Origin of the sequence: Microbacterium sp. Marseille-Q6965, from assembly GCF_946151065.1 — a bacterium.
In the GTDB taxonomy this organism is placed as follows: domain Bacteria; phylum Actinomycetota; class Actinomycetes; order Actinomycetales; family Microbacteriaceae; genus Microbacterium.
In genome coordinates this window covers 113,577-566,088 of sequence record NZ_CAMGZA010000001.1, presented here as the reverse complement: position 1 = coordinate 566,088, position 452,512 = coordinate 113,577, and the positions used below count along the sequence as shown (strand labels likewise).

Genomic DNA, 452,512 nt, shown 5'->3' with positions numbered 1-452,512 from the left:
ACTTCGCGGGCGAGGAGGGCCAGCTCCGCCGTCAGGCCATCTCGATGGCCATCAACCGTGAGGAGATCACCGACGTGATCTTCCAGGGCACCCGCACCCCGGCCAGCGACTTCACCTCGCCGGTGATCGACGGCTGGAGCGAGGAGCTCGAGGGCAGCGAGGTCCTGGACTACGACCCCGAGACCGCGCAGGAGCTGTGGGCTCAGGCCGACGCCATCAGCCCGTGGGAGGGCTCCTTCCAGATCGCCTACAACTCGGACGGCGGTCACCAGGGCTGGGTCGACGCCGTCGCGAACTCGATCGCCGGCACGCTCGGCATCGACGCGTCGGGCGCCCCGTACCCCGACTTCGCCGGTCTGCGCGAAGAGGTCACCAACCGCACCATCACGACGGCGTTCCGCACCGGCTGGCAGGCCGACTACCCGGGCCTGTACAACTTCCTCGGCCCGCTCTACGCGACCAACGCCGGGTCGAACGACGGTGACTACTCGAACCCCGAGTTCGACGAGCTGCTCTCGCAGGGCATCAGCTCGACCGACCCCGACGCCGCGAACGAGCTGTTCCAGCAGGCGCAGGAGATCCTGCTCCAGGATCTGCCCGCCACCCCGCTGTGGTACTCGAACGTGACCGGCGGTTGGGCCGACACGGTCGACAACGTCGAGTTCGGCTGGAACTCGGTGCCGCTGCACTACAACATCACCAAGGGCTGATCGGCCCGAGATGATCCGCTGCGAGGCGGTGGCGTACGCGCCACCGCCTCGCATCATGTCGCGCGGCACACCGTTCTCCCAGTTAGGGAGGCGGAGGATGTGCGGGCGGGTCCACCCGATGGGCCCGCTTTCTCCTGTTCCCCTCGTCCCGACCCGCGGGTCGAGGTCCTTCCGTGTCGTGTGACCTCGTCATCCCCAGAAGGGAGGCACGAGGGTGGCCACTTACATCCTCAGACGCATGCTGCAGGTGATCCCCGTGTTCCTCGGGGCGACTCTGCTGATCTACTTCATGGTCTTCGCCATGCCCGGCGACCCGATCGCCGCGCTGTTCGGCGACAAGCAGCCGCCGCCGCAGCTGCTCGAGCAGATCCGCGCGCGCTACCTGCTCGACCAGCCGTTCATCGTCCAGTACCTGAACTACCTGGGCGGCATCCTGCGCCTCGACTTCGGCGTGGGCTTCAACGGCCAGCCGGTGATCGAGACCCTCGCGCGCACGTTCCCCGTGACGCTGCGCCTGGCGATCATGGCCGTCGTGCTGGCGTTCGTGCTGGCGATCGTCGTCGGCGTGACCTCGGCCCTCCTCAAGGGCACGGTGTACGACCACCTCATGCTCGTCGTCGCGCTGCTGTTCGTGGCCGTGCCGGTCTTCGTGGTGGCCTTCGCCGCGCAGTTCTTCCTCGGCGTGCAGCTGGGCTGGTTCAAGCCGACCGTGGGCGCGGACAACGACTGGGGCGGGCTCTGGCTTCCGGCGATCGTCCTCGCCTTCAGCATCTACGCCACGATGATGCGCCTCACGCGCGCATCGACGATCGAGACGCTGCAGCAGGACTGGGTGCGCACCGCCTACGGCAAGGGCCTGTCGCGCTCGCGCGTCATCCCCGTGCACGTGCTGCGCAACTCGATGATCCCCATGGTCACCGACACCGCCTCGCAGTTCGGCATCCTCATGGTCGGCGCGACCGTGACGGAGGGCATCTTCAACGTGCCCGGCGTCGGAAACCAGCTGTACTCCGCGATCATCAAGCACGAGACGCCGACCGTGGTGTCGTTCGTGACGATCTTCGTCGTCGTCTACGTGCTCATCAACCTGCTCGTCGACCTGCTCTACGGTCTGCTCGACCCGAGGATCCGCTATGTCAAGTAGTACGCATTTCGTGGCGCCCGTGAAGGAGGCGCAGGTCCAGGTCGACCAGGTGCATCTGAGCACCCGCAAGAGCAACCTCTGGCTCGACGCGTGGCGCGACGTGCGCAAGCGCCCGCTGTTCTGGATCTCGATGGTGTTCGCGGTGATCGTGATCATCATGGCGATCGCGCCGGGCCTGTTCACCCAGGTGGCTCCGGCCGGCGGCGCCTGCCAGCTCGGCAACAGCAACGGCGGCCCGGCCGCGGACCACCCGCTGGGCTTCAACCGCCAGGGGTGCGACATCTGGTCGCGTCTGGTGTGGGGCACCCGCACGTCGATGACGGTCGGCCTGCTCGCCACCATCATCGGCACGCTCATCGGCCTCATCATGGGCGCGCTGGCCGGGTTCTACGGCGGGTGGCTGGACTCGCTGCTCTCGCGCATCGGCGACATCTTCTTCACGATCCCCTACATCGTCGCGGCGATCGTGGTGATGACGGTCCTCTCGAGCGCGCGGAACGAGCTGACGCTCGCCTTCGCGATCGGCGGGTTCTCGTGGGCCTCGACGGCGCGCATCGTGCGCGCGGAGGTGCTGCGCGTGAAGCAGTCCGACTACGTGATGGCGTCGATCGCCCTCGGTCTGTCGCGCTTCAAGACGCTGCTCGTGCACGTGCTGCCCAACGCGATGGCGCCGGTCATCGTCGTGGCGACCATCAGCCTCGGACACGCCATCGTGGCGGAATCGACGCTGTCGTTCCTCGGCGTCGGTCTCGGCGGCAACACGGTCTCGTGGGGCGCCGACATCAGCCAGGCGCAGGCGACCATCCGCACCGCGCCCATGGCGCTGTTCTGGCCCTCGCTGGCGCTGACGATCGCGGTGCTCGCGTTCATCACGCTCGGCGAGATGCTGCGTGACGCCCTCGACCCGAAGGCGCGGGCGCAGCGATGAGTGAAGGAATCCCCATGACGGATGCACTGCTCCAGATCCGTGGCCTCAAGGTGGCCTTCGGGACGGGCGCGAAGCAGCGTGAGGTGCTGCACGGCGTCGACCTCGACGTCTTCCCCGGCGAGACGGTCGCGATCGTCGGCGAGTCGGGCTCGGGCAAGTCGACGACGGCCTCGGCCGTGATCGACCTGCTTCCCGGCACCGGCTCGATCACCGCGGGCACGATCTCCCTCGAGGGGCGCGAGCTCACCACCGCCAGCCGTCGCGAGATGGAGCGGCTGCGCGGGCGTGAGATCGGCTACGTGCCGCAGGACCCGATGTCGAACCTCAACCCCGTGTGGTCGATCGGCTTCCAGGTCAAGGAGGCGATCCGCGCGAACGGGCTCGCCTCCGGCCGCAAGGAGGTCGAGCGCCGCGCGATCGAGGTGCTGCAGCAGGCCGGCCTGGCCGACGCCGAGCGGCGCCTGCACCAGTTCCCGCACCAGTTCTCGGGCGGCATGCGACAGCGCGCGCTCATCGGTATCGGCCTCGCCGCCGACCCGAAGCTGCTCATCGCGGATGAGCCGACGAGCGCGCTCGACGTGACCGTGCAGCGGGTGATCCTGGATCACCTCGCCTCGCTCACGCGCGAGAAGGGCACCTCGGTGCTGCTCATCACGCACGACCTGGGCCTGGCCGCCGAGCGCGCCGACCGCATCGTCGTGATGAACCAGGGCGAGGTCGTCGAGTCGGGGCCGAGCCGCGAGATCCTCGAGGACCCGCAGCACCCGTACACCCAGCGGCTCGTCGCGGCGGCGCCGAGCCTGGCGTCGCAGCGCATCCAGGCGAGCGTGCAGCACGTCACCACCGAGACCGAGATGCTCGCGGAGGCGGCGCCCGTCGTCGAGGTGCGCGATCTCGTCAAGGAGTACCGCATCCGCAAGGGCGGCTTCTCGAGCGAGCCGTTCCGCGCGGTCGACGGGGTGTCGTTCCAGATCCCGCGCGGCAAGACGCTGGCGCTGGTGGGGGAGTCCGGCTCGGGGAAGTCCACCGTCGCCAAGATGGTCCTCCAGCTCGAGGCGCCCACGAGCGGAGACGTGCTCATCGATGGCGTGCAGACGTCCACGCTGCGCCCGCGCGACGTGTTCGGTCTGCGCCGCCGCATGCAGCCGGTCTTCCAGGACCCGTACGGATCGCTCGACCCGCTGCGCTCGATCGGCACCCTCATCGCGGAGCCGCTGCGCGTGCACGGGGTGGGCGATGCGGCATCGCGTCGGGAGCGCGTGCTCGAGCTGCTCGACCAGGTCGCGCTGCCGCGCGAGCTGGCCCTGCGGTACCCGAACGAGCTGTCGGGCGGTCAGCGCCAGCGCGTCGCGATCGCACGCGCCCTCGCCCTCAAGCCCGACATCGTCGTGCTCGACGAGGCGGTCTCGGCCCTCGACGTGCTCGTGCAGGATCAGATCCTCACGCTGCTCGCGGAGCTGCAGGCCGAGCTCGGACTCACCTACCTCTTCATCACGCACGACCTTGCGGTGGTGCGCGTCGCGGCCGACATGGTGTGCGTCATGGAGCGAGGCAGGGTCGTCGAGCAGGGCACCGTGGACGAGATCTTCGCCAACCCACAGGAGGCGTACACGCGCCGCCTGCTCGATGCGATCCCCGGGGCGTCGCTTCCCCTCGGAGCGCGCTGACCGTGTCGCACGCAGCCGCCGACTACGAGCCCGGCGATGAGCTCAGACGCGAGATACGCCCCACCTCGGGGCGGGTCTGGCTGATCCTCACCGCCGTGCTCGTGGTCAGCCTGCTCGGCGATGCGGTGATCCGCGGCGGCTGGCTGCAGGCGGCGCTCATCGCGCCGTGGCCGCTCGCCCTGCTGTGGTTCATCTACGTCTTCGTCTACGCACCCCACGTGGTGGCGGACGAGGCGGGCGTGACGGTGCACAACATCCTGCGGATCACGCGCGTGCCGTGGGGCGCGATCGAGGACATCGCGATGCGGTGGCAGCTCGAGGTCCGCCTCACGCGCGAGGCGGGCGGGCGCACCATCCAGGCGTGGGGCGCTCCCGCGCGCCGGCCGCGGGGACGGGTGCGGGATCAGCCCGCCGACCTCGAGGCCGAGATCCTGCGCGAGATGAAGGTCAACGCCGACGCCTCCCCATCGGGCGCCGGCGTGACCCGGTCGTGGGACCTGCTCGGCATCGCCTCGCTCGTGGTGATCGCCGTCTGGGGCGCGATCGCGGTCGGCGTCACGACCTGAGCGCGCGCGAGCGATCCTCCGTTCCGCGCCGTCCGCCCAGGTGGGCCGCGATAGGATGGGATGCCCCGCCTCCGGGGCACCTCCCACAGAACGCAAGGATCCCTTTCATGGCGCGCGCCCTCCGTCCGGACCTCCGCAACGTCGCGATCGTCGCGCACGTCGACCACGGCAAGACGACGCTCGTCGACGCCATGCTGCGTCAGACCGGCTCGTTCGGCGAGCACGCGCACGTCGAGGAACGCGCGATGGACTCGAACGACCTCGAGCGCGAAAAGGGCATCACGATCCTCGCCAAGAACACGGCGATCACCTACAACGGCGCGCACACCGACATCCCGATCACGATCAACGTGATCGACACCCCCGGCCACGCCGACTTCGGCGGTGAGGTCGAGCGCGGACTGTCGATGGTCGATGGTGTCGTGCTGCTCGTGGACGCCTCCGAGGGCCCGCTGCCGCAGACCCGCTTCGTGCTGCGCAAGGCGCTCGAGGCGAAGCTGCCGGTGATCCTGCTCGTGAACAAGACCGACCGGCCCGACGCGCGCATCCAGGAGGTCGAGGGCGAGGCCCAGGATCTGCTGCTCGGCCTGGCGAGCGACCTCGTCGACACGGTGCCCGACCTCGACGTCGACGCGCTGCTCGAGGTTCCCGTCGTGTACGCCTCGGGTCGCGCGGGCGCCGCCTCGCGCAACCGCCCGGCCGACGGCTCCCTGCCCGACAACGACGACCTCGAGCCGCTGTTCCAGGCCATCCTCGAGCACGTGCCCGCCCCCGAGTACGACGACGAGGCGCCGCTGCAGGCCTGGGTCACCAACCTCGACTCGAGCGCGTTCCTCGGTCGCCTCGCGCTGCTGCGCATCTTCAACGGCGAGCTGAAGAAGGGCCAGACGGTCGCGTGGGTCCGTCAGGACGGCACGACGCAGAGCGCGCGCATCACCGAGCTGCTCATGACGAAGGCGCTGGACCGCTACCCGGCCGAGAAGGCCGGCCCCGGCGACATCGCCGTGATCGCCGGCTTCGAGGACATCATGATCGGCGAGACGATCGCCGACCCCAACGACGTCCGCCCCCTGCCGCAGATCACGGTCGACGAGCCGTCGATCTCGATGACGATCGGCACCAACACCTCGCCGCTGGTCGGCAAGGTGAAGGGCCACAAGCTCACGGCGCGCATGGTCAAGGACCGCCTGGACCGTGAGCTCATCGGTAACGTGTCGATCCGTGTGAAGGACATCGGTCGCCCCGACGCGTGGGAGGTGCAGGGCCGCGGTGAGCTGCAGCTCGCGATCCTCGTCGAGAACATGCGCCGCGAGGGCTTCGAGCTCACCGTCGGCAAGCCGCAGGTCGTCACGCGCAAGGGCCCGGACGGCAAGGTCCAGGAGCCCTACGAGCACCTCACGATCGACGTGCCCGAGGAGCACCTCGGCGCCGTGACCCAGCTCCTGGCGGCACGCAAGGGCCGCATGGAGAACATGGTCAACAACGGCACGGGATGGATCCGCATGGAGTTCATCGTGCCGTCGCGCGGCCTCATCGGCTTCCGTACGCAGTTCCTGTCGATCACGCGCGGCACGGGCATCGCCAACGCGATCGCGCACGGCTACGGCGACTGGGCGGGTCAGATCGTCGCGCGCCAGAACGGCTCGATCGTCGCCGACCGGGCCGGCGTGGCCACGCCGTTCGCGATGATCGCGCTGCAGGAGCGCATGACGTTCTTCGTGAACCCGACCGACGAGGTCTACGAGGGCATGGTGGTCGGCGAGAACTCGCGCGCCGACGACATGGACGTGAACATCACCAAGGAGAAGAAGCTCACGAACATGCGCTCCTCCACGGCCGACACGTTCGAGTCCATGACCCCGCCGCGCATCCTCTCGCTCGAGGAGTCGCTCGAGTTCGCGGCCGAGGACGAGTGCGTCGAGGTCACGCCCGAGGCCGTGCGCATCCGCAAGGTGATCCTCGACGCCACCGTCCGCGGGCGCGAGGCGTCGCGCCGCAAGCGCCAGGACGCCAACGCCTGAGGTCGGCTCCCGATCCCCGCTCGGCCCGCGGGCGGGTCAGCGCCGGTCGATGAGCGCCTCCGCGACGCGACGCGCGGTCATGCCGTCGCGCCCGGGGGAGCGCAGCCGCATGGCCAGCTCGCCGGTGACGACGAGCAGGATCTCTTCGGCGAGCTCCGCGGCCTCGTCGCCGGCGATCGGCTCGGCGAGCTCCGTCAGTCGGCGCCGGAAGCCGTCGGTGTCGTCTCGGATCGCGGCGGCGACGTCGGCGGGAGGATCGGGCAACTCGGCGGCGGTCCCGAGGAACGCGCACCATCGGGCGGCGCCCGGGCGGTGCCGGAACTCGTCGAGTGCGGTGAAGACGGCCAGCAGCCTCTCGCGCGGTGACGCTGCGCGTGCCACCGCGTGCTCCCACGTCTCGCGCCACGCCCGCTCGCGACGCCGGAGCGCGGCCGCGAGCAGCGCCTCCTTGCTCGGATAGCCCCGATACAGGGTCGCCGCCGAGACGCCGGCGCGCTCGGTGATGGCGTCGATCGGCGTGGCGACGACGCCCCGTGAGAACAGCAGGGCGTCGGCAGCGTCGAGCAACTTCGTCTCGGTGGTCGCGCGGATTCCCATGACGGCACTCTAGAGTGGGCAAAGTGAAACGCCCGTTTTCGTTTGCTGGAGCGGCACGGCCGGGTCTGCTCGTGGCGGGAACGGCGCTGATCGCGGCGACCTACGGTCTTGTCCGCTTCGCCTACGGTTTGTTCCTGCCCGACGTGCAGGCGGAGCTGGGGTTCGGGGCCGGCGCCGCGGGCGCCATCTCGGCGGGCGGCTCGGTGGTGTACGGCGCCGGGGCGGCGGCGGGCTTCCTGCTCGCGCATCGCCGCGCGTCGCTGCTCGCGATCGCCGCGGGGCTGAGCGCGGGCGCGGGCGCGGTCGGCATGGCGGCGGCGGGCTCGCTTCCGCTGTTCGCCGCGTGCGCGGTCCTCTCCTCGGCGGGTGCGGGGCTGGCCTCGCCGGCCCTCGTCGACATCCTGCAGCGCAACCTGCCGCCGGCGGAGAGCGAGCGCGGTCAGGCGATCGTGAACGCCGGCACCGGACCCGGCCTCGTCGCCGCCGGTTCGCTCGCGCTCACGCTGCTGCCTGACTGGCGCACGGCATGGCTGCTCGCCGCGGGGATCACGCTGCTGGCCGCGTGCGCGGTCGCGGCGCTCGACCGGCGCCGGCCCGAGCGCGGGCGCCCCGCCGCGCTGCTGCCGTCCGCGCCATGGTTCGCGGCCCACGCGAGGGTGGTCGTCGCGGCGTTCCTGCTGGGTGCGGGGTCGGCCGTCGTCTGGACCTACGGCCGCGTGCTGCTCACCGAATCCGGCGTCACCGAAACGGTGTCGGTGGTCGCGTGGATGGCGCTCGGCGCCGGTGGCGCCGCGGTCATCGGCACCGCCGGGGTCATGGCGCGCCTCGGGCCGGGCATCGCCTGGTCTCTGACGAGCGTCGTCCTCGCGGCCGCCACGGCGGCGCTCGTCGGCGCCATCGCGGTGCCGTGGCTCGCCGTGGTCGCCTGCGTGGTCTTCGGGTGGGCGTACACGGCCGCCAGCGGCGCCCTCATCGCCTGGACCTCCGAGATCCATCCGGCCCGGGCGGCCACCGGCACCGCGCTGCTGTTCATCGTGCTCGTCCTCGGGCAGGCGGTGGGAGCGGCCGCGTGGGGTCTCGCCATCGACGAGGCCGGGTACCGCACGACGTTCCTCGCCGCGGCGGCGGTCGCCGTGGCGGCGGCGGTGCTGGGCCTGCGGAAGCGACGAGGACCGGTACCCTCGGACGGGTGAGTTCCCCGTCCCCCTCCGAGCGCCGGGGAGCCTGGCGTCAGGGCATCGCGGTCGCGCTGCCGACGAGCGCGTACGGGGTCTCGTTCGGCGCTCTCGCCACCGCCTCCGGGTTGGACGTGTGGCAGACGTGTGTGCTGAGTCTGCTGATGTTCTCGGGCGGATCGCAGTTCGCGTTCATCGGCGTGCTCGGGTCGGGCGGCGGGGGGCCGGCCGCGATCGCCTCGGCCGCGCTGCTCGGCGTGCGCAACGCCGTCTACGCCGCGCGGATGAACCCGATCGTCGGCCGCACCTGGCCGCGGCGTCTCGCGGCGGCGCAGTTCACGATCGACGAGTCCACGGCGGTCTCGCTGGCCCACGAAGATCCGGCGGCGCGCCGCATCGGGTTCTGGGTGACGGGCCTGGGCATCTTCATCGGCTGGAACCTGGCGACGCTCGCCGGGGCTCTGCTGGGGGACGTGCTCGGCGACGTGCGTGCGTACGGTCTCGACGCGGCCGCGGCCGCCGCGTTCCTCGCCCTGCTCTGGCCGCGCCTGCGCTCCCGCCAGGCGGTCGCGGTGGGCGCCGCCGCGGCGGTCGTCGCGGCAGTGGCCACGCCGTGGCTCGCCCCCGGCGTGCCCGTGCTGCTCGCCGCCGTCGTCGCCGTGGTCGTGGGGTGGACGAATTGGCTGGGCCGCCGCGCGGCCCAGCCCGCGCCGGGCGACGCCGGATCGGAGGCGGCCGGATGAGCGCCTGGACGGCGATCCTGCTCGCCGGCATCGCGGTGGCCGCTCTCAAGCTCGTCGGGTACCTCGTGCCCGAGGAATGGCTGGAGCGCCCGCGACCGGCGCGGATCACGGACCTGCTCACGGTGGCGCTGCTCTCGGCGCTCGTGGCCGTGCAGACGCTCGGAGACGGCATGGCGATCCGTCTGGACGCGCGTCTGCCCGCCGTGGCCGTGGCGGCCCTCCTGCTGTGGCGCGGGGCGTCGTTCCTCGTCGTCGTCGTGGTGGCGGCGGCGACCGCGGCCCTGCTGCGCCTGCTCGGCTGGGCGGTGTGACAGCGGCCACGGCGTACGCTGATCCCATGCGCTCCGTGTGGCCCATCCGCCTGCTGACCTGGGCCGGCGCCTTCGTCGCCGGCGCCGTCTACGGCATCGCGGGGACCGTGATGCACTCGGCGTCCGTCATCCCCACCGGCCTTGCCGGGCTCATCGTGCCGCTGGGGACGATCCTCGCCGCGGTGGGTCTGCTCGCGCTGCTTGTCGCGGTGCGCTGCCTCTCGGAGGGGCGCGGCACGGTCCTCGCGGCGGGGCTGGGTGCCCTCGCGATGTTGCTGGTGTTCTCGGGCGAGGGCCCGGGTGGATCGGTCGTCGTGCCGCGGGCGGCACCCGGTGAGGCGCCGCTCGGCGTGATCTGGTCGTGGGTCGTCGCGATCGTCGTGGTCGTCGTCGTCGCCTGGCCCGACCTGCGCGGCGTGCGTGCCGGTTCGGGGAAGGGTCAGCGAGCCGGAGCGTAGAATCGACACGTGACTTACGTGATCGCCCTTCCGTGCGTGGACGTCAAGGACCGCGCCTGCATCGATGAGTGCCCGGTCGACTGCATCTACGAGGGTGAGCGCAGCCTCTACATCCACCCGGACGAGTGCGTGGACTGCGGCGCCTGCGAGCCCGTGTGCCCCGTCGAGGCGATCTACTACGAGGACGACCTGCCCGAGGAGTGGTCCGACTACTACAAGGCGAACGTCGAGTTCTTCGACGAGATCGGCTCGCCCGGCGGTGCCGCCAAGGTCGGCGTGATCCCGAAGGACCACCCGATCATCGCCGCGCTGCCGCCGCAGGGCACGCACTGAGCGTCCGCCTGACATGGGCATCCGCGATCTCGACGACTACCCCTGGGACGCCGTCACCCCCTTCGCCGAGCGCGCCGCGGCGCACCCGGACGGGCTGTGCGACCTCTCGATCGGCTCGCCCGTCGACCCGACGCCGCGCGTCGTCCGCGACGCACTCGTGGCCGCCACCGACGCGCATGCGTACCCGCAGACTGTCGGGACGCCGGCCCTGCGAGAGGCGATCGTCGACTGGTACGCGCGCCGTCGCGGCGTGACGGATCTTCAGCCGCGCAACGTGCTGCCCACCATCGGGTCGAAGGAGCTCGTCGCGCTGCTGCCCACCCTGTTGGGCCTGGGCAGCGGCGACATCGTCGTGCACCCGCGTGCCGCATACCCCACCTACGCGGTGGGCGCGGCCGTCGCCGACGCGACCGCGGTCGCCGCCGACGACCCCGATGAGTGGCCCGAGGGGGCTCGGCTCATCTGGATCAACTCGCCCGGCAACCCCGATGGCCGCGTGTGGGGCGTCGAGGAGCTGCGGCGCGCCGTCGTGCGCGCGCGCGAGCTGGGGGCCGTGCTCGCGAGCGACGAGTGCTATGCCGAGCTCGGCTGGGACGGCGAGTGGGTTGCGGGCCCGGTGCCCAGCGTGCTCGACCCGCGCGTCACGGGCGGCAGCCGCGCGGGCCTGCTGAGCGTGTACTCGCTCAGCAAGCAGTCCAACCTCGCCGGGTACCGGGCCGCCTTCGTGGCCGGCTGCGCGCAGATCGTCGGAGAGCTGCTGAAGAACCGCAAGCACCTCGGCCTCATGCTCCCGGCGCCCGTGCAGCACGCCATGGCGGCGGCGCTGGGAGACGACGCGCACGTCGCCGAGCAGCGCGAGCGCTACCGTGTGCGTCGCGACGTGCTCAAGCCGGCGCTCGAGGCGGCGGGCTTCCGGATCGACCGCAGCGAGGCCGGTCTGTACCTGTGGGCGACGGAGGGGCGCGACGCGTGGGAGACGATGGACCGTCTCGCCGGCCTCGGCATCCTCGCCGGGCCCGGCGTGTTCTACGGCCCGTATCACCCGCAGCACGTGCGGTTCTCGCTGACGGCAACGGACGAGCGCATCCGGCAGGCGGCCGATCGCCTGCGGTCATCCGCACGCTGATCAGCGGCTAGGGTGGATGACGGCCGCGCGCGGATCCGCTCGGCCCATTCGCGCGAGTACCAGCATCCCGAATCGCAAGGAGGCGCCGTGAGCGACGCAGGAAGCCTGCCCGAGAAGGCCGTTCTGACGGTCGGCGACAAGACCGCGGAGTTCCCCGTCCTGCCCGCCACGGACGGAAAGTCCGCGATCGACGTCTCGTCGCTCACGAAGCAGACCGGCTTCACGGCGCTCGACTACGGCTTCGTCAACACGGCCTCCACGATGTCGGACATCACCTACATCGACGGCGACCAGGGCATCCTGCGCTACCGCGGCTACCCCATCGAGCAGCTCGTGAAGGGCGAGGCCAGCTTCCTCGAAATCGCCTGGCTGCTCATCTACGGGGAGCTGCCCACCGCCGACCAGCTCTCGCAGTTCGACGACAGCATCCGGCACCACACGCTGCTGCACGAAGACCTCAAGAACTTCTTCACGGCCATGCCGGCCGGCGCGCACCCGATGGCCGTGCTCTCGTCGGCCGTCGCCGCACTCTCGACCTACTACGAGAACGACTCTGACCCGGACAACCCGGAGCACGTGGACCTCACCACCGTCCGGCTGCTCGCGAAGCTTCCCGTCATCGCGGCGTACGCGCACAAGAAGTCGATCGGGCAGGCCTTCCTGTACCCGGACAACTCGCTCAGCTACGTCGAGAACTTCCTGCGCCTGAACTTCGGCAACATGGCGGAGCCGTACGAGATCGACCCCGTCATGGCCAAGGCGCTCGAGCGGCTGCTCATCCTGCACGAGGACCACGAGCAGAACGCCTCGACCTCGACGGTGCGCCTCGTCGGCTCGACCGGCGCCGACCAGTTCGCCTCGATCGCCGCGGGCATCCAGGCCCTCTCCGGCCCCCTGCACGGCGGCGCGAACGAGGCGGTGCTGAACATGCTCAGCCAGATCCAGGAGTCCGGCCAGGGCGTCAAGCGCTTCGTCGAGAAGGTGAAGAACAAGGAAGAGGGCGTGAAGCTCATGGGCTTCGGGCACCGGGTCTACAAGAACTACGACCCGCGCGCCAAGCTCGTGAAGGAGTCGGCCGACGAGGTGCTCTCGGCGCTCGGCGTGCACGACCCGCTGCTCGACCTCGCGAAGGAGCTCGAGGAGATCGCGCTCGAGGACGACTACTTCAAGGAGCGTCGCCTCTACCCGAACGTCGACTTCTACACCGGCGTCATCTACAAGGCCATGGGCTTCCCGACCCGCGTCTTCACGGTGCTGTTCGCCATCGGGCGCCTGCCCGGCTGGCTCGCACACTGGCGCGAGGCGAACCTCGACGCGCGCGGCAAGATCGGCCGCCCGCAGCAGCTCTACACGGGCTCGCCGGAGCGGGCCTACCCCGGCGCCTGATCGGAACACGCGAACGGCCGCCGCTCCCTCGGGAGCGGCGGCCGTTCGCGTTTGCGGCTCAGTGCAGGGCGGCGTTGAGAACCACGCCGACGCCCTCGCGCCGCACGGCCTCCACCGCGCCGTCGAGGGAGTTGCGGCGCAGCAGCAGGCCGCTGGATCCCGACAGCTCCGCGCCCTTGACGACGGAGCCGTCCTCGAGACGGATCTTCGTACCGGCCGTGACGTACAGTCCCGCCTCCACGACGCAGTCGTCGCCGAGGGAGATGCCGATGCCGGCGTTGGCGCCGAGCAGCGTGCGGGAGCCGATGGACACGCGGTGCGTGCCGCCGCCCGAGAGCGTGCCCATGATCGAGGCGCCGCCGCCGATGTCCGATCCGTCGCCGACGACCACACCCTGCGAGATGCGGCCCTCGACCATGGAGGCGCCCAGCGTGCCCGCGTTGAAGTTCACGAAGCCCTCGTGCATCACGGTGGTGCCAGGGGAGAGGTAGGCGCCGAGGCGCACGCGCGAGGTGTCGGCGATCCGCACCCCCTCCGGCGCGACGTAGTCGGTCAGGCGCGGGAACTTGTCGAGCGAGACCACCTGGACGCCGTCGCGCTGCAGGTAGGGGCGCAGGCGCGCGGCGTCCGCGGCCAGCATCGGGCCGGCGTTGGTCCAGGCGACGGTGGGCAGGTGGGCGAAGATGCCGTCGAGGTTCAGCTCGTTGGGACGGACGAGTCGGTGCGAGAGCGCGTGCAGGCGGAGGTAGGCGTCCGACGTCGAGGCGGGCGCGGCGTCCAGGTCGATCTCGACCGTGACCACCTCGACGGTCACGCCCCGCTTGTCGTCCGGGGCCGCGAGTCGGTCCAGCGACTCGATCTCGTCGCTCACGTCGCCGGCGCGGCCGGGCTGCGGGGCGGGGTACCAGGTGTCCAGGACGGTGCCGTCGGCCGCGATCGTCGCGAGCCCGACACCGGAGATCCAGCGCTCATCCGTCATGGTTCAATCCTAGGGATGCGCGCGTGGCGACTCGCCGAGCGCGCCTAGGCTGGGGGCATGCCGACGCTCGACCTGACCGCCTCCTCCGCCGACCTCACCCGCGCGATCTGCGACATCCCGAGTGTCTCGGACGACGAGACGACGCTCGCCGACGCGATCCACGACGCGGTTTCGGCCCTGCCCCACCTCCAGGTCCTGCGCTTCGGCGACACGATCGTGGCGCGCACCGACCTCGGCCGGGCACAGCGTGTGGCCATCGCGGGGCACATCGACACCGTGCCGATCAACGGCAACCTGCCCACGCGCGAGGTCGAGGAGGAGGGCGAGGCCGTCATCTGGGGCCGCGGCACCGTCGACATGAAGGCGGGGGTCGCGGTGCAGCTCAAGCTCGCCGCCGAGCTGACCGATCCCGCCGTCGACATCACGTGGATCTGGTACGACCACGAGGAGGTCGAGGCGTCGCGGAACGGCCTCGGCCGCATCGAGCGCGAGCGGCCCGACCTCCTCGCCGCCGACTTCGCCGTGCTGGGCGAGCCGACAGCGGGCGAGGTGGAGGGCGGCTGCAACGGCACGCTGCGCGCCGTCGTGCGCACGCACGGCGTGCGCGCCCACAGCGCGCGCTGGTGGATGGGAGAGAACGCCCTCCACGCCGCGGCGCCGCTGCTCATGCGTCTGGCGGAGTACCACCCGAAGACGATCGACGTCGACGGCCTCGCGTATCGCGAGGGCCTCAGCGCCGTACGCATCGAGGGCGGTGTGGCCGGCAACGTGATCCCGGATCTCTGCGAGGTCGAGGTGAACTTCCGCTTCGCCCCGAGCCGGTCGGTCGAGCAGGCGTCCGCACACGTGCGGAAGGTGTTCGAGGGCTACGACGTGGATATCACCGACAGCGCGTCCGCCGCCCGCCCCGGACTCGACGCGCCGCTCGCGCAGGACTTCCTGCGCGCGGTCGGTGGTACCGCGCGGCCGAAGTACGGCTGGACCGACGTGGCCCGCTTCTCGGCCCTCGGCGTGCCGGCCGTCAACTACGGCCCCGGCGACCCGTCGCTGGCGCATCACGATCAGGAGCGCGTGCCCGTCGCACAGATCGAGCGGGTGGAGCGGGGCCTGCGAGCGTGGCTGAGCGGGTCCTGACGCCTCGCCGACGGCGCGAGGACGGCGTAGGGGCCGCCTGGCGCGGCCTGCCCGCCGCGCTTCGCATCGCGGTGGTGTACGCGTTGGCGCGGCTCGTCACGGTCGGATTCATCCTCCTGGCGGGGGCGCTCGCCTCGGCCCGCACCCAGCTTCCCTCCGCGAACCCGCTCGCGGACTTCGCGCTCGCGTGGGACGCGCAGTGGTACTGGACGGTGGCCTACGAGGGTTACCCGGCCGAGTTGCCGCGCACGGCCGAGGGGCAGGTGACCGAGAACGCGTGGGCCTTCATGCCGGTGTACGCATACCTGGCGCAGGCGGTCGCCACGGTCCTGGGCGTCCCCTGGGGCGCGGGCGGCTTCCTCGTCTCGTTCGTTGCGGGCTACCTCGCCTGCCTGGCGCTGTTCCGTCTCCTGCGGGCGCGGCAGGGCGAGGGCGAGGCCATGTGGGCGGTCGCGCTGTTCGCATCCGGACCGCTCGCCGGACTGTTCCACGCGGGCTACGCCGAGTCGCTTTTCCTCCTGCTGCTGTTCCTCGCGCTGACGTGCGTCGTCCGGCGCCGCTGGTGGTGGCTCTATCTCCTCGTCCCGGTGATGGGCTTCACGCGTCCGGGCATCCTCGCCTTCGCGCTCCTGCTCGGGCTGTACAGCATCCACCGGTGGGTCACGCGCCGCACCGACCCGCTGCGGACGGCCGAGGTCCTTCACATCGTGGCGCTCGGCGCCCTCTCGACCGCCGTCGGCTTCGCATGGCAGGTGATCGCGGCCGTCGTCACCGGTGAGCCCGGCGCCTACCTCGACACCGAGCTGGCCTGGCGGCGCTCGTGGGTGGGCACCGAGCACTTCCTTCCGGTGGAGGGGTGGTTCCAGGGCGCCGACGTGTGGTTCCGCGTGTGGGGACTGCCCGCCTGGCTCGCTCCGGTCGCCGTGGTCGCGCTCATCGTCACCGCCGCCGCACTGCTCGTGCTGCCGCGCGCCGTGCGCCGCGTGGGACCCGAGCTGCGGCTGTGGGCCGCGAGCTACCTCGTGTATCTCTTCCTCGTGTTCTTCCCGCAGTCGAGCGTCTTCCGCCTGCTCGCGCCCCTGTCTCCGCTGTGGGGCGCATTCGCGGCGGTGCGGGTGCGTGGCATCCGGATCGCCGTGCTCGCGCTCGGACTGCTCGCCCAGTGGTGGTGGATCTGGAATATGTACGGGCAGGGAAGCGCCTACTGGCAGATCCCGTGAACCGCGCCGGCACCAGGTCTTAACCGTTCGGGAATGGACCAGGCGTGGCCGACCGATAAACTAGGGAAGCAGACACCTAGGAAAGGGAGCCCGCCATGGCAGCCATGAAGCCCAGAACCGGTGACGGACCGATGGAGGCCGTGAAGGAGGGGCGCCTCATCATCGTTCGCGTGCCACTGGAAGGCGGCGGCCGCCTGGTCGTCTCGGTCAACGACGACGAGGCGAAGGAGCTCTACGGCGTCCTCGGCGAGGTCGTGAACGCTGCCTGACCGCTTCATCCGAGAAGGCCCCGAGCATGCGCTCGGGGCCTTCTCGCGTTCCGGCGGGGCTCAGGCGGCCGCGACCGTCGTGAGCTGCAGCAGCCCCTCGCCGATGGGGGCCAGCGACGCGACGACGGCAGGGGACTCCTGCGTTTCGCGCAGGAGCGTGCGGTAGGCGGTCGTGAGGTCGTCGCGCTGCACGGGATCGGCGACGCGGCCCCCCGCGAGCACGCGCGGCACGAGCACCGTGCCGCCGGGGCGCGCGAGGCGGAGCCCGTGCCCCACGTAGTCGATGACGCGCTCCGGGTCGGCGTCGACGAGCACGAGGTCGTATGCCGCCTCGTTCATTCTCGGCAGCACCTCCGCGGCGCGCCCGGTGATCCAGCGCACACGCGTCGACGGCACGCGCGCCGACTGGAACGCCTCGCGCGCGGCGGCGAGGTGCTCCGGCTCGCTGTCGATGGTCGTGAGCGTCGCCTCCGGGGCGCCGTGCAGCAGCCACAGGCCCGAGACGCCGGCGCCGGTGCCGACCTCGATGATCGTGCGCGCGCCCGTCGCGGCCGCGAGGAAGGCCAGCTGCGCGCCCACCGCGGCGCTCACGGGCGCCGCGCCCAGCTCGCGGGCGTGCTGCCGCGCGCGGGAGATGTGCTCCGGCTCGACCACGCTCTCTCGGACGAATCGGGCGATCGCATCGTGCTCGCTCATGGTCAGAAGCCTACGGCGCCGCGACACGAACCGCGGTCGGCGCCGCCGTGGGGCGGGGAGAAGCACACCCGCCGCGGGTACCATGAAGCCCGTGGAGTTCGGCCTGTCCTTCGAGAAGATCATCCTGATCGGCGTCGTGGCCGCGCTCCTGATCGGTCCGGAACGGCTGCCGCACTACGCCGAGCTGCTCGGCCAGTTCGTGCGGCGGGCCCGCGACTGGCTGCAGGGCGCTCAGGACCGCGTGAAGCGCGAGATGGGCGAGGACTTCGAGGACGTCGACTGGCGCAAGCTCGACCCCCGGCAGTACGACCCGCGCCGCATCATCCGCGAGGCGCTGCTGGAGGAGCCGGCGGTCGCCGCGACCGCCGCGCCGCGCAGCGCGGGGGCCGCGGCGCAGCGCACGGGCGCCGGGCGACCGGGCGCCGCGATCGCCCCCGCCAAGCCCGCGGTGCGCCGCCACTTCAGCGCGGCCGAGCCGCCGCCGTACGACCCCGAGGCCACCTGAGGTTCTCCGCGCCGCCGGTCAGGACGGTGCGACGGGCAGACGGCGTCCCGTGAGGCCGCGCGGCTGAGAGGCGATCGCGGCCGCGAGGCCGGCGATGGCGGAGGCGGCGGGATCGGAGGGTGCCGCGACCACGACGGGTTCGCCCGCGTCGGCGGCGATTCGCAGCGCGGGGCTGAGCGGGATCGCGGCCAGCACGGGCACCTCGATGTCCTGGCCCTCGGACAGCGTGCGTGCGACCTCGGCACCGCCGCCCGACCCGAACAGGTCGAGCGTCGTGCCGTCCGGCAGCGTCATGGCCGTCATGTTCTCGACGACCCCGATGACGCGCTGCCCCGTCTGACGCGCCACCAGCCCACTGCGCGCGGCCACGTCGGAGGCGGCGGCCTGCGGGGTGGTGACCACGAGCACCTCGGCGTGCGGCAGCAGCTGCCCCACGGAGATCGCGACGTCGCCCGTCCCGGGGGGCATGTCGAGCAGCAGCACGTCGAGGTCGCCGAAATAGACGTCGGTGAGGAACTGCTGGACGGTGCGATGCAGCATCGGTCCCCGCCAGGCCACGGCCCCGAGCCGCCCGCCCTGCCCCCGCTGGAGGAACATGCCGATCGAGATGGCCTTCCCCCCGTGCGCGACGGGCGGCAGCATGAGGTCGTCCAGCTGCGTGGGCTGGGCGATCTCACCGCCGCGCGCCAGGCCGAGCAGCGCCGGGATCGAGAAGCCGTGCACGTCGGCGTCGACCAGCCCGACCTTCAGGCCCCGCTGGGCGAGGGCCACCGCGAGATTCGCCGTGACCGTCGACTTCCCGACGCCGCCCTTGCCGCTCGTGACGGCCACGACGCGCGTCAGCGAATCCGGCCCGAACGGCATGACGCGCGCGGCGCCGCCACGCAGTCGCTCCGTGAGGGCCTGCCGCTCGGCCGGGGTCATGACCCCGATCTCGAGGGCGACCGCGTCCACGCCGGGCACGCTCTCGGCCGCCCGGCGCACGTCGGACTCGATCCGGTCCGCGGCGGGGCAGCCGACGATGGTGAGCGCGATCTGCACCCGCACGTCGCCGCCCTCGGCCGTCACGCCGCGCACCATGTCGAGCTCCGACAGCGGGCGCCGCAGCTCGGGGTCCGCGACGCGGCCGACCGCCGCGCGCACCCGCTCGGCGAGATCGGTCACGCCCGCTCCCTCCGGGACCCCTCGTCCTGACGCTCGTCGCCGCCCTCGCCGGTGTCGCCGAGCTCGGTCAGCAGGGCGCGCAGCTCGTCGCGCAGCGCCTCGCGGGTGACCTGCTGCTCGCGGAGCTCGTCGATCGTCATGCGCAGGGCCACGATCTCGCGCGCCATGTACTCGGTGTCGGCGAGGTTGCGCTCGGCGCGCTGGCGGTCCTGCTCCATCGAGACGCGGTCGCGGTCATCCTGCCGGTTCTGGGCGAGCAGGATCAGCGGGGCCGCGTACGACGCCTGCAGCGAGAGCATCAGGGTGAGCGCCGTGAAGCCGAGCGCTGCGGAGTCGAAGCGCCAGGCCACCGGCGCGAGCGTGTTCCAGCCCATCCACAGGGCGCAGAACAGCGTCAGCGCGAGCAGGAACCAGGGGGTGCCCATCGCCCGGGCGATGAGCTCGGTCGCCTGGCCGAACCGGTCGCTCTGGCGCGGCTGGCTCTCGACGAAGCGCGGCGTGCGTCCCCGCGGTGCCTCGAGGTCGTGAGCGCGGGCCATCAGCGCGCACCTCCCGGCGGCAGCGAGATCGTGCCGGTCTCGGGCGGCGCCGTGATGCGCTCATCGTTGGCGTCCTGCGACCGCCAGTCGTCGGGCAGCAGATAGTCGAGCACGTCGTCGACGGTCACGGCCCCGACGAGGCGGTGCGCCGCGTCCACCACGGGCATCGAGACGAGGTCGTAGCTCGCCAGCCGCCGCGCCGCCTCGGCACCGGGAGCCGTGACGAGCAGCGGCTCGAGCGTGTCGTCGAGGATCGCGCCGATGCGCTCATGCGGGGGGTAGCGCAGCATGCGCTGGAAGTGCACGGCGCCGAGGAAGCGGCCCGTGGGCGTCTCGTACGGGGGAAGCGTCACGAACACGCTCGCCGCCAGCGCGGGGTGCAGCTCGTGGCGACGGATGAGGGCGAGTGCCTCGGCGATCGTCGCGTCGGCGGGCAGGATGATCGGCTCGCTCGTCATCAATCCGCCGGCGGTGTCGGGTCCGTAGCGCAGCAGCATGCGCACGTCCTCGGCCTCGTCGGGCTCCATCAGCCCCAGCAGCTCCTCGAGGCGCTGCTGGGGCAGCTCGGCGAGCACGTCGGCCGCGTCGTCCGGATCCATCGAGTCGAGGATGTTCGCCGCGCGCTCGTCGCCGAGCCGCTCGAGGATGCGCACCTGATCCTCCTCCGGCATCTCCTCGAGAGCATCGGCGAGGCGCTCGTCGGAGAGCTCCTCGGCGACCTCGATGAGGCGGGCCTCGGGAAGGTCCAACAGGGTGTTCGCGAGATCGGCCGGCTTGAGGTCGGCCAGGCTCTGGGCGAGCTGCTCGGCGGACTGCGCCTCGCCGGGGCGGCGCTGCTCCCGCACCTCGGCCCAGGTGGCCGACGTGGTGGGGCCCTTCGCGAAGGGTGAGGCGCTCGTCTTCGGCTTGCGCAGGAACAGCTGACCCACCGACCACTCGCCGAGCCGGTTGGGCTCGATGGCGACGTCCTCGATGACGGCGGTGCCGGTGCCGTCGACGAACTCGACGCGGCGCCCGATCATCTCCGCCATGACGCGGACCTCGCCCGCGCGGGGCTGGAAGCGGCGCACATTGATGAGGCCGGTGGTGATCACCTGGCCCGTCGCGATCGAGGTGATCCGGCCGATGGACAGGAACACCTGGCGACGCCCCGGGATCTCGCAGACGAGCCCGATCACGCGCGGGGAGCCGGAACTTCGGTACACGACGACGACGTCGCGGACGCGACCGAGACGGTCGCCGGAGGGATCGAAGACCGGGCACCCGGCCAGGCGCGCCACGAACACCCTCTGCGTACTCACGCATCCAGCGTAGACCGCGGGACTGTGCCCGGGCCGGCGCCGGGCGGGGTCGCCGACGACGCCCACAGCACAGTGGATCCATAGGCGACGCAAAGGTGCCGGCTGCGCCCGCGTGGGATGATCGTGGCATGAGCATGATGGGTGGGACCGGTCGGACCCCGCAGAACGTCGGCGAGACGGTGGCGCGCTACGGGGACTACGAGAGCGCTCAGAAGGCGGTGTCGCGGCTCATCGAGGCGGAGATCCCCGCCCGTGAGATCAGCATCGTGTGGGCGGGGCTCAAGGCCGTCGAGATGGTGACGGGCCGCATGGGCTACGCCCGCGCGGCGTGGTCCGGCGCCCTCAACGGCGCCTTCCTCGGCCTGATGTTCGGGGCCATCTTCACGCTGCTCTCGCCCACCCTCTCGATCCAGGTGCTCCTGGGCTGTCTGCTGGTGGGCGTGGCGATCGGCATGCTCATGCAGATCCTGACCTACTCGCTGACGCGTCGCCGGCGCGACTACACGAGCATCACCGCCCCGATCGCCGACCACTACGAGATCGCCGTGTCGGGTTCGCACGTCTCGAGCGCGCGGCGAGTGCTGGGCGGCGGCGACCGTCCCGCCGGCCCCCAGGCCGCGGCGCCCGCGGCACCCGCGTGCGGGCCGTCGTCCCAGGAGCCGCCGCGCTACGGCATCCGAATCGACGACCGGCCGGTCGCGCACCCACACGCCTCCGCTGCCGCCCCAGGCGCCGCCGGTGCCGCCCGCTCCGCAGGCCGAGGCGCTTGCCGCGCCCCGCCCCGCAGCCCCGGCCGCCGACCCCGCGCCGGCCGCCGCGGCCGCGGACGCGGAGGTGCCGGCGGCCGCGAGCCCCGCGCAGCGGCCCGAGGACGAGGGCCAGGCAGACGGCGCGGCCGACGGCGAGCGCCGGGAGGGCGACGAGCCGACCGGTCGCGCGTGACCGACGAGGAGCGCATCCGCGTTCCGGTGGCGCTGCCGGCCGGCCGGGTCGAGATCGGCGCCGCGTGGAGCGGACCCCGTGACGCGGCGCAGACGGTCGTGATCGCGCACGGCGCGGGCTCCGGGATGGATCACCCCTTCCTGCGGGGGTTCGCCGCGGGGCTGAACGACCTCGGCGTGCGCACGCTGCGGTTCGAGTTCCCCTACGTCGCCGCCGGCCGGCGCATGCCGGGACCGGCCGCCCACGCGATCCTCGCGTGGCGCGCCGCCCTCGCCGAGGCACGCTCACGGGCGGAGCGCGTGTGGGCGTGTGGCAAGTCGTACGGGGGACGGATGGCGTCGATGGTCGCCGCGGAGGGCGATGCGGACGTGGAGGGTCTGGTGTACCTGGGCTACCCGCTGCACCCGCCCGGCCGCCCCGACAAGCCCCGCACCGAGCACCTGCCCCGTGTCGTCCCTCCGCAGTTGTTCGTCGAGGGTGAGAACGATCCGTTCGTCGACCCGCACGCGCAGCTCGAGGAGGCGGTTGCCGCGTGCCGCGACGCGCGGATCGCGTGGGTCGCGGGCGCGGGCCACTCCTTCGAGGTGAAGGGCGCTCGCCGGCCCGCCGACGAGATCGGGCGCGGCCTCGCGCCTCTCGTGGCGGACTTCGTTCTCACCGCGTAGACCCGAGGCCGCCGCAATCTTTCGTCACATGCCGCCGCATCGCGGGGGGAGTGCGGCAGGCTGACGACGTGATCCTCACCTGTCGCTGTTGTCGCTGAGCGCGCTCGCGCGCTCTTCCGGCAGCCATCGACAGCATCCGCGCCGCGGCGCGGCTCCGAGAGGAATCACCCATGCGCTACGCGCGCACCATCGCCGACCTCGTCGGCAACACCCCGCTCGTGCGGCTCAATCGCGTGACCGAGGGGATCGCCGCCACGGTCCTCGCCAAGGTCGAGTACTTCAATCCGGGCGGCTCGGCGAAGGACCGCATCGCCACCCGCATCATCGACGCGGCCGAACGCGACGGACGTCTCCGGCCCGGAGGCACCATCGTCGAGCCCACCAGCGGCAACACGGGAGTCGGCCTGGCTCTCGTCGCGCAACAGCGCGGCTACCGCACGATCTTCGTCGTGCCCGACAAGGTCTCGCCGGACAAGCGCGCGGTGCTCCGGGCGTATGGGGCGGAGGTGGTCGTGACGCCCACCGACGTGTCGCCCGACGACCCCCGCTCGTACTACAGCGTCTCGGACCGCATCGTGGCCGAGACCCCTGGCGCGTACAAGCCGAATCAGTACGACAACCCGCACGGCCCCCGCAGCCACTACGAGACCACCGGCCCCGAGATCTGGCGCGACACCGACGGCGCCGTGACGCACTTCGTCGCCGGAGTCGGGACCGGGGGCACGATCACGGGCACCGGGCGGTACCTGCGCGAGGCGTCCGCGGGCCGCGTGCGCATCGTCGGGGCGGATCCCGAGGGGTCGATCTACTCCGGCGGCCCCGTGCACCGTTACGCCGTCGAGGGCGTGGGGGAGGACTTCTGGCCGGGCACGTTCGATCCGCGGGTCGTCGACGCCTACGAGCGTGTCTGCGATGCCGAGTCGTTCGCCATGGCGCGTCGGCTCGCCCGGGAGGAGGGGCTGCTGGTCGGGGGCTCCAGCGGGCTCGCCGTCGTGGCCGCGCTGCGGGTGGCCCGAGACCTTCCCGCCGATGCCCTCGTCGTGGTGCTGCTGCCCGATCACGGGCGCGGGTACCTCGGCACCGTGTTCGATGAAGCCGGCGGCGCGCACCCTGGGACCGCCGCGCCCGTCTTCACCCCCACCATGCCCGCCCGCCGAACGCCCGCCCGCCGGCTGCGACCCGGCGCCGGCGACCCCCGAGCCTGACGAGGAGACCATCATGAACGACGCTTCCGCCCACCGCCCCCGATTCGACACCGAGGCGGTGCACGCCGGACAGCACGCCGATGCGATGACGGGCGCCGTGATTCCGCCCGTCCATCTCTCGTCCACCTACGTGCAGGACGGGATCGGCGGCCTGCGCGACGGGTACGAGTACGGCCGCAGCGGCAACCCCACGCGTACGGCCCTGCAGCGGCAGCTCGCCGCACTCGAGGGCGGGCGGCACGGCCTGTCGTTCGCGTCGGGGCTCGCGGCCGAGGACGCGCTGCTGCGCGCCCTGCTGCAGCCGGGCGACGCGGTGCTGTTGGGCGACGATGTGTATGGCGGCACTTATCGGCTGCTCACCCGCATCCTCGGCCCGTGGGGTGTCCGCGTGACGGTCGCGGACCTCGGCGACGCCGAGGCGGTCGCGGAGGCGCTGCGGCGCGAGGGCCCGCGCGTGGTGTGGCTCGAGACTCCGAGCAACCCGCTGCTGAGGATCGTCGACATCGCGGCATTGGCCGGGCTCGCCCACGAACACGGCGCGACGGTGGTCGTCGACAACACCTTCGCCTCGCCCGCCCTGCAGCGCCCGCTCACGCTCGGGGCCGACGTGGTCGTGCACTCGACGACCAAGTACCTCGGGGGGCACTCCGACGTCGTCGGCGGGGCCGTGGTACTCGACGACGACGCGCTCGCGGAACGGGTCGGCTTCCTGCAGTTCGGAGCGGGTGCTGTCTCCGGGCCCCTCGACGCCTGGCTCACCACACGAGGAATCAAGACGTTGGGTCTGCGGATGGAGCGGCACAGCGCCAACGCGCGGCGGATCGCCGATTTCCTGCACGAACACGACCGCGTCGCGCGCGTCTTCTACCCGGGCCTGCCGACGCACCCGGGGCACGAGATCGCCGCACGCCAGATGTCGGGTTTCGGTGGCATGGTGTCCCTCGCGCTGGAGGATGCGGCCGCCGCCCGGCGCTTCGCCGAGGGCACCCGCCTCTTCCAGCTCGCCGAGTCGCTCGGTGGCGTGGAGTCGCTCGTGAACTACCCGGACGCGATGACGCACGCCTCCGTCCGCGGCACGGCGCTCGCGGTGCCCCCGGAGGTCGTGCGCCTCTCGGTCGGCATCGAGGACGTCGACGACCTGTTGCAGGACCTGGACGACGCGCTGCGCTGAGGCCCGACCGTCGCCGACGGCCTCAGCGCCGCGCGGTCAGTGGGACAGACGCGCGATCCAGGCTTCGACCTCGTCGGCCGTCCGCGGGATGGCGGCGGAGAGGTTCACCGGGCCGTCGGCGGTCATGAGGATGTCGTCCTCGATGCGCACGCCGATGCCCCGGTACTCCTCCGGGACGGTCAGGTCGTCGATCTGGAAGTAGAGGCCCGGCTCGATCGTGAAGACCATCCCCGGCTCGAGGATGCCGTCGTAGTACATCTCGCGGCGAGCGGCGGCGCAGTCGTGCACGTCGATGCCGAGATGGTGGCTCGTCCCATGAACCATGTAACGGCGGTGCTGGCCGCCACGGTCGGCGTCGAGGGCCTCCTGCGCCGTGACGGGCAGGAGCCCCCACTCCGCCGTGCGAGCCGCGATGACCTCCATGGCCGCCTCGTGCACGGTGCGGAACGGCACGCCGGGCCGTGCCGCGGCGAATGCCGCGTCGGCTGCCTCGCGCACGGCCTCGTACACGCGGCGCTGCACGGGGCTGAAGGTGCCGTTCACCGGCAGCGTGCGCGTGATGTCGGCGGTGTAGAGGCTGTCGACCTCCACGCCGGCGTCGATGAGGACGAGGTCTCCGGGCACGACGCGCCCGTCGTTGCGCGTCCAGTGCAGGTAGCAGGCGTGCGGCCCGGCGGCGGCGATCGTGTCGTAGCCCTCCCAGTTGCCGTCGCTGCGGGCCCGCTGGTGGAACACGCCCTCGATGATCCGCTCCCCGCGCGGGTGCTCGATCACGCGGGGCAGCTCTCGGATGATGTCGTCGAAGCCGCGCGCCGTCACGTCCACGGCCAGGCGCAGCTGCGCCACCTCGTAGGCGTCCTTGACGAGCCGCAGCTCGGAGACGAATCGGGTGAGCTCGGGGTCGTCGTCCACGACGAGGTCGCCCTCGCGGGCCTCGAACGCGTCGACATGCGCCGTGGCGATGCCCAGGTCGGCGGCGACGGCGTCGAGCGACGGGCGCGGCCCGATCCAGAACTCGCCGATGGAGGCGTCCGAGTAGAACTCGGCCGTCGCGCGGTCGGCGCGCTCGCGGAAGTAGAGCGTGACGTCGTGGCCGTCGTCGGTCGGCTCGAACACGAGCACCGAGTCGGGCTCCGCGTCGCTGCCCCAGCCGGTGAGGTGGGAGAAGGCGGAATGTGCGCGGAACGGATAGTCGGTGTCGTTGCTGCGCTGCTTGAGCGATCCGGCCGGCACCACCAGTCGTTGACCGGAGAAGGCCGCCGACACGGCGGCGCGCCGGGTGGCGGCGTAGGTCGCCTGCTCGCGCTCACCGGCGGCGGGCGCGGTCCGGTCCGCCCAGCCCTCGCCGATCGTGTCGAGGAACCCCTGCGGGAACGGCTGCTTGCGGTTCGAGATCGCCTGCGCCTGCTGCTCTTCCGCGGTCGTCGTGTCGCTCATGCCTTCCAGTGTCTCACCCGGGGCGCTGCGGCGTGCGGTGCGCGTATCAGCCCGTCGGCTCGAGCTGCACCACGAGCGGGCGGTGGTCGCTGCCGGCCTCATCGAGGTTCGTCAAGACGAGCGAGCCCGTGGGCCGCCACGCGTCGGAGTGCAGCACGTGGTCGATCGGCGTGCCCAGCAGCGAGGGGATGCTCGTGGGCCAGGTGCCGACGGCACCGTTGCCCGTCTCGGCCGCCGCGTCGGAGCAGTAGCCCAGATCGTGCCCCTCCATGCCGAAGCGCTGCATGTGGTCGATCGTCGCGTTGAAGTCGCCGGCGATGATCACGTTGCCCTCGGCGCACTGATCCGCGATCCACCGCAGGTCGTCGCGCCACGCGTCCATGTACTCCGCGCGGGGCGCCACGGCGTGCACGGCCACGACGATCGGCCCCGTGCCGTCGACGGGCATCGCCACGGCACTGGGCAGCACGGCGGTGTTGCTCGACCCGTCGCTCGAGGACTCGATCACGGAGTAGTCGCCCAGCTCGGGGGAGATGAGGATCGTCGTCTCCCACGCCTGCGGGGTCGGCACCTCCTGGTCGTTGTACGCCACGTGGTGCACCCACATCGGCCGGCCGAGTTCGCGCATCTCGATCGCCACCTGTTCGCCCACGGACTGTGCCGTCTCGGGGAGGGCGATGATGTCGGCGTCCATGGCGATCGCCGTCTGTGCCACCCGGTAGGCGCCCGTCGCGTCGCCGGCGGTGTTCCACGTCATGACGCGCACGCTCGTCTCGGTGGCGGCGGGCAGCGAGTCGTCGCCGTAGCCGCGCATGCCGAGCGTGACGCCACCGACGATCGCGCCGATCGCCGCAACCATCGCCATCGACAGCGCGAAGCCGCGCATGGCCCGGGAAGCGGCCAGCAGCAGGAAGAACAGCGCGACGCCCGCGAAGCACACGACGAGCACGCCGCGGACGGCGATGATCTGCGCGATGGGGAAGGCGTGTTCCACGCGGAAGAACTGTGGGAACGAGAGCACCGCGGTGGCGCATGCGAACAGCACCGTGATGAGGAACCCGAGCAGACGCACGACAGGGAGCCTACGGTCGACACCTGGGCAAAAGGCGGATGTCGACCGTGTGCCGTCTCGTGTCAGCCCTCCCGCCCCCGGCCCGCGCACGCGCGCGCATTACCATCGGGGGAATGCGCGAAGAACGAGCGGCCGGCCCCGCGGACCTGCACCTGCACTCGGCCTGCTCCGACGGCACAGAGCCACCCGCCGCCGTCTGCGTCGCGGCGCACGCGGCCGGCATGCGCACGATCGCCCTCACCGACCACGACACGACCATCGGCTGGGACGAGGCGGCCGACGCCGCCGCCTCGCTCGGCATGACGCTGCTGCCCGGTGCGGAGGTGTCGGCGAAGCACCGCGGTCGCAGCGTGCACGTGCTGGCGTATCTTTTCGATCCCGCCGAGCCGCAGTTGGCGGCCATGATGCAGCGCGTGCGCGAGGACCGGATCGGCCGCGCCGAGCGACTGGTCGGCAACCTGGCCCGCGACTACGACATCGCGTGGGAGGACGTGCTCGCGCAGCGGACGGGCGACGCGACGGTGGGGCGCCCGCACATCGCCGACGCGCTCGTCGCGAAGGGCATCGTCCTCAGCCGCGAGGAGGCCTTCGCCGAGATGCTTCATCCGGCCAGCCCGTACTACGTGGCGCACTACGCGCCGTCGCCGCGGGACGTGGTGCGGGCGATCGCGCGCGCCGGGGGAGTCTCGGTGATCGCGCACCCGGCCGGGCGCGGCATGCTGCCGATCCCGGTGCTGGAGGAGCTCGTCGAGGCCGGGCTGGGCGGGCTGGAGATCGATCACCGCGAGAACACCGCGCCCGGGCGCGCCACGCTGCGCGAGCTCGCCGACGCACACGGCCTCATCGTGACGGGATCGAGCGACTATCACGGATCGGGCAAGCCGAACCGGATCGGGGAGAACACCACCTCGGCGGAGATGGTGGAGCGGATCATCGCCGCCGCGACGGGAACCGAGCCCGTCTCCCCGTGAGACGCGTCAGCGCGTGCGGGCGTACTCCGAGCCGCTGGGCGTGCGCTCCAACAGCTCGTAATCGACGAGGTAGCGCCGCAGCACGGCGACGTCGTCGGTGAAGGCCCCCAGGCGCGCGTTGAGCTCGCGCTCCGTCAGAACCTCGTCGGGACGCAGCGCTCGCTCGGCGACGAGGGCGAGCAGCTCCCCGCGGGTCGTCTTGTTCGCGGGGTACTGCGTGATCCGGCCGTGCGCGTCGAGGAAGCGCTCGGGCCCCGTCGCGCGGGCCGGCGCCGGCGCGTCGCGCAGCGCGGTACGGAACGGCTCACCGTCGGCGGTCCAGCTGTCGCCGTCCCGGGCGATGAGTCCTGCGCCGAGCAGGGTGTCGACGACGTGTCGTCGTCGCGACGGGCTCAGCCCGTCGAAGGCCCGAGCGGGGTCGCCGGCGACGATGCGGGCGTAGGCCACGCGGGCGGCGTCGTTCGCGAGCGCCGCGACGATCGCCCGCCAGCTCTCCACGCCCGCTCCGCGCGCCTCGGGATCAGGCGCCCTGTGCGGCCTGGCCGGGGGAACGGCGGCGACGACGGCGGCGACGCGCCGCGGCGGGCCGCCCGTCGTGGTGCTCCTTGCCCGTGCCGTCGTGCGTGCCCGCGCCCTCGGCACGCTCCGTGCCGTCGCCGGGCGCGGCGGCCTGCGTGCCCTCGCCCGCCTCCGACCCGCCCGTGCGGCGGCGACGGCGACGCGGCGCGCGCTCGCCCGCACGCTCGCCGGACGGCTGGCGCCGCTCGGCCTTCGGAGCCGTCGCGATGCGACCCTTCGTGCCCTCGGGGATGTTCAGGTCGGTGAACAGGTGCGGGCTCGACGAGTACGTCTCGGTCGGCTCCGGCTGCCCGAAATCGAGCGCACGGTTGATGAGCGCCCACTTGTGCAGGTCGTCCCAGTCCACGAACGTCACGGCGATGCCGGTGCGCCCCGCGCGGCCCGTGCGGCCGGCGCGGTGCAGGTACGTCTTCTCGTCGTCGGGGATGGTGTGGTTGATCACGTGCGTGATGTCATCCACGTCGATGCCGCGGGCGGCGACGTCCGTTGCGACGAGCACCGAGATCTTCCCGGCCTTGAACGCCGCCATCGAGCGCTCGCGCTGCTCCTGGCCCATGTCGCCGTGCACCCCGCCGGCGTTGAAGCCACGGTCGTTGAGCTCGTCCACGAGACGCTGGGCGGCCCGCTTCGTGCGCGTGAAGATGACGACCTTGCCCACGCCCTCGGCCTGCAGGATGCGTCCGATGATCTCGTCCTTGTCGAGCGAGTGCGCCCGGTAGACGATGTGCTTGATGTTGGCCTGCGTCAGCCCCTCGTCGGGGTCGGTCGCGCGGATGTGGATCGGGTTCGACATGAAGCGCCGCGCGAGCGTGAGGATCGGCCCCGGCATCGTGGCGCTGAACAGCTGCGTGTGCCGCTTGGCGGGAAGGCGCGAGAAGATCTTCTCGATGTCGGGCAGGAAGCCGAGGTCGAGCATCTTGTCGGCCTCGTCGAGCACCACCTCGCTCGCGTGCGAGAGGTCGAGCAGCCGCTGGTTGGCGAGGTCGATGAGACGGCCCGGCGTGCCGACGACGATCTGTGCGCCGGCCTTGAGCTGGTCGATCTGCCCCTCGTAGGCCTTGCCGCCGTAGATCGCGACGACGGTGGTGGATCGGTTCGAGGTGAGCAGGTCCATGTCCTCGTACACCTGCACCGCGAGCTCGCGGGTGGGCACGACGATGAGGGCCTTCACGCCGGGCTCGGGGTCGGCGCCGAGCCGCTGCACCACGGGGATGCCGAAGCCGAAGGTCTTGCCGGTACCCGTCTTGGCCTGGCCGATGACGTCCTGGCCGGGCAGCGACAGCGGGATCGTCTGCTCCTGGATGGGGAAGGCGTCGGCGATGCCCTTGGAGGTGAGTGCGTCGATGATGTCCTGGTCGACACCGAGGTCGGCGAATGCGGTCACTGTGAATCAAGCCTGTCCGGCGGCGCGCGCCGCCCGTGCGAAGAGCCCACGCCCTTCTCGATTCCCAGGCGCGGCGCCCCGCGTCCGTCGGCGGGGCCGTGTTCCAGCCTAGGGGATGGCGGCGGGGAAGCCGCTGAGCGGCGCGGGGCGCAGCGCATCCGCGCCTCCCGACCGGCGCCGCGTAGGATCGCTGCGTGGTGAACTGGTTCTGGAGGCGCCGACCGCCCGCGCGCATCCTGAAGCTGCGCTCGCGCGGCGATCTGGGCGATGCGCGACGCGTGGACTTCGCGGAGCTGGCGCCCGACGTCGCGACGTTCCTCGGCCAGGCGGCGTATCTCCAGCTGGGGTACTTCGAGACCCTCACGAGGCTCATTCGCGCCACGCCGGAACTGGCCGAGAAGGAGGCGCTCTCGCTCGCCGCCGGCCGCGCACTGCGCAAGCACCGCCAGATCGTGCGGCTCATCCAGGACCGCGTGGGCGATCCCACCGAGGTCATGCTGCCGTTCCGTGAGCAGCTCGACGCCTTCCGGGGCGCGACGATCGGCGCGCGTCCGCGGGAGACGATGCTGTCGGTGTACATCACCGCGGGCATGCTCGACGACTTCTACCTCGCCCTCGCCTCGGGCTACGGCACCACCGGGCGTCGGGTCTCGGAGATCCTCGGCGAGGCGAGCGACCGCGAGCAGCTCGAGGAGCTGCTGCGAGCGACGATCGAGAGCGACGACGAGATGCGCTCGCTCCTGTCGATGTGGGCCCGCCGACTCGTGGGCGACACGCTGCTCGTGGCCCGCGCGGCGCTGGCTCCCGAACGGCTGGGCCTCGATGACGAGAAGCGGGTCGAGCCCGTCTTCACGGCGCTCATGGCCGCGCACGCGCGGCGCATGGACGCGCTCGGCCTCGCGGCCTGATCGGCCGGATCGGCGCCGGGGCGGTCAGGCGATCCGGAGTCGCCGGCGCTCCGCCTCGTCGCGCCGGGCGCGCAGGGTGCCGAGCACGACCGTCACCACGACGGCGACGACGACCGCCGCGCCGAGGGTCGCGACCCACTGCCAGACGTTGTCCTCGCCCCAGCCAAGCCACGTCAGCACGGCGTAGACCACCGCGGCCGCGAGCGCGGCGACCCCCGGTGTCAGCACGACGCCGCGCGTGTCGCGCTGCGGCAGCGCGTAGTGCAGCGCGATGCCGAGACCCGCGGCGGCGATGAGCGCCAGGAGGATGTACATGTCAGGAGACGAAGCCGACCGGGCGCTTGCCCTCGGAACCGATCTCGACGTACGCGAGGTTCGCCACGGGAACGAGATACGTCGTGCCCTTCGTGTCGGTCAGCTCGATGTGCATGGTGCCGTCCTTGAGCGCCGTGGCGACGGTCTGGCGGACGGTCTCGGCCGACTCGGAGGACTCGAAGCTGAGCTCACGGCCGGAGTTGGTGATGCCGATGCGGATCTCCACGGGTGACTGCCTTTCGTCGCGCGCGCCACGGCCGGTGCCGGGCTGACGTCAGCCTATGCGATCGGCCGGGGCGGGGGCGGCGCGCACGCTGACGGCGAACAGGGTGCGCCCCGCCGCGATCCGGCCGCGGGATGTCGGTGCCGCTGGTTACGTTGGAGTTGTGCCCCTGGAGACCCCCGACCTCGCCCAGCGCGCGGTGGTCGAGCTGCCCGCCGAGGCGTCGGGCACCGTGATCGGCGCGCCCGGCACGGGCAAGACCGCCGTGCTCATCGAGCGTGTCGCACGCCTGCTCGGCTCGGGTGCGCTCGCGCCGGAGGCTCTGGTCGTGCTCACGCCCACGCGGCCCTCCGCCACGCGGCTGCGGGACGCACTCGGCGTGCGGGTGGCGGTGGCGACTCCCGGTCCGCTGGCCCGGTCCGTCGGGTCGCTGGCGTTCCAGATCGTGCGGGCCGATACCGTGCGCCGGGGCGAGGAACCGCCCCAGCTGCTCACCGGCGCGGACCAGGATCGGATCATCGCCGAGATCCTGGAGGGCGACGAGCTGGACGAGCGCGCGGGGCTAAGCCGCTGGCCGGCACACCTCGGACCCACGGTGCGTCGGTCGGCGGGTTTCCGCTCCGAGCTGCGCGCCTTCCTCTCCGAGCTGACGGAACGCGGCGTCCAGCCGGGCGAGCTGGAGTCTCTCGGGTCGGACACGTGGGCGGCCGTCGCGGGTTTCGTCCGCGACTACCGCAACGTGCTGGCAGGCATGCGGGCCTCGCACCGCGACAGCGCCGAGCTGTACCGTGAGGCTGCGGAGGTGCTCGCGGGCGGGCACCGGCTGGGGGAGCTGGATCGCCTGCGCGCCGTGCTGATCGATGACGCCCAGGAGCTCACGCGCGGCGGCGTCGATCTCGTCGAGGCGCTGCGCGCCCGCGGCGTCGCGGTGCTCGCCTTCGGCGATCCCGACATCGGGTCGGGGGCGTTCCGCGGTGTGACTCCCGAGCTGTTCGCGCGCCTGGCGGGTGCGCTCGGTCCGGTGCACGTCCTGGACGGCGACCACCGCGGTCACGCGGCGATCTCGCGGCTGGCGCGCGCCGTGACGCAGCAGATCGGTGCCGGCGGCCGCGTGGAGCACCGCCGCGCCCCCGGCCCGGAGATCGAGGCGCCCGGGGTCGTGGAGGCGAGGGTCGCAGCGTCGCCGTACGAGGAGGCCGACCGGATCGCCTGGACGCTGCGTTCCTGGCACCTGGACGACGGCGTGCCGTGGGACCGCATGGCGGTGATCGCCCACGACACCCGGCAGATCACGGCACTCGAGACCGAGCTCGCCGCCCGAGAGGTGCCGACCCGGGCGGCGGGCGTGCAGCGGCCGCTCGGCAGCGAGCGGGCCGTGCGCGAGCTCGTCGAGCTCGTCAGGCTCGGGCTGACGGTGCCCGAGCAGCGCGAGGGCGACGCGCTGCTGGAGGCGCTTCGCTCGCCGTTCGGGGGACTCGACGGGGTCGGGGTGCGCCGGCTGCGCGCCCGCCTGCGGCACCGCGAACTAGAGTCCGGGGGCACGCGCCCCGCACGCGAGCTGCTGCGCGAGGCGCTCAACGAACCCGTGCATCTCACGTTCATCGACACCGCCGAGGCACGTGCGGCGCACAGGCTCGCCGAGACGCTCCGCCGCCTCCACGAGATGGGCCGTGCGGGCGCCACCATCCACGAGCTGCTCTGGGAGGCGTGGGATCGCGCGCGCACATCGGACGGACGGCGACTGTCGGGGGCATGGCACGAGGTGGCCGTGTCGGCGCAGCCGCTGGCCGCCGAGACCGGGCGCGCGCTCGACGGGCTCGTCGCGCTGTTCGACGCGGCCAAGCGCTACAACGAGCGCTCGCCCGGCGAGGGGCCAGAGCCGTTCATCCACGACATCCTCGACAGTGATGTGCCCGAGGATTCGCTCACCGCACCGGAGCGCCCCGGCACCGTCACGCTCATGACGCCGGCGATGGCGCTGGGCACCGAGTTCGACGCGGTCGTCATCGCGGGCGTGCAGGACGGCGTGTGGCCCAACGTGCGCCTGCGCGGGGGGCTGCTCGACTCGTGGCGGCTGGGTGACGCCGTCGCCGCGGCGCGCTCGGGTACCGCGGCGCCCGAGCCCGCGGGCGTGCTGGATCGGCGACGTGCGGCGCTGCACGACGAGCTGCGGCTGTTCGTCCGCGCCGTCTCGCGGGCACGCTCGCGCCTGCTCGTGACGGCGGTGGACGACGATGCCAGCTCACCCAGTCCGCTGCTGAGCCTGCTTCCCGAGGGCCCGGACGACGCGGCCGCCGAGCCGATCGAGCACCCGCTGACCTTGCGCGGGCTCGTCGCGCGGCATCGCCGCACGCTCACCTCGGCCGCGCCCGACGCCGCGAAGCAGCAGGCCGCCGCGCAGCTCGCCGTGATGGCGCGCGAGGGCGTACCCGGTGCCGACCCTGCCCAGTGGTACGGCGTGCGCGGCCCGTCGACGACGGCTCCCCTCATCGATCCCGACGTGCGGCCCGTGCGGGTCTCGCCATCGCGCGTGGAGACGTTCGAGGCGTGCGGGTTGGACTGGGCGGTGCGCGCGCTCGGCGGCGACACGGCGGGCGCCCCGTCGGCCGGCATCGGCACGATCCTGCACGCGGCGCTCGAGGCCGCGCCCGACGGAGATCTCGACACGATGCGCGGCGTGCTGGACGCCCGTTGGGGCGAGTTGGAGTTCGAGGCCGGCTGGATCGAGCGCAAGGAGCGTCGTCGCGCCGAGGAGTACGTCGAGCGCCTGCATCACTACCTGCGACACGTGCGCCACGAGGGCGGCCGCCCGGTGGCGGCCGAGGCACCGTTCCGCCTCGCCGTCACGCTCGACGACGAGCCGCGCGTGGTCGGCATCCCGGAGGGCGCGGAGCGAGCGGAGCTCGGTCCGCACGCGCTCCTCAGCGGCATCATCGACCGCGTCGAGGCGTATCCGGTCGGTGCCGGCGAGCACGCGGAGGCGCGCGGACGCGGATGGACCCCCACGCGCCCCGCGGACGCTTCAGCGGGGGAGACCGTCGTCATCGCCGACCTGAAGACCGGCCGGTACGAAGACCGCACGTCCGACATCAAGGTCGCCGAGGACGCGCAGCTGGCCGCCTACCAGCTCGCGGTCGAGGCCGGCCTCGTGCCCGGAGCAGATCCGGGATCGCTCGCCGGCGCCCGGCTCGTCGTGGTGTCGCAGAAGACGGCCAAGTCCGCCTACCGGGTGGCTCACCAGCCCGCGCTCGGTCCCGAGGCGCGGGCGGCGTTCCTGCGGCGCGTGGTCGACGCGGCCCGGGGCATGTCGGCCGCCGGCTTCACCGCCAATGTGGATGTGCACTGCCAGGGCTCGCACCGACCCACGCTGTGCCGACCGCACACCGTGAAGGCGGTGAGCGCCTCGTGAGCGCGCCCGCCGCCGTCGCCGTCGCCCCGGTATGGACCGGACCGCTCGCGCTGTCGGCCGATGTCATCGCGACCGCGCTGGGTCAGCCCACGCCCACGGCGGCACAGCGCGAGGTCATCGAGGCGCCGGCCGGACCGGCCCTCGTCGTCGCCGGCGCCGGCAGCGGCAAGACCGAGACGATGGCGGGGCGCGTCGTCTGGCTCGTCGCGAACGGCCACGTCGACGCATCGCAGATCCTCGGGCTCACCTTCACGCGAAAGGCCGCCGGCGAGCTGGCGGAGCGGATCGGCGCGCGATTGCAGCGCATCGGCGAGTTCGGCGAACGCGGTCTGCTGCCGCACCTGCCCGAGATCGTCGCATCCGGCGCCCTCGACCGCATCGCGGCGGCGGCACCCGAGGCTCAGCGCGCCGTGCGCCGTGCCGTGCTCGATGAGCTGGCCGCCGCCTACGACATCGGCTGGGACCCGGCGCGCGCCTCCGGCATCGCCGGTCTGCTCGAGCGCCCGCGCGTGGCGACCTACAACGCCTTCGCCGACGCCATCGTGCGCGAGCACGCCGCCCGCATCGGGCGCGATCCCGAGGCGGCGCTGCTGTCGCAGTCGGCGTCGTGGCTGCTCAGCCGCGCCGTCGTGATGCGGGCCGACGAGGCGGGGCTCGACGAGATCGATCCCGCCCTCTCGACCATCGTGGAGGCCGTGCAGCGGCTGGCCGGCGACGCGCTCGACCACCGCGCCGACCTCGACGCGGTGGCGCGGCATGCCGCGGATCTCGCCGAGCGCATGGAGCCCTTCGCGAACCGCGATCGCGCGACCAAGGGCGACATCGAGAAGGCGTGCGACAACCTCCGGGCGCTGCCGCGGCTGCTGGAGCTCGTGCGCGAGTACGGCGCCGAGAAGGACCGGCGCGGCGTACTCGACTTCGCCGATCAGGTGACAGGGGCGCTCGAGATCATCGAGGCGGCGCCGCAGGTGGGTCGCGAGCTGCGCGAGCAGTACCGCGTGGTGCTGCTCGACGAGTACCAGGACACCTCGGTCATTCAGACCCGGCTGCTGGCCACCGTCTTCCGCGATGCGGCGGTGATGGCCGTGGGCGACCCGAACCAGTCCATCTACGGGTGGCGCGGTGCCAGCGCCGACAACCTGCACGCGTTCGCGACGGCGTTCGCCGACGACGTGCCGGCGTCGCGCTACGACCTCATGATCAGCTGGCGCAACGACCGTGCCGTGCTGCGCGCGGCCAACCGCCTGCTCGCACCGCTGCGGCAGCCCGGGCGTCTTCCCGTCGAACCCCTCCGCGACCGGCCGGGCGTCGGCGAGGGGCGGGTCGAGCACCGCTTCACGGCGACGGTGGACGAGGAGGCCGAGGCGGTCGCGGAGTGGTTCGCGCAGGTGCGCGGCGAGGCGGCGGACCCCGCGGCCGGGGGCGACCCCGCGCGCAGCGCCGGGCACGCACCGAGCGGGGCGATCCTGTTCCGCGCGAAGAAGCACATGCAGACGTTCGCGGATGCGCTGGACCGCCGCGGCATCCCGCACCGGATCCTCGGACTGGGAGGGCTGCTCGCCACGCCCGAGGTCACCGACGTCCTCGCGGCCCTGCGCGTCATCCACGACCCCACGCAGGGCTCCTCGCTCATCCGGCTCCTCGTGGGGCCGCGTTTCGGGGTGGGGGTGGCCGACATGGCGGCGCTGTACGACCTCGCCACCACGCTCTCGCGCCGCGACGGTGCACTCATGCCGCTCTCCGACGAGCTGCTCGCGCGGATCCGCGCCTCCTCGGGCGCCGACGAGCAGGTGTCGATCGTCGACGCGCTGGAGTTCGTGCGGTCCGTGCCGGACGACTACCGGCTGCTGCAGGCGATCACCCCTGAGGGGCGCGCGCGCCTGCGCGAGGCGGCGAGCGTCTTCGACCGGTTGCGGCGGGCGGCGGGGCAACCCATCCCGGAGCTGATCCGCCTCATCGAGCTGGAGCTGCGCCTCGACGTCGAGCTCGCCTCGAACGAGGCCCGCGGCCCCGCGCGCGTGGCCGCCACGCAGCTGCGGGCGTTCGTCGACGAGGTGCGCGCCTTCCTCGACGCCGACGAGCGCGGCACGATCGGCAGCCTGCTGGCGTGGCTCGCGCACGCCGAGGAGACCGACGAGCTGATGCCCCGCATCGAGCCGCCCGAACCCGGCGTCGTGCAACTGCTCACGATCCACGGCGCGAAGGGTCTGGAGTGGGACGCCGTGGCGGTGGTGCGCATGGTCAAGGACGAGCTGCCCAAGAGCCCGCCGAGCACGTTCGGCTGGCTGGGTTTCGGTCAGCTGCCCTACGCCTTCCGCGGCGACCGCGACGCCCTTCCACACCTCGACTGGCGGCCCGGGCCCGAGAGCACCGCGAAGGAGCTGGGGGCGGCGATCGCGGCGTTCAAGGCGGCCAGCCGCGAGCACCAGCTCGAGGAGGAGCGCCGCCTGGCGTACGTGGCCGTCACGCGCGCACGCTCGCACCTGCTGCTGACGGGATCCTCGTGGGCGGGCCAGTCGAAACCGCGCGATCCCAGCATCTACCTGACCGAGGTGATCGACGAGCTCGGCCTGGCGCCGATCGAGCCGGCCGACGTCGACGAGAACCCGTACGACGGTGAGGGTGGCACCCTGCAGTGGCCGCTCGACCCGCTCGGGTCCCGCCGCGGCGCCGTGGAGCGCGCGGCGGAGCTGGTGCGCGCCGCGCAGGACTCCGAGCCGACCGAGCCGACGCCGCAGCTGCGCCGCCTGCTGGAGGAACGGCGCCGTCGAGACAACGGCCCGGCGCTGCGCCCGCCCACGCGCGTGCCGGCATCGCGCTTCAAGGACTACGTCACCGACTACGCCGGCACCGTGTCGCAGATCGCACGCCCCATGCCCGAGCGTCCGTATCGCCAGACGCGCCTCGGCACCCTCTTCCACCAGTGGGTGGAGCAGCGCTCCGGACTGGTGGGCCGCGGACCGTCGCCGGACGACGCCCTCTGGGAGAGCGACGACGAGCTCTTCGGCGACGACGCTGCGGGTGAGGTCCTCGGCGAGGCGCTGTCGGCCACGGACGAGGCAGAGCTGGCGCGACTGCGCGCGATCTTCGAGCGCAGCGAGTGGGCCGACCTTCAGCCGCTCGAGGTGGAGACCGAGATCGACTTCGTCCTGCCGGGGCGCGCCGGGGAGCCGCCGCACATCGTCATCTGCAAGCTCGACGCCGTCTATCGCCGTGGGGATCGCATCGAGATCGTCGACTGGAAGACGGGCGCCGCGCCCCGCACCGAGGCGGAAAAGCGCGACCGCATGCTGCAGCTGGCGCTGTACCGGCTGGCGTACCACCGCCGGCACGGTGTGCCGCTGGACCGGATCGACGTGGCGCTGTTCTACGTGTCGGACGAGCTGGTGCTGCGCGGCGGGGAGGTCTGGTCCGAGGAGGAGCTCGTCGAGCGCTGGAGGTCGGCGACGTCGATCGGCTCGGTAGGCGAGGGCTCCCCGGCGTCCTGACGCGCGCCCGGCGCGTCGCCCTCCCGCTCCCCGCCGTCGGCGTCGTCCCACGGCACGTCCGCGGTGAGCGACAGATCGGCGGGATCGTAGGCGTCGGTCTCCATGGCGATGCCGCCGCCACCCGCGGCGCGCTCGGCGCTCTCGGGCACGCGCCCGAGGACCGCGATGGCGTCGTCCATGTCGGTCTCGCCGTCGCGACGCAGCCCGGCGAGCAGGTCGTTGTCGCGCACGCCCTCGGCGAGCGACTCGAGCAAGCCGGCCGCGTCGTCGACGACATCGGCCCGGTGCGTCTCGAGGCCGTGCAGCAGCCAGCGGGCGAACTCGAGCTCGGCGTGCAGCCGCGCCCGCACCTCGAGCGCGTCGTCCGGGGCGCGGTGAGCGGCGGCCGCATAGGCCGAGAAGACGTGCGGGGCGGCGTCGGGGGCCGAGGCCACCCACTGCAGGTCGATGGCCGGGTCGTCGATCGACAGCCCGTGCCAGTCGAGCACCCCGGTCACGACCGGCGCGTCGCGCGCGTCGTCGGTGAACACGAACGACGCCGCCTGCGTGCCGCCCAGGCCCACGGCGGACTCGAACGCCCACAGCCGGTCGTCGTCGGCCGCGGCACGCCACCGCACCGTGAGCCGCACGGGGACCCGGCCGCTCGCGGCCGCGGCATCGATGACGCGCGACACGTCGGTGCGCGACTGCTCGGGGGTGCGCTCGGGGAGCCCCGCGGCGCGGACCACCGACGGGGGGAGAGCATGGATCGCGGCGATCGTGCGGCCGATCGAGGTGGCGGCGCCCTCGCCGGGCGGGATCTCGGCCGCGTCGATCTGATAGCCCGGCAGCATCGTCATGGCCGTGGCGCGCCCCTCACGCAGCACCGCCGATCCGAGGTACTCGGGCACCGCGACCGGGAGCAGCTCGCGCACGCCGGGCGTGAGCGCCCGCAGCGCCACCGCCTCGGCCGCCAGCTCGCTCTCGGCCGACTCGTCGACGGGGGTGCGGATGACGACCTCGCTCCCGTCGGTCAGGGTCGCGACCGCGGAGTCGTAGCGCCCGGCCCCGTCCGCCGTCAGCGGCCGAGTCGCGACGACCTCGGCGCCGGGCACGGCCGCCGTGACCGCCGCCGCTAGAGTGAGGGGAGAGCGTGCCATGCGTTTCAGGGTATTCGGGCGAACCGCCCGGCACCCGCGCCACGCCCGCGAGCACGCCACACGCGAACCGCGCTCGGGCGTGTCCCCCAGGGGAGCGCCCGTCGCACGCCGGCGAGGAGTTCCCGACACGCCCGTGACGCGAAAGAGGTCCCGCATGCCCCGTCCCGCCCCCGTCGGAACCGTCGAACGCAGCGCCGCGGAGCGGGAGCGGGACGGCCTGCTCGACGCGCTCCGCGCCGACAGCGACGCCCGCGTGCTCGTCGTGCGCGGCGATGCGGCGCCCCGCGCGGCGGGCGAGACGCCGGCGCTGCGCTGGGTCGCGCCGGAGGAGGTCACGGCCGGCGCGGAATGGGCCTTCCTCGGCCGTGACGAGCGCGGGGCGGCCGTGCTGCTGGCCGCGTGGCACGGCGAGGGTGACCCTGTGGCTGCGCCCGACGGCTGGGTCGCGCTGCGCGAGATCGGTGCCGACCTGCCGCCGGGGGAATCCGAGACGTTCGTCGTGGCCGTGAGCCTGTCGCGGTTCCTCGGCGAGGGCTTCTGCCCGGCGTGCGGCTCGCCGGCGCCGCTCACTCTCGCCGGCTGGGCGCGCCGCTGTGCGGGCTGCGGCCGTGAGGTGTTCCCCCGCACCGATCCGGCGGTGATCGTCGCCGTCGAGAGCGAGGACGGCCAGCGGCTGCTCCTGGGCGCGAACGCGGCATGGGGTGGGCGCATGCACTCCTGCTTCGCGGGCTTTGTCGAGGCGGGCGAGTCGCTCGAATCGGCGATCCACCGCGAGATCGCGGAGGAGGCCGGCGTCCGTCTGATCGACGTGCGCTACGCGGGATCGCAGGGCTGGCCGTACCCGCGTTCCCTCATGCTCGGCTTCCACGCGCGCGCCGTCGCGGACGGGGAGGCGCGCGCGGACGGCACCGAGATCGTCAACGTGCGGTGGTTCACACGGGACGAGATCCGGGAGGGCCTCGCCGGCCGGGGTGTGGGTCTGCCTGGCCGCGTCTCGATCGCCCACCGGCTCATCCGCGAGTGGGCGGAGCGCGACGGGGAGCCGGCGTGAGCGCACTGGATGCGCTCGACGAGCGCCAGCGCGAGGCGGCCGAGATGCTGCGCGGACCGGTCGCCGTGCTGGCCGGCGCCGGCGCGGGCAAGACGCGCGTGATCACGCACCGGATCGCGTACGGGGTGGAGACGGGCGAGTACTCGCCGCAGCGCGTCATGGCCCTCACCTTCACGACGAAGGCCGCGGGCGAGCTGCGCGGGCGCCTGCGCGCGCTCGGCGTCGACGGGGTGGCGGCGCGCACGTTCCACTCGGCCGCGCTCGCGCAGCTGAACTTCTTCTGGCCGACGGTGGCCGGCGACGTGGCGCCGAAGATCATCGACAACAAGGTGCGCCTGCTGGCCCATGCGGCCGACGGCGTCGGTCTGAAGCCCGACACGGCGACGCTGCGCGACGTGGCTGCCCAGATCGAGTGGCGCAAGATCACGATGCGGTCGATCGATCAGTACGCGCGGCTCGAGCGACGCGTCGGAGCGATCGGCCCCGACGCGCTGGTGGCGCTCATGCGGTCGTATGAGGCGCTCAAGGACGAGCGACGCCAGCTCGACTTCGAGGACGTGCTGCTGGCGTGCGCCGGCATGCTCGAGGCCGAGCCGCGCGTGGCCGCGGCGGTGCGTGAGCAGTACCGGCACTTCACGGTGGACGAGTACCAGGACGTCTCGCCGCTGCAGAACCGGCTGCTCGAGCTGTGGCTGGGGGAGCGGCGCGACGTGTGCGTGGTGGGGGACGCGAGCCAGACGATCTACTCGTTCGCCGGTGCCGACGCCCGCTTCCTGCTCGATTTCGAGCGGCGCTATCCCGACGCGACGGTCGTGCGCCTGGAGCGCAACTACCGCTCGGATCGCTCGGTCATCGACGTCGCCAATGCGCTCATGCGCGGCCGACCCGGTGCCCTCACGCTCGTGTCGGGGCGTGAGGAGCGCCTCTCGCCGACCCCGACGGTGACGGAGTACCCCGACGACACGGCGGAGGCGGCGGGGGTCGCGCTCGCCATCGAACGGCAGCTGCAGAAAGCACGCCCCGATGAGATCGCCGTCCTGTATCGCTCCCACGCGCAGTCGGCCGCCCTGCAGCAGGCGCTCGCGGCCCGGGGCGTGGCGACGTCGGTGCTGGGCGGCACCCGGTTCTTCGACCTGCCCGAGGTGCGCCAGGCGGTGCTGGCGCTGCGGGGCGCCGCCGTCGCACCGCAGGAGCACGCCGACTTCGTTCGCACGGTGCGCGATGTGCTGCGGAGCCTGGGTCACGACGCCGAGCCGCCGGCGGCCGGCGGTGCCCTGCGCGACGCATGGGAGGCGCGGCAGGCGATCCTCCGACTGGCGGAGGAGGCCCGGCCCGGCACGACGCTTCGCGGCTTCGCGGACGGGCTGCTGGCGCGGGCGAAGGACAACCACGAGCCGTCGCTGCGCACCGTGACGCTGGCGACCATCCACGCCGCCAAGGGCCTCGAGTGGCCGCACGTGCACCTCGCCGGCCTGTCGGAGGGGCTGCTGCCGATCTCGTACGCGACGACCCTCGAGCAGATCGACGAGGAGCGGCGCCTGGCGTACGTCGGCATCACGCGGGCCGCGCGAACGCTGTCGCTGTCGTGGTCGCGGGGCTCGGGCCGCACGGCGCGCCGGCCGTCGCGCTTCCTGACGGAGATCGCCGGTCCTCGTCCGGCATCAGGCGGCACAGGCATTCTGCGTGCGGTCGATGGGAGCGCCACCGCCGGCGGGAGTCCGCGCCGATCCTGACGGATCGCGACCGCTCGGACCTGCCGGGCTCGGGCTCGTCGTCGAGCAGGCGAGCCGCGAGGGCGGCCGCCTCCACGGCGAGCGGCAGGGGGATCTCGGGCGCCCGGCGGGCGAGGAGCTGGGCGGCGAGCGTGGGCCAGGCGGGATCGCCGTCGCGGTCGTGCAGCGCGAGGCAGCCGAGGCACGCGGTGCGTCCGGGCAGAACGAGGGGGCCGATGTCGGCGCGCCCTCCCGCGAACACGATCGGAAGGTGGGGGGCGTCGGCCCGTTGCAGCGCCGCCCAGAGGTACGGCGCGACGGCGTGGGCAGCCAGCAGCAGCACGGGGATGCGTTCGATTCGGCCATCACGCACGACGGCGGGGGGCTGACCCGGAGCGATCCAGGCGGGCTCGCAGCCGCACCCCTCGAGGGCATCGAGCACGTCGTGGACGGCGCGCTCCGGGAAGCCGTCGGCGGCGATCACGGCGACGCGACGCGGCTCGTCCTCACGACGCAGCACGGGGGAGAGCCGGTCGAGGAGCGCTTCGAGCGCCTCGCGGGGCACGCGCAGGGCGGCCGCCAGCCGTTCGAGGCGCCCCGGATCGGCGCCGCGCTCCAGCTCGGTGAGGATGCGCTCCTGCCACGGCGCGGGGTCGTGCAGCACGACGGCGCCCTCGCGCCCGAACTGCAGCGTCGAGCCGTCGCGCCAGAGGGGCACGTGTGCGGGGTCGAGTCGCAGCGGGGTCATGCCGCGATTCTGTCGCCGCGACGGCCGTCAGCGGTCGTTATCCACAGGGCGGAGCGGGAGGGGCGCCAGGCGGCGCCGGTGGGAGCGGGCCGATACCGACGCGCCGCGCCACCGGGGCGGGTCAGACGGCGCGCGGGCCCTCCGGGCCCTCGCCATTGTCCTCGCGCGAGTCCGGGGCGTCGCCGGGCACCTCTCCCTCCGCGGGCCGGTCCGCGCGCTCGTCGGGTGCGCCCGGATCGCCCTCGGCCTCGGCAAGCAGCTGCGCGAGAGCGGCGTCCATCTCGTCGGGCTCGGGCTCGTCGCCGCGCGCCTTGGCCTCGAGCCGCGCGATGAGGCGGGAGGGCTCGTCGATGTCCTCGCCCTGCGGCATGAGATCGGGGTAGTCCCACAGCGCGTCGCGCGCCGTCACGCCCACCGCCTCGGTCACGGCTCGCCACATCGCCGCCGCCTCGCGCAGTCGGCGCGGGCGCAGCTGCAAACCCACCAGCGCCGCGAGGGCGTCCTCGGCGGGTCCGCCGGCGGCCCGGCGCCGGCGGATCGTCTCGGCGATCCGCTCGAGATCGGGCATCCGGTTCGTCGCGTCGGCGGTCACGACGTCGACCCAGCCCTCGATCAGCGCGAGCAGGTTCTCCAGGCGGGTCAACGCCAGGCGCTGTGCCTCGGACTGCTGGGGCAGCAGCGCGCCGCTCTGCAGCGCGTCGCGCAGCTCCTCCGGGTTCTGCGGGTCGAAGCGTGAGGCCATCTCCTCGAGCCGCTCGACGTCGATGTCCACGCCGCGTGCGTACTCGGTGACCTGTGCGATCACCTGCAGGCGCAGCCACTTGGCGTGCCGGAACAGGCGCGCGTGGGCGAGCTCCCGTGCCGCCACGTAGATCGCCAGCTGGTCGTCCGGGATCTCCAGGCCGCGGCCCAGATCGGCGAAATTCTGCGGCAGGATCGCGGCGGTGCCCGCCGGCATCACGGGCACGCCCACGTCGCCGCCCGAGATCACCTCCAGCGACAGTCGCCCGATGACCTGCCCGAACTGGGCGGCGAACAGCTGGCCGCCGATACCGCGGATGAGTCGCCCGGCGCCCTCGAGCATGGGCCGCATCTCCTCGGGCGACTGTGTGCGCAGCGCCTCGATGAGCGCGTCGGCGATGCTCGTGGCGACCGGCTCGGCGAGCTCCTGCCACACGGGCAGCGTCAGTTCCACCCAGGCACCGCGCGTGATGGCGCGAGGGGTCTCGGTCAGCTCCGAGATGGCGGTCGCCTCGCCGAGCCAGAGGTTGGCGAGGGCGAACGCCTGATCGAGGTCGGTGCGCTGCCCGTCGGTCACCCCCTTGCCGTCCTGATTGGCGATGTGCAGTGCGCCGCGCTTGGTGGCGTCCCACGAGATGCCGTCGCCCGCCTGGGCGAACGCGCGCTGCATCTGCTGCATCATCTGCTGCAGCATCGCGGGGTCGAACGGCAGGCTGCCCGAGCCGTCGCCCATCGCCTCCGAAAGCCGCCGCAACTGCTCGGGATCGAGGGATCCGCCGGGGAATCCGCCGGGCATCCCCTCGAACATGCGCCGCAGGAACTCGGGCAGGTCGTCATCCGGTCGGGGGTCGTCCTGGGACACGTCAGCCGCCTCTCGTGTGCGCCGTATCAGCGCGCCAGAAGGTATTGCGTTCTACGCTAGTCGCGCCGTTGACGACCAGCACGCCGGGCGGGTGATCCGCCTTACGCCGGGCGCGAACGGCCACGATTCACAGGGAGATGGCACGCGCGTGAGCCTGTTCGACGAACCGGGGGAGAAGCCCGGATCCACCCCGCTGTCGGCGATCAGGCGGATGTCTCGCCGCACCGCGATCGGGGCGGTCTCGCTCGCGGTCGCCCTCGTGGTGCTGTTCGCGCTGACGCTCATGCCCTCCGGGTACGTGATCCAGCAGCCCGGCCCCGTGTACAACACGATCGGCGTCGCCGAGAACGCCGAGGGCGAAGATGTCCCCCTCATCGAGGTGCAGGGCGCCGAGACGTACGAGACCGGCGGCAGTCTCGATCTCACCACGGTGCAGGTCGTCGGCAACCGGGACTGGACGCCGCGGTGGATCCAGGTCGCCGCGGCGTGGCTCGATCCGTCGAAGGCCGTCGTGCCGCTCGACGCGGTGTTCCCCCGGGGCACGACGAGCGAGCAGCGCGAGGAGCAGAACGCGATGCTCATGGTCGACTCGCAGGCGGATGCGACCGCCGCGGCGCTGCGACAGCTCGGCTACGACATCGGCTCGCGCATCCAGGTGGTCTCGCTCACCGACGACTCGCCGGCGAACGGGTTGCTGCACGAGGGCGACGTGATCACCACGGCCGACGGCGCCGAGGTCACCGACGTCGCGCGCCTGCGTGAGCTGATCCAGCGCAGCGAGGGAGAACCGATCGAGGTCGGCTACGTGCGCGAGGGCGAGGCAGGCGTGGCCGAGATCACGCCCGCACGCTCGGTGATCGAGGGCGAGGAGGCCTGGGCGATCGGCGTCAGCCTGACGACCGACTACGACGACTTCCCCGTCGACGTGCACATCCAGCTCGACAACGTGGGTGGACCGAGCGCGGGGACGATGTTCGCGCTGGGGATCATCGACGTGCTCACGCCGGGCGAGGCGACCGGCGGCGAGGACATCGCCGGCACGGGAACGATCGACGGCGCCGGCGAGGTAGGGCCGATCGGAGGCATTCGTCAGAAGCTCCACGGCGCCCGCGACGCGGGGGCGGAATGGTTCCTCGCGCCGCGGGACAACTGCGATCAGGTGGTCGGGCACGTGCCCGACGGCCTCACCGTGGTGTCGATCGCCTCCCTCGACGACGCGGTGGCGGCCGTCGAGGCGATCGCGGCGGGCGACGCGGACGAGCTCCCGTCCTGCGCGGCCGGGTAGGTCCGCAGGCGAGAGCGCCCGTCCGCGCCCGGCCGGGCGGCCGGCGCACGGGGGGAATCCCCCGAATCCGCCGGGGGGCCGCCTCCCCGGCGCCCCCGCGCGACCCGGCCCGCCTAGGATGACAGGGTGACATCGACCTCAGCGCCGACGCCCGCCACAGCCCCCAGTCCCTTCCGGCGAGTGGTGACGATCTCGCTCGTCGTGATCGCCGCGCTCGTCGGAGCGTTCTTCGTCTTCGCGACGCTGTACGCCGACTTCCTCTGGTACGAGCAGCTCGGGTACGACTCCGTGCTGCTGACACAGTGGCTCGGCCGCGCGCTGATGTTCGTCATCGGGTTCGTCGGGATGGCGGCGCCGATCTGGGTGTCGATCTTCCTCGCCTACCGCATGCGGCCCGTCTACGCGCGCCTGAGCTCGCAGCTCGACCGCTACCAGGAGGTCGTCGAGCCGCTGCGCCGCCTCGCGATGTGGGGCATCCCGGTCTTCTTCGGGTTCTTCGCCGGCTTCGCCGCGTCGGCGCAGTGGGAGTCCGCCGCGCTGTGGTTGAACGGCGTCTCGACCGGCGAGGCCGACCCCGAGTTCGGCATGGACATGGGCTTCTACCTGTTCTCCATGCCGTTCTACTCCGGGGTCGTCGCCTTCGCCTCGGCCGCGGTGCTCATCAGCTTCGTGATGGCGGCGATCGTGTCGTACCTGTACGGATCCGTCCGGATCGGGCAGGGCGAGCTGCGCATCTCCAAGCCCGCGCGCATCCAGATCGCCGTGACGGCGGCGGTCTACATCCTCATCCAGGCCGTGAGCCTGTGGCTGGACCGCTTCAACACGCTCGTGGCCCCGAGCGACCGCATCACCGGCCCCGGCTACACCGGCGTCAACGCGCAGATCCCCGGACTGACGATCCTCGCCATCGCCGCCATCGTCGTCGCGGCGCTGTTCATCGTCACCGCCGTCATCGGCCGCTGGCGCCTCCCGCTCGCCGGCACGGCGCTGCTGCTGGTGACGTCGCTCGTCGTCGGTGTCGGCTATCCCTGGGTCGTCAACACGATCCAGGTGCGTCCCAACCAGCTGGCCATGGAGCGCGACTACTACCAGCGCAACGTCGACATGACCCGCGAGGCGTACGGCATCGACACGATCGAGACCACGGAGTACACGGCCGAGACCTCGACCGAGGCGGGCCAGCTGCGCAACGACGCCGACACGACGGCGTCGCTGCGACTCATGGACCCGGGCGTGATCAGCCCGACCGTGCGCCAGCTGCAGCAGTTCCGCCAGTACTACAGCTTCGAGCGCAACCTCGACGTCGACCGCTACGAGATCGACGGCGAGGTGCAGGACACCGTCGTCGCCATCCGCGAGCTGAACCAGGCGCAGCTGGAGAGCCCGTCGTGGCAGAACACCGCCATGGTTTACACCCACGGCTACGGCCTCGTGGCAGCCAAGGGCAACGAGCGCACGAGCGAGGGCCAGCCCGTCTTCATCGAGGACGGCATCCCGTCGCAGGGCTTCCTCACCGAGCAGGACTACCAGCCGCGCGTGTACTTCGGCGAGAACTCGCCGCAGTACTCGATCGTCGGGGCGCCGGAGGGTGCCGAGCCGATCGAGCTCGACTACCCGCGCGGCGAGGAGGGCGCCGGCGACACCAAGACGACGTTCGAGGGCGACGGCGGTCCGAGCGTGGGCAACCTGCTCAACAAGATCGTCTACGCGCTCAAGTTCCAGTCGGAGGAGATCTTCCTCTCGCAGTACGTGAACGAGGAGTCGCAGATCCTCTACGACCGCGACCCCAGCCTGCGCGTGCAGAAGGTGGCGCCGTACCTGACGATCGACAGCGATCCTTACCCGAGCGTCGTGGACGGGCGCATCGTCTGGATCGTCGACGGCTACACGACGAGCGCGAGCTATCCGTACTCGTCGACGGTGAGCCTGTCGGACGCGATCAGCGACTCCAACGTGCCGACGCCGCAGCTGCTGGTGGATGAGATCAACTACATCCGCAACTCGGTCAAGGCCACGGTCGACGCGTACGACGGCAGCGTGACGCTGTACGCGTGGGACGAGGAGGATCCGGTGCTGCAGGCGTGGCAGAAGGTCTACCCCACGACCGTCGAGCCGATCAGCGAGATGAGCGGCGAGCTCATGAGCCACGTGCGGTACCCCACCGACCTGTTCAAGGTGCAGCGCGCCATGCTCGGCGTCTACCACGTGGACGACGCCAACAGCTTCTACCAGCGTGACGACGTCTGGGCCACGCCGGCCGACCCGCAGGACCCCGACACCAAGCAGCCGCCGTACTACCTGACCATGCAGATGCCGGGTCAGGAGGAGCCGGCGTACTCGATGTTCACGACGTTCATCCCGCCGGGGACGGGCGAGAACAGCCGCGACGTGCTCATGGGCTACCTGGCGGTCGATTCCGATGCGGGATCCGAGGCCGGCGTGAAACGGGAGGACTACGGCACGCTGCGCCTGCTCGAGGTCTCGGCCGACAGCACCGTGGCCGGTCCCGGCCAGGTGCAGAACACCTTCGACTCTGATCCGGAGATCGCGGACGAGCGCAACGTGCTGCAGCTGGGCGACTCCGAGCTCGCGCTCGGCAACCTGCTCACGGTGCCCGTCGGTGGCGGGTTCCTCTACATGCAGCCCGTGTACGTGCAGTCGACGGCGGGCACCTCGTACCCGCTGCTGCGGAAGGTGTTCGTCTCGTTCGGCGACCAGATCGCGTTCGAGGACACGCTCGCCGAGGCGCTCGATGTGATCTTCGGCGGCGACTCGGGATCGGAGACGGGTGACGAGGACATCGAGCCGACCGACCCGGCGGATCCCGCGGAGCCGACGGAACCGACCGATCCGGACCAGGGCGGCACGCCGGCCGACCCCAGCGAAGAGAACGCGCGCGAGACGGCCCTGGCCGACGCGGCGGAGGCGGTCGACGCCAAGAACACCGCACTGGCCGAGGGCGACATGGTGGCCTACGCGGAGGCCGACGCTCGCCTGATGGACGCCCTGCAGCGTCTGCTCGATCTCGAAGGCGCCTCGGCGCCGGAGGGCGGCGAGGAGTAACCCTCTCTCCACTGCGCGATGCGCCGGGCCCCTCGGGGACCCGGCGCATCGCCGTTTCAGCGTGCTCCGGCACACCTCGGCAGGCCCGATTGGCGCACTCGTGAATCCCGTGCTAGGCTTATCTCTTGTGCCGCGGGGTGGAGCAGTTCGGTAGCTCGCCGGGCTCATAACCCGGAGGCCGCAGGTTCAAATCCTGCCCCCGCAACAAGAAGAAGGCCCGGATCCCTTGGATCCGGGCCTTCTGCCATGTCGGGAACGGGAAGCGCGACGGCCTCGGGCGCGCTCATGGGAGGATGGGCGCATGCCCAGCCCGGCCGAGGAAAGCGCGCAGTACCGCAACGAGACGCCCGCGGAGCGCTACGACCGCAACTGGCTCGAGGCGCTCCAGGAGCTGCGCGTGCTGCAGACGGGCACGCAGATCATCACGGGCTTTTTGCTGGCCCTGGCGTTCCAGCCGGCGTTCGCCGATTTGGACGAGGGGCAGCGCACGTTCTACCTCGTGCTCGTCGCCCTCTCGGGGCTGAGCGCCGTCATCGCGCTCGCGCCTGTCGCGCTGCATCGCATCGCCTTCCGCGGCGGCATGAAGCGCACGATCGTCTCGTACGGGCACGTCGCGCTGCTCACCGCCCTGGTGATCGTCTCGGCGCTGCTCGTGGGCGTGGTGGGCTTCGTGTTCGAAGTCGTGCTCGGAAATGCTGCGGCGTGGCTCGCGGCGTCGCTGCTGGCGGCGTTCGTCCTCGTGCTGTGGCTGTTCGTGCCGCTCGTGCTGCGCGCGCGGCGAGCGGGGGAGGTGTCGTGATGGCGGCGGTCGGCATCGCCGTGGGGCAGTTCGCGCCCACGGCAGACAAGGCGGGCAACCTCAGCGAAATCGACAGGCTCGCGCGCGAGGCGCGGTCATGCGGCGCCCGCGTCGCGCTGTTCCCCGAGTACTCCAGCTACTTCGTCAATCCGATGGATCCCACCCTCGCGCGCGAGTCGGAGCCCGTCGATGGGCCCTTCACGGCGCGGCTGCGGGCCCTGGCGGCCGAGCTGGACATGACGCTCGTCGCGGGCCTCATCGAAACGGGAGACAACGGCCGCGTGCGCAACACCGCGGTCGCCGTGGACGGGTCGGGGGTCATCGCGGCGTATCGCAAGCAGCACCTGTACGACGCCTTCGGGCAGCGGGAGTCCGACTGGGTCGAGCCGGGCGCGCCCGAGCAGCCGCACACGTTCGCGGTGGACGGCCTCGCGTTCGGCCTCATGACTTGCTACGACCTGCGCTTCCCCGAGATCTCCCGCATGATCGTCGACGCGGGCGCCGAGGTGATCCTCGTACCGGCCGAATGGGTGCGCGGCCCGCTCAAGGAGCACCACTGGACGACCCTGCTGGCCGCCCGCGCCATCGAGAACACCGTCTTCGTCGCGGCGGCGGATCATCCCGCGCCGATCGGCGTCGGGCGCTCCGCCGTGCTCGACCCGCAGGGCGTCGCCCTCGCCGGGCTGGGCGCGGAGCCCGGGCTCGCGATCGCCTGGCTCGACCCCGACGCGATTCGGCGCACCCGGGCGGTCAATCCCGCGCTGGAGATGCGCCGCTACGGCGTCGTGCCGCGCCGCTGAGACGCTCGTCCAGACGCGGCGGGGGACCGGTCCCCGCCAGCGCTTCGGGGCCGGTGTCAGGCCGGCGCGGCCGCCAGACGCGCCGCGGCATCCTGCAGCACCTCGATCCGCTTGCACGAGGCGAAGCGCACGAGGGTGCCGTACTCGGGTCGACGCGCGGGCGTGACGAACGCGGTCAGCGGTACACCGACCACGCCGGCCCGGTCGGGTAGGGCGCGGCAGAACTCCGCCGCGTCGCGCGCGCCCAGTGGCGCGGCATCGGCGACCGTGAAGTACGAGCCCTGCGGATCGAACACCGCGAAGCCGGCGGCGCGCAGGCCCGCGCCCAGCACGTCCTTCTTGCGGCGCATGTCTTCGGCGAGGCCGCGGAAGAACGCGTCCGGCAGGCCCAATCCCACGGCGATGGCCGGCTGGAACGGTGAGCCGTTGACGTAGGTCAGATACTGCTTCACGGTCAGCACTGCCGTGACGAGCTCGGCGGGACCCGTGATCCACCCGATCTTCCACCCGGTGGTGCGGAAGGTCTTGCCCGCCGACGAGATGCTGAGCGTGCGCCGGCTCGCGCCCGGCAGCGTCGCCATCGGCACGTGCCGCCCGTCGAACACGAGGTGCTCGTACACCTCGTCCGTGAGGATGACGGCGTCGTGCCGCTCCGCCAGCTGCGCGATGAGCGCCCGCGTCTCGGCCGAGAACACCGCTCCGGTCGGGTTGTGGGGGTCGTTGACGAGGATGACGCGCGTGCGGTCGGTCACGGCGGCGGTCAACTCGTCGAGGTCGGGCTGGAAGTCGGGGGCGCGCAGCGGCACGGTGCGCAGCGTGGCCCCGGCGAGCGCGACGCAGGCCGCATAGGAGTCGTAGTACGGCTCGAAGACGACCACCTCGTCGTCCGGGCCGTCGACGAGCGCGAGCAGCGCGGCCGCGAGCGCCTCGGTGGCCCCGGCCGTCACGAGCACCTCCGTCGCGGGGTCCAGCTCGATGCCGTAGAAGCGGTGTTGGTGCGCGGCGATGGCCTCGAGCAGCGCGGGGACGCCCCGGCCGGGCGGGTACTGGTTGGCGCCGTCGGCGATGGCGCGTCGGGCGGCCTCGAGCACCTCCGCCGGGCCGTCCTCGTCGGGGAAGCCCTGGCCGAGGTTGACGGCGCCCGTGCGGGCCGCAAGCGCCGACATCTCTGCGAAGATGGTGGCGGCGACCGAGCCGTCGTCGGAGAGAAGTCCTGCCCCGGCGGCGGTGCGCCGCCAGGCGCCGGGTACGGATCGCATCGTTCCAGGCTACCGTCGGCGCCCCGGGCGGTCGTTCCGGCCTCACGGAGACGTCAGAAGCGGGACATAGGAAGCGCAAAGGTTGGCGGATCACCCTGGAGGGGACTCGTCAGAAGGAGCACCCGATGGACAACCAGGCACCCGGTACCGGCAGCGCCCCGGCCGAGAACGGCACCCCTCAGGAGCGTGCGTCGCACGTGGTCCCGCCGCGGCCCGTGATGTCGGCAGCCGACGCCGCCGCGCGGCACGCCGCGCCCCCGACGCTCTCGCAGCCGTGGGCGACCGGCCGCACCGACGAGCACCCCACCACCCCGCTCACCGGCACGACGACGGAGCTGCCGCCGTACATCGCCCCCGAGGACCGCGCGCCGGGCGAGGGCACCACCGACCGGCCCGCCGAGCGCAAGGGCCGCGGCCGCCTTCTGGTCGGCGCGCTCGTCGCGGCGGCCGTCGTCGGCGGCGCCTCGGGCCTGGGCGGATCGTACGCCGGCTCGCAGCTGTGGGCTCCCGCCGCGGGCGGCGGTGCCGAGAGCCCGTCGTCCATCACCGTCAACAACCCGGGCTCGGTGAACGAGGCCACAGCGATCGCGGCCGAGGCGCTGCCGAGCACCGTGACGATCTCGGTCACGACCGGGGACGCGGGCGGCAGCGGAACGGGCGTCGTGCTCAGCGAGGACGGCTACGTCGTCACCAACACGCACGTCGTGACGCTGGGCGGTGCCTCGGCGGACGGCGCCATCCGGGTGACCGACGCGAACGGCCGCATCTACGATGCCGAGATCGTCGGCACCGACCCCGTGTACGACCTCGCCGTCATCAAGCTCGAGGGCGCGGAGGGTATGACGCCCATCGAGTTCGCCGACTCCTCCGAGCTGAACGTCGGTGACACGACGGTCGCGATCGGCGCCCCGCTCGGGCTGCCGAACACCGTCACGACGGGCATCGTCAGCGCCCTGAACCGCAGCATCCAGATCGCCTCGGCCGCCGCGCCGGACAGCGCCGACCAGGAGCAGGACTCGGATCAGGGATCGGGCGAGGACTCGCCGTTCTTCTTCGACATTCCGGGTCAGGAGGAGAACCAGGGCAGCGCCAACGAGACGATCTCGATCGCCGTCATTCAGACCGACGCGGCGATCAACCCCGGCAACTCCGGCGGTGCCCTCGTGAACTCGGAGGGGCAGCTGATCGGCATCAACGTGGCGATCGCTACCGCGTCGGGCAGCACCTCGGAGGAGTCCGGCTCGGTGGGCATCGGGTTCTCGATCCCGTCGAACGTCGTTCAGCGCGTGACGGACGAGATCATCGAGAACGGCGCGGCGAGCCACGGCCTGCTGGGCGCCAGCGTCACGAGCGCCGCGGCCTACGAGGACGCCGAGATCGAGGGCGCGATGATCGCGGAGGTCGTGCAGGGCGGGGCCGCCGCGGAGGCCGGCCTGCGCGAGGGCGACATCGTCACGGAGTTCAACGGCGTGCCGATCACGAGCTCGACCGACCTCACCGCCCAGGTGCGTGCGGCCGCGGGCGGCAGCGACGCCACGCTCACCTACGTGCGCGACGGCGAGGCCCACACGGTGGACGTGACGCTGGGCACCCTCGAGTAGGGCGCTCGCGTCGGGGACGCCGCCTCGCGAGATCGTCTCGCGAGCCTGGGGGACACTGCGTCGGGGACGCCGCCTCGCGAGATCGTCTCGCGAGCCTGGGGGAGTCGGCACTGCGTCGGGGACGCCGCCTCGCGAGATAGTCTCGCGATGTGGCGTCTTCGTTTTCGTTCGGTGCGGGCAACGCGGCCAAACTGCTCCGGGCTCCGCTCTACCTGCTGGGGCGCCTCGTCACTCTCGTCGTGCCGCGCGGTGAGCGCTGGGTCTTCGGATGCGGTGCCGGGATCGGCGACGGTCCTCTCGCGCTCTGGCACGTCGCGGCGGCCGACGGGCTCGACGCGGTGTGGCTCGTGCGCTCCGACGACGAGGAGCGCGAGGCGGCAGCGCGCGGCATCCCGACCCTGCGGCGCGATTCCCTGCGCGGCTTCTGGGCCACGGCCCGCGCGCGGGTGCTCGTCGTGGCATACGGACTCGGCGACGTGAACCCGTATGCCGTCTCGGGTGCGTTCGTCGTGCAGCTGTGGCACGGCATCCCGCTTAAGCGAATCGGCCTCGATTCCCCCGAGACGCTGCGCAGCCCTCTTCCCTTCGCGGCGGCGGCGATCAGCCGCCTGCTCGGTGTGCTGTACCGGGCCTCGCAACGCCGCATCGACGTGCTGCCCGCCGCGTCGCACCTCGTGCGGGGGCGCCTGGAGTCGGCGTTCGGGCTGTCGGGGGAACGGGTCGTCGTCACGGGCGAGCCGCGCGTGGACCCGCTCTCGGCCGGCACGGCGACGGAGCGTCGGTCGCGGGCCCGTGCGGCGATCCGCGCGGCGGTGGGGCCGCTGGGCGACGACACCCGCCTGGTGCTGTACGCGCCGACGTGGCGGGACGGGGCACCCGATCCGGCGGTGCCGACGGCGGAGGACTGGGACCTGATCAGCGCCACGCTCGAGCGTCACAACGCGGTCCTGCTCGTGCGTTCGCACCGCCTGGGAGCGGGGGAGTACGTCCCGCCGTTCGCGACGGATCGCGTGCGCCCGCTCGGGTCGGACGTGCTGGGCGACGTGACCGCCGCGCTGCCCGGCGTCGACGTGCTCGTGACCGACTACTCCTCGCTCGCCTACGACGCGGCCCTCGTGCCGCTGCCGGTGTTGTACCTCGCGCCGGACGAGGAGGAGTACGCCGCGCGCCGCGGCTTCTATGGCACGTACGCCGACGTGGCGGGGCCCGACCCCGCGAGGTCGTGGCGGGATCTCCTGCACCAGCTGGACGTCGTGCTGGCCGACCCCGACGAGCGCGAGGAGCGCGTCGCCCGGGCGGAGGCGCTCAGCGCGCGCGTGCACGCGTATCGTGACGGACGGAACACCCGTCGCCTGTACGACCTCGTGCGGGCGCGACTGGATGGGCGGAACGGACCGCCGAGGGAAGGCAGCGAATGACGACGGCCCGGTTCATTCCCGACGGACCCGCGCTCCTCATCGAGGGCGAGGGCGCGCGACCCGAGCGGGCGGCGCTCATCGGACCCCGCGCCGCGGTGACGGGGCGCCTCACGGGGCGCGGCAAGACGTGGAAGGCGCGTTTTCCGCTCACGGCGGCGCGCTGGGGCGGGCCGGAGCTGCCGCTGCCGTCGGGGTCGTATCGCGTCGAGATCGACGGCGTGCGCGTGGCGCTGAGCCTGCCGGCCACGATGCTGCCCGGCCTGCGGGCCTCGGCCGCCGAGGACCGGGTGGAGATCGGCGCGCCGGTCGACCCCGCGTACAGCTCGGCGGAGGGCCAGCGCGCTCTGGAGCTGCGGTACGCCTCGCGGGCCGACCCCCTGGAGAACGCCGTGTTCTTCGAGAGCTTCTACGGCAGCGCCGCAGGCTGCAACCCGCTCGCGCTCGACCGCGAGATCGCGCGGGTCGCGCCGGGCGTCACACGCTACTGGAGCGTGCGCGACGGCTCGGTCCACGTGCCCGACGGCGCCGTGGCGGTCATCGAGGGCACACCCGAGTGGTGGCGCGCCCGAGGTGTGGCCCGGCTGCTCATCGTCAACGACTGGCTGCGCCGGCGTTTCGTGCGCCGTCCGGGGCAGCGGGTGCTGCAGACGTGGCACGGCACGCCGCTGAAGCGATTGGCGCTGCACCGGTCCGGCTTCCAGCCGCGGCGCTGGGGTGCCGTCGTCAAGGAGTCACGGCGCTGGGACGTGCTGCTCGCGCAGAACACGTATGCCGAGCGCATCCTGCGCAAGGCATACGCGTTCTTCGGGCGACCGGTGTGGGTCGAGGGCTACCCGCGCAACGACGTGCTCGTGACCGGCACGGCCGAGCACGTGCGCGCGGCGCTGGGCATCCGCGCCGACGAGCGCGTGCTGCTCTACGCGCCGACGTGGCGGGACGACCGGGCCGAGATGGTCGACTTCATCGACCCGGCGCGCCTGGCGGCGGACACGGGGTCGGTCGTGCTGGTGCGCGGCCACTCCCGCACCCTGCAGCCGGGCCACGATGTCGCCGGGCCCCGGGTGATCGATGTGACGGGCTACCCCGACACGGCGAGCCTGCTGCTCGTCGCGGACGCCCTCGTCACCGACTACTCCTCGGTGATGTTCGACTACTCCGCCACGGGAAAGCCGATGTACTTCCTCGTGCCCGACCTCGAGCACTACCGCGGCGAGCTGCGGGGCTTCTACTTCGACCTCGCCGCGCGCGCGCCCGGCCCGCTCGTGCGCACGTACGACGATCTCGTGCGCGCGCTCGGTCAGGAGCCGTCGGCGTACGCCGACCGCTACGACGCGTGGCGCCAACAGTTCAACTCCCGCGACGACGGCCACGCCTCCGAGCGGGTGGTGGCGCGCCTGCTCGATCAGGGCTTCATCGAGCGGTCCTGAGGCGGCCCGCGCTACGGCAGCGGGGTGTTGCGGCCCGAGAGGCGGGAGGTGTCCACGGTGTCGTGGGCGCCGCGCAGGGCGCCGCCGAGGAAGCCGACGCCCCATGCGAGGTGCATCGTCGGCAGCACGGCGAGGGTCCACAGCTTGTCACGCCAGCCCCGGCCGCCGCCCTTCCCGGCCGCGACCAGCGCCACGAGCCCGATGTAGGCGAGCACCGGCACGTAGACGAGCGCCGCGATGAGCGCCCACGTGCCGGCCAGCGCCCGCGTCAGGTGCAGCAGGCCGACGACGACGGCGGTGAGCACCGCGAGCACGAGCGCCGGGGGCGCGAAGAAGCGCAGCGAGTTGCGCAGCCCGTAGCGGCGCACCAGCTCACCGCGCCACGTGCCTGTGGCGTGAAACTGCCGCGCCAGCCGCACCCAGCTGTCGCGCGGCCAGTACGTCACCGACAGCTCGGGATCGAACCACACGAGGTATCCGGCGGATCGGATGCGCAGGTTCAGCTCCCAGTCCTCACCGCGGCGGATCGTCTCGTCGAACCCGCCGACCTCCTCGATGACGGCGCGGCGCATGACGCCGAGGTAGGCCGACTCGGCCTCCTCCTCGCGCCGTCCGCCGTGGTACGCGCCGCCGCCGAGGCCGATGGGGGAGTTGTAGGCCCGTGCCACGGCTCGCTGGAAAGGCGTGCGGCCCTCGGCGTGCATGACGCCGCCCACGTTCGCCGCGCCCGTGCGCCGCAGCGTCTCGAGCGCGCGGGCGGTGTAGCCCGGGGCGAGCTCGGAGTGCGCGTCGACGCGGACGATGGTGGGGTACCGGCTCGCGCCGATCGCGCGGTTCAGCCCGACGGGGATGTCGGCGGCGGGGTTGTCGACGAGCACGATCCGCTCGTCTTCCTCGGCCAGTTGGCGGGCGAGGTCGTTGGTGCCGTCCGAGGACGGACCGAGCGCCAGCACCAGCTCGACGGGGCCGTCGACCTGCTGCTCGAGCACGGTCTCGACCGCCCGGCGCAGGTAGGCGCGCTCGTTGAGCACCGGCATGACGAACGACACGCCGCTGCCGGGCGGGGGCACCGGGGCGCTGCGCCGGGGGACGCGGGCGCGGCCGGTCTCCGGGACGCTGTGCATGGCTCGATCATCGCATGCGCCGCATGCGTGACCCGTGATGCCCGGTGACGCGCCCGGGCCGTCGCCCGCCCAGGGCGATTCCAGTCCGCCCGGATAGCGTGGAGGGTGTGGGAGTCGTGAGAGATGCGAAGAAGGCCGTCGACCTGGTGCGCAAAGCGGTCAAGGGCCGCAACGCATACCGTGCCGTCCGGGCCGCGCTGACCGAGCGAGGGCCGCTCGAGCGGGGGCGGTACCAGATCGCCGTCTACTTCGCCGACAGCGACGTGAACATGTACCAGATGCGCCAGTGGTACAAGCCGCTGCAGGAGCTGGCCAAGACGTGGCCGGTGCTGGTGCTCGCCCGCAACGCCGCCGGGGCACAGGCGCTCATCGCCGACGGGGCGTTGCCGGTCGCCTTCGTGCCCGAGGTGCGCGGCATCGAGCGGCTGCTGCGTCGCCAGGACATCCGCGTCGTGCTGTACGTGAACCAGAACACGCGAAACTTCCAGATGTTCCGCTACGGGCGCCGCTGGCACGTGTTCATCAACCACGGCGAGTCCGACAAGATGTACATGACGACCAACCAGTACAAGGCGTACGACTACGCGCTGGTGGCCGGTCAGGCGGCGCGCGACCGGTTGTCGCGCACGCTGTGGGACTACGACGTCGAGCGGCGCACGATCGAGATCGGCCGCCCCCAGGCCGACCACTACTCGGGCGTCGTTCCCTACGAGCCCGACGACCGCACGGTGGTGCTGTACGCCCCCACATGGGAGGGCGACCGTCCGGCCGCCTTCTACGGCTCGGTGCGCTCGCACGGCGAGGCGCTCGTGTCCGCGCTGCTGTCCGATCCCCGTTACCGCGTGATCTACCGCCCGCACCCGCGCAGCGGCGTCGTCGACCCGGAGTTCGGCGAGGCGAACCGGCGCATCATCCGCGCCCTTCGGGCGGCGAACCAGGCCGACCCCTCGGCGCACCATGTGTACGACGACCGGCCGGAGCTGGGATGGCAGCTGGCGGCGGCGGATGTCGCCATCGTCGACATCTCGGCGATGGTCTACGACCGGCTGGCCGCGGGCCGGCCACTGCTCGTCACGCGACCGGTGGACGAGCGCGCCCAGGTGGACGAGGGCGGCTACCTCGGCGCGTGCGAGTGGCTGCACGCCCGCGACGCGGCCGACGTCATCGCGCAGGTCGAGCGCGTGCGCAGCGACGCGGAGGCCACGGCCCGCCTGCAGCACTGGGTGCGCCACTACTTCGGCGACACCGCACCGGGCGCGCCCACGCAGCGCTTCCACGCGGCGATCGAGCGCCTCATGGGCGAGTGGGAGGCGTGGCACACCCGCACCGACGAGGACGTCGCCCCGGACGAGGGCGACGACGAGGGCGAGGACTGACGCCCGCCCCGGCGGCTACTTCGCCGCGCGCGGGTGGTAGTACCGCGACTCCTTGCCCCTGATGGGCGAGTCGTCGGGCACCATCTGACCGCGGCTGGCGCGCCGGATGTCGCGCACCATGCCGATGGCGAGCGCGAACGTGATGGCCCAGCTCAGCCACTGCAGTGCCACGCGCCACGTGAACGGCTGCTCACCGGCGCCGCGGAGCAGCGAGATGCCGCTGAGCACGGCGCCGACGATTCCTGTCCCTGCTACATACTTCCGCATCCCCATGTCAACCACGCTAGCGCGCAACGTGCCCGACACGCGCTCGCTGATAGCCTGGCGATCCCGGCAGAAGGACGGTCCCGGAGCGAATGGCGACCCGGGACAGAGGACGAACCCCGGGGCAAGGGAGACAGTCATGCAGAAGGCCGATCTCGTCGTGGTCGCCAATCGTCTGCCCGTCGATCGTGTGACGGAGGCGGACGGAAGCGAGACCTGGCGGCGCTCGCCCGGCGGCCTCGTCACCGCGCTCGAGCAGGTGATGGCGAAGACCGATGGGGCGTGGGTCGGCTGGGGCGGCAAGGCCGACCTCGAGATGGATCCGTTCGAGTTCGACGGCACGCTGCTCGTGCCCGTGCGGCTGTCGGCGCAGGAGCTGCACGACTACTACGAGGGCTTCTCGAACGGCACGATCTGGCCGCTCTATCACGACGTCATCGCGGCGCCGGTGTACCGCCGGTCGTGGTGGGACGCGTACGTGCGCGTGAACCGCCGGTTCGCCGAGGCGGCGGCGGAGGCGGCCGAGCACGAGGCGTTCGTCTGGGTTCAGGACTACCAGCTGCAGCTCGTGCCGCAGATGCTGCGGGAGCTGCGGCCCGACCTCACCATCGGGTACTTCCACCACATTCCCTTCCCGGCATACGGCCTGTACTCCCAGCTGCCGTGGCGCCGCCAGGTGCTCGAGGGGCTGCTGGGCGCCGACGTGCTCGGTTTCCAGCGCGTGGCCGACGCCGGCAACTTCCAGCGCTCCGTGCGGCGCATCTTCCGCTACCCGACGCGGGCCAGCGAGATCGCGGTGCCGACCCCCGAGGGCGGATCGCGCAGCGTGATCGCTGCGCCATTCCCGATCTCGATCGACGCGCAGGCGTTCATCGAGCTGTCGCAGCGGCCCGAGGTGCGGGCCCGGGCCGCCGAGATCCGCGAGCAGCTGGGCAACCCCGACAAGATCCTGCTGGGCGTCGACCGGCTCGATTACACCAAGGGGATCCGCCATCGCCTGAAGGCGTTCGGCGAGCTGCTGGACGACGGCAAGGTGACCGTGGGCGAGGTCACGCTCGTCCAGATCGCCAGCCCCAGCCGCCCGGGCGTGGAGGCGTACCAGGAGCTGCGCGACGAGATCGAGCTCACGGTGGGTCGCATCAACGGCGACTACGACACGATGCACCACACCGCCGTTCGCTACCTGCACCAGGGCTTCCCGCGCGAGGAGATGGTGGCGCTGTACCTGGCCGCCGACGTCATGCTCATCACGGCTCTGCGCGACGGCATGAACCTCGTCGCGAAGGAGTACGTGGCGGTGCGCACCGACAACCGCGGCGTGCTGGTGCTCAGCGAGTTCGCCGGCGCCGCCGACGAGCTCAACACGGCGCTCCTCGTGAACCCGCACGACATCGACGGCATGAAGGAGGCGATCCTGCGCGCCATCAACATGCCGGCCGCCGAGCAGTCGCGCCGCATGCGGGCGCTTCGCCGCAAGGTGCTCGAGAACGACGTCGAGGCGTGGGGCCAGAGCTTCCTCCGGGCGGTGGACGCGGTCCGACGCAAGCGCGCCACGGGCGACCCCATCCCCGTCGACGTGAAAGTGAAGCCGACCCTCAGGAAGAAGCCTCGCGAATGACAGACACGCAGGACGACTGGCGCACCGCGCTCACCCGCATCGCGCACACCGAGCGCCTCCTCGTCGCGCTCGACTTCGACGGCACGCTGGCCCTGCTGCAGGACGACCCGATGTCGGCGCGCGCGCTGCCCGAATCGGCGGCCGCGGTGGCGCGCATCGCGGCGCTGCCCGACACGGTCGTCGCGTTCGTCTCGGGGCGGAGCCTGCCCGACCTGCGCGTCATCGCCGAGCACGACGACGACTCGCTCGTCTGGCTCGCGGGCTCCCACGGCGTGGAGTACTGGCGCCCGGCGCACGCCGCCGTCGTCGAGGCCGAGGCGGCGGCGGCCGCCGACGACGCGCAGGAGGAGCAGTTGCTGCGGCGGCTGACCGACGAGGCGGGCCAGCTGGTGGACGGCATCGAGGGCGCGTGGATCGAGAAGAAGACCCACGGATTCGCGGTGCACACGCGGCTCACGCCGCGCGAGCTGGCGCCGGGCGTGCAGGGCGTCGTCGACGCGCTCGTCTCGCGGGAGGCGCCGCACTGGCGCCGCCGCTCCGGACACAACCTCATCGAGTACTCCTGGCGGCAGGAGGGCAAGGACGCGGCGGTGGCGCGGCTGCGCGCCGACACGGGCGCGACGGCGGTGCTGTTCGCCGGCGACGACGTCACGGACGAGGACGCGCTGGCGAGCCTGGAGCCGCACGATCTCGGCGTGCGCGTGGGCCCGGGGGAGACCGCGGCGAGCGTGCGGGTGCAGGACGCCCGCGAGTTCGCCGACCTGCTCGCCGAACTGGCCGATCTGCGCGCATCCTGACCGGCCGTCGCGCGGCGGTCGCAGCGGATCGCACACGCGTCACGGGGCACGGTTCGCGCGCGCCTAGACTCGGGATCATGGCCGAAGCAGTCCCCAGCGCATCTATCGACATCAAGCCCCGCAGTCGCGTCATCACCGACGGGATCGAGGCCACCACCTCACGGGGCATGCTCCGTGCGGTCGGCATGGGCGACGAGGACTGGGAGAAGCCCCAGATCGGCATCGCGTCGAGCTGGAACGAGATCACCCCCTGCAACCTGAGCCTCGACCGGCTCGCGCAGGGCGCCAAGGAGGGCGTGCACTCGGGTGGGGGCTACCCGCTGCAGTTCGGCACGATCAGCGTCTCGGACGGCATCTCGATGGGTCACGAGGGCATGCACTTCTCGCTCGTGAGCCGCGAGGTCATCGCCGACAGCGTCGAGACCGTGATCATGGCCGAGCGCCTCGACGGCACGGTGCTGCTGGCCGGGTGTGACAAGTCGATCCCCGGCATGCTCATGGCCAGCGCGCGCCTGGGCCTGTCGAGCGTGTTCCTCTATGCCGGATCGATCGCGCCGGGCTGGGTCAAGCTCAGCGACGGCACGGAGAAGGACATCACGATCATCGACTCGTTCGAGGGCGTGGGCGCCTGCCGCGCCGGCCTCATGAGCGAGGAGGACCTGAAGCGCATCGAGTGCGCGTTCGCGCCGGGTGAGGGCGCGTGCGGTGGCATGTACACCGCCAACACCATGGCGTCCGTCGCCGAGGCGCTCGGGCTCAGCCTGCCCGGCTCGGCCGCGCCGCCCAGCGCCGACCGCCGCCGCGACTACTTCGCGCACCGCTCCGGCGAGGCCGTCGTCAACCTGCTGCGCCAGGGCATCACGACGAAGGACATCCTCACGAAGGAGTCCTTCGAGAACGCGATCGCGCTCGCGATGGCGCTCGGCGGATCGACGAACGTCGTGCTGCACCTGCTCGCGATCGCGCGCGAGGCGCAGGTCGAGCTGAGCCTGCACGACTTCAACCGCATCGGCGACAGGGTGCCGCACGTGGCCGACATGAAGCCGTTCGGCAAGTACGTGATGAACGACGTCGACCGCCACGGCGGCATCCCCGTCATCATGAAGGCGATGCTCGACGAGGGGCTGCTGCACGGCGACGCGCTCACCGTGACGGGCAAGACCGTCGCCGAGAACCTGCGCGAGCTGAACCCCGACCCGGTCGACGGCGAGGTCATCCACCGCTTCGACGACCCGATCCACGCCAGCGGCGGCATCACGATCCTGCACGGGTCGCTGGCCCCCGACGGCGCCGTGGTGAAGTCGGCCGGCTTCGACGCCGACGTCTTCGAGGGCCCGGCCCGCGTGTTCGAGCGCGAGCGCGCCGCCATGGACGCCCTGGCGAACGGCGAGATCGGCGCCGGCGACGTGATCGTCATCCGCTACGAGGGGCCCAAGGGAGGGCCCGGCATGCGCGAGATGCTCGCGATCACTGCGGCCATCAAGGGCGCTGGGCTCGGCAAGGATGTACTACTCTTGACGGACGGTCGATTCTCCGGCGGCACAACCGGCCTGTGCATCGGCCATATTGCACCCGAGGCGGTGGACGCAGGTCCGATCGCCTTCGTGCGCGATGGTGATCTGATCAGGGTCGATATCGCGGCTCGCACTCTCGACCTACTCGTCGACGACGCTGAGCTCGAATCCCGCCGTTCCGGCTGGGAGCCCCTGCCTCCGCGCTACACCCGCGGTGTTCTGGCGAAGTACTCGAAGCTCGTCCGCTCCGCGGCGGAGGGCGCCACGACGGGCTGACGCGCGTCCGCGACCAGCCCCGCATCTCAGATCCAGGAAGCATGTACATGTCATCCGACACTGCCTCGGCCGTGCCCCGGCCGCCTGCCCGCACCGCGAACGCGCCCGTGCTCACGGGCGCCGAGGCGGTCGTCCGCTCGCTCGAGATGCTCGGCGTGACCGACGTTTTCGGCCTGCCCGGGGGCGCGATCCTTCCCGTCTACGACCCCCTGATGTCGGCGCAGAAGCTGCGCCACGTGCTCGTGCGTCACGAGCAGGGCGCCGGCCACGCCGCCGAGGGCTATGCCTCGTCCAGCGGCAAGCTCGGCGTCGCGATCGCCACCTCGGGCCCCGGCGCGACCAACCTCGTCACGGCCATCGCCGACGCCTACATGGACTCGGTGCCGATGCTCGCGATTACCGGGCAGGTGTTCTCGACGCTGATGGGCACGGACGCGTTCCAGGAGGCCGACATCGTCGGCATCACGATGCCGATCACCAAGCACTCGTTCCTCGTGCGCACGGCCGAGGACATTCCGGGTGCGCTGGCGGCGGCCTACGAGATCGCGACCACGGGGCGCCCCGGTCCCGTGCTCGTCGACATCACCAAGGACGCGCAGCAGGCCGAGCTCACCTTCGAGTGGCCGCCCAGGTACGACCTGCCGGGCTACCGGCCCGTCACCAAGGCGCACGGCAAGCAGATCCAGGCCGCCGCGGCCCTCATCGCGGAGGCGAAGAAGCCCGTGCTGTACGTGGGCGGCGGCGTGATCCGCGCCCGCGCCGCGGCCGAGCTGAAGACCCTCGCCGAGACGAGCGGCGCGCCCGTGGTGACCACGCTGATGGCGCGCGGGGCGTTCCCCGACTCCCACCCGCAGCACCTCGGCATGCCCGGCATGCACGGGTCGGTGCCGGCCGTGCTCTCGCTGCAGGAGGCCGACCTCGTCGTCGCCCTCGGCGCGCGCTTCGACGACCGCGTCACCGGCAAGGCGAGCCAGTTCGCCCCGCACGCCAAGATCGTGCACGTCGACATCGACCCGGCCGAGATCGGCAAGATCAAGGCCGTGGACGTGCCGATCGTGGGCGACCTGAAGGACGTCCTCGTCGACCTCGACGCCGCACTGCGCGTCACGGAGCGCGCCGACACCGACGAGTGGTGGGCCTACCTGCACGGCCTGCAGGACCAGTACCCGCTGGGCTACACGCCCACGAGCGACGGCCTGCTCGCGCCCCAGCACGTCATCCAGCGGATCGGCGAGCTCACCGGCCCCGAGGGCGTGTACGCGGCGGGCGTGGGCCAGCACCAGATGTGGGCGGCGCAGTTCATCAAGTACGAGCGCCCCAACTCGTGGCTGAACTCGGGCGGTGCCGGCACGATGGGCTACGCCGTGCCCGCCGCGATGGGCGCGAAGGTCGCGCAGCCGGACCGCGTCGTGTGGGCGATCGACGGCGACGGCTGCTTCCAGATGACCAATCAGGAGCTCGCGACCTGCGCGATCAACAACATCCCGATCAAGGTCGCCGTCATCAACAACTCCTCGCTCGGCATGGTCAAGCAGTGGCAGACGCTCTTCTACGACGGCCGCTACTCCAACACCGAGCTGAACACGGGTGCCGGCTCCATCCGGATCCCCGACTTCGTCAAGCTCGCCGAGGCCTACGGCTGCCACGCCATCCGCGTGGAGCGCGAGGACGAGGTGGACGCGGCGATCCAGGAGGCGCTGGCGATCAACGACAAGCCGGTCGTGATCGACTTCGTCGTGAGCGCCGACGCCATGGTGTGGCCGATGGTGCCGCAGGGCGTCAGCAACAGCTACATCCAGTACGCGCGCGACAACGCGCCCGCATTCGACGAGGAGGCCTGAGATGTCGACGCACGTGCTGAGCCTGCTCGTCGAGGACCGCCCCGGTCTGCTCACGCGCGTGGCGGGGCTGTTCGCCCGCCGCGGCTTCAACATCAACTCGCTCGCGGTGGGGGTCACCGAGATCCCCGGCCTGTCGCGCATCACCGTGGTCGTGGACGTCGACGAGCTGCCGCTGGAGCAGGTGACGAAGCAGCTGAACAAGCTCGTCAACGTCATCAAGATCGTCGAGCTCGACCCGGCCTCGTCCGTGCAGCGCGAGCACATGCTCATCAAGGTGAAGGCCGACAACACCAGCCGCTCCAACGTGATCGAGGTCGTCAACCTCTTCCGCGCCCAGGTGGTGGACTACGCCCCCGACGCGCTCGTGATCGAGGTGACGGGCGACAAGGGCAAGGTGGACGCGCTTTTGAAGGCGCTCGAGCCCTTCGGCATCAAGGAGCTCGCCCAGTCGGGCCTGCTCGCCCTCGGCCGCGGCGGCAAGTCGATCACCGAGCGCGTCCTGCGCGGCTGACCCACCCGCTCCACTCAGACCAGCAACACCAAGGAGAGAACCAGTGACCGAGATCCTCTACGACGCCGACGCCGACCTGTCGCTCATCCAGGCCAAGAAGGTCGCCGTCGTCGGGTACGGCTCGCAGGGCCACGCCCACGCACAGAACCTGCGCGATTCCGGCGTCGAGGTCGCCATCGCCCTCAAGGAGGGCTCGAAGTCGATCGCGAAGGCCCAGGAGGACGGCTTCGAGGTCAAGTCGGTCGCCGACGCGACCGAGTGGGCCGACCTCATCATGATCCTCGCGCCCGACCAGCACCAGCGCTCGATCTACGCCGAGGGCATCGCGCCGAAGCTCACCGCGGGCAAGACGCTGGCCTTCGCGCACGGCTTCAACATCCGCTTCGGCTACATCCAGGCGCCCAGCGACGTCGACGTCATCCTGGTCGCCCCGAAGGCCCCGGGCCACACGGTGCGCCGCGAGTTCGTCGCCGGGCGCGGCATCCCCGACATCATCGCCGTCGAGAACGACGCGTCGGGTCAGGCCTGGGACGTCGCGCTGTCGTACGCGAAGGCGATCGGCGGCACGCGCGCCGGCGTGATCAAGACGACGTTCACCGAGGAGACCGAGACCGACCTGTTCGGCGAGCAGGCCGTGCTCTGCGGTGGCATGAGCCACCTCGTGCAGGCCGGCTTCGAGGTGCTCACCGAGGCGGGCTACCAGCCGCAGATCGCCTACTTCGAGGTGCTGCACGAGCTCAAGCTCATCGTCGACCTGATGTGGGAGGGCGGCATCGCCAAGCAGCGCTGGTCGATCTCCGACACGGCCGAGTTCGGCGACTACGTCTCGGGCCCGCGCGTGATCGACGCCGACACGAAGCAGCGCATGAAGGACGTGCTCGCCGACATCCAGTCGGGCGCGTTTGCGAAGCGCTTCATCGACGACCAGGACGCCGGCGCGCCGGAGTTCAAGGCCCTCCGCGAGAAGGAGGAGTCGCACCCCATCGAGGCCACCGGCAAGGAGCTGCGCGCCCTCTTCTCCTGGAAGAACAGCGACGACGACTACGTCGAGGGCAGCGCCGCGCGCTGACCTCGCCGTAATCGTTCCACGGCGGTGCTTGTCGGCTCGCTCCGCTCGCGGCGTCCCTGCGGGACGCGGGTCGAGGGCAGCGCAGCGCGCTGACCTCGCCGTAATCGTTCCACGACGGTGCTTGTCGGCTCGCTCCGCTCGCGGCGTCCCTGCGGGACGCGGGTCGAGGGCAGCGCAGCCCGCTGATCCTCCGATCGCCGCATGCTCGGCCCCCGCGCTCACGAGGCGCGGGGGCCGAGTTGCGTCTGCAGGGGGATCTCGGGCCGGCCGCGTAGAATGATGCGGTTTGCGTCACCGATCCACGAGGAACTCCATGCGAATCCCCACTCTTCGCCGCGCGCTCGCGCTGACCGCCGCGGGCGCGACCGCCGCCCTCGTCCTCGCCGGCTGCGCGGGCGGCACTCAGGAGCAGGCCGCCGACACCGAGGCGCCGCTGTACGAGGCGCTGCCGCAGGACATCAAGGACGCCGGCAAGATCGTGGTCGGCGGCGACATCGCGTACGCGCCGATGGAGTACTACGACGAGGACGGCACGACCATCCTCGGCTTCGACAAGGAGCTCACCGACCTGTTGAGCGAGCAGCTCGGCGTGCCGTTCGAGTGGAACAACGTCGTCTTCGACAGCCTCATCACGCAGCTGAACTCGGGCCGCATCGACATCATCGTGTCGGGCATGAGCGACAACGAGGAGCGCCAGCAGGAGATCGACTTCGTCGACTACTACATGGCGGGCGCCGTCCTGCTCGTCCCGAAGGGCAACCCCGAGGGCCTGAGCGGCATCGCGGACCTGTGCGGGATGACGATCGCCGTGCAGCGCGGCACGGTGCAGGAGGGCTACGCGCAGGAGCAGTCGGCGCAGTGCGAGACCGACGGCCAGCAGCCGATCGAGATCCTCTCGTTCGACCGCGAGACCGAGGCCATGCTGCAGATCAAGAACGGCCGGGCCGTGGCGGGCATGCAGGACTACCCGGTCGCCGCGTACAACGCGCGCGTGTCGGGCGATGGCGAGGACTTCGAGGTCGTGGGCGACCAGGTGCAGGCCGGCCCGATGGGCATCGGCGTGGCCAAGGAGGACACCGAGCTGCGCGACGCGATCCAGCAGGCCGTGCAGGCCGTCATCGACAACGGCGAGTACGGCGAGCTGATCGAGAAGTACGAGACGCCGCTCGGCGCGGTCGACGAAGCGACCATCAACGGCGGCTGACGTGGACGAGCCGACGATGACCACGGTGCCGGTGCGCCACTGGGGGCGCTGGGTCACGGGCGCCGTGGTGCTCGCTCTGCTCGCCGCGCTCGTCTACGCCTTCTCCCAGGCCGACATCCAGTACGACGCGACCCTGCGCTTCCTCACGGTCCCCACGATCCTGCAGGGCATGGCGGGCACGCTGCTCATCAGCGTCGCCGCCCAGGCGCTCGGCATCGTGCTCGGCGTCGTCGCCGCCATCATGCGGCTGTCGCGGAACCCCGTGGCGCGCGCCGTGGCCGGCGGCTACGTGTGGCTGTTCCGCGGCACGCCCGTGCTCGTGCAGCTGCTGCTCTGGTACAACCTGTCGCTGGTCTTCCCCGAGGTGTGGATCCCCTTCGCCGGCTCGGTCGACACGAACACGATCATGACGCCGTTCCTCGCGGCGCTGCTGGGCCTCGGGATCAACGAGGGCGCGTACATGGCCGAGATCGTGCGCGCCGGCATCGCGTCGGTCGACAAGGGCCAGATCGAGGCGGCCAAGTCGATCGGCATGCGGCCCGGCCGCACCATGCGCCGCATCGTGCTGCCGCAGGCGATGCGGGTGATCGTGCCGCCCACCGGCAACGAGTTCATCAACATGCTCAAGACGTCGTCGCTGGCGTACACGATCCAGTACGGCGAGCTGCTGCTGTCGGCGGTGACCATCTACTCCAACAACCTGCTCGTGGTCGAGCTGCTGCTGACGGTGTCGATCTGGTACCTGATCCTCACCACCGTGTTCAGCGTCGGCCAGTACTTCATCGAGCGTCGCTTCGAGTACTCCTCGGTGAGCGACGCCTCGAGTGTCGGCGACGTGCTGCGCCGCGTCCTGCCCGGGAGGACCCGATGACCGCTGCGCTGGTTCAGGCCGTCGGTGTGCGCAAGCGCTTCGGCGACAACGAGGTGCTCAAGGGTATCGACCTGGCCGTGGCGCCGGGGGAGGTCGTGTGCCTCATCGGCCCGAGCGGATCGGGCAAGTCGACGTTCCTGCGCTGCATCAACCACCTCGAGCGCATCGACGGGGGCGCGCTGCGGGTCGCGGGGGAGCACGTCGGCTACCGCGAGAGCAACGGCAAGCTCTACGAGCTGCGCGAGAAGGAAGTGGCCGCGCGCCGCGCGAAGATCGGCATGGTCTTTCAGCGCTTCAACCTGTTCGGCCACATGACGGCGCTCGAGAACGTCTCGGAGGGGCCGATCGGCGTGCGGGGCGTGCCCCGTGCGCAGGCGCACGAGGAGGCGCGGGCCCTGCTCACCCGCGTGGGGCTCGCCCACCGCATCGATGCGTATCCGCACGAGCTCTCGGGCGGTCAGCAGCAGCGCGTGGCGATCGCCCGCTCGCTCGCGATGAAGCCCGAGCTCATGCTCTTCGACGAGCCGACGTCGGCGCTCGACCCCGAGCTGGTCGGCGAGGTGCTCGACGTGATGCGGGAGCTCGCCGCCGAGGGCATGACGATGATCGTCGTCACCCACGAGATGGGCTTCGCCCGCGACGTGGCCGACCGCGTGATCTTCATGGACGGCGGTGTCGTGGTCGAGGAGGGTCCTGCGGCCGAGGTCATCGAACGCCCGCAGCATGCCCGCACGCGCGAGTTCCTCGGCAAGGTGCGCTGACCGCGTCAGGTTATGCCGGATCGAACGCAGAGTTTGATCCCCGCCCGTTCCCTTTCTCTCAGACAGGCGTAGCGTGGAGGCATAGCTTCTATGCATCTGAAAGGAACTGAGATGACCACATCCGTCCGCGCCGCCGTGCTCCACGGCGTCGACGAGCCGTTCCGCTTCGAAGACCTCACCCTGGCCGATCTGCAGCCCGACGAGGTCCTCGTCAAGATCGTCGCCACGGGCCTGTGCCACACCGATCTCGCCGTGCAGCACGGCCACATTCCGGGTGCCTTCCCCTTCGTGCTGGGCCACGAGGGCGCCGGCGTCATCGAGCAGGTCGGCTCGGCGGTCCACGGCCTGGCCGTGGGCGACGCCGTCGGCCTGTCGTACGCCGCGTGCGGCCACTGCCGCAACTGCCTCGCCGGCCGCGAGGCGTACTGCCTCAACTTCATGCCGCTGAACTTCGGCGGAGTGCGCGAGGACGGCACGACCACGCTGAGCGCCGCCGACGGCAGCCCCGTGCACGGCAGCTTCTTCGGGCAGTCGTCGTTCGCCACGCACGCGATCGCGTCGGCGAAGAACGTCGTCAAGCTGCCCGAGGGCACCCCGGTCGAGCTCGCCGGCCCGCTCGGCTGCGGCATCCAGACCGGCGCCGGCACGGTGCTGAACTCGCTCGACCTGCCGGCCGGCTCGACGATCGTCGTCGCCGGCACCGGCGCCGTGGGCCTGTCGGCCATCATGGGCGCGAAGGTCGCGGGCGCGACGACGATCATCGCGGTCGACGTGATCCCGGAGCGTCTCGAGTTCGCCCAGCGCCTCGGCGCGACGCACCTCATCAACGGCAAGGAGGAGGACACCACCGCCCGGATCCTCGAGATCACCGGCGGCGGCGCCCCCTACGCGGTCGACACGACCGGTGTGGCGCCCGTCATCGCGCAGCTGATCCAGGCGACGGCCTTCGGCGCGAAGATCGCGCTCGTGGGCGTGCCGAAGCCGGGCAGCACGCTCGACCTCGGCCTCATCGCCGCCTCGGGCAAGACGCTCGTCGGCGCCATCGAGGGCGACGCGATCCCGCAGAACTTCATCCCGGAGCTCATCGCGCTGCACCAGGCGGGCCGATTCCCGTTCGACGAGCTCGTCACGACCTACCCGTTCGAGCAGATCGAGCAGGCGATCGCCGACACGCAGTCGGGCGCGACGGTCAAGGCCGTCCTCGTCATGCCCTGAGCGGTCAGTGCGCCGACGGCCCCGCCCCGATTCCGGGAGACGGGGCCGTCGGCGTTTCGGCCCGCGCACAGTCCGCAAGAATGAGGGTTTGCTCCACAGATCGCCCCGCCGCGCCCGAGCCGTCGCCGGGTGGGTGAGCGTGGAGGGATGGCGGATCACTCCACGGGCACCGACCCGCGCGCTCTCGAGGTGCGCGGGGACGAGAGCCTCGAGCGGCTCGTGCGCGAGCTGTTGCAGCGCGCGTACGAGCAACGCGTCTGGCTGGTCTTCCTCGACGCGCGCGGGCGCCTGAAGGACCCCGTCTTCCCCGTCGAGGGACTGCCGCGCGACGCGCGTGCGAGGGCGGGTGACCCCGAACTCGGCGACGTCACGCACGCCGAGCTGCTGGCCCGCCGCGCGGCGCGCGTCGCAACGCGGGTGAGCGCCGCCGCGGTGATCATCGTCTGGGAACGGCCGGGGCGGCACCGCGTGGGCGGCGCGCTGCGGGAGTGGATCCGGGGCGTCGCGGCGGCCGCCGAAGGTGCCGGCCTCCCGCTGCGGGCGCAGGTGGTGCTGTCCTCCTCGGGTGCACGGGTGGTGCGGCCGGATCAGCCGGGGTCGTGAGCGTGCGCGGGGGCCGGTTCGGTGGTGCCCGCGGCGAACGGCATGAGGCGCGCCGCGAGCGCGACGGCGTCGTGCGGGGCATGGCCGCGCGCGTCGTTGTCGAAGTACACGTAGACATCGCGCGGGCGGCCGTCGGGCGTGCTCGATCCGTCGGCCCACGCGCCGATCCGCGCGGCCCAGTCGTCGAGTTCGTCGGGGGAGTAGCCGCTGGCGTAGAGGTCGTGCGCGCCGTGCAGCCGCACGTACGCGAAGTCGGCCGTCACCTCGCCGAAGCGCGGCCACCGCCCCGCGGCGTCGGCCATCGTGAGGGCGACGCCGTGGCGGCGCAGCAACTCGGGCACTCCGGGGTCCTCGAAGCTCGCCGCGCGGGGCTCGAGCGCGTGCCGCAGCGGCACGTCGGCGGCGATCTGCAGCCATGCCCGGCCCTCGAGCCGCTCGTCGTGCTGCCGGGCGAGCGCGAGCGCCTCGCCGGTGGTGCGGGGGAGCGCGGAGAGGAAGGCGTCCAGGCCCTCGGCGTCGAACTCCTGCCGCTCGGGCAGCTGCCACAGGAAGGGACCGAGCTTGGGGCCCAGGGCGAGCACGCCCGAGGCGAAGAAGTTCGCCATCGCCGCCTCGGCTTCGCGCAGCCGCAGCATGTGGGTGATGTATCGCGAGCCCTTCACGGCGAACACGAAGTCGTCGGGCACGGCGTCGCGCCAGCGCGCGTAACTGGCCGGCCGCTGGAGGGAGTAGAACGACCCGTTCAGCTCGAGCGAGTTCATCCGCTCGCCCACGTAGGCCAGTTCGAGGCGCTGGGCCAGACCCTTCGGGTAGAAATCGCCGCGCCAGCTCGCGTACCGCCAGCCCGAGATGCCCACGCGCACGCGCCCCGTGGTCGCGCCCTCGGTGTCCGCCGTGCGGCTCGCCGTGGCGCCCATGGCCGCCTCGCCCGCTCCCTTCGTCATGAGGGCAGGCAACCATCCGGCTCCGGGCGGGAGCAAGCCCCTTGCGGCGGGCGCGCGTCCGGCGCCAGGCAGCCCGGCCGCGTCGCTCGCGCGACCGCTCACGGACGGGGGCGCGGGGTCCGGTGCCGGCAGCTCCCGCGACCGATGCCGGGACGCGGGGACCGGCGCACCCCCCGCGACCCGCACCCGGGCCGGCGCACGGCGTCCGCCCCCTCCGGACGTCAGCCCCGGGGCGGCTCGGTGCGCACGACGAGGCGCGGCTCGACGAGCACGTGCGCGGCGCGCTCGGCGGGGTCGATCACGGCGCCCTCCGCGCCCGCGAGCAGCTCGAGCGTGCCGGCCGCCACGTCCTCGGGGCGCTGCTCAATGCTGCTGAGGCCCATGGCCTCGGCCGCCGGGGTGTTGTCGAAGCCGACGATGGGCAGCGTCGGCCGCCCGGCCGTGACGGCGGCGAGGTGGGCGCCGATGGCGAGGGTGTCGCTCGCGCACACGATCGCGTCCGGCGCGTCGCCGCCCGCGCGCAGCGTCTCGGCCACCGCCTCGCGGGCCGGGGCGACGCCGTCCACGGCGGTCAGTCGCACGAGCGGAGCGCCCTCGGGCATGGCCTCGCGCCAGCCGCGCTCGCGGTCGTCGCCCGTGTCCGATCCTGCCGGCCAGCCGAGGAACGCCACGCGCGGACCGGCGTGTGCGAGCGCCCACGTGGTCGCCATGCGGGTGCCGGCGGCGCCGTCCACGTCGACCCAGGAGTGCGACGGCGCGGCGTCGTCGTCCCACGGGCGGCCGAACGAGACGAACGGCGCGGCGTGCGCGGCGAGCCAGGCGGTGCGCGGATCGCCGCGGAACGTGCCCGTCAGCACGACGGCGTCGATCTCGCCGCCGTCGAGCAGATCGCGGATGCGGTCGATCTCTTCCTCGGCCGTGCGCGCGGCGTACAGCAGGATGCGCAAACCGCGCGCGCTGGCGCGCTCGGTGAGGGCGTGCACGAAGCGGTCGAGCACGACGCCCGAGACGCCGCCGGAGTAGGGGTCGAGGCGGATGCCGAGGGTCGAGCTGCGGCGCGTGCGCAGCCGGCGCGCGGCGGCGTGCGGGCGGTAGCCGAGCTCGGCGATGGCGCGCTCCACGCGCTCGCGCGTGGCGGGGCGGACGATATCGGGGGAGTTGAGCACGTTCGACACCGTCTGGCGCGAGACGCCGGCGGCTCGTGCCACGTCCTCGACCGTCGGTGCCTTCGCCACGCATCCTCCTCGCTGCCGTGCCCGGCTTCGTCCGTCATCCTAGGGCGCGCCGTTCGGCTTGACAGTGGCGTGCCCGCGTCCTTACCGTGGAAACGCACGGAACTTGAACGATCAAATTCCGCGGGGTCATCCTCGCACCGTCGCCTGGCTCATCAAGGGAGAAGAGACAATGACACGGCACACGACACGCAGAGCGCTCGGGCTCGGCGCGTTCCTCGCGACCGGCGCGCTCGCGCTCACGGCCTGCGGCTCGGGCTTCGACGAGCCCGCCGAGACGAACGGGGGCGGCGGCGACGGGCTCACGGTGCTCATCGGCTCCTCCGGCGATGCCGAGACCCAGGCGGTGGAGGCCGCCGTCGACGCCTGGTCGCAGGAGTCCGGCACCGAGGTGGAGGTGCAGGTGGCCAATGACCTGCCGCAGCAGCTCTCGCAGGGCTTCGCGGCGGGCTCCCCGCCGGACCTGTTCTACCTCGCGCCCGAGCAGATCGCCGGCTACGCCGAGAACGGCTCGCTCGCCGCGTACGGCGACGACCTGGCGAACAAGGACGACTTCTACCCGTCGCTCGTGGAGAACTTCACCCTCGACGGCGAGTTCTACTGCGCCCCGAAGGACTTCTCCACGCTCGCGCTCGTGATCAACACGGCGCTGTGGCAGGAGGCCGGGCTCACCGAGCAGGACTACCCGACGACGTGGGAGGAGCTGGCCGCGGTCGCGCAGCAGCTCACGACGGACGACCGCGTGGGCCTCGTCTTCAGCGCCGAGTACCAGCGCCTGGGCGTCTTCCTCGCGCAGGCGGGCGGCGGCCTCGTGGTCGACGGCGAGCCGGTGGCCGACAGCGCCGAGAACGTCGAGGCGCTCGAGTACGTCAAGACCCACCTGAACGACGGATCCTTCGCCTTCGCCGCCGACGTGGGCGCGGGCTGGGGCGGCGAGGCGTTCGGCAACCAGAGCGCCGCCATGGCGATCGAGGGCAACTGGATCACGGGCGGGCTGGCCAACGACTTCCCCGACGTGGAGTACACGGTCGTGCCGCTGCCGGAGGGCCCCGCCGGCCCCGGCACCCTGCAGTTCACGAACTGCTGGGGTCTCGCCGCCGACAGCGCGAACCAGGAGCAGGCGCTCGACCTCGTCGAGTTCCTCACGAGCACGGATCAGCAGCTGGCGTTCTCGGAGGCGTTCGGCCCGATGCCGTCCATCCAGTCCGCCGCCGACGCGTGGACCGAGGCGAATCCCGACCTGTCGGCGTTCCTCGACGGCGCGGAGTACGCCCAGTTCCCGCCGAACCAGGCCGGTGCCGCCGACGTGATCACCGACTTCAACGCGCAGCTCGAGTCGCTGCGCACCGCCGACCCCGCCGAGATCCTCTCGTCGGTACAGGCGAACCTCGAGGCGATCGCCGAGTAGGCGGATGTCGACGTCCACCGCTGAGACGCGCTCTCGCCGCGCCGGGGCCTCGGGCCTGCGGCGCGGCGAGGGCGCCGCGGGTTGGCTGTTCACCCTGCCGGTGATCCTCATCCTCGGCGTCTTCCTGCTCGTGCCCGTGCTCATGGCGCTGTGGGTGAGCCTGTCGGACTGGACCGGCCGCGGCAGCCCGTTGTCGTCGGACGTGAACTTCGTCGGGCTCGACAACTACGCCGCCGTGACGAGCGGGGGCGGGCTCGCCGAGCGCGACTTCGGCATCGCCATGCGTAACAACGCCTGGTACGTGCTGCTCGTCGTGCCCCTGCAGACGGCGCTGGCGCTCTTCCTCGCCGTGCTCGTCAACCGCGCCGTGCTGCGCGGGCGGGGCCTGTTCCGCACGGCGTTCTACTTCCCGTCGGTCACGAGCTCCGTGGCGATCACCGTGCTGTGGCTGTTCCTCTTCTCCACGTCGGGCGTGATCAACGAGGTGCTGTCGTGGATCGGCGTCAACGGACCCAACTGGTTCAACGATCCGAGCGGCATCATCCACAACCTGCTCGCGGGTATCGGCGTCACGTCCGGCCCGGAGGCGCTGACGAGTGGCGCCTTCCTCGGGGTCTCGTGGTGGGACTGGCTGGGCGGGCCGTCGGTGGCGATGTTCGCGTTCATTCTCATGGCCGTGTTCACCACGTCGGGCACGTTCATGCTGCTGTTCGTCGCCGCGCTGCAGAACCTCGGCGGCGACGTGCAGGAGGCGGCGATGATGGACGGCGCGAACGGCTGGCAGCGCTTCTGGCGCGTGACCCTGCCGCAGCTGCGGCCGACGCTGTTCACCGTGCTGACCCTCGGCCTCATCGGCTGCTGGCAGGTGTTCGACCAGATCTACACCGGCACGCAGGGCGCCCCCGGCAAGACCACGCTCACGCCGGCGTACCTCAGCTACCAGTCGGCGTTCCTCTCGCAGGAGTGGGGCAGGGGAGCGGCGATCGCGTTCATCCTCTTCGCGATCATCGTGCTCATGACGATCCTGCAGCGCTGGCTGCTGCGCGATCGCCCCGTCTCGCGCCGCCGCGCGCGGATGTACGAGGTCGCCACCGGGGGAGGTGCGCGATGACGCCCCCGTGCCGCCCCGCCTGGCACACCCCCCCGCCCGGCCCCCGCGCGGCCGGCCGTGCGCCGCTCGCGCCGGCCGATGCTCGGGCAGGTGGCGCTGTACGTGCTGCTCACGGCGATCGCCGTCGTCTACGTCTACCCGTTCCTCGTGCAGGTGGCCACGTCGTTCAAGACCGACGCCGAGGCGGCCTCCGACCCGACGTCGCTGTTTCCCGCCACGGTCACGTGGGCGGCGTACGAGCGGCTGTTCCTGAACTCCGACTTCCCGGTCTGGTTCGCCAACTCCGCCGTCGTGACGATCCTCGTCACCGTCGGGCGGGTGTTCTTCGACTCGCTGGCCGGCTACGCCCTCGCGCGGCTGCGTTTCCGCGGGCGCGGGGTGATCTTCGCCGCGCTCGTGGCGGTGATGTCGGTGCCGACCGTCGTGCTGCTCATCCCGAAGTTCCTCGTCATCAACCAGCTCGGCATGTACGACTCGTACACGGGCATGGTGCTGCCGCTGCTGGTGGACGCGGCGGGCGTGTTCATCATGAAGAACTTCTTCGAGTCCATCCCGGTCTCGGTCGAGGAGCAGTCCCGGATCGACGGGGCGGGGGTGTTCCGCACCTTCTGGTCGGTGGTGCTGCCGATGGCGCGCCCGGCGCTCGTGACGATCGTGATCCTGTCGTTCCAGGGATCCTGGAATGAACTGAGCCACTTCGTCGTTTCGACGCAATCGCCGGAGCTGACCACGCTCACCAAGGGTGTGGCGTCGCTCGCGAGCGGACAGCTCAGCCAGGGCAGTCAGTACCCGCTCAAGCTCGCCGCGGCGGCGATCATGACGATCCCCGTGGCCGTGCTGTTCTTCATCTTCCAGCGCCGAATCATGAACGCAAGCGAAGGAGCCGTCAAGGAATGACACCTGCCCAGACCGTTGCCGAGCCGCAGCCGCCGCTGCAGCCCCTGCTCGACGACGCGGTCATCGCGCTGCGCGCCCCCACCCAGGTGTGGTCGGGGCGGGATGGCGACCTCGGAGCCGCGGCGATCGACGGCATCTTCCACGGCGACGTGCGGCACGTGCGCGAGATCACCACGACGTGCGCCGATTCGCGCATCGAGTGGATCTCGCTGTCGACGCACGGGCCCTCGCGCGTCGTCTTCGCGGGCCTGCTGCGCGGACTGGATGAGGAGTGGGTGGCCGACCCGAAGGTGCGGATCGTGCGCGACCGCACCGTGGACGGGCGGCGGGTGAGCGAGTCGTGGCAGCTGCGCAACGGGCGCGACGTGCCGGTGGGCACCACCGTGTCGATGCGCTTTGTGCCGGAGTTCGCCTCGCTGCACGACGTCAAGGCGGGCGGCTCGACGCCGGGCGCGTTCGATGTCGAGATCGGCGACGGTGAGGCGCGCGTGCGGTCGGGGGCTCAGAGCTTCGCGCTCGCCGCGCCGGGGGCCGAGCTGGGGGAGCAGGACGGCGCGATCGTCGTGACGTGGCGCCTGGAGGCGCCGGCGCGGGGCGAGGCCCGGGCGTCGTGGGAGCTCGCGCTGCACGACGAGACGCTCGTCGTGGAGCCGGCGCGGCGGCCGGCGCCGTGGGATGCCGGCGAGGTGATCGGCGAGGTGGCCCAGCGCCACCCGCGCCTGGCGCGCTGGCTCGAGACAGCGCTCGGCGACCTCGACGCGCTGCGCCTGGCGCTGCCGGGCAACCCCGAGGACGAGTTCTACGCCGCCGGGGCGCCGTGGTTCTTCACGCTGTTCGGCCGCGACTCCATCTGGGCGGCGCGCCTGATGCTGCCGCTGGATGCGGCGATCGCGGCGTCGACGCTGCGGGTGCTGGCGCGCCTGCAGGGCGACGTGGACGACGCCGAGACGGCGCAGGAGCCGGGCAAGATCCTGCACGAGCTGCGCTCGTCGACGCTCGAGATCCCGGGCGAGAACGTGTCGCTGCCGCCGCTGTACTACGGCAGCGTCGACTCCACGCCGCTGTGGGTGTGCCTGCTGCACGACGCGTGGCGGGCGGGCATGCCCGAGGACGAGGTGCGCCCGCTCATCCCGGCGCTGCGCCGCGCGCTGGCGTGGCTCATCGAGTACGGCGACAGTGACGGCGACGGCTTCATCGACTACATCGACCGCACCGGCCGCGGCCTGGCGAACCAGGGCTGGAAGGACTCGGGCGACTCGATCCAGTGGCGCGACGGGCGCCTGGCCGAGGGGCCGATCGCGCTGTGCGAGGTGCAGGCCTACGCGTACGAGGCCGCGCTCGCCGGGGCCGAGCTGCTGGAGCGTTTCGGCGAGGGCGACGAGCCGCACGGCCCGGCGGAGCTGCGGGCGTGGGCGGCGGAGCTGCGCGAGCGTTTCGCCGGGTCGTTCTGGGTGGAGACGCCGGAGGGCCGCTACCCGGCCGTGGCGCTGGATCGCAACAAGCGCCCGGTCGACACCCTCACGAGCAACATCGGCCACCTCATCGGCACCGGGATCCTGGAGCCGGACGAGGAGCGCCACGTCGCCGAGCTGCTGCTGGGGGAGTCGATGGCCTCCGGCTTCGGCATCCGCACGATGTCGACGGGCGCGGCGGGCTACTGGCCGCTGTCGTACCACGGCGGCAGCGTGTGGACCCACGACACCGCGATCGCGGTGCACGGCATGGTGCGCGCGGGCCTGGTGGACGAGGCGAACCGGGTGGTCGACGGCATGCTCGACGCGGCGGAGGGATTCGTCTACCGCGTGCCCGAGCTGCACAGCGGCGACCCCCGCTCAGAGACCGACGTGCCGACGCCGTACCCGGCCGCGTGCCGCCCCCAGGCATGGTCGGCCGCGGCCGCGGTGACGGCGCTGACCGCGGTGCGGGCGCAGTAGGCGGCGGCGGGGCCCGTGCGATCAGGACGGGCCCCGCGGATGGGTCAGGCGCTGCCCCAGGCCTCGAGGAGGGAGGCGGAGGGCAGGACGAGGCCGAGGTGCAGCGACATCATCGCGAGCGCCGCGGCCTCGAGGTGCTCGTCCGTGCCGCGCACGAGATCGTTCGGGACGACCACGCGGTAGCCCAGATTCGACGCGTCGAAGGCCGAGTTGAGCACGCAGCAGTCGGCCATGATCCCGTCGAGCACCACGGCGCGCACGCCCATCTGGCGCAGCAGGAAGTCGAGGTCGGTGGGGTAGAAGGCCGAGAGGCGCTTCTTGCCCGAGACGATCTCGTCCTCCGGCGCCACCTCCGTGACGAATTCCGTCCAGCGGCTGCCCTCGAGCGCGTGGCCGTCGGCGCCAGGGATCTCGCCCACGTGCTGAGGGAAGGTGAGCCGCCACGCGCTGGGGCTCGCGCCGCGCACATCGTCGACGCCCGAGGTGCGCACCGTCGAGCGCACGTGGATGACGGGCACGCCGGCCGCGCGGGCGGAGCGGTGGAACGCATCGACGGCCCCGATGATCTCGCGTCCCCGCGGTGCGGGGCAGGGACAGTCGGGGTCCTCCGAAAGGTGGCCCTCGTGCATGTCGATCGAGACGACGGCGGTGTGGCCCGGATCCAGCCACGCGGCGAACTCGCCGCTCGGGTCGATCCGGTGCTCGCGGCCGTAGACGTCGGTCGTGATCATGCGTGTGCCTCCCGGGCGTTGTCGCGCCGCTCGACCGCGGGGCGGATGAGGTGGTTGACGAGCCCGTGCAACGCGAGCAGCAGGAACATGCCCATCATCATGGGGCTCGTCACGACGGTGGCGATCGACTCGGGCATCGCCGCCGTGATGTCGGCGGGGATGAACTGCGCCCCGAGCGCGACGATGAACGAGACGGCGGCCACGGTGAGGTTCAGGTCGTCCCACTTCACCCCCGCGAGCATCTGGATGCCGCTGATCGCGATGATCCCGAACAGGATCGTCGAAGCCGCGCCGAGGACCGGGGACGGGATGCTCGCGAGCAGCTGGGCGACCGGGGGCAGGAACGCCAGCGCCAGCGAGATGACGCCCGCCGTGAGCGTGACGAATCGGCTGCCGATGCCCGAGACGCGCACGATGCCCGCGTTCTCCGGGTACGACGTCGTGCCGATGCCGCCGAACAGCGCGCCCACGACGGTGCCGCCGAACTCCGAGAAGAGGCCGCGATTGACGCGCACGGTGTCCATGCGCTGCCCGCCCCAGCTGGCCACGAGCGAGTACATGCCCATCGACTCGGTGCCCGCCTGCAGGAACGCCACGAGCATCAGCACGACGACGCTGATCTCGACGCCGAAGCCGTAGGGGAGCAGGTGCGGGGTGCCGATCACCCCGCCCGCGAGCAGATCCGGGAACGCCCACTGGCCGAGCAGGAGCGCGACGACGGCGCCCGCCACGATGCCCCAGAAGATCGCGCCGCGCTTGAGGATGCCGCGCCCGCCGACGAGGCAGGCGATGACGACGACGGCGGTGACGAGAGTCACGGCGAAGCTCATGCCGCCGTAGGAGGGCGTGCCGGCCGTGCCGAACCAGTTGCCGGCGCCGATCGATGCGAGCTGCGCGCCGATGATGACGAACAGCGTGCCGAGCACGACGGGCGACGACACGAAGCCCGCCACGTGCCCAAAGAGGCCGAAGCGCTTGAGCGGCAGGCTCAGCGCCATGAAGATCAGGCCTGCGACCGCCATGGACCCGAACGCCGTCCCGAGTCCGAAGGCCGCGCCGGACGAGATGATCGCCGCCCTGAAGGCAGCCGTCGGGCCCTGCACGATCGGCAGGCGCAGGATGCGGCTCGACTGCAGGATGGTGACGAGGCCGGTGAGCAGGAAGCACGCCTGGATCATGAGCGCCACCTCGGCCGTCGTCAGACCCAGACTCGAGCCGATGACGTTGGGGAACACCCAGATGCCCGTGAGGGCGAGCAGGTGCTGCACGGCGAACAGCGTGGTGCGCGATGCCGGCAGCTTTTCGTCGAAGCCGACGACGAGGGGAGACGTGGTCTCGACGAGGTGCGGAGGTGCGGCCATGAGGGGCTCCCAGGGATGAGACTCGGCGTGGAGTTGCAGTGTGAGAGCAATGGTTGCACTGTGGCTGTTACGCACATGTTTCGTTCGTGTCGGAAATGATGCAACCGGGTAACAATGGACGACATGAGCGATCCCCTTTCACCCGACGGCGGCAACGGCGCCCTCGGCGGTCTCGTCCGCGACATCGGCGAGCGCGTGCGGGCGCTGCGACAGCGCAACGAGTTCACGCTGCAGGACCTGGGTGAGCGGACGGGGCTGAGCCTGTCGATGCTGAGCGCCGTGGAGCGGGGCAGGACGTCGCCGTCGCTCGGCACGCTGCACGCGATCGCCACGGCGCTCGGCGTGCAGGTGGCCGCGCTGTTCGCCCGCAGCGGGGGCGAGGACACGCCGATCACGCCCCTGGCGGATCAGATCGTCGACACCACTGACGGAGGCATGGTGCGCCGCACGGCCGCCTATCGTGCGGATCACGACCTCGAGGTCTACGTGGACGAGTGGGCGCCCGGCACCGCGCACGCGCGCCGGCCCTCCCAGCACCCGGGGATCGAGGTGGGCGTGGTGCTCGAGGGCACCCTGGACGTGCAGCTTGGCGACGACATCTACACCGCCGAGGCGGGAGACGTGGCACAGTTCAGCGGGCGGCGGCCGCACCGGATCAGCAACGAGGGGAACCAGACGGCGCGCGCCGTCTGGATCAACCTCCGGCGCCTCTGACGGTCCCGCGTTCCATCTAGGATGCAGTAGTTGCATTCGGGATGGAGAAGAGTGAACGGGACCCGCGCCGTCGTCGCCGTCGTGTCGCTCCTGGCGGCGATCGTGCTCGGCGGCGCGCTCGCCACCGTGCCGACGCCGCTGTACGGCGTCTACTCCGCGGAGCTCGGTCTCGACGCCCTGGGCGTGACGGCGACGTTCGCGGTGTTCGCCTGCGGTGCGGTGGGCGGCCTGCTCGCCGTGGCGGCGCTGTCGCGGGCCCTCTCGCGGCGCCGCGCGTATGTCGCGGCGAGCGTGCTGCAGGTGGCCGCGGCGATCGTGCTCGGCCTCGACCTCGGGCTGCCCGGCTTCGTGGCGGGGCGCGTGCTGACGGGGCTCGGTGCGGGCGCGCTCGCGGCCTCGGGCACGGCGTTCCTCACGGAGGTCGCGTCGCGGCTGCCCGGGCGCGCGCGGCGCGCACTCGCTGCCGCAGCACCGGCGGCCGCATACCTTGCGCTGGGATCGGGACCGCTGCTCGGGACTCTCGCCGATTTCAGATCGCTCGCGGGCGTGCACGCGCTGTTCCTCGGGATCGCGGCGGCGATCGCGCTCGCCCTCGTGGTATCGCTGCTCGCGCTGCCGTGCGATGCCGGCGCCGCGACGAATGCGCCCTCCGCCCGCGCGGCGTTGCCGCCGGCGGCCGGGCTCGGGGCGTTCGCCGCGTTCATGACCACGGGACTGTTCGGCTCGGTGACGACCGCGATTCTCGCGGCGCTGGGCTCTGCCGACGCAGCGGGCGCGGGCGCCCTCGCCGGCGCGGTGTTCGTTGCCGGCGCCTGCGGCGTCGCGTTCCTGGGGCCGCGTCTCGCACTGCGGGCGGCGGCGGTTGCGGCTCCCGTGGCGCTGTGCGCGGTCGCCGCCGCGGTGCAGCTCTTCGCTCCCGCCGCGTTCGTCGTCGCGGCCCTGGCCGCGGGAGCCGGCAGCGGGGCGCTGTTCGCGCGCAGCCTGCGCGTCGCGGTCGCCGCTGTGCCGGGCGCCGCCTTCCGCCAGACCTCGCTCGTCTTCGCCTGCGGCTACGCGGGACTGGCCATGCCCGTGCTCGGACTCGGCGCCGCCCTGCGCGTGCTGCCCCTGCCGGCCGGGCTATGGTGCTTCGGGGCCGTCACCGCCGTGGTCTGCGGCGGGGCGTTCGCGCTCGCGCGCCGCTGATCCGCCTCAGCCTCTGAGCCGGCGCCGCCCGGACCGCGTGGACCACAGGGCCCACGCGACGAGCACGGGCTGGAAGAACAGCCGCGCGAACCGCTTCTCCTCGGTGTCGAGCCCGAACCCGTCGCGCTCGTGCATCCACTGCGCGACGTTGCCGGGGAAGATCGCGACGAAGAAGGCGGCGGCGATCCATCCGACCAGCCGCCGCCGCTTCCGCGCGAACAGCAGCGATGCCCCGAGCCCGATCTCGGCCACTCCGGACGCGACAACCGTCGTGTCGGGATCGAGCGGCACGAACTCGGGCACCTGTGCCCGGAACTCCTTCCGCGCCACGGTGAGGTGCGACATCCCGGCCCCGACGAGAGCGGTGCCGAGCAGGACGCGGGCGATGCGGCGCGGGACGGTCATGAGGTGAGGGTACGGGGCGGAGCGTGTCGTCGGGAAGCCGCGCGCCCCTGCACAGGCGTCGGGCTAGTGTGCACGGTCCGCCTGCTGCATGCTCTCGAGAAGGCCGCCCTCGGTGCGGACCCACCGGTGATTGGATGCGTCGCGGAACGTGAGGGAGGCGATCCGGCGGTCCTTCGACTTCGTCACGGGACGAACATCGTTACCGTAGCGCGCGGTCCCGCTCGCGAAATCCCATCCGTACGGGCGCGTCTTCTCCGCGATGAAGTAGGTGCCGGGTGGAACCATCGTGAGCGCGATCTGCGGAAGCCCCGCCCGCCCCGATGACGTCGACCTGGACGTCGTACACAACCTCGTCGGACGCGTTGGACACGATAACGCCGTAGACGTGGTTTGGCTTTTGGCCGGTGGCTTCGTCTGTAGCCGGCGCTTGCGCGGCGACCGCCACCCATGCAGAGACGCGTCTCGCAACGGCGCGCTTGCGCTCAACTGCGGCGTGCTCGTCTCGCTCGGACTCCGTGCGCAGCAGTTTCTTGGTATGCCTGGCCGCGACGATCGCCGCGCCCAGCGCGCCGAGTGCGGCGACGGCGGCGACCGACTCAGCGATGGCCGAGATCCACTCGTCCACGCCGGCATGCTAGCGGTGCGTCAACAGCGCCTGAAAAGCGCGCGGGGGCGGTAGCGGCGTCCTGCTCGGCGATGAACCGGGCGCAGGGGATTCCTCGGGGCTCCGTCGGCGTCTCTCCACGTGGCGCCATATCCGTTCCGCGACCGGGCCCAAGGTGAGGAACACGGATGTCCGAGGTCTGTGCCACTATCCATATGCACCTGGGCAGTGGCGTGCCAGCTCGCGATGAGTGCGTACGCCCGCGGTGATTGTTGCAACCGATCAGTGAGTGAAAGTGATGACGTCGGTGACCCGATACTGGTTCGTCCGTCCCGGCCGCAAGGCCACATATGATTCAGAGTTCCTCGAATCGAGCGAGGTGGGGATCGGCTTCCTTGGCGACGTGGACCTGTCAGAAGAGGCAGGCAAGGATCTCGACGCGTTCTTGGACCGCTGGCACCCGGTGCTCGCCGAGCGCGAGCCTGATCGATCGAAGGTCTCCCGCGGTCTGGCTCTGGGAAACCTTTACGTGGTCACCCAGGGCATGCGCGAAGGCGACGTCGTCATGAGTAACCTGACGGACGGCACGATTGCGGTGGGCACGATCGCGGGCGGTTACTTGTATCGGGCGGGGCGTCCGCTTCCGCACCGGCGACCCGTTCGCTGGGATTCTCAGCGGCTGCAGCGATCGGATATGACCCCTGAGCTGGCGAACGCCGTCAAGTCGCTCATGAGCGCCTTCAACCTGGACCGACATCGCGATGAGATCGACGCCCTTCGTGGCGGATCGCTCGACGTGGGCGACCCGAGTCAGGGCTTTCGCCTCGAGAAGCACCTCGAGGATTTCCTGATCGAGAACTGGGACCGAACGCCGCTCGGAAGGAGCTTCGAGGTCTTCCGAGACGAGGTGGAAGGAGTCGAGGGCCAGCAGTTCGACACCCAGGTTGGCCGAATTGATGTTCTCGCGGTGTCGCGTGACGGGAGCGAGCTGCGAGTCGTGGAACTCAAGCGTGGCCGCACGGGCGATCAGGTCGTCGGGCAGGTGCTGCGTTATATGGGCTGGGTGCGCGAGAACCTCGCGGAGCCGCACCAGCGAGTGACCGGCCTCGTAATCGCGGGTGAGGCGGATGAGAAGGTCAAGAGCGCGCTCAGCATGGTGCCCAATGTCGACTTCATGACGTACCGCGTGCAGTTTGATCTCGAGTTCGTCCCGTTCGAGCGCTACGTCTGAGGCTCGCGAACTGCACGCGAGGAGTGCCGGTGCAGAACGGGCGGTCGCACCCAGCATGCGCTCCCCGGATGGGCGATCGTGCGAGAGTGAAGAGTCTGCGTCGATACCGGTGTGTAGGAAGGCCGCGGGTGCGGCGGATGTGGGATGAGTGGGAGAACGTTGAGCAACCTGGGAAGCTTCGTCTGGTCGATCGCGGACCAGCTGCGTGGGGTCTACAAGCCGAACCAGTACGGCGGGATCATCCTGCCGTTCACGATCCTGCGGCGGCTGGACTGCATGATGGACGGCCAGCGTGAGACGATGCGTGAGCTGGCAGCGAAGTTCGAGGGTGGCGTGCTCGACGCGCAGGTGAAGCGCAAGACGGGGCTCGCCTTCTACAACACGGGCCAGTACGACTTCGCGCGCTTGCTGCAGGACCCGGAGGGGTTGCGCGCGAACCTCATCGACTACGTCGCCGGGTTCTCCGCGAACATCGACGTGTTCGAGCGCTTCGGCTTCGAGCAGGTGATCGACAAGCTCGCCGAGAAGAACCGGCTCTACCTCGTGGTGTCGAAGTTCGCAGAGATCGACCTGCACCCCGACGCCGTGCCGAACGCCGCGATGGGCGACCTGTACGAGCACCTCATCTACAAGTTCGCCGAAGCCAGCAACGAGGAGGCCGGCGAGCACTACACCCCGCGCGACGCGATCCGACTCATGGTCGACCTGCTCTTCGCGGAGGAGAGCGACGCGCTCATGGAGCCGGGCGTCGTCCGCTCGATCTACGACCCCACGGCCGGCACCGGAGGGATGCTCAGCGTCGCCGAGGAGCGCCTGTACGAGCGCAATCCGAACGCACGCCTACGGCTGTATGGGCAAGAGATCAACGACCAGTCCTACGCGATCTGCAAGAGCGACATGATCGGCAAGGGGCAGGACGTCGACAACATCCGCCTCGGCGACACCCTCGCCGACGATAAGTTCTACGACCGCACCTTCGACTTCTGCATGTCCAACCCGCCCTACGGCGTGGACTGGAAGGCGAGCGAGGCCGCGGTCAAGGCCGAGCGCGCGAAGACCGGCGCCGCCGGCCGCTTCGCGCCCGGCCTCCCGCCGATCAGCGACGGGCAGATGCTGTTCCTCACGCACCTGGCGCACAAGATGCGCCCGAGGCACGAAGGCGGGGGACGGGCCGGCATCGTCCTCAACGGATCGCCGCTCTTCACCGGCGCGGCAGAGTCCGGGCCGAGCGAGATCCGGCGCTGGCTGCTCGAGAACGACCTCGTCGACGCGATCGTCGCGCTGCCGACCGACATGTTCTTCAACACCGGCATCGCCACTTACATCTGGATCCTCGACAACCAGAAGAAGCCCGAGCGCGAGGGCAAGGTGCAGCTCATCGACGCCACGAGCATGTGGGTCAAGATGCGCAAGGGCATGGGATCGAAGCGCCGCGAAATCAGCGCCGAGCAGCGCGACGAGATCGTGAAGCTCTACGACGCCTTCGAAGACGGCGAGAAGTCGAAGATCCTCCGCACCGATGAGTTCGGGTACTGGACCATCACCGTCGAGCGCCCGCTGCTCGACGAGAACGGCGAGGTGGTGCGCGACCGCAAGGGCAAGCCCAAGCCCGATGCGAAGAAGCGCGACACCGAGAACGTGCCCTTCACCTACGGCGGCAACACACGCGGAGACGCGGGCCGCGACGCGACCATCGCCGCATACTTCGCCGCGGAGATCGCCCCGCACGTCCCGGACGCGTGGGTCGACACAGCGAAGACAAAGGTCGGCTACGAGATCCCCTTCACGCGGATCTTCTACACCTACACACCGCCGCGCCCGCTCGAGGAGATCGACCGCGACCTCGAGCAGCAGATTGCGGAGATCCTCGAGCTCCTGCGGGAGGTGGAGGCGTGACTCGCAAGTACGCAGGGATGCGGCCAAGTGACATCCCCTGGCTCCGCGAGATTCCGGAGCATTGGAGGGTTTCGCCAATGCGCGCGGTTGCGTTTCCGAAGCAGGTTCGAAACACAGCCATGATCGAGTCGAATCTGCTGTCGCTGAGCTACGGTCGCATCGTCCGCAAAGACATCACTACGTCGGACGGTCTGTTGCCCGAGTCGTTCGAGACTTACCAGATTGTCGACCGTGATGACGTCGTGTTTAGGTTTACCGACCTTCAGAATGACAAGCGAAGCCTGCGTTCGGCTCTTGTCGCTGAGCGAGGCATCATCACGTCCGCGTACGTAGCCGTGCGGCCGAAGGATGTTGAGCCGCGATTCTTTGCCTACGTGATGCGCGCCTGGGATCTGTCGAAGGTGTTTTACGGTCTCGGGGGCGGCGTGAGGCAGAGCCTGAAGTTCGCCGACGTGGCGCGGTTGCCTGTGCTCCTGCCGAGCCCAGGGGAGCAGCGGGCGATCGCGGACTACCTCGACCGCGAGACCGCGCAGATCGACACCCTGATCGCCAAGCAGCAGCGCCTCATCGCCACCCTCCGCGAGCGTCGCGTGTCGGCGGTACGAAGTGGCGTGACGGGAACTTTTCTGCCGGGATCGCGGAGACGCACCACGTCTCGTTTCTTCCCCGATCTCCCTGACGACTGGCGACTCGTGCCGCTTCGTAGGCTCGGAGACAGTAAGGCGGGTTCAGGATTTCCTCCGCACCTTCAGGGGCGCACCGACCTCGAGCTCCCATTCTTCAAGGTGAAGCACCTCGCCGCTGCTGACAGCGAGGGGTTGCTTTCGGTCGCGGATGACTACGTGAGTCGCGAGACCGCTGCAGCGCTTCGAGCCACCGTGTTCCCTGCGGGGACGGTGGTTTATGCGAAGGTCGGTGCCGCACTAATGCTGGGGCGCGTGCGTACGCTCGCCACAGCCAGTTGTCTGGACAACAACATGGCGGGGTTCATGCCTCGCTCCGATCTCGTCGGGCGCTTTCTCCACCACGCGATGGCAACTATCGCGTTCGACTACCTCGTGAATCCGGGAGCGGTACCGTCCTTGAGTGACAAGAACATGATGGCGATGGAGATTCCGGTGCCGTCGGAGACGGTGCAGCGGGCAGCGGTCGACTGGATCGACGAGCAGACCGCCCGAATCGACACCCTCATCCAGAAGTCTGAGCGTCTCATCGAGCTCTCGCAGGAGCGTCGGGCGGCGCTGATCACGGCCGCGGTGACCGGGCAGATCGACGTGCGGAAGGCGGCGTGATGGCACAGCACAACGAGATCGAGTACGAGCGTGAGATCTGCGAGTACCTCGAGGAGCGCGGCTGGCTCTACTCGCGCGACGACAAGGGCTATGACCGCACCCGCGCGCTCTACCCCGAGGACGTCTTCGCCTGGCTCGAGGCCGCGAACCCTGACGCGCTGGCTCGGGTGATCAAGCCCGAGTCGAAGGACGTCGAGAAGCAGATGGCGCAGCTGCTCGATCGGCTTGCAGCCGAGCTGGACAAGCCGATGACGGCCGGCGGCGGCACGCTCAACGTGCTGCGCAACGGGTTCAAGTTCCTGAACTCCGGCCAGCTGCAGATGGCGCAGTTCAAGCCCGAGACCACGCTGAACGCGGCCGCTCTCGAGAAGTACGAGGCCATGCGGCTGCGCGTGGTCCGGCAGGTGCACTACGCGCCCGGCGACAACCGCTCGATCGACCTCGTGTTCTTCGTCAACGGGCTGCCGGTCGCCACCGCCGAGTTGAAGACCGAGAACACCCAGTCCATCGAGAACGCGAAGAACCAGTACAAGCGCGACCGCCTGCCCAAGGAGAAGAACGGCGCGGCCCACGCCTTGCTCGGTTTCGGCACGCGCGCGCTCGTGCACTTCGCCGTCTCCGAGGACGAGGTCTGGATGACCACCAAGCTCGACGGCGAGCGCACGCACTTCCTCCCGTTCAACCGCGGCACCGAGGACGGCGGCGCCGGCAACCCGCTGAACCCCGACGGCTGGAAGACCTGGTACCTCTGGGAGCGCGTGTTCCAGAAGGACGCGCTCCTCGCGATCCTCGGCCGCTTCATGTACGTGAAGCACGAGAGCCGCATCGATCCCAAGACCGGCAAGACCACGAAGACGGCGAGCCTGCGCTTCCCCCGGTTCCACCAGTGGGAGGCCGTCGAGAAGCTCGGCTCCGCCGTCGCCTCCGAGGGTGTCGGCAAGCGCTACCTCATCCAGCACTCCGCCGGATCCGGCAAGACCGACTCCATCGCCTGGACCGCGCACCGCATGGCACGCCTGCAGGTCGACAACCAGAAGGTCTTCGACTCGGTCATCGTCGTCACCGACCGCACCGTGCTCGACGCTCAGCTACAGGAAGCGGTGCGTCAGCTCGACAAGCAGGACATCGTCGTCACCGTCGACGAGAAGACGACCCGGGCGGCCGGCACGTCGAAATCGGGCGTGCTGGCGCAGGCGCTCGCGACGGGGAAGCTGATCATCGTCGTGACGATCCAGACGTTCCCGTTCGTGCTCGAAGAGGTCCGCAAGAACAAGGGGCTCAAGGGCAAGCGGTTCGCCGTCATCGCCGACGAAGCCCACTCGTCGCAGTCGGGCCAGGTGGCTGCGAAGCTCAAGGCCGTCCTGAGTGCCGACGAGGCGAAGGAGCTCGAGGACGGCGGCGAGATCGACATCGAGGCGGTACTCGCGGCCGAGATGAGCGAGCGCGCCAATAGCGAGAACATCTCGTTCTTGGCCTTCACGGCCACGCCCAAGTCCAAGACCCTCGAATTGTTCGGACGGGTACCCGACGGCGGCGACAAGCCCGAGCCCTTCCACCTGTACACGATGAAGCAGGCGATCGAAGAGGGCTTCATCATCGACGTGCTGCGCGGCTACCACTCGTTCAAGATGATCTTCGAGCTGGGGGAGAAGGCCGCGGGCGCGCTCGATCACGAGGTCGACCAGGCGCGCGCGGCGAAGGAGATCATGCAATGGGTGCGGGTGAACCCGCAGACCATCTCGCAGAAGGCCGCCGTCATCGTCGAGCACTTCTCCCGCAACGTCGCCCACCTGCTCGAAGGCGAGGCGAAGGCGATGGTCGTCGCGCCGTCGCGCAAGGCCGCTGTCCGGTACAAGCTGGCGATCGACGACTACATCGCGAAGAAGGGCCTCGGCTACAAGACGCTCGTGGCGTTCAGCGGATCCGTCGTCGACGAGGAATCGGGCCCGGACGAGTTCACCGAGGCATCGATGAACCCCGGCGCTGGCGATCTGCGCGAGGCGTTCCGCGACGAGAACTGCCGGGTGATGATCGTCGCGAACAAGTTCCAGACCGGCTTCGATCAGCCGCTGCTCTGCGCGATGTACGTGGACAAGCAGCTCTCGGGAATTACCGCGGTGCAGACGCTCTCGCGACTCAATCGCACGCACGTCACGCGTCATGGCGTCGTCAAGGATGCGTCGATGACGCAAGTCGTCGATTTCGTGAACGACCCGAGCGAGATCCAGGCTGCGTTCGAGCCCTATTTTGTCGGCGCGCACGTCGAGGAGACGACCGACCCGAACCTCGTGCACGACCTGCTGTCCAAGCTCGATACCGCCGGCATCTATACGCAGGACGAGGTCGAGCAGACGGTCAACGTCATGCTCACTGAGGGCGTCGGCGCGGGCTCGAAGGTGAACTCGAGGCTTGCCGCGGTGCTGGGACCGGCGAAGGAGCGCTTCCGTGGCCGCTGGCAGGCAGCCGTCGACAGCGACGACAAGGTCGAGCGCGAGCTCCTCGAGCTGTTCCGCAAGGACGTCGGCTCGTTCATCCGCCTCTACGACTTCATGAGCCAGGTGTTCGACTACGGCGACATCGACATCGCGAAGAAGCACATCTATCTCCGCCTGCTTGCGCCTCACCTGCGCACCGAGCAGCTCATCCCCGGCATCGACTTCTCCGACATCGAGCTGACCAAGCTCCAGCTGCGCGACGAGGGCAAGGTCGATGTCTCGCTCACGGGTGGGGAGGCGCTCAAGCCGGTCGGCGTCGGTGGCGGTGAAGCACGGGACCCGAAGATGGTCGCGCTGGCCGAGGTCCTGCAGCTGCTGAACGAGCGCTTCGGCCATCCCGACGCGCATAACGAGTCCTGGCTGCAGGAGGTGACGCAGTCGCTGCTGGACGACAAGCAGCTCGTCACGCAGGCGCGGACTAACACGCCGACGCAGTTCGCCGATAGTCCCGACTTTGAAGACGCCCTCACGGCCGCGGTCACGGACACGCACGAGTCCCACGCCAAGCTGGTGGACTTCTTCTTCAGCACAGACCCCGCAACAGCACAGGTAAAGAAGGCGCTGCTGCGGTACTTCTACGAGGCGGCGCGGGGTGAAGCGGCGTGAGGCACGGGCGGACGACCCGCTACTGGCACTCGCACGGTGCATCAAGTCGGGATAGGCCAGCAGCTATGTCTGGAGTGGGATCGCGTTGAAGCTAGTGCGACTGGATGTGAAGTCCTTCCGATCGTTTGTGAATGGGATCGATGTCCCCCTGGTGGGTGGCATGAACTCATTCGTTGGCCCCAACAATTGCGGCAAGTCCAATCTTGTGCGCGCTCTCAAAATGGCACTCGACCCTGCGTACGACTTCGTTGCAGAGCGTGATGTACCAGGTCAACTGTTATATGCCTACCCCCGAACCACCCTGACCTTCAAAATCGCACCACGCAGCAGTCCGGAGCGCACACTGCTTCGCTACCTTCATGAGTACGAAGAGAGCGTTGTCGGCGTGGGTAACGCGACGTATGCGGCTAACAACGAGTTGAGACTTGTCGTCACCTACCGTGGCAGTCGCGCCACTGGGCTTGTCCGTCAGGAGTATTTCGCCGCGAAGGGTGTGGGCGACCGTCGTGGCGACGCCGCTCTAAACGAGAGGGCGCTCCGCCAATTCCGCAAACTGGTGCGGTTCGTTTCAGTCGAGAGTGGCCAGAGCATTGAGATGCTACTGGTCGGCCAGTTTCGTGAGATCCTTCACTCGGTGCTGAGGGAGGAGTTGGGCGAGGCGTACAGCAATTCCGAGCACGCACGGACTGCCTACGCTGAGCATTTACAAGAGGGGCTCCTCGCGCCGATGCGCGAGAAGATTTTGAGTCTCAGCAAGCGGTTGTTTCCGGAGGTGAAGGGCATTGCGCTCGTTCCCTCGGTCACGTCGCTTGAAGAGACCTTGTCAAATATCCGCATCCGTTTGGAAGACTCGGTTGAGACCGATCTGGCTTCGAAAGGGACCGGCGTCGCTGGTGGCGTCCTGATTGCGTTGCTCCGCTATCTGAGCGATGCCAGCAAGCAGTCCATCATCTTTGCGCTCGAGGAGCCCGAAGCCTTTCTTCACCCGGCGGCGCAACAGTCACTGCGCGATGATCTCGAGCGACTGGCAGAGCGAGAAGACGTAACTTTGCTTGTCACATCGCACTCCCCGTACATTGTCTCGAGATCGGCAAACGCGCAGGTTGTTGCGCTTGAGAAGGGCATTGAGGACGGCGTATCGAGAGTGGTTGGGTCCGCGTTGGGGAACGCTGGGCACGCAGACGTGCTTTCCGGCCTTTTCGTGGACTCAGTCGTCCCGGAACTGCTTGATCGATATCATTCGGTTCCGTCCGACGCGAACATGCTGCTAGTCGTCGAGGGTGAGAGCGACAAGCGGTTCATTGAACTTGCGGCGGCTTCCCTCGGTCGGTCTGAGGATCTTTCAGACTTGGCGATCATCGCGTGCAAAGGTGCTCACTCAGTCGTCGCGCAATCTGTGCTCCTGCGAGCGGAGGCCCCCCAAGCTGTCATTGCGCTTTTCGACTCGGATCAGGAAGGGCGGTCTGCCAGGGACTTGATGCGAAAGAGATTCGATTTCGCGAAGGAGACTGTGCTCGAGTACCGAACTTTCGTGAATGATCAGGAAGACGCGGAAAGCGAGTGGCTCTTCCCGGCTTCGCTGATGCAGAGGTTCGTAGATGACGCAGGTGAGGAACTAGTGCTGAAGTCGAAGTCTAAGCGCGGCGGCGAATATCGTTACGACTTCACTCCGCGCGGGAAGCAGCAGTTCCCGGCATGGCTCGAATCGAATGCAAAGCCCAGCGACTATGTCCGCTCGGCGAGTCTGATTGACGAACTGGCGTTGCGCCTTAGCGACGCGCGTCCCCCGTCTCCTGTCGCTCACGCGCAGGGAGTCGCGGAATCACAGAATGGGTTGAGGGCAGGGGGTCGAGCGGTTTCCTGAGTGCATGGGGCCGTGGCTGGGTCCAGTGTGGCCTGTTGAGCCGGGAATACCCCACCCCACCCCCCGCGTTCCCTCTGGTAACCTGAAGTGTCACGCGTGTGCGTGGGGTCTGGCGTGCTCGCCGGGCAGGCCCACCGCGTGACGTACGACAACCAACCAGACCGCTTCGGTTCATCCGCGGTCCCGCACGTCCGTGAGGGATCCCGATCCGAGGCCCGACCTCAACCCCATAAGGCAAACCAACTACATGACTAACGCAACGACCGCCCCGGCCACCAAGCAGGTCGCGATCAACGACATCGGCTCTGCTGAGGACTTCCTGGCCGCGGTCGAGAAGACTCTCAAATCCTTCAACGACGGCGACATCATCGAGGGCACGATCGTCAAGATCGACCGCGACGAGGTTCTGCTCGACGTGAGCTTCAAGACCGAGGGCGTCATCCCCTCGCGTGAGCTCTCCATCAAGCACGACGTCGACCCCAACGAGGTCGTCAGCGTCGGCGACGTCGTCGAGGCGCTCGTTCTCCAGAAGGAGGACAAGGAAGGCCGTCTGATCCTGTCGAAGAAGCGCGCGCAGTACGAGCGCGCCTGGGGCGACGTGGAGAAGATCAAGGAGAACGACGGCGTCGTCACCGGCACCGTCATCGAGGTCGTCAAGGGCGGCCTCATCGTCGACATCGGCCTGCGCGGCTTCCTGCCGGCCTCGCTCATCGAGCTGCGCCGCGTCCGCGACCTCACGCCGTACCTCGGCCAGGAGATCGAGGCGAAGATCCTCGAGCTCGACAAGAACCGCAACAACGTCGTGCTCTCGCGCCGCGCCCTCCTCGAGGAGACGCAGTCGGCCACCCGCACGCAGTTCCTCAACAACCTGCACAAGGGTCAGGTCCGCAAGGGCGTCGTCTCGTCGATCGTCAACTTCGGTGCGTTCGTCGACCTCGGCGGCGTGGACGGCCTCGTGCACGTCTCGGAGCTGTCGTGGAAGCACATCGAGCACGCCAGCGAGGTCGTCGAGGTGGGCCAGGAGGTCACCGTCGAGATCCTCGAGGTCGACCTCGACCGCGAGCGCGTGTCGCTGTCGCTCAAGGCGACGCAGGAGGACCCGTGGCAGGTCTTCGCCCGCACCCACGCGATCGGTCAGATCACGCCGGGCAAGGTCACCAAGCTCGTTCCGTTCGGTGCGTTCGTTCGCGTCGCCGACGGCATCGAGGGCCTCGTGCACATCTCGGAGCTGTCGAACAAGCACGTCGAGCTCGCTGAGCAGGTCGTCTCGGTCGGCGAGGAGGTCTTCGTCCGCGTCATCGACATCGACCTCGACCGCCGCCGCATCTCGCTCTCGCTCAAGCAGGCGAACGAGATGGTCGACCCCAACGGCACCGAGTTCGACCCGGCGCTGTACGGCATGACCACCGAGTACGACGAGAACGGCGAGTACAAGTACCCCGAGGGCTTCGACCCGGAGACCAACCAGTGGCTGGAGGGCTTCGACGAGGCCCGCCAGAAGTGGGAGGACGAGTACGCCGCCGCTCAGGCTCGCTGGGAGGCCCACAAGGCGCAGGTCGCCAAGGCCCTCGAGGCCGAGGCCGCCGCGGGCGACGACTTCGGTGGCTCGGCCGGCCAGAGCTTCAGCTCTGAGTCGACCGGCTCCGGCACGCTCGCCGACGACGAGGCTCTCGCCGCGCTGCGCGAGAAGCTCGCCGGCGCGTAAGCACCGCTGACACGAAAGGCCGGATCCCCTCGGGGGTCCGGCCTTTCGGCGTTCGCGGGCGCCGACGCTCGTCCGAGGAGACCAACGCGCATCGCGGATCCGTCACGCGCCCGAGAGACTATTGAGGATCTCAACCATCTGTGCTCTACTGGGCAAGTCCCATAGGCCACAGATTCGCGACTGATCGACCCGCATAGTGCGTTCCGTGGCCGCACCACATCGACACAAGGAAGTGCGATATGCGGAAGACCCTGCCCACCCTCGCCGTCCTCGCCGCAGCGGGCCTGCTGCTGAGCGCCTGCGGCGCGAGCCCCAACGCCCGGCCCGCGGCGGGCACCTCCGAGGGCCCGAGCGAGCTGACCTTCGCCGTCGTGCCCACCGACGACAGCGAGGCGCTGGAGCGCTCGTTCCTGCCGATCGTCGCCGCCATCGAGGAGGCGACCGGCATCCCCACCACGATCGAGGCGGTCTCGAGCAACGCCGGCGTCATCGAGGCCCAGGTCGCCGAGCGCGTCGACATCGCCACGTACGGCGCCTTCTCGTACTACCTGGCGAAGGACGTCGCCGAGATCACGCCCGTCGCCAAGGACCAGCGCACCCCCGAGCCGGGCTCGGGTGCGGTGCAGTCGATCGGCGTCACCACCCCCGACTCCGACATCGCCTCGATCGAGGACGTCGCCGGTCGCGACGTGTGCTTCACCGACGCGGCGTCGTCCACCGGCTACCTCGCCGCGGCGGCGGGCCTCGTCGACGCCGGCATCGACCCCGAGGAAGACATCAACCCGCTGTTCGTCGGCTCGCACGACGTCGCCGTCACACAGATGCTTGCGGGCGACTGCGACGTGGCCTTCGTCGCCGCGACCTTCGTGACCGACATCCTCCCGGCCCGCGGCGTCATCGCCGAGGGCGACACCAAGACGGTCTGGACGTCGGAGGACATCCCCGGCACGCCTCTCGTCGTGGGCGACTGGCTCGGCGACGAGCTGAAGCAGCAGATCACCGACGCGGTGCTCGAGTACAACGCCGTCACCGCCGCCGAAGCGGGTCTGTGCGACGACCAGCAGCGCGAGGCGCCGGCCGAGTGGGGCGAGGAGTACGCCGGGCAGATGGCGTGCGAATGGGGCGGCACGGGCGCCTTCGCCTTCGAGCCCGCCACCGATTCGGACTACGACATGATCGACGAGATCTGCGAGGCGACGCAGTCCGAGGTCTGCCGCAGCGAGTGAGACGGGATCGGGAAGCAGCATGACCATCGCAGCGCAGGAGAAGACCGTGAGCACCCCCACGACGCAGCCCAGCGTCGCCATCGAATCCGTCAGCATGCGCTTCGGCGACAACACCGTGCTGCGCGATGTCGACCTCGCCGTGCACCCCGGCCAGTTCGTCGCGCTCATCGGCCCCTCCGGCGCCGGCAAATCGACCCTGCTGCGCCTGATCAACGGCGGTCACCGGCCCACCGCGGGCCGGCTGACCGTGCTCGGCACCGACCCCGCCGCGTGCGGACGCCGCGAGCTGCAGCGGCTCCGCACGCGGGTGGGCTTCGTGTTCCAGCAGTTCGGCCTCGTCGGCCGCGTCAGCGCGATGGAGAACGTGCTGATGGGGGCGCTCGGCTCGCTGCGCCTGCCGCGCTACGGCATCTCCACCTACCCGCGCGCCCTGCGCGAGAAGGCCGTCGCCAACCTGGAGCGGGTCGGCCTCGCCGACAAGCGCTTCCAGCGCTGTGACACCCTCTCGGGCGGCCAGCAGCAGCGCGTCGCCATCGCGCGCACCCTCATGCAGGACGCCGAGCTCGTCCTCGCCGACGAGCCGGTCGCCTCGCTCGACCCGAACGCGAGCGTCTCGGTGCTCGAGACGCTCAAGAAGCTCAGCGCCGAAGACGGCTTCACCGTCATCTGCTCGCTGCACCAGGTCGATCTCGCCCTCGCGGTGTCGGATCGCGTCGTCGCGGTGCGCGACGGATCGTTCATCCTCGACGCACCGACCAGCCAGACGACCGAGGCCGAGATCCGCGCGGTCTACGAGCGAGCGAAGGCCACGAAATGACCCAGCTGCTCGAGGCGCCGCAGGCGCCACCGGTGGCCCCGCGGCTGCGCCCGCCGCGCGTCTCGCCCGCGACGATCGGCATCCCGATCGCGTACCTCGCCGTCACGGTGTTCGGCGTGTGGTGGATCGACATCCGCCCCGATGCCCTCGCCGCCGGCCTCGGCGACCTCGCACGGCTGGTGGAGCGCATGGTGCCGCCGTCGGCGGAGAACGTTCCCGGCATCCTCAGCCTCGCCCTGCAAACGCTGTGGATCGCCATCGCCGGCACGGGCATCGCGGCGCTGCTGTCCATCCCGCTCGCCGCCGCGGCCGCCCGCACGTACACCGGGCCGCGCGTGGTGCAGGCGCTTGCCCGCGTCGTCATCGTGCTCACGCGCGCCGTGCCCTCGCTCGTGTTCGCCCTCGTCTTCGTGCGGATCTTCGGGCTCGGGCCGCTTGCCGGCGGCCTCGCGATCGCGTTCCACTCCGTCGGCATGATCGCCAAGATGATGGCCGACGTGTTCGAGGAGCAGGACGCCGCGCCGCGCGACGCCATCGCCGCGGTGGGAGCCAGCCGCGTGCAGAACTTCATCGCCACCACGCTCAGCCGCGCGCTGCCCTCGATCACGTCGCTCGTGCTCTACCGGCTCGACATCAATATCCGCGCCTCGGCGGTGCTGGGCCTCGTGGGCGCCGGCGGGATCGGCGTGGCGCTGCAGACGGCGATCGGCTCGCTCAACTACCGCCGCGCGGCGGGCATCATCATCGTCATCGTCGTGATGCTGCTCGCGCTCGAGCTCGTCTCGTACCTCGCCCAGCGGGCGGTCGCCGAGCACGCCGAGGAGCACACCGTCGCCCAGCTCTACGGCGCGGGCACCGACGCCGCGGCGCCCGGCTGGAACCGCGCCCGCGCGCTGCGCGTCGGCGGGGGAGCGGCAGCCGTCGCGCTGTTCCTCGCCTCGCTCACGCAGCTCTCCTTCGACCCCGCCCGGCTAGGCACCGCTTGGGCGAACGCCACCGCGCTGCTGAGCGGCTTCATCCCGCCCGCCTTCTCGACCGACGTGATGCTCGGCATCTTCGAAAGCGTCGTCATGGCGCTCACCTCGACGACGTTCGGCGTGCTGTTCGGGCTCGTGATCGCGGTGCTCTCCACGCGCCACCTCATCCGCTTCGAGCCGCTGTCGATCGCGCTGCGCGGCCTGATCGTGGTGGTGCGCGGCGTGCCCGACATCGTCTACGCGCTCATCTTCGTCGCCGCCCTGGGGCTCGGGCCGTTCGCCGGCTTCCTGGCGCTGACCATCTCGAGCACCGCCCTGGCGTCGAAGTTCTTCACCGACTCACTGCAGGCCGTCGACCCGGCGCCCATCCGCGCCCTCGAGGCGACCGGCGCCAACCGCGTGCAGGTGTTCGTGAGCGCCGTGTGGCCGCAGTTCGTGCCCAGCTTCATCGGCAACAGCCTGTTCACGTCCGACCTGTCGCTGCGCGAATCGGCCGTGCTCGGCATCGTCGGCGCCGGCGGCATCGGGTTCCTGCTCGACGAGTCGATCGCCACGCTGCACTACGACGTCACGGCCGGCATCCTCATCGGGCTGATCGTCGTGGTCGTGCTGCTCGAGGGCGTGGCCCGCTGGGCGCGGAAGAAGGTGATCTGACATGGCGATCTGCCCGTTCGGATACGGCAGCGACGCCGCGGTCGACGCGACGCCGCGAGCCGAGCGCGGCTCGGAGTGGGCGCCCGCGCTCGATGAGACGTTCGGCAGCGCCCACCACGACTACGCCGCCCTGCGGCGGGAGAACCCGTTCCCCTGGAGCGAGGAGTTCGGCGGGTTCTGGTCGGCGATGACGTACGACGACATCGTCGCGATCGCCCAGGACGAGCGGTTCATCACCTCCGTGCAGAACGTCGTGCCGCACGTGCCGCGCTCGTCGCGGCGCCCGCCGCTGCACTTCGACCCGCCCGAGCACGACGCCTACCGCGAGGCCATCGATCCCGTGCTGCGGCGCGCGGTGGTGCGCGAGCGGGAGGACGGCTTCCGCGCCAGCGCCGAGCGCCTCGTCGACGCGCTCGTGGCACGCGGACGCGGCGACGGCGTGGCCGACTTCGCGGCGCCGTTCGCGATGGACTGCTTCGCCGCCTTCCTCGGCATGTCGATCGAGCTCACCCGCCGGATCCGCGAGATCGGCGTGCGCTACGGGTTCGCGATCCAGGACATGGACGAGCCGGTCATCGCCGAGTGCAGCGCGCAGCTGTACGAGATCGCGGAGCAGGTCTACCGCGACCGGCTCGCCGCCGGCGCCGACCCGCGCACCGACCTCGTCGCGAGCCTGCACGCGGCGGCGCTGGACCCCGCCAACCACATCACCGAGAAGACCGCGATCGCGACGATCCGGCAGATGATCGTCGCGGGGATGGCCGCACCTCAAGCCGTGCTGGGCAGCTGCCTCGTGCACCTCGCCACTGAGCCGGAGCTGCAGGATCACCTGCGCGCGCATCCCGAGGACCTGCCGGCGGCGATCGAGGAGTTCCTGCGCCTGCACGCCCCCTACCGCGTCTTCGCCCGCACGGCCCGCGAGGACGTCGTCGTGCACGGCCGCGTCGTGCGGGAGGGCGAACCGGTGGCGCTCGTGTTCCCGTCCGGCAACCGCGACGCGGCGGCCTTCGACGCCCCCGACGCCTTCGTGTTGCGCCGCCCCGGCAACTCCCACCTCGCGTTCGGCCGTGGGCCGCACCGCTGCCCGGCCGCGACGATGGGGCGGCTGGAACTGCTCATCGCGCTGCAGACGGTGCTGGAGCGCACGGAGCGGTTCGCCCTCGCCGGCGAAGTCGAGATGATGAACTGGCTCGAGTACGGACCGCGCTCCGTCCCCCTGACGCTCGTGCCCGCCGCCCGCCCGGCGTCGGCCTGACGGATGGCCCGCAGGTGGGAGGATCGGACGGTGTCGCACCCGACCGGCTCCACGATGCCGCGGTTCCAGCAGGGGCCGCGACCGCAGCAGCTGCTGACGGTGCTGCTGGGCGACCACTGGTACCTGCGCAGCGAGCCGGTGCCGTCGGCGGCGCTGGTCGACCTGCTCGCGGTGTTCGACATCACGGCGTCGGGGGCACGGGCGGCGATCCAGCGCCTGGCACAGCGCGGGTTCTTCACGCTCGTGAAGCAGGGGCGCCAGACCGCCTACTCCGTTCCGCCGATGAGCCAGGAGCGCGTCAACGAGCACGTGCGGCGGCTCTTCCTCAGCCACCTGCCGCCCGAATGGGACGGCACCTGGACGCTCGTCGCCTACTCCCTGCCGGAGGACGCGAAGGAGGTGCGTCGAGCGATCCGGGAGCGACTGCGTCAGCAGGGCTTCGGCAATCTCTACGACGCGGTGTGGGTGCGACCTGGCGACCATGCCGAGCAGGTGGCCCAGGTGCGCCGCGCCTTCCGCGGCGCCCTGCGGGCCGAGCAGCTCACGGCGTTCACCGGGGCGCGCCTGCCGGAGCAGGCCGGCGCCCGATCGATCCGCGACGCCTTCGGGCTGGCGGAACTCGCGCGCGACTACCGGGCGTTCAACCGCCGCTGGCGCCCGGTGGCCGAGAGGGTGGAGGCCGCCGCGAACGCGACCGATCCGGGACTCGGCGGCGAGGCCCTCCGCGTGCGCGCATCGATCATGGCCGACTGGCGGCGCCTGCGGCATGCCGATCCGCTGCTCCCACACGAGCTCCTCGGCGACGACTACCCGCTGCACGAGGCCGTCACCATCTGCACCACCGTCTACGACGGGCTGGGGCCGTACGCCGAGGCGGCGTTCCGCCGCATCCTCGGCGCGCACGCGAGCGAGCTCGCACCGCTCGTCTCGCACCACACCTTCGCGGCGTCCACGACGCTGCTCGCCTGACCGGCGACATCCGCACCACCACCACGCGGCACGCTCAGCGCTGAGCGAGCGCCTCGACGTCGAGGCTGCCGCGGAAAGGACCCCTCATGACCCTGCGACGCGTTCGCATCCCCGCCGCCGCGGCGGCCGGCCTCGCGCTTGCCGCGGCCGCCGCGCTGGCACCCGCCACGCCGGCCGTCGCCGACGAGCTGCGCGGTTCGCTGCCCAGCGGCGGCACGTACGTCCTTCACACCCCCGACGACTGGAACGGCACCGCCCTCGTGTGGAGCCCCGGATACGGCGGGGGAGGCGGCAATCCCTCGGCCGGGCCGTCGGCGGCGGTCGTCGACTGGCTGCTCGGCGAGGGGTACGCCGTGGCCGGAGCCAGCAGCAGCACCGGCGGTTGGGCGGTCGAGGACCTGCTCGTGGACCAGCGCGACCTCGTCGACGTCATCGCGGCGGAGCTGGGCGAGCCCGACGACGTCATCGCGTGGGGCTCGTCGATGGGCGGCCAGGTCTCGGTGGCGCTCATGGAGGCGCACCCCGACGCGTTCGACGCCGCGCTGCCGCTGTGCGGATCGGTGGCCGGGGCGATCCCCATGCTCAACGGATCCCTCGACGGCACCTTCGCGCTGCGCACCCTCCTGGCGCCCGACGACGAGCGCCTCGAACTCGTGAACGTGAAGGACGAGCGCGCGCGTCAGGCGGCGTTCGGTCAGCTCCTGGACGAGGCGCAGCAGACCCCCGAAGGACGGGCGCGCATCGCGCTCGCCGCGAGCCTCGCGCAGGTGCCCGTGTGGACCGAGGTCGGCAGCGCCGAGCCGCACCCGCGCGACTGGGCGGAGCAGCAGCGACAGCTGTACGAGATCTTCATGTGGGGTGTCGTCTCGCCGCGGCAGCCGCTCGAGGAGCGCGCCGGCGGGAACTTCTCGTGGAACACCGGCGTGGACTACTCGCGCGCGCTCGTCGCCTCGGGCAACAAGCGCCTCGTCAGCGAGCTGTATGCGCAGGCCGGGCTCGACCTCCGCGACGACCTGGCGACGCTGGCCGGAGCCGAGCGCATCTCGGCCGACCCACGCGCGGTCGCCTACATGCAGGCCAACGCCACGCCCACCGGCGACATCGCCGGTCCGGTTCTCACGCTGCACGAGACCGGCGACACCGCGCCGATCGTGGCCCAGGCGCGCACCTATGCCGATCGCGTGCGCGCCCACGGCGACAACGCGCTGCTGCGCCAGGCCTTCGTCGACCGGCCCGGACACTGCGCCTACGCGGACGCGGAGATCGCGGCGATGGTCACGGCGCTGCAGGAGCGGCTCGACACCGGCCGCTGGGCGAACGTCGCCACGCCGCGCGCACTCAACGCCAGCGCCGACGCCATCGCGGCGCGCGACGGCCTCACCCGCGGGGACGGATCCTTCGTCTCGTACACGCCCGACGCCATGCTGCGCCCCGAGCGGGAGGAGAACCGATGAGGCGGGGAACGGTGGCCACCGCGCTCGCGGTGACCGCGCTGATCGCGCCGCTCGCGGTCGGGTCCCCGGCCGCCGCCGCCGACGGCGAGCGTGCCGACGAGGGCACGCTGCTCGGCGGCGCCGCCTATGCGCTGCGGCAGCCCGTCGACTGGGAGGGGGCGCTGATCGTGATGCCGGGGCGCGGCAACCTCGACGCGCCCATCGCCGACTGGCTCGTCTCCGAGGGGATCGGGGTGATCGGATACGACCTCAGCGACGACTGGGACCTGGAGCAGGATCGTGACAACGCCGCGGCGGCGCGCGAGCGCTTCGCCGGATTCGCCGGCGCCACCCCGGAGACGACGATCGTCGCGGGGCGCTCGCAGGGCGGGCTGACGACGCGCATCGTCGCCGACGCGCAGCCCGAATGGCTCGACGGCGCCCTGCCGATGTGCGGGGGTGGCGCGGGCAACATCAGCACCTGGAACTACAAGCTCGACACGGCCTTCGCCCTGCGCGAGCTCGTCGATCCCGACTCGCCCATGCGCATCACGGGGATCGAGGACGCCGGCGCCGAGCTCGCGGCCATGAACGACCTCGTGGCGAAGGCGGGCGCGTCCGAGGAGGGCCGTGCGCGCGCCGCGCTCGCGGCCGCGCTGTCGAAGATCCCCGCCGTGGACCGCGCGACGGGCCAGCCGCTGCCGGCCTCCGACCTCGACGCGCGGATCGATCGCTACCTCGAGCACCTGCCGTTCGCCATGGGATCGCACGTGCGCGTGGGCTACGAGCGCACGGTGGGCGGCGTGTTCTCGTGGAACACCGGCGTCGACTACGAGCGCGCGCTGCACGAGTCGGGGCGCTGGCCCGAGGTGGTCGCCGCGTATCGAGAGGCGGGCCTGTCGCTGCAGGACGACCTCGACACCCTCGCGGGCGCCGAGCGGCTCTCGGCCGATCCCGCGGCGGTGGCGTTCGTCGAGCGCACGTCGACCTTCACGGGCGAGCTGTCGGCGCCCGTGCTGTCGCTGCACACCACGGGCGATGGGGCGGGATCGACGCAGGACGACGAGGCGTACGCGCAGACCGTGCGCGCGGCCGGCGCGGCGCCGCTGCTGCGCCAGCTCGTCGTCTCGGCCGACGGGCACTGCACCTTCACCCCCGGCGAGGAGGCCGTCGCGATCCGCGTGCTGCTCGATCGAATCGAGACCGGGCGCTGGTCGGCGACGTCCCCGGCGGCGCTCGAGCGCGAGCTGACGGCGCTGCAGGCGCACGCCGACATCGCGCTCGGCGACGCGCGATTCGTGCAGCAGCCGCGGCTGGGCACACCCGCACGGCCCTGGGATGCGGGCGACTGGGGCACCTACAGGGGCTGATCGAACCGGGCCGGCGCGGGAGGCGGCAGCGCCCCCGCGCCGGCCCGCGCCCGTCCGTGCGGGAGCCGCGGCGTTGATAGCGTGAACAGCATGACGACGGGACTGCCGGTGAGCGGGGGACTGCCACGCCCGGAGGCGCGGCGGAAGTCGCGCACCGTCATACTGAACCAGCTGCTGTTCGCCGCCGTCGTCGCCGTGTCGACCGCGCTCGTGGTGCTCCTCGACCCGCAGATGCGCGTGCCGGCGCTCATCGCCGCCGTCACGATCGTCGCCGTCGCGACGGGCCTGGCATTGGCCATCCCGTGGCATCTGGTGCCGCGGGTGCTGATCATCGCCATCCCCGCGCTCGACATCGTGGCCGTCGGCGTGCTGCGCGAGGCCGGCCCCACCTCGGGGCTCGGCTTCATCTGGGCGTTCCCCGCCATGTGGATCGCGTGGTCGTTCGGCATGGTGGCCGCCCTGGTCGCCGGGGCCGTGATCGTCGCGATCTTCCTGCTGAGCCTGGCCTTCGACGCCGAGACCGGGGTGGCGGCTTCGACGTTGCTCCTGCCCTTCACGATCATCGCGCTCCTCGCCGTCAGCAACGTCATGTCGCGCCGCATCTCCGCGCAGCGGGCGCTGCTGGACGAACAGTCGCGGATGCTCGAACGGGCGGCTCAACGCGCTCATCGCGAGGAGGACACGCTGCGCGAGGTGCTCGACGCGGTCGACTTCGGCGTGACGCGGTACTCCTCCGACGGGCGCGTCGTGCTGCGCAATGAGGCGCAGGTGCGCCTGCAGTGCCAGCACGAGCGCCGCCTCTACGCGGCCGACGGCGTCACGCCCATCCCGTCGCACGATTCGCCTCAGGAGCGCGCGCGTCGCGGCGAGGCGTTCGAGAACGAGCTGGTCTGGTACGGCGAAGCGGGGGAGGATCGCCTCGCCCTCAGCGTCACCGCCCGCAGGCTGGGCGGCGGTCACCGCCGCGGGGACGACGCGGATGTCGACGGCGACGACGGGGGGATGATCGTCGTATCGGAGGACGTCACGGCCGAGCAGCTTGCCCTGCGCGCGCGGGAGGACCTCATCTCCTCCGTCTCGCACGAGCTGCGCACCCCACTGACGTCGATCGTGGGGTATCTCGACCTCGCGCTCGACGACGCGTCCGTCTCGCCATCGGTCGCCCACAGCCTGTCCGTCGCGCAGCGGAATGCGGAGCGGCTGCTCGACCTCATCGCCGACATCCTCACCGCCTCTGCGGGTTCTCGCGGTGCCGACCGGATCACCATCCGACCGGCCGCCGCCGACCTCGCCGACATCGTGCACGCCGCGCTGGAAGCGGCGGCGCCGCGGGCCTCCGAGCGCGGCATCCACGTCGACGCCACGGCGCTCGAGCCGGTCACGGCGCGCATCGACCCGCTGCGCATCCGTCAGGTAGTCGACAACCTGCTGTCCAACGCGATCAAGTACAACCGCCCAGGCGGGCGGGTCGAGGTCTCGTGCGGCAGCGGCGAAGGGGCGGCATGGATCGTCGTGCGTGACGACGGCGAGGGCATCAGCCCCCAGGAGCTTCCCCATCTCTTCGACCGGTTCTTCCGCGCCGACACCGTGCGCAACACGGGCATCCACGGCAGCGGGCTGGGTCTGGCGATCAGCCGAGACATCGCGCGGCGCCACGGCGGTGACATCGAGGTGCAGAGCGCGCCGGGGGAGGGGGCGACCTTCGTCGTCCGCCTGCCCGTCGCGGTCCCCGCGGAGGTTCTCTGAGCCGGCCGAAGCTCACCGGGCGGTGAGCCGGTACCCGATACCGCGGACCGTCTCGATCCAGCGCGGCTCGCTCGGCTGGTCGCCCAGCTTCCGGCGCAGGTTCGCCACGTGCACCTCGATCGCGCGGATGTCGCTCTCGCTCACGTACCCGCTGCCACCGGTGTGCCGCTCGCCGCGCAGCAGCAGCACGAGGCTCTCCTTGCGCACGACCCGCCCCTGGGCGCTCAGCAGCTCGAGGAGGATGTCGAACTCGCTGCGGGTGAGCGCGACCGGTGCGCCGTCGGCGGTCGCGATCCGCTTGGCCTCGTTCACGCGGAGCCCGTCGTGCTCCACCCACTCGTCGTCGGCGGGCACGCTCTGGGGCGCCGCCGCGGGGACGGGGTCGGCCTGCAGCGTGCGCGGGCGGCGCAGCATGGCCTCGACGCGAGCGCGCAGCTCGCGCGGGCGGAACGGCTTGGTCACGTAGTCGTCGGCGCCGGATTGCAGCCCCTGGAGCGTGTCGATCTCGTCGGTCCGTGCGGTGAGCATCACGAGATACGTGCTGCTGAACGTGCGCAGACGCTTCGCGACCTCGAAGCCGTCCATGCCGGGCATGCTCACGTCGAGGGTCGTCACGACGGGATCATGCTCGCGCACCAGCGCGATGCCTTCCGCCCCCGTGCCGGCGGCGCGCGTCTCGAAGCCTGCCTGCTCAAGCACCTCGCACACGAGGGAGCGGATGTCCGGCTCGTCCTCGATGACAACGGCCACGCGCGCCTGCTCCATTGCTGGTTCTCCCGAAGTGAGTCGCCGCACCTGCGATATATCGTCGGTGGGCGACCAGAATATCAGCGGCTGAGGCCGCTCCCGCTCGCCACGCGGGGGAGAGCAACGCATGTTGCGGGCCGGGCGACGCGCCGTGGGCGCACCGCGGTGGGAACGCCGCCGTCAGGGACCGGGATCCCACGTCCCGGAGGTCACGGGCGCCGTCACGTGGGCGCGATCCGTCCAGCTGGCGCTGGTCTCGGCATGCCCGCCGGCGGCTGCGGTTGTCGCGCCGGCGATCGCCAGCAGCAACGCGACGAGGGTGGCGGCGTGGCGGGCGGGCGAGCGCGGACTCACGGGGAGCTCGGTCCGGGGAGCGCGGCGGCGTCCACCTCTGGATCCCCCGCCGGCGCGCGGCGGGGTCGGGCGTCCGCCGGCGCGAGGAGCGTCAGGCCCAGGAGCCCCATCAGCCCGCACAGCAGCGGCGCCGCCACGACCGGCGTGGCGAGGCGGGTCATCGCCGCGCCCCATCCCGGCAGCTGGAGGGCGGGTTGCCACACGTGGCCGGAAACCGCGTAGTCGACGGCGTCCGAGAAGGGGTTGTTGTCGCCCTTCAGGGTGAGCAGGAGCCCGCCGGATCCGTCCGTGGTGATCTGCTCGATGCGGTGCGTGACGAGGTCGTCCGTGAGCGGGCTCGGCAGGCTCACGACATCGCCCACGCGGAGACCGGCCGTCGGGACCTTCCGTGCGATGAGGAGGTCGCCGGTCATGATCTCGGGCTCCATGGAGCCCGAGACCACGACCAGCGGCTTGATGAGCCCCGCGCTCGTCGCGGCCGACGTGGCGCCGCAGAGAAAGCCGAAGCCGGCGAGCAGCCACAGTGCGGTGAGGGCGGTGCGGCGCAGGAACTGCATCATGGTGTCTCTTCTAGGGAAGCGCGGTCGGGGTCGGCCGAGCCTCAGGAGGCGACGGCCTGGCCCGAGATCGTCACGACGATCGACGCCGACTGGCCCTGGTTGCTCGTGCTCCAGTCCTCGGGCGCCGTGACCGTCAGGGTGAACTCGTCGGCGGTGTTCGCGAACAGCGGGGTGGCGAGACCGTCGACGGTGGCGGTCGGGTTGGTCGTGAAGGTGCTGTTGCTGAAGACGACGCTCGACGAGAGTGCGGCGCTCACCGAGCCCACGTTCCGCACGTGCAGCGTGACGCTGCGGCTCTCGCCGGGAAGCAGGTCGGCGAACGTGCTCGCCGGCACGGCCAGCTGGATGGCGGCGGGGTCGTCGGACTCGACCCAGGTGGCGCCGTCCATCGATCCCTCGAGATCGAAGGTGGCGGCGTCGGCGCTGGCCGAGAAGAGGGTGTTGTCGGTCCAGGCTGCGGTGGTCACGGCGGCACCGATGCCGCCGACCGCGAGAGCGGCGAGGGCGACGGCGGCGATGGGGCGGCGAGCGCCGGCGCGCCGCGGGGAGGGGGTGGCGGGAGATGGTCATTGTTCTGCTTTCGGGGTGATGGATCGTGCGGTGGCGCGTTCTCTGGCGCTTCCGCCGTCCGCCACGGTAGGCATGACGACCAAACGAGGGGTCAGTCGCTCCTCAAGGCGATCCACGTATTGGCGAAGGGATCCCCGGGGATTACCTGGGGAGCGCGGGGACCTCCTGTGGAGCACCGGACCGGGCGGCACGAAGTCCCGGGTGCGCCGTGAGCGCGTCTGCCGCCGAGTGACAGACTGGGGGCATGCCTCTCGTCGCGCTCACCGGGGGAATCGCCTCCGGCAAGTCCACGATCGCCCGCCGGCTGGCCGACCGCGGGGCGGTCGTGATCGACGCCGACGCTCTCGTCCGCGAGCTGCAACAGCCGGGCACCGAGGTGACGCGCGCGATCGGCGAGGCCTTTTCCGGCGTCGTCCGCGACGACGGATCGCTCGACCGGGCCGCGCTGGGCTCCGTCGTCTTCGGAGACCCCGACGCGCTCGCGCGGCTCAACGCCATCGTGCACCCCGCCGTGAGGGCCGAGTCGCAGCGCCGCTTCGCCGAGGCGCTCGCCGCCGACCCGCGCGCGGTCGTCGTCTACGACGTGCCGTTGCTCGCCGAGGCGCGCGGCACGGGGGAGTGGGACCTCGTGGTGGTGGCGCACGCCCCGGCCGGAGTGCGCGAGGAGCGGCTCGTCGCCGAGCGCGGCATGACGCACGCCGACGCGCGGGCCCGCATCGCGAATCAGGCCAGCGACGCCGAGCGCCTCGCCGTGGCGGACGTCGTCATCGACACCGCGGGCACGCTGGACGACACCCTGCGCCAGGCCGACGATCTCTGGGAGCGGCTCACCGGCTCAGCGGCGCAACGCCTCGAGCAGTGAATCGGGCGTCACGGTGAACCCGAAGCACTGCCGCACGTTGTAGACGGTCGCGTCGTAGCAGTACGCGGGCGAGGTCGTGGCGCTTGCGCCCTCGACCATGACGACGTCGTACCCCAGGCACGCCGCGTCCATGAGCGTCGCGGCCACGCACTGATCCGCGTTGACGCCGGCGAACAGCACGGTGTCGATGCCGCGCGCCTTCAGGACGGAGTCGAGCGGGGTGTCGAAGAATCCGCTCATCCGGAACTTGTCGACGTGGACGTCGGAAGGGCCGGGCGAGAGCTCGTCGACGATCGCGGCGCCCCAGCTGCCCCGGGTGAGCACGGCCTCGCTCCTGCCGGCGGGCTGGCCGATGCCTCCGCCCGAGCCGTCGGCGTCGTACACGTGCAGGACGTTGGGCGGCAGGTTCGCCCGATCGAGGCGATTGCCCCAGTTGAGCCAGATGACTGGAACGTCGGCGTCCCGCAGCGCGGGCAGGATGCGCTCGAGATGCGCAATCGCGGCTCGGGCGGGGGAGACGTCGACGCCGATGCTGTCGAGCCAACCGCCCGCGGCGCAGAAGTCGTTCTGCATGTCGACGACGATGATCGCCGTGCGCTCGAGATCGACGGTGAGCCGCTGCGGGGCCGCCGCGATCTCGACGGCGCGCACGGGGAGTTCGGGTCGCCGCAGGTCGACGTGCGTCGCGTCGCGCGGCCAGTCGCGGATCCGGGCGGTCATTGGAGCGCACCCGACGGCGACGGCACGAGCGTCGGGAACGCGAAAGCCCGCACCTCCTCGAGCACCTCCGCGAGCATCCCCACCTGGCTGGCGACGATGAGGTCGCCCGTCTCGCGCGACGCGGCTGTCGGGTCCCCGATCGTCCCGGAGGCCGACACATCGTCGGTGACCCAGGCGGTCGGGACGGTGCCCTCGAGGGTGAGGTGCTTCATGCCGGCGTAGACCTCGCCGAGCACGTCGCCGTCCTTCCGCGCCTGGTCCATCTGGACCAGGTCGGGTCGGATCGACCAGACAATGCTCGTCTCGATGTGGCCGCCGTGGATGCCGTAGTGCGGGTCGGCCGGCTCGATCCCCTCGGGCAGCGGAAAGCGGCCGGGCATGAGGGGGAACACCTCCAGGCCGGTCTCGATGCGAATGTCGCGCGCGACCATGTCGAGCAGGTTCGGCTGACCCCCGTGTCCATTGACGAACACGAGTTTGCGGAACCCGCTCGCGGCGAGCGAGCGGCCGAGATCGAGGCACACGGCGATCAGTGTGCTGGCCGACATCGCGATCGTGCCGGCGCGGCCCAGGTGCTCACTGGATTTGCCGTACGAGAGCGTCGGCAGCAGCCAGACGTTGCTGTCCGGACCGAGCGAGGCGACCGCGCGCTCGGCGATCGTCTCGGCGGTGAGCGCGTCGGTCAGCACGGGCAGGTGCGGACCGTGCTGTTCGATGGCGCCGATGGGTTGCACCACGACGGCATCGCGCTTGTCGATCGCGGCGATCTGAGCGGTGCTCAGCTCTGCCAGGCGGTATGTGGGCATCATTCCTCCTCGGGAAGGGCGGACTCGTGCCAGCGCTTGAGCAGCTGACGCTCGATCAGCGCGACGGCGCCGAAGAGGATCAGGGAGACGATGCTGGCGAGCAGGACGGCGACGAAGAGCTCCGCCGTGCGCAGCTGCGTCGCGTTCAGCGTGATGATGTATCCGAGCCCTCCGTCGCCCCCGCCGATGCCGGCGACGAACTCGCCCACGATCGCGCCGATCACGCTCGATCCGGCGGCGATGCGAAGCCCGGTGAGCAGCGCCGGGAGGGCCGAAGGCACGCGGAGCGAGAACAGCTGGACGAAGCTGCCGGCGCCCGCCATGCGATAGAGCTGGACGAGATTGCGATCGGTCGACTTCATGCCCTGCAGGCCGTTCGCCGCAACGGGGAACACCGCGATCATCGCCGCGATCAGGGCGTTGGTGCCCACCCCCGCGCCGAACCAGACGACGAAGAGCGGGGCGATCGCGATGATGGGGATCGTCTGCAGGATGACCAGGTACGGGTAGAGCGCGCGCTCGGCGACGTCCCACCGGGCCATGATGAGCGCGGCGATGAAGCCCGAGACGGAGGCGAGGACGAACCCGAGGTACGACTCCTGCACCGTCACCCACGTGGCGGGGAGCATCTCGACCATGCGGTCGCCGATCGCGGCCGCGAAGTCGAGGGGGCCGGGCATGAGGTAGGGCGGAAGACCGAAGACGCTGACGATCGCCTGCCACAGCACGAGGAACGCCACCAGCGCGACGACGGGTGGGAGAACGGCGCGCCGGATCCTGCGGGCCCGCGCGCGTCCGGCCGGGCGGGCACCGGGGGAGGTGGCGGTGGAGGTGGTGCCGACCGGGGAGGGGACGGTGATCGTCATCGTTCGCCTCCTGCGAGCATGGCGGAGATCTCGGAGCTCAGCTCGGCGAGCGCCTGCTCGTCGCGCGGTGTGTCGCCCTTGTCGGGTGGGCTCGGCGAGGTCAGGACGGCCGCGATGCGTCCGGGCTTGGACGCCATGACGACGACGCGGTGCCCGAGCGTCACCGCCTCGCTGATCGAGTGCGTGATGAACATGGCGCTGAAGTCGTTCGCGCGCCACAGGCGCAACAGCTCCCGCTGCATCGTCGCGCGCGTGAACTCGTCCAGCGCGGCGAACGGTTCATCCATCAGGAGCAGGTCGGGCGAGCCGGTGATGGCGCGCGCAAGGGAGACACGCATCTTCATGCCCCCCGACAGCTGACGCGGCAGCGCCTTCTCGAACGCGCTGAGCCCGACCGTCTCGATGGCACGGGTGGCAGCCGCGCGTCGCGTCTCCTTGTCGACGCCCTTCAGCTTCGCCACGAGTTCCACGTTGCTGCGCACGTTTCGCCAGGCGAGCAGCGTCGGATCCTGGAACACGTACGCCAGCTCGTCGGTGCGGCGGGTCAGCGTCCCGCCGGTGATCTTCGAAAGCCCGGCGGCCATCCGGATGACGGTGGTCTTGCCGCATCCGGAAGGACCGACCAGCGAGACGATCTCGCCACGGTCGACGCTCAGGTCGAACGGAGTGACGGCTTGGAATCCGTTGCTGTAGGTCTTCTCGACGCGCGAGAACTCGATGAGCGGCTTCGCGGTCTCCTCGACGACGACGTCCGCAAGCGTGGCAGTGGTCATGGCGACTCCAGGTGTTCCGGGGACCGGCCGGCCCTGCGTGTGGCAGGGCCGGCCGGAGGGATGATCAGTAGCTGCCCTCGGGTGCGGGCGGGAGCTCCGTCGGGGCGGCGATGTCGGGCAGGAACGAGGCGTCGAACACCTCCGACGGCTCCAGCGGCTCCTCGAGCCGGCCGAGCTCGACGAACTGGTCGATGAGCGTCGCCCACCGCTCCTCCGTCATCGTGCCGAGCTGCCCGGCGCCCTCCTCGGCGACGATGTACTCGCGCTGCCGGTCCCAGCCGTACCACTGCAGCTCCGGCGACTGCTCCTCGTTGTCGGCGAGCAGCAGCTCGTTCCCGGCCGTTGCGGCCTCGATGTCGCTCATGTACTCGTACCAGCCCTGCATCGAGGCCTCGAGGAAGTCCCGCACGACCTCGGGGTTCTCCGCGAGGAACTCCTCCGTCGTGAAGATCACGTCGTTGTACGGGTTGATGCCAGCCTCCGCATAGGGGAAGAAGTCCGTCTCGACCCCCTGCTCGAGCGCCTGATAGGTCTCGTTGGTCGGCCACCCCTGCTGCACCAGCGAGTCGTCGTTGATGAAGTTCGCGATGGAGCCGCTGTAGGCCTGCGTCTTCAGCTCGACGCCCAGCTGCCTGCCCACCCACTCGGGACCGATCTGGCCGGTCTGAGAGACGAAGGTCATGTCCCGCATGTCCTCGAAACTCTCGACGCCGCGCGAGGCGTGCACCATGACGCCGACCGGGTTGATCTGGTACATGGCGGCGATGGCGACGATGGGGATCCCCTCGGCGCGCGCCTGCAGCACGGCGCCGGCGTCGCTCATGCCGAACGCGGACCGACCGCTCGCGACGATCTGGGTGGACGACACATTCGGGCCGCCGGGGGTGAAGGACACGTCGAGATCGATGTCGTCGTAGTAGCCGAGCGCTTCGGCCGCGTAGAAGCCGCCGCTTTCAGGGTCGGGGTACCAGGCGAGCACCATGTCGAGCGACGTGGCTTCGTCCGCGGACGCCGCCGTGTCCTCGGACACCGCGCACGACGCGAGGGACAGGGCGGTCGCGAGCGAAAGCGCCGCGACGGTCGTCATGCGACGACGGGGGGAGCGTGTGGTCATGATTCTCCGTGGGTGAGGTGGTGCGCGATCAGGAAGCGGTGCGGGAAGGAGCAAGATCGAGGGCGCGTCGCACGAGGGCGGCGTCGCTTCCCGCCGGGCCGACGAAGCCGAGCCCGACGGGCAGGCCGTCGACACGGAGCAGCGGCGCCGAGAGCGCGGGGAGCCCGGCGAGGGACGCGAGGAAGGTGAGGCGGAGCGTGTCGGCGCGGTCGGCGTCGATGGCCTCCTGCACGGCGTCGAGGCGTACGGGGGGATTCGCCGTGCTGGGCAGGACGAGGATTCTGCGGGCCAGCAGTGCGCGGACGGCGGAGCGCGCCTCGGCGACCACCGCGCGGGCGGCAGCGGCGTCGGCCTCCGACACCTGCGCCGCCGCGGCGAAGCGCGCGGCGACATCGGCGCCGAGACTGCCGGGGTGGGCCGCGATCCAGGCGCCGTGCGTCTGCCAGGCCTCCCACGCCTGCAGCGTGCGGAAGGCCGCGAACCACTCCTCGAGCGGGAGCTCCACGTCCAGGGGCCGAGCGCCGATGCGCGCCGCTTCATCCTCGAACACCGAGCGAACGGGGGTCGAGGCGAGCGAGGAGAGGACCGAGACCGACACCACCTCGGCATCGTCGAGGGGCATCGTGGCGGAGTCGGGGAGCATCGTGCCGGCGATCCGCTCGAGGAGAGCGCCCTCACGCGTGATCCATCCGACGGCGTCGAACGAGGGCGCGAGCGGCACGACGCCCTCGAGCGGGACCGCGCCGTGCGAGGTGCGCAGACCCCACAGACCCTGATACGACGCCGGCACGCGCACCGATCCCGCCGTGTCGGTGCCGAGCCCGACCGATGCCTGCCCCCGCGAGACGGCGACCGCCGGCCCCGAGGACGAGCCTCCGGGGATCCGGTCGGGCGCGGCCGGGTTCATCGGCGTTCCGTAGTGCGAGTTGATGCCCGAGAGGCTGTAGGCGAACTGGTCGGAGTGAGCGATGCCCACCACGGCGGCGCCCGCGTCGAGAAGACGACCGACGGCGGGAGCATGGCGTTCGGCACGGGGCTGTGCGGATCGGAAGGCGGGGACGCCGGCGCCGACCTGCAATCCCGCCACCTCGAAGAGATCCTTCACGGCGACCGTGACGCCGTCGAGCTCCCCGGATCGCGTCGGCGCGATCAGCGGGTCTCCGGCCGCCACCCAGACCGTCGCGTCGATCGGCTTCGCGGCCGTAGAGGAGACGTGGGCAGCGACGATGCGCCACATGCCATGACGTCGACGCCAGACGTGCGTCTGCTGTCCGCGGGCGCCGGAGGGTGACTGCAGCATCGCGATGACCACGGCGGCGTCGTCGCCGAGCGGCCTCACGTGGAGCGTCTGGACGGTGCGCCGCGGGATGCCGCCGCGGGCCGAGCGGAACGAGCTGATCGCCTCCCGCCCCCGCAGCATCTGAGTTCCGTCGCCGCGGAGGGCGAAGTCCGAGTCCTCGAACGCGTCGTCGAGGGCGTCCACGTCGTCCGCGGCGAGCGCTCGTTCGTACGCATCGAAGGCGTCGAGGAGCCCCTCGGGCAGAGGCCCGTCGGCGTCCAGCGCAAAGCCGGGCATCAGAGTGGTCAGACCAGTGAGTGTCATATCCGCGTTCGTGGTGTCAGAGGATCAGCGCGTCCCGCTGTGGATTGGTCCGACTGTAGGCGCGTCGTTTCGCGCGAGCCGGCGAATCAACGAACGCGTGACGAACACTTCACACCGCCGAAACAAACGGATGTCGAGTTCGAAACCGGGAGGGGGGACGCTTGTATGGTCTGACCACTTGACCTCGGAGGCGCCCATGACGAACATCCCGCCGCTTGCCCGTCGCTCGCGGAGCCTGGGGGCGGAGGTGGTGGCGCACCTCACCGATCTGCTCATGAGCGGGCAGCTGAAGCCCGGTGACCGCGTGCCGTCGGAGCGTGCGCTTGCGGAATCGCTCGATGTCTCGCGCGCCACCATCCGCCAGGCCCTCGCCGAGCTCGAAGCGCGGGGGCATCTGATCAGGCGGCACGGGCGTGGCACGATCGTCGCCGAGCGGGCCGGTCTGGCGGCTGCCCTGTCCTCCTCGCTGGGGTCGACGGGGGCCGATTGGCAACAGATCGCCGACCTCGAGGACCTCATCGAGCCCGGGGTCGCGCGGCGCGCCGCACGGCGAGCCACCGAGGCGATGACGTTGCTGCTCGAGGATCTGCTGGGCCGTGCGGCCGAGACGAGCGACGTGGCGGCGTCGGCCGCCGTGGACCGCGAGTTCCACCTCGCGCTCGCCGAGGCGACGGGAAATCCCCTCCTGGCGGCGTCGGTGGGCGCGATGCGCGCGCCCTCGGACGCCATCCTGCCCCTCGTGCACGAGACGTCGATCGGTCGTGAGGTGGCATTGGCGGGACATTGGGCGATCCTGCAGGCCGTCGTGGCGCGAGACGGGTCGGCGGCCGCCGCGGCGATGGCCCGTCATCTCGAAGAGGTCCGGCGGGTGGTCAAGGACGCCCAGCGCCGCGCGTGACATGACCGTCACACGGCGGGGCTAGGGTGCGCGAGTGCCCTCACCTGATGTCTTGATCACCCATGCCCGCCTCATCGTCACGGCGGACCGCGTTCTCGATGACGCCTGGATGCACGTTCGCGACGGGCTCGTGGCAGCCGTCGGCGAGGGCGCGCCGCCGAGCGTCGACGTTCCCGTCGTGGATGTCGGTGGGGCGTTCGTCGCGCCGGGCTTCGTCTCGTCGCACTCCCACCTGGCCACCAGCGGTTCGCGGGGCCTCGGCAACGACGAGCCGCTGTACGGCTGGTGCGAGAAGATGTACGGCGTCACCCGCAACGCCCGTGCCGAGGACATCTACTGGTGCACGCTGCACGGCGCGCTCGACGTCCTCGCGGCCGGCATCACGACGGCATGGGATTTCACCGAGCGCCGAACGACCTGGGAGCCGATGCGCGACGGTCGTCGCGACACGATCGGCCGGCTCCGTGAACCGGAGTTCTCGCTTCGTCAGCTCGACGCCAAGCTCGATGCGGGGATCCGCTTCGTGCACGCGGAGTACCTCGACGAGGGACACGGCGACGACGCCGCCACGGTCGCTCGCGTCGAGGACGTCCTCGCGTATGCAGCGGGCAAGCGCGGCGACCGGTTCCTGGGCGTCGCGCTCGCGGGTGGACAGCAGTGGTCGTCATCGCCGCGCACGGCCGAGATCGAGGTCGAGCTGATGCGCCGGCACGGGCTGCGGAATCAGGCCCATCTGCTCGAGACGAACAGCCGCGTCGACATCCAGCGCACGAAGTTCGACTGGTACCGGGACGCGGGCGCGCTCGGGACGACGATGATCTTCGGCCACTTCGTGCACGCGGGCGACCGGATCGTGGCCGAAGCCGCCGAGGCCGGGTGCGGTTTCTCGTGGCAACCGACGGCGAACGGGCGACTCGGCTCGGGCATCGCGGATGTCGCCCAGTGGCGGCGCAGGGGCGCCCGCGTGGGCCTCGGCATCGACGACCAGGCGTGCACGGACCTCGCCGACCCGTGGCAGAACATGCGGATGGGTCTGTACGCCGTGCGCGCGGCCGAGCAGGACCCGACGGTGCTCGGCGCCGCCGACGTGCTGCGGATGCACACGGCGGGCGCCGCCGACCTGCTCGGCGTGGGCGACAGGGTGGGCACCCTGGAACCGGGCAAGAGCGCGGACTTCCTCGTCGTCGATCCGCGCTCGCCCGACGTCGGACCGGTGTGGGACCCGATCGGGACGTACGTGCTCGCGTGCGGCACGCGCAACCTGCGGGAGGTGTGGGTGGGCGGCGAACGCCTCGTCAGCGAGGGGCGCGTCGAATCGCCCCTGGCCGCCGAGGCGTCGCGCCAGATCCACGAGCGCCTTCCGCGGCTCGCCGCCCAGGGCTGACGCGCGCGGCGGTGAGCCGCGGTGGTCGGTTGTCTGACCACGTCGTCACGCCGCCGAAACATCAGCATGCCTAGATTGCTCACGCCGGTCGCCACCCGCCGGCCCCGCCGAACGAAAGACGGATCATCATGGCCGACGCGCCCGTACTGAAAGACACCCGCGACCTCACGTGCTACCGCATCACCGCCGAGGACACGGTGCGGCTCGTGCCCCTGACCGGGCCGATCGACGGTTCCCCGACGAGCGTGTTCTTCGAGATCTGGGACCCCGAGGGCGTGCAGCCGGACAACTCGCATCCCGCGTCGGTCGAGATCTTCCTCTTCATCCAGGGCAGCGGCGTCGCGTACAGCGACGAGCACAGCGTGGAGGTCTCGGCGGGGGATGTCCTCGTCCTGCCTGCCAACTCGGTGCATCACATCAAGAACACCTCGACGACCGACCGCCTCTACGCCGTGACGATCATGGCGAACGACCTCGGTTCACAGCCGGAGGAGTCGAGCGTGCCCGGCTTCTACGATCTGGTCGCGAGCGGCGAGCCGGTCGAACTGGACGCTGCGGACCGCGAGGTCTATCACCGCAACGCCGGTCGGATCGCGACGTTCGCCGCGTCGGCCTGATCGCTGCGGCCCCGGGCCGTCCGCCCGGGGCCGGATCCCGTGTCGGAGGCCGCGCCTAGGCTGGAGGCATGGAGACCACGCGCAGCGTGCGGCCGTTCGAGGTCGTCAGCGAGTATGAGCCCTCCGGCGACCAGCCCAAGGCGATCGCCGAGCTCGCCGCGCGCATCAACGCCGGCGAGACCGACGTCGTCCTGCTCGGTGCCACGGGAACCGGCAAGTCCGCGACGACGGCGTGGCTCATCGAGCAGGTGCAGCGCCCGACACTGGTGCTCGCGCACAACAAGACCCTCGCGGCGCAGCTGGCGAACGAGTTCCGCGAGCTCATGCCCCACAACGCGGTCGAGTACTTCGTCTCGTACTACGACTACTACCAGCCCGAGGCGTACGTGCCGCAGACGGACACCTTCATCGAGAAGGACTCGTCCATCAACGCCGAGGTCGAGCGCCTGCGCCACTCCACGACGAACTCGCTTCTGAGTCGCCGCGACGTCGTCGTGGTGAGCACCGTCTCGTGCATCTATGGCCTCGGTTCGCCCGAGGAGTACCTGCGTGCCCTCGTCGCGCTGCAGGTGGGGGAGCGGTACGACCGCGATGCGATCATCCGGCAGTTCATCGCGATGCAGTACAACCGCAACGACGTCGACTTCTCGCGCGGCAACTTCCGCGTGCGCGGCGACACGATCGAGATCATCCCCGTGTACGAGGAGTACGCGATCCGGATCGAGATGTTCGGCGACGAGATCGAGGCGCTGTACAAGCTCCACCCCCTCACGGGAGACGTGATCGAACGGATGGACGCCGTCGCGATCTTCCCCGCCACCCACTACGCGGCCGGTACCGACACCGTGCAGCGGGCGATCAAGACGATCGAGGAGGAGCTGAAGCAGCGCCTCGACGAGCTGAACCGTCAGGGCAAGCTGCTCGAGGCGCAGCGCCTGCAGATGCGCACGTCGTTCGACCTCGAGATGCTGCAGCAGCTCGGCTTCTGCTCGGGCATCGAGAACTACTCGCGTCACCTCGACGGCCGGATGCCCGGCGAGCCGCCGCACACGCTGCTCGACTTCTTCCCCGACGACTTCCTCATGGTCATCGACGAGTCGCACGTCACCGTGCCGCAGATCGGGGCCATGTACGAGGGCGACGCCTCCCGCAAGCGCACCCTCGTCGAGCATGGCTTCCGGCTGCCCAGCGCCATGGACAACCGGCCGCTGCGGTGGGACGAGTTCAAGGAGCGCATCGGCCAGACCGTGTACCTGTCGGCCACGCCGGGCAAGTACGAGATGGGCATCGCCGACGGCGTGGTCGAGCAGATCATCCGGCCGACCGGCCTCATCGACCCCGAGATCGTCGTGAAGCCGTCGAAGGGCCAGATCGATGACCTGCTCGAGGAGATCCGGGTGCGGGTCGACCGCGACGAGCGCGTTCTCGTGACCACGCTCACGAAGAAGATGGCCGAGGAGCTGACCGACTTCCTCGGCGAGCACGGCGTGCGCGTGCGGTACCTGCACTCCGACGTCGACACGCTGCGCCGGGTCGAGCTGCTCACCGAGCTGCGCCAGGGCGTGTACGACGTGCTCGTCGGCATCAACCTGCTGCGTGAGGGCCTCGACCTGCCCGAGGTGTCGCTCGTCGCGATCCTCGACGCCGACAAGGAGGGCTTCCTGCGCTCGGGCACCTCGCTCATCCAGACGATCGGGCGAGCCGCCCGAAACGTCTCGGGCCAGGTGCACATGTACGCCGACACGGTCACCGAGTCCATGCGCAGTGCGATCGAGGAGACCAATCGCCGCCGCGAGATCCAGATCGCCTACAACAAGGAGAACGGGATCGACCCGCAGCCGCTGCGCAAGCGGATCGCCGACATCACCGACGCGCTCGCCCGCGAGGGCGCCGACACGGCCGAGATGCTCTCGAAGCGCGACGCCTCCCGCACCAAGTCGGGCAAGGGCAAGAGCCCCACGCCGCTGCGCAAACGCGAGGGCATCGCCGCCGAGGGCGCCACGCAGCTCGAGGAGACGATCGCCGACCTCACCGCGCAGATGCTCACCGCGGCGGACGAGCTGAAGTTCGAGCTGGCCGCGCGGCTCCGCGACGAGGTGCAGGACCTCAAGAAGGAGCTGCGCGCCATGGAGCGCGCCGGCCACGCCTGACCCGCCCGCTGCCGGAAGGGCGCTCGGGCCCTCGCTAGGGTGTTCGCATGTCCGCGCCCGAGGCCCCCGCCCCGCCGCAGACGCGCCGCGCGTGGCTGCCCGCGCTCGTCACGGCGCTGTTCCTCGTCGTCGTCGCAGCCGCCGCCTGGCAGGGCCCCGCCGGGTTCGAGCCGCGGTTCGCGTGGGAGTCGGGCGCCCCGGTCGACATCCCCACATCCGATCCGCGCCCGACCGTCACGCCGACCCCCGAACCGGGGCCGGAGATCGACATCGCGCCCGGACCCGACCCGACGCTCGGCGCGATCACCGCGCTCATGTACGCGATTCTGGGGATCCTCGTCCTCATGGCCGTTCTGCGGTCGCTGCGGTCGATGCGCGCGGCCGGCGCCGGGGCCACGAACGCCGACATCGACCTGCTCGCGCCCGCGGACGCCGCACCGGCCGACCCCGATGCGCGCCGCGTGCGCACGGGACTCGCGTCGGCGCTGGCCCGCCTTGAGGAGCCGGGGGACGCGCGCGACGCCATCGTCGCCGCATGGGTCGGTCTCGAGGCCACGGCCGCCGCGGCCGGGCTCGCGCGTGGCGTCTCGGAGACGCAGGCCGAGTTCGCCGTCCGTGCGCTCGGCCGCACCGGCGCCGAGGAGGCGATTCTGGCTCTCCTGAGGATCTACGAGAACGTGCGCTACGGCGGTCGCACGCCGACCGGCCGTGACGTCTCCGAGGCGCGCCGGCTCCTGCGTGAGATCCGGGAGGCGTGGCGATGACTCTCGTGCGCGCGCTCCTCGTCGGCCTGCTGGGACTGCTCACCGCGGTCGTCCTCGCGGTGATCGGCTTCGAGCTGGTCTTCGCCGTCGCCTGGGGTCTCGCCGGCGCGGCCGCCGGCGCGGCCGTCGTCATCGGCAGCATGTCGTCACCGGCGCCGCCGCTGCCCGACCCGCCCGTCGAGGCGCGGCTCGGTCTGCGGCACGACGTGCGGCACCTCTCCTCCCGGTTCGACGGGCGCAGCGGCACGGCACGCGACGAGGTTCGCGCCCGCGCGCGGCGGCTCGTCATCCGCGCGCTCCGCCACCGCGGCATCGAGGCCGGCGCCCCTGACGGCGCACGCCGCGCCGCGGAGATCCTCGGGCCGGTCGCCCGCGACGTGCTCGGGGGCCGTCCGCTCACGCTGACCGCCCTCGACGACCTCCTCACCCGCCTCGAACGATCCGATCCGTCCCGCAAGGAGCAGCCATGACCCGCATCGCCCAGGCCTCGCGCGCCGTCCTCGACCGTGTCGGCATGGCGGTGGTCGGCATGCAGGAACCCCTCGAGATCGCGCTCGCCGCGATCCTCGCCGGGGGTCACGTGCTGTTCGAGGACGTGCCCGGGCTCGGCAAGACGCTTGCGGCACGCAGCCTCGCACGCGCGCTCGGGCTCGATTTCCGACGGCTGCAGTGCACGCCCGACCTGCTGCCGGGAGACGTCACCGGGTCGTTCGTGTACGCCCCGGATGCCGGCACGTTCGAGTTCCGCCCCGGGCCCCTCTTCACGGGGCTGCTCCTGGCCGACGAGATCAACCGCACCACTCCGAAGACGCAGTCGGCGTTGCTGGAGGCGATGGCCGAGCGGCAGGTCACGGTCGAGGGGCGCACCTTCCCGCTCGCCGAGCCGTTCCACGTCGTCGCGACGTCGAACCCGATCGAGTACGAGGGCACGTACGCGCTGCCGGAGGCGCAGCTGGACCGGTTCATGGTGCGCCTCGCCGTCGGCTACCCCACGCCCGACGGCGAGACGGAGATCCTGCTGGGCCGTATCGCGCGGCAACGGGAGTCCGTCGACGTGCAGCCGGTGGTCGATGCCGCGGGGCTGCGTGCACTGCAGGCGGAGGTCGAGCGGATCCACGTCGCGCGGGACATCGCGCGGTACTGCGTCGACCTGGCGCGCGGCACCCGCGAGGACGAGGACGTCGCGGTCGGCGCCTCGCCGCGCGGATCGCAAGCACTGCTGCTGCTGGGGCGGGCGCTGGCCGCCATCGACGGACGAGACTTCGTCCGCCCCGACGATGTCAAGCGCGTCGCCGTGCCGGCGCTGGCCCACCGGCTCACCCTCACGACGCAGGCGTGGGCGGCGGGCGTCGCGCCCGCGGCGATCGTCGAGCGCGTCGTCGCGCGGGTGGCGGTACCGCCCACCGTGGAGCGGGTCGGGTGAGCCGCCGAGGAGTGCTCGCGCCCGGCGTCGCAGCCGGGGCGGTGGGCGCCGTGCTGCTCGGTGCCACGGGCCTCGCGACCGCGCGCCCCGACATCGCGCTCCTCGGCCTGCCGCTCGTCGTCACCGCCGCCATCACCGTCGCGCGCCCCGGCCCGAGCGGGAACCCGCACGTTGTGGTGACCGACCCGGTTCCCGCCGGTGAGGGCGAGGTGTCGACCGTGCTCTGCGCCGGCGCGCTCGGGGCCGAGGCGGTGCAGGTGCGGACGGTGCTGGGCTCCCGGGTCACGCGTGACCTTGTGCTCGCGCCGGGGGAGCGCGCCGAGGCGCGCAGCGGTGCACGGCACTCCGGCCCGTGGTTCCCGGTCTCCCTCACGGCACGCATCGTCGACCTCGAGGGATCCGACGGCGGCCCGGCCGCCGAGCCTGTCCTCGTCGCGCACGCGATCGCGCCGGCCGAGCACCAGATCGCGCAGCTCCCGCTGCCCGATCGCCTCACTGGGCTGCATGGCGCGCACGCGGGCCGTCGTCCCGGGCAGGGCGGGGACCCGCGTGACGTGCATCCCTACGCGCCGGGCGACGAGCGCCGCCGCATCGACTGGCGCGCCACGGCGCGGCTGGCCCGGCGCCCCGGCGACCTGTTCGTGCGACGCACCGACGCCATGAGCGACGCCTCGGTGGCGATCGTCGTCGACGGCGTGGACGATCTGGCCGGGGACGCGCTCGACTGGTCGCAGGGGGAGCGTGAGGGCGTCACGTCGCTCGATATCGCGCGCGAGGCGGCGCGCGCGATCGCGGCCGCCACCGTCGCGCAGGGCGACCGGGTGGGGCTGCACGAGCTCGGGCGCGGGGGCCGCACGGTGCGCGCAGGCGCGGGCGGGCGCCACCTTGCGCGGGTGAGCGCCGCCATCGCCGGCATCGCGCCGCGCCCCGCGATGGCCCGGCGGGTGCGCATGCCGCCGCTGCCTCGGGGCGCGATCGTCTACTTGCTCTCGACGTTCCTCGACGGCCAGGCCGCGCAGTTCGCGGAGGCGTGGGCGAGCATCGGCCACCGCGTCATCGCGATCGACACCCTCCCGCACACCGACGCGACGCGGCTCGACGCCCGCGAACGGGTGGCGCTGCGGCTGCTGCTCGCCGAGCGCACGCAGACCGTCGCGGAACTGCGCCGCGCCGGGATCGAGACCCTGCGGTGGACCGATGACGGTGCCGCCTCGTTGCGGAGACTCGCGCGGAGGCGATCATGACCGCACGGCACCGCATCGTGCTGCCTCGCGCCCTTCCGGCCGCCGTGCTGCGCGTGCTGCTCGGGATCGCGGTCGCGGGCGGAGGCGCCGCGCTCGTGCCGGTCCTCGGCTGGCAGCTTGTCGCCGTCGCTTTCGGCGCGGTGGCGGCCGTGTTCCCGGCCACGCGGGTGTCGTATCTGGGGCTGCCCCTCATCGTGCTCGGGATGCTGATCACGGGGCCCCATCCGGCTCAGACCGCGCTCGCGGTGTTCGTCGTGCACGCCATCCACACGCTCACGTCGATCGCTGCGCTGCTTCCGGCCGGCGCGCGCGTCTCGTTGCGTGCCCTCGGCCCCCTCGCCGCACGGTTCGCCGTCGCCCAGCTCGTGGCTCAGGCCGCCGCGTTGACCATTGCACAGCTGCCCGTGGGTGGCGGGATGCCATGGCTGGCGCCCGTCGGCGCACTCGCCCTGGCCGGGATCGCCGTCGTCTTCCTGATCCGCGGGAACCGACGCGAGCCCCGCTCGGGCCGCGCGTGAGCACCGCGCCCCGGTCAGGAGGCGGGGCAGTGCAGGGCGCCGTCGCGCTCGATGTGGTCGTCCTTGTACTCGCCGCAGCGCGAGCACGGCGTTCCGCGGCCCTCGCCCAGCTGCGGCGGCCCGGCCACGCGGATGAGCGTGGTGTTGAACCAGTTGTAGAAGCCGCCAGCGGCGCGGATCTGCTCCCGGAGGGGGATCTTCCTCGGCATACTCGTTAGTGTACTAATGATTTGGAGGCGTAGGATCAGCACGTGTCCGATCAGCGCACCGACCCCCGCGAGCATCTGCTGAAGCTCGACAATCAGCTCTGCTTCGCCCTTGTCACGGCGGCCCGCAACGTCGTGTCGATCTATCGGCCGATCCTCGAGCCGCTCGGGCTGACGCACCCGCAGTACCTCGTGATGCTCGCGCTGTGGGAGCGATCGCCGCGTTCCCTGCGCGAGCTGGCCGACGCGCTGGCGCTCGAGCCGGCCACCGTGTCGCCGCTCGTGAAGCGGCTCGAAGCGCAGGGGCTCGTGCGGCGCCAGCGCCGTGACGGTGACGAGCGGCGTCTCGACATCGGCCTGACCGACGCCGGGGCTGCGCTGCGGGAGCGCGCGCTGGATGTTCCGGGCCAGGTGATGGCAAGGACCGGCATGAGCGAGCAGACGCTGAGCGCGCTTCGCGACGCCCTGCAGGACTTCGCGGGCGGGCGCTGAGCGCTTCCCCAGGTGGCGCCGGATCCCGTGTCGGAGGCCCCGCCTAGACTTGTGGGGTGCCCATCGTACCCGTGAAGAACGCCGGAAAGATCAGTGTGCGCGGTGCCCGCGTCCACAATCTGAAGAACGTCGACCTCGACATCCCCAGGGACTCGATGGTCGTGTTCACGGGCCTGTCCGGGTCGGGCAAGTCGAGCCTCGCGTTCGACACGATCTTCGCGGAGGGGCAGCGCCGCTACGTCGAGTCGCTGAGCGCCTACGCACGCCAGTTCCTCGGTCAGGTGGACCGCCCCGACGTCGACGTCATCGAGGGGCTGAGCCCCGCCGTGTCGATCGACCAGAAGTCCACGAACCGCAACCCGCGCTCGACGGTCGGCACGATCACCGAGATCTACGACTACATGCGTCTGCTGTGGGCCCGCATCGGCGTGCCGCACTGTCCGGAGTGCGGCGAGCGGATCCAGCGTCAGACGGTGCAGCAGATCGCCGACCAGCTGGTGGCGTTGCCCGAGGGCACGCGCTACCAGATCGTCGCCCCCGTGGTCACGCAGAAGAAGGGCGAGTTCGTCGACCTCTTCAAGGAGCTCGCCGCCAAGGGCTACGCCCGCGCCGTCGTCGACGGCGAGCTCGTGCAGCTCGCCGAGCCGCCCACCCTCAAGAAGTCGTACAAGCACGACATCGCCGTCGTCGTCGACCGCCTCGTCGCGCGCGGCGACATCCTGCAGCGCGTCACCGACTCGGTCGAGACGGCGCTCGGGCTGGCGGGCGGCGTGCTGCAGGTCAACTTCGTCGACGAGGAGGGCGAGGCCGCCTGGCAGTCGTACTCCGAGAAGCTCGCCTGCCCCAACGGGCACGCGCTGCAGCTGACCGAGATCGAGCCGCGCACCTTCTCGTTCAACGCGCCCTTCGGTGCCTGCCCCGCCTGCTCGGGCCTCGGCACGCGCATGTCGGTCGACGTCGAGCTCATGCTCGGCGACGAGGACCTGTCGATCCGCGAGGGCGTCATCGTGCCGTGGACCACCCAGGGCAAGGGTCTGTTCCAGTACTACGAGCGTCTGCTCGAGGGGCTGTCGCGCGACCTGTCGTTCTCGCTCGACACCCCGTGGCGCGCCCTGCCGAAGGTGGTGCGCGACGCCGTGCTCTACGGCGAGGACTACAAGGTCAACGTCAAGTTCAAGAACCGCTGGGGCCGCGAGGTCCGTTACGCGAGCGGCTTCGAGGGCGTCGTGCCCTACATCGAGCGGCAGTACAACCAGGCCGAGAGCGACAACCAGCGTGCCCGCTGGGGAGAGTACCTGCGCGAGGTGCCGTGCCCCGTGTGCGGCGGCGCGCGCCTCAAGCCCGAGGTGCTCGCCGTCAAGGTCGACGGCCGCTCCATCGCGGAGGCCGCCGACCTCAGCCTCGAGGATGTGATGGGGTTCGTGAACCGCATCACGCTCACCGATCGCGAGGCGATGATCGCCGCGCAGGTGCTGCGCGAGATCCGCGTGCGGCTCGAGTTCCTCATCCGCGTGGGCCTGAACTACCTCACGCTCAGTCGCTCCGCCGGCTCCCTCTCGGGCGGCGAGGCGCAGCGCATCCGCCTCGCCACGCAGATCGGCACCGGCCTCACGGGCGTGCTGTACGTGCTGGATGAGCCGTCGATCGGCCTGCACCAGCGCGACAACCGCCGGCTCATCGAGACGCTCGAGACGCTGCGCGACCTCGGCAACACCCTCGTGGTCGTCGAGCACGACGAGGAGACCATCGAGGCCGCCGATTGGATCGTCGACATCGGGCCGCGCGCCGGAGAGGGCGGGGGAGAGGTCATCCACTCCGGGCCGTACGACGAACTGCTGCGCGAGCAGCGCTCGCTCACGTCCGACTACCTCTCGGGCCGCCGTGAGATCACCACGCCCGCGAAGCGCCGCAAGATCGACCGCAAGCGCATGGTGTCGGTCGTCGGCGCCCGCGAGAACAACCTCAAGAACGTCACGGCCGACTTCCCGCTCGGCGTGTTCACGGCCGTCACGGGCGTGAGCGGGTCGGGCAAGTCGACGCTCGTGAACGACATCCTGTACGAGGTGCTCGCGTCACGACTCAACGGGGCGCGCACCGTCCCCGGCAAGCACACGCGCGTCACGGGGCTCGAGCATCTCGACAAGGTCGTGCACGTCGACCAGGCCCCGATCGGTCGCACCCCGCGGTCCAACCCGGCCACGTACACGGGCGTGTTCGACAAGATCCGCAACCTGTTCGCCGAGACGCCCGAGGCGAAGGTTCGCGGCTACCAGGCGGGCCGTTTCAGCTTCAACGTGAAGGGCGGGCGCTGCGAGGCGTGCTCCGGCGACGGCACCCTCAAGATCGAGATGAACTTCCTGCCCGACGTGTACGTGGACTGCGAGGTGTGCCACGGCAAGCGGTACAACCGCGACACCCTGCAGGTGCACTACAAGGGCAAGAACATCGCCGAGGTGCTCGAGATGTCGATCTCGGAGGCCGCGGAGTTCTTCGAGCCGATCCAGTCGATCCACCGCTACATGAAGACGCTCGTCGACGTCGGGCTGGGGTACGTGCGCCTCGGCCAGGCGGCCACGACGCTGTCGGGTGGCGAGGCGCAGCGCGTCAAGCTGGCCACCGAGCTGCAGAAGCGCTCGAACGGCCGCAGCATCTACGTGCTGGACGAGCCCACGACCGGCCTGCACTTCGAAGACGTGCGAAAGCTCCTCGAGGTGCTGAACGGCCTCGTCGAGAAGGGCAACACGGTCATCGTCATCGAGCACAACCTCGACGTCATCAAGTCGGCGGACTGGATCATCGACCTTGGCCCCGAGGGCGGATCGGGCGGCGGCCAGATCATCGCCACCGGCACGCCCGAGCAGGTGGCGGGTGTCGAGGGCAGCCACACCGGCGCGTTCCTCGCCGAGACGCTCGGGATCGCGGAGCGCGCGCGAGGCAAGAAGGTCGCATAGCGGATGGCCTCGCAGCTTCCGTACAAACCGAAGCAGGGGGAGATCCCGACCGATCCCGGCGTCTACCGGTTCCGCGACGCGAACGGCCGGGTGCTCTACGTCGGCAAGGCGAAGAACCTTCGGCAGCGGCTGTCGAACTACTTCGCGCCCCTGCACACGCTGCACGAGCGCACCCGACGCATGGTCACGACGGCCGCCTCCGTGGAGTGGACCGTCGTGCCCACCGACGTGGACTCGCTGCAGCTCGAGTATCAGTGGATCAAGGAGTTCGATCCGCCGTTCAACGTGCGGTATCGGGACGACAAGTCGTACCCCTTCATGGCGATCACGCTCGCGGACGAGGCGCCGCGCGTCATGGTCACGCGTAACCGGCGCATCCGCGGCGCCAAGTACTTCGGCCCCTATCCGAAGGTGTGGGCCGTGCACGACACGATCGACCTCATGATCCGGGTCTTCCCGATCCGCACCTGCAGCGACTCGTCCTACAAGCGGGCGATGCAGACGGGCCGGCCGTGCTTTCCGGGCCAGATCGGCAAGTGCGGCGGGCCGTGCTCGGGCCGCGTCACGATCGAGGAGCACCGTGCCATCGTCGACGACTTCATCGCCTTCATGCAGGGCGGCGACGAGCGGTTCACCAAGGAGCTGACCGCCAAGATGAGGGCCGCCGCGGCCGCCATGGACTACGAGGCCGCCGCGGTGTACCGCGACCGGCTGCAGTCGATCGAGGCGGTGCTGAACAAGAGCGCGCTCGTGTTGCCGGAGAAGGCCGACGCCGACCTTTTCGGCATCGCCGAGGACGAGCTCAGCGCCGCCGTGCACCACTTCGTCATCCGCGGCGGGCGCGTGCGCGGCGTGAGCTCCACCACCATCGACAAGGAGCTCGACATCTCGGGCGGCGACCTCGTGGGGCAGATCATCGAGCGCGCGTACGGCGACGCGGCGGCGGCCGACGTTCCCCGGCGCGTGCTCGTGCCGGCGCTGCCGCCGGACGCCGACGAACTGCAGCAGTGGCTGCGCGACAAGCGCGGCAAGGCGGTGGAGCTCGCCGTCGCGCACCGCGGCCAGCGCGCCGAGCTGATGCGCACCGCCACGCTCAACGCGCAGCAGGCGCTGCTGCGCCACAAGACCCGCCGCACCAGCGACTACGTCGCCCGCACCCAGGCCCTCACCGACCTGCAGGAGGCGCTGGGACTGGACGAGGCGCCGCTGCGCATCGAGTGCTTCGACATCTCGCACCTTCAGGGCACCAACGTCGTCGGGTCCATGGTCGTCTTCGAGGACGGGCTGCCCCGCAAGGACCAGTACCGCTCGTTCTCGATCGCCGAGACGACGGACGACACCGACTCGATCCATCAGGTGCTCACGCGCCGCCTGGCCCACCTCGACCGACCGGAGGAGGAGCCCGACGTGCCCGCCGCGGACCCCACCGCCGACGGCGTCGTGGTGCAGACCGAGCCCGCGCGCCGGCGGCGCTTCGCGTACCCGCCGCAGCTGCTGATCGTCGACGGTGGCAAACCGCAGGTCGACGCCGCGGCGCGCGCACTGCGCGAGACCGGGCACGAGGAGATCCCCGTCGTCGGCATCGCGAAGCGCCTCGAGGAGATCTGGCTGCCGGACGACGATTTCCCCGTCATCCTGCCGCGTTCGAGCGAGGCGCTGTACCTCGTGCAGCGGCTGCGTGACGAGGCCCACCGCTTCGCCATCACCCATCAGCGCAAGCGCCGCCGCCGCGACATCCGCACGGTGCTGAGCGAGATCCCCGGTTTGGGGGAGGCCCGCATCAAGGCGCTGCTGCGGCACTTCGGCTCCGTCACCGCGCTGCGCGGGGCGACGGTGGAGCAGATCCGCGAGCTGCCCGGCATCGGCCCGAAGCTCGCCGAGACGGTCCACGCGGCGCTGCGCACCGGGGCCGGCCCGGAGGCGGCGGCCGACGCGCGCCTTGCCGGCGGCGAAACCGACGCCCGCGGCGAGGAGCCGGGCGCCGAGGGAAGCGAACCCCTCGAATTCGACGCGGTGACGGCGCCGCAGGGCGTCGCGCCGGGCGGTGCGGTGCGCTCGACCGCCGACGGCGTGCGGGCGCCCGAGCCGAGCCAATAGGGTGGGAGCGTGAGCGAGGCGGAAGCGACGACACCCACCAGTGAGGTGCTCATCGTCACGGGCATGTCGGGCGCGGGCCGCTCGACCGTCGCCAATGCGCTCGAAGACCTCGGCTGGTACGTCGTCGACAACCTGCCGCCGCAGATGCTGCGGCCGCTGCTCGATCTGAGCGGTCGGCTCGGCAGCCAGCTGCCCCGCGTGGCCGCCGTGGTCGACGTGCGCGGCCGCGACCTGTTCAGCGAACTGCCCGAGCGGTTGCTCGAGCTGCGCTCACGCAGCAATGTGCGCCTGGTGTTCCTCGACGCCTCGGACGAGGTGCTCGTGCGCCGCTTCGAGGCCGTGCGTCGCCCCCACCCCCTGCAGGGGGACGGCACGCTCGTCGACGGCATCCGCCGCGAACGGGAGATGCTCGCGCCGATGCGCGAGAAGGCGGACGTCGTGCTCGACACCTCCTCGAGCAACATCCACCAGCTCGCCACGCGCGTGGCCGATCTCTTCTCGGAGGCGGGCTCGGCGCGGCACACGGTGACCGTGATGAGCTTCGGATTCAAGTACGGCCTCCCGCCCGACGTCGACCTGGTCGCCGACATGCGGTTCCTGCCCAACCCCCACTGGGACGACGCGCTGCGCCCGCTCACGGGCGAGGACGACGCCGTGCGGGACTACGTGCTGGCGCAAGAGGGCGCGTCCGAGTTCCTCGACGCCTACGCGGCGGCGCTGCGGCCCGTGTTGCAGGGGTATCAGCGCGAGAACAAGCGGCACTCGACGGTCGGCGTCGGATGCACGGGCGGCCGGCACCGCTCCGTGGCCATGGCGAGGGCCCTCGCCGACCGACTGGCGGGCGAGCCCGGCGTGGCGGTCCGCGTGCGTCACCGCGACCTCGGGCGCGAGTGACCACGCGCGAGCGCCGCCACGGCGCGCGACCTTCCCCCAGAGATACCGCATCCGCCTGAGCAACTCCCTCGGCGCTGCGCGAGCCGGGCGGGTAGGCTGGAACATCCCGCCGCGCCGACAGATCGAGCGCGCGGAGGCCTGCGCCGGAGTGACCGCGCGGCTCGAGATGTGAGGGAGATCCGTGACACTGACCGCCGATGTCAAGGCCGAGCTGATCACCGTGCGGGACCCCCGCCCGACGGTGCGGGTCGCCGAGTCGACGGCCCTGCTGCGCTTTGCCGGCGGGCTGCACTCGATCGCCGGCCGCGTCGCGGTCGAGGCCGAGGTGGATTCGCCGATCATCGCCAAGCGCGTGGCCCGTGACATCGCCGAGATCTACGGCGTGCGCCCCGAGATCGCCCACGTGCAGGCGTCCGGCACCCGGGACGGCGACTTCTTCGCGGTGCGGGTGATCGACGGGGGCGAGACGCTCGCCCGGCAGACCGGCCTGCTCGACGCCCGCCGCCGCCCGGTGCGCGGCCTGCCGAACCGCCTCACGACGGGCGCCCCGCACGACCTCGCCGCCGTGTGGCGCGGCGCCTTCCTCGCCACAGGCACGCTGTCCGAGCCCGGGCGCTCGGCCGCGCTCGAGGTGACGTGCCCGTCTGGTGAGGCCGCCATGGCTCTCGTCGGCGCGGCCCACCGCATCGGGGTCGCCGCGAAGGCCCGCGAGGTGCGCGGCGTGCCGCGCGTCGTGGTGCGCGAGCCCGACGCCATCAAGGGCATGCTCGTCGCGATCGGCGCCGTCAACACCGCCTCCGAGTGGGACCAGCTGCGCCAGCGCCGCGAGGTGCGCGCCGGCGTGAACCGCCTCGTCAACTTCGACGACGCGAACCTCCGCCGGTCCGCGCAGGCCGCCGTGGCGGCGTGCGCCCGCGTGGAGCGCGCGCTCGAGATCCTCGGCGAGGAAGTCCCCGAGCACCTCCGCCAGGCCGGCCAGCTGCGCCTCACGCACCGCGACGCCAGCCTCGACGAGCTCGGCCAGCACGCCGACCCGCCGCTCACCAAGGACGCCGTCGCCGGACGCATCCGTCGCCTGCTGGCGATGGCCGACAAGCGTGCCGAGCAGGAGGGCATCCCCGGCACGGAGGCCGCGGTGGCCGCCGCGGAGGCCGCGGAGGCCGCGCGCACGGCCTGAGCGCTGGCACGACCGGGCCCGATCCGCAAGGCCGCCCCTCGCCTCCCGGACCGCATTAGGCTGAGTCTCACCGGCCCCTCACCGGCCGGGCGATCCCTTCCGGGACGGACGATCGACGAGCGCCGCTGGCGCGGCGCGGATGGGAAGAATCGATGGCGACCTACACGCTCCCCGAGCTGACCTACGATTACGGTGCGCTCGAGCCGCACATCAGCGGCCAGATCATGGAGCTGCACCACTCCAAGCACCACGCCACCTACGTGGCCGGCGCGAACACCGCGCTCGAGCAGCTGGCGGAGGCCCGCGAGAAGGGCGACTTCGCGAACGTCAACAAGCTGGAGAAGGACCTCGCCTTCAACCTCGGCGGTCACACCAACCACTCGATCTTCTGGACCAACCTGAGCCCCGAGGGCCAGGAGCGGCCCGAGGGCGAGATCGCCGCCGCGATCCAGGAGTACTTCGGCTCGTTCGAGGGCTTCCAGGGCCACTTCGGCGCCGCCGCGCTCGGCATCCAGGGGTCCGGCTGGGCCGGCCTGTTCTGGGACTCGATCGGCCAGCGCCTGATCATCCAGCAGTTCTTCGACCAGCAGACGCAGCTGGCGGCCGGCACGGTGCCCGTGCTGCTGCTCGACATGTGGGAGCACGCCTTCTACCTCGACTACAAGAACGTCAAGGCCGACTACGTCAAGGCGTTCTGGAACATCATCAACTGGGAGAACGTGCAGGAGCGTTTCCAGACGGCCCGCGAGAAGACCGCGGGGCTGCTGGTAGCCTCCTGAACAACGGGGGTGGCCCGGCAGGGTGCGTGCCGGCCGGGCCACCACACGTCCCGTCCGAAGACGTCATTCGACGCACGAATAGCAATCAGGAGACCTCAGTGTCCGTCAGGATCGGAATCAACGGCTTCGGCCGCATCGGCCGGAACTTCCTCCGCGCGGCCCTCGCGCAGGGGAGCGACCTCGAGATCGTCGCGGTCAACGACCTCACCGACAACAAGACCCTCGCGCACCTGCTCAAGTACGACTCGATCCTGGGCGTGCTCAACGAGGAGGTCACGTACGACGAGACCTCGATCACCGTCGGCGGCCGCAAGATCGCCGCGCTCGAGGAGCGCGACCCCGCCGCGCTGCCGTGGGGCGAGCTCGGGGTCGACATCGTCATCGAGTCGACCGGTCGCTTCACCAACGCCGACGACGCGCGCAAGCACATCGAGGGCGGCGCCAAGAAGGTGCTCATCTCGGCCCCCGCCAAGGGCGAGGACGCCACGTTCGTGATCGGTGTCAACGAGCACCTCTACGACCCCGAGAACCACCACATCATCTCGAACGCGTCGTGCACTACCAACTGCCTCGCGCCGCTGGCCAAGGTGTTCAACGACAAGTTCGGCATCGAGCGCGGTCTCATGACGACCGTGCACGCCTACACCGCCGACCAGAACCTCCAGGACGGCCCGCACAAGGACCTGCGTCGCGCCCGCGCCGCGGCCCTGAACATCGTGCCGACCTCCACCGGTGCCGCGAAGGCCATCGGCCTCGTGCTGCCGGAGCTCAAGGGCAAGCTTGACGGCTTCGCGCTGCGCGTGCCGGTGCCCACCGGCTCGATCACCGACCTCACGGTGGAGACCTCGCGCGAGCTCACGCTCGACGAGATCAAGGCCGCGTACAAGGAGGCCGCGGAGGGCCCGCTCAAGGGCATCCTCAAGTACACCGAGGACGAGATCGTCTCCAGCGACATCGTCACCGACCCGCACTCGTCGATCTTCGACTCGGGCCTGCTGCGCGTCATGGGCACCCAGGTCAAGCTGTCGTCGTGGTACGACAACGAGTGGGGCTACTCGAACCGCCTCGTCGACCTCACGGAGATCGTCGCCAGCAAGTTCTGAGCGGATTCCCGCAAGCGATGGCCGTCCTGTGCTGCAGGGCGGCCATCGCTGTAGAGTCGCAGTGATGACACTCCGAACTCTCGACTCACTCGGTTCCCTCGCCGGCAAGCGCGTGATCGTGCGCTGCGATCTGAACGTTCCTCTCAAGGACGGCGTGATCGGCGACGACGGTCGCATCCGCGCGTCGCTGCCCACGATCCAGGCGCTGCTCGACCAGGGCGCCCGCGTCGTCGTGATCTCGCACCTGGGCCGACCCAAGGGCGAGCCCGACCCGCAGTACAGCCTCGGCCCCGTCGCCGAGCGGCTGGCGCAGCTGCTCGGCCGCCCCGTCGCCTTCGCGAGCGACACCGTCGGCGCGTCGGCGCAGGAGACCGTCGCCGGCCTCCACGACGGCGGCGTGGCGCTGCTGGAGAACCTGCGCTTCAACGCCGGCGAGACGTCGAAGGACGACGGCGAGCGCCTCGCCTTCGCACGCGACCTGGCGGCGCTGGGCGACGCGGTCGTCTCTGACGGCTTCGGCGCGGTGCACCGCAAGCACGCGAGCGTCTACGACCTCGAGGGCCTGCTGCCGAGCGCCGCCGGGCTGCTGATCGCGGCCGAGCTCGACGTGCTCGACCGCCTCACCGAGAACCCCGAGCGCCCCTACACCGTGGTGCTCGGCGGCTCGAAGGTGTCCGACAAGCTGGGCGTCATCGACCACCTGCTGCCGCGGGTCGACCGCCTGCTGATCGGCGGCGGCATGCTCTTCACGTTCCTCGCCGCGCAGGGCCACAAGGTGGGTTCCTCGCTGCTCGAGGCCGACCAGATCGACACCGTCAAGGGCTACATCGCCACGGCGGCCGACAAGGGCGTCGAGCTGGTGCTGCCGACCGACGTCGTCGTCGCGGCCTCGTTCGCCGCCGACGCCGAGCACGAGGTCGCCGCCGCCGACGCGATCGAGGAGACCGAGTTCGGCGCCGCCGGGGTGGGTCTCGATATCGGACCCGAGACCGCCGCGGCGTTCGCGGATGCGATCTCCGGATCGCGCACAGTGTTCTGGAACGGCCCGATGGGCGTGTTCGAGTTCCCGGCCTTCGCGGCGGGCACGCGCGCCGTCGCGCAGGCCCTCACAGAGGTCGACGGGCTGAGCGTGGTGGGCGGCGGCGACTCCGCGGCGGCCGTGCGCACGCTCGGCTTCGCCGACGACCGGTTCGGTCACATCTCGACGGGCGGGGGCGCCAGCCTCGAGTTCCTGGAAGGCAAGAAGCTCCCCGGTCTGGAGGCACTCGGATGGGCGTGAAGGATCGTACCCCGCTGATCGCGGGCAACTGGAAGATGAACCTCGACCACCTGCAGGCGGTCGCGTTCGTGCAGAAGCTGCACTGGGCGCTGAAGGACGCAAAGCACGACTTCGAGAGCGTCGACGTCACGGTCTTCCCGCCGTTCACCGACCTGCGCAGCGTGCAGACGCTGCTCGACGCCGACAAGATCCCCTTCGGGCTCGGCGCCCAGGACTTGTCGGTGCACGACTCGGGTGCCTACACCGGTGAGATCTCGGGCGCGTTCTTGAAGCGCCTCGACGTCGCTTCGGTGATCATCGGTCACTCCGAGCGCCGCGAGTACCACGCGGAGGGCGACGACGTCGTGTCCGCCAAGGTGCAGGCCGCGCTGCGTCACGGCCTCGTGCCCGTGATCTGCGTGGGCGAGACGAGCGAGGACCTCGAGAAGTACGGCGCGAGCGCGGTGCCGGTGGGCCAGCTCGAGAAGGCGCTCGAGGGCGTCGCGGCGGACGCGGAGATCGTCGTCGCCTACGAGCCCGTGTGGGCCATCGGTTCCGGCCAGGCCGCCACGCCGCAGCAGGCGCAGGAGGTCTGCCAGAAGCTGCGCGACGTGATCGCGCAGCGGCTGGGCGAGGACGCGGCGGCGAAGACGCGCGTGCTGTACGGCGGCTCCGTGAAGGCCTCCAACATCGCCGGCTTCCTGCGCGAGCCCGACGTGGACGGCGCCCTCGTGGGCGGCGCGAGCCTCAAGGTCGACGAGTTCGCCTCGATCATCCGGTTCCAGAAGCACGTCGGAGTGTAGGCTTTCGCTGTGGTCGTACTCGAGTTCATCCTCCAGGTCCTGCTGGGCCTGACCAGCCTCATCCTGACGTTCTTCATCCTGCTGCACCGTGGGCGCGGCGGAGGCCTGTCCGACATGTTCGGCGGCGGAATGTCCCAGGCGGTGGGCTCGTCGGGCGTCGCCGAGCGCAACCTCAACATCATCACGGTCGTCGTGGCGCTGGTGTGGTTCCTCTCGATCGTCGGCCTCGGCCTGATCACGAAGTTCCAGGTGATCTGACGTGGCGGTCGGCGGGAACGCGATCCGAGGCACGCGCGTCGGCTCCGGGCCGATGGGCGAGCAGGACCACGGTCACCACACCGACCGGGTCGCCGTCAGCTACTGGGATGCCCTCGGCAACGAGACCGTCCGCTACTTCGCGGCCGGCCTGCCCGAGGAGGAGATCCCCGAGATCATCGACCACCCGAACTCCGGGCTGCCCGCGGGGCGCGACAAGGACAACCCGCCGCAGGTCGCCAAGAACGAGCCCTACAAGACGCACCTCGCGTACGTGAAGGAGCGTCGCACCGACGACGAGGCCGAGGAGCTGCTGGAGGAGGCGCTCCAGAAGCTGCGCGAGCGACGCGGCGAGGTCTGACGGCCGCCGTTGACACGAAGAACCCCCGGTGGATTCCACCGGGGGTTCTGTCGTGTCGCGCGGGGATCAGTAATCCGGGTCGATGAGATCCTCGGGCACCTCGGCGGCCGCGTCTTGGTCGACGAAGATGACGGTGCGCGCGGTGCCGTACGCCCCGGCGGCGGGCACGCTGAGGTAGCTGGCGCCCGCGAGCACGAGCCCGAGCGCGGGCGCCTTGTCGGTGCCGGAGACGACCATCCACACGCGGACCGAGGAGTTGATGACCGGTCGCGTGAAGGTGATCCGCTCCGGCGGCGGCTTCGGCGATTCGCGCACGGGCAGCACCGCACGGTCGGTCACCCGAACCTCGCCGCGGTCGGGGAACAGCGAGGCGATGTGCCCGTCGGGACCGACGCCCAGGAAGCACACGTCGAAGAGGGGCCAGGGGCGCTGCTCGTCGCCGAACCGGGCCAGCTCGGCCGCGTAGGCCTCGGCGGCCTCGTCGAGCCCCACGCCCTCGCCCGCGGCGGCGGGCTCGTGGACGTTCTCGCCCGGGATGTCGAGAACGTCGAGCAGAGCGCGCCGCGCCTGCAGCGCGTTGCGCTCGTCGTCGTCGCGCGGCAGGAAGCGCTCGTCGCTCCACCAGAAGTGCACGCGCGACCAGTCGATCATGCCGGCGCCCGGGTGAGCCGCGACCCGTTCGAGGACCGCGGCGCCCATCGATCCGCCCGTCAGCGACACGTGCACGGCGCCCTGCGACTGCGTCAGCTGCACGAGCTTGCCGACGAAGCGCGTCGCCACGCTCTCCGCGAGCGTGGCCTTGTCGGACTCGACGACGACGCGGATGGCGCTGGGGTCGGGGTTCATCCGTCCACCTCCTCGGCCGAGAGCGGGGGAGCGAGCCGCTCCCACCCTTCGGTCAAGACACGACCGTAGAGCAGATCGGCGTCCAGACGGCGCAGCTCCTCAGCCAGGCATTCGCGCAGCGAGCGTCGCGGCAGCAGCAGCTCGTGGTCGGGCTGCCCCGGCTGCGTCAGCAGCGCGACGGAGTCGTTGTGGCGCTCCAGCAGAATGTCGCCGCTCGGCCGGCTCAAGCGCACCGAGTGGATGCCGTGGTCCCACACGGCCGGATCCTCGTACGCCCAGGTGACCGGCAGGTCCAGCGCCATGCCGAGCCACGCCGCCAGCAGGGCCGTCGACGGCGAGGTCGACGCGCCGCGCACCTCGACCGCCGTGACCGGCTCGTACGGCGGCTGGTCGAGCACGGCCGCGAGCTGCTCGCGCCACCGGGTCAGCCGCGTCCACGCCAGGTCGGTATCGCCCGGCGTGTACGTGCGGCCGAGGGCCGTGAGACGCTCGGTGGTGGAGGGCGAGGTGGACGTGTCGGTGATGCGCCGCTGCGCGATGCGACCGAGCGGGTCTGCGCCGGGCACAGCCGGCGGCTCGTCGGGCCACCACGCCACCACGGGAGCGTCGGGCAGCAGCAGGCCGGTGACGAGGCCGTCGGTGTCGCGAGCGGTGTCGCCGGAGGCGTGCAGCACGACGACCTCGCTCGCGCCGGCGTCGCCGCCCACGCGAATCTGAGCGTCGAGTCGGGGCGGTCCCTCGGGGTCGCGGACGAGCACGATGACGCGCATCGGGTGCTCGCGCGACGCGTCGTTGGCCGCCTCGATCGCCGCCTCTCGGGGCCGGTTCCGGCACTCGATGACGAGGGTCAGCACGCGCCCCAGGGCGACGGCGCCGCCCTCCTCACGGACGGTGACGAGCCGCTTGGCGACGGTGCTGACGGTGGTGTCGGGCAGATCGTAGATCACGGGCGCCTCCAGACCCTGCCGTCGCGGGCCATCATCTCATCGGCCGAGGCGGGACCCCACGAGCCGGGCTGGTACTGCTCGAGCGGCTCGTCCAGGCTCGCCCAGTACTCCTCGACGGGATCGAGGATGCGCCACGACAGCTCGACCTCCTCGTGCCGGGGGAACAGCGGCGGATCACCCAGGAGCACGTCGAGGATGAGTCGCTCGTACGCCTCGGGGCTCGCCTCGGTGAAGGCGTGGCCGTAGCCGAAGTCCATCGTCACGTCGCGCACGTGCGTGCCCGTGCCGGGCACCTTCGATCCGAAACGGATGGTGACGCCCTCGTCCGGCTGCACCCGGATCACGAGCGCATTCTGACCGAGCTCGGCGGCCTGGGCGCGCGCAAACAGGTGCTCGGGAGCGCGCTTGAACACGACCGCGATCTCGGTCACGCGGCGGCCCAGGCGCTTGCCGGTGCGCAGGTAGAACGGCACGTCGGCCCAGCGGCGGGTGCCGATCTCGAGCTTGATGGCCGCGTACGTCTCCGAGCGGGAGTCGGGGTTCATCCCCTCCTCCTCGAGGAAGCCGCGCACCTGCGCGCCCCCCTGCCAGCCGCCCGCGTACTGGCCGCGCGCGGTCGCGAGCGAGAGGTCCTCCGGCAGCCGCACGGCCGCCAGCACCTTCTCCTTCTCGGCGCGCAGGTGCTCGGCCGAGAGGCTGATGGGCTCTTCCATCGCGGTGAGCGCCAGCAGCTGCAGCAGGTGGTTCTGGATGACGTCGCGCGCCGCACCGACACCGTCGTAGTAGCCGGCTCGGCCGCCCACGCCGATGTCCTCGGCCATCGTGATCTGCACGTGGTCGATGTGGTTGCGGTTCCAGATCGGCTCGAACAGCTCATTGGCGAAGCGCAGCGCCAGGATGTTCTGCACCGTCTCCTTGCCGAGGTAGTGATCGATCCGGAAGATCGCGTCTGCGGGGAACGCCGCCTCGAGGGCGTCGTTCAGGGCCCGCGCCGAGGCGAGGTCGTGACCGAACGGCTTTTCGATGACGACCCGTCGCCATCGTGTGGGATCGGGCTCGTCGTCGACGAGGCCCGAACGCAGCAGCTGCTGTGCCACCGTGGGGAACGCCTTCGGTGGGATCGACAGGTAGAACGCGTGGTTCCCCATGGTCCCGCGTTCGGCGTCCAGGCGCTCCACCGTCTCGCGCAGGCGCTCGAACGCGGCGTCGTCGTCGAACTCGCCCTGCACGAAGCGGATGCCGGCGGCCAACTGCTGCCAGGTCTCCTCGCGGAACTCCGTGCGGGAGTGCTGCTGGACGGCGTCGTGCACCACCTGCGCGAAGTCCTCATCGTCCCAGTCGCGGCGCGCAAAGCCCACGAGGGCGAAGCCCGGGGGCAGCAGGCCGCGGTTGGCGAGGTCGTACACCGCCGGCATGAGCTTCTTGCGCGACAGGTCGCCCGTCACGCCGAAGATGACGAGCGCGCTGGGCCCGGCGATCCGGTTCAGTCGAAGGTCGTCGGGATCGCGCAGCGGGTTGACGCCGCGCGAGATCTGAACGGTCATGGGTGCGGGGGCCTTACTGGGCGGCTTCGTAAAGCGAGAGCACGTCGGCCTGCGGGTCCACGAGGGTCAGCGTGACCACCGGGCGACCGTGCTCGGCCAGCACCGCGGCGTCACCGTTGGCCTGCGCCTCGATGAGCTGCCCGAACGTGAACGGCCGCTCGGGGATCTCCACGTCGGTCTCGGTGCGCTCGGTGATCTGCAGGAACACGCCCTGTGCGGGGCCGCCCTTGTGGTACTGCCCGGTCGAGTGCAGGAACCGCGGGCCCCACCCGAAGGTGGTGGGGCGACCCGAGTCGGCCGCCACCATCTCGCGCAGACCCTGCAGCTGCGGCAGCTCCAGGCGGTTCACATACGCCTGGATCGCGACGTAGCCGTCCTCGGGCAGCGCGGCCCACAGCGCGTCCAGCACGCCGGCGATCGTGCCGGACGCGGCCAGCGCCGGGTCGGTCACGCGCACCTCGATGCCCTGCTCCGTGAAGGCCGGGGCCGCGGGCTCGGGGCGCGCGTCGAGCAGGCCGCGGGCGGCCTGCTTCGCCGACTCGACGTCGGGCTGGTCGAACGGGTTGATGCCCAGCAGGCGACCGGCGATCGCCGTGGCGTACTCCCACACGACGAACTGCGCGCCCAGGGTGCCGCTGACGAGGATCTCGTCGGGGTGGCGGTGCGCGGCCTCGCGCGCGTCGTCGACGATCCGCACGACCTGCAGGTCGGCCGGTCGGGACTCGAGCTCGGGGGACACGGGCAGGAGCACGACCGGCAGGATGCCGGTGCCCTGCTTGCCCGTCGACTCGGCGACGAGCTGCTCGATCCAGTCGGGCAGGCCCACGATGTGCGTGCCGTCGGTGACGAGCGCCATCTTGTCGCGGCGCGGCGCGGTCGCCGCGATGGCGGCGCCGAGCACGAGCGCGGGGTTGTCGGGGGAGTCGATCGCCACCTGCAGCGAGATGGCCTCGGCCTCGTCGAGCAGCTCCGCGATGTCGGCACCCGCCAGGCCCGCCGGCACGAGCCCGAACGCCGTGAGGGCCGAGTAACGGCCTCCCACGGTGGGATCGGCGTTGAACACCCGGTAGCCCGCGGCGCGCGCCGACTCGTCCAGCGGCGAACCCGGATCGGTGACGACGATGATCCGCTCGGCCGGGTCGATGCCGAGGTCGCGGAACGCGGCCTCGAAGGCCCGGCGCTGCGAATCGGTCTCGACCGTCGAGCCGGACTTCGACGACACGACGAGCGCGGTGCGCTCGAGTCCGCCGTCGAGCGCCGCGAGGACCTGCCCCGGGGCGGTGGAGTCGAGGATCGTCAGCTCGACGCCGGCGGTCTGGGTGATGACCTCGGGCGCGAGCGACGAGCCGCCCATGCCCGCCAGCACGAAGCGGTCGACGCCGCGGGCGTTCAGCTCCTCGCGCAGGGCGAGGATCTCGGGCACGAGCGGGCGCGACACGGAGACCGCGTTGACCCACCCGAGACGCTTCGACGCCTCGTCCTCGGCCTCGGGGCCCCACAGGCTGGCGTCGCCGGTGGTGATGCCGGAGGCGACGAGATCGGCGACGAGCGTGGGGAGCGTGCGCTCCACGGCCGCCCCGGCGGCGCCGGAGACGTGGATCGAGAAGGTCACGCCGTCGCCCCCTTCAGCGCCGCGGCCACGGTGGCCTGCAGCTCCTGCCACGAGGCGACGAACTTCTGCACGCCCTCCTCCTCGAGCACCTCGGTGACGTCGTCGAAGTCGATGCCGACCGACGCGAGCGCGTCCATCACGGCGTGCGCCTCCGAGTACGCCCCCGTCACGGTGTCACCCGAGATGACGGCGTGGTCGAAGGTCGCCTCGAGCGTCTTCTCGGGCATCGTGTTGACGGTGCCGGGCGCCACGAGCTCCGTCACGTAGAGCGTGTCGGGAAGCGACGGGTCCTTGACGCCCGTCGACGCCCACAGCGGGCGCTGCACATTGGCGCCGGCGTCGAGCAGGGCCGTGGCCCGCTCCTCGGCGAAGCGCTGCTCGAACAGCTCGAAGGCGAGGCGGGCGTTGGCCACGCCGGCCTTCGACTTGAGCGCGGCCGCGTCGGGCGACTCCAGCGCGGCGAGGCGCTTGTCGACCTCGGTGTCCACGCGCGAGACGAAGAACGACGCCACCGACTGGATGGTCGACAGGTCGATGCCCGCCTCACGCGCCTTCTCGAGCCCCGCGAGGTAGGCGTCGATGACCGCGCTGTAGCGCTCGAGCGAGAAGATGAGCGTCACGTTGACGCTGATGCCCGAGCCGATCACCTCGGTGATGGCCGGCAGGCCGGCCTTCGTCGCGGGGATCTTGATGAGCGCGTTCGGCCGGCCCACCCGGTCGGCGAGGTCGCGCGCCTGCGCGACGGTGCCCTCCGTGTCGTGCGCGAGCTCGGGGGAGACCTCGATCGACACACGGCCGTCGACGCCGCCGGTCGACTCGAACACGGGCGCGAACACGTCGCACGCGGAGCGCACGTCGTCGGTGGTGATCGTGAAGATCGCCTCGTCCACCGTCGCGCCGGCGGCGGCCAGCTGCGTCACCTGGGCGTCGTAGGCCTCGCCGTTGGCGAGGGCGCCGGCGAAGATCGTCGGGTTGGTCGTGACGCCCGACACGTTGCGCGTCGTGATCAGCTCCTGCAGGTTGCCGCTCTGGATCCGCTGGCGCGAGAGATCGTCGAGCCAGATGCTCACGCCCGCGTCGGCGAGCTGTGCGGTGGGGGTGGTGCTCACTTCGACTCCTCGATGGACTCGCGTGCCGCCTGGGCGACGGCCTCGGCGGTGATGCCGAACTTCTCGTACAGGGTCTGGTAGTCGGCCGACGCGCCGAAGTGCTCGATCGAAACCGAGCGACCGGCGTCGCCGACGATGGCGTGCCACGGCATCGCGATGCCGGCCTCGACCGACACGCGGGCGCGGACGGACGACGGCAGCACGCTCTCGCGGTACTCCTCGTCCTGCTCGGCGAACCACTCCAGGCACGGCGCCGACACGACCCGCGCCTGCACGCCCTCGGCGGCCAGCTGCTCGCGGGCGGCGACGGCCACCTGCACCTCGGATCCGGTGCCGATCAGGATGACGTCGGGCTCGCCGTGCGGCGCGTCCGCGAGCACGTACGCGCCCTTGCCGACGAGCGACGCCGACGCGAACTCCGTGCGGTCGAAGGTGGGCACGCCCTGGCGCGTGAGCGCGATGCCCGCGGGACCGCCGCGGCGCTTGAGCACCTCGAGCCAGGCGTAGGCCGTCTCGTTGGCGTCGGCCGGGCGGACCACGGCCAGACCCGGGATGGCGCGCAGCGCCGCGAGGTGCTCGATCGGCTGGTGCGTGGGCCCGTCCTCACCGAGAGCGATGGAGTCGTGCGTCCACACGTACACGCTCGGGATGCCCATGAGCGCCGCGAGGCGCACGGCCGGGCGCATGTAGTCGGCGAACTGCAGGAAGGTGCCGCCGAACGCCCGCGTGGGACCGTGCAGCACGATGCCGTTGACGATGGCCGCCATGGCGTGCTCGCGGATGCCGAAGTGCAACACACGGCCGTAAGGGGTGCCCGCCCACTCGTGCGTCGACCACTCCTCGGGGATGAACGAGGGGGCGTCCTTGATGGTGGTGAGGTTGGACTCGGCCAGGTCGGCCGATCCGCCCCACAGCTCGGGCATGACGCCGGCGATCGCGTTGATGACCTGGCCCGATGCGGCACGCGTGGCCACCGACTTGCCGGCCTCGAACTGCGGCAGCGCGTCCTCGAGGCCCTCGGGCAGCTCCGTGGCCTGCAGTCGGTCCCACAGCGCCTTGCGCTCGGGGTTGGCCGTCGCCCAGGCGTCGAAGCGCTCCTGCCAGGCCTCGCGCTCGGCGCGGCCGCGCTCGCGCAGCGCCCGGGTGTGGGCCAGCACGTCCTCGGCGACGACGAAGTGCTGCTCGGGGTCGAAGCCCAGCACCTCCTTGGTGGCGCGCAGCTCGTCGGCGCCGAGCGCCGAGCCGTGGATCTTCCCCGTGTTCTGCTTGCCGGGGGAGGGCCAGCCGATGATCGTCTTGAGGACGATGAGCGACGGCTTGTCCGTCTCGGCCTTCGCGGCCTCGATCGCACCGTAGAGCTCGTGGATGTCCTCCGAGTACTCCCCGGTCTTCTTCCAGTCGACGGTCTGCACGTGCCAGCCGAGCGCCTCATAGCGCGCGGCGACGTCCTCGGTGAAGGCGACGTTGGTGTCGTCCTCGATGGAGATCTGGTTGGCGTCGTAAAGGACGACGAGGTTTCCCAGCCGCTGGTGGCCCGCGAGCGAGGAGGCCTCGTTCGTGACGCCCTCCTGCATGTCGCCGTCGGAGGCGATCACGTACACGAAGTGGTCGAAGGGGCTCTCGCCGGCGGGCGCCTCCGGGTCGAACAGGCCGCGCTCGTAGCGCGCCGCGTAGGCGAAGCCGACCGACGATGCCAGGCCCTGGCCGAGCGGGCCGGTCGTGATCTCGACGCCGTCGGTGTGGCCGTACTCGGGGTGGCCGGGGGTCTTCGAACCCCACGTGCGCAGCGCCTCGAGGTCTTCGAGCTCGAGACCGAAGCCGCCGAGGTACAGCTGCACGTACTGCGTCAGCGACGAGTGACCCGCCGACAGGATGAACCGGTCGCGGCCCGGCCAGTGGGTCTCGCTCGGGTCGTGTCGCATCACCCGCTGGTAGAGCAGGTACGCCGCAGGCGCCAGGCTCATCGCCGTGCCGGGATGGCCGTTGCCGACCTTCTCCACCGCATCCGCGGCCAGCACGCGTGCCGTGTCAACGGCCCGCCGATCGATCTCGTCCCAACGCAGCTCCGACACGGGACCGCCTTTCGTCTGGATGGAGCGCCCGCGCAGGATCCGGGGTCGTCGTGTTCGCACGGCGGCGGCGCACGGGCGCGCGTTTCAAGGCCAGCATAGCGAGCAGCGCACGCCCTGGTTCCGGCCTCGACCGCGGCGCTTCCGGCGAGTATGGTGGCCGCCCGTCGCGCCGGCGCTTCCGGTCAGCGCATGCCGCTCGCGGGGGCGATCCGGTGTGGCATCCGCGCGGCCGTGGAGCGGCTTCCCAGCAACCTCATGCCGTAGACTGAGGCGGTCTGTGCCGGTGTGAAGCGAGGGGACGAGGGGCGATGACCACGACCGTTCCGGATCCGCGCACGGCGCACGACGGGCCGAGGTCCTCGGGGCTTCGCCGGAAGATCCGCGCGTACGTGGCGCTGACCAAGCCGCGGGTGCTCGAGCTGCTGCTCGTCTCGACGATTCCGGTGATGTTCCTCGCCGCCGACGGCCTGCCCGACCTGTGGCTCGTGCTCGCGACGGTCATCGGCGGCTCGGCGAGCGCCGGTTCCGCGGCGGCGTTCAACATGTACCTCGACCGCGACATCGACGCGCACATGCAGCGCACGAAGAACCGGCCGATCGTCACGGGCGAGGTCACTCCGCGCGCCGCGCTCGTCTTCGCGTGGACGCTCGCGATCGGATCGACGGTCTGGTTCCTCGCCTTCACGAACCTGCTGACGGCCTCCCTGTCGGCGATCGCGATCTTCTTCTACGTCGTCATCTACACGATGATCCTCAAGCGCCGCACCGAGCAGAACATCGTGTGGGGCGGCATCGCCGGTTGCTTCCCGGTGCTCATCGGCTGGGCCGCCGTGACGGGAACGCTCGACTGGCCGGCGCTCGTGCTGTTCGCCCTCGTGTTCCTCTGGACACCGCCGCACTACTGGCCGCTGTCGATCAAGTACGCGGCCGACTATGACGAGACGCACGTTCCGATGCTCGGCGCGACCCGCTCGGGTACGCAGGTGGGCCTGCAGATCATCCTCTACGCGTGGGCGACCCTGGCGTGCTCGCTGCTGCTCATCCCGGTCGCGGGCATGGGCGTCGTCTACACCGTCTCGGCGCTCGTCTTCGGCGGCTGGTTCGTGTACGAGTCGCACCGGCTGTACACCCGCACCGTGAAGGGGCAGAACGTCGGCCCCATGCGGGTCTTCCACGCGTCGATCACGTATCTCTCGCTCGTGTTCATCGCCGTCGCCGTGGACCCGTTGCTGCCGTGGTGAGCGCCCACAGCGGGCAGAGCACGCCGGGCTCCGTCCCGCATCGCTGGCGCGCCTTCGCGGTCTGCGCCGCGGTGGCCGCCCTCACGATCCTCGACATGTCGAAGGTCAACGTGGCGCTGCCGGCGATCCGGGAGGTGCTCGACGCGGGCTCGACCGAGCTGCAGCTGATCGTCTCGGGCTTCGTGCTCGCCTTCGGACTGCTGCTGGTGCCGATGGGGCGCCTGGGCGACCAGCTCTCGCCACGACGTTTGTTCGTCATCGGTCTCGTGCTCTACGCCCTCACGAGCGCGGCGTGCGCGCTCGCGCCCACCGCCGAGCTGCTCATCGCCGCGCGCGTCGCGCAGGGCGTGGCGGCGGGCATCCAGATGCCGCAGGTGATGGGCGTGCTCCAGCGCGTGTTCACCGGGCGCGAGCGCGGCATGGCGTTCGGATTGTTCGGCGCGACGATCGGCCTGGGCACGGCGTTCGGGCCGTTCATCGGCGGCGTGTTCGTGGAGCTCGGCGGCGGTGACGACGGGTGGCGCGGCATCTTCTGGATGAACGTGCCGCTCGGGCTGGCGGCCGCCGTGCTCGCGCTGTGGGCGCTTCCCGACCTGCGCCCCGAGCGTCGCGGCCGAATCACGCTGGACCCACTCGGCATCGTGCTGTTCGGTGTCGCGGTGCTCGCCCTGATGCTGCCGTTCCTGTTCACGACCGGCGAGCCCAGCGACGATCCGCGCCGCTGGTGGGCCCTTGCCGTCTTCGTTCCCGCGGTGGTCGCGTTCATCTGGTGGGAGCGGCGCTACGAGGCCTCCGGCCGCGCGCCGCTCGTCCCGCTCGGACTGCTGCGGATCCCGTCGTATCGCAACGGCACATTGCTGATGACCGCGTACTTCGCGGGCATGCCGTCGATGTTCATCATCACGACGCTGTACCTGCAGACCGGCCTCGGGGTCGGCGCGATGGCCGCGGGCCTGACGACGATCGGCTTCGCGCTGGCCAGCGCCGCGACGTCGGTCATCGGCGGGCGGCTCGTGGCCCGGTTCGGCCGCCCCCTCGTCGTGGGGGGACTGGCGCTCGTGCTGCTGGGCGTGGGCGGCCTCGCCCTCGTCGCCGCCGTGGCCCCCGCGGAGGCGGTGCCATGGCTGTCGGCGGCGGCGCTGCTGCTGGGCGGCATCGGCGGCGGCTTCGTCATCTCGCCGAACCAGACGCTCACACTCGCCGAGGTGCCGCCCGTGCAGGGCGGGCTCGCCGGCTCGGTCGGTCAGCTCGTCCAGCGTGTCGGCTCGGCGATCGGCATGGCGATCGCGCTGTCGCTGTTCTACGCCACGGTCTTCGGCGAGACCGACAGCGAGCCGCAGACCACGGTGTATCGCGACGCGTACCTGCACGGGCTCATCGTCGTCGCGGCGTGCATGATCCTGGCGCTCGTCGTCGGACTCATCGACCTGCGATCGCGCCGCATCGGGGCGCGCGAAGAGGCCGGCGGCTCCTGACATCGGTGTAAATAATTCTTGACATGGTGTCGTCGACGCTTTACGTTGACGATGTCGGGAATTCTTTACACGAGGAGATGGCTCATGGTCACGTCGATGGCTCCGGAGGAGCGCCGCGCGTGGATCGGCCTCGTGCTCGCGCTCGTCGGGTACCCGGTCTATCTCCTGCTGCTGTTCACGGGCCCCGACGTACCGCTCACAGAGCGTCCCTTCGCCCTGCCGATGGTCTGGACGATCGGGGGCTCCGTGATCGCCGCCATGGTGCTTCACGCGGTTTTCCGTGTGTACACCGACACCGGAAGCCCCGAGCCCGACGAGCGAGACGTCGCCATCGCGCGGCTGGGCGAGCGTGTCGGATCGGCCTTCATCGTCGCGGGGGCGCTCATGGCGCTCGTCCTGGCGATGCTCGATCAGGACGCGTTCTGGATCGCGAATGGGATCTTCCTCGGGTTCTTCCTGTCCGCCGTCGTGGGCGGTATCGCCCGCGTGGTCTGCTACCGCGGGGAGTTCGACCCGCGGTGGTGAAGCCCACGAAGGTGACCAACAGCATCCGTCGCCTGCGGTTCGAGGCGGGCGAGATGACCCAGGCCGAACTTGCGCAGCGCGTCGGGGTGACCCGACAGACGCTCATCGCCATCGAGCAGGGCCGATACTCGCCCTCGCTCGAGGTGGCATTTCTCATCGCCCGCGCCCTCGGGGCGCGGCTCGACGACGTGTTTTCGTATCCCGAGCAGCAGTGACCCGAACTGAGGAGCACACATGAAGGCGATCGTGCAGGACCGATACGGCGGTCCCGAAGTGCTCCGGCTCGCGGAGCGTGGTGAACCCACTCCCGGTGCCGGGGAGGTCGTCGTCGAGGTGGTGGCGACCGGCGTCGACGCGGGGACCGTGCACCTCCTGGAGGGGCGGCCCGCTCCCGTCCGCCTGGCCATGCCGCTGAAGGGCGAGCGGGTGCTCGGGATGGAGGTCGCCGGCAGGGTGCGGGCCGTGGGCGACGACGTGACGGACCTCTCGGCAGGGGATGCGGTGTTCGGCAGCGCGCGCCTGGGACACGGAGGCCTCGCGGAGTACGCGGTCGTGCGGCGGGACCGGCTCGCCCGACGCCCCCCGGGCGTGACCTTCGGCGAAGCCGCGGCGCTCGTGGTCTCGGGCAGCGCGGCGCTCAAGGCCACACAGGCGGCCCGGATCGCCGAAGGGGATCGGGTGCTCGTGCTGGGTGCGGCGGGCGGGGTGGGCCACCTCGCCGTGCAGGTCGCCAAGGCCGCAGGAGCGATGGTGGTCGGGGCCTGCAGTCGGACGAAGACGGACCTCGTCGCGTCGGTGGGGGCGGACGAGGTCATCGACTACACCGCCGAGGACCCGCTGCGGCGCGGTCCCTTCGACGCGATCATCGACACCGGCGGCCACCGGCCGCTGCGCGCGCTGCGCCGCGCCCTCACGCCACGGGGCGCGCTCGTGCTCGTCGGCGCGGAGCCCGAAGGCGCACCGATGGCCGGGCTGGGGAGGGCGATCGTCGCCGCGATGCTCGACCCGTTCGCGCGGCAGCGCCTTGTGATGCTCGCGTCAACTGAGTCAGTGGCGGCTCTCGACACGCTCGCGGCTCACGCGGCCGCCGGGAAGCTGCGACCCGTCATCGATGCCGAGTATCCGCTCGAGGCCGCCGCCGAGGCGATCGCGCGGATCGGCCACGGCAAGGGGCGTGGCAAGGTCGTCGTCCGCGTGCGTCCGGAGTGACGACCCTCGTCACGCGTCCGCTGATCGCGGTGGGTCCCCTCAGGAGTGCCGGGGCTCGCCCCACCACAGCGCGGTGTCGCCGTAGGTGCGTTCGCGCAGGGACGCCAGACCCGCGGCCGCCCAGTCGGGGGAGGCGGACCGCGAGGCGCGCTCGACGATGACGATGGCATCGGGGGCGAGGAGGGGCGCGAGCAGGCGCAGGTCCTCCGCGACCGCATCGTCCGGAACGTCGTAGGGCGGATCGAGGAAGGCGAGATCGTACGTGCGCTGCGCACCGCGCAGGAACGCCTGCACGGACGACGCGTGCACGGTCGCCTCTCGCCCCGCCGCCTTCGCCACGCGCGCCGCATTGGTGCGCACGACACGCGCCGCCCGCGGGGCGCGCTCGACGAGGTCGACGGCGGCCGCGCCCCGGCTGAGCGCCTCCAGCCCGAGCGCCCCCGAGCCCGCGTACAGGTCGACGACCGTGGTGGCCTCGAGCAGGCCCGTGGTATCGAGGGCGCCGAAGAGGGATTCCCTCACCCGGTCGCTGGTGGGGCGCGTGCCCGCGTCGGGCACGTCCAGCCGCACGCCGCGCGCCGCGCCCGCGATGATCCTCGTCACCCGAAAACGATAGCCGGACCCCGCGCGACGGGCCGCGTCCGAGGGCCGATCTAGACTCGCCACATGCCGTTCACGCTCGACACACCGCTCGCGGGCGCGCTTCCCGTGAAGGAGGCGAGCGGGTTGAAGAAGACGTTCGGCATGGAGACCGTCGGCGACCTCGTGGCGCACTACCCGCGCCGTTACGCGCAGCGCGGCGAGCTCACGCCCATCGCGGGGCTCGTCGAGGGCGACACGGTGACGATCGTCGCCGAGGTGGTCGGCGTCAACACGCGACCGATGCGCAATCGCCGGGGCAGCATCCTCGAGGTCGTCATCAGCGACGGCCGCGGCCAGGCGAGCCTGACGTTCTTCAACCAGCCGTGGCGCGAGAGCCAGCTGCGCGTGGGCAGCCGCGGGGTCTTCTCGGGCAAGGTGGGTTGGTACCAGGGACGACTGCAGTTCGCCCACCCCAACTTCCAGCTCTTCGACGAGGACGAGGATGCGCGCCGCGGCGCTGAGGAGTGGGCGAAGCAGCCGGTGCCGCTCTACCCGGCGACCGCGGCGATGCCCAGCTGGGACATCCAGCGCGCGATGGGCATCGTCCTCGACGGGCTCGGTGACATCCCCGACCCGGTTCCCGACGAGCTGCGCGCCCGCGAGTCGTTGCTTCCGGCCCGCGAGGCGCTGGAGCTCGTGCACCGACCCGCCACCGAGGAGCAGGCGCATGTCGCGCGCCACACGCTGCGCATGCACGAGGCTCTCGTGCTGCAGGCGGCGCTCGCGCAGCAGCGCCAGCTCGTGCGGACGATGTCGTCGACGCGGCGCGAAGCCACGCCCGGCGGCCTGCTGGAGCGCTTCGATGCCGCGTTGCCGTTCGAGCGCACACCCGATCAGGTCTCCGTGGGCGCAAGCATCGCGGCCGACCTCGTCGCCGACTGGCCCATGAACCGGCTCGTGCAGGGCGAGGTCGGCTCGGGCAAGACGCTCGTCGCGCTGCGGGCCATGCTGCAGGTGGCCGAATCGGGCGGGCAGTCGGCGCTCATCGCACCCACCGAGGTGCTCGCCGCCCAGCACCTGCGCTCCATCACGCGGATGCTCGGTCCGAACCTCGCCCCGCAGCTGATGCCCACGCTGCTGACGGGTCAGATGGGCGCCGCCGAGCGCCGCAAGGCGGCCCTGCGCGTGGCATCGGGTCAGGCGCTCATCGTCGTGGGCACGCACGCGCTGCTGAGCGAGAAGACGACGTTCGCCGACCTGGGTCTCGTCGTGGTCGACGAGCAGCACCGGTTCGGGGTCGAACAGCGCGAGACGCTCCGCGCGAAGGGCACGACCCCGCACGCGCTCGTGCTGACGGCCACCCCGATCCCGCGCACCGTCGCGATGACGGTGTTCGGTGATCTGGACGTGTCGACGATCCGCACGATGCCGGCCGGTCGCGCGGGCATCGAGACCTTCGTCGCACCCGTCGGCGAAAAGCCCGCGTGGTTCGCACGCGTGTGGGAGCGCGCGGCGGAGGAGATCGACAAGGGGCATCAGGTGTTCGTCGTGTGCTCCGCGATCGACGTGGAGGCGAAGGGCGCCGCGGCCGTCGAGGACGACCCCGATGCGCTGGCCCCGCCGGTCGAGGGCGAGCAGACGGGGCCCCGCTGGGGCGTCGTGCAGGTGGCCGAGATGCTCGCGACGCACCCGCGCGTCGGTCGGCTGCGCGTCGCCACCCTGCACGGCAAGATGCCGGGCGAGGAGAAGGACCGCATCATGCAGGCCTTCGCGGCGGGTGACATCGACCTGCTGGTGGCCACGACGGTGATCGAGGTGGGCGTGGACGTGCCGAACGCCTCGACCATGATCATCCTCGACGCCGACCGCTTCGGGGTCTCGCAGCTGCACCAGCTGCGCGGCCGCGTGGGCCGCGGGGAGGTGCCCGGGCTGTGCCTGCTCGTCACGGAGGCGGCCGCCGAGACGCCGGCCCGCGCGCGCGTGGAGGCCGTCGCGGCGACGCTGGACGGTTTCGAGCTCGCCGAGGTCGATCTCGAGCTGCGCGGCGAGGGGGATGTGCTGGGCGACGCGCAGTCGGGCGCCCGCTCGTCGCTGCGCCTGCTGCGCGTCATCAAGGACGCGGACCTCATCGCACGGGCCCGCGGGGCGGCGGAGGCGATCCTGGCGGACGACCCGCTCCTCGAGGCACATCCCGGGCTGGCCGACGCGCTGCGCCGCCGTGTGACACAGGAGGAGCGCGCGGCCCTGTCGAAGGCGTGACGGGGCGGGGGGGGCGCGCCGCAAGGCGGCCCGCGCGGAGCCATTAGGCTGAGGATCATGAGCAGCCGGATCGCCGTCGTGCCGGGATCGTTCGACCCGCCGACCCTCGGACATCTCGACGTGATCCGCCGGGCGGCCCGCCTGTACGAACAGCTGCACGTGCTGGTGGTGCACAACCCCGACAAGGAGGCGATGCTGCCCATCGCGCAGCGTCTCGCGCTGCTCGAGGAGTCGATCGCCGAGGCGGGGATCGAGGGCGATGTCGTCATCGGCTCCTGGAGCGTGGGCCTGCTCGTGGACTACGCGCAGGAGGTCGGCGCGGGCGTGCTCGTGAAGGGGATCCGTTCGCAGGCCGACGTCACGTACGAGACGCCCATGGCGGTCGTGAACAACCACCTGGCCGACGTCGAGACGGTCTTCCTGCTGGCCGACCCGGCGAACTCCGTCGTGTCGAGTTCGCTCGTGCGCCAGGTCGCCGGCCTCGGCGGCGACGTGTCGCCGTACGTGCCGGGGCCCGTGGCCCGCTACCTCTCGCGGGCCACCTCGAGCGAGTTCTGACCGGCCCTCGCCGTGCCCGTCGCCGATAGGATGGATGGGTGAAAACGCGAGTGTCCGGACCGTTCGTGCTGCCCGTGCGCGACATCGTCCGCAAGCCGGGCGAGATGCGGGAACACCGCATCGTCGTGCCCGCGCCCGAGCGCTGGGGCGAGGGGATCGTCTCGGTGGAGAAGGGGCGCGAGCTCGACCTCGACGTGCGGTTGGAGTCGGTGCACGAGGGGATCCTCGTCACCGGGGATGTCGAGACCGTCTATGAGGGGGTCTGCGGGCGTTGCCTGCGCGACCTCGCCGAGCGCGTCGAAGTCGAATTCCAGGAGCTTTTCGAGTACCCTGGTCAGGAAGCGGCTGACTTCGAAGTTCAAGACGACCACGTGGATCTTGAAAATCTGGTCAGAGACGCCCTCGTCCTCGCGCTTCCCTTCCAGCCGGTGTGCCAGCCGGATTGCCCCGGGCTCGACCCGAACACGGGTGAGCGTCTGGCGGAGAGCTCCGGTGCAGCGCAGCAGGCGCCCGTCGATCCTCGGTGGGCCGCGCTCCAGGAATTCACCGACCCGAATGGTTCGGCGCGTTAAGGCGCCGCCCTCAGCACAGAAGAGAGTCAGTCATGGCAGGTAACCCCCCGAAGCGGAAGGTCTCCCGTTCCAACACGCGCTCGCGTCGCGCGCAGTGGAAGGCCGAGGCGCCCGCCCTCGTCAAGACCGTGGAGAACGGCAAGGTCGTCTACAGCCGTCCGCACCAGGCCAAGGTCGTGACCGACTCGCAGGGCACCGAGCTGTTCCTCGAGTACAAGGGCCGCAAGGTCGCCGACGTCTGATCCCCGTCACGTGACGGAGATCCAGGACCACAGGTCTCTCATCGAGAAGCTCGGCGTCGACATCGACGCCGAGCTTCTCGATTTGGCCCTCACGCACCGCTCCTACGCCTTCGAGCACGGCGGCATCCCGCACAACGAACGCTTGGAGTTCCTCGGCGACTCCGTGCTGAGTCTCGCCGTGACGTCCATGCTCTACGAGCGCTTCCCGAGCGATGCTGAGGGCACCCTGTCGCGTCGGCGCGCGGGCGTCGTGTCGATGGTGGCGCTGGCGGCCGTCGCGCGCGAGCTCGGCCTGGGCGCACACCTCAAGCTGGGGCGCGGCGAGGAGCGCACGGGCGGCCGCGACAAGGACTCGATCCTCGCCGACGCCACCGAGGCCATCTTCGGCGCCGCCTACCTCTCGGCCGGTCGGACGGCGGCCCTGTCGCTCGTGCAGCGCCTGATCGCGCCGCTCGTGGACGACCCGGACCGGTACGGCGCGGTCGGCGACCCGAAGACCGCCGTGCAGGAGCTCGCGGCCCGCATGGGTGTGGCCCCGCCGGCCTACGAGGTCACGGCGGAGGGCCCGGCGCACGACCGCCGCTTCACCGCCGTCGTGCGCGTGGGGGATCGCGAGGCGACCGGCCAGGGCGTCAGCAAGAAGCAGGCCGAGATGGCCGCGGCCCTGCGGCTGTGGCAGGACGCGCAGGACGCTCCGGCCCGTGCCTGAGTTGCCCGAGGTCGAGGTCGTCCGATCCGGCCTCGCGCCTGCCGTCACCGGCGCGACCATCCTCGGCGTGGAGGCGTTCGACCCCCGCGCGCTGACCCGGCACCCGGGCACCGCGGCGGACTTCGAGGGGCGACTGGCGGGGCGTCGCGTGCTCGGTGCGGCCCGGCGCGGCAAGTTCCTCTGGCTGGCGCTCGCCGACCTCGCCGCCTCCGGGCCCGAGGCGCTCATGGTGCACCTCGGCATGAGCGGACAGATGCTGCTGCGGGCACCGGGCGCGCCGGCCGAGCGACACGAGCGTGTGCGTTTCGCGCTCGCCCACCCCGAGCACGGCGAGCTCGCCATCGTGTTCGCGGATCAGCGCACCTTCGGCTCCCTCGCCATCGATGACCTCGTCCCGACGCCCGATGGCGCGCCGGGGGGCTTCGGCGACGCCGCGCCGCTCGTTCCCTCACAAGCAGCGCACATCGCGCGCGACCCCCTCGACCCCGCCTTCGACGACGCCGCCTTCCGGAGCGCGCTGGGCAGCAAGGCGTCGGCCATCAAGCGGGTCCTGCTCGACCAGACGGTCGTCAGCGGGATCGGCAACATCTACGCCGACGAGGCGCTGTGGGCCGCCCGCGTGCATCCCGAGACGTCGGCCGCGGCTCTGTCGACGCGCGCGGTGAACCGGCTGCTCGCCGAGGTGCGCGCGGTGCTGCGCAAGGCGCTGGCCGAGGGCGGCACGAGCTTCGACGCGCAGTATGTGAACGTCAACGGCGAGGCCGGCTACTTCGCGCATTCGCTCAACGCCTACGGGCGCACGGGGCAGCCGTGCCCCCGCTGCGGGCGCGCGATCGTGCGCGTCGCGTTCGCCAACCGCTCGAGCCACTACTGCCCGGCCTGCCAGCGGCGGCGTTAGCCGGGTTGCGCCTGGACCGACCGACGACCGACGGCGATCAGTGCCGTCGGTCGTCGGGCCTCGTCTCGCCGCGGGGATCGAAGAGGTCCTCGATGCGACAGGCGAAGACCGCGGCGAGGCTGAATGCCAGCGGCAGGGACGGATCGAATCGACCCTGCTCGATGGAGATGATCGTGCGGCGGGACACGCCGAGTGCGTCGGCGAGACGCTGCTGGGACCATCCGCGTTCCCTTCGGCGCTCCTGCAGGCAGTTCTTCATCCTCAGCCTCGTGCTCGAGCGACCAGGTACCGCACGCCGACGCTGAGCCCCGCGATGACGATGACCCCGATGAGCGCCCATGTTCCGTCGATGCGGATACGTGCGAGCGAGAGGACGGCCAGCGCCAAGCCCGTCATGAGGATCAGGTCGGTGAGCGCGCCGCTCTGGGCGGACTCGAGCCATTGCGATTCGACGGACTGCTCCGGCTTGTCGATGGCCCCGCGAAGGGTGCGTCTGTCGACGACCAGTGCCCAGACCAGGCCGATGCAGCCCCACGACATGACGAACGCCGTGACTCCTGCAACCAGCAGCGCGTGATCGCGCGGCACGACGTCGGTGAGGAGGGTGAGCGAGCCGAAGCCGGCGGCCGTCAGCAGCCCCGCCGGGATGGCCACCGCCATCGCGGGGGTGCGGCCTCCTGCGAACTTCACCCGTCCCCAGCGCGTGCGATTGTCGGCGCGAGCGTCGGTCATGATGCCTCCTGCGTGACGAACTCTGGATGTGAAGTTAGTTTCACATGTGAAGTGGGCTTCACGCAAGCAGATCGGCTGACGGCCAGTGCGACCGTGCCCCGTGGGCGTTCCCCGCTGTCGAGGTCGTCGAGGCGGACCTCGCACGTTGTGGCCTCACGCGGAGATCATCGCGACGCGGGAGGGATGACGCTTCGAGGCGCGGCTGCGGCGGGATCCTCGCGGCTGAGTCAGGCCAGGTCGGCGGCGAGGGCGAGGGCGTCGGCCGCGAGCTGCGCGGAGGTGTCGTCATCGCGCATCCAGAGCGGCACGGCTCGCGTCTCGATCCCGATGTCGCGGATCGACGACACCGATGCCTCGTCCTCCTCGGCCACGAGCCAGCCGTCCAGCACGCCGCCCGCACCTCGCGCGCCGTAGTGGCGGGCGACCGCCGCGGCCGACGTCTCGACGCCGATCGCGGCCAGGCACGCGTCGGCCATGCCGCGCACGGCGGACCCGCCGATGATGCCCGAGACGCCCACGATCGGCGCCCGCGCGCCGCGCAGCGCCTCGCGCATGCCGGGCACGGCGAGGATCGGCCCGATCGACACGACGGGGTTCGAGGGCGCGAACAGGACGATGTCGGCCAGCTCGAGAGCGCCGAGCGCGCCGGTGGACGGTTGTGCCAGCGCGATGCCGTGCTGCAGGAAGCCCATGGCGGGCACCTGCGCGCGATGGCGCACCCACCACTCCTGGAAATGGATCGCCGATCCGTCCTCGAGCAGCACGTGGGTGTCGATCTCGTCGTCGGTGGCGGGATGGAGGGTCGCTCCCAGCTGCCAGCGCGCGCCGAGCCGCCGATACACCTCCGACACCGTCGCGCCGCCGCGTAACCAGGCGGTGCGCGCGATGTGCGTGCCGAGGTCGAGGTCGCCGAGCGTGAACCAGTCGGGTGCGGTGCCCCACACCGCCAGCTCGGCGGCGACACGCTCGCTCTCGTCGGCGCGCCCCCAACCACGCTCGGCGTCGTTCACGCCGGCGAGGGCGTAGAGGATGCTGTCGTGGTCGGGGGCGATGCGCAGGCCCGACACCCACCAGTCGTCGGCGGTGTTGACCACCACGTCGATGCGGGCGTCGAGACCCGCGCGCCGCACGTGCTCGCGCACGCCCTTCACGAAGCGGGCGCAGCCCACCCCGCCCCCGATCACGACGATCCTCTGAGCCATGCCTCTACGGTAGGGCGTCAGCCGATCCGCTTCTCCCACGCGCCGCCCGACACGATCGGGGTGAATCCGACCGCCTCGTTGACGTCGAGCATGTAGCGGTTCTCCTCGGCGTTGAACGTGACGACGCACGGCGAGGTCGGCACCGCCTCATGCCAGCGCTTGAGCCCGACGCACTTGACGATCGAGCCGAGCTTGCGTCCGCGGTGCTCGGCGAGCACGAGCGTGGCGTATTGGTTCGTCACCTCCGAGCGGTCGGCCGGGACGCCCAGCTCGTTGAACGCGGCCACCGTCCCCGTCGGCACGTGAATGACGGCGGTGACGCCGAGGAGAGCGCCGGCCCGCTCGATGCGCGCCTCGCGCCGGCGGAGGCGATCCGCCGTCCACGGGGTCTCCTCGACGTCCATGTCGCCCGACGGCGCGTCGGTCGACATGCGGGTGATGGCGGCGGCGAGGCCGTCGAGGTGCTCCTCGGGAGTGGCGCCCGTCCACCACTCGACGCGGTAGTCGGGGCCGGCCGTCTCCAGCGCGCGCTCGAGCAGCGCGTCCACGCCCTCGTACGAGCCGTGCAGGTCGAACACGCTGCCGCGATCGACCTGCTGCAGCGCGAACCCGTTGCGCAGGAGACGCTGCGTCACGGCGTCGCGGCGCAGCGATCCGGCCCGCGTCGGCGGCACGATCCGCTCGCCGCCCTCGTCGTAGCGGTGGTGGCTCCAGGTCGCGATGACCGAGCGCCCCTCGGCCCGGGCGAGCTCTTCCGTCGTACGCCACAGGGCGTCGGCGAGCTGCTCGGACTCGTGGGCGGCGTCCATCGCGATCTCCGCCTCACACGTGCGCTGCGTGCCCCGGTCGTACTCGACATACCCGACGCCGATGATCGCCGCGCCCTCGCGGGCGACGAACGCCGCGCGCCGAAAGTCCTCCTGCGCCTGATACTGCGACAGCAGGTTGTCGGGGTGGCGTTTCACGAGGTCGCTGCCGCCCTCGCGCAGCGCCTGCGCGTTCAGCAGCTCGACGAAGGTCGCGAAGTCGTCGCCCCCGGGGCCGTCGAGGCTCCCGGGGACGACGAGGGGTTCGACGATCATGCGCTCATCGCCGCGTCGAGCCGCTTCTCCCACGCGCCGGCGTAGGCGAGGGGGCGGAAACCGACGCGCTCGTTGACGTCGAGCATGAAGCGGTTCTCCTCGGCGTTCCACGTGATCACGCACGGCGACTCGGGAACGGCCTCGCGCCAGCGCTTCAGGCCGACGCACTTCACGATCGACCCCAGTCGGTGCCCGCGGTGCTCGGGCGCGACGAGCGTGCCGTATTGCTCCGTCGGCTTCGTGCGGTCGGGACCGATGCCGAGGTCGTTGTGCGCGGCGACCTGGCCGGTGGGCTCGTGGATCACGAGGACCACGCTGAGCAGCCGGCCCGCACGCTCGTGACGCTCCTCGCGGCGACGCACGCGCTCGGCGTCCCACTCGCTGGCCTCCGCCACCATGTCGCCCGACGGCGCGTCCGTGGACAGCCGGCCGAGGATGGCCGCATAGCCGTCGATGTACTCCTCCGGCGCACGGCCGGTCCACGAGACGACCCGGTACGACGGGCCGGCCGCGGCCAGCGACTCCTCGAGCAGCCGGTCGACCTCATCGAAGGAACCGTGCAGATCGAAGATGCTCGTGCGCTCGACCTGCTGCAGCGTGTAGCCGTTGCGCAGCATGCGCTCGGCGAACGCGTCGCGCGGCACGCGGCCGGACCCGGTGGGAGAGGGGAGCATGTCGCCCGACCCCGCCGCCGGATGGATGGTGTAGGACTGCAGCGCCGTGCGGCCGTCGTCCGCGGCGAGCGTCTCCGCCTCCGCGAGCATGCGGTCGTGGAGCTCCTCGTCCTCGAACTCCTCGGCGAGGTTCACGTACACCTCCGCCGCCTGCTCGGTGGCGTTGTCGTAGGAGCACGCCGCGACGGCCGCGATGCGACCGTCGCGACGTGCGACGACGGCACGGTTGGTGTAGTCGGTCGTGCTCTGCCAGCGGGTGAGCACGTCCAGCTCGTCCTCATCGAGCAGGCGGGTGCCGGCGGCACGCGCCCACTCGTCGTTGCCGATGCGCACCATGGCGCGGAAGTCGGCGGCGTCCGGCGCGTCGAGCGACGCGGGGACGTGCAGCGGGGTGATGGTCAGCGTCTCGCTGATCATGGTGTTCTCTTTCGTTCGTCGGCGCGGATCACGCGTAGGGGTGGCGGGGGCCGGTGAGCCCCAGCGTCAGGTGGGCCTGCAGGAGGCGGCGGCGCTCCAGGAGAGCCTCGGCCTCGTCGCGGCGGATGTAGGTGGGGCGGGTGCCCCACAGCATCAACCACAGTCCGATCCGCATCGCGACGCGGTCGGCGAACGCGGTGCGAGGAGCGCGCGACTCCAGCACGGCGATCGCCTCGGACGGGGGACGAGGAGGTTGGGGCGGCCGCGGCTGCTGAGCGGCGAGCGCACGGTCACGGGTGGGGTACTGCACGGTCTGCGACATGAGTGTTCCTTTGTGAGGGGGGGGATGAACGAATCGCGGGATGTGCGATCCGCACGCTAGCGAGGGCCGCCGACATCTCCGCGTCCTGCGGGGACGTCGAAAGAACCCGTCGGCGGACGGGGGGAGACGGCGGCCGGACGCGAGTGATCGCGGGGCGGGTCCGCCTGTGGGCGACGCGCGCCGATCAGGGGCGGACGCGTCGGCGCATCAGCAATGCGGCGACCCGGGGGTCGCGGCGATGCGCGGGGTGCGGGAGGGCGTCAGCCGCGTCGACCGCGAGGGAGCCCGAGGTCGTGCCCGGAATTCCCGGCCCCGAGGAGCGCGGCGTCGACGACGGCACCCGTGCGGGTGTGCGTGGTCGTGATCATCATCGCGATCTCCTCTCGAGCCGTCACGCGCCGAATGCGCGCAACCGGATGTCACGATAGGGGATGCGCGCCGCAGGCGTCAAGGTTTCTCCCAGAATTCGTGCCCTGCCGGGCGTGTCACGGCTCGTCGGGGGAGCCGGATCCGGGCCCGCGCGGCGCGGAAGGACGGGCCTCTCGCGGGGTGTCGGGTAGCGTGGATCGACACATCGGAGGAGGAACGCGGATGCACCTGAAGAGCTTGACGCTCAAGGGGTTCAAGTCGTTCGCGCAGCCGACCACCTTCGTGCTCGAGCCGGGCGTCACGGCCATCGTCGGACCGAACGGATCGGGCAAGTCGAACGTCGTCGACGCCCTCGCCTGGGTGATGGGGGAGCAGGGCGTCAAGAGCCTGCGCGGCGGAAAGATGGAGGACGTCATCTTCGCCGGCACGGCGACACGAGGCCCCCTCGGTCGAGCCGAGGTGCAGCTGACGATCGACAACACCGACGGCGCGCTGCCGATCGAGTACAGCGAGGTGACGATCAGCCGCACGCTGTTCCGGAACGGCCAGAGCGAGTACGCCATCAACGGCGAGTCCTGCCGGCTGCTCGACGTGCAGGAGCTGCTGAGCGATTCTGGCCTCGGCCGCGAGATGCACGTGATCGTGGGACAGGGGCGACTCGACGCCGTGTTGCAGGCGACGCCCGAGGACCGCCGCGGGTTCATCGAGGAGGCCGCGGGCATCCTCAAGCACCGTCGCCGTAAGGAGAAGACGCTCCGCAAGCTCGAGGCGATGGAGCAGAACCTGACGCGCCTCAGCGACCTGGCGGGGGAGATCCGGCGGCAGCTGAAACCCCTCGGGCGACAGGCCGAGATCGCGCGGGAGGCGCAGACCATCGCCGCCGTCGTGCGCGACGCCAAGGCGAGGCTGCTGGCCGACGACGTCGTGCAGCTGAGATCGGTGCTGGCCGACCACCACCGCAGCGAGCAGGAGCGGCACTCGGAGCGACTGGTGCTGCAGGAGCAGGCGGACGGCATCCGGGTGCGGATCGCCGCGCTCGAGGCGCAGCAGAACGCGGAGGCAGTGGACGAGGCCCGCCGCGTCGCGTTCGCGCTCGAGCAGGTGCAGGAGCGGCTGCGCGGGCTCTACACGCTGGCGAATCAGCGGCTGGCGCTGCTGGGCCAGGATCAGGAGGACCCCTCCGCGGCGATCACGGTGACGCAGGCGGCCATCGACGAGGCCAGGGCCGAGATCGACCGCATCGGCGATGGTCTCGGTGCCGCGCAGGACGCCGTGGGGGTCGCGTCGCGGGAACTGCTGACGGCGCGTGCCGAGCTGGACGCACTCGACCAGGACATCGCGGAGCAGAGCGCGCTCGTGTCGGAACACGACATGCGGATCACGGCGCTGCGCGGATCGGCGGAGGCCGCGGAGTCGGCGCTCGCCGCGGTGCGCGCTGCCGTCGAGCGTCAGCAGCGGGCGCTCGACGCGGCGCACGCGCGGCGGGTGGAGGCGGCGGCCGCCTTCGAGGCGCTCGAGACCCTCGAGGAGACCACGGGGACCGCCGCGCAGTTCCAGGCGGCCTACGAGGACGCGCAGCAGGCCGCGACCGAGGCGGAGGCGCAGCTGGAGCGGATTCGTGAGCAGCACCGCGCTGCCGAGCGCGAGGCGGATGCGCTCACCGCGAAGGCCGCCGCGCTGCGCAGCGCGCTGGCCGTGCAGAATGGCGCGGCCGAGCTGATCGAGCGCGGCGGCGACGGCATCCGCGGGCTCGTCGGCGATGCGGTGCAGGTCGCCGCCGGATACGAGGCCGCGATCGCCGCCGTGCTGGGGCCGCTCGCGGAGGGCGTGCTCGTCGGCACGCCCGACGAGGCCCGTGCCGTGGCCGCGCGGGCGAGCGACGTGGGCGTGGTGGACATCGTGATCGGCGACGCGGACGCCGCGACACCCGCTTTCCCGACGCTCGAGGGCATCACCCCGGCGCGTGAGGTGGTGAAGGCCCCGTCCGGTGTGCTCGGCGTGCTCGCTTTCGTGGCCGTCGCCGATGATCTCGACGCCGCGCTGCGTGCGGCGCCGGCCCTGTCCGAAGTGGGGATCGGCGGGCCCGTCACGATCGTGACGCGCGCTGGCGAGGTGCTCACGTCGCACACCCTGCGCGCCGGGTCGGGCGAGGGGCGCTCGCGCCTCGAGCTGCAGGCCGAACATGACGCGGCGGCCGATCGGCTCGCGGAGGTGCGCGTGCTCGTCGATGACCTCGGCGTGCAGCGACGGGAGGCGACCGAACGGCTGCAGTCCGCGCGCGCCCGTGCGAAGGAGGCGCTGCAGGAGCTGCGCCAGCACGACGCCCAGCTCGCGCAGCACGCCGAGCACGTGAACAAAGTGACCGTGCGGCACGAGGCGGCTGTCGCCGAGTGCGAGCGTCTCGAGACGGGGCTCGCCCAGGCGCAGGGTGCCGTCGCGGAGGCCGAGGGGAGGGCGCGGGCCGCCGCGGACGAGCTCGACCGAGCGCTTCAGCAGCCGCGGCCCATCCTCCATGCGTCGGCCCGCGACGGTCTGCTCGCGGCGCTGGAGAAGGCGCGCGAGGGCGAGATGGCCGCCCGGCTCGAGGTGGAGACGCTGCGTGAGCGAGTGCGGGCGGCGGAGGCGCGCGCCGTCGGGCTCGAACGCCAGCGGGAGCGCGAGCGCGAGGCGGCGGCGCAGGCCGCCCGGCGCGCGGTCATCCGCCGGCGCCAGCGCGAGATCGCCGCCGGTGTCGCGGCCGAGCTGCCGCACCTCATGGACTCCGTCGACCGATCGGTCACGCAGGCCCGGCTGGCGCTCGCCGAGGCCGAGAGCGCCCGCTCGGCCATGTCGGAGGAGCTGCGCGATCTGCGGCGCCAGGAGACGCAGCTGCGGGAGCGGCTGAGCGGCCTCACCGAGAGCGTGCACGGGCTGGAGCTGCAGATCCACGAGAAGAAGGTGCAGCTCAACAGCCTGCTCGAGCGGGTCTCCTCCGAGCTCGGGCTCGGCGAGGAGGTGCTCGTGGCCGAGTACGGGCCCGACCAGCCCGTGCCCCGCGACGTGGCCGACATCACGCCGGCGCGGGCGCCGGAGGAGGTGCTGCACGCCGGCGGTGAGGCGCTGCAGCCGCGTGGCAACGACGCGCCCGTTCTCGCAGCGGAGCCCGTCGAGCGCACCGCCCCGCAGACGGGTGGGGATCCGGCGGAGGACGGCGAGGCCGCGACGATCCCGTACGACCGGCGGATGCAGGAGCGTCGATTGCGCGATGCCGAGCGCAAGCTCGCACAGCTGGGGCGGGTCAATCCGCTCGCGCTGGAGGAGTTCGCGGCCCTGGAGCAGCGGCACAAGTTCCTCACGGAACAGCTGGACGACCTCGTCCGCACCCGCAAGGACCTCATGACGATCATCGCCGAGCTCGATGAGCGGATGCAGGCGATCTTCGCCGAGGCGTTCGAGGACACCAAGGCCGCGTTCGGCGAGGTGTTCCCGATCCTGTTCCCTGGCGGCACGGGCTCCATCGCGCTGACCAATCCCGACGACATGCTCACGACGGGAATCGAGGTCTCGGTGCGGCCGGCCGGCAAGAAGATCGAGCGGCTGTCCCTGCTGTCGGGCGGCGAGCGCTCGCTCGCCGCGGTGGCGCTGCTCACCGCCATCTTCAAGGCGCGACCCAGCCCCTTCTACATCCTCGACGAGGTGGAGGCGGCGCTCGACGACGCCAACCTCGGGCGCCTGCTGGGCGTGTTCGAGACCCTGCGCGAGAACAGCCAGCTGATCGTCATCACCCACCAGAAGCGGACGATGGAGATCGCCGACGCGCTGTACGGCGTCTCGATGCGTCAGGACGGCGTGTCCGCCGTCGTGGGTCAGCGCATCAGCGAACGCGCCACGGCATGAGCGGGCGCTCGTGAACGCGCGGGAGTGGTTCGACGCGCACGCGGCACGCATGCGGCGTCGCCCCGATCTCGAGGCGCATGATCTCGTCGCCGCCGACGCCAGTGACCGGCTGCTCCTCGATGCGGCGGGCGATCTGAGCGGTGACGACGCGGTGGTGATCGGCGATCGCTATGGCGCCGTCGCGCTGCCGTTGGCGGCCACGGGCGTGCGCGTGCGCGCCCACCAGGACGCGCTCACCGGGGAACGCGCGGCGCGGCTGAACGCCGTCGACGCGGGGCTCTCGGCGCCGGCCGATCCGGACGCGATCGTCGTGCCGGGCGTGACCTGGCACGACCTCGAGCCCGATCTCGTGCGCGGAGCGCGCAGGGTACTGCTCCAGCTGCCGCGTTCTCTCGACGCGCTGGACGAGATCGCCGGGTTGGTCGCGGCGCACGCGGACGCCGCCGTGACGCTGGTCGGGGTGGGCCGGGTGAAGCACATGAGCCACGCCATGAACGACGTGCTCGCGCGGCACTTCACCGCCGTGACGGCGGATCGCGGCGTCGGCAAGTCGCGCGTGCTGCGGGCGGCGGGGCCGCGGCCCGATACGGGATCGGGGTGGCCACGGGTCCTGCGGCACGACGACCTCGGCCTCACCGTGTGCGCTCGTGGCGCCGCGTTCGCCGGGACCTCGATCGACATCGGCACCCGGTTCCTCCTGGGCTTCCTCCATGACATGCCGGAGGTGACGGACGCCGTCGATCTGGGGTGCGGGACCGGTGTGCTCGCCGCCTCTTACGCCCTCGCGTACCCGGGGGCGCGCGTGCTCGCGACCGACCGCTCCGCGGCGGCGGTCTCGTCGGCCCGTGCCACCGCGGCGGCCAACGGCGTGGCCGACCGCGTGGAGGTGAGTCGGGACGACGCCGTGTCGTCGCGGCCAGCGGCCTCCGCCGACCTCGTCCTGCTCAATCCGCCGTTCCACTCCGAGGCGGCCGTGACCGCGCAGCTCGCGCCGCGTCTCTTCGCCGACGCGGCGCGCGTGCTGCGCCCCGGCGGCCAGCTGTGGTGCGTGTGGAACTCGCACCTGGGCTATCGCCCGCAGCTCGAGCGCCTCGTCGGGCCGACGCGACAGGCCGGCCGCAACGCCAAGTTCACCGTGACGGTGTCGGAGCGCCGCTGAGCGCGTCGGCCGCGTCCGTCGAGGCCGCCCGCCCCGACGGTCGATAGGCTCGAACCAGGCCGAACCACGTCAGGAGCCGCGCATGGCACAGCACATCGGGATCGTGTGGAACCCCACGAAGACCTCCAAGGACGAGATGGTCCACGCGCTGGAGGAGATCCTTGTCGGCGTGGAGGTCGAGCCCCGCGTCACGTGGGTCGCCACCGAGCCCGACAACCCGGGCCGCGGCGCGGCCGATGCCGCGATCGCGCAGGGGGCCAATCTCGTGATCGCGGCCGGCGGCGACGGCACCGTGCGTGCCGTCGCCGAGAGCGTCGCCGACGCGGAGGGCGTGGAGCTGGGGATCGCGCCCCTGGGCACGGGCAACCTGCTGGCGCGCAACCTCGACGTGCCCATCAACGACCTGCCGGCCGCGTTCGCCCGCGCCCTGGGGAACGAGTCCACGCCCCTCGACCTGGGCTGGGTCGGAATCGACGTGAACGGCGTGCGCGAGCGCCACGCCTTCGCCGTGATGGCGGGGTTCGGCATCGACGCGCACATGATCACCGAGACGAGCGACGATCTGAAGGACCGGGTGGGGTGGCTCGCCTACGTGGAATCGCTCGGGCGGGCCGTCTCGGCGAGCGAGGTGATCGACCTCCGCGTCTCGGAGAACGGCGCTGACCCGATCGTCACCGCCGCGCACACCGTGCTCGTGGGCAACTGCGGCACGGTGCAGGGCGGTATCACGCTGCTGCCCGGGGCCGATCCGCGCGATGGGGCACTCGATGTGCTCGTGCTCGATGCTGCCGGGCTCGGCGGGTGGCTCGACACCATGCGCAACATGCTCTGGGACAACGGGCTGAGGCGCCTGCTGCCCGGGGGCGGCGACGAGGCGCAGAGCAGCCGATCGACCTCCCACCACCGCGTGACGTCGCTGACCGTCGAGCTCGAGGAGCCGCGCGAGCTCGAGATCGACGGCGACATCCTGGGCGCGTTCTCGCGCATCGAGTTCGAGGTGCAGCCCGCCGCCCTGAGGGTGCGCTGAGGCGTCAGGCGCTGCGGACTGCGGTGTAGAGCGCCGCGGTGCGATCGGCGATCGACGACCACGCGAACTCCCGCTCCGCGCGGCGTCTGCCCGCCTCGCCGAGCGCGCGGGCCCGGTCGGGGTCCGACACCATCTCGGTGAGGGCATCGGCCAGGTCCGCCACGAAGCGGTCGGGGTCGGTGGGCGTGCCCGTGCCGTCGCTCAGCTGCTCGATCGGCACGATCGCGCCGGTGACGCCGTGTGCGACCACCTCGGGGATGCCGCCCGTGCCGGTGCCGACGACCGGCGCCCCGCAGGCCATCGCCTCGAGGTTCACGATGCCGAGCGGCTCATACACCGACGGACACACGAACGTCGTCGCGGCCGACAGGAGCGCGCACAGCTCGTGTCGCGGCAGATGCCGGTCGATCCAGACCACCCCGCCCCGCTCGGCGTGCAGCTCGGTGACGAGCGCCTCGACCTCGGCCATGATCTCGGGAGTGTCGGGGGCTCCGGCGCACAGCACGAGCTGCACCTCGGGCGGCAGTCGCCGTGCCGCGCGCAGCAGGTATGGCAGGCCCTTCTGACGAGTGATGCGGCCGACGAAGACGACGGAGGGACGGTCCGGATCGACACCCAGAGCCCGGACGGTGTCGGGATCGTTTACGCGCCGCCAGTCGTCCAGGTCGATCCCGTTGTGGATCACCCGCACGCGATCGGGGTCGAGGTCGGGGTAGACGCGCAGCAGGTCGCGGCGCATCCCCTCGCTCACGGCGACGACGGCATCGGCCGCGGTCAGCGCGTCCCGCTCGATCCAGCTCGAGAGGCGGTAGCCGCCGCCCAGCTGCTCCGCCTTCCACGGGCGCAGCGGCTCCAGGCTGTGCGCGGTGGCGACGTGCGGAATGCCGTGCAGCATCTTCGCGACGTGCCCGGCGAAGTTGGCGTACCAGGTGTGTGAGTGCACGAGGTCCGCCCCCGCCGCGTCGCGGGCGATCTCGAGATCGACCCCCATCGTCTGCAGCGCCCCGTTGGCGGCCTGCAGCTCGGCGGGCACCGCGTAGGCCACCGTGCCGGGTTCGTCACGCGGGGCGCCGAAGCAGCGCACGAGCACCTCCAGCCCCGGCCGGTCGCGCAGCGCCCTGGCGAGCTCCGCGACGTGCACGCCGGCGCCTCCGTACACCTCGGGCGGGTACTCCCGGCTGAGCAGATCGACGCGCATGCGAACAACGTACTGCCCCGGGTCGATCCGCGGGGTCGTATGGCCCGCGGGGGGCGAATATCAAGCCCTCCCTTTCGCTGCGACGCCGCACTAGGGTTCGGGCAAGGGCGCGAGGAAGGGCGGCACTCCATGGCGGCGACGAAGAAGGTGCTGGGCATCGTCCTCGCGGGTGGTGAGGGCAAGCGGCTGATGCCGCTCACGCTCGACCGCGCCAAGCCCGCCGTGCCGTTCGGCGGGCACTACCGCCTCATCGACTTCGCACTGTCGAACCTCATCAACTCCGGCCTGCGTCAGATCGTCGTGCTCACCCAGTACAAGTCGCACAGCCTCGACCGCCACATCTCGAAGCTGTGGCGGCTCAGCGGGCTGCTGAACTCGTACGTGACCTCGATCCCTGCGCAGCAGCGGCTCGGCAAGCGCTGGTACCTGGGGTCGGCCGACGCGATCCTGCAGAACCTCAACCTCGTGCGGGACGAGGCACCCGACTACATCGTCGTCGTCGGTGCGGACCACGTCTACCGCATGGACTTCGAGCAGATGATCGAGGCGCACATCGCGTCGGGCGCCGAGTGCACCGTCGCGGCGATCCGTCAGCCGATCTCGCTCGCCAACCAGTTCGGCGTGATCGAGACCGAGGCCGAGCGCCCCGGCGTCATCCGCGAGTTCCTCGAGAAGCCGGAGAACCCCGAGGGCCTCGCGGACGCGCCGCACGAGGTGCTCGCCTCGATGGGCAACTACGTCTTCACCACCGAGGCCCTCGTCGAGGCCGTGCTGGCCGACGGCGAGAACGAGGCCTCGAAGCACGACATGGGCGGCGACATCGTTCCGTACTTCGTCGAGCGCGGTACCGCCGCCGTCTACGACATGAAGGACAACGAGGTGCCGGGCAGCACGCCGCGCGACCGCTACTACTGGCGCGACGTGGGGACGATCGAGTCGTACTTCGAAGCGCACCAGGACCTCATCTCGGTGCTGCCCATCTTCAACCTCTACAACGACGAGTGGCCGATCTTCAGCCGGCAGGACAACATGCCGCCGGCGAAGTTCACCCGCGACGCGCGCGGCACGCTGAGCACCGTGATCGACTCGATCGTCTCGCTGGGATCGGTGATCTCCGGCGCCCACCTCGAGCGCAGCGTGGTCGGGCCGCACACGATGGTGGAATCGGGGGCGCTGTTGAGCGACTCCATCGTGTTCGATTACGCCCGCGTGGCCGCGGGCGCCACCGTGCGCCGGTCGATCCTCGACAAGAATGTCGTCGTCGACGCGGGCGCCGCGATCGGCGTCGATCCGGCAGCGGACCGCGCGCGGGGCTTCACCGTGACCGACACGGGCATCACCGTGGTGGGGAAGAACGCGCACGTCACGCGCGAGTGACGAGCGAACTAGGCTTGTCGGCATGGCAGAACGGTGGTCCCTGGGGCGTGCCCTGCGCGGCATGTTCGTGCGTCCGAAGATCGACGACGACACGTGGGACGACCTCGAGACGGCGCTGCTGACCGCCGACTTCGGCCCCGACATCACCGAGGAGGTGATCGAGGACCTGCGCGAGAAGGTCGCCCGCTACGGCACGACGGATCCCGCCGACCTGCAGCGCATGCTGCGCGAGTCGCTCGAGGAGCGCTTCGCGCGGTTCGACACCACCCTGACGCTCACCGAGCGCCCCGCGGTCGTGCTCGTCGTGGGCGTGAACGGCGTGGGCAAGACGACGACGATCGGCAAGTTCGCGCACTTCCTGCGCCGCTACGGGCGCTCGATCGTCGTGGGCGCGGCCGACACGTTCCGCGCCGCCGCGGTGGACCAGCTCGCCACGTGGGCCGAACGCGGGGGAGCGGCGATCGTGCGCCCGCAGCAGGAGGGACAAGACCCCGCGTCGGTGGCCTTCCAGACCATCACCTACGCGAAGGAGACCGGCACCGAGATCGTGCTGGTGGACACCGCCGGCCGACTGCACACCAAGGGCGGCCTGATGGACGAGCTGACGAAGATCCGTCGCGTCATCGAGAAGCAGGCGCCCATCAGCGAGGTGCTGCTCGTGCTCGACGCGACCACGGGTCAGAACGGCGTGAAGCAGGCCGAGGCGTTCCTTCAGCACGCCGGCGTCACGGGGCTCGTCATCACCAAGCTCGACGGCTCCGCGAAGGGCGGCTTCGTGCTGTCCGTGCAGGAGCGCACCGGCATCCCGGTGAAGCTGTTGGGCCAGGGCGAGGGCATCGGCGACCTCACCGGTTTCACCCCGCACGTCTTCGTCGAGCAGCTCGTCTCCTGAACGCGGCGCGCCCGGGCGGCTCCGTGTCTGGCCCCGCCGCGACGATGCTGGTTGTATAGCGCCATGGCGATCGAACACGACTTCTTCGGACTGCTGGAGACGGGCCCAGACGGCTCGATCTTCTGGTCCGAGAACGTCGAGCTGGGGGACATGCGGGTGACGGTGGATCTGACCGCCCCCGACCAGGACGAGGTGACGCAGGACGCGCTCGACGCGGCGGCGGCGATCGTCTCGAGCCTCGAGGAGATCGACCGTCGTGCGCGGATCGCGATGCTCGGAGAGGTGGACAATCGGGCCAGCGAGGTCACCGAGTACATTTTGATGCAGCAGGAGCAGCTCGGTGACCAGCTCGAGGACTTCCTCGTCGACGTCTCGGGCGACGCGCCCGTGGACATCATCCGTTCCATGCAGCTGACCAGCGTCACGATCCTTGCCGACGAGCACGGCGGCTCCGATCCGTTCGCCGTCATGGAGTACGCGCTCGACCCCGACGCGGCCGACGACGTGCTGCTGGTGAACCTGTCGGGCGACGGCGAGATCCAGTCGGTCACGAGCGCCGACTGAGCGTGGCGATCGCGAGACGGGAACCCGCGCGGTGAGCGGGCAGCTGCTGCCCGCCGTCGTGGCCGTGCTGCTGGGCGTCGTTCTCGGCCTGGCGCTGTTCGTGCCGTTTGTGGCGGTGCAGTACCGCCGTCAGGGCCGGCTCACCCTCGGACAGCTCGTGCTGTGGGGGTCGTTCCTCGTGTACGGCCTCGCGTTGTGGACGTACACGCTGCTGCCGCTTCCCGCCCCGGGCGAGATCTCCTGCGTGGGCGCGCAGCTGCGCCCGCTGCAGTTCGTCGCCGACATCCGATCGTTCCCGCACGCCTCGCTCACCGAGCTGCGACACAATCCCGCCTTCATGCAGGTGGCGCTGAACGTGCTTCTGTTCGTGCCGCTCGGGTTCTTCCTTCGGCTGGGCTGGCGCCGCGGGCTGGTCGCCTCGGCGGTCGCCGGGTTCGCCATCTCCCTGCTGATCGAGACCACGCAGCTCACGGGTGTGTGGGGGATCTACCCCTGCGCGTTCCGCTTCTTCGATGTGGACGACCTGCTCGCCAACACGACCGGCGCGCTCCTCGGCGGCGTCCTCTCGCTCGCCGCGAAGCCGTGGCTCTCGCGCCGCACACACGCCGTGACGGCGCCCGTCCGCCCCGTCAGCGCCGGACGGCGCCTGGTCGCCATGCTGTGCGACGCGCTCGCGATGACGATGCTCGGCATGATCGTGGGCGTCGCGATCAACGCGTACCAGCTGTACGTGGGTGCGGTGCCGGCGGCGCAGGTGGACACCGCCGTGGCGGGAACGTGGGCCGCGGTCGTCCCGCTGGCCGCCTTCGGGCTGCTGGCCCTCTCGACCGGGCGCACGGTCGGCGACCTCGCGGTCATGGTGCGGTGGGAGGGCGGCGCCCGCCCCGGGGTGCTGCGGGGGCTCCTGCGATACCTGGGCGGCATCGGCGGATGGCAGCTGTTGGGCATCGTCACGCCCGGCGCCGACGCGCTGTTCGCGCTCGCGAGCGTCGTGCTCGTGTTCGCCGCGCGCCGCCGCGGCGGGCTGCCCGGTCTCGTCTCGGGGGCGCGGCCGGTGGACGCGCGTCAGGAGCCCGCCGCGATGAGCTCGGCGGTGAACGGGTCGGCGGGCGCCGCGTAGACCGCCTCGGTCGGCCCCGACTCCACCACCCGGCCGTCGCGCATCACCGCGACGCGATCGCTCACCCTGCGCACGACGGCGAGATCGTGTGAGATGAAGACCATGGCGAGGCCCTCGTCACGCTGCAGGCGCAGCAGCAGGTCGAGAATGCCGGCTTGCGTCGTGACGTCGAGTGCGGAGACCGGCTCATCGCAGACGAGCACGTCGGGGCGCGCCGCGAGCGCGCGCGCGATCGCCACGCGCTGGCGCTGGCCGCCCGAGAGCGTGACCGGCCGTCGGTCGAGCACCGTCGGCGGCAGCCCGACCCGCGCGAGCAACTCCGTGGGTTCCGGTGCGTCCCCGCGCCGCGAATGGCGGAGGATGCGCTCGACGGTGTGGCGGGGGTCGAACGAGCCGAGCGGATCCTGCGGCACGAGGCGGATGCACGACGCCGCCCGGTGGACGACGCCGTCGTCGGGGCGCTCGGCACCGATGAGGAGCCGGGCGAGCGTCGACTTTCCCGAACCCGACTCGCCGACCACCCCGACGACCTCACCGGCGTGCACCTCGAGGTCGACGGCGTCGACGGCGACGACGTCGCGGTAGCGCTTGGTGACGGCGCCGGCGCTGATCAGCGGGGAGCGAGGTCGCTCGTCGGTCGCCGAGGACGCGGAGCCCCTCGGCTTCGGGCCGGAGGGGACGGCCGCGAGCAGCGCCCTTGTCACCTCGTGGCGCGGATCCGTCAGCACACTGGCCGCCGCGCCCTCCTCGACGACCCTGCCGGCGTCGAGCACCGCGATCCGGTCGGCCACGCGCGCCACCGCCCGCAGATCGTGGCTGACGAGCACGAGCGCCGCGCCCTCGTCGCGCATGCGGCCGAGCAGGTCGAGCACGCGCACGGCGGTGGTCGCATCGAGCGCGGTGGTCGGCTCATCGGCGACGAGCACCCCCGCGCCACCCACGACGGCTGAGGCGATGAGCGCGCGCTGGCGCATTCCCCCCGACAGTTCCCCCGACCGTCGTCGCAGCAGCGCCTCGACGTGCGGCAGGCCCGCCGCGGTGAGCGCCTCGAGCACGCGCCGCCGTCGTTCCGCGCGCGGCACGCGGCGCACCGCGAGGGCTTCGGCGACCTCCGCCTCGATCGTGCGGAGCGGGTCGAGAGACTGCAGCGCATCCTGCAGCACGAGCGCGACATCGCGGCCGCGCATCGCGCGGCGGCCGCTCCGGCTCAGGCGCCGCACATCGTGGCCGGCGATCTCCAGAGCATCGGCACGCACGCGTGCCCCGGCCGCGTCGTGCGTGAGACCGAGCAGGGTGCGGGCGAGCACGGACTTGCCCGCACCGGATTCACCGACGATCGCGACGCACTCGCCGGCGGTGACGGTGAGCGATACGTCGCGGAGGACCTCGCCGGCTCCCGGGAGCGCGACGGAGAGGCCCCTGACCTCCACGGCGTTCACGACTGCCTCCCGGCCAGGCGGCGGCCGAGCACGGTCAGGATCGTCGCCGTGGCGACGATGGCGAGACCGGGGAACACCGTCATCCACCATCCCGTCGAGATGTACACGCGTCCGGCGTTGAGCAGGGCGCCCCACTCCGGTGAGGGCGGTGGCGAGCCGAGGCCGAGGAAGCTCAGCGCGGAGACCCACACGATGGCCTGGCCGATGCCGAGGGTCGCCGTCGACACCAGCGGCCACAGCGTGTTCGGCGCGATGTGCCGCGCGAAGAGGGTGAGAGGGCCGCTGCCCTCGAGACGCGCGTAGCCGACGTAGTCGCTGCGCGCGACGCCCCGCACCCGCGAGCGCAGGATGCGGGCGTAGCCGGGCGCCGTGGCGAGGCCGATCGCGAGCACCGAGCTGCCGGTGCCGGCGCCGAGGATCGCCACGAGCAGCAGGGCCATGACGAGCGTGGGGAGCGCGAACAGCACCTCGATCGCGCGGCCGAGCGCTGCATCGAGCCACGCGGGACCGAGCCCGGCGGCGAAGCCGATGACGAGCCCCAGTCCGATGCCGAGGGCCGTCGCGGCCAGTCCGATGCCGGCGGAGGCCGCCGTGCCGTGGACGACCCGGGTGAGGATGTCGCGTCCCGACTCGTCGGTGCCGAACGGATGCGCGGCGCTCGGCGCCTGGAACGCCTCCGCCGGCGCGATGGCAAGCGGGTCCCCGGGCGCGACCAAACCCGGCGCCACGACGGCGATGAGGAGGAGGGCGAGGCACGCCAGCGCGATGATCCCCGTGACCCCGAGCCCGCGCAGCGGCCGCGTCGTGGCGACGGGGGTCACGATCCCACCGCTACATCGGGCGCGCGCAGCGCGGCGGGCCGCGGGCCGCGCAGTCGCGGGTCGACGAACAGCTCCGCGACGTCGGTGAGCACGACGACGGCCACGTACAGCAGGGCGACCACCGTGACGGCGCCGATGACGAGCGGCACGTCGCGCGCGAGAGCGGCGTCCTGCAGCAGGCGGCCCAGTCCCGGCCGCGCGAACAGCACCTCGACGACCACAGCGCCCGAGAGCAGGTTCCCGAAGGCCCAACCCGACAGCGCGAGGGCCGGCAGCGAGGCATGACGCAGGGTGTGCCGCAGCAGCACGCGCGGCTCGCTCGCGCCGCGCGCCCGGGCCGTCACCGCGAACGGCGCCGCATCGGCCTCGAGGAGCGCGTCGCGCGACACTTGGGCGAGGAAGCCCGCGATCGGTACCGCCAGCGTGACGACGGGCAGGACGAGCCCCGCCGGGTGGGAGCCCTGACTCGTCGCGGGGAACAGTCCGAGCGACGACGCGAACACGAGGATCAGCACGGCGCCCAGCCAGAACCCCGGCGTCACCGTCGCGACGATCTCGGCGCCCCGCAGGATCGCGTCGGCGAGTCGACCGAGTCGGCCGTGGGTCGAGGTGGTGATGATCCCGCCGACGACCGCCAGCGCCCAGGCGAGGGTGAGCGCCAACACCGCCAGCAGGAGCGTGCCGGGCAGCTGTTCGGCGATGAGATCGCCCACCGGCTGACGGCGGGCATAGGAGTCGCCCAGCTGCAGCGTCGCGATGCGCCACAGCTGCACGAGGTACTGCACGACCAGCGGCTGGTCGAGTCCGTACTGCTCCCGGGCCGCGGCGACGGCCTCCGGGCCGGCCTGCGACCCCGGGCCGCCCAGGATCGCCTCCAGCGGGTCCCCGGAGGACCGCAGCGCGAAGAACACGATGGTCGCCACGAGCCACACCACCAGCAGCGCGCCGCCGATTCGCCCCGCGATCCATCGCAGCGCGGGGAGCGCCCGCGCCCGCATCATCCCCGCAGCTGGGCGTTCAGCAGCAGCGGCGTCGAGATGGTGTGCAGCGGCTCGACGCCCGTGACGCCCTTCGTGAGGAAGTGGTTCTGCTGGTCGTACAGCGGCAGCACGGTGTAGCTGTCGAGGATGATCCGCTGGGCCTCGGCGTAGAGGTCGGCCCGCTCGGCATCGTCGGTCGTGGCGAGGGCCGCCTCCAGCAACGCGTCCAGCTCGGGATCCTGGAGCATGGCGTGGTTGGCGAAGTAGCCCGACGGCGCGGGCACGGTCCCGTCGGAGTGGTAGAGGATGCGCAGCACATCGGGCCCCACCGTCGTGTAGGGCGCCGACACCGCCTCGTACTCATGCGCCGCCAGTGCCGCGTACCAGCTGGACAGGTCGACCGGCTCGAGCTGGACGTCGAAACCGACGGCGGCGGTGTTCGCCTGGATCTGCTCGAACAGCGACTGCTCGGCCGCCGTGGACTGGTTGGTGGACACCGGGAAGCGCACGGTGAGCGGCACCCCATCCTTCTCGCGCACGCCGTCGCCGTCCGCGTCGTCCCAGCCGGCCTCGTCCAGCAGCTCGGCAGCGCCGTCGGGGTCGGTGGCGAACAGCTCCTCATCGGACACGCCCATGGGCTCGACACTCGAGAGCACGGAGTAGGAGCGTTCGGCCGTGCCGTGGAAGAGCGATTCGATGCCGGGGTTCGGGTCGGCGGCGCGGACGAACGCCTCGCGCACGAGCGGGTCGTCGAACGGCGGCTGGCTGGAGTTGAGCTCGATGCGGTTGGACGACGCCGGGCGCGGTGCGTCGATGTGCTCGATGCCCTGGCCCTCGGCTGCCGCGATGTCGGACGGCAGCGGGTTGTCGATGACGTGCACCTCGCCCGAGGCGAGCGCGGCCTGTCGGGTGGCGGCATCGGGGATGAAGCGCCATTCGACGCGCTCCACGTAGGCGGGACCGTCGTGCCCCTGGGGGTTCGTGGGGACGTAGTCGTCGTTGCGCGTGAGCACGACGCGGTCCTGAGGCGTCCAGCTCTCGACGACGAAGGGGCCCGTGCCGATGGGTGCGCGGCAGTTCTCCTCCTGGCCACGCGCGATGCCGGCGGGCGACTGCATCGCCGCCCAGTGCTGGCTGAGCACCTCGAGCAGCGCCGACTTGGGCGTGGAGAGATGGAAGCGCACGTGCGTGGCATCGACCGGCTCCACGGAGTCGATCTGCTGCACGGCGAGCCAGCCGGTGGACGACCCGGTGTCGGGATCCTGCAGGTGCTCGATGTTCACCTTGACGGCCTCGGCGTCGAAGGGCGTGCCGTCGGTGAACGTCACGTCGTCACGCAGCGTGAGGTCCCACGTCAGCCCGTCCTCGGACGTCGACCACTCGGTCGCGAGCCACGGCACGATCTCGCCGTCCTCGCTGCGCCCCACGAGCGGCTCGAGGAACTGCGTCGCCAGCAGCGCCTGCGGGTAGTTGCCGCCGACGTGGGGGTCGAGGCAGGTGGGCTCGGCGTCGCCGGTGGCGTAGACGAGCGTGCCGCCCTCGACCGGCCCGCTGCTCTCATCGGGGGAGCCGCCTCCGGTGCAGCCGGCCAGCAGCAGGGCGAGCATTCCCGCGGCGAGCGCGGGCAGGGCACGACGATTCATGACGTCCTTCGGGTGAAAGATGGATCGCGTCCAACAATGGATCGCAGTGGTCCAGCCTACCGCGAGCCTGCGTTCCGGGCGCCGCCTCGAGAGACTCAGACCGCCTGCGCGAACTCGGCGGGCGCCTCGTCGACGAGGTGGCGCAGGTGCTCGGGGACGTCGCGACCCTTCTCGCGCATGGACTGGGCCCAGAGCCGCCCTGCCCGGTACGAGGAGCGCACGAGCGGGCCGGCCAGCACGCCGAGGAAGCCGATCTCCTCGGCCACCTGCTTCAGCTCGACGAACTCGTCGGGCTTCACCCAGCGCTGCACCGGCAGGTGGCGCGGGGAAGGACGCAGGTACTGGGTGAGGGTGATGATGTCGCAGCCGGCGTCGTGCAGATCGTGGAGCGCCTGAACGACCTCCTCTGGCTCCTCGCCCATGCCGAGAATGAGGTTCGACTTGGTGATGAGTCCCGCGTCGTGCGCCTGCGTGAGGACGCCGAGGGAACGCTCGTACGTGAAGGCCGGCCGGATGCGCTTGAACACCCGTGGCACGGTCTCGACATTGTGCGCGAACACCTCGGGCCGCGCGTCGAACACCTGCCCGAGGTGCTGCGACTTGCCCGACATGTCGTTGGCGAGCAACTCGACGCCGGTGTTCGGGTTCAGCTCGTGGATGAGCCGCACCGTCTCGGCATTGAGCCACGCGCCTTCGTCGGGCAGGTCGTCGCGGGCCACGCTCGTGACCGTCGCGTAGCGCAGCCCCATGCGCCGCACGGACTCCGCGACCCGTCGGGGCTCGTCGGTGTCGTACGCGGCGGGCTTGCCGGTGTGGATCTGGCAGAAGTCGCAGCGGCGCGTGCACTGCGAGCCGCCGATGAGGAACGTCGCCTCGCGGTCCTCCCAGCACTCGTAGATGTTGGGACAGCCCGCCTCCTGACACACCGTGTGGAGGTCCTCTCCCTTCACGAGCTCGTGGAGCTGTCGGTACTCGGGGCCCTGACGCACGCGGGTCTTGATCCAGTCGGGCTTCTTCTCGATCGGCGTGGCGGCGTTGCGCACCTCGAGGCGCAGCAGGCGGCGCCCGTTCGGCGCGGTCGTCGGGGAGGAGGTGGGGGAGCAGGCACTCACGCGGGGGTCCTTTCGAAGACGGTGCGGAAGGCGTCGGCGACGGCGTCCTTGACGTCGCGAGGCGACAGGTCGCGGCCAGCCTCGCGCGCGATCGTGGTGGTGCGGGCGTCGCTCAGACCGCACGGCACGATCTGCTCGAACGGCGCGAGCGGGTTGTCGCAGTTGAGGGCGAAGCCGTGCATCGTCACGCCCTGCTGCACGCGCATGCCGATCGCCGCGATCTTCGCCGCGGGTTCCGCGCCGCGGTCGACCCAGACGCCGCTGCGCCCCTCGATGCGCCGCCCGTCGACCCCGTATCGGCGGAGCACGTCGATGAGCAGTTGCTCGATGGCGCGGACACACGCGACGGCGTCGCCGCGGTCCGCCACGCGCATGATCGGGTATCCGACCAGCTGCCCCGGGCCGTGCCACGTGATCCGACCGCCGCGGTCCACGTCGATCACCGGAATGTCCGATCCCCGCGGCCGGTCCTCGGGGCGCGTGCGCGAGCCGGCCGTGAACACCGGTTCGTGCTCGAGCAGGATCAGCGTCTCGCTGCGCTTGCCGTCACGCACCTGCGCGTGGATGTGGCGTTGCAGCGCCCAGCCGTCGAGGTAGGGGACGACGTCCGGCGCGAACCCCGCATCGAGCACATCGATCATGGCGAGCCTCCCCGTCCGGCCGGACATCGTCCCCCGTATTACTGGACGGTGTCCAATAATAGCCGCGAGCCTACACTGGTGCCGTGCAGAACGCGGCGGGACGGCCCGGCAGGCCGAAGGCGATCTCGCGCGAGATGCTCGCGGAGGCCGCCTGCGAGCTCTTCCTCGAGCGGGGCTTCGACGACACCTCGGTCGCGGACATCGCCCGTCGGGCCGGGATCGCGCGGTCGAGCTTCTTCAACTACGCCCCCTCCAAGTCCTCGCTGTTGTGGGCGGGGCTGGACGAGCGGATCGACGCGCTCGCGGCGGACCTCGGCGCCGGGGCGGATCCGGCGGCGGCCGTGGTGGGCATGGCCGACGGCTTCGCACCGGACGCCCTCGCGCTCGCGTATGCGAACGTCGCGGCGATGGGCATCGAGGCGGAGCTGGAGCGAGAATCCGCGCTTCGTCTGGTGCGCATGGGCCGTCTCGTCGCCGAGGCGCTGCGGCGCCGTGGGGAGGGAGAGCTGGCCGCCGACGTGGCAGGGGCCGCATACGGCGCAGCGGTCATCGCGTCCATACGGCACTGGTCGCGGATCGGGCCGGGCGCGCGCCCGCTCATCGCGGTGCTCCGCGAGGCCCTGGCGGCCGTGCCCGGCGCCCGGGCCGGCCAGCCCTGACGGGATCGCGTCGAGGGGGAACGACCGTACCCCGGGCGGTCCTCCACCCGGGGCACGGTGCATCGGTGCGGGCTCAGCCGAGGGCGACGGCCATCTCGTTAGGAGCCTCGTCGAGTTGGGTCGACGCGACGACCTCTCCCGTGGTCAGGTCGACGGCGTGAACGCTGTTCGCCGCCGGCTCGGTGACATACGCGATGTCGCCGTTCACGACGATGGCGGGGTGCGGGTCCTGCCACTCGGCGGGGCCCTCCCACCGCTCGATCACGGGGAACTCGTCCACGAGCTCGCCCGTGGCGGGGTCGAGCACGTGAATCGATCCGTCGGTCGCGAGGATGTACGCCCGGTCCTCCGGGCCACGGGCCACGTCGCGGAAGGTGTACTCGATCGGCAGCTCGACGACCTCGTAGGTCTCGGCGGCCGTGTCGATGAGCGTCACCGCGTGCAGGAGGTAGCCCTCGGCATCGGGGTCGTCCTTGTAGTCGCCCACCACGATGGGGCTGCTCTCCGACACGTATGCGTTGCCCATGCGACCGTACTCGGCCGGTGCCTGCAGCTTCACGAACTCGCCGTCCTTGTAGAGCAGCGCGCCGTTCTCGCAGCCGAACACCACCACCTCGTCCTGGGCCGTGCCCTCGCCGTGGATCCCCGGGCACTGGTCGGAGACCGCCAGCTCGTCCCAATGGTCCTCGTGCGGCTCCAGCGCCATCGCCCCCGTGCGTCCGTCGGCGTCGCCGACCGTCGTGAGCAGCGTGCCGTCCTCCAGCACGATCGAGACCCCGTGATGGGCCGCCTCGGCGCGGTGGGTCTGGGTCTCGGGCAGCTCGCCCTTCGCGTCGGCAAGGGCGTGGGTCTCGAAGATGGTCGTCTCGCTCGTGCCGTCGGCATACAACACGGTCTTGCCGCCGTGCCGCACGACGTGGCCGGCCGTATCCGCCTCGAAGACGAGGTCCGTCAGCTCGGGGGCGGCGGTATCGAGCACCTGGAAGCCCTCCGACGTGGTCACGAGCACGTGGCGCCCGTCGCCGGCGGCGTTGAGCCGCGTGAACTCCTCGGTCTCGAACTCGCCCACGATCTCGAGGGTCTCCGGATCGAGCACGGCCAGCCCGTTCTCGAAGGCCACGGCCAGGCGGCCCTCGACCGCCGGGGTCTCGGGCGCCTGGGCCTCGGCGTCGGCAGAACCCGGCGAGGTCGCGCAGCCCGCCAGGAGCAGCCCTGCGGCGCCGAGCGCGGTCGCCGCTGCGAGCAGCCGGTGGTGTCGTCGTCTCATGGTGTTTCCCTTCATTCGGCCCCTCATCGGGAGAGGCCCTCGGTGATGCGTGCGCTGTTGGTGCGCATCATGGACAGGTACGTGTCGGCGCCTCCGCCCGCGGCGGTGAGCGACTCGGTGAACAGCTCCGTCACCTGCACGTCGATCCCGGCCTCCTCGGCGAGCACCTGCATGAGGCGATCCGGCTGCGAGGACTCGGCGAAGATGGTCCGCACCCCCGCGGCGCGGATCGCGTCGGTGAGCCCGCGCAGGTCGCTCGCGCTCGGGGCAGCGAGCGTCGTGCCGCCCGGGATGACCGCGCCGACGATCTCGAAGCCGAACCGCTCGGCGAGGTAACCGAACACGTGATGGTTGGTGACGAGCTGTCGCCGCTCGGCGGGGACCTCCGCGAACGCGGCGGACATCTCCTCGTCGAGCGCGACGAGGTCCGCGCGGTATGCCGCGACGTCGGCCTCGAGCCGCTCCGGGTCGAGGCCGTCCAGCGCGGCGAGCTCCGCCTCCAGCGCATCGACGACCGCGAGCATCTGCGCGGGGTCCGTCCAGAAGTGCGGATCGTCCGCACCGCCGGCCTCCTCGCTCGCATAGGCGAGGACCTCCACGTGGTCACCGGCCACGAACGTCGTCACGCCCTCGGCCGCCGCCCGGTCGAGGTGCTGCTGCAGGCCCTCCTCAAGTCCGAGCCCGTTGGAGACGAGCAGGTCGGCATCGCTCATCGCCGCCGCCTCCTGGGCCGAGATCTCGAAGGAGTGCGGGTCGGCGTTGGGGCGCATGAGGACGGTCACGTCGGCCCGCGAACCGGCGAGGTTGCTCACCACGTCGCCGAGGATGTTCGTCGTCACCACGATGTCGGGACGGTCGTCCCCCGTCGGCGCGCCGGCACATCCGGCGAGGGCCGCACCCGCGAGGGCGACGAGGGCGAGGCGCGTGGCGCGAATCATCGACCCACCTCCACGGCGAAGGCGCCGACGGGAATCTCGAACGTCCGCGCCACACGCGCTCCGTCGGCGTAGGCGATCTCCGAGACGATGCCGTCGGTGGGGGAGGTGACGTACGCCCGTTCCGCATCGACCGTGAGGTGCGCGGCTCTCGGGGAGCCGGCGTCGAGAGGCGCCCCGGCGACGACGGGTTCGGTCAGCGCCAGCTCGGCACCCGTCTCGTCGAGCACACGCAGCCGCCCTTCGGTGTCGAGCACGACGAGGTGGCCCGCCTCGTCGTCCGCGGTGGAGGCGGCGACGAGACGCGTCGCGGTGGGCACGAGCGACCAGGAGCGCTCGCGCGTGTCGAGGAGCCACACACCGGCGTCGCCTGCGAGGCCGGCCACGGTGGGGCGCCCCTCGCGGTTGGCGAAGGACGTGGCCGCGGGGGCGGTGGCGCCCGCGGGGTACGGGATGCGCTCGAAGAGGGGCGAACCGCCCTCGCCGGTGACGAGGAGCGCCCCATCGGTGCAGCCGATGACGAGCCCCACGCGCGTCGTGATGGCGCCGGCCGCATCGAGGCACTCGGCGGTCTCGCCCGGCGCGCCGTCGGAGGAGTGGTGCCGCACGGCGGTGACGCGGCCGGAGTCGTCGGGCACCGTGACGACGCCCCCGTCGCCCAGCGGCGCGACCAGTCCGCGGTGCGGCGCCAGCTCGAGGCGGAACGATTCGCGCACCTCGCCGCGGGCCAGCGCTTCGACATCGAGCAGCACGGCCTCGCCGGTCTCGGGGAAGAACACCCCGGCAGAGCCGGTGGTGGACGAGTTGCTCGTGACGATGACCGCTTCGCCCGAGCCCGGAACGGTCCCCAGCACCGAGGGTGTGCCGCGGTAGTAGTGGAAGTGGTCGACGTGGTCCCACGTCCACATGCCGCTGTCGACGATCTCGACGCCGGCCTCGGTGGTCGCGAACGCGTATCGCCCATCGGTGACGACATTGGTGGGCGTCCCGATCGACCCGATATCGCGCCGCTCCTCGCTGAGCAGATCGATCGACCCCACCGCGCCGTTCGGCGCGACGGTGACGAGGTGCAGCTGCGGTTCGGCGACCTCTGCGGCGCCCTCGACGGCGCCGTGTCCGTCGGATGCGGCGGCCTCGGACGGCGCTGCGGAGGGTGATTCGGACGGGGCGGCACAACCGGCCAGCAGGCCGGCGGCGAGGACGAGCGAGACGGGGACGCGGAGGCGGGGATGTGGCATGGAACTCTTCCGGTTGCGGGTGTGTCAGGAGGAGGCGGACGCCGCCGGCGAGGGCCGGGATGCATGGGAGGCGTCGCGCGAGGCGGCCCGATCCCACACGGCGCGGGCGAGTCCGCTCGCGACGGCGATGGCGATGGAGGATGCGGCGATGCTCGCGCCCGCCGCCGTGCCGGCGTGCCAGGAGACGAGCAGCCCGGCGACGACCGCGAGCATGGCGAGGGCCGCCCCGACCGCCATGCGCACCGGGATGCGTCGCGTCCAGGGCCCCGCCGCGATCGCGGGTGCGAGCAGCAGTCCCACCACGAGAAGCGATCCGACGGCCTGATACGACGCGACGACCGCGAGTGTGACGAGCCCGACGAGTGCCACCTGTGCGCGCAGAGGGCGCAGTCCGAGCACATGCGCGACGCGGGCGTCGAAGGCGGCGGCGACGAAGGCGCGGTGGCCGACCGTGGTCACGGTGAGCGTGACGACGAGGGCGATGGCGATCGTCGCAAGCTCGGGGCCGCGGATGGCCAGCACGTCGCCGAAGAGCATGGTGGTCGCGTCGGTGGCGAAGCTGCGCGAGTGCGACACGATGATCACGCCGAGCGACAGCATCCCGACGAACAGCAGCCCGATCGTGGAGTCGAACGACAATCGACCGCGCCGCTGGAGGGCGCCGATCGCCGCGCTCATGGCGATCGCGCTCGCCGCCGCGCCGGCGAGCGGGGGAGCGCCCAGCACGGTCGCGAGCGCGACGCCCGGCAGCATGCCGTGGCCGATCGCCTCGCCGAGGAACGCCATCCCGCGGATGACGACCCACGTGCCGACGACGGCGCAGATGGCCGCGACCATGGCGCCGCCCAGCAGGGCGCGCTGCATGAAGTCCACGGCGAAGGGTTCGACGATCCACGACATGATCACCGACCGTACCGAGAGTGAGAACGATTATCAAAAACGGGTAGAGTGGTCGGCGTGTCCGTCCTCTCCACACGCCCCGGCCCCGCTCGGCCGCTCCGCGACCCCCGGCTGCGCGCCCGGGATGTCTGCTTCGCCTACGACGGCGCGGATGTCGTCCATGCCGTTTCCGTCGAGCTGGCGCCGGGGACCGTGACGGCGCTGTGTGGCGAGAACGGCTCGGGCAAGTCCACGCTCGTCGAGCTGCTCGCGGGCGTGAAGCGTCCGCGCGCGGGCACGATCGTGCGGGGCGGTTCGCTCGCGCTGGTCGTGCAGCGACCCGACGTACCCGATGCGCTGCCGCTGACCGTCGACGACGTCGTGCGCATGGGCACGTGGGGCTCGCCGCGGCGTTCGCGGGCGCGTCGTCGCCGCGACGTCGCGGCGGCCATCGCGCGCGTCGGCCTGGCCGGGATGGAGCACCGCCGCCTCGTGGAGCTCTCGGGCGGGCAACGCCAGCGCGCGCTGCTGGCGCAGGGGCTGGCGCGCGGCGCCGACATCCTGATTCTGGACGAACCCGCCGCCGGCCTCGACGCGGCCAGCCGCGACCGCGTGCGGGTCGCCCTCGCCGACGAGGCGGAGAGGGGAGTGGCGGTGTTGTGCGTCACGCACGACGACGACGCGATCGACGCGGCCGACCGGGTGATCCGGCTCGAGAACGGAATGATCGTCACGGACGGTGTGCAGGCGGCCCTCGCGTAAACTCGTAGCACCATGGCTGCATTCGGCGATCTCTCCTCGCGTCTGACCGAGACGTTCCGCAATCTCCGCACGAAGGGCAAGCTGTCGGCGGCGGACGTCGACGGCACCGTCCGCGAGATCCGGCGCGCCCTGCTCGACGCGGACGTGGCCCTCGAGGTCGTCAAGGCCTTCACGGCGAGGGTGCGCGAGCGCGCCCTCGGCGATGAGGTGAACCGCGCGCTGAATCCCGCGCAGCAGGTCGTCCAGATCGTCAACGAGGAGCTCATCGGCATCCTCGGCGGAGAGCAGCGCCGGCTGGAGTTCGCCAAGACCCCGCCGACCGTCATCATGCTCGCGGGTCTGCAGGGATCGGGTAAGACGACGTTCGCCGGCAAGCTCGCCAAGATGCTGGAGAAGGACGGCCACACGCCGCTCCTGATCGCCGCCGACCTGCAGCGCCCCAACGCGGTGAACCAGCTGCAGGTGGTCGCCGAGCGCGCCGGCGCCGCGATCTACGCACCCGAGCCGGGCAACGGCGTGGGCGACCCGGTGCGCGTCGCGCGCGACGGCGTCGCGTTCGCCACCCAGAAGCTTCACGACGTCGTCATCATCGACACCGCCGGCCGCCTCGGCGTCGACGCGGAGCTCATGAAGCAGGCCTCCGACATCCGCAAGGCCACGAACCCGGACGAGGTGCTGTTCGTCATCGATGCGATGACGGGTCAGGACGCCGTGAACACGGCGCGCGCCTTCCAGGAGGGTGTGGGCTTCACGGGCGTGGTGCTGTCCAAGCTCGACGGCGACACGCGCGGCGGTGCCGCGCTGTCGGTCGCGTCGGTCACCGGTCGGCCCATCATCTTCGCGTCCACGGGCGAGGGACTCGACGACGTCGAGCCCTTCCACCCCGATCGCATGGCGAGCCGCATCCTCGACCTCGGTGACATCCTCACCCTCATCGAGCAGGCCCAGCAGGCCTTCGACGAGGAGGAGGCCAAGAAGGTCGCCGAGAAGCTCGCGAAGGAGGCCTTCACGCTGGAGGACTTCCTCGAGCAGATGCAGCAGCTCAAGAAGATGGGCTCGATGAAGAAGATGCTCGGGATGCTCCCGGGCATGGGCCAGATGAAGCAGCAGCTCGAGGACTTCGACGAGCGCGAGATCGACCGCACCGAGGCGATCATCCGCTCCATGACACCGGCCGAGCGGCAGAACACGAAGATCCTGAACGGCTCGCGTCGTGCCCGCATCGCGCGCGGCTCGGGTGTGACGGTCACCGACGTGAACCAGCTTGTGAACCGGTTCGAGCAGGCGGCAAAGATGATGAAGACCGTCGCACGCGGCGGCACGCCGAACATTCCGGGCATGGGCGCCATGCCGGGCATGGGTCGCCCCGGTGCGAGTGCGAAGCGCGGCAAGCAGGCCAAGAAGAAGGGCGGGTCGCGTTCGGGCAACCCGGCCAAGCGCGCCGCGGAGAACGCCGGCCTCTCGACCCAGCAGCAGCCGAGCGGATCGGGCTTCGGGCTGGGCGCCGGCGCCCCTCAGCCGACCGAGGCCGACCTCGCGGAGATTCAGAAGCTCTTCGGCCGCCGCTGACACCGGGCGCCTTCCGCGGGCATAATCGCGGCGTGGGCATCGGAACGGCGGCGTGCGTGCCGACGGCCTGCCCGGCCGTCGGCTGGATCAACGAGCTGACCGTCGAGGTGCGTGGCGATGTCACGCGCGTGGCGGAGCTCGTCGCGTGCGTGGATGACGAATGCGCCCCGGCGGAGGCCCGCTCGGGCGACGTGTGGGTCTTTCCCGTGGGCATGAGTTCGCCCGACCGGATCACCGTTCGCCTGCTCGATGCCGAGGGAGTCGTCCTGGCGCAGGAAGACACCACCCCGCGGTGGATGCGCGTGGGCGGGTCCGAGGAGTGCGGCGGTCCGCACGAGGCGACCGTCGCCGTGGATCTGCACGGGCTCTGACACCGGCGGGCATGGCGAAGGGCCCGGAGCCACGGGGCTCCGGGCCCTTCGCGATCAGGCCGGGATCAGTAGGTCATGACGAGCGAGTTCGACACGGAGACGATCGACACGACGACGGCGTTGAGGATGCCGGCGATGTACGGGTTGTTCGTCTCGCGGTAGATCTTGCGCGTGACCACCGCCGTGAACGCGAGGATCACGATCACCGGGAACAGCCAGATGCTGTAGATGCCGCCGAAGCCGGGCACGAGATCGCCCGTCACCCAGAAGGTGAGGTACTGCAGCAGCACGAGCACGATCGGGCCGAGCGAGTTGAACAGCGCCAGCACGGCGGTGTTCACCCACTCCTTGCCGGCGAGCGTGAAGCGGCTGAACACGTTGATCGACACCGAGTTGGCGACGAAGTAGATCAGGAACAGCGGCAGCAGGAACAGGCCGTACCAGATCTTGTCCTGCGGGAACACCTTCACGGCCAGCACCCAGAGTCGGAAGTCGGTCTTGAAGAAGTAGTCCGCGAGGAACACGAGCATGAACGTCGCCACGCTCGCGACGGCGGCCAGCCCGACGCTCTGCAGGAGGCGCTTCCACCCCGGCCAGATGCCGAGCTCGCGCGGGTTCTGCCCGGCCTTGCGACCGTACAGGAGGTACGACACGAGCATGATCGCGATCGCGGCCACGCCGTTGACCGCCGCCCAGACGGCGATGAAGAACACCGAACCCGTCGGAACGATGTTGGGCACGGCGTTGTGGACGATGCCCGTGAGCCACGACTGCTGGCTCAGCCAGACGTACGACAGCGCGGAGATCGCCGCCGAGACGACCAGGCCGCCCCAGAACCACGCGAGGCCCCTCGTGGTCGTCTTGGTGGCCGGCGCCGCCTCCTGTCGCAGCCCGGCGAAGGCGCGCGTGAACAGCAGCTCTCGCGTGAACACGACGAGGAACATGCCGAAGCCGATGAGGCCGAGCGCCGTGAACAGCTCCTTCCACTGCCACACCTGAGAGGTCGGCTCGATCGGGTTCGGCGCGCCGAGCGTGGTGTCGAAGAAGTCGACGACGTCGGCGGTCGTGTACTTCGACTGGGTGCTCCAGGGGTGCGTCTGCGCGGGGGTGCTGAGGAAGCGCACGGCCTCCTCGCCCTCGATCGTCTGCGTGTAGTACTCGTCGGGCACGCGCTCGTCGAGACCGGTGGGGTCCTCGCCGAAGTGCAGGAACGACTGGGCGTTGGGCGTGCCGGCGAACTCCCGGGGAGTGGTCGCGACCGTGCCGTCGGCGTTGTACGAGCGGAAGAAGAACTCGTCGTACTGGTCGGCGACGAGACCCACGTCGCGGGAGCCGTAGTTGTTCGTGTAGGCGCCCTCCTCGTCGGTGTAGAACGCCTCGTTGTCGACGAGCATGACGGAGGAGATGAGCTGCTCGTCCGCCTCGTTGTCGAGCTGGACCGAGAAGTTCGCGGCGCGCGCGCCGTTGGAGTGGCCGGTGACGCCGATGCGGTCGACGTCGACGTAGGGCAGGTCGGCCAGCAGCTTCACCGCGTCGTACATGCCCGTGCCGCCCACCTGCAGCTCGTCGGCGGGAAGCGGGTCGGAGTTGCCGTGACCGTACATGTCGATCGAGAGCACCACGAAGCCGCGGCGGGCCAGCTCGACGTAGTTGGCGGTCTGCATCTCGCGGTTGTTCCACCAGCCGTGGCTGACCACCACGGCGGGAGCGGGCTCATCGGCCGTCGCGTTCTCGGGGACGAACAGCAGCGCGTTCATGGCGCGACCGGAGCTCGTCTCCCAGGTCAGGTCCTTGACCTGGGTCGAGCCGGCGCCGGTCTGCACGATCGCGGCGCCGACGGCCGAGATCAGGCAGAGCACGAGCGACAGGATCACGAGCGCGCGGTTGCGCCGGCGTGACGTCGTTGTCATGGGAATGGGGGCTCCTTCATCGGGTGTAAGGGATGCGAGCGTCTGCGCTCGCGAAAACCCGCCCGCAGGTGCGGACGGGTTCACGACACGCGCGTCAGCGCGTGGCGTAGTCGGGGAGGCTCACGCCGTGCTCCTCGCGCAGCAGGGTCACCGTCTCGGCGAGCTCCTGCTCGCGCCGACCCTCGTCCCAGCCGAGGATCGGGGAGAGGGCGTCGGCGATGGCCGCGAGCGCGTCGAGGTCGGCGCGGCCGGTGAAGGCCAGCGACGTGCGGCGCAGGACGACGTCGGCCAGGTGCACCACGTGCTCCTCGCGCACCATCCAGTCCAGCTCGCGCGTCGACAGCTCGCCGTTCAGGAGCGTCTCGTCCGCGCCCGCGGCGAGGTGAGCCCACACATCCGCGGCCCGAGTGCCGTAGCGCTCGAAGAGCAGGCGCGTGCGGTCGCTCTCGCCGCCCAGGTTGCGGCGCAGCCAGACGGCCCGGTCTCCGAGGGTGCGGGGATAGTCGCGGCCGCCGCCGATCGGCAGCCCCGTCGTGCTTTGCCGACGGGGCGCGCCCAGTCGCTCGAGCACGCGCGTCGACAGCGTCTCGCCGAGCGCGCGGAAGGTGGTCCACTTCCCGCCGATCAGACTCAGCACGGGAACCCCGCCGAGCTCGCCGACCTCGATGCGGTAATCGCGCGAGATCTGTCCGGCGATCGTGGCGTCGCTCTTGGGGAGCGGGCGGATGCCGCTGAAGCGGTAGACGATCTGGTCGCGCGAGACGTGCACGTCGGGGAACACGTTGGCGATGAGGTCGAAGAAGTACGACACCTCCTCCTCCGTGCAGCGGACGGGCTCCCGAGGATCCGCCGGGATGTCGGTGGTGCCGACCATCGCCATCCCCTTGATGGGGTAGATCAGCACGATGCGGCCGTCCTCGTGCTCGAAGAAGATCTCGCGCCCGCCGGTCGCCTGCACAAGCTCGGGGTTGTCGAGCACGATGTGCGAGCCCTTCGTGCCGCCCATGTAGGTCGTCGCGTCGCCCAACGCCTCGTTGGTGACGTCCGTCCACGGTCCCGAGGCGTTCACGACGACGTCCGCCGCGACCGAGAACTCCTCGCCCGTGCCGTTGTCGCGCAGCACGACGGACCGCCCGTCACGCCCGACCGCCTCCACGTAGTTGAGCGCGCGGCCGCCCGCGCGCACGCCATCGCCCAGCACGTCGAGCGCCAGCCGCTCGGGATCGTGCATCGACGCGTCGTAGTAGGTGGCGGTGTACTTCACACCCGGGTTCAGGCGCGGCAGCTCACGCAGCGAGCGGGAGCGCCCCCGGAACGCGTGCCGCGGTGTCGCGCGCCCGGCATTGGCGAACAGGTCGTACATGACGAGCCCGACCTTGATGATCAGCGCACCGCGCTCGGACGGCTTGCCGGAGCGGTTGAAGAGGAACTTCATCGGCGCGTTCAGCAGGCCCGAGAAGAACGAGTAGATGGGGATCGTGGTCTTGAGCGGCTTGACGTAGTGCGGCGCCGTGGCGAGCAGGCCGTTGCGCTCCTGCACCGACTCGTGCACGAGCCGGAACTCGCCGTTCTCGAGGTAGCGGATGCCGCCGTGGATCATGTGGCTCGATGCCGCGGAAGCGCCCGAGGCGAAGTCGCCCCGCTCGACGAGGAGCACGTCGATGCCCTGCAGCGCGAGGTCACGGAAGGTCGCGATGCCGTTGATGCCGCCGCCGATCACGAGCACCTGGGCGCGACCCGATTCGCGAATCGCGGAGATCGTCTCCTCGCGGCGGTGCGTGGCTGCAGGCGTGCTCATCGGGCTCCTTCTGCTCGGGGGAACGCGCGGCCATGATGCCGTGCTCAGGACTAGGCTGGGCGGGTCGGAGAGGATGCGCAAGGCGAGTGCACGAACGTGCAGATGGGTGCAGGAATGACGAACGCGATCGGGGCCGAACCGGGAATCGGCTCGCTCGCACACGCGAACGACCCCAAGCTCGTGCGCGCCCTCACGGCCGCCCAGCTGTACTACCTGCAGGACCTGACGATGGACGCGATCGCGCGCGAGCTGCACACCTCGCGTTCCTCGGTGTCGCGACTGATCAGCCACGCGCGTGAGACGGGGCTCGTCGACATCCGGATCCACTCGCCGCTCGAGAAGGGCGCGGCCATCGAGAAGCAGATCCGGGATCGCTTCGGCGTCGCCGCTCACGTCGTGCCCGTGGGGCCCGACGTGAGCGAGGTCGACCGGTTGGAGCGCGTGTCGATGACGGCCGCTCGCCTGATCTCTCAGTTCGTCGACTCCAACATGGCCATCGGTGTGGCGTGGGGTTCGACCATCGGAGCCATCAGCCGGCACCTGCCCGCGCGGGACACGCACGGCACGACCGTCGTACAGCTGAACGGGGCGGGGAACACCCAGACCTCGGGAATCGAGTACGCCAGCGAGATCCTGCTGCGGTTCGGCCAGGCCTTCAACGCCCGCGTGCAGCAGTTCCCCGTCCCGGCGTTCTTCGACGATCCCGCGACGAAACAGGCGATGTGGCGGGAACGCAGCACTCGACGGGTGCTCGGCATCCAGGACCGCATCGACATCGCGATCTTCGGCCTCGGCTCGCCGTTGGCCGAGGTGCCCAGCCGCGTGTACGTGGGCGGCTACCTCGAGCAGGCGGACTACCGCAGCCTGCGAGAGGACGGCGCGGTGGGCGACGTGGCGACGGTGTTCTTCCGCGCGGACGGGACGTGGAAGGACATCGCCATGAACGCGCGGGGCACGGGTCCGGGCATCGACCGGCTCCGGCGTGTGCCGCGTCGCGTGTGCGTCGTCTCGGGCACTCCCAAGCTGCCGGCGGTGCGGGGCGCGCTCGCGGCGCGCGTGATCACCGACCTCGTGCTCGACGAGGAGCTGGCCAGGCACCTCGTGGCCTGAACGCACGTTCGTGCACCGGCCGGTGGGTTCGCCCACGCTCCCCTCTAGCCTGGTGCCACGACCCGAACGAGGCAACGAAGGAGTACCGCCGTGTCGAACCCCCAGTACATCGTCGCGATCGACCAGGGCACCACGTCGACGAGGGCGATCGTGTTCGACCGGAGCGCGAAGGTCATCGCCATCGGCCAGACCGAGCATGAGCAGATCTTCCCTCGGCCCGGGTGGGTGGAGCACGACGCCCTCGAGATCTGGCGCAACACCCGCGAGGTGATCGGGCAGGCGCTCTCCAAGGCCGAGATCACCCGCCACGACGTGGCCGCGCTCGGGATCACCAACCAGCGCGAGACCGTGGTCGTGTGGGAGAAGGCCACCGGCCGACCCATCCACAACGCCATCGTCTGGCAGGACACGCGCACGCAGGACCGGATCGACGAGCTCGCGGCCGACGGCGGTCATGGGCGCTTCGCCGACATCACGGGTCTGCCCCTGAACGCCTACTTCTCGGCCTCGAAGCTTGCGTGGATCCTCGAGAACGTCGACGGTGCCCGCGAGCGCGCCGAGGCGGGGGAGCTGCTGTTCGGCACCATCGACACCTGGCTGCTGTGGAACCTCTCGGGGGGCGCAGCGGGCGGCGGCGTGCACGTCACCGACGTCACCAACGCCAGCCGCACCCTCCTCATGGACCTCCGGACGCTCGACTGGTCGGAGGAGATGCTCGCGGTCTTCCGGGTCCCCCGCGCGATGCTGCCGCAGATCCGCTCGTCCAGTGAGGTGTACGCCGCCGCCAACCCGCACAGCCTGCTGCGTGAGACGCCGATCGCCGGCATCCTGGGCGACCAGCAGGCCGCGACCTTCGGACAGGCGGCCTTCCGCCGCGGCACGTCGAAGAACTCCTACGGCACGGGCAACTTCGTGCTGTTCAACACCGGCGAGGAGATCGTGCGCTCCGAGCACGGGCTCATCACCACGGTCGCGTATCGACTGGGGGAGCAGGCCCCGGTGTATGCGCTCGAGGGATCCATCGCCGTCACCGGCTCGCTCGTGCAGTGGTTGCGCGATAACCTCGGCATCATCCGCAGTGCTCCCGAGGTCGAGACGCTCGCGCGCACCGTCGACGACAACGGCGACGTGCACATCGTGCCGGCCTTCTCCGGTCTGTTCGCACCGTACTGGCGGTCCGACGCGCGCGGCGTGATTACGGGCCTCACCCGCTTCGCCCACAAGGGACACTTCGCGCGGGCCGCGCTGGAGGCCGTGGCGTTCCAGTCCCGCGAGGTGATCGACGCGATGAACGCCGACGCGGGGGTGCCCCTCGCCGAGCTGCGCGTGGACGGCGGCATGGTGCACAACGAGCTGCTGATGCAGTTCCAGGCCGACATCCTCGGCGTGCCCGTGGTGAGGCCCGCCGTGTCGGAGACGACCTGTCTGGGCGCCGCGTTCGCGGCCGGCCTGGCGGTGGGCTTCTGGGACTCCGTCGAGGAGCTGGAATCGCTGTGGGCGGAGGATCGCCGTTGGGAGCCCGCAATGGACGAGCGCGAGCGCGAGCAGCGCCTGGCCCGGTGGAAGGAGGCGGTGGCCCGCACCCTCGACTGGGCGTGACGCGGCGTTACTCGTTCTCGGCGCGCCCCAGGCGCCAGTAGCCCATGAAGGCCACGGCGCGTCGGTCGACGCCCACCTGCTGCACGAGATGGCGGCGCAGCTGCTTGACGGCGCTCGCCTCGCCCGCGATCCACGCGTACAGCGGCGCCGACTTCAGCGCGGCGCCCCCCTTCGCCGTGCGGGGCACCTCCCACAGCAGCCCGGCGTCGATGTCGATCTCCTCCACCTCGGCGCCGCGGCCGTTCGGGCAGAGCACCTCGGCGTGCGCCTCGACGGCGCGCAGGAGGTGCTCGTGGCGCGCGCCGGAGTCGCGGCCCGCGGCATAGATCCGGAAGCCGGGGTGCGTGGGCAGGTAGGCGCAGTCGCGCTCATCGGGCACCTCGAGCACGACGACGCCGGTCGCCTCTCGCGGCAGTTGCTCGAGCATCACGGCGATCGCGGGGGCGGCCGTCTCGTCGCCCACGAGCAGGTACTGCTCCGTCCGCGCCGGCGGCACGAAGTCGATGCCGAGACTCACGCCCTCGTGATGCACGGTCGGCGCGAAGATCATGACCTCGTCGCCGACGCGGGCGCTCTCGATCCACGCCGAGGCCGGACCCTGCACCCCGTGCGCCACCATGTCGATGTCGACCTCGCGCGCCTCCGGTCGCACGGCGCGCGTCGTGTAGGTGCGAAACGGCGGGCGGCTGGCCGCCGGCAGTTCGCGCCAGCGTACGTACCAGTCCTCACCGTCAGGCATGGCGTCGAGCGTCGCGGTCGGAGTGGGGAAGACCACCTTCACGCGCTGGTCGAACCCGGTGTCCGCGTACTCGTCCATGTCGTCGCTCGTGAACGTGAAGCGGCGGAAGCTGGGCGTGAGGTCCTGGATGCGCACCACGCGGCCGCGGAAGAAGCGGTTCGGGCGGGTGTCGACGGCCGTCATGGTCATGCGTGTGCTCCCTGTGGGGTCGCGGCGGCCGGCTCGGCGTGGCCGTCGTCTGCGAGAACGTGGTGGCGACCCCGCGGCAGGATGAGCGGGGTCCCGGAGACCGGATCGGGGATGACGTGAGCATCGAGGCCGAACACGTCGCGGACGAGCTCCGCCGTGACGACCTCGCTCGGGGCGCCCGACGCGACGAGCCGCCCTCCGCGCATCGCGAAAAGGTGATCGGCGTACCGGGCCGCCAGATTGATGTCGTGCAACACCATCGCGACGGTCGTGCCGCGCTCACGATTGAGATCGGTGAGCAGGTCGAGGACCTCGACCTGGTGCGCGAGATCGAGATAGGTCGTCGGCTCGTCGAGCAGCAGCACCTCGGCCTCCTGTGCCAGGGCCATGGCGATCCACACGCGCTGCCGCTGGCCGCCCGAGAGCTCGTCGACGGCCGCGTCGGCGAGCTCTGCGGTGCCGGTCTCGGCGAGGGCGCGTGCGACAGCGAGCTCGTCCTCGGCGGTCCACGAGCGGAACAGCTTCTGGTGCGGGTGTCGACCGCGCGAGACGAGGTCGGCGACGGCGATCCCCTCGGGCGCGACGGGCGCCTGTGGCAGCAGGCCGAGCGTGCGTGCCAACTGCTTCGTGGGCAGTGCGTCGATCCGGCTGCCGTCCAACAGCACCGAGCCGTCCTGCGGCGCGAGCAGCCGCGCGAGCGTCTTGAGCAGCGTCGACTTGCCGGACGCGTTGGCACCGACGATGACGCTGATCTTGCCCGGGGGCAGCGCGAGGTCGACGCCGTCGACGATCGTGCTGCTGCCGTAGCCGGCGCGGAGCCCCTGCGTCTCGAGGATGTGGGTGGGGGTCATGAGCGACCTCGCTTGGCGGAGCGGATGAGCAGATACAGGAGGTACGGCGCCCCGAGGACGCCGGTGATGACGCCGACGGGGAACCGGGTGCCGAAGGCGAACTGGCCGAGCAGGTCGGCCGCGAGCACGAGGCACGCGCCCACCAGCGCCGCCGGGACGACGAGGGACGAGCCGGCGCCGACGATGCGCGCGGCGATCGGGCCGGCCAGGAAGGCGACGAACGCGATCGGCCCCGTCGTCGCCGTGGCGAAGCAGGCCAGCGCGACGGCACAGACGATGAGGAGCACGCGCGCCCGGTCCACACGCACCCCGAGCGCGGCGGCCGAGGCGTCCCCGAGCGCGAGCGCGTCCAGATCGCGCGAGAGCAGCAGGACCAGCGGCACGAGCAGGACGACCGCGACGAGTAGCGGCGGCACGTCCTCCATGCGCGATCCGTTGAGGCTTCCGGTGAGCCAGCGCATCGCCGTGGCGACATCCCATTCGGCGGCGCGCTGAATGAGGTAGGAAACGACCGCATCGAGCATGGCGCCCACGCCGATCCCGATGAGGATGAGACGCCCGCCCGTGGCGTCGCCGCCGCGCGCCGCCAGGTAGATGACCACGGCGGTCGCGATGCCCACGCCCAGGGCGAGCGCCGTGGTCGCGCCGCCGGAAAGGTGGAGGATGACGAGTCCGAGGACGGCCGCGGCGCTCGCCCCTGAGGTGATGCCGATGACATCTGGGCTCGCGAGGGGGTTGCGCAGGAGCGTCTGGAACGTGGACCCGGCGATCCCGAGCGCGACGCCGGCGAGCACCCCGGTGACGGCGCGGGGGATGCGCAGTCGCCCCACGGTGAACGAGGCACCCGGGACGTCCTGGCCGCTCAGTACCGCCAGAACGTCGGAGACGGGATAGATCGTCGAACCAAGCATGACCATCGCGACGAGGAGCGCGACGAGCAGAACGGACAGCGCCGAGACGCCGATCACCCGGCGGCGCGCGCGCCGGCGCCGGCCGCGACGCAGCGCGGTCACGTCGATCGCCGCGTCTGGGACGAGGAGCGTGATGGCGGTCATCACAGAGCCCTCATCCGGGTGCGGCGGGCGATGATCACGAGGACGGGTGCGCCGAGGAAGGCCGTCAGGATGCCGGCCTCGACCTCGCCGGGGGAACCGATGACGCGACCCGCCGTGTCGGCGAGCGTGAGCAGGACGGCGCCGCCGAGCGCGGACAGCGGCAGCAGCCAGCGCTGATCCGGCCCGGTGAGCAGTCGCACGGCGTGCGGGATCATCAGCCCCACGAAGGCGATCGGGCCGGCCACGGCCGTCACGCCCGCGCACAGCACGACGCCCGCGAGGGCGGCCACGGCGCGTGTGCGGCCCACACGCACGCCCAGCCCCACGGCGACATCGTCGCCGAGGGCGAGCGCGTTGAGCGCCGGTGCGAGCGCGAACGCGGCCGCCGCGGCGACGGCGAGGAGCGGGGCGACGACCGCGATGTTGTCCCACGTCGCGCCGCCCACACCGCCGACCTGCCAGAACCGGAACTCGGTCATCGCCTGCGCGCGCGGCAGCAGCACCGCGCTCACGAGGGACGAGAGCGCCGCCGTGCTCGCCGCACCGGCCAGCGCCAGCTTGATCGGCGTGGCGCCGCCGGGGCCCACCGACCCGACGAGGTAGACGAACGCGGCGGCGAGCAGGCTGCCGGCGAGCGCCAACCCGAGGAACTGGAAGGCGGTGGTCATGCCGAAGAACGCCATGCCGCACACCACGAACAGCGCGGCGCCGGTGTTGACGCCGAGGATGCCGGGGTCCGCGATCGGGTTGCGTGTGATGGCCTGCATGACGGCGCCCGACATCGCGAGCGCCGCCCCGGCGACGAGGGCGAGCACCGTCCGCGGGATCCGATCCTGCACGGCGATCGCGCCGATCTCGGCCGGGAGCTCGCCGCGGACCCAGGTCGACAGCCCGTTCGCGACCTCCGCCAGGCTCACGAGCCGCGAGCCGAAGGCAAGCGAGAGGACGATCGAGACACAGACCGCGGCGACGCCGACCACGAGGACGACGCCGCGCCGGGGCGCCCGCACCGTCGTGGTGGGGGCGCCCGCGTGCGCGGTCAGGCCCGTCGTCATCGCCGTGCGCTCACTCCGCCGTCGCGGCGGCGTCGCTCAGCAGGCCGACGTATTCATCGAGCATCCACGGAATCGACAGGGCGGTGGCACTGACCGCACCGCTGAGCGGTTCGCCCGCGCCGACCGTGACGACCGCGCCGTTCTGCACGGCGGGCACCGTGTTCCACAGCGGGTCGGCCTGCAGCGCCGCCAGCAGCGAGTCGTGACCGTAGGTGACGATGACGTCGACGTCGGCCAGGCGGTCGGCGTTGTCGGCGGCGATGTCGGCGTAGAAGGTGCCGCTCTCGGCGGCCTCGATCGCGACCTGCGGCATCTCGAACCCGAGGTCACCGAGGAAGGCCGAGCGCACGTCGCCGTCGGTGTAGACCGACGTGGTGGACAGATCGGCCTCATTGAAGGAGAAGAAGGCGGCCGTCTTGCCCTCGAAGCCCGCGTCGGCCGTTGCGTCGGCGATCTGCTGCTCGAGGTCGGCGATCAGCTGCTCACCCTCCGCCTTGCGGCCCAGTGCCTCCGAGTTGAGGGCGATCGAGTCGCGCCAGCTCGTGAGCCAGGGCACGCCGGGGTGGGCGACGACGGGGGCGATCTCGCTGAGCGTCTCGTAGTCCTCCTCGGTCAGACCCGACTGCGCGGCGATGATGAGGTCGGGGGCCGTCTCGGCGATGGCCTCGAAGTCGACACCGTCGGTCGTGTCGAAGACGACGGGCTCTTCGGCGCCGAGCTCGTCGTACGCCTCGAGCGACCATTCGTAGATGCCGAGGCCGTCGCCGCCGTCCATCGACCACGTCTGGTCGTCCACGCCCACCGGCGCGATTCCGAGCGCCAGCGCGGTGTCGTGGTTGCCCCAGCCGATCGCCGCGACCCGTTCGGGGTTCGCGGGCACCTCCGTGGTTCCGAGTGCGTGCTCGATCGTGATGGTGTCGTCCGAGGCGCCCGCCTCTGCGGGGGCATCGGACGTGGCGCACGACGCGAGGAGCGCGATCGAGCCGACACCGGCGGCAAGGGCGAGGAGGGGCCTGCGGAGCACGGGGGCCTCACTTTCGGGTAGTCACATCGGGAAGAGGCGAGGAGAGGTGAGGCTCACCTAACAAGGTGGGCCGTGAGCAAGGTTTGCCTAACTTCCGCAGATGTGCAAGTCCGCAGTCGTGCGGGGTTGCCGGGAATCCGCCGAGGGTCGCGCCGTGTTGGATTCGTCGGTCGGCGGGCGATCTGGCAGAATAGAGGTTTGGAACGCGCGCTCGACCCTCTATCCAGCGCGGCGATCCGACCCCTTTGAGCTTCCGCCGGCGTGCATGACCCCACGCGATCGGCGAATGGTTCGTTCACTTTCACACACCCACAGGAGAATCGTGGCTGTCAAGATCCGTCTGAAGCGCCTGGGCAAGATCCGCGCGCCGTACTACCGCATCGTCGTCGCCGACTCGCGCACCAAGCGCGACGGTCGCGTGATCGAGGAGATCGGCAAGTACCACCCCACCGAGGAGCCCTCGTTCATCGAGGTCGACTCGGAGCGTGCGCAGTACTGGCTGAGCGTCGGCGCGCAGCCGACCGAGCAGGTGCGCGCCATCCTCAAGCTCACGGGCGACTGGGGCACCTTCAAGGGCGACAAGGACGCGAAGTCCACCGTCCAGGTCAAGGGTGAGAAGGCCGCGTTCGAGCCCGACGCCAACAAGAAGTCGGTCGTCAAGCCCAAGGCCGAGAAGAAGGCCGAGGAGCCCGCTGGGGCTCCCGCCGAGGCCGAGGCTCCGGCCGAGACCGCCGAGTAATCGCCGTGCTGGCCGCCGCGCTCGAGCACGTCGTCAAGGGGATCGTCGATCGCCCGGACGACGTGCGCATCGTGTCCTCGTCGTCCCCGCGGGGTGACGTGCTCGAGGTGCACGTCGCCCCCGAGGACCGGGGTCGCGTGATCGGGCGCGGCGGTCGCACCGCGAAGGCGCTGCGCACCGTCGTGGCCGCCCTCGCGGACGGCAGGCGCGTACGCGTCGACGTCGCGGACGGCTGACGTGGCGAAGCCGCGCGCAGGGAAGACGCAGCTCCGCGTCGGTCGCCTGCTGAAGGCGCACGGCCTCAAGGGCGCGCTCAAGGTGGAGCTGTACACCGACGACCCCGATCGCCGCTTCGTGCCGGGGGCGTCGTTCACGCTGCAGGTGCCGGAAGGCTCCAAGTGGCACGGCAAGCATGTGACCGTGCGTGAGTTCAAGTGGATGAACGGACACCCGGTCGTCTTCCTCGAGGGCGTCGAAGACCGCACCGAGGCCGAGACGCTCGTCCGCGCGATCCTGTGGGTCGACCAGGATCAGGACGAGCCCGCCGAGGCCGACGCCTGGTACGACCACGAGCTCGTGGGTCTCGACGTCGTGCGAGACGGATCCGTGGTGGGCAAGGTGGCCCGCGTGGACCACTTCCCGGCGCAGGACCTGCTGATTGTGAAGGCCGGCGAGCGCGAGGTGATGGTGCCGTTCGTCTCGGCGATCGTGCCCGAGGTGGACATCGAGGGCGGCCGCATCGTCGTGACGCCGCCCCCGGGGCTCTTCGAGGACCTGCCGGACGAGCCGGCGGACGAGGACGGCGCCGAGAGCTGACATGCGCATCGACATCGTCACGATCTTCCCGGCGTTCTTCGATGTGCTCGGCGTCTCGCTCGTCGGCAAGGCGCGCGAGCGCGGCCTGCTCGACGTGCGCGTGCACGACCTGCGCGACTGGACCCACGACCGTCACCGCACGGTGGATGACACCCCCTACGGCGGCGGTGCCGGCATGGTGATGAAGCCGGAGCCCTGGGGCGAGGCGCTCGACGAGATCCTCGGCGACGAGGCCCTGCTCCTCGTGCCGTCGCCCGCCGGGGAGCGGTTCACTCAGCGCATGGCACGCGAGCTGGCGACGGAGAGCCAGCTCGCCTTTGCATGCGGGCGATACGAGGGCATCGATCAGCGCGTGATCGACGAGTACGCCGAGCGCGGCAGGGTGCGGCTCGTCAGTCTGGGCGACTACGTGCTCAACGGCGGCGAGGTCGCCGCGATGGCGATGATCGAGGCCGTGGCACGCCTCATCCCGGGTATGGTCGGCAACCCCGAGAGCCTCGTCGAAGAGTCGCACGAGGACGAGGGTCTGCTGGAGTACCCCATCTACACCAAGCCCGCCGTGTGGCGCGGCCGCGCCGTGCCCGACGTGCTGCTGAGCGGCAACCACGCCCGGGTGGCGCAGTGGCGCCGCGAGCAGAGCCTGGAGCGCACGCGCCGCGTGCGCCCCGACCTGCTGCCCGACGACGCGCGGCCCGACGCCGACGACTGAAAGCCCTGCGCCGCGCCGCGTCGCGTCAGAGGTGCGAGCGGTCGGTGAGGATGATCGGCCCGTCCTCGGTGATGGCGATCGTGTGCTCGGAGTGGGCGCCGCGCGATCCGTCGGCCGCGCGCAGCGTCCAGCCGTCCGCGTCGGTGTACAGCTCGTCCGTGGTCTGCAGCAGCCAGGGCTCGAGCGCCAGGACGAGTCCGGGCTTGAGGGGGTAGCCGCGGCCGGCGCGGCCGTTGTTCGGCACGTGCGGGTCGCCGTGCATGGTGCGGCCGACGCCGTGGCCGCCGAAGTCCGTGTTGATCGAGTAGCCGTCGGCGTGGGCGACGGAGGCGATGGCGGCCGAGATGTCGCCGATCCGATTGCCGACGACCGCGGCCCCGATGGCGGCCTCGAGCGCGCGCTCCGTCGTGTCGATGAGGCGCAGATCCTCGTCGCGCGGCGTGCCCACGACGAACGACACGGCGGAGTCGGCCACCCAGCCGTCGACCGACACCGCGAAGTCCAGGGTGACGAGGTCGCCGTCGCGCAGGTTGTAGTCGAACGGCAGGCCGTGCAGCACCGCGTCGTTGATGGACGTGCAGATCACCTTGCCGAACGGCATGGCGCCGAACGACGGGTGGTAGTCGATGTAGCAGGACTCGGCGCCGGCGGCGCGGATCATGTCGTGCGCGCGCCGATCGATGTCGAGCAGGTTCGTGCCGACCTTCGTCTCGTCCTTCAGGGTGGCGAGCGTCTCGGCGACGAAGCGGCCGGCGGGCCGCATCTGCTCGATCTCGGCGGGGGTGCGCAGTTCGATCATGGGTCCATTCTCGCGGATGATGCGCGGGGGGACGTCGCGGGGCGCGTTTGGGCGGGTTGCCGATCCGTGGCAGAATAGACAGCTGTGCCGTGGCACGGTGCGCCGTTGCGCGCCGCCGCTTCGGTTCTGCCTCAGGGGAGCCGAGGGCCGGGATCCGGCCTCACCGCACAGAACAGAATCTTCAACCGACAGCGGTCGACCTGTGGCGGCCGCAGAGAGATAGCGCCATGAACATCCTCGACGCCGTCGACGCGGCCTCGCTCCGCTCCGACATCCCCGCCTTCGGCCCCGGTGACACCGTCAAGGTGCACGTCAACATCACCGAGGGCAACCGCTCGCGTGTCCAGGTCTTCCAGGGCGTCGTGATCGCCCGCCAGGGCGGCGGCGTGCGCGAGACCTTCACGGTCCGCAAGATCAGCTTCCAGGTGGGCGTGGAGCGCACGTTCCCGGTGCACTCGCCGATCATCGACAAGATCGAGGTCGTCACGCGCGGTGACGTGCGACGCGCCAAGCTGTACTACCTGCGCGAGCTGCGCGGCAAGAAGGCCAAGATCAAGGAGAAGCGCGAGAACGCGTGACCTCCTCGAGAGCGCCCCGGTCTGCGGACCGGGGCGCTCTCGCGTTCGCCGGGTTTCTCGGCGGACCTTCGGCGGGCCGGTCGTGGACGGGGCGTCCGGATGTGCGACGCTTGATGCAGCGCCCGCACTCGGGGCATGACGAAGGATCACATGAGCAGTTCAGAGACCGCCGACGCCCCGCCCCGAACCCGCCGTCGGGGGTTCGTCCTCTTCGCGAGGGACATCCTCGTGATCGTCGTGATCGCGGTCGTGGTGTCGTTCCTCGTGAAGACCTTCGTGGTGCGTTCGTTCTACATTCCGTCGGCGTCGATGGAGGACACCCTCCTCATCAACGACCGGATTCTCGTCGATGAGCTGACGCCGAACTGGAACGGTTACGAGCGCGGCGAGATCGTCGTGTTCGCCGACCCGGGCGGGTGGCTCGACACGCCCCCGCCGCCCGAGCGCTCGCCCCTCGAGGAGGGCGTCGACTGGTTCCTGACCCTCGTCGGCATCTCGGCCTCGGACTCGGAGGATCACCTCGTCAAGCGCGTCGTGGGCCTGCCGGGGGACCATGTCGTGTGCTGCAACGCGATGGGTCAGATCACCGTGAACGGCCAAGCGGTCGATGAGCTGTCGTATCTGAAGCTTCCCGCCGGAGACACGCAGGCCTCCAACGACCCGTTCGATGTGACGGTGCCCGAGGGGTCGATCTGGGTGATGGGCGACAACCGCGACCAGTCCGCCGACTCGCGGGCCAACCGCGACAAGCCCGGAGACGGCTTCGTGCCGCTGGACAACGTGGTCGGCAGGGTGTTCCTGCGCACCTGGCCGATGGACCGCATCGGCACCATCGAGGGGACGAAGGCGTTCACGAGCGTGCCGGACGGAGAGGCGTCACAGTGACCGTCGTCGCCCCGCGCCTGACCCTCGAGCGGCGGCTGCTGCGCGAGACGTCGCTCGTGTTCGCGTGCGACGAGGTCGGTCGCGGGGCCCTCGCGGGCCCCGTCGCGGTCGGGGCGTCGGTGATCGACGCCGCGGATGCCCGCCGGCGGGTGCCGGAGGGGCTGCGCGACTCGAAGCTCGTCGTCGAGGCACGCCGCCCCGAGGTCGCCGAGCGCGCGGCCTCGTGGGTGCGCGCGAGCGCCGTCGGGTGGGCATCGGCCGCCGAGATCGACGAGATCGGCATCATGCGCGCCCTCGGGCTCGCCGCCCTGCGGGCCCTCGCGGCGGTCGAGGAGCAGGGGTTCGCGGCGGCCGCCGGCGTCGTGCTCCTCGACGGCAATTACGACTACATCACCCCGGCGGGCGGGCGTGGGCTCGATGTGCGGCCGGTGGTGAAGGGCGACCGCGACTGCGCGTCGATCTCGGCCGCGTCGGTCATCGCCAAGGTCGCCCGCGACGCGCACATGACGCTGCTGCACGACGAGCATCCGCCCTACGAATGGGGGCGGAACAAGGGCTATGCGAGCCCGACGCACCGCGACGCGATCCGCGAGCACGGGCTGAGCCCGCACCACCGCCGGTCCTGGGCCATCGCCGACGCGCCGACCCTGTTCTGACGGTGACGGGCGCGGGCTCCCGGCCGCGACGGCCGCACCGGGCGTGGACCCGTCCGCGCCTGCGGCACATAGGATGGACGCACCATGGATGACGATGTCTTCGAGGACTACGACCGCGAACTCGAGCTCGCGCTGTACCGCGAGTACCGCGATGTCGTCGGTCAGTTCCAGTACGTGATCGAGACCGAACGGCGCTTCTATCTGGCCAACGAGGTCTCCGTCGTCCGCCACGACACCGAGAGCGACTTCTACTTCGAGCTCACGATGAGCGACGTGTGGGTGTGGGACATCTACCGCGCCGATCGCTTCGTGAAGTCGGTGCGGGTGTTGACGTTCAAGGACGTGAACATCGAGGAGCTCACGCGGCGCGATTTCCAGCTTCCCGAGGAGCTCTCGCTCGACGGCAAGTGAGCCCGACACCGTCTCGCGCGCGCGGGCGGCCCGCTCACACCTGACGGATCCGAGCGGATCGGCACCGCTCGTCCACATTCGCTCGCTCCCTGCCGCGCGTCACGGCGGTGCCCCGCGACGCTGGTCGCATGGCACGCAAGGACGAATTGGGACGGGCGGGTGAGGACCGGGCCGCGGACCACCTGAGGTCGCGCGGGTACGAGATCCTCGACCGCAACTGGCGTTGCGATCAGGGCGAGCTCGACATCGTCGCGCTGGGCGACGACGGCGTCGTGGCGGTGGAGGTGAAGACCCGCAGCGGCACGCGATTCGGCCACCCCTTCGAGGCGGTCGACGAGCGCAAGCTGCGGCGGCTGTGGCGACTGGCGTACGCGTGGCGTCGCGCTCACCCGGAGCTGGCGCGAGGCCGGCGCCTGTGCGTCGATGTCATCGCGCTCATCGGGCCGGACCCGGCCGTGGCTCTGCTCGAGCATGCCGAGGGGTTGTGGTGAGCGTCGCTCGCACCTGGGCGGTGGCGCTGAACGGCCTGCGCGGGGCGCTCGTCGAGGTCGAGGCGGATGTCACCTCGCACACTCCGGAGTTCCGGATCATCGGGCTGCCCGACAAGACGCTCGGGGAGGCCGCGCGGCGGGTGGTGAGCGCCTGCGAGAACAGCGCCCTGGCGTTGCCGCGCCGCCGCATCACCGTGAACCTGTCGCCCGCCGCGCTGCCGAAGCACGGTTCCGGTTTCGACCTGGGGGTGGCGGTGTCGGCGCTCGCGATCGAGAGGGTCGTGGAGCCGGCATCGATCGCGCGCACGGTTCACCTCGGTGAGCTCGGCCTCGATGGGCGGCTGCGACCGGTGCCCGGGGTGCTCCCGGCCGTGCGCGCCGCCGCGGCCCGCGGCTTCGAGCGCGTGGTGGTGCCGCATGCGAACCGCGCGGAGGCGGAGCTCGTGCCCGGTGTCGAGGTCGTGGCCGCGGCGTCGCTCGCCGAGGTCGCCGCGCGCCACGGGGCCGAGATCGACGTGCCCGACGTCGTGCCCGTTCGGCCCGATCGGCGTCCCGCCGGTACCGACGAGCCGGGGGACCTCCGCGAGGTGGTGGGGCAGCGCGAGGCGGTGGAATCGCTCATCGTCGCGGCCGCCGGCGGGCACCACCTGCTGATGACGGGGCCACCCGGAGCCGGCAAGACGATGCTGGCCAGCCGACTCCCCGGCATCCTGCCGCCGCTCGACGACGACGCGGCGCTCGAGGTGGCGGCCCTGCGTTCGCTGGCGGGGGAGGAGGTCGACGGACTGTCCCGCCGTCCTCCGTTCGAGGCACCGCACCACAGCGCGACGCCGGCCGCGCTCGTCGGCGGCGGATCGCGCTCCGCGCGCCCTGGCGCGATCTCGCGGGCCAGCCGCGGGGTGCTGTTCATCGACGAGGCCAACGAAGCCCGCTCCGGCCTGCTCGATGCGCTGCGGCAGCCGCTCGAACTCGGCAGGATCGACATCCACCGCGCGGGGTTCACGGCGAGCTACCCGGCGCGCTTCCAGCTCGTGCTCGCCACCAATCCGTGCCCCTGCGGGGAGTTCGGGGTGCGGGGCGGCACGTGTCTGTGCGCGCCGAGCGTCGTTCGCGCGTACCAGCGCCGGCTGTCGGGACCCCTGCTCGATCGCATCGACATCGAGTTGCATCTCACGCGCGTCACGGCGGCGTCGGGCAGCGGCGACGTGTCCTCGGCGGCCGCCCGCGAGCGCGTGGTCGCGGCCCGCGACCGCGCGGCTCGGCGTCTGCGCGGCACGCCCTGGCGCGTGAACGCCGACGTGCCGGGCGCGTGGCTGCGCGGTGACGGGCCCGCCGTCCCGACCTCAGCGCGCGGCTCCCTCGACGCGGCGCTGAGGCGCGGAGCGATCACGCTGCGCGCCTACGACAGGATCCTGCGCCTTGCGTGGACGATCGCCGACCTCGCCGAGCACGACGTTCCCAGCGCGGCCGACGTGGGCCGTGCCCTGTACCTCAAGCGAGGGGGAGAGTCGTGAGCGGCATCCTGCGGGAGCGGGCGGTACGCGACGCCGCCGCGCGCATGTGGCCGCGCGCGGACGTCGCAGAGCGGCGGGCACGCGTCGCGCGCGCCGCCTGGTCGATCCTCGCCGAGCCGGGCGATGGGGCCGCCGGGCGGCTGGTCGCCGCGCTCGGCCCCGTCGACGCCCTCTGCGCCGTCGGGCGTGCGGAGCAAGCCGCCCCCGGGTTTGACCCGGCGGCCTGGCGTTCGGCCATCGCACGCTGGCGACCGCGGCTGGCCGAGGGCGCGCGCCTCGTGGCCACCGCGCTCGAGGCGGCGCAGCGGCGCGGGCTGGCGCTGCTGGTGCCCGAGGACGAGGGGGCCTGGCCGCGCCAGTTGGGGGACCTGGGCGACCACGCACCCGCGGCGCTGTGGGTGCGCGGCGACGTCGGCGCGCTCCTCGGCCTCGAGCGGTCGGCCGCGATCGTCGGGGCTCGCGCCGCCAGCGGCTACGGCGAGCATGTCGCCACGGAGATCGCCGGCGACCTCGCGGCCGACGGCATCCCCGTCGTCTCGGGCGCCGCGTACGGGATCGACGGGGCCGCCCATCGCGCCGCCCTGCGGGAGGGCGGCCCGACGGTCGCGGTGCTCGCGGGCGGCGCGGACCGCGTGTATCCCGCGGGGCACACCCACCTGCTGGCGTCGATCGCCGAGTCCGGTGCCGTTGTCAGCGAGGTGGCACCCGGCACACCGCCCACGAAGTTCCGCTTCCTCATGCGCAACCGGCTGATCGCCGCTCTCGCCGGCGCCACGGTGGTGGTGGAAGCGGGATGGTTCAGCGGCTCGCTCAACACCGCCTCACACGCGGCGAGCCTGGGCCGCCCGCTCGGGGCCGTCCCGGGGTCGATCGTGTCGGCGACGTCCGCGGGCTGTCACCGGTTGCTGCGGGAGTTCGACGCCGTGTGCGTCACGGGCTCGGCCGACGTGAAGGAGCTGCTCGGTCTCGGGCCGCCGGGAGACCGGGGTGTCGGCGATGCGCGCGAGGACCCGACCGTCACGCGCGTCGCCGACGCCCTCGGAACACGGACGTGGCGAACCGCCGACGAGGTGGCGCTGGGCAGCGGTGTAGCGGTGGCCGAGGTGGAGGGCGTGCTCGGCATGCTTGCGCTGGAGGGCCGGGCCCAGCGCGACGGTGCGACGTGGCGCCTGGCCCGCTGACGGGACCCGGGCGGCGCCGCCGCCGCGGCTGTGCGACCGCTCTACGCCCGACGTCCGCCAACCGCAACCCCGTTGTCGCGATCGCGCCAGCGACGTGGAGTGGACCACACACCGCACCGGTCGAGGGAGGCAGCATGAAGGCGATCGTCTATCAGGGTCCGCGGGACATGCGGGTCGAGGAGGTGGAAGACCCTCGGATCGAATCACCGCTCGACGCGATCGTGAAGATCACCACGACGAACATCTGCGGGTCCGACCTCCACCCGTATGAGGGCAGAGCACCAATGGACCCCGGCACGGTGATCGGTCATGAGAACACCGGCGTGGTGGTCGAGGTCGGCGCGGGAGTCGACCGCATCTCGGTCGGCGACCGGGTCTCGGTGCCCTTCAACATCGCCTGCGGCACCTGCCGCAACTGCACCAAGGGATTCACCTCGGCGTGCCTGCGTGCGAATCCCTCCGGAAACCCCGGCGCCGGCTACGGGTACCCGATGATGGGACCGTATCGCGGCGGGCAGGCCGAGTATCTGCGGGTGCCCTGGGCCGACTTCAACCTCCTCCATCTGCCGGAGGGCACAGAGCACGAGCTGGACTTCGCGATGCTGAGCGACATCTTCCCGACCGGCTATCACGGCCTGGAGCTCGCCAAGCAGCTGCCCGGTGAGACCGTGGCGATCTTCGGCGCCGGGCCGGTAGGGCTCATGGCGGCGCACTCGGCGCAGCTGCGCGGCGCCTCCCAGGTCTTCGTCGTCGACAAGGAGCCGGACCGTCTGGCCCTCGCGGAGAAGTTCGGGGCGATCCCCGTGGACTTCTCGTCGACGGAGGCGGTGCAGGCGATCATGGACGGCACGGACGGCTTCGGCGTTGATGTCGGAGTCGAGGCTGTGGGGTACCAGGCGCACGACGCGTCGGGCGAGGAGCAGCCGGAGCTCGTGCTGGACGAACTCGTCAAGGTCGTGCGCGCCACCGGACGCATCGGCGTCGTCGGCGTCTATGTCCCCGAGGATCCCGGTGCGGCGACGCCCCCTGCGCAAGAGGGGCGGATCGGCTTCGACTGGGGCGCGGCATGGGAGAAGGGGCTCGCCATCGCCACGGGGCAGTGCCCGGTGAAGCGGTACAACGAGCACCTGCGGGACCTCATCATCCGCGGCCGAGCGCATCCGGGCCAGATCGTCTCGCACGAGATCGGTCTCGACGAGGCGCCCGAAGCATACGAGCGGTTCGATAACCGCGAGGACGGCTGGACGAAGGTGGTCCTGCACCCCGAGGCCGCGTGAGGCCACGAGTGGCGAGAAGGAACGGATATGAGCGACATCGAGCCGGAGGGTGCTCCCGCGCCCGCCGACACGCAGGGGGCCGCACATCGGCTCACCGGGAACGACGGCCAGCTGGGGACGGACGCCCTCACGGGCGATGCCGCTCTCACGGGCGGCGATGAGATCGGCGGGGCGACGCTGCCCGGCGGCGCGGACACGCCGAGTGAGGTGTACGGCAATGAGGACCTGGACGAAGCGCCGGGGCCCGACGCCCCTGACGAGGAGGAAGGACAGATATGACCGACGACCAGCCCAGCGACAAGGCGATGCAGGACGCGGCGGAGTACAACCGGATCGCGTCGGACCACGGGGTCGCCGATCCCGGCGGATTCCCCGGGCCCGAGGCCGGACAGACCGACGCGAGTGACCCGGAGAACCGGCCCGACGCGGTGGAGTCGTCGCTCGAGTCGGCGTCGGACGACGAAGGCGAACCCCTGGCGCCCGACGACGACGCCGACGACGCCGTGGAGGAGTTGGGGCCGCCGCAGTAGCCGCGGTCGCCCGCCGACGGGCCCGGCCCGCCCGCGGCACGGACGCGCGGGCGCGGTCGGCGATGTGTGGCCCCCTCGCGCCATGGCGCGCCCTGCGCGAGGGAGCCGCGCGCCGCGCGCCGCGCCGGCCCCGCGCGCGGCATGCTGGAGTCATGCTGTTGGGACGGGCCGCCGAGGCGTTCGCCGACCACCTCGACCGCGTGCGTCGGCTGTCGCCGGCGACCGTGCGGGCGTATCGGAACGACCTCGGCGATCTGCGGACGACGATCGGTGATCTCGAGCTGGCCGACATCGACATCGAGCACCTGCGCGAGTGGTTGTGGGCGGCGACGAAACGCGGCGACGCCCGGTCCACACTGGCCCGGCGCACGTCCTCGGCCCGCTCCTTCTTCGGATGGGCGCGCGAGGAGGCGCTCATCGCTGCCGACCCCAGCATCCGCCTCGTCACGCCCAAGCGCGGCCGCACCCTGCCGCAGGTCGCCGCGGCCGACGCTCTCGCGGCCGTCCTGGAACGCGCCGCCGCGGCGGCCGCCGAGGGCGACCCGGTGGCCCTGCGGGATCACGCGGCCCTCGAGCTGCTGTACGGGGCGGGGATCCGCGTGTCGGAGCTCTGCGGCCTGGACGTGGACGATCTCGACGCGGACCGCTCGACCGTCCGCGTGCTCGGCAAGGGCTCGAAGGAACGGGTCGTGCCCTTCGGCGCGCCGGCCGGCCGCGCCGTGGCGGCATACCTCACGCGCGGCCGGCCGGTGCTGGCGGCACGCGCTCGCGAGGCGACGCCCGCCCTGCTGTTGGGTGCACGGGGGCGGCGCGTCGGCCCCCGCGCGGTCTATGACGTCGTGACGCGGCACGTGGCCCCGGCTGTCGGCTCGTCCGCCGTCGGCCCGCACGCCCTGCGTCATTCCGCCGCGACGCATCTGCTCGACGGAGGCGCGGATCTGCGCGCGGTGCAGGAGATCCTCGGACATGCGAGCCTGGGGACGACGCAGATCTACACGCACGTCTCCTCGGAGCGCCTGCGGGCGGCCTACGCGCTCGCTCACCCTCGGGCCTGACGCGCGCGATCAGCAGCACGGCAGCAGCACCGCCCGTGGCACGCCACCCAAGAGCAGCAGCGGGTTGACGTAAGCGCCCTGCAGACGCACCCCGAAATGCACCGCGCCGGCCGGTGTGTGCCCACCGACGGCGACCCGGCCCACGACATCGCCGCGGGAGACGGCATCACCGGGGGAGAGGTCGGTGGTGACGGGCTCGAGTGTGGTCACCAGACCGTCGCCGTGATCGATCGTGAGGAGCGGTCGGTCGACCACGACTCCCGCGAACGCGACGGTTCCCGAGGCGGGCGCTCTCACCTCGCCGTCGGCGGCGAGGTCGATGCCCCGGTGTCCTGCGCCGTAGGCGTGCGGCGGGGCGACGTAGGGGGAGACGATGCGCACGGGGCTCACGGGCCATCGCCACGTTTCGCGTGACGGGATCCGCGCCTCGCCCGACTCGGTCGACACCACGATGCGCGCCGGCGTCGTCACCGCCGCGTCGGGAACCGACCACCCGCCGCCGCCCGCGGGTGGAGGGGCAGCGCCCGCGGGCGTGGGTGCGACGAGGACGAGGAGCGCGGACAGGAGGAGCGCAGCGGCGAGACGGAACATGCCCCCACGATCCGCGGGCGCGCCCGGCGGCGGGACGCCGTGGACGGCGTTGTGGAGGCAGGGGCGCCCGCGGTGGCGCTGTGGGCGAATCGAGCGGCTCCCGTGACGTCACGGCAGCGGCCCGCAGGGTGGCCGACGCGGCACGCGGCCGCGGCCGCGTGCCTGGTATGCTGAGACGGCACCTCGCTTGTCGGGGTGACTTCGCGTGTCCACAGCGATCTTGATCGCGACTCGTCTCCCCACGGTCCCTCGGAAGAGGGCGGGAGCGCGTCGGGCACCAGGCTCGCCGGCCGACCGGTCCGGCGTCACAACCGCAACAGAAGGAGAACGGCCATGGCCGTCGTCACCATTCGCCAGCTGCTCGACAGCGGCGTCCACTTCGGACACCAGACCCGTCGCTGGAACCCGAAGGTGAAGCGCTTCATCCTTACGGAGCGCTCGGGCATCCACATCATCGACTTGCAGCAGTCGCTCGCCTACATCGACAAGGCGTACGACTTCGTCAAGGAGACCGTCGCGCGCGGCGGCACGATCCTGTTCGTGGGCACCAAGAAGCAGGCGCAGGAGGTGCTCGCCGAGCAGGCGACCCGCGTCGGCCAGCCCTACGTCAACGAGCGCTGGCTCGGTGGTCTGCTCACCAATTTCCAGACCGTCTCGAAGCGCCTCGCTCGCATGAAGGAGCTTGAGGAGCTCGACTACGACAACCCCGCCGAGTCCGGCTTCACGAAGAAGGAGCTCCTTCTCAAGAAGCGCGAGCTCGACAAGCTGCACAAGTCGCTGGGCGGTATCCGCAACCTCACCAAGACGCCGTCGGCGCTGTGGGTCGTCGACGCCAAGCGCGAGCACCTCGCGATCGACGAGGCCAAGAAGCTGGGCATCCCGGTGATCGGCATCCTCGACACGAACGTCGACCCGGACGACCTGCAGTACCCGATCCCCGGCAACGACGACGCGATCCGTTCGGTTTCGTTGCTGACGCGCATCATCGCCGACGCCGCGGCCGAGGGCCTGCAGCAGAAGCACAACCCCGAGGGTGACGCCGAGCCGCTCGCCGAGTGGGAGCAGGAGCTTCTTTCGGGCGACGCCGAGGCGCCCGCCGCCGCGGCCCCGGCCGAGGCGCCCGCCGAGGCTGCAGCCGCCGAGTAATTCTCCCGATCCGCCGGTCCCGCCAGGGGCCGGCGGATCACCCGAAACGAACCAAGGAGAGCCAGGACACATGGCCAACTTCAGCATCGCCGACATCAAGGCCCTGCGCGAGCAGCTCGGCACGGGCATGGTCGACACCAAGAAGGCGCTCGAGGAGGCCGACGGCAACGTCGAGAAGGCCATCGAGATCCTCCGCCTGAAGGGTGCGAAGGGCAACGCGAAGCGCGCGGACCGCGCCACGAGCGAGGGCCTCGTCGTCGCCCGCGAGCAGGCCGGCAAGGCGACGCTCATCGAGCTCGCGTGCGAGACCGACTTCGTCGCGAAGAACGACCGCTTCATCGCGCTGGCCGACAAGGTGGCCGACGCGGTCGCCGCCGTCGCCGCCGAGAGCGTCGAGGCCGCCCTGGCCGCGCCGGCGGGCGAGCAGACCGTCGAGCAGCTGATCGCCGACGAGGCCGCCATCATCGGCGAGAAGGTGGAGCTGCGCCGCGTGGCCACGCTCAGCGGCGACGCGTTCCAGGTGTACCTGCACAAGACGAGCAAGGACCTGCCGCCGCAGGTCGGCGTGGTCGTCGCCTACACGGGTGACGACGCCGAGACCGCTCGCAGCATCGCGCAGCACATCTCGTTCGCCGACCCGTCGTACCTGACGCGCGACGAGGTTCCCGCCGAGGTCGTCGACAAGGAGCGCGACATCGTCACCGAGATCTCGCGCAACGAGGGCAAGCCCGAGGCCGCCCTGCCGAAGATCGTCGAGGGCCGCGTCAACGCGTTCTTCAAGCAGGTCGTCCTGCTCGACCAGCCGTACGCGAAGGACAACAAGCTCTCGATCGAGCAGGTGGCGAAGGACGCCGGGATCACGATCACCGGCTTCGCCCGCTTCAAGGTCGGCGCGTAAGTATCGCCGGAGGGGGCTCGGATCCACGGGATCCGGGCCCCTTCCCATGCCCGGGGCCATCGCTCACGGGCTCAGCACAGAGTCTGCCGACCCCGTCGCGATACGGTGAGAGGCGGCACGAGGGAGACAACATGCGAGAGAGCACCGGACGCCGCCGCGTCCTTCTGAAGCTGTCGGGAGAGGCGTTCGGCGGTGGCCAGCTGGGCGTGAACCCGGATGTCGTCAGCCAGATCGCGCGCGAGATCGCGGCCGCCACAGAATCGGTCGAGATCGCGATCGTCGTGGGAGGAGGCAACTTCTTCCGCGGTGCGGAGCTGAGCCAGCGCGGCATGGATCGCGGCCGTGCCGACTACATGGGCATGCTCGGCACCGTCATGAACTCTCTCGCCCTGCAGGACTTCCTCGAGCAGGCCGGCGCCGCCACGCGCGTGCAGTCCGCCATCGAGATGACGCAGGTGGCGGAGCCGTACATCCCGCGGCGCGCCGAGCGCCACCTCGAGAAGGGCCGCGTCGTGATCTTCGGTGCCGGTGCAGGCCTGCCCTACTTCTCGACCGACACCGTCGCCGCTCAGCGGGCGCTCGAGATCCGCGCCTCCGAGGTGCTGGTCGCCAAGAACGGCGTGGACGGCGTCTACACGGCCGACCCGCGCACCGACCCGACGGCGACGCGCCTCGACCGCGTCACGTATGGCGACGCCCTGCAGCGCGGACTGAAGGTGGTCGACTCGACGGCGTTCAGCCTGTGCATGGACAACGGCATGGACATGCGGGTGTTCGGGATGGAGCCTGCGGGCAACGTCACGAAGGCCCTGCTCGGCGAGCCGATCGGCACGATCGTCACCGCCTGATCCGGCCGCGAAGCCCGCGCGACCGGCGCATTCCCGGGTGCGCTCGCACCCGGCGACTAGACTCGACCCAGTTCCCCACGACGAATGGAGTGACCCGTGATCGCGGATGTCATGAGCGAGGCGACCGAGCGCATGGACCGCGCCGTCGAGGCGGCGAAGGAGGACTTCGCCACCGTGCGCACCGGACGCGCCAACCCCCAGCTGTTCCAGCGCCTGATGGTGGACTACTACGGCACTCCCACGCCGCTGCAGCAGCTCGCGTCGCTGCAGAACCCGGAGGCGCGCACCCTCATCGTCACGCCGTACGACAAGTCGGCGCTGAAGGCGATCGAGGACGCGATCCGCGACATGCCGAACCTCGGCGCGAATCCCACGAACGACGGCAACATCGTGCGCATCACGATGCCGGAGCTGACGGCCGAGCGCCGCAAGGAGTACGTGAAGCTCGTCAGGACGAAGGCCGAGGACGCGAAGGTCCGCATCCGTGGTATCCGCCGTCAGATCAAGGACGACCTCGACGCGCTGAAGGACGAGATCGGCGAGGACGACATCGTGCGCGCCGAGAAGGAGCTCGACGCGCTGACCAAGGCCCACGTCGACAAGGTCGACGAGGCGCTGAAGCACAAAGAGGCCGAGCTCCTCGAGGTCTGAGGCCGGCAGATGACCGACTCTCCCGACGACGCCTCGGTTTCGCCGCGAACCCGCCGCGAGGCGGCTCGCCGCGATCGGACGGTGGCGCCGGGCGCGGCGACCGGGCGCGCCGCCGGGCGCGACCCGCTCGAGCACGCCCGTGAGCACCTGGAGCTGGCGCGCGGGCATGCCCGCGACCACCTGGGGCACGCGCGCGAGCAGTTCGAGGCGACCAACGAGCGGATCAAGCAGCGGACGGGTCGCGACCTGCTGCTGGCGATCCTGACCGGCCTGCTGCTCGGGGCGCTCGTGCTCGCGTCCCTGCTGTTCGTCAAATGGACGTTCGTCATCCTCGCCGTCGCCGCCGCGGGCCTCGCCACCTTCGAGCTGGTGCGCGCGCTGCAGACGGGTGGGCGCCGGATCGACGTCGTGCCCCAGCTGGTGGCGGTGCCGCTGATCCTGCTGCCGGCCTTTGCCTCCGCGCACTGGCTGCACTGGACGGCGCTGTTCGGCGCGGTGTTCCTCATCGTCGTGTGGCGGCTGCTCGTGCAGATGGCCGCGCGCGACGGGCGCACGTACGGCGATGTGTTCGCCGATGTGCTGGCCTCGGGACTGGTTCCCGTGTACGTGTCGCTGCTGGCCAGCCTCGCGCTGGCGCTGCTGCGGCAGCCGGAGGGCGAGTGGTGGGTGCTGGCGTTCCTCATCACGGCCATCGCGGCCGACACGGGCGCCTACGCTGCAGGGCTCGCGTTCGGCCGCCACGCGATGGCGCCGCGGATCAGCCCGAAGAAGACGTGGGAGGGCTTCGCCGGCGCGGCGCTGGCGGCCCTCGCCGCGGGTGCCCTGCTCGCCGAGTTCCTGCTCGGGCTGCCGTGGTGGTCCGGCCTCGTCTTCGGCGCGGTGATCCTCGCCACGGCGACGGTGGGCGACCTGGGCGAGTCGATGCTCAAGCGCGATCTCGGCATCAAGGACATGAGTTCGTGGCTGCCCGGCCATGGCGGCGTGCTCGACCGGCTCGACAGCATCCTGCTCTCGGCGGCGGCGGCGTACGCGCTGCACGGCGTGCTCGCGCCGCTGGGCGGGCTGTGAGGCGGGCATGCGCAGGAGCGACGGACCGAACGACACCGAGTCGGACGACAGGGAGGCGGATGTGACGCACGAGACGGAGCGCGCGGACGCGACCGGCGCGCACCCGGCGATCGGCGGCGTGACGGCGCTGCTCGACGCGATGCGCGACGACCGGGGCGACGCTGCCTCCACGCCTTCGGACGAGGAGGTCGGGGACGGCGCCGCAGCCGCGGGCCCCGAGGCGGACCGGCGTCGTGCCGACGAGCCGGCACCGACGGTGCGGATGGAGACCCCCGAGGCCGTCGCGCGGGCGACGGCGGCTCCCGCCGGCGCGGGCGAGCCGCTGCCCGGGGCTCCCTCCCCGCACGAGAGCGCCGCCGACGGTGCGGAGGGCGGGGCGGGGGCGAAGCCGTTGCCCTTCCCTGTCATGCACGGTCGCGATCGGGGCTACCGGCGCGACGCCGTGGAGGCCTTCATGGCGAAGGCGCGCGCGGCCTTCGAGCGGGGCGACGACGAGTTCGATGCGAGGGTCGTGCGGCAGGTCGGCTTCCCGCTCGCGCGGGAGGGCTATCAGATCGCCGCCGTGGACGCGGCCCTGGGCCGCATCGAGGACGCGTTCGCGGCACGTGAGCGGCAGGCAGCGATCGCGGCCGAGGGTGCCGAGGCGTGGGTCGAGCGGGCCCGTGCCGAGGCACAGGAGATCCTCGACCGGCTCTCGCGCCCGCCGCGCCGACGGTTCGACCGCGTCGGCCCGCTGTCGTTCGGCTACGCCCCCAAGGAGGTCGACCTCGTGGCCGACCGCATCAGCGCGTTTCTGCAGGACGGCGATCCCCTCACTGCTGAGCAGGTGCGCTCGGCCGCCTTCCGGATGTCGCGTGGCGGGTATCGCGAGGAGCAGGTCGATGCCGTCCTGGACGCCGTGGTCGACGTGATCCTCGCGGTCCGCTGAGCGGCGAATCAGATCACGGAACCGTAACGACCCTGCTACAGTAGGCCCCACTGTGACTTCCGCACCCGAACACCCCACCCGAAAGACGTTGTCGCGGCGCGAGACCCGAGCCCTCGTCGCCCGCGCCGGCGTCGCCCCGTCGCGTCCCGCGACGGCTTGGTCCGCCAAGCGCGTGGTCGCGAGCGTCATCGCGGGCGCCGCCGCCGTCGGATTCCTCGCCTCCTACCTCGCTCCGACGGTCGCCGCCATGGCGGAGCCGGTGCAGGAGGACGTCACGACGAGCTACGCCGAGGCGGTGGCCGACGCTCAGATCTACACGGCGCCCGCCGATCTCACGGCGGCGACCTCGCTGTCGAGCACTGCGTACGAGATCTACGTGACGCCCACGCCCACGCCGACCCCCACGCCGGAGCCGGCCGAGGTCGACGCGCAGGACGCCGCGCCCGCCACACCGGTCATCCCCGCCTTCGTGGCGCCCGACCCGGGCAGCGCGCAGTCCGTCGCGTACGGCATGGTCGCCGCGCGCGGCTGGGGCGAGGACCAGTTCTCCTGCCTCGTGGCGCTGTGGAACAAGGAATCCGGCTGGCGCGTGAACGCGTACAACGCCTCCAGCGGCGCGTACGGCATCCCGCAGTCGCTGCCCGGCAGCAAGATGGCTAGCCATGGCGCCGACTGGCAGACGAACCCCGCCACGCAGATCGCATGGGGGCTCGACTACATCGCCGGCCGCTACGGCACGCCGTGCGGCGCGTGGGGCCACTCGCAGTCGGTCGGCTGGTATTGAGCCGTGCCGCGGTCGAACCGCCCGCGAGGGCGTCGATCCGGCGACGGTGAGGAGTCCGGCGACGCGTCGTTCCAGCGACTGCTCGCGGGCTGGAAGCGGACCGAGACCCGCCGTGGCCGCGCATACACGGTGCAGCCCGTGACGGGCGCGCGCACGGAGAAGACGTACACCTGCCCCGGGTGCGGGCAGACCATCGAGGTCGGCACGCCGCACGTCGTGGTGTGGCGCGAGGACGGCATCCTCGGCCCCCAGGCGGATCTCGCGGCGCGGCGGCACTGGCACAACCACTGCTGGAGGATCCACGGATGACCGACGAGACCGCGAACGCCGCCGAGCCTATCGAGATCCGTGGGGCCGCGCTCCTTCCCGCCCGACGCGAGGACATCGAGCTGCGCACCGCCGACGGACTGACGCTCGTGGGTGAGCTGTCGCTGCCCGCCGACCGCGAGCCCGTCGCGACGCTCGTGACGCTGCACCCGCTGCCCACCGCCGGCGGATTCATGGACTCGCACATCATCCGCAAGGCCGCCGCACGCCTGCCGGCCCTCGCCGACCTCGCCGTGCTGCGCTTCAACACCCGCGGCACCACCTCGCCGCGCGGCACGAGCGAGGGAGCGTTCGCGGAGGGCATCGACGAACGCCACGACGTCGCCGCCGCCATGGCCTTCGTCGCCGCGCGTGAACTGCCCGACCCCTGGATCGTCGGATGGTCCTTCGGCACGGAGCTCGCGCTCAAGTACGGCCGCGACCACGACATCCGCGGCATGGTGCTGCTCTCGCCGCCGCTGCACCGCGCGACGGACGACGACCTGCGCGCCTGGAACGGCGACCCTCGCCCGGTCATCGCGCTCATCCCCGAGTTCGACGACTTCCTGCGGCCGGCCGAGGCGGCCGAGCGCTTCGCCGTGGCGCCCGGCATCCGGCTCATCGACGTGCCGGACGGCAAGCACCTGTGGGTGGGGGAGAAGCAGACCTACCGCGTGCTCACCGAGATCGTGAACGCGGTCAACCCGAGCGCGCTGCCCCTGCCGACCACGTGGCCGCCCGCCTGAGATGGACCGCTCAGCGCTCGTTCATGCGCGGAATGATCACCTGGCGATAGATGATGAGCACGCTCGCCGCCACGGGGATCGCGATGAGCGCCCCGAGGAGCCCGAGCAGTGCGCCGCCCGCGAGCGCCGCGACGACGACCACGCCGCCGGGCACGGACACCGCGCGGCTCATGACGCGTGGCGAGACGACGTACGCCTCGATCTGCATGTAGATGAGGTAGTAGATCGCCGCGATGAGCGCCGTCGCGGGTGAGCCGAGGCCGGGCACCAGGCACGTGAGCACGATGATCGTGGACGCGGACAGCGTGCCGACGAGCGGGATGAGCGACCCGAGGAAAGCGACCACCGCGAGCACCGCCGGGAACGGCGCGTCGATGATCGACAGGAAGACCGCGCTGAGCACTCCGTTGATGATGCCGAGCGTCACCTGTCCCATGACGTAGTAGCCGACCGAGTCGGTGATCTGGTCGGCGAGACCGATGAACGTGTCGCGCTTCGAGGCGGGCACGAGCTGGTACACGGCGCGCTTGAGCGACGGCGTCGAGGCCGTGAGGTAGATCGTGAGGATGATGACGATGAAGGCGCCGAACAGGCCGCTCACCACGCCGAACGTCGCGCCGAGGACGCCCTCGCTGATGGTGGTGATGTTGTCGATCAGCCACTGATTGACGTTCTCGAAGATGTCGTCGATGGCCAGGCCGGGGAACATCTGGTCGAGCCAATCGCCCAGATCCGTCTGCCAGGTACCGCGATCGATCAGCTGCGTGATCTGCGTGACGAGCTGCGAGATCTGCTGGATGAGCGTCGGCAGGATGATCCACACGATGCCGGCGAACAGGCCGAGCACGAGGATGAGCGTGATGAGCACGGCGGCCCATCGCGGCAGACGCCGCCGCTCCAGCCACGACACCAGTGGATCGAGACCGAGGGAGATGAACAGCGCGGTGCCGACGTACAGCAGGATCGTCGACAGCGACTGCACGCTCTGGATCAGGAGGATGCCGAGCCCCACCCCGAGGGTCGCCACGAGGGCCACGCGGAACGGGTTGTGGATCTTCATGTGTCTCCTTTTGGTGTCCTCGACACAGGATAGGGTCACGCGGGTGCGCGGGCCGGGAGGACGGGCCGGGAGCACTCCCTGGGGATATCCAGCGGTCGGTTCGCTAGTCTGGGATGTCGAGTTCTGTGCGATCCGCGGTCTGCCGGCACGGCCGGATGGTCGACCGGGCGGATCGCCGAGGGAGTGATGCCGTGCGTTTCGTGTGGGCTGTGGTGTCGTTCGTGCTCGCCGCGGGGCTGATCGGCGCGGGCATCGCCCAGCGCACGGTCTGGCTGGGGCCGTCCGAACGAACCGTTGCGGTGGATGTGGAGGACGGCGCGCGTTACGTGCTCCTCGATGACGACGTCTTCACGGCGCTTCCCGAGTCGTTGGAGGGCCGGGCGGGCACGCTCGACATCTCGGGCGACGGCGCGGTCTTCGCCGCGTACGGCCGCGAACACGACATGACCGCTTGGCTCGCCGACCAGGCGTACGTGCGCGTGTCGGTCGCGGACGGCGAGCAGGCCGCGGACATCGTCGCCACCGACACCGTTGCACCCGAGATCACGCCCGAGGACGGACAGGAGCCGCCCACGCGCGACCCTGCCGGCTCCGACCTGTGGTTCGAGGAGTTCGCGGGCGACGGCGCACTCTCGCAGAGCTTCACGTTCCCCGAAGGCGGCCAGATGAGCGTCCTCATCGCCTCGGACGGCAGCGAGCCCGCGCCGAGCGAGATCTCGCTGACCTGGCCGATCGACAACAGCACCCCGATGGCGCCGTGGCTCATCGGGGGCGGCGCGGCGCTGCTGCTGCTGGGCCTCATCCTCTACATCTCGGGCATCGTGCACTCCCGTCGCTCCCGCGGTCCCCGCCGCAAGGGGCTGCCGGTGCCGAAGACGGAGCCGATCAAGGTGTCCGATCAGATCGAGGGCGCCCACGACAAGGGCGTGATCTCGGGGACGCCCCCGCGTCGCGCCATCGGCCGGAAGCGCCGCAGCCTCATCGCGGTCCCTGCCGTCGGGCTGTCGCTCGCGCTGATGACCGGTTGCACGGCCGACGCGCTGCCCGAACCGACCCCGACGCCTACCGAGACGGTCCTCGCGCCGGAGAACCAGCAGGCGCCGGCGATCACCGACCCGCAGGCGGAACGGATCGTGGCGGACATCTCCGCGACGGTGGCGGAGGCGGATCAGGCCAACGACGCGTCGATCGCGGAGCGGCGGCTGACGGGCATGGCGCTGACCATGCGCCAGGTCAACTACGACATCCGGTCCCAGTTCGGCGACTACGCCGCGCTGCCCACGATCCCGGCCTCCCCGATCCAGATCCTGCTGCCCCAGGCGTTCGACGAGTGGCCCAGGACCGCGCTGGTCGTCGTCTCCGACGAGGCGGACGCCTCGGCCGCGCCGACGATCCTCACCATGACGCAGGACGACCCGTGGTCGCGTTACCGGGTGTCGTATGCCGCGAGCCTCGAGCCCAGCGCGCAGATCCCCGATCTCGCGCCGTCCTACCAGGGCGCCGCGCTGGTGCCGCCCGCGTCGTCGTTCCTCGCGATCGCTCCGGAGAACCTCGCCGCGGCGTACGCCGACGTGCTCGGCAACGGGGAGGACAGCGAGTTCGCCGCGCTCTTCGAGGCGGAAGGCGACACGTTCCGCACCGAGGTCGCGCGCGTGCGCGACGAGACGGCCGCCGAGTTCACCCAGGAGGACGTGGCCGGCGAGATCGCGTTCGGACAGTCCGCCGCCGACACTGAGCCCGTCGCGCTGGCCACGGTGCACAACGGCGCCATCGTCGCCGTCGCCGTGAACCGCACCGAGCGCGTCACCGCCACCGACGACCTGGGTGTGGTGCGCCACGGCGATCGGGCGCTGGAGGCGCTGACCGGCGAGACGGAGACGGCCGGCAGCTTCGAGCGCACCGACAGCAGCCCCCTGTTCTTCTACGTGCCCGCTCAGGGCACCGACGAGAAGATCCGCCTGCTGGGCTGGTCGTCCAGCGTGACCGCGGGCACCGTGGAGTGAGAGCAGGCCGGATGGGCCATCGAATCATGCACCTCGAGGAGAGCCGATGAGCGACTACGCACCCTCCGCCGCCCTGCGCGGCGCCGTCGATCTGTCCGCACTGCGCAACCGCCCCGCGAGCGCACCGGCGCCCGGCGGCGGGCCCGCCGGGGGAGCGCCGAGCGGCGCGGGGTCGGGCCAGAGCCGCCTCGTCTTCGACGTCACCGACGCGACGTTCGGCGAGGCGCTCGAGCTCTCGCGCACCGTGCCCGTGGTCGTCGACCTCTGGGCCGAATGGTGCGGTCCCTGCAAGCAGCTGAGCCCGATCCTGGAGAAGGTCGTCCGCGAGCACGCGGGGCGCCTCGTGCTGGCGAAGGTCGACGTCGACGCGAACCCGCAGCTGATGCAGGCGTTCCGCGCCCAGTCGATCCCGCTGGTGGTCGCGCTCGTGGCGGGGCAGCCCGTGCCGCTGTTCACGGGTGCCGTGCCCGAGGAGCAGGTGCGCCAGGTGTTCGCGCAGCTGCTGCAGCTGGCGGCGCAGAACGGCGTCACCGGAACGGTCCCGACCGACGGCGACGACGAGGCCGCAGGCCAGCCGGAGGAGCCGCCCCTGCCGCCGCTGCACGCCGAGGCCTACGAGGCGATCGAGGCGGGCGACTACGCGCGCGCCATCGCGGCCTACGAGAAGGCGCTCAAGGAGAACCCGCGCGACGCCGACGCCCAGGCCGGTCTCGGCCAGGTGCGCCTGCTGGCCCGCGTTCAGGACACCGACCCTGCGACGGTCCGCGCGGCCGCCGCGGACGGGCCGCTCGACATCGACGCGCAGCTCGCGGTGGCCGACCTCGACATCGCCGGCGGGCACGTGGATGACGCGTTCGACCGTCTGCTCGACCTCTTCGCCGGCCTGCCGGCGGATCAGCGCAAGCCGGTGCAGGAGCGGCTCGTCGAGCTGTTCGGCGTGGTCGGCGCGGCGGACCCGCGGGTCGTTCGTGCCCGCGGGCGCCTCACCAGCCTGCTGTTCTGATGTCCCCGAGCCGATGACCGTCTACCTCGACCACGCGGCCACCACGCCGCTGCGGCCGGAGGTGCGAGACGCCTGGCTTCAGGCGCACGAGACGGTCGGCAACGCGTCGTCCATCCACGGGGCGGGGCAAGCCGCGCGCCGCGTGCTCGAGGACGCCCGCGAGCGCCTGGCCGCGGTGTTGCGGGCTGAACCGATCGAGGTCGTCTTCACCTCGGGCGGCACCGAGTCGATCGGGCTGGCGCTGCAGGGGCTGTGGCGGGCGCGGTCACAGGGGCAGGGCGCCGTCGTGCTGCCGGACGGCGAGCACCATGCGGTGCTCGACACGGTCGCGTGGCTCGCATCCCACGAGAGCGCCCGGATCGAGCCCGTCGGGCTCGATGAGCTCGGGCGCATCCCGGTGTCGTCCTTCGCGGCGGCGGTGGAGACGGCGGGGGTGGCCCTGGCGACGGCGATCGTCGCGGGCAACGAATCCGGAACGATCAACGACGCACCCGCCCTGGCCGCGGCGGCCGCCGCCGCGCGGGTGCCCCTGCACCTCGACGCAGTCGCGGCGCTGGGGCGGATCCCCGTGACCTTCGCGGGCTGGCGGGCCGACGCACCCGCCGGATCCGGACTGGTCGCGCTCAGCGTGTCGGGCCACAAGCTCGGCGCCCCGGTGGGCACGGGCGCTCTCGTCGTCTCGCGCACGGTCGCGCTCGAGCCCCTCCTGCACGGGGGTGGCCAGCAGCGCGGGCTCCGCGCCGGAACGCAGGATCTCGCCGGCGCCGTGGCCCTGGCCACGGCCGCCGAGCTGGCGGAGCGGGAGCGCGAGGGCGAGAGCGCGCGCCTCGCGGAGCTCCGCGATGACTTCCTCTCGCGGCTGCGTGAGGTGCTGCCCGAGGCTCTGCTGCTCGGCGACCCGCGCGACCGGCTGCCGGGGACGATCCAGCTCCTCCTGCCCGGCGCGGCGGGCGAGTCGCTGCTGTTCCTGCTCGATCAGCACGGCATCGCCGTGTCGACGGGTTCGGCGTGCCAGGCCGGTGTGGCGGAGCCCTCGCACGTCGTACTCGCCATGGGGCGCTCGGAGACCGAGGCGCGTCAGGTGCTGCGCATCACGCTCGGGCGCACCACGACCGGGGACGACCTGGACGCGCTGCTGCGGGCGCTGCCCGTCGCCTACCGGCGTCTCGTGCGCTGAGCATCATCCGATCACGGGTCGGCACCCAGACGACGCGCGTACGCTGGAGGCATGCGCGTGCTGGCAGCTATGAGCGGCGGGGTCGACTCCGCCGTCGCTGCCGCGCGCGCGGTGGAGGCCGGTCATGAGGTGGTCGGCGTGCACCTCGCGCTGTCGCGCGCGGGCGGCACCCTCCGCACCGGCAGTCGCGGCTGCTGCACGATCGAGGACGCCATGGACGCGCGCCGCGTGGCCGACCGGCTCGGCATTCCGTTCTACGTCTGGGACTTCTCCGAGCGCTTCCGCGACGACGTTATCGAGGACTTCGTCAGCGAATACCGCGCCGGGCGAACCCCGAATCCCTGCATGCGCTGCAACGAGCGGATCAAGTTCGCCGCGCTCCTCGAACGCGCGCTCGAGCTGGGATTCGACGCCGTCTGCACGGGGCACTACGCGATCCTGCGCGAGGGGGAGGGCGGCCTGGAGCTGCACCGATCCAGCGAGGCGGCGAAGGACCAGTCCTACGTGCTCGGCGTGCTGACGGCGGATCAGCTGGCGCATTGCCTCTTCCCGTTGGGAGAGACGCCCTCGAAGTCCCTCGTCCGCGCGGAGGCCGAGGCGCGCGGTCTGGCCGTGGCCTCCAAGCCCGACAGCTACGACATCTGCTTCATCCCGGACGGCGACACGCGAGGATGGCTCGCCGAGAAGGTCGGCACGGCGGCCGGCGACATCGTCGACCGCACGGGCGCCGTGGTCGGATCGCACGACGGCGCGCACGCGTTCACCGTGGGGCAGCGCAAGGGCCTGCGGCTCGGCGTGCCGGCAGCCGACGGCAAGCCCCGGTTCGTGCTCGAGGTGCGACCGGTGTCGAACACGGTCGTGGTGGGACCGAAGGAGGCGCTCGCCATCGGCGAGCTCGCGGGGTCGCGCTGGTCGTGGGCGGGGGCCGCTCCCGAGAACCCGCACGAGGAGTTCGCGTGTGAGGTGCAGGTGCGCGCCCATGCCGACCCGGTGCCCGCGACGGCCGTGGTCGCCGACGGTGAGCTGGTCGTGCGCCCCGATGAGCCGCTGCATGGGGTCGCGCCCGGGCAGACGGCGGTCGTCTACGTCGGCACACGCGTGCTCGGCCAGTGCACGATCGACCGCACGGTGTCCGCCGTTCCCGCCCAGGTCTGATCCGCCGCGCGCGCCCGCGCAAGCCCCCGGTGGATGTCGCATGCGCTCCCTAGACTCGGGGTGTGGCGGATGAGATCGAGCAGCTGTCCCTCGACGAGGCGCGCGCGGAAGCGCGCAGCCTGACGGAACGGATCCTCGAGGCGAAGGACGCGTACTACGGGCGCGACACCTCCCTCGTGGACGACGCGACGTACGACGCCTGGATGCGGCGGCTGGAGGCCCTCGAGCGCCGCTACCCCGAGCTTGAGGGGCAGGACTCACCGACGCAGGCCGTCGGGGCCGCCGACGGCACGGAGCTCGCGACGATCGAGCACGCCGAGCGCATGCTCAGCCTCGACAACGTGTTCTCCGTCGACGAGCTGCGCGACTGGTGCGCCAAGACGCAGGCGTCGGCCGGGCGCCAGGTGGCGTGGCTGACCGAGCTCAAGATCGACGGCCTGGCCATCTCGCTGCGCTACGAGAACGGCGTGCTCACCTCGGCCGCCACCCGCGGAGACGGGCGCGTGGGTGAGATCGTCACCGAGAACGCGCTGCGGCTGGCCGACATCCCCGAGCGGCTCGCCGGCGAGGGCCACCCCCCGATCGTCGAGGTCCGCGGGGAGGTGTTCATCCCCGTCGCGGCGTTCGAACGGCTCAACGCGCTGCAGGCGGAGTACCGCGATCGTGCGGTGGCCGACGCTCGCGAGCGCGCCGCCGGCCGCGGGCGCGAGTTCGACGAGGAGCGCGCGGTCGCGGCCGCCGCCCGGCGCTTCCCGGCGTTCGCCAACCCGCGCAACGCCGCCAGCGGCGGGCTGCGCCAGCAGATCGACAAGAAGCAGGGCCTGGAGCTCGAGGCGGCGAAGGAGCGCGTCGGATCGCTGCGGCTCTACGTGCACGGCTTCGGTGCGTGGCCCGACCCGCCGGTGTCCGCCCAGAGCGAGGTGTACGAGCTGCTGTCCGCATGGGGCCTGCCGACGAGTCCGCATGCGCGTGTGTGCCGCGGCGTGGACGAGGTGATCTCCTTCGTCGAGCACTATGGCGAGAACCGCCACTCGGTCGAGCACGAGATCGACGGCATCGTCGTGAAGGTCGACGAGCTCGCGCTGCACGACGAACTCGGTATGACAAGCCGCGCCCCGCGCTGGGCGATCGCGTTCAAATACCCGCCCGAGGAGGTGCACACCCGCCTGCTCGACATCGTCGTCTCGGTCGGCCGCACGGGGCGGGCCACGCCGTTCGCCGTCATGGAGCCGGCGCACGTCGCCGGCTCGGTGGTGCGGCAGGCGACCCTGCACAATCAGGAGATCGTCAAGGCCAAGGGCGTGCTGATCGGCGACACGGTGGTGCTGCGCAAGGCCGGCGACGTCATCCCCGAGGTGCTCGGCCCCGTCGTGGAGAAGCGCGACGGCAGCGAGCGCGCCTTCGTGATGCCCCAGGAGTGCCCCGAGTGCGGCACGCCGCTGCGGCCCATGAAGGAGGGCGACATCGACCTCCGGTGCCCCAACGCGAAGGACTGCCCCGCCCAGGTGCGCGGCCGGGTGGAGCACATCGGTTCGCGCGGCGCCCTCGACATCGAGGCGCTCGGCGAGGTGACGGCGGCCGCACTCACCCAGCCCGACGTGCCCGCGGATCCGCCGCTGCGGACGGAGGCCGGCCTGTTCGAGCTGCGGCTCGAGGATCTGTTCCCCATCGACGTGGTGGTGCGGGACCCCGAGACCGGTCTGCCGCGGGAGGACGCCTCCGGGCGCGCGAAGCCGCGCAGCCCCTTCCGTCGCAAGCGCCGCCTCTCGGGCAAGGATGCCGATCCGCCCTTCGACCCCGACGGCCCCTTCGACGGCGACGAAACCCACATCGTCTCGTCGCAGGCGCTGAAACTGCTCGACGAGCTCGAGAAGGCGAAGACGAAGGACCTGTGGCGGCTGCTGGTCGCGCTCAACATCCGCCACGTCGGTCCCGTCGCGGCCCGCGCTCTGGCCGGCTGGTTCGGCTCGCTCGACGCGATCCGCCAGGCCAGTCGCGAGGAGCTGGCGGCCGTGGAGGGCGTCGGCCCGATCATCGCCGACTCCCTGCGGGAGTGGTTCGAGGCCGACTGGCACCGCGAGATCGTGGAGCGCTGGGCGGCGGCCGGCGTACGCTTCGCCACCCCGGGGCACGCCGGTCCCGGCGCGGCGTCGGCGGGCGGGGTGCTCGAGGGGCTCACGGTGGTCGCCACCGGCTCCCTCGAGGGGTACACGCGTGAGGGCGCGCAGGAGGCGATCATCCGCGCCGGCGGCAAGGCCGCCTCGAGCGTGAGCAAGAAGACCGACTTCGTCGCCGCCGGGCCCGGTGCCGGCTCCAAGCTCGCCAAGGCGGAGGCGCTCGGGCTTCGCATCATCGACGCGGCGCAGTTCCACCTCCTCGTGACGGAGGGGCCGGGGGCGCTCCCGGGGGTCGACGCAGGCTGACCGGTGTCGCCGGGCCCGCGATCGCACCACCGGAGGGGACCGGATCGCACGCCGCCGCCGTAGGCTGGGCGCATGGAGCAGCGCACCCTGGGACGCACCGGACGAGACGTCTCGATCATCGGCCTCGGCACCTGGCAGCTCGGCGCGGACTGGGGTGACGTCGCCGAGGCCGACGCCCTCGCGGTACTCGACGCCGCGCACGAGGCGGGTGTGACGTTCTTCGACACGGCCGACGTCTATGGCGACGGCCGCAGCGAGCAGCTCATCGGCCGCTGGTTGCGCGCGCACGCCGACGCGGGCGTGACCGTGGCCACGAAGATGATCCGCCGCGCGGAGGCCCCCGACCTCGCGCACGCGACGCTCGAGAACTTCCGCGCGTGGACCGATCGCTCCCGGCGCAACCTCGGCGTCGACACGCTCGATCTCGTGCAGCTGCACTGCCCGACAAGCGACGTGTACGACGCCGACCGCGTCTTCGACGACCTGGACACGCTCGTGGCAGAGGGCGTGATCGCGAACTACGGCGTGAGCGTCGAGACGGTCGCGGAGGCGCGCCGCGCGATCGAGCGCCCCGCCGTGGCCAGCGTGCAGATCATCCTCAACGCCTTCCGTCGCAAGCCGCTCGACGAGGTGCTGCCCGCGGCCGCCGAGGCGGGCGTCGGGATCATCGCCCGCGTGCCGCTTGCGAGCGGGCTGCTCAGCGGCCGGTACAGCCGTGACACGACGTTCGCCGAGAACGACCACCGCACGTACAACCGCCGGGGCGAGGCATTCGACGTGGGGGAGACCTTCTCGGGCGTGGACTTCGAAACCGGCGTCGACGCCGCGCAGCGATTCGCCCAGCTCGCCCGCGCCGCGGGGCTGGAGCCGGCCACGGCCGCCCTGGCCTGGGTGGCACAGCAGCCGGGCGTCACCACGGTCATCCCCGGCGCGCGCAACCCCGAGCAGGCCCGCGCGAACGCGGCCGCCGGCGCGGTCCACCCGCTGCCGCAGGACTTCCTCGACGGTGTGCGGGACCTCTACGACGAGTCCATCCGCCCGCTGGTGCACCACCGCTGGTGAGCACCGGCGCCGCTGCGGCGCCGCACACGGAGGCCGCTAGAGGCGGCTGCCCGGCGGGCGGGCGGCCCCGTACGATGGCAGGGTGACCACGGTGTTCGACCCGCCCCGCCCCTGGACCACCTCCTACGCCGAGGGCGTGCCGGAGGACCTCGCTCCCATCTCGGGGTCGCTGATGGACCTCGTCGTGGATTCGGCCCGCGACTTTCCCGACGCCCCCGCGCTGCAGTTCTTCGGTCGGGAGACGACGTACGCGGCGCTTGCGGCCGCGATCGAACGCGCCGCGGCCGGCCTGCGCGCCCAGGGGGTCCGCAAGGGCGACCCCGTGGCGATCATCCTGCCCAACTGCTCCCAGCACATCATCGCCTTCTACGCCGTCCTGCGCCTCGGCGCGATCGTCGTCGAGCACAACCCGCTCTACACGCCGCGCGAACTGCGCAAGCAGTTCGAGGACCATGGCGCCAAGCACGCCATCGTCTGGAGCAAGGTCGCGGCGACGGTGCAGGAGTTCCCCGCGGACCTCGCCGTCGACACACTCGTCTCGGTGGACGTGACCAAGGGCATGCCCACCGTCATGCAGCTCGCGCTGCGGCTGCCCATCCCCGCGCTGCGGGAATCGCGCCGCCAGCTGACCGAGCCGGTGCGGGGAGCCATCCCCTGGGAGCGGATCGTGGGGCACGCCCCGCTGGACCCCGACGTCCCCGGCCCCGGTACCGACGACATCGCGATCATCCAGTACACGAGCGGCACGACGGGCGATCCGAAGGGTGCTGCGCTCACCCACCGGAACCTGCTCGCCAACGCCGCGCAGGCGCGCGCGTGGATCCCCGAGGTCAAGCGCGGCGTCGGCACCGTGGTGTACGCGGTGCTGCCGATGTTCCACGCGTACGGCCTCACGCTGTGCCTGACCTTCGCGATGTCCCAGGCCGCGCGCCTCGTCCTGTTCCCGAAGTTCGATCCGGACATGGTCCTCGCCGTCACCAAGAAGCACCCGGCGACGGTGCTGCCCGCCGTGCCGCCGATCGCCCAGCGGCTGCTCGCGCGCGCTCAGGAGAAGGGCGTCTCGTTGGAGGGCACGCGGATCGGCGTCTCCGGCGCGATGGCGCTCGACCCGGCGCTCGTGGAACCGTGGGAGGCGGAGACGAAGGGCTACCTCGTCGAGGGGTATGGTCTGTCGGAGTGCTCGCCCGTGCTGATCGTGAACCCCGTGGCGCCGAACCGGAAGGCCGGAACGATCGGTCTGCCTTTGCCCGGCACCGAATGCCGCGTCGTCGATCCCGAGACGGGGGAGGACGTCCCGCAGGGGCAGGCGGGCGAATTGCTCGTGCGGGGTCCGCAGGTCTTCGGCGGCTACTACGGCAAGCCCGAGGAGACCGAGGCTGTCTTCCTCGACGGCTGGTTCCGCACGGGAGACATCGTCGAGATGGACGAGGACGGCTTCTTCCGCGTGGTGGATCGCCTGAAGGAGCTCATCATCACGGGCGGGTTCAACGTCGCTCCCACGGAGGTGGAGATCGCGCTGCGGCAGCACCCCGCCATCGCCGACGCGGCGGTCGTCGGTCTGCCCGGTAAGAACGGGGAGGAGGTCGTCGCCGCGGTCGTGCTCGACGGCGCCCCAGACTTCGATCCCGAGGAGGTGCGCGCGTTCGTCAAGAAGGTGCTCACGCCCTACAAGGCGCCGCGCCGGCTCGTGGTGGTCGACGAGCTGCCCAAGTCGATGATCGGGAAGGTGCTGCGCCGCCAGGTCAAGCAGCAGCTGCAGGGCCAGCTCGGCGCCTGACGAGGCGGGCAGAACTGCCCGTCACCCGCTCTGCGGGCGGCGACGGTGCGTGGCTAGCATGAAGGACGTGCGCTCGAACGACGAACTCGCCGAGATCGGCCAGCTGGTGTCCGACCGCCTGCGAGATGCGGTGGCGACGCAGCCTCCGACGCGCCGACAGAACGCCACCGCTCGCTCGGACGACGGCGACGTGACGGTCACCGTGGACGCGCGGGGATTCCTCGCGCACGTCCAGTTCGGCTCGGGCATGGCCGAGCTGACCGCGGAGGAGCTCGAGCGGGAGCTGCTCGACACGCTGCGCAGCGCTCAGCAGGCGCTCGTGCCCGCGCGACCCGCGGGAAGCGCCGCGGCGGCGCTGCACGACGACACCGTGGCGCGTCGTCTGCGGGAGGTGTTCGAGCGGAGGATGCGCGAAGCGAAGGGGGACGAGGCATGACCGAGGTGAGGGCCGAGCTGGGGGCGCTGCAGGGCTGCGCGAGCACCATGAGGTCGTCGGCCAGTGCGCTCGACGAGGCGATCTCGGCGGCGCAGTCGAGCATGGGATTGAGCGTGGAGGCATTCGGGCTCATCAGCGGCGCCATCTTCACGCCCCCCGTTCTCGGGCTGTTCGCCGCTCAGACCGCGGCGCTGCAGGGCGCCCGGCTCCTCATCGACACCATGGCGCAACGCGTCGAGGCGTGCGTGCGCGATTACCGCGAGGCCGATGAGCGTGCGGCCCAGGACTATCGCCGCATCGACCCGAGCGCGCCCGGTTGGCGCCCGATCGATGAGGACACGGTGATCGTCTGATGAGCGATCTTCTCGTGACCGAGGACGGCGACGACGGCCGCTACCTCCACGATGCCCTGCAGGGGGAGTGGAGCGGAGGGCAGGCGATCGACGCCCTCAGCTTCTACCCCGGCCCGGGGCAGGCGGCCGCGTCGATCGCCGCCTTCGGTACCGGCGACTGGGCCGACGGCATCACCTACGGGCTGTCGTCGGCCGTCAGCACGGCCGCGCTGATCGCCGACCCGCTCGGCACTCTGCTCTCGTCGGCCGCGTCCTTCCTCATGGAGTACATGTGGCCGCTGCCCGACTTCTTGGACTGGCTCGCCGGCGACCCCGAGCTCGTCGCGTCGCTCGGCCAGTCGTGGGAGAACATCGGCGCGCACATCGACGGCTACGTTCAGGACCTGACGTCGCAGGTCGAGCAGGCGCTCGCCAGCTGGGCCGGCCCCGCCGCGGAGGCGTACCGGCGGCAGATGGAGGTCGTGGTGGCGCACGTCGAGGCCCTCGCGGGCGCGGCGGGGGCCACGGGATCCGGGCTGCGCGTCGCGAGCACGGCCGTGGAGATCATTCGCACCATCGTCCGCGAGCTGATCGCCGACCTCGTCGGCCGGCTCATCGCGTACTGCGTGCAGCTGGGAGCGACGCTGGGGGCGGCGCTGCCGGTCGTCATCGGCCAGGCCACGATCGCGATCTCCTCGACCGTCACCGACTGCTCGCGCTACATCGACGAGCTGGTCGCCTGCATCCGGACGGGCGCGGACGCGGGCAAGGGCCTCGCGGATGCCCTGAGCACCGTCCTCAAGGGCGTCACCGCGCTGGCGTCGGGAGCGGATCAGGGCGGAGACGAGTACGGATGGTGAGCAGCGAGCCCTTCGACCTCAGCACGGTTCGGCTGGGCGACGCGGACGCGACGCACGCCGTCCTCGCGCGGATCCGCGAGACGGCGGCCGCGCGCGCCGCGACCGCGCGTGCCGCGGTCTCGGCGTTCTCGCGCCTGTCGGCGGAGGCGTGGTCGCCGCGGCGCGAGGCGCGGGTCCGTGTGGGAGCAACGGGCCTCGTCGAGGAGGTCACCTTCGCGGACTGGGCGCCGCAGGAGTCGCCGCTCGCCCTTGCGACGGCGGTGCAGCGAGCCCACGACGACGCGCTGCGTCAGTGGTACGCGGCATTCGTGGAGACCGCGCAGGAGCAGTACGCCGCCGCGCCGGAACTGCTGCGCGCAACCATCGAACGGACGCGCGCAATGCTCCCCGAGCGGATTGTGGGCGAGGGGTGACGGCGCCCTTCGCCGCCCAGCGCGCGGCCTGGGCGGGGGAGCACGGCTGGGAGTTCGTGCCCGAACGCACCGCCGCACCGGATCTGTTCGGCACGCTGTCGTGGCGCGGACCGGGCGAGCGCGACCGGCCGGTCGAGGTGGAGGGCGAGATCACCGGCGCGTACGGGGCGCGACGCGCCTTCGCGCACGACCGTCCGCTTCCCCTCGTGCGGGCCGAGGTGCGCGCGCAGGTCCGCTACGGCCGGATCTCCGGGGTGTCGACGCACGCCGAGCTGCCCGTCGCCTTCGTGCTGCTCGTGCGGAGCGGCTTCTTCGCGTCGACCTATCCCATGCCGTGGGCGGACGGGCTGACGTGCACGCGGCGGCCGTTCGGCACGGCGACGGCCGTCTGGTCGCAGCCGGGCACCGAGCAGCTCGTGCTCGGCGCGCTGGCTCCGCTGCTGCAGAACGCGGCGCAGATCCTCAGCGGCGGCAGCGACCGAGAGTATCTCGTGGGGGTCGGCGGCGCGGCCGTGCTCGTGGGCGAGCCGTTCCACAGCGATCCTGCCGCGGCCCTGTATCGGATGGGCCTGGCCGATGACGTCGCGACCCGGCTCGAGAACGCCGTCGTCTCGGCGGTCTCGCCCGGGCGCGACGAGCCGCGATGATGCTGCCGAGGTGAGCGCCGGGACGTTGTCGGCGCCTGCGGCACGTCGAGCGCGCGCACGGCGGACGGTACGGCCCCGCCGGGCGAACTAGACTCGTGGGGTGTCTGAAATCACTCCCGATCTCGTGCGCCATCTCGGTGTGCTCGCCCGGATCCAGCTGAGCGACGAGGAGGTGACGAGCCTCACCCGCGAGCTCGACGTGATCGTCGAGAACATCGCCAAGGTCAGCGAGGTTGCGTCCGCCGACGTCCCCGCGACGAGCCACCCCATCCCGATGCAGAACGTGTACCGGCCGGACGAGGTCGGCTACATGCTCTCGACCGAGGAGGCGCTGCAGAACGCTCCGGATCGGGACGGCGATCGGTTCCGCGTGACGGCGATCCTGGGGGAGGAGCAGTGATGGACGACGTCATCCGGATGTCGGCGGCCGAGCTGGCCGCGCACCTCGCCGACGGCGAGCTGTCGAGCGTCGAGGCGACGCAGGCGCACCTCGACCGCATCGCCGCCGTTGACGGCCGCGTCAACGCCTTCCTGCACGTGAGCGACCGCGCCCTCGAGGTGGCGCGCTCGGTCGACGAGCGCCGCGCCGCCGGTGAGGAGCTGCCTCCGCTGGCGGGCGTGCCGCTCGCGATCAAGGACGTGCTCGTCACCACCGACATGCCGTCCACGTCGGGATCGAAGATCCTCGAGGGGTACATGTCGCCCTACGACGCGACGGTCGTGGCCCGCGCACGCCAGGCCGGACTCGTGCCGCTCGGCAAGACGAACATGGACGAGTTCGCGATGGGTTCGTCGACCGAGCATTCGGCCTACGGGCCGACGCGCAACCCGTGGGATCTCGACCGTATCCCCGGCGGCTCGGGCGGCGGTTCGGCCGCCGCCGTCGCGGCCTTCGAGGCGCCGCTCGCCCTCGGTTCCGACACCGGTGGCTCCATCCGGCAGCCGGCGCACGTCACCGGCACGGTCGGCGTGAAGCCGACGTATGGTGCGGTCAGCCGCTATGGCGCCATCGCGTTGGCTTCCAGTCTCGACCAGGTCGGGCCCGTTACCCGCACCGTCGCGGACGCCGGTCTGCTGCAGGACATCATCGCCGGGCACGACCCGAACGACTCCACGTCGATCCCGGACGCATGGCCCTCGATGGCGCTGGCCGCCGCGGAGGGCGCGTCGGGCGAGGTGCTCAGGGGCCTGCGCGTGGGCGTGGTGAAGGAGCTGCCGGACGGGGGCTTCCAGCCGGGCGTGGCGAGCTCGTTCCGCGATGCGCTTCGCAAGCTCGAGGCCCACGGTGCCGAGGTCGTCGAGATCAGCGCGCCGCACTTCGAGTACGCCGTCGCCGCGTACTACCTCATCCTGCCGGCCGAGGCGTCGAGCAACCTTGCCAAGTTCGACTCCGTGCGCTTCGGCATGCGCGTGAACGTGCCGGGCGGCACGGTGGAGGACGTCATGTCGGCCACGCGCGACGCCGGTTTCGGGCCCGAGGTGAAGCGCCGCATCATCCTCGGCACCTACGCCCTGTCGGCCGGCTACTACGACGCGTACTACGGCAGCGCGCAGAAGGTGCGCACGCTCATCCAGCGTGACTTCGCCGAGGCGTTCGGCCGCGTCGACGTCATCGCCACCCCGTCGGCGCCGACCACGGCGTTCAAGATCGGCGAGAAGATCGACGATCCGCTGTCGATGTACCTCAACGACCTCACGACGATTCCGGCCAACCTCGCGGGCGTGCCCGGCATCTCCGTGCCATCGGGTCTCGCGGCCGACGACGGACTGCCGGTCGGCATCCAGTTCCTCGCCCCGGCGCGGGAGGACGCCCGGCTCTATCGCGTCGGCGCGGCGCTCGAGGCCCTGCTGCAGGACGAGTGGGGCGGCTCGCTGCTGAACCGCGCTCCGGCGCTGGACTGAGCCCGCTTTCCGGCGCCTGATCGGCCGGGCCGGCGGCCGGCCGATCAGGCGCCGTAGCGCAGCACGAACTTGGCGTTGTCTCCCCGCAGCCGGCGGCGCACGTAGAAGACGGGGGCGCCCGCGGCGTCGGCGGTGACGCCGTCACGCACGAGCAGCGCGGTCCCGGTGGGCACGTCGAGCAGGCGCGCCTCGTGATAGTCCGCCGCGACGGCGGAGAACGCACGCCACCGGTAGGACAGATCCAGGCCGAGCCCGTCCCGAAGCGTCGCGATCACCATGCCGTGCTCGCCGAGGGCCTCCACGACGCCCTCCAGGCGCCGCGGGAACCAGTAGCTGTTGACGATCCACGCCTGGCCGGACCGCACCATGACGGTGTCGAGGCGGAAGAGGTCGGCGAGCGGCACGCCGAGTTCGCGTGCGGCGAGCTCGCCGTACCGGCCCGAGGCCTCGGTGACCGCCTCGATGCGCTCCTCGACGCGGAGCAACGGCCGCGTCGGCAGCAGGGTCTCGACGACGCCGTCGGAGTGCCCCGCGAGCGCCGCGTGCGTGGCGTCGTCGTCCGGCGCCGGCGCGGGGATCCGGGCGATGATCTCGACGAGGTCTGGCGGGGCGGCCACGAAGGTGCCCGTGCCGCGGCGGATCTCCACCGCGCCGAGGCGCTGCAGCTCGACGATCGCCTGTCGCACCGTGAGGCGGTTCACCTCGAACTCCGTCGCGAGCTCCGGCTCGCTGGGCATGCGGTCGCCGGGCCGCAGCGTGCCGTTCTGGATGCGCTCCCACAGCTCGGTCGCGATCCGCCGATAGAGGGGGATGCCGCCCTGCCGGGTGCGCGGTGCGTGACCCATCCTTCTCCTCTCCTTCCTCGGCGCGTCATCGACCGTTCACGTTGCCCGTTTAGACATCTAGATGTCCTGCTTCAACGGGCGCCGATCCCGCCCGGGCGCCCCTCAGAAAGGTAGCCCATGTCACGCAAGCTCCTCGTCCTGCCGCTCGTCGCGGTGTCGGGGCTCATCCTCGCCGGCTGCGGGTCCGCCGCCGGCACGAGCACCGCAGCGACCGGGTCGGCCGCGGCCGACACCGAGGCCACGGTCCACCTCCAGGTCGGGCTCGAGCCGACCAGCCTCGACGTGAGCGCGCAGTCCGGCGCGTCGCTCGAGCAGCTCCTGATCCCGAACGTCTACGAGGGCCTCGTCGACGCCGACGGTGAGGGCGGCTTCGAGCCGGCTCTCGCCACGGAGTGGAACGTGAGCGAGGACGGGCTCACCTACACCTTCACGCTCCGCGAGGGCGTGACGTTCCACAGCGGCTCGCCGGTCACCATGGACGACGTCGTGTGGTCGCTCGAGGCGGCCGCCGCGGACGACTCCCTCAACCCCGACGCGGGGCTCTTGGCGGGCATCGACGAGATCGAGCCGGTCGACGACGCGACGCTCGAGATCACGCTCGCCTCTCGTGACTCGGACTTCCTCGAGTCGCTCACCTCGAACGCTGGCGTCATCCTGGAGGAGGGCGCCGACGTGGACCTCGCCAATGAGACCAACGGCACGGGCCCGTACACCGTGACCCAGTGGAACCAGGGCAGCACGATCACGCTGGAGCGCAACGACGACTACTGGGGTGACGCGCCCCTGAACCGCGAGGTCGTCTTCCACTACATGACCGACGCCACGACGGCCGCCAACGCGCTCCTCGCCGGCGAGATCGACATCCTGACGACGACGACCGCGGACACCCTGCCCATGTTTGAGGGGGACGACGCCTTCACCCTCACGGAGGGAGACTCCCGCAGCTGGATGACGCTCGGCTTCAACAACGCCGTCGCTCCCCTCGACGACGAACGCGTGCGCCAGGCCATCCGGCGTGCGATCGACAAGGACGGTCTCATCGAGGTCCTGGGCGGCCAGGCCACGCGCGTGGGGAGCATGACCAGCCCCTCCGACCCGTGGTACGAGGACCTCACCCACATCGACGCGTACGACCCCGCCTCGGCGCGCGAGCTGCTTGCCGAGGCCGGGCAGGAGGACCTGGAGCTCACGTTCCGGGTGTCGAACACCTACGACACCCGCATCAGCGAGTACGTCGCGGCGCAGCTCGCGGAGGTCGGCATCACCGTGACGATCGAGCAGATGGAGTTCTCCACGTGGCTCGAGCAGGTGTTCACGGGCGGCGACTACGAGCTGACGATGGTCCTTCACGTCGCTCCGGCGCTTGCCAAGAACTACAGCAACCCGGATTACTACTGGAACTACGACGACGCCACGGCGCAGCAGCTCGTCACCGCTGCCCGCGAAGCACTCAGCCCGGAGCAGCGCAACGAGAACCTCCGAGAGCTGGCGCGGCACATCAGCGAGCAGGCCGTGAGCGACTGGCTCTACTCGCCCACCGCCACGATCGCCGCGAGCGCCGATGTCACGGGGTTCCCGGTGGACGGCATCGCCAACCGCCTGCCCGTGTCCGGGATCCAGGTCGCCGCGCGGTGACCCTCGCGACCGAACGCGGTGCCGCGGAGCAGATCGTCTCCGCGGCACCGCCGCGCGCGGCCGCTGCGCGCCTTGGCGCGAGCACGCTGCGCCTCGTCCTCGGCCAGCTCGTCGTGCTCGTGGGATCGCTGCTGACGGCGAGCGCGGTGATCTTCTTCGCGATCGACCTGCTTCCCGGAGACCTCGCCCTGACGAAGGCGGGGATCGACGCCTCGCCCGATCAGGTGGCCCTCATTCGTGCCGAGCTGGGACTCGACCGGCCCTCGATCGTGCGCTACCTCGAGTGGCTCGGCGGCGCGCTGCGCGGTGACCTGGGCGTCTCCCTGCTCGACAATCGTCCCGTCGCCGACGCGATCGCGGAGAAGATGCAGGTGACCCTGCCGCTGTGCATCCTCGCGCTGGGCATCAGCGTGGCGGTCGCGCTGCCGCTGGGCGTCCTCGCCGCCGTCGGCCGGGAGCGCTGGTACGGGCAGCTGATCGGCGCGTTCACGCAGCTCGGCATCGCGGTGCCCGCGTTCGTTCTCGGGCTGCTGCTCGTGACCGTCTTCGCCGTCCGTCTCGACCTTCTCCCGGTGCAGGGCTTCCCGCGCGAGCGCTGGGCGGATCCCGCCAGCGCGGTGGCCTCTCTGCTGCTGCCGGCGGTGACCCTGGCCGTGCCGCAGGCCGCCGTCCTCGCACGGTTCGTGCGGTCCGCCATGTCCGACGCGCTGTCGCAGGACTGGGTGCGCACGGCCCGCGCGCGAGGATGGCGGCTGCCGGCCATCGTGTGGCGACAGGGGCTGCGCAACACGGCGCTGCCGCTCATCGCGGTGGTGGGGCTCGAGGCGGCCGGGCTCATCACCGGCGCCGTGATCGTCGAGCGGGTGTTCGCCCTTCCGGGCGTCGGCTCGATGATCCTCGCCGACGTCGACACGCGCGATCTCGGAAAGGTCCAGGGCACGCTCCTCGTGCTCACCGCGGCGATCATGATCATGACGCTCCTGCTCGATCTCGTCTACCGGATCGTCGATCCCCGGCTGCGGGCGGCCCGAGCATGATCGGCCGCCTGCTCTCGCGCCCCGACGGCGCCTTCGGCCTCGCCGCGGCCGCGCTGCTCATCGGCTGCGCGATGCTCTCGCTGGTCTGGACGCCATACGACCCGCTGGCCGTGGACCCGGCCGCCAGCTGGCAGCCGTTCTCGTTCGCGCATCCGCTGGGCACGGACTCCCTCGGTCGCGACCAGGTGAGCGCCCTGCTCGTCGGCGCACGGGTGACGTTGTTCGCCACCGTCGTGGCCACCGCCATCGCCGCGGTGCTGGGCGTGGCGATCGCGTTCGCGCTGGCCCTCGCGCCGCGAACGCTGTCGTCGCTGCTGGAACGGGCCGTCGACGTGGCCATCGCGTTTCCGACCCTGATCGTCGCGATCATCCTCGTCACGGGCTTCGGCGCGTCGACCTGGGTCGCTGCCGTCTCGATCGGCTTGGCCGCATCCGTCGTGGTCGCCCGCACCGTGCTGCCCGAGCTGCGTCGTGCGCTCCTGAGCGACCACGTCCTCCTGGCGACCGCCTCCGGCGCCGGCACCTGGCGCATCGTGAGCCGCCACGCCCTCCCCTCCGTCCTGCCCACGCTGATCGTGCGCCTGACGCAGATCATGGCGGCGTCGGCGCTGGCCGAGGCGGCGCTGAGCTATCTCGGCTTCGGCACGCCGCCGCCCACCCCCAGCTGGGGGCGCTCGCTCTCCGATCTGCAGTCGCAGATCGTCATCCGCCCGGAGTACCTCATCGCCCCGGCCGTGGCGATCGTCATCGTGGTGCTCGGATTCAACCTGCTCGGCGACGCGCTTCGCGACGTCCTCGACCCGCGGTCGCGCGTGACGGCGGTCGAGGACGAGGCGGCGCCGCGCCCAGAACGAAAGGGAGCCACCCTGTGACTCTTCTCGACATCACCGACCTCACGATCGAGATCGGCGGCCGGCGACTCGTCGACGGCGTCTCGTTCGCCGTCGCACCGGGGGAGCGCGTGGGTCTCATCGGCGAGTCGGGGAGCGGGAAATCGCTGACCTGCTTCGCCCTCACCGGCCTGCTGCCGCCGACCGCCGTCGTGACCGGCAGCATCGTGTTCGAGGGGGAGAACCTCGTGGGGGCGGACGAGCGCCGGCTGTCGGCGATCCGCGGGCAGCGGGTCGGCATGGTGTTCCAGGAGCCGGCGACGGCGCTCGACCCGCTGCAGCCCGTCGGCCGTCAAATGGTCAGCGGTATGGCCGCGCGGCGCAGGCTCTCCCGCACCGATCGGCTGCGCGAAGCCCGTCGGCTCGCCGTCGAGGTGGGCCTGCCCGAGCCGGAGTCGATCGTCCATCGCTACCCCCACGAGCTCTCGGGCGGGCAGCGTCAGCGGGTCGTGATCGCGGGTGCGATGGCCACGGCGCCGTCGCTCGTCGTCGCCGACGAGCCGACCACGGCGCTCGACGTGACGGTGCAGGCCAGGGTGCTCCGTCTTCTCGAGGAGCGATGTGCCGCGGCCCACAGCGGTCTGCTGCTCGTGACGCACGACATGGCGGTGGCCATGCAGAGCTGCGATCGGATCGTCGTGATGCGGCGGGGACGCGTGATCGAGGAGGGCACGCCGAGCCGGCTGATCGCGTCGCCGACCGACCCGTACACCGCGATGCTCATCGATGCGGCCTACGAGACGAGCTGGCAGCCGACGCAGGACGAGCCCGTGGGGGTGGCGGCGTGAGCGAGCTGTTCCGGCTGACGGAGGTGGGCCACCGCTACGTGCGGGGTGCCGCACCGGCCCTCGAGGACGTCTCGCTCGCCCTGCGGCAGGGCCGCAGTCTGGGCATCGTGGGCGAATCCGGCTCGGGCAAGACGACCCTGACGCGCGCGCTCCTGGGGCTGCTCGCCCCGTCGACAGGCAGCGTCACGTACCGTGGCGAACCCGTGCCGCTCGGCCGGCGCGGCGGCGCGGCGGCGCGGCGATTCCGTCGCCGCGTGCAGCTCGTGCTGCAGGACCCGTTCGCGTCGCTCAACCCGCGTGCGCGGGTGGGGGAGATCGTCGCCGAACCCCTGCGGATCCTCGAGCCCCGCAGCGATCCCCGGCCCCGGGTGGCGGAGGTCCTCGCGGCCGTCGAGCTGGACCCCGGTCTGGCGCGACGATGGCCGCACGAGTTGTCGGGCGGCCAGCGGCAGCGGGTGGCCATCGCCCGGGCGATCGGCCCGCGGCCGGAGGTGATCGTGGCCGACGAACCCGTCTCGGCGCTCGACGTATCGGTGCGCCGCAACGTCATCCGGCTGCTGCGGCGTCTGGCCGAGCACGAGGGGGTCACGCTCGTCGTCGTCTCTCACGACTTCGGGATCGTGCATCGCCTGTGTGCCGAGACCGCCGTCATGCACGGCGGACGCATCGTCGAGCAGGGGGAGACGCGGGAAATCCTGGAACGCCCGGAGCACCCGTACACGCGCGGCCTCCTCGAGAGCATCCCGCGGCTGCCGCCGCGGAACGCCCGGGAGCGCGCCGGAGGCGCCGCATGAGCGCCGTGCTGCACAACCTGCGAGACGTCGGCGGCCTCCGGGCGCGCGATGGCGTCGTGACGACGGGCCGCCTCTACCGGTCGGCCGCGCCGCTGCGCGACGACCCCGGCATCGGCGACATGGTGCGTGCGTTGGGGATCGGCACGGTGGTCGATCTGCGCGATCCCCGCGAGCGCGAGCTGAGTCCGGCGGTCTGGGCGCGGGCGGGGCTTCACGTGCGGGAGGTGCCGGTGTTCGGCGGGCGCCTCGCGAGCATCCGCTTCGACACGCTCGGCGAGCTGTACGAGGTGATGATCGAGCGTCACATCGCGGCCGTCGTGGCCGCCGTGGAGGCCGTGGCGAGCGCGCCCGGCCCCGTGCTCGTGCACTGCACGGCGGGCAAGGACCGTACGGGCGTGGTGACCGCGCTGATCCTCGAGGCGCTGGGGGTGGCGCGGGAGGACGTGCTCGCCGACTTCGCGCGCTCCGAAGAGGTGCTGGGCGAGGCGTACCTGCGCGATCTGTTCGCGGGCGTCGACATGTCGCGCCTGCCGGGCGGCGCCGCGCATCGCGCCGTGTCGTCGCCGCCGCACCTGCTGCGCGGCGCGCTCGAGCGGATCGACGCACGCCACGGCGGGGCGGAGGCGCTGCTGCGGGAGCACGCGGCGTCGGACGCGGTCGGGTCGCTCACCGCCGCGCTCATCGTGCCGGCCGCCGAGGCCGCGGCGCGGATCGGGCACCCCGCGGCGACGACCTAGGATTGAACCCATGGCCCACGCGGAACTCATGGACTTCGACAAGGCGCTCGAGCTGTTCGAGCCGGTGATCGGCCTCGAGGTGCACATCGAGCTGAACACGAAGACCAAGATGTTCTCGCCCGCGGGGAACCCGGCCAACACCGACAACCACGACGCGGCACCCAACACGCTCGTCGCGCCCGTCGACATGGGCCTGCCCGGCTCGCTGCCCGTCGTCAACGGCGAGGCCGTGCGCAAGTCGATCAGCCTCGGCCTGGCCCTGGGATGCTCGATCGCGCCGTCGAGCCGTTTCGCTCGGAAGAACTACTTCTACCCCGACCTGGGCAAGAACTATCAGATCAGCCAGTACGACGAGCCCATCGCGTTCGAGGGCTCCGTGGAGGTGGAGCTCGCCGACGGCACGACCTACACGGTGCCGATCGAGCGTGCCCACATGGAGGAGGACGCGGGCAAGCTGACCCACGTCGGCGGGGCCACGGGCCGCATCCACGGCGCGGAGTACTCGCTCGTCGACTACAACCGTGCGGGCGTGCCGCTCGTCGAGATCGTCACCAAGCCGATCCTCGGGGCGGAGCACCGCGCGCCGGAACTGGCGAAGGCGTATCTGGCCACGATCCGCGACATGGCGATCGCGCTGGGCATCAGCGAGGCGCGGATGGAACGCGGGAACATCCGCTGCGACGCGAACGTGTCGCTGCGTCCGCGGGGCGCGGAGAAGCTCGGCACCCGCACCGAGACGAAGAACGTCAACTCGATGCGCTCGGTGGAGCGCGCCGTGCGCTACGAGATCCAGCGCCAGGCGGCGATCCTCGCCGGCGGGGGCCGCATCGTCCAGGAGACCCGGCACTGGCACGAGGACACGGGGGTCACCTCGCCCGGCCGCCCGAAGTCCGACGCCGACGACTACCGCTACTTCCCGGAGCCCGACCTGCTCCCGGTCGAGCCGTCCGCCGAGCTGATCGAGCAACTGCGCGCGGCGCTGCCGGAGGCGCCCGCGACCCGTCGCCGCCGGCTGAAGAACGAGTGGGGCTTCACCGACCTGGAGTTCCAGGACGTCGCCAACGGCGGACTGCTGGCCGAGGTGGAGGCGACGGTCGCCGCGGGCGCCGCGCCGCAGGCTGCGCGCAAATGGTGGACGGGAGAGATCACCCGCATCGCGAACGCGCAGGGCCGCGAAGCGGCCGAGCTCGTGTCGCCGGCCGATGTGGCAGCGCTGCAGCAGCTCATCGACGCCGGCACGTTGACCGACAAGCTGGCACGGCAGGTGCTCGAAGGCGTCATCGCCGGCGAGGGCACGCCGCAGGAGGTCGTGGACGCGCGGGGTCTGGCGGTCGTCTCGGACGACGGAGCGCTCATCGCCGCGATCGACGAGGCCCTGGCCGCGCAGCCCGACGTGCTCGAGAAGATCAAGGGCGGCAAGGTGCAGGCGGCCGGCGCGATCATCGGCGCCGTCATGAAGGCGATGAAGGGGCAGGCGGACGCCGCGCGCGTGCGCGAGCTCATCCTCGAGCGCGCGGCGCAGTAGCGGGTCTGCCCGCCTGTCGGTGGACGGCGGGAGAATGGACGCATGGGTCGGGCGGACGGAACGGGGCGGCTGGTATCGCCGCCCGATGCCGACGATTCCGGAACCGGCATCCTGCACGTCGACATGGACGCGTTCTATGCCGCCGTGGAGGTGCTGGACGACCCGTCCCTGAGGGGCAAGCCCCTCATCATCGGGGCTCCGGAGAGTCGGTCGGTCGTCTCCAGCGCCTCGTACGAGGCGCGTCGCTACGGCGTTCGCTCGGCGATGCCGGTCGGGCAGGCGCTCCGGCTGTGCCCGCAGGCCATCGTCGTGCCGCCGCATTTCGACCGGTACCGCGCCGTCTCGGCGCAGGTGATGGAGATCTTCCGAAGCATCACGCCTCTCGTGGAGCCGCTGTCGATCGACGAGGCGTTCCTCGACGTGCGCGGGGCGCGCCGGTTGTGGGGCAGCCCCTCGCACATCGCCCGCATGATCCGCACGCGGGTGGAAGACGAGGTCGGCATCACCTGCAGCATCGGCGTGGCGGCCAGCAAGCACGTGGCAAAGATGGCCTCGACCCTCTCGAAGCCCGATGGTCTGCTCGTGGTCGCCGGTGCCGACACGCTGGACTTCCTCGAGCCGCGCTCGGTGCGAGCGATGTGGGGCGTGGGCCCGAAGACGGCCGACGCGCTGGAGAGCCGCGGCATCCGCACCATCGGCGACATCCGCCGCACGCCCCTGCCCGTGCTCGAGCGGGTCGTGGGGCAGGCGTCCGCTCGGCGGATCTCGGAGTTGTCACGCGGAGTCGACGTGCGCGAGGTGCAGACGGAGCGCGCGGAGAAGAGCGTGGGCCACGAGGAGACCTTCGCCGAGGACGTCGCCGACGTCGAGATCCTTCGCGCGGAGCTGCTGCGCCTGGCGGATCGCGTGGCCGTGCGTCTGCGCCGCGCGGGCTGGGAAGCCGCCGGGGTCGCCATCAAGGTGCGCTTCGCCGACTTCTCCACCATCACGCGCTCGCAGACTCTTGCCGAGCCCACCGACGTCGGGCAGCGCATCGGCGAGGCCGCGCGCGAGATGTTCGCCGCGGTCGACCTGCGCGCGCCGGTTCGTCTGATCGGGGTGCGCGCCGAGCGGCTGCAGGCGGCGGGGGGAGGTGCCCTCGCTCTGTGGGACGAGGACGAGGACTGGCGCCGGGTGGAGGGCGCCCTCGACGAGGCGGTGGCACGGTTCGGGTCGGGAGCGCTCACCCGCGCCGCGTTCCTCGGTCGCGACCGCACCGCGCGCCTGCCGGCGCACCCGAGGCCTCCGGAGGGAACCGACTGACGCGGTGGACGCGGAGGGGTCGTCCGTGGGCGCGAAGCCGGGTAACGTGGGCCCATGCCCAACATCGCGATCGAACTCGGCAGGATCTCGTCCCAGCTCGGCGTGAACGCGTCGTACGGTGAGCCGCAGGACGTCGACGGGGAGAAGATCATCCCCGTCGCCGCGACGTGGTCCGGGTTCGGTGGCGGATCGGATGAGGCGGGCAACGGCGGTGGCGGCGGTGGCGGCTTCACGGCACCCGTCGGCGCCTACGTGCGCCGCGACGGCGCGCTGCGGTTCGAGCCGAACCTCATCGCGCTGCTCGCCGTCGGCATCCCGTTCGTGTGGGTCGCGGGCGGGGCGCTGCGCAAGATCATCCGTGCCCTCAAGAAGTAGCGACCCGTTCGGCGCGGCCCTCGACGGCGCGCTTCAGACCGTGGTGGCGGCCGTCGTCGCGCGGGGCCGTCCGCGCCCGTGCGTCCTGATCGACGGGCGCAGCGGCTCGGGCAAGACGACCCTCGCGGCGCGGCTCGCCGAGGGTTGGCCGCTCGCCGAGGAGCCCCAGGTCGTGGCGATGGACGACTTCTATCCGGGATGGGACGGGCTCGACGAGGCGTCCCGGATGCTTGTGACGGACATCCTGAGACCGCGCGCGGACGGGGGAGCGGTCCGGTACCGCCGCTGGGACTGGGAGGCGAGTCGCCCCCGAGGCCTGAGCGAGGCCGGGCGCGTGGCCCCGGACCGAGGTCTCGTGATCGAGGGATGCGGCGCGCTCACGCCGCAGAGCCGGCCGTACGCCGATGTCGCCGTGTGGGTGGACGCCCCCGAGGCGTCGCGTCGGGCACGGGCGCTGGAGCGGGACGGCGACGGTTACGCCCCGCACTGGGAGCGGTGGGCACGGCAGGAGGACGCACACATCGCCGCGCACGCACCGACCCGCCTGGCCGACCTCGTGTTTCGGCTGCCCTAGGCCGCTGTCAGCGCGACTCCTCCGCCGCCTGCACGAGACCCTCGAGGCGGTAACCGAGCCAGTCGTACACCGCGAAGCGCGGATCGGAGGGATCACGATCGTCCTCGGTGCGAACGCCGAGGCGGTTCGCGATCACGAGCCGCACGGCGGTGAGCGTGCGCAGCCACGAGTCGATGGCCTCGTCGGAGATCGCGATGTCGACGGGGGTGAAGTCGGCGTCGCTGCCGTCGGCGTGCTCGATGCCCTCCAGGGCGCGCCGCACGACGGCGGCGTCGTGTGCGCGCCGGTGCAGCAGGTCGCCGCGCGTGAGGGTGCGGAACTCTCGCGACGCCTCCGGGTCCTCCGGGTAGGCGTCCGGAGTGAGCCGATCCAGTGCCGGGTCGGGATCCGTCGGCGTCGCGTTGACGAGATCCGTGAACTGGCCGATGAGATCCGCCAGATGATCGGCCTCGATCCGCGTGAGCGTGAGCATGATGATCCGGTCGCTCATGCGCGGCCTCCTTCCCGCACGGTGGCCCACAGGCCGTAGTCGTGCATCGCCCGCGCGTGGAGCTCCATCTGCTCCCGCGCGCCCTCCGCCACGACGGCGTGGCCGTCGTGATGCACCGCGAGCATCAGCTGGGTGGCGCGCTCCTCGGTGTACCCGAAGTACTCGCGGAACACGCGCACGACATAACTCATGAGGTTGACGGGGTCGTTCCACACGACCGTCTGCCAGGGTCCGCTCGTGGCCGGGCGCAGGTCCATCTGCTCGTCCAGCTCAGGGAGTGCCGTGCTCATGCCCAACCCAGTTCGTGAAGCCGCTCGTCGTCGATTCCGTAGAAGTGCGCGATCTCGTGCACCAGCGTGGTGTGAACCTCGTCGCGCAGCTCTTCCATCGTCTCGCACTGGGCGAGGTGCGGCTCACGGTAAACGATGATCCGATCGGGCAGCTCGCCCATGCCGTATCGATCGCGCTCGGTGAGCGCGAGACCGTCGTAGAGCCCGAGCAGGTCGAGTCCGCCGTCCTCCGGGCGATCCTCGACGACGAACACGACGTTGACGAGGCCGTCGACCATCTCGTCGGGGAGCTGGTCGAGCTCCTCGACGACGAGCGCTTCGAACTCCTCGCTGCTGAGCTGCAGAGGAAGGGTCGTCGACGCGGGATCGATCATCTGGGGTGGCTAACCGGGCTTGAACCGGCGACCTCCTGGACCACAACCAGGCGCTCTACCAACTGAGCTATAGCCACCGTGGCCCCCATCCGCGAGCGGTGCGGGGACAACCGCTCCATTCTGTCACACTTCCGCGCCGAATGACGAAACGACGGCCGAGGCGATGGCGCGGGCGCCGTCGCTCGTGGGGCCGGGTTCGGGCACGAACACGGCGCGTCGGTAGTACTCGAGCTCGCGGATCGACTCGAGGATGTCGGCCAGGGCGCGGTGCCCGCCGTCCTTCGCGGGGGCGTGGATGTAGGCACGCGGGTACCAGCGGCGCGAGAGCTCCTTGATGCTGGAGACGTCCACGCTGCGGTAGTGCAGGTACTCGTCGACCTGAGGCATGTACTTGGCGAGGAACATCCGGTCGGTGCCGATCGTGTTGCCGGCGAGCGGGGCCTTACGCTCCTGCGGCACGAAGCGCTTGATGTACTCGAGCGACATGCGCTGCGCCTCCTCGAGCGAGACGCCGTCGGCGAGCTCGTCGTATAGGCCGCTGGACTTGTGCATGCGCGTGACGAACTCGCCCATGTTCCGGAACGCGGCCTCGCTCGGGCGGATCACCACCTGGAAACCGGGATCGAGGATCCGCAGGTTGAAATCGGTCACGACGATCGCGATCTCCACCAGCTCGTCGACCGTGAGGTCGAGGCCCGTCATCTCGCAGTCGATCCAGACGAGCCGGTCGTTCTCGGAAGCTCCCACCATGGGTCCCACCCTAGCCGTGGGGCCGGACGAGGCCGCCGAGAGCCCGTGCATCGGTGGCGGGGAGCGAGGATTCGGGTCCCCCAGGCACGATTCGAACGTGCGACCGGCGGATTAGAAGGCCGCTGCTCTATCCACTGAGCTACTGGGGGTCGTCCTCCAGATTAGCGAGCCTTCCTGGTCGGCGGACGCGCGTCCGCTCGCCCACGCGCCCGGGGCAGCGTCAGCGGGAGTGGCGGAGGGCGGCGACGGCCTCGTCCGCCGTCCAGAACGCGCCGAAGTCGATGAACGCGCCGGTGGCGCGGTGCAGGCGCTCCGCGCGGTACCGCAGGCCGAGCGGGTCCCCGACGACCCGCACATGACCGATGACGCGTTCGTTGTGCGCAACCACGCGCCACAGGTCGGCGGCGGCGCGCACGAGACGCTCTCGCGGGTCGCGCAGCGGGGGAGTGGCGTAGGGCACGCGCGGGGCGGTCTGCAGATCGGTCATGGTCATCTCCTCTCCGCGCGCCACGATACGAGGGGCCTCCGACATCGGCGCCGGTGCGGCCCGCACTGACTACGCTGGAGGGATGCAGACCTTCGTGCTCGCCGGTGGATGTTTCTGGTGTCTCGACGCCGCGTACCGCGCTCTCGACGGCGTGGAAAGCGTCGTGTCCGGTTACACCGGCGGCACGGTCGCGAACCCGTCGTACGAGCTCGTCTGTACGGGGGCGACGGGTCACGCCGAGGCCGTCGCGGTCACCTTCGACCCCTCGCGCATTCCCTCCGAGGTCATCCTCGACGCGTTCTTCACGATGCACGACCCGCGCCAGCTCAACCATCAGGGTGCCGATCAGGGCACGCAGTACCGCTCGGCGATGTTCTTCGCCGATGACGAGCAGCGTGCGCTGTTCGAGACGGCCCGCGAGCGCGCGACGCAGCTCTGGGACGCGCCGCTCGGCACCACCGAGGGCACCGTCGTGACGACGATCGAGCCGCTCGGCGCCTTCTACGACGCGGAGGACTACCACCAGGACTTCTTCGCGAAGAACCCCACCCAGGGCTACTGCCTCGCGGTCGCGGTGCCGAAGGTGAACAAGGTTCGCGCGTCGTTCTCGCAGTACATCCGCTGACGCGACTCGCTCACAGCCGGCGTCCGCCGCGCCGGCCGTCCACGATCGTGTGCCGAGCCCGCACGCGCCTCCGTGCTCGCGGCACGCTGAAGAACGATCCGCACGGATCGCTTCAGCGAGAGGACACACCATGAGCGACATCATCACGATCGCGGGCAACATCGCGACCGAGCCGAGTCAGATCACCACCCCGAGCGGCGCCGTGATCACCCGCTTCCGCGTGGCCAGCAGCAGCCGCCGCCGCGACGCGAGCACGGGGGAGTGGATCGACGGACACACCAACTGGTACACCGTCTGCGCCTACCGCCATCTCGGCGCGAACGCCTACGCCTCGCTGCGCAAGGGCGAGCGGATCGTCGTCTGCGGTCGACTGCGGCTGCGCCGTTGGGAGAACGAGGACCGGCACGGCATGGAGGCCGAGATCGATGCCGACTCGCTCGGCCACGACCTGCTCTTCGGTACGAGCGCGTTCGCGCGGGTGTCGCGGCCCCAGTCCGAGACGGTGACCGCCGAGACGACCGCCCGGGCGGGCGCCGGCTCCGGCCACGGTCGGGGAGCGGACAACGCGTGGGCGGTCGCGCCCGAGGGGGACGTGGGGCAGGAGGGCCCCGCCGCCACGCGCGAGGGTGAGAGCGTGCCGTTCTGACCCGACAGGCGGTCGTGGGACGCGCGAGCGACCCGCCTGCGTCCGCACGGTGCCCGCCGTCGCCCGCCTACACTCGGCGCATGAGCACCCGCCGGGCCGCCCTGCGCTCCCTTGCCCTCATCGCGCTGACGTGGGGCGCGTTGGGGCTGGCCGCGTGCGCGCCGGAGCCGAAGGCGGCGTCAACGGCAACCGCGACCCCGGCGCCCGCCGTGCCGGCGCCGACCGCGTCCGCGGCCGCCGAGCCGGTAGTCATCCCTGACGGCACGGCGACCGACAACCTTCCGGTGTTCGCGAGCGTGGTTGCGCAGGTGTGGGCCTCCGAACGCCGCGCGGAAGGACGCGCCTATGTCGATGCCCTCGTCGCGGCGGGATTCGACAAGGGTGCGATGCAGGTGACGCGAGACCTGTCCACCGTCGGCAACCCCTCCGAATCGATCCTGTTCTCGGTGCGGTGGGGCACGGAGTGCCTGATCGGCCAGGTGGGCCCCGAGACCGGCGAACCCGTCGCGACCGTGCAACCGGCGCTGGGCGCACGGCAGGCCTGCCTGCTCGGCGACACGCGGCCGATCGACTGGTAGCGCCCGACCGACCCGCCGCGGCTGCACGGTGCGACGTGGTTCGCGCCGATGCCGCAGGGATTCGGCGCGCGCGCGGGCGGGGCCCCTAGACTGGGTCACGCTATGGCGGAATATATCTATCAGATGGTCAAGGCCCGCAAACAGGTGGGCGACAAGCTGATCCTCGACGACGTGACGATGGCGTTCCTTCCGGGCGCGAAGATCGGCATGGTGGGCCCGAACGGCGCCGGTAAGTCGACGATCCTGAAGATCATGGCGGGCCTGGACACCCCGTCGAACGGCGACGCCACGCTCTCGCCGGGCTACTCCGTCGGCATCCTCATGCAGGAGCCCGAGCTGGACGAGTCGAAGACCGTGCTCGAGAACGTGCAGGACGGCGTGCGCGAGATCAAGGACAAGGTCGACCGCTTCAACGAGATCTCCGGTCTCATGGCCGATCCGGACGCCGACTTCGACGCCCTGCTCGACGAGATGGGCAAGCTTCAGGAGGCCATCGACGCCGCCGACGCGTGGGACCTCGACGCCCAGCTCGAGCAGGCCATGGACGCCCTGCGCACGCCCCCAGGCGACGCGCAGATCTCGAACCTCTCGGGTGGTGAGAAGCGGCGCGTCGCGCTCTGCAAGCTCCTGCTCGAAAAGCCCGACCTGCTGCTCCTGGACGAGCCCACCAACCACCTCGACGCCGAGAGCGTGCTGTGGCTCGAGCAGCACCTGCAGAAGTACGCCGGAGCCGTGATCGCCGTCACCCACGATCGCTACTTCCTCGACCACGTCGCGCAGTGGATCGCCGAGGTCGACCGCGGACGCCTCTACCCCTACGAGGGCAACTACTCGACGTACCTCGAGAAGAAGGCCGAGCGCCTGGACGTGCAGGGCAAGAAGGACGCCAAGCTGCAGAAGCGCCTCAAGGACGAGCTGGAGTGGGTGCGCTCGAACACGAAGGGGCGCCAGGCCAAGTCCAAGGCGCGTCTGGCTCGCTACGAGGAGATGGCCGCCGAGGCCGAGCGCACCCGCAAGCTGGACTTCGAGGAGATCCAGATCCCGGCGGGTCCGCGTCTCGGCTCGATCGTGATCGAGGCGAAGAACCTGCAGAAGGGGTTCGGCGACCGCACGCTCATCGACGGGCTGAGCTTCAGCCTGCCCCCGAACGGCATCGTCGGCGTCATCGGCCCCAACGGCGTCGGCAAGACGACGCTGTTCAAGACGATCGTGGGGCTCGAGCCGCTCGACGGCGGCGACCTGAAGATCGGCGAGACGGTCAAGATCAGCTACGTCGACCAGACGCGTTCGAACATCGACCCCGAGAAGAGCCTCTGGGAGGTCGTCTCGGACGGGCTCGACATCATCACGGTGGGCAAGACGGAGATCCCCTCGCGCGCCTACGTGTCGAAGTTCGGCTTCAAGGGCCCCGACCAGCAGAAGAAAGCCGGCGTGCTCTCCGGTGGTGAGCGCAACCGCCTCAACCTTGCGCTCACCCTGAAGGAGGGCGGCAACCTGCTGCTGCTCGACGAGCCGACGAACGACCTCGACGTCGAGACCCTGCAGTCGCTCGAGAACGCGCTGCTGGAGTTCCCCGGCTGCGCCGTGGTCATCACTCACGACCGGTGGTTCCTCGACCGCGTCGCCACGCACATCCTCGCCTACGAGGGCACCGAGGAGAACCCGGCGAACTGGCACTGGTTCGAGGGCAACTTCGAGGCGTACGAGGAGAACAAGATCGCGCGCCTCGGCCCGGACGCGGCGCGCCCGCACCGCACGACCTACCGCAAGCTGACGCGCGACTGAGCCGCACGACGAAGGCGCCCCCCGGATCCGATCCGGGGGGCGCCTTTGCGTGGAGCGGGGCCGATCAGCCGATCACTCGGTGACGATCGTGTCGAACGCGTCGGGGTTCTCCTCGAGCCAGGCGTCGATGGCCTCGGCCTCCTGGCCCTCGCCGTACTCGTTGACGACGAGGTCCTCGAGTGACGCGTACTGCTCGTCGTCGAGCTGGATGCCGGCGATCAGCTCGGCCGCCTCGGGGAACTCCTCCGCGAAGCCGGAGGTGCCGAGGAAGTGCAGGGCCTCGTTGCCGCCCATGCCGCCGTTCGGGTCCTCGAGGTCCTTCACGTCGTACGAGCCGTAGGCCCAGAACGGGCGCCACAGCGTGACGACGATGTCCTCCTCGTTGTCGATCGCGTTGCCCAGCTCGGTGAGCATGGCCGCGGTCGACGACGTGACGAGCTCGTACTCCTCGTCGAGGCCGTACTCGGGCATCGCGACGTCCTGCGTCTGGGCCGTGAGGCCGGCGCCCGGCTCGATGCCGATGATCTTGCCGTCGAAGCGGTCCGCGTTGCCCTTGAGGTCCTCGATCGAGTCGATGTCGTCCATGTACGACGGCACGGCGAGCGTGAGCTGTGCACCCTCGTAGTAGGCGCCGAGGTCCTCGATGTCGTCGCCGTACTCCTCCATGTACGAGGCGTGTGTGAGCTCCGGCCACGCCGACGGGTAGATGTCGACGTCGCCCTGCGCCAGGCCGGCGTACAGCGGGCCGGCCTCGGTGAGCGTCTGCATCTCGACGGTGTAGCCCAGCTTGGTGAGCTGGTCCTCGAGCAGGTAGGCGGTGCTCAAACCGTCGGTCCACGAGGGGATGTAGCCGAGCGTGATCGTGCCGAGGTCGCCGCCCTCGGCGTCGCCGTCGCCGGCGCCGCCGTTGGCGCACGAGGTGAGCGCGAGCGCGCCCACGGCGCCCATCGCGAGGATGCCGGTCAGGTGTCGCTTCTTCATGATGTCCTTTCGTGCCGCGCCGGTCGGCGCGGACTGGGGAGGGGATGTGCAGGTGGGAGGGGCCGCACTTGTCGGTGCGGCAGCGGAGCGGATGCGCGTCGCACCGCCCGGACGCGGCCCGTCGGGCGCGTCAGGCGCCGGTCGGCACCGGCGCGCGGCGCGGCGAGGCCTGCTCGCGCGCGATCTCGTCGGAGATCGTCGTGGTGGCGCGCCGCGTGGCGCGACGCTGGCGCAGCATGCCGAGGAGCGAGCTGCGGTAGTCGGCGGGGTTGCCGAGCGCGGCGGTCACGCGATCCAGGAACACGGCGAGGAACACCACGCCCAGGCCGTTCTCGACGCCCTTGGCGATGTTGATCGTCGAGATCGCCTCGACGACGTTCTTGCCGAGGCCGTCGGCGCCGGCGATGCCCGCGATGACGGCCATCGAGAGCGCCAGCATGATCACCTGGTTGACGCCCGCCATGATGGTGGGCACCGCCAGCGGCAGCTGCACGCCGCGCAGGATCTGACCGGGCGTGGCGCCGAAGGCCTGGCCGGCCTCCACCGTCTCGGCGTCGACGCCGCGAATGCCCAGCTCGGTCATGCGCACGCCGGGGGGCAGCGCGAAGATCATGGTCGCGATGACGCCGGGGACGACGCCGATGCTGAAGAACACGATGGCCGGGATGAGGTACACGTACGCCGGCATCGTCTGCATGAAGTCGAGAATCGGCTTCACGACGGCGCGCACGGTGGCGTTCCGTGCCGACCAGATGCCCACCGGGATCGAGATCGCCACCGCCACGAGGGCCGCGATCAGCACGAGCGCGAGCGTCTGCATCGCAGGCTCCCACACGTCCATCGCGGCGATGAGGGCGAACGTGACGAGCGTGCCCACGCCCATCTGCCACGACCGCACCAACCAGCTCAGCAGCGCGGCGACGAGTATGGTCACGACGAACGGCGTCGCCACGAGCGCGTCGGTCAGGGTCTCGACGAGAAGGCGCACGACGAGCGAGATGGCGTCGAGCAGCCACTCGAGGTTGTCCTTGATCCAGTCGACGCCGGTCGCGATCCACTCGCCGAGGGGAATGCGGAAGCCCTCCATCAGCGCACCTCCTCGGTCGTCTCGGCACGCGCCTCGGTCTCGGCGAGCAGCTGGTCGATCACGGTGGTCGGCACGGGCGGCTGCGGCAGCGTGATCTCCTCCGTCGCGCCCGGCCCGGGGCCGAGCGCCGCCAGCAGCGTCACGCGCGGAATGACGCCGAGCAGCCGGCCCGACGCGTTCGTCACGGCGACGGGAAGCTTCGACTCCACCGCGGGCACGAACAGGTCCATCAGCACCGCGTTCTCGTCCACGGTCACCGCGTCGCGCTTGACGATGCCCCCCAGGGCGTTCTCGCCGCGGCGAACCAGCTTGATGGCGTCGCGGTCCTCGACCGTGCCGACGAGGCGGCGGTCGCGGTCCACGACGTACGCGGCGGCCGATTGGGCGTCGCGCATCGTGCGCAGCGCCGTGCGGGGGCCGGCGGACTCGGCCACGACGGGGCGCGGACGCTCCATCACGGCTGAGGCGGTGAGCACGCGGGCACGGTCGACGTCCTGCACGAACTGTTCGACGTAGTCGTTGGCCGGATCCGTGAGAATGTCCTCAGGGGTGCCGATCTGGACGATCCGTCCGTCGCGCATCACCGCGATCCGGTCGCCGAGATACATCGCCTCGTTGAGGTCGTGCGTGATGAAGATGATCGTCTTGCCGAGTGAGGCCTGCAACTCGAGGAGCTGATCCTGCATCTCCCGACGGATGAGGGGGTCGAGGGCGCTGAAGGCCTCGTCCATGAGAAGGATGTCGGTGTCGGCGGCGAGGGCGCGGGCGATGCCGACCCGCTGCTTCATCCCGCCGGAGAGCTCGGCGGGCAGTTTGCTGCCCCAGCCGGCGAGACCCACGAGCGTCAGGATCTCCTCGGCCTTCGCGAGTCGCTTGTCGCGGGCGACGCCGCGCAACTCGAGCGGGTAGGCGACATTGTCGGCGACGGTGCGGTGGGGCAGCAGCGCGAAGTGCTGGAACACCATGGAGATGCGCTCCCGCCGAAGCTCGCGCAGGCGGGCGGGTGAGACCCCGGTGAGCTCGTCCGTGCCGACCCGGATCGTGCCGGCGGTCGCGTCGTGCAGGCCGTTCAGCATGCGGATGAGCGTCGACTTGCCCGATCCCGACAAGCCCATGACGACGAAGATCTCGCCGCGGCGCACCTCGAAGGAGGCATCGATGACGGCCGCGGTCGTGCCGCCGCCGAGCCGATCGCGCGGCGTGCCGGAGCGCAAGCGCTCCACGGATTCCTGTGGACGGCGGCCGAAGACCTTGTACAGGCCCTCGGCGCGGAGTGCGATGTCGCTGTCGGTCAACGTTCTCCTCTGCCGGCCGTGCGCGGGCGGCCGGTGATCGGTAACGGTCCGGGCAGACGGGTTCCACGGTCGTCTCGGGTGTGACGGTGGTGGATCGCCGGCCATACGCCCGCCGCGGGGCGGCGTTCGCGGGCCTGGTTCGGGAGGAAACCGACGTGCGGTTCCCAGTGGTCGGACGGCGGTACGCATGCCCGACCGGCGCGGCGATGAGTCTATCGATCCCTCGGAAAATGTCTACTCAGATGCGACGCGCCGAGGTACCTAGACCCGGGGAACGAGTTCTCAGATCCGCGGAATCATGCGGTTCTCAGGGCGATGGTCATCGTTATGCGACCGTGACTCAGGCGCCCTGCGAGAATGACCGGATGACCCGCCTGCATGTGCCCGTGCATCTTCGCTGGGGCGACCTCGATGCGTTCCAGCACGTCAACAACGCCAGCTTCGTGAAACTGCTCGAGGAGGCGCGCTTCCGTGCGTTCTGGCTCCACGAGGATCCTGCCAAGGCGACCCCGTTGGCCGTGTTCGACGCCGATCTGCGTGTGGCCGGCGAGGGACCGTTCTATCCCCTCATCGCGGCGCAGCAGGCCGAGTACCTCGCGCCGATCCCGTACCAGCAAGACCCTCTCGACGTGCGCATCTGGTTCGGTCGGCTGGGCGGCGCGTCGGCGGAGCTGAAGTATGAGGTGTGGGGCGGCGTCGGCGGCGGCACGCTGTTCGGTCGGGCGAGCGTGACCGTCGTGCTGGTGTCGCCGGACACCGGGCGGCCCGTGCGCATGCCCGACGCGATGCGGAGAGCCTGGGAGCCGTACGTCGAAACGTCGGAGGCGAACTGACGGCGCCCGTGGAGCCGAACTGCGAGAGACTGGAAGGGTGACCCTCCAGTCTGCTCGTTCCCTCGCACGCGTGGGTGCCGCCGCGCGCGCCGACTTCCCGTACTTCGCCGCGCATCCCGATACGGCATACCTCGACTCCGGAGCGACGTCGCAGCGTCCGGCGTCCGTCATCGATGCAGAGGCCGCATTCGCCCGCTCCGACTACGCGGCTGTGCACCGCGGGTCGAGCATGGCGACCGGCGAGGCGACCGCCGCCTTCGAGGATGCGCGCGAGCGGGTGGCGGCATTCGTCGGCGCGGGGGAGCGCGAGATCGCGTGGCAGGCGGGCGCCACGGACGCGCTCAACACGATCGCGCTCGGCATGTCGGACGCCTCGCTCGGACTGGGCGACGAGCGCTTCGCGCTGCGCGAGGGCGACGAGATCCTCGTGACGGAGGCCGAGCACCACGCGAACCTCATCCCGTGGCAGCGGCTCGCGCGCCGCACCGGTGCCGTGCTGCGGCACGTCCCCGTCAACGACGCCGGCATGTGGACGATCGACGACCTGCGGGCGCAGGTCGGCCCGCGCACGCGGGTGGTGGCCTTCGCGCACGTGTCGAACGTGACCGGTCAGATCGCCCCCGTCGCGGACGTGGCCGCGGCGGCGCACGCCGTCGGCGCGTACACCGTGCTCGACGCGTGCCAGTCGGTGCCGCATCTGCCCGTGGACCTCGCGGCGCTGGGCGTGGACTTCGCCGCCTTCTCGTCGCACAAGATGCTCGGCCCCACGGGCATCGGCGCGCTCTACGGCCGCGCCGAGCTGCTCGACGCTCTGCCTCCCGCGCGCACGGGCGGCTCGATGATCACCACCGTGACGATGGAGGACGCGCAGTTCCTGCCGTCACCGCACCGGCTCGAGGCCGGCACGCAGCCGGTGTCGCAGGCCGTGGGCTTCGGCGCGGCCGTTGACTACCTCTCCCGCGTGGGCATGGATGCCGTCGCCGCCCACGAGGCCGAGATGGCGGCGTTGCTCGTTGACGCCGCCGCCTCGGTTCCCGGCGTGCGGGTCGTCGGCCCCGCGGCGGGCGAGCCGCGGGCGGCCCTCGTCAGCGTGATCGTCGACGGCGTGCACGCGCACGACGTCGGTCAGTTCCTCGACGACCGTGGGGTGACCGTGCGCACGGGCCACCACTGCGCGCAGCCGCTGCACCGGCGGCTCGGCGTCGCCGCCACCACCCGTGCGAGTGCCTCGGTGTACACCACGGCGGACGACGTGGAACGCTTCAAGGCCGCGCTCGGCGAGGTGCGGGCGTTCTTCGGGGCGGACCGATGAGCGGCGAGCTCGAGGGCCTGTACCGCGAGCTGATCATGGATCACTCGCGCGACCCGCACGGCAAGGGCGACCCCGCCGGTCTCGCGCACACGCACCACGAGCTCAACCCGTCGTGCGGCGACGAGATCACGCTCGGCGTCACGCTCGATGCCGACGGCCGGATCGACCGGCTCGCCTGGGACGGCCAGGGATGCAGCATCTCGATGGCCTCCGCGTCGATCATGTCGGAGCTGCTCGAGCACGCCGACCGCGACGAGGCCTTCGCTCGCATCGGAGAGTTCCGCGAGATGCTCCGCTCGCGCGGCGCGGTCGAGCCGACGGAAGCGCTCGGCGACGCGGCGGCGTTCCAGGGCGTGGCCAAGTACGTCATGCGCGTCAAGTGCGCGATGCTCGGTTGGGTGGCCCTGGAGGCGTGCCTGACGGCGTCCCGCGCGGCGTGAGGACGTCGTCGGCGACGCTCAGGCGCGGTCGGGAACCCGCAGCATGATCTCCTGCGCCACGGTGGCCACGAGCGCGCCGTCGCGGCGGTAGAGGCGACCGAGGGCGAGCCCGCGCCCACCCTGGGAGCTCGGCGACTCCTGCACGTACAGCAGCCACTCGTCGGCCCGCGCGGGCCGGTGCCACCAGATCGCGTGGTCGAGGCTCGCGGTCTTCACGCCCCGGTCGCTCCACGCCACGCCGCTCGCGCGCATCACCGGCTCCTGGATCGTGAAGTCGCTGAGGTAGGCCAGCGCCGCTCGGTGCAGCGCCGGGTCGTCGCCCAGGGGGCCACGGATCCGCGTCCACACGGTCTGCTGCGGCGACGGCTCGTCGACCCGCAGCCAGATGTCGCCGGTGGTGTGCCGCACCTCGATGGGGTTCGCCCGCAGCAGCAGGCCCGACTGCGGATGATCGGCATGCGTCTGTGCGGGGTCGGGCAGATCCTCGGGCGCTGGTACGTCGGGCATGGGCATCTCGTGCTCCATGCCCGGATCGTCGTCCTGGAACGAGGCGATCCCCGAGAAGATCGGGACCCCCTCCTGGTACGCCTGGATGCGGCGGCGTGAGAAGGAGCGCCCGTCGTGCACGCGGTCCACAGCGAAGGTGATGGGTGCGCGCACATCCCCGGGCCGCAGGAAGTAGCCGTGCAGCGAGTGGGGGTGGCGATCGTCGGGCAGGGTACGCGTGGCGGCCACGACGGCCTGCGCGAGTACCTGCCCGCCGAAGACGCGGCCGCTCGGCATGGGGTGCGAGGTGCCGACGAAGATGTCGTTCGAGGTGCGGGCCCCGGTCTCGTCGAGCGCGAGCACCTTCCGCAGCATCTCGACGGGATCGGAGGGAAGGTCGCGGGTCACGAGAAAGTAGTCTAGGTCGGATGGCCCCCCGACTCCTGCTGGCCGACGCCGACTCCGCCCGCGACGCCCTCACCTTCGCGGGGCGCGCGGCCCAGGCGGGCGCCGAGGGGGTGCGCCTCCAGGGAGCCGGGGGAGTGCTCGCGATGACGAGCGCGGCGCTCGCGCCGCGCGGCCTGCTGGACCGCACGCCGACCGTTCTGGCCATGCGCGTGCTGGCGGCCGATCCCGAGCTGGAGTGCGATCTCGTGGTCGCCGAACTCGCGGCCACGGACGAACCGTCCGCGTTGGCGCTGCCGGACACCGCCATCGCGCCGGCGTGGGCGGGCATCGCGCCGCCGCGTGGCGGTTGGGAGCCGCGCGGCGAGATCGCCGCCGCCACGCTGGCGGGTCGGGCGCAGTGGGGGATCGCGGCCGTGGCCGAGCGCCTGCCGCAGAACCCGGGCGAGGACGTGGTGCGCGCCGTGCGCGGCTCGGTGTGGAGCACGCCGGACGACGACCTCGGAGGTCTGCCGCTCGGCGTCGCGTTCGCGGCCTTCACGTTCGGGTTCATCGGCGGCGAGGAACAGGCCCGCGTGACCGTCTCGGGCCGGTGGACGCGCGTCACGCTGCGCCGCGGCCACGTGCTCAGCCGCGGCCCGGCCGCATCGGGTCTGACCGACGTGCGGCCGACCGGCCGCTGACGCGTCTCAGTCGCCCGCGGGCGCGGCTCCGGGCGTCGGCTCGAACGTGTTCACCATGGCGTGTGCCGCGCGCTGCAGGTAGTCCCACAGGGTCGCCTCGTGCAGCGGGGAGAGGCCGAGCTCGTCCACGGCCGCGCGCATGTGCGCGAGCCAGCGGTCGCGTGCGTCCGGGTTGACGTGGAAGGGGGCGTGCCGCATCCGGAGCCGGGGGTGACCGCGCTGCTCGCTGTACGCGGTGGGGCCGCCCCAGTACTGCTCGAGGAACAGCAGCAGGCGCTCTTGCGCGGGCCCCAGGTCCTCCTCCGGGTACATCGGTCGCAGCACCGGGTCGTCGGCGACGCCGCGGTAGAACGCCTCGGCCAGCCGGGCGAAGGTCGCGCGGCCGCCCACCTGCTCGTAGAAGCTGGTCTCGTCGGTCACTTCTTCTCCTCCCCGGAGCGCTCCGCGTCCGGCTCGGCTCGGTCCCGTTCCGGGCCGCCGCTGCGCTCTGTCGCCGCCGCGGCCCGGCGCGGGTGCCACGTGGGGCGGGCGGGAATCGTCTGGGGCCGCGTCGGCGGGTTGACGCCCCGCACGCGCAGCGCGCCCTGGGCGCCGGTCAGGTCGACGCTCGCCACGCCGGGCAGCTCGACGCCGCGCGCGCGGAGCTCGTCGCGCAGACGCTTGCGCAACTCGGCCGCGACGTCCTCCTTCGTGCTCGGCTTCGACTTCACGACGAGGCGCATCACGAGGGTGTCGCCGCTGACCGACTCGAGCCCCCACACCTCCGGATCGCCGATCAGGCGGGAGCGCCACGCGGGATCGTGTGCGAGCTCCGCGGCGACGCCGCCGAGGGTCTGCTCGACATCGTCGACATCGACGTCGGCGGGCAGGCTCACGTCGAGCACGACGCGCGACCATCCCTGCGACATGTTGCCGATGCGCAGGATCTCGCCGTTGCGCACGTACCAGAGCGTGCCGTTCACGTCGCGCACGTGCGTGATGCGCACGCTGACGTACTCGACGACGCCCGAGGCGAGCCCGACATCCACCACGTCGCCGATGCCGATCTGGTCCTCGGCGACGATGAAGATGCCGTTGAGCACGTCCTTGACGATGTTCTGCGCGCCGAAGCCGAGGCCCGCACCGACCGCGGCGCTCAGCAGAGTGAGGGAGCCGAGCAGGTCGGGCGCGAGGATCCCGATGACCAGGAGCGCCGCGATGACGAACAACGACACGTTGACGATGTTCGTCAGGATCGACCCGAGGGTCCGGGAGCGCTGCACGATCCGCACCGATGCCAGCGGTGAGCGCTCGATCGCGCGCGTGTCGGCGACGTCCGCCTTGCTCTTCGCGCCCTCGACGATGCGATGCACGACGCGCTGGATGACGCGGCGCAGCACCCACGCGATGAGCACGCAGACGGCCACCGTGACGGCCGCCCAGAGCACCTGCAGCCCCACCTGCCGCAACGTCTCGAGCACGCCGAGCCAGAAGTCCGGATCGACGGGCGTGTCAGTCCCGGTGTCGAAGGCACGCATCTGCCGCGCTCCCTCCGTCGCTCCGCGTCACTCCGCGTCGCGCGACTGCGCCGTGAGCGCGCGCTCGACGCCCGCGAGGCACTCGTGCACGAGGCGACGCAGGGCGGCGGGAGCGTCGGCGTGCGCCGCCAGCCAGGACCGCGTGGCGTCGCGGAGCGCCACGTTGGCCAGCGGTGCCGGATACAGCAGCTCGATGAGGTACGAGGCGATCTGGTAGGTGCGCCCCTCCCACACGGGCAGGAGCATGTCGAAGTACTTCGGCACGAACGCCTCGAGCTGGTCGCGCGTGGCGGGGTGGACGAACCCGGTCGCGGCCGAGCGCACGACCGTGTTCGGCAGGGAGGCGTCCTCGACGAGCGACGCCCACGCGGCCTGCTTGGCCTCGGGTGTGGGCAGGGCGGCGCGTGCCTGCGCGGCGAACTCCCCGCCCTTGGCGGTGTTGTCGGCGGCGAGCGCGGCATCGATGGCCGACTCGTCGGCGACGCCGCCGGCCGCAAGCGAGATGAGCAGCTGCCAGCTCAGATCGGTGTCGATCTGCAAGCCCTCCAGCGCGAGCTCACCGTCGCGCAGCCGGCGCACGTTCTCCCACTGCGCCGGCGTTGCCGCAGCCGAGGCGAAGGCGGTGGCCAGCTGCAGCTGCAGGTCGCTGCCGGGCTGCGCCTGCTGCAGCAGCTGCCAGAGGCCGTCGGCCACCTTGGCGCGCGTGTCGTCGCGGCGATCGGGCGCCACGTACGCGTTCGCGGCCAGCTGCAACTGGGACAGCGTGGTGCGGATCGTTGTCGACTCCGTCTCGGAGCCGATGTTGCGCAGCACGAGGTCGACATAGTCGCTGGCGGCGGTCTCCGCATCGCGCGTCTGGTCCCACGCCGCACCCCACACGAGCGAGCGCGCCAGCGGATCGGCGATGTCGGAGAGGTGGTCGATGGCGGTCGCCAGGCTGCGGTCATCGAGGCGGATCTTCGCGTATGCGAGGTCGTCGTCGTTCAGCAGGACGAGGGCGGGCCGGGGTCGGCCCTTGAGCTCGGCGATCTCCGTCACATCGCCGTCCACGTCCACCTCGACGCGGTGCGTGCGCACGAGCGCGCCGCCCTGGAGGTCGTAGAAGCCGATGCCGAGGCGGTGCGGGCGGATCGTGGCGTAGTCCGCCGGTGCCGTCTGCAGCACGCGGAACCGCGTGATCCGACCGTCCACATCCTCGTCGATGGCCGGCGACAGGGTGTTGACGCCTGCCGTCTCGAGCCACTTTCGCGACCACGTGGACAGGTCACGGCCGCTCGTGCGCTCCAGCTCCACGAGCAGATCCGTCAGCTCGGTGTTCGAGTACGCGTGCTTGCGGAAGTAGGCGCCCACGCCGGCGAAGAACGCGTCGATGCCCACCCACGCCGCCAGCTGCTTCAGCACCGATCCGCCCTTGGCGTAGGTGATGCCGTCGAAGTTGACCTGCACATCCTCGAGGTCGTTGATCTCCGCGACGATGGGGTGGGTCGACGGCAGCTGGTCCTGCCGGTAGGCCCAGGTCTTCTCCATGGCGTTGAACGTCGTCCACGCCTCGGTCCACTCGGTCGCCTCGGCCGTGGCGATCGTCGACGCCCACTCGGCGAACGACTCGTTCAGCCACAGATCGTTCCACCACTTCATGGTCACGAGGTCGCCGAACCACATGTGGGCGAGCTCGTGCAGGATCGTGACGACGCGGCGCTCCTTGACGGCGTCGGTGACCTTGCTGCGGAAGACGTAGGTCTCGGTGAAGGTCACCGCACCGGCGTTCTCCATGGCCCCCGCGTTGAACTCGGGCACGAACAGCTGGTCGTACTTCGCGAACGGGTACGGGTACCCGAACTTCTCCTCGTAGTACGCGAAGCCCTGGCGGGTCTTCTCGAAGATGTAGTCCGCGTCGACGTGCTGCCACAGGCTCCTGCGGGCGAACACGCCCAGCGGGATGACGCGGCCCTCGGCGTTGGTCAGCTCGGAGCGCACCACCTCGTACGGCCCTGCGATGAGGGCCGTGATGTACGACGAGATCCGCGGCGTGGGCTCGAAGCCCCACGTGGCGGTCTCGTTGTCGTCGTGCAGGATCGGCTCGGGCGTCGGCTGGTTCGAGACGACCTGCCAGGTGGCGGGCGCCGTGATGGTGAACTGGAACGTGGCCTTCAGGTCGGGCTGCTCGAACACCGCGAAGACGCGGCGCGAGTCCGGCACCTCGAACTGCGTGTAGAGGTAGACCTCGCCGTCGACGGGGTCGACAAAGCGGTGCAGGCCCTCGCCGGTGTTGGTGTACTCGCAGTCGGCGTCGACCACGAGCTCGTTCTCGGCCTGCAGGCCGTCCAGGCGGATCCGCGAGTCGGCGAACACCTCGGAGGGCTCGAGCTGGACGCCGTTGAGCGTGACCTCGCGCACCTCCCGCGCGATGAGATCGATGAAGGTCGACGCCCCCGGCGTCCCGGCGAAGCGCACCACGCTGCGGGACCCGAAGACCTCGTCGCCCTTCGTGAGGTCGAGCGTGACCGCGTACGAGCGGGTGTCGACGACCGCTCGGCGCTCCTGCGCCTCGATCCGAGTGAGATTCTCTCCAGGCACTGCGCAACTCCCTGGTGGATGAAAACGATCGGGGGAGCCGCGCCGGCGGGCGCGGCGACTGGTCAAGCCTACGTGCTCGGGCGTCGTCGCCGACGGAAAAGACGGCGCGGTCGTCCGATCCGTCGATCCTGCATGGCGGCTGGGGGACTTCTTCTACGCCGGTGCGAAGATGGCGGTGTGAACAACCCCGACACCGAGGTCTCCGTCCCGTTCGCCTCCGCTCCCGCTGCGAGCGGGGCCGCGCACGTCGAGGCTCCCGTCGCCTACGACGGCATTCTCCTCGCCAGCTTCGGCGGGCCCGAGGGACAGGAAGACGTCATCCCGTTCCTGCGCAACGTGACGCGCGGCCGTGGCATCCCGGACGAGCGGCTCGAGGAGGTGGCCACGCACTACCGCCACTTCGGCGGAGTCAGCCCCATCAACGCGCAGAACCGCGAGCTCAAGCGCGCGCTGGAGGCGGAGCTCGCGCGGCGCGGCCTGGACCTGCCCGTGTACTGGGGCAACCGCAACTGGGCGCCATACCTCGACGAGGCGGTCACGCAAGCCGACCGCGAGGGGCGACGCACGCTCTTGGCCATCTCCACGAGCGCCTACAGCTCGTTCTCGAGCTGCCGACAGTACCGCGAGGACTTCGCGCGGGTGCTCATCGACAACGACCTCGGCGACCGCATGACGATCGACAAGGTGCGCCAGTTCTTCGATCACCCCGGTTTCGTGCAGCCGTTCATCGACGGGGTGGAGGCGGCGATCCGCGCGTACCTCGGTGACGGGATTCCCACGGACACCGTCCAGGTGCTGTTCTCCACCCATAGCGTGCCGATGCAGGATGCGCAGCGCTCCGGGCCGCGCGACGTCGACTGGGGCGAGGGCGGCGCCTACGCCGCCCAGCACCTCGCGGTGGCCGAGGCCGTCATGGCGGACATCGCCACGCGGCTGCCGGAGGCGGGCGACGTGGCGTGGAAGCTCGTCTACCAGTCCCGGTCGGGCCCCGCCTCGCAGCCGTGGCTCGAGCCCGACATCAACGACGTCATCGAGGCACTGCCCGCGGCCGGTGTGCAGGCGATCGCGATCGTGCCGCTCGGGTTCGTCAGCGACCACATGGAGGTCCTGTGGGACCTCGACAACGAGGCGAAGGACACGGCCGAGAGGGTCGGCATCCGGGCAGTGCGCACTCCGACGCCCGGTGTGGACCCGGCCTATGTCGCGGGACTCGTCGACCTCGTCGAGGAGCGTCTGCGCGGCACACCGGCCGCCGAGCGGCCCCATCGCACGCCGCTCGGCCCCTGGTTCGATGTGTGCCGCCCGGGGTGCTGCGAGAACGTGCGGGCGGGCTTCAAGCCCGCCGCCGCCGGCCTTGCGCCCTGAACGGAGCGGCATAGGGGAGAATCTGAGCATGCGGATCCACATCGCGACCGACCACGCCGGCCTCGAGTTCTCCACCCAGCTGCAGCACCACCTGGCAGGTGCCGGCCACGAGGTGATCGATCACGGGCCGGTCTCGTACGACCCCCTCGACGACTACCCGGCGTTCTGCATCCGGGCGGCGCAGGCCGTCGTCGCCGATCAGCAGGCGGGCGTGGAGGCGCTGGGCATCGTGTTCGGCGGATCGGGGAACGGCGAGCAGATCGCGGCGAACAAGGTCACGGGGGTGCGCGCGGCGCTCGTGTGGAGCATCGCGACCGCCGAGCTCGCGCGCGAGCACAACGACGCGAACGTCATCGCCATCGGGGCCCGCCAGCACACCTTCGAGGAGGTGGCCCGCTTCATCGACCGCTTCATCGAGACGCCGTTCTCCGGAGAGGAGCGTCACGTGCGCCGCATCGGCCAGATCGCGGCGTTCGAGACCGACGGCACCCTCGAGCCGGATCCGCGCGCGGGCGAGTAGGCATGCCAGAGGGCCATTCCGTCCACCGCATCGCGCGCCAGTTCGAGCGCAACTTCGTCGGGCGCCCGGTGCGGGCCAGCAGCCCCCAGGGCCGGTTCGCCGAGGGCGCGGCGATCCTGTCCGGGCGCACCCCGACCCGGGCGCAGGCGGTCGGCAAGCAGATGTTCCTGGAGTTCGACTCCGGGGTGTGGCTGCGGGTGCACCTCGGGTTGTACGGCGCATGGGACTTCGCGGGCGAGATCCTCGTCGACCCCACGATCGCCTCCGCGAACGGCCGGATGGGGCAGACCAACCAGCGCGGCACCGTGGTGGAGGACGCACCCATCTTCGACGACGCCGGCGAGAACTCCCTCTCCTCGATCGGTGCGCCGCGGCGCACCCGCGTCCACGTGCGCATGTCGGAGCAGACGAAGGGGCTCGACGAGGCCGACGGACTCGAAGCGCCCGACGCCGAATGGCCGCCGCCCGTCGTGGGCCAGGTGCGCCTGCGGCTGCTCACCGACGCGACCTGTGCCGACCTCCGGGGCCCCACCGCGTGCGTCGTCGAGACCGCCGAGCAGGTCGCCGCGGTCATCGCGCGCCTCGGCCCTGATCCGCTCGTCGGAGATCCGGCCGAGAACGAGGAGCGCTTCGTCCGCGCGGTACGCTCGCGCGCGGTGGCGATCGGTCAGCTGCTCATGGATCAGTCGGTGGTGAGCGGCATCGGCAATGTGTACCGGGCCGAGATGCTCTTCCGCGCGCGACTCGATCCCCACACGCCCGGCCGCGCGATTCCCGAAGAGGTCGTGCGCGGGCTGTGGCGCGACTGGGACGGGTTGCTGCGCATCGGCGTCGAGACCGGCCAGATGATGACGATGGACGGGCTCGAGGGTGAGGCCTGGCGGCGCGCCATGGCCAGCCGCGACGACCGCCACTGGGTGTACCACCGGGCAGGGCTGCCCTGCCGGGTCTGCGGCACGGAGATCGCGCTGGAGGAGATGCAGGCGCGCAAGCTGTACTGGTGCCCCAACTGCCAGAGGTGAGGAGCGGGATGGACGTCGGAGCCGTCGTCGACGTGATCGCGAACGCACGGATCGCGGGGGAGGGGCGCGAGCTCATGCCGCTCGCGCTCGTGGAGCCCGACGCGCCGTACGACGTGTTCCTGCGCAACGGTCGCATCCTCGACATCGCCCCCGCCGGCTACGCGCGGCACGAGGGGGCCGTGCTTGACGCGGAGGGCGCGTGGCTCGTGCCCGGCCTGTGGGACCACCACGTGCATCTGCGGCAGTGGGCGCTGTCGCAAGCGCGCCCCTCCGTCGCGCACGCGCACTCCGCCGAGGAGGCCGCGGCTTTCGCTGCGCGGCACGCGCCGGGGGACGACGGGCGCCGGGTGCTGCAGCATTGGCGCGAGGGGCTGTGGGCGGTGCCGGCGAGCCTCGAGGCGCTCGACGCGACGACCGGTGAGGTGCCGACCTATCTGCTCGGCGCCGACTCGCACTCCGTCTGGATGAACAGTGCCGCCTTCCGTCGCGAGGGCCTCGCCGCCGATCCGTCGGGCGTGCTGCGCGAAGGGCCGGCGTTCGCGACGATCGTCGCCGTGAACGCCGTGTCGGACGCCACGGCGAATCGCGCGGTCGCGACGGCCGCGAGCGCCGCCGCCGGGCGGGGCGTCGTGGGGGTCTGCGACCTCGAGTTCGGTGCCGAGCTGCACGCGTGGCGTGAGCGGGCGTCGGCGGGCTGGCAGGCGCTGCGGGTGCACGTCGCGATCTATCCCGACCACCTCGACGAGGCGATCGCCGCAGGGCTCCGCACGGGCGATCCGCTCGACGAGGGCGGGCTGGTGCGCCTGGGCGTGCTGAAGGTGCTCGCCGACGGCTCGCTCGGCACGCGCACGGCCTGGACGAGCGGCGCGTACGCCGACGATCCGCACCATCACGGCGGGCACAACGTCTCGCCCGACGAGATGACGAGGCTCGTCGTCCGCGCGGCGGCGGCGGGGATCGCGACGACGATCCACGCGATCGGCGACCTCACCAACGCGGCCGCGCTCGACGCCTTCGCGCGGGCGGGCGTGCCGGGACGGATCGAGCACGCTCAGCTCGTGACCGCGCCCGATGTGCGGCGGTTCGCGCACCTGGGTGTGGCGGCCAGCGTGCAGCCGCAGCACGCGATGGACGACCGAGAGCTGACCGAACACCACTGGGGCGCACACGCCGCCATTCCCTACCCCCTGCGCTCCTTCCGCGATGCGGGGGTGCAGTTGCTGTTCGGCTCCGACGCGCCCGTCGCCCCGCTGGACCCGTGGATCGGCATGGCCGCGGCCGTGTTCCGAACCGATGACGACCGCGAGCCGTGGCGACCCGACCAGGCCGTGGATGTCCGCACGGCGCTGGCGGCGTCCACCGCGGGGGGATCGACCGAGCCCCAGACGATCGAGCCGGGCGCACCGGCCGATCTCGCCATCGTCGGGCACGACCCGATCGCGGCCGACCGCGACACGCTGCGCGCGATGCCCGTGCACGCGACGATTCTGGGTGGCCGACTCACACACCTGGCCTGAACGCGGCAATGCCCCGGACCGAAAGTCCGGGGCATTGCACGTTGCGGCTTACTCGGCGACGTGCGCGACGAGGAACCAGCGGTCCTTCTCGAGGCCGCCCTTGATGCCGATCGCGACGTCCTGGCTCGTGAGGTCGATCTCGTCGAGCCCCTCGATCGCGGCGTCGAGGTCGGCGATGACGGCGTCGATGTCGGCGACGACGTTGGCGATGAGCCGGTCGGACTGCTCGAACCCGGCGCCCACGTGCGTGGCGGGCACCTTCTCAGCGATGGTGTCCAGGCGGGCGTCGATCGGCAGCCCGAGGGCGATGATGCGCTCGGCGGCCTCGTCCGCCCAGCCGCCCGCGTGCTCGACGAGCGTGTCGAGGAACTCGTGCACGCCCACGAAGTTCGCGCCGCGCACGTGCCAGTGCGCCTGCTTGCCGTTGACCACGAGGGCCTGCAGGCCCAGCACGACGGGCGACAGGAACTGCGAAGCGGCCGCGGCGACGGTGGGGTCGGCGGCGGTGGCCGCGATGGTCTGCTTGCTCATGGTGATACCTCCCGTTGGTCACCGAGCGGAGTCCGTCGAATGGATCCTCCGTCGTTGTCAACGCTGCCCCACCCGATGGCATTCCGCAAGCAAGCTGAGGCTGGGCTAACGGGCGGCTGACCTGGCCGAAACGCGCCGCGGCGGCGACGTGGCACGATGGGCGCATGAGCGTCGCCGCCACCGCGTCCGTGCGTGCCCTGCCGGGCGCCGAGCCGTCCCTCGCCGCTTCCGCCTACGTCGCCGACGGGGCCCGCGTCATCGGCGCGGTCGAGCTCGGGGAGTCGGCCAGCGTCTGGTACAACGCCGTGCTGCGTGGCGACGTCAACGCCATCCGCGTCGGCGCGCGCAGCAACGTGCAGGACAACGTCTCGATCCACGTGGACCGCGATCATCCCGCACGCATCGGCGCCGACGTTTCGATCGGGCACAACGCGGTGGTGCACGGCTGTGAGATCGGCGACGGCTCCCTGATCGGCATGGGAGCGGTCGTGCTCTCGGGAGCGGTCGTGGGCGAGGAGTGCCTCGTGGCCGGGGGAGCGGTGGTGCTCGAGGGCACCGTCGTCCCGCCGCGATCACTCGTCGCCGGCGTGCCGGCGAAGGTGCGCCGCTCGCTGACGGACGAGGAGGTCGCGGGCCTGAGAGACAACGCCCGCCGGTACGTCGACAACGCCCGCCTGCACGACGTCCGCGATGCGGCGCACTGAGGGACGCGAAGGGGAGCGATTCGGAGGCCGCTCGCGCGTCGGCTAGACTCGAACCCGCTGCCCGGCAGCTGCGGGGATGTAGCTCAATGGTAGAGCCCCAGTCTTCCAAACTGGTGGTGCGGGTTCGATTCCCGTCATCCCCTCCACATGCTTGTTCTGTTCCCGCGGGCGCTCCGTCGTGGCGCGCCCGCGAAACGGCCGTCAGGTGACCGGGCGGGACGTCGGCTAGACTCGTTGGGGCCGTTTCGCACTCCCGCTCCGGTGGGAAGCCCCGGGGCGTAGCTCAGCTTGGTAGAGCGCCCGCTTTGGGAGCGGGAAGTCGCAGGTTCAAATCCTGTCGCCCCGACGAACGGCCCGAAGACCTGAACCCCGTGCGGATCACGTGCGGGTCCGTCACGAGGAGAAGCAACCAGCATGGTCAACAGCACCGTCGAGAAGCTCAGCCCCACCCGGGTGAAGCTGCACATCACGGTCAGCCCCGAGGAGCTCAAGCCGAGCATCCAGCACGCCTACGAGCACATCGCGCAGGACGTGCAGATCCCCGGCTTCCGCAAGGGCAAGGTGCCGGCGCCGATCATCGACCAGCGCATCGGTCGCGTCGCCGTGCTGGAGCACGCCGCCAACGAGGGCCTGGACGGCTTCTACCGTCAGGCGGTCGCCGAGAACGACCTGAAGGTCCTCGGCCGTCCGAGTGCCGAGATCGTCGAGTGGCCCAACGAGAAGGACTTCTCGGGCGATCTGGTCGTCGACATCGAGACCGACGTGCGCCCGGAGTTCGAGGCGCCCGCCATCGAGGGCCTGAAGGTCGAGGTCGACGCGATCGAGGTCGACGAGGCCAAGATCGACGAGGCCCTGAACGACCTGCGCGCCCGCTTCGGCACGCTCGTCACGGTCGACCGCCCCGCCACGAACGGCGACTTCGTCGAGCTCGACCTCGTCGCCACGATCGACGGCAACGAGATCGACCGCGCCGAGGGCGTGTCGTACGAGCTCGGCTCGGGCCAGCTGCTCGAGGGCATCGACGAGGCGATCGAGTCGCTCACCGCCGGCGAGGCCACGACCTTCACCTCGACGCTCGTGGGCGGCGACCACGCGGGCGAGCAGGCCGAGGTCTCGGTGACGGTCAAGGCCGTCAAGGAGCGCGAGCTTCCCGAGGCCGACGACGACTTCGCGCAGATGGCAAGCGAGTTCGACACGATCGCGGAGCTGCGCGAGAGCCTCGCCGAGCAGACGACGTCGCGCGGTGCGTTCGCGCAGGCGTCCGCCGCCCGCGACAAGCTCATCGAGACGCTTCTCGAGAAGGTCGAGATCCCCGTTCCCGCCCAGCTCGTCGAGGACGAGGTGCACCGCCACCTCGAGGCCGAGAACCGTCTGGAGGACGACGAGCACCGGGCCGAGGTGGCCGAGGCCAGCGAGAAGCAGTTCCGCACCCAGATGCTGCTCGACGCCTACGCCGAGCAGCTCGACGTGCAGGTCTCGCAGGACGAGTTCACGCAGTACCTGATCCAGTCGGCCGGCCAGTACGGCATGGCGCCGCAGGACTTCATCCAGGCCATCCAGCAGGGCGGCCAGCTGCCCGCGCTCATGGGCGACGTCGCGCGCAACAAGGCGCTGTCGATCCTCCTCGGCAAGGTGGAGGTCGTCGACACCAACGGCCAGCCGGTCGACGTCTCGGACTTCGCGCTCGTCGAGGACCAGGCGGCCGAGGACGAGGACGACGCCTCGGACGCCGAGAAGGCCGAGTAAGCAGCCTCACACGAAGGGGCGGGCGCGTGGCGCCCGCCCCTTCGTCGTACCCGCCCTCAGCCGAGCGCGCGCAGCTTCTCGAGCAGCGGCTCGGCCACCTCGTCCAGGAAGCGCTGCTGGTGCCGATCGCCCACCTGCACGAGGGCGATGTCGGTGAACCCCGCGTCGAGGAAGGGACGCACGCTCTCGGCGAGGGCGTCCAGGTCGGGCCCGCACGCGATCGACGACGCGACGTCCTCGGGGCGCACGTACTGCGACGCCTGGGTGAACCCGGCGGGCGTGGGCAGATCCGAGTTCACGCTCCACCCGCCGGCGAACCAGCGGAACTGGTCGTGGGCCAGCGCGACCGCCTCGTCGGCATCCGGCGCCCAGCAGATCGGCACCTGCCCGATGGCGCGCGGCTCGTCGGCCTCGGTGCGGGCCTTCCAGCCGTCCACGAGGGCCGCCTCGGGCTCGGTGGTGATGAGGTGGTCGCCGATCGGGGCGAATCGCTCGAGCGACTTCTCGCCGGACACGGCGATGCCGATCGGCACCCCGCCCTCGGGGGCGTCCCAGATCCGCGCCGAGTCGACGCGGAAGTGCTCGCCCTCCACCGTGACGAGATCTCCGGTGAGCAGCTCCCGGATGATGAGCGCCGCCTCCTCGAGCATGTCGTGGCGCTCGTCCACGCCGGGCCAGCGCTCGCCCACGACGTGCTCGTTGAGGTTCTCGCCCGCGCCCAGGCCCAGCGTGAACCGCCCGTCGGAGAGCAGCTGGATCGTCGCGGCCTTCTGCGCCACGACGGCCGGGTGGTAACGCATGGTCGGGCACGTCACGTACGTGGCCAACCCGACGCGCTCGGTCGCGTGGGCCACGGCGCCCAGCACCGACCAGGCGTAGGGGGCGTGCCCCTGCGAAGCGAGCCACGGGGAGTAGTGATCGCTCATGACCTCGAAGTCGAAGCCCGCCCGCTCCGCGTCGACGGCGTAGCCGACGAGCTCCTTCGGTCCGCTCTGCTCGGTCATCAGGGTGTATCCGAATCGCGTCATGGTCACCTCTCTCTGTCGATGCGGCCGCGGCGCGGCGGCCGCCGCTGCCCACGCTAGGACGCCCGCGCGCGATGCGCTCGGGGGTTGGAACGCGGCCGCCCCGCGTGCTAGACGGCGGTGGTCGGACACGCGCCTATGCCCACGGCGAACACGGCCGGGCGCGCGATGGGCCGCCGGTAGTGTCGTATCGACGCACCATCGAATGGAGTGAGAATGCCCGAACCGCTGATGGCACAGAGTGTCTTCGACCGGCTGCTGAAGGACCGCATCATCTGGCTTGGCTCGGAGGTGCGCGACGAGAACGCGAACGAGATCTGCGCGAAGATCCTCCTGCTCGCCGCCGAGGACCCGAACAAGGACATCTATCTCTACATCAACTCGCCCGGCGGGTCGATCACGGCCGGCATGGCGATCTACGACACGATGCAGTTCGTGCCGAACGACATCGTGACGGTCGGCATCGGCATGGCGGCGTCGATGGGACAGCTGCTGCTGACCAGCGGCACGAAGGGCAAGCGCTACATCACGCCCAACGCCCGGGTGCTGCTGCACCAGCCGCACGGCGGATTCGGCGGCACGGCGAGCGACATCCAGACCCAGGCGCAGCTGATCCTCGACATGAAGCGCCGCCTCGCCGAGATCACCGCCGCGCAGACCGGCAAGTCGGTCGAGCAGATCAACGAGGACGGTGACCGGGACCGCTGGTTCTCGGCCGAGGAGGCCCTGGAGTACGGCTTCGTCGATCACATCCGCGAGCACGCCGTCGACGTGACCGGCGCCGGTGGCACCGACCGCGCCGCGAACTGAGCGCCGGAATCCGAGCACAGAGAAGGACGTATCGAGAATGCACACCCCCTACACCGGCGCCACCTCGCCCCAGGGCCTGCAGCTGCCCGGAAGCCGCTACATCCTGCCGCAGTTCGAGGAGCGCACGGCCTACGGCTACAAGCGCCAGGACCCGTACAACAAGCTCTTCGAGGACCGCGTCATCTTCCTCGGCGTGCAGGTTGACGACGCGTCGGCCGACGATGTCATGGCGCAGCTGCTCGTGCTGGAGAGCCAGGACCCCGACCGCGACATCATCATGTACATCAACTCGCCCGGTGGCTCGTTCACGGCCATGACGGCGATCTACGACACGATGCAGTACATCTCGCCCCAGATCCAGACGGTCGTGCTGGGCCAGGCGGCCTCCGCGGCCGCCGTGCTCCTGGCGGCGGGTGCGCCCGGTAAGCGCCTCGCGCTGCCGAACGCCCGTGTGCTGATCCACCAGCCGGCCGTCGGCGAGGCCGGCCACGGCCAGGCATCGGACATCGAGATCCAGGCGGCCGAGATCCTGCGGATGCGCACCTGGCTCGAGGAGACGCTGTCGAAGCACTCCAACCGCTCGGTCGAGCAGGTGAACAAGGACATCGACCGCGACAAGATCCTGGGCGCCCAGGAGGCCGTCGAGTACGGCCTCGTGGACCAGGTGCTCACCACGCGTAAGCGCGGTCCGATCTCGAAGTGACGGACCCGAAGGCCCCGGCGGAGACGCCGGGGCCTTCGTTATCGACCGGATACCGCGGGAACGCGTGGCGACGCGCCGGTGTCGGCGGCAGCGGCTAGGCTCGGGAAATGACCCGACAGGATCAGCACAGGAGGACCCATGGCTCGCATCGGTGAGAGCGCCGACCTGTTCAAGTGCTCCTTCTGTGGCAAGAGCCAGAAGCAGGTCCAGCAGCTGATCGCGGGGCCGGGCGTGTACATCTGCGACGAGTGCGTCGAGCTGTGCAACGAGATCATCGAGGAACGGATGGCCGAGTCGTCCTCCGACGGCGAAGCCGCCGAGTTCGATCTGCCTAAGCCGCGCGAGATCTTCCACTTCCTCGAGGAGTACGTCATCGGGCAGGAGGACGCCAAGCGCGCCCTGTCCGTCGCCGTCTACAACCACTACAAGCGCGTCCGCGCGCGCAGCGAGCTGCGTCCCGCTGAGCAGAAGGCGGAGGACGTCGAGGTCGCCAAGAGCAACATCCTGATGCTCGGCCCCACGGGCTGCGGGAAGACCTACCTCGCGCAGACGCTGGCGAAGCGTCTCAACGTGCCCTTCGCCGTCGCCGACGCAACCGCCCTCACCGAGGCCGGCTACGTGGGCGAGGACGTCGAGAACATCCTGCTCAAGCTGCTCCAGGCCGCCGACTACGACGTCAAGCGCGCCGAGACCGGCATCATCTACATCGATGAGGTCGACAAGATCGCGCGCAAGGCCGAGAACCCCTCGATCACGAGGGATGTCTCGGGCGAGGGCGTGCAGCAGGCCCTGCTGAAGATCCTGGAGGGCACGGTGGCGTCGGTGCCGCCGCAGGGCGGGCGTAAGCACCCGCACCAGGAGTTCATCCAGATCGACACCACGAACGTGTTGTTCATCGTGGCGGGCGCGTTCGCGGGCCTCGAGGACATCATCTCCTCCCGCGTCGGCAAGCACGGGGTCGGCTTCGGTGCCCCGCTGCACGACAAGAGCCAGCAGGACTCGCTCTTCAGCGAGGTGCTCCCCGAGGATCTGCACAAGTTCGGGCTGATCCCCGAGTTCATCGGCCGCCTGCCCGTGATCGCCTCCGTGAACCCGCTGGATCAGGAGGCTCTCATGGAGATCCTGACCGCACCGCGCAACGCGCTCGTGAAGCAGTACCAGCACATGTTCGCGCTGGACGGGGTGGAGCTCGAGTTCGAGGAGGACGCGCTGCGGGCGATCGCCGATCTCGCCGTCACGCGCAAGACGGGGGCCCGCGGCCTGCGGGCCATCCTCGAGGACGTGCTGGGCCCGATCATGTTCGACATCCCGTCCGACGAGGACGTCGACAAGGTGGTCGTCACGCGCGCCGCCGTGACGGAGGGCGCCGAACCGACCAGGGTGCTGCGGCAGCGCAAGAAGACGGCGTGACACAGGAAGGCCCCGGATCCGCGGATCCGGGGCCTTTCTCGTGTCTCAGGCGGTCAGTCCGCGCCGCGTGAGCAGCGGCTCGATGTCGGCGTCGCGACCACGGAAGTCGCGGTACGCCTCGAGCGGGTCCTTCGAGCCACCCACCCCGAGCAGCCGCTGTCGGAAACGGTCGCCGTTGGCGCGCGTGAGCCCGCCGTTCTCGTGGAACCACTCGACGGTGTCGGCGTCGAGCACCTCGCTCCAGATGTACGAGTAGTAGCCGGCGCTGTAGCCCCCGGCGAACACGTGCTGGAAGTAGGTGGACGAGTAGCGCGTCGGGACCGCGGGGTCGTCCAGGCCGATGTCGGCGAGGGCCGCCGCCTCGAACGCCGCGACGTCGCGCACCTGAGCCGCCTGCTCGACCGTGAGCGTGTGCCAGGCCTGGTCGAGCCACGCGGCGGCGAGGTACTCGCTCGTCGCGAAGCCCTCGTTGAACGCGCCGGACGCCTGCAGTCGCTCGATCACGTCGGCCGGCAGCGGCTCGCCCGTCTCCACGTGCACCGCGTAGTTGCGCACGATCTCGGGCCACAGGATCCACATCTCGTTCACCTGGCTGGGGAACTCGACGAAGTCGCGGTACACCTGCGTGCCGCCGAAGTGCGGGTACGTCACGGTCGCGAACAGCCCGTGCAGCGCGTGACCGAACTCGTGGAAGAGCGTGTTCACCTCGTCGAGCGTGAGCAGCGTGGGGGAGCCCGCGGCCGGCTGCGGCACGTTGAGGTTGTTCACGACCACCGGGTGCTCGTCGCCGAGCAGCCGCGACTGCACGACGATCGAGTTCATCCAAGCGCCGCCGCGCTTGGTGTCGCGGGTGTACAGGTCGAGCAGGTACAGGCCCAGTCGCGAGCCGTCCTCGTTGAAGACCTCGAACGTGCGCACACCGGGGTGGTACGACGGGATGTCCGCCCGCTCGCGGAACGTGAGGCCGTACAGCAGGTGGGCGGCATGGAAGACGCCCTGCTGCAGCACCCGCTCGGCCTCGAACCACGGGCGCAGCGCGGCCGTATCGAGGTCGTACTCCGCCTGGCGCACCTTCTCGGTGTAGAACGCCCAGTCGTGCGCCTCGATCGTCGTGCCGGCGATGCGCTCGAGCGCCTCCTTCTCGCGCTTCGCGTTGCGCGCCGCGGGGCCGGCGAGGCGGCGCAGCCGCTCCTCCACGGCGGCCGGGGAGCCGGCCGTCTGGTCCGAGGTGATGTACTCGGCGTGACTGGCGTAGCCGAGCAGACGCGCTCGCTCCGCGCGCAGGCGCACGATCTCGAGGAGCACCTCGGAGTTGTCGTTCTCGTTGCCGCGCGAGGCGCGGGCGCGCGAGGCGTTCATGAGGCGGGCGCGCACGTCGCGGTCGGTCAGCGACGCGAGATACGGGTGCCCGGTGTACAGCGTGAGGGAGACGAGGTAGCCGTCGATGCCGCGTTCGCTCGCCGCTTGGCGTGCGGCCGAGATCTCGCCGGGGGTGAGGCCGTCGAGCGCTGCGGCGTCGTCGACCACGAGCGCGAGGTCGTTGGTGTCGGCGAGCAGGTTCTTCTCGAACTGGGTGGTGAGCGTGGAAAGCCGCGTGTTGAGCTCGGTGAGGCGCTCCTTCGCCGCCTCATCCAGGCCGGCGCCGGCGTGCTGCATCTCGCGATAGCGGCGCGCCACGAGGTAGCGCTGCTCGGCGTCGAGGCCGAGATCGTCGAGGCGCTCGTGCAGCGACGCGATGCGGCCGAAGAGCGCCGCGTCGAGCTGGATGGCGTCCTCGTGTGCCGCGCGCATCGGCGCGAGCGTCTCGCCGATCGCCTGGATCTCGGGCGTGGCATGCGCCGAGTTGACGGTGTAGAACGCGCGGCTCACGCGGTCCAGCAGCCGCCCGGAGCGCTCGAGCGCCTCGATCGTGTTCTCGAAGGTCGGCTCGTCGGTCAGCGCGGTGATCGCGGCGACCTCGGCGCGGTGCTCCGCGAACGCGCGCTCGAACGCGGGCAGGTAGTGCTCGGGGCGGATCGCGGCGTAGTCCGGCACGCCGTACGGCAGCGGCGACGGCGCCAGCAGGGGGTTCAGGTCCAGATCAGTCACCCCGTCAGCCTACGGCGACCCGTGGCGGCGTCCGTGCGCCCGGCCGAGACCGGGCGCACGGACGCTCATTCCATCGGATCGAAGCGGCCGGCCACCGCGCGGCCGTCCTCGTCGAGGCGCACCTCGAAGCCGGTGTCCAGCTCGGCGATGGGGCGGCCCTCCAGCCAGGTGAGGGTCCACGAGGGCGCGGGCTGGCCGGGCGGCAGCGTCGCCTCCACCCGCGCGATCTCCTCGCGAAGCTCCTTCGGTACGGACGCCGGCGGCTCGTCGCCCGCGGGCCAGCGCGTTCCCAGCTGCATCATGCCTCCTCGGGGGCCAGGTCGATCCGGGTGACGGCGAGCTGCTCGCCGTCGGCGAACTCCAGCTGCGCGATTCGGCCGACGGCTCGCAGGTCGGCCTCGGCCGCCCGCAGCAGCTCGATCCGCTCCGCGGGAGCCGCGACCACCGCGGCGGCGACGGGGGTCTTCTGCGAGGCCTTGGCCTCGGTCTTGGCGCGACGGATGCCGATGAGCGCCTCGCTGGCGGCGGCCAGCACGGCGGGGTCGCCGCCGAGGCCGGTCGGGACGGGCCACGGCGCGCGGTGCACCGACCCCTCCTGGAACCAGGACCACACCTCCTCGGTGGCGAAGGAGATCACCGGGGCGAGCAGGCGCAGCACGATCGACAGGGCGGTGCGCAGCGCCACCGCCGCCGAGGCGCCCGCGTCGCCGCCCGTGTACGCCCGCTCCTTGACGAGCTCGAGGTAGTCGTCGCAGAACGTCCAGAAGAACGCCTCGGTCACCTCGAGGGCGCGCGCGTGGTCGAAGTCTTCGAGCGCCTTCGTGGCCTGTGTCACGACATCGTCCAGCGCCGCGAGCATCGACAGGTCGAGCGGCTCGGTCACCCGCGCGCCCTCCGGCGCGTCGAAGCCGAGCACGAACTTCGCGGCGTTGAGCACCTTGATCGCGAGGCGCCGGCCGATCTTGATCTGCGTCGGGTTCTGCGGATCGAAGGCGGCATCGGCGCCCAGGCGGCTCGAGGCCGCCCAGTAGCGGACGGCGTCCGAGCCGTGCTGGGCGAGGATGTCGGCGGGCGTGACGACGTTGCCCTTCGACTTCGACATCTTCTTGCGGTCCGGGTCGACGATGAACCCCGAGATGGACGCGTTCGTCCAGGGGGCGCGGTCGTCCTCCAGCGCGCTGCGCAGCAGCGTCGAGAACAGCCACGTGCGGATGATGTCCTGGCCCTGCGGCCGCACATCGAACGGCGCCACGAGGTCCCACAGCTCGGCGTCGCGCTGCCAGCCGCCGGCCAGCTGCGGCGTCAGGGACGACGTCGCCCACGTGTCGAGGATGTCGGTCTCGGCCTCGAAGCCTCCGGGCGCGCCGCGCTGGTCCTCCGTGTAACCCGGGGGGACGTCGCTGGTCGGGTCGACGGGGAGGCTCGCCGCGTCGGGCACGAGCACCCGCGCGTAGTCCCGTTCGCCGTTGTCGTCGAGGGCGTACCAGACGGGGATCGGCACGCCGAAGTAGCGCTGGCGCGAGACGAGCCAGTCGCCGGTGAGCCCGTTGACCCAGTTCTCGTAGCGCACGCGCATGAACTCCGGGTGCCAGTCGATCTGCCGGCCGAGCTCCAGCAGGCGCGCGCGGAGCTGCTCGGAGCGCGCGCCGTTGCGGATGTACCACTGACGCGTCGAGACGATCTCGAGCGGGCGGTCGCCCTTCTCGTAGAACTTCACGGGGTGCTGGAAGCTCTTGCCGACCTCAAGGAGCTCGCCGGACTCCTGCAGGAGCTCGACCACGCGCTTGCGTGCGCTGAAGACGGTCTTGCCGGCGAGCTCGGCGAACGCGGCGCGGCCGGCCTCCGAGACGATCGCCTCGGGAGCCTCCGCCACGACGCGGCCGTCGCGCCCGATGATCGTGCGGTTGGGCAGGTTCAGCTCCCGCCACCAGACGATGTCGGTCATGTCGCCGAAGGTGCAGATCATGGCGATGCCCGAGCCCTTGTCGGGCTGTGCGAGCGGATGCGCGAGCACCGGCACCTCCACACCGAACACGGGGGTGGTCACCGTCGTGCCGAAGTACGGCTGATAGCGCTCGTCGTCGGGGTGCGCGACGAGGGCGACGCACGCGGCCAGCAGCTCCGGACGCGTCGTCTCGATGTGGATGTCGCCCGACCCGTCCACGCGGTGGAAGGCGAGGCGATGGTAGTTCGCGGGCTGGTCGCGGTCCTCGAGCTCGGCCTGGGCGATGGCGGAGCGGAAGTCGACGTCCCACAGAGTGGGCGCGAGGTCCTGGTACGCCTCGCCGCGCTCGTAGTTGCGCAGGAACGCGAGCTGACTCGTCCGGATCGTCTCGTCCGAGATCGTGCGATACGTCTGGGTCCAGTCGACCGAGAGGCCCAGCTCGCGCCACAGCGACTCGAACGTCTTCTCGTCCTCGACGGTGAGCGCCTCGCACAGCTCGATGAAGTTGCGGCGGCTGATCGGCACCTGGTCGGCCGGCTTCACGCTCTTGGCGTTGCCCTGGAACGGCGGGGTGAAGTGGGGATCGTACGGCAGGGAGGGATCGCAGCGCACGCCGTAGTAGTTCTGCACGCGGCGCTCGGTCGGGAGTCCGTTGTCATCCCACCCCATCGGGTAGAACACGGTCTTGCCGCGCATGCGCTCGAAGCGCGTCTTGACGTCGGTGTGCGTGTAGGAGAACACGTGGCCGATGTGCAGCGATCCCGACGCCGTCGGCGGGGGAGTGTCGACGGAGTAGACGCCGGCGCGGCCGGAGGCGCGGGCGGCGTCGCGGTCGAACAGGAACGTGCCGTCCTGCTCCCAGCGCTCACCCCACTTCGCTTCGAGACCCTCGAGAGCGGGCTTGTCGGGAAGGGCGGCCATACGAAGATCTCCTCGCTATGTGCGGCACGGTGTGTGCGTGCCTGAGTGTGGGGTTGTGCGCCGAGTCTACCGGCCCGGCGTGAGAGGCATCCCGCGACGGGTGCGCGCGATGCGGCAGGTGGGCCGAACAGCGTAGAATCGTCGCAAAGCATCGATCCGGCCATCACCGGGGAGCTCGCGGAAGAACGGGGTCTCGGCCCTCAGTAGAACCGCGCGGGGCAGGCCCGTCACAGCCGCAGTGAGAGTGGCGGCGTCCGCAGCGGCGGGCGGCGCAACGCGGGGTGGTACCGCGGCCGGCGCTGGAGAGCACGGGTCGTCCTCGCAGTCCCCATGGAACTGCTGGAGTGAGATGACCTACCCGAAGTCCCCGTTCGGACCCGCGGCCGACGCCGCCGCCCCGTCGAGCGTCGTGGCGAGCCCGCGCTTGCCCGATATCGAGCGGGAGATCCTCGACTTCTGGGCCGCCGACGACACCTTCCGCGCGTCGATCGAGGCGCGCGAGGGCGCGGACGAGTGGGTGTTCTACGACGGCCCGCCGTTCGCCAACGGCCTGCCGCACTACGGCCACCTCCTCACCGGCTACGCGAAGGACCTCTTCCCGCGCTTCCAGACCATGCGCGGCAAGAAGGTGGACCGCGTCTTCGGCTGGGACACCCACGGTCTTCCCGCCGAGCTCGAGGCGATGAAGCAGCTCGGGATCACCGAGAAGAGCGAGATCGTCGACATGGGCATCGCGGCGTTCAACGGCAAGGCCCGCGAGTCGGTGCTGCGTTACATGGACGAGTGGGAGGCGTACGTCACCCGCCAGGCCCGCTGGGTCGACTTCGAGAACGGCTACAAGACGCTCAACCCCACGTTCATGGAGAGCGTGCTGTGGGCCTTCAAGACGCTGCACGACCGCGGCCTCGCCTACGAGGGCTACCGCGTTCTGCCTTACTGCTGGCGCGACCAGACGCCGCTGTCGAACCACGAACTGCGCATGGACGACGACGTCTATCAGATGCGGCAGGACCCGTCCGTGACGGTGTCGTTCCCGCTGACCGGCGAGAAGGCCGAGGCGATGGGCCTCGACGGCGTGCGGGCCCTGGCCTGGACGACGACGCCCTGGACCCTGCCGACGAACGCGTCGCTCGCGGTCGGGCCCGCCATCTCCTACGCCGTCGTGCCCGTCGGCCCGCACGGCGCCAAGGAGGGGGCCGAGGGGGCCGAGTTCCTGCTCGCGGAGGAGCTGCTGGGCGGGTACGCGAAGGACCTCGGCTACGAGTCGGCGGACGACGCCCGGGCCGCGATCCGCCTCCGGGTCTCCGGTGCCGAGCTGGGCGGGGTGCGCTTCGCGCCGCTGTTCGACTACTTCGCCGACGTGGAGAAGTGGGGCATGCAGAACGCCTGGCAGATCCTCGTCGACGACTACGTGACGACCTCGGACGGCACGGGCCTCGTGCACCAGGCGCCCGCGTACGGTGAGGACGACAAGCGTCTGAACGACGCCGCAGGCATCCCGACGATCGTCTCGCTCGGCGACGACGGCCGGTTCCTGTCGTTCGTGCCCGACTTCGCCGGCCAGCTGTGGCTCGACGCGAACCGGGACATCGTCCGCAAGCTGCGCAGCGAGGGGCGCCTGCTGCGCCTGCAGTCCTACGAGCACAGCTACCCGCACTGCTGGCGCTGCCGGAACCCCCTCATCTACAAGGCGGTCTCGAGCTGGTTCGTGCGCGTGACCGACATCAAGGATCGCCTGCTCGCGAACAACGAGCAGATCACATGGGCGCCCGAGAACGTCAAGCACGGCCAGTTCGGCAAGTGGCTCGAGGGGGCGCGCGACTGGTCGATCAGCCGCAACCGGTTCTGGGGCTCGCCGATCCCCGTGTGGAAGTCGGACGACCCGAACCACCCGCGCGTCGACGTGTACGGCTCGCTCGAGGAGCTGGAGCGCGACTTCGGCACGTTGCCGCGCAACGAGAAGGGCGAGGTCGACCTGCACCGCCCGTACATCGACGAGCTGACCCGCCCCAACCCCGACGATCCGACGGGGCGGAGCACGATGCGCCGGATCGAGGACGTCTTCGACGTGTGGTTCGACTCCGGATCGATGCCCTTCGCGCAGGTGCACTACCCGTTCGAGAACAAGGACTGGTTCGACACCCACGCGCCGGCCGACTTCATCGTCGAGTACATCGGTCAAACCCGCGGGTGGTTCTACGTGATGCACGTGCTGTCGACCGCGCTGTTCGACCGCCCGGCGTTCACGGGCGTCTCGTGCCACGGCATCGTGCTGGGCAACGACGGGCAGAAGATGTCGAAGTCGTTGCGCAACTACCCGGATGTGTCCGAGGTGTTCGACCGCGACGGCTCCGACGCCATGCGTTGGTTCCTCATGTCGTCGAGCGTGCTGCGCGGCGGCAACCTCATCGTCACGGAGGAGGGGATCCGCGCGGGGGTGCGGGAGTTCCTGCTGCCGCTGTGGAACTCGTGGTACTTCTTCTCGACGTACGCGAACGCGGCGGGCTACGAGGCGACGCGCCGTACCGACTCGACCGACGTGCTGGACCGGCACATCCTGGCGCTGCTCGGCGACCTCGTCCGCGAGGTGGCCGACGATCTCGAGCGCCTGGACTCCACCACCGCGTCGGGGCGTCTGCGCGATTTCGCCGAGGTGCTCACGAACTGGTACATCCGCCGGTCGCGCGACCGGTTCTGGACGGGCGTGACGGACGACCCGAAGAGCACGGAGGCGTTCGACACGCTCTTCACGGTGCTCGAGACGCTGTGCCGGGTGGCGGCGCCGCTCATCCCGCTCGTCGCCGAGCGGGTGTGGCAGGGCCTCACCGGGGGGCGCAGCGTGCACCTGACCGAGTGGCCCGATGCGGGCGAGTTCGCGCCCGCCGAGGACATCCGCCGCGCCATGGACGCCGTGCGCGAGGTGTCGAGCGTGGCGAACGCGCTGCGCAAGCGAGAGGGCCTGCGGGTGCGCCTGCCGCTCGCGCAGCTCACGGTCGTGGCCGAGCGGGCCGACGGCCTGGCCCAGTTCGAGGACATCCTCCGCGACGAGCTGAACGTCAAGAGCGTCTCGCTCGTCGAGCTCGGCGCGGACACCGCGGCGGCCTACGGCATCTCTCATCGCCTCACCGTCAATGCCCGCGCGGCCGGCCCGCGTCTGGGCAAGCAGGTGCAGCAGGTGATCGCGGCAGCCAAGAGCGGCGACTGGTCCGAACGCGACGGCGTCGTCACCGCCGGCGGCATCCCGCTGGTCGAGGGCGAGTACGAACTCGTGCTCGAGACGACGGGGCGGCCCGAGGGCGAGGCTCTGGCGCTGCTGCCCGGCGGCGGCTTCGTGCTGCTCGACACCGTCGTCACGCCCGACCTGGCGGCCGAGGGGCTCGCGCGCGACGTCATCCGCGCCGTGCAGGACACGCGCAAGACGGCGGGCTTCGATGTCAGCGACCGCATCCGCCTCGAGCTCGCCTTCTCGTCCGCCGAGGATGCCGCCGCGGTGCGGCAGGCGTTCGACGCGGCGGATGTCGCCGGCGAGACGCTCGCCGTCGCGGCCGAGGTGCGCGACGGGGCGTTCGACGGCGAGGCCGAGCACGTGACCACGGTGCCGTCCGGCACCTACGCCAACGCCGGGGACTTCCAGGTTGCGGTGACCCGCGCGGTCGTCGCCGCCGAGATCGGAGAGCGATGAACGACCGGGAACGCGCCGACGCCGTCTACGAGGCGCTGCTCGCCCGCGCGGGCGAGCGTTGGGTGCAGCCGCGCAAGGAGCGCACGGGCCGCGTGCTCGAGCTGCTCGATGACCCGCAGCGGACCTATCGGGTCGTGCACATCACCGGGACGAACGGCAAGACCTCGACGGCACGGATCATCGAGAGCCTCGTGCGGGCGCACGGCCTGCGCACCGGCCTGTTCACGAGCCCGCACCTGGAGCGCTTCACGGAGCGGATTCAGATCGACGGCGAGCCGATCTCCGACGCCGCGGTCGCCGACGCGTGGGACGAGATCGAACCCTTCGTCGGCCTCGTCGACGCCGAGCTGGCGGCGGCCGGCGAGGAGCCGTTGACCTTCTTCGAGCTGCTCACGGTGCTGGCCTTCGTCGCGTGCGCGGATGCGCCCGTCGATGTGCTCGTGCTGGAGGTGGGCATGGGTGGATCCTGGGATTCCACCAACACGGCGGACGGCGACGTCGCGGTCTTCACGCCCATCGACCTCGACCACGCTGATCGGCTCGGCGACACGATCGAGAAGATCGCCGAGGTGAAGGCGGGGATCATCAAGCCCGGCGCTCGCGTGGTCTCGGCCCGACAGACGCCCGCGGCCGAGGCCGTGCTGCGTCGGGTGGCGGGGGCGCAGGACGCGACCGTGGCGTTCGAGGGGCGTGACTTCGCGCTCGGCGACCAGAAGCTCGCGGTGGGCGGGCAGCTCATCACGGTGCGGGGCCTGGCCGGCGAGTACGCGGAGCAGTATCTGCCGCTGTACGGGCGGCACCAGGGCCAGAACGCGGCGCTCGCGATCGCGGCTGTCGAGTCGCTGATCGGGGATGCGTCGCACGCGATCACCGACGAGGTCCTCACGGAGGGCCTGCAGGAGGCGACATCGCCGGGGCGGCTGCAGCTGGTCGGCATCGACCCGTCGGTGGTCGTCGATGCCGCCCACAATCCGCACGGCGCGGCCTCCCTCGCGCTCGCACTGCGTGAGTCGTTCGATTTCGAGGAGTGGGGCGTCGTGCTCGGCGTGCTCGCGGACAAGGATGCGCCGGGCATCGTCGCGCAGCTCGCGCCGGTCGCCGCGCACGTGTTCGCGACGAGCCCGGTTTCCGAGCGCGCCGCCTCACCCGACGACATCGCGGATCTCGCCGAGGCGGCGGGACTGCGGGTGACCGTCCATCCGGGCCTGTCCGACGCCGCCGACGCGGCGCGCGAGTGGGCCGCGTCGGCACCGAAGCGCGGCGTCGTCATCGCGGGCTCCGTGGTTCTGGCCGGTGAGGCCGTCGTGCTCGCGGAGAGCGAGGACTGGAAGTCGGGGTGGAGCGCATGAGCCGCACGCGCCGGTACCGCACGCTCCCCGAGAAGCTGGGTCAGGTCGTCCTCGTCTTCGAGGCGATCGTCGTCTTCCTCGGCGGCCTCACCGTGCACGGGCTGAAGGCGGTGCCCGAGGGGATGCCGTCGTGGTGGGGGATCGTCGCCGGATCCGTCGTGGCGGTGCTCCTCTTCGTCGCGTCGGGCCTGCTGCGCTGGAACGCGGGCTTCGCGATCGGGTGGGCGCTGCAGGTCGTCGTCGCCCTGGGGGCACTGCTCGTCCCGGCGATCCTGCTCATCGCGCTCATCTTCGGCGGCATGTGGGCGTATGCGACGATCGGTGGGGCGCGCATCGAGCGCCGCGTGAGCGCGCAGCGCGCCGGAGCCGCCGACTGAGATCGCCGACTCGAGAACCGCAACACACGAAGGGACCATCCATGGCCACCGAAGAGACCCTCGTCCTCGTCAAGCCCGACGGCGTGGCGCGCGGCCTGACGGGCGCGATCCTGGCGCGCATCGAGGCGAAGGGATACTCCCTCGTCGACATCAAGCTCGTCGAGCCCAGCCGCGAGCTGCTCGCGAAGCACTACGCCGAGCACGAGGGCAAGCCGTTCTACGAGCCGCTCCTGGAGTTCATGATGTCGGGGCCGGTCGTCGCGATCCGCGTCGCCGGCAACCGCGTCATCGAGGGCTTCCGCTCGCTCGCCGGCGCAACCGACCCGACGACCGCCGCACCCGGCACGATCCGCGGCGACTACGGCCGCGACTGGGGCGTGGTCGTGCAGCAGAACCTGGTGCACGGGTCGGACTCGCCGGAGTCGGCCGCGCGCGAGCTCGAGATCTGGTTCTGACGGGCGCGGCATCCGCCCCGTCGACGCCCCCGCCCGCGCGCCTCTTCGGCGCTCGGGCGGGGGCGCTTAGCGTTGCAGGGTGAGCACGCGGCGCATCATGGGCATCGACCCCGGCCTGACGCGCTGCGGCGTGGGGATCGTCGACGTCGCGCCCGACCGCTCGGCCACCCTGGTCCACGTGGGCGTGATCCGCTCGGCGCCGGATGCCCCGGTCGCCGAGCGTCTCGCGACGATCGCGGACGGCATTCGGACCGCCTTGGCGGCACACCGCCCGGAGGTTCTCGCGGTCGAGCGCGTCTTCGCTCAGCACAATCTCCAGACGGTGATGGGCACGGCTCAGGCGTCGGGCGTGGCGCTCATGCTCGCCGCCGAGCACGGAATCCCCGCCGCCACGCACACGCCCAGCGAGGTGAAGGCCGCCATCACCGGCTACGGGTCCGCCGACAAGGCACAGGTGCAGCACATGGTGGCACGCGTGCTGCGGCTTGAGGAGCTGCCGAAGCCGGCCGACGCCGCGGACGCGCTCGCCCTGGCGCTCTGCCACGCGTGGCGCGGCAGCCCCGCCTCCGCCGACGAGGGTGCGCTCACGCCGGCCCAGCGCGCCTGGGCCGAGGCCGAGCGGCGATCGCGACGCCCCGCCGCGCGCCGCTGATCACGCGCGGCGGCCGCCGCGTGTCTCGAACGGATGTGCGAACGGATACGTAGGGTGGAGGCATGATCTCGTTCCTTCGCGGCGACGTCCTGCACGCCGGCCTCGACTCCGTGGTGCTCGACGTCGGCGGCGTCGGCTTCTCCGTGGCGGTCGTGCCCGTGGTCGCGCGCGGCGCGAGGGTGGGGGAGGAGCTCGCGCTGCACACGCACCTGATCGTGCGCGAGGACGCCCTTTCGCTGTTCGGCTTCGCCACGCGAGCGGAGCTCGACGTGTTCGGCACGCTGCTGGGCGTCAGTGGCGTCGGGCCGAAGTCCGCGCTCGGCGTGCTGGGCGCCATGAGCATCGATCGCATCGCCGAGGCGGTGCAGGCGGAGGACGACCGCCCCTTCCGCAAGGTCACGGGAATCGGCCCCAAGACCGCCAAGCTCATCGCGGTGCAGCTGCAGGGCAAGCTCTCGCCGCCCACCACGCCCGCGACCGCGCCGGCGGGGGTGCCCGACGACGTCCTGGGCCGGGTGACGCAGGCGGTCGCCGGGCTCGGCTGGCCGGAGCGGGTGGCCGGAGAGGCCGTCGCGGCCGCGGCCGAGGGCGCGTCGGAGTCGGACCGCGCCTCCGTACAGGCGCTGCTGCGCCTCACCCTGGCGGCACTGGGTCCGGCGAACGGCGGCGCCCGTGTCTGAGCGCGACGTCGCATCGCCGCAGCCGCAGGACGAGGGCGAGCTCGCGATCGAGGGCGCGCTGCGCCCGGGAAGCCTCGCCGACTTCGTCGGGCAGCACAAGGTGCGCGGTCAGCTGCAGCTGCTGCTCGATGCGGCCAGGATGCAGGACCGGCCCGCCGATCACATCCTGCTCGCCGGTCCTCCCGGCCTCGGGAAGACGACCCTCGCGATGATCGTGGCGCACGAGAGCGCTCGGCCGTTGCGGATGTCGAGCGGCCCCGCGATTCAGCACGCCGGGGACCTCGCCGCGCTACTGTCCAGCCTCACGCCGGGCGAGGTGCTGTTCATCGATGAGATCCATCGGATGGCGCGCTCGGCGGAGGAGATGCTCTATCTCGCGATGGAGGACTTCCGGATCGACATCATGGTCGGCAAGGGCGCCGGCGCGACGAGCATTCCCCTTGACCTGGCACCCTTCACCCTCGTGGGTGCGACGACGCGCTCGGGGCTGCTGCCCAACCCGTTGCGCGACCGCTTCGGGTTCACGGCTCACCTGGAGTACTACGAGCCCGAGGAGCTGGAACGGGTCGTGGAGCGCTCGGCGGCCATGCTCGGCGTGCGGCTCGGTCCGGCGCAGTTGGCCGAGATCGCCCGGCGGTCTCGCGGCACGCCCCGCATCGCCAACCGTCTGCTTCGTCGCGTGCGGGACTATGCGCTCGTGCACGCGCACGGCGCCGCCCCGGAACTGGCCGACGTGCGGGCCGCGCTCGAGCTGTACGACGTCGACGCGCTCGGCCTCGACCGCCTCGACCGGGCGGTGCTCGACGCGCTCGTGCGCCGCTTTCGCGGCGGACCGGTCGGGCTGAGCACGCTGGCGGTCGCGGTGGGCGAGGAGGCCGACACGGTCGAAAGCGTCGTGGAGCCGTACCTCGTCCGCATCGGGTTCATGGGGCGCACACCGCGCGGGCGCGTGGCGACGCCCGAGGCGTATGCCCACCTCGGCGTGCCGCACGCCCTCGACGTGTCGGGGGCGCTTCCCCTCGATGACCTATAATCGCTGAAGACTTGCGCCGGCCCCGATTCGGCGTCTCTCTCACGCCATCGCCGCCGCCGGCGGGCGTTCACCCGAAAGGTCGCTGCACCCGCATGGATATGAATCTGATCCTCCTTGTCGTCCTGGCCGTGATGGTCGTGTTCATGTTCGTCAGCTCGCGGCGGAACGCGAAGAAGCGCCAGGAGCTGGAGGAGCAGCGCCGCACGCAGATGGTCCCGGGTGCACGCGTGATGACCCGCTCCGGTCTGTTCGGCACGCTCGTCGCGTTCGACGCGGAGGACCTCACGCAGCCCGCGAAGGTCGAGATCGCCCCCGGCGTCATCGCCGAGGTGCACGCGCAGGCCGTGGATCTCGTGCCCGAGACGGAGACGACCGAGCCGGCGGCGACCGACGTGGCCGACGACGCGGCCGAGGACGAGGGCTACACGCTCAACGGCGAGCGGATCGAGAAGCCCCGCGGCGACGACGACACCAAGTAAGCGCCCCGGAAGCGGAGACATGGCGACACCGACCCCCGTGCGCCGTGCGTGGCGCGCGCTCACGGGACTCCTCGTCCTGACAGCCGTGCTCGCGGGCGCCAACGCGCTCGGCGTGTACGTGTTCAAGCAGTCCTCCTGGCTGCCCGAGCTCGCCCTCGATCTGCAGGGCGGCACGCAGATCGTGCTCGAGGCGCAGACCGAGGGGGCCGATCCCTCCGGCGAGCAGATGCAGCAGGCGGTCTCGATCATCCGTCAGCGTGTCGATGCGTCGGGTGTCGCCGAGGCGGAGGTGACGACGCAGGGCGCGCGGAACATCGTCGTGCAGGTGCCCGGGCGCGTCGACGACGCGACGCGCGAGCGCATCGAGCGCAGCGCCCAGCTCGAGCTGCGCTCGGTGATCTACGCCGGCAGCGCGGCGACGACGTTCGTGGGCGAGGACGGCGAGGAGACGCCGTACCCCGCACCGGACACGGCCCTGCCTGCCACGCCGTCGATCGAGCCGACCGACGGGTCGGACCCGAACTGGGTGTCGGAGTACCTCTGGGCGCGCTACCTCGCCTTCGACTGCGCGAACCCCGATGTCGACCCCGCCTCGGCCCCGGCCGATGAGCCGGTCATCGCCTGCGACGACGCCGGGTCCAAGTACGTGCTGGGGCCGGTGGAGATCACGGGTGATTCCATCGACGACGCGGCCGCGACCGTCGACCAGACCAACGGTCAGTGGGCGGTTCAGCTCGACCTCGACGACGAGGGCACGCGCGTGTTCGGCGAGGTCAGCCAGCGCCTGTATGCGATCGGTCAGCAGAACGCGTCCGACCCGCGCAGCATGTTCGCCTTCGTCCTCGATGACATCGTCATCTCCGCGCCGCAGATGAACGGCGTGATCATGGACGGTCGCCCGAGCATCTCGGGATCGTTCAACCAGGAGAGCGCCACGCAGCTGGCCGACCAGCTCAAGTTCGGTGCGCTGCCGCTCAGCTTCACCGTCGTCAGCTCCGACACGATCTCGGCCACGCTCGGTGAGCAGCAGCTGCAGATCGGTCTCATCGCCGGCCTCATCGGCCTCGCGCTGGTGGCGATCTACTCGCTGCTGTCGTATCGCGCCCTGGGGTCCGTGATCATCGCGTCGCTCGCCGTGATGGCCGTCCTCACGTACATCCTGCTGTGCCTGCTGTCGTGGCGCCTCGGTTACCGCCTGTCGCTCGCCGGCGTGGCGGGCCTCATCGTGACGATCGGCTTCACGGCCGACTCCTTCATCGTGTACTTCGAGCGCATCCGGGACGAGCTGCGTGACGGCAAGTCGATCACGTCGGCGGTGGAGGACGGCTGGGATCGCGCCAAGCGGACGATCTACATCTCGAAGTCGATCAACGTCCTCGCGGCGGTGGTGCTGTACATCCTCGCCGACGCGACGGTGAAGGGCTTTGCCTTCACGCTCGGCGTGACCACGGCGCTGGACGTGCTGATCTTCGTGATCTTCACGCACCCCGTGATGCAGCTGATCGCCCGCACGCGCTTCTTCGGCGGCGGGCACCGCCTCTCGGGCCTCGACCCCGTGGCGCTCGGCGCCGTGTACCGCGGCCGCGCGGAGTTCAAGCGCTCCGTCGCGCCCGTCGCGCGCGCCCGACGCTCCATGGGCGAGGCAGAGCGACGCCAGACCATCGCCGAGCGCAAGCGGGCCGCGGAGCTCGCGGCCGCCGAGAGACCCGGCAAGACGGGGGAGGGAGACGCCTGATGCGCTCATTCAACGAGCTCGGCAACGACCTCTACACCGGCAAGACCTCGTTCCCGTTCGTCGGGCGGCGCAACCTCTGGTTCGTCATCGCGGTGGCGCTCGTGCTGCTGTCGGCCCTCGTGCCGTTCGTGCGGGGCATCTCGCCCTCGATCGAGTTCACCGGTGGCTCGCAGTTCACCATCTCGGGACCGGAGACGACCGATCAGCTCATCGCCTCGGACGTCGTCGAAGAGGTGGTGCCCGAGTCGGCCGCGAAGGTGACGACGATCGGCGGCCAGGACATCCGGGTGCAGACCTCGCAGCTGGACGATGACCAGACCCGCCAGCTCACCGACGCGCTGGCCGAGGCCTACGGCGTCTCGGCCGAGGAGGTCACGTCATCGTTCATCGGCCCGACGTGGGGCGCCGATGTCACCCGGCAGTCGCTGTGGGGCCTGGGGATCTTCCTGGCGCTGACCTTCCTCATCCTCGCCATCTACTTCCGCACGTGGAAGATGTCGGTCGCGGCGATCGTCGGCGTCATCGACGTGCTCATCGTGACGATCGGCATCTACGCCCTTGCGGGATTCGAGATCTCGCCGGCCGCCGTCATCGGCTTCCTCACGATCCTCGCGTACTCGCTGTACGACACGACGGTGGTGTTCGACAAGATCCGCGAGAACACGCGCGATGACGGGGAGATCTCGGACCGGACCTTCGGGGAGTCCGTGAACCTCGCGGTGAACCAGACGCTCGTCCGCTCGATCAACACCTCGATCGTCGCCGCGCTGCCCGTGGCCGCGATCCTGTTCATCGGGGCGCTCTGGCTGGGGGCCGACACGCTCTCGGACATCTCGCTGTCGATCTTCGTGGGCATCATCGTCGCGACCTACTCGACGCTGTTCGTCGCCGCGCCGCTGTACTCCCTCATGCGCGAGCGCGAGCCGGCGATCCGACAGCGCGACGCGCGGGTCCGTGACGCACGCGAGCGTGCCGCCCGAGTCGCCTGAGCCCCTCGCCCGCGGGCGTAGGATGAACGAGTCCGCGGGCTGGGGGAGGCGAGCGATGGTCGACACCGTGCAGCCGGCGTCGACGTCGTCGCTGCGACGTCTGGTGCCGCGCATCTTCTCGCGAGCGCCTCGCCAGGCCGACCTGGCGAAGCTGATCAACACCGTCAAGGCGAACCACCCGCGCGGCGACCTCGCCATCATCGAACGCGCGTACCGGGTCGCCGAGGAGAAGCACCGCGGACAGAAGCGCCAGAGCGGCGAGCCCTACATCACCCACCCGCTCGCGGTGTCGCAGATCCTCGCCGACCTCGGTCTCGGGCCGCGCGCGATCGCGGCGGCGCTGCTGCACGACACCGTCGAGGACACCGGCTACCCCCTCGACGAGCTGCGTGCCGAGTTCGGTGACGAGGTCGCCCTGCTCGTCGACGGCGTGACCAAGCTCGACAAGGTCAAGTACGGCGAGAGCGCGCAGGCGGAGACGGTCCGGAAGATGATCGTCGCGATGTCGAAGGACATCCGCGTGCTCGTCATCAAGCTCGCCGACCGCCTGCACAATGCCCGCACCTGGGGCTTCGTGCCGCCCGAGAAGGCGAAGAAGAAGGCGACCGAGACCCTCGAGATCTACGCACCGCTCGCGCACCGCCTCGGAATCCAGGCGATCAAGTCCGAGCTCGAGGACCTCTCGTTCGCCGTGCTGCACCCGAAGATCTACAACGAGATCGACAGCCTCGTGAAGCAGCGCACACCGCAGCGCGAGCAGTACGTGCAGCATGTCATCGACGACGTGGGGCGCGATCTGCAAGCGCTGCGTGTGAAGGGCACGGTGTCGGGCCGGCCCAAGCAGCTGTATTCCGTGTACCAGAAGATGGTGGTGCGGGGCCGCGACTTCGACGACATCTACGACCTCATCGGCATCCGCGTGATCGTGGGCAGCGTCCGCGACTGCTACGCGGTGCTGGGCGCCATCCACGCGCGCTGGACGCCGGTGCCCGGGCGCTTCAAGGACTACATCGCGACGCCCAAGTTCAACCTGTACCGCTCGCTGCACACGACGGTGATCGGTCCGGGCGGTCGCACCGTCGAGATCCAGATCCGCACGCAGGAGATGCATCAGCAGGCCGAGTTCGGCGTCGCGGCGCACTGGAAGTACAAGGAGCGGATGTCCGCCACCGGCGGCAAGCAGGACGAGCGCGCCTCGAGCCAGGACATGGCGTGGCTCGCGCGCATCTCGGACTGGCAGGCGGAGACGAAGGATCCCGGCGAGTTCCTCGACTCGCTGCGCTTCGAGATCGGCGCCAAGGAGGTATACGTCTTCACCCCGAAGGGGCGGGTGATCGGCCTGCCCGCGGGAGCCACTCCCGTGGACTTCGCCTACGCGGTGCACACCGAGATCGGTCACCGCACCATGGGCGCCAAGGTGAACGGACGCCTCGTGCCGCTCGAGTCGCAGCTGCGCTCCGGCGACGCCGTCGAGGTGCTCACCTCCAAGAACCCCGACGCGGGACCCAGCCAGGACTGGCTGACGTTCGTCAAGAGCACCCGCGCGCGCAACAAGATCCGAGGCTGGTTCACGAAGGAGCGCCGCGAGGAGGCGATCGAGCAGGGCAAGGAATCGCTGCTGCGCGCCATGCGCCGGCACCACCTGCCGTTGCAGCAGCTGAAGGACTCGCTCGGGGACGTCGCCCACGAGCTGCACTACGACGACGTCTCGGCTCTCTACGCCGCGGTGGGCGAGGGTCACGTCTCGAGCCAATCGGTGCTCGAGAAGGTGCAGGGGCTGCTCGAGACGAGCGAGCCGGCCACCGGCCCGATCGAGCTGCCGCCCCCGCCGACCCAGCGCCGCTCGCGCGGCGGCGAGTCCGGCGTGCTCGTGCGCGGGGCCGACGACATCCTCGTCAAGCTCGCCAAGTGCTGCACGCCGGTGCCCGGAGACGAGATCGTGGGCTTCATCACGCGCGGCTCCGGGGTCTCGGTGCACCGCGCCGACTGCACGAACGTGAAGTCGCTGAAGGAGGACCCCGCACGACTGATCGACGTGTCGTGGGGCGCCACGACGAAGAGCGTGTTCCTCGTGCAGATCCAGGTGGAGGCGCTCGACCGCTCGGGCCTGCTCTCCGACATCACGCGCGTGCTCAGCGAGCATCACGTCAACATCCTCTCGGCCAACGTCTCGACGACGAAGGAACGCCTCGCGATCAGCCGCTACGTGTTCGAGATGGGCGATTCGGTGCACCTCGACCGCGTGCTCAGCGCGGTGCGGCGCATCGACGGCGTGTACGACGTCTACCGCGTCACCTCCTCCTGAGCGCGCAGTCTCCTCAGGATCTCGGGCCGCCGCGGCATGCGGGCGCGGCGCTGCGCGAGCGCGGCGGCGTCGGCCAGGATGGTCCGGTTCCCCGCGAGCCGGCTGAGCGCCTCGGCGCGCGCGGCGACGGCGCCGCCGCCGACGATCTCGTCGCCCGTGAGGTCGACGAGCGTGCGCGCCGGCGTGCTCACACGAACGCCGCCGACCTCCTGCTGCTCCTCGACGGGCAGCAGCGCGTCGCGGATGCGTAGCCGGCCCGATCCGACGCGGCGGCCGCCGCCGGCGGTCGCCCGCTGCGCCTGGCACGGCTGAGGCAGCGTGGCCAGCGCGCCGTGAATCCAGGCGGCGGTGAGACCCACGGCGGCGAGTCCGGGGCGAAGGAGGGGAGCGAGCGAGGCCGCTCGCAGCGCGGGGGTCTGTATCGCGTCGGCGGGCACCCAGCCGGAGCCGAGCGGCACGAGGTCCCCATCGAGTGCCGCGGCGCGCAGCTCGGCGGCCGAGAGCGCGCCGGCGGTCGCGAAGTAGATCCGCATGCCCCGAGTGTCGCGCGCGGTGCGAGGCGGGGGAAGCCCTGTGGATGACGAACGGCCGGCCCCACGAGGGGAACCGGCCGTTCGCGCGGCGCGAAGGCTCAGCCGATGGCGTTGAGCCAGGCGCGTCGCACGTCGAGGGCCTCGCGCGCCTCCGCGGCCGCGCGCTTGTCGCCCGCCGCCTCGGCGGCCGCGAGTTCCGCCTCGAGCTTGGAGATCGAGTCCTGCAGCTGCTGCGCCATGTCGTTGGCACGCGCCTTCGTCTCCGGGTTGTTCTTCTTCCAGTCGACGTCCTCGCGGGCCTTGAGGTCCTGCTCGATGCGGCGCAGCCGGTCGTCGAGGGCACGCTCCGCCTCGCGCGGGAAGATACGGCCGACCTCATCCCACCGGCGCTGGATGTCGGTGAGCATCCGACGGGCGGCGACGAGGTCCTTCTCGGCGGCGACGCCCTGCGCCTCGACGAGCAGCTCCTCGCGAGCGGCGATGCGCGGCGCCGACTCGGCCTGCTCCGCCTGATCACGCTCGGCGCGCGCGCCGTACAACACGTCGCCGGCGGCCTTGAACCGTGCCCAAAGGGCGTCGTCGATCTTGCGGCCGGCGCGGCCGGCAGCCTTCCACTCGTCGAGCAGCGCGCGGTAGGCGGGAATGCCCTCCTCGCCGCGGGAGGCGAGCTCCTCGGCCCGCTCGACGATGCGCGTCTTGCGGTCGCGGGCCTCCTTGTGCGCCTCGTCGAGCTCGGCGAAGAACGCCCTGCGGTGCCGCTCGAAGGTCGCCCGCGCGTCGCGGAACCGCTTCCACAGTGCCTGGGCCGTCGCCTTCGGAAGCCGCGGCCCCGTCTTCTGGTGCTGCTGCCACGCGGCAAAGAGAGCGTCCAGCTCCGACGAGGCCTGCTTCCACTGGACCGTCTTCGGATCGCGCGCCGCCAGCGCCTCGACACGCTCGACGATGCCCGTGCGCTCGGCGACCGCGGCCTCCACCGCCGCGCGGTTGGCGGCCGCCTCCTCTTCGCTGGCCGCGGCGAGCTCGGAGGTGAGCGCGTCCAGGCGCGCGGCCAGGCCGAGCAGGTCGCCGACGGCGGCGGCGCCGACGACCTCGTCCTTCAGCGCGGCAGCCTGCTTGCGCAGGTCCGAGGCCGAGGCGCCGCCGCGCGCGTGCCGCTGCTCGAGCGTGACGACGCGCACCTCGAGGTCGTCGAACTTGCGGCCGAAGTACTGCAGGGCCTCGTCGGGGGTGCCGTCGGGGTACTCGCCGACGACGCGCCACTCGTCGCCCTCGCGCACGGAGACGGCGCCGTTGTCTTCGATCCGGCCCCACTCGCTGTAGTCCTTGCGGGCGACGACGGGGGCCGGGGCGGCGGGCGCCTTCGGCCGCGCGAGCGCGGCGGGCGAGGGCACGGGACGCGGCGTCGGGCGCGGCGCCGGCGACGGTGCGGGGGTGGCCGGCGCGGACTCCGTCGCCGGGGCGGCCGGCTCCGTCTCGTCGGCGGGCTGCTCGGAGGACGCCTCCTCGGGCGCGTCGCTGCGCTCGGGGCCGGGCTCGGACGGGGCCGGCGCGACGGCGTCGTCGGCGGCGGCCGTGACGGGGGCGTCGTCGGCCGGGATCCCGGCGTCGACGGGTGCGGACTCGGGGGTGTGATCGGACGTGCTCACGGAGACTCCTTGGCGGCTGACCGCGGGAAGGGAGGGACGCCGCCCAGCCTAAGGGATGAACGGATCGACGCAGATGGTCAGGATGCGGGTGTGACGGCCGGCGGGGTCGGCTCGACCGCGGGGGTGTCGGAGGCGGGCGTTTCTGGCGCTTCGGGCTGGGGCGCGCCGGGACCGCTCGCGTAGTACAGCGCCTGCGCGCCCACCGCCGCCAGCATGACGAGTCCGGCGACGATCGAGACGACCACGTTGTCGCGCTTGCGGCGGCGCAGCTGCGCGTCGCGCAGGGCCCTGCGCGCCTCATAGACCCTGGCGCGCTCGCGTTCCTCGCGCGTGAGCGACTTCGTCTTCACTGCCACATCGAAGAGCCTACGCGAGAGGCGGCGGCCCACCCTGCAGCAGCCGCCGTCGGTCGCCGCGCGTAGGCTGAAGGCGTGAGCCGATCCGCGCTGTTTCAGGGGCAGACCCCCCTGGCCGTGCGGATGCGCCCGGTATCGCTCGACGAGGTGGCCGGCCAGGCGCACCTGCTGCGACCGGGCTCGCCGCTCGTCGCGCTCGCGGACCCGGAGGCCACGAAGCCGGGAACGGTCTCGGTGATCCTGTGGGGCCCGCCCGGCACGGGCAAGACGACGCTCGCGCAGGCGATCGCGCGCTCCTCGGGACGACGTTTCGTCGAGCTGTCGGCGATCACAGCGGGCGTCAAGGATGTGCGCGAGGTGATGCAGGAAGCGCTGAATCAGCGCGATCTGTACGGTCAGTCGACGATCCTGTTCCTCGACGAGATCCACCGGTTCACGAAGGCGCAGCAGGACGCGCTGCTGCCGGGAGTCGAGAACGGGTGGGTCATCCTGATCGCCGCAACGACGGAGAATCCGTCGTTCTCCGTCATCTCGCCGCTGCTGTCCCGATCGCTGTTGCTCACGCTGCAGCCGCTCACCGACGACGATCTCGGGCGGCTGGTGGACAGGGCCGTGACGGACGCCCGCGGTCTGGCCGGCGCCGTGACCCTCGACGCCGAGGCCCGGCGGGCGCTCATCCAGCTCGCGTCCGGCGACGCGCGACGCGCCCTCACCGCCCTGGAGGCCGCGGCGGGCGTCGCCCTGTCGGAAGCCGCCGACGACGCCGACACGGACGCCGAGGCCGTTCCGGCGGTGACGGCCGAGCAGGTGGCGCAGGCCGTCGACCGCGCGCTGCTGCGCTACGACCGCCAGGGCGACGAGCACTATGACGTCATCAGTGCGTTCATCAAGTCGATCCGCGGCTCCGACCCGGACGCCACGATGCACTACCTGGCGCGCATGATCGAGGCGGGGGAGGACCCCCGGTTCATCGCCCGTCGGCTCGTGGTGCACGCCGCCGAGGACATCGGGCTGGCCGATCCCCGCGCCCTGCAGATCGCGGTGGCGGCGGCCGACGCCGTCGCGTTCATCGGGATGCCGGAGGGGCGCATCCCGCTCGCCGAAGCGGCCCTGTACCTCGCCACGGCGCCGAAGTCACCCGCCACGATCAACGCGATCGACGCGGCCCTCGCCGACGTGCGCGCCGGGCGGATGGGGCCGGTGCCGAAGCACCTGCGCGACGCCCACTACGCCGGCGCGAAGCGGCTCGGCCATGGCAAGGGGTACCGGTACCCCCACGACAGCGAGATCGGCGTGGTCGCGCAGCAGTACCTGCCCGACGCGCTGACAGGCCGACGCTACTACGAGCCGCGACCGCTGGGCGGTGAGCGCGAGATCGGCGAGCGCCTCGACAAGTTGCGCCGCATCATCGACGGCTGACCGGATGCGAGCGAGGAGAGGGACCGCGCGAACGCGATATGCCGGCCTTCCCCTCGAATGGGTTGCTGAGAACACACGCGCTCTGCCAGGGTGAGTTCCGCGGCCGTCGCTCGCGACCTCGACACGGTGCGCCCCGATCCTCCATCCGAAGGGACGACGCCGATGCTGGTGTTCCGCCGTGTGATCCTGCCCGTCGCCTGGCTCCTCGTGTTCGCCGTGATCGCCGTCGGGCTGATCAAGCTCGCGTTCTTCCCCGACACCGCGGGAGCCCCTGCGCTGGGCGGCGGGGAGGTGCCGACGGGCGAGATCGCGGAGCCCCAGGTGTCGGCGTGGCGCGACACCGTGCGCAACGACCTCGAGGTCGCCGCCACGGTGCAGAACGACCCGGCCGTGAATCTCACCGTGCACAAGCCCGGGGTCGTCGTGGACGTGTTCCGCGGCGTGGGTGATGTCGTCGCCAAGGGCGACATCGTGGCGAGCGTGCGCGAGGACGTGGCGCTCGAGGACGGCAGCACCTATGCGCTCTGGAGCGAGGTCGTCGCCACGCAGGGCGGCACGCTTTCCGCGTTGTCGCTCGTGAGCGGCGCGACCGTCGCCCCGGGCGACAGCGTGGGCGCCATCGCGCCGGCGAGCTTCCGGGTCCAGGGGTCCATCGCGCCCGCGGATCGCTACCGACTCCTCGCCGAGCCGACGGAGGCCTCCATCCAGATCACCAACGGACCCGCGCCCTTCACGTGCACCGGCCTCGTGCTCGAGACGCCGCTCCCGGGCGGCGACGGCGAGGAGGGCGCCTCGGGGGAGGTGACCACGACCGTACGCTGCCCCGTACCCGAGGGTGTGCGGGTGTTCCCCGGACTGGCCGCGACGATGACGATCGCGGGCGGCCTGGCGGAGGATGTCGTGGTGTTGCCGATCACCGCGGTGCTCGGCTCGGCCGGCACGGGCACCGTGTACGTGCCGGGCGCCGACGGGCTTCCCGAGGAGCGTGAGGTGACGCTCGGGATCGCCGACGCCGAGAAGATCGAGATCGTCGCGGGCATCGAGGAGGGCGAGACGGTGTACGAGTACGTGCCGACCTCGGTCATCCTCGCCGTCGACGAGCCGGGCGCCTGAGCGTGGTCTTCCTGCACGCGCGCGGCCTGACCCGCACGGTGGCGCTGCCCGATGCCGAGCCCCTGCACATCCTGCGCGGCGTGGATCTCGACGTCGAGGTCGGTGACCACGTGAGCATCATGGGGCGGTCCGGTTCCGGCAAATCGACGCTGCTGAACATCCTCGGCCTGCTCGACGAGCCCACGGCCGGTGTCCTGGAGTTCGACGGCGTGCCCGTGGACCGGATGAGCCCCGGCCGCCGGGACCGCACGCGCGGCCGCAGCGTGGGGTTCGTCTTCCAGCAGTTCAACCTGCTGCCGCGGCGCACGGCGCGCGAGAACGTCGAGATGCCGCTGCTGTACGACGGTGGCCGCGGCTTCTGGCGGCGCCGCAGGCTGGCGGCCGAGATGCTCGAGCGTGTGGGCCTCGGCGAGCGGATGGACCAGATGCCCGAGCGCCTCTCCGGCGGCGAGCAGCAGCGGGTGGCGATCGCCCGGGCTCTCGTGCGCGCGCCGCGGCTCATCCTCGCCGACGAGCCCACGGGCGCCCTGGACGTCGAGACCGGGTCCGTCATCATGAGCCTGCTCGACGAGGTGGCCACCCAGTCGGGTGCCGCGCTCATCACGATCACCCACGACCCGCACGTCGCTGCGCGCGCTCAGCGCGTGTATCGGCTGCACGCCGGGGTGCTCGAGTGGGTTGAGCCGGAGCTCGACGCACCGTCGATCGCGCGGAGCGTGACCGCATGAGGTGGGCCGCGAGCATGGCGTCGTCGCTGGCGGAGGCATGGCAGGAGCTGCGCGTGCACCGCATGCGCGTGCTGCTGAGCCTCATCGTCGTCGCCGTCTCGGTGGCCGCCTTCACCGCCGTCGTGGCGCTCGGGCAGATGCTCAACCAGGGCTTCCAGGAATCCATGGAGCGCAGCTCCGGAAGGCCCGCGCTCGTCAGCCTGTCCGCGTACAACCCGGAGACGGGCGCTTTGCCGGACGCTGCGGTGCTGGACCGCGCCTTCGCTGAGACCATGGAGCGGCACGGGATCGAGTGGTCGAGCCGCGCCGCCTGGCTGGAGGCCGTTCCGCCCGCGGACGGTTGGGCCGAACTGAGGGCCGTCGACGCCGACTTCGGCGTCATGCACCGGGTTCCGCTGATCGAGGGCGCGTGGTTCGGCGAGCGGGACGAGGCGCGGCTCGTGCCGACCGCGGTGATCAACGAGAGCTGGTGGCAGCGGCTCGGCGCCCCGGCGCTGGCATCGTCGCCGCGCGTGGAGATCGAGCTGCAGACGTGGAGCGAGGACGGCGCCCCCGCACCCTCCGGCTCCTTCGAGGCGATCGTCGTGGGCGTCACGCCCGACCAGAACACGGGAGGGCAGTACACCCAGACGGGTTACCTCCTCTATGAGCAGGCCGCCGCGCTCGTCGCCCCCGAGGTGCTCGGCTCGAGCACGCAGTACGAGGCATGGATCCCGCCGGAGACGGCGGAGGAACTGATGGAGTCCATGCGCGCGTCGTTCGGCCTGCACCTGGGTGACGGGTACCTCGTCGACGCGTACCGCATGGACTACGACGCCCAGATGCAGGAGGGGTACGACCCGTTCGGTCCGCTGCTGCTCGTGCTCGGCGGCATCTCGGTGCTCGTGCTGTCGCTGGGCGCCCTCAGCCTGCTCAACATCACGCTCGTGACGACCCGGTTCCGGATCCGCGAGATCGGCGTGCGCCGGTCCTTCGGTGCGACGGGAGCGCGCGTGTTCCTCTCCGTCATGCTCGAGAGCGTCGTCGGCACGGTCGTCGCCGGCGCGGCCGGGATCGTCCTGGCCATCTTCGCGCTGCGCCTGCCGATCGTGCAGGAGAACCTGTTCGCGGGGCTTCAGGACGCGGTGGCGTTCCCGATGAGCGCCGCCGTGACGGGGCTGCTCGTCTCGGCAGGCGTCGGAGCCCTCACCGGGCTCGTCCCCGCGCTGATCGCGATGCGGGTGCGACCCATCGACGCCATCCGCTTCTGAGCGCCGGGCGAGCCCCGTCTGATAGGCTGGATCGGCTCGAAATCCGAGCACATCCCATCTCGCCATCCCCGGCGGCAGTCCGGCGTACGCCGCGCACACGGGGGAGAGGGGTTTGTACGTCCGTCGGTCCGCGAGAGTCGCGGCCACGTGAAAGGGAGTCATGACCACCAAGTCCCAGGACCGCCGCAAGGTCCGCCTGTCGCGCGCGCTCGGCGTCGCGCTCACGCCCAAGGCCGCCCGCTACATGGAGAAGCGCCCCTACGGGCCCGGCCCCCACGGCCGCACCAAGCGCAAGGCTGACAGCGACTACGCCGTGCGCCTCAAGGAGAAGCAGCGTCTGCGCGAGCAGTACGGCATCCGCGAGAAGCAGCTGCGCATCGTCTTCAACGAGGCGCGTCGCACCGACGGCCTGACGGGTGAGAACCTCGTCGAGCTGCTCGAGATGCGTCTGGACGCGCTCGTGCTGCGCGCCGGCTTCGCCCGCACCACCGCCCAGGCCCGCCAGTTCGTGGTGCACCGCCACATCATGGTCGACGGCAAGATCGTGGACCGTCCGTCGTTCCGTGTGAAGCCGGGCCAGACGATCCACGTCAAGGAGCGCTCGGAGAGCACCGAGCCGTTCCAGGTCGCCGCGGCCGGCGGCCACGCCGAGGTGCTGCCCCCGGTTCCGGGCTACCTCGAGGTGGAGCTCGACAAGCTCCAGGCCAAGCTCGTGCGTCGGCCCAAGCGCGCCGAGGTGCCCGTCACGTGTGACGTGCAGCTCGTCGTCGAGTACTACGCGGCGCGCTAAACAGCGCTGCAGCGAAGGGCGCCGGGAGAGATTCCGGCGCCCTTCGTGTCTATACGATGGACTGAACGATCACGTGAGGACGGGTGACATGAAGAACGTGGTGTGGTTCCTGCTCGGCATCATCGGCGGATTCATCGCCGCGCACCTCATGAACAAGGACCCGCGCGGGCACGAGCTGCTCGGTGAGATCGACGCACGCGTCACGGAGTTCACCGACCGCCTGACCGACGCGTATCGCGCGCAGGAGGCGCGGCTCGGCAGCGACGTCGCCGAGTAATCCTCCTCCCGAGACGGACGCCGCGGCCCGAGCGGCGATCCCCGCACGCACCCAGCAAGGACGAAGCACACCCCCATGAAGACCGCGGACATCGCGAAGCGCTACCTCGACTACTTCGAGAAGAACGGCCACACCATCGTCCCGTCCGCATCGCTCGTGAGCGACGACCCGTCGATCATGTTCACGATCGCCGGCATGGTGCCGTTCATCCCCTACCTCACCGGGGTCGTGCCCGCGCCGCAACCGCGGATCGCGGACCTGCAGAAGTGCATCCGCACGAACGACATCGAGGAGGTCGGCCGCACCGCCCGCCACGGCACGTTCTTCCAGATGATGGGCAACTGGTCGTTCGGCGACTATTTCAAAGAAGGCGCGATCCGCTACGCATGGGAGCTGCTGACCACCAGCGAGTCGGACGGCGGCCTCGGATTCGACGAGCGTGACCTCTGGGTCACAGTCTACGAGACGGACGACGAGGCCGAGGAGATCTGGCGCAACGTCATCGGCATCGACCCCTCGCGCATCCAGCGCCTCGGCCGCGCGGACAACTACTGGCACACCGGCCAGCCCGGTCCCGGCGGGCCGGACTCCGAGATCTTCTTCGACCGCGGGCCGGCGTACGGCCGCGACGGCGGCCCGGCCGCGGACGACGGGCGGTACCTGGAGCTGTGGAACCTCGTGTTCATGCAGGACCGGCTCGAGAACGTGCGGTCGAAGACCGAGTTCGACATCGTCGGCGAGCTGCCGAAGAAGAACATCGACACCGGCATGGGCCTCGAGCGCGTGGCCTTCCTGAAGCAGGGCGTCGAGAACATGTACGAGATCGACCAGGTGCGCCCGGTCCTCGACCGTGCCAGCGAGCTGAGCGGCCGCCGCTACGGGGCGGATCAGGCCGACGACGTGCGCTTCCGCGTGATCGCCGACCACGTGCGCTCGTCGCTCATGCTGCTCTCGGACGGCGTCACCCCGTCGAACGAGGGCAGGGGCTACATCCTGCGCCGCCTGATGCGTCGCACGGTGCGCTCGATGCGCCTGCTGGGCGTCGAGGAGGCCACCTTCCCCGAGCTGTTCGCCACCTCGCGCGACGCGATGAAGGCCGGCTACCCGGAGCTCGAGACCGACTGGGACCGCATCTCCGCCTATGCGTTCGCGGAGGAGGAGACCTTCCTGCGGACGCTGTCCAGCGGTTCCACGATCCTCGACACCGCGGTGACGAAGGCGAAGGAGGCCGGTGCGCCCGCCCTTGCGGGCGACCAGGCGTTCCTCCTGCACGACACGTACGGCTTCCCGATCGACCTGACCATGGAGATCGCCGAGGAGGCCGGCCTCGGCGTGGACCGCGACGCTTTCGACGCGCTCATGCGGGAGCAGAAGCGGCGCGCGAAGGAGGACGCCAAGGCCCGCAAGCGCGCGATCGCCGACGTGAGCGTCTACCGCGAGTTCCGCGCGCAGGGTGAGACGGTCTTCACGGGCTACACGGATCTCGAGACCGAGTCGCACGTGCTCGGCGTCATCGTGAACGGCGCGCCCGTGCAGCGGGCGACGCAAGGCGAGATCGCCGAGGTGATCCTCGCCGAGACGGCCCTCTACGCGGAATCGGGCGGGCAGGTGGCCGACAAGGGCACGATCGTCGGTCCCGGGTTCGAGCTCGAGGTGCTCGACGTGCAGCGCCCGGTCGCCGGGCTCGTCAGCCACACCGTCGAGGTGACGCGCGGCGAGGTCGGCGTGGGACTGGCCGCGACGACGGTCGTCGACGCGGTCAACCGCCGCGCCGCGCAGCAGGCGCACTCGGCCACCCATCTCGTGCACGCGGCGCTGCGCGACACGCTCGGCAGGGGAGCGACCCAGGCCGGTTCGCTCAACCGCGCGGGCTATCTGCGGTTCGACTTCACGTGGGGCCAGGCGCTGTCCGAGGCCACGAGGAGCGAGATCGAGGAGATCGCCAACAACGCGGTGCGCGACAACCTCGAGGTCACGACCCGGGTGCTCTCGCTCGACGAGGCGAAGGCGGCCGGGGCCATGGCACTGTTCGGCGAGAAGTACGGCGAGACGGTGCGGATGGTCGACATCGGCGGCCCCTGGTCTCGCGAGCTCTGCGGCGGCACGCACGTGTCGTCGAGCGCCGAGGTCGGGCTCATCTCGCTGGTCGGCGAGTCATCGGTCGGCGCCTCCAACCGCCGCGTCGAGGCGCTCGTCGGGCTCGACGCGTTCCGCGAGCTGGCCCGCGAGCGCGCCCTCGTCGCAGAACTGACGAACGCCCTCAAGACCCCCAAGGACCAGCTCGCCTCCCGGGTGGCGGAACTCGCCGCCAGCCTCAAGGCGGCGGAGAAGCGCATCGCCCAGTACGAGGCGCAGGCGCTGCAGCAGCGCGTTCCCGAGCTGGTGTCGAGCGCCGCGCGCGCGGGTCGCGTGACGCTCGTGGCCCAGCACCTCGGCGCCGTGGGTTCGGCCGACGACGTGCGCTCCCTCGTCACACAGGTGCGGGAGCGGCTCGGTTCGGAGCCCGCCGTGGTGGCCCTCGCCGGCGCGGCGAACGGGCGGCCCGTGGTGGTCGTGGCGACGAACGACGGCGCCCGCGGCGCCGGCGCGAAGGCGGGTGCGCTCGTCCGGGCGGCTTCGGCCGTGCTCGGCGGCGGGGGCGGCGGCAAGGACGACCTCGCCCAGGGTGGCGGCCAGGACGCCGCCGCGATCCCCGCGGCCCTCGACGCGGTGCGCTCCGCGGTGGAGGCGCTGTAGGCGTGTCGGAGTTCCGGCGCGGCGTGCGACTCGGCATCGACGTGGGCCGCGCGCGAGTGGGCGTGGCACGGTGCGATCCCGACGGCATGCTGGCGGTGCCCGTGGAGACCGTGCCCCGCACGGAGGAGGCGATCGCGCGCATCCTCGAGCTGGCGCGCGAACACGAGCCGATGGAGCTCGTCGTGGGTCTGCCCCTGAACCTGCGCGGCGAGGACACGGCCTCGACGGCCGATGCGCGCGCCTTCGCGGGCGAGCTCGCGGCGCGCGCGGGGCGGCCGGTTCGTCTCGTGGACGAACGTCTGAGCACCGTCACGGCACACGCCGCGTTGCGTCAGTCCGGGCGCAGCCAGAAGCGTTCTCGTAGCATGGTGGATCAAGTCGCCGCCGTGGTGCTGCTGCAGCATGCCGTCGACAGCGAGAAGCGCACCGGGATACCCGCCGGTGAGCCGGTCCCGTCGATTCAGGAGTAGATCCGCATGCCCGAAACCCCCGGTTCGGACGCGCCGCGCCCCCTGTCGCGCCGCGAGCTGCGCGAGGCCCGTCGCGCCGCGGGCTCCGGAGAAGCGCCGGCCGGCGACGAACGGCCGCCCGCGCCCGCAACGTCGCCGCGGCGCGACGACGGGCCGGGCATCCCCGATCGGGCCTCGGAGAGCGGCCCCGTCGCGGCGCGCGACACGTTCCGCCCGGTGAACGCGCCGTCGACCGGTGAGACCGCCGCGCCGGTCCCGGCGGGCCGGTCCATCGTCGGCGGGAGCGCGGACGAGCCCGCCGCGTCGCGCAGCACGCTCCCGGACGCGGCGGAAGCGGAGGAACGGGACGAATCCGCGGGCTCGCTCGACGACCTCTTCGGCGAGGCGGAGCCGCCGCGCCGGCGCCGTCGCGGGCTCGGCTGTCTCGTCGCCTTCCTCATCGTGGCCGTCATCGGAGGCGGGATCGCCGCGGGCGGCTGGTGGGCATGGAACCAGTACGGCGAGCGGATCATGGAGCAGTTCGGCCTGGACGGACCGAGCGATTACGAGCCCGGTGAAGCGACCGGCGAGGTGATCTTCACGATCGAGGAGGGCGACACCGGCTCGTCCATCTCGCCGCGGCTGCATGCCGCGGGCGTCACGCTGAACGAGGACTCCTTCTACGACTATCTGATCCGTGAGAGCCAGTCGCCCACGTTCTACCCCGGGACGTACCGGCTGCAGGAGCGGATGACGTCGGAGGCGGTGCTCAGCGCGCTCGAGGACCCGGCCAACAAGCTCGAGGACACCGCCCAGCTGCGCGAGGGCCTGACGCTCGAGTCGAGCCTGCCGATCCTTGCCGACGGTCTCGGAATGCCGCTGGAGGAGCTACAGGCCGCGGTCGCCGACCCGAGCGCGTACGGCGTCGCCGCCGACAGCCTAGAGGGCTGGCTCTTCCCGGCGACGTACACCTTCGAGCCGGGAGTAACGGCGCAGGACGTGATCGGCACGCTCGTGAACCGCACCATCGAGTCGCTCGATGCGGCAGGGGTGCCGGAGCAGGAACGTCAGCGCGTCCTGACCATCGCGTCGATCATCGAGCGTGAGGCACGCTTCGAGGACGATTTCTATCGGGTCTCGCGCGTCATCCAGAACCGTCTGGACGACACCAACCCCGAGACGCACGGCTTCCTGCAGATGGACTCGACGGCCCAGTACGGCTACGGCGAGATCCACGATGGCACCGCGTCGAGCTCGCAGGAGGCGCTCGAGGACGACAACCCGTGGAACACGTACGTGCACCCGGGGCTGCCCGCCGGACCGATCTCGAACCCGGGCGACCGCGCGATCGATGCCGCCATGAACCCCGCCGACGGCCCCTGGCTGTACTTCGTCACGGTCAACCTCGACACGGGTGAGACGGTGTTCACGGAAACGTACGCCGAGCACCAGCAGGCCGTGGCGCAGTGGCAGGAATGGTGCTCGGCGAATCCCGACGCGGGATGCTGAGCGGACGCGCCACGCGGCTCGAGGTATGGGGCGACCCGATCGCCCACAGCCGTTCGCCGCAGCTGCACCGCGCCGCGTACGACGTGCTCGGCCTCGACTGGACGTTCGAGCGTCGCCGCGTGCCCGCGGCCTCGTTTCAGGCGGAGCTCGCGTCGCTGGATGCGACCCATCGCGGGCTGGCGGTGACGATGCCGGACAAGGAGCACGCCTTCGCGGTCGCCGCGTGGCGCGACCGGGGCGCGGAGTTGACCGGAGCCGTCAACACGCTGCTGCTGACGCCCGAGGGAGCGCGGGGGTGGAACACCGATGTCGGGGGCATCGTGCGGGCCCTGCGCGAGGCCGGCCTGGCCGAGGCGCGCAACGTGCGCGTGCTGGGCGCCGGCGCCACCGCGCGCTCCGCGGTCGTGGCACTGGCCGAGCTCGGCGCCGAACGGATCGCGGTCACCGCGCGTCGGCCCGAGCGGGCGGCGGCGCTGCGGGAGCTGGGGGAGCGGCTGGCGCTGCGGGTGGACGTGGCACCGTTCGACGCGGCCGCGCAGCCCGCCGAATTGACCGTGTCGACGCTCCCGGGTGCGGCGGCGGTGCCCGATGCGCCGCTCGATCGGCTCGCGGCGGCCGGTGGCCCACTCTTCGACGTCGCCTACAGCCCCTGGCCGTCCGCTCTCGCCGCGCGATGGCCGGCCCGTGCCGTGCCCGGCCTGGGCATGCTGCTGCACCAGGCGGTGCTGCAGGTGCGGGTGTTCACCGAGGGCGACGTGGATGCGCCGCTCCGCGACGAGCCGCGCGTGATCGCGGCGATGCGCGAGGCGATCGCCCACGAGTGACGCGCGGTGCAGGAGTCGCGCCCGCGCATGGGAGACTGGATCCCATGCTCCGCGTGCTCACGGCCGGCGAATCGCACGGCCCCGAACTCATCGCCGTCATGGAGGGATTGCCCGCGGGCGTCCCCATCCTGGCCGAGCAGATCCAGGCCGATCTGCAGCGCCGCAAGCTGGGCTACGGCCGCGGCTCGCGCATGAAGTTCGAGCAGGACGAGCTGACGATCTCGGGCGGCGTGCGGCACGGCCTCACGCTCGGCAGCCCCGTGGCCCTGCGCATCGGGAACACCGAGTGGCCCAAGTGGACCGAGGTGATGAGCCCCGCGCCGGCGGAGCTCACCGAGAAGTCCCGGGGCCGTGGCGCGGCGCTCACGCGCCCGCGTCCGGGGCACGCCGACCTCGTCGGGATGCAGAAGTACGGGTTCGACGAGGCGCGTCCCGTGCTCGAGCGCGCGAGCGCGCGCGAGACCGCCGCGCGCGTCGCGCTCGGCGCCGTCGCGCGCGCCTTCCTCGGCGAACTGGGCATCCGTCTCGTCAGCCACACCCTCTCGATCGGCCCCGTGCGCGTGCCGGAGGGTTCGCCGCTGCCGACGCCGGACGACGTCGAGCGCCTGGACGCCGATCCGCTGCGCTGCTTCGACGCCGCCACGAGCGAGGCGATGGTGGCAGAGGTCGACGACGCCCGCAAGGCGGGCGACACACTGGGCGGCATCGTCGAGGTGCTCGCCTACGGACTGCCGCCGGGGCTCGGGTCGCACGTGCACTGGGACCGCCGCCTGGACGGTCGACTGGCGCAGGCGCTCATGAGCATCCAGGCCATCAAGGGCGTGGAGGTCGGCGACGGCTTCCTCACCACCACGCGGCGCGGTTCGCAGGCCCACGACGAGCTCGTCACCGGCGAGACGGGCATCGGCCGCACCTCCGGTCGGGCCGGCGGCACCGAGGGCGGCATGTCGACGGGCACGCCGCTGCGCGTCCGGGCCGGGATGAAGCCGATCGCCACCGTGCCGCGCGCGCTGCGCACCGTCGACGTCGTCTCCGGCGAGGAAGCCTCTGCGCACCATCAGCGCTCCGACGTGTGCGCCGTGCCCGCAGCGGGCGTCGTCGCCGAGGCGATGGTGGCGCTCGTGCTGGCAGAGGCCGTGCTCGAGAAGTTCGGCGGCGACTCCGTCGCCGAGACCCGGCGCAATCTGGAGGGCTACCTCGCGGCCATCCCGCACAACCTCCGCACGAGCGACGACGACGACCTCGGCGACGGGGGCGCGATGGGCGATGGTCTCTCCTGAGTCGTCGGGCGCGCCCGTGATCGTGCTCATCGGGCCGATGGGCGCCGGCAAGTCGAGCGTGGGCAAGCGGGTCGCCAAGGCGCTGGGCCTGCGCTTCACCGACACCGACTCGGTGATCGCGCAGGAGCACGGACCCATCACGCAGATCTTCGAGCGGCGCGGCGAGGCGGCGTTCCGCCTCATCGAGCACGACACCGTGCGGCGTGCCCTCGGCGGCGGCGGCGTGGTGGCCGTGGGCGGCGGCGCGCCGCTGCACCCGGGCACGAGGGCCGCGCTGGCCTCGCTGCCCGTCGTGCTGCTGGACGTGGCGGACGAAGCCGTGGCGGGCCGGATTCGGGGGCAGAAGCGCCCGCTGCTGAATCGCGAGGACCGCGATCCGGTGGAGGAATGGGTGCGCATTCGCGAGGAGCGCCGGCCGGTGTACGAGTCCGTTGCCACCGTGCGTCTGGACACATCGGGGCGGCCGATGCAGGCGGTGGTCGACGAGATCGTCGCATGGGCGCGCGGTGAGGGGATCGTCCCCGGCGCCCGGGAGGAGTGAGATGACCGACATCACCACGATCGCCGTGAGCGGACAGCCCGGCTACGAGATCACCGTCGGGCACGGCGTGCGCGCGCGACTCGAGGCGGCCCTGCCGCCCGCCGCGCGGAAGGTCCTCGTGATCCACCCGCCCACGCTCCAGCGCGAGGCCGAGGCGCTGCGCGAGCGGCTCCTGGGGCAGCGGGAGGTTCTGCTGGCGGAGATCCCGGATGCCGAGAGCGGCAAACGGATCGAGGTCGCCGCCTTCTGCTGGCAGATCATGGGTCAGGCCGATTTCACGCGCTCCGACGCCGTGGTCGGTTTCGGGGGCGGCGCGGTCACCGACGTCGCGGGGTTCGTGGCGGCGACGTGGCTGCGCGGGGTGGCCGTCGTGCAGGTGCCCACGACCGTGCTCGGCATGGTGGACGCGGCGGTGGGTGGCAAGACGGGCATCAACACCGCCGAAGGCAAGAACCTGGTCGGGGCCTTCTGGGCGCCGCACGCGGTCCTGTGCGATCTCGAGCTGCTCGACACGCTGCCGCGCAACGAGGTCGTCGCGGGTTTCGCAGAGGTCGTCAAGGCCGGCTTCATCCGGTATCCGGAGATCCTCGACATCGTCGAGGTCGACCCCGAGCGCGCCATCGACGTCACGAGCGCCGAGTTCCGCCGGTGCGTCGAGCTGGCGATCCGCATGAAGGCGGATGTCGTCGGCGAGGACTTCCGGGAGGCGGGCCTGCGCGAGATCCTCAACTACGGCCACACCCTGGGCCACGCGATCGAGCACGCGGAGCGGTACCAGTGGCGACACGGTGCCGCCGTCTCGGTGGGCATGATGTTCGCGGCCGAGGTGTCGCGGCTGGCCGGCCGTCTCTCGGACGACGCCGTCGACCGCCATCGTGCGGTGCTGACCGCGCTGGGCCTGCCCACGACCTACCGCATGGGAGCGTGGACGCAGCTGCTGGCGACGATGAAGCGCGACAAAAAGGCCCGCGGCGACATGCTGCGCTTCATCGTGCTCGACGACATCGCGAAGCCGACGGTGCTGCAGGCGCCCGACGAGTCGCTGCTGTTCGCCGCGTACCAGGAGATCGGCGAGGAGCAGCAGCCGGGCATCCGGAAGGCCACGACCGTCCGCCTGTGAGCGATTGACCCGGCGACAGGGCGGACGGGGCGCTCAGCAAGCGGCCCCGGCGACCCGATAGAATCGTCCGTCGGGCCATCGCGCCCCCGCAGCTTCACATCACACGAAACGGAACTCATCCATGGCATCCACCGCAGACATCAAGAACGGCGTCGTGCTGTCCATCGACGGGCAGCTCTGGAGCGTCATCGAGTTCCAGCACGTCAAGCCCGGCAAGGGTGGCGCGTTCGTGCGGACGAAGCTCAAGAACGTCGTCAGCGGGAAGGTCGTCGACAAGACCTTCAACGCGGGTGCCAAGGTCGACATCCAGAACGTGGACCGCAGCGACTACCAGTACCTGTACAACGACGGCGAGTCGTTCGTCTTCATGGACGTCAAGGACTACGACCAGATCAATGTGCCGGCCACGGTCGTGGGCGACGCGTCGAAGTTCCTGCTCGAGAACATGAACGTGACGATCGCGATGCACGACGGCACGCCGCTGTACATCGACATGCCGCCGTCGGTCGTGCTGGAGATCACCTACACCGAGCCCGGCCTGCAGGGCGACCGCTCGAACGCCGGGACGAAGCCCGCGACCGTCGAGACCGGCGCCGAGATCCAGGTCCCGCTGTTCGTGGACGCCGGCACCAAGGTGAAGGTCGACACGCGCACGGGCGACTACCTCGGCCGCGTCAACGACTGAGTTGTCCGCACGCACCAAGGCGCGCAAGCGCGCCCTCGACATCCTCTTCGCCGCCGATGTGCGCGGCGATGCGATCCCCGTCGCGCTGGCGGCCGAGGCCAAGCGCGCGGTCAGCGAGCCGGCGCGGCAGGCGTCGTGGCTGTACGCACGAGAGATCGTGGACGGCGTGATCGACCACCAGGACGAGATCGACGAGCAGATCACGACCCACAGCCGGGACTGGAAGCTCGAGCGCATGCCGACGGTCGATCGGGCCGTGCTGCGCATCGCCACGTGGGAGATCCTCTACAACGACGAGGTCCCCACCGCCGTGGCGATCGACGAGGCGGTGGAGCTCGCCAAGGAGCTCTCGACCGACGACTCGCCGGCGTTCGTGCACGGGGTCCTGGCCCGCATCGCCAAGTCGAACTGACCGGCCCCTCTCCGCTGCGCCGCGCGGCGCAGGGTAGGCTGGGGGGAACGTGCACCTTTAACACCGTCCCGTGAGGCGGAGAAGGGAGCGGCGGATGAGCACGCGCACCGTGCTGCAGGAAGCCGACATCAGCCGGGCTCTGACCCGGATCGCCCACGAGATCCTCGAGGCGAATCGCGGCCCCGACGATCTCGTCCTGCTGGGCATCCCCACCCGCGGCGTGTATCTCGCTCGCCGCCTGGCCGCGCTCATCGAGCGTTTCGGGGGAGCACCGGTCGCGACCGGCGCGCTCGACGTCACGATGTACCGGGACGACCTCGCGCACCAGCCCACGCGGGCGCCGCGGCCGACGGAGATCCCCGACGGCGGCGTCGACGGCCGCGTCATCGTCCTCGTCGACGACGTGCTGTTCTCCGGACGCAGCATCGGCGCGGCTCTGGACGCGCTCAAGGACATCGGGCGTCCCGCCGCGGTGCGGCTGGCGATCCTCGTGGATCGTGGGCACCGGGAGCTGCCGATCCGCCCCGACTTCGTGGGCAAGAACCTGCCCTCGGCACGCACCGAGCGCGTGAACGTGCGGCTGACGGAGATCGACGGCGCGGACGAGGTCACGATCGAGGCCGCGCGATGAGGCACCTGCTCGACACCCAGACGCTCGCCCGCGACGAGGCGATCCGCATCCTGGACGTGGCGGAGGACATGGCCGCGACCCAGGGGCGCGAGGTCAAGAAGCTGCCGACCCTGCGCGGGCGGACCGTCGTGAACCTCTTCTTCGAGGACTCCACGCGCACGCGGATCTCGTTCGAGGCCGCCGCCAAGCGGCTGTCGGCCGACGTCATCAACTTCGCCGCCAAGGGTTCGAGCGTCTCCAAGGGCGAGAGCCTTCAGGACACGGCCCAGACGCTGCAGGCGATGGGCGCCGACGCGGTCGTGATCCGTCACGGCGCCTCCGGCGCGCCGCACACGCTCGCCACGAGCGGTTGGATCACCGCGGGCGTCGTGAACGCGGGCGACGGCACTCATGAGCACCCGACGCAGGCGCTCCTGGACGCCTTCACGATGCGCCGCCGCGTGCACGGCGGCGCCAGCCGGGGCCGCGACCTCGAGGGCGTGCGCGTAGCGATCGTCGGCGACATCCTGCACTCGCGCGTGGCGCGTTCGAACGTCTGGCTGCTGACGACGCTCGGCGCACACGTGACACTCGTCGCGCCGCCCACCCTGCTGCCGCAGGACCTCTCGGCGTGGCCGGTGACGGTGCGGTACGACCTGGACGAGGCGATCGCCGAGGGGCCGGACGCCGTCATGCTGTTGCGCATCCAGCTGGAGCGCATGAATGCGGCCTATTTCCCCTCTGAACGGGAGTATTCGCGCCGGTGGGGTCTGGACCCCGTGCGCCTGGCCCAGCTGCCTGCCGATACGATTGTCATGCACCCGGGCCCGATGAACCGGGGCATGGAGATCAGCGCCGCCGCTGCCGATTCGCCGCGTTCGACGGTGCTCGAACAGGTGACGAACGGCGTCTCGGTGCGCATGGCCGTGCTCTACCTGCTGCTGGCGGGCGAGCGGACGACGGAGGAACGCGATGCGCCGCAGTGAGCGACCGGAGGGAGCCGACATGGGCGAGGTGCTCCTCATCACCGGAGCGGCGATCGAGGGCGGAGAGCGAGCGGACCTGCTCGTCGCCGACGGCCGGATCGCCCAGATCGGGACGGGCCTGTCGCACGCCGGTGCGACGGTGATCGACGCCGACGGGCTCGTGGCGCTGCCGGGCCTCGTCGACCTGCACACGCACCTGCGCGAGCCGGGCTCCGAGGCGAGCGAGACCGTCCTCACGGGCACGCGTGCCGCGGCGGCCGGCGGCTTCACGGCGGTCTTCGCGATGCCGAACACGAGTCCCGTCGCCGACACGGCCGGCGTGGTGGAGCAGGTGCTCGCGCTCGGCGATGCCGCCGGCTACGCCACCGTCCAGCCGATCGGCGCCGTCACCGTTGGCCAGAAGGGCGAGCGGCTGGCCGAGCTCGGCGCGATGGCGTCGTCGCGCGCCCGCGTGCGCGTCTTCAGCGACGACGGCTTCTGCGTCTGGGACCCGCTCATCATGCGCCGCGCGCTCGAGTACGTGAAGGCGTTCGACGGCGTCGTCGCCCAGCACGCCCAGGATCCGCGCCTGACGGAGGGTGCGCAGATGAACGAGGGCGCCGTCTCGGCCGAGCTGGGCCTGGCGGGCTGGCCCGCCGTCGCGGAGGAGTCGATCATCGCGCGCGACGTGCTGCTGGCCGAGCACGTCGGATCGCGGCTGCACGTGTGCCACCTGTCGACGGCCGGCTCCGTCGACATCATCCGCTGGGCCAAGAAGCGCGGCATCGCCGTCACCGCCGAGGTCACGCCGCATCACCTGCTTCTCACGGAGGAGCTCGTGCGCGGTTACGACGCCCGCTACAAGGTCAACCCGCCGCTACGGCGGGACGAGGACGTGCAGGCGGTGCGAGAGGGTCTCGCCGACGGCACCATCGACATCGTCGCCACGGACCACGCCCCGCATCCGGTGGAGGCCAAGGCGTGCGAGTGGCAGGCCGCAGCGAACGGGATGGTCGGGCTCGAGAGCGCGCTGCGGGTGGTCGACGAGACCATGGTCCGCACCGGGCTGCTCGACTGGGCCGGTGTGGCGCGGGTGCTCTCGAAGGCGCCGGCGCGCATCGGTCGCCTCGACGGGCACGGTACCGACCTCGTCGCGGGAGCGCCCGCCGAGCTCACGCTCTACGACCCCTCGGCCGGCGGCACCTTCAGCGAGGCCGACCTGCGCGGCCGCAGCATGAATTCGCCGTACGTGGGCCGCGAACTCCCCGGCCGTGTCGTGTGGACGATCCATGGCCGGACGCCCACGCTGGCCGACGGCGAGCTCGTGGAGGTGGTCTCGTGATCGAGTACGTTCCCGGTGTCGCGCTGATCCTCGCGATCGTCATCCTCGCACTGTCCGGCATGTGGTGGGGATGGCGGCGACGATCGCGCGCGGCGGCCGCCCTCGGCGTGCCCTTCGGGCCGGCCTCGGGCAAGCCCGTCGCGACCTTCGGCGGCCTGTACGTCGCCACCACCGTGCACGACGAGCCGCTCCAGCGCCTGGCGTTGCCCCACCTGGGCTTCCGCGCGCGGGTGAGCGCCACCGTCACGACCGCGGGACTGGCGCTCGACATGCCCGGCGCCCCGACGGTCTTCCTCGCCGCCGCGCGCCTCGTCGGCGCCGGCCGCGCCACCTGGACGATCGACCGCGTCGTGGAGCGCGACGGCCTCGTGCTGATCGCGTGGACCACCGACGACGGCACGGTCGTCGACAGCTACTTCCGCCTGCAGTCCTCCGACCCGGACGCGCTCGTCGCGGCCGTCGAGGAGCTGCGCACCACCACGACAGGAGCATCCCTGTGACTTCGAACGCAGCATCGAGCCGACTTCTCGATCGCGATCCCGCCGTCCTCGTCCTCGAGGACGGATCCCGATTCCCCGGGCACGCCTACGGCGCGCGCGGCACCACCGTCGGCGAGGTGGTCTTCACCACCGGCATGACCGGCTACCAGGAGACGCTCACCGATCCGTCGTACGCGGGGCAGATCGTCCTGCAGACCGCGCCGCACATCGGCAACACGGGCGTGAACACCGAGGACCCGGAGAGCCGCAGGGTCTGGGTCGCCGGCTACATCGTGCGCGACCCCTCCCGCGTGGTGTCGAGCTGGCGCGCCGAGGAGTCGCTCGACGAGGCGCTCGAGCGTGACGGCATCGTCGGGATCGCCGGCATCGACACCCGGGCCGTCACGCGCCACATCCGCTCCGACGGGTCGATGCGCGGCGCGATCTTCTCGGGCGAGGCCGCCGCCATCGATTCCGAGGAGCAGCTGCGCATCGTCACCGAGGCGCCGCCGATGACCGGCCAGAACCTCTCGGCCCAGGTGTCGGTCGAGGCGGCGGAAGTCACGCCGGCGGTGGGGGAGAAGATCGGCAACCTCGCCGTCATCGACCTCGGCATCAAGCAGGCGACGGTGCTCAACCTCGCCCGCCGCGGGTTCGAGGTGCACGTGCTGCCGCACAACGTCACCTTCGCCGAGGTGAAGGCGATCGACCCGGTGGCCGTGTTCTACTCCAACGGCCCGGGCGACCCGGCGGCGTCCGACGCGCACGTGGCTCTGCTGCAGGACGCGCTGCGCGACGGCCTGCCGTTCTTCGGCATCTGCTTCGGCAACCAGCTGCTCGGCCGCGCGCTCGGCCTGGGCACGTACAAGCTGCCGTTCGGGCACCGCGGCATCAACCAGCCGGTGCTCGACCGCACGACCGGCAGGGTGTCGATCACCTCCCACAACCACGGCTTCGCGGTGGACGCGCCCCTCGAGGGCACCTTCGACAGCCCGGCCGGTTTCGGTCGCGTCGAGGTCAGCCACGTCGGCCTCAACGACGACGTCGTGGAGGGCCTGCGCGCCCTCGACATCCCCGCCTTCTCGGTGCAGTACCACCCCGAGGCCGCCGGCGGACCGAACGACGCCAACTACCTCTTCGACCGTTTCCAGGCCATGGTGATCGATCACCTCGGCAAGAAGGGCGCCAATGCCTAAGCGCGACGACATCCAGTCCGTCCTCGTCATCGGTTCCGGGCCGATCGTCATCGGCCAGGCGGTGGAGTTCGACTACTCCGGCACGCAGGCCTGCCGCGTGCTGCGCGAGGAGGGCGTGCGCGTCATCCTCGTCAACTCCAACCCGGCGACGATCATGACCGATCCCGACTTCGCGGACGCCACCTACATCGAGCCGATCACGCCCGAGGTGATCGAGACGATCATCGCCAAGGAGAAGCCCGACGCGATCCTTCCCACGCTCGGCGGCCAGACGGCGCTGAACGCCGCGATGGCCCTGCACGAGCGCGGGATCCTCGAGAAGTACGACGTCGAGCTGATCGGCGCGAAGGTCGACGCGATCCGCAAGGGAGAGGACCGCCAGGTCTTCAAGGAGCTCGTCGTCGCGGCGGGCGCCGAGGTCGCGAAGAGCCGGATCGCCCACACGATGGACGAGGTGCTCGAGGCGGCCGCGGAGCTCGGATACCCCCTCGTCGTGCGCCCGTCCTTCACCATGGGCGGACTCGGCTCGGGCTTCGCGTTCGACGAGGAGGACCTGCGCCGCATCGCGGGGCAGGGCCTGCGTGAGTCGACGACCACCGAGGTGCTCCTCGAGGAGTCGATCCTCGGCTGGAAGGAGTACGAGCTCGAGCTGATGCGCGACACGGCCGACAACACGGTCGTCGTCTGCTCCATCGAGAACGTCGACCCGGTCGGCGTGCACACGGGCGACTCGATCACCGTCGCCCCCGCCCTCACGCTCACCGACCGCGAGTACCAGAAGCTGCGCGACATCGGCATCGACATCATCCGCGCGGTGGGCGTGGACACGGGCGGCTGCAACATCCAGTTCGCGGTGAACCCGGAGAACGGCCGGATCATCGTCATCGAGATGAATCCCCGCGTGTCCCGTTCGTCGGCGCTCGCGTCCAAGGCGACCGGCTTCCCCATCGCCAAGCTCGCCGCGAAGCTCGCGCTCGGGTACCGCCTGGACGAGGTCCCCAACGACATCACGAAGGTCACGCCGGCGTCGTTCGAGCCGACCCTCGACTACATCGTCGTGAAGGTGCCGCGGTTCGCGTTCGAGAAGTTCCCCGCCGCCGACCCGACCCTCACGACCACCATGAAGTCGGTGGGCGAGGCCATGGCGATCGGCCGCAACTACACCACCGCGCTGCAGAAGGCGCTGCGCTCGGTCGAGAAGCGCGGGTCCTCGTTCCACTGGGGCGAGCAGCCGCGCAGCGTGGAGGAGCTGCTCGAGTCCATCCGGACTCCCACGGACGGCCGCATCGTCGACGTGCAGCAGGCGCTGCGCCTCGGCGCGACCGTGGAGCAGGTGTTCGAGGCGACGAAGATCGACCCGTGGTTCCTCGATCAGATCGTGCTCATCAACGAGGTCGCCGGGCTCGTCGCCGAGGCGGCCGAGCTGGATGTGCGGGTCGTGCGTCTGGCCAAGGAGCACGGCTTCTCCGACGCCCAGATCGCGCAGCTGCGCGGGATGAGCGAGGAGGAGGTGCGCGGCATCCGGCACGGCCTCGGGCTGCGCCCCGTGTACAAGACCGTCGACACCTGCGCCGGCGAGTTCCCCGCGCTGACGCCGTACCACTACTCCTCGTATGACGCCGAGACCGAGGTGGAGCCGTCCGACCGCCGCAAGGTGGTCATCATCGGCTCCGGCCCGAATCGCATCGGTCAGGGCGTCGAGTTCGACTACTCGTGCGTGCAGGCATCGTTCGCCCTCGGAGCCGCCGGCTTCGAGACGGTGATGATCAACTGCAACCCCGAGACCGTCTCGACCGACTACGACACGTCCGACCGCCTGTACTTCGAGCCGCTCACGCTCGAGGACGTGCTCGAGGTGCTGCACGCCGAGGCCGCGTCCGGCGAGATCTACGGCGTGGTCTGCCAGCTCGGCGGCCAGACGCCGCTCGGCCTGGCGAAGGGCATCGAGGCGGCGGGCTACCGCATCCTCGGCACGAGCCCCGCCGCGATCGACCTCGCCGAGGACCGCAAGCTGTTCGGCGAGATCCTCGAGCGCGGCGGCCTCACCGCGCCGCGCAACGGCACGGCGACGGACGAGGACGAGGCGGTCCGGATCGCCGAGGAGATCGGCTATCCGGTGCTCGTGCGCCCGTCGTTCGTGCTCGGCGGCCGCGGCATGGAGATCGTGTACGACACCCCCAGCCTGCGCGACTACTTCGCGCGGATCGCCGAGCACGCGATCATCGGCCCCGACGCGCCGCTGCTTGTCGACCGCTTCCTCGACGACGCCGTGGAGATCGACGTCGACGCGCTGTTCGACGGAGAGGAGCTCTACGTCGGCGGCGTGATGGAGCACCTCGAGGAGGCCGGCATCCACTCCGGCGACTCGAGCTGCGCCCTGCCGCCCATGTCGCTCGGCAAGGGGGAGATCGACCGGGTGCGCGCTGCGACCCGCGCGATCGCGGAGGGCGTGGGGGTGCGCGGGCTGCTCAACGTGCAGTTCGCCATCAGCGCCGGCGTGCTGTACGTCATCGAGGCCAACCCGCGTGCCAGCCGCACCGTGCCGTTCGTGTCGAAGGCGCTCGGCCTGCCGATGGCCCAGGCCGCCAGCCGGATCCTGGCGGGCGCGACGATCGCCGAGCTGAAGGCCGAGGGGCTGCTGCCCGAGCAGGACGGCTCCGTCGTGCCGGCGGACTCGCCGGTCTCGGTGAAGGAGGCCGTGCTGCCGTTCAAGCGCTTCCGCACGAGGGACGGCAAGGTCGTCGACTCGGTGCTGGGGCCCGAGATGCGCTCCACGGGCGAGGCGATGGGCATCGACCGGAACTTCCCGATCGCCTTCGCGAAGAGCCAGTCGGCGGCGTACGGCGGGGTGCCGGCGGAGGGCACCGTGTTCATCTCGGTGGCCGACGACGACAAGCGCGACGTCATCCTGCCCGCCCATCGGTTGCACCAGCTCGGCTTCCGCCTGCTGGCCACGGAGGGCACGGCGGAGATCCTCGTGCGCAACGGCATCCCCGCCGAGGTCGTAGCCAAGTACAGCGCCACGCAGGAGACCGGCGAGCAGAACATCGTCGACCTCATCAACGACGGTGCCGTCGACATCGTCGTGAACACGCCCAGCGGCATGTCGGCGCGCGCCGACGGCTACGAGATCCGTGCGGCCGCGGTCGCGGCGGACAAGGCGCTGTTCACCACGATCGTCACGCTGGGGGCGGCCGTGAGCGCCATGGACGCCACCCGCGGCGGCTACGAGGTCAAGAGCCTGCAGGAGTACGCCGCGGACCGCGCGGCGCGGGTGGGCGCCTGATGACGGTGGCCGGCTTCGGCGCGCGCGTGCGCGACGCGATCGCGCGGCACGGCCGCCTGTGCGTCGGGATCGATCCGCACGCGCCGCTGCTGGCCGCCTGGGGTCTGCCGGATTCGGCGGGCGGCGCGCGCGACCTCGGGCTGCGGGTCGTGGACGCGGCCGCGGGTGTCGCGGCCGTGGTCAAGCCGCAGGTGTCGTTCTTCGAGCGCCATGGCTCGGCGGGCCTCGCCGCTCTCGAGCAGGTGCTCGCGGCGGCGCGCGCGGCGGGCCTGATCGCGATCGCCGACGCCAAACGCGGCGACATCGGCTCGACCATGGACGCCTATGCCGAGGCGTGGCTGCGCCCGGGGGCCGCGCTCGAGGCGGACGCCGTGACGGCGAGCCCCTACCTCGGTGTGGGCTCCCTGACCGGCACCTTCGACCTGGCCTACCGCGAGGGCAAGGGCGTGTTCGTCCTCGCCGCGACGAGCAATCCGGAGGCGCGCGGCCTGCAGGGCGCCATCGCGGGCGGCGACACGGTCGCGGCGCGCGTGGTCTCGGAGGTCGCCGCCCGCAACGCGGCCGAGGTCGACGACGACGAGTGGGGCTCGCTCGGCCTCGTCATCGGCGCGACGGTGGATTGGGCGGACGCGGGACTGCGTCCGTTCGCGCCGGCGGCGCCCATCCTGGCGCCGGGCTTCGGCCACCAGGGAGCGGTGCCGAGCGACCTGAACGCGCGATTCGGGGCGTTGGCGCCGTGCGTGCTCGCCTCGGAGAGCCGCTCGATCCTGTCGGCCGGGCCCGCCGGCATCGCCGACGCGATCCGCGCGGCGACCGCCGCCTACCGCGCAGGGGAGGAGAGCCATGTCTGACACTCGCCGTCCGCCGGAGGTGGACCGCGTCGCCGCGTCCCGCAAGGCCGTCGCCGCCCGGCGGGCGCGCGCCGGGCTCAAGCGCGACATCGCGACGCGCGTCGTCACGCCCCAGGAGGTGCTGCGCCGCGCCGCCGCCGATCCCGCCTCGCCCGCGGGCACCCTGCGCGTCACCGAGTTCCTCACCTCGCTTCCCGCCATCGGTGAGGGCAAGCGCGACCGCATCCTCGCAGAGCTGCGGATCTCGGCGGTGAAGCGCCTGGGCGGCCTCGGTCCGCGCCAGCGCGCGGAGCTTGCCGCGTGGCTGGAGCGCCGGATGCCCGAGCCGCGCCCGCGCCCCGGCCGCAGCCGGCTCATCGTGCTTGCCGGCCCCACGGCGGTCGGCAAGGGCACGGTCTCGGCGTATATCCGCGAGCACTACCCGCAGGTGCGGATCTCCGTGAGCGCCACGACCCGCAAGCCGCGGCCCGGCGAGGTGCACGGCGAGCACTACTACTTCGTGGACGACGCCGAGTTCGACCGGATGATCGCGGAGGGGGAGCTGCTCGAGTACGCCACGGTGCACAACGCCTACCGCTACGGCACGCCGCGCCGGCCCGTGCAGGAGGCGCTCGACGCCGGGCAGACGGTGCTGCTCGAGATCGACCTGCAGGGCGCACGCCAGGTGAGGGCCGCCGACCCGAGCGCCACCCTCGTCTTCCTGCTGCCGCCGAGCTGGGACGAGCTCGTGCAGCGGCTCGTCGGCCGCGGCACCGAGGACGAGGAGGAGCGTGCCCGTCGGCTGCGCACCGCGAAGGTCGAGCTGGCGGCCCAACGCGAGTTCGACTTCTTCGTCGTGAACGACGTCGTCGCCGACGCGGCGGCGCAGGTCGTAGAATTGTCGGATGGACCCGCGCGCTGACGCGCCGGGGGACAGGCTTTCGATCCGTCGGATCGCGAATTCAGGAGGACGCGCATGGCCGCTGAGAACAAGGGCATCATCGACCCGCCCATCGACGAGCTGCTCGATCGAGTCGACTCGAAGTACCAGCTGGTGATCTACGGCGCCAAGCGCGCGCGTCAGATCAACGACTACTACACGGATCTGCACGAGGGGAACCTGTTCGACAACGTGGGTCCGCTCGTGGACTCCGAGGTCCAGGACAAGCCGCTCACGATCGCGCTGCGCGAGATCCACGAGGACAAGCTGCGCCTGCGTCCCCTCGAGTGATCGCATCCGGGGTCGGTGGTCGCTGTCATCATGGACGGCGACCACCGTTCCCGTTTCGGAACCCGTCCTGAGCCGCGCCGCGTCGGCGCCGCCGAGTCCGCACGTCCCCGGAGCATGATGAGCCTGCGCCTGTTCACCTCGGAGTCCGTCACCGAGGGTCACCCCGACAAGATCTGCGACCAGATCTCCGACAGCGTGCTCGACGCGCTCCTCGCGCAGGATCCGCGGGCGCGCGTCGCCGTCGAGACGCTCGTCACGACGGGGCTCGTCCACGTCGCGGGGGAGATTCGCACCGAGGGATACGCCGACATCTCGTCGATCGTCCGCGACGTGATCCGCCGCATCGGCTACACGTCCAGCGAGATGGGCTTCGATGCCGACTCGTGCGGCGTGACCGTCTCGGTGGGCGAGCAGTCGCAGGAGATCGGCGACGGCGTGACCTCCTCGGAGGAGCAGCGCGGCGGTTTCGCCGGCGACGACCTCGATCGCCAGGGGGCCGGTGACCAGGGCATCATGTTCGGGTACGCCACGAACGAGACGCCCGAGTACATGCCGATGGCCATCTGGGCGGCCCATCGCATGTCCGAGCGGCTCACGAAGGTGCGAAAGTCGGGCGAGCTGGCGTTCCTGCGTCCCGACGGCAAGACGCAGGTCACCCTCGGCTACGAGGGCCACACACCGCGGACGGTCGAGACGGTGGTGCTGTCGACCCAGCACCACCCCGACATCTCCCAGGCGGACCTCGCCGACGCGGTCGAGCGGGTCGTCATCCGTCCCGTTCTCGAGCAGACCGGTCTGGACGCCGAGGGCGTGCAGCTGCACATCAACCCGTCGGGCAGCTTCGTGCTGGGCGGGCCCAAGGCGGACGCGGGGCTGACGGGTCGCAAGATCATCATCGACACCTACGGCGGCGCGGCGCGTCACGGCGGCGGCGCCTTCAGCGGCAAGGACCCCTCGAAGGTCGACCGCTCGGCCGCCTACGCCATGCGCTGGGTCGCGAAGAACGCGGTCGCGGCGGGACTTGCCGAGCGCCTCGAGGTGCAGGTCGCCTACGCCATCGGCAAGGCGAACCCGGTGGGCCTGTACGTGGAGTCCTTCGGGACCGGGACGGTCTCGGATGAGGCCATCATCTCGGCGATCGGCGAGGTGTTCGATCTGCGTCCGGCCGCCATCATCCGCGACCTCGACCTGCTGCGGCCGATCTACGCCCAGACGGCGGCCTACGGCCACTTCGGTCGCGAGCTGCCCGAGTTCACGTGGGAGCGCCTCGACCGCGTCGACGACCTGCGCCGGGCTGCCGGCCTCTGACGGGCGTGACCGAGCCGCCCGATCCGCTTCCGGTCGCCGACCGGGCGGCGGAGACCGGCCCCGGCCCGCTGCTCGCCGACGTGCCGGGCGCACGCGAGCCGCGGCCCGTGGCGCGCGTGCTCATCGACTCGCCGCTGCCGCAGCTGGACCGCCTGTTCGACTACGCGATCCCTCCCGAGCTCGACAGTGCGGCGCTGCCAGGGGTGCGCGTCAAAGCCCCGTTGCGTACGGCCGGCCGCGTGATCGACGGGTTCATCGTCGAGCGTGCGGTCGAGAACGACGCCGACCGGCCGCTGTCCGAACTCGAGGCGGTGGTCTCGGCGGCGCCGGTGCTGCCCGAGCGCCTCTACCGTCTCGCTCGTCGCGTCGCCGATCGTGCCGCGGGCTCCGCGTCCGACATTCTGCGTCTGGCCGTCCCGAAACGCATGGTCAGGGCCGAGAAGGCGTGGCTGGCCGGTCCGCCCGCAGCGGTGCCGGTGGTCACGGCCGAGGCGCGGGAGCAGTCCTCCGCAGTGCTCGGCGAGTTCCCGGGGCTCGGGGAGCGGATCGCCCGCGGCGAGCGCCTCGCCGTCGACGCGCCCCCCGCCCTCGTCACGGTGGCCGGTGCCGCCGTGCCCGCGTGGGCCCGACTGCTGGCGGCTGCCGCGGCAGAGACGCTCGCGGGCGGACGCTCGGCGATCCTCGCCGTGCCCGATCACCGCGACCTGGACCGCCTGCAGTCGGCCCTCGAGCCGCTCGTGCCCGCCGACGCCATCGTCCGCCACGACGCGGCGCAGTCGGGGCCGGAGCGCTACGCCGGCTACCTGCGGACCCTCGAGGAGGCGCCGTGCGTGGTGATCGGCAACCGGTCGGCCGTGTACGCGCCGGTGATCGCCCCCGGGCTCCTGGCGCTCTGGGACGACGGCGACTCGCTGTTCGAGGAACCGCTGGCGCCGTACGTCCACGCCCGGGACGCGGCGCTCGTCAGGCAGGAGCTGGACGGTTGCGCCCTGCTCTTCGCCGGTCACACCCGAACCAGCGATGTGCAGCGGCTGGTGGCGATCGAGTGGGTGCGCGAGGTGCCGCAGGCGCGGCGGCCCGTGCCTCACGTGGTGCTCAGCCCCGTGCAGGAGGGCGAGCGTGGCGCGCGGGTGCCGTCGGCCGCCTTCCGCGTGGCGCGCGAGGCGCTGGAACACGGCCCCGTGCTTGTGCAGGTGTCACGGCCCGGGTACGCGCCGTCGCTCGTGTGCGCCGACTGCCGCGCACCCGCGCGCTGCGCCGCGTGCGGCGGGCCCCTGCACGCCCGGGCCCGCGGCGCCGTGCCGGTCTGCGGCTGGTGCGGGCGCTCGGCGCACGCGTGGAGCTGCCCGAAGTGCTCCTCGGTGCGGGTGCGGCTCGCCTCCTCCGGCAGCGAGCGGACGGCGGACGAGCTGGGGCGTGCCTTCGCGGGCACGCGGGTGATCGTGTCGGACGGCTCCCATCCGGTCACCGAGGTGGACGACAGGCCCGCGCTGATCGTCTCCACCCGCGGTGCCGAGCCGGTGCCGAGGGGCGGCTACCGCGCCGTGCTCCTGCTCGACGGCGAGCGGATGCTGCAGTCGCCGGACCTGCGCATCGGCGAGGCGTGTCTGCGCTGGTGGTCGAACGCCGCGGCCCTCGCGGCGCCGGGGGCACCCGTGCATCTCGTGGGCGTGACGGGGCCGGTGGCACGGGCGCTCGCCTCGTGGACGCAGCCGGCCTATGCGCGGCAGGAGTTGGCCGAGCGCGCACCGCTGCACCTGCCGCCCGCGGCGCGCATCGCGCGTCTGGACGGCGACGCGGCAGCCGTGGAGCGGGCGCTGGCGTCGCTGCGCGAGGACGTGCCCGACCTGCCGCACGATGCGGTGCTCGGCCCCGTCCCGCGCGAGACGGGCGAGGGCCCCGCGGGAGCCCGCGCGCTCGTCCGCTTCGACTACGCGAGGGGCCCGCGCGTGACCGCCTCGCTGCGCGCCGCGGTGGTCGCGGAAGCGGTCGCCGGCCGCCGCCGCCGGGGTGGCACGCGCCCCGGCGGCCCCGCAGGCTCCCGCAATACACTCGCTGTGCGGGTCGACATCGCCGATCCGGAGCTGTGAGAGGGTGCGCATCCGTCATGACCGAACCACTCGAGAGGACCGCATGAGGCTGATCTTCGCCGGCACCCCGGAAGCCGCGGTGCCGTCGCTGCGCGCGCTGCACTCCTCGGGCCACGAGATCGCCGCCGTCGTCACGCGCCCCGACGCGCCGCTCGGGCGCAAGCGCGTGCTCGCGCCCTCGCCGGTGGGGCGCGCCGCGGCGGAGCTGGGATTGCCCGTGATCAAGGCGGCCCGGCTCGACGACGCGGCGACCGAACGTATCCTCGCGCACGAGCCCGACCTGGGCGTCATCGTCGCGTACGGCGGACTCGTGCGCGAGCCGCTGCTCTCGGGCCCCGGGAGGGGGTGGATCAACCTCCACTTCTCGCTGCTGCCGCGGTGGCGGGGTGCAGCGCCCGTGCAGCACGCCCTCATCGCGGGAGAGGCCGTGACGGGCGCGACGGTCTTCCAGCTGGTGCCCGAGCTCGACGCGGGCGACATCCTCGGCATGGCGGAGCATGCCATCGCGCCCGACGCGACGGCCGGCGACCTGCTGCAGGCGCTCAGCGTCAGCGGGGCCGAGCTGCTGCGCGACACGGTCGACGCTCTCGCCAGCGGTGCGGCCATGCCCCGCCCGCAGGAGGGCGAGCCGACGTTCGCGCCCAAGCTGGCGCTCGAGGACGGGCGGCTCGACTGGGCGCGGGCGGCCGAGCACGTGCGCGACCGGTTCCGCGGCGTCACGCCGGAGCCGGGCGCCTTCACGACGATCGGCGAGGAGCGGCTCAAGATCCGGGGGCTGTCGCCGGCGCCATCCGACGCACCGGCGCTGGCTCCCGGCGAGATCGCCCCGGCGAAGGGCGGTGTGCTCGTCGGCACCGCCACCGTGCCGCTGCTCGCGACGCGGTTGCAGCCCGCCGGCCGCCCCGAGATGGCGGCGGCCGACTGGTTCCGCGGCTTGCGCGCCGTGCCGAGGCTGGGCGCATGAGCGGCGACGATTCGCGGCCGGGCCCGCGTCGCGACCGCGGCCGCGCCGCGGCACCCCGCCGCGCACCCCAGCGCAGGCGCGACGCACGGGGGCGTGCCGAGGTGCAGGCTGCACGACGCGTCGCGTTCGGCGTGCTGCGCGCGGTCAGCGAGACCGACGCGTATGCGAATCTGCTGCTGCCGCGCGAGCTGGAGCGCGCGCGCCTGAGCGGTCCCGACGCCGGCCTTGCGACCGAGCTGACGTACGGCACGTTGCGGCGCCTCGGCACGTACGACGCGATCCTCGCGGCGGCCGCCGAGCGCGACGCCGCGGACATCGATCCTGCCGTCCGCGACGCGCTGCGGCTCGGGATCCACCAGCTCATGTCGACGAGGGTCGCCTCGCACGCCGCCGTCAACGAGTCGGTCGAACTGGCCGCCGAGGCCGCCGGCAGGGGAGCGGCGGGGTTCGCCAACGCCGTGCTGCGGCGGGTGGCGCGCGACACACCTGGCACGTGGCTGGAGCGCATCGGCGCTGCGGCCCGCTCGGACGACGAGCGCCTGGGTCTTACAAGCGCGCACCCGGTCTGGATCGTGCGGGCACTGCGGCGCGCGCTGGCGGCGGAGGGGCGCGAGACCGAGCTGGACGCCCTCCTGGCCGCCGACAACGAGTCGCCGCGCGTGTCGATGATCGCGCTGCCGGGCCTTTCCGAGCCGCGTGAGCCGCTGGCGGACTACTCGCCCGTCGGCTTCCGCTTGGAGGGCGGTGATCCCGAGCCGCTCGTGCGCGCGTCGGAGGGGCGCGTGCGCGTGCAGGACGAGGGCTCGCAGCTCGTCGCCCTGGCTCTCAGCCGCCTTACGCCGATCCGCTCGGGCGAGCGGTGGCTGGACCTGTGTGCGGGCCCCGGCGGCAAGACCGCGCTGCTGGCGGCGGAGGCGCTGGCCGGCGGTGCGGTGCTCGAGGCCAACGAGGTCGTGCCGACGCGGGCGGGTCTGGTGCGGCGCGCCCTCGCGGCCGTGCCGCTCGAGGTGACGGTGCACGAGCGCGACGGGCGTGAGCTCGCCGCCGAGCATCCGGGCGAGTTCGATCGGATCCTCGTCGACGCGCCATGCACGGGGCTCGGGGCCCTGCGCCGCCGCCCGGAGGCGCGCTGGCGCAAGCAGCCGTCGGATGTGGCCGAGCTTGCGGCGCTGCAGGAGCAGCTGCTTCTCGAGGCCTTCGGCGCCTTGCGGCCCGGCGGCGTGGTCGCATACGTGACGTGCTCGCCGCACCTCGCCGAGACGGCCGCGGTGGTCGCGGCGGCCCGCGAGCGGTTGGGCGATGCCGCCGAGGAGCTCGATGCGCGCGGCGCCCTGCAGTCGGTCGCGCGACGCCCGCTCGATCTGCCGGAGCCCGCGAGCGGCGCGCGTCATGCCCAGCTCTGGCCGCATCGCCACGGCACCGACGCGATGTTCCTGGCCCTGCTGCGGCGCCGCTGAGCCGTGCCGCCGCGGCTGCGCGGGGGAGGCGCCGGCGGAGCCCATAGGCTCATATGTCTATGGCGACTTCCGAATCCGCGGCGCAGCGGGCGCGTTGGGCCGTCTCGGCCTGGTTCTTCCTCAACGGTGCGACGTTGGCGAACCTCGTACCGCACTTTCCGGAGATCAAGGCCGAGCTCGGCCTGAGCAACGCGTCCTACGGCTTGGCGATCTCCGCATCGGCGCTGGGCTCCGTGGTCGTCGGGCTCAGCGCGGGCTGGTTCGTGCAGAGGTTCGGCTCGGCGCGGACGGCCGCCTACGCCATGGTGCTCTCCAGCGCCGCCGCGGCGCTGGCCGCGCTGGCCCCGACGGGGCTTCTCTTCGCCGCGGCGCTGTTCGCGCTGGGCGCCACCGACGCCATCACCGACGTCGGTCAGAACGCGCACGGGCTGCGGGTGCAGCGGCGACTGGGCCGCTCGATCATCAACTCGTTCCATGCCATGTGGTCGGTCGGCGCCGTGGCGGGAGGCCTCGTGGCCGCGGGAGCGCTCGCGCTCGACGTGCCGCGCGCGTGGCACCTGGGCGTGATCGCGGTGGTGATCGCGGTCGCCGGCGTGCTCTCCCTGCGCCTGGCGCTGCCCGGAGCGGACGGGGACGACCTGGCCGAGCATCACGGAGCGGCACGCGCCGACCACTGGTCGCGCCCCCGCATCGTGCTCGTCGTGGCGGCGCTGGTCGTCATCGCGATCGCCGGCGCGCTCACCGAGGACGCCGGCAGCACGTGGGCCGCCGTGTACCTGTCCACCGAGCTCGGCGCCGCCACGACCGTCGCCGCCTGGGGCTACATCGCGCTCCTTGCCGCTCAGACACTGGGGCGGTTCGCGGGGGACAAGCTGATCGACCGGTTCGGTCAGCGGTTCGTCACGCAGGCGGGAGGACTGCTGATCGCGGCGGGACTCGGCGCCGCGCTGCTGTTTCCGACCATTCCCGTCACCATCGCGGGCTTCGCGCTGGCGGGGCTGGGATGCGCGACGCTGATCCCCACCGCGATGCACGAGGCCGATGCGATCCCGGGACTGCGGCCGGGGACGGGTCTGACCATCGTGTCGTGGCTGCTGCGGATCGGCTTCCTCGCATCGCCGCCCGTCGTGGGACTGATCGCCGACGCCAGCGCGATTCGGACGGGTCTGGGGATCGTGCCGGTCGCCGGCGTCCTCGTCATCGTGCTCGCCCTGGCGCTGCCGCGCCGGCCCGCGCAGGGATAATGGCGGCGTGACGCTTCCTTCGGCCCCCCGCATCCATCCGAGCATCCTGTCGGCCGACTTCGCCAACATGCAGGCGGAGCTGGCCCGCATCGTGGCCGCCGACTTCGTGCACGTCGACGTGATGGACAACCACTTCGTCCCCAACCTGACGTTCGGTCCGCAGATGGTGCGGCGCATCCAGGACACGAGCCCCGTGCCGCTCGATGTGCATCTCATGATCGAGGATCCCGACCGCTGGGCGCCGGGCTACGCCGAGCTCGGCGCGGCGTCGGTGACGTTTCACCTGGAGGCTGCGCGCGACGCGCTTGCGCTGGCGGCGCGCCTTCGCGCGATCGGATCTCGGGCGGGTGTGGCCGTCAAGCCCGACACACCGGTGGAGCCGCTCTTCGAGCACCTGGACGCCTTCGACCAGATCCTCGTCATGACCGTCGAGCCCGGCTTCGGAGGACAGTCGTTCCGGGCCGACCAGATGCCCAAGCTCCGCCGGCTCGCCGACGAGGCGCGGCGCCGCGGCTCGGACGTCTGGCTGCAGGTGGATGGCGGCATCTCCGCCGACACGATCGCGCAGGCGGCTGAGGCGGGGGCGGACACGTTCGTGGCCGGCTCGGCCGTCTACGGCGCCGACGACGTCGAGGCGGCGATCGCGGGGCTGCGTCACGCCGCCGCCCTCGCGCACCGGCACTGACCGCCGGGGCCGCCGGGCCGGCGCGACCCGGTAGCCTTGACGGGTGAAGACGTTCGACGAGCTGTTCGCGGAGCTGAGCGAGAAGGCCCAGACGCGGCCGGAGGGATCCGGAACCGTCCGACAGCTGGACGCCGGCGTGCATGCGATCGGCAAGAAGATCGTCGAGGAGGCGGCCGAGGTCTGGATGGCCGCCGAGTATCAGTCGGACGAGGAAGCGGCCGAGGAGATCTCGCAGCTGCTGTACCACCTGCAGGTGCTGATGATCGCCAAGGGCCTGACGCCCGCGGACGTGTACCGACATCTCTGAGGCGCGCCCGGAACCGTCATCCTCGACCCGAAAGACCCCATGCTCCGCATCGCCGTCCCCAACAAGGGTTCGCTGTCCGAGACCGCCATCGCCATGCTCGCGGAGGCGGGCTATGCGACCCGCCGCGACAGCAAGCAGCTCCACCTCATCGACGCCGCCAACGACGTCGAGTTCTTCTACCTGCGCCCGCGCGACATCGCGACGTACGTCGCCTCCGGCGCGCTGGACGTCGGCATCACCGGCCGCGACCTGCTGCTCGACACGCGCATGCCCGCGCGCGAGATCGAGGCGCTCGGCTTCGGCGAGTCGACATTCCGTTTCGCCGGTCGACCCGGCCGGTTCCGCTCCCTCGAGGACCTCGAGGGCGTGCGCGTCGCCACCGCATACCCCGGTCTCGTCGACGCCGTGCTGGACGAGCGCGGCATCGCGGTCGACATCGTCCCCCTCGACGGCGCCGTGGAATCGGCGGTCGAGCTCGGCGTGGCCGACGCCGTCGCAGACGTCGTCTCGACCGGCACGACCCTGCGCCAGGCGGGCCTGGAGATCTTCGGCGACGTGCTGCTGGAGTCGGAGGCCGTGCTGATCGCCTCTCCCACCGAGGCGGAAGGCACGGATCGGCTGCTGCGCCGCCTGCGCGGCGTGATGGTCGCCCGCCGCTACGTCATGGTCGACTACGACCTGCCCGCGGACCTGCTGGACCGCGCCGCGGAGATCGCGTCGGGCATCGAGTCGCCGACGGTCTCGCCCCTGCGGGATCCCGCGTGGGTCGCCGTGCGCGTGATGGTGCCGCGCAAGGGCGTGAACCGGGTCATGGACGACCTGTATGCGCTCGGAGCGCGCGCGATCCTCGTCACCGCGATCGACAACGCGAGGCTGTGATGGGCGTCGTGACGCGGGTGATCCCCTGCCTCGACGTCGCGGCGGGGCGGGTGGTGAAGGGCGTCAACTTCGAGAACCTCCGCGAGATGGGCGATCCCGTCGACCTGGCCCGGCGCTACTTCGAGCAGGGCGCCGACGAGATCACCTTCCTGGACGTCACCGCGACGGTGGACGAGCGGGCGACGACGTATGACGTCGTGCGCCGCACGGCCGAGCAGGTGTTCATCCCGCTCACCGTGGGCGGCGGTATCCGCACCGTGGACGATGTCGCGCGCCTTCAGGAGGTCGGCGCCGACAAGGTGGGCGTCAATTCGGCGGCGATCCGCCGGCCCGAGCTGATCACGGAGATCGCCGACCGCTTCGGCGCGCAGGTGCTCGTGCTCTCTCTCGATGTGAAGCGGTCTCCGCGTGTGCCGTCGGGCTTCGTCGTGACGACGCACGGCGGCCGGCGTGAGACCGATCTCGACGCCCTCGATTGGGCGCGGGAGGCCATCGCGCGCGGAGCGGGCGAGTTGCTCGTCAACTCGATCGACGCCGACGGCACGCGGCAGGGCTTCGACCTGGAGCTCGTGGGGCTCATGCGCGACCTCTCGAGCGTGCCGGTCATCGCATCGGGAGGGGCCGGCGACGTGTCGCACTTCGCGCCCGCGGTGCGGGCCGGGGCGGACGCCGTGCTCGCGGCGAGTGTGTTCCACTCCGGCCAGATGACGGTCGGCGAGGTGAAGGCGGCACTGAGCGCCGAGGGGGTGGCCGTCCGATGAACGCAGAGAGCGACGTGGAGACCCTGCTGGACGGGGTCCGGTTCAACGCCGATGGCCTCGTGCCGGCGATCGTGCAGCAGCACGACACGCGTGAGGTGCTCATGCTGGCCTGGATGGACAGGGAGGCCCTGCGGCGCACGCTCACCGGCGGCCGGGCCGTGTACTGGTCGCGCTCGCGCGGAGAGTACTGGCGCAAGGGCGACACCTCGGGACACGTGCAGGAGGTGCGCGGCGCGCGCATCGATTGCGACGGCGACACGGTGCTGCTGCTCGTCGAGCAGACCGGGCCGGCCTGCCACACGGGCACCCGCACGTGCTTCGACACGGAGGAGCGCGACCTCCTGCCGGGGCGGGCCTGATGCGCACCGCGCGACGGAGCGACGGCTGGGCCACCCGCCGCGGGCGTTCGGTCTCGGTGCTGCTCGTGCTTGCGGGCGGCGCGACGCTGCTGATCGGATCGACGCAGACGTGGCTGTCGGCCGAACTGGCAGAGACGACCCTGCCTGTGCCCGGCGCCGCGGCCTCACCCGTGCTGCAACCGTTGGCGCTGGCAGCGCTGGCGCTCTCGCTCGTGCTCGCCCTCGCGGGACGCGCGTTGCGGTACGTGCTCGGGACGCTGGCGGCCGTGCTCGGCGTGCTGCTCATCGCCACGATCGCGCCGATCGTCTTCGCGCCGCCGGTGTCGGCCGTCGCGTCGACCGTGACCGAGCACACGGGCCTGGCGGGGGAGCAGGCCGTCGGCGAGCTCGTCGTCTCGATCCATGCGACGGCGTGGCCCGCGTTCTCCCTCCTGTCGTCGGCGCTCGTCGTGCTCGGCGGCATCGTCGTGGTGGTCACGGCGGCCCGCTGGCGGCGGACCGGTCGGCGATACGAGACGGCGACCGCGGGCCCCGCCGAGGGCCCGCTCGACGCCATCGACTCCTGGGACGACCTGAGCCACGGCCAGGACCCGACCGCGCGCTGAACCGCCCTGAACGGTCGCGCGGCCACGGCCCGATAGACTCGATACGGTCCCACGCATCGAAGGAGCACCTACGAGATGAGCAACCCCCTCACCGACCCCGGCCACGGACACTCGCCCGCCGCGTGGACGGCGGTGATCATCATGCTGGTGGCGCTGGCCATCGGCACGGTGGCGCTGTTCCTCGGCGAGATGTGGCTCGTGTGGGCGTCGGTCGTGCTCTTCGTGGTCGGCCCCATCGCGGGATGGATCCTCTCGAAGGCCGGCTACGGCGCGAACGGTCCGAAGCACTCCGCCAAGGCACACTGATGTCGCTCCTGGCGGAGCTCACCGCCGGGTCGGTCGCGGACGCCCAGGCCCGCGAGGCCGTGCGCCCGCTCGCGGAGATCGAGCGCGCCGCGCTGGCCCAGCCGGCGGCGCGTGACGCCCTCGCGTTCCTCGAGCCCGCCGACCGGATCAAGGTGATCGCCGAGGTGAAGCGCGCGAGCCCGTCTCGCGGCGATCTCGCGGCGATCCCGGATCCCGCGCATCAGGCGGCGCTTTATGCGGCCGGCGGCGCCGCGGCGATCAGCGTGCTCACGGAGCAGCGCCGGTTCAAGGGCTCGCTCGACGACCTGACGGCGGTGAAGGCGGCCGTGCCGCTGCCCGTCCTGCGCAAGGACTTCGTCGCGACCCCCTACCAGGTGTGGGAGGCCAGGGCCGCGGGGGCGGATCTCGTCCTGCTCATCGTCGCCGCGCTCGAGCAGCCCGTGCTCGAGCGACTCTACGCGCTCGTCGTCGAGCTGGGCATGACCCCGCTCGTCGAGGCGCACACGGCCGATGAGGTCGCCCGCGCGGCGCAGCTGGGCGCGCGCCTGATCGGCGTGAACGCGCGTGACCTGTCGACCTTCGAGCTCGACCGCGACCTCTTCGGCCGGCTCGTGGACAAGATCCCCGCCGACGCGGTGAAGATCGCCGAATCGGCCGTGCTCGAACCGGCCGATGTCGCGCACTATCGCGCCGCGGGCGCCGACGCCGTGCTGATCGGCGAGGCGCTCGTCACCGGCGATCCGGTCGCCACCCTTCGATCCTTCCTGGAGGCGTCATGACCCTGCGCGAGCAGCCCGGGCCGTTCTTCGGCGAGTTCGGCGGGCGTTACATGCCCGAGTCGCTCATCGCGGCGATCGACGAGCTCGACGTCGCGCATCGCGAAGCGATCGCCGACCCTGCCTTCCGCGCGGAGCTCGCGGGGCTGCTGACCGACTACGCCGGTCGCCCCTCGGCTCTCACGGAGGTGCCGCGGTTCGCGGAGCACGCGGGGGGAGCGCGCATCTTCCTCAAGCGCGAGGACCTGAACCACACCGGAAGCCACAAGATCAACAACGTGCTCGGTCAGGCGCTGCTGACGCGGCGCCTCGGCAAGACGCGCGTGATCGCCGAGACCGGCGCGGGGCAGCACGGCGTGGCGACCGCCACCGCCGCGGCCCTGTTCGGCCTGGACTGCACGATCTACATGGGCGAGGTCGACACGGAGCGCCAGGCCCTGAACGTGGCGCGCATGCGCCTGCTCGGTGCCGAGGTCGTGCCCGTCACGACCGGGGCGCGCACCCTGAAGGACGCCATCAACGAGGCGTACCGCGACTGGGTCGCGAGCGTCGAGACGACCAACTACATCTTCGGAACGGCCGCCGGCCCGCACCCGTTCCCCGCGATGGTGCGCGACTTCCAGAAGATCATCTCGGAGGAGGCGCGCGCGCAGCTGCTCGAGCGCATCGGCCGGTTGCCGGACGCCGTGCTCGCCTGCGTGGGTGGCGGATCCAACGCGATCGGCATGTTCGACGCGTTCATCGACGACGAGTCGGTGGCGTTGTACGGCGTGGAGGCCGCCGGAGACGGCGTGGACACCCCGCGGCACGCCGCCTCGATCGCGCGCGGTCGCGAGGGCGTGCTGCACGGGGCGCGCACCTTCGTCCTGCAGGACGAGGACGGCCAGACGGTCGAGTCGCACTCCATCTCCGCCGGTCTGGACTACCCGGGCGTCGGCCCGGAGCACGCGTGGCTCGCGTCGATCGGCCGGGCCACGTACATCCCCGCCACCGACGACGAGGCGATGCAGGCGCTGCGCCTGCTCAGCCGGACCGAGGGCATCATTCCGGCGATCGAGTCGGCCCACGCCCTCGCCGGCGCGCTGCGCATCGGTCGCGAGCTGGGCCCCGACGCGGTGCTCGCCGTGTGCCTCTCCGGTCGCGGGGACAAGGACATGGACACGGCGGCCCGTTACTTCGGGCTGTACGACCAGGGAGCGGACGCGTGAGCTCGGCGGTCGAGGCCGCGATCGATGCGGCCAAGGCCGACGGTCGCGCGGCGTTCATCGGTTACCTGCCTGCGGGGTTCCCCGACTTCGACACCTCGCTCGAGGCGGCCGTCGCCCTGGCCGAGAACGGCGCGGACGTCATCGAGCTGGGCCCGCCGTACAGCGACCCGGTGATGGACGGCCCCATCATCCAGGAGGCCACCAACGCCGCGCTGGCGGCGGGGTTCCGCACGCCCGACCTGTTCCGCCTCGTGCGCGCCATCACCGAGCGGGTCAGCGCACCGGTGCTCGTCATGTCGTACTGGAACCTCGTGGTGCAGTACGGCGTCGACCGCTACGCCGATGACCTCGCCGCCGCGGGCGGTGCCGGCCTCATCACGCCCGACATCACGCCCGACGCGGCGACGGAGTGGATCGCCGCATCGGACCGCGCCGGCCTGGACCGTGTGTTCCTGGCAGCGCCGACCTCGACCGATGCGCGGATCGACCTGATCCGCGACGCCTCACGGGGCTTCGTCTACACCGTCTCGACGATGGGTATCACGGGCGAGCGCACCGAGCTGGATCGCGCCGCGCGCACGCTCGTTGCGCGCCTGCGCGATCGCGGCGTCGCACGCGCCTGCGTGGGCATCGGCATCTCGACCCCCGAGCAGGTGGCCAGCGTCGCCGAGTACGCCGACGGCGCCATCGTCGGCACGGCGCTCGTGCGCGCGCTGCGTGACGGGGGAGTGGCGGGCCTGTCCGCGCTCGCCCGCGACCTGGCCGCCGGCGCCCGCCGCTCGCGCTGACGGTCCGTCACGGGCGGCTCAGGGCGTCCCGGATCCTCTCCGCATACTCGGCGTGCCCGGCCGCGGTGAGGTGGATGTCGTCGCGGCCGACGGGCAGGTGCCAGTCCAGCGCCGACACGTAGGTCGCCCCGTGCGCGTGCGCCTCCGCGGCCAGGAGGGCATCGACCGCGGCCTCTCCGTCGCGTCCGGGCACGTCCATAGGTCCCACGACGACGATCCGGGGGACCGATGCGGCCGCATCGAGCACGGCGCGCACCGACGCGCGCAGATCGTCGGGGTCGGCGGCGACGTCGTTGAGGCCGCCCTGGATCACGAGCGCGTCGCCCGCAACGGCGGCGACCCGGTCGATGCGGTCGGTGAACGCCTGCGGCCCGCACGCGCCGTCGTTGACGAATCCCGTGAACGGCACCGCGTCGAGGCGCACGGTCAGCGCGGGGTCGGCCTGGGCGAGCGCATCCGTCCAGCGCGCGCCGCGATCGCTCCGCGCGTCGCCCGCGGCGTACGAGTCGCCGAGCACAGCGATGCGGTGCTCGCCCCCGCCGAGCGTCTCGATCTCGCCGTAGCGCTCCTGGTAGGCGCGGATGTCATCGCAGCCGGCGGGCGTGCCGGCGGCGCGCGTCAACGACACGGCGACCGCGGCGCCGACGAGCAGCAGCACGGCGGTGACGAGCGCAAAGCGGGCGGCGTGGCGGGTACGCATCGTGACAGTCTGCGCGCGCCACCTGCCGCGTTCCTGAGCGGTTTGCGGGGCAGAAGAACGCGATGCCGCGCGTGACGGGGCGACGCGCCGCCTGAACTAGACTCGCAGGCATGCTGTCTACTGCCCTGACGAACGTCGTCGCGAGCATCCCCAGCCCGCCGGTGAGCTCCTGGAGCTGGGAGTTCGGGCCGATCACCCTCGGTCCGTTCACGTTCGGGCAGTTCACGATCCACTTCTATGCCCTGTGCATCATCGCGGGCATCATCGTCGCGACGCTGATGACCAACCACCGGCTCACGCGGCGTGGTGCGGAGCGCTGGATCGTCATCGACATCGCCCTCCTCGCCGTGCCCCTGGCGATCATCGGGGCGCGGGCGTTCCACGTCGTCACACACCCCGGCTATTACTTCGGTGAGGGTGCGAATCCGTGGGACCTCACGCGGCCGGGGTCGGTATGGGCGATCTGGGAGGGCGGCATCGCGATCTACGGCGCCCTCATCGGCGGCGCGATCGGCGCGTGGCTCGGGTGCCGCTGGACCGGCATCCGGTTCTGGACCTTCGCCGACGCCCTCGCGCCCGGCCTGCTGCTCGCGCAGGCGATGGGCCGATTCGGCAACTGGTTCAACCAGGAGCTGTTCGGGTGGCCGACCGACCTGCCCTGGGGGCTCGAGATCGACCCCGACAACCCCGCGATCCCCGCCGGCCTGCCGGAGGACACGCTCTTCCACCCCACGTTCCTCTACGAGGTCATCTGGAACGTCGCGGGCGTCGTCGTGCTGCTGTGGCTCGGGCGCAAGCTGTCGTTCCAGTGGGGGCGCCTCTTCGCCGTCTACCTGATCTGGTATGGCGCGGGCCGGGTGGTGTGGGAGTCGATCCGCATCGATCCCAGCGAGGTCATCCTGGGCCTGCGCACCAACGTGTGGGCGTCGATCGCGGCGATCGTGCTCGGCCTGGTGATCCTCGTCCTGCAGCGCCGCCACACCGGCACCGAGCCGTCGCCGTATGTGCCCGGGCGCGAACCCACCCCTGAGGGCGGGGTAGAATCCGACGAAGGCTACGTCGACATCAGCGACCCCACGTCGACGGAAGCCCCTCTCGAGGCCGCCGCCACAAGCACCGCCGCCGCGAAGTAGCGCTTTCCGCTCCCCGCCCCGTACCGTCGCGTCACGGGACGCCGAGCCAGGCCGCTTCGCGCGCACGTCGCGGCTCCCATCCCGGGTCAGCGCCGCCCCGCTCAGCAACAACCTCAAGGACGGTCAGCCATGGCATCGACCCCGCGAAACGCCACGCCCCCCGGTGGCGTCCTGCCGCCGAAGCAGGGCATGTACAACCCCGCGTTCGAGAAGGACGCGTGCGGTCTGGCGATGGTGGCCACGCTCCGTGGCGAGCCGGGCCACGACATCGTCGACCTCGCACTCACCGCCCTGCGCAACCTCGAGCACCGCGGCGCGATCGGGTCGGACGCCGGCACGGGCGACGGCGCGGGCATCCTCACGCAGATGCCGGACGCCTTCCTGCGCGCCGTGGTCGGCTTCGAGCTGCCGCCGGTGGGGGAGTACGCCGCGGGAATGGCGTTCCTGCCCCGCGACGACGAGGCTAGGGCCGAACAGAAGCGGGGCATCGAGCGCCTCGCCGAGCGCGAGAACCTCGTGGTGCTCGGCTGGCGAGAGGTTCCCGTCGAGCCCGAACACCTGGGCAAGCTCGCGGACGACGCGCGGCCCGCCTTCGAGCAGCTGTTCCTCGCGCGCCCCGCGGTCGGCGACGACCCCGCGCTCTCGGGCATCGCGCTCGACCGCCGCGCGTACCGTCTGCGCAAGCGGGCGCAGCACGAGCTCGGCGCCTACTTCGTGTCGCTCTCCAGCCGCACACTCGGCTACAAGGGCATGGTCACGACCCTGCAGCTCGAGCCGTTCTACCCCGACCTGCAGGACGAGCGGTTCGCCACGCAGCTGGCCGTCGTGCACAGCCGCTATTCGACGAACACGTTCCCGTCGTGGCCGCTCGCGCAGCCGCTGCGCATGCTCGCGCACAACGGCGAGATCAACACCGTCGGGGGCAACCGGAACTGGATGCGCGCGCGTCAGTCGCAGCTGGCCTCCGACCTGCTGGGCGAGATCGATCCGCTGCTGCCCATCACGAGCGACACCGAGAGCGACTCGGCGTCGTTCGACGAGGTGCTCGAGCTGCTGACGCTGACGGGACGCAGCCTGCCGCACGCCATGCTGATGATGGTGCCCGAGGCCTACGAGAAGCAGGCCGACATCGACCCGGACCTGCGCGCGTTCTACGAGTACCACTCACTGCAGATGGAGCCGTGGGACGGTCCCGCGTCGCTGCTGTTCACCGACGGCACGCTCGTCGGCGGCATGCTCGACCGCAACGGCCTCCGGCCCGGCCGCTGGACCGTCACCACCGACGGCCTCGTCGTCGTCGGCAGCGAGACCGGCGTTCTCGACTTCGCCCCCGAGCGCATCGCCCGGCGCGGCCGGCTGCTGCCGGGCCGGATGTTCCTGGTCGACACGGCACAGCGCCGGATCATCGGCGACGACGAGATCAAGCACGAGCTGGCCACGATGCATCCGTGGCGGCAGTGGCTCGACGCGGGCGGGGTGCGCCTGGCCGACCTGCCCGAGCGGGAGCACATCGTGCACCCGATCGCGTCGATCAACCGCCGCCTGCGCACGTTCGGATACACGGAGGAGGAGGTTCGCATCCTCCTCAGCCCGATGGGCCGCACCGGCGCCGAGCCGATCGGCGCGATGGGTTCCGACACCCCGATCGCCGTGCTGAGCGAGCGGCCGCGGCTGCTGTTCGACTACTTCACGCAGCAGTTCGCCCAGGTCACGAACCCGCCGCTCGACTCGATCCGCGAGGAGGTCGTCACGAGCCTGCGCCTGGGCCTCGGCCCCGAGGGCAACCTGCTCTCGTGGGGCCCGGATCACACCCGCATGGTCGGTCTCGACTTCCCGGTGATCGACAACGACGAGCTGGCGAAGATCCAGCACATCCACACGGCTCTGCCCGGGCGCACCTCGGTCACGATCCGCGGACTGTACCGGGTGGCCGGCGGGCACAAGGGACTGCGCAAGCGGCTCGAGCAGATCTGCGACGAGGTCGACAAGGCGATCGAGGACGGCGCCGAGTTCATCGTGCTCAGCGACCGCGACAGCAATCGCGACCTCGCACCCATCCCCTCGCTGCTCATGGTCTCGGCCGTGCACCACCACCTCATCCGCAACTCCACGCGCATGCGGGTCGGGCTCGTCGTCGAAGCGGGCGACGTGCGCGAGGTCCACCACGTGGCGACGCTGCTCGGCTACGGCGCCTCGGCGGTGAACCCGTACCTCGCCATGGAGACCGTGGAGAACCTCGTCCGGCGAGGCACCCTTACGGGCGTGACCCCCGAGAAGGCCGTCAAGAACCTCATCTACGCCCTCGGCAAGGGCGTGCTGAAGATCATGTCGAAGATGGGCATCTCGACCGTGTCTTCGTACACGGGGGCGCAGGTGTTCGAGGCGGTGGGCCTCTCCCAGGAGCTCATCGACACCTACTTCACGGGCACCGAGTCGAAGCTGGGAGGCATCGGCCTCGAGCAGATCGCGGCCGAGAACGCCGCGCGGCACGCGTTCGCCTACCCCGAGGACCGCGCGCCGCGGGTGCACGAGCGGCTGTGGACCGGCGGCGAGTACCAGTGGCGCCGCGACGGCTCGCCGCACCTGTTCAACCCTGAGACGGTGTTCCGGCTGCAGCACTCGACGCGCACGAAGCGGTACGACATCTTCCGCGAATACACGCGGCTCGTCGACGATCAGGCGGCACAGCTGAAGACGCTGCGCGGCCTGTTCAAGCTCAGGACCGGCGGTCGCACGCCGGTGCCCATCGACGAGGTCGAGCCGGTCTCGTCCATCGTCAAGCGCTTCTCGACGGGCGCCATGAGCTACGGCTCCATCTCGAAGGAGGCGCACGAGACGCTCGCCATCGCGATGAACCGCCTGGGCGCCAAGTCGAACACCGGTGAGGGCGGCGAGGACGTGGAGCGCCTGCTCGACCCCGAGCGGCGCAGCGCCATCAAGCAGGTCGCCTCGGGCCGCTTCGGCGTCACGAGCATGTACCTCACGGAGGCGGACGACATCCAGATCAAGCTCGCCCAGGGCGCCAAGCCCGGCGAGGGCGGGCAGCTGCCCCCGGGCAAGGTGTACCCGTGGGTGGCGCGCACGCGCCACGCGACGGCCGGCGTCGGTCTCATCTCGCCGCCTCCGCACCACGACATCTACTCGATCGAGGACCTGAAGCAGCTGATCTTCGACCTGAAGCGGGCCAACCCGCGGGCACGGATCCACACCAAGCTCGTCAGCCAGTCCGGTATCGGCGCGGTGGCGGCCGGCGTGGCCAAGGCGCTCAGCGACGTCATCCTCGTCTCGGGTCACGACGGAGGCACGGGCGCGAGCCCGCTCAACTCGCTCAAGCACGCGGGCACGCCGTGGGAGCTGGGCCTGGCCGAGACGCAGCAGACCCTCATGCTCAACGACATGCGCGATCGCGTCGTCGTGCAGGTCGACGGCCAGCTCAAGACCGGGCGCGACGTCGTCATCGGCGCGCTGCTCGGAGCCGAGGAGTTCGGCTTCGCGACGGCGCCGCTCGTCGTGAGCGGCTGCATCATGATGCGCGTGTGCCACCTCGACACCTGCCCGGTGGGTGTGGCGACGCAGAACCCCGTGCTGCGCGAGCGGTTCACGGGCAAGGCCGAGTACGTCGTGAACTTCATGGAGTTCATCGCGCAGGAGGTGCGGGAGTACCTCGCCGAGCTGGGCTTCCGCTCGCTCGACGAGGCGATCGGCCGCGCGGACCTTCTCGACGTCAACGGCGCGATCGAGCACTGGAAGGCCAGCGGGCTCGACCTCTCGCCCATCCTGTACGGGCCGCAGTTCGTCGACGAGGCACCCCGCCGCCACGTGCGGGCGCAGGCGCACGAGCTCGAGGAGCATTTCGATGTGCAGCTCATCGAGCGCGCGCAGGATGTGATCGCGCACGGCGGCCGGGTGGAGATCGACCTGCCGGTGCGCAACACGGCCCGGGCCGTCGGCACGATGCTGGGCCATCACGTCACCAAGGCGCACGGCGAGCAGGGCCTGCCCGCCGGCTCCATCACGGTGTCGCTGCACGGCTCGGCCGGCCAGTCCTTCGGCGCGTTCCTGCCCAGCGGCGTCACGCTGCGCCTCGAGGGCGACTCGAACGACTACGTCGGCAAGGGCCTCTCGGGCGGTCAGATCGTCATCCGCCCGCCGCGTGGCGCGGCGTTCGACGCGTCCGAGAACGTCATCGGCGGCAACGTCATCGGCTACGGCGCCACGCGCGGATCGATGTTCCTCAGCGGCGTCGTGGGGGAGCGGTTCTTCGTGCGCAACTCGGGCGCGACCGCCGTCGTCGAGGGGGTGGGCGATCACGCCCTCGAGTACATGACCGGAGGCCTGGCGGTGATCCTCGGCCGGACCGGCCGCAACCTGGGGGCCGGCATGTCGGGCGGCACGGCGTACGTCTACCGCCTGGACGAGGAACTCGTCAACGCCGATGCCCTGCGCACCGGCGAGCTCACGCTCAGCCCGCTCGGATCCGGCGACGCCGAGATCCTGCGCGACCTGCTCCAGCAGCACGCGGAGCAGACCGGATCGGCACTGGCGGAGCGCCTGCTGTCCGATTTCGACAACGAGGTGGCGAACTTCGTGCGCGTCCTGCCGCGCGACTACGCCGCCGTCATGGAGACCCGCCAGGCAGCGGTCGCGGAGGGGCTCGACCCCGACGGCGACGTCGTCTGGAACCGCATCCTGGAGGTGACCGGTGGCTGACCCCAAGGGCTTTCTGAAGGTGACCGAGCGGGAACTGCCCGCCCGGCGCCCCGTGCCCGTGCGCATCCTCGACTGGAAGGAGGTGTACGAGCCGGGCGATTCGGCCGTGCTCCGCCGCCAGGCGAGCCGCTGCATGGACTGTGGCATCCCGTTCTGCCATCAGGGCTGCCCGCTCGGGAACCTCATCCCCGAGTGGAACGACCTGATGTACCGCGGCGAGGGCCGCGATGCGATCGAGCGGCTGCACGCGACGAACAACTTCCCGGAGTTCACGGGACGGCTGTGCCCCGCGCCGTGCGAGAGCGCGTGCGTGCTCGGCATCAACCAGCCGGCGGTCACGATCAAGCAGATCGAGGTCTCGACGATCGACGAGGCCTTCGCGAACGGCTGGGTCGAGCCGAAGGCGCCGTCGCGCCTGACGGGCAAGACCGTCGCCGTCGTGGGCTCGGGTCCCGCGGGTCTGGCCGCGGCGCAGCAGCTCACGCGTGCCGGCCACACGGTGGCCGTCTACGAGCGGGACGATCGAATCGGCGGTCTGCTGCGCTACGGGATCCCCGACTTCAAGATGGAGAAGCGTCACCTCGAGGCGCGGCTTCGTCAGATGCAGGACGAGGGCACGAAGTTCCGGGCCGGTGTCACCATCGGCGTGGACATCACATGGGACGAGCTGCGCAGCCGGTACGACGCCGTCGTGATCGCGACGGGCTCGACGCTGCCGCGAGACCTGCCGATCCCGGGTCGCGACCTCGATGGCGTGCACTTCGCGATGGAGTACCTCGTGGAGGCCAACAAGGCCGTCGCGGGCGACCAGGTGCCCAACCAGATCTCGGCGCACGGCAAGCACGTCGTCGTGATCGGCGGCGGTGACACCGGCGCCGACTGCATCGGCACGGCGCACCGCCAGGGCGCGCTCAGCGTGACGAACCTCGCGATCGGCAAGCGCCCCGCAGACGCTCGCCCCGACCACCAGCCGTGGCCCATGACCCCGCAGGTGTTCGAGGTGTCGTCGGCCCACGAGGAGGGCGGTGAGCGGCAGTTCCTCGCCACGACGGTCGAGTTCCTCGGGAACGAGGCCGGCGAGGTGCGGGCGCTGCGCGTGGCGGAGACGGAGTTCGTCGACGGACGCCGCGTGCCCAAGAGCGGCACGGAGCGCGAGATCCCGGCCGACCTCGTCCTCATCGCGATGGGCTTCACCGGCCCCGAGCGAGATCTGCTCGAGGAGCAGACGACGACGCGGTTCACGGACCGCGGCAATGTCGAGCGCGACGTCGACTTCCAGACGACGGTGCCCGGCGTGTTCGTCGCGGGCGACGCGGGGCGCGGTCAGTCCCTCATCGTGTGGGCGATCGCGGAGGGCCGTTCGGTCGCGGCGAAGGTCGACGCGTACCTCATGGGAGAGACGCTGCTGCCCGCGCCGGTGCACCCCACCGACGCTCCTCTCGGGCTGTAGCATGGCGAAGGCGGCCGGTCTCGGCCGCAACCCGGCATCGCGGCCCTCGTGCGGAGGGCGGGTCCGGGCACACTTGTGCGGAAGGTGAATCGTTGAGACGTGCCAAGATCGTCGCCACCCTCGGGCCGGCGACGTCGACGAAGGAGACAGTCAAAGAGCTCATCGGGGCGGGTGTGGATGTCACCCGCTTCAACCTGAGCCATGGCGACCACTCCGTCCACGACAACAACTACGCGAACGTGCGGGCCGCGGCCGAGGAGCTCGGCAAGCCCGTCGCGGTCCTGGTGGACCTGCAGGGCCCGAAGATCCGTCTCGGCAAGTTCGCGGAGGGTCCCCACGACCTCTCCGTCGGCGACATCTTCAAGATCACGACCGAGGACATCCTCGGCACGAAGGAGATCGTCTCCACGACCTTCAAGGGCCTGCCGGGCGACGTCAAGCCGGGCGACTTCCTGCTCATCGATGACGGCAAGGTGCGCGTCAAGGTGCTGGAGACCGACGGCACGGTCGTGACGACCGAGGTCATCGTGGCCGGCCCCGTCTCGAACAACAAGGGCATCAACCTTCCCGGCGTGGCCGTGAGCGTTCCCGCTCTGAGCGAGAAGGACGAGGACGACCTGCGCTGGGGCCTGCGCAAGGGCGCCGACCTCATCGCGCTGTCGTTCGTCCGCGACGCCGCCGACGTGCAGCGCGTGCACGAGATCATGGCGGAGGAGGGCCGGTTCGTTCCCGTCATCGCCAAGATCGAGAAGCCGCAGGCCGTCGACCACCTCGAGGAGATCATCGAGGCCTTCGACGGGATCATGGTCGCCCGCGGTGACCTCGGCGTCGAGCTGCCGCTCGAGGCGGTGCCCATCGTGCAGAAGCGGGCCGTCGAGATCGCCCGCCGCCTGGCAAAGCCCGTGATCGTGGCGACGCAGATGCTCGAGTCGATGATCGAGAGCCCGGTGCCCACCCGCGCCGAGACGAGCGACGTCGCCAACGCCGTGCTCGACGGCGCGGACGCGGTGATGCTGTCGGGCGAGACGAGCGTCGGCAAGTACCCGATCGTCACCGTGCAGACGATGGCCCGCATCGTGGAGTCGACGGAGGAGCACGGTCTGGAGCGCATCCACCCGATCACGGCGCGCCCGCGCACGCAGGGCGGCATCGTGACGATGGCCGCCGTCGAGGTGGCGGACTTCGTGGAGGCGAAGTTCCTGTGCATCTTCACGGAGGGCGGCGACTCGGCGCGGCGCATGGCGCGCCTGCGCTCCCGCATCCCGATGATCGCCTTCACGACGGACGAGGCGATCCGCCGCCGCATGGCACTGACGTGGGGTATCCGCTCGGCGCTCGTCGAGCCGGTGGACCACACCGACCGGATGTTCCCGCAGGTGGACGACTACCTGCTGTCGAACGACCTCGCGAAGGTCGGCGACAAGGTGGTCGTGATCTCCGGATCCCCTCCCGGGATCGCGGGCTCGACGAACGACGTGCGCATCCACAAGGTCGGCGACGCGGTGCACGGTGCCGCGCCGGTGTACCAGAACGCGGGCTGAGCACGCGCGACGAGGGCGGGCGGACGCAGGGCGTCCGCCCGCTTTCGCGTAGGCTGGGACGAGGCCGGCGTGGCGGAATGGCAGACGCGGCGCACTCAAAATGCGCTGTCCTCACGGGCGTGTGGGTTCGAGTCCCACCGCCGGCACGAAGGGACGGTGGTGGGCGAGAACCCACACCGGGCCCCCGCGGCGGAGGCTCCGTGCGCCGCGGATGCGGCGTGCGGAGGGCCGTCGGGGCGGGGTTCGAGTCCCACCGCCGGCACAGGCGATTGAGGCGAGTGGCAAGCGAGCTTGCTCGCTTGTCCGAGCCGATTGAGCCTGTTGACGAGCGCGAAGCGCGAGGAGCACGAGTTGTGATGTTGCTGGGAGCGGGGCGCCGCGCGGCGCGCTCCCGGGCCCGGGCACGGCCTGCGATTAGGATGTATCTGTGAGCGAAGAGCAGAACGAGCAGGCCACGGCGCCGCGCCGTGTGGTGGTGGCCGAGGACGAGTCCCTCATCCGTCTCGACATCGTGGAGATCCTCCGCGACAACGGCTTCGACGTGGTGGGCGAGGCCGGCGACGGCGAGACGGCGGTCCAGCTCGCGACCGAGCTCCGCCCTGACCTCGTCATCATGGACGTCAAGATGCCGCAGCTCGACGGCATCAGCGCCGCCGAGAAGCTCAGCAAGAACCACATCGCCCCCGTGGTGCTCCTGACGGCGTTCAGCCAGAAGGAGCTCGTGGAGCGCGCGAGCGAGGCCGGCGCGCTCGCCTACGTGGTCAAGCCGTTCACCCCGAACGACCTGCTGCCCGCGATCGAGATCGCGCTGGCCCGTCACGAGCAGATCATCACGCTCGAGGCCGAGGTGGCCGACATGGTCGAGCGCTTCGAGACCCGCAAGCTCGTCGACCGTGCCAAGGGTCTGCTGAACGAGAAGATGGGCCTGTCGGAGCCGGAGGCGTTCCGCTGGATCCAGAAGGCGTCGATGGACCGCCGCCTGACGATGCAGGACGTCGCGAAGGCGATCATCGAGCAGCTCGCTCCGAAGAAGGGCTGAGCGGCCGCCCCTCGCCTCGTGCGGACGCGAGCGGTGGGGCGAAACCGCTCCTAGGCGCGCTCCTCGCGGATCATGTTCGTGATCCGGATCGTCGAGCAGCGGCGACCGTTCTCATCGGACACGACGATCTCGTGGACGGTGAGGGAGCGGCCCAGGTGGAGCGGCGTGCAGACGCCCGTGACGAGGCCCTTCGTCGCGGAGGACGTGTGCGTCGCGTTGATGTCGATTCCCACGGCGTAGCGGCCGGTCCCGGCGTGGTAGTTCGCGCTCATCGAGCCCAGCGATTCGCCGAGCACCACGTAGGCGCCGCCGTGCAGCAGCATGCGCGGCTGCGTGTTGTCCTCGACCGGCATGGTGCCGACGGCGCGCTCGAGCGAGAACTCTGTGAAGCGGATGCCCATCTTGTCGGCGAGGGCGCCGAGGCCCCGCTCGCTCACCCATGCCAGACCGTCGGTATCGCTCATCCCGCTCCTCACACTGCGATGTCCGCCGCCCTCGTTAGGCTTGCAGGGTGACGGACTCCGCAAAGCCTACCCTTCTCGTGGTAGACGGCCACTCGCTCGCATACCGGGCCTTCTACGCCCTTCCCGTCGAGAACTTCTCGACGAAGGACGGCCAGCACACGAACGGGATCTACGGCTTCCTGTCGATGTTCGTCAACCTGCTCAAGGCCGAGAAGCCCACGCACGTCGCCGTCGCGTTCGACACCGCGCGGGAGTCTTTCCGCACCCGGGAGTATGCCGAGTACAAGGCGAACCGGTCCGAGACTCCCGCCGAGTTCAAGGGGCAGATCCCGCTGCTTCAGGAGTGCCTGCAGGCCATGGGCGTGCCCGTTCTGGCCAAGCCGGACTTCGAGGCCGACGACATCCTCGCCACGCTCGCGACGCGCGGCGCCGCGGCGGGGTGGAACGTGCTCGTCTGCTCGGGTGATCGCGACACGATCCAGCTTGTGAACGACGAGATCACGCTGCTGTATCCCTCGGTGCAGGGGGTGTCGCAGCTCAAGCGTTACGACCCGCAGGCGGTGCGCGACAAGTACGGCGTCGAGCCCGAGATGTACCCCGACATCGCGGCCCTCGTCGGGGAGACGAGCGACAATCTTCCCGGCGTGCCGAAGGTCGGCGAGAAGACCGCGGTCAAGTGGCTGACGCAGTTCGGGTCGCTGGACGCGCTGCTGGAGGGCGCGGACACCATCAAGGGCGTCGTGGGCGGCAATCTGCGCGAGCATCTCGACGACGTGCGCCGCAACCGCCGGCTCAACCGCCTGCTGCGCGATGTCGAGCTGCCGCTCGGCATCGAAGACCTCGCCCGCCAGCCTCTCGACGGCCAGGCGGTGCGCGACATCTTCGCGCGCCTCGAGTTCCGCGCGCTCCTGCCACGCGTGTTCGAGGCGGCGGGCGTCGCCGACGAGCCGGAGCCCGCGGCGGTCATCGCGGCCGCGCCGCAGGCGCGGGAGCTCGCCGCGCCCGAGCTCGCCGCGTGGATCGAGGCGGCGTCGCCGGCCGAGGTGGCCGTCACCGTCACGACGCTCGCCGGCCTGCCCGATCGCCTCGGGCTGGCCGTGGGCGACGAGGTGGTCGAGGCCACGTGGTCGGACGATGTCGCCGGGGCGGTACGCGAGTGGCTGGCGTCGGACGCGCCCAAGGTGCTCTCCGACGCGAAGCCGCAGATGAAGGCTCTGGGCCGTGCGGGCCTGACGCTGCGTGGCCTCACGTTCGATCCGCTGCTGGCGGGTTGGCTGCTGCGTCCGTCCTTCCCCGACAAGACCCTGGCGCATCTCGTGGAGCGGCTGCTGGGCGAGAAGCTGCCCGAGGCCGATCCGTCGCAGCTCGTGCCCGAGACGGAGGGCGCCACGCCCGGGCAGTTGTCGTGGTACGTGCTCCGCGTCACGCAGGCGCTGCGCGACGACATGCCGGAGCAGTTGCTTCGCGTCCTCATCGACATCGAGCTGCCCACGGCCATGACGTTGGCCGACATGGAGCTGGCGGGCGTGGCGGTCTCGCACGCGAAGCTGTCGGATTTCTCGCGGGAGCTCGGCGCGCGCGCCGAGGCGCTTGCGCAGCAGGCATACGACGCCATCGGCCACGAGGTGAATCTCGGCTCACCCAAGCAGTTGCAGGAGGTGCTGTTCGAGGAGCTGCAGCTGCCGAAGACGCGCAAGACGAAGACCGGCTACACCACCGACGCCGGCGCCCTCGCCGACCTGCAGGAGAAGGCGCCGCACCCGTTCGTGGGGGTGCTGCTGCAGCACCGCGAGGCGACGAAGCTGAAGCAGATCATCGACGGCCTCGACGCGGCCATCGACGAGACCGGCCGGGTGCACACCACATACGTGCAGACGGGCAGTCAGACCGGCCGGCTCTCGAGCACCGATCCGAACTTGCAGAACATCCCGGTGCGCACCGAGGAGTCGAAGCGCATCCGCGCCGCGTTCGAGGTGGGCGCCGGCTACGAGACGCTGCTCACGGCCGACTACTCGCAGATCGAGATGCGCATCATGGCGCACCTGTCCGGTGACCCCGGGCTGATCGAGGCGTTCAACTCGGGCGAGGACCTGCACCGATTCGTCGGTGCGCGCGTGTTCGGCGTCGACCCCGCCGACGTCACGGCCGAGATGCGCACCAAGGTGAAGGCCATGTCGTATGGCCTGGTCTACGGCCTGTCGGCGTTCGGGCTGTCCAAGCAGTTGCGCATCGACCAGTCCGAGGCCCGGCAGCTGATGCTCGAGTACTTTGCGCGCTTCGGCGCCGTGCGTGACTACCTGCGCGCGTCCGTGGAGGCGGCTCGGGAGGTCGGCTACACGGAGACCATCTTCGGTCGGCGCCGTCCGTTCCCCGACCTGAAGAGCCCCAACCGCGTGCTGCGCGAGAACGCGGAGCGCGCCGCGCTGAACGCTCCCATCCAGGGCAGTGCCGCCGACATCATGAAGATCGCTTTGTTCCGCATCCACGACGACCTGCGAGGCATGGGCTCGCGCGTGCTGCTGCAGATCCACGACGAGCTCGTGGTGGAGGTGGCGCCGGGGGAGTGGGACGCCGTGGAGGGGATCGTACGTCGACGCATGGGCGGCGCGGCGGAACTGTCGGTGCCCCTGGACGTGCAGGTCGGCCGCGGCTCCGATTGGAACGAAGCAGCACACTGACGCCGGCCCGCGCCGGCCGGGACGGGCACCGCAGCCCGCTGACGATTGGATGACATGACCGAGGAACGCACTCCCACCGAGATCGACCGCATCGCGGACGCCTGGGTCGACACCTCCGCGCGCCTGAGCCCGGAGCTCGGCACCTATATCGGCCGCGACGAGGGCCAGGATCGGTTCAGCGACTACAGCCCCGAGGGTCTGGAGGCGTGGGCCGAGGCGGCGCGGTCGACTCTCGCGCAGCTGCGTTCCGCGGCCCCCGTCGACGACGTCGATCGCGTCACGCAGCGCGACCTGGGCGAGGAGCTGCAGCTCGAGCTGCAGCTGCAGGAGGCGCGCTGGCCGCTGCGCGACCTGAACGTGATCGAAAGCCCCTCGCAGCAGGTGCGCAACGTCTTCGACCTCATGCCCACCGACACCGCCGATGATTGGGTGACGATCGCCCGGCGCCTCCAGGCGGTGCCGGACGCGCTGGCGGGCTACACCGAGACGCTGCGCCGCGGCATCGCGGAGGGCGTCGTGCCGGCCGCACGCCAGGTGCGCGAGGTCGCCGGGCAGATCGAGCGGTACACGGCCGAGGACGGCTTCTTCGCGACCCTCGCCTCCGGCGCGGCGGCGAAGGAGGGCGCGCTTCCCGAGGCGGTGCGCACCGAACTCGACAGGGGCCAGCGCGCCGCCCGGGAGGCCTATGCCGACCTGCGGGCGTTCCTGCGGGACGAGCTGGCGCCGGTCGCGGGCGAGACCGACGGGGTGGGACGCGAGCTCTACGCGCTGCACTCGCGCAGCTTCCTGGGCGCCGTCATCGACCTCGATGAGACCTACGAGTGGGGCGTCGAGGAGCTCGCCCGCATGACCGAGGAGCAGGAGCGCATCGCCGACCGGATCAAGCCCGGCGCGAGCGTCGAGGAGGCGATCGCGTTCCTCGAGCAGGACGAGACCCGCAAACTGCACGGCACCGCGGCGCTGCAGGAGTGGATGCAGCGCACGAGCGACGCCGCGGTGGCCGAACTGGGACGCACGCACTTCGACATCCCCGAGCCCGTCCGCGAGCTCGAATGCATGATCGCGCCCACTCAGGAGGGCGGGATCTACTACACCGGCCCGACCGATGACTTCTCGCGGCCCGGGCGCATGTGGTGGTCCGTGCCCGAGGGGGTCACCGAGTTCGACACCTGGCGCGAGCTCACGACCGTGTATCACGAGGGCGTTCCCGGCCATCACCTGCAGATCGGACAGGCGGTGTACAACCGCGCCGAGCTCAACTCGTGGCGGCGACTGCTGTCGGGCCCCTCGGGCCATGCCGAGGGATGGGCGCTCTACGCCGAGCGACTGATGGAACAGCTCGGGTATCTCGAAGACCCCGCCGATCGTCTGGGCATGCTCGACGGTCAGCGGATGCGTGCGGCTCGGGTCGTCCTCGACATCGGCGTGCACCTCGGCAAGCAGAGGCCGGACGGGCAGGGCACGTGGGACGCCGGCTACGCCCTCGACTTCATGCGCCGCAACGTCAACATGGACGACGGCTTCGTGCGATTCGAGGTGAACCGATACCTCGGGTGGCCCGGGCAGGCGCCCTCGTACAAGGTCGGGCAGCGCATCTGGGAGCAGGTGCGCGACGCGTACGCGGCCAAGCGCGGCGCGGACTTCTCGATGAAGGAGTTCCACAAGCGGGCGCTCGACCTGGGCGGGGTCGGGCTCGACACGCTCCGCATGGCCCTCGTCGGCTGAGGTCGACTGTTCCCTTGAGGGCACCGGAAGCTCTCGGGTGGCCGGGGGCACGCGGGCGGTGCAGTTAGGGTCGCTCTGACCATTAGTATGGCGACATGACCTCACCCTCGTCGCGTCTCGACGCCCTGCCGCTCACGCGCGCTCACGCGCGCGTCCTCGCCGGATCGGGTGCCGGCTGGGCGCTCGACGCCATGGATGTCGGGCTGATCTCGTTCATCATCGCCGCGCTGTCGGTGGAGTGGGATCTCACCCGCGCGGAAACGGGCTGGATCACGTCGATCGGCTTCCTGGGAATGGCAATCGGCGCGAGCGTGGGCGGGCTGCTGGCCGACCGCCTCGGGCGCAGGCAGGTGTTCGCACTGACGCTGCTCGTGTACGGGATCGCCACCGGCGCCAGCGCGCTGGCGGGCGGTGTGGCGGCGCTGATCGTGCTGCGCTTCCTCGTCGGGCTCGGGCTCGGAGCGGAACTTCCGGTGGCGTCCACGTACGTGAGCGAGCTGGCGCCGGCGCGCATCCGCGGCCGGATGGTCGTGATCCTGGAGGCGTTCTGGGCACTGGGCTGGACCGCCGCGGCCGTCATCGGCTACCTCGTCGTCCCGCTCGACGAAGGCTGGCGGTGGGCGTTCGCCCTCGGGGCGGTGCCGGCCGTATACGCCCTCGTCGTGCGGTGGGGCCTGCCGGAGTCCCCCCGCTTCCTGGAGGCCCGCGGCCGGAACGCCGAGTCGGAGCGCATCGTCCGCCACTTCGAGGCCTCGCCGGCGGTGCGTGGATCGGCTCCACGTCCGCCGGCGGCCGTCGACGCTTCGGCCCCGGTGGCACGCCGCGTCGGAATCGCCGACCTCTGGGCGGCGCCCCTGCGGCCCCGCACCGCTGCGCTGTGGGCGGTGTGGTTCTGCGTCAACTTCTCCTACTACGGCGCCTTCATCTGGATCCCCTCGATCCTCTTCGAGCAGGGCTTCGACCTGGTCAAGTCGTTCGGATTCACGCTCGTGATCACGCTGGCCCAGCTGCCCGGGTACGCCGTGGCGGCGTGGCTCATCGAGGTGTGGGGCCGACGGGTCACCCTCGCGACCTTCCTGCTCGGATCCGCGGCCGCCGCCCTGTGCTTCGGCCTGTCGACGGCCGAGTGGCAGATCATCGCCGCAGGGATGGCACTGTCGTTCTTCAACCTGGGTGCCTGGGGAGCCCTGTATGCCGTGGGGCCGGAGATCTATCCGACCGCGATCCGTGGCACCGGCACGGGCGCGGCGGCGGGCGTCGGACGGATCGCGTCGATCCTCGCACCGCTGTTCGTTCCCTGGGCGCTCGAGTGGGGGAGCGTGGGCCTGCTGTTCGCGGTCTTCGCCGCCTTCTTCGTGCTGGCGGCCCTCGCGGTGATCCCGCTGATCGACCGCACCGGCCAGGCGTTGGAGACCGAGCCGGAGGCGGTCGCCGCATAGGCTGGGCCCATGGCGGTGCGGTACGTCGCGATCGGCGACTCGTTCACGGAGGGCGTGGGAGACGAGCTGGAGGACGGCCGCCCACGCGGCTGGGCCGACCTCGTGGCACAGGGCTGGGCCAACGGCACCGGCCAGACCGTGCAGTACGCGAACCTCGCGATCCGCGGCCGGCTCGCCTGGCCGGTCGTCGCGGAGCAGCTGGAGCCTGCCCTCGCGCTGCGGCCGACGCACCTGTCCTTCAACGGCGGGGGCAATGACATGCTTCGCCCGCGCACGACGATCGCCCACATCGCGGACGCCTTCACGCACGTTCTCCGTCGTTGCGACGAGGAGGGCGTCGCGCTCGTCCTGCTCTCCGGCGCCAACCCTTCCGCCGGCCTACCGCTCGGCAGGCTCATCCAGCGCCGCGGCGACGAGCTGTCCGACGCGGTGATCCAGCGCTTCCAGGGGCGGGATGACGTCGTGCGCGCCCTGAACTGGCCAGACCGCGAGCTCACGGCGCCGCGGTTCTGGTCGCCCGACCGCCTGCACATGAACACGCGCGGGCACCACCGGGTCGCCGCGCGGGTGCTCGAGGCGCTCGGGGTGCCCGCCGAGCCGACGTGGTGGGATCTGCCCGGCGAGGCCGCGCCGCACCTGCGCGCGAGCGAGTACTACCGGGAGCACGTGCTGCCGTGGCTGCGCCGACGCGTGACACGGACGTCTTCCGGCGACGGGCGCACCCCCAAGTACCCGGACTGGATCGACATCGAACCGACGGGCACGACCACGGGCGAGTGAGCGCGACGGCCGCGCCGCTAAGTGGCGGGGCTCTGTCGGCCTGAGTAGCGCTGACGTAGTCTCGGTCGTGTGAGCCTGACTCCGACCGTGCACGACGACATCGTCGAATCCGCCCTCGGTTACCTGCGCGACGGTACGAGCGTGAGCCTGCGTGGGCTGCCCGGATCGGGACGATCGACGCTGTTGGGGCGGGTGACGACGCAGCTGAACGCGGCGGGGTGGAAGACGCTGGAGCTGCGCGGCAATCCCGCACTGCGCGATCGGCCGCTCGAGGCACTCGCGATCGCCGGGCTCGTGCCGGCGAACCCCACCCACACACGCAGCGCGGTCGCGGCGGCCACGGACGCGCTGCTGCGGTCCATCGAGCCGCGGCGCACCGTCGTCGTGGTCGACGACGCCGACGATCTCGACGCCGCGTCGATCGGCGCGATCTCCAGCGCCATCAACCAGGTGCACACCCCGCTGCTGTCGTCGGCCTCGACCGCCCGGCGCGCCCCCGACCTCTCGCTGGCGGCGCTCGTCCGGCCCGGCGTGCGGCTCAGCCTGCCGCCGCTGGCATACGACGAGTCCGCTCAGCTGGTGGAGACGATCTGCCACGGGCCCGTCGACCGCGCCACGATCGCGCTGATCCACGGTCGCGCCGCCGGCCTGCCGGCGCTCGTGCAGGCGATCGCCGACAACGCCCGTCGTGCCGGCGTGCTGCGCCAGGTCGGTGGCATGTGGACCGCGGGGCCCGACCTGTGGACCCCGCACCTCGCGCGCACCGTGGAGTCGTTCCTCCAGGGGCTGTCGCTCGAGGCGCGCGAGGCGCTCACGCAGCTGTCGCTGGTGGGCCCGGTCGAGGTCTCGGTCGCGCAGCGGCTGACCGGCTGGCCGGCGCTCGAGGAACTCGACGAACGCGGGTTGCTCGCGTTCGATTCGGCTCCCGGCTCGGTCTCGGTCATGGTGTCACCGCCGCTCGTGGCCGATCATCTGAACCGCGAGCACGTCGGCGCCCGGCGACTTCGTGTGGTCGGCGAGATCGGGGCGGCGCTCGGGGCAGCGTCGGGCGGCTCATCATGGCCGCTGCCGACGACCGCTCCGGCGCCCACCGTCGCCGACTTCGATCCCGTCGCGGGTGATCCTCGCCACGCAGACGCGGAGCTCAACCGGATGGTCGCGGAGCGCCACGCCGCGCAGGTGCTCGTTCGTCGCGCCGAATGGGAGCAGCGGCCCGACGCCCGCACGACCCTCGCCTATGCTCGCGCGCTGTCGTACCGGGGCGCCGACCTGGCGCAGCTCGACGAGCTTCTCGCTGCGCAGGCCCCGGGCGCCTCGCGCGATCGGGCGCTGTTGGCCGCGTGGCGGGGCCTCAGCATCGCCTTCGGGAAGGACGACCCGGAGGGCGCCCTCGCGCACTTGGCGAGTGAAGAGAGCGAGCCGTGGCACGGCGTGCGGGCCGCGGCGGCGCGCCACGTGCGTCTTTTCTGCGATCGCGTGCCCGATGACGCGGAGCCACAGGACCGGGATTCCTCCGCGGTCGAGCCGCTGCGACTCGTGCGGGGCGAGGAGCTGCTGGCCCGGGGACGAGGTCGCGAGGCCCTCGCGCAGTTCGACGCCGTCGGTGACCCCGCGCTCGCGGCGAGCGCGCGGATCGGCCGCGGCCTGGCGCTGCTGCTCGCCGGAGATATCGATGCGGCCGAGGCGCACGCCACCCGCGGGTACCAGGAGGGCCGGTCGAGCCGCGATCCCGAGTTGCTCGTGCCGCACGGCTACGTGCTGGCCCTCGTGCACCATCTCCGCGGCGACGAGCGCGCCCTGCGGGAGAACCTCGGCTCGTTGCTGTCGGTCGACGCGGTCGCGCTCATCCACACCCCGTACCGGTTGGGTGCGCTCGTGCTCGCCGCCCGGGTGGCGGCGAGGGCAGGACGCTCGCGAGCGGCGCGCTCCCTTTGGGAGCACGCGCAGGCACTGGGCCGGCACGCCGGCCCCTTCCCCGCGATGGCGACGGCGCAGGCAGGGGCGCACGCGCGCCTTGCCGAGGGGGAGGCCGCCGAATCGGTGGCCGACGAGCTGTGGGCGCAGTTCGAGGAGCTGCGCGAGCGTCGGTACGTCGCGGCCGCCGTCGTCGCGGGGATGTGGGCCGTGGAGGTCCATCCGGACGCGGCGCGGGCGTCGGAGGTCGTGCGGGCGTCGCAGGAGACGGACAGCCGGCTGCTCACGCTCATCGGCCGCTATGCGGAGGCGCTCTCCTCCACCGATGGTGCGGCGGTCGCGCGCGCCGGCGAGGATCTCCTCAAGGCCGGTCTGCGCGGCCCGGGCCTCGTCCTGCTCGCGGCGGCCTCACGCCGTCTCGCCGCCTCGGATCCCGATCGCGCCGCCGACGTCCTGCGACAGGCACGCCGGCTGGCGACGAAGCTCGGCGGCGATTTCCCCCGCGTCGTCGATCCGGTCCCTCCCCGATCGGCGCTGACCGCTCGCGAGCGGGAGGTGGCGGAGCTCGCGGCGCAGGGCATGTCGAACCAGGAGGTGGCCTCGACCCTCATGCTCAGCGTGCGCACCGTGGAGAACCACCTTCACCGCGCCTTCCAGAAGCTCGACGTCGCGTCTCGCGCTGCGCTCGGCGAGGCGTTGCGGGGCGCGCAGTGAGCCGCCGGGAATGCGCCACGATCCATGGCGTTGAATGAGTCCATGAGCACCGACTCCGACAACCCGACGAACGGCGAGGACCGGGTGGACGCCGACCCGAACGCCCGGCGCAGCCGCAAGAGCATCGGCTTCCTGTCCTTCGGGCACTGGACGCCGCACCCGGAGTCGGGAACCCGCAGCGCTTCCAATGTGCTGCACCAGTCGATCGACCTCGCGCAGGCCGCGGAGGATGTGGGCGCGGACGGTGCATACTTCCGCGTGCATCACTTCGCCCGCCAGCTGGCCTCGCCGTTCCCGCTGCTGGCCGCGATCGGCGCGCGCACGAAGCGCATCGAGATCGGCACCGGCGTGATCGACATGCGCTACGAGAACCCCATGTACTTCGTGGAGGACGCGGGCGCCGCCGACCTCATCTCTGAAGGCCGACTGCAGCTGGGCATCTCACGGGGCTCACCCGAGCAGGTGATCGACGGTTGGAAGTACTTCGGCTATCAGCCCGCGTCGGATCAGGACGTCGACGGCGCCGAGGCCGCCCGGCAGAAGACGCTGCTGCTGCTGCAGCTGCTCGAGGGGCAGGGCTTCGCCCAGCCGAATCCGCGCCCGATGTTCCCCAACCCGCCGGGCCTGCTGCGGCTCGAGCCTCATTCGGACGGTCTGCGTCAGCGCATCTGGTGGGGTGCCGGATCCGATGCGACGGCGGTCTGGGCGGCCGAGCACGGCATGCACATGATGACCTCCACCCTGAAGTGGGACGAGTCGGGTGAGCCGCTGCACGTGCAGCAGGCCACGCAGATCCGCAAGTTCCGCGAGGAGTGGGCGCGGCACGACTGGGGCTTCGAGCCGCGTGTGTCGGTGTCGCGATCGATCTTCGCGATCACGAACGACGTGGACCGCCGCTACTTCCTCGGTTCCGGCGAGCGCAGCGACAGCTTCGGCTACATCGACGAGTCCACCCGTGCCGTCTTCGGGCGCTCCTACGCGGCGGAACCCGACGAGCTGATCGATCAGCTGCGGCAGGACGAGGCGATCGCCGAGGCCGACTCGCTGCTGCTCACCGTGCCGAACCAGCTCGGTGTCGACTACAACACGCACGTCATCGAGTCGATCCTGACCCACGTCGCCCCGGCGCTCGGCTGGCGCTGACCGATGGATCGGATCCGCCCGTTGGGGCCGGCGGAGCTCCGCGGCGACGCGTTCCGGCACCTGCTATGGCTGGCCGCCGAGCTCGACGACGACGAGCTGTCTCGGATCGCGCGCGAAGAGCTGCCGGCGCTCACGGTGCTCGGAGCCCGCGAGGAGGGCAGAGTCGTCGCGTTCGCGGCGTTCGATGAGCGGACGCGTCCCGTGACGATCGAGTACATCGCGGTCGACGAGGGTGCGCAGAGCCGCGGGTGGGGCACCGCACTGGTGCATGCCGTGCGCGAGCGCGCGGGCGAGCGCGGTGTGCGCGCCGAGACCGACGACGACGCGGTCGGCTTCTACCGTCGGCTCGGCTTCGAGATCGTCGCGGCCGAGGCCGATCCGCGTTGGCCCGGTCGCGCCCGGTACGACTGCGTGCTCGGTCAAAGGCCCTGACCGGCCTCCCACAATCTCTCCGTCTGGCCGGCGAGGAGGGCGTCGAGCGAGCTCGCCTGCGCGTCGGTCAGCGACGCGACGTAGTCGATGATTCCGCGGCCCACCGCGAGGCGACGCAGCTGCGTCACGTCGGTGGTGTCGAGCAGGTCCGGCTCCTCGCGCCGGAGCCGCATGTAGTCCTCCGTGGCGAGCTCGACGACGTCGACGAGCCGGCGCGGCGCGCGGCGTGCGTCGCGCGGGTCGTCGAGCCACGCCGCGAAGCCGTCGACGAGGCGCTCGAGGACCGAGGCCCGCCCTCTCTGGTACACGGCCAGATCGGGGCGGTGCAGGATGAAGCGTTGGTGCAGGAACTTCAGCACCGCCACCTCGTGCCACGCCGTTCGATCGAGGCTGACGTGTCCTGACCGGATGTCGGGGGAGCGGTATACACGCACGCGCGCCTGCAGATGGGCGATCCAGGCGCTCGTGAAGCGCGCGAGCCCCCGCTCGGAGGCGAGCGAGCCGTCGAACGGGCGCAAAAGCAGGCCATCGACGACCTCGTCCGACACCCTTGCCACCGCCTCGTCGAACGCGTCCGGGTCCGCGATCCAGGGGTCCTTCTCGGCGAGACGCCGCCAGAGCAGTTCGAGCGATCGCCCGGGCACGCGCTCTTCCGCACGCAGGTCGGCCAGACCCAGCCCCCGAAGATGAGAGAGCTCGCTGCGCCAGGTGCGGAACTCGGCGGAGATGATCGTCTGGTCCAGCAGGCCCGCGCGGTAGAAGTCGTCGAGGTCGTGCAGCGAGTACGCGATGTCGTCGGCGATGTCCATCACCGAGCACTCCACCGTCTGCTGCCCGGGCTCGATGCGCGGATACGCGGCCAGCGCCTCGCGCTGATCGTCGATGTCGAGCGCGTAGTACGAGAACTTGCCGGAGCCGCCCCGGCGTGCGCCCCCTTCGCCGCGGAGCCAGGGGTACTTCAGCACGGCGGCCCGCACGGCGGCGGTGAGGTTCAGGCCGACGCCGGGCTCGTCGTGCTCGTCGAGGCGGGTGATGATGCGGAACGTCTGCGCGTTCCCCTCGAAGCCCTCACGCAACCCGAAGCGCTCCCTCGCGAGGCGATCGAGCGTCTGCTCCCCGAGATGCCCGAACGGCGGGTGCCCCAGGTCGTGGGCAGCCGCGGCGGCCTGCACGACAACCGGATGGCAGCCGCCGAGCTCCTCGATCAGCCTTCCGTCGGCTCCGGGCAGGCTCGAGAGGTGCGTGGCGATGGCACGCGCGACGGCCGCGACCTTGATGGAGTGCGTGAGCCGGTTGTGCACCGCGAGACCGGCCCCCGTCTGAGAGATCACCTGCGTCACGGCGGACAGGCGTGAGTAGTAGGGGGAGAACCGCAGTCGCTCCACGTCGACGCGATACTCGGGGTGGCGCTCCACGCCCTGAATGTGATCGAGCGGCTCGGGGATGCGACGGGCGGCGCGCGGGTCCTCTGAGCGGGCGCTGCCCGGTCCGGCGTCAGCAGTGATGGCCATCACCACAGTGTCGCAGAGGGCACCGTGGACTCGCCGTCCGACGCCGTCCCGCGCCGGACGTCACCCCGCCTCGTCCGCTTCGGGCAGCGGGGTGCCCTGATGGTGCACGATCCGCCAACCCTCGGCGTCCCGGCGCCACAGGGAGGTGCGACGGGCACGCCGGCCGGCGCGGACCGAGGTCCATGTTGTCAGGACGAGGCCCGGTCCGACCGGCCTGCCGGCGAGATCGTGCACCTCGATGGGAGCGGCGTCGGTTTCGGCCGCGAGCATCTCCACGGTCCGGCCGCGGTCCCAGGTGCGACCGGACGCCCCGACTTCCGTGAAGTCCGGCGCCAGGAGCCCCGCGAGACGCTCGGAATCCCGCCTCAGGTCGGGGCTGTGGAGCTGGCGTTCGCGTTCGAGCACCTCCGTGACGTCGTTCGGGGTCGCCGCTGCCGAACCGCCGCGGAATCCTGGGCGCGAGCTGCGCTGCTCGAGACTCTCCAGCTCCTGAAACAGCGTCACCTGCAGCTCGCCGGGTGTGCGCACGCGGGAGTTCAGCGAGCGCCACGGCGTGACGCGTGCCGACGCTTCGAGCTGCGCCCCCGCGTCGACCAGCCGGTCGGTCGTGGCGGTGGTGTCGTCCACCTCGAACGCGATCCGCACGCGCTCGCTCGTGCCGCCGTCCGTCTCGATGCGGTCGATCATGTCCACCTGCGCGAGATTCGCGATCTCGAGCGTCGCGGTTCCCGCTTCGAGGATCGCCACGCGGGCTTCGCCATCGCCCGTGAAGGCGGCGCGCTCGGGCAGACCGAGCGCGTCTCGGAAGAGGCGGAGGGTGGCGTCGAAGTCATCGACGCCCACCACGACGCGAAGCTGTCGTACCGGGAGGGGGTTATCGCTCATGCCGACAACGCTAGGCCTCGCGCGGGGGTGCTGTGTGGGCGGCGAGCCGTCGGGAAGGGGTCGGCGCCGTGACGCCCGCGCGCGTCGCGCCTCAACGCACGGCGGGCTCGGCCATCGCAGCGACCTCGGCGATCACCCGCGGGTGGGCGAGGATCCGAAAGTGCCCGCCCGTTTCGAGCACGACATTGCGCGCGCCGGAGAGCTCGCTGCCGCCCGGGATGTGCGGATCGAAACGCCCATACAGCGAGACGATCCGCGCGTTCACCGCGGTCTCGCGGGCGAGGGCAAGAATCGTCGCGTTCCGCGGGGAGAAGCTGCGCAACGTGGGGGAGAGCATGAGCTGCGCGTAGCGCGAGCCGCCGAAGGGGGTGGCAACCGCCACCATGCCGCGCACGCGCGCTGCCGCCGGCGCGAGCGCCATGACGTGCTTGCCGATCAGTCCGCCCTTGCTGTGGGCCACGAGCACGACGTCACGCAGGTCGTGCGCCTCCAGGTGCTCGGCGACGAGTGCGGCCCCCGTCGCCACGGGCCGGCGATTGTGCCGCAACGGCTCGACCACGTGCACGGGGTGGCCGCGCTCGTGCAGCGCCACGATGAGCGGTTGGAGGAACTTCCACGTCTCGTACACGCCGGGAATCACGAGGATCGGTGTCTGCTCGCCCGTGCGGAACTGCTCGGGGTCGGTGCGGTTGCCGAAGGACCGGGCCTGCCAGAACGCCGCGTACGCGTAGTCGCGGAGCCACCAGTCGAGCGCGCGGATGGCGTTCACGGGCGCGGTCGGCATGCGTGCCATCCTGCTCCCTGCGCGCCGCGGATGCGACCGGTTGACAGGGCGTCGCATCCGATCAGGAATCGAGAAGCGGGGGCCGTGGTCCCCGGCGTAGCGTGTGGAACGAGCCGAACGGAAGGAGTCACGATGGCGACGAACGAGGGTCTGACCGCGGAGGAGCGGAAGGCCATCAAGGAGACGGCGAAGGAGCGGCGCCGCCCGAAGAAGAACGACGCGGCGGCGCTGGCGGAGGCGATCGCGGAGATGCCGGATGCGGATCGGGTGATCGCGGAGAGGGTGCGGGAGCTGGTCGCCGAGAACGCCCCGGACCTCGCGGCGAGCACCTGGTACGGCATGCCGGCGTGGAAGAACGCCAAGGGCAAGGTGGTGGTGTTCTTCCAGGCGGCGGCCAAGTTCAAGGCGCGCTACGCCACCATCGGGTTCGACGAGGCGGCCGCGCTCGATGAGGGCACGATGTGGCCGGTGAGCTTCGCCGTCACCGAGCTCGCACCCGCCGATGAGGAGCTGCTCGCCACGCTCATCCGGAGGGCCGTATCCTGACGATCCCACGGCTGAGCGCGGGGCGGCCCGAGTAGGGTTCTTGGGTGGACCTCGAGCTCGTCACCATCCCGGCCGGGACGGTCACGCTGCACGACGCGCGCCGCCGGGCGCGGCGGGCGGTCACGCTCGAGGCCTTCGAGATCGGCGCCTTCCCCGTCACCGAGGCGCAGCTGGCGGAGATGCTCGGCGTCACGGCCGAGCACCCCCGACGCCCGGCCGTCGAGGTGTCATGGCAGCGGGCCATCGCGTTCTGCAACGCGGCTAGCGAGTGGGAGGGCCTCGACCCGGCGTACACGTTCGACGGTGAGGACGTCACGTGGCACGTCGACGCCGACGGCTATCGTCTGCCGACCGAGGCGGAGTGGGAGCACGCGTGCCGCGCGGGCTCGAACGGTCCGCAGTACGGCCCCCTGGCCGACATCGCTTGGACCGAACGCGACGGCGTGACGCATCCGCAGGATGTCGGCGGCAAGCTGCCCAACCTGCACGGGATGTTCGACACCCTGGGCAACGTGTGGGAATGGTGCTGGGACCTGCTCGATCCCGCGCGCTACGCCGACTACCGGGTGTTCCGCGGCGGTGGCTTCGCCGACGCGGAGTGGAGCGTGCGCGCGTCGACGCGTCGCGGCGGAGCCCCGCGCCTGCACCAGGACGACATCGGGTTCCGCGTGGCGCGCGGCGGTTTCGATGCCGTCGGCGAGGCGCAGGGCTGGTCCGCCGCGGCGGACGAGGAGCGCGCACTCTGGGACGCCCCGGTGCCGTTCGGCTGGACGCCCCTCGGGCGCTGACCTTCCCTCAGACGCGCTCGACGGGCAGCCACAGCTCCGTCGTCGCGGTGCGGAAGTCCGGCGAGCGATCCAGAACCGCCACGATCGAGGGGCCAGGGCGCAGGCGCCACGGGTTGGACGGGAACCACTCCGTCGCCGTCGCGGCCCAGGTCGCCTGCAACGCATCGGGGTAGGCGCCGGTGGAACGGAACACCGCCCACGCGCCCGCCGGCGCCGTGATCGCGTCGAGGTCGTCCGGCACCGTGGCGCCGTCTTCCACGGCCACGCCGTGCAGGTACGTCAGCTCGGTGCCCTCGGGGTCGTCGGGCTCGATGTCGGCCGTCACCTGGAGCAGGCCGCTCGGCTCGGAGCTGCTGAGCTCTTTGAGCCGGGCGTGCGCGCTCGGCGGCAGCGCGGCGACGTGCTCCTGGATCTGTGGATTGATGCCGGCGTGGATGAGCGGCACGCGGGCGGCATGTCCGATGAGTCGAAAGGCCGGGCGGTCGACGATTCGGGCGTCCATGGGGGTGTTCCCTTCTACGGTCAGGCGGAACCTGAGTTGCGGTTGCGAGCGAAGAGGTCCGCCGTGGCGACGCACGTCCGCGGGGCTCACGCCATGCACGGCGCGGAACGCGCGTCCGAACGCCTCGGTCGAGCCGTAGCCGAACCGCACCGCGATACCGAGCAGATCCGCGCCGTCGACGACGTCAGCCGCGGCAACCGTCATCCGCCGACGCCGGACGTATTCCGACAACGGCATGCCGGCGAGTGACGAGAACATGCGGCGCGCGTGGTACTCGGTCGTGCCGAGGGCACCGACGATCCCCGCCACATCGATGTCCTCGGTGAGGCGGTCCTCGATTGCCTCGACGAGGCGGTTGAGTGTGGCGATCACGGCGTCTCCCTTCGCACACCAGCCTGGCCGCAGGCGGGGTGCCGTACCCGATCGTGCCGGTCTGATTCGATCAGTCGGTTCCGTCGCGCGTCATCGCGCGCGTCGTGCGCGCGGTCGGCCGTGCCGCCCACGGATCCTCCGGCCAGGGATGCTTGGGGTAGCGCCCCCGCATCTCCTTGCGCACTTCGCCATACGCCCCGTCCCAGAACGAGCGGAGGTCGTCCGTGACTGCCAACGGCTGACGAGCGGGGGAGAGGAGGTGGAACTGCACGGGGACGCGCCCGTCCACGAGGCGCGGCGTCTCGGCGAGGCCGAAGACCTCCTGCAGCTTGACCGCGACGACCGGCCGGCCGTCGCGGTCGTCCGGATCGGGGTACGCGATGCGCACGCGCGATCCCGAGGGCACCGCAAGCTGCTCGGGCGCGAGGACGTCGAGCCGCGCGGCGTCGGGCCACGGCAGGAGCCCCCGCAGCGCGCCCCGCAGATCCAGCCGCGTCAGCGGCGCGCCGAGCGGCAGCGACGCGAGCGCGGGCCCGAGCCATTCGTCCAGCCCGGCCAGCAAGGCGGGCTCCGAGACGTCGGGCCAGGGTTGGCCGACCGTCCGATGGAGGAGCGCCATGCGCGCACGAAGGTGTGCCGCCCCCTCCGACCACGGCAGCGCCGCCACACCGCGGCGGCGGATGTCGGCGGCGAAGGCGTGCGCGGAGTCCTCGGGCCGCGGCGCCACCGGCGTGGCCGACAGGAGGATCGCCCCGACTCGCCGCTCCTCGCGCACCCGGACGCGCCCGTCCTCGACCTCGGCGCGTCGCTGCGTTCGCACGAGCGCCCGGGCGATCCGCAGGGCGTCGTCCTCGTCGATCGCGGCGGCGAGCCGGATGACGGCGCCCGTGCCGTCGCCGGCGCGGCCCTCCACGCGCTGCACGCCGCGCACGGCGATCCATTCGCTGCCCGCGAGCGGGCTGCCCTCTGGCAGGGAGGCGCGGGTGCCGCTGGCGAGCACGTACGCCCGCGACCCGTCGTCGGCGCGTCGACCGATCCACTCCGGGCGGGCGAGAGCGACGAGAATTCCCGCCGCGCCCGGCCCGTGCCCGCTCTGGGCCTCTGGCGCGAGCCGCTCCAGCCGCCGCACCTCGTCCTGCCAGCGTGCCGCACCGGGTGCTTCGCCGCGGCGCAGGCGGCGCACGAGCTGATCCAGATCTGCACCGGCCTCGCGGTGGTCGCCCGACATGGCCGCCACCACCTCGGCGGCGCGGCGGGGCGCGATGCCCTCGTGCGCCGCCCCGAGCAGGGCGCGTGCGTCGCGCACCCCGAGCGGAAGGCGAGCGACCCGCGCGCCTTCGCCCGTCACGCGGCCGTCGTCGTCGACGAGCTCCAACGCACGCAGCGCCTCCCGGGCCCCGGTCATCGCGGCGGCCGGTGGCGGTGTGAGCAACGGCAAGCCCCGCGCCTCTGGGGTGCCCCACGCCGCCAGCAGCAGCGCCGCGTCCGTCAGATCGGCCGAAGCGATTTCGGGGTCCTGCGCCGGTCGGAAGGCGGCATAGTCGGCCTCGGAGTAGAGGCGGACGACGCGCCCGGGTCCCTCGCGGGCGGCGCGTCCGGCCCGCTGGTCCGCGCTGGCGCGCGATGCGCTCACGGTGACGAGTCCGGTCATGTCGCGCGCGCGGTCTCGCCGCACCTCTCGCGAGAGCCCGGCGTCGACGACGAGGCGCACGCCCGGCACGGTGAGCGAGCTCTCCGCCAGCGCGGTGCTGACGACGATCCGCGCCGGCTCGGACGGCACCCGCCGGCCCCTGACCGCGCGATCCTGCTCCGCGGGGGGGAGGCGGCCGTGCAGGGGCAGCACCTCTGTGGCGGGGGAGAGGGCACGGATGCGCGCGACGACATCGTCGACCTCGCGCGCGCCCGGCACGAAGACGAGCGCATCACGGCCCGAGGCGGCCTGGGCGCTGACGGCTGTGGACGCGACGTGGTCGAGGAACTCGCGGGTGACGCCGTGCGGGCCGACACGAGGCGCGGACGCGGGCGCGTACTCCAGGACCAGCGGGTGAAGCGGGGAGGGCACATGCACGACCGAGGCGGCCTCGCCCGACCCCAGCAACCGTGCGAGGGGAGCGGCGTCGACCGTGGCCGACATCGCGGCGAGCAGCAGGTCGTCGCGGAGGGCGCGGACCTCCGTGAGGATGCCCAGCAACAGGTCGCCGTCGAGGGATCGCTCATGCACCTCGTCGAGGATCACCGCCCCCACGCCTTCCATCGCCGGGTCGTCGAGCAGCCGTCGCAGGAGCACACCGGGGGTCACCACCTCGATGCGCGTCTGCGCCGAGACGACGCGCTCGCCCCGCACGGTGAAACCGACGGGCCCGCCGACCGCCGTGCCGTCCAGGGCCGCGATGCGCCGTGCCGCGGCCCGAACGGCGACGCGGCGCGGCTGCGTCACGATCACCCGGCCTCGGTTCCCCAGGGTGTTCGCGACGAGAGGTGGGAGGAAGGTCGTCTTTCCCGTCCCCGGTGGCGCGGTGACCACCATCGATCCCGTCGCCAGGGCCGCCGCGAGCTCCGCGCGAGCCGCCGCCACCGGCAATCCCGTGCCGATCGCGTCGAGATCGAAGGCCTGCGTATCGGGTGCCACCGCGCCATCCTCTCAGGCCGCCGCGCGCCTGAGCGCGACGGGGAAGCTTGCTGGCAAGACGCTGGATCGGCTCGTTACCAAACCGTGACCCTGCTTATCGTGGGCGGACCCAGGCGAGGGCCGCCGTCGTGTCCGCCCGAGAGCCCTCGCACCATGACCCGAGTCGACTCCGGCCGGGCGGAGCCCGCATCATGCGGGAAGACGGGGCCGCGGAGGTGTCTGTGTACCTGAAGAAGAACCCGAACCGCTCGTCCATGTCGCGCGCGGCGCGCATCACGACCGGTGGCCTCGCCGTCGCGGGCGCCGCTCTCGCCGGTGCCGTCCTCGCGCCGACGGCGGCGAACGCCGCGGACGGGGCGACGTGGGACGCGCTCGCGCAGTGCGAGTCGGGCGGCAACTGGTCGATCAACACCGGGAACGGTTACTACGGCGGGCTGCAGTTCTCGATGTCGACGTGGCAGGCGAACGGCGGAGTCGGCAACCCGGCCGATGCGTCCCGCGAGGAGCAGATCCGCGTCGCGGAGAACGTGCTCGCCACCCAGGGCTGGGGTGCCTGGCCTACGTGCTCGGCGAAGATCGGCGCCTCGGGTGCGGCGGAGCCGAGCCAGGCGGCGCCCGCGCCGGCCCCCGCCGGCGACGCGCCCGCCGCCCCGGCGCAGCAGCAGCCGGCGGCCGCGCCCGAGCCGGACTACACGCTCCCCGACGTGGAGGCGTCTGACGAGACGTACACGGTGCAGTCCGGCGACACGCTGTTCGAGATCGCGCAGGAGCACGAGCTCGACAGCGGCTGGCTCGGCATCTACGCCGTCAACCAGGACGCCATCGACAACCCCGACGTCATCGTCACGGGCCAGGAGCTCGTCCTGCCCACGTCGTGATGTCCGGCCCCGTGGGCGCGCTCTCCGCGCCCACGGGGCGCCTCGCTCCGTCCCCGGCTCTGGCCGACGAGCGCTGGAGCCGTCACACTCGAGACATGACGGGCGATGACTGGGTCCTGCACGTGGACATGGATCAGTTCATCGCCGCGGTCGAGATCCTGCGCCGACCCGAGCTCGCCGGGCGGCCGGTCATCGTCGGCGGGCGGGGAGACCCCACGGAGCGGGCGGTCGTCTCGACGGCGTCGTACGAGGCCCGCGCGTACGGCATCCGATCGGGGATGCCGCTCAAGATCGCCGCGCGGAAGGCGCCGGACGACGCCGTGTTCCTTCCGGTGGATCGGGCAGCGTACGACGCGGCGTCGCACGACGTCATGGCGGCGCTGCGGTCGCTGCCGGATGTCGTCCTCGAGGTTCTCGGCTGGGACGAGTGCTTCCTGGGTGCGCACACCGCGGATCCCGAGTCCGTGGCGCGGGATGCGCAGGCGGCCGTGTGGGATGCCACTCGGCTGCACTGCACGGTCGGGATCGGCGACAACAAGGTGCGGGCGAAGATCGCAACCGAGTTCGGCAAGCCGCGCGGCGTCTACCGACTCACCGCCGACAACTGGTTCGAGGTGATGGGGGAGCGGCCCACGCGGTCCCTGTGGGGCGTCGGCTCCCGTGTGGAGAAGCGCCTCGCCGCGCGGGGGATCCATACGGTGCGTGCGCTCGCTGCGGCCGATCCGCAGGAGCTCGTGGCCGAGTTCGGTCCCAGGATGGGTGTTTGGTACCACGAGCTCGGGCGCGGGATCGGTCCTCGCGCCGTCGACGACTCGCCCTGGGTCGCGCGGGGTCACAGTCGCGAGACGACCTACCAGCGCAACCTCGTCACGCGCGAAGAGGTGCGCGAGGCGGTGCGGGAGCTGGCGGTGCAGGCCGCGGCCGACTGCGCCGCCGAGGATCGCCCCGTCACCCGTGTGCACGTGAAGGTCCGGTATGCGCCCTTCGAGACGCGCACCCTGGGGCGCAAGCTCCCCGCGCCGACACGGCGCACGGAGGACATCGTCGCGGCGGCCCTGGAGCTCTGCGACCGGCTGGAGGATCGCGAGATCCGCCTGCTGGGCGTCCGTGCCGAGATGGCGATGCCCGAGGGCGGCGATCCGGCCGAGCGCACGCCCGTGCGCGGCCGTCTGTGAGTGGGCCCCCGACGGCGCAGCATCACCCGCGGCGGGCCGCCCGGCGCTTCTCCGTCAGCGCCGACGCCCCTCGCCCGACAGTCCCGTGGTGAGGGCGTCGCTCGTCATCGCGCCTTCGCCGTCCCTATCGGCGTCGGTCTCTGCGGCGGCAGAGAACCCGCGCCAGACAGCCCTCAGCACGTCGACGACCTCGTCGGGGCGAGCTCCGGCGGCGTCCGCCTCGGTCACCAAAGCGCGAACGTGCCGCATGACCGACCGGGGGAACGCGGCCGCACCGGGCGCGACGCGGGTGCCCGCCGCTGTGCGGCTCACGACAAGCCCGTCCTGCTCGAGCATCTTGTAGGCCTTCGCGACCGTGCCGGTGGCGACGCCGAGATCGCTCGCCGTCTGGCGGACGGTCGGCAGCCGCTCGTTCACGCCGAGCTGTCCGGAGACGATCAACCCCCGCAGCTGCCTGTAGATGGCGATCGTCGGGCCTCCTTCGTCCGCCAGAGGCACGAGCGGGGCGGCCGTCACCGCACCGCTCCCACAAGGGCGGTCGGATCGGTTGCCGACCCGTGCGGATCGAGTGCCTCACGGCGACGCAACAGCCGAGTGGCGAACAGCAGCAGGACCAGGGCCGCCGTCTCGAGCACCGGCGCGCACCAGCCGGCGGCCGCCGCCACCTCCCCATACCGCCAGGCGACGTCGTACGAGGCGCCGCCGTTCACGCCCTCCACCACCAATCCCGAGACCGATCCGGCATCCCCGATGAGCCGCCACGCGGCCGCCAGCGCGAGCACAATGCTCGCCGTCATGATCCGCATCGTCCCGCTCGAGACCTCGCGACGAGCAACACGCTCCGCGCCGACGGTCTCCGGGCGGATGTACGGGCGCACGGCGTTTGCCTGCAGGCAGGTGAGCGTCACGACCAGCAACCCGCCCAAGCCGAGCATGACCGGCAGCCCGTACGCCCAGCCGTAAAACCACACGCGGATCGGATCGACCGAGGGCTCGTTCGGCACGGGCAGCTCAAGCCATACGTACCGCCCACGACCATCGGGCGAGGACGAGAGGCCGGCGCCGACGGTCGTGATGAGCAGGGTGACGAACGCCGCTGCGGCGGCCGCCACGCCCCAGCGGGGGGCGAAGGTCCACCAGGTGCGGCGCTGGGTCGTCATCGTCGGCGCCTGGGGCGCACGCGTGCCGCGGAGGACGATCAGGGCGGCGAGAACGATCAGCCCGATCGCGCTCACCCCCAGCGGGAGCACGTAGCGCCACCAGGAAACGGCGTCGTCGGGACGACCGACGACGCCTCCCACAGCCTGGCCGACGAACGCGACGAGCATCGCGATGGCTGTGACGCCCAGCGCCCGGCGCTCCGGCAGATGGCGCGCCTCCGCGGAACGGGCAACGCCGGCGCCCGCGGGCGTCACCCGCCGAACGGCTCGACTATGCGGGGTGAAAGCGACGACGCCGAGCGTGACGACGACGGCGGCGAGCAGGGAGGTGAGGGGCTGCGCGAGGGCCGCCGTTGCGAGACCGAGAGGGTCGATCAGGGTGGGTGCGTGGTGCGACATTTCGCCTCCGCTCAGGAACTTGTTCTGCATGTCTAGCACAAGTTGTGTCGATGTGCCGGTACAAATCGGAGCAAGGTCGGGAGAGGGCGCGATGGCCGCTTCCCGTCGCTTAGGCGCGCTTTGCCGCGAGCAGCCGCGTCAGGGGTGTGTCGAGGAAGAAGAGCGCGAAGGCGATGGATCCCACCGCCGGCGACAGCAGCACCACGGCGGCCGCGATGAGCAGGGCGCTGAGCGCCCCGCGCCCGGAGGCCGTGGCGCCGGCGGCGGTGAGCTCGGGCAGCATCACGTCGCGTCGGCGCATCGCCCACCGCCACTGCAGCCAGCTGCAGAGGATCGCGAGGAAGAACACCGTCGGCATCGCCAGCCTGCCGGCGAGGTACTCCGAGTACTCCGTCGTGAGCCCGGTCGCGAAGGGGACGAGCACGATGAAGAGCAGTCGGACGCTGTTGAGCCAGACCATGACCGCGTCAACGCGGGCGATGCGCTCGAACTGCTGCACGTGCACCATCCACAGCAGACACAGCAGCACGAAGCTGAGCACGAACGTGCCGAACAGCTCGGTCATGGCGCCGAGCGCCACCCACATCCGGGCGTCGGAGTCGACCCGTCCCAGAGAGTGCGTGGTGAGGTCGAGCACCAGAAGGGTGGCCGCGATCGCGAACACGCCGTCCGTGAACGCCTCGACGCGCCGCGTGGCCTGCGTCGCAGCGGGGTGCCGTCGCTGCCTGATCATGAGCGCGATGGTATCGCCCGCGCTGTCGTCTAGGGCGCGGGGAAACATCATCGCGGGAACGCGCCCGGGCGCGGTGCCGCGCGTCAGCGGATCATGCGCGCGGCGGTGATCGCGGGCGCACTCGGGTCGCGCTGCTCGACGCCGTCGAAGTGGAACCCGTTGCGCACGTAGAAGGCGATCGCTCGAGGGTTCTCCGTCGCGACCCAGAGCGTCGCCGGCTGCGTGCCGAGCGCCGCATCGAGCAGAGCTTGCCCGGCACCGGAGCCGTGATGCGCGGCCGATACGTAGAGCGCGTAGAGCTCTCGCTCGCGCGGGGGCGGCGCGTCGGCGAAGGGAGTCGCGGCTCCCGCCCAGGCGAAGCCGACGAGCGCGCCCGCGGCCTCCGTGATGCGCAGCGTGAAGTCCGCGCGGTCGTCCGCCAAAACCCGGTTCCACAGGCGGAGGCGAGCGGCGACGTACTCGTCCGAGAAGTAGCCGTCGGGAAGGAGAGGGGCATACGTCTCGCGCCACGCGGCCACGTGCAGCCGCGCGATGGCGCTGGCGTCGCTCGACACGGGCTGCCGAATCGTGAACGCCATGCGCTCATCCTGCCAGGATCCCGCGGCGCGGGCGGTCGCGCCCGACCGCACTCGCGATCGCGGGGGAGGGGTGCCGCGCTCTCGCCCCATCAGGAGCGCCCGAATGTTGGTCGCCGACGGTTGCGCGTCGCCGTGACGCCGGCGAGAGCCAGGGCGCAGACGAGGGCCGCCGCGCTGACGGCGTAGAGGATCGTCGACCACGGCGCACGATCGGCGCCGGAGATGCCGTAGGTGTCGGCCAGCGCCATGCCTGCTCCGAACGAGGCGACCGCGTAACCCGGCGCGCCGAGCGCGTAGGCGCAGGGGACCCCACGCGGACCGCGAACTCCGTGTGCGGCGCCTCGGGTGCGGGCAGGTCGGTCCCGACGGGGCGGGCTGTGACTTCGCGCACGAGGGCAACTGACACCGCACGGGCTGCGGAGGGTCGGGGTTTTCAGCGCAGCACGCCCCGAGTGTTGCGTCCTATGCGCCGGTCTCCTCCGCGGCCAGGATGCGCTCGATAGTGCTGCGGCCGAGTGCGCTCATCGCTGGGTTGGTCGTGGCGTAGTACCAGACGAGGCCGAGCGCCTGCTGCAGCGCCCAGGCGATGCTTCGTTGCCACTCGGTCTCGCTCGGGCCGACCCTCTCGCGGAACTCGTCGCGACGTTCGGCATCGAGCACGTGCCAACCGACAACAAGATCCAGAGCGGGGTCGGCGGGTCCGAAGCCGCCGGTGTCCAAAACGCCTCTCAGCCCGTCACCGGCGAGGAGATTGAAGGGGATGAGATCCTTGTGCGACATTACGTCTGGCTCGGCCCGCGGCGTCGCACGCAACCTCTCCCATAGATCACGAAGTCGTTCGGTCGGGAGGAGCGAATCGCTCTGCACGAGACAGTGGGCGACCCACGCGTCGTGACGCCGAAGTTCCCCTCCGCGTCCTGTGCCGGCGAACGACCGGCCTCGAACACTCACACTCCTCAGCTCGCCGACGAGGACCGCCAGATCGCGTGCGATCAGCGACGAGGATGCCGCTGAGTCAGGTGTCACGACCTCGCCGGGAATCCACGTCTGGACGGACCAGGGCATCGGATATGCGTCCGTCGGGCGCCCGATGAAGAGCATCCGCGGCGCCGGGAAGGAGCTTCCCTCCGCAAACTCACGCATCGCCGCGCCCTCCAGAGCAAGCTCCCGGCGGTAGGCAGCGGCGTCGCCGCTGTGCATGGGAAAGCGGGCGAGGAGGCCGGCACCGACACGGAACACATAGCTGGTCGTGGCAGCAGTCGGGAGCGGTCGAACTTCGCCCACGTCCGCGTTGAACTGATCCCACACCAGCTGAGCTGCCACCTCGGGATCGAGTCGCAATTGACCCTCATGCACCGCGAGCCCTTCTCTCCATTGCCCGAAACCTTATCCCGGGGGAGGCGGGTGCAGCCTTCGCAAACGGGTATCGCGTCTTCGTGCTGACATAATGTGCATTATCGGCTAGAACCCGTCAGCGGGAAGTGGAGGCTCCCGGCGCACGCCGACGGCCCACCGGTATTCCTCCGGTGGGCCGTCGCGGGGCGTCGGGAGCGAGGTTCGGCGCCCATTACGGGAGCGACGTTCCTCGTCATGACGTGAACGAGCGCCTCAGGCGGCGAGCACGACGACCTTGCCGGGAATCCGTCCGGCGGCAGCTTCCGCGTGCAGCGCCGGCAGTTCCGTGAGCGGGATCCGTCGCGTGACCTCCACGGTGATCTCGCCGTCGTCGACGAGAGCCACGAGCTGCTGGAGTCGCTCGCGGTTCGGGCGAACGAAGACGGTCGCCGCGCGGACGTCACGCGTGTCGTCACTCGGTGTCGCCATGAACGCCGTCGTGCTGACGACCGCGCCGCCGTCCCTGACGGTGGCGACGTAGGCCGCGAACTGGTCGGGCTCGATGGGCGCGAGGTTCAGCAGCACGTCGACCGGCGCCGCAACGGCGTCGAGCAGGTCGGTCACCGTGTGATCGATCACCTCGTCCGCGCCGGCGGCACGAACCGCATCGATGCTCCGCGGGCTCGCCGTGGCGATCACGTGCACACCGGCGCGCTTGGCGAGCCGGATGGCGTACTTTCCGACCACGCCGCCGGCGCCGACGATCAGCACGCGCTGCCCCGCCTCGAGCCGCCCCTCGTCGAAGAGCGACTGCCACGCCGTCAATGCGACCGAGGGCAACGCGGCGCCATCCGCGAGCGGGATGCTCGTCGGTGCTGGCACCAGCGCCTCCGCCGGGGCGACGACATACTCCGCCGCTCCCCCGCCGCGCTCCATCGGCAGGAAGCCGATGACCTCGTCGCCGACAGCCAGCCCGTCCACGCCCTCCCCGACGGCGTCCACCGTGCCCGCGACGTCGTACCCGGGCACGTGTGGCAACCGGATCGGAATGGGCAGGAACCCGGCGCGCATGCCGTTGTCTGCCGCGTTGAAGGCGGAGGCTGCGACGCGGAGCCGCACCTCCCCCGCCGCCGGTGTCGGCTGGTCGGCCTCCTCGTACCGGAGAACCTCGGGTCCGCCCACCTCGTGAAAACGCACTGCCTTCATGATCGTTCCTCTCGTCGGTGCTTCGAATTCGAAGCGATGTGGGCGACGCTAGCACTGCTTCGAACTTGAAGCAACTGCTATCCTGGGGGAATGACGGAGAACGCGGGACCGGCGGGGCTCAGCCCCGCGGAGCTGGGGGCCTACTTTGCGCTCATCGAGGTGAGCAGCCTGGTGCGGCACGCGGTGGAGCAGCAGCTGCGGGACGCGGGAGACCTGAGCTATGTGCAGTTCCAGCTGCTCGCCACGCTGGGCGATGCGCCGGGCGGCAGCCGGCGGATGACGGGGCTCGCCGACGGGGTCGTGTACAGCCGGAGCGGACTGACCTATCAGGTCTCGCTGCTGGAACGCGCCGGATACGTGACCCGCACGACGGCCGCGGAGGACGAGCGAGGGGTCACCGTGACGCTGACCGAGGCGGGCAGGGGCGTGCTCGCTGCCGTCTTCCCCGGGCACGTCGCTGTGCTGCGCGAACTGCTCTTCGACGCGCTCGACGACGAGGACATCGACTCGCTTTCTCGCGTCCTCACCAAGGCGCGCGAGCGGATGCGCTCCATTCCCCCGCGCTCGGCGCGGTCTCGCCGACGGAACGCCGGCCCCGCCTGAGCCGAGACGCGTTCGCGCCCGGAGCCGTGCGGGCGCGACGCCGACCCGCCCGCGCCGTCGCCACCGTGAGGCCGCGCGCGCGAGGGGTCAGGCGCCGACGTAGTCGGCCAGGTGCCGGCCCGTCAGCGTGGAGCGATCGGCGACGAGCTGGGCCGGCGTGCCCTCGAAGACCACTCGGCCGCCGTCGTGCCCGGCCCCGGGCCCCATGTCGATGATCCAGTCCGCGTGCGCCATCACGGCCTGATGGTGCTCGATCACGATGACGGACGTGCCCGCGTCGACGAGCCGATCCAGCATGTCGAGCATCTTCGACACGTCGGCCAGATGCAGGCCCGTCGTCGGTTCGTCGAGCACGTAGACCTCCGCGCCCTCCCCCATCTGCACCGCGAGCTTCAGGCGCTGTCGCTCCCCTCCCGACAGGGTCGAGAGCGACTGGCCGAGGCTGACGTAACCGAGCCCCACATCGCTCAAGCGCTGCAGGATCTTCGCCGCGGCAGGGATCCGGGCGTCGCCTGCGGAGAAGAACGCCAGCGCCTCCTCGATGGGCAGGTCCAGGACGTCGGCGATGTTCTTGCCGCCGAGCGTGTACTCGAGCACCGACGCCATGAAGCGGCGTCCGCCGCAGTCCTCACACGGCGTGGTGACCCCCTGCATGAAGCCGAACTCCGTGGTGATGGCCCCGTTGCCCTTGCACGTGGGGCACGCGCCATCGCTGTTGGAGCTGAACAGCGCCGGCTTCACGCCGTTTGTCTTCGCGAACGCCTTTCGGATCGGCTCGAGCAGGCCCGTGTACGTGGCCGGGTTGCTGCGGCTGGAGCCCTTGATGGCGCTTTGATCGACGAAGACGACGCCCTCGCGGCCGGCCAACTGCTCGTTCACGAGCGAACTCTTGCCACTGCCCGCCACGCCCGTGAGCGCCACGAGCACGCCCGTCGGCACGTCGACGTCGACGTTTCGGAGGTTGTTGGCCGTGGCACCGCGGATCTCGATGGCCCCCGTCGGCGTGCGCACAGACTCCTTCACCCGGGCGCGATCATCGAGGTGCCGGCCGGTGACCGTTCCGCTCGCGCGCAGACCCTCCACGGTGCCGGTGAAGCAGATCTCGCCGCCCGCTGTGCCGGCGCCCGGCCCCACATCGACGACGTGGTCGGCGATCGCGATCGTCTCGGGCTTGTGCTCGACGACGAGTACGGTGTTGCCCTTGTCCCGCAGCTGCAACAGCAGCTCGTTCATCCGCTGGATGTCGTGCGGGTGCAGTCCCGCGGTCGGCTCGTCGAAGACGTAGGTGACGTCGGTGAGCGGCGACCCGAGGTGCTTGATCATCTTGAGCCGCTGCGCCTCGCCCCCGCTCAGCGTGCCCGACGCGCGATCGAGCGAGAGGTAGCCGAGCCCGATGTTCACGAAGGATGCCAGCAGGTCGCCGAGGGCCGTCAGCAGCGGGGCCGCGCCCGGCTCCTCGAGACCGCGAACCCAGGCCAGCAGATCGGAGACCTGCATCGCGCACGCCTCCGCGATCGACACCCCCGCGATCTTCGACGAGCGCGCCGGTGCTGCCAGGCGCGTCCCCTCGCACTCGGGACAGGGACCGAACGTCACCGCCTGGTCGACCCAGGCGCGCACGTGCGGCTGCATGGCCTCGCGATCCTTCGACAGCATCGACTGGCGGATGCGCGGCACGAGCCCGAGGTAGGTGATGTTGATACCGCTGAGCTTGACCTTCGTCTCCTCGCGATGCAGGAAGTCGTGCAGCTGCTCCGGGGTGAACTCCCCCACGGGCCGGTCGGCGGGGAAGAACCCGGACTCGCTGTACTGGCGCACCATCCAGCCACCCGGCTTGTAACCGGGCACGAGGATCGCGCCGTCGTCCAGGGACAGGGACGGATCGTAGATCTGGGAGACGTCCAGGTCGGACACGCGCCCCGTGCCCTCGCAACCGGGGCACATGCCGCCGAGCATGGTGAAATCCGCACGTTCGCGCTTGGCGCCGCCGGTGCGCTCGACGACGATGGCACCCGACGCCTTCACGGACGGCGTGTTGAAGGAATACGCGTTCGGCGGGCCGATCTGCGGATCGCCCAGCCGGCTGAAGAGCACGCGCAGCATCGCGTTCGCGTCGCTGGCCGTGCCCACGGTGGATCGGATGTTCGCACCCAGCCGCTCCTGGTCGACGACGATCGCCGTCGTGAGTCCATCGAGCGAGTCGACATCGGGCCGGGCCAGCTGCGGCATGAACCCCTGCACGAAGGCGCTGTAGGTCTCGTTGATCATCCGCTGAGACTCCGCGGCGATCGTCTCGAACGCGATCGAGCTCTTTCCGGATCCCGACACTCCCGTGAAGACGGTGAGGCGACGCTTGGGCAGATCGAGATCGACGCCCTTGAGGTTGTTCTCACGTGCGCCGCGAACCCGAATGAGGTCGTGGGAATCGGCGGGATGGACCGTCATGGACGCAACCGTAGCGAAGGCCTACGACACCTGCTGGATGCGCAGCAGGTTGCCGGCCGGATCGCGGACCGCGCCGTCCCGGATCCCGTACGGCTGGTCGGTGGGCTCCTGCACGATCTCGGCGCCGGTCTGTGCAAGCCGCTCGAACACGGCACCCAGGTCGGTCGAGGCGAGATTCAGGCTGGCGTAGGTGCCCTTGGCCATCATCGCCTCGATGACGCGCTCCTCCTCCTCCGTGACGCCGGGGTCGGCGCCCAGGGGGTAGAGCACGATCGAGACGTCCGGCTGCCCAGCGGGACCGACCGTGATCCAGTGCATGCCGTTGTACCCGACGTCGCCGCGGACCTCGAAGCCCAGGCTGTCGCGGTAGAACGCGATCGCGTCCTCGTGACCGGTGTGCGGAAGCATCGTCTGATGGATGGTCAGGTTCATACGGGCAACGCTATTGCGCGTCGCCCCCCGGCGCTTCTCGATTCCTGATCGGTCGCGTGAAGCGCCGCACCATGCACGGAGGGACGGCGTCGAGCGCTCCGAAGGAGCTGCGGCGATACTCCGACGGCGACATGCCCACGAGCTCCTTGAAGCGCGTGCTGAACGTGCCGAGCGACTGAGCGCCCACGGCCAGGCAGACCTCGGTCACGCTCAGCTCCGTCTGCCGCAACAGGGCCATCGCGCGCTCCACGCGCCTGGTCATCACATAGCTGTACGGCGACTCGCCGTACTCCTCGCGGAAGCGCCTGCTCAGATGGCCGGCCGAGAGGTGCACCCCGCGGGCGAGCGCCTCGACGTCGAGCGGGCTGGCGTACTCGCGGTCGATGCGGTCGCGCACGCGCCGCAGCAGCACGAGGTCGGAACAGTCCGGGCGGGCGGGCATGCGGGTACGGAAAGCGGTCACCGATCAGCGCAGCGCGGCCGTCGGGCTCGTCGTCTCCGGCCACTTCGGCGGTGGTGGCGTCCACTGCAGGAAGCGGTCGAGTAGCTCGTCGGGATCGGTCGCGACGATCAGGTGATCGCGCAGCCCGTGCGCCACGAACCCCTCGTCCACGAGACGGTCCACCAGCGCGAGGGCGGGATCCCAGAACCCGTCGACGTCGTACAGCGCGATCGGCTTGGCATGGATGCCGAGCTGGAGCCACGTCCATGCCTCGAAGAACTCCTCGAGCGTGCCGATCCCGCCGGGCAGCGCCACGAATCCGTCCGCGAGATCGGCCATCCGCATCTTGCGCGCGTGCATGTCGGGGACGACCTCGAACGCGCTGAGATCGCGGTGCGCCAGCTCCTTGTTCAGCAGCGCCTGCGGCATGACGCCGATCACCTCGCCGCCCGCATCGCGTGCGGCGGACGCCACCGCACCCATGAGCCCGACGTTGCCGCCCCCGTAGACCAGGCCGTACCCGCGCTGCGCGATCCGCGTGCCCACCGCGCGCGCTGCCGTGAGGTAGGCCTCTCCCCTACCGGGCGAAGATCCGGTGAAGACGGTGATGCGCTCGAGAGTGTGGGGCACCCGCCCAGCCTACGTTCTCGGCGGGCCCGGAGGCGGGAGGATCGGAAGGGGCGGCGTATCGTGGAGCGGGTGAGCACGCGAACGGGTGAAAGTATGCCGGCAGCAGCATGACCGCGGTGCTCACGGGTTACGCCGTCGTCGGGCTGGCGATCGTCATCGGATACATCGTCGGCCGCACCGGGATCCTCGGCGCGCAGGGCCGATACGTGTTGAGCCGTCTGACGTTCTTCGTCCTCAGCCCGTTCCTGCTGTTCGTGGTTCTCGCCGACGCCGACGTCACGGTGCTCTTCTCCTCGCTGTTGCCCGTGTCGCTCCTCGCGGCGCTGTCGATGTTCCTCGTCTACGCGCTCGTCGCGCGGTTCATCCTGCGCCGATCCCTCGGCGCGACCGTCATCGGATCGCTCGGGGCCGGCTACGTCAACGGCAACAACATCGGACTGCCGATCGCGACCTACCTGCTCGGCAGCGGGGCGTTCTCGGCGCCGATCATCCTCATCCAGCTGCTGCTGTTCACTCCCGTGGTGCTGACGATCCTCGACGCGATCTCGTCGGGCGCGGCGGAGATCCGGCTCGTGCTGCGCAGGACCGCCCGGAACCCCATGATCCTCGGCTCCCTCCTCGGCACGATCGTCGCGTTCACCGGCGTGGAGCTGCCGCCCGCCGTGATGGATCCGGCGCGGCTGATCGCGGACGCCGGGATCCCCGTGCTGCTGATCGGATTCGGGATGTCGTTGCACGGCAGCCGCGTGCTCACCACGCGCGGCACGCGTGCCGACGTCATCGTCGCGACGGCTCTCAAGCTGCTCGCCATGCCCGCGGTGGCCTGGGTGATCGCCCGTTTCGGGTTCGGGATGGACGGTCACGATCTGTTCGCGGTCGTGCTCATGGCCGCCCTCCCCAGCGCGCAGAACGTCTTCAACTACGCGCAGCGCTACGAGGTGGGCGAGACGATCGCACGCGACACCGTCTTCCTCACGACGATCGGCTGCATCCCCGTCATCTTCGGCGTCGTGCTGCTGCTCGGCTGAGGCAACACGTCACGGCCGGGCGAGCTCGGGCGCGTGGCCGGTCCCCACGGTCTCACGCCGCTCCCGTCGCACGCGCCGCCACTCCAGAACCCGGTCGACGACGATGCCGAGAAGCATGGCGAACACGATGCCGATGAGTGCGCCCAGCAGCGGGTCGTCGGCGAACCAGCGGCCCGACAGCGCCCCGATCGCGACCGAGTAGCCGGCCCAGCTCGCCGCGGCCAGAGCGGAGAGGCCGACGAAACGGGCGACGGGATACCTGGTTGCGCCCGCCGTGAGGTTGACGGCCACCCGACCGACCGGGATGTACCGTGCGACGAGGATCAGCGCGGCACCTCGCCGCCGCAGCCCACCGCGTGCCCAGTCCACCGTGCGGCGCGCCCGGGCACCGCGCATCCAGCGGAAGCGCTCGGTGCCGATGGCGCGTCCGAGCCAGTACGTCGCGTTGTCGCCCGCGAACGCGCCGAGGGCCGCACACAGCGCCAGGAGCAGCAGATTCGGTGCGCCGGTCGCGGCACCCACCGCCGCGGCACCCACCACGATCGTCTCGCTCGGCATAGGCGGGAAGAACCCGTCGACCGCCGCCATGGCGAACGCCACCACGAAGATCCACGGTGAGGCGATCGTGTCGAGCAGGGCGTTGAGGATGAGATCCACGGGACTCCTTCAGTCGCTTTCGACGCTACGGACCGGCACCGCGCTCCCGCGTCAGTCCCTGGTCGGATCCGCGTCCGCCGCGGGGATGACTCCAGCGTGCGCCGGGCGCGGCCCGTGTGCCATGCGGCCTGCTCCCGACCCTCGCCGGGGGTTCTCCCCCGCCCGCGAGGCGAGCCGCAGCGCCAGCGCCATGAGACCGGCGCTGAGCACGGCGACCGGCCAGCTCAGGCCGAGGACGAAGACCACGGCGATCGACACCACGCCGAGCGCCGCGGCGGCCGCCGCGCGCAGCCCGACCGCCGGTGCGCTCGCGCGGGGACGCGGCAGGCGCTCGGCCGCCGCCACGACGCCGGCCACGGCCAGGCCCGCGACCGCGAGCCACGCCGCGCGCGTCGACCACCATTCCGGCGAGCCGAGCGCGGGCAGGGGCAGCGCGCCGAGCAGGCTGAGCGCGGCACCGAGGCCGGCGAGCCCGATCAGGACCGGCATATGCCACAGGTAGATCGTCATGGAGCGTTCGCCGATGGCGTCCACGGCACGGCCCACCGGGGGCGCCTGCGCGAGGCGCCGCAGGGCCGGCTGCGCGAGGGAGAACAGCGACAGCTGCACGGTTCCCAGCAGCACGAGGGCGAGCGTCGGCGGGTTCAGGTTCACGTACATGTCGGGCGAGTACGGGCCGACCATCGTCAGCAGCAGGAGCAGCCCGAGCGCGGCAGCCGCCATGCCGAGCCGCGCGTCGCGCGACAGCTCCTCGAGCCGTCCGTCGGCGAGCAGGAAGCCCAGCTGCTGCACCAGCAGCCAGACGGCGGCGAGACCGAGGAACCCGATCGCCTCGATCCCTGTCGCAAGGCGCGCCATGTCGATCGCGATCACCGCGAGGAGGGGCCCCGCGATCCCCCAGACGGGGCGCCGCTCATGCAGGGCGGTCATCGCGGGGACGAGGGCCTGGACGAGGACGAACACGCCGAGGAACCACAGCGGCTGCGACATCCGGAACCCTGCGGTGGCGACGATGTCGGCCGGTACGCCGGCGACCGTCAGGGCGAGCAGTCCCCCACCCATCACCATCATCACGGTGAGCGCCGGCGCGATCAGCCGCTGCACCCGCGACGCGGCGAAGGTGCCGGCGGTCACGCCCCGTGCCCGCGCGCGGCGCCACGCGCCGAGCCCCGTTGCCCCGCCCGCGAGGAAGAACAGCGGCATCATCTGCACGAACCAGCTCACCGGTGCGAACCAGACCGTCTCCAACGCATTGGCGAAGACCGGTGCGCCATCGACCACCGTGACGCCGACCATCATGGCGTGCAGCAGGACGACGAGCACGGTGCAGCCGGCGCGCAGCAGGTCCAGGCTGCGATCGCGCGCGGGTGCGGCGGGTGTGGTGGCGCGCGGCGTGAGCAACGGCGCGGGTGCGACGGCGGTCATCGGTCCTCCTCGGGTGGGTTACCGGGAGACCGTAGGAGTGCGATGCCGGCAAGCGGATCACTCCGGGGAGTGAATCCGCGCCCGGTCGTGCCCCACCACGGGGTGAGGGCCCGTCCTGCCCCACCACGGGGTGAGGGCCTCAGCCGGGCTGCACGAGGCCCGCGTCGTAGGCGGTGATGACGAGCTGCACGCGGTCGCGCGCCCCCAGCTTCTGCAGCAGCTTGCCCACGTGCGTCTTCACCGTCTGCTCGCCGATGTAGAGCTCTGCCGCAATCTCGCCGTTCGACAGCCCTTGCCCGATCAGCACGAGCACCTCTCGCTCGCGGTCCGTCAGGCCGTTGAGCGTCAGCGCGGCGCGGGGGGTCTCGGCGGGCTGTGCGGCGAAGCGCTCGATGAAGCGGCGCGTCACGGTCGGCGCCAGGAGCGCCTCGCCTGCCGCCACGACGCGCACGGCGTGCACGAGCTCATCCGGCAGCGCGTCCTTGAGCAGGAAGCCGCTCGCGCCGGCCCGAAGAGCTTCGAGGACGTACTCGTCCACATCGAACGTGGTGAGCATGAGGATCCGGGGCACATGCGGCAGCGGCCGCTCGGGCCGCAGGATCCGCCTCGTCGCCTCGATGCCGTCACGCTGCGGCATGCGCACGTCCATCAGGATGACGTCCGGGCGCAGCTCGCGGGCGAGCCGCTCCGCCTCGACGCCGTCGCCGGCCTGTCCGACGACGCGGATGCCGTCCTGGGCGTCGAGGAGGGCGGCGAACCCCGCCCTCACCATGGCCTGATCGTCGACGACGAGCACGGTGATGCGATCGCTCACGGCGCCTCCTGCGGGGCGAGGGGCAGAGCGGCCGCGACCCGGAACCCGCCCGCTGCGGTCGGGCCGGCGTGCAGCGAGCCGCCGAGCAGGGCCGCGCGTTCGCGCATTCCCACGAGGCCGTGTCCCTCGCCGGAGCGAGCCGGCGTCTCATCGCCCGGAGCGTTGGCCACCTCGATGAGCACCGCGCCGTCACGGCTGGAGACGGCCACGTCGATGGCCGCTCCGGGTGCGTGGCGCACGGCGTTGCTGATGGCCTCCTGCACGATCCGGTACGTCGCGATACCGGTGGGGCGCGAGACGCCCTCGGTCACCGCCAGCTGCAGCCGCACCCGGGCCCCCGCCCTCTCGGTCTCGCCGATGAGCGCGGGGATGTCCTCGATCGACGGCTGGGGCGCGCGTTCAGCGGCGTCCTCACCGCGCAGCGCGCCGAGGAGATGGCGCATCTCTACCAGCGAGCTGCGCGCGGACCGCGCAATGTCCTCGAACTCCGAAACCGCTTCTTGCGGCAGGCCGGGCAGGCGGTAACGCGCCGAGGTGGCCTGCACCTGGATGAGCGACAGGCCGTGGGCCACGACATCGTGCAACTCGCGCGCGATGCGCTGGCGCTCCTCGGCGACGAGCCGGCGCTCGTGCTCGGCGGCGCTCACCTCTCGCTCCCGAGCGAGCTGGCCTGCCACCCGCACCCGTTCGTGCAGGAGCGCGCCGACCGCCAAGCCACCCGCTCCCAGCGAAAGCGCCACGATCGCGCTGGCGAGCGTCTGCGGGGCGTCGTCCAGGACGGCGGGGAGGGAGACGGCCACGGCGGGCACGACGTACGCGGCCGTCCCGAGGCGCCACCCGTGCACCGTCGCGACGATGCCGACGAGCAGCGTGAAACCGATGATCGCCGTGACGGACCACGGCCACGGCGCCGCGTCGGGAGCGGGTGCCAGCCGCAGTGCGAAGCCGGAGGCGGCGAAGGCCGCCAGGGCCCATACGGACCACCTCGCTGCAGCCACGAGCGCCGCGCCCTGCACGGCGGTGAGCAGCAGCGCCCACGGCACGGGCACGGCGTAGAAGACGGCCTCCACGGGCGCGGCGACGACCACGATCACGACCGCCGCCGCCGCCACGCACGCGTACCAGATCAGCCGCGCGCGCGGAGTCGCGCCGGCCCGCGCCGCACCTGCGCCGGCGCGCGGGAGCGCGGACGACTGCCGGGAGGTCATTCGGTCATCTTGTCACGCACGGCGGCGCGCCGGATCCCTCCGCGGAGGGACCGGCCGCGGGCGAGTTACGGGGCGACGAAGCTCGAGGTGTCGCCGAGCAGCAGCTCGTTGCCCTCCGGCACCGGCGCGACGGCCGCCTTGGCGATCTCGGCCGCGAACTCGGAGACGTTGTAGAGCCGCCCGGCGTCCTCGCGCCGCGAGGCGATCGCGCCGGGGTTGGCGCGCTCCAGCAGCGTGGCCGTGATCGTGCCTTCGATCATGTCTCCCGACACGACGACGAAACCGATCCCGGCCTCCTCGAGCGCCGGGATGCGCTCGCGCAGCGCGTCCTCGCCGGCGCGCTTCGACAGCGCGACCTGCTCGTACTCGGGCATCGTGGGCGTCGTGCGGATGAAGTGGGCCTGGTGGCTGGTGACGAACACCACGCGCGAGCCGCGTCCCATGAGAGGAAGAGCGGCTTCGAGCACGCCGACCTGGGCGTCGCGGTTGAGGCGCAGCGCGTAGTCCTCCGCCATGCCCGACTCCATGCCGCCCGAGGCGTTGAGGACGAGGATGTCGAGCGTGCCGAACTCGGCGCGGGCGGCGTCGAACATGGCGGCGACGGAGGCCGAGTCGGTGAGGTCTGCGCCGACGACGAGCGCCTTGACGCCGAGCTCGCGCACCTCCGCCGCGAGCTTCTCGGCACGGGGCGCCTTGTTGCGGAAGTTGATGACGACGTTCGCCCCGGCCTCAGCGAAGTACCGCACCGTGTCGGCGCCGATGCCGCGGGATGAGCCGGTGACGAGAGCGGTCTTTCCGACGAGGGATCCGGGGGCGAGGGGCTGCGACACGGGTGAACTCCTGCGTGAGACGACGAGGCCGGACGAAAGGACCGGCCGTCCCGAGACTAGCAACGACGTCCCCGCCCGCTCCGGAGACACTGTCCAACGGATCGCGCGAATCGTTGTCCACGGCCGTCATGTGCAGTTCTGCCCATGCGCAGTGTCGGCGCGAGACACCGCACATGGATAAGGTGGCCGCAAGGAGGGGGAACCTATGGACATCGCCGACTACGCCTGGATTGCCTGGCTTGCGGTGATCGCGATCGTGCTCGTCATCGAGATGCTCTCGGGCGAGTTCACATTCCTGATGATCGCGATCGGCGCCGCCATCGGACTGACGGCGTCGCTGCTGGGCGCACCGATCTGGCTGCAGATCATCATCGCGGCTGTCGCGGCCGTGGCGCTGCTGCTGTTCCTACGGCCGCCGCTGCTTCGCCGCCTGCGTCGCCCGCACGACCCGATGAAGTTCAATGTCGACGCGCTGCTCGGGATGGCCGGGACGGTGCAGCAGCCCGTCACGCCGATCGCCGGTGTCGTGAAGCTCGCCGACGGGCAGACCTGGTCGGCTCGCACCACTGGCGCGCTCGAGATCCCCGCCGGCGCCGTCGTCTACGTGCAGTCCGTCAAGGGCGCGCTCGTGTACGTGGGCGACCGTCCCCCCGCCGTCGATCCGACGCACTGACCCGTCCCCGGCCGAGAGAGAGATTTCCATGGACAACGTCATCCTCTGGGTGCTCGTCGCCGCGATCGTCGTCTTCGCGATCGTCACCCTGCTGCGCGCCATCACGATCGTGCGCCAGAGCGACGCCGTCATCATCGAGCGGCTCGGCAAGTACAACCGCACGCTGTACGGCGGCCCGCACCTGATCGTGCCGTTCATCGACCGACCGCGCCTGCGCGTCGATCTGCGCGAGCAGGTCGTGTCCTTCCCGCCCCAGGGCGTGATCACCGAGGACAACCTGACGGTGGCGGTCGACACGGTGGTCTACTTCACCGTCACCGACCCGCGGGCGGCGACGTACGAGATCGCCAACTACCTCGGCGCCGTCGAGCAGCTCACCATCACCACCCTGCGCAACGTGGTCGGCTCCCTCAACCTCGAGGAGGCGCTCGTGAGCCGCGACGTCATCAACGCCAAGCTGATGACCGAGCTGGACGAGGCCACCGGTCGCTGGGGCATCAAGGTGAATCGCGTGGAGCTGAAGGCGATCGACCCGCCCGCCTCGCTGCAGGACGCCATGGAGAAGCAGATGCGCGCCGAGCGTGACCGCCGCGCCGCGATCCTCACCGCCGAGGGACACAAGCAGTCGCAGATCCTCGTGGCCGAGGGTGCGCGGCAGTCCGAGATCCTCAAGGCGGAGGGTGACAAGCAGGCCCAGGTGCTGCGCGCGCAGGGCGAGTCGGAGGCCATCCAGACCGTCTTCAGCGCCATCCACGCCGGTGCACCGGACGACAAGCTTCTCGCCTACCAGTACCTGCAGATGCTGCCGAAGATCGCGGAGGGCGAGGCGAGCAAGCTGTGGATCATCCCGAGCGAGCTGACGGAGGCCCTCAAGGGCATTTCGGGCGGCTTCGCCGGCGGCCTTCCGGGTGCGCCGCGGCCGCCGCGCGCGCCGCGACCGGCCCCGTCCCGCGAGGCCGACCCGGACGTGAGCGACGCACTGAAGGCCGCGCAGGAGGCGATGAAGGCCGCCGAGGAGGTCTCGTCTGAGGCCGAGGCGTCGGCCTCGCAGGTCGGCGGGGCCGCCGGCGGCGCGCTTCCGCCCCGGCCGCCGATGGACGCCGCGGACGCCGCACGCCGCTCCGACGACCAGGGCGCGTGACACACCCCTACCTCTCGCACGAGGCGAGGCCCCGCGTGCTGGCGCACCGGGGCCTCGTGCCCCGCGATGCGTCGGGAATCGCCCCGAACACCCTGGCGGCGTTCGCCGCCGCGCACGCCGCCGGGGTGACCTACATCGAGACGGACTGCCACCTCACCGCGGACGGAGAGGTCGTGCTGTTCCATGACGCCACGATGGAGTCGATCACCGGCGACGAGCGCCGCGTGGACGCCGTCACTCTCGCCGAGATCGAGTCGCAGCTCGCCGACCACGGGGGCGCCCTCACGCTGGCCCAGGCGCTCGACACCTTTCCCGAGGTGCGGTTCAACGTCGATGTGAAGGCCGCGGCCGCCGCCGCACCGGCGGGGCGCATCGCTGCCACCGCGCCCGAACGCGTTCTTCTGACGAGCTTCTCGGACGCGCGGCGCCGCGCGTCACTCGCGGCCGCGGCACCCGCGCGGCCCGCGACCTCCGCGGGCCGCGGCACGATCGTGCGCTTCGCGTTGGCCGCCGCGCTGCGAGCGCGGCCGCTCGCCCTTCGCGCGCTGCGGGGCATCGACGCGTTGCAGGTGCCGGAGAGGCAGGGCCCCGTTCGGGTCGTCACGCCGCGCTTCGTCGCTCTCGCCCACGAGGCCGGCTGCGAGGTGCACGTGTGGACCGTGAACGATGTCGCCACCATGCGGCGCCTCGTCGCGATGGGCGTGGACGGTATCGTCACCGACCGCGCCGCCGACGCTCTCGACGCGTTTCGTTGACGCGCCGACAAGCCGTGTCCCGCCATCGTCGCCGCCTCGCGCCGTCGCCCGCCACGCGCGCGGCGAAGAGCGCTGAGCATCGGCTGGGAGGTGCCGCGCCGGGCCCGCCGTTCGGATGATCCGCACAGGCGCAGGCGTTATACAGAGGAGTTGACGAAAGGACCACACCATGGCAGACCGCAGCCTTCGTGGCATCCGACTCGGCGCTCAGAGCCTGCAGAGCGAAGAGGGCGTCGTGTTCATGGAGCGCACGCAGCACACGTACACCTGCAGCAAGTGCGGGCGTGACACCGAGCTCACCTTCGCGGCCGACGCGGAGCCGCCCGCGACGTGGGAGTGCCGCACCTGTGGCGGCGAGGCGCTGCTGCAGACGAGCACCGGGCAGGCCGAGGTCGACCACTCCGGTGACAAGGCGCCCCGCACCCACTGGGACATGCTGCTCGAGCGCCGCACGATCCCCGAGCTCGAGGAGATCCTCGCCGAGCGCCTCGCCTACGTGCGTGCGCGCCGCGGCGAGACCGACTCGTCGGCCAAGAGCGCCTGAGCGCGCGATCACGCGAACGCCGGTCCCTTTCGGGGGCCGGCGTTCCGCTTTGGCGTGGTCAATCGCGCACCGCATCATCGGTAATCTGAGGATCATGGCGAAAAGCGAGAATCGTGCGGTCGGCGTCGACGTCGGAGGCACCGGCATGAAGGCCGGCATCGTGGATCTGGACTCCGGCGAACTCCTGAGCGATCGCGTCCGGATCGACACCCCGGACGGTGGCCATCCCGCCGATGTGCTCGCCACGGTTCAGGCGCTGCTGGATCTGCTCGGTGAGGAGGCCGACGAGCTCCCGCTGGGCATCTGCTTCCCGACCATCGTCAAGGGTGGGCGCACGCTGTCCGCCGCCAATGTCTCGAAGGAGTGGATCGGGTTCGAGGCCGAGAAGTTCTTCGAGGACGGCCTGGGCCGCGACATCCACTTCGTCAACGACGCCGACGCCGCGGGCCTTGCCGAGCTGCGCTACGGGGGCGCGAAGGGACGGGCCGGGCTGACGATCCTCACGACGCTCGGCACCGGCATCGGGTCGGCGTTCCTCTTCGAGGGCAAGCTCGTGCCGAACACGGAGCTGGGCCACCTCCTTTGGAACGGCGAGTCGATCGAGCGTTACGCCGCGGCCACCGCCCGGGAGCGCGACGGGCTGTCGTGGGAGGAGTGGGCGCAGCGCCTGCAGAAGTTCTACGACCACGTCGAGTTCCTCTTCTCCCCCGACCTGATCCTCGTCGGCGGCGGTGTGTCGAAGAACCCCGAGAAGTTCATGCCTCTCATCACCACGCGCGCGGAGTTCACGACCGCCACGCACCGCAACAACGCGGGCATCATCGGGGCCGCGAGCCTCGCGAAGACGGACGACGAGTACCTCAGGGAGCTCAGCGGCGCGCCCGCGTAGACTGGGCGGGCGAATGGGTCGGCCGGACGGCCGCGTCGCGCGTGAGCGCGCCGAGGAACGTCCGGGCTCCACAGGGCAGGGCGGTGGGTAACACCCACCCGGAGCGATCCGCGAGAAAGTGCAACAGAAAGCAGACCGCCGGCTTCGGCCGGTAAGGGTGAAACGGTGGTGTAAGAGACCACCAGGGGCCGTGGTGACATGGCTCGCTGGGTAAACCTCGCCCGGAGCAAGACCAACAGGGGATGACGACGCGGCCCGCCGAGTCCCCGGGTAGGTTGCTAGAGCGGCACGGCAACGTGTCGCCGAGAGAGATGGCCGTCGAAGGAGCTTCGGCTCTGGAACAGAACCCGGCGTACAGGCCGGCCCATTCGCACCTCAGTCCTTCGCCGCGCTGGGACCGATCCGCACGTCGAGCGGGAACGCGATCGGAAACGAGCCGAACAGCAGGAGCCGTGCCGCTTCCGCGGCGTCGCGCACCGCGCGCGCCGCCTCCTCGGCGCGCTCGGCCGGGGCGTGCACGATCACCTCGTCGTGCAGGAAGAAGGCCAGGTGCGGGCGCCGCGCGAAGACCGGACCAGACCGGCGCGCCGCCTTCTCCTCCGATACGGGCGGGATCTCGGCGAGCCGCGCGCGGAGATCCGCCAGCCAGGCCAGCGCCCATTCCGCCGCCGTGCCCTGCACGACGAAGTTGCGTGTGAAGCGCCCGTGGTCGCCGGCCAACCGCTTGGCGCGCTGCTCCTCTGCGGCACCGGCCGACGAACCGCGCTGCGCCTCGTGCCAGGCCGCGCCCGGGGGCGGCGAGACGCGCCCGAGCCAGGTCGAGACCTGCCCGCCGCGCTCCCCCTCCCGGGCGGCCGCGTCGACGAGCGCCATCGCTCGGGGGAACGCCTGGCGCAGCCGCGGCACGAGCCGGCCCGAGTCGCCGGTCGTCGCCCCGTACAGGGCACCGAGCATCGCCACCTTGGCCTCCGCCCGCGTCGCGGCGGTACCGTTGGCGACCAGCCCCTCATAGAGGTCGGCGCCCGCTGCCCGCGCCATCCGCTCGTCGCGCGCCATGGCGGCCAACACCCGTGGCTCCAGCTGTGCCACGTCTGCGTCGACGAGAACCCACCCCTCGTCGGCGCGCACGGCGGCGCGAAGCCCGCGCGGCAGTTGCAGCGCACCGCCGCCGGAAGACGCCCACCGGCCCGTGACCACGCCCCCCGGCACGTACACCGGGCGGAACCGACCGTCCTGCACCCACTCGGCCAGCCATGCCCACCCGTTGGCGGTGTACAACCGCATCAGCCGCTTGTACTCGAGCAACGGAGCCACGACGGGATGATCGTGCTCGGCGAGTTCCCACTTGCTCGTCGACTCCACGCGCACCCCGGCACGGTGCAGGGCGCGCAGCAGTTTCGGTTGCGAGTCGAGCGACGCCGCCGGGTCACCGAGCGCCTCGCGTACCGCCGTCGCTGCCGCGGCGATGCGCGACGGCATGCCGCCCGCCCCGCGCTCCCCCAGCTGTTCGCGCAGCAACGCGTCGTGCCGAGCCTCGTCCCAGGGCAGGCCCGCAGCGCGCAGCTCGGCGGCGACGAGCGAGCCCGCCGACTCCGCGGCCAGCAGCAGCCGCAGGCGGCCAGGGTCCGCCGAGCCGGCGACCGCCTCTTCCTGGCGCTCGTGCTCGGCTACCGTGTGCGCGAGCTCGGTGGCCGTCGGGCCGGCGGGGTCCAGCGCGAACAGGGCGTCATCCGCCTCCGCCGCGGGCGGGGCGTCCCAGACCGGATGTGCCCCGGCCACCTGGGGAACGGCGAGCGTGAGGATCGTCCGACAGAGGCGCAGGTCGTGGCAGCGCGACACCCGCACGCCCGCGGCGAGCAGCGGTGGATACCACTCGGCCGTGCTCGACCAGATCCAGCGCACGCCGCGCCCCGCACGACGGGCCTCGGCCTCACGGGCGGCGACCCACGCGGGCAGCTCGGCGTCGCTCAGCGGCCTTCGGCCCGCCTCCTCGGCCCCGTCGAGCGCCACCGCGACGATCGCTCCCCCGGAGGTGCGGCCGAGCACGATGCGATCGGCCGCCGCCCATGGCGAGGCGGGCGTCCCGGGGTCGTCAGAAGAGCCGCTCACCGTCGACCGCGGCGGTCTCGGTCACCGCGGTGTGGCCGTCGAGGTCGCGCCGAAACGACAGGCGCTTGTCCATCGACTCGTTCGCCGCCGCATCGGCCAGCTTGTTCTCGTTGCGCGGCACCCACTGGAACGTGACGCGCCGCGACCCGATCAGGTCGCGCGCGCGGCGCGCGAGCCCCTGCATGTCGGGATGCTTGATCTTCCATCGCCCCGTCATCTGCTCGACGACGAGCTTGGAGTCCATGCGCACGTGGATCGCGTCGGGGTCGCGCTCGACCGCCGCGGCGATCCCCGCGATCATGCCGTTGTATTCCGCCACGTTGTTCGTCGCGACGCCGACGAACACGCCGAGCTCACTCAGGACCTCGCCGGTGTCGGGATCGATCACGACGGCGCCGCCGGCGGCGACGCCCGGGTTGCCCCGCGAGCCGCCATCCGCCTCGACGATCAGTGTGCGCGTCATTCGAACCGCACCCCGCCCTCGGCCGAGGCGTTGAGGCCGCTCTCGTTCGTACGCACCAGGATCGTGCCGCACTCGGGGCAGTGGGCCACCTCGTCGAGCGGGGTCGCGCGGACGGCCGAGATGTCGCTGGGCGAGAGCGTCATGCGGCAGGCGCCGCACGTCGTCCGTGTGAAGAGCGCGGCGCCGATCCCCCGGGCCGCCAGCCTCTCGTACTCGCTGCGCAGATCGGCCGGCAACCGGCCCGTCAGCGCCTCCCGGTCGCGCTCCAGCTCGGCGAGCTCGCGCGCGGCCGAGGCCACCGCCTGCTTGGCCTCCTCGCTGAGTCGCCGCCCCTCGCCGGTCGTCTCGTCCAGCAGCGCCTGCTGCTCCGCCAGAGCCGCCTCCGCCTCGTCCCGTCGCTCCATCAGCTCGAGCTCAAGGGTCTCGAGCTGGTCGATACGGTTGCCGAGGGCCGCGATCTCCTCCTGCATCGCCAGCGCGTCGCGGGCGATCGCGGTCTGCCCGAGGCGCTGCTCGTCACGCTCGCGTCGTTTGCGGGCCACGTCGATGTCGCCCTCGATGCGCCTCAGCTCGCTCACGACATCGTCGCGCGCGTTGGTGCGCGACACGAGCTCGCGCCCCAGGGCGTTACGGTGCTCGATGAGCTCCTTCACGCGCGCCGCCTGCGGCGGATTGGTCCGGGCGGTCTCGGCCGCCTTCATCCGCCGATCGATGTCGGCGAGGTCCAGAAGCAGGAGTTGATCCGCGGGAGAAGCCTTCACTCCTCCAGCCTACGGCGCGGGCCAGCGCCCCGAGCGAGGGAGGCCGCAGCGCGCCCCGATAGACTCACCGCAGGGGCCTTTAGCTCAGCTGGTAGAGCACCTGGTTTACACCCAGGGTGTCGTCGGTTCGATCCCGGCAGGGCCCACGAGAGCCTCGCTCACCCTCGATCGCGACCGTGCCCGCTCGCCCGGCTCAGCGCGTCGGGACGATCAGCAGGGACTGGCCCACGTGATCCGCGCCGTTCACCGTCGGAACGGCGCTGCACCTCGCCACGCGGGGGATGCACCGGCTCGGGCGCTGTGCGGCCGACACCTGCGACAACGTCGTCGACGTCACGGGGAACGGACGCCAGCGTTACTGCTCCGTCCGCTGCGCGAACCGGTCGGCCGTGCAGCGGCACCGGGCCCGTGCCCGCACGCGCGGCCGACGCGGGGCCCATCCGTCGCGCTCCGGCGGTCAGATCGAGTGCTCGCCAGAGGCGATAGGCTGACGAGGACACGCGTGCGGCGTCGTCCCGACCGGGACCCTGCGCGCGCCGGCAATGTACGCGGCACGAACTGCCGCACTGACGAAAGGTCATCCGGTGGCTGTTCACGATCAGGATCCGTACTCGCAGGGGCCGCAGGACAGCGATCCCGAAGAGACCAGCGAATGGCAGCAGTCGCTGGACGAGCTCGTCGCGGCCAAGGGGCCGCAGCGTGCCCGTGAGGTGATGCTGAGCCTGCTGAAGCGCTCGAAGGAGCGTCGCCTCGGCGTGCCGATGGTTCCCACCACCGACTACGTCAACACGATCTCGGCCGAGGACGAGCCCGCATTCCCCGGCGACGAGGAGCTGGAGCGCCGGTACCGCCACTGGATCCGCTGGAACGCGGCCATCACGGTGCACCGCGCGCAGCGCCCCGGCATCGGCGTGGGCGGGCACATCTCGACATACGCCTCCGCCGCGTCGCTGTACGAGGTCGGCCACAACCACTTCTTCCGCGGCCAGGACGCCGGCAACGGCGGCGACCAGATCTTCTACCAGGGCCACGCCTCCCCCGGCATGTACGCGCGCGCGTTCCTCGAGGGCCGCCTCACCGAGCAGCAGCTCGACGGCTTCCGTCAGGAGAAGTCGGCCGCGCCGGTCGGCCTGCCGTCGTACCCGCACCCGCGTATGATGCCGGACTTCTGGCAGTACCCCACGGTGTCGATGGGCCTGGGGCCGATCAACGCGATCTACCAGGCGATGACGAACAAGTACCTCGCCAACCGGGGCATCAAGGACGTCGCCGACTCGCACGTGTGGGCGTTCCTCGGTGACGGCGAGATGGACGAGGTCGAGTCGCGCGGACAGCTCCAGGTCGCGGCCAACGAGGGGCTCGACAACCTCACCTTCGTGATCAACTGCAACCTGCAGCGCCTCGACGGCCCCGTGCGCGGAAACGGCAAGATCATCCAGGAGCTCGAGAGCTTCTTCCGCGGCGCCGGCTGGAACGTCATCAAGCTCATCTGGGGCCGCGGCTGGGACGACCTCCTCGCCCGTGACGTCGAGGGCGCCCTGCTGAACCTCATGAACACGACCCCCGACGGCGACTTCCAGACCTACAAGGCGGAGTCGGGTGCGTATATCCGGGAGAACTTCTTCGGGCGCGACCCGCGCGCCTTGGAGCTCGTCAAGGACTACACCGACGAGCAGATCTGGAACCTGCAGCGCGGCGGTCACGACTACCGCAAGGTGTACGCGGCGTACAAGGCGGCCATGGAGCACAAGGGCCAGCCGACCGTCATCCTCGCCCACACGGTGAAGGGCTACGGGCTCGGCCCGCACTTCGAGGGCCGCAACGCGACCCACCAGATGAAGAAGATGACGCTCGACGACCTCAAGCTGTTCCGCGACACGATGGACATCCCCGTCAGCGACGCGCAGCTCGAGGAGAACCCATACCAGCCGCCGTACTTCAACCCCGGCCCGCAGGACGAGACGATCCAGTACATGCTGGAGCGGCGCAAGGCGCTGGGTGGTTTCCTGCCCGAGCGCCGGTCGACGCACGTGGGCCTCGAACTGCCCCAGGACAAGGACTACTCCCTGCCCAAGAAGGGCTCGGGATCGCAGCAGGTGGCCACGACGATGGCCTTCGTGCGCATGCTCAAGGACCTCATGAAGGTCAAGGGCTTCGGCAACCGCATCGTGCCGATCATCCCGGACGAGGCGCGCACGTTCGGTATGGACTCGTACTTCCCGACCGCCAAGATCTACAACCCGCACGGCCAGAACTACACGTCGGTCGATCGCGAGCTGCTCCTGGCGTACAAGGAGAGCCCCGAGGGGCAGATCATGCACGTCGGCATCAACGAGGCCGGCGCGACCGCGGCGTTCACCGCCACGGGAACGTCGTACTCGACGCACGGCGAGCCGCTGCTGCCGGTCTACATCTTCTACTCGATGTTCGGCTTCCAGCGCACGGGCGACGCGTTCTGGGCCGCCGCGGACCAGCTGGCGCGCGGTTTCATCATCGGCGCCACCGCGGGCCGCACGACGCTCGCGGGCGAGGGCACGCAGCACATGGACGGGCACTCGCATCTGCTCGCCTCGACCAACCCGGCCGTGCTCAGCTACGACCCGGCGTACGGCTACGAGATCTCGCACATCGTGCAGTCGGGCATCGAGCGCATGTACGGCGGCCAGCACCCCGACCCCGACGTCATGTACTACCTCACCGTGTACAACGAGCCGATGGTGCAGCCGGCCGAGCCCGAGGGCGTCGACGTCGAGGGCATCGTCAAGGGCATCCACCGCGTCGCGGAGGGCGAGGGCGACGGTCACCGCGTGCAGCTGCTCGCCTCGGGCGTCGGCGTGCCGTGGGCGCTGGAGGCGCAGGAGCTGCTGAAGAGCGACTGGGGCGTCGTCGCCGACGTGTGGTCGGTCACGAGCTGGACCGAGCTGCGCCGCGACGGCCTCGCCGCCGACGAGCACAACTTCCTGCACCCGGACGACGAGCCCCGCGCCGCCTACCTGACCGAGAAGCTGAAGCACGCCGAGGGCCAGCCGTTCGTCGCGACGAGCGACTTCATGCACGCCGTCCAGGACCAGATCCGGCCCTGGGTGCCCGGGCCCTACGGCACCCTCGGCGCCGACGGCTTCGGCTTCAGCGACACGCGTCCCGCCGCCCGCCGCTTCTTCAAGATCGACGGGCCGTCGATGGTCGTCAAGGCGCTGCAGATGCTCGCCGAGCAGGGCAAGGTCGACCGCGCGGTCGTCGGCCAGGCCATCGAGAAGTACCGCCTGCACGAGGTCGGCGCCGGCACGTCCGGCAACGCGGGCGGGGATGCCTGAGTCCCGCACGGGCGAGGGGGCGAACGAACCCGACAAGGTCGCCACCCTCGCCTGGCTCCGGCGCATCTCGGGCGACCTCGCCACCGCCACCACCCGGCGGCTGGAGGAGTCGCTGCCGTGGTTTACCGAGATGCCGGCCGGGCGCCGCTCGGCCGTGGGCCTCGTCGCGCAGGCGGGCATCTCGTCGTTCATCCAGTGGTACGACGACCCCACCACGACGCCGTCCATCGCGGCCGACATCTTCGCCGCCGCCCCGCGCGAGCTGCTGCGCAGCGTCAGCCTGCAGCAGACCCTGCAACTGGTGCGCATCACGGTCGAGGTGGTCGAGGAGCGCGTCGCGAGCAAGAGCGAGCAACTGCGCGAGGCGATCCTGCTCTACTCGCGCGAGGTGGCGTTCACCGCGGCCGACGTCTACGCCCGGGCGGCCGAGTCGCGCGGGCTCTGGGACGCACGACTGGAGGCGCTCGTCGTCGACTCGATCCTCACCGGCGAGACCGACGAGGAGCTCCCCAGCCGCATCGCCGCGCTGGGATGGCACGGTCACGGCGAATCGTGCGTGCTCGTGGGCACGACACCGCGCGGCTTCGATGTGGACCAGGTGCGGCGCACCGCCCGCAAACTGGGCGTCGACGTGCTCATCGGCGTGCAGGGATCGCGCCTCGTGCTCGTGCTCGGCCGCGCCCACGCGCCGCGCGCAGCGGACAAGCCGGAGCTGCCGTTCGGCGAGATCGCCCGCGGGCTGGAGCCGCACTTCGGCGAGGGGCATCTCGTTCTCGGCCCGACCGTGGCGGCCCTCGTCGATGCGAGCCGCAGCGCCCGCGCCGCCCTCGCCGGGTTCGCCGTCGCGCGCGCCTGGCGCGGCGCGCCGCGCCCCGTCGAGGCGGACGACCTCCTTCCCGAGCGCGCCCTCGCCGGCGATCCCGTCGCGAAGCGCACCCTCGTCGAGCGGATCTATCAGCCGCTCGCCGACCACTCGACGGACCTCGTGACCACCCTGTGGGCGTACCTCGACAACGGGCGCTCGCTGGAGGCCACGGCTCGTGAGCTGTTCGTCCATCCCAACACGGTGCGGTACCGCCTGAAGAAGGTGGGCGACGTGATCGGATGGGATGCCACCGGGCCGCGGGAGGCGCTCATCCTGCAGACGGCCCTGATCCTCGGGTCGATGGGTACCGAGGCGACGCGTCGACGCCCCGCCGTGCGCCGGCCCCGCTGACCGTTCTCACACCTCGTCACGACGCGCTGTGAAACATGCACAACGCTTTTCCCGATTCTTGTGAGGCCAGCTCCACCGGAGCGCCCCGGATGATTGGCAGACTTGCAGAGTGATCGTCGTCGTATGCCCCGGACAGGGGTCGCAGACTCCCGGATTCCTCTCCCCCTGGCTCGAGCTCGACGGGGCGCGTGAGCGCCTTCAGTCGTACTCCGACGCGGCCCAGGTCGACCTGCTCGCCGCGGGCACCGAATGGGATGCCGATCGCATCCGCGACACGAGCGTGGCGCAGCCCCTCATCGTCGCCGCCAGCCTGCTGTCGTGGGCGGCGCTCACCGCGTCGGATGACCGCCCGGCGGGCGTGGCGGGTCACTCCGTGGGCGAGCTCGCCGCGTTGGCCGCCGCGGGCGTCATCTCCGACGAGGCTGCGATGCGCGTGGTGGGCGCGCGTGGCCGCGCGATGGCCGAGGCCGCCGCGCTCGCCGAGACCGGCATGAGCGCGGTGGTGGGCGGTGTCGAGGAGCAGGTGCTGCAGGCGATCGCCGACAACGACCTCGAGCCGGCCAACTACAACGGCGGCGGCCAGGTGGTCGCCGCGGGCGCCCGCGCCGATCTGGCGCGCCTCGCCGAGAACGCGCCGCGTGGCGCCCGGGTGATTCCGCTTCAGGTCGCCGGCGCGTTCCACACCCGCTACATGGCACCCGCCCGCGAGGCGCTCCGCGACGCCGTCCACGCGGTGGCGGCCGAGGCCTCCGACCCGGGCATGCTGCTGTGGAGCAACAGCGACGGCCAGCCCGTCGGCACCGGCGCGCGTGCTCTGGAGCTCATCTTGCACCAGGTGGCCAGCCCGGTGCGCTGGGACCTGTGCATGGCGTCGTTCGCCGAGCGCGGCGTGACGGGCATCATCGAGCTCGCCCCCGCCGGCGCCCTCGTGGGCCTCGCCAAGCGCGGCCTGAAGGGCGTGCCGTCCGTCGCCGTCAAGACTCCCGAAGACCTCGAGGCCGCTCGCGAGCTCCTCGCGACCGCCTGAACGGAAAGACCCGCATGCCCCTTCTCAAGGAATCCACCGGCGCCGCGCACTCCCGCATCTACGCGATGGGCGCCGCGCGCGGTGAGAACGCCGTCCCCAACGAGGACCTCATCGAACCGATCAACTCGAGCGATGAGTGGATCCGCCAGCGCACCGGCGTGGTCACCCGCACGCGGGCGAACCGCGAGACGGGCGCCCTCGAGCTCGCGACGGCCGCCGCGCAGGAGGCCGTGGAGAAGTCGGGCATCGACCCCGCGCAGATCGACCTGGTGATCGTCGCGACCATCAGCAACGTGCAGCAGACGCCGTCGATCGCGGCCGTGGTGGCCGACCGGATCGGCGCCACCCCCGCGGCGGCGTACGACATGAACGCCGCATGCGCCGGGTACTGCTACGCCATCGCCCAGGCCGACGCGCTCATCCGCTCGGGCGGGGCTCGCTACGCCATGGTCATCGGTGCCGAGAAGCTCAGCGACGTCGTCGACCCCACCGATCGGTCCATCTCGTTCCTGCTGGGCGACGGCGCGGGCGCGGCGCTGCTCGGCCCGAGCGAGACGCCCGGCGTCTCGGCGACGAGCTGGGGTTCGGACGGGTCGAAGGCGGGCCTGGTCGGTATGAACGCCACGCTCACCCAGTTCCGCGACGGCGAGGCCGCGTGGCCCACGCTCCGTCAGGAGGGCCCGAGCGTGTTCCGCTGGGCGGTGTGGGAGATGGCGAAGGTGGCCAAGGAGACGCTCGACAACGCGGGCGTGAAGCCGGAGGATCTGGCGGCGTTCATCCCGCATCAGGCCAACATGCGCATCGTCGACGAGTTCGCGAAGCAGCTGGGGCTGCCCGACACGGTCGCGATCGCGAACGACATCACGACGACCGGCAACACCTCCGCCGCCTCCATCCCGCTCGCCGCGCACCGGCTGCTGCAGGAGAGGCCCGAGCTCAGTGGCGGACTTGCCCTGCAGATCGGCTTCGGCGCCGGCCTCGTGTTCGCGGCACAGGTGGTCGTCCTCCCCTGAACCCGCGCCGGGCGCTCATAGACTGAGCGTCGGTTCTTTCGATCCCATCCACCCACAACACGCCTGAGGAGACACCATGGCACTCACCAACGACGAGGTCCTCGCCGGCCTGGCCGAGCTGATCACCGACGAGACCGGCATCGACGCTTCGGAGGTGGCGCTCGAGAAGTCGTTCACCGACGACCTCGACATCGACTCCATCTCCATGATGACGATCGTGGTGAACGCCGAGGAGAAGTTCGGCGTCACGATCCCCGACGACGAGGTCAAGAACCTCAAGACGGTGCAGGACGCCGTCTCCTTCATCACCAACAACCAGTGACGGCGCCGGCGCCACGCCCACGCGGGCGTGGCGCCGCGACAGTCCCGGATCGAGGAACCACAGCATGACCAAGCGCATCGTCGTGACCGGAATCGGCGCATCGTCAGCCATCGGCGGCACCGCTCCGGAGAACTGGCAGAACCTGCTGGCGGGCGCCTCGGGCGCTCGCACGCTCGAGCACGACTGGGTCGAGGAGTACCAGCTCCCCGTCACCTTCGCCGCCGAGGCCGTCGTCCGGCCCGAGACGGTGCTCGACCGACCCATGGCGAAGCGCCTGGACCCGGCCTCGCAGTTCGCGATGGTCGCGGCGATGGAGGCCTGGCAGGACGCCGGTGCCCCCGAGGTGGCGCCCGAGCGGCTGGGCGTCGACTTCGCCACCGGCATCGGCGGTGTCTGGACGCTTCTCGACGCGTGGGACACCCTGCGTGAGAAGGGACCGCGTCGGGTCATGCCGATGACCGTCCCGATGCTCATGCCGAACGCCGCGGCCGGCAACCTGTCGCTGCACTTCAACGCGCGCGCCTTCGCCCGTACGGTCGCTTCCGCCTGCGCGTCGAGCGTCGAGTCGATCGCGAGCGCCTATGAGCACATGCAGCTCGGCCTGGCCGACGTCGTGATCGCGGGCGGCACCGAGTCGGCGATCCACCCCATCACGGTGGCGGCGTTCGCGTCGATGCAGGCGCTTTCGCGCCGCAACGACTCCCCGGAGACCGCGTCGCGCCCGTTCACCTCCGACCGCGACGGCTTCGTCATGGGCGAGGGCGCTGCCGTGCTCATCCTCGAGACCGAGGAGCACGCACTGGCGCGCGGCGCGAAGATCTACGCACGCCTGGCCGGTGCCGGCACGACGGCGGATTCGTACCACATCACGGCCAACGACCCCTCGGGTCAGGGCGCTGCCCGTGCGGTCAAGCTCGCGCTCGAGCAGGCCGGCGCGGCGCCCGACGAGGTCACGCACATCAACGCGCACGCGACGTCGACCCCGGTGGGAGACGTGGCCGAGTACGCGGCGCTGAAGTCGGTGTTCGGCGACCGCGTGCACGAGATCCCGATCTCCGCGACGAAGGCCTCCACGGGCCACCTTCTGGGCGGCACGGGCGCCATCGAATCGGTCTTCTCCGTGCTGGCCGTCAAGGAGCGCGTCGCTCCCCCGACGATCAACCTCGTGAACCAGGACCCGGAGATCCCGGTGCGCGCCTCGTCGCAGCCGCAGCCTCTGGGCGACGGCCCGCAGCTGGCGATCAGCAACTCCTTCGGCTTTGGCGGACACAACGCCGTGGCGGCGTTCGCCTCCTACGACGACTGACGCGTCGACCGACGCACTGCGGCCGCCCGGGATCCTTCACCGGGCGGCCGCAAGTCTTCCATGCCGTCTGCGCGGCGCGGGGGGCTCAGCCCACCTTGTGCAGCCACACGACGGGCGACTCGTCGCTCGCGTGGCGGAACGGCTCCAGCTCCTCGTCCCACGCCGCGCCCAGAGCGATCGACAGTTCGCGCTGCAGCTCGAACGCGTCGCCCGCCGCGACCTCCATCGCGTAACGGATGCGGTCCTCCGGGATGACGACGTTGCCGGCCGTGTCCATCTGTGCGTAGTGGATACCGAGGTCGGGCGTATGCATCCACCGGCCGCCGTCGCTGCGCGGCGTCGGATCCTCGGACACCTCGAAGCGCAGGTGCTCCCAACCGCGAATCGCGGTCGCCAGCGCGGCGCCGGTACCCGCCGGCCCCTCCCAGTAGAACTCCGCGCGGCGCGCGCCGGGCATCATCGGCTGGTCCGCCCACTCGAAGGCGACGGCGCGGCCCAGTGACCGCCCGACCGCCCATTCCAAGTGCGGACACAGCGCTTTCGGCGCGGAGTGGATGTAGACCACTCCGCGCGCCTGTGGTGTCGCCATGATCTCTCCGTTCGTCAGGTACGTCTTCCCCTACGACCTGACCGGCGATCCGGCTGACAGAAGTGTTCGGTTGCGCCTCGATTATCGCCCACACCCGCGCTAATCACAAGCGCGTCATTCTGCGGCGTGAGGCGCTTCTCAACCGCGACGGTGCCTCCACACGTCGGAGGTTGTCAAGGCGCTTTTGATGTCGGCGCGCGTGCCGTGGAATGCCGCCATGAGCACCGACACGCGAGACTTCACCCCCCAGACCGCCATCATCACTGCCTCCGACTCGGGCATGGGCCGGGCCACGGCCGTCGCGCTCGCCCGGGCGGGCCTCGACATCGGCGTGACATGGCACAGCGATGAGGAGGGCGCGCGTGAGACCGCGCGTCTTGTCGAGGCCGAGGGCCGGCGCGCCGTCGTCTCGCACCTCGACGTGACCGACATTCCCGCGTGCGGCGACGTGATCGACACGCTGGCGGACGAGCTCGGCGGCGTGGACGTGTTCGTCAACAACGCCGGCACCGGTGAGAGCACGCTGTTCGTCGACCTCGATCTGGAAACCTGGCGCCGCACCGTGACCACCGATCTCGAGGGCGCCTTCGTCGTCATGCAGCGCGCGGCGAAGCGGATGGTCGCGGCCGGACGTGGCGGCCGGATCGTCGGCGTCACGAGCGTGCACGAGCACCAGCCGAAGGTCGGCTCCTCGGCATACGACGCCTCGAAGCACGGGCTCGGCGGGCTGCTCAAGACCATGGCGATCGAGTTGGCCGATCACGGCATCACGGTCAACGCCGTCGCGCCCGGCCTCATCGCCACCCCCATGACGGGAATCGACCCGAGCGAGGCGTCGCAGACGCGGCGACCCGGCATCCCGATCGCGCGGCCCGGCGTGCCAGAGGAGATCGCCGCGGTGATCGCGTTCCTCTGCTCCCCCGCCGCCTCCTACGTCACGGGCGCCAGCTGGCCCGTCGACGGCGGCATGCTGCAGATGGGCCCGATGGCGGGCGCCAGCCTCGAGAGCGACGACTGGCGCAGTGTCTGACGCGGCGGCCGCCGCGGTGCGGTGCGGGGGCGTCCGCACGTGCAGGCGATTCCCCCACTCCGTGCCACGCTGGAGGCGTGACACCGACACACGGGCTCGTTCGCGCGGTCGAGGCGGCGGCGGCAGCCGAGGGGTTCGCGCTCGACCCCGATCAGCAGGGCGTGCTGCACCGACTGGCCGCGCTCGGGAGCGATCTTTCCGGTACCGCACCGGAGCGTGAGCCGGCGCGGGGTCTGTACCTGCATGGCGACGCCGGTCGAGGGAAGACGTGGTTGGCCGACGCCTTCTTCACCGCGCTGCCGATCCGCCGCAAGACCCGTGTTCACTTCCATGGCTTCTTCGACGAGCTCCACCGCCGGGTCTTCCCGCACCGCAGCGCGCCGGGCGCCCTCGAACGTGCCCTCGACGACGTGATCGGCGAGAGCCGCCTTCTCCTCTTCGACGAGCTGCATCTGCACGACTCGGGAGACGCTCGCCTGCTCACGCGACTGCTCGAGCATGTGTTCACCCTCGAACTCACCGTCGTCGCCACCTCGAACTACGCGCCAGACGACCTTTTGCCCGACCCGATCTGGCATCACACCGCCGAGCCCGGCATCGCCCTCATCAAGGGCAACATGGACGTCTGTGCGCTGCGGGCACCGATCGACTACCGCACGCTCGAGCACGATCACACGCGTGGCTTCGCCTCCGGCACCTGGTCGACCACGCCGCCTCCGCGCGCGGCACCCGAGCCGAAGGCCATCCACGTGCGGGGCCGCGCCTTCCTCGTGACGTCTGCGGAGGGCGGCGAGTTGACGGCCACGTTCGATCAGCTCTGCCGCACACCCACGTCGACCGCGGAGTACCTGGAGTGGTCCCGCCAGTACACGCGCTGGGCGATCACGGGCATCCCTGCCTTCGGCGCGGCCGATCCGCAGGCACAGCAGCGCTTCATCAACCTGGTCGATGTGCTCGTCGACGCCGACGTCCCGGTCCGCTTCTTCGCCGCGGTCGACCTCGACAGGTTCCTGGCGGATGCGTCGCAGCGCCCCGACGCGTTCCGCATGGCGAGCAGACTGCAGCTCGTGCGCACGGCGGACGCGGCCCTATCGCGCGGGCGGTGATGTCACCGCGCCGATCCGCGCGGGAAGGTGGCCCCGGAGGATGCCGCGCACGCCTCAGCGGCGCACGGCGGCCTGAGCCGCGATGCGGACGGGCGCGTCCCCCGGACCGTACCCGGTGTATCCGCCACGCCGTTCCACGACCTCCAGGAACAGGCCGCCGAGATCGCCGGTGTAGAAGTGCAGCAACTCGCCGGTCCCATCGCGGTCGACGAGGATCCCCAGATCGCGCCACCGCGCCAGCGTCTGGTCGTCGAAACCGAACCGCGCCCGGAGATCGGCGTAGTAGTTCTCGGGCGGTCGGAGCGGGGTGATGCCCGATGAGAGGAGACGCGCCGCCACCCCTTGGGCGTCGTCCGTCGCAAACGCCACGTGTGCCGAGAACCCGGTCGACGACAGTGCACCCAGCGTGCTGGGCACCTGGTTGAGAACCCAGCGGATGCCGCGGGCGGGCGACTCGAACACCTTGCTGCGAACGAGACCTCGCGGACTGGCGACATCCGCCTCCGAGCGTGCCTCCACCCGCAGCATCGACTCGAGGAACAGCGCTGCGGCATCGAAGCGCGTCCTCGCTTCGGGGGTGTTCACGTGATCGATGCGAAAGTCTCCCGGTACCGACACTGACGACGAACGGCCGAACTCCTGCATCCATCCGGACGACCGGTCGTCGACGAACACGAGCTCCCAGCCCCCGGGTGAGACGACGCCCGGCAGCTCCGCCTCACCGTCGGGAACGGGGCGCGACACGCGCCGTGCACCGAGGGCCTGGGCGCGCTGAGCCGCGGCGACCGCGTCGGGAAGGCGCACCGCGACGGACGCGACACGAGTGCCGCCCGCCGCTGCCGGGCTGATCACCACGCGCGCGTCGCCGTTCTCGAAGAGCTGCGCCTGCGAGCGCCGGTGCTGACCCACGAAGACGAACCCGAGCGCTGTCAGAACGTCGCCCACATCGCTCGGACGGTCGGTGCGCAGCTCCACGTGGTCGAACCGCTCCACCGGATCGATCTTGGGGACCGCCGTGAGCGCGGCGGCCTCCGCGCTTCCCGAGCCGAGAGCGCCACGAACGCGCTGCTGCAACCAGATGAGCGAGCGCATGCCGTCGACCGCCGTCTCGACGGCGTCCGCCTCGCGGAAGACGTCGTTGAAGATCTCGAGCGAGAGGGGGCCGTCGTAACCCGCGCGCATGAGCTGAGCAACGAACTCCGTCAGATCGAAGTCGCCCTCGCCGGGGAACAGCCGGTGGTGCCGGCTCCACGGCAGCAGACCCATGTCGAGCGCCGGCGCGTCCGCGAGCTGGACGAAGAAGATCTTCTCCGTGGGGATGTCGGTGATCGCCGCGGGACTGTCCCCGCGGGCGAGGATGTGGAACGAATCGAGGCACACGCCGAGCGCCGGATGGTCAGCCCGTCGGACCAGCTCCCAGGCGCGCCCGTACGTGTTGACGTGAGTGCCCCACGCGAGGGCCTCGTACGCGATGCGCATCCCGCGCCGTGCCGCCAGCTCCGCGGCGCGGCGCAGCTGATCGACCAGCGTGGCGGTGTCGTCCGTCGTCGCCGTGGCCACGTTCGAGCACACGAGGAGGGTGTCGGCCCCCAGTTGCTCCATCAGCGCGAGCTTCTCGTCGAGCCGGCGCAGATTGTCCTGGAACATCTCCTCGTCGACGCCCTCCAGATCGCGGAACGGCTGGTAGAGATCGATCGTGAGCCCCAGACGCTGCGTGCGGGCGACGATCTCCGGCACGCTGAGCGGAGACACGACGAGGTCGAGCTCGAAGATCTCGATGCCGTCGAATCCCGCGGCCGCGGCCGCCTCCAGCTTCTCCTCCAGCGTGCCCGACAAACAGACGGTCGCGATGGCTGTCCTCACGACTGCTCCTTCCTCTCGTCTCGCCGCTTCGCGGTCAGCGGCGAGCCCGGCCGGGTGGCGAGCCACCCGGCCCGGCTCGCGCCGCTTACGCCTTCGTGTCCTGCAGCCCCTTGGCCGCGGCGGTCTTCTCCCCGCCACGCGTGTGGACCTCGTCGATCTGCTCCAGGGTGAGGAATGCCGTCTCCCGGCCGGCGACCGCGGCGATGATCGACACGAGGCACATCGCGCTGACGAACACCGCGGGCAGGAGCCAGCCGTCGAGCTGCTCCCCTGCGAGGAGCGTGGCGGTCGCGGGGGCGAGCGCACCGGAGACGGCGAAACCGATCTGGGTGCCCAGCGCGAGCCCGGTGGCACGCACGCGGGTGGGGAACATCTCGGCGTACAGCGACGGCCAGATCGCGTTCGAGGCGGAGTACAGCAGTCCCGACATCAGGATGCCGAACAGGAAGATGAGCGGCCACGCGCCCTCGGCGATCGCCCAGAGGTACGCGTACATGAGGAGACCGGGGCCCGCCACGCCGACGATGAACACCGGGCGCCGCCCGACCCGGTCGGCGATGCGTGCTGCCACCGGGATGGCACCCAGCGCGACGAGGTTGGCGAGAACGGGAATCCACAGCATCTGCGACCGGTCCAGGCCGTGGCCGTTGGTGGCGAACGTGATCGACCACACGGTGAAGATCATGTTCACCGTGTTGACCATCGCCGCGACGGCGACCCGCAGCACCGCGAGCTTGTGGAACCTCAGCACCTGGGTCAGGGGCGAGACCCGGCGCTCGCCGTGCTGCACCTCCTCCTCGAACCGCGGCGGCTCCTCCAGGCTCCGGCGGATGAGGTAGGCCACCACGACCACGACGGCCGAGACCCAGAAGGGGACGCGCCAGCCCCATCCCTGCAGGTCCGGCTCCGGCAGGAACGCGGTGAACGGGATGAAGACGATGGTGGCGAGCAGCGTGCCGAACTGTGTGCCGTGCAGCGTCCAGCTCGTCGTGAGGGCACGGCGGTTCTCGTCCGAGTGCTCGAGCGAGATGGAGATCGCGCTGGCCTGCTCACCGGACGCCGACAGGCCCTGGAGGATTCGGCAGATCACCAGGAGCACGGGGGCGAGCAGCCCCACCTCCTCGTACGTCGGCAGGCACCCGACGGCGAAGGTCGCGCCGCCCATCATGAACAGAGTCAGCATGAGGACGAAGCGGCGTCCCAGCCGGTCGGCGAGCGGCCCCATCAGCAGCGCGCCGAGCGGCCGTACGGCGTATGCCACGCCGACGGTGCCCATCGCCAGCAGCACGCTCACGGCGGTGGGTGCATCCTCCGGGAAGAACAGGTGATTCAGGATGAGCGCCGCGGCCGTGCCGTACACGGCGAAGTCGTAGTACTCGAGCGCCGATCCGATCCAGCTCGCGATGGCGGCGCGCCGCGGCGTCCGTGCCGGGGCTTCGGGTTGTGGTGCGTGGGTCATGTCGATCTCCTTTGATCAGTCGGGATTACGTCAGGGCGCCGTCGACGCGGTGAGCGCCGGCGGTGCGGGAACGGTGATGGGAGCGCCGCCGGCGGCGGCGGAACGGCGGGCGGCGAGCACGAGACGCAGCGACTGCAGCCCGTCGCGTGCGGTCACCAGGGGCGCGGCGGCGCCGTCGACAACGTCGAGGAAGTGGTTCAGCTGCTCCGTCAGGGGGTCGACGGCGGCGAAGGGCACGACATCGCGCTCGGCCTGGCGCCACCACGACGCCTCCCCGACGGCCCGGGATCGGCGCAGCGTGGGGACGGAGAGCGAGCCGAGGCGACCCGCGAGGTGATAGCAGTCCTCGTCCTCGGCACGGTCGTACGAGGGATTCTCACCGCTGGTCTGCTCCCAGGAGCGGAACGACGATGCGGCGTCCGAGAGGATGAAGGTGCCGAGCGCACCCGAGGCGAACTCCAGCGTGAGCGCCGCGGTGTCCTCGACCTCGAATCCGCGCGCCTGCGAGGAGGCGACGCACCGCACGCGGACGACCTCGCCCGCCAGGTAGCGCATCGCGTCCACGTCGTGCACGAGGTTGATCAGCAACGGCCCGCCGCCCTCCTCGCGGCGCCACGGTGCCTCTTCGAAGTACGACGCAGGCTTGCTGAAAAGGGCCGAGCCCGTGACGGCCACGAGCGGACCGAGCTCTCCCGACTCCACGATCTGCCGCGCGGTGCGCAGCACCCCCGAGTAGCGGCGGTGGTGGCCGACGAGGATCGGCACTCCCGCGCGGTCCGCGGCCTCGATGATCCGGAGGGCCTCCTCCTCGGTGTCGGCCAGCGGCTTCTCCACGAGGGCCGGCGTGCCCGCGGCCACCGCGCGCAGCGCCACGTCGGTGTGCAGGACGTTCGGCGTCGCGATGATGACGCCATCGGCTTCGGCGTACACGCGCTCCGGGTCACCGAGGTGCGCTCCCTCGAGCTCGGGCGGAACCGCTGCCCCCGACGCGAGAACGGGGTCGATCACCGTCACCCTGTCGACGCGCTCGTGGGCGAGCAGCCGCGCGATGTGCTGGCGGCCGATGAGGCCCGCACCGATCACGGCGATGTGCGCTGGCATCGCATCTCTCCTTTGAGTTGCCATTATGCGGCAATCATTGCTAAACAGTGGGATCACACTATCGTGGTCGAGGGCGAGCACGTCAAGCGGCACGGAACGAGGGAGTGCGATGTCGACGAATGCGGGCGGCACCGTCGCGAAAGGGCTCGAGGCCCTGCGACTGCTCGGCGAGTTCCCCGAGGGCGCCACGGCCGCCGAGGTCGTCGCCCGGCTCGGGCACCCGTTCTCGACGACCTACCGGCTCCTGCATGCCCTGACCGAGAGTGGCTTCGTCGAGTACTCCCCCACCGACAAGCGATATCGGCTGGGCATCCCGGTGTTCGCCCTCGCCACGCGCGTCGCGCACGCCCGCGGCTTCGACGGCACGGCCCTGCCGGTGTTGCGCGAGTTGAGCCGCCAGACGGGCGAGAGCGTGCTCCTGCTTGCCCGCGACGGGGATGAGACCGTCACCGTTCACAAGATCGACGGCCCCCAGTTCCGCACGACCACCGACCCCGGCGACCGCGGACCGCTGCACTCGAGCGCCGCGGGCAAGATGCTGCTCGCCGCCCTGCCCGAGCGCGAACGGCGCGACACCGTCGCGCGATTGCGCCTCTCGGCCCGGACCGCCGCGACTGTGACCAGCGAGAACGAGCTTCTCGCCCAGCTCGAACGATTCGGCCGCCAAGGCTGGGCGGGGCAGAGCGAGGAGCATGACGCGGGCATGAGCGCGATCGCTGCGGTCGTCCCGCACGGCACGTCGCCGACCCTCGCGCTCGCGATCGCCGCGCCGCTGTTCCGCGTCGACCTTGCGGGACTGCAGAGGCACGCCCCGGCGCTTCGCGACGCGGCGGCCCGGCTCGGCGCCCTCCTGCCGCGCCCCTGACCGACAGCGGCGCCACGCGGCGCCGTCTCCCAAACGAGAGGATCCACCGTGACGACAGAGCGTCCCACCCCCCTACGCGTCGGGCTGATCGGAGCGGGCATCCAGCGGTCGCTCTCGCCCCTGCTCCACGAGGCCGAGGCGCGGGAGCAGGGATTCTCGCTGCGTTACGAGCTGTTCGACGTCGATGTGCTCCGGCAGAAGGACCCGGCACGGTTGATCGCGGCGGCGCGCGACCTCGGATACGCGGGGCTCAACATCACGCATCCGCTGAAACAGCGGGTCGTGCCGCTCATGGATGCGCTCTCCGATCAGGCCGCGGCGATCGGCGCGGTGAACACCGTGGTGTTCGAGCCGGACGGGCGCACGGTCGGACACAACACCGACGTGTCGGGGTTCGCCGGGATGATCAGCCGAGGCGTCGGGGATGTCCGCGGACACCGCGTGCTCCAGCTGGGCGCGGGCGGTGCCGGCTCGGCGGTGGCGCACGCCCTGCTCGCGATGGGCGTCTCGCGCCTCGAGATCCGTGACCTGGACGCGGCCCGCGCGGAACGCCTCGCCGCCTCCCTCGTCGGACGAGAGGTCGAGGTCGTCGGGGCCGGCTTGGATGGCGCCGCCCAAGCCCTCGCGGGGGCCGACGGACTGATCAACGCGACATTCGTCGGTATGGTCGGCCACCCCGGCACGCCGGTCCCTCTCGACGCCGTCCGCGCATCACACTGGGTCGCAGACATCGTGTACTTCCCCGCACGCACCGAACTGCTGCAGGGAGCGGAGGAACGCGGCGCCCGCATCGTGGGAGGTGCCGACATGACCGCCATCCAAGCCGCCGATGCCTTCCGCCTCATCACGGGCAGGGAACCCGACACGGAGCGCATGCTCGCTCACATCGCCCGCCTGGTACGCGATCGGCTCGCGGACGAGCGCGCGGGCACGGCGGTCTGACCCGCGCCGACCGTTCCGCGGGTCGTTTCTCCGCGCGCTTTTGAGAAGCGTCCGGACTGCAGCGGGGCGGCCCTCGAGTCGGTGGGGCGGGCGGGACTCGAACCCGCGGATCGTCGAGTTCTGCACGCACCGAGCGTCGGCCCTTGTCCCTAGTGATCGTAAGGGAAAGCCCCGGTACAGCACCAGTTTCTACGTGTCGCTAACAGGACGCGATGGCGAATGTGGACGGTAAGTGGACGCCAGACGAGCTAGCATCGATCTTCGTTCAGGACGTCACGGCGATCCTCGCTGTCCTTCACCCAATCTCCCAGACGGGTCGCGCCCCGTTGCCACCCAGGCCGATGGCCCCGGCTTGGAGACGAACGTCTCGGTGGTGCGCAGGCAAGCCGCGATCCTGTCTGAGTGCTTCGTCGAGCAACATCCGTAGATCTACGCGGCAGTTGAACGTCACGACGATCGCTGCAACTCATTCCAGAATGGGACGGCCCTCCTAGATTGAACTGAGCTGGCGTGATCAGGCGTGCCGGAAGCACTGTTTAGGCGCATCCGCTCTGATCCCTGCGTGTCTAGCCTCACAGTTGTGGGACGCGCGGCACCCAGTCACGTTCGAGCGCGATCGCGGCGAGCGGAGACGGAGTTGCGCCGGCCAGTGCGATCTGCGCGTGGATTACCCACTCCGTCGGGTATCGTCCCGGATCCAACTCATTATCGATCGCTCGCGGTTGGGAATCGCGTCCCATCGCTGGTGCCGCGGATGTCAGGCTGACCTAGACCGGAGGCGAGAGCCGTTTGATCCGGGCGCTGATCCTTGTCCTCGCGGGCCTGTATCGCGAGGAATACGGCGTGGCTTTGCTCAAGATTCATGAGTACTTTTCGGCGAGGTGCTCGGCGAGGGTGCGGGGAGGGGTTCCGGTGATCGTTTTGATCGCGTCGCTGACGGGGGCCATGACGCCGCTCGCGATGGCCGTGTAGGTGCTCACCCAGGCGTCGACCTGCCAGCTGGGCGCACCGTAACCGGCGCGGGATGCGTATGCCTCCTCGATCGTCTCGTCGTAAAAGGTCACCTTTCTCCCGCGGGCTTCGCTGATGACGTGCGCGACCTCGGCAAGCGTGAGCGCCTCACGCCCGGTGATCTCGTAGGTTCTGTAAGCGTGCTCGGTCGGGCTGGCGAGAATCGCGGCGGCCGCGCGTGCGACGTCGTACCGGGCGACGAGGGCGCAGCGCCCATCACCGGCCGGGCCACGGATGATGCCGTCGTCGCCGATCAGGGCTTCCATGAAGTCGATGTAGAAGGAGTTCCTGAGGAACGTCCAGGTCATTCCCGAGGACTTGATGTGTTCCTCGGTGGCGTAGTGGTCGCGGGCGAGGGTGAAGGTTGCGTCAGGAGCGGCGCCGATGAAGGACGTGTAGATGACGTGACGGACGCCTGCGGCGGCAGCCGCGTCGATAAATGCTCGGTGCTGGTTGACTCGCTCGGCGCTCTCAGAAGCAGAGACCATGAAGAGGGTATCGACGCCCTCAAGGGCGTTCCGGGAGGCGTGCTGATCGGCGTAGCTGAACGGGTACACGGTGGCGCCGGGCAGGATCGGCGCTTTCGCAGGGGTACGCACGAGGAGGCGCTGCGGAAGGTGGCGGTTTGCGAGCTGCTGCGCGACGAAGCCGCCGAGGACGCCGGTGGCGCCAGTGACGGCAATAGGGGCGGTGTTCATCAGATGTTCCTGTTGGTGGTTGCGAGCTGGTGGATGAGGTCCGCGGCGTCGCCGTCGATGCTGGCGCTCTGGCTTGCCAGGGACGCGGGGACGCCGGCGTGGTCGCGATTGATGCGGATGAGCTTTGCCCCAGGAATGTGGGCGGCAAGACGCTCCATCGGCCACCTGATGACGCCAGGGGTGTTGAAGCCGCTGCCGATCTCGAGGATCGCGAGGCTTTCGCCGCGCTCACGGGTCTGACCGAGCCACGCGTTCAGGCCGTCGAGCTGAGGGGTGAAGTGGTCGTTGATGTACCAGGCGCCGGCGTAGACGTTGAGGAACACGTCGCCGCCGCAGTTGGGGCAACTGGGGATTGCCGCCTCGGAGGTTTGACCGGTTGCGGGGTCGTAGTCCTTGAGCGCGTGGGCGATGATCGGGCGGGCGTCCCACACCTGCCGAGTGCACGGGGTGAGGCACTGGTAGAGCGCGTAGTCGCCTTGCGGCGTGTAGACGCGGTCATGGTCGAAGCCGTTGCGGGTGAAGAAGGCGTCGACGTTCGATGACATGACGAAGTGCTCGCGGTCGCCGACGACGTTCCGCAGGGCCTGGTAGAGCGGGTTGGGCTCGTCTCCGAGTCGAATATCGTCGACGTGCACGGCCCAGTAGCCCCAGTTGTATCGGGGCGGCAACGGGTGGCCGATGAGTTCGTATCGCGCGCTGAACCCGGCGGCACTGAGCGCCGGAAAGAGCTCACGAAACCGCGCCTTGTCGGTGTAGTCATACCCGGCAGCCGCAGAAAGACCCGCGCCGGCGCCGATGAGGACACGATCCGCGTCGCGGATCCATGACAGGGCGTCACCCAGGGAACCGTCACCGGCGACCAGCTGCGGGAACGAGTGATGATGGCGGCTCATCGGGCGACCACACCTTCCAGGGCGCCGCGGTATGCGGCCTCGTCCACGTCGGCGAAGAGGCTGACGATCACCCTCAGCGTGCTGTCCGGGTGGGACCCAAAGTGCTCCGTGATGGCCTCGAGGCAGATCTGGGCGGCCGGCGCCTTGGGGAAGCCGAACACGCCAGTGGAGACGCTGCAAAGCCCCACGCTCGCGATAGCGGGGTGCTGTTCGGCGGCGGAGAGGATGCTGCGGTAGCTCGAAGCGAGAGCGGCGCGGTGACCCTCATTGAGCGCCCCGGTCACAATGGGACCTACGGTGTGGATGACGTAGGAGGCCGGCAGCTGATAGCCACCGGTCACCACGGCCGTCCCTGTCGGTTCCAGATGGCCTTGCGCTCGCATGTGCTCGTGGCATTCGAGTCGCAGTCGAGGCCCGGCGGCTGCGTGGATGGCGTTGTCGATGCAGGCGTGGCCCGGCGTGAAACACCCCAGCATTTGAGAGTTCGCGGCGTTGACGATCGCGTCCGCTTGCAGGGTGGTCAGGTCGCCTCGCCAGAAGCCCACCCGGTCAGCTGGGAAGCCGGGCAGCTCCACCCCGTCGTCGACGAGGGTGGGGAGATCAGCCGCCAGAATGAGCTGGCGGTTCTCACGCTCGTGAGCCAGGAGCGCTTCAACACCCTCGAGGATGTGTGCGGGAATCGGCCTCGGCCTTCGAATTGTGAGCAGCGCCGCGAGCATCCGCCGCTGCTCGCCCGCGGCGTCCGGGGCCGGAGTGGCATGTGCGGCGCCCGTGCTTTCGAGAAGTTCCGCGGCGAAGTAGTCGACCAGTTCCGGCAGAGCAGCCGTCATGACGCAACTCCGAAGCGCTCGCGCGCCTCAAGGATCGGGCCCATATGCTCCTTCGCCCAGTCTTCAAGGGCCTTAAGCGGCTGACGAAGGGTCTGTCCGGCCTCGGTGAGCTCGTAGTCGACGCGGACCGGCACCGCAGCGGTGACGGTGCGCCGCACGAGCCCGTCCTGCTCCAAGGCGCGCAGCGTCTGCGTCAGCATCTTCTGGGAGACGCCGTCAATACGGCCCCCGAGCTCCGAGAACCGCAGCGGACCATCCGCCAACGCTCCGACGACAAGGACTGTCCAGCGATCGCCGATCCGATCGAGCAGCTTCCTTGTCGGGCAGTTGCGGTCGTACGGGTTCCACTCCACGAGCAACCTCCAGTATCAGAAAAACCAGCAAGGCACTTTCCGGTGCCTACTTCCTTTGGGCCTGTAGGTCTCTTATGGTAACTCATGCATCGACCAGCCGGACCCGGAATGGAAGAAGCGCCCTGGTGAGACCCGATCAGGGCAAAGGCAACACCTAAGGAATCCCGCCATGCCCCGCACCACCAATCGCGCTGCCGTTATCGGCGGCATCGCGATCGCCGCCTTCGTTCTCGCCGGCTGCACCAACACCACCACGCCCGATTCCGAAACTGAGGAGAACCCCATGGCTAACGAGCTGACCCCCGCTGAGATCGTCAGCACCGCAACGACCGCTGTCTTCGGCGAGCGGGACCTGAGCGCCATCGACGAGTACTTCGGCCCGACCTACACCCAGCACTCCACCCTCGCCGCCGATGGCCTCGAGGGGCTTCGCACCCTCGCGGGCTCGCTTCCCGACAACTTCCGCTACGAGCCCGCCCGCCTCCTCGCCGAGGGTGAGCTCGTCGTCACTCAGGGCACCTACTACGGCTTCGGCCCCGACGCCCTTACCGGGTACGACGTCTGGCGCGTTGAGGACGGGAAGATCGTCGAGCACTGGGACTCCCTGACCCCGGTGGTTGGCGAGACCGCCAGCGGTCGCAGCCAGACCGACGGCCCGACCGAAGTCACCGACCTCGACAAGACCGCCGAGAACAAGCAGCTGGTCACCGACTTCGCCGAGCAGGTCCTCGTCGGCGGCGACTACAGCCTGCTCACCGACTACATCTCCACCGAACAGTACGACCAGCACAATCCGGAAGCCGCCGACGGCCTCGCAGCCTTCGGCGCCGCCGTCGAGCAGTGGGCGGCAGAGGGCAAGACGCTCGACTACAAGAAGGTCCACCAGGTCATCGCACAGGGCAACTTCGTGTTCACCCGCGCCGAAGGCAACTTTGGTGTTCCCTCGATCTACAACGACCTGTGGCGCGTCCAGGACGGCAAGATCGTCGAGCACTGGGACGTCGTCATCCCCGTGCCGACCGAGCGGCCTCACACCAACGGCGTCTTCTGACGCCACCGAACAACGACCGACAGCACGCCGCCGGTCAGCCGGGCCCCTCAGAATCGACGCCAACTGAGGGGCCCGCCCCCGTCCTTAGCCCCTCTTGCAGGTCCGGCGGCGCCGTGCATGTGAAGCTGAGGCCATGACCACTCCGCTGCCGCTCGACCTAGGCGATCGCGTCGGCGTTGTCGGTGACGCCCACGGGAACACCCGCTTTATCGTCGAGGCGATCTGGTCTCTCGCTGAGCGGGGCGTTTCGAGTGTGGTTCAGCTCGGTGACTTCGGCTTCATCTGGCGGCGTGGCGACGCGGCCGGTGCGGCGCTTTCGGTCGTGAATGCTGCTTTGCGGATCGCTGACCTTGATTTGCTTGTCGTGCTCGGCAACCACGAGAACTACAACGTGCTGGCCTCGCTCCCCCGCGACGAGCACGGTTGTATCCGCATCGGGCGGGTCGTCATCCTTCCCCGCAGCGGCCGCGCCACGGCGGCGGGCCGCGCTGTCGGGTGGCTTTCCGGGGCATCGAGCATCGACCGTTCACGTCGGCGACGGGGCCTCGAATGGTGGCCAGCAGAGGTGCCTTCCGACGATGAGGCTGCCGCGCTGGTTGACGCGCCCGGGACAGCCGATATCGTCTTCGCGCACGAAGCCATACGGGAACCCGCCCTGCTTGCTCAACTAGAGTCCGGGTGGAGCGCAGTCGACGCGCAGTACGCGAACGACGCCCAGGAACAGTTCACCGCACGAATCGCCTCGGTACTCACCGACGGCGGTGTCGTCGTGTCCGGGCATCACCACCGGCGTCACACCGCCACCGCCACCCTCGCTCGCCCCGACGGCACGGAAATCCGGGCGCGAAGCGAGATCCTCGCCCACGAGTTCCAAGGGCCATCCGTCGGAATCCTCGACATCCCCACCCGGCAACTTGAGACGTGGATGCTCGACGAGCAACGTCAGCACCGAGCGGGGGCGGAGTTCGCGCAGCTGCGGAAACGACTCGTGGTGAATGACCGTGCGCTCGCCGCCCGGCTCGGCGTCGAACTCAAGACACTGCGGCGACTCACCACCGGCGCACTCCCTGCACCAGACAGCATGCTCACAACGATGCGCACCTGGCTGGAGACGGCCAGCTCGCACCCGCCACATCCCCGACGGGGGCGCGATGCCCACACCCCGGCCGAGCGCGGAACCGAAGTGGAGTAGCAGCTTGCTCCGACCACCCCTCCAAGGATCGACGGCGACGAAGATGACTGAGACATGCCACGATGCAGGTGTCGACGGGCCCGCCGTCGAGCGAGCCCCGTTGCGGCGGCCGGCGCCCACCGAGCGTGAACGCCGAGCCGCCGCTCGAGTAGTCGCGCGAGCCCGGCAGGCTCGCGGCGAAGCGATCCCGGAATGGATCGCAGAGCTTGCCAGGCAAGGCCCCAAGGGCCTCAGCCTTTGACACCGCCACACCAATGCGCCGCGTTGGGGGTCGAGACACGACATGACAGGCTGAGCCGAATCGCTGACTAGTGCGCCCAGCTACTTGGACATGCCGGCGTTTCGGCGCGCACCGACGAGGAACGTATATGCGGATGCGTGAAGCCCCCGCGCCGCCCGCGTACCTCCGCGGTCTTGCTCCCGTTCGATCGCACGCTCAACGCGTCGCGACGCAGCCCGCAGCGACCTGGCCGGAAGCGCAGTCAGCCGATCGAGCACTTCACCGGAGTACGGCTCCTCAAGAGAGGAGGTCATGCTCCCGAGCGACACGTGAGGCGCTCTCGTAGACGCAAGCGACCAGGCGGCGCGCCCCGCGCGGGCACCTCTACCCATTCGATCCGCCCGTGCGCTCGCGTAGCCTCTGACTAACCGACCACTCAATCGCGGGGGTGAGAGATGACCGGTGCAGGCGAAGGCTTCAACGTCCAGGTGGACGAGATGCGCGCGACGGGCGACCGTCTCGCAGGCGCACAAGACCGCGCCGCACAAGCCGCGACGGACGCGGCCGCGGTTCAGCTCTCCGCGTCGTCCTTCGGCGTGCTGAACAACGCGCTCGGCGCTGTCGCAGTCCCGCTGTCGGAGGTCGCGTCCGACATCCTGACCGCGCTGTCTCGCGCGACCGAAGCGTTCCGCCTCGGCATCCGTGCCGCCGCGGACGAGTTCGAGAACGCTGACCTCGAATCCGCGTCCGCCGCAAAGAAGCGCGAAGCAGACCTCGACGCATCGGACTGGGTCCGTGGCTAGCGCGATCATGGCCCATGACGGCGCCGGGACGCGAACGGTGATCAATCCCGCCGCCGCGGAGCTCGCGCGCGGAAGCTGGACGCAAGGGGTCGATTCCTATCGCCGGCCCCTACCTGTCGGTCTCACCCCTGGGGCGATCGAGCCGGGCGGGTACGGCGCCGACGCGCAGTTCCCACCGGAAGTTGCGCCACTCGTCGCGCCACTACAGGCTTTCGTCACCCAACTGCAGGGAGACGAAGGGACAGTCGAAGCGTTCGCTGTCGGATGGCGGCGCGTCGCCGGCGCCGTCGAGGACATCGGCCACGACATCGCCGCAACCCGCAGGCGCCTCGACGACATGGACGGCCGGACTGTCCGGGCGATGCGGAAGCGGTTCGACGAACTCGAAACCGAAGCCCGCGCCATCGCCGAGTGGGTCGGCGGCGCGGCCGACGCGCTGGACGACGCTTCCCGCATCGTCGTCTCCGTGCGGCGCATGGTCCTCGGCGCGCTGGAGCATCTCGCTACCAAAGCCGCGAAAGTGGTGAGCGAACCTCGCCTCACGCCAGGCGGGATCGTCGACCCGGCATTCACCAGAGAAGCGCGGCAGTCCGTCGCGGCATGCCAAGGCCTCATCGACCGGATGAACGTGGAGTTCAGCACACTGATCGTCCTCCTCCACACTATCGCCCCCACGGCGCAAGCGTCACTCCGAAACCTGAACGAGATCATCGCCGAGCTCGACACCACCGTCAGTATCGTCAGCGCGGGCGCAGTTGATGCATGGCTCGATCAATTCAGCGGCTACGACCAGCTCGCGACCGACGTCGATGCGGCCCTCGCGAAACTTGCCAAGAAGGAGTGGATCTACCATCCCGCACTGCGCCAGATCATTCGTGACGCGGTTAGAGACCTCTATGTGGCCGATCCGGAGGTCACCGAACTGCACCCCGGTGACCTCGACATGGAGGAACACGACCTGCTGGAACAGAACACGCGCGTCGGGGAACGCATCAGTAGACTCTCCGAACTCATCGAGGGGAACACGTTCGTCGACGATCTCGGGGGCCGAGACCGCACCGTGATCGATATCAAGAAGGTGGTCAGCGACCCCGCCACCGGGCAGTACCACTACATCGTTACTTTGCCCTCGACTCAGGACTGGAATCGGCTCTCCGGGTTCTTCGACCCCGAGGACGCCAACCCCTACGAGGATGCAGGGGCAACGAACGATCTGGACGCGAACATCGCGATGATAAGCAACAGCCTTGCTGACTCGGGCGCGAACACCCAGTACGAGCGCGCGGTGGTCCAAGCCATGCGCGCCGCCGGGATCACCGAGAACGATCTCGTGGTCTACCCCGGGTTCAGCCAAGGCGGAATCGCTGGTGCCGCGCTGGTCTCCGATCCTGCTACTCCGGGGAAGCCAATGGGGCTCGTTGTAGCTGGCTCGCCCGTCGACACCTTCCACATCCCCGCCGGCGTACCTGTCCTCGAGTACCAGCACCTCACAGACCCTGTCGCACACGCCGACCTCATGGGCGGCGGCAGCGCTGACGACAAGCACGTGGTGCACGCCATGGCGCCGAACGGCGAACTGTTCGCCGCTGCGCACAACAGCGAGCTCTACGCCGAGACCGCGCGAAACTACGACGACGAGCTCGCCGAGAGGTACTCTCACTTCCTCGGCACGGTCGTCGAACAGCAGCAGTACACATGGACGGAGCAGGCCGAGTGAGACGAAGGATACGCATCGCACTCGCCCTGGCCGCCGCCTCCTGCATGCTGGTCGCGTGCGGATCACCCGCCGGCGACCCTCCCACCGAAGCCGAGTCCACCGTGCCGGCGGCACTCGAAGGCGCCGATCTGGGCATCCTCGAGGCGGCCGCCAGCTTCTCCCTTGACGGGTTCACGTACAACTTCCGGGTCACCTTGCGCGTTGACCGAGACGTCATCAGCTCCGACGAGCTTCGAGAGATCCTCCAGATCATCGTCAACACGACAGGCGAGGACGCCGACATAACCCACCTCGGGCTGTCGGCGGCAGACGGAACGCAACCAGACACCGTCGACCCCGAGCATCTCGTCGACCTGCAGCGCCCCGCTCAGGAGCTGGGATTCGCGGAGTCGGTCGAGCGTGGCAACGCCGGGGTCTCCATCGCTTGGGACGAGGTCGCCGACTTCGTCCGGGAGTGAGTGGGGTTCAAGGAGAAGCAGATCGTCTTCACCACGCCCGCACTCTCCGGCACCCCGTCCCCCGCAGGACCGCCCCATCCCGTAGCCATCGGCAAGCTCACCTACGGCGCACCGGTGGATCGCAACGCCGCACGCCAGCGGCACGTCGCTGCATCCTGCGGCAGTGCGCCACGTCATGCCGGCGTGAGCAGGCCGAAGCGGCGGAAGCCCTCTCGTGGCTTGATGCTTCTCGAGTAGTCCCGCGAGGCCGGCACACTCGCGGCGAACCCCCTCCGAGTGGACAGCGGGGCTTGACGGACAAGGCCCACGGAACTCAGCCTCTGACCATCCGACCATTAGGAGCCGCAAGGGGGTACTTCCCCGAGCCCCTCTGGCAGAAGTAGAGAGTGCCCTGCTGCCGCGACGCGGTGGCTCCCGTGCACTCGCTCTCAGTCGCTTCTTCCCGGGCCATCGTCCGGCCAGGGGTTATTGCCGAGCAGCTGCTGGAGCATCGACGCGTCACCGACTGTCTTGAATGCGATGCCGATGTACTGGCGTCTGGTCGTGCTCTCATGCTGGTGTCCGAGCAGCGCTTGGGCGCGTTTGATGTCTCTCGAGGTCGTCGCAACGAGCGTTGCGGCGGTGCGTCGGAGCATGTGGGGCTTAAGCTCGTCGGGCTCGATACCGGTCTCAGCTAGCGCGGCGACCAGCTCGGGATCGTTCCTCACATCGCGGAGCTGACGGCGCACGTTCCGCGCTGAGACCCACCGTCCGGTCGCCTGTCCCTGAATCGCAGGCTTGTCCGGGTGGCGAGACGGCAGATCGCTTGCATTACGGCGCGCCTCGGCGAGGGCGGCCATGGCGAAGCCGGGCAGTTCAATGAACCGGGCCTGGTTCCGACCCTTCAACTCATCCTGACGAACGAGGTGCCACGTGTCGGCTTCGTCGATGAGGGTTCCCGTCACCTCGATGGTGTTGGTCTCCCAGTCGATGTCCCGGTGCCGGAGGCCGAGAACCTCAGCGATGCGGAGCCCCGAACCGAGCATCACCTCGGACACGATCCGGAGAAGAGCGACGGACTCACCGGTATAGCGCGCCGCACGCTCTTCACGTCGTCGGATGGCGGCCCGCAGCGCCCGCACCTGTTCGACGTTCAGCGCCTTCGGCCGCTGCTGCCGTCCCTTTCGCTTTCGCAGGCTGAGCAGCGGGTTGTGGTCGAGGGCACCTTCTTCGACAGCCACCACGAAGGCGCCTGAAAGCGCGGTGCGGGCATGATCGAGCGCGGCGCCGCTGCCACGGGCCGCTTCGATCTCGTCGAGGATGCGCTTGACCCTCGCGGGTCGGCACTCGCCTACCGGGATCCCGCCGACGATCGGCGTAAGCCACCGAACGATGTCCTTATAGAAGCGGTGAGATTGCGGGCGGATCTCACCTTCGCGATCTTCCAGCCACATCTGGAACAGATCCCCGAGCGGAGTGTCCGGGCCGATCTCCTCGCCCGCTACCGCAAGTCGGCGCGCTTTCGCCTGCAGCCGCTCGAGCGCTTCCTCTTTGGTTGCTCCGCGAGCCTGCGGGCGGTGAATCACCCCACCCGCGTCACGGGTCCGCGCGCGGGCGACAACGACGCCCTTGCCGGCATGGGCATAGGTGACGCCACCGAGCTCGCCAACACCGAGCGGTCGGCGCCCCATCAGCGGGCCGCCTGTTCGTCGAGCCAGCTGCGCACGTCTACTGGCCGATAGCGCACGTGCTTTCCCACGGTGATGGGCTTCGGCCCGTACGGGTTGCTCTCCCAGTTCGCGCGCCATGACTCAAGGGTTCTGACCGGGATGTGCAGGAGGTCCGACAGCTCTCTTGGGGTAAGGAGCGGCTCGAGGCCTTGGGGGTTCATCGTGTCCATGCAGAACACATGCACGGCATCGCGGCGGTCCCTCATACGCAGCGCGAAGTCCGCTTCCACGTGCCGCGTCACGGGAGTGTCACCGGACATTCTGCGCTCATCCTTGCGCCAGGCGGCGGGACCCAAGGAGGCAGCATACGGCGAGGCCGGCGAACTGATGCTCGCACGCTGGTCGCCGTCGGCGCGGCAGGTTCGGCGGCAATCAGTGGTTCTTCGTATAACAGCGTGTCCAATGAGTAGCAACTGCACGCTCGGTTGCGGAACGCGCTCAAAGTGGCCGGAAAGTGGACGCGGGCCTGATCGTGACACCGAAAAGATGATCGTAAAATCCGCCTAAAAGAGGCCCTGGCCAGGGGTTTTCGGGCGACTAGGTGGGGCGGGCGGGACTCGAACCCGCGGATCGTCGAGTTATGAGCTCGCTGCCTTGACCAGCTTGGCTACCGCCCCGTGCGAGACGAGCCTACCGCGAGGCCGCGTCCGAGCCGCCGTCGGGATGACGGCGGTTGAGCAGGTCGTCCGGGTCGCGCATCGCACGAAGTTCGTCGAGCGGCGTCGAGGCGCCCGGCCGCTGTTCCTCCGCGGTTTCGCCTGCCCGCCGTGTGACCTCGCCGTGCGCACCGTCTCCCGCACCGCTCCCCCGCGGGATGTCGAGCTTCTGGCTCTCGCTGATGACCTGCGGGTGGTGCCGGGCGAGGAGGAACACTCCCACCGCGGCGGCGGTGCCCGCCAGCACGAAGATCACGAGCGCCCACACCGGCGCATTCGCCGCCTCGCCCAGCACGAGCGCCCCGATGAGGACCGCGACGATCGGGTCGATGACCGTCAGCCCAGCGATCACGAGGTCCGGCGGACCCGAGGAGTAAGCGGTCTGGACGAAGTACGCCCCCACGGCACCCGCCGCCAGCAGCGCCACGAGGCAGACGATGGTGATCCATTCGAAGTCGCCGGCCTGGATCCGCTTGATGACGACCTTCGCGAGCGTCGCGACGAAGCCGTAGAGCACGCCGGCGGCCGTGATGTAGAACAGCGCGTTCAGACGCCGGCGAAGAATCAGCCACGCCCCACCGAGCAGGATGACGGTCACGAGCAGGATCGCGAGCACGATGAGCAGCTGCTGTTCCGTGAGAGGCCGCTCCGTGGCGAACGCCGCCGCCACGATGACGAACACGAAGATCCCGCCGATGCACAGACCGATCGCCGTCAACGACTGACGCGTGGGCAGATGCCCGGTCGCCTGGGCGTTCAACAGAGTGGTGATCACGAGCGATACCGCACCGAGCGGCTGCACGACGATCAGCGGTGCGACGGCGAGGGCACTGAGCTGGCAGAGGATGGCCGCCCCCAGCAGGAACGTGCCGATCAGCCAGGACGGCCGCCGCAGCAGATGTAGCAGATGGGCGCCGCCGAGGCCCGTCTCCCCCGTCTCGCCCGACAGCGTCTCGACCTTGCGCACGCCGCGGCTCTGGAACTGCGCGCCAAGCGACATGAACACCGCCCCCGCCAGCGCCAGCGGGATGCCCAGGAGCAGGCCGGGGTTCTGGAACGCCCCGACGAGCTGCTCGCCGACATCGTCCACTCCCGGACTCATGCCCCACATCACGCCTTCGAGCCTAAGCCACCGGGCGGGCAGCGCCCATGGGGCATGCCCCCGCATGAAGCAGGCCGCCCGAAAGTACGCTGGGACGATGGCCATTCTTCCCATCCGCATCTGGGGCGACCCGGTGCTGCACGCGCCCGCCGCGCCCGTCGAGGAGATCACGGACGAGATCCGCACGCTGGTCGCGGACATGTACGAGACGATGGACGCCGCGCCCGGCGTGGGGCTCGCCGCGCCGCAGGTGGGCGTGCCGCTGCGGCTGTACGTCTACTCGTACGAGGACGACGAGGGCAGGCCGTGGCGCGGCGTTGTGATGAACCCGGAGCTGTGGATGGTGCCAACGGAGCCTGGGGACCCGGACGACGAGACCGAGTCCGAGGGCTGCCTGTCGTTCCCCGGAGAGCGATTCCCGCTGCGCCGATCCGAGCGCGTGCTCGTTACGGGGACCGACCTGGAGGGCGAGCCGGTGCGGATCGAGGTGGACGGGTGGCGGGCGCGCATCATGCAGCACGAGTTCGATCACCTGAACGGGATCATCTATATCGACCGCGTCTCGGACGGCGACTGGAAGACGGCGCAGAAGATCTCGAAGAAGCGGGGCTGGGGGCGGCCGGGCGTGAGCTGGACGCCCGGGGTGGACGACCTCGAGGGCTGACGCGGGCAGTTCTCCCCGTCGCCGCAGCCGTCGGAACCTCAATACCGTGGAGGAACACACAGCACCACCCGAACGGAGAACGTCATGTCCCGCCCCCGCACCACCCGTCTTGCCCTTGCCGCCGGCGCCGCCGCGCTCGTCGCCGCCTCGCTGACCGGATGCTCCGGTCTCGTTACGCCGGTGGGTGGCGGCGCCACCCGCGACGAGGAGTCGCAGGAGGTCACCGAAGCGGGCACGGAATCGGTGTTCGAGATCACGGTCGGCGACTGCCTGCTCGAGCCCGATGGCGAGGAGGTGTTCGACGTCGAGGCGGTGCCGTGCGCCGAGGCGCACGACTACGAGGTCTATCACGAGTTCGAGGTCGACCTCGGCGACGAGTGGCCCGGTGAGGAGGCCATCGGTACGGCGGCCGACGAGGGCTGCTACGCCGAGTTCGAGAACTTCGCGGGGATCTCCTTCGAGGAGTCCGCGTCGCTGTGGTACACCGCGTTCACGCCGCTCGAGGCGTCGTGGGCCGATGGCGACCGTCTCGTGCAGTGCATCATCTACGAGGCCTCGGACGACTCGGGCATGGAGATCGCGCAGGTCGAGGGCTCGCTGGCGGGCGCTGCCCGCTGATCCGCTGACGGCGGGCGATCACCGCGCTGCGGCGCGAATCGCCCGCCGTCGCCGTACGCGCGGCGCCTCAGCGAGTGCGCCGGAACGCACCCGGCACAACGCGCGCGTGCAACTGCTCGAGGGTCGCGGCCTGTGCACGGGCGCGATCGGCGAGGGCACGGAATGAGTCGGCCGGAAGGCCCAGGTCGGGTGCGAGCTCCGCGAGCGTCTCCCAGCCGCCGAGCTTGCCGACGACGGCGCTACGCATCAGCTCCAACTCGAGCACGGGCGTCATCGGCGAGCCGGTGACACGACCGTTGGTCTTGAGTCGCCCCACTCGCTCGGCCAGCCACGCCACGGCCTGACGATAGGGCCGCCGACGCAGTTCCAGGCTCGGAATCAGCTCCCGCAAGAACGCCCGCTCTGCGGCGATCTCTTCCGTCAGCTGAGCCAGCTGCGGCGCCATGTCGGTGTCGGCGAAGGCCTTCGACATCCGGCGCAGCCGCGCGACCCCCGCCGTCGCGCCGGTGAGATGGTCGGACAGGTACAGGCCGAGGATCTCCCGCTCGATGTCGACGGGCACGCGGTGTCCGTCAGCCACCGTGGCGGTCGCATCGGAGCGATCCGCCGGCACGTCGCCGGGTGGCAGCTGATCGTCGGGCCAGCGGCGCCGGGCGCGCATCGGCGCGCTCGGCGTGCCCCGACCGGCCGCGATCGCCTCGAGCACCTCGCGCAACGTCTCCGCCGCGTCGTGGCGCGGCGACCAGCCCAGCTCGTCTCGGATGCGCGACGTGTCCATCACGGGCACACGCATGGCCATGTCGAGCCAGCCCGGATCGGCGGCCACCATGTGAGCACGCCACGCCACATGCAGCAGCGGTCGCAGCGCGGCCGGTGGCACCGCGACGTGGCGCCCACGACCGACGATCGCCGCGATCGCGTCGGCGTCCAGAAGGGGCTCGGTGGCGACGTTGAAGGCGCCGTCCGCGCCGCTGACGATGACCCGTCGGTAGGCGTCCGCGACGTCGTCGCCGTGCACGACCTGCATGCGCAGGCCGGCCGGCAACGGCAGAAGGGGCAGCAGGCCGGGCCGGAGCAACCGAGGAGGCACCAGCGCCCCGAGGAACAGCCGCGCGATCTGCGCGCCCGCGTAGCCGTCGAACACGAGCGCGGGCCGCACGCGCGCGACCGAAAGCCCGCGCGACTGCGCATCGTCCAGCACGCGCTCCTGATCCGCCTTGTCGGCCGAATAGTGCGAGCTGCGGATGCCCGCCGTCGGCCAGGTCTCGTCGCGACGCTCGTCGTCGTACACGCCGGAGTACGCCCCGACGGACGACGCGCACACCAGACGAGGCACGCCCGCGAGCAGCATCGCCTCGACGACGCGTCGTGTGCCGTCGACGTTCGTGCGGCGCAGGAGCTCGCGATTGCGATTCGGCTGGATGAGCCAGGCGAGGTGGACGACCACATCGGCCCCCGCGATGGCCTCGGCGAGCCTGTCCACCACCCGTCGCTCCCCCGCCGCACCGCCTACCGGCACCGCGATGTCGACACGCTCCCAGCGCGCCGCGCTGTATGGCTCCCGCGTGGCGTCGGGCAGGCGGCGGGCGATCCCGATGATCTCCTCCACCCGCTCCTCGTCTCGCAGCGCGTGCAGGAGCGCGGTGCCGACGTGGCCACTCGCCCCGACGATGGCGACCTTCATCCGTGCCTCCTTCGCGTGCCCTGCCACGATCCTCCGCCAACGCCGGAGCCGCGTCGAAGGGCTTGTCAGTGGCGACGCCCGCGACTAAGGCGCGCCGCCCCGCGCTCACCGGGGCACCGTGATGAGATCGACGCGGCCGAGGCGACCGGCTTCCACGGCGGCGGTCATCATCGTGCACGCCGGCTGGCGCCGACGGTCGGTGGGCGACCCGGGGTTCAGCAGGCGCATGCCGCGCGGCGTCACGCTGTCCCACGGGATGTGGCTGTGGCCGAAGACGACGAGATCGGGCCGATCCTCGCCCGCGAACGCGGCGTCCATGCGCCGCTCCCGGCCGCTTGCCGCTCCCGTCTCGTGCACGACGGCGACCCGCAGCCCGTCGATCTCCTCCCGCGCCACCTCAGGCAGACGCGCGCGCAGCGCGGCGCCGTCGTTGTTGCCGTAGACCGCGACGAGGCGGGCAGCCCGCTCCTCGATCGCATCGAGCGTCGCCTCGTCCACCCAGTCCCCCGCGTGGATGACCACGTCGGCGGCGTCGATCGCGCGCCACACGGCGTCGGGCAGGCGCTTGGCGCGCAGCGGCACATGGGTGTCGGAGAGGAGCAGCAGGCGCGGCGACATGCCCCCATCCTTCCGTGGCCGCGTCCCGTTGTCAGGGCCGCCGCGGCGACCTCTGCGCCTTTGCAGGCCTCGCGGATGACCCACGCGCGATCTCCGTCCTGTGACGGAGGCGCGCCGTCAGGATCGCGCCTATCGTCGGGGCCATGAGCGAATCAGGGGAAGGTCCCGAGAAGGAGAAGGGCGGCCAGCAGGGGCTGGCCGTCGGCATCGCGCTCGGCATCCCGTTCGGCTTGGTCTTCGGCATGCTGCTTTTCGACAACCCCGGCCTCGGCATCGGGTTCGGCCTCGCGATCGGCATCGCCGTCGGTCTTGCTCTCGACAGCCGGAAGAAGAAGTAGCGGGGCCGCTGCCGGCCTCAGCCCGCGCGACGCCGACGGTGTTGGTGCACGAGGAGGCCGCCACCGGTTCCAAGGAGCACCGCACCTGCAAGGAGCAGCCCGGCGAGATGCTGCGCCGATGCCCCGGTGCTCGCCAGGCCGGCCGAGTCGGCCCTCTCGTAGGTGTTGGTGACGGCCACCGTCGCGACCTCGTCGGCGGCGATCGTCACCGGACTGCCCTCGATCGTCGTCGTCACCGACACCGCCTCCGACGAACCATCCTCCGGCTCCGTCACCGCGCACACCGTGCCCACGGGAAGGTCCTCGATCAGAGCGGACGTCTGCCCCGCCGGAGCGTTCGCCGCCACGGTCAGATCCTGCTCCAACCCGTTGTCACACGACACATGCACCGTCACCGCACCCTGGTCCCCCGCCGCCGGGCCCGCGATCGTCTTGGTCACCTGCAGCGACGAGAGCACCGTCTCGTAGGTGTTGGTGACCGCCACCGTCGCGACCTCGTCGGCGGCGATCGTCACCGGACTGCCCTCGATCGTCGTCGTCACCGACACCGCCTCCGACGAACCATCCTCCGGCTCCGTCACCGCGCACACCGTGCCCACGGGAAGGTCCTCGATCAGAGCGGACGTCTGCCCCGCCGGAGCGTTCGCCGCCACGGTCAGATCCTGCTCCAACCCGTTGTCACACGACACATGCACCGTCACCGCACCCTGGTCCCCCGCCGCCGGGCCCGCGATCGTCTTGGTCACCTGCAGCGACGAGAGCACCGTCTCGTAGGTGTTGGTGACCGCCACCGTCGCGACCTCGTCGGCGGCGATCGTCACCGGACTGCCCTCGATCGTCGTCGTCACCGACACCGCCTCCGACGAACCATCCTCCGGCTCCGTCACCGCGCACACCGTGCCCACGGGAAGGTCCTCGATCAGAGCGGACGTCTGCCCCGCCGGAGCGTTCGCCGCCACGGTCAGATCCTGCTCCAACCCGTTGTCACACGACACATGCACCGTCACCGCACCCTGGTCCCCCGCCGCCGGGCCCGCGATCGTCTTGGTCACCTGCAGCGATCCCGTCTGGAAGAACTCGGCGGTGGCCGTGGCCAGCGTCGAGACTTCGGCGTCTTGGGCGAGGATGAGCCGTTGCGCATCGTTGACGCCGGGAGTGTTGCCGTCGTAGAGGTAGACGTTGCCGCTGGCCGCGCTGGCAACGCCCCGCGCATTCAGCGTGACCTCGCCTCCTGCACCGTCGCTGGGCAGCAGCCAGATCTGTGTGTTGTTGGGCACCGCCGCCCCGTCGTCGATCGGCACCGTGCCGTCCGGGTCCGCATACATCGTGCCGCCGTCGGCGCTCACGGTGATCTGCAACCCCGGCGTCTCGGAATCAGACGTCACGGTGTACGGGCCGAGAGGGGCGTCCGCGGGACCCGACGCGGTCTCGGGATCGACGACGAGGTTCGGGGGGCTCGGCTCCGGCAGCGGACCCGCCTGCAGCACGGCGGCCACGATCTCCTCGGTGAAGGGCCGGACGGGATCGGTGGGCGCCAGCACGTAGCTGTCGCTGAAGAACCAGATCGCCGCCTGCACCGCGGCTGCCCTCGCGTTGTCGCCGGGTGCTCCGGCGGGTTCGCCCGTGTTCGGGTAGTACTCGGCGAGGATCCTCGCGATATAGCCCACATGGGGCACGTTCGACTCGTCCCAGGTTCCGTTCTCGTAGCCGAGCCCCGGATAGGTGAGGGTTCGGATGTCGATGCAGAACATGGTGAGCGTCTCGCCGGTCGTCTCCGACTCGGCAACGATGATGCCGGCGAAACCCTCGTTGAGCGGCTCGAACCCCGCGGGCACGTCCGCCGGATAGCCGGCAGTCGGATTGAACGTCGAGCCGGCCGGCGCGATCCCTCCCGCTACCCCCTGGCCCGCCGCGGTGCCGGTCATCACGAGGTCGGTGTTCGGCCCTTCCCGGGGCGTGATGCCCGGGGGCCCCGGCGTGGCGGAGGCCGAGAGCGCGGAGAGGGCCACCATGGCCAGCGCCGCAACCGCCACCACAACGCCGCGCACACCAGCGCGGACCGCGGACCGTGCCATCTGGTCACCTCCATGTGAGAGGGGAAGAGGACCAACTCCCGCGCCCGACGCGTGCTGCAACGCGATAGTGCGCCCAGCCGCGGATCGACCGCTTCGGCTGGCACACAACCTAGCCCGAGCCCCTCGCGCGGTCCACCCCTGTCGTCGAACGCGTCGTTCGAGCCGACGACTCGGCAACGGGTCGGCCCCGCGTACGGTGTGCCCGTCCGCGTCGCTCTCACGCCACGGGAGAAGGGGTAGCGAGCCGCTTGACGCGGCTTCGACCAGGCGCCCTCTCGGCTCAGGCCCGCAGGTGGCCCCGCGCCCCGCACACGCGGGGGCCAACCGTCAACTCATGCCTCGCCGACTCCTCGGACTTCCTCGATCACGGCTACGGCAATCAGGGTCGCGACGAGGAGAGCCCCCGCACCTAGTGCGGGCAGGGAACCCCCCAGCATGCCGGTCGCCAAGCACACCGTGATCGCCGAGAGTCGGATGTAGGAGATACGTCCCGTCGCACGCAGCTGCAGGATCAGTTGAGCCGCGAGGAACAGGGCCGGCCCCGCGACGACCGCCGTCAGCTCCGGGCCGGCAAGCGGCTCGAGCGGGTGAGCGATCACGAGCTCGTCACCGACGGCCGTCAGGATGATCGCGGCGACGATCAGCACGTGACCGTACGTGTAGATGTCACGTGCCCGCTCGGTGCGCGTGGCCCCTGGCTCGAGCGAGTTCTCTCCGAGCCGGTTCGTCGAGGTGAAGTAGAGCCACCAGAGGGCAGCCGTACCCGCGAACGCGTTGGTGAAAGCCGCTACCGTCGCCGCGTTCAGGGGGTGTGCCGCCGTGGTCGCTCCCGTGAGCACGATCGTCTCGCCGAGTGCCGCGATGACGAACAGCCCGAATCGTTCGGCGAAATGCTCGGTGGCCACGTGCCAGGAGCGCCCCGCCAGCGGGGTTCTGCGCGGAAGCGGGAACAACAGGAGCGGGGCGACGTAGTCCAGGGCGAGCGCCAGGATCCACAGCCAAACCCGCGTGCCGCCATCAACGAAGCCACCGGCGATCCAGAAGACACCGGCCACCAGGAACCAGACGAGGATTCGCCCGTTGCGCTCCCGGTCAAGCGTGCCGCGGCGAGATACGACGAAGGTAAGGAACGCATGCCGCCCGGCCTGGATGGCGAGATAGGAGACGGCGAAGAGGAGCCCGAGGTCGCCGAAGGCGTCGGGGATGGCGATCGCCATCACCAGGCTCCCCGCCATCAGCGCGATCAGGAGGAAGCGCACCGGGTTGGTCTCCGGGTTCAGTTCGTTCGTCGCCCAGGTCGTGTAGTTCCACGACCACCAGACCGCGAGCAGAACGATCGTCGCCTCGCCTGCCCCCGCCCAGGTGAGTCGTTCCAGCAGAAGATGCGACACCTGGGTGAGCGAGAACACGAAGACCAGGTCGTAGAACAGCTCCAGCGTCGCGGCGCGCTGCGTCTGGGCATCGCGACGCCGGAGCGCTCCGATCACCACGGCAAGACGCCTACCCGGTCGGTCACGGTGCCCGTGGGGGTGGCGGCGCCGAGCGTGGCGATCCGCACGGCTGTCTCGGCTCCCTCTTCGATGCTCTGCCCGACGTGGCCGGTGAACTCCGTCGCGGTCTGACCGGGGTCGACGGCGTTGAAGCGGATGTCCGGGATCGTCTTGGCGTACTGCGTCGTGAGCATCGTGACCGCGCTCTTGGAAGAGCCGTACGCCGCGAGCGTGTACTGTGACTCGACCCGCGCCGGATCTTGGGTGAGGGTGAAGGATCCCATCCCGCTCGTGACGTTGATCACCGACGGATTGTTGCCGTTTCGCAGCAGCGGCAGGAAGGCGTGGGTGACCCGGACGAGTCCGAACACGTTGGTCTCGTAGACGACGCGGAGCTGGTCCGCCGTCATGTCCTCCGGCGCGGCCACCTCACCAAGGATCCCGGCGTTGTTGATGAGAATGTCCAGGTGACCGACCTGGTCGCGAAGAGTGGCCGCAGCCGCATCGACGGACGCGTCGTCCGTCACGTCGAGCGGCAAGAAGTGGGCCCCCAGGCGCGCGGCCGCTTCCTGGCCGCCCGCACGGTTCCGGGCGCCGATCCAAACCGAATGGCCCGCCTCGATCAGCCGGCGGGCGATCTCATGGCCGAGCCCGCGGTTACCGCCGGTGATGAGTGTCGTCGTCATGTGTTTCCTCTCGCGGTCTCATAGCGCGTCAGGACCGAACAGCCCAACCCGCATTACAAGTAACGCTTGTAACGAAACCTGCGAGCGACAACCTATCGATCAGAGTGCGTTACAGTCAAGACGTGTAAAGAAACGCCTACATGGGCGAGGAGGGACGAAGATGTCCAAGAGGACGACGGCCGCCGCGGAGGCCGCCGCTGCAGGCGGACGCCCCCGCAACCCGGCGATCGAAGACGCGATCATCGACTCGACGCGCGAGCTACTTGCCACAAAGGGGTACTCCGCGATGACGATCGGCGACATCGTTGCCGACGCCGGCACCACGCGCCCGACGCTGTACCGGCGCTGGCCGAACAAGTACGCACTGGCGTTGGACGCGCTGCGGTACGGTCTGCGCAAGCAGCGTGAGGCGTATCAGCCGCTGAACCTTGACCGGCTCTCGCCGCGGGAGGCAATGGTCGAGGCGGTGAGGCGGCTCGATCCGCGCTACCACAACCCGCGCGCCATGACGCTGCACGGCAACTTCATGGCGGAGGCGGAACGCGTGCCACACCTGCTCGCGCAGATGAGAGAGCTCGGGAACCAACCCCGCTGCCAAGAACTCACCGACGTGCTGACCGAGCTACAGCAGCGCGGCGCCGTGCGCACCGACGTGGATATCGACATGGTCGTGACCCTCTGCTTTGGCAGCTACTTCGCCGACTTCAACCGTTACGGCGGCGATGTTCCCGCCGATTTCGCAGAGCGCGTCGTCGCGACCTTGTGGCCCGCCCTCGCCACGGAGTAGGAGCCCGGCCGGGTGTCGAGGAGCGTCGTCAGCAGCCCTCTTCCGCGCAGCCGGCGAACGTGAGGTGATGGCGGACCGCAGGACAGCTCCATTCGAGCCGCGAGATCCCCTCGCTAGGACGCCGCTAGACGTTCCACGCGTCGAAGGATGAGGGCGGCCGCACCGCCGGTCGTGGCGGCCGTGATCGCGGCGGACACAACGACCCAGGGGAACCAGGCCGCGCCGCCGGATGAGGACACGGCGCCAACGAGGCCGATGATGAGCCACAGGAGAGCAGCCGCCGCAGCCGCCGACATGGCGCCCCCACGCACACGCGCCTGCCCAGGACCGCGGAGGTGCCGATCGGCAAGGAGAAGAAAGACAACTCCCCCGATCAGGCCGGCTGATGCGGTGACGCCGCCGATACCCGCTCCGGATGCGAGCAGAGAGATGAAGGCGCCCCATCCGCCCTGCGTCCGGTAATCCGGGTTGGCAACCAGATAGAACGACACGCCGAGGACGGCGCCGAAAGCGGCCCCCGCGGGCACGGCGAGGAGTATCGCGGACCGGTAGCGTCTCCACAGCACGCACCCACGCTACTCCGCAGCCCGCTCCTGATAGCGATTGATCGGGCCCACGGACGCGTGGTGAGTTAGCGCCAGTAAGGCCGAGCGAGCGTCGCCAGTTCCGCCACCTTGCTGACATCGATCCCGAGATGCGTCTCGTCGATGCCGAGCGCTGGCCACTGCATGACCAACTCGATAGGCCCCGCTGGTGGGAGAGGCCACAGCCACAGACGGTCAGCCGAAGAGTATGTGCTTCCCCCTCCACCACCTCCTTGCTCCCACCGGCTGAGGATGTATCCCGCGGGTTCGATCATCGGATCACGACCCTCGAAGGACGGGGAGGCGTCGGTGACCTTACTTCCGTCTGCGAGCAGGACGCCGAACCGCAATCGACCCGCGAGGTCGACGGGGCCACCGAACGACATGTGCTCCATGAATACGGCGCACAGCTCATTCCATTCGTTTCGCGGTAGACCGTTACGGCGCAAACGCCGTTCCACGCGCAGCTCGATCCCCTCACGGTGCACGGCGATCCCCACGAGGGCAATCGCGGCGTGATCCGTCGCCGCGAGGAGCTCCGAGATGCCGAGCAGAGCGGGCAGTTCATCCTCAGGCGCCTGCCACCAGCGAGGTTGGGACGATTCGGTCTCTTCCAGTTCGGGGATCTCAGGGTCTGGCGGAAAGAAGGTCATGGCGTCAGCCCACCACGTCGGGCTCTGACTCAGCAAGGACGCTTGCCTGCCGTGCAACGCTGCCCACAGACGTCGATGGCCCGCGATCCCTGCATCAAAGGATCACAGGCCATCGATTGGCTCCCCGGCTTGGACGCGAACCAAGAACCTGCCGTCTCGGCGGTGCTCAGGCGAGGCGCAAGCCTGGCTAGAAGTCTCACTGGGCAACTCCGGCGGGATTACGCGGAAGTTGGGCGCGGTGCGGCCCGATTCTTCCCGGCCGAGAGGGTCAGCCCGCCTTCCGACGGGCGATTTGCCCGAGAAGTAGCAGCAAGCAAACCCCTGGTCACCAGGCGTGTTCGGCTGCCCGGAGAGTTCGCTATGGGATCATCAGTGCGGCAACCGAGGCGACGAGGCCGACGCCCAGGACGGATGCGCCGCCGATCGCCACGATGCGCGCGCGATGAGCGGTCACGCGAGCTGCGGAAAGTGCCGCACCGAAGCCCAGTGCAAGCGCAAGGGCCGCGCCGACGAAAGCGATCGTGGCTTGCAGCTGGTAATCAGGACTCGGCAATGCCGGATACACCGGCATCACCGCGTATCGCAGCGATGCGACAGCGCAGAGCACGGCGACGACCACGAGCGTGATCACCCCAAGGCTCACCCAAGAAGCAATCCTCGACATCCTGCTCTTCTCCGTTGCGCGCACGCTCGCCTCCCCCGCCCAGTATGCCGATCTCGGACGCCCTTCGTCAGAGCCAAAACGCCATCAGCGCGCTTGCCTGCCTGAGCTGCGTCGCCCCGGCTTGTCCTCACCGCTCCTGGGCGCTGCGGCGGTCACGTCGAGTCGCTCCTGGCCGCTCAGAGAGCTCCACGAGCGGGCGCGGCCGCGTGCTGCGTGGCCGGATGCGCGTACGGCGCGTTCGTCGGCCCACCCGTTGAGGAGGTGCCCTGCGTGGCCGCGCACATGCTCGAAGGTGACGTCAGGTATGCCCGCGGCTCGGCGCGCGTCCCGAGCGGTGATCAGCTGCTCAAGGATCTCCTGGTTCGCCACCGGCTTCTTCGCGCTGGTGACCCAACCGCGGCGCCGGTGACCATCCATCCACTTCGTGTACGTGTCGATCGCGTACATCGAGTCGGCTTGGATGTGCAGGTGTGCCACGTCCTGATGCATCGTGATGGCGTGAAGCACTGCCAGCAGCTCGCCGATGTTGTTGGTTCCCTGCGGGACGGAGCCGGCAGCCCAGTGCCCGTCCTCGGCGACCCACGCCCATCCTGCCGGGCCCGGGTTGCCCTTGCAGGCGCCGTCGGTGGCGACGATGTACCTCTCCCCCATCACGCTTCCTCGAGCACGACGTTGACCTTCTGCACCCATGCGTCACGGGAACCGTCGTCATAGCGCACACGCACATCCGTGACGGTGCTTCCCGCATCCCCGACGATCTTGCCTTCTCGCTTGGTGCGACGGTGATGGAACCGCCTGCCTTTCATGCCCGCCACGGCGGCCTCCCTTCCTGGACCCGACGGCCCACGCTACTGTTCCTCGCGAACGGTTCTTGACGCCCCGCGCGTGTCCGCGACGCTGGCCCGCGCGAGGTCGTTCTCGGCGACCGCAAGCTGGCGCTTGAGGTCGGCGACCGTCGCCAACCACAGCTGAGCGAGCTGTTCCACGGTCGAGGCTCGAGTGACCTCAGCGAACAGGCCACCCCACACCAGCTGCGCCTTCGCCTTGACCGCAGTGATCACTTCCTCGGCACTGTCGGCGTACTCGGTGATCCGGACCTCCTCGCCGGCACCGTTGCGAACCTTCGCCCGCCCACGGAACCGGTCACCTCGCTGGTCGATCGTCACCTTGCCGAGCTGGCCGGGTGCTTTGCGAGGCCTAGCCACGACGGACGGTCCGCTTCTCGATGTAGTCGATCAGGGCCTGCTTGTGGTAACGAACGCTGTCACCGATCTTCACGAAGTCGGGGCCCTTGTCCGGCGTGGAACGCCACGACTGCACCGTGCGCACCGACACATGGAGGATCTGGGCGACGTCGTGCTCGTCGTACTGGGGGTAGATGTGCTCGGGGAACCCCTTGAACCCCTTCGCCTTCTTCTGCTTGCTCTTCTTGCCTGAGGCCGGTTGTGTGCTCATGCGTTTCACATGCACGGCATTTTTAGGAACCGGTCGTGCGGCAGCGATGCCACGTCGTAACAGATCGTAAGGCCCTTGGGAAAACTCGCCTTGACGGGGGTTTTGTGTGCGTTTTGTGGACCCGAATCGCCCATGCGGCTGAAGCACGAAGCCCCCTCTCCCTTGTGTTTACTAGGGAAGAGGGGGCTTGTTGGCTCCCCGGCTTGGACTCGAACCAAGAACCTGCCGGTTAACAGCCGGCTGCTCTGCCAATTGAGCTACCGAGGAATGCTGTCCGCTCTCGCGGCAACCAGAACAGCTTAGCAAATGTCAGGGGCTGTTCATGACACCGGCAGCCCCCGGGCGTGCCGGGTGTCCGGCGTGTGGATCATCCCCCCGGCCTCGCTGCGGGCGACGACATGCCCGCCCTGCAGGTGGAGCCGTTCGGCGCCCAGTTCGCGCACGAAGTCGGTGTCGTTCGTCACGATCAGCGACGCCATGCCCCATTGCCGGCGACGGCGCACGATCGCCTCGAACGCGACGTGCCGCACCTCGGGGTCGAGGTTGGCGAGGGGCTCGTCCGCGACGAGCAGTTTCGGGTCGAGCACGAGAGCGCGCGCGAGCGCGACCCTCTGGCGCATGCCGGCACTGAGCTCGTACGGGAACTTGTCGGCGGTGCCGATCGGCAGGTGAAGCTCGTCGAGGAGCGATGCGATGCGCACCCCGAGCGCCCGCTGGCTCACGCGGCGATCTCGGGAGACGAGCGGCTCTGAGAGCACGTCGGCGACCGACAACCGCGTGGGCAGGTCCGGGCCGGCGCCCTGGGGAAGGTAGCCGGCCCGGAAGGTCAGCACCCGCAGCGCCCGGCCGGGGCGTCGCACCGACACGCCGCACACCTGCGCGTCCCCGCCCGCGACGCTCAGGGAATCGTCGCGGCGCCCGGCGAGCGTTGCGACGAGGCTCGATTTGCCCGAACCCGTGGCGCCCGACACGCAAAGCGTGCCCGACCACGGCAGTGTGAACGAAACACCGTCGACGGCGCGGATCGCCGGGCCCCGCCCGGCGCGGGCGATGCTGAGGTCCTCGCACCGGATCGCGTACTCAGGATCCTCGACGATGCGCATTCCCCCATTGTGCCTGACGTACCGCGGTCAGTCCTCGGGGTGGAGGCGCCGGCGCTCGGCATCCAGGTCACGCAACTGCACGCGCAGCGCTCGCCCCTCTTCGGAGTCCGCCGGCACGCGCTGGATCGCGCCGAGCAGCTCGTTCTTGCGCTGCGCGATCGCTCCCAGCACGATCTGGCGGGCGAGGTCGTCGATCGAGGCGACCGCGTGGTTCTCGTCCCTGGCCGGGAAGTCGCGGGCCAGCAGCTCGCCCGCGAGCGTGCGATAGGCGGCCGGCGTGTTCTCGACCACCGCCAGGGCCCAGCCCGGCTTGGATCGGTCCGTGGCCTCGAGCGTCGCCCGCACGGCCTCGAGCGCCGGATGGTGGAACGGCACGGCCAGGGCGCGCAGGAACAAAACGGGGTCGACGCGGTGCCCGTACTGCAGGAAGCCCGTGAGCGCGTCGCGTTCGCGGGCCACGTCGACCGTGCGTGGCAGCGCGGCGAGCGTCGCCGCCGGCGGGGCCACGGCCGCTCCCCCGGTGTCGCCAGGCGCGGCCGCCCCGGGCTGCGCCGCGGCCGCCTGGCGACCGTCCGTGCCGCGGCGGGCCTCGGCGCCCGCGGCCGCAGCCCGCCGCTGCACCTCCTGGTGCACCTCCGTCGGGTCCATCCCGAGGCGCCGGGCGAGCACCCGCTCGTAGCCGGGGCGCAGCAACCGGTCGCGGATCTCGGCGACGATCGGCGCGGCGGCGCGGAGCGCGCCGACCCGCCCCTCCACCGAGCCGAGGTCGAACCCCGCGATGCGCCGGTCGATCATGAACTCGAACATCGGCACCTTGTGGTCCATCAGGGCCCGCACGGCGGCGTCGCCGCGCTGCAGCCGCAGGTCGCACGGGTCCAGTCCCTCGGGCGCGACGGCGACGTAGGACTGGGCGTTGAAGCGCTTCTCCTCGGCGAACGCGCGCACGGCGGCCTTCTGGCCGGCCTCATCGGGGTCGAACGTGAACACCACCTCGCCCGACGTGTCGTCGTCGCCCATCACCCGTCGCAGCACCGTGACGTGCTCCGAACCGAACGCCGTGCCGCAGGTCGCGATCGCCGTCGTGACCCCCGCCAGGTGGCACGCCATCACGTCGGTGTACCCCTCGACGACCACGACGCGCTTGGGGTCTCCTCGCGAGATGTCGCGCTTGGCCAGGTCGAGCCCGTACAGCACCTGGTTCTTCTTGTAGATCGGCGTCTCAGGGGTGTTGAGGTACTTCGGCCCCTTGTCGTCGTCGTAGAGGCGGCGTGCCCCGAACCCGATCGTCTGGCCGGTGACGTCGCGGATCGGCCAGACGACCCGACCGCGGAAGCGGTCGTAGACCCCGCCGCGCTGATTGGTGGAGACGAGCCCCGCGGTCGCCAGCTCCTCGCGACTGAATCCCTGCCCCGTGAGCGCCTTGAGCATGCCGTCCCAGCCCTTGGGCGCGTAACCCACGCCGAAGTGCGCCGCGGCGGCCGGATCGAAGCCGCGCTCGCCGAGGAACCGGCGCGCCGCCTCGGCCTCGGGCGTCACGAGCTGTGCACGGAAGAACTCCGCCGCGGCCGCGTTGGCCGCCAGCAGCCGCGCCCGCCCGCTCGTCTCGGGCGCCGGGCCGCCGTCCTCGTAGTGCAGCGTGTAGCCGATGCGCGCGGCGAGACGCTCGACCGCCTCGGTGAACGACATGTGGTCCATGGCGCGCAGGAAGCTGTAGACGTCGCCCGACTCACCGCAGCCGAAGCAGTGGTAATAGCCGTGCTGCGGGCGCACATGGAAGCTCGGCGACTTCTCGTCGTGAAAGGGGCACAGACCCTTGAGCGAGCCGACCCCCGCCGACTTCAGCGCCACCCGCTCCCCGACGACGTCCGCGATGTTCGTGCGCGCCTTGACCTCATCGACGTCGGCCTGGCGGATGCGCGGCATGTCAGCGCGCCCCCGCCGGCTGCGGCGTGCGGTCGGGGCTGCGGCGGCCGTGGCGCGGCGCCCAGATGCCCACCTCACCGGGGTCGATCTCGCCGACGAGCCGGTTGTGCCACGCCACCGCGGTCTGATCGGTCAGGCTCGCGATCTGGTCGATGATCACCCGTTTGCGTGCCGCGTCACTGTCGGCCGCATGAAAGTCCGCCGCGAAGGCCGGCTCGAGCGCGTCGGCTCCCGTCGACCACAGCGCGTCGGTGGCCAGCAGGGCATCCGCGATGCGCTTCAGCACCCGGCGCTGCTCCTTGTACACGCCCTTGCGCGCGTCGAGTGTGACGATCGCCGCGCCCATCAGCCCCTTCAGCACCGCGATCTCGACCTCGACGACGCGCGGCACCACGACGTGAGCCTGATAACGCGCGAGCGAGGCCGCGGGGTAGGCCTCACGCGTGGCGCTCACCGCGGCGCGCGCGAAGCGGCCGATGAGGTCGCTCGTGAGGTTCTTCAGCCGTGCGAGGTCCTGCCGCGAGCGGTCGAACCCCCGCAGCCACATCGGCTGCCGCGTCAGCCGGTAGAGACCGTCGGCGAGCTCGTCCCGCGTGTAGTCGTAACCCACCCACTGCTGGATCTGACCGACGAGCGGATAGTGCTCGACGGGGTCGCTCACCCGCGACAGATCGAGATAGCCGTTCAGCACCGCATCCTCGAAGTCGTGCACGGAGTACGCGATGTCGTCCGAAAGGTCCATCACCTCGGCCTCGATGCACCGCAGGCGCCCCGGCGCGTCCTGTCGCATCCAGTGGAAGACGTCCTCGTCCTCGGGATACACCCCGAACTTCAGCCGCCCGCCGGGATCCGGCAGCGGGTTGTCGACCGTCCACGGGTACTTGCACGTGGCGTCGAGCGACGCGCGGGTCAGGTTCAGGCCGAACGAGCGGCCGCCGTCCTCCACCTTCGCCTCGAGGCGCGTGAGGATGCGCAGGCTCTGCGCGTTCCCCTCGAAGCCGCCGATGTCCTCGCCCCACTCGTTGAGCGCCCGCTCGCCGTTGTGCCCGAAGGGCGGGTGCCCGAGGTCATGGCTGAGGCAGGCGGTGTCGACGACGTCGGCCGCCAGCCCGAGCGCGTTGCCGATCTCGCGGCCCACCTGTGCCACCTCGAGCGAGTGGGTGAGCCGGTTGCGCGCGAAGTCGGCGGGACTGGCGGGGCTGAGCACCTGGGTCTTGGCCGCGAGGCGCCGCAGCCCCGCGGAGTGCAGCACCCGCGCCCGGTCACGAGCGAAGTCGTCGCGTTCGGAGCGGTGCCTCTCCCGGAAGAAGCGCTCCGCGTCGGCGTCGGTGTAGCCGGCCGGACGCGGGGATTCAGCCGCCACTGGTGTCCAACTCCGCATCCGCCAGCGCCCGCGTCTCCGCCGCGTCCATCGTGCGCGACTCGAGCCAGCGATCGGGCAGCACCGTGCGCTTCGGCCGGCCCGCCCGCCGCGCTGCCCCTCCGCCGCCTCGCCGGGATAGGGGGCGTCGAGGTCCAGCTGCGCGATGAGGTCGTCGATGTGCGCGAGGCTCGTCACCTGAGCGAACTGCCCCCGCAGGTCGCCACCCACCGGGTAGCCCTTGAAGTACCACGCGGCGTGCTTGCGGATGTCGCGGCAGCCGCGCTCCTCGCTCTCGAAGAACTCGACGAGAAGCTCTGCGTGCCGCCGGAACGCCTGGGCCACGAACCCGAGCGTGGCATCGACCTGCACGCCCTCGCCGCCGAACGCGCGCGACAGGTCGCCGAACAGCCAGGGCCGGCCGAGGCAGCCCCGCCCGACCACGACGCCGTCGCAGCCGGTCTCGTCCATCATCCGCACCGCGTCGGCGGCGCTCCAGATGTCGCCGTTGCCGAGCACGGGGATGCTCGTCACGGTCTCCTTCAGCTTCGCGATCGCCGACCAGTCGGCATGGCCGGAGTAGAACTCGTTGGCCGTGCGCGCGTGCAGCGCGACCGCCTTGACGCCCTCGTCCTCGGCGATCCTCGCCGCGTCGAGGTACGTGAGGTGGTCGGCATCGATGCCTTTGCGCATCTTGACCGTGACCGGCAGTCCTCCGGCGCCCTCCACGGCGCCGCGCACGATCGCACGGAACAGGTCGAGCTTCCACGGCAGGGCGGACCCCCCGCCCTTGCGCGTCACCTTGGGCACCGGGCAACCGAAGTTCAGGTCGATGTGATCGGCGCGATCCTCCTCGGCGATGATCCGAGCCGCCTCGCGCGTGTAGTGCGGGTCGACGCCGTACAGCTGGATCGACCGCGGGGTCTCCGACTCGTGGAACTGCACGAGCCGCATCGTCACGGGGTTGCGCTCCACGAGCGCGCGCGTCGTGATCATCTCGCTCACGTACAGACCGCCGCCGTACTCGCGGCACAGCCGCCGGAACGCCGTGTTGGTGATGCCCGCCATGGGCGCCAGGACGACGGGGACATCCGAGCGGATGCCGCCGATCTGCAGACCGCGCGTGGCGGCGGGCGCGTCGAGTACGGAGGTCACGGGTTCATTCTCTCAGAACCGAGCCGTGCGACGGCCTTGCGCCGTAGGCTGACGGCATGGCCGAGACGCCCGACATCCGCCGCATCCCCTTCGCCGACGCGCGGGGCGAAGCGCGAACGCTGGCCGACTACGCCGGCGGACCCGTGCTCGTCGTGAACGTGGCCTCGCGGTGTGGATTGACCCCGCAGTACGAGCAGCTGGAGCAGTTGCAGCGTACCTACGGCGGCCGCGGGTTGACGGTGCTGGGCTTCCCGTGCAACCAGTTCATGGGCCAGGAACCGGGATCGATCGAGGAGATCCTGGATTACTGCGCGACCACCTGGGGGGTGTCGTTCCCGATTCACGACAAGGTCAAGGTCAACGGTCCGCACGCGCATCCCCTCTACAAGGCCCTCAAGAAGACGAAGGACGAGCACGGGCTGGCCGGCCCTGTGGCCTGGAACTTCGAGAAGTTCCTCGTCGCCCCGGACGGATCGGTCACCCGCTTCCGTCCGCCGACGAAGCCGGACGACCCCGCCGTCGTCGCGGCGATCGAGGCCGCGCTCGCCTGAGCGTCAGGCCCGCTTCTCGGCCCAGACCTGGCGCGCCACCTGCGCGAAGGCCTCCGGCGGCTGCGCGCCGCTGACGCCGTAGCGTCCGTCGATGACGAAGAACGGGACCCCACCGATTCCGTAGGCGCTTGCCTGCGCCTGGTCGGCCCGCACCGCGTCGAGGTAGGCGCCGGCCTCCAGCGCCTCACGGGCCGCGGCGCCGTCGAGCCCGACCTCCTCGGCCAGGGCGACGAGCTCATCGATACGCCCGACGTGCCGGCCCTCGACGAAGTATGCCGACAGCAGCCGCTCTTTCATCTCGAGCTGCTTGCCGTGCGCCTTCGCGAAATGGATCAGCTCGTGCGCCTTGACGGTGTTCGTGTGCTTCTGCAGGTCGAAACGGTAATGGAGCCCCGCCCCCTCCGCGATCTGCGCCACCCGGTCGTTCATCGCCTGCGCCTGCTCGATCGAGATGCCCTTGTGCGCCGCGAGGAACTCCGCGGAGCTGCCCTCGAAGTCCACGGGCGTATCGGGCGACAGCTCGAAGGAGTGGTACTCGATCTCCACGCGCGGCGCGTCGTCGTCGCCGGCGGTCTCGGCGAGCCCCTTCTCGAGATTGCGCTTGCCGATGTAGCACCACGGGCAGGCGACGTCGCTCCAGATGTCGATCTTGATGGGGGCAGGCGAGGAGGTCATGTCATCCTCAACGGATTCCGCGCGACGGCATTCCCGCATCGTCCGCCGGCGCGTCCACGGCGCCACCGAAGCGCCGATCGCGGTCGAGGAAGATCTGGATGCCGTGCCACAGCTCCTCGCGGCTGAAGTCGGGCCAGAGCGTGTCGAGGAACACCATCTCGGCGTAGGCGGACTGCCACAGCAGAAAGTTCGAGGTGCGCTGCTCGCCGCTGGAGCGCAGGAACAGGTCGACGTCCGGCATGTCGGGCACGTAGAGGTGCCGGCGCAGCGTCTTCTCGGTGATGGCAGCCGGCGAGATGCGGCGCGCGGCCGCCTCCTCCGCGATCCGTCGCACGGCGTCGACGATCTCGTTGCGCCCGCCATAGTTGATGCACATCGTGAGGGTGAGCACATCGTTGCGCGCGGTCAGCTGCTCGGCGAAGCGCAGCTCGTTGATGACCGAGCGCCACAGTCGGGGCGTCCGTCCCGCCCACCGCACGCGCACGCCCCACTCGTTGAGCTGATCACGGCGCCGGTGCAGCACGTCGCGGTTGAAGCCCATCAGGAAGCGCACCTCATCGGGCGAGCGCCGCCAGTTCTCGGTCGAGAACGCGTACACCGAGAGGTGCTTGACGCCGGCCTGGATCGCGCCGGCCACGACGTCGAGAAGCACCTCCTCCCCCGCACGATGCCCCTCGATGCGCGAGAGGCCGCGGCGGTTGGCCCAGCGACCGTTGCCGTCCATCACGATGGCGACGTGATTCGGCACCGGGCCCGGGAAGGCGGGAGGGTGTGCGCCCGTCCAGTCGAGCGGCCGGTACGGCACGGCGTCGCGGTGGGTGTACGGCTTGCTCAACGCTTTCCTCCGACGTGCGGGAGCGCGCGCAGGCCGCGCTCGAGGGTCCATTGCACGTATGCCGACACCAGCCCCGATGCGGCATCGAGCTCCCGCTGGTCGGCGACATCCACCACATCCCACTCCCCCGCCCGCAGCGCGCGCATCAGGTCGAGCGTGCGTCGTGGCACCCGCGCGCTGCCGGTGGGCGCGCACGATGCGCACACGATGCCTCCCAGCTGCGACACGAACGCGTCGTGCGGGCCGGGGGCTCCGCAGCGCGCACAGTCGTCGAGGGCGGGCGCCCAGCCGGACAGCGACATGGCCCGCAGCAGGTACGAGCTCATGATCGCGGGGGTGGGGTGTTCCGCCCGCGACAGCGCGCGCAGCGCTCCGACGAGCAGGAAGTAGTGCTGCGGCTCTGCGCCCGCCTCGTTGAGCCGGTCGGCGGCCTCGGCCATGGCGCTCGCGGCGGTGTAGCGGTCGTAGTCGGCCGCGATGTCGGCTCCGTACGCGCCGAGCGAGTCCGCCTGCTGCACGATGTCGAGGCTGCGACCGGCGTACAGCTGCACGTCGACGACCATGAACGGCTCCAGTCGGGCGCCGAACTTCGACGACGTGCGCCGCACCCCCTTCGCGACGGCGCGCACCTTGCCGTGGCGGCGGCTCAGCAGCGTGACGATCCGGTCGGCCTCGCCCAGCTTGTGGGTGCGCAGCACGACGGCTTCGTCTCGGTAGGTGGGCACCATCCGATTATCCGCCCCGGCCATGCGAGCGGCCTGAGGCGCGACGACGCGACGGACGATGCCTGGCACGATGGAGTCGTGGACGCCCCGCTTTTCGTGATCCCGCTGTGGGCCGACCTTCTCGCGGTGGCCCTCGGCGGCATCCAGGGCGCCGTCTTCGCCTCCGGATTTCAGGGCCAGCGCCGCCTCGACTGGCTCGGCGTCGCGATCATCGGGATCATGCTCGGCATGGGGGGCGGTCTCATCCGCGACATTCTGCTCGGCGTGACGCCGGCGACGCTGCAGTCGAACTGGTACCTCGTCACGGCGGTGGCTGCCTCGCTCACGGGCATGCTCCTGGCCGGCGTCTTCCAGCGACTGAACCCTCTCATCGTGGGGCTCGATGCCGTGGCGATGGGGCTGTTCGGCGCGGTCGGCACCTCGAAGGCCCTCGCGTACGGCCTGCCGATCGTGCCCGCGGTCTTCATCGGGATGTGCGCCGCGGTGGGCGGCGGGATCATCCGCGACATCGCGATGGGGCTGCCGGTCGCCATCATGCATGTCGGGTCGCTGTACGCGATCGCCGCCCTCGCGGGCGGTGCCGTGCTCGCGGGGTCCTACGTGCTCGGCGCGGACATCGCCGTGGCCGCCGTGATCGGTGCCGCCGTGACGGCGCTCATCCGCCTGCTCGCCGTGATCTTCGACGTGTCGCTGCCCGAGCAGCGCCGCATCCATCGCCGCAAGGTCGCGCTCGAGACCTCCGCGATCCCCGTCGTCACCGCCGAGGAGGTGCGCGAGGGCGCCCACATCCCGCTCACCGGTGCGATCGTCGTCCCGGATGCTCCGGGGCAGCGGCGGCGGTGGTGGTTCCGCCGCCGCTGACCGGTCAGACCGCGACGAGCTCGCGCTCGCGTGCCCGGATGGAGCGGTTCACCGCCGAGACGATGGCCTTCAGCGAGGCCATCGAGATGTCGCCGTCGATGCCCACTCCCCACAGGCGCTGTTCGTCCACCTGCAACTCCACGTATGCGGCTGCCTGCGCGTCGCCGGAGGCAGCCATGGTGTGCTCGACGTAGTCGTACAGCGTCACCTCGTGCCCGGCATCGCGCAGCACCTCGAGGAACGCCGCGATCGGCCCGTTGCCGCGACCGGACACGGTGCGCTCGTCGTCGCCGTCGCGCAGCGTCACCGACAGGGCCACGTCCGAGCCCGTGCTCTGCGTCTCGGTGGACAGGATCTCGAACCGGCCCCAGCGCTCGGCCGGGTCGGATGCGGGCAGGTACTCGTCGCGGAAGATCCGCCAGATCTGCTCGCTCGTGACCTCGCCGCCCTCGGCGTCCGTGTGGCTCTGCACCACGCCCGAGAACTCGATCTGCAGCCGCCGCGGCAGGTCCAGGGAGTGGTCCGCCTTCAGCAGGTAGGACACCCCGCCCTTGCCGGACTGCGAGTTGACGCGGATGACCGCCTCGTACGAGCGGCCCAGGTCCTTCGGATCGACGGGCAGGTACGGCACCGCCCACTCGATCTCGTCCACGTCCACGCCGGCCGCCTTGGCCCGGCCCTCCATCGCCTCGAAGCCCTTCTTGATGGCGTCCTGGTGCGAGCCGCTGAAGGCGGTGAAGACGAGGTCCCCCGCCCACGGGCTGCGCTCGGGCACCGGCAGCTGATTGCAGTACTCCACCGTGCGCTTGACCTGGTCGATGTCGCTGAAGTCGATCTGCGGGTCGATGCCCTGCGTGAACAGGTTCACACCGAGCGCCACCAGGTCGACGTTGCCGGTGCGCTCACCGTTGCCGAACAGGCACCCCTCGATGCGGTCGGCGCCCGCCAGGTATCCGAGCTCGGCGGCGGCGACCGCGGTGCCGCGGTCGTTGTGGGGGTGCAGCGACAGGATCACGTTCTCGCGGTGATGCAGGTGGCGCCCCATCCACTCGATCGAGTCGGCGTAGACGTTGGGCGTGGCCATCTCGACCGTTGCGGGCAGGTTGATGATGAGCTTGCGCTCGGGCGTGGGCACGAGCACCTCCATCACGCGGTTGCAGATCTCCGCGGCGAACTCCAGCTCGGTGCCGGTGTACGACTCGGGCGAGTACTCGTAGTAGACGGTCGTCTCGGGGATCGTCGCCTCGTACTTCTTGCACAGCCGCGCGCCCTCGAGCGCGATGTCGATGATCCCCTGGCGGTCGGTGCGGAAGACCACCTCGCGCTGCAGCACGCTGGTGGAGTTGTAGAGGTGCACGATCGCCTGGCGCGCGCCGCGCAGCGCCTCGTAGGTGCGGGCGATGAGGTGCTCGCGCGCCTGGGTCAGCACCTGGATCGTGACGTCGTCGGGAATCGCACCGTCCTCGATGAGGTCGCGCACGAAATCGAAATCGGTCTGGCTGGCCGACGGGAAGCCGACCTCGATCTCCTTGTAGCCCATCTTCACAAGCAGGTCGAACATCACCCGCTTGCGCTGGGGATCCATGGGATCGATCAGCGCCTGGTTGCCGTCGCGCAGGTCGACCGCGCACCAGCGCGGTGCCTTCTCGATGCGCCGGGAGGGCCAGCTGCGGTCGGGCAGGTCGACGGCGATCTGCTCGTGGTACGGCCGGTATCGGTGGACCGGCATGGGGGAAGGCTGCTGACGGTTCTGCATTGCTCTGCTCTCTCTCGCGAATGAATGCGGGCCACGCGAGACTCCGCGACGAGAGAGGCCCTAGAACGAGCTCTCGTCGCGGCAGCTAAGCAGAAGCAGGCCGGTCGGACGCACGTTCCCAGGCTACCACGCAATCTGCACGGTTGCAGGGCGCCGGCCGCCCCGACCCTGTGCATCCTGCTCACCGCAAGCAGGCCCGGGTCGCGCAACGCGCCCCGGGCCCGGCGGTCGACCGCGGTCAGCGGCTCTCTTCCTCGTGCTTCATCGCCACGCCCAGCGCGAAGAACGTGGGCGCCCACTCGCCGATGAACAGACCCCAGCGGTCGGCCTGCTCGCGGCGGTCATGCGTGAGCGTCAAGGCCCACTTCAGGAACGTCGCCGCGATGGAGAGGAACCCCGCGAGGTAGAGGTGCGAGCTGCGCACCCCCCACTTGCCGAGCAGCGTGAGAGGGTTCCACCGCGTCTTGGCGGCCACCTCCCGCACGGCACCCTGCGCCTGCTCCGCGGTCTCCTGCGCCTTGCTGGCCATATCGGTCATGGTCGTGCCTCCTCGGTCCGGATCTCGGTGAGACACCAGACTCGCCGCGCGAGCCCGCCGCGATGAAGGGACTTGACGGGTCCGGTCACGGCGGGTAGCCGCGTCCGGCGTGGATCAGAAGCCGAGACGGCCGAGCTGCTTGGGGTCGCGCTGCCATTCCTTCGCCACCCGCACGTGCAGGGCGAGGTAGATCCGCGTTCCGAGCAGCGGCTCCAGCTGCGCCCGGGCACGCGCCCCGACGTCCTTGAGGCGCGCGCCCTTGCGACCGATGATGATGGCCTTCTGGCTGTCGCGCTCCACCACGATGTTCGCGAATACGTCGGTGAGATCGTCGCGCCCCTCGCGCGGCGAGATGTCCTCGACCGTCACGGCGATGGAGTGGGGCAGCTCGTCTCGCACGCCCTCGAGCGCGGCCTCGCGGATGATCTCGGCCACCCGGTCCTCGACCGTCTCGTCCGTGACGACCCCCTCCGGGTAGAGCGCGGGGCCCTCCGGCATGAGCGTGAGCAGCTCGTCCACGAGCACATCGAGCTGCTCGCCCGACACGGACGACAGCGGGATCACGGCGGCCCAGTCCTCGCGGAGCGCGTTCACCTCGAGCAGCCGCTCCATGACCTCGTCCTTGGTGGCGGCGTCCGTCTTCGTGACGAGCGCGACCTTCTTGGCACGCGGGTAGCCGTCGAGCGACTCCGCGATCCGCCGGTCGCCGGGCCCGACCTTCTCGGTGGCCGGGGCGCAGAAGGCGATGACGTCGACGTCGCCGAGCACCTGCTCGACGAGGTCGTTCAGGCGCTGCCCCAGCAGCGTGCGCGGACGGTGGATCCCCGGCGTGTCGACGACGACGAGCTGACCGGCGGGTCGGTTGAGGATGCCCCGGATCGCGCGGCGGGTGGTCTGCGGCTTCTCGCTCGTGATGGCGACCTTCTCGCCGACCAGCGCGTTGGTCAGCGTCGACTTGCCCACGTTCGGGCGGCCGACGAAGGTCACGAATCCGCTGCGGTGCTCAGTCATCCGATCGATCCTTCCCCTTGCGGCCGCGAACGACCGGCGTCTCGCCCGTGGGTGTGCGGGCGCCCGGCACGGCGATCTCGCCCGTGCGCGGGTGGCGCGTGCGCGCCTCCGCGAGTGCCCTCAGCCCCTCGCCGGCGTCCACGAACACGGTGGCGAGTCCGCGCCCGCGCCCGCGCGAGGTGCCGCCGGTGATGAGCAGACCGTCGACCTCGACGGTCTCTCCCGGCTGCGGCACGTGCCCCAGGGCCTTGCCCAGCAGGCCGCCGATCGAGTCGACGTCCTCGTCCTCCAGCTGGATGCCGAAGAGGTCGCCGACCTCCGCGAGCGACAGCCGCGCGGCCACCCGGTAGCTGCCGTCGCCCAGTTCGACGACCTCGTTGGTGCGCGGGTCGTACTCGTCGGAGATGTCGCCCACGAGCTCCTCGATCAGATCCTCGAGCGTGACGATGCCGGCGATGCCGCCGTACTCGTCGACCACGAGGCAGACATGCACGGCCTCGCGCTTCATCTGCTGCAACAACGTCTCGGCGCGCATCTGCTCGGGCACGAAGACCGCGGGGCGGGCCAGCGGACGCACGCTCGCGTCGCGCCAGCCCGGCGTGTCGCGGAAGCCGAACTGGACGAGATCCTTCAGGTAGAGCACGCCCACGACGTCGTCCACCTCGCCGTCGACCACGGGCATGCGCGAGATGCCCGTGTCGAGGAACGCCTGCAGCGCCTCCCGCGTGGTCACCGACGCGTCGACCGTGATCATCTCCGTGCGCGGCACCATGACCGCGCGCACGACCTGGTCGGTGAACTCGAACACCGAGTGCACGAGCTCGCGATCGTCGTCGTCGATGAGATCGTTCGACGCCGCCTCGTCGACCATGCTGAGCAGCTGCTCCTCGGACTCGAAGCTGCGGCGTCCGCGACCGGGGGTCACCGTCGCGCCGATGCCCACGAGGAGGCGGGCGACGGGCCCGAGCACCACGCGGACGCCGTGCACGAACGCCGCCGTCGCGCGCAGCAGCGGGCCGGAACGGCGCCGGCCGACCGAGCGCGGGCTCGAGAACACGGCGACGAACGAGATGCCCGTCATCACGAGTGCGGCCGCGAGCAGCGCCCACCAGATGTTCTCGAACAGCAGCGTGAATCCGGCTGTCACGAGCACGGCGGCCGATGTCTCCGAGAGCACCCGCACGAATGCGACGGCATCGCCGTGCGCGTCGGGATCGTCCGCGATGCGCCCGAGCGCGCGCGCCTGTGCCGGGCGGGCCTCGGCCGCCAGATCGAACAGGTCGCCGCGCGAGGTGACGGCGAGGGCCGCGTCGATCGCCGACATCAGGCCGCCCAGCAGCACGAGCAGCAGCGCGGCGAGGAAGAGGACAGTCGCGAGCATCACCGGGTGCGGCGGCGTTCTTCGGCGGCGAAGGCGGCGATGAGCTCCTTCTGCAGGCCGAACATCTCCCGCTCCTCGTCCGGCTCGGCGTGGTCGAAACCGAGCAGGTGCAGCAGGCCGTGCGTGGTGAGCAGGATGAGCTCGTCCATCGTGGTGTGGCCGGCCGCAGCGGCCTGGGTCTCGGCCACCTGCGGGCACAGCACGATGTCGCCGAGCAGGCCAGCGGGCGTCGGCTCCTCCTCCGAACCCGGGCGCAGCTCATCCATCGGGAAGCTCAGCACATCGGTCGGGCCCGGCTCGTCCATCCACTGCACGTGCAGCGCCTCCATGGCGCCCTCGTCCACGAGCACGATCGCCACATCGGCGTCGGGGCTGACGCGCAGCGCGGCCAGGTTGTGCTGCGTCAGGCGCAGAAGCACCGCCTCGTCGACCTCGAAACCGGACTCGTTGTTGATGTCGATCATGCCCGTCCTCCGTGGCCTCGGGTGTGCCGCTCGCGGCGGATCGCGCTGCGGCGTTCGGCCCGGTTGGCGAACTCGCGCGCCTCCTCCCGCTCATGCTTGAGCGCGGTACGCCGCTCGTCATACTCACTGTAGGCGTCGACGATCTTGCCGACGAGCGTGTGACGCACGACATCGTCGCTCGTCAGCCGGGCGAAGTGGATGTCGTCCACCCTGTCGAGGATGCGGGTCACCAGCCGCAGACCGGAGGTGCCGCCCGGCAGGTCCACCTGCGTGATGTCGCCCGTGACCACCATGCGCGTGCCGAAGCCGAGTCGCGTCAGGAACATCTTCATCTGCTCGGGCGTGGTGTTCTGGGCCTCGTCGAGCACGACGAAGGAGTTGTTCAGGGTGCGCCCACGCATGTACGCGAGCGGGGCGACCTCGATGGTGCCGCTGGCGATGAGCTTGGGCACGACCTCCGGATCCATCATCTCGTTGATGGCGTCGTACAGCGGGCGCAGATACGGGTCGATCTTGTCGGTGAGCGTGCCGGGCAGGAAGCCGAGCCGCTCCCCCGCCTCCACGGCGGGGCGGGTCAGGATGATCCGCTCCACCTCGCGGCGCTGCAGGGCCTGCACCGCCTTCGCCATCGCGAGGTACGTCTTGCCGGTGCCCGCCGGCCCGATGCCGAACACGATGGTGTTCTCGTCGATCGCATCGACGTACGCCTTCTGGCCGGCGGTCTTCGGGCGGATCACACGGCCGCGCGACGACAGGATCGCCTCGGCCATCACGTCACGCGGGCGCGGCCCGCCCTCCTCCCGCATCATGCGGGCCGACGACGCGACATCCGCCGGGGCGAGCTCGTGACCGCCGCGGGTCAGCGCGAGCAGCTCGTCCACCAGCGCGCGGGCGGCGTGGACGGCCTCCTCGGTGCCCGTCAGGGTGATCTCGTTCCCGCGCACGTGCACGTCCACGTCGGGGTGTGCGCTCTCGACCATCCGCAGCAGTCGGTCCTGAGGACCGAGCAGCTGCACCATGGCCACGCCATCGGCGTAGACGCGTTCGGTGTACGAATCGGAATCAGCCAACGAGTCTCTTTTCCTCGAGTCCACCGGCCAGGACGTGGGCGTGGACGTGAAAGACGGTCTGACCGGCGCCGGCGCCGGTGTTGAAGATGAGGCGGTAGTCGCCGTCTGCGTGCTCGGCTGCGACGCGACCGGCCATCGCGACGACCTCTGCCAGCAGGGCCGGGTCGCCCGCGGCGAGCTCGGCGACATCGCGGTACCGCTGCGTCTTGGGGATCACGAGAAGATGCACGGGCGCCTGCGGTGCGATGTCGCGGAGCACGAACACGTGCTCGTTCTGCGCGACGATCTCGCCGGGGATCTCGCCCTGCAGGATCCGCGTGAAGATGGACGGCTCGCTCATGCGCTCAAGTCTAGTGACGCGGGGTTCCGCCGGGCGGCGGGGCGTCGGATCCGCGCCGACTCACCAGCGGCCCAGGCGCGCGTTGAGCACGGCGAGTGCAGCGGGTCCCGCGGTCGAGGTGCGCAGCACCGTGGCGCCGAGCCGCACGCGCGCCGCCCCGGCGGCGTCCAGCCGCTCCAGCTCGTCGGGGGCGATCCCGCCCTCGGGGCCGACGATGAGGACGAGCTCGCCGGCGCCGTCGATCGGCACGTCGGTGAGGGGCATGCTCGCCCAGGGGTCCAGGACGAGGACGAACGCGCCACCGGCGCGCACCGCGAGCTGCGCCGTCGTCGCGGGCTCCGCGACCTCGGGCACCCAGGGCCGGTGCGCCTGCTTGGCCGCCTCGCGCACGATGGCGTGCCACCGCTCGCGCCCCTTGCGTGCCTTCGGGCCGTCCCAGCGCGACACGCTCCGCGCGGCCTGCCACGGGATCACCTCGTCGACGCCCAGCTCCGTGGCGGCCTGTATCGCCAGCTCGTCGCGGTCGCCCTTTGCCAGCGCCTGCGCAAGCACGAGCCGCGGGTGCGCCATGGGCTCGTCGCGGCGGCCCGTCACGCGGACCCGCACGCGCCTCGGGTCGGCAGCCACGACCTCGCCGTCCAGCCATGCGCCGCGTCCATCGCCGACCGTGACCGCCTCGCCGGGCCGCACCCGCCGCACGGCGGCGGCGTGATGCGCCTCGGAACCCGAGAGCTCGATCTCGTCGCCGGCCTCGGCCGCGGACGCGGAGTCGTCGATGAAGTGCAGCGCCACGTCAGTTCCGGAACCGGTCGCGCAGCTTGGCGAACAGGCCCTGCTGGTGCTCGGAGAGGCGCGGCGGGTGTGGCCGCTGGCGCTGCGCCAGCTCCTCCACGAGCGCGCGGGTCTTCGCGTCCAGGCGGGTGGGGGTCATCACGCGCACACCGAGCCGCAGGTCGCCGCGGCGGGCGGTGCGAAGGCCCGTGATGCCGCGCCCCTCGATCCGCAGCTCCTCGCCCGACTGCACGCCCGGCCGCAGGTCAAGCTCGATCGGCCCGTCGAGGCCTTCCAGCACGACGTGCGTGCCGAGGATCGCGTCGGTCATGGCGACCTCCACCACCGCCGTCAGGTCGTCGCCCTCGCGCCCGAACACCGGGTGCGGCTCGATCTCCACCTGCAGGTAGAGGTCTCCGTTGGGCCCGCCCGCTTCGCCGACCTCGCCCGATCCGGGCAGCTGCAGGCGCAGGCCGCTCTCGACGCCGGCGGGGATGTCGACCGACACCGTGCGGCGCGCGCGCACGCGGCCATGGCCGTGGCACGTGGTGCACGGCGAGGGGATGACCGTTCCGTACCCCTGGCACGAGCCGCAGGGCTGGGTGGTCACCATGCTGCCGAGCAGGCTGCGCACCTGCGTGCGGACCTGCCCAGAGCCGCCGCACACGTCGCAGCGCTCGGGGTGCGTGCCGGGCTGGCAACACGATCCCTGGCAGGTCTCGCAGAGCACCGCGGTGTCGACCTCGATGTCACGGTGGGTGCCGAAGACGACGTCGCCGAGGTCGAGCGTGAGCCGCACGAGCGCGTCCTCGCCACGCTGCCGCCGATCGCGCGGGCGGCCTGCCCGGGCGCCCCCGGCGCCGCCGAAGAACGTCTCGAAGATGTCGCCGAAGCCCCCGAAGCCGCCGCCGCCGAACGGCGATTCATCGCCGCCCATGTCGTAGCGGCGGCGCTGCTCGGGGTCGCTCAGCACGTCGTACGCGTGCGTGACGTCCTTGAACTTCTCCGCCGCCTCCGGGCTGGGGTTCACGTCGGGGTGCAGCTGACGGGCCAGCTTGCGGTACGCCCGCTTGATTTCCTCGTCGCTCGCCTCGCGTGAGACGCCCAGAACCTCGTAGTGGTCTGCCACAGTCGCCTTTCCGGGACCGCCAAGGCGGTCCGTCGTCGCCGTATCCGTCGCGCCTCAGCGGCGCGCGGCATCCTCGTCCAGCAGCCTCGTCAGGTAGCGGGCCACGGCCCTCGCCGCCGAGAGGTTGCTCGGGTAGTCCATGCGGGTCGGCCCCATCACGCCCACGCGCGCCGTTCCGATCCGCGAGTCGTAGTCGCTGGCCACGATCGAGGCGTCGCCGAGACCGAACGCCTCGTTCTCGCGTCCGATGCTCGCCGCCAGGCCCTGGTCGTCCGGCTGCATCTCCGACAGCAGCCGCAGCAGCGTCACCTGCTCCTCGATGGCCTCCAGGAGCGGGTGGATGCTGCCGCGGAAGTCCTGCTCACGGCGCGCCAGCGTGGCCGCGCCGGCCATCACGAGCCGGTTCTGACGGAACTCCGCGAGCTCCTCGCCCACGACCCGTGCCAGCTCGCGCAGCGTCTCGCTGAGGCGGTCGCCGGGATCCGCGGCCTGTCCGAGCAGCGCCGCGACGCGCTCGGATCCGGCGCCGACCGCGCGGCCCGTGACCAGGGTCGCGAGCTGCGCACGCAGCAGCGCGACATCGGCCTCCTCGAGCACGGCCGGCACGAGCACGATCCGCTGGGACACGCGCCCGGTGTCGGTCACGAGGATCACGAGCATGCGCGACGGCTCGAGCGCCACCAGCTCGAGGTGGGTCACGTTGGCCCGCGCGAAGGAGGGGTACTGCACGAGAGCGACCTGGCCGGTCAGCTGCGTGAGCAGGCGCACCGTGCGCGCGAGCAGGTCGTCGAGGTCCTGCGGATCGGCCAGGAACGTGGAGATGGCGGATCGCTGCGCCGGCGACAGCGGCCGGATCTCCGCAAGGTGGTCCACGAAGACGCGGTAACCCTTGTCGGTCGGCACGCGCCCCGACGAGGTGTGCGGGGCGGTGATCAGCTCCTCGTCCTCGAGCATCGCCATGTCGTTGCGGATCGTCGCGGCCGACACGTCGAAGGCGTGGCGCTCCACGATCGCCTTGCTGCCCACGGGCTCGTGCGTGTCCACGTAATCCTGCACGATCGCGCGGAGCACCTGAAGGCCTCGCTCGGTGACCATCGCGCTCCCTCCTGGCACTCGATCCTGACGAGTGCCAATTCTACCGCCGTCGCGCGCGCAGCGCTCGAGGCGCGACCTACTCGGTCAGGGCGCGGACGACGGCGTCGGCGAGCAGCCGACCCCTGAGCGTCAGCACGAGCCGCCCGCGGATGGCGGCTGCGCCGTCGACGAGCCCGTCGGCGATGAGACCCGGCACCGCCTCCCGACGCCCGGCGGGCAACGCGGCGAGAGCCAGTCCCTCGCGAACCCGGCTCTCCAGAAGCACCCGCTCCAGCAGGCGGGCTGCCTCATCGGGGCGCTCGCGGCCCGCCGCCGGCGACTGCCCGGCGGCCAGGCGCTGCGCGTACGCGGCGGGGTGCTTGACGTTCCACCAGCGCAGGCCTGCCACGTGACTGTGGGCGCCGGGGCCGAACCCCCACCAGTCCTGCCCACGCCAGTAGTTGGCGTTGTGGAGCGAGCGGTGCTGCGGCCCGCGGGACCAGTTCGACACCTCGTACCACTCGAAACCCGCCTCGGCCAGGCGCGCATCGGCGAGCTCGTACATGTCGGCCTGCACGTCGCCATCCGGCTCCGGTACCTCGCCGCGCGCGATCTGCCGGGCGAGCTTCGTGCCCTCCTCGATGATGAGCGCATAGGCGGAGAGGTGGTCCGGATCGAGCGCGAGGGCCGCGTCGAGGGACGCCTCCCAGTCGGCGAGGGTCTCCCCCGGTGCGCCGTAGATGAGGTCCACGCTCACGTCGAGACCGGCGGCGCGCGCCGCGGCGACCGCCGTGCCGACGTTGGCGGGTGTGTGCGTGCGGTCGAGCGCCGCGAGCACGCGAGGCACCGCCGACTGCATGCCGATCGACAGGCGGGTGACGCCCGCGGCGGCAAGCTCCTGCACCACTGCGTCGGTGACGGTGTCGGGATTCGCCTCCACGGTGATCTCCGCACCCGGGCGCAGCCCGATGGCGCCGCGCACCGCGTCGAGCATCCTCGCGAGGTCGCCGGCCGGCAGCAGCGTGGGCGTGCCGCCGCCGAAGAACACCGTGGAGGCGGGTCGCATCGCGCCCGCGTCCTGGAGCACGTGCGTGGCGAGGTCGACCTCGCGGATCAGCGTGTCGGCGTACGTGTCCTGCCGGGCACCGCGCAGCTCGGTCGCGGTGTAGGTGTTGAAATCGCAGTAACCGCACCGCACCCGGCAGAACGGCACGTGCAGGTAGACGCCCAGCTCCGCGGACGGGTCGATCGGCAGGTCGCCGGGCAGCGAGCCGTCGGCGGGAGCGGGATCTCCGAGGGGCAGCGCCGCGCCCATCAGCGACGCACCGCCTTCGGGACGGGGCGGCGCATCAGGACGGCGTCGCGAACAGCGGCGAGATCGCGCGCAGGTAGCGGTCGAACAGAGCGCGCCGGCGGCGACGGATCAGGCCGGGGAACATCCGCCCGAGCGCGCGCGTCGGCCGGTCGAAGGCGCGAACGCTGAACCACACCTCGTCGTTGTCGCGCCACTCGATCATGAACGACTCCTCGCCGCTCACGACCGATCCGCCCACCGTGCCGAGGGCGAAGCCGACGCGACGCTGCTCCTCGATCACGAAGATCACGCGGAGCTCGCCGCCGGCATGATGCCCGCGCACGGTGCCCTGCAGTCGGACGGTCGCACCGGCGCTCACCAGAGGTGTGCCCGACGCGTCGAAGCGCTGCTCGCCCACCATTCCGGCCGGCGCGATCGGCCGCCCCTCGCCGTCGAAGCTCACCCCCGTGTAGGCCGGTCCCGCGGCGGGGCGCACCTCCACGATCCGCAGGCCCGCGCCTCGCTGGGCGGCCCACGACAGCAGCTCCTCCGCGGCCGCGCGGAAGCGCTCCTCACCGCTGCCGATACGCCACTCGGCCGCAGCCGGCAGGCTCTTCTCCGGCGGGTACTGCAGCAGGTCGTCGGCCTGCGTCCCGCCGACGGCGGCGTAGTCGACGGTTTCGTCTCGGAACGTGCCCCGGCGCATGGTCACAGCCTAACCGCGCCTACTTGCCCTTGGTCTCGACGTCGCCCGAGAGCGCCGCGATGAAGGCCTCCTGCGGCACCTCGACGCGGCCGACCATCTTCATGCGCTTCTTGCCTTCCTTCTGCTTCTCGAGCAGCTTGCGCTTGCGGGTGATGTCACCGCCGTAGCACTTGGCCAGCACGTCCTTGCGGATGGCGCGGATGTTCTCGCGCGCGATGATGCGCGCGCCGATGGCCGCCTGGATCGGCACCTCGAACTGCTGGCGCGGGATGAGCTTGCGCAGCCGCTCGGTCATCGTCGTGCCGTACGAGTACGCCTTGTCGCGATGCACGATCGCGCTGAAGGCGTCGACACGATCGCCCTGCAGCAGGATGTCGACCTTGACGAGGTCGGCCTCCTGCTGGCCGGCCGGCTCGTAGTCGAAGCTCGCGTACCCCTGCGTCCGGCTCTTGAGCTGATCGAAGAAGTCGAACACGATCTCGCCGAGAGGCATCGTGTACTTCAGCTCCACGCGCTCCTCGGACAGGTAGTCCATGCCCTCGAGGCTGCCTCGACGGTTCTGGCACAGTTCCATGACCGTGCCGACGTAGTCCTTGGGGGTGAGGATGGAGGCGCGCACGATGGGCTCGCTGACCGCGCCGATCTTCCCCTCCGGGTATTCGCTCGGGTTCGTCACGGTGATGCGCTGACCGGTCTCGGTGGTGACCTCGTAGATCACGCTCGGCGCCGTCGTGATGAGGTCGAGCCCGAACTCGCGCGACAGGCGCTCCGTGACGATCTCCAGATGCAGCAGGCCGAGGAAGCCGCAGCGGAAGCCGAAGCCGAGCGCGACGGACGTCTCCGGCTCGTACACCAGCGCCGCGTCCGACAGCTTCAGCTTGTCGAGGGCGTCGCGCAGCTCCGGGTAGTCGCTCGCGTCGATCGGGTACAGCCCGGAGAACACCATGGGCTTGGGCTCGACGTAGCCCGCCAGCGCCTCGACGGCGGGCTTCTTCGCGTTGGTGACCGTGTCGCCCACCTTCGACTGGCGCACGTCCTTCACGCCGGTGATGAGGTACCCCACCTCACCCACGCCGAGGCCGCGCGTGGGCGCCGGCTCGGGGCTCGACACGCCGATCTCGAGCAGCTCGTGCGTCGCTTTCGTCGACATCATCTGCACCCGCTCGCGCGGCTCGAGCCGGCCGTCGACCATGCGCACGTAGGTCACCACGCCGCGATAGGCGTCGTAGACCGAGTCGAAGATCATCGCACGGGCCGGAGCGTCGGCGTCGCCGACCGGCGCGGGGATCTCGCCGACGAGCCGGTCCAGCAGCGCGTCCACGCCCTGACCCGTCTTGCCGGACACGCGCAGCACGTCCTCCGGGTCACCGCCGATGAGATCCGCGAGCTCCTTCGCGAAGCGCTCCGGATCCGCCGCCGGCAGGTCGATCTTGTTGAGGACCGGGATGATCGTGAGGTCGTTCTCCAGGGCCATGTAGAGGTTCGCCAGGGTCTGCGCCTCGATCCCCTGCGCCGCATCGACGAGCAGGATCGCTCCCTCGCAGGCCGCCAGGGAACGGGAGACCTCGTAGCTGAAGTCCACGTGACCCGGGGTGTCGATCATGTTGAGGGCGTACGTGACCCCATCGACCTCCCAAGGGATCCGCACGGCCTGGCTCTTCACCGTAATGCCGCGCTCTCGCTCGATGTCCATGCGGTCGAGGTACTGGGCGCGCATGTCGCGGTCGGACACCACGCCGGTCAGCTGCAGCATGCGATCGGCCAACGTGGACTTGCCGTGGTCGATATGGGCGATGATGCAGAAGTTGCGGATGCGCTCGGGCGGCGTGGCAGCGGGCTCGAGCGGCTTCAGGGCGCGTGGAGACATGTTCGTCCGATTCTACGTTGCGCACCCACCGCCATAATGCGCCCGCCGCTCCGAGCAGATCGCTCAGATTCCGCCGGCGTGGGCCACTCAGACGCGGCGGAATGCTCAACAGATGTTGGTCACGGTTTCCTCACGAAGTACGACTCCGTAACATCCCCGGAACATTCGGTGTGTGAGAGTGACTGTCTATCCGGCACCAGTCGTCCGGAATACGGCAGTGACCGGAGCACCAGTCACGTCCCCGTGCACACACGAACACAAGGAGAAGGAATGCGTCTGCGACGTATCTACGCGGGAGTGGCCGCTGCGGCCGCACTCGGCCTGGCCCTGACGGGCTGCGCCCCCGCTGACACCGGCGATGGCGGCGACGGCGGCACGACCAGCCAGACGATCGGCGTCACGGTGGGGCCCAACGACTTCATCAGCTACAACGGTTTCACCCCCGAGACCTACAGCACCTACAACTCGGCGATCACCGACCTGACGCAGGTGGGCTTCAGCTACTTCGGGCCTGACGGCGAAGTCATCCCGAACGAGGACCTCGGCTCCTACGAGCTCGTCTCCGAGGACCCGCTGGTGATCGAGTACACGATCAACGACGACGCTGTCTGGTCGGACGGAACTCCCATCACGGTCGCGGATGTCATCCTCGCGTGGGGCGTGCAGAACCCCAACATCGCCTCGGGCGACGCCCCGCTGTTCAACTCGGTCTCGCAGGACCTCGGCAACACGGTTCCGGCCGGCCCGCAGGGCGAGCCGGACGGCAAGACCTTCACGGTCGAGTTCGCCGCCCCCGACCCCGACTGGCAGATCCAGACCTGGCTGACGCACCCGGCGCACGTCGTCGCGGAGCAGGCCGGCCTGAGCGTCGAGGAGCTGACCACGGCGATCCTCGAGGCGGACGCCGAGACGCTCGCCCCGGCCGCCGAGTTCTGGAACACCGGATGGCACACCGACCCGGGCACCCTCCCCGATGAGGCCCTCATCCCGTCGTCGGGTCCCTACAAGCTGAGCTCGTGGAGCG

427 protein-coding genes, 9 tRNA genes, 1 other RNA gene and 3 pseudogenes (2 of these 440 only partly in view) are annotated in these 452,512 nt (G+C 71.2%); 277 read left to right on the top strand and 163 right to left on the bottom strand.

Annotated elements, in window-relative coordinates; genetic code table 11:
* From N8N77_RS02750 to typA, 6 genes are all read left to right on the top strand, one after another.
* Nucleotides 1-710 carry the 3' end of an ABC transporter substrate-binding protein gene (locus tag N8N77_RS02750; RefSeq protein ID WP_261164453.1) on the top strand. The gene continues 916 nt to the left of window position 1, outside the view, so the window shows 710 of its 1,626 coding nt (coding positions 917-1,626); its start codon lies off the left edge, out of view; its stop codon occupies nt 708-710.
* A gap of 214 nt (nt 711-924) precedes the next feature.
* Entirely contained in the window at nt 925-1,854 is a 930-nt protein-coding gene (locus tag N8N77_RS02745) for an ABC transporter permease (RefSeq protein WP_261164451.1), read from the top strand.
* Nucleotides 1,844-2,782 (top strand): ABC transporter permease, encoded by a 939-nt coding sequence (locus N8N77_RS02740; RefSeq protein ID WP_261164450.1) that lies wholly within the window; start codon nt 1,844-1,846, stop codon nt 2,780-2,782. Before N8N77_RS02745 ends, N8N77_RS02740 begins: the two co-directional genes overlap by 11 nt.
* Nucleotides 2,783-2,796: 14 nt before the next feature.
* Nucleotides 2,797-4,449, top strand: coding sequence for an ABC transporter ATP-binding protein (locus tag N8N77_RS02735; protein ID WP_261164448.1), 1,653 nt, complete (start codon nt 2,797-2,799; stop codon nt 4,447-4,449).
* A 2-nt stretch (nt 4,450-4,451) separates the two neighbouring features.
* A complete protein-coding gene (locus N8N77_RS02730; protein WP_261164446.1) occupies nt 4,452-5,015 on the top strand; it encodes a PH domain-containing protein in 564 nt (187 codons plus the stop codon).
* Between the two features lie 107 nt (nt 5,016-5,122).
* Nucleotides 5,123-7,036 carry a translational GTPase TypA gene (gene typA / locus N8N77_RS02725; protein ID WP_261164445.1) on the top strand — a complete coding sequence of 638 codons (1,914 nt, stop codon included), beginning with the start codon at nt 5,123-5,125 and terminating at the stop codon, nt 7,034-7,036.
* A 36-nt stretch (nt 7,037-7,072) separates the two neighbouring features.
* On the opposite strand, the gene N8N77_RS02720 is transcribed toward typA, so the two are convergent.
* A complete protein-coding gene (locus N8N77_RS02720) occupies nt 7,073-7,633 on the bottom strand; it encodes a TetR/AcrR family transcriptional regulator (protein ID WP_261164444.1) in 561 nt (186 codons plus the stop codon).
* A 23-nt stretch (nt 7,634-7,656) separates the two neighbouring features.
* On the opposite strand from N8N77_RS02720, the gene N8N77_RS02715 reads away from it, so the two are divergent.
* The 7 genes from N8N77_RS02715 (at nt 7,657) to N8N77_RS02685 (ending at nt 13,165) form a co-directional block, all read left to right on the top strand.
* The gene (locus N8N77_RS02715; RefSeq protein WP_261164443.1) at nt 7,657-8,826 is read left to right on the top strand and encodes an MFS transporter; all 1,170 of its coding nucleotides are present in this window, start codon (nt 7,657-7,659) and stop codon (nt 8,824-8,826) included.
* Complete coding sequence (locus N8N77_RS02710; protein ID WP_261164442.1) at nt 8,823-9,551, top strand: AzlC family ABC transporter permease; 729 nt, start codon at nt 8,823-8,825, stop codon at nt 9,549-9,551. Before N8N77_RS02715 ends, N8N77_RS02710 begins: the two co-directional genes overlap by 4 nt.
* Nucleotides 9,548-9,862: an AzlD domain-containing protein gene (locus tag N8N77_RS02705; protein WP_261164440.1), complete on the top strand. Its 315-nt coding sequence runs from the start codon at nt 9,548-9,550 to the stop codon at nt 9,860-9,862. The genes N8N77_RS02710 and N8N77_RS02705 overlap by 4 nt, the downstream gene beginning before the upstream one ends.
* 26 nt (nt 9,863-9,888) lie before the next feature.
* Nucleotides 9,889-10,320, top strand: a complete 432-nt coding sequence (locus N8N77_RS02700) for a histidinol dehydrogenase (RefSeq protein ID WP_261164439.1) — start codon at nt 9,889-9,891, stop codon at nt 10,318-10,320.
* 9 nt (nt 10,321-10,329) lie between these two features.
* Nucleotides 10,330-10,653 (top strand): ferredoxin, encoded by a 324-nt coding sequence (gene fdxA, locus N8N77_RS02695; RefSeq protein ID WP_261164437.1) that lies wholly within the window; start codon nt 10,330-10,332, stop codon nt 10,651-10,653.
* A gap of 13 nt (nt 10,654-10,666) precedes the next feature.
* Complete coding sequence (gene dapC / locus N8N77_RS02690) at nt 10,667-11,779, top strand: succinyldiaminopimelate transaminase (protein ID WP_261164435.1); 1,113 nt, start codon at nt 10,667-10,669, stop codon at nt 11,777-11,779.
* 87 nt (nt 11,780-11,866) lie between these two features.
* Complete coding sequence (locus N8N77_RS02685) at nt 11,867-13,165, top strand: citrate synthase (protein WP_261164433.1); 1,299 nt, start codon at nt 11,867-11,869, stop codon at nt 13,163-13,165.
* A gap of 58 nt (nt 13,166-13,223) precedes the next feature.
* On the opposite strand, the gene dapD is transcribed toward N8N77_RS02685, so the two are convergent.
* Nucleotides 13,224-14,144: a 2,3,4,5-tetrahydropyridine-2,6-dicarboxylate N-succinyltransferase gene (dapD, locus tag N8N77_RS02680; RefSeq protein WP_261164431.1), complete on the bottom strand. Its 921-nt coding sequence runs from the start codon at nt 14,142-14,144 to the stop codon at nt 13,224-13,226.
* A 57-nt stretch (nt 14,145-14,201) separates the two neighbouring features.
* On the opposite strand from dapD, the gene dapE reads away from it, so the two are divergent.
* The 3 genes from dapE to N8N77_RS02665 all read left to right on the top strand — a co-directional run bounded on the left by dapE (nt 14,202) and on the right by N8N77_RS02665 (nt 16,767).
* Nucleotides 14,202-15,278 carry a succinyl-diaminopimelate desuccinylase gene (gene dapE, locus N8N77_RS02675; protein ID WP_261164430.1) on the top strand — a complete coding sequence of 359 codons (1,077 nt, stop codon included), beginning with the start codon at nt 14,202-14,204 and terminating at the stop codon, nt 15,276-15,278.
* The gene (locus N8N77_RS02670) at nt 15,260-16,498 is read left to right on the top strand and encodes a hypothetical protein (RefSeq protein ID WP_261164429.1); all 1,239 of its coding nucleotides are present in this window, start codon (nt 15,260-15,262) and stop codon (nt 16,496-16,498) included. The genes dapE and N8N77_RS02670 overlap by 19 nt, the downstream gene beginning before the upstream one ends.
* Nucleotides 16,499-16,593: 95 nt before the next feature.
* Nucleotides 16,594-16,767, top strand: a complete 174-nt coding sequence (locus tag N8N77_RS02665) for a DUF3117 domain-containing protein (protein ID WP_261164427.1) — start codon at nt 16,594-16,596, stop codon at nt 16,765-16,767.
* 60 nt (nt 16,768-16,827) lie between these two features.
* Here N8N77_RS02665 and N8N77_RS02660 read toward each other — a convergent pair whose 3' ends face one another.
* On the bottom strand, nt 16,828-17,463 hold the full coding sequence (locus N8N77_RS02660) for an O-methyltransferase (protein ID WP_261164426.1): 636 nt from the start codon (nt 17,461-17,463) through the stop codon (nt 16,828-16,830).
* A gap of 91 nt (nt 17,464-17,554) precedes the next feature.
* On the opposite strand from N8N77_RS02660, the gene N8N77_RS02655 reads away from it, so the two are divergent.
* Nucleotides 17,555-17,968 (top strand): twin-arginine translocase TatA/TatE family subunit, encoded by a 414-nt coding sequence (locus N8N77_RS02655; protein WP_261164424.1) that lies wholly within the window; start codon nt 17,555-17,557, stop codon nt 17,966-17,968.
* An 18-nt stretch (nt 17,969-17,986) separates the two neighbouring features.
* Here N8N77_RS02655 and N8N77_RS02650 read toward each other — a convergent pair whose 3' ends face one another.
* Genes N8N77_RS02650 through N8N77_RS02640 form a run of 3 tightly spaced genes read right to left on the bottom strand, consistent with a single transcriptional unit; the run spans nt 17,987 to nt 20,972 of the window.
* Nucleotides 17,987-19,132 (bottom strand): Mrp/NBP35 family ATP-binding protein, encoded by a 1,146-nt coding sequence (locus tag N8N77_RS02650; RefSeq protein ID WP_261164423.1) that lies wholly within the window; start codon nt 19,130-19,132, stop codon nt 17,987-17,989.
* The gene (locus N8N77_RS02645) at nt 19,129-19,671 is read right to left on the bottom strand and encodes a DUF1003 domain-containing protein (protein ID WP_261164421.1); all 543 of its coding nucleotides are present in this window, start codon (nt 19,669-19,671) and stop codon (nt 19,129-19,131) included. Before N8N77_RS02645 ends, N8N77_RS02650 begins: the two co-directional genes overlap by 4 nt.
* The gene (locus N8N77_RS02640; protein ID WP_261164419.1) at nt 19,671-20,972 is read right to left on the bottom strand and encodes a magnesium transporter MgtE N-terminal domain-containing protein; all 1,302 of its coding nucleotides are present in this window, start codon (nt 20,970-20,972) and stop codon (nt 19,671-19,673) included. Before N8N77_RS02640 ends, N8N77_RS02645 begins: the two co-directional genes overlap by 1 nt.
* Nucleotides 20,973-21,100: 128 nt before the next feature.
* On the opposite strand from N8N77_RS02640, the gene N8N77_RS02635 reads away from it, so the two are divergent.
* From N8N77_RS02635 to N8N77_RS02625, 3 genes are all read left to right on the top strand, one after another.
* A complete protein-coding gene (locus tag N8N77_RS02635) occupies nt 21,101-22,579 on the top strand; it encodes an alpha/beta family hydrolase (protein ID WP_261164417.1) in 1,479 nt (492 codons plus the stop codon).
* 170 nt (nt 22,580-22,749) lie between these two features.
* Nucleotides 22,750-23,784 (top strand): PLP-dependent cysteine synthase family protein, encoded by a 1,035-nt coding sequence (locus N8N77_RS02630; protein WP_261164415.1) that lies wholly within the window; start codon nt 22,750-22,752, stop codon nt 23,782-23,784.
* 13 nt (nt 23,785-23,797) lie between these two features.
* Nucleotides 23,798-24,955, top strand: a complete 1,158-nt coding sequence (locus tag N8N77_RS02625; RefSeq protein ID WP_261164414.1) for a cystathionine gamma-synthase — start codon at nt 23,798-23,800, stop codon at nt 24,953-24,955.
* A gap of 36 nt (nt 24,956-24,991) precedes the next feature.
* Here N8N77_RS02625 and N8N77_RS02620 read toward each other — a convergent pair whose 3' ends face one another.
* Both N8N77_RS02620 and N8N77_RS02615 read right to left on the bottom strand, forming a co-directional pair.
* Nucleotides 24,992-26,392 carry an aminopeptidase P family protein gene (locus N8N77_RS02620; RefSeq protein WP_261164412.1) on the bottom strand — a complete coding sequence of 467 codons (1,401 nt, stop codon included), beginning with the start codon at nt 26,390-26,392 and terminating at the stop codon, nt 24,992-24,994.
* Between the two features lie 46 nt (nt 26,393-26,438).
* Nucleotides 26,439-27,464 carry an endonuclease/exonuclease/phosphatase family protein gene (locus tag N8N77_RS02615; RefSeq protein ID WP_261164411.1) on the bottom strand — a complete coding sequence of 342 codons (1,026 nt, stop codon included), beginning with the start codon at nt 27,462-27,464 and terminating at the stop codon, nt 26,439-26,441.
* 113 nt (nt 27,465-27,577) lie between these two features.
* Between N8N77_RS02615 and N8N77_RS02610 the strand changes: the two genes are divergently transcribed.
* On the top strand, nt 27,578-28,435 hold the full coding sequence (locus tag N8N77_RS02610; protein ID WP_261164409.1) for a PHP domain-containing protein: 858 nt from the start codon (nt 27,578-27,580) through the stop codon (nt 28,433-28,435).
* Nucleotides 28,436-28,441: 6 nt separating this feature from the next.
* Here N8N77_RS02610 and N8N77_RS02605 read toward each other — a convergent pair whose 3' ends face one another.
* Entirely contained in the window at nt 28,442-28,933 is a 492-nt protein-coding gene (locus N8N77_RS02605) for a DUF2087 domain-containing protein (RefSeq protein ID WP_261164407.1), read from the bottom strand.
* Between the two features lie 22 nt (nt 28,934-28,955).
* Entirely contained in the window at nt 28,956-30,398 is a 1,443-nt protein-coding gene (locus N8N77_RS02600; protein WP_261164405.1) for a DEAD/DEAH box helicase, read from the bottom strand.
* A 194-nt stretch (nt 30,399-30,592) separates the two neighbouring features.
* On the opposite strand from N8N77_RS02600, the gene N8N77_RS02595 reads away from it, so the two are divergent.
* Nucleotides 30,593-31,306 (top strand): ferritin-like domain-containing protein, encoded by a 714-nt coding sequence (locus N8N77_RS02595; protein ID WP_261164404.1) that lies wholly within the window; start codon nt 30,593-30,595, stop codon nt 31,304-31,306.
* A 24-nt stretch (nt 31,307-31,330) separates the two neighbouring features.
* Here the strand turns inward: N8N77_RS02595 and N8N77_RS02590 are convergent, their stop codons facing one another.
* Complete coding sequence (locus tag N8N77_RS02590; protein ID WP_261164402.1) at nt 31,331-31,621, bottom strand: hypothetical protein; 291 nt, start codon at nt 31,619-31,621, stop codon at nt 31,331-31,333.
* Nucleotide 31,622: 1 nt separating this feature from the next.
* A complete protein-coding gene (locus N8N77_RS02585) occupies nt 31,623-31,847 on the bottom strand; it encodes a DUF3107 domain-containing protein (RefSeq protein WP_261164401.1) in 225 nt (74 codons plus the stop codon).
* A gap of 160 nt (nt 31,848-32,007) precedes the next feature.
* Here N8N77_RS02585 and N8N77_RS02580 point away from each other — a divergent pair, with 160 nt between their 5' ends.
* Both N8N77_RS02580 and N8N77_RS02575 read left to right on the top strand, forming a co-directional pair.
* Complete coding sequence (locus N8N77_RS02580) at nt 32,008-35,253, top strand: ATP-dependent DNA helicase (RefSeq protein WP_261164400.1); 3,246 nt, start codon at nt 32,008-32,010, stop codon at nt 35,251-35,253.
* On the top strand, nt 35,250-38,741 hold the full coding sequence (locus N8N77_RS02575; RefSeq protein ID WP_261164399.1) for an ATP-dependent DNA helicase: 3,492 nt from the start codon (nt 35,250-35,252) through the stop codon (nt 38,739-38,741). The genes N8N77_RS02580 and N8N77_RS02575 overlap by 4 nt, the downstream gene beginning before the upstream one ends.
* A gap of 377 nt (nt 38,742-39,118) precedes the next feature.
* Here the strand turns inward: N8N77_RS02575 and N8N77_RS02570 are convergent.
* A pseudogene (locus tag N8N77_RS02570) lies at nt 39,119-39,880 on the bottom strand (phosphotransferase); the annotation flags it as partial.
* A gap of 154 nt (nt 39,881-40,034) precedes the next feature.
* Between N8N77_RS02570 and nudC the strand changes: the two are divergent.
* Nucleotides 40,035-40,931 (top strand): NAD(+) diphosphatase, encoded by an 897-nt coding sequence (gene nudC / locus N8N77_RS02565; RefSeq protein ID WP_261164398.1) that lies wholly within the window; start codon nt 40,035-40,037, stop codon nt 40,929-40,931.
* Nucleotides 40,928-42,664 (top strand): ATP-dependent helicase, encoded by a 1,737-nt coding sequence (locus tag N8N77_RS02560; RefSeq protein ID WP_261164396.1) that lies wholly within the window; start codon nt 40,928-40,930, stop codon nt 42,662-42,664. The genes nudC and N8N77_RS02560 overlap by 4 nt, the downstream gene beginning before the upstream one ends.
* An 848-nt stretch (nt 42,665-43,512) precedes the next feature.
* Here N8N77_RS02560 and N8N77_RS02555 read toward each other — a convergent pair.
* Complete coding sequence (locus N8N77_RS02555) at nt 43,513-44,940, bottom strand: zinc-dependent metalloprotease (RefSeq protein ID WP_396652794.1); 1,428 nt, start codon at nt 44,938-44,940, stop codon at nt 43,513-43,515.
* 202 nt (nt 44,941-45,142) lie between these two features.
* On the opposite strand from N8N77_RS02555, the gene N8N77_RS02550 reads away from it, so the two are divergent.
* From N8N77_RS02550 to N8N77_RS02530, 5 genes are all read left to right on the top strand, one after another.
* Nucleotides 45,143-46,279, top strand: coding sequence for a PDZ domain-containing protein (locus N8N77_RS02550; RefSeq protein WP_261164394.1), 1,137 nt, complete (start codon nt 45,143-45,145; stop codon nt 46,277-46,279).
* 126 nt (nt 46,280-46,405) lie between these two features.
* Nucleotides 46,406-49,342: a UPF0182 family protein gene (locus N8N77_RS02545; RefSeq protein WP_261164393.1), complete on the top strand. Its 2,937-nt coding sequence runs from the start codon at nt 46,406-46,408 to the stop codon at nt 49,340-49,342.
* A gap of 131 nt (nt 49,343-49,473) precedes the next feature.
* Nucleotides 49,474-49,547: transfer RNA gene (locus N8N77_RS02540), tRNA-Met, on the top strand.
* Between the two features lie 96 nt (nt 49,548-49,643).
* Nucleotides 49,644-50,141, top strand: a complete 498-nt coding sequence (locus tag N8N77_RS02535; protein ID WP_261164392.1) for a DUF6328 family protein — start codon at nt 49,644-49,646, stop codon at nt 50,139-50,141.
* Entirely contained in the window at nt 50,141-50,941 is an 801-nt protein-coding gene (locus tag N8N77_RS02530; protein WP_261164391.1) for a carbon-nitrogen hydrolase family protein, read from the top strand. The genes N8N77_RS02535 and N8N77_RS02530 overlap by 1 nt, the downstream gene beginning before the upstream one ends.
* Nucleotides 50,942-50,997: 56 nt before the next feature.
* On the opposite strand, the gene N8N77_RS02525 is transcribed toward N8N77_RS02530, so the two are convergent.
* A complete protein-coding gene (locus N8N77_RS02525; protein ID WP_261164390.1) occupies nt 50,998-52,200 on the bottom strand; it encodes a pyridoxal phosphate-dependent aminotransferase in 1,203 nt (400 codons plus the stop codon).
* Nucleotides 52,201-52,325: 125 nt separating this feature from the next.
* On the opposite strand from N8N77_RS02525, the gene N8N77_RS02520 reads away from it, so the two are divergent.
* The 3 genes from N8N77_RS02520 to N8N77_RS02510 all read left to right on the top strand — a co-directional run bounded on the left by N8N77_RS02520 (nt 52,326) and on the right by N8N77_RS02510 (nt 56,646).
* Nucleotides 52,326-53,801, top strand: coding sequence for a S1C family serine protease (locus N8N77_RS02520; RefSeq protein ID WP_261164388.1), 1,476 nt, complete (start codon nt 52,326-52,328; stop codon nt 53,799-53,801).
* A gap of 149 nt (nt 53,802-53,950) precedes the next feature.
* Nucleotides 53,951-55,219: a CDP-glycerol glycerophosphotransferase family protein gene (locus tag N8N77_RS02515; protein ID WP_261164386.1), complete on the top strand. Its 1,269-nt coding sequence runs from the start codon at nt 53,951-53,953 to the stop codon at nt 55,217-55,219.
* The gene (locus N8N77_RS02510) at nt 55,216-56,646 is read left to right on the top strand and encodes a CDP-glycerol glycerophosphotransferase family protein (protein WP_261164384.1); all 1,431 of its coding nucleotides are present in this window, start codon (nt 55,216-55,218) and stop codon (nt 56,644-56,646) included. Before N8N77_RS02515 ends, N8N77_RS02510 begins: the two co-directional genes overlap by 4 nt.
* 11 nt (nt 56,647-56,657) lie before the next feature.
* On the opposite strand, the gene N8N77_RS02505 is transcribed toward N8N77_RS02510, so the two are convergent.
* On the bottom strand, nt 56,658-57,770 hold the full coding sequence (locus N8N77_RS02505; protein WP_261164382.1) for a glycosyltransferase family 2 protein: 1,113 nt from the start codon (nt 57,768-57,770) through the stop codon (nt 56,658-56,660).
* Between the two features lie 107 nt (nt 57,771-57,877).
* On the opposite strand from N8N77_RS02505, the gene N8N77_RS02500 reads away from it, so the two are divergent.
* Nucleotides 57,878-59,146, top strand: a complete 1,269-nt coding sequence (locus N8N77_RS02500) for a CDP-glycerol glycerophosphotransferase family protein (protein WP_261164381.1) — start codon at nt 57,878-57,880, stop codon at nt 59,144-59,146.
* A gap of 15 nt (nt 59,147-59,161) precedes the next feature.
* Here N8N77_RS02500 and N8N77_RS02495 read toward each other — a convergent pair whose 3' ends face one another.
* Complete coding sequence (locus N8N77_RS02495) at nt 59,162-59,419, bottom strand: hypothetical protein (protein WP_261164379.1); 258 nt, start codon at nt 59,417-59,419, stop codon at nt 59,162-59,164.
* 130 nt (nt 59,420-59,549) lie between these two features.
* On the opposite strand from N8N77_RS02495, the gene N8N77_RS02490 reads away from it, so the two are divergent.
* The 11 genes from N8N77_RS02490 (at nt 59,550) to N8N77_RS02440 (ending at nt 71,690) form a co-directional block, all read left to right on the top strand.
* On the top strand, nt 59,550-61,028 hold the full coding sequence (locus tag N8N77_RS02490) for a trehalose-6-phosphate synthase (RefSeq protein ID WP_261164378.1): 1,479 nt from the start codon (nt 59,550-59,552) through the stop codon (nt 61,026-61,028).
* Nucleotides 61,025-61,825, top strand: coding sequence for a trehalose-phosphatase (gene otsB, locus N8N77_RS02485; protein WP_261164377.1), 801 nt, complete (start codon nt 61,025-61,027; stop codon nt 61,823-61,825). The genes N8N77_RS02490 and otsB overlap by 4 nt, the downstream gene beginning before the upstream one ends.
* Before the next feature lie 77 nt (nt 61,826-61,902).
* Nucleotides 61,903-63,615, top strand: coding sequence for a dihydroxy-acid dehydratase (ilvD, locus tag N8N77_RS02480; protein WP_261164375.1), 1,713 nt, complete (start codon nt 61,903-61,905; stop codon nt 63,613-63,615).
* Between the two features lie 47 nt (nt 63,616-63,662).
* Nucleotides 63,663-65,456 (top strand): acetolactate synthase large subunit, encoded by a 1,794-nt coding sequence (locus N8N77_RS02475; protein ID WP_261164373.1) that lies wholly within the window; start codon nt 63,663-63,665, stop codon nt 65,454-65,456.
* Between the two features lies 1 nt (nt 65,457).
* Nucleotides 65,458-65,967 carry an acetolactate synthase small subunit gene (gene ilvN / locus N8N77_RS02470; protein ID WP_261164371.1) on the top strand — a complete coding sequence of 170 codons (510 nt, stop codon included), beginning with the start codon at nt 65,458-65,460 and terminating at the stop codon, nt 65,965-65,967.
* Between the two features lie 43 nt (nt 65,968-66,010).
* Nucleotides 66,011-67,036 (top strand): ketol-acid reductoisomerase, encoded by a 1,026-nt coding sequence (gene ilvC, locus N8N77_RS02465; protein ID WP_261164370.1) that lies wholly within the window; start codon nt 66,011-66,013, stop codon nt 67,034-67,036.
* 313 nt (nt 67,037-67,349) lie between these two features.
* The gene (locus N8N77_RS02460; RefSeq protein ID WP_261164368.1) at nt 67,350-68,240 is read left to right on the top strand and encodes an ABC transporter substrate-binding protein; all 891 of its coding nucleotides are present in this window, start codon (nt 67,350-67,352) and stop codon (nt 68,238-68,240) included.
* A gap of 16 nt (nt 68,241-68,256) precedes the next feature.
* Nucleotides 68,257-69,111, top strand: coding sequence for an amino acid ABC transporter permease (locus N8N77_RS02455; protein ID WP_261164366.1), 855 nt, complete (start codon nt 68,257-68,259; stop codon nt 69,109-69,111).
* Nucleotides 69,108-69,872 carry an amino acid ABC transporter ATP-binding protein gene (locus N8N77_RS02450; protein WP_261164364.1) on the top strand — a complete coding sequence of 255 codons (765 nt, stop codon included), beginning with the start codon at nt 69,108-69,110 and terminating at the stop codon, nt 69,870-69,872. Before N8N77_RS02455 ends, N8N77_RS02450 begins: the two co-directional genes overlap by 4 nt.
* 111 nt (nt 69,873-69,983) lie before the next feature.
* Nucleotides 69,984-71,087 (top strand): NAD(P)-dependent alcohol dehydrogenase, encoded by a 1,104-nt coding sequence (locus N8N77_RS02445; RefSeq protein WP_261164362.1) that lies wholly within the window; start codon nt 69,984-69,986, stop codon nt 71,085-71,087.
* 147 nt (nt 71,088-71,234) lie between these two features.
* Nucleotides 71,235-71,690: a hypothetical protein gene (locus N8N77_RS02440; RefSeq protein WP_261164361.1), complete on the top strand. Its 456-nt coding sequence runs from the start codon at nt 71,235-71,237 to the stop codon at nt 71,688-71,690.
* Here the strand turns inward: N8N77_RS02440 and N8N77_RS02435 are convergent.
* Both N8N77_RS02435 and N8N77_RS02430 read right to left on the bottom strand, forming a co-directional pair.
* The gene (locus tag N8N77_RS02435) at nt 71,675-72,607 is read right to left on the bottom strand and encodes a DUF72 domain-containing protein (RefSeq protein ID WP_261165594.1); all 933 of its coding nucleotides are present in this window, start codon (nt 72,605-72,607) and stop codon (nt 71,675-71,677) included. The genes N8N77_RS02440 and N8N77_RS02435 overlap by 16 nt on opposite strands.
* Nucleotides 72,608-72,855: 248 nt before the next feature.
* The gene (locus N8N77_RS02430) at nt 72,856-73,869 is read right to left on the bottom strand and encodes a LacI family DNA-binding transcriptional regulator (protein WP_261164359.1); all 1,014 of its coding nucleotides are present in this window, start codon (nt 73,867-73,869) and stop codon (nt 72,856-72,858) included.
* Between the two features lie 169 nt (nt 73,870-74,038).
* Here N8N77_RS02430 and N8N77_RS02425 point away from each other — a divergent pair, with 169 nt between their 5' ends.
* The 4 genes from N8N77_RS02425 to N8N77_RS02410 all read left to right on the top strand — a co-directional run bounded on the left by N8N77_RS02425 (nt 74,039) and on the right by N8N77_RS02410 (nt 79,216).
* Nucleotides 74,039-75,274, top strand: coding sequence for an extracellular solute-binding protein (locus tag N8N77_RS02425; protein ID WP_261164357.1), 1,236 nt, complete (start codon nt 74,039-74,041; stop codon nt 75,272-75,274).
* Between the two features lie 4 nt (nt 75,275-75,278).
* Nucleotides 75,279-76,385 carry a carbohydrate ABC transporter permease gene (locus N8N77_RS02420; RefSeq protein ID WP_261164355.1) on the top strand — a complete coding sequence of 369 codons (1,107 nt, stop codon included), beginning with the start codon at nt 75,279-75,281 and terminating at the stop codon, nt 76,383-76,385.
* A gap of 78 nt (nt 76,386-76,463) precedes the next feature.
* On the top strand, nt 76,464-77,282 hold the full coding sequence (locus tag N8N77_RS02415; protein ID WP_261164354.1) for a carbohydrate ABC transporter permease: 819 nt from the start codon (nt 76,464-76,466) through the stop codon (nt 77,280-77,282).
* Nucleotides 77,279-79,216 (top strand): glycogen debranching N-terminal domain-containing protein, encoded by a 1,938-nt coding sequence (locus tag N8N77_RS02410; RefSeq protein WP_261164353.1) that lies wholly within the window; start codon nt 77,279-77,281, stop codon nt 79,214-79,216. Before N8N77_RS02415 ends, N8N77_RS02410 begins: the two co-directional genes overlap by 4 nt.
* A 44-nt stretch (nt 79,217-79,260) precedes the next feature.
* Here N8N77_RS02410 and N8N77_RS02405 read toward each other — a convergent pair whose 3' ends face one another.
* Together N8N77_RS02405 and N8N77_RS02400 are read right to left on the bottom strand one after the other, a co-directional pair.
* On the bottom strand, nt 79,261-79,947 hold the full coding sequence (locus N8N77_RS02405; RefSeq protein ID WP_261164352.1) for an isochorismatase family cysteine hydrolase: 687 nt from the start codon (nt 79,945-79,947) through the stop codon (nt 79,261-79,263).
* A complete protein-coding gene (locus tag N8N77_RS02400) occupies nt 79,944-81,308 on the bottom strand; it encodes a uracil-xanthine permease family protein (RefSeq protein WP_261164350.1) in 1,365 nt (454 codons plus the stop codon). Before N8N77_RS02400 ends, N8N77_RS02405 begins: the two co-directional genes overlap by 4 nt.
* Nucleotides 81,309-81,431: 123 nt before the next feature.
* Between N8N77_RS02400 and N8N77_RS02395 the strand changes: the two genes are divergently transcribed.
* Nucleotides 81,432-82,022 (top strand): helix-turn-helix domain-containing protein, encoded by a 591-nt coding sequence (locus tag N8N77_RS02395; RefSeq protein ID WP_261164348.1) that lies wholly within the window; start codon nt 81,432-81,434, stop codon nt 82,020-82,022.
* A 51-nt stretch (nt 82,023-82,073) separates the two neighbouring features.
* Nucleotides 82,074-83,207, top strand: a complete 1,134-nt coding sequence (locus N8N77_RS02390) for a sugar porter family MFS transporter (protein WP_261164346.1) — start codon at nt 82,074-82,076, stop codon at nt 83,205-83,207.
* Nucleotides 83,208-83,213: 6 nt separating this feature from the next.
* On the opposite strand, the gene N8N77_RS02385 is transcribed toward N8N77_RS02390, so the two are convergent.
* The 3 genes from N8N77_RS02385 to N8N77_RS02375 form a co-directional block, all read right to left on the bottom strand.
* On the bottom strand, nt 83,214-83,612 hold the full coding sequence (locus tag N8N77_RS02385) for a hypothetical protein (protein ID WP_261164345.1): 399 nt from the start codon (nt 83,610-83,612) through the stop codon (nt 83,214-83,216).
* A 63-nt stretch (nt 83,613-83,675) separates the two neighbouring features.
* A complete protein-coding gene (locus N8N77_RS02380) occupies nt 83,676-83,798 on the bottom strand; it encodes a hypothetical protein (protein WP_261164343.1) in 123 nt (40 codons plus the stop codon).
* A 13-nt stretch (nt 83,799-83,811) separates the two neighbouring features.
* Complete coding sequence (locus N8N77_RS02375) at nt 83,812-84,237, bottom strand: hypothetical protein (protein WP_261164341.1); 426 nt, start codon at nt 84,235-84,237, stop codon at nt 83,812-83,814.
* 286 nt (nt 84,238-84,523) lie between these two features.
* On the opposite strand from N8N77_RS02375, the gene N8N77_RS02370 reads away from it, so the two are divergent.
* The 14 genes from N8N77_RS02370 (at nt 84,524) to N8N77_RS02305 (ending at nt 105,752) form a co-directional block, all read left to right on the top strand.
* Nucleotides 84,524-85,447 (top strand): hypothetical protein, encoded by a 924-nt coding sequence (locus N8N77_RS02370; RefSeq protein ID WP_261164339.1) that lies wholly within the window; start codon nt 84,524-84,526, stop codon nt 85,445-85,447.
* A 159-nt stretch (nt 85,448-85,606) separates the two neighbouring features.
* Nucleotides 85,607-87,343 carry a class I SAM-dependent DNA methyltransferase gene (locus N8N77_RS02365; RefSeq protein WP_314732502.1) on the top strand — a complete coding sequence of 579 codons (1,737 nt, stop codon included), beginning with the start codon at nt 85,607-85,609 and terminating at the stop codon, nt 87,341-87,343.
* 119 nt (nt 87,344-87,462) lie between these two features.
* Nucleotides 87,463-88,635, top strand: a complete 1,173-nt coding sequence (locus N8N77_RS02360) for a hypothetical protein (RefSeq protein ID WP_261164335.1) — start codon at nt 87,463-87,465, stop codon at nt 88,633-88,635.
* A complete protein-coding gene (locus N8N77_RS02355; RefSeq protein WP_261164333.1) occupies nt 88,635-91,736 on the top strand; it encodes a type I restriction endonuclease subunit R in 3,102 nt (1,033 codons plus the stop codon). The genes N8N77_RS02360 and N8N77_RS02355 overlap by 1 nt, the downstream gene beginning before the upstream one ends.
* 220 nt (nt 91,737-91,956) lie before the next feature.
* Nucleotides 91,957-93,600 (top strand): ATP-dependent endonuclease, encoded by a 1,644-nt coding sequence (locus N8N77_RS02350; RefSeq protein ID WP_261164331.1) that lies wholly within the window; start codon nt 91,957-91,959, stop codon nt 93,598-93,600.
* 247 nt (nt 93,601-93,847) lie between these two features.
* The gene (gene rpsA, locus N8N77_RS02345) at nt 93,848-95,305 is read left to right on the top strand and encodes a 30S ribosomal protein S1 (RefSeq protein ID WP_261164330.1); all 1,458 of its coding nucleotides are present in this window, start codon (nt 93,848-93,850) and stop codon (nt 95,303-95,305) included.
* A 239-nt stretch (nt 95,306-95,544) separates the two neighbouring features.
* Nucleotides 95,545-96,531 (top strand): phosphate/phosphite/phosphonate ABC transporter substrate-binding protein, encoded by a 987-nt coding sequence (locus tag N8N77_RS02340; RefSeq protein ID WP_261164328.1) that lies wholly within the window; start codon nt 95,545-95,547, stop codon nt 96,529-96,531.
* Between the two features lie 19 nt (nt 96,532-96,550).
* The gene (gene phnC / locus N8N77_RS02335) at nt 96,551-97,348 is read left to right on the top strand and encodes a phosphonate ABC transporter ATP-binding protein (protein WP_261164326.1); all 798 of its coding nucleotides are present in this window, start codon (nt 96,551-96,553) and stop codon (nt 97,346-97,348) included.
* Nucleotides 97,345-98,979, top strand: coding sequence for a phosphonate ABC transporter, permease protein PhnE (gene phnE / locus N8N77_RS02330; protein WP_261164325.1), 1,635 nt, complete (start codon nt 97,345-97,347; stop codon nt 98,977-98,979). The genes phnC and phnE overlap by 4 nt, the downstream gene beginning before the upstream one ends.
* Nucleotide 98,980: 1 nt before the next feature.
* Nucleotides 98,981-100,234 carry a cytochrome P450 gene (locus N8N77_RS02325; protein WP_261164324.1) on the top strand — a complete coding sequence of 418 codons (1,254 nt, stop codon included), beginning with the start codon at nt 98,981-98,983 and terminating at the stop codon, nt 100,232-100,234.
* Nucleotides 100,235-100,264: 30 nt separating this feature from the next.
* Nucleotides 100,265-101,203 (top strand): PaaX family transcriptional regulator C-terminal domain-containing protein, encoded by a 939-nt coding sequence (locus tag N8N77_RS02320; protein ID WP_261164322.1) that lies wholly within the window; start codon nt 100,265-100,267, stop codon nt 101,201-101,203.
* Between the two features lie 86 nt (nt 101,204-101,289).
* Entirely contained in the window at nt 101,290-102,657 is a 1,368-nt protein-coding gene (locus N8N77_RS02315) for a S9 family peptidase (protein ID WP_261164321.1), read from the top strand.
* Nucleotides 102,654-104,006, top strand: coding sequence for a hypothetical protein (locus N8N77_RS02310; RefSeq protein WP_261164319.1), 1,353 nt, complete (start codon nt 102,654-102,656; stop codon nt 104,004-104,006). Before N8N77_RS02315 ends, N8N77_RS02310 begins: the two co-directional genes overlap by 4 nt.
* 90 nt (nt 104,007-104,096) lie before the next feature.
* Nucleotides 104,097-105,752 (top strand): MFS domain-containing histidine kinase, encoded by a 1,656-nt coding sequence (locus N8N77_RS02305; protein ID WP_261164318.1) that lies wholly within the window; start codon nt 104,097-104,099, stop codon nt 105,750-105,752.
* Nucleotides 105,753-105,764: 12 nt separating this feature from the next.
* Here the strand turns inward: N8N77_RS02305 and N8N77_RS02300 are convergent, their stop codons facing one another.
* The 4 genes from N8N77_RS02300 to N8N77_RS02285 all read right to left on the bottom strand — a co-directional run bounded on the left by N8N77_RS02300 (nt 105,765) and on the right by N8N77_RS02285 (nt 107,880).
* On the bottom strand, nt 105,765-106,502 hold the full coding sequence (locus N8N77_RS02300; protein WP_314732501.1) for a response regulator transcription factor: 738 nt from the start codon (nt 106,500-106,502) through the stop codon (nt 105,765-105,767).
* Between the two features lie 177 nt (nt 106,503-106,679).
* Nucleotides 106,680-106,853 (bottom strand): SipW-dependent-type signal peptide-containing protein, encoded by a 174-nt coding sequence (locus N8N77_RS02295; RefSeq protein ID WP_261164315.1) that lies wholly within the window; start codon nt 106,851-106,853, stop codon nt 106,680-106,682.
* Complete coding sequence (locus N8N77_RS02290) at nt 106,850-107,413, bottom strand: signal peptidase I (RefSeq protein WP_261164314.1); 564 nt, start codon at nt 107,411-107,413, stop codon at nt 106,850-106,852. The genes N8N77_RS02295 and N8N77_RS02290 overlap by 4 nt, the downstream gene beginning before the upstream one ends.
* Nucleotides 107,414-107,454: 41 nt before the next feature.
* Nucleotides 107,455-107,880 carry a hypothetical protein gene (locus tag N8N77_RS02285; protein WP_261164312.1) on the bottom strand — a complete coding sequence of 142 codons (426 nt, stop codon included), beginning with the start codon at nt 107,878-107,880 and terminating at the stop codon, nt 107,455-107,457.
* A gap of 347 nt (nt 107,881-108,227) precedes the next feature.
* Here N8N77_RS02285 and coaE point away from each other — a divergent pair, with 347 nt between their 5' ends.
* Nucleotides 108,228-108,845: a dephospho-CoA kinase gene (gene coaE / locus N8N77_RS02280; RefSeq protein WP_261164310.1), complete on the top strand. Its 618-nt coding sequence runs from the start codon at nt 108,228-108,230 to the stop codon at nt 108,843-108,845.
* Here coaE and N8N77_RS02275 read toward each other — a convergent pair.
* The 6 genes from N8N77_RS02275 to N8N77_RS02250 form a co-directional block, all read right to left on the bottom strand.
* Nucleotides 108,819-109,565: a cysteine hydrolase family protein gene (locus tag N8N77_RS02275; protein ID WP_261164309.1), complete on the bottom strand. Its 747-nt coding sequence runs from the start codon at nt 109,563-109,565 to the stop codon at nt 108,819-108,821. The two genes, coaE and N8N77_RS02275, sit on opposite strands and share 27 nt — an antisense overlap.
* Complete coding sequence (locus tag N8N77_RS02270; RefSeq protein ID WP_261164308.1) at nt 109,562-110,371, bottom strand: creatininase family protein; 810 nt, start codon at nt 110,369-110,371, stop codon at nt 109,562-109,564. Before N8N77_RS02270 ends, N8N77_RS02275 begins: the two co-directional genes overlap by 4 nt.
* A complete protein-coding gene (locus tag N8N77_RS02265) occupies nt 110,371-111,237 on the bottom strand; it encodes an ABC transporter permease (RefSeq protein ID WP_261164307.1) in 867 nt (288 codons plus the stop codon). Before N8N77_RS02265 ends, N8N77_RS02270 begins: the two co-directional genes overlap by 1 nt.
* Nucleotides 111,234-112,010 carry an ABC transporter ATP-binding protein gene (locus N8N77_RS02260; RefSeq protein ID WP_261164306.1) on the bottom strand — a complete coding sequence of 259 codons (777 nt, stop codon included), beginning with the start codon at nt 112,008-112,010 and terminating at the stop codon, nt 111,234-111,236. Before N8N77_RS02260 ends, N8N77_RS02265 begins: the two co-directional genes overlap by 4 nt.
* A 64-nt stretch (nt 112,011-112,074) precedes the next feature.
* Nucleotides 112,075-113,124 (bottom strand): ABC transporter substrate-binding protein, encoded by a 1,050-nt coding sequence (locus N8N77_RS02255; protein WP_261164304.1) that lies wholly within the window; start codon nt 113,122-113,124, stop codon nt 112,075-112,077.
* A gap of 28 nt (nt 113,125-113,152) precedes the next feature.
* Entirely contained in the window at nt 113,153-114,727 is a 1,575-nt protein-coding gene (locus tag N8N77_RS02250) for an AtzH-like domain-containing protein (protein ID WP_261164302.1), read from the bottom strand.
* A gap of 196 nt (nt 114,728-114,923) precedes the next feature.
* On the opposite strand from N8N77_RS02250, the gene N8N77_RS02245 reads away from it, so the two are divergent.
* From N8N77_RS02245 to N8N77_RS02205, 9 genes are all read left to right on the top strand, one after another.
* Entirely contained in the window at nt 114,924-115,625 is a 702-nt protein-coding gene (locus N8N77_RS02245) for a FadR/GntR family transcriptional regulator (protein ID WP_261164300.1), read from the top strand.
* A 34-nt stretch (nt 115,626-115,659) separates the two neighbouring features.
* Nucleotides 115,660-117,009 (top strand): amidohydrolase family protein, encoded by a 1,350-nt coding sequence (locus N8N77_RS02240; RefSeq protein ID WP_261164298.1) that lies wholly within the window; start codon nt 115,660-115,662, stop codon nt 117,007-117,009.
* Nucleotides 117,010-117,137: 128 nt separating this feature from the next.
* Complete coding sequence (locus tag N8N77_RS02235; RefSeq protein ID WP_261164296.1) at nt 117,138-117,626, top strand: cupin domain-containing protein; 489 nt, start codon at nt 117,138-117,140, stop codon at nt 117,624-117,626.
* Between the two features lie 68 nt (nt 117,627-117,694).
* Nucleotides 117,695-119,776, top strand: coding sequence for an excinuclease ABC subunit UvrB (uvrB, locus tag N8N77_RS02230; RefSeq protein ID WP_261164295.1), 2,082 nt, complete (start codon nt 117,695-117,697; stop codon nt 119,774-119,776).
* A 47-nt stretch (nt 119,777-119,823) separates the two neighbouring features.
* Entirely contained in the window at nt 119,824-120,540 is a 717-nt protein-coding gene (locus N8N77_RS02225) for a DUF4129 domain-containing protein (RefSeq protein ID WP_261164293.1), read from the top strand.
* Complete coding sequence (locus tag N8N77_RS02220; protein WP_261164292.1) at nt 120,537-121,010, top strand: hypothetical protein; 474 nt, start codon at nt 120,537-120,539, stop codon at nt 121,008-121,010. The genes N8N77_RS02225 and N8N77_RS02220 overlap by 4 nt, the downstream gene beginning before the upstream one ends.
* Complete coding sequence (locus N8N77_RS02215; protein ID WP_261164290.1) at nt 121,007-121,963, top strand: MoxR family ATPase; 957 nt, start codon at nt 121,007-121,009, stop codon at nt 121,961-121,963. Before N8N77_RS02220 ends, N8N77_RS02215 begins: the two co-directional genes overlap by 4 nt.
* Nucleotides 121,960-123,207 carry a DUF58 domain-containing protein gene (locus tag N8N77_RS02210; protein WP_261164288.1) on the top strand — a complete coding sequence of 416 codons (1,248 nt, stop codon included), beginning with the start codon at nt 121,960-121,962 and terminating at the stop codon, nt 123,205-123,207. The genes N8N77_RS02215 and N8N77_RS02210 overlap by 4 nt, the downstream gene beginning before the upstream one ends.
* A complete protein-coding gene (locus tag N8N77_RS02205) occupies nt 123,204-123,725 on the top strand; it encodes a hypothetical protein (protein WP_261164286.1) in 522 nt (173 codons plus the stop codon). The genes N8N77_RS02210 and N8N77_RS02205 overlap by 4 nt, the downstream gene beginning before the upstream one ends.
* Before the next feature lie 14 nt (nt 123,726-123,739).
* On the opposite strand, the gene N8N77_RS02200 is transcribed toward N8N77_RS02205, so the two are convergent.
* On the bottom strand, nt 123,740-123,934 hold the full coding sequence (locus N8N77_RS02200; RefSeq protein WP_261164284.1) for a hypothetical protein: 195 nt from the start codon (nt 123,932-123,934) through the stop codon (nt 123,740-123,742).
* A 42-nt stretch (nt 123,935-123,976) separates the two neighbouring features.
* Here N8N77_RS02200 and N8N77_RS02195 point away from each other — a divergent pair, with 42 nt between their 5' ends.
* The 11 genes from N8N77_RS02195 (at nt 123,977) to N8N77_RS02145 (ending at nt 136,101) form a co-directional block, all read left to right on the top strand.
* A complete protein-coding gene (locus N8N77_RS02195) occupies nt 123,977-124,423 on the top strand; it encodes a MarR family winged helix-turn-helix transcriptional regulator (RefSeq protein WP_261164282.1) in 447 nt (148 codons plus the stop codon).
* A 56-nt stretch (nt 124,424-124,479) separates the two neighbouring features.
* The gene (gene uvrA, locus N8N77_RS02190) at nt 124,480-127,374 is read left to right on the top strand and encodes an excinuclease ABC subunit UvrA (RefSeq protein WP_261164280.1); all 2,895 of its coding nucleotides are present in this window, start codon (nt 124,480-124,482) and stop codon (nt 127,372-127,374) included.
* A 3-nt stretch (nt 127,375-127,377) separates the two neighbouring features.
* Nucleotides 127,378-129,471 carry an excinuclease ABC subunit UvrC gene (gene uvrC / locus N8N77_RS02185; protein WP_261164278.1) on the top strand — a complete coding sequence of 698 codons (2,094 nt, stop codon included), beginning with the start codon at nt 127,378-127,380 and terminating at the stop codon, nt 129,469-129,471.
* 9 nt (nt 129,472-129,480) lie between these two features.
* Nucleotides 129,481-130,365 (top strand): RNase adapter RapZ, encoded by an 885-nt coding sequence (gene rapZ, locus N8N77_RS02180; protein ID WP_261164276.1) that lies wholly within the window; start codon nt 129,481-129,483, stop codon nt 130,363-130,365.
* Nucleotides 130,366-130,546: 181 nt separating this feature from the next.
* A complete protein-coding gene (whiA, locus tag N8N77_RS02175; RefSeq protein ID WP_261164274.1) occupies nt 130,547-131,542 on the top strand; it encodes a DNA-binding protein WhiA in 996 nt (331 codons plus the stop codon).
* A gap of 152 nt (nt 131,543-131,694) precedes the next feature.
* A complete protein-coding gene (locus N8N77_RS02170) occupies nt 131,695-132,321 on the top strand; it encodes a superoxide dismutase (protein ID WP_261164272.1) in 627 nt (208 codons plus the stop codon).
* A 98-nt stretch (nt 132,322-132,419) separates the two neighbouring features.
* Entirely contained in the window at nt 132,420-133,424 is a 1,005-nt protein-coding gene (gene gap, locus N8N77_RS02165) for a type I glyceraldehyde-3-phosphate dehydrogenase (RefSeq protein WP_261164270.1), read from the top strand.
* A 64-nt stretch (nt 133,425-133,488) separates the two neighbouring features.
* Nucleotides 133,489-134,703, top strand: a complete 1,215-nt coding sequence (locus N8N77_RS02160; protein ID WP_261164268.1) for a phosphoglycerate kinase — start codon at nt 133,489-133,491, stop codon at nt 134,701-134,703.
* Nucleotides 134,694-135,485, top strand: coding sequence for a triose-phosphate isomerase (tpiA, locus tag N8N77_RS02155; RefSeq protein ID WP_261164266.1), 792 nt, complete (start codon nt 134,694-134,696; stop codon nt 135,483-135,485). The genes N8N77_RS02160 and tpiA overlap by 10 nt, the downstream gene beginning before the upstream one ends.
* A gap of 9 nt (nt 135,486-135,494) precedes the next feature.
* The gene (secG, locus tag N8N77_RS02150) at nt 135,495-135,743 is read left to right on the top strand and encodes a preprotein translocase subunit SecG (protein WP_261164264.1); all 249 of its coding nucleotides are present in this window, start codon (nt 135,495-135,497) and stop codon (nt 135,741-135,743) included.
* 1 nt (nt 135,744) lies between these two features.
* A complete protein-coding gene (locus N8N77_RS02145; RefSeq protein ID WP_261164262.1) occupies nt 135,745-136,101 on the top strand; it encodes an RNA polymerase-binding protein RbpA in 357 nt (118 codons plus the stop codon).
* Nucleotides 136,102-136,167: 66 nt separating this feature from the next.
* Here the strand turns inward: N8N77_RS02145 and pgl are convergent, their stop codons facing one another.
* Genes pgl through tkt form a run of 6 tightly spaced genes read right to left on the bottom strand, consistent with a single transcriptional unit; the run spans nt 136,168 to nt 144,231 of the window.
* A complete protein-coding gene (gene pgl, locus N8N77_RS02140) occupies nt 136,168-136,947 on the bottom strand; it encodes a 6-phosphogluconolactonase (protein ID WP_261164260.1) in 780 nt (259 codons plus the stop codon).
* On the bottom strand, nt 136,944-137,894 hold the full coding sequence (locus tag N8N77_RS02135; protein WP_261164258.1) for a glucose-6-phosphate dehydrogenase assembly protein OpcA: 951 nt from the start codon (nt 137,892-137,894) through the stop codon (nt 136,944-136,946). Before N8N77_RS02135 ends, pgl begins: the two co-directional genes overlap by 4 nt.
* Nucleotides 137,891-139,438 carry a glucose-6-phosphate dehydrogenase gene (gene zwf / locus N8N77_RS02130; protein ID WP_261164256.1) on the bottom strand — a complete coding sequence of 516 codons (1,548 nt, stop codon included), beginning with the start codon at nt 139,436-139,438 and terminating at the stop codon, nt 137,891-137,893. Before zwf ends, N8N77_RS02135 begins: the two co-directional genes overlap by 4 nt.
* A 13-nt stretch (nt 139,439-139,451) precedes the next feature.
* Nucleotides 139,452-141,050, bottom strand: coding sequence for a glucose-6-phosphate isomerase (locus N8N77_RS02125; RefSeq protein ID WP_261164255.1), 1,599 nt, complete (start codon nt 141,048-141,050; stop codon nt 139,452-139,454).
* Complete coding sequence (gene tal / locus N8N77_RS02120) at nt 141,047-142,159, bottom strand: transaldolase (RefSeq protein ID WP_261164253.1); 1,113 nt, start codon at nt 142,157-142,159, stop codon at nt 141,047-141,049. Before tal ends, N8N77_RS02125 begins: the two co-directional genes overlap by 4 nt.
* Nucleotides 142,156-144,231 carry a transketolase gene (gene tkt, locus N8N77_RS02115; RefSeq protein ID WP_261164251.1) on the bottom strand — a complete coding sequence of 692 codons (2,076 nt, stop codon included), beginning with the start codon at nt 144,229-144,231 and terminating at the stop codon, nt 142,156-142,158. The genes tal and tkt overlap by 4 nt, the downstream gene beginning before the upstream one ends.
* Before the next feature lie 308 nt (nt 144,232-144,539).
* Between tkt and N8N77_RS02110 the strand changes: the two genes are divergently transcribed.
* The 5 genes from N8N77_RS02110 (at nt 144,540) to N8N77_RS02090 (ending at nt 148,681) form a co-directional block, all read left to right on the top strand.
* Nucleotides 144,540-145,472, top strand: a complete 933-nt coding sequence (locus tag N8N77_RS02110; RefSeq protein WP_261164249.1) for a heme o synthase — start codon at nt 144,540-144,542, stop codon at nt 145,470-145,472.
* Nucleotides 145,469-146,947: an MFS transporter gene (locus N8N77_RS02105; RefSeq protein WP_261164248.1), complete on the top strand. Its 1,479-nt coding sequence runs from the start codon at nt 145,469-145,471 to the stop codon at nt 146,945-146,947. The genes N8N77_RS02110 and N8N77_RS02105 overlap by 4 nt, the downstream gene beginning before the upstream one ends.
* 84 nt (nt 146,948-147,031) lie before the next feature.
* Complete coding sequence (locus N8N77_RS02100) at nt 147,032-147,472, top strand: hypothetical protein (RefSeq protein ID WP_261164247.1); 441 nt, start codon at nt 147,032-147,034, stop codon at nt 147,470-147,472.
* Complete coding sequence (locus N8N77_RS02095; RefSeq protein WP_261164246.1) at nt 147,466-147,687, top strand: helix-turn-helix transcriptional regulator; 222 nt, start codon at nt 147,466-147,468, stop codon at nt 147,685-147,687. Before N8N77_RS02100 ends, N8N77_RS02095 begins: the two co-directional genes overlap by 7 nt.
* Before the next feature lie 19 nt (nt 147,688-147,706).
* Nucleotides 147,707-148,681 carry an NAD(P)-dependent alcohol dehydrogenase gene (locus N8N77_RS02090; protein ID WP_261164244.1) on the top strand — a complete coding sequence of 325 codons (975 nt, stop codon included), beginning with the start codon at nt 147,707-147,709 and terminating at the stop codon, nt 148,679-148,681.
* 39 nt (nt 148,682-148,720) lie between these two features.
* Here the strand turns inward: N8N77_RS02090 and rsmD are convergent, their stop codons facing one another.
* Nucleotides 148,721-149,284, bottom strand: a complete 564-nt coding sequence (gene rsmD, locus N8N77_RS02085) for a 16S rRNA (guanine(966)-N(2))-methyltransferase RsmD (RefSeq protein WP_261164243.1) — start codon at nt 149,282-149,284, stop codon at nt 148,721-148,723.
* A gap of 63 nt (nt 149,285-149,347) precedes the next feature.
* Here rsmD and N8N77_RS02080 point away from each other — a divergent pair, with 63 nt between their 5' ends.
* From N8N77_RS02080 to mutM, 6 genes are read left to right on the top strand one after another with little or no spacing between them, the layout of a single operon-like run.
* Nucleotides 149,348-151,522 carry an ATP-dependent DNA helicase RecG gene (locus tag N8N77_RS02080; RefSeq protein ID WP_261164241.1) on the top strand — a complete coding sequence of 725 codons (2,175 nt, stop codon included), beginning with the start codon at nt 149,348-149,350 and terminating at the stop codon, nt 151,520-151,522.
* Between the two features lie 57 nt (nt 151,523-151,579).
* Complete coding sequence (gene coaD, locus N8N77_RS02075) at nt 151,580-152,080, top strand: pantetheine-phosphate adenylyltransferase (RefSeq protein WP_261164239.1); 501 nt, start codon at nt 151,580-151,582, stop codon at nt 152,078-152,080.
* A 50-nt stretch (nt 152,081-152,130) separates the two neighbouring features.
* The gene (locus tag N8N77_RS02070) at nt 152,131-152,652 is read left to right on the top strand and encodes a YceD family protein (protein ID WP_396652793.1); all 522 of its coding nucleotides are present in this window, start codon (nt 152,131-152,133) and stop codon (nt 152,650-152,652) included.
* 32 nt (nt 152,653-152,684) lie between these two features.
* Nucleotides 152,685-152,894, top strand: a complete 210-nt coding sequence (gene rpmF / locus N8N77_RS02065) for a 50S ribosomal protein L32 (RefSeq protein ID WP_050721097.1) — start codon at nt 152,685-152,687, stop codon at nt 152,892-152,894.
* 10 nt (nt 152,895-152,904) lie between these two features.
* Nucleotides 152,905-153,603 (top strand): ribonuclease III, encoded by a 699-nt coding sequence (gene rnc, locus N8N77_RS02060; protein WP_261164235.1) that lies wholly within the window; start codon nt 152,905-152,907, stop codon nt 153,601-153,603.
* Nucleotides 153,596-154,501, top strand: a complete 906-nt coding sequence (gene mutM, locus N8N77_RS02055) for a bifunctional DNA-formamidopyrimidine glycosylase/DNA-(apurinic or apyrimidinic site) lyase (protein WP_261164233.1) — start codon at nt 153,596-153,598, stop codon at nt 154,499-154,501. The genes rnc and mutM overlap by 8 nt, the downstream gene beginning before the upstream one ends.
* Before the next feature lie 37 nt (nt 154,502-154,538).
* On the opposite strand, the gene N8N77_RS02050 is transcribed toward mutM, so the two are convergent.
* From N8N77_RS02050 to N8N77_RS02025, 6 genes are all read right to left on the bottom strand, one after another.
* Nucleotides 154,539-154,760, bottom strand: coding sequence for a helix-turn-helix transcriptional regulator (locus tag N8N77_RS02050; protein ID WP_261164231.1), 222 nt, complete (start codon nt 154,758-154,760; stop codon nt 154,539-154,541).
* Between the two features lie 2 nt (nt 154,761-154,762).
* Nucleotides 154,763-155,233 (bottom strand): hypothetical protein, encoded by a 471-nt coding sequence (locus N8N77_RS02045; protein WP_261164230.1) that lies wholly within the window; start codon nt 155,231-155,233, stop codon nt 154,763-154,765.
* 227 nt (nt 155,234-155,460) lie between these two features.
* A complete protein-coding gene (gene cofD, locus N8N77_RS02040) occupies nt 155,461-156,435 on the bottom strand; it encodes a 2-phospho-L-lactate transferase (protein ID WP_261164229.1) in 975 nt (324 codons plus the stop codon).
* 17 nt (nt 156,436-156,452) lie between these two features.
* Nucleotides 156,453-157,517, bottom strand: coding sequence for a GNAT family N-acetyltransferase (locus N8N77_RS02035; RefSeq protein ID WP_261164228.1), 1,065 nt, complete (start codon nt 157,515-157,517; stop codon nt 156,453-156,455).
* Nucleotides 157,514-158,608 (bottom strand): GNAT family N-acetyltransferase, encoded by a 1,095-nt coding sequence (locus N8N77_RS02030; RefSeq protein WP_261164227.1) that lies wholly within the window; start codon nt 158,606-158,608, stop codon nt 157,514-157,516. The genes N8N77_RS02035 and N8N77_RS02030 overlap by 4 nt, the downstream gene beginning before the upstream one ends.
* Before the next feature lie 28 nt (nt 158,609-158,636).
* Complete coding sequence (locus tag N8N77_RS02025; RefSeq protein ID WP_261164226.1) at nt 158,637-158,930, bottom strand: hypothetical protein; 294 nt, start codon at nt 158,928-158,930, stop codon at nt 158,637-158,639.
* Between the two features lie 591 nt (nt 158,931-159,521).
* Between N8N77_RS02025 and smc the strand changes: the two genes are divergently transcribed.
* The 3 genes from smc to N8N77_RS02010 all read left to right on the top strand — a co-directional run bounded on the left by smc (nt 159,522) and on the right by N8N77_RS02010 (nt 165,361).
* Complete coding sequence (gene smc, locus N8N77_RS02020) at nt 159,522-163,175, top strand: chromosome segregation protein SMC (protein ID WP_261164224.1); 3,654 nt, start codon at nt 159,522-159,524, stop codon at nt 163,173-163,175.
* A 49-nt stretch (nt 163,176-163,224) separates the two neighbouring features.
* Complete coding sequence (locus N8N77_RS02015) at nt 163,225-164,334, top strand: methyltransferase (RefSeq protein WP_261165592.1); 1,110 nt, start codon at nt 163,225-163,227, stop codon at nt 164,332-164,334.
* A gap of 82 nt (nt 164,335-164,416) precedes the next feature.
* The gene (locus tag N8N77_RS02010) at nt 164,417-165,361 is read left to right on the top strand and encodes a diacylglycerol kinase family protein (RefSeq protein WP_261164223.1); all 945 of its coding nucleotides are present in this window, start codon (nt 164,417-164,419) and stop codon (nt 165,359-165,361) included.
* 4 nt (nt 165,362-165,365) lie between these two features.
* Here the strand turns inward: N8N77_RS02010 and glgA are convergent, their stop codons facing one another.
* Nucleotides 165,366-166,559 (bottom strand): glycogen synthase, encoded by a 1,194-nt coding sequence (gene glgA, locus N8N77_RS02005; protein WP_261164220.1) that lies wholly within the window; start codon nt 166,557-166,559, stop codon nt 165,366-165,368.
* A 129-nt stretch (nt 166,560-166,688) separates the two neighbouring features.
* On the opposite strand from glgA, the gene glgC reads away from it, so the two are divergent.
* The 4 genes from glgC (at nt 166,689) to N8N77_RS01985 (ending at nt 170,512) form a co-directional block, all read left to right on the top strand.
* Nucleotides 166,689-167,936, top strand: coding sequence for a glucose-1-phosphate adenylyltransferase (gene glgC / locus N8N77_RS02000; RefSeq protein ID WP_261164217.1), 1,248 nt, complete (start codon nt 166,689-166,691; stop codon nt 167,934-167,936).
* Between the two features lie 22 nt (nt 167,937-167,958).
* Nucleotides 167,959-168,828, top strand: coding sequence for a signal recognition particle-docking protein FtsY (gene ftsY / locus N8N77_RS01995; RefSeq protein ID WP_261164216.1), 870 nt, complete (start codon nt 167,959-167,961; stop codon nt 168,826-168,828).
* Between the two features lie 63 nt (nt 168,829-168,891).
* Complete coding sequence (locus tag N8N77_RS01990; protein WP_261164215.1) at nt 168,892-169,392, top strand: DUF2004 domain-containing protein; 501 nt, start codon at nt 168,892-168,894, stop codon at nt 169,390-169,392.
* Between the two features lie 31 nt (nt 169,393-169,423).
* The gene (locus N8N77_RS01985) at nt 169,424-170,512 is read left to right on the top strand and encodes a VanZ family protein (RefSeq protein WP_261164214.1); all 1,089 of its coding nucleotides are present in this window, start codon (nt 169,424-169,426) and stop codon (nt 170,510-170,512) included.
* Here N8N77_RS01985 and N8N77_RS01980 read toward each other — a convergent pair.
* The 6 genes from N8N77_RS01980 to lipB all read right to left on the bottom strand — a co-directional run bounded on the left by N8N77_RS01980 (nt 170,458) and on the right by lipB (nt 177,148).
* Nucleotides 170,458-171,951: an ABC transporter ATP-binding protein gene (locus N8N77_RS01980; RefSeq protein ID WP_261164212.1), complete on the bottom strand. Its 1,494-nt coding sequence runs from the start codon at nt 171,949-171,951 to the stop codon at nt 170,458-170,460. The genes N8N77_RS01985 and N8N77_RS01980 overlap by 55 nt on opposite strands.
* The gene (locus tag N8N77_RS01975) at nt 171,948-172,772 is read right to left on the bottom strand and encodes an ABC transporter permease (RefSeq protein WP_261164211.1); all 825 of its coding nucleotides are present in this window, start codon (nt 172,770-172,772) and stop codon (nt 171,948-171,950) included. The genes N8N77_RS01980 and N8N77_RS01975 overlap by 4 nt, the downstream gene beginning before the upstream one ends.
* Nucleotides 172,769-173,773 (bottom strand): ABC transporter permease, encoded by a 1,005-nt coding sequence (locus N8N77_RS01970; protein WP_396652764.1) that lies wholly within the window; start codon nt 173,771-173,773, stop codon nt 172,769-172,771. The genes N8N77_RS01975 and N8N77_RS01970 overlap by 4 nt, the downstream gene beginning before the upstream one ends.
* Complete coding sequence (locus N8N77_RS01965) at nt 173,770-175,395, bottom strand: ABC transporter substrate-binding protein (protein WP_261164209.1); 1,626 nt, start codon at nt 175,393-175,395, stop codon at nt 173,770-173,772. Before N8N77_RS01965 ends, N8N77_RS01970 begins: the two co-directional genes overlap by 4 nt.
* Nucleotides 175,396-175,490: 95 nt before the next feature.
* The gene (gene lipA / locus N8N77_RS01960; RefSeq protein ID WP_261164208.1) at nt 175,491-176,507 is read right to left on the bottom strand and encodes a lipoyl synthase; all 1,017 of its coding nucleotides are present in this window, start codon (nt 176,505-176,507) and stop codon (nt 175,491-175,493) included.
* Entirely contained in the window at nt 176,504-177,148 is a 645-nt protein-coding gene (lipB, locus tag N8N77_RS01955; RefSeq protein WP_261164207.1) for a lipoyl(octanoyl) transferase LipB, read from the bottom strand. Before lipB ends, lipA begins: the two co-directional genes overlap by 4 nt.
* A gap of 83 nt (nt 177,149-177,231) precedes the next feature.
* Here lipB and N8N77_RS01950 point away from each other — a divergent pair, with 83 nt between their 5' ends.
* Complete coding sequence (locus N8N77_RS01950; RefSeq protein WP_261164206.1) at nt 177,232-177,807, top strand: TetR/AcrR family transcriptional regulator; 576 nt, start codon at nt 177,232-177,234, stop codon at nt 177,805-177,807.
* Nucleotides 177,808-177,880: 73 nt separating this feature from the next.
* Here the strand turns inward: N8N77_RS01950 and aztD are convergent, their stop codons facing one another.
* From aztD to aztB, 4 genes are read right to left on the bottom strand one after another with little or no spacing between them, the layout of a single operon-like run.
* Nucleotides 177,881-179,074 carry a zinc metallochaperone AztD gene (gene aztD, locus N8N77_RS01945; protein ID WP_261164204.1) on the bottom strand — a complete coding sequence of 398 codons (1,194 nt, stop codon included), beginning with the start codon at nt 179,072-179,074 and terminating at the stop codon, nt 177,881-177,883.
* Nucleotides 179,075-179,097: 23 nt separating this feature from the next.
* Nucleotides 179,098-180,012, bottom strand: a complete 915-nt coding sequence (aztC, locus tag N8N77_RS01940) for a zinc ABC transporter substrate-binding protein AztC (RefSeq protein WP_261164202.1) — start codon at nt 180,010-180,012, stop codon at nt 179,098-179,100.
* On the bottom strand, nt 180,009-181,247 hold the full coding sequence (locus N8N77_RS01935) for an ABC transporter (protein ID WP_261164200.1): 1,239 nt from the start codon (nt 181,245-181,247) through the stop codon (nt 180,009-180,011). Before N8N77_RS01935 ends, aztC begins: the two co-directional genes overlap by 4 nt.
* Before the next feature lie 24 nt (nt 181,248-181,271).
* The gene (gene aztB / locus N8N77_RS01930; RefSeq protein WP_261164199.1) at nt 181,272-182,147 is read right to left on the bottom strand and encodes a zinc ABC transporter permease AztB; all 876 of its coding nucleotides are present in this window, start codon (nt 182,145-182,147) and stop codon (nt 181,272-181,274) included.
* Nucleotides 182,148-182,204: 57 nt separating this feature from the next.
* On the opposite strand from aztB, the gene aztA reads away from it, so the two are divergent.
* From aztA to N8N77_RS01915, 3 genes are read left to right on the top strand one after another with little or no spacing between them, the layout of a single operon-like run.
* On the top strand, nt 182,205-182,888 hold the full coding sequence (aztA, locus tag N8N77_RS01925; RefSeq protein WP_261164197.1) for a zinc ABC transporter ATP-binding protein AztA: 684 nt from the start codon (nt 182,205-182,207) through the stop codon (nt 182,886-182,888).
* 12 nt (nt 182,889-182,900) lie between these two features.
* On the top strand, nt 182,901-184,457 hold the full coding sequence (gene ffh, locus N8N77_RS01920) for a signal recognition particle protein (protein ID WP_261164195.1): 1,557 nt from the start codon (nt 182,901-182,903) through the stop codon (nt 184,455-184,457).
* Between the two features lie 32 nt (nt 184,458-184,489).
* Nucleotides 184,490-184,828 (top strand): hypothetical protein, encoded by a 339-nt coding sequence (locus N8N77_RS01915; RefSeq protein WP_261164193.1) that lies wholly within the window; start codon nt 184,490-184,492, stop codon nt 184,826-184,828.
* A gap of 65 nt (nt 184,829-184,893) precedes the next feature.
* Here the strand turns inward: N8N77_RS01915 and N8N77_RS01910 are convergent, their stop codons facing one another.
* Nucleotides 184,894-186,738, bottom strand: coding sequence for a S9 family peptidase (locus tag N8N77_RS01910; protein ID WP_261164191.1), 1,845 nt, complete (start codon nt 186,736-186,738; stop codon nt 184,894-184,896).
* Between the two features lie 94 nt (nt 186,739-186,832).
* Nucleotides 186,833-188,536, bottom strand: a complete 1,704-nt coding sequence (locus N8N77_RS01905) for a glycerol-3-phosphate dehydrogenase/oxidase (protein WP_261164189.1) — start codon at nt 188,534-188,536, stop codon at nt 186,833-186,835.
* Between the two features lie 114 nt (nt 188,537-188,650).
* On the opposite strand from N8N77_RS01905, the gene N8N77_RS01900 reads away from it, so the two are divergent.
* Together N8N77_RS01900 and glpK are read left to right on the top strand one after the other, a co-directional pair.
* Entirely contained in the window at nt 188,651-189,646 is a 996-nt protein-coding gene (locus tag N8N77_RS01900) for a sugar-binding transcriptional regulator (protein ID WP_261164187.1), read from the top strand.
* A gap of 90 nt (nt 189,647-189,736) precedes the next feature.
* Complete coding sequence (glpK, locus tag N8N77_RS01895; RefSeq protein ID WP_261164186.1) at nt 189,737-191,245, top strand: glycerol kinase GlpK; 1,509 nt, start codon at nt 189,737-189,739, stop codon at nt 191,243-191,245.
* 7 nt (nt 191,246-191,252) lie between these two features.
* Here glpK and N8N77_RS01890 read toward each other — a convergent pair whose 3' ends face one another.
* The 5 genes from N8N77_RS01890 to N8N77_RS01870 are packed head-to-tail and all read right to left on the bottom strand — an operon-like array spanning nt 191,253 to nt 196,158.
* Nucleotides 191,253-192,173 (bottom strand): siderophore-interacting protein, encoded by a 921-nt coding sequence (locus tag N8N77_RS01890; protein ID WP_261164183.1) that lies wholly within the window; start codon nt 192,171-192,173, stop codon nt 191,253-191,255.
* Nucleotides 192,170-193,024 carry an ABC transporter ATP-binding protein gene (locus tag N8N77_RS01885; protein ID WP_261164182.1) on the bottom strand — a complete coding sequence of 285 codons (855 nt, stop codon included), beginning with the start codon at nt 193,022-193,024 and terminating at the stop codon, nt 192,170-192,172. Before N8N77_RS01885 ends, N8N77_RS01890 begins: the two co-directional genes overlap by 4 nt.
* A complete protein-coding gene (locus tag N8N77_RS01880) occupies nt 193,021-194,079 on the bottom strand; it encodes an iron chelate uptake ABC transporter family permease subunit (RefSeq protein ID WP_261164180.1) in 1,059 nt (352 codons plus the stop codon). The genes N8N77_RS01885 and N8N77_RS01880 overlap by 4 nt, the downstream gene beginning before the upstream one ends.
* Nucleotides 194,079-195,134 carry an iron ABC transporter permease gene (locus N8N77_RS01875; RefSeq protein ID WP_261164178.1) on the bottom strand — a complete coding sequence of 352 codons (1,056 nt, stop codon included), beginning with the start codon at nt 195,132-195,134 and terminating at the stop codon, nt 194,079-194,081. Before N8N77_RS01875 ends, N8N77_RS01880 begins: the two co-directional genes overlap by 1 nt.
* A gap of 10 nt (nt 195,135-195,144) precedes the next feature.
* Nucleotides 195,145-196,158, bottom strand: coding sequence for an iron-siderophore ABC transporter substrate-binding protein (locus tag N8N77_RS01870; RefSeq protein WP_261164177.1), 1,014 nt, complete (start codon nt 196,156-196,158; stop codon nt 195,145-195,147).
* 322 nt (nt 196,159-196,480) lie between these two features.
* On the opposite strand from N8N77_RS01870, the gene rpsP reads away from it, so the two are divergent.
* Genes rpsP through trmD form a run of 4 tightly spaced genes read left to right on the top strand, consistent with a single transcriptional unit; the run spans nt 196,481 to nt 198,422 of the window.
* On the top strand, nt 196,481-196,897 hold the full coding sequence (gene rpsP, locus N8N77_RS01865) for a 30S ribosomal protein S16 (RefSeq protein ID WP_261164175.1): 417 nt from the start codon (nt 196,481-196,483) through the stop codon (nt 196,895-196,897).
* A 5-nt stretch (nt 196,898-196,902) separates the two neighbouring features.
* Nucleotides 196,903-197,133, top strand: coding sequence for an RNA-binding protein (locus N8N77_RS01860; RefSeq protein ID WP_261164173.1), 231 nt, complete (start codon nt 196,903-196,905; stop codon nt 197,131-197,133).
* 1 nt (nt 197,134) lies between these two features.
* Entirely contained in the window at nt 197,135-197,713 is a 579-nt protein-coding gene (gene rimM / locus N8N77_RS01855; RefSeq protein ID WP_261164171.1) for a ribosome maturation factor RimM, read from the top strand.
* A gap of 1 nt (nt 197,714) precedes the next feature.
* Nucleotides 197,715-198,422 carry a tRNA (guanosine(37)-N1)-methyltransferase TrmD gene (gene trmD, locus N8N77_RS01850; RefSeq protein ID WP_261164169.1) on the top strand — a complete coding sequence of 236 codons (708 nt, stop codon included), beginning with the start codon at nt 197,715-197,717 and terminating at the stop codon, nt 198,420-198,422.
* 25 nt (nt 198,423-198,447) lie between these two features.
* Here the strand turns inward: trmD and map are convergent, their stop codons facing one another.
* Nucleotides 198,448-199,221: a type I methionyl aminopeptidase gene (gene map, locus N8N77_RS01845; RefSeq protein ID WP_261164168.1), complete on the bottom strand. Its 774-nt coding sequence runs from the start codon at nt 199,219-199,221 to the stop codon at nt 198,448-198,450.
* Between the two features lie 227 nt (nt 199,222-199,448).
* Between map and rplS the strand changes: the two genes are divergently transcribed.
* The 11 genes from rplS (at nt 199,449) to N8N77_RS01790 (ending at nt 207,799) form a co-directional block, all read left to right on the top strand.
* Complete coding sequence (gene rplS / locus N8N77_RS01840) at nt 199,449-199,799, top strand: 50S ribosomal protein L19 (protein ID WP_261164166.1); 351 nt, start codon at nt 199,449-199,451, stop codon at nt 199,797-199,799.
* 150 nt (nt 199,800-199,949) lie between these two features.
* Nucleotides 199,950-200,684: a signal peptidase I gene (lepB, locus tag N8N77_RS01835; protein WP_261164164.1), complete on the top strand. Its 735-nt coding sequence runs from the start codon at nt 199,950-199,952 to the stop codon at nt 200,682-200,684.
* On the top strand, nt 200,681-201,340 hold the full coding sequence (locus N8N77_RS01830; protein WP_261164162.1) for a ribonuclease HII: 660 nt from the start codon (nt 200,681-200,683) through the stop codon (nt 201,338-201,340). Before lepB ends, N8N77_RS01830 begins: the two co-directional genes overlap by 4 nt.
* 84 nt (nt 201,341-201,424) lie before the next feature.
* A complete protein-coding gene (locus tag N8N77_RS01825; protein WP_261164161.1) occupies nt 201,425-201,751 on the top strand; it encodes a DUF2469 domain-containing protein in 327 nt (108 codons plus the stop codon).
* A 128-nt stretch (nt 201,752-201,879) separates the two neighbouring features.
* Nucleotides 201,880-202,242 carry a YraN family protein gene (locus tag N8N77_RS01820; RefSeq protein ID WP_261164159.1) on the top strand — a complete coding sequence of 121 codons (363 nt, stop codon included), beginning with the start codon at nt 201,880-201,882 and terminating at the stop codon, nt 202,240-202,242.
* Entirely contained in the window at nt 202,239-203,756 is a 1,518-nt protein-coding gene (locus tag N8N77_RS01815) for a YifB family Mg chelatase-like AAA ATPase (RefSeq protein WP_261164157.1), read from the top strand. The genes N8N77_RS01820 and N8N77_RS01815 overlap by 4 nt, the downstream gene beginning before the upstream one ends.
* Nucleotides 203,753-204,937, top strand: coding sequence for a DNA-processing protein DprA (dprA, locus tag N8N77_RS01810; protein WP_261164155.1), 1,185 nt, complete (start codon nt 203,753-203,755; stop codon nt 204,935-204,937). The genes N8N77_RS01815 and dprA overlap by 4 nt, the downstream gene beginning before the upstream one ends.
* Nucleotides 204,938-205,071: 134 nt before the next feature.
* Nucleotides 205,072-206,214, top strand: a complete 1,143-nt coding sequence (locus N8N77_RS01805; RefSeq protein WP_261164153.1) for a glutathione-independent formaldehyde dehydrogenase — start codon at nt 205,072-205,074, stop codon at nt 206,212-206,214.
* A 27-nt stretch (nt 206,215-206,241) separates the two neighbouring features.
* Nucleotides 206,242-206,493, top strand: coding sequence for a hypothetical protein (locus tag N8N77_RS01800; RefSeq protein WP_261164151.1), 252 nt, complete (start codon nt 206,242-206,244; stop codon nt 206,491-206,493).
* Nucleotides 206,490-206,744 carry a hypothetical protein gene (locus N8N77_RS01795; RefSeq protein WP_261164149.1) on the top strand — a complete coding sequence of 85 codons (255 nt, stop codon included), beginning with the start codon at nt 206,490-206,492 and terminating at the stop codon, nt 206,742-206,744. Before N8N77_RS01800 ends, N8N77_RS01795 begins: the two co-directional genes overlap by 4 nt.
* A 152-nt stretch (nt 206,745-206,896) precedes the next feature.
* Nucleotides 206,897-207,799: a tyrosine recombinase XerC gene (locus N8N77_RS01790; protein WP_261164147.1), complete on the top strand. Its 903-nt coding sequence runs from the start codon at nt 206,897-206,899 to the stop codon at nt 207,797-207,799.
* Between the two features lie 9 nt (nt 207,800-207,808).
* On the opposite strand, the gene N8N77_RS01785 is transcribed toward N8N77_RS01790, so the two are convergent.
* A complete protein-coding gene (locus N8N77_RS01785) occupies nt 207,809-208,390 on the bottom strand; it encodes a murein hydrolase activator EnvC (protein ID WP_261164145.1) in 582 nt (193 codons plus the stop codon).
* 333 nt (nt 208,391-208,723) lie between these two features.
* Here N8N77_RS01785 and rpsB point away from each other — a divergent pair, with 333 nt between their 5' ends.
* The 9 genes from rpsB (at nt 208,724) to N8N77_RS01740 (ending at nt 215,765) form a co-directional block, all read left to right on the top strand.
* Nucleotides 208,724-209,536 carry a 30S ribosomal protein S2 gene (rpsB, locus tag N8N77_RS01780; protein WP_261164144.1) on the top strand — a complete coding sequence of 271 codons (813 nt, stop codon included), beginning with the start codon at nt 208,724-208,726 and terminating at the stop codon, nt 209,534-209,536.
* Between the two features lie 70 nt (nt 209,537-209,606).
* Nucleotides 209,607-210,434: a translation elongation factor Ts gene (gene tsf, locus N8N77_RS01775; protein ID WP_261164142.1), complete on the top strand. Its 828-nt coding sequence runs from the start codon at nt 209,607-209,609 to the stop codon at nt 210,432-210,434.
* Between the two features lie 131 nt (nt 210,435-210,565).
* Entirely contained in the window at nt 210,566-211,282 is a 717-nt protein-coding gene (gene pyrH / locus N8N77_RS01770) for a UMP kinase (RefSeq protein ID WP_261164140.1), read from the top strand.
* Between the two features lie 96 nt (nt 211,283-211,378).
* The gene (frr, locus tag N8N77_RS01765) at nt 211,379-211,933 is read left to right on the top strand and encodes a ribosome recycling factor (protein ID WP_261164138.1); all 555 of its coding nucleotides are present in this window, start codon (nt 211,379-211,381) and stop codon (nt 211,931-211,933) included.
* Nucleotides 211,934-211,942: 9 nt separating this feature from the next.
* Entirely contained in the window at nt 211,943-213,001 is a 1,059-nt protein-coding gene (locus N8N77_RS01760; RefSeq protein WP_261164136.1) for a phosphatidate cytidylyltransferase, read from the top strand.
* 7 nt (nt 213,002-213,008) lie between these two features.
* Complete coding sequence (locus N8N77_RS13430; protein WP_396652763.1) at nt 213,009-213,929, top strand: DivIVA domain-containing protein; 921 nt, start codon at nt 213,009-213,011, stop codon at nt 213,927-213,929.
* Nucleotides 213,930-213,981: 52 nt separating this feature from the next.
* Complete coding sequence (locus N8N77_RS01750) at nt 213,982-214,713, top strand: lytic transglycosylase domain-containing protein (protein ID WP_261164134.1); 732 nt, start codon at nt 213,982-213,984, stop codon at nt 214,711-214,713.
* Nucleotides 214,714-214,716: 3 nt separating this feature from the next.
* A complete protein-coding gene (locus N8N77_RS01745) occupies nt 214,717-215,022 on the top strand; it encodes a hypothetical protein (RefSeq protein WP_261164132.1) in 306 nt (101 codons plus the stop codon).
* Nucleotides 215,019-215,765, top strand: a complete 747-nt coding sequence (locus tag N8N77_RS01740) for an alpha/beta hydrolase (RefSeq protein WP_261164130.1) — start codon at nt 215,019-215,021, stop codon at nt 215,763-215,765. Before N8N77_RS01745 ends, N8N77_RS01740 begins: the two co-directional genes overlap by 4 nt.
* A gap of 10 nt (nt 215,766-215,775) precedes the next feature.
* Here the strand turns inward: N8N77_RS01740 and N8N77_RS01735 are convergent, their stop codons facing one another.
* Nucleotides 215,776-216,825: an AI-2E family transporter gene (locus N8N77_RS01735; RefSeq protein WP_261164128.1), complete on the bottom strand. Its 1,050-nt coding sequence runs from the start codon at nt 216,823-216,825 to the stop codon at nt 215,776-215,778.
* A gap of 191 nt (nt 216,826-217,016) precedes the next feature.
* On the opposite strand from N8N77_RS01735, the gene N8N77_RS01730 reads away from it, so the two are divergent.
* The 14 genes from N8N77_RS01730 (at nt 217,017) to gatA (ending at nt 232,015) form a co-directional block, all read left to right on the top strand.
* Complete coding sequence (locus N8N77_RS01730) at nt 217,017-218,828, top strand: glycosyl transferase (RefSeq protein WP_261164127.1); 1,812 nt, start codon at nt 217,017-217,019, stop codon at nt 218,826-218,828.
* A gap of 46 nt (nt 218,829-218,874) precedes the next feature.
* Nucleotides 218,875-219,831 (top strand): tetratricopeptide repeat protein, encoded by a 957-nt coding sequence (locus N8N77_RS01725; RefSeq protein WP_261164125.1) that lies wholly within the window; start codon nt 218,875-218,877, stop codon nt 219,829-219,831.
* Between the two features lie 13 nt (nt 219,832-219,844).
* Nucleotides 219,845-221,008, top strand: a complete 1,164-nt coding sequence (locus N8N77_RS01720) for a cysteine desulfurase family protein (RefSeq protein ID WP_261164123.1) — start codon at nt 219,845-219,847, stop codon at nt 221,006-221,008.
* A 51-nt stretch (nt 221,009-221,059) separates the two neighbouring features.
* Nucleotides 221,060-222,163: a tRNA 2-thiouridine(34) synthase MnmA gene (gene mnmA, locus N8N77_RS01715; RefSeq protein ID WP_261164122.1), complete on the top strand. Its 1,104-nt coding sequence runs from the start codon at nt 221,060-221,062 to the stop codon at nt 222,161-222,163.
* 62 nt (nt 222,164-222,225) lie between these two features.
* Nucleotides 222,226-224,586 carry an NAD-dependent DNA ligase LigA gene (ligA, locus tag N8N77_RS01710; protein ID WP_261164121.1) on the top strand — a complete coding sequence of 787 codons (2,361 nt, stop codon included), beginning with the start codon at nt 222,226-222,228 and terminating at the stop codon, nt 224,584-224,586.
* Nucleotides 224,587-224,658: 72 nt separating this feature from the next.
* Complete coding sequence (locus N8N77_RS01705; protein WP_261164120.1) at nt 224,659-225,648, top strand: aldo/keto reductase; 990 nt, start codon at nt 224,659-224,661, stop codon at nt 225,646-225,648.
* 82 nt (nt 225,649-225,730) lie between these two features.
* On the top strand, nt 225,731-227,425 hold the full coding sequence (locus N8N77_RS01700) for a long-chain-fatty-acid--CoA ligase (protein ID WP_261164119.1): 1,695 nt from the start codon (nt 225,731-225,733) through the stop codon (nt 227,423-227,425).
* A gap of 67 nt (nt 227,426-227,492) precedes the next feature.
* Nucleotides 227,493-227,861 carry a hypothetical protein gene (locus N8N77_RS01695; RefSeq protein WP_261164118.1) on the top strand — a complete coding sequence of 123 codons (369 nt, stop codon included), beginning with the start codon at nt 227,493-227,495 and terminating at the stop codon, nt 227,859-227,861.
* Complete coding sequence (locus N8N77_RS01690; protein WP_261164117.1) at nt 227,858-228,214, top strand: hypothetical protein; 357 nt, start codon at nt 227,858-227,860, stop codon at nt 228,212-228,214. The genes N8N77_RS01695 and N8N77_RS01690 overlap by 4 nt, the downstream gene beginning before the upstream one ends.
* A complete protein-coding gene (locus N8N77_RS01685; RefSeq protein WP_261164115.1) occupies nt 228,214-229,053 on the top strand; it encodes a WXG100 family type VII secretion target in 840 nt (279 codons plus the stop codon). Before N8N77_RS01690 ends, N8N77_RS01685 begins: the two co-directional genes overlap by 1 nt.
* On the top strand, nt 229,047-229,466 hold the full coding sequence (locus N8N77_RS01680; protein WP_261164114.1) for a hypothetical protein: 420 nt from the start codon (nt 229,047-229,049) through the stop codon (nt 229,464-229,466). Before N8N77_RS01685 ends, N8N77_RS01680 begins: the two co-directional genes overlap by 7 nt.
* Nucleotides 229,463-230,113: a hypothetical protein gene (locus N8N77_RS01675; RefSeq protein ID WP_261164112.1), complete on the top strand. Its 651-nt coding sequence runs from the start codon at nt 229,463-229,465 to the stop codon at nt 230,111-230,113. The genes N8N77_RS01680 and N8N77_RS01675 overlap by 4 nt, the downstream gene beginning before the upstream one ends.
* Nucleotides 230,114-230,213: 100 nt before the next feature.
* Nucleotides 230,214-230,513: an Asp-tRNA(Asn)/Glu-tRNA(Gln) amidotransferase subunit GatC gene (gatC, locus tag N8N77_RS01670; protein ID WP_261164110.1), complete on the top strand. Its 300-nt coding sequence runs from the start codon at nt 230,214-230,216 to the stop codon at nt 230,511-230,513.
* Entirely contained in the window at nt 230,513-232,015 is a 1,503-nt protein-coding gene (gene gatA / locus N8N77_RS01665) for an Asp-tRNA(Asn)/Glu-tRNA(Gln) amidotransferase subunit GatA (protein ID WP_261164108.1), read from the top strand. Before gatC ends, gatA begins: the two co-directional genes overlap by 1 nt.
* A 44-nt stretch (nt 232,016-232,059) precedes the next feature.
* On the opposite strand, the gene N8N77_RS01660 is transcribed toward gatA, so the two are convergent.
* Nucleotides 232,060-232,860 carry a GntR family transcriptional regulator gene (locus N8N77_RS01660; RefSeq protein ID WP_261164106.1) on the bottom strand — a complete coding sequence of 267 codons (801 nt, stop codon included), beginning with the start codon at nt 232,858-232,860 and terminating at the stop codon, nt 232,060-232,062.
* 117 nt (nt 232,861-232,977) lie between these two features.
* Between N8N77_RS01660 and N8N77_RS01655 the strand changes: the two genes are divergently transcribed.
* From N8N77_RS01655 to N8N77_RS01610, 10 genes are read left to right on the top strand one after another with little or no spacing between them, the layout of a single operon-like run.
* On the top strand, nt 232,978-234,495 hold the full coding sequence (locus N8N77_RS01655; RefSeq protein ID WP_261164104.1) for an ABC transporter substrate-binding protein: 1,518 nt from the start codon (nt 232,978-232,980) through the stop codon (nt 234,493-234,495).
* Nucleotides 234,492-235,532 (top strand): ABC transporter permease, encoded by a 1,041-nt coding sequence (locus tag N8N77_RS01650; RefSeq protein ID WP_261164103.1) that lies wholly within the window; start codon nt 234,492-234,494, stop codon nt 235,530-235,532. Before N8N77_RS01655 ends, N8N77_RS01650 begins: the two co-directional genes overlap by 4 nt.
* Nucleotides 235,529-236,404, top strand: a complete 876-nt coding sequence (locus N8N77_RS01645; protein WP_261164101.1) for an ABC transporter permease — start codon at nt 235,529-235,531, stop codon at nt 236,402-236,404. Before N8N77_RS01650 ends, N8N77_RS01645 begins: the two co-directional genes overlap by 4 nt.
* Complete coding sequence (locus N8N77_RS01640; RefSeq protein WP_261164099.1) at nt 236,401-237,210, top strand: ABC transporter ATP-binding protein; 810 nt, start codon at nt 236,401-236,403, stop codon at nt 237,208-237,210. Before N8N77_RS01645 ends, N8N77_RS01640 begins: the two co-directional genes overlap by 4 nt.
* Nucleotides 237,207-238,004, top strand: a complete 798-nt coding sequence (locus N8N77_RS01635; RefSeq protein ID WP_261164098.1) for an ABC transporter ATP-binding protein — start codon at nt 237,207-237,209, stop codon at nt 238,002-238,004. The genes N8N77_RS01640 and N8N77_RS01635 overlap by 4 nt, the downstream gene beginning before the upstream one ends.
* Nucleotides 238,001-238,741 (top strand): tyrosine-protein phosphatase, encoded by a 741-nt coding sequence (locus N8N77_RS01630; RefSeq protein WP_261164096.1) that lies wholly within the window; start codon nt 238,001-238,003, stop codon nt 238,739-238,741. The genes N8N77_RS01635 and N8N77_RS01630 overlap by 4 nt, the downstream gene beginning before the upstream one ends.
* A gap of 10 nt (nt 238,742-238,751) precedes the next feature.
* Nucleotides 238,752-240,266, top strand: coding sequence for an Asp-tRNA(Asn)/Glu-tRNA(Gln) amidotransferase subunit GatB (gene gatB / locus N8N77_RS01625; RefSeq protein WP_261164094.1), 1,515 nt, complete (start codon nt 238,752-238,754; stop codon nt 240,264-240,266).
* 42 nt (nt 240,267-240,308) lie between these two features.
* Nucleotides 240,309-241,568, top strand: a complete 1,260-nt coding sequence (locus N8N77_RS01620; RefSeq protein WP_261164093.1) for a DNA polymerase IV — start codon at nt 240,309-240,311, stop codon at nt 241,566-241,568.
* Nucleotides 241,569-241,622: 54 nt separating this feature from the next.
* Nucleotides 241,623-241,943, top strand: coding sequence for a hypothetical protein (locus tag N8N77_RS01615; protein WP_261164091.1), 321 nt, complete (start codon nt 241,623-241,625; stop codon nt 241,941-241,943).
* Nucleotides 241,927-242,517, top strand: coding sequence for a hypothetical protein (locus N8N77_RS01610; RefSeq protein ID WP_261164090.1), 591 nt, complete (start codon nt 241,927-241,929; stop codon nt 242,515-242,517). Before N8N77_RS01615 ends, N8N77_RS01610 begins: the two co-directional genes overlap by 17 nt.
* Nucleotides 242,518-242,524: 7 nt before the next feature.
* Here N8N77_RS01610 and N8N77_RS01605 read toward each other — a convergent pair whose 3' ends face one another.
* The 7 genes from N8N77_RS01605 to N8N77_RS01575 form a co-directional block, all read right to left on the bottom strand.
* A complete protein-coding gene (locus N8N77_RS01605; protein WP_261164088.1) occupies nt 242,525-243,007 on the bottom strand; it encodes a DUF2017 domain-containing protein in 483 nt (160 codons plus the stop codon).
* Nucleotides 243,004-243,297, bottom strand: a complete 294-nt coding sequence (gene clpS, locus N8N77_RS01600; protein WP_261164087.1) for an ATP-dependent Clp protease adapter ClpS — start codon at nt 243,295-243,297, stop codon at nt 243,004-243,006. Before clpS ends, N8N77_RS01605 begins: the two co-directional genes overlap by 4 nt.
* On the bottom strand, nt 243,294-243,671 hold the full coding sequence (locus N8N77_RS01595) for a metallopeptidase family protein (RefSeq protein WP_261164086.1): 378 nt from the start codon (nt 243,669-243,671) through the stop codon (nt 243,294-243,296). Before N8N77_RS01595 ends, clpS begins: the two co-directional genes overlap by 4 nt.
* 1 nt (nt 243,672) lies before the next feature.
* Nucleotides 243,673-243,748, bottom strand: a tRNA-His gene (locus N8N77_RS01590).
* Nucleotides 243,749-243,794: 46 nt separating this feature from the next.
* Entirely contained in the window at nt 243,795-244,421 is a 627-nt protein-coding gene (gene orn / locus N8N77_RS01585) for an oligoribonuclease (protein ID WP_261164085.1), read from the bottom strand.
* A gap of 76 nt (nt 244,422-244,497) precedes the next feature.
* Nucleotides 244,498-244,570: transfer RNA gene (locus N8N77_RS01580), tRNA-Arg, on the bottom strand.
* 71 nt (nt 244,571-244,641) lie between these two features.
* Entirely contained in the window at nt 244,642-244,908 is a 267-nt protein-coding gene (locus tag N8N77_RS01575) for a hypothetical protein (RefSeq protein WP_261164084.1), read from the bottom strand.
* 82 nt (nt 244,909-244,990) lie between these two features.
* Here N8N77_RS01575 and msrA point away from each other — a divergent pair, with 82 nt between their 5' ends.
* The 4 genes from msrA to ettA all read left to right on the top strand — a co-directional run bounded on the left by msrA (nt 244,991) and on the right by ettA (nt 248,542).
* Nucleotides 244,991-245,533 (top strand): peptide-methionine (S)-S-oxide reductase MsrA, encoded by a 543-nt coding sequence (msrA, locus tag N8N77_RS01570; RefSeq protein WP_261164083.1) that lies wholly within the window; start codon nt 244,991-244,993, stop codon nt 245,531-245,533.
* Nucleotides 245,534-245,663: 130 nt separating this feature from the next.
* A complete protein-coding gene (locus tag N8N77_RS01565; RefSeq protein ID WP_261164082.1) occupies nt 245,664-246,179 on the top strand; it encodes a single-stranded DNA-binding protein in 516 nt (171 codons plus the stop codon).
* An 80-nt stretch (nt 246,180-246,259) separates the two neighbouring features.
* On the top strand, nt 246,260-246,757 hold the full coding sequence (locus N8N77_RS01560; protein ID WP_261164081.1) for a DUF6993 domain-containing protein: 498 nt from the start codon (nt 246,260-246,262) through the stop codon (nt 246,755-246,757).
* A gap of 102 nt (nt 246,758-246,859) precedes the next feature.
* Nucleotides 246,860-248,542 (top strand): energy-dependent translational throttle protein EttA, encoded by a 1,683-nt coding sequence (gene ettA, locus N8N77_RS01555; RefSeq protein WP_261164080.1) that lies wholly within the window; start codon nt 246,860-246,862, stop codon nt 248,540-248,542.
* A 72-nt stretch (nt 248,543-248,614) separates the two neighbouring features.
* On the opposite strand, the gene N8N77_RS01550 is transcribed toward ettA, so the two are convergent.
* The 3 genes from N8N77_RS01550 to N8N77_RS01540 form a co-directional block, all read right to left on the bottom strand.
* Nucleotides 248,615-249,523: a glycine betaine ABC transporter substrate-binding protein gene (locus N8N77_RS01550; RefSeq protein WP_261164079.1), complete on the bottom strand. Its 909-nt coding sequence runs from the start codon at nt 249,521-249,523 to the stop codon at nt 248,615-248,617.
* A gap of 130 nt (nt 249,524-249,653) precedes the next feature.
* Nucleotides 249,654-250,610 carry a proline/glycine betaine ABC transporter permease gene (locus N8N77_RS01545; RefSeq protein ID WP_261164078.1) on the bottom strand — a complete coding sequence of 319 codons (957 nt, stop codon included), beginning with the start codon at nt 250,608-250,610 and terminating at the stop codon, nt 249,654-249,656.
* Nucleotides 250,610-251,905, bottom strand: coding sequence for a glycine betaine/L-proline ABC transporter ATP-binding protein (locus tag N8N77_RS01540; RefSeq protein WP_261164077.1), 1,296 nt, complete (start codon nt 251,903-251,905; stop codon nt 250,610-250,612). Before N8N77_RS01540 ends, N8N77_RS01545 begins: the two co-directional genes overlap by 1 nt.
* Before the next feature lie 365 nt (nt 251,906-252,270).
* Here N8N77_RS01540 and N8N77_RS01535 point away from each other — a divergent pair, with 365 nt between their 5' ends.
* Genes N8N77_RS01535 through sufU form a run of 3 tightly spaced genes read left to right on the top strand, consistent with a single transcriptional unit; the run spans nt 252,271 to nt 254,490 of the window.
* Nucleotides 252,271-252,738 (top strand): thioesterase family protein, encoded by a 468-nt coding sequence (locus N8N77_RS01535; RefSeq protein WP_261164075.1) that lies wholly within the window; start codon nt 252,271-252,273, stop codon nt 252,736-252,738.
* A gap of 37 nt (nt 252,739-252,775) precedes the next feature.
* Entirely contained in the window at nt 252,776-254,050 is a 1,275-nt protein-coding gene (locus tag N8N77_RS01530; RefSeq protein ID WP_396652761.1) for a SufS family cysteine desulfurase, read from the top strand.
* Entirely contained in the window at nt 254,047-254,490 is a 444-nt protein-coding gene (sufU, locus tag N8N77_RS01525) for a Fe-S cluster assembly sulfur transfer protein SufU (protein ID WP_261164074.1), read from the top strand. The genes N8N77_RS01530 and sufU overlap by 4 nt, the downstream gene beginning before the upstream one ends.
* A gap of 18 nt (nt 254,491-254,508) precedes the next feature.
* Here the strand turns inward: sufU and N8N77_RS01520 are convergent, their stop codons facing one another.
* A complete protein-coding gene (locus N8N77_RS01520; protein ID WP_261165587.1) occupies nt 254,509-255,351 on the bottom strand; it encodes an acyl-CoA thioesterase II in 843 nt (280 codons plus the stop codon).
* A 53-nt stretch (nt 255,352-255,404) separates the two neighbouring features.
* Here N8N77_RS01520 and N8N77_RS01515 point away from each other — a divergent pair, with 53 nt between their 5' ends.
* Complete coding sequence (locus tag N8N77_RS01515; protein WP_261164073.1) at nt 255,405-256,064, top strand: hypothetical protein; 660 nt, start codon at nt 255,405-255,407, stop codon at nt 256,062-256,064.
* A gap of 6 nt (nt 256,065-256,070) precedes the next feature.
* On the opposite strand, the gene N8N77_RS01510 is transcribed toward N8N77_RS01515, so the two are convergent.
* The 3 genes from N8N77_RS01510 to pepN are packed head-to-tail and all read right to left on the bottom strand — an operon-like array spanning nt 256,071 to nt 260,158.
* Entirely contained in the window at nt 256,071-256,484 is a 414-nt protein-coding gene (locus N8N77_RS01510; protein ID WP_261164072.1) for a globin, read from the bottom strand.
* On the bottom strand, nt 256,481-257,581 hold the full coding sequence (locus N8N77_RS01505) for a mechanosensitive ion channel family protein (protein WP_261164070.1): 1,101 nt from the start codon (nt 257,579-257,581) through the stop codon (nt 256,481-256,483). Before N8N77_RS01505 ends, N8N77_RS01510 begins: the two co-directional genes overlap by 4 nt.
* A gap of 27 nt (nt 257,582-257,608) precedes the next feature.
* Entirely contained in the window at nt 257,609-260,158 is a 2,550-nt protein-coding gene (pepN, locus tag N8N77_RS01500) for an aminopeptidase N (protein ID WP_261164068.1), read from the bottom strand.
* Between the two features lie 177 nt (nt 260,159-260,335).
* Here pepN and N8N77_RS01495 point away from each other — a divergent pair, with 177 nt between their 5' ends.
* Genes N8N77_RS01495 through N8N77_RS01480 form a run of 4 tightly spaced genes read left to right on the top strand, consistent with a single transcriptional unit; the run spans nt 260,336 to nt 264,582 of the window.
* Nucleotides 260,336-261,523 carry a ferrochelatase gene (locus tag N8N77_RS01495; protein WP_261164066.1) on the top strand — a complete coding sequence of 396 codons (1,188 nt, stop codon included), beginning with the start codon at nt 260,336-260,338 and terminating at the stop codon, nt 261,521-261,523.
* Between the two features lie 28 nt (nt 261,524-261,551).
* Entirely contained in the window at nt 261,552-262,043 is a 492-nt protein-coding gene (locus N8N77_RS01490) for a ribose-5-phosphate isomerase (RefSeq protein WP_261164064.1), read from the top strand.
* A gap of 2 nt (nt 262,044-262,045) precedes the next feature.
* Nucleotides 262,046-263,065, top strand: a complete 1,020-nt coding sequence (locus tag N8N77_RS01485; RefSeq protein ID WP_261164062.1) for an Fpg/Nei family DNA glycosylase — start codon at nt 262,046-262,048, stop codon at nt 263,063-263,065.
* 8 nt (nt 263,066-263,073) lie between these two features.
* The gene (locus N8N77_RS01480; protein WP_261164061.1) at nt 263,074-264,582 is read left to right on the top strand and encodes an amidohydrolase; all 1,509 of its coding nucleotides are present in this window, start codon (nt 263,074-263,076) and stop codon (nt 264,580-264,582) included.
* Nucleotides 264,583-264,630: 48 nt separating this feature from the next.
* On the opposite strand, the gene N8N77_RS01475 is transcribed toward N8N77_RS01480, so the two are convergent.
* Complete coding sequence (locus N8N77_RS01475; RefSeq protein ID WP_261164060.1) at nt 264,631-265,113, bottom strand: Dps family protein; 483 nt, start codon at nt 265,111-265,113, stop codon at nt 264,631-264,633.
* A 164-nt stretch (nt 265,114-265,277) separates the two neighbouring features.
* On the opposite strand from N8N77_RS01475, the gene N8N77_RS01470 reads away from it, so the two are divergent.
* From N8N77_RS01470 to tig, 4 genes are all read left to right on the top strand, one after another.
* Nucleotides 265,278-265,817 carry a gamma carbonic anhydrase family protein gene (locus tag N8N77_RS01470; RefSeq protein WP_261164059.1) on the top strand — a complete coding sequence of 180 codons (540 nt, stop codon included), beginning with the start codon at nt 265,278-265,280 and terminating at the stop codon, nt 265,815-265,817.
* A 72-nt stretch (nt 265,818-265,889) separates the two neighbouring features.
* Nucleotides 265,890-265,963: transfer RNA gene (locus N8N77_RS01465), tRNA-Gly, on the top strand.
* A gap of 126 nt (nt 265,964-266,089) precedes the next feature.
* Nucleotides 266,090-266,163, top strand: a tRNA-Pro gene (locus N8N77_RS01460).
* Between the two features lie 68 nt (nt 266,164-266,231).
* Nucleotides 266,232-267,563, top strand: coding sequence for a trigger factor (gene tig, locus N8N77_RS01455; protein ID WP_261164058.1), 1,332 nt, complete (start codon nt 266,232-266,234; stop codon nt 267,561-267,563).
* A 56-nt stretch (nt 267,564-267,619) separates the two neighbouring features.
* Here tig and N8N77_RS01450 read toward each other — a convergent pair whose 3' ends face one another.
* Nucleotides 267,620-268,591 (bottom strand): TIGR03557 family F420-dependent LLM class oxidoreductase, encoded by a 972-nt coding sequence (locus tag N8N77_RS01450; RefSeq protein ID WP_261164057.1) that lies wholly within the window; start codon nt 268,589-268,591, stop codon nt 267,620-267,622.
* 213 nt (nt 268,592-268,804) lie between these two features.
* On the opposite strand from N8N77_RS01450, the gene N8N77_RS01445 reads away from it, so the two are divergent.
* The 3 genes from N8N77_RS01445 (at nt 268,805) to clpX (ending at nt 271,511) form a co-directional block, all read left to right on the top strand.
* On the top strand, nt 268,805-269,398 hold the full coding sequence (locus N8N77_RS01445) for an ATP-dependent Clp protease proteolytic subunit (protein WP_261164056.1): 594 nt from the start codon (nt 268,805-268,807) through the stop codon (nt 269,396-269,398).
* Nucleotides 269,399-269,435: 37 nt separating this feature from the next.
* Nucleotides 269,436-270,101, top strand: a complete 666-nt coding sequence (locus N8N77_RS01440; protein WP_261164055.1) for an ATP-dependent Clp protease proteolytic subunit — start codon at nt 269,436-269,438, stop codon at nt 270,099-270,101.
* Between the two features lie 138 nt (nt 270,102-270,239).
* A complete protein-coding gene (clpX, locus tag N8N77_RS01435; RefSeq protein WP_261164054.1) occupies nt 270,240-271,511 on the top strand; it encodes an ATP-dependent Clp protease ATP-binding subunit ClpX in 1,272 nt (423 codons plus the stop codon).
* 45 nt (nt 271,512-271,556) lie between these two features.
* Here the strand turns inward: clpX and N8N77_RS01430 are convergent, their stop codons facing one another.
* The 3 genes from N8N77_RS01430 to valS form a co-directional block, all read right to left on the bottom strand.
* Complete coding sequence (locus N8N77_RS01430; protein ID WP_261164052.1) at nt 271,557-273,599, bottom strand: M3 family metallopeptidase; 2,043 nt, start codon at nt 273,597-273,599, stop codon at nt 271,557-271,559.
* Nucleotides 273,600-273,664: 65 nt separating this feature from the next.
* Nucleotides 273,665-273,901: a hypothetical protein gene (locus N8N77_RS01425; protein WP_396652760.1), complete on the bottom strand. Its 237-nt coding sequence runs from the start codon at nt 273,899-273,901 to the stop codon at nt 273,665-273,667.
* Nucleotides 273,898-276,465, bottom strand: coding sequence for a valine--tRNA ligase (gene valS / locus N8N77_RS01420; protein WP_261164051.1), 2,568 nt, complete (start codon nt 276,463-276,465; stop codon nt 273,898-273,900). Before valS ends, N8N77_RS01425 begins: the two co-directional genes overlap by 4 nt.
* Before the next feature lie 349 nt (nt 276,466-276,814).
* Between valS and ileS the strand changes: the two genes are divergently transcribed.
* The 11 genes from ileS to N8N77_RS01365 all read left to right on the top strand — a co-directional run bounded on the left by ileS (nt 276,815) and on the right by N8N77_RS01365 (nt 290,201).
* Nucleotides 276,815-280,147 carry an isoleucine--tRNA ligase gene (gene ileS / locus N8N77_RS01415; protein ID WP_261164049.1) on the top strand — a complete coding sequence of 1,111 codons (3,333 nt, stop codon included), beginning with the start codon at nt 276,815-276,817 and terminating at the stop codon, nt 280,145-280,147.
* Nucleotides 280,144-281,496 carry a folylpolyglutamate synthase/dihydrofolate synthase family protein gene (locus tag N8N77_RS01410; RefSeq protein WP_261164047.1) on the top strand — a complete coding sequence of 451 codons (1,353 nt, stop codon included), beginning with the start codon at nt 280,144-280,146 and terminating at the stop codon, nt 281,494-281,496. Before ileS ends, N8N77_RS01410 begins: the two co-directional genes overlap by 4 nt.
* Nucleotides 281,493-281,873, top strand: coding sequence for a DUF4233 domain-containing protein (locus tag N8N77_RS01405; protein ID WP_261164046.1), 381 nt, complete (start codon nt 281,493-281,495; stop codon nt 281,871-281,873). The genes N8N77_RS01410 and N8N77_RS01405 overlap by 4 nt, the downstream gene beginning before the upstream one ends.
* A 41-nt stretch (nt 281,874-281,914) precedes the next feature.
* The gene (ndk, locus tag N8N77_RS01400) at nt 281,915-282,328 is read left to right on the top strand and encodes a nucleoside-diphosphate kinase (RefSeq protein ID WP_261164045.1); all 414 of its coding nucleotides are present in this window, start codon (nt 281,915-281,917) and stop codon (nt 282,326-282,328) included.
* Nucleotides 282,329-282,425: 97 nt separating this feature from the next.
* Nucleotides 282,426-282,980, top strand: a complete 555-nt coding sequence (gene ruvC, locus N8N77_RS01395) for a crossover junction endodeoxyribonuclease RuvC (RefSeq protein ID WP_261165584.1) — start codon at nt 282,426-282,428, stop codon at nt 282,978-282,980.
* Between the two features lie 62 nt (nt 282,981-283,042).
* Nucleotides 283,043-283,660, top strand: coding sequence for a Holliday junction branch migration protein RuvA (gene ruvA, locus N8N77_RS01390; protein WP_261164044.1), 618 nt, complete (start codon nt 283,043-283,045; stop codon nt 283,658-283,660).
* The gene (gene ruvB / locus N8N77_RS01385) at nt 283,653-284,693 is read left to right on the top strand and encodes a Holliday junction branch migration DNA helicase RuvB (RefSeq protein ID WP_261164043.1); all 1,041 of its coding nucleotides are present in this window, start codon (nt 283,653-283,655) and stop codon (nt 284,691-284,693) included. The genes ruvA and ruvB overlap by 8 nt, the downstream gene beginning before the upstream one ends.
* 92 nt (nt 284,694-284,785) lie before the next feature.
* Nucleotides 284,786-285,172, top strand: coding sequence for a preprotein translocase subunit YajC (yajC, locus tag N8N77_RS01380; RefSeq protein WP_261164042.1), 387 nt, complete (start codon nt 284,786-284,788; stop codon nt 285,170-285,172).
* Between the two features lie 19 nt (nt 285,173-285,191).
* A complete protein-coding gene (gene secD / locus N8N77_RS01375) occupies nt 285,192-286,907 on the top strand; it encodes a protein translocase subunit SecD (protein ID WP_261164041.1) in 1,716 nt (571 codons plus the stop codon).
* Nucleotides 286,907-287,896 (top strand): protein translocase subunit SecF, encoded by a 990-nt coding sequence (gene secF / locus N8N77_RS01370; RefSeq protein WP_261164039.1) that lies wholly within the window; start codon nt 286,907-286,909, stop codon nt 287,894-287,896. The genes secD and secF overlap by 1 nt, the downstream gene beginning before the upstream one ends.
* A 55-nt stretch (nt 287,897-287,951) precedes the next feature.
* A complete protein-coding gene (locus N8N77_RS01365; RefSeq protein ID WP_261164037.1) occupies nt 287,952-290,201 on the top strand; it encodes a bifunctional (p)ppGpp synthetase/guanosine-3',5'-bis(diphosphate) 3'-pyrophosphohydrolase in 2,250 nt (749 codons plus the stop codon).
* Here the strand turns inward: N8N77_RS01365 and N8N77_RS01360 are convergent.
* The 3 genes from N8N77_RS01360 to N8N77_RS01350 all read right to left on the bottom strand — a co-directional run bounded on the left by N8N77_RS01360 (nt 290,180) and on the right by N8N77_RS01350 (nt 292,736).
* Nucleotides 290,180-290,734 carry a type IV toxin-antitoxin system AbiEi family antitoxin gene (locus N8N77_RS01360; protein ID WP_261164034.1) on the bottom strand — a complete coding sequence of 185 codons (555 nt, stop codon included), beginning with the start codon at nt 290,732-290,734 and terminating at the stop codon, nt 290,180-290,182. The genes N8N77_RS01365 and N8N77_RS01360 overlap by 22 nt on opposite strands.
* Nucleotides 290,735-290,832: 98 nt before the next feature.
* Nucleotides 290,833-292,380 (bottom strand): DUF349 domain-containing protein, encoded by a 1,548-nt coding sequence (locus tag N8N77_RS01355; RefSeq protein ID WP_314732500.1) that lies wholly within the window; start codon nt 292,378-292,380, stop codon nt 290,833-290,835.
* Nucleotides 292,381-292,457: 77 nt separating this feature from the next.
* Nucleotides 292,458-292,736 (bottom strand): dioxygenase, encoded by a 279-nt coding sequence (locus N8N77_RS01350; protein ID WP_261164033.1) that lies wholly within the window; start codon nt 292,734-292,736, stop codon nt 292,458-292,460.
* A 123-nt stretch (nt 292,737-292,859) separates the two neighbouring features.
* Between N8N77_RS01350 and N8N77_RS01345 the strand changes: the two genes are divergently transcribed.
* From N8N77_RS01345 to trpA, 39 genes are all read left to right on the top strand, one after another.
* Nucleotides 292,860-294,155: a replication-associated recombination protein A gene (locus tag N8N77_RS01345; protein WP_261165581.1), complete on the top strand. Its 1,296-nt coding sequence runs from the start codon at nt 292,860-292,862 to the stop codon at nt 294,153-294,155.
* 162 nt (nt 294,156-294,317) lie between these two features.
* Entirely contained in the window at nt 294,318-295,268 is a 951-nt protein-coding gene (locus N8N77_RS01340) for a hypothetical protein (RefSeq protein WP_261164032.1), read from the top strand.
* A 2-nt stretch (nt 295,269-295,270) separates the two neighbouring features.
* The gene (locus tag N8N77_RS01335) at nt 295,271-295,996 is read left to right on the top strand and encodes an ABC transporter ATP-binding protein (protein ID WP_261164031.1); all 726 of its coding nucleotides are present in this window, start codon (nt 295,271-295,273) and stop codon (nt 295,994-295,996) included.
* Nucleotides 295,993-297,246 (top strand): ABC transporter permease, encoded by a 1,254-nt coding sequence (locus N8N77_RS01330; RefSeq protein ID WP_261164030.1) that lies wholly within the window; start codon nt 295,993-295,995, stop codon nt 297,244-297,246. The genes N8N77_RS01335 and N8N77_RS01330 overlap by 4 nt, the downstream gene beginning before the upstream one ends.
* A gap of 160 nt (nt 297,247-297,406) precedes the next feature.
* Nucleotides 297,407-298,036 (top strand): 30S ribosomal protein S4, encoded by a 630-nt coding sequence (rpsD, locus tag N8N77_RS01325; protein ID WP_261164029.1) that lies wholly within the window; start codon nt 297,407-297,409, stop codon nt 298,034-298,036.
* Between the two features lie 88 nt (nt 298,037-298,124).
* On the top strand, nt 298,125-298,313 hold the full coding sequence (locus N8N77_RS01320) for a hypothetical protein (RefSeq protein WP_261164028.1): 189 nt from the start codon (nt 298,125-298,127) through the stop codon (nt 298,311-298,313).
* 75 nt (nt 298,314-298,388) lie between these two features.
* A complete protein-coding gene (gene alaS, locus N8N77_RS01315) occupies nt 298,389-301,049 on the top strand; it encodes an alanine--tRNA ligase (RefSeq protein WP_261164026.1) in 2,661 nt (886 codons plus the stop codon).
* A gap of 2 nt (nt 301,050-301,051) precedes the next feature.
* Nucleotides 301,052-301,519 (top strand): Holliday junction resolvase RuvX, encoded by a 468-nt coding sequence (gene ruvX / locus N8N77_RS01310; RefSeq protein WP_261164025.1) that lies wholly within the window; start codon nt 301,052-301,054, stop codon nt 301,517-301,519.
* 6 nt (nt 301,520-301,525) lie between these two features.
* The gene (mltG, locus tag N8N77_RS01305; protein ID WP_261164023.1) at nt 301,526-303,007 is read left to right on the top strand and encodes an endolytic transglycosylase MltG; all 1,482 of its coding nucleotides are present in this window, start codon (nt 301,526-301,528) and stop codon (nt 303,005-303,007) included.
* On the top strand, nt 303,001-303,831 hold the full coding sequence (locus N8N77_RS01300; protein ID WP_261164022.1) for a shikimate dehydrogenase: 831 nt from the start codon (nt 303,001-303,003) through the stop codon (nt 303,829-303,831). The genes mltG and N8N77_RS01300 overlap by 7 nt, the downstream gene beginning before the upstream one ends.
* 44 nt (nt 303,832-303,875) lie before the next feature.
* Nucleotides 303,876-305,111, top strand: a complete 1,236-nt coding sequence (gene aroC, locus N8N77_RS01295; protein ID WP_261164021.1) for a chorismate synthase — start codon at nt 303,876-303,878, stop codon at nt 305,109-305,111.
* Complete coding sequence (locus N8N77_RS01290; RefSeq protein WP_261164020.1) at nt 305,098-305,652, top strand: shikimate kinase; 555 nt, start codon at nt 305,098-305,100, stop codon at nt 305,650-305,652. Before aroC ends, N8N77_RS01290 begins: the two co-directional genes overlap by 14 nt.
* A gap of 1 nt (nt 305,653) precedes the next feature.
* On the top strand, nt 305,654-306,772 hold the full coding sequence (gene aroB / locus N8N77_RS01285; RefSeq protein WP_261164019.1) for a 3-dehydroquinate synthase: 1,119 nt from the start codon (nt 305,654-305,656) through the stop codon (nt 306,770-306,772).
* 121 nt (nt 306,773-306,893) lie between these two features.
* Entirely contained in the window at nt 306,894-307,457 is a 564-nt protein-coding gene (efp, locus tag N8N77_RS01280) for an elongation factor P (RefSeq protein WP_261164018.1), read from the top strand.
* Between the two features lies 1 nt (nt 307,458).
* Nucleotides 307,459-307,869 carry a transcription antitermination factor NusB gene (gene nusB / locus N8N77_RS01275; RefSeq protein WP_261164017.1) on the top strand — a complete coding sequence of 137 codons (411 nt, stop codon included), beginning with the start codon at nt 307,459-307,461 and terminating at the stop codon, nt 307,867-307,869.
* A 94-nt stretch (nt 307,870-307,963) separates the two neighbouring features.
* On the top strand, nt 307,964-308,500 hold the full coding sequence (gene pyrR, locus N8N77_RS01270) for a bifunctional pyr operon transcriptional regulator/uracil phosphoribosyltransferase PyrR (protein ID WP_261164016.1): 537 nt from the start codon (nt 307,964-307,966) through the stop codon (nt 308,498-308,500).
* Complete coding sequence (locus tag N8N77_RS01265; protein WP_261164015.1) at nt 308,497-309,465, top strand: aspartate carbamoyltransferase catalytic subunit; 969 nt, start codon at nt 308,497-308,499, stop codon at nt 309,463-309,465. The genes pyrR and N8N77_RS01265 overlap by 4 nt, the downstream gene beginning before the upstream one ends.
* A 19-nt stretch (nt 309,466-309,484) precedes the next feature.
* Nucleotides 309,485-310,786 carry a dihydroorotase gene (locus N8N77_RS01260; protein WP_261164014.1) on the top strand — a complete coding sequence of 434 codons (1,302 nt, stop codon included), beginning with the start codon at nt 309,485-309,487 and terminating at the stop codon, nt 310,784-310,786.
* Nucleotides 310,783-311,286, top strand: a complete 504-nt coding sequence (locus N8N77_RS01255; RefSeq protein ID WP_261164013.1) for a hypothetical protein — start codon at nt 310,783-310,785, stop codon at nt 311,284-311,286. Before N8N77_RS01260 ends, N8N77_RS01255 begins: the two co-directional genes overlap by 4 nt.
* A complete protein-coding gene (gene carA / locus N8N77_RS01250; RefSeq protein WP_261164012.1) occupies nt 311,283-312,461 on the top strand; it encodes a glutamine-hydrolyzing carbamoyl-phosphate synthase small subunit in 1,179 nt (392 codons plus the stop codon). Before N8N77_RS01255 ends, carA begins: the two co-directional genes overlap by 4 nt.
* Complete coding sequence (carB, locus tag N8N77_RS01245; protein ID WP_261164011.1) at nt 312,454-315,747, top strand: carbamoyl-phosphate synthase large subunit; 3,294 nt, start codon at nt 312,454-312,456, stop codon at nt 315,745-315,747. Before carA ends, carB begins: the two co-directional genes overlap by 8 nt.
* Entirely contained in the window at nt 315,747-316,598 is an 852-nt protein-coding gene (gene pyrF, locus N8N77_RS01240) for an orotidine-5'-phosphate decarboxylase (protein WP_261164010.1), read from the top strand. The genes carB and pyrF overlap by 1 nt, the downstream gene beginning before the upstream one ends.
* Nucleotides 316,591-317,499 carry a guanylate kinase gene (gmk, locus tag N8N77_RS01235; RefSeq protein ID WP_261164009.1) on the top strand — a complete coding sequence of 303 codons (909 nt, stop codon included), beginning with the start codon at nt 316,591-316,593 and terminating at the stop codon, nt 317,497-317,499. Before pyrF ends, gmk begins: the two co-directional genes overlap by 8 nt.
* 54 nt (nt 317,500-317,553) lie before the next feature.
* Entirely contained in the window at nt 317,554-317,808 is a 255-nt protein-coding gene (gene rpoZ, locus N8N77_RS01230; protein ID WP_261164008.1) for a DNA-directed RNA polymerase subunit omega, read from the top strand.
* Between the two features lie 114 nt (nt 317,809-317,922).
* Nucleotides 317,923-319,116 carry a methionine adenosyltransferase gene (gene metK / locus N8N77_RS01225; protein WP_261164007.1) on the top strand — a complete coding sequence of 398 codons (1,194 nt, stop codon included), beginning with the start codon at nt 317,923-317,925 and terminating at the stop codon, nt 319,114-319,116.
* Between the two features lie 80 nt (nt 319,117-319,196).
* Complete coding sequence (locus N8N77_RS01220; RefSeq protein ID WP_261165580.1) at nt 319,197-321,206, top strand: primosomal protein N'; 2,010 nt, start codon at nt 319,197-319,199, stop codon at nt 321,204-321,206.
* Nucleotides 321,207-321,249: 43 nt separating this feature from the next.
* On the top strand, nt 321,250-322,170 hold the full coding sequence (fmt, locus tag N8N77_RS01215) for a methionyl-tRNA formyltransferase (RefSeq protein WP_261164006.1): 921 nt from the start codon (nt 321,250-321,252) through the stop codon (nt 322,168-322,170).
* The gene (locus N8N77_RS01210) at nt 322,167-323,627 is read left to right on the top strand and encodes an RsmB/NOP family class I SAM-dependent RNA methyltransferase (RefSeq protein ID WP_396652757.1); all 1,461 of its coding nucleotides are present in this window, start codon (nt 322,167-322,169) and stop codon (nt 323,625-323,627) included. The genes fmt and N8N77_RS01210 overlap by 4 nt, the downstream gene beginning before the upstream one ends.
* A gap of 59 nt (nt 323,628-323,686) precedes the next feature.
* Nucleotides 323,687-324,871: an MFS transporter gene (locus N8N77_RS01205; protein ID WP_261164005.1), complete on the top strand. Its 1,185-nt coding sequence runs from the start codon at nt 323,687-323,689 to the stop codon at nt 324,869-324,871.
* Nucleotides 324,872-324,878: 7 nt separating this feature from the next.
* A complete protein-coding gene (rpe, locus tag N8N77_RS01200) occupies nt 324,879-325,556 on the top strand; it encodes a ribulose-phosphate 3-epimerase (protein WP_261164004.1) in 678 nt (225 codons plus the stop codon).
* Between the two features lie 43 nt (nt 325,557-325,599).
* Nucleotides 325,600-325,863: a phosphoribosyl-ATP diphosphatase gene (locus N8N77_RS01195; protein ID WP_261164003.1), complete on the top strand. Its 264-nt coding sequence runs from the start codon at nt 325,600-325,602 to the stop codon at nt 325,861-325,863.
* Between the two features lie 39 nt (nt 325,864-325,902).
* Entirely contained in the window at nt 325,903-326,742 is an 840-nt protein-coding gene (gene hisG / locus N8N77_RS01190) for an ATP phosphoribosyltransferase (protein ID WP_261164001.1), read from the top strand.
* On the top strand, nt 326,742-327,503 hold the full coding sequence (gene hisF / locus N8N77_RS01185; RefSeq protein ID WP_261163999.1) for an imidazole glycerol phosphate synthase subunit HisF: 762 nt from the start codon (nt 326,742-326,744) through the stop codon (nt 327,501-327,503). Before hisG ends, hisF begins: the two co-directional genes overlap by 1 nt.
* Nucleotides 327,500-327,862, top strand: coding sequence for a phosphoribosyl-AMP cyclohydrolase (gene hisI, locus N8N77_RS01180; RefSeq protein WP_261163997.1), 363 nt, complete (start codon nt 327,500-327,502; stop codon nt 327,860-327,862). The genes hisF and hisI overlap by 4 nt, the downstream gene beginning before the upstream one ends.
* Nucleotides 327,862-328,467 (top strand): Trp biosynthesis-associated membrane protein, encoded by a 606-nt coding sequence (locus N8N77_RS01175; protein WP_261163995.1) that lies wholly within the window; start codon nt 327,862-327,864, stop codon nt 328,465-328,467. Before hisI ends, N8N77_RS01175 begins: the two co-directional genes overlap by 1 nt.
* Nucleotides 328,468-328,542: 75 nt before the next feature.
* Entirely contained in the window at nt 328,543-328,773 is a 231-nt protein-coding gene (locus tag N8N77_RS01170) for a DUF6704 family protein (RefSeq protein WP_261163994.1), read from the top strand.
* The gene (gene trpC, locus N8N77_RS01165) at nt 328,773-329,552 is read left to right on the top strand and encodes an indole-3-glycerol phosphate synthase TrpC (RefSeq protein WP_261163992.1); all 780 of its coding nucleotides are present in this window, start codon (nt 328,773-328,775) and stop codon (nt 329,550-329,552) included. The genes N8N77_RS01170 and trpC overlap by 1 nt, the downstream gene beginning before the upstream one ends.
* Nucleotides 329,549-330,757 (top strand): tryptophan synthase subunit beta, encoded by a 1,209-nt coding sequence (gene trpB / locus N8N77_RS01160; RefSeq protein ID WP_261163990.1) that lies wholly within the window; start codon nt 329,549-329,551, stop codon nt 330,755-330,757. The genes trpC and trpB overlap by 4 nt, the downstream gene beginning before the upstream one ends.
* A complete protein-coding gene (gene trpA, locus N8N77_RS01155; protein WP_261163988.1) occupies nt 330,754-331,545 on the top strand; it encodes a tryptophan synthase subunit alpha in 792 nt (263 codons plus the stop codon). Before trpB ends, trpA begins: the two co-directional genes overlap by 4 nt.
* Before the next feature lie 7 nt (nt 331,546-331,552).
* On the opposite strand, the gene N8N77_RS01150 is transcribed toward trpA, so the two are convergent.
* On the bottom strand, nt 331,553-332,245 hold the full coding sequence (locus N8N77_RS01150) for an SGNH/GDSL hydrolase family protein (RefSeq protein ID WP_261163987.1): 693 nt from the start codon (nt 332,243-332,245) through the stop codon (nt 331,553-331,555).
* Between the two features lie 110 nt (nt 332,246-332,355).
* On the opposite strand from N8N77_RS01150, the gene lgt reads away from it, so the two are divergent.
* The 6 genes from lgt (at nt 332,356) to N8N77_RS01120 (ending at nt 342,118) form a co-directional block, all read left to right on the top strand.
* Complete coding sequence (gene lgt, locus N8N77_RS01145; protein ID WP_261163986.1) at nt 332,356-333,378, top strand: prolipoprotein diacylglyceryl transferase; 1,023 nt, start codon at nt 332,356-332,358, stop codon at nt 333,376-333,378.
* A gap of 129 nt (nt 333,379-333,507) precedes the next feature.
* A complete protein-coding gene (gene gltB / locus N8N77_RS01140; protein WP_261163985.1) occupies nt 333,508-338,088 on the top strand; it encodes a glutamate synthase large subunit in 4,581 nt (1,526 codons plus the stop codon).
* The gene (locus tag N8N77_RS01135; RefSeq protein WP_261163984.1) at nt 338,081-339,538 is read left to right on the top strand and encodes a glutamate synthase subunit beta; all 1,458 of its coding nucleotides are present in this window, start codon (nt 338,081-338,083) and stop codon (nt 339,536-339,538) included. The genes gltB and N8N77_RS01135 overlap by 8 nt, the downstream gene beginning before the upstream one ends.
* A gap of 92 nt (nt 339,539-339,630) precedes the next feature.
* Complete coding sequence (gene pyk, locus N8N77_RS01130) at nt 339,631-341,079, top strand: pyruvate kinase (RefSeq protein WP_261163983.1); 1,449 nt, start codon at nt 339,631-339,633, stop codon at nt 341,077-341,079.
* Nucleotides 341,080-341,142: 63 nt separating this feature from the next.
* A tRNA-Leu gene (locus tag N8N77_RS01125) sits at nt 341,143-341,225 on the top strand.
* A 281-nt stretch (nt 341,226-341,506) separates the two neighbouring features.
* A complete protein-coding gene (locus N8N77_RS01120; protein WP_261163982.1) occupies nt 341,507-342,118 on the top strand; it encodes an ANTAR domain-containing response regulator in 612 nt (203 codons plus the stop codon).
* 50 nt (nt 342,119-342,168) lie between these two features.
* Here the strand turns inward: N8N77_RS01120 and N8N77_RS01115 are convergent, their stop codons facing one another.
* Nucleotides 342,169-342,582 (bottom strand): hotdog fold thioesterase, encoded by a 414-nt coding sequence (locus tag N8N77_RS01115; RefSeq protein WP_261163981.1) that lies wholly within the window; start codon nt 342,580-342,582, stop codon nt 342,169-342,171.
* A 47-nt stretch (nt 342,583-342,629) separates the two neighbouring features.
* Between N8N77_RS01115 and polA the strand changes: the two genes are divergently transcribed.
* The 7 genes from polA to N8N77_RS01080 all read left to right on the top strand — a co-directional run bounded on the left by polA (nt 342,630) and on the right by N8N77_RS01080 (nt 353,407).
* Nucleotides 342,630-345,260, top strand: a complete 2,631-nt coding sequence (gene polA, locus N8N77_RS01110) for a DNA polymerase I (protein ID WP_261163980.1) — start codon at nt 342,630-342,632, stop codon at nt 345,258-345,260.
* 54 nt (nt 345,261-345,314) lie between these two features.
* Entirely contained in the window at nt 345,315-346,985 is a 1,671-nt protein-coding gene (locus tag N8N77_RS01105; protein WP_261163979.1) for a DUF885 domain-containing protein, read from the top strand.
* Between the two features lie 95 nt (nt 346,986-347,080).
* On the top strand, nt 347,081-348,424 hold the full coding sequence (locus N8N77_RS01100) for an MFS transporter (RefSeq protein WP_261163978.1): 1,344 nt from the start codon (nt 347,081-347,083) through the stop codon (nt 348,422-348,424).
* A gap of 9 nt (nt 348,425-348,433) precedes the next feature.
* Nucleotides 348,434-349,204, top strand: a complete 771-nt coding sequence (locus N8N77_RS01095; RefSeq protein ID WP_261163977.1) for an SGNH/GDSL hydrolase family protein — start codon at nt 348,434-348,436, stop codon at nt 349,202-349,204.
* A gap of 69 nt (nt 349,205-349,273) precedes the next feature.
* Nucleotides 349,274-351,832, top strand: a complete 2,559-nt coding sequence (locus N8N77_RS01090; RefSeq protein ID WP_261163976.1) for a LuxR C-terminal-related transcriptional regulator — start codon at nt 349,274-349,276, stop codon at nt 351,830-351,832.
* A gap of 42 nt (nt 351,833-351,874) precedes the next feature.
* Nucleotides 351,875-352,975, top strand: a complete 1,101-nt coding sequence (locus tag N8N77_RS01085; RefSeq protein WP_261163975.1) for an LLM class flavin-dependent oxidoreductase — start codon at nt 351,875-351,877, stop codon at nt 352,973-352,975.
* 3 nt (nt 352,976-352,978) lie between these two features.
* Entirely contained in the window at nt 352,979-353,407 is a 429-nt protein-coding gene (locus N8N77_RS01080; RefSeq protein ID WP_261163974.1) for a GNAT family N-acetyltransferase, read from the top strand.
* Here the strand turns inward: N8N77_RS01080 and N8N77_RS01075 are convergent.
* From N8N77_RS01075 to N8N77_RS01065, 3 genes are all read right to left on the bottom strand, one after another.
* Nucleotides 353,395-354,918, bottom strand: coding sequence for a deoxyguanosinetriphosphate triphosphohydrolase family protein (locus N8N77_RS01075; protein ID WP_261163973.1), 1,524 nt, complete (start codon nt 354,916-354,918; stop codon nt 353,395-353,397). The two genes, N8N77_RS01080 and N8N77_RS01075, sit on opposite strands and share 13 nt — an antisense overlap.
* Nucleotides 354,919-354,978: 60 nt before the next feature.
* Nucleotides 354,979-355,803, bottom strand: coding sequence for a DUF4440 domain-containing protein (locus N8N77_RS01070; RefSeq protein WP_261163972.1), 825 nt, complete (start codon nt 355,801-355,803; stop codon nt 354,979-354,981).
* A 91-nt stretch (nt 355,804-355,894) separates the two neighbouring features.
* Complete coding sequence (locus N8N77_RS01065) at nt 355,895-356,587, bottom strand: triacylglycerol lipase (RefSeq protein ID WP_261163971.1); 693 nt, start codon at nt 356,585-356,587, stop codon at nt 355,895-355,897.
* A 132-nt stretch (nt 356,588-356,719) separates the two neighbouring features.
* Between N8N77_RS01065 and N8N77_RS01060 the strand changes: the two genes are divergently transcribed.
* Both N8N77_RS01060 and N8N77_RS01055 read left to right on the top strand, forming a co-directional pair.
* Nucleotides 356,720-357,133 (top strand): iron chaperone, encoded by a 414-nt coding sequence (locus tag N8N77_RS01060; protein ID WP_261163970.1) that lies wholly within the window; start codon nt 356,720-356,722, stop codon nt 357,131-357,133.
* 44 nt (nt 357,134-357,177) lie between these two features.
* Nucleotides 357,178-357,921 (top strand): formylglycine-generating enzyme family protein, encoded by a 744-nt coding sequence (locus N8N77_RS01055; RefSeq protein WP_261163969.1) that lies wholly within the window; start codon nt 357,178-357,180, stop codon nt 357,919-357,921.
* A 7-nt stretch (nt 357,922-357,928) separates the two neighbouring features.
* Here the strand turns inward: N8N77_RS01055 and N8N77_RS01050 are convergent, their stop codons facing one another.
* Together N8N77_RS01050 and hrpB are read right to left on the bottom strand one after the other, a co-directional pair.
* Nucleotides 357,929-358,795, bottom strand: coding sequence for an AraC family transcriptional regulator (locus tag N8N77_RS01050; protein WP_261163968.1), 867 nt, complete (start codon nt 358,793-358,795; stop codon nt 357,929-357,931).
* Nucleotides 358,796-358,865: 70 nt separating this feature from the next.
* Nucleotides 358,866-361,424, bottom strand: coding sequence for an ATP-dependent helicase HrpB (hrpB, locus tag N8N77_RS01045; protein ID WP_261163966.1), 2,559 nt, complete (start codon nt 361,422-361,424; stop codon nt 358,866-358,868).
* A gap of 221 nt (nt 361,425-361,645) precedes the next feature.
* On the opposite strand from hrpB, the gene N8N77_RS13420 reads away from it, so the two are divergent.
* A complete protein-coding gene (locus N8N77_RS13420) occupies nt 361,646-362,302 on the top strand; it encodes a transglycosylase family protein (protein WP_314732499.1) in 657 nt (218 codons plus the stop codon).
* A 95-nt stretch (nt 362,303-362,397) separates the two neighbouring features.
* A complete protein-coding gene (locus tag N8N77_RS01030) occupies nt 362,398-363,477 on the top strand; it encodes a DNA polymerase IV (protein WP_261163965.1) in 1,080 nt (359 codons plus the stop codon).
* A gap of 54 nt (nt 363,478-363,531) precedes the next feature.
* On the opposite strand, the gene N8N77_RS01025 is transcribed toward N8N77_RS01030, so the two are convergent.
* The 7 genes from N8N77_RS01025 to N8N77_RS00995 form a co-directional block, all read right to left on the bottom strand.
* Complete coding sequence (locus N8N77_RS01025) at nt 363,532-363,993, bottom strand: GntR family transcriptional regulator (RefSeq protein WP_261163963.1); 462 nt, start codon at nt 363,991-363,993, stop codon at nt 363,532-363,534.
* Complete coding sequence (locus N8N77_RS01020) at nt 363,990-365,036, bottom strand: hypothetical protein (protein ID WP_261163962.1); 1,047 nt, start codon at nt 365,034-365,036, stop codon at nt 363,990-363,992. Before N8N77_RS01020 ends, N8N77_RS01025 begins: the two co-directional genes overlap by 4 nt.
* A 109-nt stretch (nt 365,037-365,145) precedes the next feature.
* Nucleotides 365,146-365,769 (bottom strand): TMEM175 family protein, encoded by a 624-nt coding sequence (locus tag N8N77_RS01015; RefSeq protein ID WP_261163961.1) that lies wholly within the window; start codon nt 365,767-365,769, stop codon nt 365,146-365,148.
* Nucleotides 365,770-365,852: 83 nt separating this feature from the next.
* A complete protein-coding gene (locus N8N77_RS01010; protein ID WP_261163960.1) occupies nt 365,853-366,347 on the bottom strand; it encodes a GNAT family N-acetyltransferase in 495 nt (164 codons plus the stop codon).
* An 89-nt stretch (nt 366,348-366,436) separates the two neighbouring features.
* Nucleotides 366,437-366,595, bottom strand: coding sequence for a hypothetical protein (locus N8N77_RS01005; protein ID WP_261163959.1), 159 nt, complete (start codon nt 366,593-366,595; stop codon nt 366,437-366,439).
* A gap of 214 nt (nt 366,596-366,809) precedes the next feature.
* On the bottom strand, nt 366,810-367,670 hold the full coding sequence (locus tag N8N77_RS01000; protein WP_261163958.1) for a phosphotransferase: 861 nt from the start codon (nt 367,668-367,670) through the stop codon (nt 366,810-366,812).
* Nucleotides 367,671-367,955: 285 nt separating this feature from the next.
* Nucleotides 367,956-368,888, bottom strand: coding sequence for an NADP-dependent oxidoreductase (locus N8N77_RS00995; protein WP_261163957.1), 933 nt, complete (start codon nt 368,886-368,888; stop codon nt 367,956-367,958).
* Nucleotides 368,889-368,978: 90 nt separating this feature from the next.
* On the opposite strand from N8N77_RS00995, the gene N8N77_RS00990 reads away from it, so the two are divergent.
* A complete protein-coding gene (locus tag N8N77_RS00990; protein WP_261163956.1) occupies nt 368,979-369,491 on the top strand; it encodes a MarR family winged helix-turn-helix transcriptional regulator in 513 nt (170 codons plus the stop codon).
* An 87-nt stretch (nt 369,492-369,578) separates the two neighbouring features.
* Here the strand turns inward: N8N77_RS00990 and N8N77_RS00985 are convergent, their stop codons facing one another.
* Genes N8N77_RS00985 through N8N77_RS00970 form a run of 4 tightly spaced genes read right to left on the bottom strand, consistent with a single transcriptional unit; the run spans nt 369,579 to nt 373,440 of the window.
* Nucleotides 369,579-371,936 (bottom strand): excinuclease ABC subunit UvrA, encoded by a 2,358-nt coding sequence (locus N8N77_RS00985; RefSeq protein WP_261163955.1) that lies wholly within the window; start codon nt 371,934-371,936, stop codon nt 369,579-369,581.
* Between the two features lie 21 nt (nt 371,937-371,957).
* Nucleotides 371,958-372,368: a VOC family protein gene (locus N8N77_RS00980; protein ID WP_261163954.1), complete on the bottom strand. Its 411-nt coding sequence runs from the start codon at nt 372,366-372,368 to the stop codon at nt 371,958-371,960.
* A gap of 10 nt (nt 372,369-372,378) precedes the next feature.
* Nucleotides 372,379-372,810, bottom strand: coding sequence for a helix-turn-helix transcriptional regulator (locus N8N77_RS00975; protein WP_261163952.1), 432 nt, complete (start codon nt 372,808-372,810; stop codon nt 372,379-372,381).
* 24 nt (nt 372,811-372,834) lie between these two features.
* A complete protein-coding gene (locus tag N8N77_RS00970; protein ID WP_261163951.1) occupies nt 372,835-373,440 on the bottom strand; it encodes a TIGR00730 family Rossman fold protein in 606 nt (201 codons plus the stop codon).
* Between the two features lie 107 nt (nt 373,441-373,547).
* Here N8N77_RS00970 and N8N77_RS00965 point away from each other — a divergent pair, with 107 nt between their 5' ends.
* A complete protein-coding gene (locus tag N8N77_RS00965) occupies nt 373,548-374,468 on the top strand; it encodes an AEC family transporter (RefSeq protein ID WP_261163950.1) in 921 nt (306 codons plus the stop codon).
* Between the two features lie 9 nt (nt 374,469-374,477).
* On the opposite strand, the gene N8N77_RS00960 is transcribed toward N8N77_RS00965, so the two are convergent.
* From N8N77_RS00960 to N8N77_RS00940, 5 genes are all read right to left on the bottom strand, one after another.
* Nucleotides 374,478-375,125, bottom strand: a complete 648-nt coding sequence (locus N8N77_RS00960) for a DedA family protein (RefSeq protein ID WP_261163949.1) — start codon at nt 375,123-375,125, stop codon at nt 374,478-374,480.
* A gap of 51 nt (nt 375,126-375,176) precedes the next feature.
* Nucleotides 375,177-376,550 carry an acyltransferase gene (locus N8N77_RS00955; protein ID WP_261163947.1) on the bottom strand — a complete coding sequence of 458 codons (1,374 nt, stop codon included), beginning with the start codon at nt 376,548-376,550 and terminating at the stop codon, nt 375,177-375,179.
* A 139-nt stretch (nt 376,551-376,689) separates the two neighbouring features.
* A complete protein-coding gene (locus N8N77_RS00950) occupies nt 376,690-377,364 on the bottom strand; it encodes a response regulator transcription factor (RefSeq protein WP_261163946.1) in 675 nt (224 codons plus the stop codon).
* A complete protein-coding gene (locus N8N77_RS00945) occupies nt 377,361-378,572 on the bottom strand; it encodes a sensor histidine kinase (RefSeq protein WP_261163944.1) in 1,212 nt (403 codons plus the stop codon). Before N8N77_RS00945 ends, N8N77_RS00950 begins: the two co-directional genes overlap by 4 nt.
* A 65-nt stretch (nt 378,573-378,637) precedes the next feature.
* Nucleotides 378,638-379,402: an SDR family oxidoreductase gene (locus N8N77_RS00940; protein ID WP_261163942.1), complete on the bottom strand. Its 765-nt coding sequence runs from the start codon at nt 379,400-379,402 to the stop codon at nt 378,638-378,640.
* Between the two features lie 205 nt (nt 379,403-379,607).
* Here N8N77_RS00940 and N8N77_RS00935 point away from each other — a divergent pair, with 205 nt between their 5' ends.
* The 6 genes from N8N77_RS00935 (at nt 379,608) to rnpB (ending at nt 383,775) form a co-directional block, all read left to right on the top strand.
* The gene (locus N8N77_RS00935) at nt 379,608-380,075 is read left to right on the top strand and encodes an NfeD family protein (protein ID WP_261163940.1); all 468 of its coding nucleotides are present in this window, start codon (nt 379,608-379,610) and stop codon (nt 380,073-380,075) included.
* A 28-nt stretch (nt 380,076-380,103) separates the two neighbouring features.
* Nucleotides 380,104-381,216 carry an SPFH domain-containing protein gene (locus tag N8N77_RS00930; protein ID WP_261163938.1) on the top strand — a complete coding sequence of 371 codons (1,113 nt, stop codon included), beginning with the start codon at nt 380,104-380,106 and terminating at the stop codon, nt 381,214-381,216.
* Complete coding sequence (locus tag N8N77_RS00925) at nt 381,213-381,971, top strand: glycerophosphodiester phosphodiesterase family protein (RefSeq protein ID WP_261163936.1); 759 nt, start codon at nt 381,213-381,215, stop codon at nt 381,969-381,971. The genes N8N77_RS00930 and N8N77_RS00925 overlap by 4 nt, the downstream gene beginning before the upstream one ends.
* 169 nt (nt 381,972-382,140) lie before the next feature.
* Nucleotides 382,141-382,515 carry an RNA polymerase-binding protein RbpA gene (locus tag N8N77_RS00920; RefSeq protein ID WP_261163934.1) on the top strand — a complete coding sequence of 125 codons (375 nt, stop codon included), beginning with the start codon at nt 382,141-382,143 and terminating at the stop codon, nt 382,513-382,515.
* A gap of 94 nt (nt 382,516-382,609) precedes the next feature.
* Nucleotides 382,610-383,404, top strand: coding sequence for a polyphosphate--glucose phosphotransferase (ppgK, locus tag N8N77_RS00915; RefSeq protein WP_261163932.1), 795 nt, complete (start codon nt 382,610-382,612; stop codon nt 383,402-383,404).
* A gap of 14 nt (nt 383,405-383,418) precedes the next feature.
* Nucleotides 383,419-383,775, top strand: an RNA gene (rnpB, locus tag N8N77_RS00910) — RNase P RNA component class A.
* Nucleotides 383,776-383,779: 4 nt separating this feature from the next.
* On the opposite strand, the gene N8N77_RS00905 is transcribed toward rnpB, so the two are convergent.
* From N8N77_RS00905 to N8N77_RS00895, 3 genes are read right to left on the bottom strand one after another with little or no spacing between them, the layout of a single operon-like run.
* On the bottom strand, nt 383,780-385,513 hold the full coding sequence (locus N8N77_RS00905) for a bifunctional 3'-5' exonuclease/DNA polymerase (RefSeq protein ID WP_261163931.1): 1,734 nt from the start codon (nt 385,511-385,513) through the stop codon (nt 383,780-383,782).
* The gene (locus N8N77_RS00900) at nt 385,497-385,976 is read right to left on the bottom strand and encodes a reverse transcriptase-like protein (protein ID WP_261163929.1); all 480 of its coding nucleotides are present in this window, start codon (nt 385,974-385,976) and stop codon (nt 385,497-385,499) included. Before N8N77_RS00900 ends, N8N77_RS00905 begins: the two co-directional genes overlap by 17 nt.
* Nucleotides 385,973-386,737, bottom strand: a complete 765-nt coding sequence (locus N8N77_RS00895) for a zinc ribbon domain-containing protein (RefSeq protein WP_261163928.1) — start codon at nt 386,735-386,737, stop codon at nt 385,973-385,975. The genes N8N77_RS00900 and N8N77_RS00895 overlap by 4 nt, the downstream gene beginning before the upstream one ends.
* 73 nt (nt 386,738-386,810) lie before the next feature.
* Between N8N77_RS00895 and N8N77_RS00890 the strand changes: the two genes are divergently transcribed.
* The 8 genes and pseudogenes from N8N77_RS00890 to N8N77_RS00855 all read left to right on the top strand — a co-directional run bounded on the left by N8N77_RS00890 (nt 386,811) and on the right by N8N77_RS00855 (nt 394,935).
* Nucleotides 386,811-386,883, top strand: a tRNA-Val gene (locus N8N77_RS00890).
* 56 nt (nt 386,884-386,939) lie between these two features.
* Nucleotides 386,940-387,150: pseudogene (locus N8N77_RS00885) on the top strand (CGNR zinc finger domain-containing protein); the annotation flags it as partial.
* A gap of 171 nt (nt 387,151-387,321) precedes the next feature.
* Nucleotides 387,322-390,051: a pyruvate dehydrogenase (acetyl-transferring), homodimeric type gene (gene aceE / locus N8N77_RS00880; RefSeq protein ID WP_261163926.1), complete on the top strand. Its 2,730-nt coding sequence runs from the start codon at nt 387,322-387,324 to the stop codon at nt 390,049-390,051.
* Nucleotides 390,044-391,267: a CdaR family transcriptional regulator gene (locus N8N77_RS00875; protein ID WP_261163925.1), complete on the top strand. Its 1,224-nt coding sequence runs from the start codon at nt 390,044-390,046 to the stop codon at nt 391,265-391,267. The genes aceE and N8N77_RS00875 overlap by 8 nt, the downstream gene beginning before the upstream one ends.
* A 109-nt stretch (nt 391,268-391,376) precedes the next feature.
* Nucleotides 391,377-392,294 (top strand): ACP S-malonyltransferase, encoded by a 918-nt coding sequence (locus N8N77_RS00870; RefSeq protein WP_261163923.1) that lies wholly within the window; start codon nt 391,377-391,379, stop codon nt 392,292-392,294.
* Nucleotides 392,295-392,308: 14 nt separating this feature from the next.
* A complete protein-coding gene (locus N8N77_RS00865) occupies nt 392,309-393,307 on the top strand; it encodes a beta-ketoacyl-ACP synthase III (RefSeq protein ID WP_261163921.1) in 999 nt (332 codons plus the stop codon).
* 76 nt (nt 393,308-393,383) lie between these two features.
* Entirely contained in the window at nt 393,384-393,629 is a 246-nt protein-coding gene (locus N8N77_RS00860; RefSeq protein WP_261163919.1) for an acyl carrier protein, read from the top strand.
* A 64-nt stretch (nt 393,630-393,693) separates the two neighbouring features.
* Nucleotides 393,694-394,935: a beta-ketoacyl synthase gene (locus N8N77_RS00855; RefSeq protein WP_261163916.1), complete on the top strand. Its 1,242-nt coding sequence runs from the start codon at nt 393,694-393,696 to the stop codon at nt 394,933-394,935.
* An 85-nt stretch (nt 394,936-395,020) separates the two neighbouring features.
* Here N8N77_RS00855 and N8N77_RS00850 read toward each other — a convergent pair whose 3' ends face one another.
* Nucleotides 395,021-395,524 (bottom strand): DUF3145 domain-containing protein, encoded by a 504-nt coding sequence (locus tag N8N77_RS00850; protein WP_261163914.1) that lies wholly within the window; start codon nt 395,522-395,524, stop codon nt 395,021-395,023.
* Nucleotides 395,525-395,741: 217 nt separating this feature from the next.
* Between N8N77_RS00850 and N8N77_RS00845 the strand changes: the two genes are divergently transcribed.
* Entirely contained in the window at nt 395,742-396,554 is an 813-nt protein-coding gene (locus N8N77_RS00845; protein WP_261163913.1) for an SDR family oxidoreductase, read from the top strand.
* Between the two features lie 77 nt (nt 396,555-396,631).
* Complete coding sequence (zapE, locus tag N8N77_RS00840) at nt 396,632-397,660, top strand: cell division protein ZapE (protein ID WP_261163912.1); 1,029 nt, start codon at nt 396,632-396,634, stop codon at nt 397,658-397,660.
* 54 nt (nt 397,661-397,714) lie between these two features.
* Here the strand turns inward: zapE and N8N77_RS00835 are convergent, their stop codons facing one another.
* From N8N77_RS00835 to N8N77_RS00825, 3 genes are all read right to left on the bottom strand, one after another.
* Nucleotides 397,715-399,523, bottom strand: coding sequence for a sugar phosphate isomerase/epimerase and 4-hydroxyphenylpyruvate domain-containing protein (locus N8N77_RS00835; RefSeq protein WP_261163910.1), 1,809 nt, complete (start codon nt 399,521-399,523; stop codon nt 397,715-397,717).
* An 85-nt stretch (nt 399,524-399,608) separates the two neighbouring features.
* Entirely contained in the window at nt 399,609-400,982 is a 1,374-nt protein-coding gene (locus tag N8N77_RS00830) for an MFS transporter (protein ID WP_261163909.1), read from the bottom strand.
* A gap of 30 nt (nt 400,983-401,012) precedes the next feature.
* Nucleotides 401,013-402,083, bottom strand: coding sequence for a Gfo/Idh/MocA family protein (locus N8N77_RS00825; RefSeq protein ID WP_261163907.1), 1,071 nt, complete (start codon nt 402,081-402,083; stop codon nt 401,013-401,015).
* A 109-nt stretch (nt 402,084-402,192) separates the two neighbouring features.
* Here N8N77_RS00825 and N8N77_RS00820 point away from each other — a divergent pair, with 109 nt between their 5' ends.
* Complete coding sequence (locus N8N77_RS00820) at nt 402,193-402,948, top strand: IclR family transcriptional regulator (RefSeq protein WP_261163906.1); 756 nt, start codon at nt 402,193-402,195, stop codon at nt 402,946-402,948.
* Between the two features lie 48 nt (nt 402,949-402,996).
* Nucleotides 402,997-403,890, top strand: a complete 894-nt coding sequence (locus N8N77_RS00815; protein WP_261163904.1) for a shikimate dehydrogenase — start codon at nt 402,997-402,999, stop codon at nt 403,888-403,890.
* Between the two features lie 860 nt (nt 403,891-404,750).
* On the opposite strand, the gene N8N77_RS00810 is transcribed toward N8N77_RS00815, so the two are convergent.
* The 4 genes from N8N77_RS00810 to N8N77_RS00795 are packed head-to-tail and all read right to left on the bottom strand — an operon-like array spanning nt 404,751 to nt 407,675.
* Nucleotides 404,751-405,599 carry an SDR family oxidoreductase gene (locus N8N77_RS00810; RefSeq protein WP_261163902.1) on the bottom strand — a complete coding sequence of 283 codons (849 nt, stop codon included), beginning with the start codon at nt 405,597-405,599 and terminating at the stop codon, nt 404,751-404,753.
* A complete protein-coding gene (locus N8N77_RS00805) occupies nt 405,599-406,492 on the bottom strand; it encodes a hypothetical protein (RefSeq protein WP_261163901.1) in 894 nt (297 codons plus the stop codon). The genes N8N77_RS00810 and N8N77_RS00805 overlap by 1 nt, the downstream gene beginning before the upstream one ends.
* A complete protein-coding gene (locus tag N8N77_RS00800) occupies nt 406,489-407,322 on the bottom strand; it encodes a macro domain-containing protein (protein WP_261163899.1) in 834 nt (277 codons plus the stop codon). The genes N8N77_RS00805 and N8N77_RS00800 overlap by 4 nt, the downstream gene beginning before the upstream one ends.
* On the bottom strand, nt 407,319-407,675 hold the full coding sequence (locus N8N77_RS00795; RefSeq protein ID WP_261163898.1) for a helix-turn-helix domain-containing protein: 357 nt from the start codon (nt 407,673-407,675) through the stop codon (nt 407,319-407,321). The genes N8N77_RS00800 and N8N77_RS00795 overlap by 4 nt, the downstream gene beginning before the upstream one ends.
* 169 nt (nt 407,676-407,844) lie before the next feature.
* Here N8N77_RS00795 and N8N77_RS00790 point away from each other — a divergent pair, with 169 nt between their 5' ends.
* From N8N77_RS00790 to N8N77_RS00770, 5 genes are all read left to right on the top strand, one after another.
* Nucleotides 407,845-408,726 carry a nuclear transport factor 2 family protein gene (locus tag N8N77_RS00790; protein WP_261163897.1) on the top strand — a complete coding sequence of 294 codons (882 nt, stop codon included), beginning with the start codon at nt 407,845-407,847 and terminating at the stop codon, nt 408,724-408,726.
* 133 nt (nt 408,727-408,859) lie between these two features.
* Nucleotides 408,860-409,918, top strand: a complete 1,059-nt coding sequence (locus N8N77_RS00785; protein WP_261163895.1) for a metallophosphoesterase — start codon at nt 408,860-408,862, stop codon at nt 409,916-409,918.
* A gap of 675 nt (nt 409,919-410,593) precedes the next feature.
* Nucleotides 410,594-410,941, top strand: coding sequence for a hypothetical protein (locus tag N8N77_RS00780; protein WP_261163894.1), 348 nt, complete (start codon nt 410,594-410,596; stop codon nt 410,939-410,941).
* Nucleotides 410,934-412,658: a hypothetical protein gene (locus tag N8N77_RS00775; protein WP_261163892.1), complete on the top strand. Its 1,725-nt coding sequence runs from the start codon at nt 410,934-410,936 to the stop codon at nt 412,656-412,658. Before N8N77_RS00780 ends, N8N77_RS00775 begins: the two co-directional genes overlap by 8 nt.
* Entirely contained in the window at nt 412,655-413,116 is a 462-nt protein-coding gene (locus tag N8N77_RS00770; protein ID WP_261163891.1) for a hypothetical protein, read from the top strand. The genes N8N77_RS00775 and N8N77_RS00770 overlap by 4 nt, the downstream gene beginning before the upstream one ends.
* Nucleotides 413,117-413,544: 428 nt before the next feature.
* Here N8N77_RS00770 and xerC read toward each other — a convergent pair whose 3' ends face one another.
* The 4 genes from xerC to N8N77_RS00750 all read right to left on the bottom strand — a co-directional run bounded on the left by xerC (nt 413,545) and on the right by N8N77_RS00750 (nt 416,592).
* Nucleotides 413,545-414,786 (bottom strand): tyrosine recombinase XerC, encoded by a 1,242-nt coding sequence (xerC, locus tag N8N77_RS00765; RefSeq protein ID WP_261163890.1) that lies wholly within the window; start codon nt 414,784-414,786, stop codon nt 413,545-413,547.
* Complete coding sequence (locus N8N77_RS00760; protein WP_261163889.1) at nt 414,786-415,085, bottom strand: AlpA family transcriptional regulator; 300 nt, start codon at nt 415,083-415,085, stop codon at nt 414,786-414,788. The genes xerC and N8N77_RS00760 overlap by 1 nt, the downstream gene beginning before the upstream one ends.
* Nucleotides 415,086-415,367: 282 nt before the next feature.
* Nucleotides 415,368-415,442, bottom strand: a tRNA-Ile gene (locus tag N8N77_RS00755).
* Nucleotides 415,443-415,455: 13 nt separating this feature from the next.
* Entirely contained in the window at nt 415,456-416,592 is a 1,137-nt protein-coding gene (locus N8N77_RS00750) for a DMT family transporter (RefSeq protein ID WP_261165577.1), read from the bottom strand.
* 88 nt (nt 416,593-416,680) lie between these two features.
* On the opposite strand from N8N77_RS00750, the gene def reads away from it, so the two are divergent.
* Complete coding sequence (def, locus tag N8N77_RS00745; RefSeq protein ID WP_261163887.1) at nt 416,681-417,247, top strand: peptide deformylase; 567 nt, start codon at nt 416,681-416,683, stop codon at nt 417,245-417,247.
* An 84-nt stretch (nt 417,248-417,331) separates the two neighbouring features.
* Nucleotides 417,332-417,865 carry a septum formation family protein gene (locus tag N8N77_RS00740; protein WP_261163886.1) on the top strand — a complete coding sequence of 178 codons (534 nt, stop codon included), beginning with the start codon at nt 417,332-417,334 and terminating at the stop codon, nt 417,863-417,865.
* Nucleotides 417,866-417,932: 67 nt separating this feature from the next.
* Here N8N77_RS00740 and N8N77_RS00735 read toward each other — a convergent pair whose 3' ends face one another.
* Together N8N77_RS00735 and N8N77_RS00730 are read right to left on the bottom strand one after the other, a co-directional pair.
* Complete coding sequence (locus tag N8N77_RS00735; protein WP_261163885.1) at nt 417,933-419,549, bottom strand: NAD-dependent epimerase/dehydratase family protein; 1,617 nt, start codon at nt 419,547-419,549, stop codon at nt 417,933-417,935.
* A gap of 105 nt (nt 419,550-419,654) precedes the next feature.
* Nucleotides 419,655-420,167: a metallophosphoesterase gene (locus N8N77_RS00730; RefSeq protein WP_261163884.1), complete on the bottom strand. Its 513-nt coding sequence runs from the start codon at nt 420,165-420,167 to the stop codon at nt 419,655-419,657.
* Nucleotides 420,168-420,310: 143 nt separating this feature from the next.
* Here N8N77_RS00730 and N8N77_RS00725 point away from each other — a divergent pair, with 143 nt between their 5' ends.
* Nucleotides 420,311-420,505, top strand: coding sequence for a hypothetical protein (locus tag N8N77_RS00725; RefSeq protein WP_261163883.1), 195 nt, complete (start codon nt 420,311-420,313; stop codon nt 420,503-420,505).
* Between the two features lie 17 nt (nt 420,506-420,522).
* On the opposite strand, the gene N8N77_RS00720 is transcribed toward N8N77_RS00725, so the two are convergent.
* From N8N77_RS00720 to N8N77_RS00710, 3 genes are all read right to left on the bottom strand, one after another.
* Nucleotides 420,523-422,580, bottom strand: coding sequence for a DUF5979 domain-containing protein (locus tag N8N77_RS00720; protein WP_261163882.1), 2,058 nt, complete (start codon nt 422,578-422,580; stop codon nt 420,523-420,525).
* Between the two features lie 332 nt (nt 422,581-422,912).
* Entirely contained in the window at nt 422,913-424,070 is a 1,158-nt protein-coding gene (locus N8N77_RS00715; RefSeq protein ID WP_261163881.1) for a low temperature requirement protein A, read from the bottom strand.
* On the bottom strand, nt 424,064-424,756 hold the full coding sequence (locus N8N77_RS00710) for an SDR family NAD(P)-dependent oxidoreductase (RefSeq protein WP_261163880.1): 693 nt from the start codon (nt 424,754-424,756) through the stop codon (nt 424,064-424,066). The genes N8N77_RS00715 and N8N77_RS00710 overlap by 7 nt, the downstream gene beginning before the upstream one ends.
* 160 nt (nt 424,757-424,916) lie before the next feature.
* Between N8N77_RS00710 and N8N77_RS00705 the strand changes: the two genes are divergently transcribed.
* A complete protein-coding gene (locus N8N77_RS00705) occupies nt 424,917-425,543 on the top strand; it encodes a TetR/AcrR family transcriptional regulator (protein WP_261163879.1) in 627 nt (208 codons plus the stop codon).
* Between the two features lie 113 nt (nt 425,544-425,656).
* On the opposite strand, the gene N8N77_RS00700 is transcribed toward N8N77_RS00705, so the two are convergent.
* From N8N77_RS00700 to dusB, 12 genes and pseudogenes are all read right to left on the bottom strand, one after another.
* On the bottom strand, nt 425,657-426,109 hold the full coding sequence (locus N8N77_RS00700; RefSeq protein ID WP_261163878.1) for a hypothetical protein: 453 nt from the start codon (nt 426,107-426,109) through the stop codon (nt 425,657-425,659).
* Nucleotides 426,110-426,174: 65 nt separating this feature from the next.
* On the bottom strand, nt 426,175-426,780 hold the full coding sequence (locus N8N77_RS00695) for a hypothetical protein (RefSeq protein WP_261163877.1): 606 nt from the start codon (nt 426,778-426,780) through the stop codon (nt 426,175-426,177).
* A 358-nt stretch (nt 426,781-427,138) separates the two neighbouring features.
* Nucleotides 427,139-427,411, bottom strand: coding sequence for a hypothetical protein (locus tag N8N77_RS00690; RefSeq protein WP_261163876.1), 273 nt, complete (start codon nt 427,409-427,411; stop codon nt 427,139-427,141).
* Between the two features lie 117 nt (nt 427,412-427,528).
* Nucleotides 427,529-428,095 (bottom strand): ribonuclease H, encoded by a 567-nt coding sequence (locus N8N77_RS00685; RefSeq protein ID WP_261163874.1) that lies wholly within the window; start codon nt 428,093-428,095, stop codon nt 427,529-427,531.
* Nucleotides 428,095-428,259: a hypothetical protein gene (locus tag N8N77_RS00680; protein ID WP_261163873.1), complete on the bottom strand. Its 165-nt coding sequence runs from the start codon at nt 428,257-428,259 to the stop codon at nt 428,095-428,097. The genes N8N77_RS00685 and N8N77_RS00680 overlap by 1 nt, the downstream gene beginning before the upstream one ends.
* Nucleotides 428,260-428,292: 33 nt before the next feature.
* Nucleotides 428,293-428,610 (bottom strand): hypothetical protein, encoded by a 318-nt coding sequence (locus tag N8N77_RS00675; RefSeq protein ID WP_261163872.1) that lies wholly within the window; start codon nt 428,608-428,610, stop codon nt 428,293-428,295.
* Nucleotides 428,611-428,641: 31 nt separating this feature from the next.
* Nucleotides 428,642-428,899, bottom strand: a complete 258-nt coding sequence (locus N8N77_RS00670) for a helix-turn-helix domain-containing protein (protein ID WP_261163871.1) — start codon at nt 428,897-428,899, stop codon at nt 428,642-428,644.
* Between the two features lie 191 nt (nt 428,900-429,090).
* Nucleotides 429,091-429,166: transfer RNA gene (locus tag N8N77_RS00665), tRNA-Asn, on the bottom strand.
* 53 nt (nt 429,167-429,219) lie between these two features.
* Nucleotides 429,220-430,002, bottom strand: coding sequence for an ATP-binding cassette domain-containing protein (locus tag N8N77_RS00660; RefSeq protein WP_261163870.1), 783 nt, complete (start codon nt 430,000-430,002; stop codon nt 429,220-429,222).
* Between the two features lie 27 nt (nt 430,003-430,029).
* Nucleotides 430,030-431,925, bottom strand: coding sequence for a DNA primase (dnaG, locus tag N8N77_RS00655; RefSeq protein WP_261163869.1), 1,896 nt, complete (start codon nt 431,923-431,925; stop codon nt 430,030-430,032).
* A gap of 1 nt (nt 431,926) precedes the next feature.
* The gene (locus N8N77_RS00650) at nt 431,927-433,306 is read right to left on the bottom strand and encodes a deoxyguanosinetriphosphate triphosphohydrolase (RefSeq protein WP_261163868.1); all 1,380 of its coding nucleotides are present in this window, start codon (nt 433,304-433,306) and stop codon (nt 431,927-431,929) included.
* Nucleotides 433,278-434,440, bottom strand: a pseudogene (gene dusB / locus N8N77_RS00645) (tRNA dihydrouridine synthase DusB). The gene N8N77_RS00650 and the pseudogene dusB overlap by 29 nt, the downstream one beginning before the upstream one ends.
* A 56-nt stretch (nt 434,441-434,496) precedes the next feature.
* Between dusB and N8N77_RS00640 the strand changes: the two are divergent.
* Entirely contained in the window at nt 434,497-434,991 is a 495-nt protein-coding gene (locus N8N77_RS00640; RefSeq protein WP_261163867.1) for a glutathione peroxidase, read from the top strand.
* 3 nt (nt 434,992-434,994) lie between these two features.
* Here the strand turns inward: N8N77_RS00640 and N8N77_RS00635 are convergent, their stop codons facing one another.
* The 3 genes from N8N77_RS00635 to recO are packed head-to-tail and all read right to left on the bottom strand — an operon-like array spanning nt 434,995 to nt 437,226.
* Entirely contained in the window at nt 434,995-435,666 is a 672-nt protein-coding gene (locus N8N77_RS00635; RefSeq protein ID WP_261163866.1) for a DsbA family protein, read from the bottom strand.
* A gap of 7 nt (nt 435,667-435,673) precedes the next feature.
* Nucleotides 435,674-436,552: an isoprenyl transferase gene (locus tag N8N77_RS00630; RefSeq protein WP_396652756.1), complete on the bottom strand. Its 879-nt coding sequence runs from the start codon at nt 436,550-436,552 to the stop codon at nt 435,674-435,676.
* Nucleotides 436,498-437,226: a DNA repair protein RecO gene (recO, locus tag N8N77_RS00625; RefSeq protein WP_261163864.1), complete on the bottom strand. Its 729-nt coding sequence runs from the start codon at nt 437,224-437,226 to the stop codon at nt 436,498-436,500. The genes N8N77_RS00630 and recO overlap by 55 nt, the downstream gene beginning before the upstream one ends.
* 78 nt (nt 437,227-437,304) lie before the next feature.
* Here recO and N8N77_RS00620 point away from each other — a divergent pair, with 78 nt between their 5' ends.
* Nucleotides 437,305-438,087, top strand: coding sequence for a trimeric intracellular cation channel family protein (locus tag N8N77_RS00620; protein WP_261163863.1), 783 nt, complete (start codon nt 437,305-437,307; stop codon nt 438,085-438,087).
* A 4-nt stretch (nt 438,088-438,091) separates the two neighbouring features.
* On the opposite strand, the gene leuA is transcribed toward N8N77_RS00620, so the two are convergent.
* From leuA to lepA, 13 genes are all read right to left on the bottom strand, one after another.
* On the bottom strand, nt 438,092-439,843 hold the full coding sequence (gene leuA, locus N8N77_RS00615) for a 2-isopropylmalate synthase (protein ID WP_261163862.1): 1,752 nt from the start codon (nt 439,841-439,843) through the stop codon (nt 438,092-438,094).
* Nucleotides 439,844-440,081: 238 nt separating this feature from the next.
* Entirely contained in the window at nt 440,082-440,381 is a 300-nt protein-coding gene (locus N8N77_RS00610) for a hypothetical protein (protein WP_261163861.1), read from the bottom strand.
* A gap of 114 nt (nt 440,382-440,495) precedes the next feature.
* Nucleotides 440,496-441,392 (bottom strand): GTPase Era, encoded by an 897-nt coding sequence (gene era / locus N8N77_RS00605; RefSeq protein WP_261163860.1) that lies wholly within the window; start codon nt 441,390-441,392, stop codon nt 440,496-440,498.
* A complete protein-coding gene (locus tag N8N77_RS00600) occupies nt 441,385-442,773 on the bottom strand; it encodes a hemolysin family protein (RefSeq protein WP_261163859.1) in 1,389 nt (462 codons plus the stop codon). Before N8N77_RS00600 ends, era begins: the two co-directional genes overlap by 8 nt.
* Nucleotides 442,773-443,237: an rRNA maturation RNase YbeY gene (gene ybeY / locus N8N77_RS00595; RefSeq protein WP_261163858.1), complete on the bottom strand. Its 465-nt coding sequence runs from the start codon at nt 443,235-443,237 to the stop codon at nt 442,773-442,775. The genes N8N77_RS00600 and ybeY overlap by 1 nt, the downstream gene beginning before the upstream one ends.
* Complete coding sequence (locus N8N77_RS00590) at nt 443,234-444,256, bottom strand: PhoH family protein (RefSeq protein ID WP_261165575.1); 1,023 nt, start codon at nt 444,254-444,256, stop codon at nt 443,234-443,236. The genes ybeY and N8N77_RS00590 overlap by 4 nt, the downstream gene beginning before the upstream one ends.
* Before the next feature lie 43 nt (nt 444,257-444,299).
* Nucleotides 444,300-444,647: an HIT domain-containing protein gene (locus tag N8N77_RS00585; protein ID WP_261163857.1), complete on the bottom strand. Its 348-nt coding sequence runs from the start codon at nt 444,645-444,647 to the stop codon at nt 444,300-444,302.
* A gap of 60 nt (nt 444,648-444,707) precedes the next feature.
* Entirely contained in the window at nt 444,708-445,439 is a 732-nt protein-coding gene (locus N8N77_RS00580) for a 16S rRNA (uracil(1498)-N(3))-methyltransferase (protein ID WP_261163855.1), read from the bottom strand.
* 1 nt (nt 445,440) lies between these two features.
* Entirely contained in the window at nt 445,441-446,547 is a 1,107-nt protein-coding gene (gene dnaJ / locus N8N77_RS00575; protein ID WP_261163854.1) for a molecular chaperone DnaJ, read from the bottom strand.
* 54 nt (nt 446,548-446,601) lie between these two features.
* Complete coding sequence (gene hrcA / locus N8N77_RS00570) at nt 446,602-447,642, bottom strand: heat-inducible transcriptional repressor HrcA (protein ID WP_261163853.1); 1,041 nt, start codon at nt 447,640-447,642, stop codon at nt 446,602-446,604.
* Nucleotides 447,643-447,718: 76 nt separating this feature from the next.
* Nucleotides 447,719-448,936, bottom strand: coding sequence for a radical SAM family heme chaperone HemW (hemW, locus tag N8N77_RS00565; RefSeq protein WP_261163852.1), 1,218 nt, complete (start codon nt 448,934-448,936; stop codon nt 447,719-447,721).
* A 34-nt stretch (nt 448,937-448,970) separates the two neighbouring features.
* Entirely contained in the window at nt 448,971-449,621 is a 651-nt protein-coding gene (locus N8N77_RS00560; protein ID WP_261163851.1) for a DUF1990 family protein, read from the bottom strand.
* 19 nt (nt 449,622-449,640) lie between these two features.
* Nucleotides 449,641-451,488, bottom strand: a complete 1,848-nt coding sequence (lepA, locus tag N8N77_RS00555; RefSeq protein ID WP_261163850.1) for a translation elongation factor 4 — start codon at nt 451,486-451,488, stop codon at nt 449,641-449,643.
* A 270-nt stretch (nt 451,489-451,758) separates the two neighbouring features.
* Here lepA and N8N77_RS00550 point away from each other — a divergent pair, with 270 nt between their 5' ends.
* Nucleotides 451,759-452,512, top strand: the start of a protein-coding gene (locus tag N8N77_RS00550) for an ABC transporter family substrate-binding protein (RefSeq protein WP_261163849.1). The gene runs 980 nt beyond the window's last position; only the first 754 of its 1,734 coding nucleotides appear in the window; it begins with the start codon at nt 451,759-451,761; its stop codon lies off the right edge, out of view.

Bases quoted from the DNA above. Each gene is read 5' to 3' on its own strand.
- N8N77_RS02740 (WP_261164450.1), top strand. From the start codon at position 1,844: ATGTCAAGTAGTACGCATTTCGTGGCGCCCGTGAAGGAGGCGCAGGTC.
- N8N77_RS02735 (WP_261164448.1), top strand. From the start codon at position 2,797: ATGACGGATGCACTGCTCCAGATCCGTGGCCTCAAGGTGGCCTTCGGG.
- typA (WP_261164445.1), top strand. From the start codon at position 5,123: ATGGCGCGCGCCCTCCGTCCGGACCTCCGCAACGTCGCGATCGTCGCG.
- N8N77_RS02720 (WP_261164444.1), bottom strand. From the start codon at position 7,633: ATGGGAATCCGCGCGACCACCGAGACGAAGTTGCTCGACGCTGCCGAC.
- N8N77_RS02705 (WP_261164440.1), top strand. From the start codon at position 9,548: ATGAGCGCCTGGACGGCGATCCTGCTCGCCGGCATCGCGGTGGCCGCT.
- N8N77_RS02700 (WP_261164439.1), top strand. From the start codon at position 9,889: ATGCGCTCCGTGTGGCCCATCCGCCTGCTGACCTGGGCCGGCGCCTTC.
- dapC (WP_261164435.1), top strand. From the start codon at position 10,667: ATGGGCATCCGCGATCTCGACGACTACCCCTGGGACGCCGTCACCCCC.
- dapD (WP_261164431.1), bottom strand. From the start codon at position 14,144: ATGACGGATGAGCGCTGGATCTCCGGTGTCGGGCTCGCGACGATCGCG.
- dapE (WP_261164430.1), top strand. From the start codon at position 14,202: ATGCCGACGCTCGACCTGACCGCCTCCTCCGCCGACCTCACCCGCGCG.
- N8N77_RS02665 (WP_261164427.1), top strand. From the start codon at position 16,594: ATGGCAGCCATGAAGCCCAGAACCGGTGACGGACCGATGGAGGCCGTG.
- N8N77_RS02660 (WP_261164426.1), bottom strand. From the start codon at position 17,463: ATGAGCGAGCACGATGCGATCGCCCGATTCGTCCGAGAGAGCGTGGTC.
- N8N77_RS02645 (WP_261164421.1), bottom strand. From the start codon at position 19,671: ATGGCCCGCGCTCACGACCTCGAGGCACCGCGGGGACGCACGCCGCGC.
- N8N77_RS02635 (WP_261164417.1), top strand. From the start codon at position 21,101: ATGAGCATGATGGGTGGGACCGGTCGGACCCCGCAGAACGTCGGCGAG.
- N8N77_RS02630 (WP_261164415.1), top strand. From the start codon at position 22,750: ATGCGCTACGCGCGCACCATCGCCGACCTCGTCGGCAACACCCCGCTC.
- N8N77_RS02625 (WP_261164414.1), top strand. From the start codon at position 23,798: ATGAACGACGCTTCCGCCCACCGCCCCCGATTCGACACCGAGGCGGTG.
- N8N77_RS02620 (WP_261164412.1), bottom strand. From the start codon at position 26,392: ATGAGCGACACGACGACCGCGGAAGAGCAGCAGGCGCAGGCGATCTCG.
- N8N77_RS02610 (WP_261164409.1), top strand. From the start codon at position 27,578: ATGCGCGAAGAACGAGCGGCCGGCCCCGCGGACCTGCACCTGCACTCG.
- N8N77_RS02590 (WP_261164402.1), bottom strand. From the start codon at position 31,621: ATGTACATCCTCCTGGCGCTCATCGCCGCCGCGGGTCTCGGCATCGCG.
- nudC (WP_261164398.1), top strand. From the start codon at position 40,035: ATGCCCCGTCCCGCCCCCGTCGGAACCGTCGAACGCAGCGCCGCGGAG.
- N8N77_RS02555 (WP_396652794.1), bottom strand. From the start codon at position 44,940: ATGTTCGAGGGGATGCCCGGCGGATTCCCCGGCGGATCCCTCGATCCC.
- N8N77_RS02535 (WP_261164392.1), top strand. From the start codon at position 49,644: ATGCCCAGCCCGGCCGAGGAAAGCGCGCAGTACCGCAACGAGACGCCC.
- N8N77_RS02530 (WP_261164391.1), top strand. From the start codon at position 50,141: ATGGCGGCGGTCGGCATCGCCGTGGGGCAGTTCGCGCCCACGGCAGAC.
- N8N77_RS02525 (WP_261164390.1), bottom strand. From the start codon at position 52,200: ATGCGATCCGTACCCGGCGCCTGGCGGCGCACCGCCGCCGGGGCAGGA.
- N8N77_RS02520 (WP_261164388.1), top strand. From the start codon at position 52,326: ATGGACAACCAGGCACCCGGTACCGGCAGCGCCCCGGCCGAGAACGGC.
- N8N77_RS02510 (WP_261164384.1), top strand. From the start codon at position 55,216: ATGACGACGGCCCGGTTCATTCCCGACGGACCCGCGCTCCTCATCGAG.
- N8N77_RS02505 (WP_261164382.1), bottom strand. From the start codon at position 57,770: ATGCACAGCGTCCCGGAGACCGGCCGCGCCCGCGTCCCCCGGCGCAGC.
- N8N77_RS02495 (WP_261164379.1), bottom strand. From the start codon at position 59,419: ATGGGGATGCGGAAGTATGTAGCAGGGACAGGAATCGTCGGCGCCGTG.
- N8N77_RS02490 (WP_261164378.1), top strand. From the start codon at position 59,550: ATGCAGAAGGCCGATCTCGTCGTGGTCGCCAATCGTCTGCCCGTCGAT.
- otsB (WP_261164377.1), top strand. From the start codon at position 61,025: ATGACAGACACGCAGGACGACTGGCGCACCGCGCTCACCCGCATCGCG.
- ilvD (WP_261164375.1), top strand. From the start codon at position 61,903: ATGGCCGAAGCAGTCCCCAGCGCATCTATCGACATCAAGCCCCGCAGT.
- N8N77_RS02475 (WP_261164373.1), top strand. From the start codon at position 63,663: ATGTCATCCGACACTGCCTCGGCCGTGCCCCGGCCGCCTGCCCGCACC.
- ilvN (WP_261164371.1), top strand. From the start codon at position 65,458: ATGTCGACGCACGTGCTGAGCCTGCTCGTCGAGGACCGCCCCGGTCTG.
- N8N77_RS02460 (WP_261164368.1), top strand. From the start codon at position 67,350: ATGCGAATCCCCACTCTTCGCCGCGCGCTCGCGCTGACCGCCGCGGGC.
- N8N77_RS02455 (WP_261164366.1), top strand. From the start codon at position 68,257: ATGACCACGGTGCCGGTGCGCCACTGGGGGCGCTGGGTCACGGGCGCC.
- N8N77_RS02450 (WP_261164364.1), top strand. From the start codon at position 69,108: ATGACCGCTGCGCTGGTTCAGGCCGTCGGTGTGCGCAAGCGCTTCGGC.
- N8N77_RS02445 (WP_261164362.1), top strand. From the start codon at position 69,984: ATGACCACATCCGTCCGCGCCGCCGTGCTCCACGGCGTCGACGAGCCG.
- N8N77_RS02440 (WP_261164361.1), top strand. From the start codon at position 71,235: ATGGCGGATCACTCCACGGGCACCGACCCGCGCGCTCTCGAGGTGCGC.
- N8N77_RS02435 (WP_261165594.1), bottom strand. From the start codon at position 72,607: ATGGGCGCCACGGCGAGCCGCACGGCGGACACCGAGGGCGCGACCACG.
- N8N77_RS02425 (WP_261164357.1), top strand. From the start codon at position 74,039: ATGACACGGCACACGACACGCAGAGCGCTCGGGCTCGGCGCGTTCCTC.
- N8N77_RS02420 (WP_261164355.1), top strand. From the start codon at position 75,279: ATGTCGACGTCCACCGCTGAGACGCGCTCTCGCCGCGCCGGGGCCTCG.
- N8N77_RS02415 (WP_261164354.1), top strand. From the start codon at position 76,464: ATGCTCGGGCAGGTGGCGCTGTACGTGCTGCTCACGGCGATCGCCGTC.
- N8N77_RS02410 (WP_261164353.1), top strand. From the start codon at position 77,279: ATGACACCTGCCCAGACCGTTGCCGAGCCGCAGCCGCCGCTGCAGCCC.
- N8N77_RS02405 (WP_261164352.1), bottom strand. From the start codon at position 79,947: ATGATCACGACCGACGTCTACGGCCGCGAGCACCGGATCGACCCGAGC.
- N8N77_RS02400 (WP_261164350.1), bottom strand. From the start codon at position 81,308: ATGGCCGCACCTCCGCACCTCGTCGAGACCACGTCTCCCCTCGTCGTC.
- N8N77_RS02395 (WP_261164348.1), top strand. From the start codon at position 81,432: ATGAGCGATCCCCTTTCACCCGACGGCGGCAACGGCGCCCTCGGCGGT.
- N8N77_RS02385 (WP_261164345.1), bottom strand. From the start codon at position 83,612: ATGACCGTCCCGCGCCGCATCGCCCGCGTCCTGCTCGGCACCGCTCTC.
- N8N77_RS02360 (WP_261164335.1), top strand. From the start codon at position 87,463: ATGATCGAGTCGAATCTGCTGTCGCTGAGCTACGGTCGCATCGTCCGC.
- N8N77_RS02355 (WP_261164333.1), top strand. From the start codon at position 88,635: ATGGCACAGCACAACGAGATCGAGTACGAGCGTGAGATCTGCGAGTAC.
- N8N77_RS02350 (WP_261164331.1), top strand. From the start codon at position 91,957: ATGGCACTCGACCCTGCGTACGACTTCGTTGCAGAGCGTGATGTACCA.
- rpsA (WP_261164330.1), top strand. From the start codon at position 93,848: ATGACTAACGCAACGACCGCCCCGGCCACCAAGCAGGTCGCGATCAAC.
- N8N77_RS02340 (WP_261164328.1), top strand. From the start codon at position 95,545: ATGCGGAAGACCCTGCCCACCCTCGCCGTCCTCGCCGCAGCGGGCCTG.
- phnC (WP_261164326.1), top strand. From the start codon at position 96,551: ATGACCATCGCAGCGCAGGAGAAGACCGTGAGCACCCCCACGACGCAG.
- phnE (WP_261164325.1), top strand. From the start codon at position 97,345: ATGACCCAGCTGCTCGAGGCGCCGCAGGCGCCACCGGTGGCCCCGCGG.
- N8N77_RS02325 (WP_261164324.1), top strand. From the start codon at position 98,981: ATGGCGATCTGCCCGTTCGGATACGGCAGCGACGCCGCGGTCGACGCG.
- N8N77_RS02315 (WP_261164321.1), top strand. From the start codon at position 101,290: ATGACCCTGCGACGCGTTCGCATCCCCGCCGCCGCGGCGGCCGGCCTC.
- N8N77_RS02310 (WP_261164319.1), top strand. From the start codon at position 102,654: ATGAGGCGGGGAACGGTGGCCACCGCGCTCGCGGTGACCGCGCTGATC.
- N8N77_RS02305 (WP_261164318.1), top strand. From the start codon at position 104,097: ATGACGACGGGACTGCCGGTGAGCGGGGGACTGCCACGCCCGGAGGCG.
- N8N77_RS02290 (WP_261164314.1), bottom strand. From the start codon at position 107,413: ATGATGCAGTTCCTGCGCCGCACCGCCCTCACCGCACTGTGGCTGCTC.
- coaE (WP_261164310.1), top strand. From the start codon at position 108,228: ATGCCTCTCGTCGCGCTCACCGGGGGAATCGCCTCCGGCAAGTCCACG.
- N8N77_RS02275 (WP_261164309.1), bottom strand. From the start codon at position 109,565: ATGACCGCCCGGATCCGCGACTGGCCGCGCGACGCGACGCACGTCGAC.
- N8N77_RS02270 (WP_261164308.1), bottom strand. From the start codon at position 110,371: ATGCCCACATACCGCCTGGCAGAGCTGAGCACCGCTCAGATCGCCGCG.
- N8N77_RS02265 (WP_261164307.1), bottom strand. From the start codon at position 111,237: ATGACGATCACCGTCCCCTCCCCGGTCGGCACCACCTCCACCGCCACC.
- N8N77_RS02260 (WP_261164306.1), bottom strand. From the start codon at position 112,010: ATGACCACTGCCACGCTTGCGGACGTCGTCGTCGAGGAGACCGCGAAG.
- N8N77_RS02255 (WP_261164304.1), bottom strand. From the start codon at position 113,124: ATGACCACACGCTCCCCCCGTCGTCGCATGACGACCGTCGCGGCGCTT.
- N8N77_RS02250 (WP_261164302.1), bottom strand. From the start codon at position 114,727: ATGACACTCACTGGTCTGACCACTCTGATGCCCGGCTTTGCGCTGGAC.
- N8N77_RS02245 (WP_261164300.1), top strand. From the start codon at position 114,924: ATGACGAACATCCCGCCGCTTGCCCGTCGCTCGCGGAGCCTGGGGGCG.
- N8N77_RS02235 (WP_261164296.1), top strand. From the start codon at position 117,138: ATGGCCGACGCGCCCGTACTGAAAGACACCCGCGACCTCACGTGCTAC.
- uvrB (WP_261164295.1), top strand. From the start codon at position 117,695: ATGGAGACCACGCGCAGCGTGCGGCCGTTCGAGGTCGTCAGCGAGTAT.
- N8N77_RS02225 (WP_261164293.1), top strand. From the start codon at position 119,824: ATGTCCGCGCCCGAGGCCCCCGCCCCGCCGCAGACGCGCCGCGCGTGG.
- N8N77_RS02220 (WP_261164292.1), top strand. From the start codon at position 120,537: ATGACTCTCGTGCGCGCGCTCCTCGTCGGCCTGCTGGGACTGCTCACC.
- N8N77_RS02215 (WP_261164290.1), top strand. From the start codon at position 121,007: ATGACCCGCATCGCCCAGGCCTCGCGCGCCGTCCTCGACCGTGTCGGC.
- N8N77_RS02205 (WP_261164286.1), top strand. From the start codon at position 123,204: ATGACCGCACGGCACCGCATCGTGCTGCCTCGCGCCCTTCCGGCCGCC.
- N8N77_RS02200 (WP_261164284.1), bottom strand. From the start codon at position 123,934: ATGCCGAGGAAGATCCCCCTCCGGGAGCAGATCCGCGCCGCTGGCGGC.
- uvrC (WP_261164278.1), top strand. From the start codon at position 127,378: ATGGCCTCGCAGCTTCCGTACAAACCGAAGCAGGGGGAGATCCCGACC.
- N8N77_RS02170 (WP_261164272.1), top strand. From the start codon at position 131,695: ATGGCGACCTACACGCTCCCCGAGCTGACCTACGATTACGGTGCGCTC.
- N8N77_RS02160 (WP_261164268.1), top strand. From the start codon at position 133,489: ATGACACTCCGAACTCTCGACTCACTCGGTTCCCTCGCCGGCAAGCGC.
- tpiA (WP_261164266.1), top strand. From the start codon at position 134,694: ATGGGCGTGAAGGATCGTACCCCGCTGATCGCGGGCAACTGGAAGATG.
- pgl (WP_261164260.1), bottom strand. From the start codon at position 136,947: ATGAACCCCGACCCCAGCGCCATCCGCGTCGTCGTCGAGTCCGACAAG.
- zwf (WP_261164256.1), bottom strand. From the start codon at position 139,438: ATGACCGTTCAGATCTCGCGCGGCGTCAACCCGCTGCGCGATCCCGAC.
- N8N77_RS02110 (WP_261164249.1), top strand. From the start codon at position 144,540: ATGACCACGACCGTTCCGGATCCGCGCACGGCGCACGACGGGCCGAGG.
- N8N77_RS02100 (WP_261164247.1), top strand. From the start codon at position 147,032: ATGGTCACGTCGATGGCTCCGGAGGAGCGCCGCGCGTGGATCGGCCTC.
- N8N77_RS02090 (WP_261164244.1), top strand. From the start codon at position 147,707: ATGAAGGCGATCGTGCAGGACCGATACGGCGGTCCCGAAGTGCTCCGG.
- N8N77_RS02080 (WP_261164241.1), top strand. From the start codon at position 149,348: ATGCCGTTCACGCTCGACACACCGCTCGCGGGCGCGCTTCCCGTGAAG.
- coaD (WP_261164239.1), top strand. From the start codon at position 151,580: ATGAGCAGCCGGATCGCCGTCGTGCCGGGATCGTTCGACCCGCCGACC.
- rpmF (WP_050721097.1), top strand. From the start codon at position 152,685: ATGGCAGGTAACCCCCCGAAGCGGAAGGTCTCCCGTTCCAACACGCGC.
- N8N77_RS02050 (WP_261164231.1), bottom strand. From the start codon at position 154,760: ATGAAGAACTGCCTGCAGGAGCGCCGAAGGGAACGCGGATGGTCCCAG.
- N8N77_RS02045 (WP_261164230.1), bottom strand. From the start codon at position 155,233: ATGACCGACGCTCGCGCCGACAATCGCACGCGCTGGGGACGGGTGAAG.
- cofD (WP_261164229.1), bottom strand. From the start codon at position 156,435: ATGGCTCAGAGGATCGTCGTGATCGGGGGCGGGGTGGGCTGCGCCCGC.
- N8N77_RS02035 (WP_261164228.1), bottom strand. From the start codon at position 157,517: ATGATCGTCGAACCCCTCGTCGTCCCCGGGAGCCTCGACGGCCCCGGG.
- N8N77_RS02030 (WP_261164227.1), bottom strand. From the start codon at position 158,608: ATGATCAGCGAGACGCTGACCATCACCCCGCTGCACGTCCCCGCGTCG.
- N8N77_RS02025 (WP_261164226.1), bottom strand. From the start codon at position 158,930: ATGTCGCAGACCGTGCAGTACCCCACCCGTGACCGTGCGCTCGCCGCT.
- smc (WP_261164224.1), top strand. From the start codon at position 159,522: ATGCACCTGAAGAGCTTGACGCTCAAGGGGTTCAAGTCGTTCGCGCAG.
- N8N77_RS02015 (WP_261165592.1), top strand. From the start codon at position 163,225: ATGCGGCGTCGCCCCGATCTCGAGGCGCATGATCTCGTCGCCGCCGAC.
- N8N77_RS02010 (WP_261164223.1), top strand. From the start codon at position 164,417: ATGGCACAGCACATCGGGATCGTGTGGAACCCCACGAAGACCTCCAAG.
- glgA (WP_261164220.1), bottom strand. From the start codon at position 166,559: ATGCGCGTCGATCTGCTCAGCCGGGAGTACCCGCCCGAGGTGTACGGA.
- glgC (WP_261164217.1), top strand. From the start codon at position 166,689: ATGGCGGCGACGAAGAAGGTGCTGGGCATCGTCCTCGCGGGTGGTGAG.
- ftsY (WP_261164216.1), top strand. From the start codon at position 167,959: ATGGCAGAACGGTGGTCCCTGGGGCGTGCCCTGCGCGGCATGTTCGTG.
- N8N77_RS01990 (WP_261164215.1), top strand. From the start codon at position 168,892: ATGGCGATCGAACACGACTTCTTCGGACTGCTGGAGACGGGCCCAGAC.
- N8N77_RS01970 (WP_396652764.1), bottom strand. From the start codon at position 173,773: ATGATGCGGGCGCGGGCGCTCCCCGCGCTGCGATGGATCGCGGGGCGA.
- N8N77_RS01965 (WP_261164209.1), bottom strand. From the start codon at position 175,395: ATGAATCGTCGTGCCCTGCCCGCGCTCGCCGCGGGAATGCTCGCCCTG.
- lipB (WP_261164207.1), bottom strand. From the start codon at position 177,148: ATGATCGATGTGCTCGATGCGGGGTTCGCGCCGGACGTCGTCCCCTAC.
- aztD (WP_261164204.1), bottom strand. From the start codon at position 179,074: ATGAGACGACGACACCACCGGCTGCTCGCAGCGGCGACCGCGCTCGGC.
- aztC (WP_261164202.1), bottom strand. From the start codon at position 180,012: ATGATTCGCGCCACGCGCCTCGCCCTCGTCGCCCTCGCGGGTGCGGCC.
- N8N77_RS01935 (WP_261164200.1), bottom strand. From the start codon at position 181,247: ATGCCACATCCCCGCCTCCGCGTCCCCGTCTCGCTCGTCCTCGCCGCC.
- aztB (WP_261164199.1), bottom strand. From the start codon at position 182,147: ATGTCGTGGATCGTCGAACCCTTCGCCGTGGACTTCATGCAGCGCGCC.
- ffh (WP_261164195.1), top strand. From the start codon at position 182,901: ATGGCTGCATTCGGCGATCTCTCCTCGCGTCTGACCGAGACGTTCCGC.
- N8N77_RS01910 (WP_261164191.1), bottom strand. From the start codon at position 186,738: ATGACAACGACGTCACGCCGGCGCAACCGCGCGCTCGTGATCCTGTCG.
- N8N77_RS01905 (WP_261164189.1), bottom strand. From the start codon at position 188,536: ATGAGCACGCCTGCAGCCACGCACCGCCGCGAGGAGACGATCTCCGCG.
- N8N77_RS01900 (WP_261164187.1), top strand. From the start codon at position 188,651: ATGACGAACGCGATCGGGGCCGAACCGGGAATCGGCTCGCTCGCACAC.
- N8N77_RS01890 (WP_261164183.1), bottom strand. From the start codon at position 192,173: ATGACCATGACGGCCGTCGACACCCGCCCGAACCGCTTCTTCCGCGGC.
- N8N77_RS01885 (WP_261164182.1), bottom strand. From the start codon at position 193,024: ATGACCCCCACCCACATCCTCGAGACGCAGGGGCTCCGCGCCGGCTAC.
- N8N77_RS01880 (WP_261164180.1), bottom strand. From the start codon at position 194,079: ATGACCGCCATCACGCTCCTCGTCCCAGACGCGGCGATCGACGTGACC.
- N8N77_RS01875 (WP_261164178.1), bottom strand. From the start codon at position 195,134: ATGACGACGGGCCTGACCGCGCACGCGGGCGCCCCCACCACGACGGTG.
- trmD (WP_261164169.1), top strand. From the start codon at position 197,715: ATGCGCATCGACATCGTCACGATCTTCCCGGCGTTCTTCGATGTGCTC.
- map (WP_261164168.1), bottom strand. From the start codon at position 199,221: ATGATCGAACTGCGCACCCCCGCCGAGATCGAGCAGATGCGGCCCGCC.
- rplS (WP_261164166.1), top strand. From the start codon at position 199,449: ATGAACATCCTCGACGCCGTCGACGCGGCCTCGCTCCGCTCCGACATC.
- lepB (WP_261164164.1), top strand. From the start codon at position 199,950: ATGAGCAGTTCAGAGACCGCCGACGCCCCGCCCCGAACCCGCCGTCGG.
- N8N77_RS01825 (WP_261164161.1), top strand. From the start codon at position 201,425: ATGGATGACGATGTCTTCGAGGACTACGACCGCGAACTCGAGCTCGCG.
- N8N77_RS01820 (WP_261164159.1), top strand. From the start codon at position 201,880: ATGGCACGCAAGGACGAATTGGGACGGGCGGGTGAGGACCGGGCCGCG.
- N8N77_RS01805 (WP_261164153.1), top strand. From the start codon at position 205,072: ATGAAGGCGATCGTCTATCAGGGTCCGCGGGACATGCGGGTCGAGGAG.
- N8N77_RS01800 (WP_261164151.1), top strand. From the start codon at position 206,242: ATGAGCGACATCGAGCCGGAGGGTGCTCCCGCGCCCGCCGACACGCAG.
- N8N77_RS01795 (WP_261164149.1), top strand. From the start codon at position 206,490: ATGACCGACGACCAGCCCAGCGACAAGGCGATGCAGGACGCGGCGGAG.
- N8N77_RS01790 (WP_261164147.1), top strand. From the start codon at position 206,897: ATGCTGTTGGGACGGGCCGCCGAGGCGTTCGCCGACCACCTCGACCGC.
- N8N77_RS01785 (WP_261164145.1), bottom strand. From the start codon at position 208,390: ATGTTCCGTCTCGCCGCTGCGCTCCTCCTGTCCGCGCTCCTCGTCCTC.
- rpsB (WP_261164144.1), top strand. From the start codon at position 208,724: ATGGCCGTCGTCACCATTCGCCAGCTGCTCGACAGCGGCGTCCACTTC.
- tsf (WP_261164142.1), top strand. From the start codon at position 209,607: ATGGCCAACTTCAGCATCGCCGACATCAAGGCCCTGCGCGAGCAGCTC.
- pyrH (WP_261164140.1), top strand. From the start codon at position 210,566: ATGCGAGAGAGCACCGGACGCCGCCGCGTCCTTCTGAAGCTGTCGGGA.
- N8N77_RS01760 (WP_261164136.1), top strand. From the start codon at position 211,943: ATGACCGACTCTCCCGACGACGCCTCGGTTTCGCCGCGAACCCGCCGC.
- N8N77_RS13430 (WP_396652763.1), top strand. From the start codon at position 213,009: ATGCGCAGGAGCGACGGACCGAACGACACCGAGTCGGACGACAGGGAG.
- N8N77_RS01740 (WP_261164130.1), top strand. From the start codon at position 215,019: ATGACCGACGAGACCGCGAACGCCGCCGAGCCTATCGAGATCCGTGGG.
- N8N77_RS01735 (WP_261164128.1), bottom strand. From the start codon at position 216,825: ATGAAGATCCACAACCCGTTCCGCGTGGCCCTCGTGGCGACCCTCGGG.
- N8N77_RS01725 (WP_261164125.1), top strand. From the start codon at position 218,875: ATGAGCGACTACGCACCCTCCGCCGCCCTGCGCGGCGCCGTCGATCTG.
- N8N77_RS01720 (WP_261164123.1), top strand. From the start codon at position 219,845: ATGACCGTCTACCTCGACCACGCGGCCACCACGCCGCTGCGGCCGGAG.
- mnmA (WP_261164122.1), top strand. From the start codon at position 221,060: ATGCGCGTGCTGGCAGCTATGAGCGGCGGGGTCGACTCCGCCGTCGCT.
- N8N77_RS01705 (WP_261164120.1), top strand. From the start codon at position 224,659: ATGGAGCAGCGCACCCTGGGACGCACCGGACGAGACGTCTCGATCATC.
- N8N77_RS01690 (WP_261164117.1), top strand. From the start codon at position 227,858: ATGACCGAGGTGAGGGCCGAGCTGGGGGCGCTGCAGGGCTGCGCGAGC.
- N8N77_RS01685 (WP_261164115.1), top strand. From the start codon at position 228,214: ATGAGCGATCTTCTCGTGACCGAGGACGGCGACGACGGCCGCTACCTC.
- N8N77_RS01680 (WP_261164114.1), top strand. From the start codon at position 229,047: ATGGTGAGCAGCGAGCCCTTCGACCTCAGCACGGTTCGGCTGGGCGAC.
- gatA (WP_261164108.1), top strand. From the start codon at position 230,513: ATGGACGACGTCATCCGGATGTCGGCGGCCGAGCTGGCCGCGCACCTC.
- N8N77_RS01660 (WP_261164106.1), bottom strand. From the start codon at position 232,860: ATGGGTCACGCACCGCGCACCCGGCAGGGCGGCATCCCCCTCTATCGG.
- N8N77_RS01655 (WP_261164104.1), top strand. From the start codon at position 232,978: ATGTCACGCAAGCTCCTCGTCCTGCCGCTCGTCGCGGTGTCGGGGCTC.
- N8N77_RS01645 (WP_261164101.1), top strand. From the start codon at position 235,529: ATGATCGGCCGCCTGCTCTCGCGCCCCGACGGCGCCTTCGGCCTCGCC.
- N8N77_RS01630 (WP_261164096.1), top strand. From the start codon at position 238,001: ATGAGCGCCGTGCTGCACAACCTGCGAGACGTCGGCGGCCTCCGGGCG.
- gatB (WP_261164094.1), top strand. From the start codon at position 238,752: ATGGCCCACGCGGAACTCATGGACTTCGACAAGGCGCTCGAGCTGTTC.
- N8N77_RS01620 (WP_261164093.1), top strand. From the start codon at position 240,309: ATGGGTCGGGCGGACGGAACGGGGCGGCTGGTATCGCCGCCCGATGCC.
- N8N77_RS01615 (WP_261164091.1), top strand. From the start codon at position 241,623: ATGCCCAACATCGCGATCGAACTCGGCAGGATCTCGTCCCAGCTCGGC.
- N8N77_RS01605 (WP_261164088.1), bottom strand. From the start codon at position 243,007: ATGAGCGACCGGATCATCATGCTCACGCTCACGCGGATCGAGGCCGAT.
- clpS (WP_261164087.1), bottom strand. From the start codon at position 243,297: ATGAGCACGGCACTCCCTGAGCTGGACGAGCAGATGGACCTGCGCCCG.
- N8N77_RS01595 (WP_261164086.1), bottom strand. From the start codon at position 243,671: ATGATCGATCCCGCGTCGACGACCCTTCCTCTGCAGCTCAGCAGCGAG.
- orn (WP_261164085.1), bottom strand. From the start codon at position 244,421: ATGGTGGGAGCTTCCGAGAACGACCGGCTCGTCTGGATCGACTGCGAG.
- N8N77_RS01575 (WP_261164084.1), bottom strand. From the start codon at position 244,908: ATGACCGATCTGCAGACCGCCCCGCGCGTGCCCTACGCCACTCCCCCG.
- msrA (WP_261164083.1), top strand. From the start codon at position 244,991: ATGCAGACCTTCGTGCTCGCCGGTGGATGTTTCTGGTGTCTCGACGCC.
- N8N77_RS01565 (WP_261164082.1), top strand. From the start codon at position 245,664: ATGAGCGACATCATCACGATCGCGGGCAACATCGCGACCGAGCCGAGT.
- N8N77_RS01560 (WP_261164081.1), top strand. From the start codon at position 246,260: ATGAGCACCCGCCGGGCCGCCCTGCGCTCCCTTGCCCTCATCGCGCTG.
- ettA (WP_261164080.1), top strand. From the start codon at position 246,860: ATGGCGGAATATATCTATCAGATGGTCAAGGCCCGCAAACAGGTGGGC.
- N8N77_RS01550 (WP_261164079.1), bottom strand. From the start codon at position 249,523: ATGAAGAAGCGACACCTGACCGGCATCCTCGCGATGGGCGCCGTGGGC.
- N8N77_RS01545 (WP_261164078.1), bottom strand. From the start codon at position 250,610: ATGGAGGGCTTCCGCATTCCCCTCGGCGAGTGGATCGCGACCGGCGTC.
- N8N77_RS01535 (WP_261164075.1), top strand. From the start codon at position 252,271: ATGACCCGCCTGCATGTGCCCGTGCATCTTCGCTGGGGCGACCTCGAT.
- sufU (WP_261164074.1), top strand. From the start codon at position 254,047: ATGAGCGGCGAGCTCGAGGGCCTGTACCGCGAGCTGATCATGGATCAC.
- N8N77_RS01520 (WP_261165587.1), bottom strand. From the start codon at position 255,351: ATGCTGCGGAAGGTGCTCGCGCTCGACGAGACCGGGGCCCGCACCTCG.
- N8N77_RS01515 (WP_261164073.1), top strand. From the start codon at position 255,405: ATGGCCCCCCGACTCCTGCTGGCCGACGCCGACTCCGCCCGCGACGCC.
- N8N77_RS01505 (WP_261164070.1), bottom strand. From the start codon at position 257,581: ATGCGTGCCTTCGACACCGGGACTGACACGCCCGTCGATCCGGACTTC.
- N8N77_RS01490 (WP_261164064.1), top strand. From the start codon at position 261,552: ATGCGGATCCACATCGCGACCGACCACGCCGGCCTCGAGTTCTCCACC.
- N8N77_RS01485 (WP_261164062.1), top strand. From the start codon at position 262,046: ATGCCAGAGGGCCATTCCGTCCACCGCATCGCGCGCCAGTTCGAGCGC.
- N8N77_RS01480 (WP_261164061.1), top strand. From the start codon at position 263,074: ATGGACGTCGGAGCCGTCGTCGACGTGATCGCGAACGCACGGATCGCG.
- N8N77_RS01475 (WP_261164060.1), bottom strand. From the start codon at position 265,113: ATGAGCAAGCAGACCATCGCGGCCACCGCCGCCGACCCCACCGTCGCC.
- N8N77_RS01470 (WP_261164059.1), top strand. From the start codon at position 265,278: ATGAGCGTCGCCGCCACCGCGTCCGTGCGTGCCCTGCCGGGCGCCGAG.
- tig (WP_261164058.1), top strand. From the start codon at position 266,232: ATGGTCAACAGCACCGTCGAGAAGCTCAGCCCCACCCGGGTGAAGCTG.
- N8N77_RS01450 (WP_261164057.1), bottom strand. From the start codon at position 268,591: ATGACGCGATTCGGATACACCCTGATGACCGAGCAGAGCGGACCGAAG.
- N8N77_RS01445 (WP_261164056.1), top strand. From the start codon at position 268,805: ATGCCCGAACCGCTGATGGCACAGAGTGTCTTCGACCGGCTGCTGAAG.
- N8N77_RS01440 (WP_261164055.1), top strand. From the start codon at position 269,436: ATGCACACCCCCTACACCGGCGCCACCTCGCCCCAGGGCCTGCAGCTG.
- clpX (WP_261164054.1), top strand. From the start codon at position 270,240: ATGGCTCGCATCGGTGAGAGCGCCGACCTGTTCAAGTGCTCCTTCTGT.
- N8N77_RS01425 (WP_396652760.1), bottom strand. From the start codon at position 273,901: ATGATGCAGCTGGGAACGCGCTGGCCCGCGGGCGACGAGCCGCCGGCG.
- valS (WP_261164051.1), bottom strand. From the start codon at position 276,465: ATGGCCGCCCTTCCCGACAAGCCCGCTCTCGAGGGTCTCGAAGCGAAG.
- ileS (WP_261164049.1), top strand. From the start codon at position 276,815: ATGACCTACCCGAAGTCCCCGTTCGGACCCGCGGCCGACGCCGCCGCC.
- N8N77_RS01410 (WP_261164047.1), top strand. From the start codon at position 280,144: ATGAACGACCGGGAACGCGCCGACGCCGTCTACGAGGCGCTGCTCGCC.
- N8N77_RS01405 (WP_261164046.1), top strand. From the start codon at position 281,493: ATGAGCCGCACGCGCCGGTACCGCACGCTCCCCGAGAAGCTGGGTCAG.
- ndk (WP_261164045.1), top strand. From the start codon at position 281,915: ATGGCCACCGAAGAGACCCTCGTCCTCGTCAAGCCCGACGGCGTGGCG.
- ruvC (WP_261165584.1), top strand. From the start codon at position 282,426: ATGGGCATCGACCCCGGCCTGACGCGCTGCGGCGTGGGGATCGTCGAC.
- ruvA (WP_261164044.1), top strand. From the start codon at position 283,043: ATGATCTCGTTCCTTCGCGGCGACGTCCTGCACGCCGGCCTCGACTCC.
- yajC (WP_261164042.1), top strand. From the start codon at position 284,786: ATGGATATGAATCTGATCCTCCTTGTCGTCCTGGCCGTGATGGTCGTG.
- secD (WP_261164041.1), top strand. From the start codon at position 285,192: ATGGCGACACCGACCCCCGTGCGCCGTGCGTGGCGCGCGCTCACGGGA.
- secF (WP_261164039.1), top strand. From the start codon at position 286,907: ATGCGCTCATTCAACGAGCTCGGCAACGACCTCTACACCGGCAAGACC.
- N8N77_RS01365 (WP_261164037.1), top strand. From the start codon at position 287,952: ATGGTCGACACCGTGCAGCCGGCGTCGACGTCGTCGCTGCGACGTCTG.
- N8N77_RS01360 (WP_261164034.1), bottom strand. From the start codon at position 290,734: ATGCGGATCTACTTCGCGACCGCCGGCGCGCTCTCGGCCGCCGAGCTG.
- N8N77_RS01345 (WP_261165581.1), top strand. From the start codon at position 292,860: ATGCGCCCGGTATCGCTCGACGAGGTGGCCGGCCAGGCGCACCTGCTG.
- N8N77_RS01340 (WP_261164032.1), top strand. From the start codon at position 294,318: ATGCTGGTGTTCCGCCGTGTGATCCTGCCCGTCGCCTGGCTCCTCGTG.
- N8N77_RS01330 (WP_261164030.1), top strand. From the start codon at position 295,993: ATGAGGTGGGCCGCGAGCATGGCGTCGTCGCTGGCGGAGGCATGGCAG.
- rpsD (WP_261164029.1), top strand. From the start codon at position 297,407: ATGACCACCAAGTCCCAGGACCGCCGCAAGGTCCGCCTGTCGCGCGCG.
- N8N77_RS01320 (WP_261164028.1), top strand. From the start codon at position 298,125: ATGAAGAACGTGGTGTGGTTCCTGCTCGGCATCATCGGCGGATTCATC.
- alaS (WP_261164026.1), top strand. From the start codon at position 298,389: ATGAAGACCGCGGACATCGCGAAGCGCTACCTCGACTACTTCGAGAAG.
- mltG (WP_261164023.1), top strand. From the start codon at position 301,526: ATGCCCGAAACCCCCGGTTCGGACGCGCCGCGCCCCCTGTCGCGCCGC.
- N8N77_RS01300 (WP_261164022.1), top strand. From the start codon at position 303,001: ATGCTGAGCGGACGCGCCACGCGGCTCGAGGTATGGGGCGACCCGATC.
- aroC (WP_261164021.1), top strand. From the start codon at position 303,876: ATGCTCCGCGTGCTCACGGCCGGCGAATCGCACGGCCCCGAACTCATC.
- N8N77_RS01290 (WP_261164020.1), top strand. From the start codon at position 305,098: ATGGTCTCTCCTGAGTCGTCGGGCGCGCCCGTGATCGTGCTCATCGGG.
- aroB (WP_261164019.1), top strand. From the start codon at position 305,654: ATGACCGACATCACCACGATCGCCGTGAGCGGACAGCCCGGCTACGAG.
- efp (WP_261164018.1), top strand. From the start codon at position 306,894: ATGGCATCCACCGCAGACATCAAGAACGGCGTCGTGCTGTCCATCGAC.
- pyrR (WP_261164016.1), top strand. From the start codon at position 307,964: ATGAGCACGCGCACCGTGCTGCAGGAAGCCGACATCAGCCGGGCTCTG.
- N8N77_RS01265 (WP_261164015.1), top strand. From the start codon at position 308,497: ATGAGGCACCTGCTCGACACCCAGACGCTCGCCCGCGACGAGGCGATC.
- N8N77_RS01260 (WP_261164014.1), top strand. From the start codon at position 309,485: ATGGGCGAGGTGCTCCTCATCACCGGAGCGGCGATCGAGGGCGGAGAG.
- carB (WP_261164011.1), top strand. From the start codon at position 312,454: ATGCCTAAGCGCGACGACATCCAGTCCGTCCTCGTCATCGGTTCCGGG.
- pyrF (WP_261164010.1), top strand. From the start codon at position 315,747: ATGACGGTGGCCGGCTTCGGCGCGCGCGTGCGCGACGCGATCGCGCGG.
- gmk (WP_261164009.1), top strand. From the start codon at position 316,591: ATGTCTGACACTCGCCGTCCGCCGGAGGTGGACCGCGTCGCCGCGTCC.
- rpoZ (WP_261164008.1), top strand. From the start codon at position 317,554: ATGGCCGCTGAGAACAAGGGCATCATCGACCCGCCCATCGACGAGCTG.
- metK (WP_261164007.1), top strand. From the start codon at position 317,923: ATGATGAGCCTGCGCCTGTTCACCTCGGAGTCCGTCACCGAGGGTCAC.
- fmt (WP_261164006.1), top strand. From the start codon at position 321,250: ATGAGGCTGATCTTCGCCGGCACCCCGGAAGCCGCGGTGCCGTCGCTG.
- N8N77_RS01210 (WP_396652757.1), top strand. From the start codon at position 322,167: ATGAGCGGCGACGATTCGCGGCCGGGCCCGCGTCGCGACCGCGGCCGC.
- N8N77_RS01205 (WP_261164005.1), top strand. From the start codon at position 323,687: ATGGCGACTTCCGAATCCGCGGCGCAGCGGGCGCGTTGGGCCGTCTCG.
- hisG (WP_261164001.1), top strand. From the start codon at position 325,903: ATGCTCCGCATCGCCGTCCCCAACAAGGGTTCGCTGTCCGAGACCGCC.
- hisF (WP_261163999.1), top strand. From the start codon at position 326,742: ATGGGCGTCGTGACGCGGGTGATCCCCTGCCTCGACGTCGCGGCGGGG.
- hisI (WP_261163997.1), top strand. From the start codon at position 327,500: ATGAACGCAGAGAGCGACGTGGAGACCCTGCTGGACGGGGTCCGGTTC.
- N8N77_RS01175 (WP_261163995.1), top strand. From the start codon at position 327,862: ATGCGCACCGCGCGACGGAGCGACGGCTGGGCCACCCGCCGCGGGCGT.
- N8N77_RS01170 (WP_261163994.1), top strand. From the start codon at position 328,543: ATGAGCAACCCCCTCACCGACCCCGGCCACGGACACTCGCCCGCCGCG.
- trpC (WP_261163992.1), top strand. From the start codon at position 328,773: ATGTCGCTCCTGGCGGAGCTCACCGCCGGGTCGGTCGCGGACGCCCAG.
- trpB (WP_261163990.1), top strand. From the start codon at position 329,549: ATGACCCTGCGCGAGCAGCCCGGGCCGTTCTTCGGCGAGTTCGGCGGG.
- N8N77_RS01150 (WP_261163987.1), bottom strand. From the start codon at position 332,245: ATGCGTACCCGCCACGCCGCCCGCTTTGCGCTCGTCACCGCCGTGCTG.
- lgt (WP_261163986.1), top strand. From the start codon at position 332,356: ATGCTGTCTACTGCCCTGACGAACGTCGTCGCGAGCATCCCCAGCCCG.
- gltB (WP_261163985.1), top strand. From the start codon at position 333,508: ATGGCATCGACCCCGCGAAACGCCACGCCCCCCGGTGGCGTCCTGCCG.
- N8N77_RS01115 (WP_261163981.1), bottom strand. From the start codon at position 342,582: ATGAGCGATACCGACGGTCTGGCATGGGTGAGCGAGCGGGGCCTCGGC.
- N8N77_RS01105 (WP_261163979.1), top strand. From the start codon at position 345,315: ATGACCGAGGAACGCACTCCCACCGAGATCGACCGCATCGCGGACGCC.
- N8N77_RS01100 (WP_261163978.1), top strand. From the start codon at position 347,081: ATGACCTCACCCTCGTCGCGTCTCGACGCCCTGCCGCTCACGCGCGCT.
- N8N77_RS01095 (WP_261163977.1), top strand. From the start codon at position 348,434: ATGGCGGTGCGGTACGTCGCGATCGGCGACTCGTTCACGGAGGGCGTG.
- N8N77_RS01085 (WP_261163975.1), top strand. From the start codon at position 351,875: ATGAGCACCGACTCCGACAACCCGACGAACGGCGAGGACCGGGTGGAC.
- N8N77_RS01080 (WP_261163974.1), top strand. From the start codon at position 352,979: ATGGATCGGATCCGCCCGTTGGGGCCGGCGGAGCTCCGCGGCGACGCG.
- N8N77_RS01075 (WP_261163973.1), bottom strand. From the start codon at position 354,918: ATGGCCATCACTGCTGACGCCGGACCGGGCAGCGCCCGCTCAGAGGAC.
- N8N77_RS01070 (WP_261163972.1), bottom strand. From the start codon at position 355,803: ATGAGCGATAACCCCCTCCCGGTACGACAGCTTCGCGTCGTGGTGGGC.
- N8N77_RS01065 (WP_261163971.1), bottom strand. From the start codon at position 356,587: ATGCCGACCGCGCCCGTGAACGCCATCCGCGCGCTCGACTGGTGGCTC.
- N8N77_RS01060 (WP_261163970.1), top strand. From the start codon at position 356,720: ATGGCGACGAACGAGGGTCTGACCGCGGAGGAGCGGAAGGCCATCAAG.
- N8N77_RS01030 (WP_261163965.1), top strand. From the start codon at position 362,398: ATGACGGGCGATGACTGGGTCCTGCACGTGGACATGGATCAGTTCATC.
- N8N77_RS01020 (WP_261163962.1), bottom strand. From the start codon at position 365,036: ATGTCGCACCACGCACCCACCCTGATCGACCCTCTCGGTCTCGCAACG.
- N8N77_RS01015 (WP_261163961.1), bottom strand. From the start codon at position 365,769: ATGATCAGGCAGCGACGGCACCCCGCTGCGACGCAGGCCACGCGGCGC.
- N8N77_RS01010 (WP_261163960.1), bottom strand. From the start codon at position 366,347: ATGGCGTTCACGATTCGGCAGCCCGTGTCGAGCGACGCCAGCGCCATC.
- N8N77_RS01005 (WP_261163959.1), bottom strand. From the start codon at position 366,595: ATGGCGCTGGCCGACACCTACGGCATCTCCGGCGCCGATCGTGCGCCG.
- N8N77_RS00995 (WP_261163957.1), bottom strand. From the start codon at position 368,888: ATGAAGGCAGTGCGTTTTCACGAGGTGGGCGGACCCGAGGTTCTCCGG.
- N8N77_RS00990 (WP_261163956.1), top strand. From the start codon at position 368,979: ATGACGGAGAACGCGGGACCGGCGGGGCTCAGCCCCGCGGAGCTGGGG.
- N8N77_RS00985 (WP_261163955.1), bottom strand. From the start codon at position 371,936: ATGACGGTCCATCCCGCCGATTCCCACGACCTCATTCGGGTTCGCGGC.
- N8N77_RS00980 (WP_261163954.1), bottom strand. From the start codon at position 372,368: ATGAACCTGACCATCCATCAGACGATGCTTCCGCACACCGGTCACGAG.
- N8N77_RS00975 (WP_261163952.1), bottom strand. From the start codon at position 372,810: ATGCCCGCCCGCCCGGACTGTTCCGACCTCGTGCTGCTGCGGCGCGTG.
- N8N77_RS00965 (WP_261163950.1), top strand. From the start codon at position 373,548: ATGACCGCGGTGCTCACGGGTTACGCCGTCGTCGGGCTGGCGATCGTC.
- N8N77_RS00955 (WP_261163947.1), bottom strand. From the start codon at position 376,550: ATGACCGCCGTCGCACCCGCGCCGTTGCTCACGCCGCGCGCCACCACA.
- N8N77_RS00945 (WP_261163944.1), bottom strand. From the start codon at position 378,572: ATGACCTCCCGGCAGTCGTCCGCGCTCCCGCGCGCCGGCGCAGGTGCG.
- N8N77_RS00935 (WP_261163940.1), top strand. From the start codon at position 379,608: ATGGACATCGCCGACTACGCCTGGATTGCCTGGCTTGCGGTGATCGCG.
- N8N77_RS00930 (WP_261163938.1), top strand. From the start codon at position 380,104: ATGGACAACGTCATCCTCTGGGTGCTCGTCGCCGCGATCGTCGTCTTC.
- N8N77_RS00920 (WP_261163934.1), top strand. From the start codon at position 382,141: ATGGCAGACCGCAGCCTTCGTGGCATCCGACTCGGCGCTCAGAGCCTG.
- ppgK (WP_261163932.1), top strand. From the start codon at position 382,610: ATGGCGAAAAGCGAGAATCGTGCGGTCGGCGTCGACGTCGGAGGCACC.
- N8N77_RS00900 (WP_261163929.1), bottom strand. From the start codon at position 385,976: ATGACGCGCACACTGATCGTCGAGGCGGATGGCGGCTCGCGGGGCAAC.
- N8N77_RS00875 (WP_261163925.1), top strand. From the start codon at position 390,044: ATGCCTGAGTCCCGCACGGGCGAGGGGGCGAACGAACCCGACAAGGTC.
- N8N77_RS00865 (WP_261163921.1), top strand. From the start codon at position 392,309: ATGCCCCTTCTCAAGGAATCCACCGGCGCCGCGCACTCCCGCATCTAC.
- N8N77_RS00860 (WP_261163919.1), top strand. From the start codon at position 393,384: ATGGCACTCACCAACGACGAGGTCCTCGCCGGCCTGGCCGAGCTGATC.
- N8N77_RS00855 (WP_261163916.1), top strand. From the start codon at position 393,694: ATGACCAAGCGCATCGTCGTGACCGGAATCGGCGCATCGTCAGCCATC.
- N8N77_RS00850 (WP_261163914.1), bottom strand. From the start codon at position 395,524: ATGGCGACACCACAGGCGCGCGGAGTGGTCTACATCCACTCCGCGCCG.
- N8N77_RS00845 (WP_261163913.1), top strand. From the start codon at position 395,742: ATGAGCACCGACACGCGAGACTTCACCCCCCAGACCGCCATCATCACT.
- N8N77_RS00830 (WP_261163909.1), bottom strand. From the start codon at position 400,982: ATGACCCACGCACCACAACCCGAAGCCCCGGCACGGACGCCGCGGCGC.
- N8N77_RS00825 (WP_261163907.1), bottom strand. From the start codon at position 402,083: ATGCCAGCGCACATCGCCGTGATCGGTGCGGGCCTCATCGGCCGCCAG.
- N8N77_RS00820 (WP_261163906.1), top strand. From the start codon at position 402,193: ATGTCGACGAATGCGGGCGGCACCGTCGCGAAAGGGCTCGAGGCCCTG.
- N8N77_RS00810 (WP_261163902.1), bottom strand. From the start codon at position 405,599: ATGAACACCGCCCCTATTGCCGTCACTGGCGCCACCGGCGTCCTCGGC.
- N8N77_RS00805 (WP_261163901.1), bottom strand. From the start codon at position 406,492: ATGAGCCGCCATCATCACTCGTTCCCGCAGCTGGTCGCCGGTGACGGT.
- N8N77_RS00800 (WP_261163899.1), bottom strand. From the start codon at position 407,322: ATGACGGCTGCTCTGCCGGAACTGGTCGACTACTTCGCCGCGGAACTT.
- N8N77_RS00790 (WP_261163897.1), top strand. From the start codon at position 407,845: ATGCCCCGCACCACCAATCGCGCTGCCGTTATCGGCGGCATCGCGATC.
- N8N77_RS00785 (WP_261163895.1), top strand. From the start codon at position 408,860: ATGACCACTCCGCTGCCGCTCGACCTAGGCGATCGCGTCGGCGTTGTC.
- N8N77_RS00780 (WP_261163894.1), top strand. From the start codon at position 410,594: ATGACCGGTGCAGGCGAAGGCTTCAACGTCCAGGTGGACGAGATGCGC.
- xerC (WP_261163890.1), bottom strand. From the start codon at position 414,786: ATGGGGCGCCGACCGCTCGGTGTTGGCGAGCTCGGTGGCGTCACCTAT.
- N8N77_RS00760 (WP_261163889.1), bottom strand. From the start codon at position 415,085: ATGTCCGGTGACACTCCCGTGACGCGGCACGTGGAAGCGGACTTCGCG.
- N8N77_RS00750 (WP_261165577.1), bottom strand. From the start codon at position 416,592: ATGTGGGGCATGAGTCCGGGAGTGGACGATGTCGGCGAGCAGCTCGTC.
- def (WP_261163887.1), top strand. From the start codon at position 416,681: ATGGCCATTCTTCCCATCCGCATCTGGGGCGACCCGGTGCTGCACGCG.
- N8N77_RS00740 (WP_261163886.1), top strand. From the start codon at position 417,332: ATGTCCCGCCCCCGCACCACCCGTCTTGCCCTTGCCGCCGGCGCCGCC.
- N8N77_RS00735 (WP_261163885.1), bottom strand. From the start codon at position 419,549: ATGAAGGTCGCCATCGTCGGGGCGAGTGGCCACGTCGGCACCGCGCTC.
- N8N77_RS00730 (WP_261163884.1), bottom strand. From the start codon at position 420,167: ATGTCGCCGCGCCTGCTGCTCCTCTCCGACACCCATGTGCCGCTGCGC.
- N8N77_RS00725 (WP_261163883.1), top strand. From the start codon at position 420,311: ATGAGCGAATCAGGGGAAGGTCCCGAGAAGGAGAAGGGCGGCCAGCAG.
- N8N77_RS00720 (WP_261163882.1), bottom strand. From the start codon at position 422,580: ATGGCACGGTCCGCGGTCCGCGCTGGTGTGCGCGGCGTTGTGGTGGCG.
- N8N77_RS00710 (WP_261163880.1), bottom strand. From the start codon at position 424,756: ATGACGACGACACTCATCACCGGCGGTAACCGCGGGCTCGGCCATGAG.
- N8N77_RS00705 (WP_261163879.1), top strand. From the start codon at position 424,917: ATGTCCAAGAGGACGACGGCCGCCGCGGAGGCCGCCGCTGCAGGCGGA.
- N8N77_RS00695 (WP_261163877.1), bottom strand. From the start codon at position 426,780: ATGACCTTCTTTCCGCCAGACCCTGAGATCCCCGAACTGGAAGAGACC.
- N8N77_RS00685 (WP_261163874.1), bottom strand. From the start codon at position 428,095: ATGGGGGAGAGGTACATCGTCGCCACCGACGGCGCCTGCAAGGGCAAC.
- N8N77_RS00670 (WP_261163871.1), bottom strand. From the start codon at position 428,899: ATGAGCACACAACCGGCCTCAGGCAAGAAGAGCAAGCAGAAGAAGGCG.
- N8N77_RS00660 (WP_261163870.1), bottom strand. From the start codon at position 430,002: ATGCGCATCGTCGAGGATCCTGAGTACGCGATCCGGTGCGAGGACCTC.
- dnaG (WP_261163869.1), bottom strand. From the start codon at position 431,925: ATGCCGCGCATCCGCCAGGCCGACGTCGATGAGGTCAAGGCGCGCACG.
- N8N77_RS00650 (WP_261163868.1), bottom strand. From the start codon at position 433,306: ATGCGGAGTTGGACACCAGTGGCGGCTGAATCCCCGCGTCCGGCCGGC.
- N8N77_RS00640 (WP_261163867.1), top strand. From the start codon at position 434,497: ATGGCCGAGACGCCCGACATCCGCCGCATCCCCTTCGCCGACGCGCGG.
- N8N77_RS00635 (WP_261163866.1), bottom strand. From the start codon at position 435,666: ATGACCTCCTCGCCTGCCCCCATCAAGATCGACATCTGGAGCGACGTC.
- N8N77_RS00630 (WP_396652756.1), bottom strand. From the start codon at position 436,552: ATGGACCCTCGAGCGCGGCCTGCGCGCGCTCCCGCACGTCGGAGGAAA.
- leuA (WP_261163862.1), bottom strand. From the start codon at position 439,843: ATGCAGAACCGTCAGCAGCCTTCCCCCATGCCGGTCCACCGATACCGG.
- N8N77_RS00610 (WP_261163861.1), bottom strand. From the start codon at position 440,381: ATGACCGATATGGCCAGCAAGGCGCAGGAGACCGCGGAGCAGGCGCAG.
- era (WP_261163860.1), bottom strand. From the start codon at position 441,392: ATGACTGAGCACCGCAGCGGATTCGTGACCTTCGTCGGCCGCCCGAAC.
- N8N77_RS00600 (WP_261163859.1), bottom strand. From the start codon at position 442,773: ATGCTCGCGACTGTCCTCTTCCTCGCCGCGCTGCTGCTCGTGCTGCTG.
- ybeY (WP_261163858.1), bottom strand. From the start codon at position 443,237: ATGATCGACATCAACAACGAGTCCGGTTTCGAGGTCGACGAGGCGGTG.
- N8N77_RS00590 (WP_261165575.1), bottom strand. From the start codon at position 444,256: ATGGTGCAGCTGCTCGGTCCTCAGGACCGACTGCTGCGGATGGTCGAG.
- N8N77_RS00585 (WP_261163857.1), bottom strand. From the start codon at position 444,647: ATGAGCGAGCCGTCCATCTTCACGCGGATCCTGCAGGGCGAGATCCCC.
- hrcA (WP_261163853.1), bottom strand. From the start codon at position 447,642: ATGGTCACCGAGCGAGGCCTTCAGGTGCTCCGCGCGATCGTGCAGGAT.
- hemW (WP_261163852.1), bottom strand. From the start codon at position 448,936: ATGGGCGCGGCGCTGCCCCTCGGAGATCCCGCTCCCGCCGACGGCTCG.
- N8N77_RS00560 (WP_261163851.1), bottom strand. From the start codon at position 449,621: ATGCGCCGGGGCACGTTCCGAGACGAAACCGTCGACTACGCCGCCGTC.
- lepA (WP_261163850.1), bottom strand. From the start codon at position 451,488: ATGTCTCCACGCGCCCTGAAGCCGCTCGAGCCCGCTGCCACGCCGCCC.